Here is a 461,373-nt window from a genome sequence, read left to right as displayed (position 1 = left end):
GAGGACGAGATCACGCTGATCGCCGACCCTTCAGACATCTTGGGCACCAAAGCTTCCGCGAGGTGGCGTGCACCGACGAAGTTCACCAGGATGGTGTCCCACTCGCTGAACGGCGGCCCGGGCAGTCCCGCGCAGCTGAACAGGCCGTCGATCGGGCCGTCGATGGTCGCGGCCACCTCTTCGATATTTGCTTTGTCGCGCAGGTCGATCTGCAATGCTCGGGCGACCGGGATGGTCGCCGGCTTGATGTCCAGTGCCGTGACCGATGCGCCGAGTTCCGTCAGGATCTGCGCGGTGGCCTGCCCCATTCCGGAGGCCGCCCCCGTCACGACAACCGACTTGCCCTGGTATCCGAGCACATCTTCCATGCCGACCATTCCTCCACGACTTGTCGAGAATTACATTTTTCGATTTACGATAACGAACATTATCACCAAGGAAACCTGTGAAGGGGCGACAGGGCAACTGGGACATCCGTCACTGGGCCGTCACACGTCGAACGCCATCTCATCAGTGATGGACGCTGGAACAAGGAGGCCGGCCGGGTCTGTGATTTCGGGCAAATGCGCGGCGACGTCCTCGGCGGTCAGAGTACCCGTCGGGCTGGTCCAGCCACGCGTTACACCGACCTGCAGCGCAGCCACCCGCCCCCCGAAGGCGCTGAACACGGTATGCGTCTCGTGGCACGCCTCGCTGGCGAGGTAGGCGACCACGGGCGCCACCTGATCGACGCGCAACGTGTCCAGGAAGGCGCGACCGTCGGCTGTCTGCGCGGCTTCACCCATGATCGCGTCGGCCATTCTGGTGCCGGCCATCGGCATGATCCCGTTCGCGGTGATACCGAACGGTGCGCCTTCGATCGCAGCGACGTTCATCAGCCCGACCATGCCGGTCTTGGCGGCGGCGTAGCCCGTCAGACCAGGTTGACCGAAAACGCCGGCGGCAGAGGACACCAGGATCAGGCGGCCGTACTTCATCGCCTTCATTACCGCAAATGCCGGCCGGATCACGTGGAACGCTGCGAGAAGGTGATGGCGCAGCACCGCCTCGAATCGATCGGTGGGCCAGTCGGTGAGCTGATCGTCGTGGATGATCCCGGCGTTGGCGACCACAACATCCAGCCGCCCGAAATCACGGACGGCCACGGCGACCGCCTCACTACCGCCGGCCTCGGTACTGGCGTCCGACGTGCACGCGGTCGCACGCCCGCCCGCCGCGACGATGGATGCCGCGACGTTCCGCGCCGGTTCAGGATCGTGACCGTGGCCGTCAGTGGCGGTGCCGCTGTCGTGCACCACGATTGCGGCACCTCGACGTGCCAGCTCGTGGCAGTAGGCCTCCCCCAGCCCGCGGCCGCCACCCGTGACCAGTGCCACGCGGCCGTGCAACGAGATTTCGGTCATGCGCGCCCAGACACGACGCTGCGATTTGTCCAGTGTGGGGTGAACGGACCGATGGTCGACAGGTCGTATACGCCCGGCCCGGAGGCGACCACTGTGGGAATGGCGTTGATGGCATGCATCGCCGTCGCCAAGCACCCTTGTTCGGCATGGTCTTCGTCGTGCGAGCCGATCACCAAGTGGCACGTCATGTCCGGACTACCCTCGAAGGTCACGTCGTAACCGATCTCCGATGGCCAGTGCGGTGCCAGGTCGTCGGCCATCCGGGTCAGATGTTCGACGGCCAGCATCGTTGCCCCGCAATCGACGACAACACCGAAACGCATGGCGCCGACAGTTCCTGCCGGAATGTGACCCGCTGCCACCGTCAGCGGACGCGGAGTCGTCGCGACCTCACGGAAGCCCTCGAATCCGCGGATCTCCAGCCCGAGGGCCTGCGCCAGCACCGTGGCACTGCCGATCCATGCGCTCGCCGCGTAATCCGGGTTGGTCAACAACGGCGTCGTGTCCTCCGGCGTATGCCCGAAACCCATGGCGTTGAAGATCAGGTCATGACTGGCGTACGTCGAGTAGTTGAGCACCTCACGCACGCTGATGCGGCTGGTGCTCTCGGTGAGTCGGGCCAGCACGGGCGCCACCGACTCCCCGACGAAGCCCGGGTACAAGCCGAGGCCAAGAAACGAGGAATTCCCTGCACGACAGGCAGATTCGAGGGAGTCGGCCAGACCGGCGTCCAGCGACCGGGGATGGATGAACCGACTACCGGTGGCGACAACGTTCTTTCCCGACGCCAGTAAATCCTGCACATCCCGAAAGCAGCCCGCGGTGTCGGTCTCGACCTTGCCCATGTACAGCACGACATCGGCTTCGGTGTCGATCAGCGCCTGCCGGTCATCGGTGGTCACCACGCCGGCACTCCGAACACCGGCCAGCTCACCGGCGTCGACGCCGGACTTCGCGGGGTCGTAGACGCGGACGCCGACCAGTTCCAGGTCGGGCCTGCCGACGATATGGCGCAGGGCCATCATGCCGGTTACTCCGGTGGCCCACTGAATCACCTTGGTCATGGGGCTTCCCTCTCAATCCCAGATCACGTCGAGCCGCGGCGGCGACCGGAACATCGTCCCGCTGATATAGGGCGGCGCCGCGTCGGGGTCCAGACGCAGATTCGGCAGCTCGTCGAGCAGCGCGTTGAAGATCTTGGTGCTCTCCAGTCGAGCCAGGTGCATCCCTAGGCACACGTGCGCACCGTGCGCGAAGCCGATGTGTGGTTTGCGATCCCGGAAGATGTCGAACTTCTCCGGTTGGTCCCAGCGGGTCTCGTCGTGGTTGGCGCTGCCCAGGCTGAGCATCATGGTCGACCCCTTGGGTATCTGCACCCCGCCGAGCTCGGTGTCGCGGGTCACCTCGCGCATGAAATTCAGCAGCGGGGTCTCCCAGCGGATGCCTTCCTCGATGGCCTGGGGCAACAGGCTGCGGTCGGCGCGTACGGCGGCGAGTTGGTCTGGGTGGGTCAGCAGGGCCAGCGCAAGGCTCGCCGTCGAGCGGGACGTCGTCTCGGCGCCGGCGGGTAGCAGATTGCGCATGAATCCGTAGATCTGCTCATCAGACATCTTGACGCCGTTGACCTCTGCGGCGGCCAGGATCGACACCATGTCGTCCTGCGGCTCCCGGCGCCGCTCGGCCAGGATCCCGACGAAGTACTCCTTCATCTCCGCCGACGCCGCCAGGGCGCGGTCCATATCGGCGCGAAAGCCCAGCAGGTCGATCGCGAGGCGGTGGAACTGAAGGATGTCCGAATCCGGCAGACCCAGCAGCGCCGCAATGACCCGCACCGGGATCGGCATGAAGACCGCATCCACCAGGTCGGCGCGTTTATCGGCCTTGAACTTGGCGATGGTCTCGTCGACCAGCGGGCCGACGAGTTCGGCGTCCCACCGTTTCATGGACGACCGCGCGAACGCGAACTCGTGGAGCTTGCGGTAAACGGCGTGCTCGGGTTCCTGCATCTCCAGGATCGTCGGCCCCTGCAGCGGGCGCACGATGTCCTCGTAACAGCGCGTGCTGAAGGTGACGTTATCGGTGAAGACCGCCTTCACCGCGTCGAACGAGTAGGCGGTGAACGTCTTCGGTCCGTCGCCGGTGTTGCCGATCATGCCCATTTCGGGCCAGCCGGGATGTACGGCCGACTGCGCGCGGAGTTCGCTCAGCAGCGGGTACGGGCTGGCATCACCATCGGAGCCCATGCCCTCGTTGAATCGGTCCTGCGCGTCCCTGATGCTCTGTTCGAGTTCTTCGACGGTGGCCGGCTCCATCATCGATGGCTCCTCACTGGGTACTCGACGCGATCAACATACAGCCTGTCGGTTGCGAACCTACATGATGTATGTTGAACCACACCAGACAATGGTGAAACACCAAACCGATACCAGGAGTATTCGATTGGCGATTCGAGTCGCATTCCCGTGACCACTCGTGTCGCCCAGTGGGCAACCGGCGCCGTGGGCCGTGCGGCACTGCGGGAGCTCATCGAGAATCATGATTTCCAGCTGACCGGGGTCCTGGTCTACGACCCCGCCAAGGCGGGCCAGGATGCGGGAGCCCTGTGCGGGCTGGAACCGACGACGGGCGTGCCGGCCACCAACGACAAGTCGGCGCTGCTGGCATCCGGGCCCGACATCGTCGTACACGCCGCCAGCAAGGCTCACGCCGTGGAGACCAACGCCGAGGATATCTGCACTCTGCTCGCCGCCGGGGTGAGCGTCATCTCGACGACGTCCTACAACCATCTGCCCACCTATGGCGCCGACATGGCGGCCGCTTTCGCCGAGGCCTGCCGTACCGGCGGTTCCCGGTTCCATGCCGCCGGCGAGAATCCCGGGTTCATGTTCGAGCGCCTGGTCGCCACGTTGACCGGGTTGAGCAAGTCCATCGATCGGATCGACCTGTACGAGGCCACCGACGTGTCCGGGGTGGACAGCAGGCCGATGCTGGTGGATCTGATGGGTATGGGCAGACCGCCGGAGGACGTCACGGTCGACTCACCCATCATCGCCAAACTCGACATGGCCTACCGTCAGGCCCTCAACGCCACCGCCGACGTCCTCGGGATCACGTTGTCGAACATCACGATATCGGTCGACGCCACCACGCTTGCCCACGACATCGAGGTCAAGGCCGGTGTCATCGAAGCCGGCACCGTGGTGGGTCAGCGGTTTTCCTGGGCCGGCCACTGGGCCGGCCGCGAACTGCTGGCCATCCACGAGGAATGGATTCTGACCCGCGACCTCCCGCAGTGGGGGCTGAACCCGTTGCAGCCGGGTCAGAAGGCGCCGCTGATCCGCGCGGTGATCACCGGGAATCCGAGCTTCGAGCTACAACTCGACGTCGGAGGCGAGGACGCGACCCCGGGCGGCATCCCCACCATGCCGGGACATCTGATGATCGCGATGAGCGCGGTCCGGGCCATTCCCTATGTCCTGGCCCAGCCGCCCGGCATAGTGACGGCCCCGGTGTTCGGAGCCATCCGGCTAGCCTGACGCGTGGGCGACCGCCCTGGCGATGTTGTCGCTGGGCGCGGCGTGGAAGATATGCCCGGCGCCGCCTGGGAGGACTCGGCGGGCGACCAGATAGTCCGAACCCAGCCAGCCCTGCCGAATGTACCGGCCGAATCGCAGGAAGGTGCCGGGTGCACCACTGGCCGCCGGGATGAGCTTCACCTGCTCGATTCCGCATTTGACGCCCTCCCCGGTCAGCGGACGGGCGGCCGCCAACCCGCGGACGATCACCGTGGCCGCATCGTGGGCCAGACCGGGCATCGAATGTCCCGGCCGGCGGCCGTATCTGGCCTCGAACCGATCCAGGAAGCCCTGCCCCACGGTGTTGCGCTCGTCGTAGCTGTCCAGCCCGGTCCATCCGGACAGGTGCCGCATCCATTCGGCGTTGATGTGCGCCATCTCGAAGGCCGTAGTGGTGTAGCGCGGCGGATCCCAGCCCGCCGCCAGCAGGGCGTCGGAGAATCCCCACAGACCGTGCCCGAATCCGACATGGACGAGCGCATCCGGCTCGGCGACCTGAAGGGTCTTTACCGCCTCGGCCTTGTCGGCCTCGACCTGCGGGATGGCCACTGTCGCGATCACGTGCAAACCGGCTGCGGTATAAGCCTTCTCGGCCGAGGCCAGGTACTCCTTGCCGATAAGCGAGGACTCGTAGGCGATCGCGATACGCGACCGGCCGTCGCCGATCATGACTGCCGCCAGCATGACCGGCTCCTCTGCCATCGAACCGTTGTTCAGGGCGAAGCACCACTCGCCGAGGGCTCCCTCCGATCCCGACAATGTGATGATCGGGGTCTGCGCCGTCGCATCGACATGGGGGCGCAACGGCACCACGTTGTCGGAGACCCACGGCCCGAAGATGGCCAGGCAGCCCTCCTCGACGAGTTCGTCGAACGCCCGCTCAACGGCCCGGTACGTACCGTTGGGCAAGCCGATCACGTTGCGCTGGACAAGCTCGATCGGCCGGTCGATCAAACCCGAGGCCTGCGCTTCGTCGAAGACCAGCGTCAGCGCAGCCACGGTGTCGTTGTCGGTATCACCCTTCGTCGGATAGTCGTTGAGCAAGCCCACTTTCAGTGGCGCCACTGAGCCGTACGCGCGAACCTCGTCGTCAACCATAACCGCAACATACAACATGAATGTTGATACGATGCGACCATGGCGAAACGGGGCGGGACCGACGACGACCGACGCGCGCGGGGCGACCAGACCCGCCGCGATCTCATCGACGCTGGTCGCAGATTGTTCGTCGAACAGGGGTTCTTCGCGACCAGCATCGGTGAGTTGGTCGCCGAGTCGGGCGTGGGCACTCGCGGGGCGTTTTACCATCACTTCAGGGACAAAGCCGAACTGTTCCGGGCGGTCTTCGAAGAGGTGGAACGCGACCTCACGCTGCGGGCACTGGCCTCCCCGCCCGGTGGCGCCGACCCCTGGGAGCGGCTCACCAGTGGCCTGCAGGGGTTTCTCCAGGCAGCGTCGGAGCCCGAGGTCCAGCGCGTGATGCTCGTCGACGGTCCGGTGGTACTGGGCTGGCAGACGCTGCGCTCGATCCAGGAGAGCAACAGCATCGCGATGATCGACGAGGTGGTGCGCGAAGCCATCGCCGAGGGGATCATCGACGACCAACCGGTCCGCGAACTCACCCACATGTTGGTCGCCGCGGTGGAGGAAGCATCGCTGCTGGTGGCCCACGCGTCGCGGCCGACAGCAGCCCGCAAACGTGCGGCCCAGATCCTGGATCGGATGTTGCTCAGCTTCGCTGTAAATCCCGGCAATATGTTGCGTCGCTGATTGTTTCGCCATCAAATCGACCCTTCATCACAGTGTGAAAACTCTGATTTCCGTTTTTGACATATAGTTACTCTTCAAGGCTGATAGTTTTCCTTCCACCCGTGCACTCGAAGGAGTCCCATGCAACCGGCAGACATGATCCTGGTCAGCGTCGACGATCACCTCGTGGAACCACCAAACTTGTTCGAGGGACGGATGCCGAGCAAGTTCGCCGATGAGGCACCGCGGGTGATCCGGCAGCCCGACGGGTCGGAGGTGTGGACGTTCAACGGAGCGATCGTGCCCAATATCGGACTCAACGCAGTGGCGGGGCGGCCGCGCGAGGAGTACGGCGTCGAACCGACCGCCTTCGACGAGATGCGTCCTGGCTGCTACGACATCCACGAGCGCATCAAGGACATGAACGCCGGCGGCATCCTCGGATCCATGTGCTTCCCGTCGTTCCCCGGCTTCGCGGGCCGATTGTTCGCGACGCACAAGGACAAGGACCTCGCGCTGGCGGTGACCCAGGCCTACAACGATTGGCACATCGACGAATGGTGCGGCAGCTACCCGGGTCGCTTCCTACCGATGGGTCTGCCCGTCCTATGGGATCCGGAGCTGTGCGCCAAGGAGATCCGCCGCAACGCCGAAAAGGGCTGCCACTCTGTAACATTCACCGAGAACCCCGCCACGCTGGGTTTCCCCAGCTTCCACGATGAATACTGGAACCCGATGTGGCAGGCGCTGTCGGACACCGACACCGTCCTCTCGGTGCACCTCGGGTCGTCCGGCAAGATCACCATGACGGCCGACAACGCCCCCATCGACGTGATGATCACGCTGCAGCCGATGAACGTCTGCTCGGCAGCCGCGGACCTGCTCTGGTCGCGCGTGATCAAAGAGTTCCCGGACGTGCGGTTCGCGCTGTCCGAGGGCGGCACCGGCTGGATCCCCTACTTCACCGATCGCCTGGACCGCACCTACGAGATGCACCACTTGTGGACGGGTCAGGACTTCGGCGACAAGCTGCCCAGCGAGGTGTTCCGGGAGCGCTTCCTGACCTGCTTCATCGCCGACCCGATCGGTATCAAGCTGCGCCACGACATCGGTATCGACAACATTTCATGGGAATGCGACTACCCGCACTCGGACTCGTCATGGCCCGCCGCGGCCGAAGAGCTTGCCGTGGTGATGGATGGGCTGCCCGACGACGAGATCAACAAGATCACCTACGAGAACGCCTGCCGCTGGTACTCCTTCGACCCGTTCGCGCACCGGACCCGCGAACAGTGCACCGTCGGAGCGCTGCGCGCCGAGGCCGGGGACCACGACGTCGAGGTCCGGAGCTTCGACCAGGGCAGGTTCGAGCGCAAGATCGGCGCATCACTGGGCTCGATCGGGGCGAAGCTCAATGTCTGAGCGCGCTCTCCGGGTAGCGGTGGTCGGTGCCTCAGCAGGACTCGGGCGATGCATCGGTATCGGACTCGCCGCCAAAGGCGCCAGTGTGGCCTTCCTCGCTCGGCGCCTCGACCGGTTGACCAACGCCGCCAAAGAGGCGGGCAACGGAGCCGCGGCGGTGGCCTGCGACGTCACCGACGCGGCGTCCTGCCAGAATGCGGTCGCCGAGGTCGTCGACACGTTCGGCGGCCTGGACGCCGTCGTCTACACCACCGGGATGGGCATCCTGGCGCCGCTGTCCGATGTCACCGGCGAGCAGTGGGCGAATCTGTTCGCCACCAACGTCACCGGCGCATCGCTGATAACCGCTGCCGCCGCGCCGCACCTGGCCGCGGCCGGCGGCACCGCCGTCTACCTGTCGTCCCTCAGTGCCTCCTACTCAACCCCGTGGCCCCTACTCGGCGCGTACGCGGTGACCAAAGCGGCGCTGGACAAGCTCGTCGAAGCCTGGCGAATCGAACATCCCAACATCGGTTTCACCCGGCTCGCCGTGGGCGACAGTTTCGGTGGTACCGGCGACTCACAGACCGAGTTCAACAAGAACTGGGATCCCAAAGCGTTGGACACTGCCATCCGGTTCTGGATGGAAAACGGCTTCATGCAGGGTGGCCTGGTGGACGCGGATCACCTTGTCGATGTCGTCCGCTCTGTACTCCTCTGCGGCAACAGCAGTTTCATTCCGTACCTGACCTTGGCACCGCGGCCCGCGGACGCCGTCAAAGAACTTCGACAGTGGTAGAGGACCCCGAACTGTGAACCACGAATCGCGCATGCTCATCGACGGGAAGCTCGTCGACTCCGAGACCGGCGCACGCTTCGACAACATCAATCCAGCCACCGAAGCGGTACTCGGTAGCACCGCAGACGGCACACGCGCGGACATGGAGCGCGCGATCGCCGCTGCGCGTCATGCCTTCGACCACACCGACTGGTCGCGAAACGGTGCTTTGCGCGCTGACGGATTGCGTCAGCTGCAAGCTGCTCTGGAGGCCGAGCAGGAGGACATCCGCAGCGAGTTGGTCGCCGAGGTCGGCTGCCCCGTGCTGAGTACCTTCGGTCCTCAGCTGGACGTACCGTTGAAGGAGGCGCTCAGTTGGCCGGCCGACATGATCGGCGAATTCGCCTGGAAACGTGCGCTGCCCGACAAGGATGCGTTCGGGATGGGTGTGCTCGCGGCACGTGAGGTGTGGAAAGAACCGGTCGGCGTCGTGGGTGTGGTCACACCGTGGAACTTTCCATTCGAGATCATCCTCAACAAGATTGGTCCCATCCTCGCGATGGGCAACACGATGGTGCTCAAGCCCGCCCCTGACACCCCCTGGAACGCGACGCGCATCGGACGGATCATCGCCGAGCAGACCGATATACCGCCGGGGGTGATCAACATCGTGGCGTCCTCGGACCACCTCGTCGGCGAGGTGCTCTCGACCTCACCCCTGGTCGACATGGTGGCTTTCACCGGTTCGACAGCGACAGGCCGGCGGATCATGAAGGCGGCCGCGGACACCGTGAAGCCGACCTTTCTTGAACTCGGCGGGAAGTCGGTTTACCTCGTGCTCGACGAGGACGGTGATATCGCAGCTTCCGTGGGTGGCAGCGCCTTCATCTCGATGCATGCCGGGCAGGGTTGTGCGATGCCCACGCGACTGTTGGTCCCCAACTCCCGGTACGACGAGGCCGTCGAGATCGTCAAGGTCGCCATGGAGAAGAACAAGTACGGCGATCCCACCGACCCTTCGGTTCTCCAAGGCCCCCAGGTCTCCAAACGGCAGCAGGAACGTGTCCTCGGCTACATAGCGAAGGGCAAAGCTGAAGGCGCCCGCCTGGTGACCGGTGGCGGTATCCCCAGAGATCAGCCGCGCGGCTTCTTCGTCGAACCGACGATTTTCGCCGATGTCGACAACCGCATGACCATCGCCCAAGAGGAGATTTTCGGACCGGTGTTGTCTGTCATCGGATTCGACGGTGACGATGACGCAGTTCGGATAGCCAACGACTCCATCTATGGGTTGTCCGGCGTCGTCTTCGCCCATGACCTTGAACGCGCTAAATCCGTTGCCAGCCGGATTCGTACGGGAACGCTGGGTATCAACGGCGGGCTGTGGTACGGCGCCGACGCCCCCTTCGGCGGCTACAAACAATCCGGCATCGGACGCCAATGCGGCATTGAGGGCTTGGAGATCTTCACCCAGACCAAGACCGTCGGCTGGCCGGCTCAGTAGACGCCCCGGCGCGAAAAGGAGACCTCATGAAATGCAAAGCAGCAATCCTGCGCGGTGTTGGAGTCGACTGGGAAGTCGCCGAGATCGACCTCGATCCGCCACGCGCAGGTGAAGTCCTGGTGAGGATGGCCTACGCGGGTGTGTGTCACTCCGATGAGCACTTCTACTCCGGTGACAGCGTCCCCAGCGAGGACATGGAGGCCATGATGCGGGCTGCCGGCGTGCCAGTGCCCGAATGGTTTCCCATGCTCGGCGGTCACGAGGGCTCGGGCATCGTCGAGGAGGTCGGTCCCGGAGTCACTACCCTCAAACCTGGTGACCACGTCGCGATCTCGTTCTTCCCTGCGTGCGGCAACTGCCGCTGGTGCGTCACGGGGCATACCTACCTGTGCGACGTCGGGGCTGATATCTACAGCAAGAACATGACCACCGATGGCACTCCTCGCCGCCACCTCGGCGACGAGGACCTGATGGCGATGATGCAGGTGGGTACCTTCGCCGAGTACGTCGTCGCCTCGGAGCGATCGTTGGTGAAGATCAACGACTGGATTCCACTCGAGGCCGCGTCCCTGGTGTCATGCGGTGTGACAACCGGTTTCGGGTCGGGATCGGTCGCGGCCGGTACCGAGGTCGGCGACACCGTGGTGGTTGTGGGCGTCGGGGGCATCGGGATGAACGCCGTTCAAGGCGCCAAGGCAGCGGGGGCCAAGACCATCGTCGCCGTCGATCCCAACGAGTTCAAACGCCAGTCGGCTCCGACCTTCGGTGCCACGCACACCTCCACAGATGCCGGATCAGCCATCGAGTTGGTCAAGGAACTCACCTGGGGAGTCATGGCAGATCGCGTAATTCTGACCCCAGGGGTCCTACCGGCAGACTTGATCATGGTGGCGATGATGTTGTTACGCAAAGGCGGTACGTGTGTGGTGACCGGCATGGCGAAGCTCACCGACATGATGGTTCCGTTGATCCTGCCGGACATGGTGTCCTCGTGTAAGACCCTCAAAGGTGTTCTGTACGGCGAGATGAACCCACGAGAAGCCATGCCCCGCCTGCTGTCGATGTACGAGGCGGGAACTCTCAAGCTCGACGAGCTGGTCACCCAGACCTACAAACTCGACGACATCAACGAGGCGATGCGAGACCTGCGCGACGGCAAGAACATCCGCGGCGTCATCACCTTCGGTTGATCGGCCCTGCGGTCAACAAGAGTACGGAAAGCTCATACCAGGAAGAGAGCCCGAATGACATCCGACGTTGTGTGTGACGTGAGCAGCTTCGCTCCGTCGCTCAGCCACTACCGCCGGGAATGGACACCAAAAGGCGACGTGGGCTTGAGCGGTCTCTGGGTCGGAGCTGTCGTCAGCGACGCGAGCGGCAGGCAGTACTGGGGTCTCAGAGGTGCCGACGACTTCGTCCGGGGCATGACTCACGTCGTGTCACCGATCTGCGGGTTCCGCTTATTGGCACGTGATTTCAACACCCCAGCCGACCATCTGTTCAGCGAATACTCGACCATTGATTGGTTCGAGCCGCTGACCTACCTAGCAAGCGCTGAGCAAGTTCAGACGTTCTATCCCAGCGGCAGAATCGAACGTGACGACGAGGGCTTCCATTGGTTCGACGCCAGCGGACGGTGGGAGATTCACGGAAATACCGTCAGCGCAGTCGTACTCACTCATGTTCCCACTCAGGATGAGCTGGCGGACAACGACGTGTACTACCGCCACGAACTGATGCACGTGACGGGGTCCATCGACGGCGTCGACGTCTCCGGGTACGCGCATCAAGACTTCGCCTACGGGCCCGACGGTCTGATTTACACCGAGCTTCCCATTGCCCGAAATCTGCAGGGAATGTGGATGTCGTGGCTTCACGAGTACGACGACGGTACGGTCGGTGGCGGCAGTTTCTGGCAAGGCCGAAGTGGACTCGACTTTGGCCCGGGGTATCAGCTCAGAGACGGACGCACGACCGTGCACAACGACGTCCGCGCACAGCCGAGCTTCGACGCGAACGGGCGGCTCATCAGCCTGGATGCCACACTCGGCGATGAGTCCTACAGGTTTGCCTTCAACAATATGGGTAGCCCACTTCACTACTTTGGCGAACTCACATCCGACACCTCAGGCCGATCAGTTGCGCGCAGTTGGTGCTGGGTTGAACACGCGGGCGACCTGCTCACACCGGATCTCCTTGATCTCGCCTCGGCACAGTTCAGGTTGGCCCGAGGTCGCTAGCCTTCACCCACGTCGAATAATGCAGTCGCTGAGGTGACCACTTTGCCGTCGTTGCCTTCGTCGACCAACAGCATTCGCACACCGACGCTGGACGTGCCGCCGGCATGAGCCACACCGTCGACACGGAACGGGCCCACCTTGCCGCGAGCCATGAACATCACGTGCCAACTGCGGATCTGAAGGTTCGCGGTGCCTGCGACCTCGGCCGCCAACTCCGTCGCGGCAGTTTCCAGCACAACATGCTGAGGACCGATGTGCAGAGCCGCGTCCGGTGACGCGAGATCCGCGCTCAGGGTGGGGAGCGTCCAGTGCCCGTCGTCGCGGCGGTTCGCCCCGAACGCACGCCACAGCGGGGGAAGATCCGGCGAGTCCTCGATATGCAGCGCATGCTCGTCGACATCCATCCTGTCCAGCCCGTCGGGCGGGATACCGATGATGGCACCTTGGCCTTCGTTGAAGGCGAGGACGCGACTGGGATTATCGGCATCGACGATCAGGCACCGGCCAAAGCCCATGGTGCGCCCCTGATGGATCACCCCCGACCCGACGATCTCGATACGTTGCACATCCACACCTGGGTCGATGATCTGCACCGAGGCGATGACCGGGTTCGGCACGGCGACCATGTCCGTTTGGCATCCTTCCGGTGAGGCGATGGCCAACGGAGCCGCCATGAGTCCACCGACTCGATTACGCATATCGCGGCGGATGGTGACCGTATCGTCCACGGCACCGTTGTTCATCAACGAATGGTGACGTCCGATATAGCGATAGCTGAGCAATCCGGTCCACCTGCGAAACAGTTCCGACCGATAGGCTTCGGTGTCCCCGGCCAACTCACGGATGTCTCTGAGCTCGCTCATGGCGTTCCTCCTTGACGTAGTGCCTGCTTCAGGTCCGGATGACGGTGGGTCGTGCTCCTTGCGCACGAGCGTGTGGTAGACGGGAGCGCGATCGCGTAGGCGCCAGAAAGTACCGAACGGATCGTTGAAAATTCGTCCGAGAACGAACCGAAGTTCACTGAATCGATCGCCACACCGGATTGATCGTTCCTCGCCCCTCATTGCCTGCTACCAGTTTCACGCTACGGGCACCCGCTCCGGAACGAGCGTTGGTCGAACGCGCGATAACCGGAATACCCAAGAATGAGAATATACCCTCTCCGAACGACGTTGGGTCGCGGCGAGTCACAACAACGAGGCGTCGATCGACGGTATCCCCGGTGGGGTGAGTCAGGTTGGTTCGAGGCTGGAATCAGGTTGTGGCTTGATGAACGTCGGTGATCAGGTGAGTCAGCCGCGATGAGGCAAGCTTCCATTCGTCGGCCTGGCGGATCCAGCGTTGGGTGTAGTGCCCGTAACCGGTGACCGATATTCCGTTGTCGTACACGGCTCGGTCTTGCACGGCCCAGATCACCCGCGCTTCGTCGGCGTCAAGGTCGATTTCTGGGGTGTGGACCTGATGTGCGGTCTTCGCTCCGGCCACCAAAGACTGCAGCAGCGCCAGCGTCTTATCGCGGCCCACGGTAATGACTGGTTCGGAAGCGCCGTCACTCATGCCGAATTCGATGTCTGGAGTCATCAACACCGCCAGGGCGTTCCAGTCCCGCGTATCGAGTGTGCGGCAGTATGCCGCCTTGGCCTGGGTCAGTTCGTAGTAGGCGATCAACTCCTCGTGCCCGGTCATGCGACAGCCAGTTCAAGATGATCAAGCCGACGCACGAGGAGGCTAGGCAACCAGCGCCCCGTGTGGGCTGCATCAATGTGCTTCGTGCGTTGCAGCAGTTGACCGATCACGACGGTCGCTTCCAGCCGGGCCAGGGCTGCACCCACGCAGAAGTGCGCCCCCTTGCCGAAGGTGAGGTGAGTCTTGCCGACTGTCCGATCGAGCCGGAATTGGTTGGGGTCTGTGAAGTGGGCGGGGTCACGGTTGGCTGCTCCCCACATCAGCAGCAGTCGTGAACCGGCTTGCAGGTCAACGCCACCCAGTTCGGTGTCGGTGACGACGTGGCGATAGTGACCCCGAAACGGTGGTTCGAAGCGCAGCACCTCTTCCAGGAACACGCCGAGCAAGTCTGGTTGCTCGCGAATTTGGTGCTGGATCGTGGGGTGCGTCGCCAAGATCCAGGCCGCCGAGCCGATGAGCGAGGCCGTGGACTCGCCTCCGGCGCTGAACAGGGTGATCATCATTGCCAGCGCGGTGAATTGGTCCAGATCGCCCGTAGCGGATGCCGTGGCGAGGTCGCCGAGCAGGTTGTCTTGTGGGTTGGTGGCGGCCTCTTGGAATAGTTCGGCGATGTATCCGCTGAGTTCCATAACTGAGATGCCGGCAGCGGTCAGCTGTTCTTGGGTGACCAGCCCTTCCACGAATTGGGTGGCAGCATATCCCCACCGAATGAGCTTGTCGGTGTCCTCGTCAGGGACACCGATGATGCGTCCGACGATCATCATCGGCAGACGGTTGGCCATCGCGCCCATCCATTCGATGCGACCGCCCTGTACTCGGGTGCCCCATATCTGCGTCGAGGTGTCGGCGACAAAGGACTCGATGGCACGTATGCGCTTGGCCGCCAGATGCGGTAGCAACGCTTTGCGATGCAGGGCATGAGCGGGATCATCGGCGGTGGCCAGCGCCTGGGTGGCGCTACCGAGTTCACCCATCGGGAAGGTCCCCACCGTGCCATCGGCGTTGCGCATCATGGTGGCGGTGAGATTCGAGGAGAAGTCAGTGCACCGCGCTACGGCCTCATTGACGGCCTCCCACCCGCTCACCGCGTAGAAGCCCGAGTCACCAATGCGGTGGACGGGCCCCTCTGTGTGCATGCGTTCATAGAGCGGATACGGATCCTGGATGAACTGATCATCGAACAGCGCCAGCCCCAATGTCCCCGCCAGTGGTGTCATCGGTTCAGGCTGAGGGGCTCAGCCCAAGTGGTCAACAGATCACGATGAAGTCGATACGGGCAGTCACCATGGTCGGTGGTCGGCGTCTCAGCTGTGCACGCTGAACTGGCCAGATAGCCGATAATCGGTAGCTTTCCGTCTCAGACCTGAGATTATGGCTCCGAGGCGATACAAGGAGAGCGGCTGGGTGGCGAGACGGGATTGGGTCGTCGGTGGAGATCGCCGGGCCGCGGCGGCCGAACGCATCTACACCGCCGCTGCCGAACTCATACTCCGAGACGGACTGGACGCGTTGGACGTCGATTCGTTGGCCGAGCAGGTGCACTGTTCGAGGGCAACCATCTACCGCTACGCCGGCGGTAAGGCACACATTCGAGACGTCGTGCTGCTGCGAATCGCTTCCGGCATCACCGACACCGTCCGCGCCGAGGTCAAAGGCCTGACAGGGTCGCAACGGGTCGTCACCGCGATCAGCTCGGCGCTGAAGCAGATCAGGTCCGACGCGATACGACGATTGATGATGACGTCGAGCAAGGCGCCCGCGCTGAGCGACCTGCATTCCTCGCCGATGCTCGGTGCCTTGGCCGCCGAACTCACCGGGATCACCGATGATGACCCAGCAGCAGCGTTGTGGATCGTTCACGTAGTGCTATCGATGGCCTACCTGCCGATCGGGGACGAACAAATGGAGGCCGAAATTCTGCACCGGTTCATTGCCCCGGCGTTCGAGGCCCCGGCGTTCTAGCACCAACCGGCCCGCGCATCATCAGCCGATGGTGCACCCGGCGCGGGGTCGGTGGGTCGCGCTCCACTCATAGGGCGAACTCGATCGCGCTGAGTATCGACATGGTGCAACCACCAGCAGTGGTGTCGACGCACCTACTGAAGTGAGGCTGTTGACGTGGGGCGGGCGGGGCTCGAACCCGCGACCAAGGGATTTGGTTTTGACGTTTCCCGGACGTTGTCCTGAAGACCGGTTAATTCCTAGCAGCACAAGGTTTTTGAAGCGCGTTGAGATCCCGACGGATTTCGTCGACTCCGGTCGAATCCCGATCATTATCGCTGAATATTCGATGGCGAAACGCATCTAGGCACCACCCCCGACTTCGACTCCGGAACCGGCTTTGCCTACGCACCAGTTCTGGCCCCAGCTACGTCCATCACGAGCGCCCCAACTGCCGACCTGAGGCATTCGACGACCCAGGAACCTCGGACCCGACCCAGGACGCATCGGTGGCGCGTTGTCATCTTCGAACCGAAGGCTGAGCGGTCATGGCCACCCAAGCCCTCAAACACCCTCCAAATTTCAGGGTGTTGCTTCGACCGGTTGAACCTAGTCAGTTCACCTCATGGGTTTTCGGGGAGAAGATCCGGTCGGCAGGACTGCTTCCGTCGTTCGGATCAATCGGCGACGGCCTGGACAACGCCATGATGGAAAGCTTCTGGTCTTCCATGCAGATCGAGCTACTCGACCGCCAGAAGTGGAAGACCCGCGTCGAGCTGGCCAACGCGATCTTCGACTACATCGAGATCTTCCACAACCGCCAACGCCGCCACTCGGCGCTGAACTACCGCACCCTGATCGAGTACGAACTATCCTTCACCAACGACACCCTCACCGCCGTCAGTTAGCCACCACGACTGGAACCCAACACGTAGGGCAGGTCAAACTGTCACCTATTCGTGCAGCAGACCCAAACATGGACTACCCACCTAGTCCCGCAGATCCAGTGCAGGGTGGAACTACCGCGGGCTTCGAAGACCGCCGGCCGACGACGTGCGGATGGACGGGGAGGCTATTCAGCTGGGGCGACAACGCGCCCGAACTGGCGTCGACATCCTTCGACGTGTCCGGCCAAGTCGATAGGCTCCCAGCATGTCTCAGTTACCCATATGGGCCACGATCTTGACTTCCGGCGCAGCTGGTGCGCTCGTGACCGTGCTCGTAAACCGCTTCCTTGTGGGGCCGCGCCCCGACCTGCGGCTGGCAGCCTCCACGGCGTTGGTGGAGGACATGGAGCGAGTGACGCGTGAGAATGAGGGCAACTTCACCGGAATGACGTGGTTGCCGGCAGGGTGGGTGCGGCTGACGAACCACGGCGACGGCACGGCCCACGACGTAAAACTGACCGGCCAGCGGTGCAGGCCGCGAGTATGGATCGGGGACTCGGGTGAGAAGCCGTCGGCCGGACAACCAGTGCAGGCCAGGTATCCGCTGTGGAGCGACACTATCGCGGCGGTCGAACCAGGCGAGTCGGTGAATGTGTGCCTCGCTGCGCGCGACGATCCGTCCGAAGCGAAGCCCATCGTCACCGCGAGCTGGCCGCGACTCGCGGGGCGGAGGTGGGCTGGAACCCGCGCGGTCACCCTCGACTGTGCGACATCGCGGCGGGTCGAGCACGGCATGCCAGGACAGACTGAACTCGGCGAGGCGTGAGGTGGCCTCCCTTATCGAGATCACGCAGAGTGCCCTGAGCGGCACACGGAAGATTTCGCGACACCGGACTCGTAACCTCGCCATGCACGGCGACGATCCGACCGGGCGGCGACCCGCGGTCTTGCTCTTGCGATCCAGAAACCCAAGGAGCCGGTCAGCTTCGGCATGGGACCGAGCGAACATCCGGCTGGACGTACTGACGATGGTCGGTCCCGCTGCACCGTGAGAACCAAACGCGGCGGCGCCAGCGGTTCGTCGGAGGAGTCCGGGTCCCACAAGTATCCAACGTGGATCCCGGGCCCGACATGAGCATGGCGATTCCGCCAAAGCTGTCGCCGGCGGCGTCCTTTCCACCAGCTCGTCGAAGTGAAATCGGATGGAATCGACGGTGGCCAGCCTGCACACTAACCATATGAGCGATGCATCGCTGGGCGAACTCGACGGAGTGACCCGATTCCTAGATTCTAAAGTCGACGAGAATCCAAGGGCTGTGATCTCCTTACTAACCCAGAAGGTTTCAGAGACCTTGGGTGACCCTCCGCTATTCTCCAGTAGGACCGAAGCAGCGATATTAATGAACGCGGCGGGCGTGGTGATCAACGCAGCCAGCCGTGACGCAGACGAGGAAGCGCTGCGGAGTGCCGAAGATTGGATGTCGCGTGTAGTTAGCAGCGGCATCCTGACAGGCACCCAGTACGAGTCGGCTGCGCTATACAACCTGGCAAACAGCCAAATGGAGATTGCTGATCTTAGAATCCTGCGTGAGGCAGCAGTTCCGTCTGACAACCCTGACGCGAGCCCGACACATGCTCGCCTAGAAACACGTTTCGCCAATCACCAGCGGCTTCGCTCAGCGCGATCGAACTTCCGAGCATCCGCCCTGACCACCACCGACGACCTTGAACGCAGCACTCGGTGGTGCAACCTAGCCAACACCTTGGACCAATCCGGTCGCTGGATTGAAGCGTACGACGCTTACGTTCGTGCCCTGCGTGCCGCACCACACAATGGCAATGCTGCAGGCAATGCTGCTGTGATGGTCAGCAGAGTGATTCGCGCTGGCTGGGATTACGAGGGCCACTTGTGCAGCCTCTACGACAAATATCTGCGCCAGGCAAAAGAAAACCGTTCCGTCACCGTTGACGTCGCAGGTGAGGCCGCTGCGCAGAAGTACGACGCAATGTCGCTGACAGGAAGTGATGTTCCCATCACCTCTTCGCCTGAAGAAGCCGATCCGTACCGGCAATGGATCATGAAAAATCGACTAGCACTCGCTGCAACCCTGGAGGGACTCGGATACAGCGAGTTCAAGGATCGTTGGGACACAATCGGACTGAATTGTGCAACTACTGGTCCCGAAGCTATGAGCCCACCGCCAGTCTTCGCGATGCTCAACGTGCTTAAGTCGGATTTCTTAGTAGCCAGAAAGCTTGCATTCGAAGCAATCCAGATACAGTCCGCTGACGACGGACACCTCCAGCACCGATCAGATCCTGGCCTGTACACCGATACGCTTGATGGTGGTTTGTACGGACAAGCTTCTTCCCAGCTTACCCTTGCCCATCGGGCTGCAATGGACGTGCTTGACAAGACCGCCGTTGCCGTCAACGAACACCTCCAGGTCGGCGATAATCCCAAGCGAATCTTCTTCTCGCGGTTCTGGTTCGAGGATAAGAAGCGCACCCAACTTCGGTCTTCGCTCGCCAATCAAGCACGATTGGCGAGCTCTGTCCTCGCGATGGCCGAACTCGCACTCGACATGGAACCGGGCGGCCTATACGAGCATGCTCAGGAAATGCGAAACGCAGGGACGCACCGTTTCGTCAAGATCTACCGAGGGCCGGCAGATCAAGCAAATACCCCCTCGATTCAGGTCATCACGCTGCAGGCGATGCAGGCCACATGCTTGGAGGCGCTCACGGTCGCCCGCGCAGCGTACATCTATCTCACAGAGATGCTGCGGATCTTTGAGGATACGAAAGCGAAGAGCCGAAATCGAATGGAGTTAGTGCTCCCGAATGTTCGGTAACGTTTCGCTACGAACGCATGTGCCTCAACGTAATTGCCATCGAGTGGCCAGCAGATAACGTCCAATTATCTTGGCGGCCGCACCTTAACGCGGCGCCGTCACGCCTTATTAAACGACGCGCTCAGTCCACCGGTAACCAGTAGGCGCTGGTGTCTGACGGTTGCTCCGACGGGTCGTGATCACTGGCGCGCAAGTCAACTGGCAATCCCGCGGACTCCCCCATCTTCACAACTTGGACTCCCCGAAGTTGTTGCGGCCGGCATACTTCCACCACGTACAGCGCCCAGAGGGCACTCAGTGCGAGCTCACATCCCAACAGTTCACCGGCTGCAGCGGATCCGTCGGACTGGATACCAGTCATCACACCAGTCGATGAGAACCGGGCATGAGCACGGACCAGTGACCACGAGGGGTGCACCGCACCAGACAGATCACTATAGATGTCGTACAGCAAGTTGGTTGCGCCACCTTCTGCGAAGCGCCCGCACATGGCATCAAGTTTGGGTAAGCCCAGCTCCTTTGGTGCTTCGCCCACCAGACTGTTCAGCCGCTGATCGCTCAGACCATGAGCAACCTGCGCGAACGAGTCATCGCTTTCGCCCATCCGGCGAATATTGTTGATGAAGCGTCCATGTTGTTTGTGCGCCTTGTAATCCATGTGGGCCTTCAGGCGGTACTCACCATTGACAGTCAGAAGAACCCACTGCGCGGTGAGTGCATGCTCGAATGCAATACGCGCACTAGCTTTTGCGACCCACGGGTACCTGGACCGCATAGCGAGAGCAGCCTCTACATGGTTGATTGCGTTCGCGCACAAGGGAAAGCACAGACGAAACTTCCGATCGAGCCTCTGCTCGATCTTTATACCTCCCGGTACCTCGCACCACTCAGTCCAACAGGCCACCGCGGCTTCGGCGAGCGCAACGAAGGCGATCTCTGACCGCGTGACGCCATCGGCTTGCCGCGCTTCGCGGTTCTTCAGCGCCTCGCGAATATCCTTATTCGAGTAGTCATCCACAACAGCCACCTCCGCCGCATCGGGCTCATCTACGACTGCGTATGCCAGCATCAGGTGGTCATCTTCACACCGTAGCGATGCATCACGAGCAACCTGATTGGTCTGCGCATTCGAACCGCAGGACCGTACGCCTGTGCGGGAACAATCATGGTGTTGTTCGTATCAGGCTCACGAACGGGTGTGCGGCTTCCACGATGCTGGTAGCCATCTCGACAGCTGCCAAAGCTTCCCTGTCGCTGTATTCGCGGCCAGCATGAGTTGCGCGGTTTCGGGGCCAAATCAGGTCACGTTTCAGCTGGTCTGACAGGAGACCGGGCTGCAGCGTCCTCAGTAGGGATTCGCGCCCTTCAAGAGCGCGGTACTTCTCTGCCAGCGCCTTTTTCACGGGTTCGTCAGTGCCGACTCCATCCAGATACTTGTCGATCAGAGCCGTCATTGCGATCTCTGCCGCCGTGCCCGCGTCGATGATCGCACGCCGGTTCTGACCTGCTCTCATAAGCGAGCGAGAGTCACGGATTAAGAGCCACTCAGCTGGAGGTGACTGCCTCCCGGCAGTCGTGGCACACATTTGCAGCTCGTCCACCCGCAGCTGACGCTGCGGCATCCCTCTCCGAGGAGAGGGGAAGTACCGCCAGTGCACGTCTGCCCGCTCGCCCTTCTGGTCGCTCGTCCAGGTGAACAGCGGGCGCAGCCGAGTGAGGCCGCCTGGATCTCCCCCGAGACCCACGAAGTCCTGTCCCGTCAGAATCCCTACCCACGACGTGAACCGTGTCCAGTAGTCGTCAAGTTCGCCAAGAAATTTCTGGGCAGCCGCCTCAAACTCCTCATCGTCAGTCGCTTCTAATACCGTGGCAAAGCGGCAACGGAGGACCACAGCGCTGTCTCTCGCGGACTCGGGATAAACAATCTTGGCGCGTCCGTCGTCCAGGACGGCGCCCCAGACGGGATCGGTCATGTGCTCTTCTTCCTGGCGCTCGGCTGAGTTTCGCGGACCAGCCGTCCAGATCGGTGGCACGAGGTCCCACTTGGGCACGTCGGGCATATCTAGCCGTTGCCGGATCTCCGGTGGAAAGGGGTCAGGTGTCGTGTCCACTTGCGGCAAACCGATAGTGAGGTCATAGCTTGCGGTGTTCGACTCGACCCTCTGGCCCAAGCAGCCCGTCGTTACGTACAAGCCTGACCCGCCGACCACAAAATGGCCCTCAAACAGCCGCGCATTGTCTGCCATCCCAGCATCGTCGCAAGGTGTGCGAGTTCGCGATGGCCGAGACACGCGGGGCGGTGGTCTCTGTCCCGGCAGCCGACCGGAGGTATTCAGAGGCCGTGCTTTGGCGTTGTCTATCTTTGTTCGGTGTGGGGGACGCTTCAGAGATTCAGGTGGATGCCGCTGGGTTGACGGTGTTGGCTGGCCGGTGTGCCGAGCATGCCACCGCCCTGGCCGCGGTGACGTCGCCGGCGTTGAGCGGCGTGGGTGCTCAGCCATCGGCTGCGGCCGTTCATGCCGCGCATGCTGTCGTGCAGGCGACCACCGCACGGCTCGCGGCGCGACTGTCAGACACCGCGACCACCGCCACCAGTGCCGCCCAGGCCTACACCAGCACCGACGAAGCGTCTGCTGCTGCTGTCGGTGCCGTTCCCGACGGCCTGATCGAGATCTAACCGCTTGTGGCTGCCGTGACCGCGGTGCCCACGCTGTCTGCGATCCAGGCCTGGGACACCACCCACCTCGATGACGCCGCCACCCACTGGACGACACGGGCCTGGCAGTGGGAAGAAACGTTCAACGCCGTCTACGACGAATCCCTCCACCCGGGCGGAACAACCTGGCGCGGGGCCGGTGGTGAAGCCGCCGCTGCCCGCGCGGCCGCCGACAAACTCATCGTGTCCAGGCTGGCGGATCGGTTACACAGCGCCGCACGGATCGCCCGCAACGGCGCCGAGGACATCGCCGCCGCCGGCCACGACGCTCTCGACGCCATCACTGCCGCCCGCAGCGCCGGCTTCACCGTCACTGAAGACCTCTCGGTCATCCCTCCGGCGTCGAGCGGGCTGCTGCACCAAGCCCAACTCCACGCCCAAGCCCAAACCTTGGCCGCGCAGATCCGCACTCGTGCCGCCGAGCTACTGGCCGCAGATACCCACGTCGCCCAACGGATCAGCACGGCCACAGCCAATCTCGACACGGCAGCCTTCGGCGAGCATCCCATGGCCCCGCCCGCGGCGCCGCCACGCAAACCCACCGTGGAAGCCGTTGACTATCACGCCTTCAAAGACGCCCCACCCGGAAGCCCGGAGACCCCTGATCCGGGGCCTTTGCAGCCGGTTCATGATGGCCATGATGTCGAGGACCTGCTGAAACAATTCGAAAAGGGCAGCCGCAGAGTGCGTCAGGTGGAATGGCCCGAAGATATCGAACGGCTTTATGACACCTTGGTGAAGAACTCCGTCGGCGAAGCACCGCCGACGAAAACGCCCTACGGCGACGGCGGCGCCACCTTCGGGCGGGTGCTTCCCGACGGTACGGTCATCCGGATGCGACCCTCCAGCGGTTCTGGTGGGCCCACCATCGACGTGCAATACCCTTGGGGTGGTGGACAAAAGGTGCATATCCCGGCGGGCTCGTCCACCCCGATCATCAGCGCACTGCCCGATCTGCCGCCGGCAGCCCATCCCCCACTGACGTTGCCGCCCCCGCAGGTGGGGCATCCGCCGGTGGCGGTGCCACCGGCATCAGTATTTGATCCCCATGGGCTACCGCCGTGGTTGCAGACCTCGTCCCCTCCGGGTTTCGCGCTGCTGCCCGCCCAGCCCCCCACGATCATGCCCGGCGTCGCGTTGCCGACAGGCACCACCGGGGCGCTAGGCGGTGCTCCAGGGCCGTCGGTGCTCGACAGCATCGGTCACGGGTTGTCCTCTGCCGGGCACAGCATCGCCGACGCGGGCCAAGCGGCCGGCCACGGGCTGGTCGAGGCCGGTGAAACCGCGGGCGGAGTGCTTGCTATCGGAGCTGCCGGAGTGGTGGCGATAGTCGGTGGCCTGGCTAAACTGGCCACCCCATGATTTCTGCTGACCATCAGCCGGTGCCGTCCTGGCAACGCCTCCAAACAGCATCGAGCCTTCTCGACGTTCTGCTGCACGACGAGGAGGTCACCGATGTCGGCGAGTTGCCCGCCGGCCACACCGCGACCCAATGGGTCGGTACCCTCACCGTGCCCGCAGGCTGGGAGGCCGTCAGCCTCGACGACCCAGCCACTCTGGGCTTGGCGGCGCCCCCGCCACGATTGGCCGCCTACCGGCTTCCCGGATCCGACACCCCGATCGCGGTCGAGACCCTGCATCTCTTCTCGTTCACCGGTGCGCCCGGCTTCCGCGCCATGCTGAGCAACGCCGCCGTCACGTTCACCGACCTAGGCGCCACCGACATCCACACCGAGGTGCTGCCGATCCCCGTGCGCCGCTGGTCTGCGGCCATCCGCAGCACCGCCACCGTGGCGGCAGCCGGCCAGTCGGTATGGAGTGTGCAATGCAACTATCTCGCCGGCAGCGGAGCCCGCTACGCCGGGCGCTTGATCGTGCACAACGTCTCGGTGATTACCGACCACCGCGACGCGCTGGCCCCTGACACCGCGGTGCTGTGCGAGCAGGTCTACCGCGAGTTCATCGCCGCCGTGGCCGCTGACCCGAACCCGCCCGACTTGGACTTTTAGTCGTCGGTCGCCACGATCAACCGCAATATACGGGTTTGGCGGTTGATCACCACGAATTCATGGAAACCGGTCAAACCCACTACATCGCCCCAGTCATGCTCGGCGCTGGCCCGCAAATCCGCCAACTGATAGATGCTGCTGGCTTCCCGCATCGGGCCAAACACCTGGGCGTTCAACACGGGGTAATCGCTGTCGGGCACGACCGCGTCATAGTTAGCCCACGTGCTGATCAACGCTTCAGCCGCCACCGCCGACACCGCCGAGAAGCTCTCCCAGCTGATCGCCGCCAACCAGTACGGGCCATGAATGAGCTTCGCGTCGCGATACTCCGGGCTTGCGTAGCCGTGGCGGTAGCGAACATGACCGATCAACAACTCGATCACGGCGCGGTCGTCGACAGCGTCGGGAAACACGAAGGTCTGCACATCGATGAACTGATAACCGCCGTTATGGATATGGATCAACTGGTGTTCGTCAAACACCAACTGCTCTTCCACCGCCAGCGATGTGCCCGTCACTGCCATAGTCCTTCATTCTCTCGTACCCGCACCGACCGCGCCGCAGACACCGTGCACCCCAACTGTGCCACGACAGGTCGACAACAACCATCGTCTCCGTCCCCACGACCGCTTGTGGTGCCCCATGGGGTCGATCGCGTCCTCCCCACGGGATTAGAACCAATACCCGACCGCCCCTCAGACCGCTGCCGCTGCCACATTTGGGCTAGATGAGCGTGCCCTTGGAGCGACCCGACGCAAGTATTGTTGCCCTGCAGCCACGCTCACGATCAATGCGGCTGCTGTCCCGCACGATGATTGTCCCCACCCGTATTCGCTGTACCGCCTTGCATGTTTGTCACGCCCACAGCGGAGCCTTTCTCGATATAGGCCGCTTGGTGCGTGCCGGCAGGCGCGGTCAAGGCTCGGCGCCAGCCGACCTCGCAGCGGCCCGTTGGCCTTGACCGCACCTGCCGCCACGTTCACACACTGGCGGCAACCGAAAAGAGCCGCAGGGAACAGCCACGCCGAGACGGCCACGACGCTCGAAGAGGCGAAAACGCCCGCCTCCACGACGAGCACTCGATCGAACCACGAGCACGCCGAGCGCTGGTGTGTAAATGGTTTCTTGAGCTATTTCTGCTGTCTCGCCTGATGCGTCGTGGTCGCATTCGTACTGGTCAGAGCGTCGCAGCCGTTTCACGGCATCGACGGTCTATCGCCTGTTTTCTCGCGTCTTGGCACACTGGCGGCACAACGGGGGGTCCTGTTTGCTCGTCTTTTTCACGGCACTCGACAGTTGGAACCACGCGTCAGATCCGTCGCCGATACCCCGACAGGCGTTCAAACTGCTGATCTCTCTATCGAATGCCCACTACGCACATATGGACGAGGTATTCAACCGAATTCTCCGGCGGTCCGCGCTGGCTTCACCTATCGCGGCGGAGTTCACTGCTTGTAGTGCTGCTGCCTGATCACCGTAAGTGCACCCGCGGCGTCCCGGCCGAGGATGGTGACCTCCACGGTCGGAATCTCTCCCGACTGCGCTTGGTTAATAAACTCCAGAGCGTGTGCCGTGCAGTTCGATTGCCCGGAAGAGTCGTAACAGTTGTCGATGGCGACGCGGGGGGTGAAACGGCCTCCCAATTGGTCGGCGCCATCGATCCACGCCAGGCGGCCCTCCCACCATCGTGCCAATGCTCCCTCGTACGCCGTGGGGGCATCGACGTCGACGCCGAACACCTCGACCTCGACATAACCGGCATCTGCTAAATCCCGGAAAATCCGCGGTCCTTGCCCATCCCACGCCAGGGTGCCTTCAACAACGATGTTCTCCTTGCGGTCCACACTAATTCGTCGGATCAGATTCGCTATCTCGACTGACTCGTTGTGTACGAGCGATGCGAGCTCGCGAGGCGCGAGTCCATACCCATCTGGCAACACCTGGCTCAACAAATCGCCGTAAATGCCGTCCGCAACGGCCTTTACAACCAATGCGTCCTTGATCTCGTCCGCATCGATCACTCGATACTCGCCAATGTTGACCACCCTCGCGCGTACCGCTGTTGACTTGCCAGAACCAGGAGGCCCCGCCGTGATGATTGCTGACCGTCCGTCACGGCGCGGATCCGCCCGCTCCAAGTACTCGTCGATGACCTCCCTCCAGAAGGCGCGTCGAACGATATCGCCCAGGGGATAGAGGGCCTCGGTGCGGTTAGGCGAGTAGCGATCGAGCCTGTCTCCAGACTTCGACCAGTTCGAGAGACGATCGCCAACTTCGTCGCGGCGACTACTGCCGGTCGTCACTGGGCAGTTTTTTCGATCTGCCGCCTCGCCAGAGTTTGGAACTCGTCATCAGTGAGCTGATCCCGATAATAGGCAAGCTCGATGTCGTCCCAATCGCCAGAGCTGTAAGCGTCGGTGGCGACATCGTCGATTCTAACGACAGAGCCGAAGGAGTACTTCCAGTTCAGGAGGTACTCCATCATCTTTTCAGTGGTGATGAGACCCGCCGTGCGCCGGTCGATGATTTCCATCGGCGTGGCATCAAGAAGTTCGGGCTCAGCATTGATCCGCCGCAGAATCCGCTGCACGGTTGCCTGAGACCGTTGCACGATGTCACTGATACGCCGTTGCGAAAGTCCTTCGTTGTTGGCGGCACGGTAGATTCCGCGCTCGAGCTCGCGCTCGTCAACGCGCGCCCTCGCGGCCAGCTCGACCAACGATTCTCCACCTGCAAGACCTAAATTCCAGCCGAACTCGTACGACGTTCCCTGGTCCTGGGCAACACCATGCCCGGGTGTGTCCTTGATACTTTTGTTCCTCGTCCCGACCGCATCTGTCGCCATGACCAATTACCTTCCCGCGCGATTCAAGATGAATCATTCCCAGTGTACGACCTATTGCCATTTGGGCGCCACAGCTTCAGATTGGGAGTCGCCCGCCACTTTGACCTGCACATATGCTCCGCTATGAATCCGGCAGGCCCCGTCCGCGCGACGGCGGGCCGGATTCGCCTGGGGGCTCGGAGCGCGGTCATGTCAACGGCGGACTGCGGCGACCACAGCCGGGCACGTCGGCGCGGTACTCCCGGGGAAGGCCGACCGACCGCCGACCGGTCGGCCTAAAGCCGCCCCGTCCACTTCGGAATATTTCCCACCTAGGTGTTGCGGGTCTCTCGGTTACTGGCTTACGTGTGTCGCGACACTAGCCGGGCCGGACCGTTCAACCTTGCCTTTAATCGCGGCGCTGAGACCCGTCGGCGGTCGCGCCCGTAGCCCAGGACGTTCGGGCGCGTCGGTGGTTCCATTCCGCGCCGCCGTCATATAGACACGGACGATGACCTACACACGCGAAGAATGGGTCGAACGCTTGAACACAGCTGCCGGGGCGGGCGGATTCCTCGATCTGGGCGACGAATCGGCGCCTTTCCCCGCAGACGCGCTGCGTGAATTCATCTTTCGCGGCGGTCCCGATCTGGACTATCCGGCAGGGATTACGATTTTCAGCGTTCGGATTGAAGGACTTCTTGATCTCTCATATCTCACATTTCTCCGACCGCTCCGCATCCTTGGGAGCTTCATCGAAGGTCCGGTCGATCTAACGGCTTCAACCATGGGCACGCTCGATTTCACTGGGACTTCAGTGCAGTCGTTGTCGATGGATGGAGCGAAGGTCACGGGCGATGTGCTTCTTCGTGATGGCTTCAAGTCCGCGGGCGAGGTCAGCTGCCTAGGAACACAAATTGGCGGGACCCTCGCGCTCGCTCACGCGACCCTTCAGAACAGGGGCGGTATTGCATTAGGTCTTGACGGTGCCGCAGTAACTGGCGGGATCGTCGCTGACAACCTACGGACGACCGGAGTAGTGCGCGGTGTCGGCGTTCGCGTGGCCGGTCAGATGATCCTCAACGGAGCGAAATTGATCAACGAGGGCGGAACCGCGCTGAGTCTCGATGGCGCCGAGATCCATGCCGGACTTTTCGCATCCGATGGATTCACCGCGGTAGGTGAAGTGCGCGCGTTATCTGCCTCGATCGGCAACTGGCTGTCATTCAGGGATGCCCACGTCGTCCACGACGGCGCTAATGGCGTAGCACTTGATCGTTCAACAATAACAGGCATTCTCGATCTCCGCGGCGCGACCTTCACTAATCCGGGTGGCGACGCACTCAGCATCGAGAATTTGCGCATTGTCGGTAACGTGCTGATGAGCGACGCTTTTCGGACGGAGGGACGGGTTCGTGCAGGCGGTATAAAGATCGAGGGCAGTCTGTCAGTCGAGCAAGCATCGCTGAATAACGCCGGAGGTGACGCACTGAGTCTACCGGGAGCGGAAATTTCCAACGGTTTCTTCGCAAGACAACTTACCGTTCACGGCAGAGTATTTGCCCCGGTGCTGCTGGTTGGAGGCCAGCTCGACATGGAGGGTGCGTCCCTCATAAATCACGACGATGCAACACTTTTGCTTGACGGCTCGACTATTACAGGTGACTTTCTCCTTCGCCAGTGCAGCGTCATCGGAGGAATCAGCGCGAGCGGACTGAAGGTCAGCGGTCGGTTCATCTTGGCCGGCACGGAACTACTCAGCGAGAAGACGGGTGCGCTGTGGCTGGCGGGTGCTTCGATCCGCGAGATGATCCTTGGTAATTTGCGCGTTGAGGGAAGGTTTGACCTAACTCGGGCTTCGATTACCGAACTGGATGTTGTAGGCGACCCGCCGGCCCCCCTCGCCGCTGCGGGTTGGGACATCGGAAACCTCCACGGCCCGATGCACAACAATTGGGCAGCGGTGGATCGGTGGCTGGCGACTGCCCCGGCCGAAGTTTCCTCGGTCCAGCCTTGGCAAGAAATGGCTGACGTTTTCAAGAACAACGGAAATCCCTCCGGTGCAAGACATCTGCGATACTCAGCTGCGAAGCGACTCGCTAGGCAATCATCAACATTCGAGAAAGCCGTCGGCTACGCCAACCAAGCAGTGATTGGGTACGGCTACTATCCGTTCCGGGTCGTGTTGTCGTTCGCAGCGGTGCTCTTTGTTACATGGGCTCTCGTGCACCTTGGCCGTTCGAACATCGTTCCGGCGAAGCCAGAGGAAGCACTCAAGGCCGTACAAGCGCATGCCGCCCAAACGCATACGCAGGCACCGCAAAGCCCAATTACCGGCGCAACTCCGTGTGAGATCCTTCATCCTAGTTATCCTTGTTTGCAACCGATTACGTTCACATTCACAAATCTTCTCCCAACTTCAGGGAGCACCTCAATCACACCGGACTGGGGATCGCGCTCAGACTCCTGGCTCACCGTTGCGCTAATTTTGTCGAAGATCATCGCGTGGGCGCTCGTAGCATTGTTCCTCGCGGGAATCTCCGGGCTGCTCAGAAAGGAGTGAACGTGTTTGGCCGGACCCCGTGAATTGCTCCATGGCAACAAGAGTCGTCTGAGGTATGCGGTAGTGAGTTTAGCTGGCTGGCCGCTTGGGATCTGGCTGCCGTCGGCCAACAGTGCCGGTTCTCTCTTCATCGATCCCGGCTCGCGGTGGCAGAACGCTTGGATCGAATCGTTCAACGGCCGCCTCCCCGATGAACTGCTCAACTCGTGGCGCTTCGACTCACTGCTGGAGCCCGAGTGATCATCGAAGACTGGCGAGCCGATTACAACGCCAACCGGCCCCACTCCGCCCACGGTGAACTCACCCCGTCAGGGATCGCCCTACAGTGAGCCACGACCCACCAACTGAAAGCCCATAGCGACTCGACCACCAATCGGGTCCCCTCACTGACAATAGAGCGGACTGCGCCGGACCTAGGACCCCACAGAGGGGCGGCGGTCACCGGAGCCTTGAACTCCGGTGACCGCCAGATGGAGGATTAGCACTGATGGAAAAGACGCCAAATATCGATCGCTGTTCGAGCAACCGACGCGAGAGCACCGATCACAGTCCATATGCGAGGGTTGAGCGAAGGCTGGGACTTGATCTTCATCTTTGAGACACCTCCTTTCTGATTGTCTGGCGGTGCCGGCACGGGAGTAGCCGGTATTCCCAGCCTTCGACCTGGGGGGTTCAGACATAGAGGGCGCGGGGGGTCATCTAGGGGTCATAATCTCGGAGTGAGTACCGAACCGATGGTCATCACCGCTCAGCTGGAAGCCCTCCGGCGGACGGGAATTTGGAAGGTCGCCGACTGGGACCAATTCGAGGTTTTGTTGACCGCGCTCGGATATCCAACGGGCCACACACATCCGACGGGCGATTCGGTCGCCGAAAGACTAACAGCGGCGATCGAGGGGCTACCGGAAGATAGAGATTCCACGGCAACGAGGTTGAAGTATTTGTTCGGCGTAGAAACCGGATACCGCAAGGCCGACCCAGAAATACTGACGCGGATCGTCCGCCGAAACATAGATGGACTTGGCGAGGACGAAAACGATGACCAAGCATTCAAGAGACGAAATAGACGCGCTAGAGAGAAGCTAGCTGCGCAAATAATCAAACTTTCAAACGACCGGTCAATGTTGATTCCTCAGTTTACCGACGGCGTGCCCCTCGTTCCGCGGGAGCAGGAACAGTCGGTGGCTGCGTGGGCCGACTCTGGCCAGAGGATCCTCTTAGTTGCCGGAGACACGGGCAACGGTAAGTCGACCGTAGCATTACAGGCCCTAAAGACCTATCTCACCCCCCATGATTTCGCCATCGTTGACGGTTCGTCATTAACGTCATTGCTGGTCGACATGAACGACATTACGCAAAAGATGGATTTCGAGTTCGATCGCGCACTGACTAACTTCATGCACCACCTAAATGTGACGATGCGTGTCGGTCGTAAACTATCGGACTTCATCCTACTCGTCGACAACGTCGAGCAGTGGAGCACCGTGAGCCCCCTGGTGATGAGGAACGGTCCTAGATTGTTGATCACCTCGGAATTCCGGGACCTTGTTCCACGAGACATCCCCCACCAATACCTCCCGATCGAACCCCCTTCTTTAGATATTGCGCGGAAAATAGCCCGATTTCTTCGCGAAAATGAATCCGACAAGGATATCGAAGACTTTGTCGAGGCAGTCGGGCGCAAGCCCCGTCTTATTGTTGATTGCCTGGGAATGCACAACGAGCGAGAAATGCCACTTCGAACTATGACTTTGTTAATCGAAAATGAGAAAAGCCGAGTTGTGCAGAACCGCTCAAAGCATGAGCGCGCCGTCCATATCTTGTATGAGAAATACTTCAATCGACTCGAAGCAAGGGATCATCAGGCCGCGCGCTGTCTTTTATCCGTAGCCTTCATCGGCGAAGGCCGCACGGATGCCACAGTTGGATCGCTCATTATAGCCACTTACCTCGCCACCGAATACGGCATCGAGAACCCAGTGCACGGCTCGACGTGGCCGAACACGGGCGACGTCGACCCGGCTATCGCGGTATCGCTCAACGTCTTGATGGATCGTCACCTGATCTCGCGCGACAATCGCTCAATCTACATGCACGGCATTACCGCAAACTTGTTTCGTGACATTGGGGAGACCCTTGCCTTTACAGCCTACTACGCTGTAATTCTGGCCTACATGACAGCCTGGGCGGCCGAGATGGAGAGCATTGTTGCCCGCGATCCCCAGGTCGATGACGATTGGGAGCTGACACTGTGGCAAGAAAGAAACCGTGATCAGCTGATGTCATTTACTCAACCATGGGCAGTGTGCCTTCGTCGGGCATTAATCGGTATGCCTCTAGAGCACTATTATCACCTGCCCCAATATCGGGATACGATTGTTCAACACTTGAGTACATATTCGTATCAGGCGGGCACTTTCGCAGACTTTGAACCGCTGTTACGAAGGGCGTTGCTGGGCACTTCGCAAGTCCCAATGGAAGCCGACATCTTGAATTCCCTGCTGGAGAGTGGGTACAAAGCGGGGATTGCAAGCCGAGAGGAATATGCGCAGACGAAACGCCAGCTGTCCCTCTTGCCGCGTCGCGAGAACCATCCATATGTACGTTTAGCGACGGAGATAGATATGGAGCAAGTTCAGTACGATCACAAGTCAATCGCAGCCCGCATTACGAACATCGATGTTCCGATGGAGGAGCTCGGAGCTGTTGGCGTGTGGGACGTCATCGCAGAACACTATATCTGGATACAGAACTTATCGACAGCCCTAAAGATAAAGCTAGAGATACAAAGGCGTGGCAGATTCGCTTCACTGTTTGGACCCGCACTTCTAAGCGGTGCTGCAGAATGCGCATCGCTCACGCGGAATGATGCTGCGTTGAGCGTGGTATCAGGGCTAGCGGAGCGGTATTTTCCAAACCTCACTGGAGAACGGGCACCGTATGGCGATAAGCTGCTATCACAGGAAATTGCAGCCTGGCAATTGCGCATGACGGCGCGACAGCAGCACGCCGAATGTGCTCGCGCGTTTCGGGAGGCGGCTGAAACCGCCATGGGAATCGGTCACAAGCGTACCGCAATGAAACACTACGCTGAAGCACTCCAACTGTCGTGCATCTCCTACGTGTCCACAAAAGGCGGCTCGTCGATACTGCCGACGCCCAAGCATCCTGACTTCCAGGACATGTTTGACGGGGTTGATGAACTGCACCTGATCGACCGTATGAGTGTCGTCGCACTTCTTGCGAATTTTACGGTAGACGGCTTTCAGTCTGATTCCTTGGCTCTGGTCGAAGCTGCTTTAGCTAGATCCGAGAAGCGACAGGATATGCGCACGTGGATCCTGTGCACGATGGCTTGGCAGATTATGCGTCGAGGGACGCAAGCGAGCAAACCCGTAGGCGATATTCGCGCCAGACTTAGCGGCCTGCTCGTCCAATCTGGCCGTTTCGACGATACTAATGGCGCAGACAGATACATAGGCGGAACCATAGATACGGATATGGAAGCCGTCTTTTTACTCTAATTGGATTCTTTTTCTGAGGACTTCCAATCGCCGTTGTTTACAGTGCCATTTTGATTGGAACGTGCAACCGGAGTAATTGAGACGCCGTTCTGGCGGTTTATGCCGCGCACGAGGGCCTGGTATACGTTTTCAACAGCTTGCACACTAATGGGCGACGCGAACGGCCACTTCGTCAGCGTGTACGTTGGGAATATCGTCCTCACCGATATTTCTCGCCGTTCAACCATTCCTTGGATCGAGGAGTCGAAGAACGGTAGGGTCCCGCTAGACGAAAATGATGCCAAAATTAGAAATGCGACATTCGGTAGCGCGATTGTGTAATAGAACGTCAAGCCTGCATTAAAATTCGCGGGATGACATGACAAGTATTCACTGAGCGCAAGTCCGGGTTCTACATTGACGATTCGTACACGAGTGGCTATTTCACTGAGATCCCGGTCTAGGATTAGCTGGACCATACGGCGTACGGTACTGGCGTCAGAATCACCGAATTCAAGCACCGACAATAAAGCGGTTTTTAATGACCATAATGCAACTGGCTTCGCATCTTCTCTTGATAGTGTATGTTCCGTATTTCGGGCAAGCTTCTGGATTAGTCCCACCGCCGATTCATCGATCGTCACTGCCTTGTCCCGACACGTGAAGCAGACGGACTCGATGGCCGTGTTCCACAAGCTAACGAATGGTGCCGAGTGTTCGGCAAATGTCCTCGGCAAGCGACGGGCGGCCGGAGCGCGTAGCGTGTCGGGCCGAGGGATCCTCCTCACGAAATCGGAGAAGCATGGCAGTGCGGCCAGATCATGGTCAGGATTTGCGCAAATATCGCATACTTCGGGGCGGCCCTGTGCTGAGCTGGAAGGCTGTTTCATCAAGACATCGTACGTTCAACTCACGCTTGTTATCGGCTAGGACTTTCGCTGCGGCGAGAGCTGGGATCGCCGCTCGAATGACGCAATTTCTAGGCCGAGGCCCTTGTTTCGGTGCACTATTGCGAGGGTCGCCCCGGAGAGGCCGGCCGCCACCTCGCGAGTCTCTGAGGGGGTGATGTCTTTGGTGAGGACGTGATAATCCGAGGGATCGTCTGCGTGATCGATCAGCAGCCGAATCCATCCCGCCCGGACACTGCATCTTCGCCCCAGTCGCGCCCCAGGGTGAATGTTGATCGTTATTCCGTTAGCACTGCCGCCGACGGCCGTACTCTCAAGATGCTCAACGTGATCGATGAGTTCACCCGTGAAGCACTCGCGATCGAAGTCGATCGCTCCATCGATGCCGACGGCGGTGTCAACGCCTTGGATCGACTGGCCCTCATGCACGTGGCGCCGCACTACGTGCGTTTCGATAACGGGCCATAGTTCGTGGCTCATGTAGTGCGCGATTGGTGCCGATTCAACAGTGCCGGTTCTCTTTTCATCGATCCCGGCTCGCGGTGGCAGAACGCTTGGATCGAATCGTTCAACGGCCGCCTCCCCGATGAACTGCTCAACTCGTGGCGCTTCGACTCACTGCTGGAGCCCGAGTGATCATCGAAGACTGGCGAGCCGATTACAACGCCAACCGGCCCCACTCCGCCCACGGTGAACTCACCCCGTCAGGGATCGCCCTACAGTGAGCCACGACCCACCAACTGAAAGCCCATAGCGACTCGACCACCAATCGGGTCCCCTCGGGAGGTCCCGGGCGTGCGTAGATACCTAGACTGTTCGGCTCAATCCTGGTGTATGACGGAACCGAATTCGTGGACGGCTGCCCTCTATGTCGGTCTGACAGCGTCGGACTGGTTTTGTTCGGGCGGCTTCGCTCAATGATTGACCTGCGCAAGATCAACGTAGCGTTCGGAGCCGCTTCAACGTCATGTAGACCGCTCTCGTCAGTTCGTGGAACCCGTGCATTCACCAAATCGGGACTTCAACCGCCGATCCCACTTATCGGTGCCAACCACCGATAAGTCTGCTACTTGTGAGCGAATGTGTCGTAGCTGTGGGAAATACCGATGTATCTCGACTCTCGAACTGTATTCGGAGTGCCGCAGCGGCGGCGCCGAAGCAACTCCATTCAATAGCTCCCAGGGTCCAATCAAAGTTCGATTCCGTAGTCTGAGCAGCGGTCTCGGCTCTTGCTAGCGCTACGTTCGTGGATTCGATCTGCATCGATCGACCGTGCCTTTTGATCTCTTCGCCACGCGCGGTAACCGGCCGCACGACGGCCCACTGCTTCGGCGTGCTGCGCTCGCATTGAGCGGAGACCGGCAGGTAGCGCCGCCTGCGAGGTCTGGGCTGCGTAGGCGTGGGCGGTGACGCCCGGCTGCTCGTTGGTGAGAATCCTGCGCACGAGATCAGCAGCATCCAGTCCATCACCTCGGGCGGGAAGGTGCACGCTTGCGGACTCTGAGTGATCAAGCTCCTGCCCTTCGGCCACGCGCTGAAAGATGTTTACCGAGTTGGCTTCTCGCCCACGGGTCATCGCCACATAGATCAGTCGGCGGGTGGCGTTCTCACCTATGACGGCGTGGGTGGTGTCGGCAGTGGCGCCTTGGGCGGAGTGCACGGTGAGCGCATAGCCGTAGGTGACGTGTGTGCGGGTGTAGTCGGTGGGAAAGATCGTGTAGGCGTTGTCGTCGAGGCGGCGCGCGAGAACCTGTTGATGACCGGTATGGACTTTTTCCACCTGCCAGCGTTGCCCGTTGCGGACCGGTGCCGGGTCCACCGATTGACTTTCCCTGTAGCGCAGCGGGATCGACGCATCATTCTGTTTGGTGAGGATGAGATCCCCCACCGCGAGCCGATGCCCCCGCGCCCCAGCCACCGTCTCGGCGTCCGCGGCCACGATCTCGTGATGCAGCCGCCGGTTAAGGGCATCGGCCATCTCCTTGGTGTCGCACAGCAGCAGCGCGTCCTTACCGGCAGCGATGTCCTTCTTATAGGCGGCCACGGCGTCGGCGGCCATCGTGACCTCATCCCCGCAGTGCAGGCGGTTATTCTTGCGGTACCACTCAACCGCACGGCTCACTGCCTTCTGGTCGCCATCCCTTAACGCGAGGGAGGCGGTCCGTTCTTCGGGGTCGTGCATCCGCCACACCTCGGACAGTGTCTGGGTCCAGGGCAGGTCCTCGCAGAGTTGGGCAAACATCCCGCCGCGCGCCTTGACCGGCGCCAACTGATGCGGATCACCGACCAGGATCGTTTTCGCGCCGGCCCGGGTGGTCGCGGTCAACAGCCGGCGTAGGTCGCTGGTGCCGACCATGGCGGCTTCATCGACGAACACCAGACTGAACCGATCTAATACCAACTCCTTGCTCTCGAGGAGTTGGAGTCCTTTGGCGACGGTGTAGCCCTGATCCCCCGCCCCTTCCCGTAGCGCCACATCGACCGCCTTGCCGGTCGGGGCGAGCAGAATCGCTGTTCCCCGCGCGGCACCGTGCGCAGCCTCGGCGAGGGTGCGCAGGCAGGTGGTCTTGCCCGCACCCGCAGGCGCAGTCAACGGCTGCACCAACCACGGCGAGCGCGCAATCTCCGTCACCGCAGCGCGCTGATCCGCCGACAGGCCCGCGGTGTCCCGCGCGGGCAGCCACAACTGCGCACGCTCATTGCGCGCATCCACCAACTCCATCACCGCGGCCTCCTCTTGGAGGATCGCGTCCAGGGTGAAGCGCTCATGGCCTTCGCGTTGGTGCACCGCGCGCGGCGCAGACAGGCGCACACTGACCGCGTCCACCGCGGCCTCCAGCATTTCCCGAGGTGAGAGCTCAGAATCGACCGGCACCTGCGCCCCCAACACCTCAATCAGGTCGGCCCGGGTGAAGGCTGCCTTGTCGATCTTCTCCACGGCCGCCAGGACCCGCGCGCGGTCAAACGCGGTCCGCGCATGTGCGCGCCGCGCCGCGCGCGCGGCGAGAAACTGCGCGCGGTCAATCTCCATCCCGCGCGCATCCGCACGCCACTGCTCCACCAACGTCGACCATCCCAGCTCCTCCGGCTTAGTCGGCCGGGTCGCCTTCTGCGCCGCGCCCAACTGCGCCGCCGACCACGTTCCGTCCTCCCCGACCTCCAGGTGCCCGGCCGCCCAATCCCGCAACTGACTGGAGCGCCGAGACCACGCGGTGATGGTCTCGCGCGACATTCCCGCAAGCTCCGCCATCCCCGTGCCCGGGTCGACCTGCTCCCACTCGAACCCCAACGACCGCTGCAACTCCCGCCGCAGCGTGGCCTGATAGATCACCCCCGCCGCCTTCGCCTCATGAAACAGCGAGGTGCCATCCAGCGACACCAGTCGGCCATCGGCGCGGGCCTGGCGGTTCGGCACGATCACATGGGTATGCAAATGCGGATCCCCACACCGACTCGTCTCGTGCTGATAGGCGATCCCCACGATCCCGGGCAACCGCTGCAGGTCCTTCTCCCCCGACACCGGGTTATGAACCCGGGTGTAGCCGGCATGCTGCGCCAGATACTCCATCGCCTCACCAATCGCGGTGGCGTGCGCATCAGCGATCCCCTTCTGCACCACATCATCACCACGCAGCACCCGCAGCAGCGACACACTCTTCGGTGTCGAGAACGTCAAATCAAAACCATGCACACCCCGGGTCCCGAAGGTGCGCCCCATCGCACCGTTCGGTGCGATCCCGTCATCGAGCCAACGCGCCACCACCGCCGAATCGGCCTGCCCGCCAGCGCGCTGGACATCACTGAGCCCGCACAGTTTCGCAGCCGTACGGGTTTCCCCGGAGCACATCCAGACCGGGGTCCGGGTGTCATGCTCGGAGTAATACTCCCCCAACCCACCACCAGCAGCACGCGCGTCCCGGCCGGCGCGCCCAGCGGTGTTCGCGGTGTCGATGTAGTAGCCGATCGACCACCGCTTGAGCTTCGAGATTGTCAACATTCGCCGATCCATCCACAGACTGACGCGTTGACGCTGACTGCGCCACAACCATTCTCGCACCTTGTGCAAATGTGCCAAGCGGTATTTGGAAGTTGGGGAGAATGAAACGGATGGACGTAATCGTAAGTCTTGTAGTGAATTTGGAGAAGTGATGAGTATGAGAGAGGTGGCTTGAGACACGGGGAGGAATGATGGGAAGCGTTGAGAGGCAGAGTTGTAGGAGTGGTTGCGAGCGGACACAACGCCGAAAGATTGCGCAGGAACCACTCGCATCTCGGACTTACAGTTGTGTAATGCCGCTGGTTCGGCGGCCGTCAAGAGAAGAGGTCGCCATGCCCGACAACAACGACAAGTGGCTCACTCGCCAAGAGTTGGCGGATCGTCTCGGTCTGCCGGTGAAGACGCCGGCGGAGTGGGCATCCAAGGGAACCGGGCCGAGGTACGCCAAGTTCGGCCGGCATGTCCAGTATCGGCTGAGCGATGTAATGGACTGGGAAGAGCATCAATTCGACCCGGGGAAACGTCACACCGCCTGAGTATCGTGGGTTCATCAGTCCTCATCCGCTTCGTTCAATGCGGTGGGCAATGGAGGTGATCCCATGGTTGGAAGGCCGCAACTGCGGATCGGCTCACACGGCAAGATCCAGCGCGTGTACCAAGGCAGCGGCGTATGGATGGCGCGCTGCCGCTATCGCGATGCCGACGGGGTAACCCGCCTGGTCCAGAAGCTCGGCCCCGCCGATGACTACGATCAGCACGGCAAGCTCGCCGAGGACGCCTTGATCGCCGTTCTCTCCGAACCCCGACGGTCCGGAAACACCGGTGAGGTCGCGCCGGAAACCAAGGTGAGCGACCTTGTCGAGCAGCACCTTTCCCGGTTGGCCGAGGACGGCCGATCTCCGGTGACCATGTCGACCTATCGCTTCACCACCACCAAACTCAAGAAATTCATCGGAGGCCTGCGCGTCGGGGAGGCCTCTCCCGCTCGGATGGATGCGGCGCTGCGCTCCATGAGGACGGCGCATGGAGCCACAATGGCCCGCCAATCGAAGACGCTGCTCCGCGGGGCGCTGCAGCTCGCGGTGATGGCCAGCGTGCTGAACTCCAACCCGGTGCGCGATGTCCAGCCGCTCAGGTCGAAGACCCAACCCAAGGGCGCCGTGACACTGACCGCCGACCAGCTCCGCGAGCTGCTCACGAAGATCCAGTCGTCGACCTACCGCGAAGAACGCGACCTGATCGACCCGATCACCTTGCTGATCGCCACAGGACTGCGGCGCTCGGAGCTGTTGGGACTGCAATGGACCGATATCGACGAACGAACCGGGATGCTCACGGTCACCGGCAAGGTGATCCGGGTGGCCGGCGAGGGTCTGAGGCGGGTCGAGGAGACGAAGTCGGTGGCCGGGCGCCGAACGATTCCGCTGCCCAAATTCGCCATCGAGATGCTGCAGGGACGCAAGGACCTTCCCTACTTCGGCGAGCAGAAGGTGATCTTCCCGTCCACAGCCGGCACCCTCCGCGATCCGAACAATTTCGCGAAACAGTGGCGGACCGCGCGCGACGAACTCGGCCTCGGTGAGGCAACGACCCACAGCTTCCGCAAGACGGTGGCAACGCTGATCGATGACGAAGGCTTGTCGGCGCGCATCGGCGCCGACCATCTCGGACACAGCCATGTATCGATGACCCAGGACCGGTACATGAGTCGGGGACGCATCCACACCGAGGTCGCCGATCTCCTCGACCGGGCGGTGCGTGAACGCGATAACAACACAGAGGCCGGCTGATGGCGCTCTGCCAAGTGCCGGGGAAGCACCCAGCAACCGAACCACGCCGGGCGACGGTAACTCATCACCGCAGCTCAGCGGCCGATCACCTCGCCGCATATTCGTTGAATAATCGTTGAGCTTGATGATAGAGACTTCAAAAATAGCCTCTGAAGTGGGGCGGGCGGGGCTCGAACCCGCGACCAAGGGATTATGAGTCCCCGGCTCTAACCAACTGAGCTACCGCCCCAACCGCGCATCGCGCGACAGGCATCTTCCCACGGACCGCTTCGCCACCTTAAGTGCGGGGTGCGGAGCCCACGTGAAGATCGTCAGCCGAACACCGGCATCCCGTCGGCGCCGAGCCGGTAATGCTCGACGCCGTCAGCCACCCGCGGCTCGTCGCCGCCCAGGGCCACGGCGATCTTGTTGGTGGCGTTGCGCATGACATCGAGGGTGATCTCGACGGCCTGGTCCACCGACCAGTGCGCCAACACCCCGGCGGCCGCGTCATCAAGTGAGGACGGTGTCCAGATGAGTGCATCGACGTAGCGCAGCGCGGCCTTGTGCGCCGCCGACAGTTCCGAGGACTCCTCATACTGCGCGATCTCGGCGTACAGCGGCTCCGACCCGCCGGCCTCCAGCGCGCCGGTCTCGCGCAGCGACGTGCACAGCCGGCAGTTGTGCTGGGTCGCACCCCGCAGCCGGATGATCTCGGTGGTCAACGGATCCAGCCCGTGCAGCGCGCCGACGGCCGAGGTGAAGCGGTTCAGTAATGCGTCCGCGGGATGCGTCTGGTTGTCCCAGGCCTCCGGTTCGCGCACCGGAACCCCCAGTGCCGTCAACCCCGCCGACACCCGCGGCCCGAAGTCCGCGACGAACATCAACGCGGCGATCCCGAGAACCTCGGCACCGAACGCCGCCATCAGCGTCGACCGCTGCTCCGGCGTCACGGCTGAAACGTCGGCACTGAACTGCTCGGCGAACTCGACGAGCAGCCCTTCGGTCTCCGATTCCGGCTCCGTCGGCGCCTCGTACGGCAACGGCCTGAGGCCCGTGGTCTTCGCGCAGGTCTCGCGGGTGACAGAGTTCACAGCCACCAAGGACGGCGGGGACAGCGCGATCAGTGGCGTCAAAAGATCCTGCACAAACGCGATTATCACGTCCCACCTGCCGGGCAGGGGTGAAAGTCCGGAATCCGTGCCAGCGCATCTCAGCATGCTCTTGGCCGGCTCCCAGAAACCGGCGGTATACAGTTTTTATCGTTCGTATCCAAGGAGTACCGATGGGAACAGAGAATGCGGCCACGCGAGTGGCATCGGCGCTGCGCACGGACATCTTGCAGGGCGATATCTCCCCGGGCGCCAGGCTCTCCCAACAGGACACCGCGGCGCGATTCGGCGTCAGCCGCATCCCGGTGCGGGACGCTCTGCAGATCCTCGCCGGCGAGGGACTTGTCCGGCCGAGCACGAATGCCACCGCCGTGGTGGCCGGACTGTCGGTTGCGGAGCTACAGGAACTCTACGAACTGCGCGAGGCCATCGAGCCGTTGGCCACCCGACTAGCTGTCCCGAATGTCGGCCGCGCCGAACTTCTTTCGATGCGAAAACAGCTCGACATCATGGACTCCCAGGTCGACGCCCGGGTCTGGTTGAGCGCGAATGCGGCCTTTCACGCGGCCGTCTACCGGCAAGCGAATCGTCCCCGCATGATCGAACTCGTCGAACAGCTCCGCTGCCAGACCGACCGCTACATGTACATCCATCTGGAGACCATCGGCCAGACGGAGCATCTCAGTGTCGAACATCGCGGCATCCTCGCCGCGGTGGAACGCGGTGACGCCGCACTGGCCGCCGACCTCACGCGCGAGCATCTGGCGACCTCACACGATTTCATCCTGACCTACCTGTTGAAAGAGCAGGCAGAGGTCAGCGGCTCTGGCGGGCGATCATCATTTCCCTCTTCGACCTAGCAGCCAGCGCAGGTGACGCCATGTCGGCAGACCGGGCGGCGGTCCTCAACGCCCTGAAGTCATTGCAGCCCTCGCATCGCGACCTGATCCGTCGAGCCCACTATCTGGGCTCGACGACCGAACACATCGCCGCCGAACTGGGTATCGACGAGGCCACCGTCAAGCGCGAGCTGCACTGCGCACTACGGACGATGCACGACCTCCTGCCGAATCGTCACTGCGCCTGACTGACCGATGACATATGGAAGTCCGGGATCCGCAGCGACGGCATGGTCGCCCGGGTGGCCCAGTCACCCCACTCGCGCGGCAGGTTCGGCTCAGCGATCCCCGCCTCGGTGGCGCGGCGCAGCAGATCCAGTGGACTCTCGTTGAACCGGAAATTGTTGACCGCAGCACGCACTTCGCCGTCCTCGATCAGATACACGCCGTCCCGGGTCAATCCGGTCAGCAACAGCACCGCCGGATCGACGGTCCGGATGTACCACAACGTGGTCAGCAGCAGACCCCGCTCGGTACCCGCGATCATCTCCGCCAGCGACGCGCTGCCGCCCGTCATCAACAGATTGTCCGCCGGGACCGACACCGGCACACCGAATTCCGCGGCAGCCGACCGTGGATAGGCCAGCGCGTTGATCACCCCGTCACGCAGCCAGTCGACCCGGCCGATGTCGAGGCCGTTGTCGAAGACCGACACCCGCTCCGAGGAACTCGGCACCGCCACGAACGGCTGGCATTCCTGGCCTGGCGCCCGCGGATCGGAGTACAGCGTCAGCCCCAGGTCGGTGAGCTTCTCCCCCACCCGGGTACCGCCGGGCGCCGACAGCGCGGTGCGCCCCTCCTGCGCCCCGCGGCCGTCCATGCTCCAGCCGAGGTAGATCAGCATGTCGGCCACCGTGGACGGCGGCATCAGCGTCTCGTACCGGCCTGCGGGCAGCTCCACCGTGCGCGCCGCCCAGTCCAGACGCGTCGAAAGTTCTTCCAGCAGTGCATCGGTGGGCACGTCGAGGTAGTCGGGGGTGCCTACCCCGGCCCAGGCGCTGGCGCCGTGTCGCTTGGCGTTGATCTCCACCGAGCCCGTCGGCTGGGTGTAGCGCCGGCGCCGGCCCGTCGAGGTCGCGACCAAGGTCGTCTCCAGCACATGCCGCGCGTACCCGTACAGCGTGTCGGCCCCGTGGAAGCCGCGCGCCAAACTTGTTGCCACATCGGCGAACACGTCGGCACCGGTGACAGGCACCGGGGCATCCCAGTCGTCGGGGGCGCCGCCGCCGGGCAGCGTCGGCGCGGCGTCGCTGGCTGCGGGCGCCGACGCGGCCGCGTCCTGCGAGGCGGCGACCAGTCCGGCGATCGCGGACTGGTCGACCTCAGAAGAGGTCACCGAACCGACATGCGCCGCGTCACCGCGGCGCACCACCGAGATCACCGTGGTGGTGCGCCCACGGGATTCCCCGTTGGTCGTCATGGAATTGCCGGCCCACCGCAGGGCGGCGTCGGAACGGTCGGTCACGATGACGGTGGTCTCGTCGGCCTTGCCGCGCTGCGCCGCCTCGGCCAGCACCGCGTCGACGACATGCTGCGTCCCGATCATCCGCGGCCCCCTTCCGCTTGTGTGTTCAGTACATTCACGCCGCGGAACAGGGCCGACGGGCATCCGTGACTCACCGCCGCCACCTGACCGGGTTGCGCCTTACCGCAGTTGAACGCCCCGCCCAGACGCCAGGTCGACGGCCCACCCACGGCCTCCATCGAGCCCCAGAAGTCCGTGGTGGTGGCCTGGTAGGCGACATCGCGCAGCTGGCCGTCCAGCCGGCCGTCGGTGATCTTGAAGAAACGCTGACCGGTGAACTGGAAGTTGTAGCGCTGCATATCGATCGACCACGATTTGTCGCCGACGATGTAGATGCCATTGCGCACCCGGGCGATCAGGTCCGCGGTGCTGAGGTCCTCGGTACCGGGCTGCAGCGACACGTTGGCCATCCGCTGAATCGGCACATGGTGCGGTGAATCCGCGTAGGAGCAGCCGTTGGACCGCGCCACCCCGAGCCGGGGCGCGAACACCCGGTCCAACTGGTAACCCACGAAGATGCCGTCGCGCACCAGATCCCAGCTCTGCGCCCGCACGCCTTCGTCGTCGAAACCGACGGTGGCCAAACCGTGTTCGACGGTCCGGTCCGCGGTCACATTCATCACCGGCGAGCCGTAGGTCATGGTGCCCAGCTTGTCCGGGGTCGCGAACGAGGTGCCCGCATACGCCGCCTCATACCCGATGGCCCGGTCGTACTCGGTCGCGTGCCCGATCGACTCATGGATGGTCAACCACAGGTTGGACGGATCGATCACCAGATCGGTCGGCCCGGCGACGACGCTGGGCGCCTTCACCTTTTCGGCCAGCAGCCCCGGCAGCTCGGCCAGCTCGGTGGTCCAGTCCCACACACTGTCGTCGGTGACGGCTTCCCACCCGCGCGCCGTCGGAGGCGCCAGCGTCCGCATCGTCTCGAAGGTGCCCGCCGCGGAGTCGACGGTGACGGCCTCCAGCTGGGGCTGCACGCGCACCCGCTGCTGGGTGGTCGACGTACCGAACGTATCGGCGTAGAAGCTCTGCTCCTTGACCGCCTGCAGGTGCGCCGAGGCGTGGTCCACGCCGTCGGCGGCCAGCAGTCGCTGCGAATACTCGGCCAGCCGCGCGATCTTGTCCGCGGCCGACACGGTGAACGGGTCGATCGCGTAGGCCGACACCCACTGCAGATCCGTGTACACCGGTTCGGCCGCGAGTTCGATGCGCTCGGCGTTCAGCGGTGCCAGGGTGGTGGCGACACGGACCGCGCGGCGCGCGGTGTCGGCCGCGGTGGCGGGGTCCAATTCAGCGTGGGAGGCGAAACCCCACGTGCCGTCCACGATGACCCGCACCGCCAGCCCGACGTCCCGGGTCACCACCGAGGATTCCAGCTCGCCGTCGCGCAGCGCGATCTCTTCGGTGGTGATCCGGTGTATCCGCAGGTCGGCGTAGCTGGCACCGGCCGCGCGGGCAGCAGTCAGGGCGGCGTCAGCCAGCACCTGGCGGGGCAACGCGAGGAAGTCGGAGTCGACGCTTCGAGCAGTCACGGCTTCCTACCGTAGTGCCAGGTTCCTCAGCGCATGTGTAACCCGTAGGGCACCGCCGAGACGAGTGTCACGACTTGGGTGCGACCGGTGGGCAGCTGATACTCGCGCCGGTCACCCGGACGCGCGCCGCTGATGGCTTCTCCCAAAGGGGATTTCGCGGAGTAGACCTCGATGTCGCCGTAGTAGGCGCCCCGGACCCCGAGCAGGAAGGTGTCGGTCTCGCCGGTGTCTTCGAACCTGACGGTGAGCACCATACCCAGCTCGGCAACCCCGTCATTGGGTGGATCCACCCCCACCACGGCACTGGCCAGCATGTCGTGGATCTGCTGGATGCGACCCTGCTGCGCACGACGGATGGCGACGGCATTGCTGTCGGGCTCAGCACTGTCGTCGTCCTCGGCCCCCACCGCACCCCATCCGCGCAGCACCGCCAGTTCGCGGATCAGGCGGTCGTGGGCCTCCGGGGTCAGCCATACCGGCGTGATGGTCGTCATGCGGACCACTCCTTCTGGGTTCGGTGGTTTGTCGTCAGGGGCGGGCCCTTGCACTCCGCCCCTGACGACGGGAAATAGCCGATGTCAGCACTGCTGATACCGCCATCATGGAGTGCACAGCGAACCCCTGCGCTGCGACATCCGACAAATGCCGACGTTCAGATTGTCGAGATTCGACAATCACTCACGTTCAAGGGCGGCCAGTTCGATCATCATGGCCAACCGCTTACCCGGATCGTCCACCTCGACGGTGGCCACCTCGGCCATCTTGCGCAGCCGGTAGCGCACAGTGTTCTCGTGCACCCCGAGTTCGGCTCCGGCCCGCGCGGGATCGCCCTGCGCCGCCAGCCACACCCGCAACGTCGTCACATACGGGGTGCCGTGCACCGCATCGTGGCGGAGCAGTTCGGCGACCGGACCCCGACTGGGACCACGTCCCGCGTCGGCCGCAGCGCGTAACCGCCGCAGCACCAGGGCATCCCACGCCTCGTCATAGGCGGGTGGCGCGGCGTCCGCGGCGTCCGTCTCGTGCAGCGCCAGGCATTCGTCGGCCTCCCGGCGGGCCGCCGCCAACTCGGCCGCCTCCGCGGGTCCGCTGATCCCGGCGAGCACCGTCGTGCGCTCGGGAAGCGCGGCACGCAGTGCGGCCAGCCACTGCCGGGCCGCATCCACCTGCTCGCCCGGCAGCACGGTGTACAGCGTGTTGTCCGCCAGCGCACTGCGGCCCGGTCGCGACCAGCCGAAGCCGGCCGTCGCCTGCTCGAAGGCCACCAGCAGGGCGGTGTGGCGGTCGGGTTCCAGCCGCGCACGCATCGCGATGACGCGCAACAGTCCCGGTGGCAACCCGACCCGGCTGGCGACCGTCGCGGCTTCGGCGCTGCCGTCCAGTAACCGCAACACCGAGTCCGATTCCACCTGTCGCTCCAGGTCGGCACTCGCCCGCGACCGCAGCAGGTGCAGCGCGACCACCCGTGCACCGTCGGTCAGTGCCGCCCGCGCCGCACCCGGTAACTCCGCCGGACAGCTCACCCACACCGATCCGAGCAGCTCGCGGCCCACCCGTGCCGCGACCACCATGCGACCGGTCATGCCGAGATCCGGATCCGGCGCGAGGAACAGCGGCTCGCCGGACTCGGCGAGGTGGGCGAACACCCCGCGCCCGGCCAGCGCAGCCTGCAACTCGGCGGGCTGCTGCCTGCGCAGGATGGTCTGCACCCGTGCGTCGTCGGCGTCCTGTTGCATGCGTGAGTAGGCCAAGGTCTGCGAGTGCCGGTCCTCGATCACCACTGCCCCGCCGATCGCCGCCGCCAGGCTGTCGGCGAGGGCGAACAGATCCGTTGGGCCACGGCCTGATTCGGTTTCGCGTCCCTCCAGTACCAGCCCGTACACCACCGCGGCCAGCTCGCTCCACGGCAACGCGGGATCCACCAGCAGGACCGCGATCCCGTCGGGCAGCGCGGTGTCGGCATCGGGTGGGTCGCACCGTGCCAGCACCACCGTCGCGTGGGCGTCCGCGGCCCAGCGCAGCGCCTCCGCCAACGACGAGGCGCCGAGGGCCAGCAGCACATCGCCGGTCACCGCTTCGGGCACCACCACGCTGCGCAACTCGGTCGAGCGCGACACCTCGCCCAGCCGGGCCGCCACGCCGTACCCGCCGACCACGTTCACCAGGCGATCCAAGGTGATCACGACCGAAGCTTAGCCAGCGTGCCCCCGCATCGGTCGCACCGACCACCGGCTTTAATGAGGGCATGTCCGGGCGCCGTTCCACCGTGCTGGGGTACGCGCTGCTGGCACCCAGCCTCTTCGGCGTGGTGACCTTTCTGCTGCTGCCCATGCTGGTGGTGGCGTGGCTGAGCGTGTATCGCTGGGATCTGCTGGGTCCGATTCGGTTTGTCGGACTGGATAATTGGCAGTCGGTGTTGACAGATCCGACCTTCGCGATGTCGTTGTTGGTGACGGTGGCGTTCATCGCGATGGTGGTACCGGTGCAGACGCTGCTGGGCCTGGCCGCGGGCGCGATGCTCGCCAGGGGGTTGCCCGGTACCGGGTTTCTGCGGACGCTGTATGTGCTGCCGTGGATCTGCTCGCCGCTGGCGATCGGCGTGCTGTGGCGCTGGATCCTGTCCCCCACCGACGGCGCGCTGAGCGCCGTCACCGGGCGCCATATCGAATGGCTGACCGATCCGGGCCTGGCCCTGCCGGTGGTCTCGGCGGTGACGGTGTGGACCAACGTCGGCTACGTGTCGCTGTTCTTCTTGGCCGGCATCCTGGCCATCCCGCGGGCTGTGCACGACGCGGCCCGCACCGACGGCGCCAGCAGTTGGCAACGCTTCCGGTACATCACGCTGCCGATGCTGCGACCCACGATGTACTTCGTCTCGGTGACCGGTGTGGTGAGCGCCGCCCAGGTGTTCGACACCGTGTACGCCCTCACCGGCGGCGGTCCGCAGGGCCGCACCGACCTTGTGGCGCATCGCATCTACGCCGAGGCATTCGGCGCCGCAAGTGTGGGGCGGGCCGCGGTGATGGCGGCCGTGTTGTTCGTGCTGCTGGTCGGTGTCACCCTGGTGCAGCACGTCTACTTCCGGCGGCGGGTCAGCTATGACCTCACGTAACGCGCTGATCTACGCGGGACTGGGGGCGGGCGCGTTGGTGACGCTGATCCCGTTCCTGCTCGGATTGATGACCTCGTTCACCTCACCGCAGCAGTTCAATACCGGCTCCGCACTGGCCTTTCCAGCCCCGCCCACCCTGGCCAACTACGCAACGCTCGGCGACGCGGGCTTCGGCCGCGCCCTGGTGGTCACCGCACTGGTGACCACCACCGTGCTGCTGGGACAGCTGGTCTTCTCGGTGCTGGCCGCCTACGCGTTCGCCCGGCTGAGCTTCCCCGGACGGGACGCGGTGTTCTGGGTGTACCTGGCCACACTCATGGTGCCCGCCACGGTGACGGTGGTGCCGCTGTACCTGATGATGGCCGAAGCCGGGCTGCGCAACACGTTCTGGGCGCTGGTGCTGCCGTTCCTGTTCGGCTCTCCGTACGCGATCTTCCTTCTGCGCGAGCACTTCCGGGGCATCCCCGCCGACCTGATCCACGCCGCGCGCCTCGACGGCGCCAATACTCTGGATGTGCTGGTGCATGTGGTGCTCCCGGCGAGCCGGCCGATTCTGGCGACGCTGGCCATGATCACCGTGGTGTCGCAGTGGAACAACTTCATGTGGCCGCTGGTGATCACCAGCGGCCCGCGCTGGCAGGTGCTCACCGTCGCCACCGCCGGTCTGCAGTCCCGCTTCGACGCGCAGTGGACGGTGGTGATGGCCGCGACAACCGTGGCGATCGTGCCGCTGCTGGCGCTTTTCGTGGTGTTGGGCCGGCACCTGATCCGCTCCATCGTGGTGACGGGGCTCAAATGAGGCCGCGCTTCTCAAGCCTGTTGGCCACGGGTATCGCCGTCACCGGCGTGCTGCTGCTGCTCGCCGCCCTGCTGTTGGGCCGCACCTCCGAGTCCGGGAAGACGGTCGTCACCGTGCGGTTGTGGGACGAACAGGTCGCCGCGGCGTACCGGCAGTCGTTCGCCGAGTTCACCCGCACCCACCCCGACATCGAGGTGCACGTCAACGTCGTCGCCTACGCGAACTACTTCACCACCCTGCGCACCGATATCGCCGGCGGCGGCGCCGACGACATCTTCTGGATGTCCAATGCCTACGTCGCCGAGTACGCCGACAACGACAGACTGCTCCCGGTGGCCCCCTCCACCGACTGGGATCCGTCGACCGTCGCGCAATTCACCCGCAACGGAACACTCTGGGCGGTACCGCAACTCACCGATGCGGGCATCGCGCTGTATTTCAACGCCGACCTGCTGGCGGCCGCCGGGGTGGACCCGGCGGAGCTGGCCGACCTGCGCTGGGACCCCGGTCAGCGGGACACGTTGCGACCGCTCCTGGCCCGGCTCACCGTCGACGAAAGCGGGAACCGAGCCGACGCACCGGCTTTCGATCCGCAGCGGATCAGGCAGTGGGGTTACAACGCCGCCAACGATATGCAGGGCATCTACCTCAACTACATCGGATCGGCCGGCGGCATCTTCGCCGACGGTGACCGGTTCGCCTTCTCCAACGCGCAGGCCGCCCAAGCCTTCGAGTACCTGGTGCACCTGATCAACACCGACCATGTCGCGCCGTCGGCCGCGGACACCAACAACAACGGCGACTTCTCCCGCAACCAGTTCCTGGCCGGGCGGATGGCCCTGTTTCAGTCCGGCACCTACAACCTGGCGGCCATCGCCAGACAGGCGACCTTCCGGTGGGGTGTGGCGATGCTGCCGACCGGCCCCGCCGGACGAGTCAGTGTCACCAACGGGATTGCCGCGGCGGCGAATTCCGCCACCCGCCATCCCGCGGCGGTACATGCGGTGCTGGCGTGGATGGGCAGCCGCGACGGCAATGCCTTCCTGGGCGCCGACGGCTCGGCGATCCCCGCTGTGCTGGATGCCCAGCCGGGCTACTTCGCGCACTGGCGGCGCCAGGGTATCGACGTCGCCCCGTTCTTCTCGGTACTGCGCGGCCCACGCATACCGGCCCCCGGTGGCCTCGGATTCGCCGCGGGCTATCAGGCGCTGCAGCCCTATTTCGACGAGATGTTCCTCGGGCGGCTGGCCGTGCCGGATGCGCTGGCCCGCGCCGAGCGGGCCGCGAACACCGCCGCCGCACGGTGATTCGCTAGAGGCTGGTGGCCAGGAAGGTGCAGGCCTCCAGATACCCGGCGACGCCGCACACCACCGCGATCGTCACCAGCGCCACATAGTCGGCCGCGTGCGGCCGGGAGGGATACGCCGAGATCTGGCCCACCCCACCGCGCGCGACGATCGCATCACCCATCTCATCGGCGCGGCGCAGGGAGACCGTCACCGCGGCGGACATCAGGTCGACCAGTTCGGCGGACCACTGTTTGCGGCGGGCCCGGCGTGACTCCGGCCGCGTCCGGGGCCGCAGCCTGCGGGCCGCGTAGAGGACGCTGAACTCGTCGATCAGCATGGGGAACGCGCGCAATGCCAGCGCGAGGGCGACCGCCCAGTCGTCGATCGGCATCCGGAGAAACCGCAGCGGCCGGCCCAGCGTCGAGACCGCTGGGGCGACCTCGGCGACGTTGGTGGTCCACGACACCAGTGCACCCAGCCCCAACAGCACCAGCGATACCGCGGTGATCCGCAGGAAGTTCAGCAGCCCGCCCAGGCCGAATTCGATTCCGGCAAGGTGGATATACGGCGAGTCCCCGGCGAAGGACGCGGTCACCCCGCCCAACAGCAGGATCAGCCACAGCCAACTGGGGATCGACGGCAGCGCACCGCGCGGAATACGGGCCAGCACCGCCGTCACCAGGACCACGACCGCGACGCACGCGATCGGCAGCCAGCCGGGATAGAACGTCAGCAGCACACCGAGTGCGGCGACGACGATCAGTTTCGTTCCCGCCCAGAGGCGATGGACTGCCGTGTCGCCGGGCACCGGGCGCAACAGCACCACCGGTCTGCGTGGCCCGCTCATGCGGCACCACCGGAAGCACTCGAGGCGGCCGGCACCAGTTGGCCGTCGCGCAGATGCAGGGTGCGCGGGCAGAGCTCTTCGAGACCGTCGAAATCGTGGGAGATGACCACGACGGTGAGACCGTCGCGGCGCAGCTGCTCGAGCAACCGCAGCAGGCCGCGGGCGCTGGCGGCGTCCAGCCCGGCCAGCGGCTCATCGAGGATGACGGCCCGCGGCGACCGGGCGAGCAAGCCGGCCAGCACGACGCGACGCATCTGCCCGCCGGAGAGCTGATCGATGGGACGCGAGGCCAGGGCGGGTTCCAGCCCGACGGTGGCCAGTGCCGCCAGTACCCGGGTGTGGTCGCGCGCGGAGAACCCGGCCGCTGCGGCGATCTCACGGTCCACCCGGCCGCGGATCAGTTGCAACCGGGCCGCCTGGAAGGACAGTGCCACCGCGCCGACCTGTTCGGCCACCGGACGGCCGTCGAGCAGGCAGCTGCCGACGGTGGGAAGGGTCAAACCGGCCATGATCCAGGCCAGGGTCGACTTGCCGGACCCGTTGAGACCGTGGATCAGGACACCGTCGCCCTCGTTGACCACCAGGTCGATATCCCGCAGAGCGCTCTTCTCCCAAGGGGTTCCGGCAGCGTAGCGATGGCCCACCCCGCGCAGCTCGAGCACCGGTTTGTCGCTGCGTGCCACCGCGGCGCCGGCGGGCACCGACGCGGTCTGCACCATCTCCGATCCGCCGGCCAGGTTGATGGCACGGTCGGCGGCTTCGGCTTCCTCGTTGTAGTGGGTGATGTGCACCAGTGACATCTGGTGGTGGCGGGTCAAGCCGGCCAGCACCGTCATCAGCCCGTCGCGGCCGACCTGGTCCACCATGCTGGTGATCTCGTCGGCGATCATCAGCGCGGGTTCACGGGCCAGGGCGGCGGCCACCGCCAGTCGCTGCAGTTCGCCACCGGACAGTCCGCCGGTCTCCCGTTCGGCCAGACCGTCCAGACCGACCTCGGCGAGCAACCGCGGCACATCGGTCTCGGTGCCGACCGGCAGTCCCCACACCACATCGTCGGCCACCCGGGTGCCCAGGACCTGACTCTCGGGGTGCTGCATGATCACCGCGGTGCCGCCCGGTGCGCCGAGCCCGACCGCGCCCGGCCGTTCGACCGTGCCACCGGTGGGCTCGCGACCCGCCAGCACGAGCATGAGCGTGGTCTTGCCCGACCCGTTGGCGCCGGTGATGGCGACGTGCTCGCCCATCTCCACCGTCAACGACACCGGGCCCAGGGCATCACGATCGGTACCCGGGTACCGGAACACCACATCGCGCAGCCGTAGCGGCACCGGGGCCACCGACCCGGTCTCGGCAGGCACGTCGAGTTTGTGCACATCGGGCACGCCTCCCAGCCTGGTCAGCACCCCGGACAAGGCCCACCATCCGATGAGGCTGACGATGACAATCGCGAGCACGCCGTAGGCGCCGATCAACAACGGCCAGTACCTCAGCGCGGTAGCGAAGAAGTCGGCCATCTGCGGGGCGAGGTCCTCCAGCCCGGGGATGCGGCCGAGGATCTTGGCGGTGCCTTCGACGTTGGCGGTCATCGCGTCGAACACCAGCTGGCGCAGCCGCGACGCGACGGCCAGCGCGCCGACGACGAACGCGCCGAACACCACGCCGGCCACGACCGACACCAGCAAGGCCGTGGTCAGGCCACGTCCGCGCCGCTTCACCGCGCCGGTCAGCCCGCCGATGTAGGCGCAGTTGAGCACCGTCATCAACCCGCCCATCCCGGCGATGAGGAAGGCGATGGTCGCCCCGGCGATGGCCGCGGCGATGAGCACCTTGATCCGGTACCGGTACGCGAGCAGTCCCATCGGTACCGTGCCCAGGACGGACAGGCCGGCGGCGAACGGAACGACCACCGCGATGATCGCGATGGCCGCGCACAGTGCCGCCATCACAGCGGCTTGGGCAAGCTCGTTGGGGTGCAACGATCCCGCCCGCCGACGGGTCTGGGTAGCGGGCATTTCTCGATTCTGCCAGGCGCAACGAGCACGTCGCCGCGGTGCACTGTGACGGTCCACACGAACACCGGCGCTATCTACATAGTGATTCTATGCAACCATGGAGCCATGCCGACCACCACCGCGTTGGGCGCCGACCTGCTGTCCGTGGTCGCGCGCGTGAACCGGCTGGCCAATCAGCGGGCCCGCTTCCCCCTACCCTTCGCCCAAGCGCGACTGCTGTCGACGATCGAGGACCAGGGCGCCGCCCGGATCTCGGACCTGGCCGCGCTGGACCACTGCTCGCAGCCGACGATGACCACCCAGGTGCGCCGGCTGGAAGACGCCGGGCTGGTGTCCCGCATCGCCGACCCCGGTGACGCGCGCGCGGTGCTCATCAGCATCACCGAGGACGGCCGGGCCACGCTGGCGCGGGTACGCGCCGACCGCGCCGCGGCCATCGACCCCTTCCTGGAACGTCTGGACAGCAAACAGCGCACCACCCTCACCGACGCCGTCACCGTGCTGCGCGACCTGCTCGAGGTCGCACAGTCCCGTGCAGGCGAATGAACAGGAGTTCGCACACCATGTGGCGTCAACCGAAAGCTGTGTGGGCCGTCGCCTTCGCGTCCGTGGTGGCGTTCATGGGCATCGGTCTGGTCGATCCCATCCTCAAGCCGATCGCCGACAACCTCGACGCCTCGCCGTCCCAGGTGTCGCTCCTGTTCACCAGCTATATGGCGGTGATGGGCGTGGCCATGCTGATCACCGGCGTGGTGTCGAGCCGGATCGGGCCGAAACGCACGCTGCTGGTGGGGCTGGTCATCATCATCGCCGGCGCGGGACTGGCCGGGATGAGCGACACCGTCATGCAGATCGTCGGCTGGCGCGCCCTGTGGGGCCTGGGCAACGCGCTGTTCATCGCGACGGCCCTGGCCACCATCGTCAGCTCAGCGAAAGGTTCGGTGGCCCAGGCGATCATCCTCTACGAGGCCGCGTTGGGCCTGGGCATCGCGGTCGGCCCACTGGTCGGCGGGGTGCTCGGCTCGATCTCTTGGCGTGGCCCGTTCTTCGGGGTGTCGGCGTTGATGGCGGTCGCCCTGGTGGTCACCCTCTTCCTGTTGCCTGCCACCCCTCGACCCGAACGCGCCACCTCCCTGGCCGACCCGTTCCGTGCGCTTCGGCACCGCGGCCTACTCGGGGTGGCTGTCACCGCACTGCTCTACAACTTCGGCTTCTTCACCCTGCTGGCTTTCACACCGTTCCCGTTGGACATGAGTGCCCACGAGATCGGCCTGATCTTCTTCGGCTGGGGCGTCGCACTGGCATTCACCTCGGTGGTGGTCGCCCCGCGCCTGCAGCACCGGTTCGGCACGGTGCGTGTGCTGATCCTCAACCTGCTGGCGTTCAGCCTGGTGCTGGTGGCAATGGCGGTGTGGACCGATCACAAGGCCGTGCTGGCCGCGGGTGTGGTGGTGGCCGGGTTGTTCATCGGGATCAACAACACGTTGATCACCGAGACGGTGATGAAGGTTCCGGCGGGCAGGAGCGAAGCGACCGGGGGATCGACACAGCCAGTGGAGCGTGGGGTGGCGTCGGCGGCGTACAGCTTCCTGCGGTTCGGCGGTGCCGCGGTGGCGCCGTGGCTGGCGGGTGTCCTCGGCGAAGAGGTCAGCGTGCACCTGCCGTTCTGGGTGGGCGCGGCGGCCGTGGTGGCCGGGGCGGGCGTGCTGACCGCGACGCGCGGGCACCTCACCGGAATCGATGCCGAGGAAAGCGAACTCGACCAGCTGACCGATGTGGCGACCGCGATCACCGTCGGCGACTGATCAGCGCACCAGCCGGGCCGCCTCCCGTTCCGCGCCGGGATTCAGCACCCGGCTGCGCGAACCGGCAAGCTTCGCGCGCAGGTGCTCACCGACAGTCACCGGCTCGTAGCGGGCCGGCCGCCCCGGGCCGACGCAGGTCGACAACGGGGCGATCACGGCGTCGATATTGCCGTCGTGGAAGTACGCGGCAGACCGCCGCGGCACCAGGACTCCACCGATCCGCGGAGCGGCGACCCGGTGCATCGTCGATATCCACTCGTCATTGGTCCATCTGGCCAGTGCGTCACCGAGATTCACCAATAACGCGCCGGGCGCCGGCTGCACCGGATGCCAACGGCCGCCGTCGCCGAGCACTTCCAGGCCGGGCACCGCGTCGGCCCACAGCACGGTGACGATGCCGTAGTCGGTATGCGCCCCCATCCCGACCTGATCGGGCTCGAGCACCGTCTCCGGTGAGGGCAGCCGATAGTTGATCATCCGCAGCACGTCCAGGGAGTGGTCGGTGACGGACACGAGACCGTCGTCCCCGAGCCCGAGCGCGCGTCCGAAGATCCGGACCATGGTGCGAGCGACAGAGCCCGCCGCGGCGAACCAATCACCCACGGCCGCAGCGAATCCCGGCACCTCGGCGGGCCAGATGTTGGGGGCGTAATCGGTGGCGGGCAGCGTGAGTGCGGGATACTCAGCGGCTTCGGTGCCGATGTTGAAGGCCTCGAACAAGTCGGCCGCGCTCACCAGGCCCAGACTTGCGGCAAGCGCTTCGGACTTCGGCGGGGTGTATCCGCGGTTGACCGACGGCGGACACCGGTAGGCCGCTTTGACGACGGAATCGAGGGCGAAGAAGGCATCGGTGGCGGCCGCGAAGGCGTGCAGGGTGGAGGCCGGGATGCCGTGACCCACGATCTGCATGAAGCCGACGGTGCGGGCTGCGCGGTCGACCTGGGCGGCGACCGCATCACGGTGACGTTCGGCAGCCTCGGGATCGTTGAAGGCCCCGATATCGATGGTGGGGATGTCGAATTCGGGTATGTTCATGGGTGATTCACTTCCTGGAGATGGTTGACGGGTATCAGCTGACGGTGGCTGCCGCGGCCCGTTCGTCGAGGTACGCGCCCGCGACGACGTCGGGATGGGTGACCGAGCCGACCGGGGCGGGCAACGTCCGGATGACGGCGTCGGCGTCCGCTTCGAGGAACATGATCAGTGAGATCAACTCCTCCCCCGGCGCGTCGGCGGCCGGTGGCAGCACCCGGTGCCGGGTGGAGCGCCAGCGGTCCCCCGTCCACCGCGCCATCAGATCACCGATGTTCACCGTGAAGGCGCCGGGCACGTAAGGGGCGGGCAGCCAAGTACCGTCGGTGTTCTGCACCTCCAGGCCGCCGTACCCCGCCTGCCGGTCCAGGATGGTCAGCACACCCCAATCCGTGTGCGGGGCAATGCGATATTGCCCCGGCGCGGGCGCCCCCGTCTCAACCAACGGCGGATAACGGTTGATGTTGAACGTGTGTGGCGAGTTGCGGGTCTGGGCGACGAACCAGTCCGGTTCCAGGCCCACCGCCGAGGCGAGTAATCCCAAGGTGTCGCCATAGACGTCGCGGACCGCGGCCGCGTATCGGTCGCACAGGTTGCGCAGCTCCGGAACTTCGGCCGGCCAGACATTTTCGGCGAACCACATCTGGTCGATACTGGGGTCACCGGTGCGGAAATCGCGGCCCATGGTGTAGCTCTCCTTGAGGTCCGGCCGGGTACCGTCGACATCCTCGCCGTAGAACCCGTTGGCCTCCCGGCCCGGCCCCACCCAGCCACGACCCCCTACCGCGGTGGCGTACCGGGCCTTGACGTCCTGAGGAAGGGCGAAGAAGCGGCGCGCTGCCGACCGGATGTTCTCGCGCAGAACGGCACTCACTCCGTGGCCGGCGAGCATCAGGAAGCCCGAGTCCTGCAGCGCCTCGTCCACTTGCCGGGCGAGTGCCGCGCGTTCCGATGCAGATCCGGCGCGCCAGATCTGCAGATCGATGAGGGGAATGGTCATGGGATGCGTTCCTTTCAACGGGTGGCGTCGCGCCGGGCGAGCAAGAGGTAGGTCAGGGCGGCCACGCCGAAGCCGGCCGGCGCGCTCAGGTCCGCACCACCGGCGACGCTCGCCAGCGGCCCGACGAAGACGGTGGTGTTGATCCACAGCAGGGCGGCGATCATGCCCGCGGCCTGCGCCGCGACTCCCGCCGGGGCGAATGCCCGTCCGCCGCCCTCGAGGACGACGGGGTCATAGCGTCCCTTGCGCAGCAGGTGGTCGACGACGAACACGCCGGCCCACGGCGCCAACCACACGATCATGAAGAGCAGGAAATTGCTCACGAAGGCCATGAACGATCCGGACAACACGACCAACAGACCCACGACGGCACAGATGACTCCGTCGAGTGCCACCGCCTGCCACCGGCTGACACGAATCCCGATGGCCTGCAGTGTAACTCCGGAGGAGTAGAGGTCCACCGCGTTGAGCGCGATCATCTGGACGACGAGCAGGACCAGGTACGGGATCACGAACCAGACGGGGTACGCGGTGGGCAGGCCGCCGACCGGATCGGTGGCCGAGGGGACGACACTGGCGACCGCGACCCCGAGCAGCATCAACAGCGATTGCGGCACCCCACCGCCGACCAACACCCACCCGACCAGCCCACGCCGGGACACCGCGGCGGGCAGGTACCGCGAGTAGTCCGCGGCGTTGGGTGACCAGCCCAGACCGGAACCGCTGGCCGCCAGCGCGATACCGCCGAGGAAGACCGCCCAGTCCGCGGGCGGAGTGACCTGCAGGTGAAGCCTGCCGGCGGTGAGCCAGGCCAGCATGAGGAAGAGCGCACCGAACGGGACGATCAGCGTATGTAGCACCCGGGTGATCGCGGCATGCCCGACGATCGGCAGCACACTCTGAATCACCGCCAGTACCAACACGATCGTGACGGTTGCCGAATTCGACAGGGTGATGCCGCCCAGACCGAACAACGCGGTCACCGCGAGGGTCATCAGCACGAGGTCGAGCACTTCGTATCCGAGTTGCATGACCCAGTTGAAGAAGGCCAGCGGACGGTTGCCGAGCCGCCCGAAGGGAACTCGATTGACGGTGAAGGTGGTGGTTCCGGCCGCCGGCCCGGCCAGGCTGCACAGCCCGGCGACGATCCAGGTGAGGTTGCCGATCACGATCGCGGCGACACATTGCCAGATATTGAGGCCGAAGGTGACCAGCAGCGCGCCGTAGACCACCACCTGGACGTTGAGTACGACACCGCTCCACATCAGGCCGACCTGGCGCGGTGTGCCCCGGCGTTCGGTATCCGGGATCCGGTCGATGCCGTGCCGCTCGATCACACGACTGCCTTTACCAATCACACCCACCCCGGCCTGGGTTACAGTCCGTTCCAGGTCGATAGCCATCGATACACTCCTGAGGTCTGGGAGTGCGATCGAGCTTCGACTCTCCGCACGCCATATTGATTGTTGCTAGCGATCAATATGGCGATTTTGAATGTCATAGACGTTCAGCTGAGGTTACGAACATGTGAGGAATCCGCGGATGACACAGCCTGACGAAGGCGCGCTCAATGCCATGATCGGCGCCACCGTGAAAGGCCTGCGCGAGAAGTCAGGCTTATCAATGCGCGAGCTGGCCCGCCGCTCGGGCGTCAGTCAACCCTTCCTGAGCCAGATCGAGCGCGGCGTCAGCGCACCGTCGATGATCACCACCTATCGGCTCGCGGATGCCCTCGATGTCCTGCCGGGAGCGCTACTGCCCGCGCCTCCGGCGTCCCGCGTCTCGGTGATCCGGGCCGGTGAGGGCCGATCCATTCCGGTGGCCAACCGGGCCGACGCGGCCGCGGGCAGGGCGCTGGTGATGCAGCCGGGAAACCCGTTGGAGGTCATCGACTACCGCATCGAACCTGGCCAGTACATCTCCGAATGGTTCGAGCTTCCCGGTGAACTGGCCGTCTATCTCATCAGCGGTGTGCTCGACGTCGAGATCTCCGGGCATCCGACCGTTCGACTCGAACCCGGGGATCTGGTGAGTCACCCCGCCGACCTGCCCCACCGCTGGCTGCTGGTCGACGACGAACCCGCCCACGCTCTGCTCGCCATCGCCCACCCGGGTGAAGGTGCGGCACTTCGCGCGCCGTCGCACAGCTGACGCTCAGAGCGCGAACGCCAGCAGCTGCGTCACCTGATCGGGCGAGAAGTTGTCATCGGTGACCATGACCACCGATTGACGACCGTCGGACAGCTTGGGCCCTAAGGTGATTCCCTCGACGTTGTCCACCGAATGCACCGTCGCAGACAAGTCGGCCACCAGGGTCTTGCGCATGGGTGCCGCCCCCGCCGACGACGGCCGGCCCAGAATGTCGTCCGCCCCGGCGATGCTCGCCCGGTAGATGTGCACCGAGGTCTTGGTGCCGTGCCCACGCTCGATGACCAGGAAGTCCTCGGCGTTGAGCGCCACCAGATCCGACAACCCGTTACCGCCGCCGGCCCCCGAGCTGACCGGATCCAGCGGGTAGGCATACTGCCCCGTCGGCTGCCGCGTCACCGGATCGAGCCGGGTGATCCTGGTCAACGCGCCCTGCTCGGCGGTGGGCACCGGTCCGTCGTTGAAACCGGGGTCCTCCATACCCGCCCACAGTGCGGTCCCGTCGGGCGCCAGCGTGAGTCCCTCCAGCGCCTGATTCTTCCGCGGCCCCATATCGGCGGCGGACATGTGCAATTCCGGGGGCAGGGCGAACTGGCCGCGGAATGCGCCATCGAGCGCCGCCGTCCGCACCCAGGGATCGAGCAGCACCGGCGGAGTGTCCGGTTTCACGATCCGCTCCCCCTCGCTGGACCAGTACAACTGCTGGCGGCGGGAATCGAAGGCGATTCCCTCGGGATCCGGAGGCACGGTGGTGGCCGACTTCGGCGCGAACCGCTGACCGTCGGTGTTGAGCAGTGGCGTGGTACCCCGCAGGTCGACGCGGGCCAGATTGCTGCCCGAGAGGGCGATGCTCATGGTGTAGAACCGGGCCGGGCTCTTCGCGGACCGATCGTCGCTGATCACGTAATACTGGTCGCGGCCGGCGTCGTAGGTGATGCCGGAGAGACCGCCCACCGTCGTATCGGCGAACAGCAGACCGTGCGCCAATTCGACCTTGCCGAGAAACTCCAGCTGGGAGGTGGGCGCCGGCGGGGCCGCACAACCCGCCATCACCAGAAGCGCCGACAGCACCACCGCCAATAGCTTCACGCCAACAGATAACCACAGGCGCCACGAGCCGACATCGCGCCGAATGTTGCTGCACGCGGCGGGCCGCCGCGTGGGTGTGATCGCCGTCGTGCACAGTTCGACCTCGGCGTTGCCAGAGTCACGTTTGCGGACCGCTTCCACGGGCTAAGTTCGGGTATGACCACCACCGCGGAACATCTGCGCAACACCCTCGACGGACGCTGGCGCGACGTGAAGAACGCCGTGCGGACCGAGCTGTCCGGTGAGATCTTCAAGCCGCATTACACCCCGAACACCGTGATCGCCCGCACCAAGGTCGGCGAACAGCTCAAGATCATGGCCGCCGCGGGCGCCGCGGAGGACGGCTTCCGCAAGGAGCACGGCGGCACGGGAGATGTCGGCGCGGCCGTCACCCGGATCGAGATGCTCGCCATGAGCGACCTTTCGCTGATGGTCAAAGCGGGTGTGCAGTGGGGGCTGTTCGGCGGCGCGATCGAGAACCTGGGCACCGAACGCCATCACAAGGCGTATGTCCGCGACATCATCAGCCTGGATCTGCTCGGCTGTTTCGCCATGACCGAGACGGGCCACGGCAGCGATGTGCAGTCGCTGGAGACCACCGCCACCTATGACCCGGCGACCAAAGAGTTCGTCATCGACTCCCCCACCCCGAGCGCCCGCAAGGACTACATCGGCGGTGCGGCCCAAACCGCGCGGGTGGCCGCGGTTTTCGCGCAGTTGATCACCCAGGGTGAAGGCCACGGTGTGCACTGCTTCGTGGTGCCGCTGCGCGACGAGGAGGGCAACGATCTGCCCGGTGTCACCACCTCGGACTGTCACTACAAGGGCGGTCTGCCCGGCGTGGACAACGGTCGCATCCAGTTCGACCATGTCCGCGTCCCTCGGGAGAATCTGCTCAACAAGTACGCCGACGTCGCCGAAGACGGTACCTACTCCTCACCCATCGAGAACCCCGGGCGGCGGTTCTTCACCATGCTGGGCACCCTGATCCGCGGCCGGGTCACCGTCGGCGGCAGCGCCGCCGCGGCAGGCCGGGTGGCGCTGGATATCGCGACCCGGTATGCGTTGCAGCGCAAGCAGTTCAGCGCACCCGATGCCGATGACGAAGTGCTCATCATGGATTACCTGGTGCACCAGCGCCGGCTGTTTCCCCTGATCGCGCGGTCCTACGCCCTGCAGTTCGCGCAGAACGAGCTGGTGGCCAAGCTGCACGAAATCCAGTCCTCGGACTTTCCCGACGCCGAGGACCAGCGCGAGGTCGAAGCGCGGGCGGCGGGGCTGAAGGCCGCGAACACCTGGCACGCCAGCCGGGCGATCCAGGAGGCGCGCGAAGCCTGCGGCGGCGCGGGCTACCTGGCCGAGAACCGGTTGATCGCGCTGCGCGGTGACATCGACGTGTTCACCACGTTCGAGGGTGACAACCACGTGCTCACCCAGCTGGTGGCCAAGGAGCTGCTGACCGCCTACGCCGACGACATCAAGGGTATGAGCCCGGTGGAATGGGTGCGCTTCGCCGCCAACTTCGCCGGCGAGCGGGTGCTCAAGCGCACCGCGGCCGAGACCATCATGCAGACCATCCTCGACACCCGGCAGGACAACGAGGAGGAGGGCAGCCTCTTCAACCGCGGCACCCAGGTCAAGATGTTCGAGGACCGCGAGGAGTACACCCTGTCCACTGTCGCGCGCCGGCTGCAGGGCAAGGCCAAGGAGATGAGCGCGTTCGAGGCGTTCAACTCGGTGCAGGATCACGTGCTGCACGCCGCCACCGCGCATATCGACCGGGTCGTACTGGAGGCCTTCGTCGCCGGCGTCGACGCCTGCGAGGATGACGACGCACGCGAGATCCTCAACCTGGTCTGCGACCTCTACGCCCTGAGCATCATCGAGGACGACAAGGCGTGGTTCGTCGAGCACCGCTTCCTGTCCACCGAACGCGCCAAGGCCGTCACCCGCGCCATCAACGACCGCTGCCGCAAACTGCGCCCACATGCCGAATTGCTGGTGGACGGTTTCGGGATTCCCGAGCAGCTGCGGTACGCCGAGATGCTGCATCCGGAGAACATCCCGGACGCCGACGAGCATCAGGCGAAGGACGCCGTCAGCTCCGGCACCATCGAGCCCGCGTAGTGCTGACCAGCCCGGGCGTCACCCCCGCCGGGGTTTGCTCGGCCACCAGATACGGTCGCCGATCAAGGACATCGCGGCCGGCACCATGATCGTGCGCACCAGGGTGATATCGATGAGCAGACCGACGCCCACGGTGAACCCGATCTGCAGCAGGTTGATCACCCGGCCGCTCATCAACGCGAACATGGTGAGCGCGAAGACGATTCCGGCGGTGGTGATGACGCTGCCGGTGCTGCCGAAGCTGCGCATGATGCCGCGGACCATGCCGTCACCGGACTCCTCGCGGATGCGCGCGGCGAAGAGCATGCTGTAGTCGGCGCCGACGGCGATCAACGCCATGAACGACACCGGGAACACCGACCAGTCGACGTCCACCCCGATCAGGTGCTGCCACACCAGCACGCTGATGCCCGAGGCCGCACCGAACGACAGCACCACGACGGCGACCATGAACACCGGTGCGGCGATACTGCGCAACAACACCATCAGAACCAGCAGCACCCCCAGGATGGCGACCACGCCGTAGACGGCGAAGTCCCGCCACACCTGGTCACGCATATCCGCCGACAACGAGGCCAACCCGGTGGTGGCGAAATGCGCGCCCTGCAGTGACGTCCCGGCTGCGGCTTCGGTCGCCGCCGGGCTCAGTTCACGGGTGGCGTTCAGCGCCGCGTCACTGTAGGGGTTGATCCGCCACACCACGAGCATCCGCGCGGTCCGGCCGTCGGGCGCGAACAACAGGCGCTGGCCCTCCTGGAATGCCTTGTCGGCGAAGCCTTGTGCGGGTAGATAGAACCCGGTCCCGGCCCCGGCTGAGGTGTGCGCGGCCAGCGCGGCCAGATAGTCCGAGGCCTGGGTGAGTCCGTCGGTGAGCTGACCGGTCAGCCCCACCACCTGGTCGACACCCCCCTTCACCTGATTCAGACCGGCGGCCAACCGGCTCATGCCCTCGTCGAGACGATCCGCACCGCGGACCAGTTCGGCGAGCTGGGCATTGGCCCGCTCGGGGGAACCGCCGGGCACCATGGCCACCATGGCCTGCAGCCGGGCCAGGGCGTTCTTGATGCCCGGTTGGGCGGCGCGCACCTTGTCGACGGTCACCTGCGGTACCGCGGCCAACAGCTGCGCCTGACGCAGCGTGCGGGTGACGGCACCGTCGGACACGGCATCCAGATCGGCGAGACTGGACCGGGCCCGCATGCACACCGGGTTGAGCAGACAGTCCGGTCCGGGCTGCGGGGTCAGCGCCGCGCCCAGTGCCGAACTGACCACCCGGCCACTGTCGGCGATCTGGGCTGTGTCCGGGATCGCCTGCAGGGCCACGTCGAGCAGGCCCACCGAGGCGTTCAGATCGGCCAGCGCCGCGGGCACGTCGACCCGGCCGTCGGTGACGGTGCGCAGCGCGGAGTCGGCCTCCTGATATCCGCCGAGCACCTGGTGCGCCAGCGCGGTGACGGACTTGATCCCCGAAACCAGTTGCGGGAGCTGCGCATCGGCACTGGCGGCGCCGTCGCGAAGGGTCGCGGTGCCCGCGGCCAGCCGCTGCAGGTCGGGGGTCGCCGTGCCGATCCGGTCCCTGGCGTCGCCGAGCCGGTGGGCGACGATACCGGCCTGATAACCCACCGTCGTCTGCTCCAGCTGGCGGCCTGTCGGTCGCGTCATGGCACGGACATACGCCACCTGCGGCATCCCGGCGATGCGCGCGGCGACCCGGTCCAGCGCTGCCAGATCGTTGGTGTTGCGCATGTCGTGGTCGGCCGAGACGATCAGGTATTCGGGCGCCACCTCGTTGACTCCCCAATGGGCATAAGCCTTCTCGTAGCCCGTGGCGCTCTCGGTGCGGTCGAGTTGCATGGCGTTCTCGTCGAAGTTCACCCGGAAGGTGAGCAGCACCGAGGCGGCGGCAAGCAGCAACACCAGCGAGGCCGCGGACAGCGCGCCCGAACGCCGGATCATCGTCGTGCCGATCCGTCGCCACCGGCGCTCGTTGATCGGCCGCGGTTCGGCGAAACCCTGGCGGCCCAGGAGGGACAGCAGCGCATACGGCAGCGTCATCGAGATGGCCAGCGCGATCACGATCGCGATGGCGATCGGCGGCCCCGCGGCCCGGAACATGCCGAGCTGGGTGAAGGCCATCGCGGTCGCGGCCGCGGCGATGGTGAGCATGGAGGCGATCAGGATGCCGGAGACCTTCTGCCCGGCTTGCCCCAACGCGTCCGGCACGGCCAGCCCGTTGCGTCTGCCTTCGTGGTAGCCCGCCAGGATGAAGATCGCGTAATCGGTGGCCGCGCCGAGCAACATCGCGGTCATCAGCGCGATGGTGAAGTTGGAGACGGTCAGCACGCCGGCGCCGCCCAGCAGCGACACCACCGGCCGTGCCACACCGAGGCCGATGCCGATGGTGAGCAGCGGGATGAGCGCGGTGACCATCGAGCGGTACACCGCCAGCAGGACCAGGGTGATCAGCAGCACCGAGACCGCGGTGATGATCAGCAGCGAGAAGTCCATGGCACTGAACAGATCGGCCAAGGTGGGCGACGGCCCGGTGTAGTACATCTGCAGACCCGCCGGCTTGGCCAGGGCGTCGATGGTGTTGCGGATATTCACGGTGTTCTGATGCGCCTTGGTCGATCCGACGTCTCCGGTGCCGGCGACCACCAGGTTGATCGCCTTACCGTCCGGGCTCAGCGCGATGCTGCGCAAGGTGTCGCTGCTGTAGCCGTCCAAGACGTAGGCCACGTCGTCGGTATCGGCCCGCAGCGCGGCCACCAGGTCGCGGTAGACCTGCTCGTCCGCGGCGCCGATACCGCTCTCGTTGACCAGCAGCACGCTGCCGATGGCCGACGAGGCCGGCACGCCGAATTCCTTGGACATGTGCCGAAGTGTTTGCGCCGCTTCGATATTGCCGGGGATGAACGGAGCCGAATGTTCGGCGACGGTGCGTTCCAGCTGCGGGATGGCGAGGTTCAGCGCGCCGACCAGAACCACCCAGAACCCGATGACCCACCACGCGTAACGCGCACAGAACCGGCTGAACCGGCCGAACACCCTGCTCTCCCCATGAGCCACTTCGTCCCCCTCGCGCACCCCATGTAGACCAAACGGTCTACGCGTGGCGACAGACGTTAGTAGACTGATCGGTACACCGCAATCACCCTCAGGTAGGAAAAACGCGCATGCAGGCACGGGATCGGCTCATCTCCAGTGCCGTCGACCTCATCCGGCGCAACGGCGTCGCAGGTACCGGGCTTGCGCTGCTGCTGGAACTGAGCGGGACGGCCCGGCGCTCGCTGTACCTGAATTTCCCCGGCGGCAAGGCCGAACTCATCGCCGACGCCACCGCGGTGGCGGGCAAGGTGACCGGTGCCGCGATCGACCGGTTGGCCCGCGACGGCGATCCGGTGGTGGTGATCCAGCGCTTCATCGCCGGCTGGACCGACGCGCTGCGGGCGACCGATTTCACCGCGGGCTGCCCGATCGTGGCCGCCGCCCTCGGCCGCTCGGAGGCTTCCGTGGCCGCCGATACCGCCGGCGAGGTGTTCACCGACTGGGAGCGACGCCTCACCGGCCATCTGCAAGAGGCCGACCTGTCACCCGCGGATGCCGCGCAGCTGGCGACGATGACCGTCGCCGCCGTCGAGGGCGCGATCATCATGTGCCAGGCCACCAAGTCCGACGAGCCGCTGCGTCGCGTCGAGGCGGGGCTGATCGAGCTGTACCAGCAGAAGAGCCACCGCGGCTGACGCGAGATTGCGGTTATTGCGCAGAAGTTCGAGTGCGGCGCCCGATAACGGCAATCTCGGCGCGCTAGGGGTTCGGGATGGGATCCAGCGCCTTGAGCTTGCCGTCGTCGCCGATCTGGAAGCGGACCTGGGCGATCCCGGTCGGGCAGCACGGTTTGTCGGCGCCCTGGAGCCACTGATACTGCACCGTCGCGATCTTGTCCCCCAGCGGTACGACCGTCGTGTACGGGCGCGGGCGCGGGGTGGGCGGGCCCAGCGGCGAGTTGCGGTCGAAGAACAGCACCTGCACGGCCGCGTCCAGGGCCTTGTCACCCGTGCCGACGACCACCCAGTGCAGCCGGCAGTCGCCGGTGTGCCCGTGCGAGGTCTCATGCCAGCGATCTCCGAGTTTCTGCACCGCGGCGGCCACCGTCTCCGCGGTCGGGGTGTCCTCGGGCTTGCAGTCGCTCGACGTGGTGGAGCCGGAGTTCGGCGGGCTCCAGCCGCAGGACGCGGCGACGAGCGTGACCGTGGTGACGAGCGGGATCATCCGCGAGAGCCGCATGAGTACGAGCTTACGGAGCGCTGAGATGCTCCCCCGGTCGCCGCGGGGCACCTGTCGCGCCGGTCTGCGCAGCGAACGCTGCGAGTAGCATCGGCCACATGGGTTTTCGTCATTTACGCCGGTTGGTCGGCCCGTTGGTCGTTGTCGGCACGGTGGGCGCTGCGACGCTGGCAACCGGTGCCGCCCCGATCGCCTCCGCGGACCCGTGCCCCGATGCCGAGGTGGTGTTCGCCCGCGGCAGCGATGAGCCGCCTGGTGTCGGCACCGTGGGCCAGGCGTTCATCGATACGTTGCGCGGTCAACTCCCGGGCAAATCCATCGGCGTCTACCCGGTGAACTATGCGGCCACCGGCGATTTCGGCAATAAAGCGGTCTTCCCGTCCACGATGTTCGACGGTGTCCACGACACCACCTCACATCTTCAGGCGATGGCCGCGAACTGCCCGAACACCAAGCTCCTGCTCGGCGGATACTCGCAGGGCGCCGCCGTGGCCGCCTATGCCACCACCGCGGACATCCCCGCCGAGGTGCACAACCACGTCGCCGGGATCGTGCTGTTCGGTAAGCCGACGGCCGAGCTGCTGGGCGGGTTCGGGGCCCCGCCCGCGAACATCTCACCGCTGTACAACGGTAAGTCACTGGATCTGTGCGCACCCGGGGACAGCATCTGCGACGGCTCGCCGGGATCGTTCCTCTCGTCGCTGGCCCATGCCCTCTACCCGCTCAACGGCTTGGTCGCCACGGCAGCGTCCAAGGCTGCGGGCCGGCTGGTGTAGGCCGGTCGACCACCCCTACAAAGCACGAAGGCCAGCGCATTCGCGCTGGCCTTGCTGGCTCCCCCGGATGGACTCGAACCATCAACCGTCCGATTAACAGTCGGAAGCTCTGCCAATTGAGCTACAGGGGAATGAACCGAAGACAGACTCTAGCGCATATGGGCCGTGCGACCCGAATCGCCATGTCAGAGCCGTTTCCGCACGCCCGTCGACCAACTCTCAGCTGCGTGAGGCAGGATGGTGAGCGTTCTGCTGTGACCCGGGGAGGGAGTGCGCGTGTTCCGGATCGTGTTCGTGTTGGGGGTCGGCTACGTACTGGGTGCCAAGGCTGGTCGACGCCGCTACGAACAGATCGCCGGCACCTACCGGGCCGTCACCGAGAATCCGGCCACCAAGGCCGTGCTGGACGCCGGGCGGCGAAAACTGGCCGACCGGGTATCCCCCGATCCGGCGTTGGTGAAGCTGACGGCGATCGATGCGGAGACCACCGTGCTGGAACCTCTCGAAGACGAGACCGCCGAGAGGCGTTAGCCCATCGGGACGTTCCAGGTCTGACCCGGGAGCAGCGGGCCGGAATTGATGCCGTTGCTGCCCACGGAGATGCCCGGGCTGCCGAAACCGAGGCCCCCGCCGCTGCCACCGGAGTTCGAGTAGGACAGGCACTTGCCGTCCTCTTTGTTCCCGAACCACGCCAGGCATGCAGGCTGGGCCTGCACCGAGCTCTGGGATCCGGCGGCCGAGAATGCCACCAGCGGTGCCGCGGCGGCGGCCACCGCAAACGCGCCCACCAGGACCACACGCCTAGCTGAAGTGTTCACCGGGGTGCCTTTCTCGTGGCTTCATCGGTCGACTCACCATAGCGTGCGACGTCTGTTCACGCAGTCATGTCGTCACCGCTGGCCTGCTCCAACAGGCTGCGGCGATACGTCTCCATGGCCACCAGGTCACCGAACAACGCGTGGTATTCGTCGCTGTGCTCCACCGGCGACATCCGCTGCAGCTTGGACTTGACCTCGGCGATCTGCCGTCCCACCGACACCTCCTGCAGGCGGGCGAGCACCCCGGAGACGTAGCGGACCAACTTCTCGTCGTCCTCGAACCGGATGGCCTCCACACCGAGCTCATTCACCAGGTTCGCGCCCTCGGGGGAATCCTGCAGATCGCGCACCGTCTCGATCCACTGGGCGCCGGACAAGCCGGCCGACATGCCGCCCGCGTCCGCGATGGCCTTGCGCACGGCGGCATAGCCGGGATGGGTGAAGCTCTCCGCGGTGAGGGTGTCGAAGACGGGACCGGCCAGCCCCGGATACTGCAGCGCCGCCTTGAGCGCCTCCCGCTGCGGGCGCAGGGTCGGATCCCGTGGATCGGGACGGGTGACCGTGACCATGGGCCGCTGTCGGACCGGTTCGGCGGACCCCCGCGACCGGCCGGCGTCGCGCCCCTTGGCGGATCCCTTGCGCCCGGCCTCCTCGCGCACCCGGGAGAGCACCTGGGCGACGTTGTCCCAGCCCACCCAGCCGGCCAGCTGGCGGGCGTACTCGTCGCGCAGGGTGGGGTCCTTGATCCCGGCCACCATCGGCACGCAGCGCCGCAGCGCCGCCACCCGGCCCTCGGCGCTGTCGAGATTGTGGTCGCCGAGCGCGGTGCGGATGGCGAATTCGAACAGTGGGGCCCGGCGGGCCACCAGGTCGCGCAACGCCCCGTCACCGGAGCGCAGCCGCAGATCGCACGGATCCATCCCGTCGGCGGCCACCGCCACGAACGACTGGCCGGCCAGGTTCTGTTCCCCCTCGAACGCCTTCACCGCGGCGGCCCGGCCGGCCGCGTCGCCGTCGAAGACGTAGATGAGCTCACCGCGAAAGAAGTTGTCGTCCATCATGAGTCGGCGCAACATGGACAGGTGGTCGTCGCCGAAGGCGGTGCCACATGCGGCCACCGCGGTGGTTACCCCGGCCAAATGCATCGCCATCACGTCGGTGTAGCCCTCGACCACGACGGCCTGGTGCCCCTTGGCGATATCCCGCTTGGCCAGATCCAGCCCGAACAAGACATTCGACTTCTTGTACAGCACCGTCTCGGAGGTGTTGACGTACTTGGCTTCGATGTGGTCGTCATCGAACAGCCGGCGCGCACCGAAGCCGATGGTCTCCCCCGACGACACCCGGATAGGCCACAACAACCGCCGGTGAAAACGGTCCATCGGACCGCGCCGGCCCTCGCGAGACAGCCCGGCCGCTTCCAGCTCCTTGAATTCGAATCCCTTGCGCAGCAAGTGCTTTGTCAAGGTGTCCCAGCCCGACGGCGCGAAACCGCAGCCGAACCGCTTGGCCGCGTCGGCATCGAAGTTGCGCTCGATCAGATACCGGCGGGCAGGTTCGGCTTCCGCGGACTGCAGCGCCTCGGCGTAGAACTCCTGCGCGGCGGCGTTGGCGGCGATCAGCCTGCTGCGGCTGCCCCGGTCGCGCTGCACATTGGTGGTCGACGAACCGGTGTAGGTGACGGTGTAGCCGACCTTGTCGGCGAGGAGTTCGACCGCCTCGACGAAGCTGACATGCTCGATCTTCTGCAGGAAGGCGTAGACGTCGCCGCCCTCACCGCAGCCGAAGCAGTGGAAGTGGCCGTGGTTGGGGCGCACATGAAACGACGGTGACTTCTCGTCGTGAAAGGGGCACAACCCCTTGAGCGAATCCACCCCGGCGCGGCGCAACTGGACATAGTCGCCGACGATCTCCTCGATGCGCACGCGTTCGCGGATGGCGGCGATATCGCGATCGGGGATGCGCGCACCTTTACCCCGGGTCGCTTCGCTCCTGCCCACCGGACCAGCCATCGCGTCAGTCTAGAGGGCGGGGCGAACGTGCCTCGTGCACTCGCTCCAGCCGACTCTCGGTGTAGGACGCGATCTGGTCGATCACCACCCGCAGCCGTGCCCCGTCGTCGGCGGCGGCGGCGAACTCGGGCGCGAACTGCGGGTCCAGGCTGCTGGGTGCCTGCGCCCACAACACCAGCGCGACCTCTTCGACCAGGGTGCGCTGGTCGGCCTGGACCTGCAGATGCCGGTGATCGGACATGATGAACTGCAGGGCCAGCATCTTGAGCACCGCGACCTCGGCGCGCACCAGCGCCGGCACCGCGAGATCGGTGTCATAGCGGCGCAGCGGGCCGTCACCGGCTATTGACCGGGTTTCGCTGATCGCCGCGTTGGCGAACCTTCCCACCAGCTCACTGGTCATGTTCTTGAGCCCGACCGACGCCGCCAAGGTGCCGTCGAACTTGCCCACCGCGGCCACCACCGGCATCTCCGAGAGCCGCTGCGCGGCGGCCAGCAGGTCGTCGTGGGTCACCGTCGGGAAGGCGTCGGCCCCCAGGCGGGCCAGCGCGTCGGCCGCGTCGTCGTCGGCGAGCACACGAAGGTCGATGCGGCCCGAGATGACCCCGTCTTCGACGTCGTGCACGGAGTAGGCGACATCGTCGGCCCAGTCCATCACCTGGGCCTCCAGGCAGGTCCGTTCGGCGGGCGCGCCGGCACGCATCCAGGTCGCGGCCTCGGCATCGTCATCGTAGAAACCGAACTTCTTCCGCCCGCCGGCGCGGTACCACGGGTATTTCATCACCGCGTCCAGTGCGGCGCGGGTCAGGTTCAAACCCGCGGAATGGCCGCCCGCGTCAAGAATTTTGGGCTCCAGCCGAGTGAGGATGCGGAAGTTCTGGGCATTGCCCTCGAACCCTCCGAACGCCTTGGCGATCTCGTTGAGTGCCCGCTCGCCGTTGTGCCCGTAAGGCGGGTGGCCGATGTCATGAGCCAGCCCGGCCAGGTCCACCAGGTCGGGGTCGCAGCCCAGTCCGACGGCCATCCCGCGGCCGATCTGCGCGACCTCCAGCGAATGGGTCAGCCGGGTGCGCGGGGTGTCGCCCTGCCGCGGTCCGACCACCTGGGTCTTGTCGGCCAGGCGGCGCAGCGCGGCGCAGTGCAGCACCCGGGCCCGGTCCCGGGCGAAGTCGGTGCGGTGTTCGGAGCCGGTTCCGGGCAGCGCGGCAGCCTTGGGTGCCTCGATCACCAGGCGCTGCCTGTCGAGGTCGGTATAGGTATCGGTCGCGGTGCCCACTAACGGACAGTCTGCCAGCTAGATTTGCGGACATGCGCCTCCCCCGCCTGTTCAGCGTGATCTTCGCGGTGTTGTCCGTCAGCCTGCTGGTGGCTCCACATGCGGGAGCCGAGCCGCCGTTCCGGCTGTCCACCCAAATCGTGGACAAGGCGAACGCGCTCAGCGGCCAGGACCTCGATCGGGTGACCCAGGCCGTCGACAAGCTCTACGCCGACCGGCATGTCCGGCTGTGGGTGGTGTACGTGGACACCTTCTCCGGCCAGGACGCCGAGCCGTGGGCCCGGGCCACCCTGGCCGCCAGCGACCTGGGCACCTACGACGCACTGCTGGCGGTCGCCACCACCGACCGGGCGTATGCGTTCCTGGCCGGCGGTGTGGCCGCCAGCAACGCCGAGGCGAACAGTTTGCGGCGCAACAAGATCGAGCCCGCGCTGCGTGGCGGCGACTGGGCCCAGGCGGCCGTCAGCGCGGCCGAGGGGCTCGACACGAACGCCTCCGCAGCTCCGTCTTCCTCCTCGAACACGGAGATGAACTGGGTGGGCCTGCTGGCCATCCTCGCGGTGATCGCATTGGCGGTGGTGATCCTGGTGCTGTGGCAACGACACCGTCGGCGCAAGCGCCGCGCGGCGGATCTGGCGGCCGCCCAGCGCGCCGACCCGACCGATCCGAATGCCCTGGCCGCCATGCCGCTGGACACTCTGGACGACCTGTCCCGCTCGATCGTTGTGGAAGTCGACAACGCAGTACGCACCAGCGACAACGAACTGACGCTGGCAATCGAGGAGTTCGGCGAGAAGGACACCACCCCGTTCGTCACCGCGGTCGAAGCGGCGAAAACGACGCTGGCGCAGGCCTTCAACGTCCGCCAGATCCTCGACGACACGGTGCCCGAGACGCCCGCGCAGCGCCGCGATCTGCTGACCCGGGTGGTGGTGGCCGCCGCGAAGGCCGACCGCGAACTGGAAACCCAGCGCGAAGCCTTCGCTGCGCTGCGTGATCTGGTGATCAACGCACCCGAACGGCTGGACGCCCTGACCCAGCAGGTGGTCGACCTCACCGCGCGCCTCGCGCCGTCGGAGCAGACCCTGGCCGGCCTGCACCAGCAGTTCGCCGATGCCGCCCTGACCTCGGTCGCCGGCAATGTCGAAACCGCCAAGCAGCGGGTGGCTTTCGCCGACCAGAACATCACCAACGCACGCAGTCTGGTGGCGCGGCCGGTGGGTAGCCAGGCCGGGCTGGTGGATTCGATACGGGCCGCCGAGTCCGCACTGGGCCAGGCACGCACGCTGCTCGACGCCGTCGACAGCGCCGCCACCGATATCAACCGGGCCACCGCGGCACTGCCCGCCGCGATCGCCGATATCCAGAACGGCATCAACGCCGCCGGTACCCAGCTGGCCCAAGGCAATCTGAGCCAGGCCGCCGCCCTGAGCGCTGCACGCGACGCCGCCGTAAAGGCGGTGGCGGCCGCACAGGGCACGGGCAGCACCGACCCGCTGGGTGCCTTCACCGATCTCAGTGCCGCCGACGCCGACCTGGACCGGCTGCTGGACGCGGTGACCGAGGAACGCGAAACGGCCGAACGGTTGCGCCGCGCCTACGACCAAGCCCTGTTCAGTGCGCAGTCGCGGGTCCGCGGTGTCTCGGATTTCATCGACACCCGCCGCGGCAGCATCGGCCCCGAGGCGCGCACCAAACTCGCCGAGGCGGTGCGCCAGCTGCAGGCCGCCCAGGACAAGCAGGCCGAGAACATCGCCGGGAGTCTTTCGGTGGCCATCCAATACGCCAACGGCGCGGCGTCGCTGGCCGGGCAGGCCCAGTCGCTGGCCAACCAGGATGTCGCCGCCGCGCAGCGGCACTACAGCGGATACGGCGGCGGCAGCTCGAATTCCGGTGCCGTACTGGGCGGCATCATCATCGGCAACATCCTGTCCGGGGCCCTGCGCGGCGGGATCGGCGGCAGCGTCGGCGGGGGCTGGAGCTCGACGTCGTTCGGCGGGTCCGGCAGCTCGGGCGGTTCGTTCGGCGGGGGCGGCGGCCGCTTCTAAGCGCCGGGCGCCACCAGCGACACCGCGCCGGTGGGCACCTTGCTCCCGTCGCGGCGGCGGAAGCCGATGGCCACGGATTCGCCGGTCTCGGCTTCGACGAACCGGTACGCGCTGCTGTGCTCGCGGGCCAGATGACGGTGACCCCACTGGCCGATGGCGGCCAGGACGGGGATCAGATCATGCCCGGCCTCGGTGAGCAGATATCGGCTGCGGGTGCGGTCGCCCGGTTCCTGATAGTCGACCACCTGGAGGATTCCGGCGTCGACCAGCTCGGACAACCGGGTGCTGAGGACATCCGAGGCGATCCCGAGCCGCTCCTTGAACTCGGAGAATCGTGACCGGCCCAGCAGCGCCTCACGGATGATCAGCACCGCCCACCGCTGTCCCAGGACGGCCATGGTGCGGGCGATCGGGCAGGGATTGTCGATCCACGAATCGGTGCGCATCGTCACATTCTACCTAGGTTGGAAATTCCAACTCAGCACTGCTACGTTGACGAGGGCACAAGCGAAGGAGAAGACCATGACAGGAACTCAGGTAGCCGGCGCAACCGCTCTGGTGACCGGCGGGCAACAAGGCTTGGGCAAGGCGATCGTCGCCGCCCTGTTGGAGGCCGGGGCAGCCAAGGTGTACTCGACCAGCCGGCGCCCGGGCACGTCCGACGATCCGCGCGTGGTGGTGATCCAGGCCGATGTCACCGACGCCGAGTCGGTCGCCCAGCTGGCGCACACCGCCGCCGACGCCACCATCGTGGTCAACAACGCCGGCGTACTCGGGGGCACGTCGCTGCTGCAGGACGATCTCGACGACGTCCGTTCCGTGCTGGACACCAATCTCTATGGCGCACTGCGGGTCACCCAAGCTTTCGCCCCCCTGCTCGCCGGCCGTCAGGCCACCATCGTCAACATCGCCTCCGTGCTGTCCTGGCTGCCCGGTTACGGCTCCTACGGCGTCTCCAAGGCGGCGCTGTGGTCGGCAACGAACTCGCTGCGACTGGAGCTGCAGCAGCAAGGCACCACCGTCATCGGCGCCTACCTGGCTTATACCGACACCGATATGACGGCAGATCTCGATGTGCCGAAGAACGACCCGGCCGATGTGGCCCGGCAGATCGTCGACGGTATCGTCGCCGGCGCGCCGGAAGTGCTCGCCGACGACCTGACCCGCCAGGTGCACGCTCCCCTCTTCCCCGCCGCCTAGGAAGAATCCGAAACATGGCTACCTACAAAGCCTTCCAAGTCACCGGGCAACGCGAGTTCGCACTCGTCGAGCGCGAGGTGGTCGAACCCGCCGCCGGCGAGGTCCGGGTTCGGGTGCTCAGCTGCGGGGTCTGCCACAGCGACGTGCTGGCCGTCGAGGGACAACGACCCGACCCGCAGCAGCCGGTGGTGCCCGGCCACGAGATCGTCGGTGTGGTGGACGCCGTCGGCGACGGGGTACATGCCTGGGCCCCCGGCGACCGGGTCGGCATCGGCTTCCTCGGCGGGCAATGCAACGAATGCGAGTTCTGCCGCCGTGGCGATTTCGTCAACTGTCTCGATCAGCCGACACCCGGGACCAGCGCCGACGGCGGCTATGCCGAGGTGGTCCATGCCCGCGCCACCGGACTGGTACGCATCCCCGACGGGATCGACGCCCACCTCGCCGCTCCCCTGCTGTGCGCCGGCCTGACGACCTTCAACGCCTTGCGGTCCACGTCCGCCGCACCCGGCGCCCTGGTTGGAGTTCAAGGCATCGGCGGCCTGGGTCATCTGGGCGTGCAATATGCCCACAAACTCGGCTACCGGGTGGCCGCGATCGCCCGTGGCCCCGAAAAAGCGGACCTGGCAAAGACACTGGGCGCCGACTTCTACATCGACAGCGCCGCCGAGGATCCCGGTGCGGCACTGACCGCCCTCGGCGGGGCCGCCGCCATCATCGCCACCGCGGCCAGCGGCGCATCGATGGGGCCGCTGGTCAGTGGTTTGCGGCCACGTGGGCAACTCGTCGTGGTGGGCGCCGCACCCGACCCGATCGCGGTGAACACCGCCGACCTGATCTTCGGTGGACGCCATGTGGTCGGCAGCCTCACCGGCTCCGCCATCGAGAACGAGGACAACCTGGCATTCAGCGTCGCCAACGATATCGCCCCGATGATCGAGGTCATGCCGTTCGAACAAGCCCCACAGGCCTACGAGCGAATGATGTCCGGCCAGGCCCGCTTCCGCGTGGTACTGGACATCGCGGGGGCCGACCGGTGAGCACCTCCGTCGAGTACCTGAACCGGCGCCTGCTGATCAGCCTGCCGGGCAGCTACGCGGACGCCCGCACGCACTACGAGACCCTGGTCCCGGTGATCGACCACGAGCGCTTCGCACGGGCGGGCACCTGGGACGAGGTGGTCGCCGAAGCGAAATCCCAGGCGCCGCACGGCTTCCTGCGATATGCACAGATCGACGTGACGCCCACCATGACCGCGTCCGGATCGACAGGGCGTGCCACCGAATACCTGATGGGCAATCACACCATCGCCGAACGGATGTATCGCCACGATCCCGGCGTCATGCTGCACGCGCCCCTGCGCACGCTGCTCTACGCCGGGCCCGAGAGCACCGTGCTGGCCGTCGACCAGCCCAGCCTGCTGTTCGGCAGTTACGGGAACGCGGCGATCACCGCGGTGGGTGTCGAACTCGACGGCCTGCTGGCGACACTCGTCGATCTGCTCGGCGGGGATGTGCCTGCGGCGCTGCGCGATCAGGTGGTGTAAAGCGAGAGGTGCACGTACACCTCGTCGGGCGCCCGCTGGTCGACGATGACCTCCCGGGTGACCGTGCCGTGATCGGTGGTGATGATCTGATCTTGGGCGTAGAGCGGATCAGGTGCCGAACTCAGCGCCGGCCCGGCGATCACCGGCGTGGATTTCGGGATCTCGGACTTCTCGGGTGTCTCGGGGAACTGCGGGAGGAATTCACGCAGCTGCGTGTCGGTCATCTGTAACGCCAACCGGTAGCGGGTGTCTCGGCCTGAATCGGTGTCGGTGCCCAGCACCTGTACGCCTTGCGGCAACGTCACCTCACCGAATTTCGCGGCCGTCTCTGCCGGAACAGGCATCTTCTGATCTCCTCCGTCGCGAATCGCGTCATGCGTCGCGCATGCCGACAACGCACCCAGCATCATCAACAAGGCCGCCAGAATCACTGGCAATCGTGACCGGTCAGCCACCTTCACCCGCCCTCGCGACCGGTGAGCGCCTGATAGCCGTTGCCGATATCGCGGATCCGCGTGGCGATACCGCTCATATCGCTGTTCGACCGCTGCACGATATCGGCGACGTCGGCGACGCCTTTGGACACCACCGGCATCAGGGCGCGCTCACCCGCGGCGTTCGGCGGCACGCTGGCAGCGGCACTGAGCACCCACTGCTTGACCGCATCCAGGTCCCGGCGACCGGCGGCCACCACCTGGGCGGACCGATCGACCTCGGCGCCGAGACGCCGATCGAGTTCGGCGAGCCGGGCCAAGGTGGCGGCCAGTTGGTGGTTGCGGTCGGTGTACGCCTCTGCCGACGAACCCGTCCACGCGGACCCGGGCGTCGCCGCCGCGACCGTGCGGTGCAACTCGTCGAGCCGGCCACCCATGTCGAACCGGGATCCGTCCACCGGTGTTCCGGCGCCGAGTGTCGCGCGGGCGTCATCCCACGTCGTAAGAAATGCCCCCAGAACGCTGATCATCGCCCCCTTCACTCCAGTGCCTCACCATGCTAGGCGAGCCGGGAGTGCCTCTGGAGCAGCAATTCCGAACCGAGGCGCTAGGCGCCCTTGAGCCGGACCGCCAGGTAGTTCGACACCTCCGAGATGGCCACCCGCTCCTGCGTCATGGCGTCGCGCTCGCGGATGGTGACGGCCTGATCCTCCAGTGAGTCGAAGTCCAGCGTGATGCAGAACGGCGTGCCGATCTCGTCCTGACGGCGGTAGCGCCGGCCGATCGCACCCGCGTCGTCGAACTCGATGTTCCAGGACTGCCGCAGTTCGGCTGCCAGGTCGCGGGCCTTCGGCGACAGATCGGCGTTGCGCGACAACGGAAGTACGGCCGCCTTGACCGGGGCCAGCCGCGGATCGAGCTTGAGCACGGTGCGCTTGTCCACCCCGCCCTTGGCATTGGGGGCCTCATCCTCGTGATACGCGTCGACCAGGAACGCCATCAGCGAACGGGTCAGGCCGGCTGCCGGTTCGATCACGTAGGGCACGTAGCGGGTGTCGGTGCCCTGGTCGTAGTACGACAGATCGACACCGGATGCCTTTGCGTGGCTGGACAAGTCGTGGTTGGTGCGGTTGGCGATACCTTCCAGCTCACCCCACGGGCTGCCGGCGAAGCCGAACTTGTACTCGATATCGGTGGTGCCGGCGCTGTAGTGCGACAGCTTCTCCAGCGGGTGCTCGTAGAGCCGCAGATTCTCCGGAGCGATACCCAGGTCGGTGTACCACTTCAGCCGGGTCTCGATCCAGTACTTGTGCCACTCCGGCGCGGTGGACGGCTCGACGAAGAACTCCATCTCCATCTGCTCGAACTCACGGGTCCGGAAGATGAAATTGCCCGGGGTGATCTCGTTGCGGAAGCTCTTGCCGATCTGGCCGATGCCGAACGGCGGCTTCTTGCGTGCGGTGGTCACCACGTTGGCGAAGTTGACGAAGATGCCCTGCGCGGTTTCGGGCCGCAGGTAGTGCAGCCCCTCCTCGGACTCGATGGGGCCGAGGTAGGTCTTGAGCATCATGTTGAAGTCACGCGGCTCGGTCCACTGCCCCTTGGTGCCGCAGTCCGGGCAGACGATCTCCGTCATCGGGACCGCATCGGGGTCATCGAGATTCTTCTTGGCCGCGTACGCCTCCTGCAGGTGGTCCTGCCGGTGCCGCTTATGGCAGTTCAGGCATTCCACCAGCGGGTCGTTGAACACCGCGACGTGGCCGGAGGCCACCCACACCTGGCGCGGCAGGATGATCGCGCTGTCCAGGCCGACGACATCGTCGCGACCGGTGACCACGGACCGCCACCACTGCTTCTTGATGTTCTCCTTGAGCTCCACCCCGAGTGGCCCGTAGTCCCACGCCGACTTCGTGCCGCCGTAGATCTCGCCGGATTGGAAGACCAGGCCACGGCGTTTCGCCAGGTTCGCGACGGTGTCGATGATGGATGCCACGGGTTGACAGGGTACCGATGAGCGTTGGCGCGCCACGCCGCGGGAGTCCCCGGAAAGCGTTGACATGCGCAGACATGCATGTAATCTGACTCCATAATGAAAACCGTTTCCACTACCGGTCACGAGCACGAACACCCCGCGACGCCGTCTCCCGAGCTGCCACCCCGGGAGATCCTGGACACCGCGGGCGACCTGCTGCGGGCGCTGGCCGCCCCGGTGCGCATCGCCCTGGTGCTTCAGCTCCGCGAATCCGCGCGCTGCGTACACGAACTGGTCGACGCCCTGGAGGTGCCGCAGCCCCTGGTCAGCCAGCACCTGCGCATCCTCAAAGCCGCCGGCGTGGTCGCCGGCGAGCGCAGCGGCCGAGAGGTGATGTACCGCCTGGTCGACCAGCACCTCGCGGAGATCGTGCTGGCCGCAGTCACCCACGCCGGAGAGGACGTGGCATGAATACACCCGTGCGGGCCACCCGGCAACGGGCCGCCATCTCTGCGCTGCTGGAGAACATCGACGACTTCCGCTCGGCCCAGGAACTGCACGACGAACTCCGGCAACGCGGCGAGAACATCGGGCTGACCACCGTGTACCGGACCCTGCAGTCGATGGCCACGTCGGGGGTGGTCGACACGCTGCGCACCGACACCGGTGAATCGGTGTACCGACGCTGCTCCGATCACCATCACCACCACCTGGTGTGCCGGGTCTGCGGGTCCACCGTGGAGGTCGAAGGTGGAGCGGCCGAAGTGTGGGCCGAGCAGGTCGCGGCCCAACACGGCTTCACCGACGTCAGCCACACCATCGAGATCTTCGGGGTGTGCGGTTCCTGCGCCGTCAGCTGACCCGGGCGTACTCCAGGACCGCACCAAGCGTCAGCGGGGCCAGCTCGAGGTCGCCCGGCGCGTGCGGGTCCACCCATGCCATCTCGACGATCTCAGCGCCCGGCTGCGGTGGCCCGTCGAGGCCGACGACGAACAGGTCGGCGGCCACCCGGTGACCCGGTTCGTTGGCCGCGGCCGCATCGTGATGCCCCAGCGAGGTGAGGGATGCCTCGACGATGCCGGCATTGAGTTCCTCCCGGACCTCGCGGCGCAGCGCCTCGACCGGGGTCTCCCCGGGTTCGATCTTGCCGCCGGGCTGCATGAACGCCGTCGTGCCGCGTTTGCGGACCACCAGCACATGATTGCGGTCATCGAGCACGACGGCCGCCACGATCCGGATGACGGCGCTCACCCTAGGAGCGCCCGCCGGACGTCGGCCCCGGTGGACAGCACCATGAGGATCAGGGTGCCGAGCGCCTCATCGGTCAAGCCCGCCGCCGGAAAGTTGTAGCGCAGCAACACATCCGCCTGCTTGCGGGAATTACCGCCCGTCGCCGCGCCCTTCTCGGTCAGCGATATCGTGCCCAGCAGCGTCTGGTGCGCGTGCTCGCCGACCGTCGCCCGAAGTTTCGCGTCCAAGGGCAGATCCCAGGCCAACATCTGGGTGAGCGCCACCATGTCCAGCCCCTCGGCGATGGTCACCACCCGCAGCGACGAGAACGTGCCGTCGTGCTGCACGGTGAGCGAACCGTCATCCTCATGGGTGGTGGGCAGGATCGCCTCGGCGACGGCGGCCAACCGCTGCTGCAACGACATCCCCGAGTCGCCGCGCTCCAGCCCGCCGGAAAGCCCCACCGTCAGGCCCTACCGAAACGCCGGTTGCGGTTGACGTACTCCTCGCACGCCGCCCACAGGTCACGACGGTCGTAGTCGGGCCACAGCTTGTCCTGGAAGACGTACTCGGCGTAGGCCGCCTGCCAGATCATGAAGTTGCTGGCCCGCTGCTCTCCCGAGGTCCGGATGAACAGGTCGACATCCGGGATGTCGGGGCGGTGCAGATGCTTGGCCAGGGTCGCCTCGGAGATGCGTGAGGGATTCAGCTTGCCCGCGACGGCCTCCTCGGCGATGGCCTTCGCGGCCTCGACGATCTCGGTGCGCCCGCCGTAGTTCACGCAGTAGTTGACGGTGATGACGTCGTTACCGACCGTCATCTGCTCGGCGATGTCGAACTCCTTGATCACGCTGCTCCACATCCGCGGGCGCGAACCCACCCAGCGCATGTTCACCCCCATGGCGTCCAGATTCTCCCGGCGCCGCCGCACCACCTCCCGGTTGAAGCCCATCAGGAAGCGCACCTCTTCGGTGCTGCGTTTCCAGTTCTCCGTGGAGAAGGCATAGACGGACAGATGTTTGATACCGAGTTCGATCGCACCGCAGGTGATGTCGATGAGCACCGCCTCGCCCATCTTGTGGCCCTCGGTGCGGCCCAGCCCACGCTGGGTGGCCCACCGGCCGTTACCGTCCATCACCACCGCGACGTGGTTGGGCACCTGGTCGGCCGGGATCTTCGGGGCGGCGGCCTTCGACGGATGCTGCGGCGGACGGGAGAACTTGCCGTTGGTGTGGGGCGGCAACTCCGGGAACACCACGGGCCAGGTCGACGTGTCCGGGAAGACCGGATAGTCGTCAGGCGCCGGGGCGAGCTGTGGGTACGGAGATTTGCCCCGCTTGCCTTCCCTGTTCAATGCCATGCGCCATATCCTGCCCGAACACCTCTGCCCGACGTTCGAGGCCCGCGCTATCGATTCGATAATGTGCCTTCTGCTCTTCGCGCCAGCGCTCATCACCCCGTTCGACCAGCGGCAATGTCCGCAGTTGACGCTCCAAGTGCCACTGCAGATGCGCGGCGACCAGCCCGCTGGCCTGGCTGCGGTGCGACGAGGTGGAGGCCTCCGCGAACTCCCAGTCACCGTCGTGCAGCGCAACCATCAGATCCAGCACCGCCTGCGCCGGGGTCGCCGAACCCGACGGCCGGCAGTGCACGCACACACTGCCGCCCGCGCCGATGTGGAAGGCCCGGTGCGGCCCGGGAGTCGCGCACCGTGCACATTCGGCCAGCGCCGGGGCCCAGCCCGCGATACCCATGGCCCGCAGCAGATAGGAGTCCAGCACCAGCTCCCGCGGCCGCCTGCCCGCCGCGACCGCCCGCAGCGCCGCCACCGTCAGGCTGTGCAACTCCGGCACCGGAGCGTGCTCCTCGCCGGCCAGCCGTTCGGCGGTCTCCAGCACCGCGCAGGCACACGTGTAGCGGCCGTAATCGTTGACGATGTCGACGGCGAACGCGTCGATGGACTGCACCTGGGTGACGATGTCGAGGTTGCGGCCGGGATGCAGTTGAACGTCGATGTGCGCGAACGGTTCCAGCCGGGCCCCGAACTTGCTGCGGGTCCGGCGCACCCCTTTGGCGACGGCACGGACCACACCGTTCTCGCGGGTGAGCAGGGTGACGATGCGGTCGGCCTCGCCGAGCTTGTGCTGACGCAGCACGACAGCTCGATCCCGGTACAACCGCATCGGGACAGTCTTCCATCGCGTGCCGACACCGGCCGGGACGCAACGCCGGATATTCTCGAAATTGCCATGGCAGCCACCCCAAAACTACCCAGCAGTGCTTCTCCGACCCCGAATCCCACCCCGAAACTACCCACCCTCACCCAACAGCTCTACCGCCTCGCGAGCGGCGCCACCACCTCGGAACAACTGGTACGCCAGTCCCTGGACGCGATCGAGGCCAGCCAGCCCGCGCTCAATGCGTTCCGCGTGGTGCTGACCGATACCGCGCTCTCCGAGGCCATCGCCGCGGATCGTAAACGCGCTGCGGGACAACATCTTCCACTCCTCGGAGTGCCCATCGCCGTGAAGGACGATGTGGACGTCGCCGGCGTCCCGACCCGCTTCGGCACCCGCGGCGAGGTACCGGTGGCCACCGCGGACGCCGAGGTGGTACGCCGCCTGCGGGCGGCCGGTGCGATCATCGTCGGCAAGACCAACACCTGCGAGCTCGGCCAGTGGCCGTTCACCAGTGGCCCCGGCTTCGGGCACACCAGAAACCCATGGTCACGCGAACACAGCCCCGGCGGCTCCTCGGGCGGCAGTGCGGCGGCCGTGGCCGCGGGCCTGGTCACCGCGGCCATCGGCTCCGACGGTGCGGGCAGTGTGCGGATCCCGGCCGCGTGGACCCATCTGGTGGGCATCAAACCGCAGCGTGGCCGCATCTCCACCTGGCCCCTGCCCGAAGCGTTCAACGGCATCACCGTCAACGGCGTCCTGGCCCGCACCGTCACCGACGCCGCGATCGTGCTCGACGCCGCATCCGGCAATGCCGACGGCGACCTGCACAAACCCGAACCGATCCGGGCCTCGGAGCACATCGGCCAGGCCCCCGGTTCCCTGCGGATCGCGCTGTCCACCAAGTTCCCGTTCACCTTCTTCCGCGCCCAGCTCCATCCGGAGATCGATGCCGCGCTGCGTGAGGTGGCGACCCACCTGGAGCAACTCGGGCACCGTGTCGATGAAGCCGACCCGAACTACGGACTGAAGATGTCGTGGAACTTCCTGTCCCGGTCCACCTCCGGGCTCCTGGACTGGGGTTACCGCCTCGGGCCCGGTGTCCAGTGGGATAGACGCACCGTGAGCAATATGCGCACGGGCCGACTGCTGTCCGAGCATGTGTTGCGTAAGGCGCGGGCCGCGGAGGCCGAGGCCCAGCAGCGGGTGGGCTGGATCTTCAACATCGCCGACGTCGTGCTCGCCCCCACCACCGCGCTGCCGCCACCGCGCATCCACGACTACGACGAACGCGGCAGCCTGGCCACCGACCGGGCGATGATCGCCGCCTGCCCGGTGACCTGGCCATGGAACCTGCTGGGCTGGCCGTCGATCAACGTGCCGGCGGGGTTCACCGCCGACGGACTGCCGATCGGGGTGCAGCTGATGGGCCCCGAGGGCAGCGAACCCTTGCTCATTTCGCTGGCCGCGGAGCTGGAGGCGATCAGTGGCTGGATGACCAAGCAGCCCGAACCGTGGTGGGCGACTCCCACGCTGCAGTAATCTCTGTGACCATGTCCGCAATCAGTGTCGGTGCCCGCACCCTGCCCGTACTGGCCCTCGTTGCCGGCGCGGTGCTCACGGCGCCGACCGCCAACGCCGACAACATCCGGCTCAACAACAGCGTGATCGCCAACGTCTACACCATTCAGCATCAGGCCGGCTGCACCAACAACGTCACCAAGAACCCGCAATTGCAGCTGGCGGCGGAATGGCACGCCAACGATGTGCTCAACAACCGGGCGCTGGACGGCGATCTGGGCTCGGACGGCTCCACCCCGCAGTCCCGTGCCGCCGCGGCCGGCTACAAGGGCACCGTCTCGCAGACCGTCGCGATCAACCCGGCGCTCGCCATCAACGGCATCGAGATCATGAACCAGTGGTACTACCGTCCCGATTACATGGCGATCATGAGCAACTGCGCCAACACCCAGATGGGCGTCTGGTCGCTCAACAGCCTGGACCGAAGCGTCGTCGTCGCGGTCTACGGCATCCCGGGATAGCTAAAAACCCAAGCGCCCCAGCTGTTTCGGGTCGCGCTGCCAGTTCTTGGCGATCTTGACCCGCAGATCCAGATACACCTTTGTGCCGAGCAGCTTCTCGATCTGCGTGCGCGCCGCCGTGCCGACCTCGCGCAGCCGGGCACCGCCCTTACCGATCACGATGCCCTTCTGGCTGTCGCGCTCCACGTAGAGGATGGCGCGTACGTCGATGAGGGCGTTGCCGTCTTCCCGCCCCGGCCTTTCCTCGATGTCCTCGATGACGACGGCCAGCGAGTGCGGCAGCTCGTCGCGCACCCCTTCCAGCGCGGCCTCCCGGATGAGCTCGGCCATCAAGGTCTCTTCGGGCTCGTCGGTGAGTTCGCCGTCGGGATAGTAGGCGGGGCCGGGCGGCAGGAGGCCGACGAACACATTGGTCAGCACGTCGAGCTGCTCGCCGGCGGTGGCCGACACCGGCACGATCTCGGCGTCCGGACCGACCAGCTCGCTGACGGCCATCAGCTGTGCGGCCACCCGCTCTTTGGCGACCTTGTCGATCTTGGTGACGATGGCGACGAGCTTGGTTCTGGGTGCCACGGCGCGGATCTGTTCGTAGATCCACCGGTCGCCGGGGCCGATGTTCTCATCGGCGGGGATGCACAGCCCGATCACGTCGACCTCGGAGTAGGTGTCCTTGACCAGGTCGTTGAGCCGCTGGCCGAGCAGGGTCCGGGGCCGATGCAGACCCGGGGTGTCGACCAGGATGATCTGGAAGTTCTCCCGGTGCACGATGCCGCGGATGGTGTGCCGGGTGGTCTGCGGGCGGTTCGAGGTGATGGCCACCTTCTGGCCGACCAGGGCGTTGGTCAGCGTCGACTTGCCGGTGTTCGGACGACCGACGAAACAGACGAAGCCGGACCGGAATTCGTCACTCATAGCGGGTTCCCGGCACGGTCGGTGACGATGACGGCCGCGTCCGGCGACAGCTCGCGTACCGCGGCGACACCGGCATCCTGCGCCGAACCACCCACCAGCACCGCAGCCTCCAGGCCGGCCGCACCACTGGACACCGCCGCGGCCACGGCGGCCTGCAGGGCGGTCAGCGGCAGCGCGGCCAGACCGACAGGGGCGCCGGCGTAGGTCCGACCGTCCAGGTCGCGCACCGCCGCACCTTCGGAGGCTTCGGAGCGGCCCATCGCCCCGCGGGCCAGCACCACCAACTTGTTGTCCTCAACGTCAAGACTCATGTGCGGAATGCTCCTCTGTCTTCACGGGGCTGATCAGCACGGTGCCGATCCGAACCCGGCCACGATGATCGGCCCCGCCCTCGGCCCGCAGGCGCAGGCCGTCCCAGGTGACCTCGGAGCCGGGCAACGGGACGCGGCCCAGTTCGTGCGCCAACAGACCACCGACGGTGTCGACCTCAAGGTCCTCATCGATTTCCAGGTCCTCGTACAACTCGGCGAGATCCTCGATGGGCAGCCGGGTCGACACCCGGAACTGCTTGTCGCCCACCTGTTCCCACGGTGCGACCTCATCTGCGTCGTACTCGTCGTTGATCTCGCCGACGATCTCCTCGAGCACATCCTCGATGGTGACCAGACCGGCGATCGCACCGTACTCGTCGACCAGGAGCGCCATGTGATTGCGGTCGCGTTGCATCTCGCGCAGCAGGGTGTCCAGCGGTTTGGAATCGGGCACGAACACCGCGGGGCGCATCAGATCGCCGACCCGGGTGTCCAGCTCGTCGCCCGCCGAATACGAGTGCTGTACCAGGTCTTTGAGATACACGACGCCCACCACGTCATCGACGTTCTCGCCGATCACGGGCAGCCGGGAGTGCCCGCTGCGCACGGCCAGGGAGGTGGCCTGCGACGTGGTCTTGTCTCCCTCGATCCACACCATCTCGGTGCGCGGGACCATCACCTCGCGGGCCGGGGTGTCGCCCAGCTCGAAGACGGACTGGATCATCTTGCGCTCGTCGTCGGCCACCACACCGCGCTGCTGGGCCAGGTCGACCACCTCGCGCAGCTCGATCTCGGAGGCGAACGGCCCGTTGCGGAAGCCACGGCCCGGCGTCAGAGCGTTGCCGATCAACACCAGCACCCGGCTGATCGGGGTGAGCAACACCGAAATCGCTTGCAGGGGAAGCGCCGCAGCCAGCGCGATGCTGTAGGCGTTCTGCCGCCCGACGGTGCGGGGTCCGACACCGATGACGACGAAGCTGACCACCACCATGATGCCGGCGGCTGCCACCAGCCCCCAGCCGACACCGAGGTAGCCATCCAGATAGGAGACCAACAGGACGGTCGCACTCACCTCGCAGGCGATCCGCAACAACACCACGAGATTGATGTACCGGGGCCTGTCGTCGATCACCTGAGCCAGACGGGTGGCCCCCGGGCGCTCCTCGCGCACCATCTCGTCGACCCGCGCGATGGACACCGTGCTGACCGCGGCATCGACCGCGGCGAAAAGCCCGCCCACGCCGACCAGGACGATCGCCCCGAACAGCGCCGCAAGACCGGTCACGGCGTGTCGAAGTATCGCGACTTGTCGAGCAGCCGGCGATCCTTCTCGGTCTGGACGTCCTGACGGTAGGTCTGCACCTGGTCGGCCACCCACTCCTCGAGCAGGCGTCGCTGCAGGGCGAACATCTCTTTCTCCTCATCGGGCTCGGCGTGGTCGTAGCCGAGCAGATGAAGCACACCGTGCACCGTCAGCAGCGCGAGCTCCTGCCCCAGCGAATGCCCCGCCTGCTCGGCCTGTTTGGCCGCGAACTCCGGGCACAGCACGATATCGCCCAACATGGACGGACCGGGTTCGGCGGCGTCGGGCCGCCCACCCGGTTCGAGCTCATCCATCGGGAAGCTCATCACGTCGGTGGGACCGGGCAGATCCATCCAGCGCATGTGCAGATCGGCCATGGCCGCGGTGTCGAGCAGCACCATCGACAGTTCGGCCGCCGGGTTGACGTCCATCTGACCGATGACGAAGCGGGCAACGCTGATGAGTTCTTCCTCGGAGACGTCGTACCCGGATTCGTTGGAGACCTCGATACTCATGCTGTTCCCTCGCAGGCTCGGGTCCCGCATGCCGCCCGTTGATTCGCTCCGCGAGCGTCGCTCATCGCCGCGGCCGCCCGTTCGACGAGCGGCGTTGCGCACGGTTCAGCATGCCCGGATCGTCATGGCGCGCATAGGCATCCACGATCTCCGAGACCAGCCGGTGCCGAACGACATCGGCACTGGTGAGCTCCGCGAAGTGGATATCGTCGATGTCATCGAGGATGTGCATCGCCGCGCGCAGGCCCGAGGCCTGGCCACCGCCCAGGTCGACCTGCGTGATATCGCCGGTGACAACCATTTTCGAGTTGAAGCCGAGCCGGGTGAGGAACATCTTCATCTGCTCGGCCGTGGTGTTCTGTGCCTCATCGAGGATGATGTAGGCGTCATTGAGGCTGCGGCCGCGCATGAACGCCAGCGGCGCCACCTCGATGACACCCGAGGCAAGCAGGTTGGTGATGACCTCCGGGTCCATCATGTCGTGCAGCGCGTCCAGCAGCGGGCGCAGGTACGGGTCGATCTTCTCGCTCAGCGTGCCCGGCAGGAAGCCCAGGCGCTCACCGGCCTCGACCGCGGGACGGGTCAGGATGATCCGGTTGACCTGTTTGGCATGCAGCGCCGCGACCGCTTTGGCCATCGCCAGATAGGTCTTGCCGGTGCCCGCGGGACCGATACCGAACACGATGGTGTGGGCGTCGATCGCGTCCACATACCGCTTCTGGTTGAGGGTCTTGGGCCTGATGGTCTTGCCGCGCCGGGACAAGATGTCCAGTGTCAGCACCTCGGCGGGCGAGGCGTCCGATTCACCGGTCATCATCAAGACGCTGCGGCGCACCGCATCGGGATTGAGCGGCTGACCGGCGGCCAGCACAGCGACGAGTTCGCCGACCACCCGCTCGGCCAGCGCGATATCGGCGGGGTCCCCCGAGAGCGTGACGGCGTTGCCACGCACGTGGATATCAGCGGTGAGCAGCGATTCGAGGGCGCGCAGGTTCTCGTCGGCGGAACCGAGCAGGCCCACGACAGCGTCGGGCGGAACTGTGATGCTGCTGCGCACCTGCCGGGAGGGCGTGTCAGCGGTCGTCTCGCGGGGCGTCACGTGGTGTTTCGTGCCTGCTTCCTGTGCTCTGGAGTCGGTGCTCACAGTTTAGCGCCGGCCATGACCTCACCCAACGGTTGAGGGCCACCCCGGCACCGGGGTGGCCCTCAACGACAGTTGTGGTGTCAGTGGCTCTGATGCACCGTGGTGTCCACCTGCGGAGCGGTGGCGTTCTGGCCGTTCTGATGTACCCAGTCGTTGTGCGCGACATCGGCCTGCGCCGGGCCCGCAAGACCCAGGACGGCGGTGGCCATACCGGCGGCGATCACACTGGCAAAACCGAACTTCTTCATCTCTGTACTTCTTCCTCTTCGTCCACCGGCATCCCCGTGCCGGTACGCAAGGAAGAACGGGAAAGATGGGATGTTTCATTCCGGTTAATTCAAAAGATTGACCAGGAGTGACTCGTTTCACGCAGCGCCGGAACGGGGCTCCTTCTCACACCCGATGTCTCACACCCGATCGGCAGGGCCCACCGGCACGGCCACCGGTTCGAGGGCGTCCTCCAACGGTTCGACGTCCTCACCCGCCAACACCCTGCGCATGCGGTCCTTGTCGAGCTGGCCCTCCCAGTTGGCGACGACGAACGTCGCCACACAGTTGCCCAGCAGGTTCACCGATACGCGCATCGAGTCCATGATGCGGTCGGCCCCCAGCAACAGCGCGACCGCGGCCACCGGGATCGCACCGTGCCCGATGGCCGCAACCGTCGCCGACAGGGCCAGGAACGACGAACCGGGCACTCCCGCCATTCCTTTCGAGGTGAGCATGAGCACCAGCACCGCGGTGATCTGCTCGCCCAGGCTCAGATCGACGCCGAGCGCTTGCGCCAGGAACAGCACACAGATCGACAGGTACAGCGTGGCGCCGTCGAGGTTGAACGAATACCCGGTCGGCACCACCAGACCCGTGGTGGTGCGCGAACACCCGGCGTTGGCCAGTTTGGTCATGATGCGCGGCAGCACCACCTCGGTGGACGCCGTGCCCAGCGCCAGGAACAGCTCGTCCTTGATATAGACGACGAACTTCCACAGGTTCACCCCGGCGAAGATCTTCGCGATCGCGCCGAGGATGAGGATGAACAGCAGCGCGGCCAGGTAGCAGGCGGCGATCAGCTTCCCGTAACTGGCCAGTGAGCCGATGCCGTACTGCCCGATGATGTAGGCCATCGCGCCGAACGCACCGAGGGGGGCCAGCCGCATCACCCAGCCGATGATGGTGAAGAAGATATGGCTCATGTGGTCGACGAACTCCAGGATCACCGGCGGCCCGGTCTCCCCGAACTTCGCCAACGCCAGGCCGAACAGCACCGCGAAGAACAACACCTGCAGCAGGGCGTTCTCCGCGAAGGCCGACACCACCGACGTCGGGATGATGTTGAGCAGGAATTGGACGGTGTGCGGCAGTTCGCCGTTGCTGGTCTTCTTGGCCACCGCCTCGGCGCCGGTGGCCAGGGTCTGCGCATCGATGGCGAACCCGGCACCGGGCTTCATCAGATTGCCGACCACCAGACCGAAGAGGAGCGCGAAGGTCGTCACCGCCTCGAAGTAGATGAGCGCCTTCACCCCGATCCGGCCCACCGACTTCAGGTCGCCGACGTGAGCGATACCGAGCACCACCGTGCAGAAGATGATCGGGGCGATGAGCATCTTGATGAGCTTGATGAACCCGTCGGCCAGCGGTTTGAGTGCGCCACCGACCTCGGGCCACAGCCAGCCGATCAGGATGCCCGCGACGATCGCCACCAGCAGCTGGACGAACAGGGAGGTGTACCACGGCGGCTTGTTGGCCAGCCGGACCATTTCGCTCTGTGGGGGGTCGATGGTGGTTGCCATGCCGCGACGCTACGAAGGCGACATCACGGCCGCGTGTGCCGGATGTTTCCCCGCGGAAACGTCCGGAATTTATCCGCTACACGTCCCACCGGTGGGTCAGCACACCGAGCGCGCCGAGGGCCACCGCGGCCGCGCTCGACGTCCGCAGCACGGTCGGCCCCAGCCGGACCGCGACGGCACCCGCCTCGGTCAGCGTCGCGACCTCCTCATCGGTGATCCCGCCTTCCGGACCCACGACGAGTGTCACCGAGTCCGCTTGTGCGACACCCAGATCGGCGAGCGGCACGGTCGCGGACTCGTGCAGGACCAGGGTCAGGCCGCCGATCCGGCCGGCCAGCTGTGCCGTGCTCAGCACACCGTCCACGGTCGGGATGAAGGCCCGCCGGGACTGCCGCGCTGCCGAGCGGGCGACCGCGGCCCACCGGCGCAGGCCCTTGTCGACCTTGGCGGAGCCGTCCCATCGAGCCACGCACCGCTGCGACTGCCACGCCACGAACGCGTCCGCGCCCGCCTCGGTGGCCAGTTCGATCGCCAGTTCGGAGCGCTCGGATTTCGGCAGTGCCTGCACGACGGTGACCGGCGGCACCGGTGCCGGCACCCGCGTGGTGGTCAGCACCCGGGCCGCCAACATGCCCTTGCCGGCCTCCTCGACGACACAGTGGGCCGTCGTTCCGGCGCCGTCGCCGAGATCGAGTTCCTCGCCCGGACGGAACCGGCGCACCGTGGCCGCGTGGTGGCCCTCGTCACCGTCGACCACGGCGATCGCCCCCGGCTCAGGCAGCACGTCGACGTAGAAGAGCGCTCTACTCACGCGCGGCTCCACTCATGCGCGATCTGCTCAGCGCCCCGAGAAGGTTTCCCGCAGCCGGCTGAACAGGCCGCCGTTCGAGTTGGCATTGCCGTGAGCGGACCGCACCTCGGCCACATCCCGGGCCCGGTGCGCCTTGAGTTTGCCCAGCAGGTCGGTGTCGGTGCTGTCCAGACGCGTCGGGATGAGCACCTCGATGTGAGCGTGCAGATTTCCGCGCACCCCGGACCGCAGGTGCGGCATGCCGTGGCCGCGCAGCGTGGTCACCGAGCCGGGCTGCGTGCCCGGGGCGATGGTGATCTCCGTCGCCCCACCCAGGATGTCCTCGACGGTGACCGAGGTGCCCAGCGCCGCGTCGAACATCGGGACCGACACCGTGCAGTGCAGATCGTCACCGTCGCGGACGAAGGTGTCGTGCTGCTGCTCGTGCACCTCGACATAGAGGTCACCGGCCGGGCCGCCACCGGGGCCGACCTCCCCCTGAGCCGCCAGCCGCACACGCATACCGTCGCCGACCCCCGCGGGGATCTTCACACTGACCTCGCGTCGGGCCTGAATGCGGCCGTCACCGGCGCAGCGGTGACACGGGTCGGGGATCACCTCGCCGACGCCGCCGCACACCGGGCACGGCCGCGACGTCATCACCTGACCGAGCAGTGAGCGCTGCACCGTCTGCACCTCGCCGTGGCCGTGGCAGGTGTCGCAGGTGACCGGGGTGGAGTTGCCATTGGTGCCCTTGCCCTGGCACAGGTCGCACAGCACGGCGGTGTCGACGGTGACCTGCTTGGTCACTCCCGTGGCGCACTCGGCGAGGTCCAGGCGCATCCTCAGCAAGGAATCCGAGCCGGGGCGCACCCGGCCGATCGGGCCGCGCGAACCGCCACCGCCCCCGAAGAACGCCTCGAACACATCGCCGAGGCCCCCGAAACCGCCGAAGCCACCCGCACCCGCACCGGCGGCGCCGTTCTCCATCGGGTCCCCGCCCAGATCGACGATGCGGCGCTTCTCCGGATCCGACAACACCTCGTAGGCGATGCTGATCTCTTTGAACCGCGCCTGCGCCGACTCATCGGGGTTGACGTCAGGATGTAGCTCGCGCGCCAGCTTGCGGTAGGCGCGCTTCAGCTCCGAATCGCTGGCGCCTTTGCTCACGCCGAGCAGACCGTAATAATCGCGTGCCACGTACAACCTCTTTCATGCCGCCCGTTTGCGGCCGTCCTCTACCGGGTGCCCAAAACCTCGCCGATGTAGAGAGCAACTGCGGCGACATTCGCGATAGTTCCCGGATAGTCCATCCGAGTGGGACCGACCACACCCATGCCGCCGAATACCTTGCCCGAACTGCCGTACGCCGTGCTCACCACCGACGTCCCGGCCATCTGTTCGGCCTCGGTCTCGTGCCCGATACGCACCGTGACCTTACCGGCTTCCTGTTGCGCGGCGAGCAGCCGCAGCACCACCACCTGCTCTTCCAGCGCCTCCAGCACCGAACGCAGTGATCCACCGAAGTCCGCGGTATTGCGGGTGAGGTTGGCGGTGCCGCCGAGCACCAGCCGTTCCTCGGTGTGCTCGACCAGCGTCTCGACCAGCACCGTGGCAGCTCGCCCGATGGCGTCACCCAGCCCGCCGTGACCGTCCAAGGTGCCGGCCAGGTCAGCCACCGCGATCGACGCCGTGGCCAGCGGTTTGCCCTCCAGAGCGCCGCCGAGGCGCTCCCGCAGCTGCGACAGTTCGTGTTCGTCGATGGCGTCACCCAGTTCGACGACCCGCTGATCGACCCGGCCGCTGTCGGTGATCACCACCAGCAGCAACTTCGCCGGGGTCAGGGCGACAACCTCGAGGTGGCGCACCGTGGATGCGGACAGCATCGGGTACTGCACGATGGCGACCTGCCGAGTCAGCTGCGCCAGCAACCGCACCGCGCGGCGCAGCACGTCGTCGAGGTCCACCCCGGATTCCAGGAACTGCAGGATGGCGCGCCGCTCACTGCCCGACAGTGGCTTCACATCATCGAGACGGTCCACGAACTCGCGGTAGCCCTTCTCGGTGGGGACCCGGCCCGAACTCGTGTGCGGCTGGGCGATGTACCCCTCGGACTCCAGCACCGCCATGTCGTTGCGGACGGTCGCGCTGGACACCCCGAGATTGTGGCGCTCGACGAGCGACTTGGAACCGATGGGTTCCTTGGTGGTCACGAAGTCGGCGACGATGGCACGCAGCACCTCGAAGCGGCGGTCGTCGGCACTACCCACTGTTCACCTGCCCTTCGGTAACGGTCTTCGTCCCATTTTACGGCGACCAACAGCGGGTATTCACGTTGGCAAGGACATCGCGCGCCGGGTGGCACTAACCTCAGTCGAATGGGAGCCCGCCGGTGATCTTCAAAGGAGTTCGCGACGGCAAGCCGTATCCCGAACATGGCCTGTCGTATCGGCAGTGGTCCCAGATCCCGCCCCGCCAGATCCGGCTGGACGAATTGGTCACCACCACCACCGTGCTGGCGCTGGACCGTCTGCTCTCCGAGGACTCGACGTTCTACGGCGACCTGTTCCCGCATGCGGTCCGCTGGCAGGGCGTCATCTACCTGGAGGACGGGTTACACCGCGCGGTGCGGGCCGCGCTGCGCAACCGCACGGTGCTGCATGCCCGGGTGTACGACATGGACGCCGAACCCGTACCCCAGTCCTGAGCCTTCGCGGTCAGTCCACGGTGCCTGTCCTCATTCTCTCCAGGTCAGGCGCGAAGGTGCGGACCTGCTCGGTGATGGCACGGATCGTCGACCACAGCCCCGGCGCGGCCTGCGTCAGCGGCCACAGCATCGCGGCGATGGTCGTCGAACACAGCGTCTGCGCCAAGGAGGCGGGCACGTGGTCGGGATCCATGAGGTCGTTCTCGGCGAACGGTCCGGCATCCGCGGCCACCATGAACTCGGTGAACTTGCGCAAGGAGCGCCCGGTTCCGCGGAGCGCCTCGACCGCCTGCACGGTCGACTGCCGCTGTGCCGCCTCGGAACGTACGGCGTCCACCGACACACCGAGGTGTTCGGCCAGCAGATCGTCGCGCATGTGCTCGATGTGGCGGCGAATGTCGTCGCGGTCGTCGGCCCACGCTTCCAGCGCGAGGTCGCATTCGCTGTCGAATCCCAGCGACCTGTTGTTCAGGTTGGACGAGCCGATGCGCAGGAAGCGATCGTCGACGATCATCACCTTGGAGTGCACGTACACCGAGACGCCGCCCTTGGTCACCGGCCAGTAGATGCCCAGCCGACCATGCTCATCGGCATCCCACAGCAAGCGCACCAGACGTTCTCGGGCGCTGTCCATCGACCCCTGCTCCAGCCGGCTCTCGGAGCTGCGGGGCAGCACGATGATCACCTCAGGCCCATCCGGCTCGCGTAGACGCGTCGCCAGGGCTTCCGCCAGGCCCCGTGCGGCGAGGTATTGGTTCTCCAGGTAGATGACGTGCCGGGCCGTCGCGATTGCGGCGAGGTTCAAGGCCTCGACCTCACGGACCTCGTCGCTGCCGGGCATAGCCGGCAGCGTGCGTGCCACCCCGACCTCGACGGCGCGCAATGCGGGTGCGCACCCCCGCGGCCACGCCGACGTTCGGGCCGACAGCACGGGCAGTTCTTGCCCGGTGGCCGCCTGCCAGCGGTCCCGGGCTTGCCGGGCCAGGACGCGCGCTGCGGGTCCGTCGACCACCGCGGCAACCTCGTGGCGCGGTCCGTAGGGTTCGCCGGATGCCCGCCGACCCGGGGCGTCCGGTTCGTGACTGCGGGTGTCCCATCGCCCGAGGGTGAGATCGATACCGCCACAGAAGGCCACCGTGTCGTCGACGACGACGATCTTCTGGTGGTGGACCGCTCCGAGCGGATGGGCGCCGTCGACGGCGAAATGCAGCCTCGACGAGGTGAGGCGATTGAGCCACGCGGTGGGGATGGGCCCGAACCAGTAGGGGTCGAACGCGCGGAGCAGACGCAGATTCGATTTCAGCAAGTACACCTGCAGTTCCGGCCGCTGCCACAGCAGGGCATGCAGAAACGTCATCAGGTGGTTCGGGCCGGGCAGCGTGAGATCCTCCGCCTCGAAAGGCATTCGGGAATCCACGTCCCACCCGACCAAGATGATCCGGTGGCGGGCCCGCAGCATCGCCGCCTTCACGTGCCGTAGATAGTCGGCACCGTCGACTATCGGCGCGTACCGATCGGCGCGCGCGATGCGCCAGCAGGTATCTCCGGGACGGAGTATCCGATCCGCAGACACCTGCGTCTCACGGCTCTCGGGCAGAGCGAACCCCCGCATCTGTGAACTCCTCTTCATGCTCGCTCTCACAGCGCGGATCGCTTCGCCCTTGAGCGGCACCGCGAGGACAGCTTCCTCAGCGTCGAGTTACCCCGCCGACGCCGGTTCCAAACGACAACTCCCGCAGTGTGATGCGGAACTCACCCGCCCCATCGGGTGCGAGCCGCGGTGGTGTTCCGGGTTCTCGTCCCAGAACAACACCGCGACAACGGTTTCCGGCCGCCCGTCGCTGGACGTCAGGCGGGCGGCATCAGCACGGTGTCGATCAGGTACACCGTGGCGTTGGCGGTGTGCACGCCTCCACACACCACGGACGCACCGTCGACCTTCACGTCGTTCGGCGTGCCGGTCACGGTCAGCGGCGCCCCCTGGACCGTGTGATGGGTGCCGACAAGGTCGCGCGGACTGATCTGGCCGGGCACCACGTGATAGGTCAGCACGCTGGTCAGAAGGGGTGCGTCGACCTTGAGCCGGTCGATGGTCGCCGGGTCGACCTTGGCGAACGCCGTATCGACGGGCGCGAACACGGTGAATTGGCCACCGTTGAGGGTGTCCACGAGATTGACATCCGGGTTCAACTTGCCGGATACCGCAGCGGTCAACGTGGTCAGCAGGGGGTTGTTCGAAGCGGCGACTGCGACAGGATCCTGCGCCATTCCCGCCACCGAACCCGGTCCGGACGGAACCTGTTTAGCGTAATCCGCGCACCCCGGTCCGACCAGATCGGCACCGGGCTCCGCTGCGGCGACCGCCCCGGTGACACCCGAAACCGCCAGTAAGACGGCAGCGCTCGCCGCCGCCCGCGCCAGCATGTTCATACCCGTACTACCTCCTTCGCCAACGACGGCAACCCTGCCGCCAGATCAACACCGACAACTGCTATTCGGAGCTGACGGCGACCCGGATGGCGGTCACTCTGGAAGGCGTTGACTGATCAGGGTTTCACGTCGGCGCGGTCGCGGCGCTGGACGAACCACCACAGCACCACGCCGCCGGCCAGGATCGAGACGGCGATCCCCAGCTCGAGGATGCCGCCGTAGCCGGTGATGGAGAAGCCGGTCGCGCCCACCACCAGCATGATGGCCAGCAGCACCGCCAGGCCGATCGACAGCGGCACGAACGCACGCGGCAACCGGATGGGCCGCAAGGCATTCGGGCGGTCCTTGCGCAGTACGGCGAATCCGGCGACCGCCAGCACGTGAGCCAGGATGTAGCCCAGATTTCCGGTGACGATGATGGCCAGCGGCTGTTGAAGGACCACCAGCAGAACGATGTTCAGCACCAGCATGACGTTGAGGGCGCGAATCGGCACGCCGCGTCGGTTCAGCTTTCCGACGGCCCGCACGGTGACCCCTTCCTTACCCATGTTGAACAGCACGCGGGAGGCGTCGGCGACCGAGGTCAGCATGACCAGCACCAGAGAGGCGATGAGACAGAGCACCATGACGCTCGCCCCGGCGCCCGTCAGCTTGGAGAAGCTGCCGACGAAGAAGGTGGCGGGATCGGCCTCGACGGCCGACTCGCCGGCGAACCCGCCCAGGGTCAGCGGCACGAGGAAGAACACGCCCAGGCAGAACAACGCGGAGGCCCGGATCGCCCGCGAGGTGTCCTTGACCGGGTCCCGGTATTCGGAGGCGAACGTCGCGCAGACCTCCACACCCAGTGTCGTCCAGGCCATCACGTACAGCCACACGATGGCCGTGTGCAGACCTTCCAGCCCGTGCAGTTTCCAGGTGAGATCCATCGGGGCCCAGTCGGAGTTGAACAGCGGGAAGATGATGAAGACTGCCAGCGGGATCATCAGGATCGCGGCGGTCACGTAGACGAACGCCATGGTGACGCGCACCCCGATCACGTTGATGCCGTACAGGATGAAGATGACGGCCAGCCCGACCAGGATCGGGAAGTTCAGGTGCAGCGGGCCGGCGTCGAAACTCCACTGCTGGTCGGGGAACCACTGTGACTGCACCAGCAGGCCGGTGAAGGCGCCGTAGGTGGCCAGGTTCGATCCCCACGGCAGCCAGTAGCCGACGCCGGCCAGCGGTGCGAGCCAGGGCGCGCGACTCTTCCAGGCCTCGGCGGCGTAGCCGGCGATACCCCCCGACGCCTCGGGGAACATGGCGGCCAGCTCCGTGTAGATCCAGTTGACGCCGAGCGAGATGATCATCGAGAGGGCCCACAGCACCGCCGCGCCCCACCCGCCGAGCCCGGCGATCGACGCGCCGAGGGTGGCCACCAGCGCGGCGGGCATGGTCATGGCCATGGCGAATCCGTCGAACCAGCGCATCTTGCGCGGCAGCACCTCGTCGGGCGCCGGCGCGGCGACCGCGTTGTCGTTTGTCGTCATCTAACTGGACCTCCGGTGGGTGACGTGAATGTTGTTGACTATCTGGCGATTACGTCCAGGTCAGGCGGGGCGGAACGAGTCGTTCGCCGAGCGCGGTGCGTGCTTGACCATGACGTGGCGAGCGACGGTGTATTCGGCCACCGCCGCGTGGCTCATGTCCTTGCCGAAGCCGCTGGCCTTGACCCCACCGTGCGGGGCCTCGGAGGCGATGGGCAGATGATCGTTGACCCAGGTCACCCCCGCCTCCATCGCATGCGCCACCCGGAGTCCGCGGGCCCCGTCGACCGTCCAGACGGAGGAAGCCAGTCCGTAGGCCGAGTCGTTGGCCAGGGCGATCGCCTCCTGTTCGGTGCGGAACGGCAAGGCGACCAACACCGGCCCGAAGACCTCGTCCTGGACGATCTCCGAGGATTGCGCCGCGCCGGTGAGGAGCGTTGGCGGATAGTAGGCCCCGGGGCCGTCGGGAATCTCGCCACCGGCGTGCACCGTCGCACCGGCGGCCACTGCGCGCTCGACGAATCCGTGCACCCGGTCCCGATGCTCGACGCTGATCAGCGGACCGATATCGGTGTCCGTGCTGCGCGGGTCGCCGACCCGAATGCTGTTGAACTGTGCGGCTATCCGTTCCACCAACTCGTCGAAGACGGACTCGTGCGCGTACACCCGGGTGGCCGCCGTACAGTCCTGGCCGGAGTTGTAGGTCGCTCCCATGGCGATACCGTGCGCCGCTGCAGCAAGGTCGGCATCCTCGAACACCAGACAGGGCGCCTTCCCGCCGAGTTCCAGATGCACCCGCGCCCCACGGGTGGCCGCGGTCGCCATCACGTGCCGCCCCGCCCGGGTCGAACCGGTGATCGAGATCAGCTGCACGCGCTCATCGGCGACCAGCGCCGCACCCACCTGGTCATCGCCGGTCACCACCTCCAGCACACCGGCCGGGATGCCGGCCTCTACGGCCAGTTCGGCGATGCGCAGCGTGCTGCTCGGCGTCGTCGGCGCGGGCTTGACCACGATCGTGTTACCCGCGGCGATCGCCGGTCCGATCTTCCACAGCCCCATGATCATCGGGAAGTTCCACGGCGCGATACCCACCACCGGCCCGACGGGACGGCGGATGACCATCGACGTGTAGCCCTCGCTCAACAGACCGGCTCCGGTCTCCTCCAGCGATCGGGCCGACCCGGCGAAGAACCGCAGATTGTCGGTGCCGAACGGAAGTTCGCCATCCCGGAAGACCGCGGCGGGTTTACCGGTCTCGGCGACCTCGAGGCCGGTGAGTTCCTCGACGTGGGTGTCGATCAGGTCCGCCCATCGCAGAATCAACCGTGCCCGCTCCCCTGCGGTCCGTCGCGACCACGCCGGAAATGCCTCGGCGGCAGCCGAAACCGCCAGCGCCGCCTCGTCGGCAGTCGCCTCGGAGACGATCGCCGTCGACTCCCCGGTCGCCGGGTTGTACAGGGTCCGGCCTCCGCCTGATCCCTCGACCCGCAGGCCTCGATGGAATCGTCCCGCGCTCATTCGCATACCCCTCTGCTTGCGGAAGGCAGATACCGAGCCGCGACATGTGCGTGCTGATCGGTGATCGTCGGCGCCCTCACGGTGCTGTTCCAGATCTGGAGAATCGGCCTCGACCGGGACCGCAGAAAGATAGTTGCATCGCAGTTCAGGTTTCGCAACAGGTAAAAATCCAGTTCATAGCCTGCACGTCATCAAAACTTGATGCACAATTCAGAAAACACGACCAGATCCGGCGCGGTCTGGCAGAGTGACCCGAAACGTATGCCGAGGAGGTGTGCAGCCATGGTGAGCCGCACGGAGCGACGCGTGAAGCTGCTCCACGCCGCCCAGCGTGCGGTGATGAAGCACGGGGCCGATGTCCAGTTGAAGCAGGTCGCGGCGGAGGCCGGACTGACCTCGGGTGCGGTGCTCTATCACTTCCCCGACGTCCAGACGTTGTTGGTGGAGGCCAATCGTGCCGGCATGGAACGCTTTTACGACGAGCGCCTGCGAGCGATCGAGGGTATCGCCGAGCCGGACCGGCGGCTGGTCCTGACGATCGAATCCGGTCTGCCGGTCGATTCCGACGATCCCGCCGTCAAACTCCTGTGCGAACTCGGTGGCGCCGCGGCCCGGTATCCGTCCTACGCGGTGCTGCTCACCGCGCTGTACGACCGGCAGGTGGCGATGTATCAGGTGATCCTGGAATCCGGTGCCGCACAAGGGGCGTTCACGCTGGCGTCACCGTCGCAGACGGTTGCCCGCAATATCGTCGCGCTCGAGGACGCCTACGGCTACCGCATGGTGGCCCGTCATCCCAGCATCGACGCCGAGGCTGCGACCGAATTGATCCTCGACTACGCACGGGTGGCCACCGGCCATCCTCTTCCGCGCGCGCAGGCGTGAGCACTCCCGAAAGGAATGACCGATGACCGCTCCGTTGACCGTCATGTTCTGGCCCGAATCGGCATACGGGCCCACCAACCAGTGCATCGGCGTCGCGGCCAAACTCCGCGATCGCGGACACACCATCGTGTTCGCGGCGGAATCGTCATGGGCCGGAAAGATCGAACGCTACGGGTTCATCGAGGAACTCGTGGACCTGGCCGAGCCCGCCGCGGACGGCGGTGGGGACGACGCCGGTCAGTTCTGGACCGACTTCATCGCCGAGACCTCCCCCGAGTTCGCGAAGCCGACCATCGAGCAGCTCGAGACCTTCATCCTGCCCACCTACCAGGCCCTCATCGACGGGGCGAAATACTGCGAACCGCGGTTGCGCGAGATCATCGCCAAGCATCGGCCGGATGTGATCGTGGAAGACAACGTGGTGATCTTCCCGGCTCTGGTGACCGCCGGTAAACCGTTCGTGCGGATCGTGTCGTGTAGCCCTCTCGAAGTGCCGGGAGCCGATGTGCCGCCGCCCTTCTCGGGCCTGCCCAGTGATGACCGCTCGCAGTGGGGTGCCTACCGCGCGGAGTTCGACCGAGTGCTGCGCCCACTCTGGGCGGATTTCGACGCCTGGGTGCAGGCCCAGGGCGCCGGCGCGCTGCCCGACTTGGAGTTCATGCCGCGCGACAACGCCGGAAATCTGTACGTCTACCCCGCCGAGGCCGACTACACCGACCGCCGGCCCCTCGACGGGTCCTGGACCCGACTGGATTCCAGCGTCCGCGAGACCGACGAGGACTACGAGTTGCCCGCCGCCGTGGCGGACCGGCCGGACGGCAGTTCCCTGATCTTCCTGTCCCTCGGATCCCTTGGCTCAGCTGATGTCTCGTTGATGCAGCGGCTCATCGACGTGCTGGCCCGGACTCCGCACCGGTTCATCGTCAGCAAGGGGCCGCAGGCGGACAAGATCGTGCTCGCCGACAATATGGTCGGGGCGCAGATGCTGCCGCAGACCAGGATCATCCCCCTGGTGGATGCCGTGATCTCGCACGGCGGCAACAACACCACCACCGAGGCGCTCCATTTCGGCAAGCCGCTCGTCGTGCTGCCGCTGTTCTGGGATCAGTACGAGAACGCCCAGCGCATCGACGAACTCGCGCTGGGCATCCGCCTGGACACCTACCACTTCCGCGACGACGAACTGATCGCCGCACTCGATCGGGTCCTGGCCGATACCGAGATGCGCGAGCGGGTGGCCGCCATCGGCGACGCCGTGCGCGACCGGGACGGACTGAGTGTGGCAGCCGATGTCATCGAGCGCATCGGACGGGCGCAGACCGCGACAGCGCCCTGACCGTGGACCTGACTCCGACGGATCTGCTCGACCTCGGCGCGGGTCGCGCCCTGGCCGTGATCTCCCACGACGCCGGGGGGTCCGCCGTGCCCGTGGTCACCGATCACGACGGATGGCGGCGTGCGACCGCCGGCGACGGCGTGGCCGAAGCGCTGATCACGCTGCTCACCGCAACGGAGGGCCGGTCCGAGCGAGGACGCTTCACCGTCATCTCGTGGATTGCAGGGCAGCAGCCGCACGGCGAACGCCCCATCACCGTCGACCAGACCAACGAATCGGTCATCGTGGGTGATGCGGCCGTCGTGAAGTGGTCGACGCACCTGGAACCCGGCCCCCACCCCGCCGTACCGCGGTTGTCCGCGCTGACCGCCGCCGGCTTCCCCGCGATGCCGCCACCCTGGGGCCTGGTCACCTGGCGGCCCGACGCCGGCGCCGAGACCCTGGTCGCCACCGTGACCGGCTATCTGCCCGGTGCTGTCGACGGCTGGACCTGGGCCGTGGACCTGTTCGTCGCCGGAGCACGCACCGACGATGCCACCGACGTCGCGGCCGCGTGCGCCACCGTCGGTGCGGCGGTGGGCGACCTACACCTGGCGCTGGCTGCGACGGCGACCACCTCCACCGCCGACGATGCTCGCCGATGGCGCGAAGGCGCCTTCGAAACTCTCCGCACCGCAACGCTATTGGCCGACAACACCGGTGCTGCGGTGTTGGCCGAGTACGGCACCGAGGTCACCGCCCTGCTGGAGCGTATCGGCGATCTCGTCGGGGTCCCGATTTTCGACGCGCACGGCGACCTTCATGTCGGTCAGGTCCTGCGCAGTGCCGGCCAGCGCTTCGTCATCACCGATTTCGACGGGAACCCGGTACTGCCGCCGTGGCAACGGGTACTTCCGGTGCCTGCGGCCGTGGACGTCGCCGGTATGCTGCAGTCCTTCGCTCACGTCGCGATCGTGGCCGCCCGACACCATGACCTCGATCCGGCACGTCTGCACCGTATCGACGCGGCGGCGCGGGCCGCCTTCCTCGACGCGTACACCACCCGACTCGCCGCTGCCGGTCAGCAACAGCTGTTCTCCGCCGGAGCGGTCCCGGCGTTTCGCCTGCAACAAGTCCTACGTGAAATCATCTATGCCGCAAAACATCTTCCGCGCTGGATGTATGTCCCCGATGCCGCGCTGCCGGCACTGTTGAAAGGTGACCCGCTGTGAAACCCCACGAGTTCGCCGGCGACCTGGCCCGCAAGCCGGAGGTGCTCGACGCGCTCGCGGACACCCTGGCCGCGGGCAACCCGTGGGCTGAGGTGGTGCCGGCCGGTGCGGAGCGTGTCGTGTTCCTCGGCATGGGCTCCTCGGCCTACGCCGGTGGGGTCGCCGCCGCCCGCCTGCGCGCCCGCGGGGTGGTCGCCGTCTCCGATATCGCCTCGACTGCGCTGCTGCCCGCCTGGGGATCCGGCGCCGTGGTGGTGGCGACCTCCGCCTCGGGCGCGTCGGTGGAAACCCTTGATGCGCTGACCCGCATCGATCCCACGGCCACAGTGGTGGCGGTGACCAACACCGCCGGATCCCCCATCACCGAGGCCTGCGGCGCGACGGTGGACCTGCTGGCGGAACGGGAGGCCGGTGGGGTCGCGTGCCGCAGTTTCCAGCACACGCTGGCGATGTTCCTGGCCTTGGAGTGTCACCTGACCGGGACCTCGACCACAGCCCTGGCGGACACCGTGCGCGCGGCGGCGCGTGCCAGCGACTGGTTGTTGTCCACCGAGGCGGACTGGCGGCCCGAGGTCGCCGACCTGCTGCTGGGACCGGACGAGACCCATCTGTGTGCGCCCGCGCACCGGCTCTCGTCAGCCCAGCAGGGCGCCTTGATGTTCCGCGAGGGTCCCCGGCGCGCCGCCACCGGCTGTGAGACGGGCGACTGGAGCCACGTCGACGTGTACCGGACGAAGAACACCGATCTGCGGATGCTCGTCTTCGCGGGCTCGCCGTGGGAGGACCAGATGGCGGAGTGGGCCGGGCCGCGCGACACCACGCTGGTCGGCGTCGGTGGCGTGGTCCCCGCCGCCACCACGACGGTGCGCTATCCCGGCGACCACGACGATGATGTCCGTCTCCTCACCGAGACGCTCGTCCCCGAACTCGTCGCCGCCCGCGCGTGGCAGGACGCCGAAGGCACCCGATGAACCAACGAATCGAGCGAGTGAGCGGAGTGATGTCGTGACCGTCAATGGTGGAGTTTCCTTCTGGTGGCAGCAGATCGGGCTGCCCGCGCCGCGCCGGACGCTGCCCGGGTCGATCGATGTCGACGTCGCCATCGTCGGGGCCGGATACACCGGGTTGTGGACGGCGTACTACCTCAAGAAAGCCGAACCGAGTCTGCGCATCGCGGTCCTGGAGGCCCGGTTCGCCGGTTTCGGGGCATCCGGCCGCAACGGCGGCTGGCTCACCAACGAGATCACCGGCGGCCGCGAGCGGATGGCGAAGACCTACGGCCGGCAGCCGACGATCGACCACCAGCACGCGCTGAACGCGACGATCGACGAAGTGCTCACCATCGCGGTCGACGAGGGCATCGACGCCGATATCCGCAAGGGCGGCGAATTGACGGTCGCCTACACCCCGGCCCAGCTCGGGCGTCTGCAATCGATGGCGGAGGCCTTGGCGGCGTGGCCCGGTACCGACAGCACGCTGCTGTCGGCATCCGACACAGCGAGCAGAGTGAATGTGGCCGGCACCCTGGGCGGTATCTGGCACCCACACTGCGCCAAGGTCCATCCCGCCAAACTGGCCCGCGGGCTGACCGAAGCCGTCGAACGCCTCGGTGTCGACATCTACGAGAACACGCCCGTCCACGAGATCGAACCGGGCCGTGCCAGAACAGATTTCGGCACCGTGCGGGCAACACACATCCTGCGCGCCACCGAGGGGTTCACCGCGAACCTGGCGGGCGAGCACCGCACCTGGCTACCGATGAACTCCTCGATGATCGTCACCGAACCGCTGCCCGAGACCACCTGGGAGTCGATCAACTGGCAGGGCTACGACACCCTGGGCGATATGGCGCATGTGTACATGTACGCCCAGCGGACCGCCGACGGGCGCATCGCACTCGGTGGTCGCGGCGTGCCGTACCGCTACGGCTCGGCCGTGGACACCGACGGCAGTACCCAGCCGGCGACCATCGACAGTCTCACCGCGCTGCTGCGGCGGTTCTTCCCGGCCCTGCACTCGGCCGCGATCGACCACGCCTGGTCCGGTGTGCTGGGGGTGCCCCGGGATTGGTCCGCGTCGGTGACCCACGACCCCCGGACCGGCCTCGGCTTCGCCGGCGGGTACGTCGGAACCGGAGTGACCGCCACCAACCTCGCCGGCCGCACCTTGCGCGATCTGGTCCTGGGGCACACCACCGATCTCACCCGGGCGCCGTGGGTGGGCCACCGCGCGCGCCGCTGGGAGTTCGAGCCGCTGCGTTATCTCGCCGTGCACGGGATCTATGCCGCCTATCGGGCGGCGGACACCTCCGAAGCGCGTGGCCGGCAGACGAGTTCACCGATCGCGCGCCTCGCCGATCTGGTGGCCGGGCGCTGACGGCTCAGGACATCGCGTCGCGCAGGCTCTTCGGTCGCAGGTCGGTCCAGGTCTGCTCGACGTAGGCCACGCAGTCGGCCCGGGTGCTCTCCCCGAACACCACGTGCCAGCCGGCGGGCACGTCCGCGAACACCGGCCAGAGGCTGTACTGCTCCTCGTCGTTGCGCAGGACGTAGAACGTGCCGTTCTCGTCATCGAACGGATTGCTGCTCATGACTTCTCCTTGCGGGGGTGGCGAAAGCGGGTGAACCCAGGACGCGGTCGGACAACCGGCCCAGGCAACTGAGATTGGGGAAGCCCGGCCCCTGGGTGAGGCCGGCGAGCCCCGGCAGGAACAGCTTCGGCGCGACATCGTCGACGGCCAGATCGTGGCCGATGGCCTCCTGGAGGCGGTCACTGGTCAGCGGTCCGCCGAGACCGAGTTCGAGCGTGTCGAGCGCCTCCTGGCGCAGCAGCGGCTGGAACCACATCGCGTTGGCACCGGACCCGTCGATCACCAGGTCGAAACCGTGCACCGTCTCCAACCGCTCGCCGCCGCGCTCGGTCTGCAGGGTCAGCCGGATGCGCTCATCGCGGGCCACCGCGTGGGCCACCCGGCCGCGCAGATGCCGGATCCGGTCGTCGGCCAGCAGCGCCTCCTGCACCCGCACCGAGAACACCCCGCGGTCGGTGCGGTTCATCGCATCCCGCTTCTCCGCCGGCGTCAGACCGTCCCAGTGGGTGGGGTCGGAGTACAGCGTGTTCTCGAAGAAGCCCTCGCCGCGGGTGAACAGCGTCACCTGCGGTGAGATCACGGTGATGGTCGACACGCGGTGGCGGAAGAGTTCGTCGAGCATGGTGCCGGCGGTCTCGCCACCGCCGATGACGGCGACCCGGTCGGCGGCGATCAGCTCCTGTGCCGCGGCGCGGTGCCAGAACTGCGCAATGGAGAGCACTCTCGGGTTGCCTGGCAGGATCGAGCGTTCCGCCTGGCCGGGCCCGGTGATCATCAGCGCGTCGGCCGTCACGGTGCTCTCGTGGGTCTTCAGTTCCCAGCCGGTCCCGGCATCGCCTTGTTGCAAGCCGATCTCGGTGACCTCGCCCAGGGTCACCGACATGCCGACCCGTTCCGCCACCCACTGCAGGTACTGGCTCCACCGCCGATGTGGCGGAGCGGGCCTGCCGCGGTCCACCCATTCGGCGAACTGGCCGGTCCCCACCAGGTAGGACTGCCAGCTGTGCCGCATCATCCGCTCGTCGAGTTCGGCGTTGCGGCGCGGCACCAGCACGGACTGGTACGGAAAACCGATGTCCTTCTCCGGGCCGGTGCCCAGCCGGTGTGCACCGTCGGTCCAGCCGCCGGCGGCCTGCCAGTTGGCGCCGATCGCGGTGCGCTCCACCGCGATCACCTCCGGTGCGTCGACACCCATGGCGCGCAGCTCGGCGGCCTTGGCCGCGACGGCCACCGCTTTGGCTCCCGCGCCGATGATGGCCAGTTTCTGTGTCATGAGACGACCTCTCGTAATGCGTCCTGCCACATCGCCTGCAGGGTGGCGACGTCGGCGGCGGACAGAATGTCGGGCAGGGTGCGCCACTGGCTGCCCAGCACCGGCACCCCGTTCCGCTCGATGAGTGCCACATTGAGCGTGAGCTCGTGGCGGACAGCCAGATTCGGTTCGGGCGTCGGGGACAGTGCGGCCAGTAAGGCGCGGTCGGGTACGAGGGCCTGTGCGCCACCGGCGTGGTGGATCCGGCCCAGGTAGTTCAGCAGTATCTGCGGATCACGATGGGCACCGAGTCGCTCGGCGGTATCTGCGCGCAGGTGGCGCAGCAGCGCGTAGTCGATACCGTCGCCGGGGATCGTCGGCAGGACGTCGTCGACGAGCCGGACCGGGTAGATCGCGCTGAGCAGTCCGACGGTGTCACCGGTGTCGATCAGGTGTGCATCGTCGGCCAGCCCCGCCGAGACGACGGCGTCGGCACGGCCGTGGCTTTCCAGCGCCAGCAACGGCGCCGGGGTCCGCTGCCCGCGGGCCCGGCGCCAGGCGGTGACGGTCCGTGCGGTGGCCGCCGCCAGCAACTCGGGCACCGGTCCCGCCATGACGCGGGCCGAGACATCGGGGTCGGTGAACGACATGGTGACCACCACGTCCGCGACCCGGTCGGTCTCCGGGCAGACCCGGCGGGTGCCCAACTCCGGGTCCTCGCCGGCGAGCTGGGCCTCCCAGAACTCGCAGGTATCGAGCTTGAGGGCCCGTTCGGCCAGGATTGCGGACCACTGCCGCAGCGAGGTGTGCTCCCGCACCGGCGCCGGCGCACGACCGGAATTCACCGCATGCCAACCGGTTTCCAGCTCACCGAGGACGATCCGCCACGAAGCCGGATCCATCGCGAGCACGTGCGCGGTCAGCACCAGCACATCTGTGCCACTGTCGTGGTGGAGCAGCGCCGCGCGGAACATCACCCCCTGTTCGGGGTCCAGCCGCCGAAGGGATTCGTCGGTGCGGGCGCCGACGGCGGCGGCGAGGTCACCGGTGACGTCCGCCTCGTCGAGGATATCGGTGACCTGATGTGCGACCAGTGTCCTGGTGTCGCGGTCCAGCCTGCTGCGCAGGGCGTCGTGACCGTCGATCACCGTGCGCAGCAACGTCTCCAGTTGTGCGCGGGTGACACCGCGGGGCAGGCGGATCGCCTCGGTCTGCGCCAGCCGCCGCGAATCGCCATGTGCCAGCAGCCAATGGCCGGCGGGCAGCAGCGGGATCGGGCCGGTGTCCTCGCGGTCGACCGCCTCTGCGTGCGTGTCCTCGTCCAGCGCCGCGGCCAGTTCGCGAATGCTGGCGCATTCCAGCATCAGCCGGGCCCGCAACGGGATTCCGTGCCGCCGTACCGCCTGCACCGCCGAAAGGGCCACGATGCTGTCCAACCCCAGGTCCAGGAAGTCAGCGGTGACGTCGACGTGTTCGATGTCCAGCAGCTCACGGAAGACGCCGGCCAGCGCCGTCTCGGTGGCGGTCGCGGGGCCGGTGACCGCCGCGGTGTCGTGCCGGCCGTCGAACGCCGCGAGTGCGGCGTCGTCGACCTTGCCGTGCCGGGTCAGGGGTATCTCGTCGACGACGATGATCTGCTGCGGGACCAGGTATCTCGGCAACGTCGCCGCGAGGTCCCGGCGTAGCGCCGTGGTCGGTAGGCGCGTCACCACATAGGCCGTCAACCGCGGGCCGGTGCGACGCCTGCGCACCGCGACATGCGCGTGTGACACCTCGGGGTGACGGTGCAGGACGGCGGCCACCTCGCCGGGCTCGACCCGGAAGCCGCGGATCTTCACCTGGTCGTCGCTGCGGCCGAGGAACTGCAGTTCCCCGGACAACCCTCGGCGCACCACATCACCGGTGCGATACATCCGGCCCGACGGGGTGAACGGGTCGGCGACGAACCGGCCCGCCGTCTCCCCCATCCGGTCCAGGTAGCCGCGGGCGAGCTGCCCGCCGGTCAGGTACAGCTCCCCGGCGACGCCGTCGGGCACCGGGCGCAGCCACCGGTCCAGGACGCGCGCGGTGGTCGGGTCGGTGGGATAGCCGATACAAGGGTCCGGGTGGTCGGCGATCCGCGCCACCACGGCCTCCACCGTCGTCTCGGTGGGCCCGTAACAGTTGTGGGCGCGCACACCGGTGCGCGCACAATCGGCGTGGATGCCCTGCCATGCCGCCGGGTCGATCGCCTCGCCGCCGAGGGCCAGCACGGTCAACGGGACCGTCGAGAGCAGGCCCGCCGCCCGCAGCTGGCCGAACATCGACGGGGTGGTGTCGATCATGTCCAGACCGAACCGGCCGATCTCGGCCACCAGCGCCTCGGCATCGCGCTGGACGGCATCCCCGACGATGTGGTTGCTGTGGCCGTACAGCAGGGCCACCAGCGGCTGCCAGGCCGCGTCGAACGTGAACGACCAGGCATGCGCGATACGCAGCCGGCGCCCGGCCGGCCGCAGCACGTTTCGGGCATGGTCGGCCGCGTAGGCGAGCAGGGCGTCATGAGTCCCGATGACACCCTTGGGTTTTCCGGTGGTCCCCGACGTGAAGACGATGTAGGCGCCCTGCCCTGGCCGGACCGGTGCGGGCGCGAACTCGGGTATCGGCAGCTCGGCCACCGCATCGATGACCGTCTCATCGACGATCACCGTGGCACCGGTCTGGCCGATGATCTCGCGGATTCGCTCGGCGGGCATGCCGGGATCGAGCGGCACGATCAGACCGCCGGCCTTGAGCACGGCCAGCATGGCCACCACGTAATCGGGTCCGCGGCGCAGCAGGATCGGTACCGGCGTCTCGGCGGACACCCCGCGGGCCACCAGTTCGGCGGCCAGCCGGTCGGCGGATTCGTCGAGTTCGCGGAAGGTGAGCTCGCCGCCCGCCCAGCTCAGGGCGACCGATCCCAGCCGGTCTGCGGCGGCTTCGGTGAACGCGGTGTGAAAACCTCCGCGATAGACCCCGGTGTCCGTGGCCGGCGACGCGTCGACCTCGTCGTCGAACGTGACAGCCACCTCGCGCAGCGGGCGCTCCCAATGCTGCAGCAGACCACGCACCACGGCCAGCACCCGGCGCCCCAGGGTCTCGGGATCGATCAGTCCCAGTGCCCCGTCCAGGGTTTCGACCAGAACGGTGAGCCGGCCATGGGTGGGATGGGCGGCGATGGTGATCGGGAAGTGCGACAGGCTTTCCAGCACCGACGGGCGGATCACCGCGCCGCCGAGATCGATATCCCCGCTGCCGACGAGCCCGCCGGGCGGGAAGTTCTCGTAGACCAGCAGGGTGTCGTACAGTTCGCCGATGCCGCCGGCCGCCCGCAGCTCGGCGTGGCTGAGGTAGCCGTGGTCACGCAGGTCGGCGGCCTCGCGTTGCAGGGCAAGGCATTGCCGGCCGACGCGCTGTGCCGGGTCCAGCCGGATCCGCAGCGGCACGGTGTTGATGAACAGCCCGACCATGGACTCGACGCCGGCGAGGTCGTCGGGCCGGCCGGACACCGTCACCCCGAACACCACGTCGGTGCGGTCGGTGAAGGCGGACAGGATTGCTGCCCAAGCCATCTGGAACACGGTGCTGACGGTGACGCCGTGGGCGCGCGCCGAGTCCAGCAGTTCGGCGGTGCTCGCCTCATCGAGGGTCACCTCGGTGCGCCGGGGCAGCCCGGCCGCAGCTTCCCGGCCGGACAGTGCGGGCGCCAGCATGGTCGGTCCGTCCAGCCCGGCCAGGTGCGTGGCCCAGCGTTCGCGACTGACCTGGGTGTCCCGACCGGCCAGCCAGCCGATGTAGTCGCGGTAAGGCCGTGGCTGCGGTGGCAGCGCGGCGAGGTTCCCACCGGCCCGGTACAGGCCGATCAACTCGCCGACGAACACCGGTAGCGACCACCCGTCGATGACGATGTGATGGGCGACCACCACCAGCCGCCACCGGGAATGCGGAAGCTCGGCGAGCAGGAACCGGATCGCCGGGCCACGAATCAGGTCGAACGGTCGGTGCCGGAACTCGTCCTCCAGCGCGGCCACCTCGTCGTCGGTATCGACGATCACGTGCTGCCAGGGCAATTCGAAGGTGGCGGGTACCACCGCGACCGGTTTGCTCAGCGTGCCCTGGAAGAAGCTCACCCGGATATTGGGGTGGCGGTCCAGCATTGCTTCGGCGCAGGCCCGCAGCCGCGCCGCGTCGAGGCTGCCCTCCACATCCGCGGCCATCGCGATGAAGTACGGATCGGCTCCGCCGTCGGTCAGACCGGCCAGCGAGTACAGCCCCTGCTGCAGCGGGCTGAGGGCCATCACATCAAGGATGGCCGGTGCGTCGGTCACGGTCCTCGCCACCCCGCTGTGAGCTCGGCCAGTTCATCGGCGGACAGACCGGACGCGGCCATCGGCGCGTGATGGGTGTCCCGCGCGCGAACCTGCCCGGCCTTGGCATCGAGGGCCGCGGCCAGTTCGGCGAGCACCGGATGCTCGAACACCATCCGCGCCGTCAGCGCCATCCCGTTGTCGCGGGCGCGGGCGGCCAGCTGTACGGCGAGGATGCTGTCACCGCCGAGGGTGAAGAAGTCGTCGTGCCTGCCGAACTCCTCGACCCCCAGCAGCGCGGTGAGCATCACGGCCAGCGTGCGTTCGGTATCGGTGGCGGCCGGCTCGAACGGGCCCGACGCGGTCAGCACGGGACGCGGCAGGGTCGCGCCGTCGAGCGTGTCGAGCACCGTGATCCGCAGTCCCGCCAGCTCTTCGGGCAGTGCGGCGCGGACGGCGTCGGCGAACGCCACGGTGTCGGCCTGCGGGTCGGCGGGCACCACATAGCCGGCCAGCACCGATCCCGCGCGGGTGGTCCAGTGTCGGGTCAGCGCCGCGGCCACCCCGTCGATCGCTTCCAGCGCCGCCTGTACCCGGTGGTCACCTCGCTCGACGTACTCCAGCGTGCCGTCCTCGGTCCAACGCGCCCGGTCTCCGGTGCGGTAGAGCCGGGTGCCCGGTGCGAACGGGTTCGCCGGATACCGGAATTGCGCTGCAGGCATGGCATTTCGCTGCGCCTCGTCGATGGCGCCGCCGGCGTGGTACACCTCGCCGATCACCCCGACGCCGACCGGGGCGAGCCAGTCGTCGAGCACGAACACCTGGTCCGCTCCCGCGGTCTGGGGCAGCCCGGCCTCCGGCGTCGCGGTGGCACTCCACTGGGCGACGGCCTCGGCGTCCCCGATCGCGATATCGCGCAGGGTGTGGTCGGGATGGTGGGCGAACGCGTCGACGACCCGCAGCAGCCAGTCGACCAGCCGCTGCGCGGTGGCGGCCTGGTACAGCTCGGTGCGGTAGATGACGGTGCCCTGGTAGCCGTCGCGCGCGGTGGCGAAGAAGTTCAGCGACAGGTCGGCGTGGGCGACATCGAAGGTGGGTTCCAGTGCGGTGAAACGGGTCTCCCAGTGCTGATCCCCCGACTCGTTTGAGTCGATGACCCGGTCGGCCGGCAGCTCCTCGCGCACGTGCACGACGACACCGAACAGCGGGTTGCGCGACAGCGACCGCACCGGGCTCACCGCGTCGACCACCCGGTCGAACGGTAGGTCCTGGTGGGCGTAGGCGCCCAGGGCCATCTCGCGGGCGCGCCGCAGCATCTCGCGCACCGTCGGGTTGCCCGACAGATCGTTACGCAGCACGACGATGTTGATGAAGAACCCGATGAGCTGATCCAGCTCGGGTTCGGTGCGGCCGGCCACCGGGGTGCCCAGCGGGATGTCGGTGCCCTCCCCGGCCTTGTGCAGGGCGACGGCGACGGCGGCCTGCAGCAGCATGAACTCGGTGATGCCGAGTTCGCGGGTCAGCTCGGCCAGCCGAACGCGGGTGTCCTCGTCGATGGTGAAGTTCAACGCCTCACCCTCGCCGGTCGGCACCGGCGGGCGCGGGAAGTCGGGGCGCAGCCCGTTCTCCTCGGGCAGCCCGGCGAGCTGGTCCAACCAGTAATCACGTTGCGCGGCAAGCTCATCGCCGGCCAGCAGCTCGGCCTGCCACGCCGCGTAGTCGGCGTACTGCACCGGCAGTGGCACGAATTGCGGTGCGGCCCCACCACGGCGGGCGCGGTAGGCGGTCAGCACATCGGTGAACAGCACCCCGGCCGACCAGTGATCGGCGGCGATATGGTGCACCACCAGGGACAGCACGTGATAGTCGGGCGTGCTCAGCACGGCCGCCCGGATCGGCCGGTCGTGTTCCAGGTCGAAGCAGTGGCGGCGCTCGGAATCGAGTTCGCGCTGCAGCCACTGCTCGTCCTCGCCGCGGGCGCGGCGCACCAGCACCGGCGCACTCGGGTTCACGACCTGGTATGGCGTGCCGTCGATCTCACGGTAGGTGGTGCGCAGGATCTCGTGCCGGTCGACCACGTCACCGATCGCGGCGACGAACGCCTCGACGTCGCTGGGCCCGGTCAGGCGCGCGGCGAACGGGATGTTGTTGACCGGGTTGGGGCCGTCGATCCGGAACTGGAACCACTGGCGCAGCTGCGCGGCGGACATCTGCAGCGGTCCGTCGCGCTCGATCGGCACCATGGCCGGGCGGTCACTGCCCCCTCCGGTGGCGCGCACGGTGTCGATGTGGGCGGCCAGGCCGGCGACGGTGGCCAGTTCGAAGACCTGCTGCACACCGATGTCGACACGACACCGCGACCGCACGGCGGCCACCAATTTGGTGGCCAACAGCGAATGCCCACCGAGGTCGAAGAACGAGTCGTCGGCGCCGACGGACTCGCGGCCCAGCAGTTCGGCGAACAGGCCGGCGATGACGCGTTCGGTATCCGTGCCCGGCTCGCGGTACTGCACACCCGCCGAGATCTCGGGTTCGGGCAACGCCTTCCGGTCGATCTTGCCGTGCGCGGTGATCGGGATCTCACCGATCTCGACATAGGCGGCCGGGATCATGTACTCCGGCAGCGCCGCGGCCACCCGCGCGCGGATCCGGTCGATCTGCACCGCCTCGGCCTCGTGCGCCGGTGTCACATAGGCGACCAGGCTGCGGCCCAGGGTCGGCAGGTCGCTCATCACCACGACGGCCTGACCGACCGACGGATCCACCGAGACGGCCGCGGCCACCTCGCCGAGTTCGATGCGGAAGCCGCGGATCTTGACCTGTTCGTCGGCGCGGCCGACGAATTCGATATCGCCGTCGGCGTTGCGGCGGGCCAGGTCGCCGGATCGGTACATCCGGCCGCCGGGGTTGAACGGGTCGGCGACGAAGCGTTCCGCGGTCAGGCCGTGCCTGCGGTGGTAACCATGTGCGACGTGCGTGCCGCCGATGTAGATCTCGCCGATCACGCCGACCGGGACCGGTTGTAGCGCGTCGTCGAGCAGATGGATGGTGGTGTTGATCTTGGGTGTGCCGATCGGCACGATCCGGGCGCCCTGTTTGCCCTCCACCTTGAACCGGGTGCAGTTGAGCACCGTCTCGGTGGGGCCGTAGAAGTTGTGCAGCAGGGCATCGAAGGTGGCGTGGAACTTGTCGGCGACCTCGCCGGGTAGCGCCTCGCCGCCGATGGGCACCCGCTGCAGGCTGCGCCATTCGCTGACACCGGGCAGCGACAGGAACAGCCCCAGCAAGGACGGGACGAAGTGCATCGAGGTGATGCCCTCGTCGCGCAGCAGCGCGGTGAGATACCCGATATCGCCGAGGCCACCGGGTTTCGGGATGACCAGGCGGGCCCCGGCGGCGAGCATGCCGAACAGTTCACCGATCGATACGTCGAAACCCTGGGAGGCCACCTGCAGCAGCCGGTCCCCCTCGGAGACCTGATATTCGGCACCGAACCAGACGAAGTACTCGGCGATGGGCCGGTGCGGCACCGGCACGCCCTTGGGCAGACCGGTCGAGCCCGACGTGTAGATCAGGTAGGCGGTGTTGTCGGACAGCAGCGGGCGGACCCGGTCGTCGTCGGTCGGGTCGTCGGTGCGATAGGCCTGCAGGTCCGTAAGTGGTTCGCGGATCACGACTTTCGGATCAGAATCGGACAGGATGTAGGTCAGCCGGTCGTCGGGGTAACCGGGGTCGATCGGCAGGTACACCGCACCCGCCTTGACGATGCCCAGCGCGGTCATCACCAGCTCGGGTGATTTCTCCAGCAGCACGGCCACCCGATCCTCGGTACCGACACCTTGGGCGATCAGCCAGTGCGCGATCCGGTTGGCCTCCGCGTTCAGCTCGCGGTAGCTGTAGTGGCGGCCCTCGTAGACGACGGCGGTGGCATCGGGAGTGCGGACGACCTGATCGCCGACGAGTGCGGTCAATGTGGTTGCCGGAGTGTCGAACTGCTCGCCGTGGGAGACGGCGTGCAGCCAGGCTGCGTCGTCGGCGGAGAACAACACGAGGCGCTGCAGTGCCACGTCGGGCTGGTCCAGCGCGTTGTCCAGCAGGACAGCGAAGTGGGCGAGCATCTTCGCGGCGAGGTCGGCATCGATGATCTCGGTGAGGTACTCGGCCTCGACGGTGACGCCGTCGGCGTTCCACTCGACCATGAAGCCCAACGGCAGCTGGCCGACGTGGCTGCGCAGCTCGGCACGGGCGCAGGTGAGGCCGTCGGCCCGGAAGCCGCCGCCGTCGGGTTCACGGAAGCCGAAGCTGACCCGTGTCATCCGCTCGGCGCCGTGACGCCGGTCCGGGTTGAGTTCGGCGACCACCCGGTCGAGGTTGATCCGCTGGTGGGCGAACGCCGCGACTGCGGTGTCCCGGGTGGCGGTGACGAGGTCGCGGAAGCCCTGGGTGCCCGTCGGGCGCAGCCGCATCGCGACGGTGTTGCCGTAGTAGCCGATCGCGTCGTCGGTGCCGCGGTTGACCACCGGGCTGGCGACCAGGAAGTCATCGGTGTGCGTGTAGCGGTGCAGGAGTGCGCCGAAGGCGGCCAGCAGCACCATGTAGGGGGTGGCGCCGGTCTCACGGGCCAGTGCCGTCACCTTCGCCACGGTGGCGGCGGGCAGGGCCGACGTAGTGATCTGCGAGCGGAATCCGGTCGGCACCGCCGATCCGGACGGGCCCGGCAGTTCCAGTGGCTCGGGTGGGTCGGCCAGTACCGCACGCCAATGCGCCAGATCTTCGGCGGCGGTGTCGGCGGCCGGCACGGGCGTACGCGGGGTGGGGCCGAGGTCGGCGCCCGCGTAGGCGCGGGTCAGGTCGTCGAAGAACACCCGCCACGAACCGTCGTCCCAGGCGATGTGATGGGCCACCAGCAGCATGACGAACTCGTCGGCGCCGAGGCGCACCAACGTGATCCGCAGCGGCGAGTCGGCGGCGAGATCGAACGGGGCGCCGAACTCCCGCTGTGCCAGCACCTCCAGCCGCAGCGCGCGGGCCCGTTCGGATTTGTCGGACACGTCGTGGAAGGCCCAGCCGGGCCGCAGGTCGTCGTGCAGCACCGGCTGCGGCGTCCCGGTCTCGTCGGCGGTATAGGTGGTGCGCAGGATCGGGTGCCGGCGGCCCACGGCATCGACGGCGCCGTGCAGGCGCTCGGGATCCAGCGCACCGGTGAGCCGGTAGGAGACGCAGACGTTGAGCAGCACACCGGTGGGGTCCACGTTGTGCACGAACCACATGCGCAGTTGCCCGTCGGACAACCCGGCCGGCGGTGCGGCGTCGACGGCTTCTGCCGAGGCCAGCCCGCGTTCGGCGAGCTTGCGCCGCATCAGCTCCAGGCGGGCGTCCCGGCCGGCGGCGGTGGTGGTGGCATCTGCGATATCAGTCACGCGTGGGTGCTTTCTTTGTCAGTCGTCTCGAGGTGCTCGATCAGCTCGGCTCCGGTGATACCGCCGAGGATCTTGGCCAGCGGCACCTTGTGCCCGGTGGCCGCGGTGAGCTTTTTGCGGAGGTCCAGGGCCAGCAGCGAATCCACGCCCAGGTCCAGCAGCGACTCGGCCAGATCCAGGGATGCGGTGTCGGCCACCTTCAGCACCGCACCGAGCGCGCTGCGCACGGCATCGGCCGGGCCTGCCGGCGGGGCGGCCGCGGGGACCGCCGGGGTGGCGGCGGTGGCGGCGGGTTCGTCCGCTTCGCCGAGGAAGGTGCGCAACCGGTCTCGGTCGACGGTGAACACCAGTGGGTCACCTGACCAGTCCCGGAGGCAGACCTCGGCGGCCCGGTCCGGGCGCATCGGTTGCAGGCCCGAGCGCTGCACCCGGGCGCTCTCGGACTCGTCGATGATCCCGTTGCCGGGCCACAGTCCCCAGCGCACGGCCGTGCACCGGCGGCCCTGCGCCCGGTGCTGGGCGGCCGCCACGTCGAGCAGCCGGTTGGCGGCGGCGTACGCAATGTGCCCGATGCCGCCCCACATCCCGGATACCGAGGAGCACAACAGGATTCGAGCATCCGACCGGAGTGGCCAGGTCGCGGCGAGACGGTCGAATCCGCCGACCTTCGCCGACATGGTATTCGCGAATGCCGCCCCGCTGAGCCGGCCGTGTTCGGCGATGGTGGCCGAGCCCGCGGCGTGGATCACCAAGGATGCTGCGACCGAGCCCGTTTCGGCGATCGCAGCGGCCAGGGCGGCCGGGTCGGTGATGTCACAGCGGGGCGCGATCACCTCTGCGTTCAGTTCGGCAAGGTGTGCGGGATCGACCCCGCTGCGGCTCAGCAGCACGATCCGGCGGGCGCCCTGCGCGGCGAGACAGCGGGCCAGGTGCAGCCCGACGACCCCGCTGCCACCGGTGATGACCACTTCGTCCAGCACCCCGGAATCCGCGGTCCACGCCGGTGTGTCGATCTGCTCGTCGCGGGTGGTGCGCCGGTAGACCGCGCCGTCCCGGGTGGCGAATTCGCCTGTCGATCCGGCGAGTACGGCCACCGCGGCCGTATCCAACGTGCGCGCTTGCAGATCGAGATGCCCGAACCGGTGCTCGGGGAATTCCAGTCCCAGGCTGCGGTGCATGGCGCCGAGCGCGGCCTGTGCGGGCCGAGGGGCCGGGTCGGTGGGCCGCACCTGCTCCCCGCCCACGGTGACCAGCCAGACGTCGCGATCGGTATCGCCGGGCGTATCGGCGTAGCCCAGCAGACCGGACTCGATCTGTGCGGCCAGCGCCTCGGCGGCGGTGACGACGTCCGGGCCGTCCAGGGCGGGGGCCACCACGATGAGCAGGTCGGCGTCGGCCGGGGCCACCACATCGAAGCGGTCGGCCACGGCCGCGCCGAGACCGCTGCCGAGGTCGATCACCGCGGCTCGCCGGGTGCCGGCGGAGACAGCAGGGAGATGCGGCTGCCAGTGTTCGACGGCCACGCTGATTCCCGCGACCGGCGGCAGGGGTGCCGGTGCGGCCCAGAGGTGTTCGGACCGCATCGGGGCGAACGGGAAGTTCCGCAGCGGTTCGGGTGCCGCGTCGATGAGGTCGGCCCAGCGGTAGCCCGGGTCGGTGACGGCCACCGCGGCGATGTTGGCGGCCAGCCGATCGGCGATCGGTTCGTCGCGGCGCCCGGACCCGACGGCGAGCACCTCGGCCGGCTCGATGGCTCCCTCCTCGTCATCGAGGGTATCCCCGAGCGCGTACAGCAGTGCCGGATGGGCGGAGAGTTCGACGAAGACGCGGGCGCCGTACTCGACCGCGGTCGCGACGGCGCGGTCGAAGCGGACGGTGCTGCGCAGGTTGGTGTACCAGTAGTCGGCGAAGTCGGTGCCGGCCGCGACCGCCGAGGCGGTGGCCGACCCGATGAACCGCACGGGTGACTCGGTGAACTCGCCTGCGGGTAACAGTGATTCGAGCTCGGCGCGCAGCGGGTCGAGTTTGGTGGTGTGCGCGGGGAACCACATCTCGATCTCGCGGGCGAAGGCGCCGCGGTCTGCGGTGGCACGCACCAGCGCGGCGATCGTCTCGGTGTCCCCGGACACCGCCACCGAGGATTTCGAGTTGACGACCGACACCTCGGCCCAACCGTCAGCCCCGGCGATGACCTCGTGCGCCGCGTCCGGGCCGAGCCCGAGGACCGCGACCCGGTACGGCCCGGTCAGTCCGTCCAGCAGGGTGGCGCGGGCCGCGACAATACCGACGGCTTCGGTGAGGGTGATGGTGCCGGCGATATAGGCCGCGCCGATCTCGCCGAGACTGTGCCCGACGGTGATATCGGGCAGCACTCCGCACGACCGCCACACCCGGGCCAAGGCCACCCCGTGCACGAACTGCGCGCCCTGGATCTGCACCTGGGTGAAATCGTTGGTCGGCACATCGGGTTCGGCCCTCAGGTAGTCCAGTGGTGACGCGTGCCCCGCGGCGGTGAACACCGCGGCGCAGCGGTCGACCTCGGCGCGGTACTCGGGCAGACGGTCGTAGGCCTCGATCCCCATCGACGGCCACTGGCTGCCCTGACCGGGGAAGACGAAGGCGATACGGCTCGCCGAGCGTGCCGAGCCCACCGCCAGCGGGTGCTCCTCCCCCGCGGCGACGGCACGCAGTGCGTCCTTCAGCTCGCCGAGCGCGGCGGCCCGGATCACCACGCGGTGCTTGCGTATCCGGCGGGTGCGCAGCGTCGCCGCGGCCACCGCGGCGACGTCGATGCCGGTGGGCCGGCGTTCCAGGTAGTGCAGGATCGCGGCGGCGTCCTGCGCGATCAGGTCCTCGGCGTGCGCGGTCAGCAGCACGGGCACCCGTCCGTCAGGCAGGTACATCACGGGCCTCCCCGCCGTCCGGGACGGCCACGACGACGTGGGTGTTGGTTCCGCTCATACCGAACGCCGACACCGCACCGACCCGTTCGCCGCCCTTGGCGGGCCAGGGCGTCTGCTTGGTGGCCAACCGCAGACCGTGGGACTCCCAGTCGATCTCCCGGCTGGGCTCGTCGGTGTGCAGGCTGGCCGGCACCGAGCCGTGCTCCGCCGAGATGATCACCTTGGCCAGTCCGAGCGCCCCGGCGGCCGCCTGGGTGTGACCGAGGTTGGATTTGACCGACCCGAGCAGCGCACCGGCGCCAGGTGCGGTGGCGCCATAGGTCTGCGCCAACGCCTGGAGTTCGGTGCGGTCACCGAGCCGGGTGGCGGTGCCGTGGCCTTCGATCATGCCGACGTCTTCGGGGGTCACCCCGGCTGCGGCGAGGGCGCGACGGAACAACCTCTGCTGGGCGGTGCCGCTGGGTGCGGTGAGTCCGACGGTGCGGCCGTCGGAGTTGACGGCGGTGGCGCGCACCTCCGCCAGTACCTGCCTGCCGGCGCGGATCGCGGCGGACTTGTTCTGCAACAGGAAGATCGCCGCGCCTTCGGCCCATACCGTGCCGCTCGCGTGGGCGCTGTAGGGCCGGCAGTGCCCGTCGTCGGACAGTGCGTGTTGTGTGGAGAATTCGACGAAGTAGCCCGGGGTGCCCATCACGCAGACCCCGCCGGCCAGGGCCATATCGCAATCGCCGGCCCGCAGGGCCGCCACGGCGGTGTGGAAAGCGGCCAGCGCCGACGAGCAGGAGGTGTCGACGGTCAGCGCCGGACCAGCCAGGTCGAGGGTGTAGGCGATCCGACCGGAGATCACCCCCAGTGACGTTCCGGTGATGAGATGGCCACTGTGCGAGGAGAATTCGGACAGTGCAGGTCCGTACTCGAGCGCCGAAGCGCCGAGGTAGCAACCCACGTCGTGGCCGGCGAGATCATCGGGGTTGATCCCGGCGTCTTCGATCGCACGCCAGGCCAGTCGCAGCGCGACGCGTTGCTGCGGGTCCATCGCCACGGCTTCGCGTGGCGAGATGCCGAAGAAGGCCGGGTCGAAACTGCCTGCGCCGGTGAGAAACCCGCCGAGATCGTGGATGGTCTTGAACCCGTCACGCCGGGACCCGTCCAGAAGTTCGGAGATCGCCCAGCCGCGGTCGGTGGGAAAGTGTCCCAGCGCTTCCCGCTGCTCGGCCAGCAGATCCCAGAAGCCTTCGGCGGTGTCCACACCGCCGGGCGCCTCGACCGCCATCCCGACGATCACCACCGGGTCGGCGGGATCGGGAGGTGAATCAGAGCTCATTGATCAGCTCCGCCACATCCGCGGTGTGCTCGTTGAGGTAGAAATGCCCGCCGTCGAAGATCGAGCAGGTGAAGGCGCCGGTGGTGTGAGACTTCCAGCGGCGCAACATGTTCTCGCTGATCCGGTGATCCCGGCTGCCACCGAGGGTGTGGATGTCGGCGCCGATGCGCACCTCGTCGGCGCAGCTGTACCGGTTGAACGCCGCATAGTCGGCGCGCACCGCCATGAGCAGCAGCTCCACGAAGTCCTCGTCCTCGAGCAGCTGCGGGTCGGTGCCGCCGAGGTCGACCATCTCGGCGATGATCTCCGCTTGCGTCATCGGTAATGCCGGGGAGGCCGCGACTGCCGACGGTGCCTCGCTGGCCGAGACCCACACGGCGCTCACCTCCGCCCCGCGCTGCTGGGCCACCCTGGCGAATTCGAACGCCACCACCGCACCCATGCAATGCCCGAACAGCCGCAGCGGCGCGAGCCGGTCCCAGCTGCCGCCGTCGAAAAGGTCCGCGGCGAGCTCGGCCACGGTGGCCGGTGCCGGATGGGTGAGCCGGTCACCGCGCTGCGGGTACTGCATGACGTAGGCGTCGGCACCGGACTCGGCCAATGCGGTGCCCATCGCCCGGTAGGCCAGCGCGGCACCCCCGGCGTGCGGGAACACCAGAACGGGTGCCCCTGGCGCCGAGTATCGCTTGACCCACGGCGCGAACGTGAGATCCGCGGCGGTCACGAGGTTGCGGCAGCGTCGAGGGCGTTCACCACATCCGCGTCGTCCATGTCCGCCACCTCCAGGTAGAGCTCGGCGACCTGGTCGAGCCGGTCACTGCCGGCCTCCCGGCCGGCCAGCCGTGCTGCCAGCGCTCCGACGGTGCGGGTGGCGAAGACGTCGGGCACCATCACCGTCGGGGTGTCCAGCCAGTCCCTGATCCGCGCGACGGCGGTGGTGGCCAGCACCGAATCCCCACCGAGGGCGAAGAAGTCGTCGTCGACACCGAGGTCGGGGGCGCCGAGCAGGTCCCCGATGATGGCCGCCAATGCCCGCTGCACGGGCGTGGACGGCATTCGGCGGTCCGCGTCGGGCCCGTCGCCGAACACTTCGGTCAGCGTGCGGGCCGCGGCCCGCCGGTCGGTCTTGCCGGCGAGGGTGAACGGAATACGGTCGACCAGCTCGATGTGACGCGGGATCATGTGCGGCGGAACGAGTTCGGCGACAGCCTCGGTGATCTGCCGCACATCGACTCCGGAATCCTCGGTGCTGACCAGCGCGGCCAGCACGTCGTGGTGCCGGGCACCGACCGCGGGCACGATACCGGCGACCGCGGCGCGCACCCCGGGGACCCGCTGCAGCGCCGCCTCCACATCACCGAGTTCGATGCGGTAGCCGCTGATCTTCACCCGGTGATCGGCGCGGCCGACGAACTCCAGGGTGCCGTCGGGCCAGTAGCGCGCCAGGTCCCCGGTGCGGTACCAGCGCCGGCCGTCATGCTCGACGAAACGTTCCGCGGTCAGCTCCGGCATGCCGCGGTACCCGGTCGCGATACCGCGCCCGCCGATCCACAGCTCGCCGGGCACCCAGTCCGGGCAGTCGGCACCGAACGAATTCACCACGCGGGCAGCATTGTTGGTGAACGGCACACCATAGGGCAACGCCGCCCAGTGCGCGGGCAGGTCCGCCGCGGCCTCGTGGATGGTGGCGTGGATCGCGGTCTCGGTAGCTCCGCCCAGTCCCGCCACCCGGACACCGGGGGCCTGGGCCTGCAGCCGGCGCACCATGGCGGTGCGTACCCAGTCCCCGCCGGTCAGGACGACCCTGACCGAGGAAAGCCGGTGCTCGCCCACCTCGACGAGCATCTCCAGACTGCCGGGCAGGAAGTTCAGCACGGTCACCCGGTGCTCGTGGATCAACCGCGCCCAGGTGTCGGGGTTACGCCGATCATCCTCATCGATCGCGACGATCGCACCGCCGGTGGCCAGGGTGGCGAACACGTCGAGCACCGACAGATCGCACTCCAGTGTCATCAGCGCCAGACAGCGGTCGTCCGGGCCGATCTCGAAGTGCCCGTAGAGGAATTCGGCGGTGTTCATCGCCGCGTCGTGGGTGACCTCGACGCCCTTGGGTTCGCCGGTCGAGCCGGAGGTGAACAGCACGTAGGCCGCCTCGTGCGGGTCGGTGAGCACCGGGGTGAAGTCCGGGACCCGCCTGCCGACCCGCAGTGCCTCGGCGATGGTCAGGGCGGGCAGCCAGCTGGGCTGCTGATCACCGCACACCAAGGCCATCCGCACACCCCCGGCGCGCAGGATGCGTGCGGCCCGTTCGTTCGGCTGGTCCGCGCCGATGGGCAGATAGATCGCGCCGGCGGCCAGGATACCGAGCAGCGCGGTGATCTGGTCGGCGCCTTTGGGGCCGAGCACGGCGACGGTGTCGCCCGGTGTGATCCCCGCCGTGTGCAGGGCGGCGGCGACGGCGAGCACCTGCTCGCGCAGTTCGGCGTAGGTCAGCTCACCGGCCGAGCCGATGACTGCGGTCGCGTCCGGGCGGGCGGCCGCGGATGCGAAGAAACCGGCGTGCAGTGGCTGCCCACCGGGATCGGCAGTGGTGGCGCCCCGCCGGTCACGCACCGCGCGCTGCCCGTCGTTGATCAGCGGGGGGCGGACGGTCTCCCAGGCGGTGTCCTCGGCGGCCAGCCGCAGCAGTTCGGCGATGTGCCGGTCGAACATCGCGTCGACCACCCCGGCCGGGAAGGCGTCCTCGCGGACGTCCCAGTTCACCAGGACACCACCGTCGAATTCGGTGACCTGAGCGTCGAGCAGCACCTGCGGTCCCTGCGAGTTGATCCACACCGGTGTGCCGAACGTGTCGGTGACCTCGGCGGCGAACAGTTCCCCCAGGCCGAGCGCGCTGGTGTACACCACCGGGGCCAGCACCTGGGTGCCGCGGTGCCGGCTGAGGTCGCGCAGGACGGACAGGCCCGGGTAGGCGGCGTGCGCGGCCGCGTGGCGGAACACGTCCTGGACCGCGCGGGCGCGCGCGGTGGCGGTGTCGGCACCGGTCAGGTCGATGTCCAGCAGCAGCGACGAGGTGAAATCGCCGACCAGTGAATCCACATCCGCGTGGTGCTGTTCGCGGCCGAACATCGGGACGTTGAGCAGGAAGCGCGGTTCGGCCGACCAGCCGGCCAGCGCATCGGAGAACGAGGCGGCCAGGGCCATCGCCGGCGTGACGCCGCGGCGGCGGGCGGCCCCGAAGAGGGCATCGCGGGTCTGCGGGTCCAGCCAACGATGGCGGCGCGTGGTGTGGCGCGGGTCGGCCTGCTCGGCCGCCGGGACCAGCGGCAGGCGCGGCGGATCGGGCAGCTCCGGGATCCGCTCGGCCCACCACTGCCGGTCGGCTTCGGCGACCGGCAGCTCCGCCGCGGCGAGCCGGTACTGCCGGTAGGTGTAACCGAGCGGGGCGAGGTCGGCGCCGTGGTAGAGCCGGGTCAGATCGGCCATCAGGGTGCGGTAGCTCATCGCGTCGGCGGCCTGCATGTCCAGATCCACGTGCAGGCGGCAACGGCCGCCGGGTAGCAGGGTCAGCGCGAGTTCGAAAACCCCGTGCTCGAGCTGCTGGTGCGATTTGGCGCGCCGGATGTCGGCCAGCCGAGCGTGCACCTCTGCCTCGTCGGCGGCGCGCAGGTCGACCAGGTCCACCGGAAAGGGCTGCGGCGCTTCACCGATGCGCTGAGTGCCGTCGGGCAGGAACTGAACGCGCAGCATCGGATGACGCTCGGCGAGCTTGGTGGCCGCACGGCGCAGCTGATCGTTATCGACTGCTGCACCGTCGAATTCGACGTAGAGGTGACCGGCGACGCCGCCGAGTTGCTGATCGTCCTCTCGGCCGATCCACATGGCGTGCTGCATGGAGGCCAGCGGGAACGGTTCGCCGGCGTGCGAATCGTCCTGGATCTCAGGCTGTTCGGCTTCCGCCGCGATATCCCCGCCGCCCAGCAGTTCCGCCCAGGCCCGCACCGAAGGCTGTGCCACCAGGGACGCGAAATCGATGTCCAGGCCTTTTTTCCGCCATTTTCCGGCCAGTGACATCATCCGGATCGAGTCCAGGCCCTGGCTGACGAGATCGAGATCGGGGTCGATATCGCCTGCGGTGATACCGAGCAGATCGGCGACCTCTTGCCGGATGGTTTCTGACCTAGCCGAGGCATTCACAGCAACACTCACCACGCCTCCCAACGCCGTCGAATTACTAAGCACAGGCTGCCCTAATTTTGAGAAGGCTACCCTATATTCGGACTACCGAACACGCCTACCCCGAAGGGCAGACCCGTGACCCTGACCACGCCGCAACCGGCGGAATCCGCAGCACAGACCACCCTCCAGGCCGGCTTCGTCCCGTTCCCGGCCGACCGCGCGGCGCACTACCGGCAGACCGGCCTGTGGACCGGCCGGCCCCTCGGCGAGATCCTGCGCACCGCGGCACAGACCTGGCCCGGCAATATCGCCGTCGCCGACGCGCACCCCTCGCACACCTTCGCCGATCTGGACGCGCGGGCCGACCGGGCGGCCGCCGGCTTCGCCGCGCTGGGCATCGCACCCGGTGACCGGGTACTTCTGCAGCTGCCGAACTCGGCGCATTTCGCCGTCGCCCTGTTCGGATTGCTGCGAGCAGGCGCCGTCCCGGTGATGTGCCTGCCCGGACACCGGCTGGCCGAACTGACCCACTTCGCGTCCGTCAGCGGCGCCGTCGCGCTCGTCATCGCCGACAGCGCAGCCGGATTCGACTACCGCGCGATGGCCGAAGAACTCGTCGCCGCGCATCCGGCGGTGCGGCACGTCGTCGTACACGGCGACCCGGGTCCGTTCCTGCCCTGGTCGGTCCTCGATTCGGATGCGCCCCCGCCGGCCGTGCGGCCGGCGACCGACTCCCCCGCGCTGCTGCTGGTATCGGGCGGCACCACCGGCGCGCCCAAGCTGATCCCGCGCACCCACGAGGACTACGTCTACAACGTCACCGCGAGCGCGCAGCTGTGCGCGCTGACCCCATCGGACGTCTATCTGGTGGTATTGCCTGCCGCGCACAACTTTCCGCTGGCCTGTCCCGGTCTGCTGGGTGCCCTGAGCTCGGGTGCGGCCACGGTGTTCACCGCCGACCCGTCCCCGGAGGCCGCGTTCGCCGTGATCGACCGGCACCGGGTCACCGTCACCGCGCTGGTCCCCGCCCTGGCCAAGCTGTGGGCGCAGGCCTGTGAGTGGGAGCCGCTGGCCCCCAAGGGGCTACGGCTGCTGCAGGTCGGTGGCGCGAAACTGGCCTCCAATGACGCCGCCGCCGTGCGCTCGGCGTTGACGCCGGGTCTGCAGCAGGTCTTCGGCATGGCGGAGGGACTACTCAATTACACCCGGCTCGGTGACGCTGCGGATCTGCTCGACCACACCCAGGGCCGTCCGCTGTCCGAGTACGACGAACTGCGGATCGTCGACGAAGCCGGACATGAGGTGCAGCACGGTGCAGAAGGTGAGCTGCTGGTCCGCGGGCCCTACACCATCAACGGGTATTTCAATGCTCCGCAGGACAATGCGCGGTCGTTCAGCCCGGACGGCTTCTACCGCACCGGAGATCGGGTCAGGCGGTCCGCGAACGGCTACCTGGAGGTCACCGGTCGCGTCAAAGACGTCATCATCAGGGGCGGCGAAACGGTGGCGGCCCTGGACCTGGAGGAGCATCTGATCACCCACCCCGCGATCTGGGCGGCCGCCGCGGTGCCCCTGCCCGACGAGTTCCTCGGGGAGAAGATCTGCGCCGTGGTGGTGTTCAGCGGCCCCCCGGTCAGCCTGGCCGAACTCAACGCCCACCTGGACGGCCGCGGGGTGGCCGCACACTCCCGGCCGGACACCCTGGTCGCGTGGGAGTCGCTGCCGACCACGGCGGTCGGCAAGACCGACAAGAAGGCGATCGTCGCGCGGTTGACCCGTTAGGCGCGGGGCACCAGATACGGCGCCAGCGTGCTGAGCTTCTCGCAGGTCTCCTCGAACTCCCGGTCCGGGTTGGACGCCGCGATGATGCCGGCGCCGGCCCTCAGCCAGGTCGCGCCGTCCTGTTCGTAGACCGCGCGCAGGGTCAGCGCCGCATCCATCTCGCCACCGGCGGTGAACATCACCACCGCCCCCGAATACAGTCCGCGCGGGGTCTGGTCCAACCGCAGGATGGCATCGACGCTCTCCGCCTTGGGAATACCCGAGGCCGTCACCGCCGGGAACAGCGCCGCCAGCGCGTCCATCCGGTCCAGTGACGAGTTCAGCCGGCCACCGACCGTCGAGCCCAGATGCTGCACACTGCCGCGTTCCCGGATCGTCATGAAGTCGTAGACCATCGCGGTGCCCGGTTCGGCCACCTCGGCGATCTCCTGCATCGAGGTGCGCACCGAGATGGCGTGCTCGACGATCTCCTTGGCATCGGATTCCAGCTCGTCGCGGGCGGCGCGGTCCTCGTCGGCGCCTCGGCCCAGCGCGCGGGTACCGGCCAGCGGCTCGGTCAGCACGGTGCCGTCCTCGTGCACCGCGGCGACAAGTTCGGGACTGTAGCCCAGCGCGCGAATTCCACCGAACCGCAACAAGAATGACCTGACCGGGGTGTTGTGACGCCGACCCACCCGGTAGGTGGCCGGGAAGTCCAGGGCGAACGGCACATCGAATCGCCGGGACAGGATCACCTTCTGGTAGCGGCCGGCGACGATCTCGTCGATCGCCGCGGCGACGCGCCGACGGTAGTGCGCGGTGTCGGCATCGACGTCGAGCGGTCGTGCGGCCGGCGTCGGCGCCAGGCCACGGGCGAGCAGACGGTCGACAGCGGCCGCATAGCCGGTGTCGCCGTCGACCACGGTGACCTCGGTATCGGAGACGATGACCTGACTGCCGGGCAGGAACAACCGGGCCAGCGGCGTGCCCGCGGGGAGCCGGTCGGCCAGATCGAAGCGGTACGCCCCGAATTCGAAGGCGAACCAACCGAACAGCCGCTGCCCCTCCAGCAGCAGCCGGTCCACCGCCTCGCCGAGGACCACTTCGGGGCGCCCCGTCCAGCACTGCCGCGTCACCACACCGTCGGTGATGAGCCGGAGTTCATCGGAGTCCAGTTCGATGGCCGTCCGTACGTCACTCGCCAGAATCCACTGGCCACGCTGTTCGTAGACGAGGTACTCGTGGCCGGAGGCTTCGGACATCCGGGCCAACTCGGCCACCACGTCGGCAGGAGTGATGCCCGACGGCAACGTCAGCGGAAGCACCACAACGTTTTCCGCTCTGGTCTCCACGGTCACCTTTGCTTCACCTCGGTCCTCAACGTAAGCACCAGGTAAATTTAGCCTAACCTAGCTTAGTGGTGGCGGGGTACGTGAATGTGAGTTAGCCGACCCCCATCGCCCACCCGGACGCGGCGACCCGCTGCGCCCAGAAGTCCGCGTATTGGCCGCCGCGCGCCATCAACTCGGCGTGCGATCCGGTATCTGCCACCTCGCCGGTGCCGGAGAGCACGACGATGGTGTCCGCGGCGGTGACGGTGGACAGTTTGTGCGCGATGACGATCACCGTGCTGCGCTGCGCCAGGGTCCGGATCGATTCGGCCACATACCGCTCGTTCTCCGGGTCCAGCGCGCTGGTCGCCTCGTCGAACAACACGATCGGGGCATCTTTGAGCAGCGCACGGGAAATCGAAACCCGTTGCCGCTCACCTCCGGACAGCGCCGAACCGCCTTCGCCGACCCGGGTCTGCCAGCCGTCGGGCAGCCGTTGCAGCACGGAGGTCAGCCCGGCGGTCTCCGCTGCGGCGGCGATCTCGGCGTCGGTGGCCCCCGGCCTGCCGATCCGGACGTTCTCCCAGAGCGTGTCGTCGAACAGGTAGACGTCCTGGAACACCAGCGACAACTGCGCCATCAGATCGGTGGTCCGCTGATCGCGGACGTCGACACCACCCACCCGCACCGTGCCGGTGTCGGTGTCGTAGAACCGGGCGATCAGCCGGGTCAGCGTCGTCTTACCCGAACCGGATGGGCCGACCAGCGCCGTCATGGTGCCCGGTTCGGCGACGAAGCTGATATCGGTGGCCACCACCCGGCCACCTCCCCCGGTCGCTTCGCTCTGGCCCGCAGGGCCCGGATAGCTGAACCCGACGTGGTCCAGCTCGACCCGACCCGGGATCGAAACCGACTGAGGGGAATCGGGTTCCGGTAAGGCGGGAGTGTCGAGGATATCGGTGATCCGGTCCAGCTCGGTGCGTGCCATCCGCATCGCCGAGCCGTACTCGGCCAGTGCGGCCAGCGGGGAGGCGAACCGGGCGGCCAGGCCCAGGATCGCCACCGCGGTGAGCGGATTCAGCTCGGCACCATTCCCCGTCGCTTCGCTCGCCCCACCACCGACCGCCAGCCACGCGCCCGCCCCGATGAGCGCCGAGAACACCGCCTGCACGGCCACCCCGTTGAGCATCAGACCCGCCACCGACCGCCACAGCGCCCGTCGTCCGACCCGGTGCTGGGCGTCCAGCGCCGTACTGAGCGGCGCGAAATCCGCCCCGGTACGACCGAACGCCCGCAGCACCGGCTGGCAGCGGGCGAACTCCACCACCCGGGTGTTCACCTCGACCTCGGCATCGTGGTTGAGCATCTCGGCCCCGGCGATCAGCCGGGCCGCCAGCGCACCGCAGGCCATCAGGATCAGCCCGCCGACCAGGGCCACCGCGGCGATCCGCCAGTCGAACAACGCCAGACCGATCACCACGGTCGCCGCGCTCACCGTGTTGAGCACGATCGGGGTGATCAGATGTGCGCCGCTGGTTCCCACGAATGTCGTTCCCTTGACCGCGATCTGGGAGACCGAACCGACGGTGTCACGGCGGAACCAGCCCAGCGGCAGGGTCACCATGTGGTCGCCGAGCCTGCGGTGCAGCAGCCTCATGGTGGCCAGCGCCATCCGCATCGCCCGGGACGACTGCACGTACTGGGCCACTGCCGCGGCCACCACCACGGCGGCCAGCACCGCGAGCCACCGCGCGGCGTCGGCGTAGCGCCCGTCGAACAACGCCTGCGAGATGGGCACCAGCAGCACCATCGCGACACCGTGCAGCACGCCGTAGGCGCCCACCCACGCGAGATAGCCGAACATCAGGCCGCGCTGCGGCCCGAGTATGCGCAGGAAGCCGCGAATCATCGTGCACCCTCCACGTTCTGCTCGGGCGAGCGCAGCGACGGCACAGGTTCAGGGTTGCCATCGGTGTACACGTGCCACATCGCGGCGTACCGACCGCCGCGGGCGAGCAGCTCGTCATGCCGGCCCTGTTCGACGACGCGGCCGGCATCGAGGACGACGATGTTGTCCGCGCCGACGATCGAGCCCAGCCGGTGGGCGATCACCAGGACCGTGCGGCCGGCGATCAGCCGTGACAGCGCGGCCTGGATCTGCGCCTCGGAGTCCGGATCCGCCGAGGCCGTCGCCTCGTCGAGCACCAGCACCGGGGTGTCGGCCAGCAGGGCACGGGCGATGCTGACCCGCTGTGCCTCCCCGCCGGAGAAGTGTGCGTCCTCGCCCACCACCGAGTCGTAGCCCCGGGGCAGCGCCAGGATCCGGTCGTGCACATGGGCGGCCTCGGCCGCCTGATAGACCTCCTCGCTGGTGGCGCCGGGACGCCCCAGCCGGATGTTGTCGGCCACGCTGACACCGAGCAGTTGCACGTCCTGCAGCACGAAGCCGACGTGCCGGTACAGCACGGCGGGATCGATCTCACGCACATCGACACCGCCGACGCGGACGGTGCCCGCGGTCGCATCGTGGAACCGCGGCACCAGGGTGGCCAGGGTGGACTTGCCGCTGCCCGAGGCGCCGACCAGCGCGGTCACGGTGGCGGGCTCCAGGGTCAGATCCACCTCGTGCAGCACCGTGCTCGTTCCGTCATAGCTGAAGCTGACGCCGTCGAACTCAACCGAGTTGCCCTGCGGCAGTTTCGGATTGGTGGAAACCTTCAACTTCGGCTGATCGAGCAGCCGGACCAGCCGGCCGGCGGCGGCCTGGGCCTGTGTGCGGATACCGGCGGAGTAGCCGACGGCCAACACCGCGGCGGGAATGGTCATCGCCACCAGTGTCGAGCCGAGCACGTCGATCGGCGCCACCCAGCCGCTGCGCACCAACCAGTACCCGCCGGCCAGGTTCACCAGCAGCACCGTGGGCGCCTCGATGAAGATCGACGACGCCGCCTTGACCCGGACCATGGGACCCATCCACTCGGCGAATCCGTCGTTGAATTCCTCGGCCGCGTCGGCGAACCGCTGGTGCGCCCGACCCGTCTCACCGAACGTCTTGACCACGGCGACACCGGCGATGAACTCGACGATGGTGGCGCTGATCCGCGCGAGGCCCGCGTTCATCCGCTCCATCTGCACCCGGACATCGCGACCCAGCCACAGGTAGACCAACAGATAGACCGGTGCGGTGCCGATGGCCAGCAGCCCCAGCCGCCAGTCCAGCGAGAAGCAGTAGGCCAGCCCGAATATCGGGGTGGCCAGCGCGCCGGTGTTCTCCACCGCCGCATGCGCGACCAGGAAGTGCAGTTCCGCGACGTCCTGCTGGACGGCCTTGCGGACCTCGCCCGAGGAGGTGCCGTTGAACCAGCCCAGCGGCAGCCGGCCCAAGGTGTCCACGATGCGCCGGCGCAGGGAGCGTTGCAGGTCACCGTCGGCGAGATGGGTGAGTGTCAGGGCGGTGCCGCTGGCCCAGGTCCGGACGAGCAGGGCGCCGATCACGACGGCGACGATGGTCCAGATCCGCGAGGTGTCCGCCGTGCTGCCGGCCACCAGGGTGCGGCCGATCTCGACGATGCCGATGAACGGCACCACGGTGGCGGCCGACGCGATCAGGGTCAGCAGTTGGGCGATGCGGGTGCGCCCGGTCGCCGGCGCGAGCAGCGCCTTGAGCGCCAGCGCGTCGGCCCGAGCCGCCTGCCGCGCGGCGAGTCGGGTGTACGTCGCGGTCACCCGGGGCGGCTGTGGTGGCGTCGTTCCGGCGCCGTCGAGCACCGGCTGCAGTGTGGTCATCCACGCTCCATAGGCAAGGGTTACCTAACACCCTAACCTGACCGCGATCGGTACCAGACCGCTCAGTCCAGCAGCGTGCGCACCACGGCATCGGCCAACAGCCGGCCCGGGTCGGTGAGTACCAACCGGTCGGCGGCCCGGACCACCAATCCGTCATCGATGGCCACCTCGGCCCGGTGGCGCTCGTCCGGGGACAGCACCGCGACCGGCAGACCGCTGCGCAACCGCAGCCGCAGCATCACGTCCTCGGTGTGCCGCGCCGCGTCATCGAGATCCTCCGAATCGGCGACGGGCAGCCGGCGTTCGGTCAGCGCCTGCGCATAAGCGTTGGGGTGCTTGATATTCCACCACCGCGTCGAGCCGACGAAACCGTGCGCACCCGGGCCTGCACCCCACCACTCGCCGCCATCCCAGTAGCCCAGATTGTGCCGACACTCCCCGCCCGGCGCACTCCAGTTGGACACCTCGTACCACTGCAGCCCGGCGGCCGACAGCTGCGTGTCGAGCAGCTCGTAGCGCTCGGCCAGGACGTCGTTGTCCGGGGCGGGCAACTCGCCGCGACGCACCCGCCGGGCCAGCGCGGTGCCCTCCTCCACGACCAGCGCATAGGCCGAGACATGGTCGACCCCGGCGGACAGCGCCACCTCCACCGAGCGGCGCAGGTCGTCGTCGGTCTCCCCCGGCGTGCCGTAGATCAGATCGAGATTCACATGCTCGAACCCCTCGGCCCGCGCCTCCACGGCCGCGGCGGGCGCGCGGCCGGCCGAGTGCACCCGGTCCAGCACCGCCAGCACGTGCGGGGCGGCCGACTGCATGCCCAGCGAGATCCGGGTGTAGCCGGCGGCCCGCAGCCGGGCGAACAGCGCCGGCGAACTGGATTCCGGGTTGGCCTCGGTGGTCACCTCGGCGCCGGGCGCCAGGGTGAAACGCTCCCGGACGGCGTCGAGCACCGCGGCCAGACCGTCGGCGCCGAGCATGGTGGGGGTGCCGCCGCCCACGAAGACGGTGTCCACCGGGCGCGGTCCGACCTGCTGCGCCGCCAGTTCGAGCTCGATGCGCACCGCCGCCAGCCAGCCCTGCGGGTTGGACCCGCCCAGCTCGGCGGGTGTGTAGGTGTTGAAATCGCAGTATCCGCAGCGGCTCGCGCAGAACGGCACATGGATGTAGATCCCGAAAGATCCCGACGGCGCGCTCATGTCACCAGTGTCCCAGAACAGGTTTTACGCACCTAGATCGCAAATCTGGCCCGGTTAGGGCTGATGGCGCGGGTCGTGGCAGAATGTCGGGCGTGACCGCCGCCCGCAACAGCACCACCGGAATCGCTCTGGTGGCTCGGCGGCATGTCGACTTCAAGCGCACCTGTAGCTGTTGCTGTCTGCCTTGAGGCTGTAGACCTGTCCACCTGTACCCCAGCTGGCCGACGGATCTGCGCCGCCGGACAGCCACCGGTGGTCACGCGCTATCCCTCCGCCGGCTCCTCCACTAAGGAGCCCGTTCATGACGACTGCACCCGGTACATCTGTCGGCTCGCCGACGAAGGTGAAGCGACCGCGCGGCGAGGGCCAGTGGGCGCTCGGTTACCGCGAACCGCTGAACGCCAACGAACAAGCCAAGAAGGACGACAACCCGCTCAACGTGCGGGCACGGATCGAGAACATCTACGCCCCCGGCGGCTTCGAGAGCATCGACAAGGGTGACCTGCGCGGCCGTTTCCGCTGGTGGGGCCTCTACACCCAGCGCAAGCCCGGGTACGACGGAACCTGGACCGGCGACGAGAACACCGACATGCTCGAGGACTCGTACTTCATGCTGCGGGTCCGCAGCGACGGCGGCGCGCTGACCGCGGCCGCACTGCGCGCCCTCGGTGGCATCTCCACCGAATTCGCCAGGGACACCGCCGACATCTCCGACCGCGAGAACATCCAGTACCACTGGATCGAGGTCGAGAACATGCCGGAGATCTGGCGGCGTCTGGATGCGGTCGGCCTGCAGACCACCGAGGCGTGCGGCGACTGCCCGCGCGTGGTGCTCGGTTCGCCGTTGGCCGGCGAGTCCCTCGACGAGGTCATCGACGGCACCCCGGCCATCCACGAGATCGTCAAGCGCTATATCGGCAAGCCGGAGTACTCCAACCTGCCGCGCAAGTTCAAGACCGCGATCTCCGGTCTGCAGGACGTGGTGCACGAGGTCAACGACGTCGCCTTCATCGGCGTCAACCACCCAGAACACGGCCCCGGATTCGACCTGTGGGTCGGCGGTGGGCTGTCGACCAATCCGATGTTGGCCCAGCGTCTCGGGGCGTGGGTGCCGCTGGACGAAGTGCCCGATGTCTGGGAGGGCGTGGTCAGCGTCTTCCGCGACTACGGCTACCGCCGCCTGCGGGCCAAGGCCCGGCTGAAGTTCCTGGTCAAGGACTGGGGGGTCGAGAAATTCAGGGAAGTTCTCGAGCAGGAATACCTCAAGCGACCGCTGCTCGACGGGCCGGCCCCCGAGCCGGTGACCCGCCCCATCGACCACGTCGGGGTCCAGCGCCTCAAGAACGGCCTGAACGCCGTCGGCGTCGCCCCCGTCGCGGGCCGGGTCTCGGGCACCATCCTGACCAAGGTCGCCGACCTGGCCGAGTCGGTCGGTTCGGACCGGATCCGCTTCACGCCGTATCAGAAGCTGATCATCCTCGACGTCCCCGATAACAAGCTCGACGAACTGCGGGCCGGCCTGGACGCCCTCGGGCTGCCCTCGACCCCGTCGCACTGGCGGCGAAACCTGATGGCCTGCACCGGCATCGAGTTCTGCAAGCTGTCCTTCGCCGAGACCCGGGTCCGGGCCCAGAGCCTGGTGCCGGATCTGGAGCAGCGCCTCGAGGACATCAACGCCGAGCTGGACGTCCCGATCACGGTCAACATCAACGGCTGCCCCAACTCGTGCGCCCGCATCCAGATCGCCGATATCGGGTTCAAGGGCCAGATGGTCGACGATGGGAACGGACCCGAGGAGGGCTTCCAGGTGCATCTGGGCGGCAGCCTGGGCCTGGACAGCGGTTTCGGGCGCAAACTGCGCCAGCACAAGGTGCTCTCCTCCGAACTCGGCGAGTACATCGAACGTGTTGCGCGCAACTTCGTGAAACAACGCGAGCCCGGTGAGCGTTTCGCTCAGTGGGCGGTGCGAGCCGACGAAGCTGACTTGAGGTGATGCTGTGAGTGTGCGAACCGAACACGACCTGATCGAGCTGGCCGAACGCGGCGCGGCGGAATTGGACGGTGCCAGCGCCGAGGACCTGCTGCGCTGGACCGACGAGCATTTCGCGGGCCAGTACGTGGTGGCCTCCAATATGCAGGATGCCGTGCTGGTCGAGATGGCGGCCAAGGTGCGCCCCGGTGTGGACGTGCTGTTCCTGGACACCGGCTACCACTTCGCCGAGACCATCGGCACCCGCGACGCGGTGGAGGCGGTCTACGACGTCCATGTGGTGAACGTCGGACCCGAACAGAGCGTCGCCGAACAGGACCGGTTGCTCGGCAAGGATCTGTTCGCCCGCGACGCCGCGGAGTGCTGCCGGCTGCGCAAGGTGCAGCCGCTGAGCAAAGCTCTGCAGGGTTACGCCGCCTGGGTCACGGGTATCCGCCGGGTGGAGGCCCCCACCCGGGCCAACGCACCGCTGATCAGCTTCGACAAGGCGTTCGGCCTGGTGAAGATCAATCCCCTCGCCGCGTGGAGCGACGACGAGATGCAGGCCTATATCGAAGCCCACGACATCTTGGTCAATCCCCTTGTCTACGAAGGGTATCCGTCGATCGGGTGCGCGCCGTGCACCAGCAAGCCCGTCGAGGGCGCCGACCCGCGCAGCGGTCGCTGGGCCGGGCAGGCCAAGACCGAATGCGGTCTGCACGCATCCTGAAGAGGCCCCAGTGAGCATCCTCGTCCTGACCGCCCACGGTAGCGCCGACCCGCGCTCCGCGGCGACGACGCACGCGGTGGCCGACACCATCCGTCGGATCCGGCCCGGTATCGATGTCAGACCTGCATTCTGCGAGCAGAATTCACCCAGTCTGACCGACGTGCTGCGCACGGCCGGCGACGGCGCGGTGGTCACCCCGCTGCTCCTCGCGGACGCCTACCATGCGCGCCAGGACATCCCCGCGATGATCGCCGAGTCCGGTGTCGCCGCCCGCCAGGCCGATGTCCTCGGCGAGGACGACCAGCTGGTCGCGGTGCTCCGGCGGCGGATCGCCGAAGCCGGCGTGTCCCGGCTCGACGGCGTCGGGGTCATGGTCACGGCAGTGGGTTCCTCACGCGCCGAAGCGAATTCGCGCACCGAGACCGTTGCCGAACAGCTGGTGGCCCACACCCGGTGGACGGCGGCCACCGCGTTCGCGGCCGGACCGCACCCGAACCTGGCCGAGATCGCCGACCGGCTGCGGGCTCGCGGTGCCACCCGGCTCGTCATCGCACCGTGGTTCTTGGCCCACGGCCGGATCACCGATCGGGTGGCGGCATTCGCCGCCGCACGGGGCATCCCGATGGCGTCGCCGCTCGGGCCGCACCGACTGGTCGCCGACACGGTGCTGGACCGCTTCGACGCCGTCTGCAGCACCCGCGCCGCGGCCTGACTACACGCTGGACAGCGCTTGCGCCGGTGGAGTGTCGCCCGCCAGATTCGGCACGCGGGTGGCCCGCACGTACACGGTGTCACCGTGCTTGAGGCCGAGCGCCTCCGCGTCACCACGGGTGATCTGCGCGGTGAACGGCGTGTTGTCGGTCGCGCTGGTCAGCTCGACACGCACCTCGAAGCCCAGCACCACGATCCGGTCGATGACCGCCCGGATCACCCCGGTGGCGGCGACATTCGGGTCATCACTGGCGATGGCCAGCTCCGGGTTGCGGCCCACCCGGATGTCATGCGGGCGCACCAGTGAACCGTTGACCGAGGACACCGCGCCGAGGAAGGACATCACGAACCCGTTGGCCGGTTCGTCATAGACCTCGGTGGGCGAACCGACCTGCTCGATGCGGCCCTTGTTGAGCACGGCGATCCGGTCGGCCACATCCAGCGCCTCGGCCTGGTCGTGGGTCACGAGCACCGTGGTGACGTGGACCTCGTCGTGCAGCCGGCGCAACCAGGCCCGCAGGTCCTCACGCACCTTCGCGTCCAGCGCTCCGAAGGGCTCGTCGAGCAACAGCACCTGCGGATCCACCGCGAGCGCGCGGGCCAGGGCCATCCGCTGGCGCTGACCGCCGGAGAGCTGATTCGGGTAGCGGGTCTGGAAGCCGGCCAGACCGACCACCTCCAGCAGGTTGTCGACCTTGTCCTTGATCTCGGCCTTCGGCCGCTTGCGGATCTTGAGGCCGAACGCCACGTTGTCCCGCACCGTGAGGTGTTTGAACGCGGCGTAGTGCTGGAAGACGAAGCCGATACCGCGCCGCTGCGGCGGGACTCCGGTGACATCCTCGCCCTTGATGGTGATGACGCCGCTGTCCGGAACGTCCAGACCGGCGATCGCCCGCAGCAGGGTGGACTTGCCCGATCCGCTGGGCCCCAGCAGAGCGGTCAGTGACCCCTCCGGCACGACGAAATCGATGTTGTCGAGGGCCACGAAGTCGCCATAGCGCTTGTTGGCGCCCTTGACGGTGATGGCGTTGGTTGTCTCTTTGGGGGTCACTGTGTCTCCTAGGGGCCCTATTTTGCCGCCCGGGCACGCCGGGCGTCGAGAATCACCTGAACGACGAGCACGATGACGGCGACCGTCATCAACAGTGTCGAGACCGCGTAGGCGCCGTACTCCTGGCCGCGGCTGTACCGATCGGCCACCAGCAGGGTCAGGGTCTGCGAGGTCCCCGGCAGATTGGACGACACCATGATGACGGCGCCGAACTCGCCGAGGGTGCGCGCAATGGTGAGCACGATGCCGTAGGTCAGACCCCACCGGATGGACGGCAGCGTGATCCGCCAGAACGTCTGCCACCACCGCGAGCCCAGGGTGGAGGCCGCCTCTTCCTGGTCGGTACCCAGTTCGTGCAGCACCGGTTCGACCTCACGGATGACGAACGGAACGGTGACGAAGATGCTGGCGAGCACGATCCCGGGCAGACCGAAGATGATCTTGAAGCCGAGGTTGTTCTCGACGAAACCGAGCAGACCGGCACTGCCCCACAGCAGGATCAGGGCCACGCCGACCACGACCGGTGACACCGCGAAAGGCAGATCGATCACCGCCTGCAGCGCGCTCTTGCCCCGGAATCTGTTGCGGGCCAACACGAGAGCGGTGGGAACCCCGAACAGCACGTTGAGCGGTACCACGATCGCCACCACCAACAGCGACAGTTGCAGGGCGGAGATCGCGGCCGGGGTCGTGATCGAGGCGATGAACGTGCCGATCCCCGGCTCGAAGGTGCGCCACAGGATCAGCCCGACCGGGACGATCACCAGGACGGTGACGTAGGCCAGCGCCAAGAATCGGACGAGGTACCGCACCACCGGCGAGAGCGTCATTTCGCCAGTTCCTCACGCTTGGCGGCACGGGACCCGACCGCCCGCAGGATGAACAGCACGACGAACGAAACCAGCAGCAGCACAATCGAGATCGCTGCCGCACCGGTGCGGTCGTCATTCTCGATCAGGGTGCGAATCCACTGCGAGGACACCTCGGTCTTCCCGGGCACCGCACCACCGATCAGCACCACCGAGCCGAATTCACCGATGGCGCGGGAGAACGCCAGGCCCGCCCCGGACAACAACGACGGCAGCAGCGCGGGCAGGATGATCCTGGTCAGGATGGTGAAGCTGTTGGCGCCCAGCGAGGCCGCCGCCTCCTCGACCTCGCGGTCCAGTTCGAGCAGCACGGGTTGCACCGAGCGCACCACGAACGGCAGCGTGACGAACAGCAGCGCCACCCCGACACCCCATTTGGTGTGCTGCAGGTGCAGATCCACCGGGCTGTTGGGCCCGTAGAGCGCCAACATCACCAGGCTGGCGACGATGGTCGGCAAGGCGAACGGCAGGTCGATGACGGCATCGACCAGACGCTTGCCGGGGAAGCTGTCGCGGGTCAGTGTCCAGGCCACCAGCAGGCCGAACACCAGGTTCACCAGCGTGACGCCGACCGAGATCGTCACCGTCACCTTGAACGATTCCAGCGCCGCATTGGACGTCACGGCCTGCCAGAACGCCGTCCATCCGCCTCCGGCGGATTGCCAGAGGATGGCGGCCAACGGGAGCAGCACGATCACCGACAACCAGATCGAGGCGGCCCCCACCCGTAACGAGGTGGCGCCGAACCGCCGGGGCCTCTGCTCCCGGGACGCCCCGGGGACCGAAGCTCCCGGGGCGCCGTCAGTGACAGCAGAGGTCATCCGGTGGCCTGCTTGTAGATCGTGGTGATGCTGCCGTTGTCCTTGTCGAACAGCGCCGGGTCGACGTCCTTCCAGCCGCCCAGGTCCGCGATCGTCCACAGCTTCTCCGGGGTCGGGAAGTCCTTGGCGAAGTCGGCGACCACGGCGGGGTCGACCGGGCGGAAGCCGGCCTCGGCCCACAGCTTCTGGCCGTCGGCGGTGTAGAGGAAGTTCTTCAGTGCGGTGGCCTGCTGAAGGTGGGCGCTGCTGCTCACCACGGCGACCGGGTTCTCGATCTTGAAGGTCTGCGGCGGGTTGACGTGCTCGACATCCTTACCCTGCCGCTCGACGTTGATCGCTTCGTTCTCGTAGCTGATCAGCACGTCACCGGTGCCCTGCAGGAACACATCGGTGGCTTCGCGACCGGAGCCCGGGCGGGTCTTGACATGCTCGGTGACCAGCTTGTCGATGAAGTCCAGGCCCGCGGCCGAGTCCTTGCCGCCGTTGCTCTTGGCGGCGTACGGGGCCAGCAGGTTCCATTTGGCCGAACCCGAGCTCAGCGGGCTGGGGGTGACGACCTCGATACCGGGCTTGAGCAGATCGTCCCAATCCTTGATTCCCTTGGGATTGCCCTTGCGGACGACCAACGACACCACCGATCCGAACGGGATGCCCTTGGTGGCGTCGGCGTTCCAGTCCTTGGCCACCTTGTCGGCCTTCACCAGTCGGGTGACGTCGGGCTCCACGGAGAAGTTCACGATATCGGCCGGCTTGCCGTCGACCACGCCGCGCGACTGGTCACCGGAGGCACCGTAGGACGTCGTCACGGCGACGCCCTTGCCCTCGGGGGTGGCAGCGAAGGCCGGGATGATCTTGCTCCAGCCGGGCTCCGGTACCGCGTAAGCCACCAGGGTCAGCGTGGTGTCGGCCTTCGCGCCCCCGGTGTCACCGACCACGTCGCTGGATCCCCCGCCGCACGCGGCGAGCAGGGTCGCCGACACGGCCAGCGCTGCAGCCGCACTCCAGCGCGACTTGAATCTCTCGGACATTAACGGCCTTTCCTTCGTTTCTGACGGGATGGGGCGGAGATGAGCCCGTCACGACGGAGGAGATGGCCGGGGAACGAGGGCTGGAGGACAGCCACAACCGACGCCAAACCGCGGGACGGGTTGGGGTCAGCGACAACAGTGCACAGTGCTGCCAGCGCAACGATCAACGGCAGACAGAGCCAGGACATGGCTCGTCATGCTGCCGGACACTGCGTGCATGGCGCGAAGCCTAACAGAATCGACTCAGTCCGCTATACGGGTGTGTCCCACACCGCATCAACGGGTGAAATACCAGGTCACGAGGACCAGCGCGATCAGAATGAGCAGGATCAGCGTGACGCGTGAGCGCGGCATCTGGTTCATCTGGGATCCTCGTCCTCGTGGTGAGCCCGGCTCAGCAGTTTGATGCCGTTGCCCAGGGCACCGTCGAGCACCACCGCAATGCCATAGGCCAGCGCCAGCACCACGGGCATCACCACCGCGGTCTGCGCGACGAAGCCGAGGCCGGACAGCCACAGTTCGACGCCGTCCCACCAGCTGAGGATCCCACCCATGCGGTTCACAGTAGTGCCACGATGAGGCCATGCCGACAACCCCCGATGCCACCGGATGCCTGATCGCCGGAGGCGGCCCGGCCGGAATGATGCTGGGCCTGGTCCTGGCCCGCGCCGGCGTGGACGTCACCGTCATGGAGAAGCACGCCGACTTCCTCCGCGACTTCCGCGGCGACACGGTGCACGCGAGCACCTTGCGTAACCTCGACGAACTGGGTCTGGGACCCGCGTTCGCCGACGTACCGCACCGGCTGATCGACACGATCAGCATGTCCGTGCAGGACACCCCGGTGGACATCGACCTGCGGCATCTGCCGGGCCGGCACCAGCACATCGCGCTGGTGCCGCAGTGGGATTTCCTCGAGTTGCTGGCCGCGGCCGCCGAGCGGGAGCCGTCGTTCAGGCTGTTGCGCAGCACCGAAGTGTTGGGTCCGTTGCGGTCCGGTGGTGCGGTGGTCGGGGTGCGCTACCGCGACGCCGACGGCGAACACGAGATGCGCGCCGATCTGACGGTCGCCTGCGACGGCCGCGGGTCGACGCTGAGGGACGGAATGGGCTTGGTGCCCAAGAGCTTTGGGGCGCCAATGGATGTCTGGTGGTTCCGGCTGCCGCGTACCGAAGGCGATCCGCACGGTCTGGCCGGGGTGCTCGGTGCCGGCCACGCGATGATCGTCATCGACCGCGGTGACTACTACCAGTGCGCCTACATCATCCCGAAGGGCAGCGATGCTCGGCTGCGCGCCGAGGGCATCGAGGCCCTGCACCGCGGCGTGGTGGACCTGGTGCCCTGGCTCGGCGACCGGATCGGCACCCTCACCGATTTCGATGACGTCAAATTGCTCGACGTCCAGCTCAACCGGCTGCGGCGCTGGTACACCGACGGGCTGCTGCTGATCGGCGATGCGGCCCATGCGATGTCCCCGGTCGGCGGTGTCGGCATCAACCTGGCGGTGGCCGACGCGGTCGCGGCCGGGCGGATGCTCGCCGGTCCGCTACGGGCCGGCCGGGTGCGCACGCGGGATCTCGCCCGGGTGCAGGCCAGACGCTGGGTGCCGACCGCGTTGATCCAGGGTGTGCAGCGAGTTATCCATGCCAAGGTGATCGCGGTCGCCGTGCAGGGTGCCGACACGACGGCACCGGCCCCGGTCCGGACATTCACCCGGATCCCGTTGCTGCGCAAGATCGCCGGGTACGGCGTGGCCATCGGGCCACTTCCGGAACACATCCCGGCGTTCGCCAGGCGATGAGCCGGCAAAACGCCCGGTAGCTGCTACCGGTGGACGGCGGACCGCTCGGCAGTCGATGATGTCGGGCATGGTCCTGGAACACACCGATCACGAGGCGCCGCTCTCCGTCACCGCCCCCGTCCCGTACGCGAGTGCGAGCGGGACGTTACGGAACCCGTTCCCGCCGATCGCGGACTACGCGTTCCTGTCCGATTGCGAGAACACCTGCCTGATCTCCGCCGCCGGCTCGGTGGAATGGCTGTGCGTCCCGCGCCCGGACTCCCCCAGCGTGTTCGGGGCGATCCTGGATCGCAGCGCCGGGCATTTCCGGCTGGCCCCCTACGGCGTCACCGTCCCCTCGGCGCGGCGCTACCTGCCCGGCTCCCTGATCATGGAAACCACCTGGCAGACCCATACCGGTTGGATGATCGTGCGGGATGCCCTGGTGATGGGCCCCTGGCACGATATCGACACCCGGTCCCGGACCCACCGGCGCACCCCGATGGACTGGGATGCCGAACACATCCTGCTGCGCACCGTGCGCTGCGTGTCCGGCGTCGTCGAATTGGTGATGAACTGCGAACCGTCCTTCGACTACGGCCGTCAGTCCGCCACCTGGGAGTACTCCGCGGCCGCCTACGGCGAAGCGATCGCCCGCTCGCACAAGGACCCCGAGGCGCATCCCACCCTGCGGCTGACCACCAACCTGCGGATCGGTCTGGAGGGCCACGAGGCGCGCGCCCGCACCCGGCTGACCGAAGGGGACAACGTCTTCGTCGCGTTGTCGTGGTCCAAGCATCCGGCACCGCAGACCTTCGAAGAGGCCTCGGAGAAGATGTGGAAGACCAGCGAGTCCTGGCGGCAGTGGATCAACATCGGCGACTTCCCCGACCACCCCTGGCGGTCATACCTGCAGCGCTCGGCGTTGACGCTGAAGGGGTTGACCTACTCGCCCACCGGCGCCCTGCTGGCCGCCCCCACCACCTCGTTGCCCGAAACCCCGCAGGGCGAACGCAACTGGGATTACCGCTACTCCTGGATCCGGGACTCCACCTTCGCCCTGTGGGGCCTGTACACCTTGGGTCTGGATCGGGAGGCCGACGATTTCTTCTCCTTCATCGCCGACGTCTCCGGCGCCAACAACGGCGAACACCACCCGCTTCAGGTGATGTACGGCGTCGGCGGCGAACGCAGCCTCGTCGAGGACGAACTGCACCACCTGTCCGGGTACGACAACGCCCGCCCGGTGCGCATCGGCAACGGCGCCTACAACCAGATGCAGCACGACATCTGGGGCACCATGCTCGATTCGGTGTACCTGCACGCAAAGTCCCGCGAGCAGATCCCCGAGGCGCTGTGGCCCGTCCTCAAGCAACAGGTCGAGGAAGCCATCAAGCACTGGAAGGAACCGGACCGCGGAATCTGGGAGGTCCGCGGCGAACCGCAGCACTTCACCTCCAGCAAGATCATGTGCTGGGTGGCCTTGGACCGCGGCTCCAAACTCGCCGAATTGCAGGGCGAGAAGTCCTATGCGCAGCAGTGGCGCGTCGTCGCCGAGGAGATCAAGGCCGACATCCTGGCCCACGGCGTGGACTCGCGCGGGGTGCTCACGCAACGCTACGGCGACGATGCGCTGGACGCCTCGCTGCTGCTGGCCGTGCTGACCCGGTTCCTGCCGTCCGACGATCCGCGGATCCGGGCCACCGTGCTGGCCATCGCCGACGAACTCACCGACGAAGGCCTGGTGCTGCGCTACCGCGTCGAGGAGACCGACGACGGCCTGTCCGGTGAGGAGGGCACCTTCACCATCTGTTCGTTCTGGCTGGTGTCGGCCCTGGTGGAGATCGGTGAGGTGAGCCGCGCCAAGCATCTGTGCGAGCGGCTGCTGTCCTTCGCCAGCCCCCTGCACCTCTACGCCGAAGAGATCGAGCCCCGCACCGGGCGCCACCTGGGCAACTTCCCGCAGGCGTTCACCCACCTCGCGCTGATCAACGCGGTCGTCCACGTGATCCGTGCCGAGGAGGAAGCCGACAGCACCGGGGTGTTCCAGCCGGCCAACGCACCGGGGTGAGCGGCTGGAAGGTGATCTCCACCGGTTCGCCGACGGCTCCCCTCGACCTTGCGAGCAGACGCACGCCGCCGTGCTCACCGAGCGCGGGCAAGCAACCAGGCTTGCCCGCCGCCCTCTCCCACCCCGACGGTCTCCAACTCGGCGAAGGCCTCGCTCAGCTCACCGGCGGCGGCCCGGAACGGCCCCGGTGACCCACCGACCTCGCTGAGCACACAGATGGCCAGCAGGCCGCCCGGCCTGAGCCGCTCGGTCATCGCCGGGTACCTCCGCGGATCCCGAAAGCGGTGACACAGCAGGACATCCACGGGTGGCCCGGGAGGCAGGCCGTCGTCGAGGTCGGCGACCTCGAATCGGCAGTTCGGCACGCCCGCGGTATTCGCGAGGGCACGGGCCCGTTCGACCGCGACACTCGATATGTCGACACCAAGCACGTCGAATCCGCGGCGCGCGAGCCAGACCGCGGCCGCACCCTGCCCGCACGCGAGGTCCAGGGCTCTCCCCGCGGCGGGGAACACCGATTCATATCCGGCGAACACCGCAGGCAGCCCGGGTTCGGATGCGGGCTCCCGGTCGGCGTATGCCGCATCCCAGCGGCTGCGATCCTGCGTGCTCACAGCCGCCACCCTAGGGACCGGACGGGAATAGCGGGCCGGATGTGGTTGTTGCGCGAAAGCATGCGCGCCATCGTCTACGACCCGCAAGCGCCCGCCAATGTCCGTTTCGGCGAGACCGGCGAACCCGCCCCGGGCGACAGCCAGGCAGTGATCCAGGTGCACGCCATCGCGCTGAACTTCGGGGAGCTGCACTTCATCGACCACATGCGTAAGCCCGGCGAGGTACCGGGGTGGGACAGTGCCGGCGAGGTGGTGCGAGCCGCCGCCGACGGCTCCGGGCCCCAGATCGGCGCCCGCGTGGTCGGTTTCGGCGGCGAAGCCGGCTGGGCCGAACGCCGCGCGGTGGACACTGCGAATCTGGCCGAGCTGCCCGAGTTCGTGGAATTCGATGAGGCCGCGGCCCTTCCGGTCGCCGGAGTGACGGCCTTGCAGGCGGTACGGGCGCTCGGCCCGGTGGTCGGACGCCGGGTCCTCATCACCGGGGCATCCGGCGGCGTGGGGCGGTTCGCCGTCCAGTTGGCGGCCAGAGCCGGCGCCCACGTGGTCGCCGCCGTCGGCAGCCCGGCCCGGGGCGAGGGCCTGACCGAACTGGGCGCCGCGGAGGTGGTCGTCGGACTGGACGGGGTGACCGAACCGGTGTTCGGCGTGCTCGACAACGTGGGCGGCAGGCTGCTGGCGCAGGCCTTCACACTGGTCTCCGACGGCGGTTCGGTGCAGTCGATCGGGATGGCGTCCAATGAGCCCACCACCATCGACTTCGAAGCGCACCGCCGGCTCGGGAACCGGAAACGGCTGGAGCCCTTCACCGTTCGCGCACCATTCGATGCAGACCTGCGGTATCTGCTGGAGCTGCTCGCCGACGGCGAACTCGATCCGCAGATCGGGCTACGCGACTCCTGGGACAATATCGCCGACGCGGCACAGGCCTTGCTGAACCGGCAGGTCCCCGGCAAGGCCGTGCTGCGGGTCGGCTAGTCCGACTCTTCCGCGAACGTCGAGAAGCGGTCGACAAACAACCGAAACATCAACGGGTATCCCACGTTCGGCGAAAGCGAGATCGCGTCTACTTCTTCTTGCTGGCGTTGTACACCATCTTGGCCACGATGGTCGCCGCCTCGTCGTTGATGCCGTACGAGCACGCCCACGCTTCGAGGGTGACATTGGAGACGTAGGACATGGCGTGCTCGCACTCCCAGCCGCCGGCATCTTCCTGGGTGGTGCGCTGGGTGATCACCTGGTCCTTGGCGTCCAGATCCTCCAGTTGCCAGGTGTAGGACGACTGGCCGTCGTCGACCGACACCGCCGACCCTCCGCATTTCTTCCATGTCGACTTGGATTTCTCCCAGAAGCGCTGGGCTTTGTCCGCGTTGGGATACAGCACCACCGTCTGCTCGACCCAGTGCTGATTGTCCTCTTCGGGTTCTCGCGCCACCTGGTCGCGCACCGACGTCCAGCCACTGCCGTCGTAGACCGGTTGCTCGGCGCCGTAGATGGCACCCAGGCAGTCCGGGTCGGAGATCGTGCGGGAATGGTCGGTCATCTGGTCCAGCTCGCTGGTGATCTCCATATCGGTCGACCCCATGACGGCATTGATGTCGCGGACCGTCAACAGCACCTTGGCCAGCTGGGCGTCCTTGAGCGGCGGCACATCAACAGGAGCCGCGCTGCGGTCGCGTACCGCCACGCCCGAGACTGTGCTGACGCAACCGGTCATCACCATGCACCCGGCTACCACGGAGGCCAGGGTCAGCAGGCTCCGACGAGCGTTTGCGGCACTGTTCACCGCGCCATTGTGACCGATGGCGCGGCCCGAGTCACTTCTTCGGCTTGTCCGCCGCGGCGTCGGAGGACAGCGCCGCCACGAAGGCTTCCTGCGGGACCTCGACCCGGCCGATGGTCTTCATCCGCTTCTTGCCTTCCTTCTGCTTCTCCAGCAGTTTGCGCTTACGCGTGATGTCACCGCCGTAGCACTTGCTCAGCACGTCCTTGCGGATGGCACGGATGTTCTCGCGCGCGATGATTCGCGACCCGATCGCCGCCTGCACCGGCACCTCGAACTGCTGGCGCGGGATCAGCTCCTTGAGCTTGGTGGTCATCTTGTTGCCGTACGCCGCCGCGCCGTCCTTGTGCACGATGGCGCTGAACGCGTCGACGGCCTCCCCCTGCAGCAGGATGTCGACCTTCACCAGGTCGGCCTCCTGCTCGCCGGCCTCCTCGTAATCGAGGCTGGCGTACCCGCGGGTGCGCGATTTCAGCGAGTCGAAGAAATCGAAGATGATCTCGCCGAGCGGCATCGTGTAGCGCAGTTCGACGCGCTCCGGGGACAGGTAGTCCATCCCACCCAGCTCACCGCGCCGCTGTTGGCACAACTCCATGATGGTGCCGATGAACTCGCTGGGCGCGATCACCGTGGTCTTGACCACTGGTTCGTACACGGCGCGCACCTTGCCCTCGGGCCAGATGGACGGGTTGGTCACGATGAGCTCGCTGTTGTCCTCTTTCACCACGCGGTACACCACGTTGGGCGCGGTCGAGATGAGGTCGAGATTGAACTCCCGCTCCAGGCGCTCACGGGTGATCTCCATGTGCAGCAGACCCAGGAATCCGCATCGGAAGCCGAAGCCCAGCGCCACCGATGTCTCCGGCTCATAGGTCAGCGCGGCATCGTTGAGCTGCAGCTTGTCCAAGGCCTCGCGCAGCACCGGATAGTCCGAGCCGTCCACCGGGTAGAGGCCGGAATACACCATCGGCCGGGGTTCGCGGTATCCGGTCAGCGCCTCGGTGGCGCCGTGCCGGGCGGAGGTGACCGTGTCACCCACCTTCGACTGGCGGACGTCCTTGACCCCGGTGATCAGATACCCGACCTCACCGACGCCCAGTCCGTCGGAGGCCTTCGGTTCCGGCGAGACGATGCCGACCTCGAGCAACTCGTGCGTCGCCCCGGTCGACATCATCTTGATCTTCTCGCGCGGGGAGAGCTTGCCGTCGACCACCCGCACGTAGGTGACCACGCCGCGGTAGATGTCGTAGACCGAGTCGAAGATCATGGCCCGCGCGGGTGCGTCGGCGTCACCGACGGGCGCCGGGACCAAGCGCACCACCTCGTCGAGAAGTTCGCGGACCCCCTCGCCCGTCTTGCCGGAGACGCGCAGCACATCGCTCGGTTCGCAGCCGATGATGTGGGCGATCTCACCGGCGTAGCGGTCCGGGTCGGCGGCGGGCAGGTCGATCTTGTTGAGTACCGGGATGATCGTCAGATCCCGGTCCAGCGCCAGGTACAGGTTCGCCAACGTCTGCGCCTCGATGCCCTGAGCGGCGTCGACCAGCAGCACCGCGCCCTCGCAGGCCTCCAGCGCCCGGGACACCTCATAGGTGAAGTCGACGTGCCCGGGGGTGTCGATGAGGTGCAGCACGAAGTCTTCGCCGTTCACCGACCAGGGCAGCCGGACGTTCTGCGCCTTGATGGTGATACCGCGTTCCCGCTCGATATCCATCCGGTCCAGATACTGGGCGCGCATATCGCGGTCGGCGACGACGCCGGTGATCCCCAGCATCCGGTCGGCCAGCGTCGACTTGCCGTGGTCAATGTGGGCGATGATGCAGAAGTTCCGGATCTGCGCCGGCGCAGTGAACGTCTTGTCGGCGAAACTGCTGATGGGAATCTCCTGGTCCAAGCTCGATAGGTTGCTCCAGCGTATCGAGCATGGACCGTCGCGACACAATCGGAGGACCTATCCTCGTCGGTATGGCGTCGCAGTGGAAACCGTTCCAACGTTTTCTGGCGGACGCCGGGCATCTCGTCTTCAACGAAGCGCCCAAGCTGATCCGGCAGTTGCCGACTCCCGAGCGGGTCCTGCAACAGGGCATCAAGATCGGCTTGGACGTACTCGCCGGCACCCCGGCGCAGCAGCAGCCTCCGGCCATCACCGCCGGGCGGCCGGTGACCAGCGAGAGCGTGCCCACCGCCCACCGGGCCCGCCGGGTCAGCTACGCCCCGAACCTGGACGGGCAGGCGGATCCCGGTGAGATCGTGTGGACCTGGGTGGTCTACGAGGACGACCCGACCCGGGGCAAGGACCGGCCCGTGCTGGTGGTGGGACGTGACCGCAGTGTGCTGCTCGGGTTGATGCTGTCCAGCCAGGAGCGCCACGCCGGCGACCGCGAGTGGGTCTCGATCGGCGCCGGCAGCTGGGACTACGAGGGACGCCCCAGCTGGGTGCGGCTGGACCGGGTGCTCGACGTCCCCGAAGACGGCATCCGCCGCGAGGGCGCCGTGCTCGATCGCGAGAAGTTCGAGATCGTCGCCACCCGGCTGCGCGCCGAGTACTCATGGTCGTGAGTTCTGCGGCGTCCTGAATACCGCGGCGTCCTGAATCCGCCCAACTGATCAAACGGGCGGGATTGTGCGAGTGGATTCCGCCATTTCGTCGATCTCGGCGCGCGTCCGGTGTGCTCAGACCGGAACCCGCACGCCCAACCGAGGGGCCGCCACGTACCGCGGTGCGTTCGCGGACAACTCGCTGGCCGATCAGGTGGAGGAGGTCGCCACCGCCTGACCGGGTTTGCAGGGTGCGGTGTAGCGGACGCTGGGCCTACCGTCGGCGACGGTGATGTGGCAGTCGACCCGGTAGACATCGGCCACCAGGCGTTCGGTCAGCACCTCCGCCGGCGTGCCCGCGGCCACCACTCGTCCCGAGGACAGCACCACCAGGTGATCACAGAACATCGCCGCCAGGTTGAGGTCGTGCAGTGCGACCACCGCGGTGATGTCCAGATCGCGGATCAAGGTCAGTATGTCGAGTTGGTGCGCGATGTCGAGATGGTTGGTCGGCTCGTCGAGCAGCAGTTCGCCGGGCTGCTGCGCCAGGGCGCGGGCAATCTGCACCCGTTGCCGCTCACCTCCGGACAGCGTGTGCCAATGACGGGCTGCCATATCCGTCAGTCCGGTCGCCACCAGCGCATCGGCCACCGCGCGATCGGTGTCGCGGTCCCCACCGATCGGTCCGGCGTGGGGAATGCGGCCCAGCCGCACCACCTCTCGCACCGTGATGTGCAGATCGGTATCGGCGTGCTGGCTGACCATCGCCACGCGACGCGCCACGGCCCGGCGCGACAACCGGGCCAGCGCCGTGCCGTCGAGTTCGACCGCCCCGGAATCCGGGCGATCCACCCCGGCCAACAGGCGCAACAGCGACGACTTTCCCGATCCGTTCGGCCCCAGCAGACCGAGGGTGCTGCCAGGTTCCGGATCCACGGTGACACCATCGAGTATCAGCCGGCCCGACCTGGACCAGGCCACGTCCGACGCGCGCAGGCTCATCGGCTGACACCCCTGCGGCGCAGCAGGATCACCGCGAATGCCGGCACCCCCAACAACGCCGTGACCACCCCGGTGGGCAGTTCCTGCGGCGCGAATGCGGTGCGGGCCAGGGTGTCCACCCACACCATGAAGATCGCGCCGAGCAGTGTCACCGTCGGTAGCAGCCGCAGATGACTCGGTCCGACGAAGAAGCGCGCGGCATGCGGTAACACCAGGCCGACGAAACCGATGGCACCGGTGGCACTGACCAGCGCCGCGGTGATCAAGGCCGTCACCACCAGCAGGATCATCCGCGCTCGGCGGACCGGGACGCCGAGGGTGGCGGCGGCGTCGTCACCGAAGGCGAAGGCGTCGAGCGTGCGACCGAATCCCAGGCAGCACGCCAGCCCGACGGCCACCACCAGGCCACAGGTCAACACGTCAGACCAGTTCACCCCGGCCAACGAACCGAGCAGCCAGAACAACACGCCGCGCGTCTGCTCGGCGTCGGCGGAGGACAGCACGATGAACGAGGTGAGCGCCGAGAACAGTTGGGTCGCCGCGACCCCGGCCAGCACCACCCGGTCCGTTCCCCCACCGGCCGCATACGCCAGCATCAGCACCACCGCGAAGGCCAGCAGGGCGCCGGCGAATGCGCCCCCGGACAAGGACACCGTGCCGGCCCCGGCGCCCACCACCACGATCAGCACCGCCCCCGTCGAGGCGCCCGAGGAGACGCCGAGCACGAACGGATCAGCCAGCGGGTTGCGCAGCAGCGACTGCAGGATCGCACCGCACAAGGCCAGACCGGCACCGCAGATCGCCGCCAACGCCACCCGGGGCAGTCGCAACTGCCAGACGATGCCGTCCTGCAGACGCGTCGCCCCCGACGGACCTGCGCCCAGATGTTCGGCGACGATCCGGTACACGTCGGTGACCGACAGCGCAGCGGGACCGATCGTGATGGCCACCGCGGCCGAGGCCAGCAACAGTACGAGGCCGCACATCCACAGCGTGACCAATGCCGGCGTGCGCACGGTCAATTGCCTGCCACGAGACCCAGCTCACGCAGCCGGTGCGCCACCTTCTCGGTGCCGTCGACGGTACGGATGGACGGGTTGAGATCGGCACCGTTGACCACGATGTAGCGCTTCTCCCGGACCGCGGTCAACTGCGCGGTCACCGGATTCGATTCCAGGAACCGGATTTTGGTATCGAGTGCGTCACCGTCGATGGTGCGCCGGCTCAGATCGGCCAGCACCAGCGCGTCGGGGTCGAGGTCGGCGATCGCCTCCCAGCTGACCTGCGGCCACTCGTCGGCGGTGTCGGCCGGAACATTGCGGGCACCGACCGTGCTCGCGATGATTCCGGGTGCGCCGCAGCAGCCGGCCAGGTACGGCGCCCGGATATCGGAGAACCAGAAGGCCAGATCGACATCGGCGGTGACGGCGGCATCCGTCATGCGTCGCTGCAGTTCGCCGATCAGCTTCTCGCCACGGTCGGTGACATCGAAGATCTTGGCCAGGTCCCGGATTTCGTCATAGATCAGGGTCATCGTCAGCGGTGCGGTGCGGGCGCCGTCCTCGCTGCCCGCCACCTTGCCCACGCAGTCGCTGGGCGCGAGATAGGTCGGCACACCGAGCTTGTCGAACTCAGCGCGATCGGCAACACCACCGGGGCCGAGGGTTCCCGCGAAAGATGCGGACACGAAATCGGGTTCGGCATCCAGCACCGCTTCCATCGAGGGTTTGTTCATCGACAGTTGCGGGACGCGCGCGTTGGCGGATGCGAGGTCGGGGCGGATCGGGTCGGTCCACGTGGCGGTGCCCACCATCCGGTCGGCAAGGCCGAGCGACAGCAGAATCTCCGTCGAGCTCTGGTTCAGCGAGACCGCCCGCGCCGGCGGCGCATCGATCACCACATCGTGACCGCAGTTGCGCACCGTCAGCGGAAATCCACCGACTGCCACGGGTTTGCTCGTCTGCGCCACTTCGCCACACCCGACCAGGACGAACGCCGCACAGACGACGACCAGCCTGCCGATCATTTCGCCGGCCCGATCGAGGCGAACCCGGCGGCGAGCCGTTCGACCGCCTGGACCTGCCGGATGCCGGGATCCAGTTCGGATCCGGTCAGCACCACAAAGCGCTTGTGACGCACCGCCGTCAGGTTCCTGGTGACCGGATTGGATTCCAGGAACGCGATTTTGGTGTCCAGTGCGTCACCGTCCACCCTCCGGCGACTGAGATCGGCCAGCACCAGGACATCCGGATCGCGGTCGGCCAGCGCCTCCCAGCTGACCTCGGGCCAGTCCTCCCGTGCGTCGGCGAACACGTTGGCAGCCCCCAGTTCGCGCGCATAGAGCCCGGGCGCCGAGCAGCATCCCGCGAAATACGGCGCCCGCAGACCGGAGAACCAGAACGCGACCGTCGGGTGGGGCATGGACGGCGCGGGGGCGACGGACAGTCGCCGCTTGAGCTGGGCGACCAGTTCCCGGCCACGGTCCTGCACATCGAAAATTGCCGCCAATTCTGCTATCTCGCGAAACAGAGTGTCCATCTGCAGAGGAGCTGAGCGGGTGACGTCGGCACCGTGGACGTCGGCACCTGTGCACACCGACGGCGATTGATAAGTGGGAATGCCCAATTGAGCGAACCGGGTCCGGTCGGCCACCACCGCCGGGGTGAAGGTATGTGCGCTGGCCGAGGTCACCAGATCCGGCTCGACACTGAGCACCGTCTCCAGGGAAGGGTCATTGTCGGCGAGCCGGGGCACCTTGGCGCTGTCGGAGGCCACCTCGGGAAGCACCGGATCGAACCATGTCGACGTTCCCACCATCCGGTCGGCCAATCCGAGCGACAGCAGGATCTCCGTCGAGGCCTGGTACAGCGAGACCGCGCGTTGCGGCGGCCTGTCGAACGTGACTCGGACACCACAGTTGTCCAACGTCAACGGATAGCTGGTGTGGCCGGCGGTGAGAGCCGCCGTCGGGGCGCGCTCGGCGGATGTCGCCGGGCTGCATGCGGTGACGACGGTGAGGACGGATACGAGCATGGCGAAAGCGCGCACGGCGGGGGCTTCCTTCGATACGGGGCCCGGTCGCGGGGCCGTCGACGTTCGGTACCGGCGGCAGGCAGTCGGACTCGAGGCGTTCGCCTCACACCGTTGCGCGTCAGCTCCGGATTCTCACCGGATTCCCCTGCTGGTCGGCATCCGCACTCTACCGTGGCTGCCGCCACATCGGCCACAGCGACGGGCCGTCCGGAAGCACGATCTCCCCGGTCACCTCGAAGCCGAACCGTTGGTAATAGCCGATATTGGCGGGATTGCTGGACTCCAGGTACGCCGGGGCGTGCTCGGCGTCGCAGCGGTCCAGCCGGGACCGCATCAACGCCTGGCCCTGACCGCTGCCCCGCACGGACGGATCGCTGCCGATCACCGCGAGGTACCAATGCGGCTCCTCCGGATGATGGCGCTGCATCAGTTCCTCGGCCTGCTGCCCGCGGCGCAGGGCTGCGCCGAATGCCAGCAGCAACCCCGGAGCGGCGCGCACCTGCTCGCCGACGGTGTGCCGCCACTGACCGGGCGGATCCCACAGCGCGGCTGCGCCGAGCACCGAACCCGCGGCCGCCACCTCGACCCCACCGCGTGAGAGGTGGTGATGCCGGGTCAGGGCCGCGAACACCCGATGCAGTTTGCGTCGCCGAGCCACCGGATCGGGCAACATCCAGGCCATCACCGGGTCGTCGTAGAAGGCGCGGCCGAGCACCTGCGACAGTGCGGCGATATCGGCGCGGACAGCGGGACGGACGTCGACGGTGGTCACAACCCCAGCGTATTCAGCCCTGGGTGATGTAGGCCTGCAATTGTTCCTGCTGGGATTCCAGTTCCTGCATCCGGGTCTTCACGACATCACCGATGCTGACGATCCCAGCCAGCTTTCCGTCGTCGAGCACCGGAATATGCCGCACCCGGTTGTGGGTCATCGCCGCGCTCAGGCTGTCCACCGAATCACCGGATGAGCAGTAGACGAGATGCTTGGTCATGATGTCCGCGACGGGGCGCTCCAGCAGATCCGCACCCAGCTCGTGGAGTTTGCGGACCACGTCCCGCTCGGACACGATGCCCACCGGACCATCCGGTCCGACCACCACCATCGCGCCGATGTTGCGCCTGACGAGGCCCGCCAGCAGCACGGCGACCGTGGTCTCCGGGGCGATCGTGGCGACCGCCGATCCCTTGTTCTTCAGCACGTCGGAGATGCGCACCGGACCTCCCTGGTGATGTGGGTCACACCAGAGTAGGTCGGTTCGGCGCCGGACGAAAGCCCCGGCGGCCGGGCCTCGCTCAGTCGAAAGCGTGCAGGCTGACCCGAAGTGCGATGGCGGCGTCGTCGAACTGCGCGGCCTGTGCGGTGATGCGGCCGATCTCGCTGGGGCGTTTGAGCAGTCCGCGCACGGCGATGGTGGCGACCTGCTCGCCGACCCGGATCGCCTCCTCGGCACGGTCCCCGTGGTCGGGATGCAGCCGGGTTCGCTTCTGGGCGCCCTCGTCGAAGTTCAGCAGCAGGCCCGCGGTCTCGTCGCGGTCGCAATCGATGAACTTGCCCTCCCCGACCGCGGCGCCGATCAGGTCGACCACCCACTGGCGCAGCCGTTCGTAATCGGCCCAGAACTGGTGGAACTCGGCGCGCTGTTCGTGGGCGATCCGCTGGATCTCGTTGAAATCGATCGGCGACATCGCCAGTTGCATGGTGTCGAAGCGCAGCAGGCGGTACAGCTTGACCGCAGGCGAGCCCGATCCCGCGCCGACCTCGGCGATGAATTTCAGCGGTGCGCGGTTGACGAGCAGCGTCTCCTGCAGGAGTTGCTCCTTGTTGCGGAACCAGTAGTACAGCGAGGACTGCTGCAGACCGGCGGCACGCGCGATATCGCTCATCGTGGTCTGGGCGTAGCCCCGTTCCGAGAACAGCTTGGTGGCGGCATTGACGATCCCGGTGCGTGGCGACTCGGGCGGCCCGCCGCCGGTTTCCGGTCCCGCCTCAAGGCGCGGGCGTCCGATCGCACGGACCTGCGCCTTGCGCTCGGGTGGTGGCACGAGGCGCATTCTAGAACGGATCGCTACGCCAGCGGCGGTTGCTCGTCCCGGGCGGCCGCGACGACACCGCGGGCCGCGGTGACGATATCGCGCCACAGCGCGAGCCCGAGTTCCTTGGAGGCGCGTGACGGATATCCGGTCACCCCGTTGAGCGATACCTGCGCCACCGAGTACCGGAAGACCAGCCCGGCCGTCCGGTCGGGGTCGTCGGCCTCCGCGAAACGGTCGGTGTGCACGAGTTCGGGTCGCAAGGCCAGCATGATCGACGTCTCCGCGGCATTGGCGTGCCAGTCGACCGCGTCAGCGGTGGCCCGGGCGGCGATCTCGGGGGTCAGATCCCACCACTGCACGACACCGATCCGCCCCGCGGGATGCTCACGGCGGAAGCGGTCGCAGGCCAGCCACAGTGGAGCCGCGTTGCCGACATGCCCGTTGACGAACAAGATGCGCCGCACCCCGGAGTCCAGGCAGGCCCGTGCCACCTGGTAGGCCCGGGCGGCGGTGTCCTCGCCGGAGAACGCCACCGTGCCCGGCAGCTCCGTACCGTGAAACTGACTGGCACCGTAGGCGATCGCAGGCAGCACCACCGCCGGCGCGCCGTCACCACCGGCGGCCGCCTCGGCGACCGCGGTGGCGATGACGGTGTCGGTACCGACCGGCAGGTGCGGCCCGTGCTGTTCGGTGGCGCCGACCGGGACGAGCGCCACCAGGGCCGGGTCGGCCGCCACAGCCGCCGCCAGTTGCGTCGAGGACAGTTCCTCCCAGCGCATGGTCACCAGAACCGCAGGTAGCGCTCGGTCTCCCAGGACGAGACATGGGCGGTGAAGGAATCCCATTCCGCACGCTTCTCGGCCACGAACGACTCGAACATCGCCTCGCCGAAGACCTTGCGCACCAGCGGATCCGCTTCGAGCGCATCGATGGCTTCACCGAGGGACCTCGGCAGCCAGCCGATTCCGCGGGCGGCCAGGTCCAGTTCGGAGACGTTGTAGAGGTTGTCGCGGTTGGGCTCGCCGGGATCCAGGCCCTCGCGGATACCCTCCAGTCCCGCCGCCAGCATCAGAGCCGCACCGAGATACGGGTTGTTGGCGCTGTCGGCCGCCCGGCACTCCACCCGTCCCCCACCCTTCGGGATACGCATCATGTTGGTCCGGTTGTTGTCGCCGTAGCAGGCGAAGATCGGCGCCCACGTGAGCCCGGACATGCTGCCCTGCTTGACCAGTCGCTTGTAGCTGTTGACGGTCGGGGCGATCACCGCGCAGATCGCCGACGCGTGACGCAGCACCCCGGCGGTGAACTGGTAACCGAGCGTCGACAGTCCACAGCCGCGCGGGTCGTCGGCCTCTTCGAACAGGTTCACCCCGTCGACATCGGCCAGCGACATGTTGTAGTGCGCACCACTGCCGGTGCGATCGGCGAACGGTTTGGGCATCCAGGACGCGAACAGGCCGTGCTTGCGGGCGATCTCACCGACCATCATCCGGAAGAACACCAGCCGGTCGGACATGGTCACCGCATCGGTGTAGGTGAAGTCGGTCTCGAACTGGCCGTTGCCGTCCTCGTGGTCGAACGAGTAGACGTCCCAGCCGAGATCGTTCATCGCCGTGACGATCTCGTCGACGACCGGATAGTTGTGCAACAGACCCCGAAGGTCGTAGCAGGGCTTGTCGAGCGTGTCGTCGAGGCTGGCCGGCGCCGGCGTCCCGACCCGGTCGTCGGTGAGCAGGAAGAACTCGGTCTCGATGCCGAGGTTGAACGTGTAGCCCAGTGTCGCCGCGTCCGCGGTGACGCGCTTGAGGATCTGTCTGCTGCAGGCCTCGAAGGGGACGTCACCGATCCAGAGGTCGCCGGGGAACCACGCCACCTCCGTGTTGAAGGGTGCGATGATCGCCCCGCCCAGGTCCGGATGTGGCGCCACCTCGTCATCGTTGACGTCCTGTGGGACGCCGTCCAGCGCCGCCCCGGTGAACATCTCCGACCCGCGCGCGGCCTGCCCGAGGTGGTTGAGCGGCACCATCTTGGCTTTCGGTTTGCCGTGCATGTCGACGAAGCTGATGGCGGCGTACTTGACCCCGGCGGCACCGAGTCGCTCGGCGACCTCCGTTGCGGCAGTGCGTTGTACGTGTCCGTTCAGGGTGCTGGTCATATCTTGTCCTTTCAGCCGGCGGAGGCGAGGTCGGCAGTGTGGGAGACGATTCCGAGTTCACGTCCGAGGTAGCGGTAGAACTCCCACAGCGGTTGTTCCAGGTGTGACAGCCGCCCGGTGGAGGTCACGCCGGCCCGGACCGACTTCTGCACCGCGGCGCAGACGTCGAGGTCTTCGCGGTGGATATCGCAGATGGACTTCACGAGCTGGCTGCGCCGGGCGTCGAGGTCGGGCGCCGCCAGCGCGGCGGGCGACATCGCGATGTCGAGGTGGATCTCGACCTTTCCTGCGCCGACGGGCAAGGTCTTGAGCCAGTACATGAAACCCGGGCCCAGCGAGATCTGCAGCAGCGGATAGGCGATGAAGATCAGCAGCTTGTGACTGTGCTCGGGGGTCAGGGTGTCGGCGCCGGGCGCCAGGAAGGGCTCTTCGGCCGGGTAACCGTCCGCTTGGCGGGACCACATGGTGGTGAAGTAGGGGCCGCCCTCACCTGCTCCGCTGAGTTTGGCGGGGAACTCGTCCTCCAGGGTGCCGCGATGCGGGCCCATATGGTGGTAGCACTCCATGAAGTTGTCCACCATGATCTTCCAGTCCCAGTCGCAGACCCCCCAGTCGGTGTGTTCGACGATCTGGTAGTTCTCGAAGTCGTACGGATCGACCATCGGGGCGAGTCCGGCGAGCTGTTCGGCGACGGGTGCCGCCTGTCCGTCGAAGTTGACGAAGACGAAACCTTTCCAGACCTCGTGCCGGAACTGTTTGAGGCCCCAGTCTTTTCGGTCGAATCCTGCGGACTGCTTCATCTCGGGGGCGCCCGCCAGGTGACCATCCAGGCCGAAGGACCACAGGTGGTAGGGGCATTGGAGCACGCCGGCCTCACCGGCACCGCTGCACACCTCCATCCAACGATGGGTGCAGTTGCGCGACATCACCCGGATGTCGTCCTTGCGGTCGCGGGTCACCACCAGCGGGGTGCCGAGGATGTCGATGCTGTAGTAGCTGCCCGGTGACGGTAGTTGTTCGATGCGGCACAACGGTATCCAGCCACGTTTGAAGATCCGATCCACCTCGGCGGCATACAGTTCGTCGCTGCCGTAGGCCTCCGGGGGCAGGGTGATGGCGTTCTCCGGTGAGTCCACCGCACAGGTGGCGGTGAGCCGGGAGTAGTCGAATGCCATGGGTGACTCCTTTGCGAGATCAGGCGGTCACCGCGGCGGCCGCGGTGATCGGGGCGACGGGGAGGTCGGCGTCTTGCGCAGCCGCGGACCTGTTCAGGGCGTAGTGCAGACCACCGGCGACGACCAGCCCGACGATCCACGCGATGTCGACGCCGCCGAGTGCGCTGGCGGCGGGCCCGACGAACAGGGCACAGCTCATGAAGGGGATCTGGGCGATGACGGCCACGGCATAGGTGACAATGGCTTTCCAGTTCACCAGGCCGTAGCGACCACGCATGGAGACGATCTCCGCCACGTCGTACCGGCCTCGGTGGATGAGGTAGAAGTCGACCAGGTTGATGGCCGTCCACGGCACCAGCATGTAGAGCAGCAACATGATGAGGTTCTGCAGATTGGTGAGGAAGTCGCCGGACAGGAAGATGCCGACGGCGGTGCCCAGCAAAGCGAATCCACCTGTGACGGCGGCACGCACCAGTCGGGACACGTGCGGCGGGCCACCGGCTTGGGTGACCGTGGACAGCCCGGCCATATACGGGCCGTACAGGTTGTCGCAGTTCGCCCCGATCATGCCCAATACCAGGATGATCGCGATGACAGGTGCCGCCACCGGTGACAGGCTCGACAGGTAGACGATGGCGTCACCGCTGAGGCTGTCCAGCGCGTACACACCGACGATGGCGCCCAGCGCCATGAAGGTGATGGCCCCGGCGCAGCTGCCGATCAGGGTGTACCAGAACGTTTTTGCCCCGCCCTGACTGGTGGGCAGATACCGCGAATAGTCCGAGACATAGGGCGCGAAGGTGATCTGCCAGCTCGCGGCGATCGACAGGATGAGGAAGAAGTTGGCGAAACTCGGGTGACTCTCGGCCGGCGGCGCCGAGCCGAAGTGCGCGATGGCGGCGACGAAGAGCAACACCAGAACGATGACCGACACGGCGGCCATGGCGCGGTCGAAGGCGTGGATGACGCGGTACCCCGCAAAGGCGATGAACCAGGTGATCGCGTTGCAGATGATGATGCCGGTGGCGGTCGGAATGCCGAAGATGCTCGCGATCGCCTGGCCGCCGATCACGCCGGCTCCGGAGAAGTAGCCGACATACATGATGATGGCCAGCAGGTTGGGCAGTATCGCTCCGAAGAATCCGAATTGCGCTCGGCTCTGGATCATTTGGGGCAGACCGAGCTGCGGGCCTTGCGCCGAGTGGTAGGCCATGAAGACCGAACCGATGAGATTGCCGACGACGATCGCGATCAGGGTCGGCACCAGACCGGCGCCGACGGAGATGCCGATGGCGCCGGTGGTGGCAGCCATGACAGTCGCGTTCAGGGAGAACCACAGCGGGAGCAGATGCCAGGCACGCCCGTGCCGCTCGTCCTCCGGTATTGCGCCGATCGTCCGTTGTTCGATGAAAGTTGCCATGTGAATTCCTGTGACTCGGAAGGCAGTTGGGCCGCCACAGACGTCGTGACCACTTCAAGGTAGGCAGGCTCTGTTGCCGCACTGTTTCCGAGCAGTAAATGACTCATGGAAATATTCCCCGCCCAGGCAGTCATGAACAGCCACTTCAGCGCCATCTGTGTCCTGAATTATTCGATACCTTATTGAAACTGTGGGCCCGGCGTCCTATCTCGCCATTCGGGTTCCCCTACCGGCCGATATGGGGTTAGGTGTTCTCCATGATCGAGGTCACCCTGCTCGGAACCGGCAGCCCGATTCCCGACGCCGACCGCGCCGGGCCGTCGACACTGGTACGGGCCGGCTCCCAGACGTTCCTGGTGGACTGCGGGCGCGGCGTCCTGCAACGCTTGGCCGCAGCGGGGTCGGGCGCCGGTGCACTCAGCGCCCTGCTGCTCACCCACCTACACAGCGATCACATCGCCGATCTGGGCGACGTCATCATCACGCGGTGGATCAGCACCTTCGCTCCGGATCCCGCACCGCTGCAGATCATCGGACCACCCGGCACCGCCGCGGTGGTGCAGGCCACGCTGGCCGCGTTCGGGGATGACATCGGGTACCGGATCGCCCACCATGCCGATATCACCGGCCCACCCGGTGTGCAGGTGCACGAGCACACCGACGGCGTGGCCTGGGAGCAGGACGGGGTGCGAATGCTGGTGGGGCCGACCGACCACCGACCGGTGACCCCGACCATCGGGTTCAGGATCGAGCACGACGGCGCGTCGGTGGTACTGGCCGGGGACACCGTGCCGTGCGCCGGACTGGATGCGCTGGCGCACGGGGCCGGGGCGCTGGTGCACACCGTGATCCGCAAGGACCTGGTGGAGCAGATGCCGATGCAGCGCATCCGCGATATCTGCGACTACCACTCCTCGGTCGAACAGGCCGCCGACACCGCGGCCCGCGCGGACGTCGGCATCCTGATCCTCACCCACTACGTGCCTGCCCTCGTCCGCGGACAGGAAGACGACTGGAGGGCAAGGGCTGCAGCCCACTTCAGCCGCCAGATCGAGCTGGGCGACGACCTGCACCGGGTGCAGGTACATCCGGGCGTGTGCGCAGAAAGCTAACCTAGAGCTAACCCCGCCCCGGCGACTCGGCTACGCCAGCCGGGTGATCTCCACGACGACGTCGAGGTCGGTCGAGCCCTCACCGGAATAGATGCCCTTCAGTGGCGTCACGTCCGCATAGTCCCGGCCCACACCGACCGTGACGTACTGCTCGTTGATCTCGTTGTCATTGGTCGGGTCGTAGTTCCACCAGCCGCCGGTCCACGCCTGGATCCACGCGTGGCTCTGCCCGTCGATGGTGTCCCCGATGGCGGCCTTGCGCTTGGGATGTAGGTAGCCCGAGACGTAGCGCGAGGGAATTCCCATGCTGCGCAACAAGATCAAGGTCAAGTGGGCGAAGTCCTGGCACACCCCTTTGCCTTCGCGCAGTGCATCCAGCCCGGAGGAGTGCACCCCGGTGGTGCCCGGAACGTATTCCAGTTCGCTGTGCGCCCAGTTCGCCGCCGCGATCACCGCGTCCTGCGGTTCGTACTCCTTGGCGATGCGCTGTCCCACTCGTTGGACCCGCTTGCTGGCCGGCGTGTACCTGGTGGGGCTGAGCACCTCGTCGAACCGGTCGATCACCGCCTCGGACCGCAGTTCCTCCCAGGTGACCTTCTCCTCGGGCAGCTGGTCGGGCTCGGTCTCGACCACCGAGGACGAGACGACCTCGAGCTCGGTGTGCGGGGCGTGCAGGTCGAATGACGTGACCGCGGTGCCCCAGTAGTCCACATACCGGTAGGACCGCGTGGCCGGGGTGGTCTCGACCCGGTTGAGGATGACGTTCTGACGGGAATCCGATCGTGGCGTCAACCGGGCCTCGTTGAACGAGGCGGTGACCGGCGACTTGTAGGCGTAGCCCGTCGCATGGACCACCCGCATACGCCACATCAGATTTCTCCCTCTTCGATCGCCATCGCACCGTTACGCCCCGCATCGGTCCACGCCACCCATGGTGCCGAGTGGAAGAACTGCAAGGCCAACGCCTCCCCCACCTCGACGCAGGTCTTCTGCAGGCCGGCGAGGTGTTCCTCCAGCGATTCCAGGACCACCCCGGGTCGCAGGAATTCCAGCTCGCTGCGGGCCCGGCCGAGCAGCCGTTGCGCCTCGATGGTCGAACCCACCCGATTGTGCGGACGGTTGAGCAGCTCGTCGAGGCTGTGCTCGGCCAGCCGCAGCGAATAGAACACCGACCGCGGGAAAAGCCGGTCCAGCAGCATGAATTCGACCACCCGCCCGGCGTCGAGCACGCCGCGGTAGGTGCGCAGGTACGTGTCGTGGGCACCCGCCGACCGCAGCACCGTGACCCAGGCCGGTGACGACGCGCTGTCGCCGACTCGGGACAGCAGCAGCCGCACCGTCATATCGACGCGTTCGATCGCCCGGCCCAGCAGCAGGAACCGGTAGCCGTCATCGCGGGACAGGGTGGAGTCGGCCAGCCCGGCGAACATTGCGGCGCGCGCCTCGACGTAGGCGAGAAACTCGTGCGGGCCGAGGCGTTTGGCGGCGCGTTCGCGTTCGGCCAGTGCGTTGTAGGTGGTGTTCAGGCATTCCCACATCTCGGTCGAGGTGACCTCGCGGGCCCCGCGGGCGTTCTCCCGGGCCCCCGAGATGGAGTCGACGATCGAGCAGCCGCCCTGGGTGTCGCGACTGAACGCCACCAGATCGGTCAACGACCAGACATCCAGGGCGTGCTTGGGGGACTCGATTCCCAACACCCGCAACAGGGTTCGCGATTCCTGGTCGGGGTCCACGCTGGAATCCTCCAGCAGCTGGTGCACCGTGACGTCGAGAATCCGCGCGGTGTCGTCGGCGCGTTCGACGTAGCGGCCGATCCAGTACAGGGACTCGGCGTTGCGGGCCAACATTATTCGCTCACCCCCTGTTGCTGTTGCTGAGCCTGTTGCTGCTGCTGCGTGGTCGGCGACTCCTCGGTCCGCTCGGGTTTGGCGGTTTTGCCGGCCCGCGCCGTCTTCGCCGGCGGCGCCTTCACCAGCACCTCGGCGGCCAGCTCGCGGTCGGCGGCCGAGGTGCGCGAGGCCAGCACCCAGGTGTCCTTGGAACCACCGCCCTGGCTGGAGTTCACCACCAGCGAACCCTCCGGCAGCGCCACCCGCGTCAGTCCGCCGGGCAGCACCCACACGTCGTCACCGTCGTTGACCGCGAAGGGTCGCAGGTCGACGTGCCGGGGCACCAGTTTGTCGCCGATGCGAGTCGGGACGGTCGACAGCTGTACGACCGGCTGAGCGATCCAGCCACGCGGATCGGCGCGGATCTTCTTGGAGATCGTGGCGAGTTCCTTGGCCGAGGCGTCCGGGCCGAACACGATGCCGTACCCACCGGAGCCCTCGACGGGTTTGATCACCAACTCGTCCACCCGGTCGAGCACCTCTTCGCGCTCGTCGTCGAGCCAGCACCGGAAGGTGTCCACGTTGGCGACCAACGGCTTCTCGCCGAGGTAGTACTCGATGATGGTCGGCACGTAGGTGTAGACAAGTTTGTCGTCACCGACGCCGTTGCCGACCGCGCTGGAGATGACGACGTTGCCGGCCCGCGCGGCATTCAGGACGCCCGCGACACCGAGCATGGAGTCCGGCTTGAACACCATGGGGTCCAGAAAGTCGTCATCGATGCGGCGGTAGATGACATCGACCTGCCGCTCACCCTCGGTGGTGCGCATGTAGACGGTGTTGTCACGGCAGAACAGGTCGCGGCCCTCGACCAGCTCGACACCCATCTGGCGGGCCAGCAGCGAATGCTCGAAGTACGCGGAGTTGTACACACCGGGGGTGAGCACCACGACGGTCGGGTCGGCCTCGTTGGAGGCCGCCGCCTTGCGCAGCGCCCGCAGCAGGTGCGAGGCGTAGTCGCCGACCGCCCGCACCCGGTGGGTGGCGAACAGGTTCGGGAACACCCGTGCCATGGTCCGACGGTTCTCCATGACGTAGGACACCCCGGACGGGGAGCGGAGGTTGTCCTCCAGCACTCGGAAGGTGCCCTGGGCGTCGCGGACCAGGTCGATGCCGGCGACGTGGATGCGCACGCCGTTGGGCGGGTTGATACCCACCGCCTCGCGGTGGAAGTGCTCGCACGAGGTGATGAGCCGGCGCGGGATCACCCCGTCGCGCAGGATCTCCTGGTCGCCGTAGATGTCATCGAGGTACATCTCCAGGGCCTTCACCCGCTGGGTGATCCCCTTCTCCAACCGCGACCACTCGGCAGCCGAGATCACCCGCGGTACCAGATCCAGCGGGAACGGCCGCTCCTGGCCCGACAGCGAGAACGTGATGCCCTGATCGATGAACGCTCGGCCGAGGGCTTCGGTGCGCGCCTCCAGCTCGGAGGCGTCCGAAGGTGACAGCTCGGCAAAGATGCCTTTGTACGGCCCGCGCACGTTGCCCTGCGCGTCGAACATCTCGTCGAACGCCTCGGAGTAGCTACCCCGGCCGTTATAGCCACCGAAGATCCCCACCTGGCGTTTCGCGGCGCCGGAGGAGGTGCGCGACGTCCGCGCCGATTCGTTGGGCAGTGTTCGTAGGGTCACGGTTGTCAATGCTGCACCAGATGTGCAGTTTCGGCAGGCCAGTCGGTCTCGCTTTGGGAGATCGGGGCATGCGCTGGTAACCTGAACAACCGCTGCCCAGCTTGGTTCGCTCGGCCCGGGCAATCAGACTTCGTATTCCAACCGACGTTCAAGAAGGAACTACACGCGTGGCCAACATCAAGTCGCAGGAAAAGCGCATCAAGACCAACGAGCGCCGCCGTCTGCGCAACCAGTCCGTCAAGTCGTCGCTGCGTACGGCTGTCCGCGGACTGCGTGAGGCCATCGACACCGGCGACAAGGACAAGGCCGGCACCCTGCTCGTCGAGACCAGCCGCAAGCTCGACCAGGCCGCCAGCAAGGGCGTGATCCACAAGAACCAGGCCGCGAACAAGAAGTCCGCCCTGGCGCTCGCCGTCAACAAGATCTGACGGCTCTTCTCCCACTCGACTGACGCGCGCGTGCGGCCCACCGGCCGGCGCGCGTTTCGTCGTCTCCGGAGTCAGCGATCGGTGGCGAGTTCGGCGACCCTGCGCACCGCTCGCTCCAGCGCGTAGTCCGCGTCCGCGGCGACGCCCTTCACATCGGCGTTGAGCGCCGCCACCACCTGCATGGCCTGCGCAACCCGATCCCTCGACCAGCGCCGCGACTGCTTCTGCGCCTTCTGCACCCGCCACGGCGGCATCCCCAGCTCGCCCGCGAGCCGGTACGGATCACCCGACAACGGGCCGACCCGGGCGATGGTGTGCACCGCCTCGGCAAGCGCGTCGGCCAGGACCACGTGTGGTTCCCCGCTGAGCATGGCCCAGCGCAGCGCCTCGGCCGCACCTGCCACATCGCCGAGTACCGCCTTGTCGGCGATATCGAAGCCCTTCACCTCGGCCTTGCCGCTGTGATAGCGGCGCACCGCCGCGACGTTGATCTGGCCGTCGGTGTCGGCGACCAGCTGCGAGCAGGCGGCAGCCAGCTCGCGCAGATCGGATCCGACGGCATCGATCATCGCGGTGACCGTGTCGTCGTCGACCTTCACCTTCAGCGTGCGGAACTCGTGCCGCACGAAATCGGCACGCTCGCCCGCCTTGGTGATCTTGGCGCACAGATGCACGTCGGCGCCGATCTTCTTCAGCTGATCGGCCATCGCCTTGGCCCGCCCGCCGCCCGAATGCACGACGACGAGCATGGTGCCCGGCGGCAGATCCCCGGCCGCCGACACGATCAGCGCGACCGCGTCCTTACCGGCCTCGGCGGCCGCCTCCAGCACCACCACCCGCTCGTCGGCGAACAGCGACGGGCTGAGCAGCTCGGCCAGCTCACTGGTGCTGACCTCGCCGGCACGCAGCCGGTCCACCGGGACGTCGGCGGTGCCCGCGCGGGCCCGCGCACCGCGCAACACGTCCGCGATGGCGCGCTCCACGAGCAGTTCCTCCTCGCCGAGCACCAGGTGCAGTCCCGCGGTCTCATTGCTCACGCGACGATGGTGTCACGACGACCCGACAACGCCGGACACGGTCCATGCCAACAGCGCGACACCGCACGCCGCCACCGCCAGCCGGACCCACCGCCAGCGCCAACCGAGCACCAGGGCCACACCGGCCACCGCCACCACCGCCACGCCGGCGACCCCGGAAGGCACCGGGACCGAGGCGCCCGGCACCGCCGCGACCCGGTGCGCCACCTGCAGCAGCCACCACAATTCGGGTCCGGTGAACCGGATGAGCAGCCCGGCACCGGCCGGCCACCAGGACGCCAGCACGGCCGCCGCGGTGCCGATCACCGTGATCGGCGGGATCACCGCGGCCACCATCAGGTTCGCCGCGACCGACAGCACGCTGAAGCGCCCGGAGATCCCGGCGATCAGCGGTGCGGTCACCAACTGGGCGGCCACCGCCACACTGACGGCGGCCGCCAGTGGCCTGGGCCAGCCCCGCTCGGTCAGCCTGGCTGACCACACCGGGGCGACGAGCACCAGCGCGGTAGTCGCCACCACCGACAACGCAAATCCGACATCGACCGCGAGTTGCGGCGCACCGACCATCAGCGCGATGACGGTGCAGGACAGCACCGGGATGGCCTGCCTGCGCCGGTGCGACAGCACCGCGAGAAGTCCGATCCCACCCATCACCGCGGCGCGCAGCACACTGGCCGACGGTTCGACCACGAGGACGAAGGCGATCAGGACGAGGAAGGCGAACACCGCGGCGATCCTGGGGCCGACGAGCAACGCCGACAACAGCGCCACCCCGCACACGATCGTCACATTGGCGCCGGAAACCGCGGTGAGATGGGTCAGCCCGGCCGTCCGGAAATCCGAGGCGGCCGGGGCCGTCACCGCCGAGGTGTCGCCCAGCACCAACGCAGGCAGCATCGCCGCTTGATCAGGAGGCAGGGTCAGGCGGGCCGCGGCGGCGAAAGCCGACCGGATGTGGCCGGCCAACCGCTGCGCGGCCGGCGCCCTGCCGACCGTCGGGTCGCCGACCGCGGTGAGCACCGCGACGGTCAGATCTGATCGGGTGGGCCGCCCGATCCGGGCCCGGAACGTCGTGGGGCGGCCCGCGGTCACCTCGCCGGAGCGCCAGCCGGGCGCGAACACCGTCACCGCACCATCGGCCGGGGCTCCGGCCACCTGCCGGAGCGCGGCACGGAACAGCAACCGGCCGCCGCCCAGCACACGTGGGCTCTCCGTAGGTGTCACCGTGGCCGTGACGGTCGTGCCCACCCGTGCGGTGATCGGGTGGTGGCGCACATCGTGTGCCCGCAGTCCGATCGACAGGGCGAAGCACCCACCGACCAACGCCACCGCGAGCACAGCGGCCGCACCGAACTCGGGGCCGTCCCGGTCTGCGGCCGGTGCCCGCACGCTGTACCACCGCAGCAGTGCCGACGCCGCGATCGCCGCCGCGACCACGACGGCGAGCGCACCCGCGGGCCAGAGGATCCCGGCCGCGGTGACCGCCCAACTGGTCACGGCGGCAGGCACCAATCGGACGTCGAGCGCAGGGCGGTCGATGTTCACACATGGACCAGGTCGCGAAGCTTCTCAAGGCGAGCCGGCCCGATCCCGTCGACCTCGCCCAACTGGTCGACACTGCTGAAGCGGCCATGTGCCGCACGCCACGCGAGGATGGCGGCGGCCGTCACCGGTCCCACGCCGGGCAGTGCGTCGAGGTCCTCGGCGGTGGCGGTATTGAGATCCACGGCGGCACCGGCCGGTGCGGCACCCGACGGGCCCGGGGCGGCACTGGAACTGGAGCTGGAACTCACCGAGCTGCCCATCGGCGACGGTGCGCCCGGCGGTGCGGTGATGCCGACGATGATCTGCTCACCGTCGGTGACGCGCCGTGCCATGTTCAGCCCGACCAGATCGGCTCCGTCCAGCGGCCCGCCGGCGGCCGCCAAGGCGTCGGCGGTTCTGGCGCCCATGGTCAGCGTGACCAGTCCGGGCTTGTGCACCAGACCCACGACGCTGACCACCACCGGGCCTTCGACCGGCCCCGGTGGCGGTGCCGCCGACGAAATCATCTGCACCTCGGGCAGATTCGCCGAGGCCACGGGTGGGGTGCGATCACGCACCAGAGTGAAGACCGTGACCAGCACCGCCAGCAGGCCCACCACGATCAGTGCGATGACGCCGGCACGGCCCGGGTCCGCCCGGAGCGCGCCGATCCAGTCACCCGAGCGTCGCGTGGAATCGGGCAACCACCGTGACAGCGAGGTGTCGGTCTCCTCATCGGGATCGGCATCCGGGGTGGTACCGATACGGCGGGTCAGCCGTTGCGCCGGTGATTCGGTGTCCATGCTCCGACGGTAGGCAACCGCACCAACAACATTGGGCCGCCAGGAACCGCAGGAGGATGAGCTGTGGATGAATCCGGCACTGTGGATAACCGGTTCAGCCGCCGTGGGATGCGAGCACCGCGATCTGCAGTCCGTCGGTGCCGTCTGCTATCAGGTAGGTGACCGCCAGGCGGTTGATTTCGCCGCCGTGGCGGTCGTGCCGCACGAACGCGCCCCGGTACAGCGCCGAACTGGCGTTGAGCACCGTCACGTCGGCACTGAGCAGCGAGGTGTGGCCATAGGACTGGGCGCGCAATCCGTCGACCTGCCCTTGGATCACCGAGGCCACCTGATCCGCGGTGGTGAGCGGCACCACCCCGTCGTCGGTGGTGATGAGAAGGGGCACCGCGTACCGGCTCAGCAGCGCTGAGAGCTCATGTTCACCGCGGACCGTCGAGGCGAAAACGTCAAGGTACTCTCCGAACCAGCGGCGCACCGCAGCGGAATCGATTGCCATACCGCGATATTAGGGCGAGCCCCATCCCCCGCTGCGCCATGCCACCCAGTCGATCTCGACGCGTGCGCCCACCGCCAGTCCGGTCACGCCCACGCAGGTACGCGACGGCAGACGGTCGGGAAACCATGCGGCGTATGCGGTGTTGAAGGCCGGGTACTCGGACCAGTCCGTGAGGTACGCCCGCACGGACACCACGTCAGCCAGTCCCCCGCCGCACAATTCGGTGACCTTCAGCAGATTGGCCAGCACCTGGTCGGTCTGGGCTGCGATGTCCTCGCTCACCACCACGCCGCTGGTATCGGTGGGCATCTGACCGGTGACATGCAAGGTCTGGCCGGCCGCGGTCGCGTGCGCGAACGGGGCCACCGACGGCGGAACCCCGTCGGCCGGGGTGAAGGTGAATGCGCGGATCGCGCCCCCCACCTCCCCCGTCGCTTCGCTCGCCCCGGTCATGCCAGGGCTCCCCACTCGCCGGCGAAGCATCTCTTGTCGATCCTGGCGTGCACGCCCTGGCGCTGATCGACGACCTGGGTCACGGTGAAGTCGACCGCCACCGACATGAACGAATAGGCGTCCGCAGCGGACAGCCCGAACAGGCGCTGCAACAGGCCCAGGGCCCGCACCGCCGCGGCGCGCATCGCGGCGTCCAGATCGTCGCCGAAGCCGTGGACGAGCAGTTCGGTCGCCGTCTCCAGCACGGGAACGGTGAACGGCAGATCCCGGCGCACCGTCAGGCGCAACAGGCCGTTCAACGACGCCTCCAGTGCGGTACCACTGATCTCACCATCGCCTTGCGACACGTGCGGGTCACCGATCGACAGTAGAGCACCCGCGGTGTGCACCGGGTAGTACATCCGTCCGCCCGCACCGATCCGCCAGTTGTCGATATTGCCGCCGTGGTCCCCAGGTGGCACCGACGACAGCCGCCCGTCGGCGACCGGGGCCACGCCCATGGTGCCGAAGTGCGGTCGCAGCGGGACGGTGACGCCGGGTAACGCGGGCTCTCGCCGGACGCTTCCGGGGTCGACGACGGCGCCGGGCTGATCAGCCAGTGGCGTGGTGTTCCAGTCGTAGCCGAACACGGCACGACCGCGCAGTGCGGAGGAGTCCAGTTCGTAGATCGTGACACGTTCGACGGCGGTGAGGTCGTACAGGTATCCCCAATGCGCGGCTAGGTTCGAGCCATAAGGCAATCGCGGTGTCGCCTCCAGGATGTCGACCTGCAGCACGTCTCCGGGCTGGGCACCGTGCACCGCGATCGGCCCGGTCAACAGGTGCGGGCCCGGGCCACGATCGGTCACCTGCTCGAATACCGCGCGGATCCCGCTGTCCATCAACAGATCCGGCGCATCGCCGGCGTGGTGCGTGAGGGCCTCGACCGCCACCAGATCGCCCGACGCCACGGTGAGCACCGGGGCCAGCGCACGATCGAAGTAGCCCCAGTGAACGGTCGACGGGGTGGCCGGCAGGGCGTGGTACATCCGGCGATCATGCCAGCGCGCCCGGGAATCGGCGCGCCGAGTTTTCCTGCCGCCCGTCACCAGGTGGTGCCGATCACGCTGTCATTCGGCGACTTTCGCCATGACCGCGGATAACCGTCGGGCCAGCGGCGGGGCGATGCGCGACAGCACGTACATGACGTGGGCCTCGGGCGCGATCGGTGCCACCGCCCGGTTGCGGTCGACCGCCTTCAGGATGTTGGCGGCCGCGCGTGCGGGGGTGTAGCCGCGCCTGGCGTAGGTCTTGGCCGTCTTCGCCTTGCGCGCGGCCGCATCTCCCCCGCGATAGGCGCTGTTGCGGGTGATCGCGGTGTCGATGATGCCGGGACAGACTGCCGTGACCCCGACACGGTGTGGCGCGAGCTCGATGCGCAACGCTTCGGACAGTCCGACGACGGCGTGCTTGCTGGCGCTGTAGCCGCCCAGCTGTGGGTTGGCCAGCAGTCCCGCCGCCGAGGCGACGTTGACCACGTGTCCGCCACCGCGTTCGGCCATGGCCGGCACGAACGCGTTGATCCCGTGCACCACGCCCATCACGTTGACCCCCAGTAGGCGTCCCCAGTCGGCGAGGGTGGTGTCCAGGATTCCGCCGATCACGGCGATCCCGGCGTTGTTGATCAGCAGGTCCGGTACCCCGAACTGCTCGACGGTGGTCTTGCCGAACACCGCCATCTGTTCGGCGTCGGAGACGTCGACGACCTGGCCCTCGGCCTTGGCGCCGGAGGCGCGGACGAGGTCGAGGGTCTGTTCCAGTCCGGCTTCGTCGCGGTCGCACAACGACAAGGTCGCGCCCCGACGGCCGGCATGGACGGCCAGTTCGCGACCGATTCCGCTACCGGCGCCGGTGACGACGACGACCCGGCCGGTCAGATCCTTGGTCTTGAGGGTCATCGCGCTCAGGCCCCGCTGCGAGACGTCACGCCGGCGGCGCCGCCGCCGATGTAGGTGATCGGGCCCAGATGTTGGGCCTCGCCCAGCACCTCGACGAGGTGCGTACCGCTGACCGCGTCGAGGATCGAGTGGAAGCTGCCGTCCTCGTTGAAGTTGATATTGGCGCCCTCGACCCACGTGAGCAGAACCGTGTCCTCGGTGTTGGATTCCGGGCAGACGAACGTGTGCACTGAGCCGCCCGGCTCGAACAGGTACGAGCCCGCCGTCTGGAGCTGGTCCGGGTACTCCAGGTAGTGCCAGGAACCGGACAGCGTGTATCCCTCGGCGATACCGGTGTGATAGTGCAGGGGCACCCGGGAACCCGGCTCGAAGATCGCCAGGACGACCCAGCGGCCGGCCTCGAGGTCGAACCGGAGCGGTTTGAAATGGATGCCGGGACCCAGCGCGTTCTTGATCAGCGGGATGTCGTTGCTGTTGACGGTGAGCAGTTCGGCCTGCGGCAGCGCGACCAGCGGGAGTGGCGCGCCGGTGCCGGTCGTGGCCGGGCCGGGCGCAATGGTGAGGGTCATGATGGTGTCCTTTCCAGACGGTGTGGTGTGTCGAGGTGTTGCCGTAGGAACGGGAGGAGGATCTCGGTGACCCGCTCGGGGCGCTCCAGCCAGACCCAATGGCCGGCACCGTCGACGAGGTGGATATCGGCCGAGGGAAACGGTTCGAGTTGACGGAGGGCCTGCGCGGTCGGGATGTACACGTCACCGGTACCCCAAATAACCTGGCTGGGAATATCTTTCGCGGCCAGGGGTGCGACCAGACGGTCCATCATCTGCCGCGTGGTCGAGCGGTACAGGTCAAGGATCGCGCGCTTGGTTGCCCACGGGCGGATCAGGCCGGCGAGATGCTCGACCCATCGCCGGTCCAGCCCCGGGTTGTCGTGCGCCAGTAGCTTTCGCACTGCCGCAGGTACCGCGGCGGCCTGGAACACCTCGCCGATCACCGGCGTACGCCACACGCGGGCCAGTCGGTGCCAGTCATAGTCGAGGAGAACTCCGGTGTTGAGCAGGCTGACGCTGGCGACGCGCTCGACGTTGGCGGCGGCCCACGTCAGCGACCAAGGGCCGCCGAAGTCGTGGGCGACCAAATGAACTCGCTGCACACCCAGCGCATCGACGATTCCGCCCAGGTGGCGGGCATAGCCCGCGACCGTGTAGTCCATATCGCGGCGCTTCTCCGCACCGCCGAAACCGGGCATGTCCGGGGCGACGACGGCCACATACGGGCGAACGGCCTCCAGCAGTGGCAGCCAGTCCGCTCCGGAGCCCGGGTTGCCGTGGACGAACACCACCGCTTCCCCGGTACCCGTGCCAGCGGGACCGCCGACCAGAACCGGTGCGCGCACGTCACCGACCACGATTTGCTGTCGAATCATCCTGGCTACCAAGTCAGTTCGTGTTCATCCACTGCTCGGTCGCAATCAGACCCGAGGTGTGCAGAGCCGCGGAGCGGTAGGTGGCGATCGTCTGATATTCCGGATCGAGCACCATGTCCAGGAACTTCGCCCGGGACGGGTACTGCACCAGCAGGATGGTGTCCCACCAGGGCGCGTCCTCGCCGCCGATGACGGTGTGGGTGGCATCGCCGACGTAGACGATCGACGCGCCAACCCGGTCCAAATGCGGTTGCACGGCCGCGGTGTAGCGCAGATATGAGTCACGCCCGCCCTCGTCGTTGAACGCCAGCAGGTTCACCATGACAATCGGAGCGTCATTGTGCTGAGCCGCCGTGACGAGGGTGCGCACCTGGGACTCGGTGGGGTCGATGTGGCGATCTGCGCTCGACATTCAAATCTCCTTCTGACGAGGTGTCATACCTGTTGGAGGCATACTTGGACACTAGGTACCGGCCATCGATCCGCTCTTGGACAACCGCGACAGCATCTGCACCGGCTTTGTACTGGCAGTACAAAGCCGGTCGCCGAAAAGGCCCCTCGACCCGCGAGGTTGGCGCTAGTGTCCGGATTCATGGGACAGGAGTGGGACCAGCTGGGCGACACCGGCAATCGGCGGTCCTGGCAGCAAGTCGTACGCCCGGTGGCGCGTGAGTTGCGCGCCGAAGCCCCGCAGTTGACCCGATCGATGGTCACCCGGATGCAAGCCGCCCTGCCTGCGGTGATGCCCGACGCCGCGACCGTCGCCGAGAACGCCGTCAGCACCGAGCAGACGATCGAGGCGCTGGCCGACGGACTCACCGAAGGCGTGGACCCTCGTCGGCTCGAACTTCCCGCAGCCACAGTGGCTTTCGCGGAGGCCGGCGTCCATCGACAAGTGCCGCCGTCACAGTTGGTCCGGGCCTACCGAATAGGCCACGAGTACATCTGGCAGTGGTGCTTCGAGCGGATCGCGTTGCGGTGCGACGACACCGCCGCCCTGCGCACCGCCACCGAACTGTTCACCAGCTGGACCTTCACCTATGCCGACGCGGCGATCACCAGAGTCGAGGAGGCGGTCGAGGCCGAACGCGAACGGTGGTTACGCAGTGCGTTGGCCGCCCGAGGCGCGGCGATCACGGCGATCATCTCCGGCGAGGAACGAAACCAGGACCGGGCGAGCAGCCGCCTGCGCTACGCGCTGGGGCATTGCCACCTCGGCCTGGCGGCGGCCGTACTGAATCCCGTCGGCGATGACGACCCCCAGGAAGCGTTGTCGCAGGCCGTCTCCCGGCTTGCCGTCCTCGTCGACGCCGCGACGCACCTGGCCCACCCGACCGGTGTGACGACGTGCGCCGCGTGGATCAGCCGAGCACGAGCGTTCACCGAAGAGGACACCGCCGCGCTCGCCGACTGCCGGCTGCCCGGGCTGCGGATCGGGGTGGGTGACCCCGGCCGGGGCCTCGAGGGCTTCCGTCGCTCCGCTGTGGAGGCCGGCCATGCCCGCCGCGTCGCGGCCGACGCGAAGCTCACCGGAGTGATGCTCTACCGGAACCTCGCGGTCCCCGCTCTGGCCAGCGTCGACTCCGAACTTGCCGCCACCTTCGTGCACCGCGTCCTGGGCGCACTCGCGGGTACCGACGACGTGGCCCGGCGCGCGGCCGAGGCGTTGACCGTCTATCTCGACGAAAACCGAAGCCGCACCAAGGCGGCGGCGCGCTTGCACGTCCATCCGAACACCATCACCTACCGCGTCCAGCAAGCCGAACAGATCCTCGGCCGACGGATCGACGCCGCCTCACTGGACCTGCGGGTCGCACTCGCGCTCCTGCCGTCATTCCGCGCGTCGTGAGCCGAGTGACACACCCAAGGCGCCGGCCTGCGGGTCGCCGATGTCCGCTAGCGTCGAACCGGTGAGAAGGTGCGTCGCCCGGATCTGCGCCACCCTGTTGCTCGTCGTCGCCGCAGCGCCTGCGTGCGCCCGGGTGACACCACCACCGCAGCGCACCGATATGGCGCCCAGCGTGGTTCCCGACGGTCCATTCGCACCCGTCATCCGCGTGGTGAACGACGCCATCGCGGCGCACCGGATGCCGGGCGCGGTGGTCCAGATCGGGCACGCGGGCACCGTCGTCTTCCAGCAGGCCTTCGGCTGGCGGAAACTCCCCGGTGAGCCGGGACTGGAAGGATCGCCTTCACCCGGCGAGCCGATGACCACGGACACGATCTTCGACCTGGCATCCCTGACCAAGCCGCTGTCGACGACCGTGGCCTTTCTCCAGCTCTACGACCGGGGTCTGGTGAAGGTCGACGAACCGGTCGAGGAATACCTACCGGAGTTCAACCCGACCCACGATCCGCGACGTGCCCAGGTGACACTGCGCATGCTGCTCACCCACACCTCGGGAACGGGTGGCGACCTGAGCCGGCAGGGCCCCTGGGGCCTGACCGCCGCGGACAAAGCCGACGGCCTACATCGCGCGTTGACCGCGCCGCTGGAGTTCGGCCCCGGTGACGGTTTTCACTACTCCGATATCAACTTCCTGATCCTCGGCGCGCTCATCGAGAAGATCACCCGCGCACCGCTGGACACCTATGTGCAAGACCATGTCTTTGCCCCCCTTGGGCTGGCGGACACCCGCTATCTGCCCGCCGCCAAGGCTTGCGGTCGACACGAAATCCGCGGTACTGCAGTTGCTTTCGACCCGAAGGCGGCCGTACCCAGCGCCTGTCCGCCGGGCACGTGGAGCACCGACCTCCTGGCCCGCATCGCCCCGACCGCCCACGACGACGACACGCCGGGTGTCAACCCTGACTTCGGCCACCTGCTCCGCGGCACGGTGCACGACCCGACGGCGCGACGGATGGGCGGGGTGGCCGGCAGCGCAGGCGTGTTCACGACAGCGCACGACGTCGGCCGGTACGCCCAAGCGCTGCTCGATCGTCTCGCCGGACGACCCAGCGATTTCCCGCTGAGCCGGCCGGCGGCGGAACTGATGACCACTCCCCAGCAACCCGGTCACACCGACACCCAACTCGACGCGGCGCGCGACGCCAGCCGGAGGGCCATCGAGGAGTCGCCCAACACCACCGATCCCCTACTCGCACCGCGCTACCCGGCGATCGCCGGCCAGGATCTGCGCGGGTTCGGCTGGGATATCGACACGGAGCTGTCCAAGCCGCGCGGCATGGTGTTCCCTATCGGCAGCTTCGGTCACAGTGGCTTCACCGGCGTGACACTGTGGATCGATCCAGGCTCGGACACCTACGTGGCGATCCTGGCGAATGTGATCCATCAGCCGGGCGGGCCGCCGATCGTGCGGCTCAGCGGTGACGTGGCCACACTGGCGGCGCGGGTTCTGCGCCTCTACGGCAGTTAAGTCTCGACCACGCGCGTGACGTACGGCGTCATCCCCGGCATGCGCACGGCCGACACCTTCACCGGCACTCCGGTCTGCTGTGCCTCGATCATCTGCCCGTTACCCAGATAGAGCGCGGTGTGCTGACTGCCGCCCGGTCCCCAGAACAGCAGGTCGCCGCGGCGCGCCTCGGACTTGGCCACGTGCCGCCCGGCGTTGTACTGATCACCCGACCATCTCGGCAGCAGCACACCGACACCCGCGTAGGCAAACCGGGTAAGGCCTGAACAGTCGAAACCCACAGTGCCGGAACCGGAGTCGATTCCCTTACTCGGACCCGTGAGGCTTCCCCCACCCCACGAGTACGGCACACCGATCTGCGAACCCGCGCGCCTGATCGTGTACTCGATCGCCTGCGGCCCCCGCACACGACCACCGACCGGCCCGTCGCTGGCCAGGCCGAGTGCGGCGAGAAACTTGTGCCCCAGATCGGCCGTGGTCTGCGCCGCGATACGGGTGGCCCCCAGCGAGGCATTGGCCAACGCCAGCGGATCACCCGGGGCACCGGCACTGATCCGTTGCGGCAGTGACGGATCGAAGAGACCGTCATCGGCGCGGGCCACCGGCGGCGTCACCGCAGCCAGAAACGCGGAAGCCAGAAGCAAACCGGTGACCTCAATTGCTTCTCGGCGGCGCACAAACCACCTCCACCACTCACATATTCACGTAGTACCCACGCATGTACTGACAAAGACCAACGTAAGGGCACGACCCTGGGGATGCCAGTGTCTAGGGGTCTCGCTTCGATAACCGAAGGCTATCGATATCGACACGTCGCGTGATTCACCGAAAAAGACTCGCACTCGCGACTTCTGGTGATCATCGAGGTCCGCCGCGGTGATAGCGTGCCTCCCGCGGTATCTGGATCAGGTGCATGCGCGTTACGACACGATGGAACGCTATGTGGCAGAAGGCCCGGTGTTGGATGCCATCACCATCGCAGCGCGCAAGAAGAAGTTGACCGAGTGACGAGTTCACCTCCATAGCCGGCGGTGTACGCTCTCGAACTCCGTGTTGTCTCACGGAGCGCTGAACTGCGACAGTCCGAGGCGTCGCACGAGTGTGGGTCACTCATCGAGCGCACCCCAATCCACCTCTTCGACCGGACAGTTTTACGGACACGTCTGGTTAGGCAGAGTGCGCTGAACCCGAACTTCGACAGTTGCTCTTAGATCCGAGGTCTACCGGGATGCTCCGCTCCACCCCTGCATTCCTCCAGCCCCACACTGCGGCCGAACTGGTGGAGCTCTCTGACGGCTGGATGCCCGAAGAATCGGTGGCTCTGTCCTTCACCTGGCTGTCGCACAGCCCGGTGAAGGACAGTCGAAGCGCAGACAGGGTCGTTCGAAAGCCGTCGCTACTTCTGCAGGGGCGCAAAACGAACGACGCAGAACGAACACTGTCCGGCGGGATGAACACCACTCGGCAACTGGAGTTCGCGCTGCCCGACACCTCACCGGGTTGGCACTTGGATAGTCGGGGCTGCGAAAAAGCCCTGCGCGATCGCCTCATCTGGTAGAACAGATAGATCACTTTGTTCTACTAGATTGGCAAGGGGGGGTGCATGCCGGCCCAGTGGGACGTAGTCATCGTGGGAGCCGGGCCCGTCGGCGCGACAATGGCACTCCTACTCGCCGACCACGGAATTCCCACGCTCGTGGTCGACCGCCGTACGCGACCGCAGACCCATCCGGCAGCGCATGTCCTGTCGACGCGATCGCTCGAGATCTGGCGTCAACTCGGACTGGAGCGGGAGATCCGGCGCCTCAGCGCTCCGATTCACGAACTTCGAACGATCAGCTACTGCACGACATTGGCGGGGCCCGCGCTCGGCGAAGTGCCCGTACTGGACCTTTCCGCAGAGGATGTCGCTGCCGTCGAGTCGATCAGTCCTACCCGCGCCGTGCACCTTCCCCAGAATTTCCTGGAGGATCTGATGTGGGATCGACTGCGCGACCATGCCCTGGTCGATTTCAGGCCGGGATGGACGCATGTCGGCCAATGCGACAGCGCCACCGATATCTTCGTGTCGCTGACGCATGCCGACGGTGCACATACAGTCGCGACGCGATATCTCATCGGGGCCGACGGCGCGGGCAGCTCGGTACGGCGGGAACTAGGCATCGGTATGGCCGGACCGGTGCTCCAGCACATGGTCAGCGTGCATTTTGCGGCGAACCTCGAGCGATTCTACCGCAACAGGAGGGGGCCGGTGCTGTGGACACACACGCCAAAGGGACTGGGCACCTTCATCATTCATCGACCTCCGGATGAGCTGGTATTCCAGATTCCCTACTTCCCACCAATCGAATCGCCTGACGAGTTCACTCCAGAGGTGTGCGCACGACATATCGGCAACGCCATCGGTGACCGGTCCGTCGACATAGCCGTCAAGTCGATCCAGTCGTGGGCCATGACGGCACAGATCGCCGACAGCTACCAATCCGGGGCCACCTTCCTCGTCGGCGACGCAGCTCATCGCTTCCCACCCACCGGGGGGCGCGGTCTCAACACAGGTGTCGCCGATGCACACAACCTCGCCTGGAAACTCGCGTGGGTCCTATCCGGGCGCGCCGACGACGACTTGGTCGACACCTACGCCATCGAACGTCGGCCCCTTGGACGTGCCGCCACCGACGACTCGGTACGGAACTTCGACGGTCTGCTCGACGTACTGAGCGCCTTGGGCTTACCCCGCCGACCTGTTCGGGCGCTACCGGCAGCGCTGGGCAGAGTCCCGCGCTGGTTGCCTCCGCTGCTGGTACGACGGATCGTCGGTCTCGCAATGGCTCTGGGATACCAGCGGTTACGGCTTGCCGCGGCACCAGGTCCGCTGGGACGGCGGGTCCGCCGCCGAACCGCCGCGGCGATAGCGCTCCAGGGTCCGCACTACCGAAGCTGGGGGGCCGATCTCGGCGGCGCATACCGCTCGGGAGCCCTCGTGCCCACCGACTCACCCATTCCGCAGGTCGAACCCGAGTTCTACACTCCGCACTTACACGTCGGCGGCAGGCTGCCGCACGCCTGGATCGACGATGGTCACCGACGGCGTTCGACTTTGGATCTCATCCGACCCGATTGCCCCACGGTGTTCACCACCGCCGATGCCGCGGGAGCCTGGCAAGCGGTGGCACCGCCCGCGGTCGCCGTCGTCGGCATCGCCGACAGCGCGATCTGGAATGGGTTGTGGCAGCTCGATGCTTCCGACGCATTGCTCTTGAGACCCGATCACCACGTCGCCGCCCGCCTACATCTCGACGACCTCGCGGGTCTGCACGGCGCACTCATGTCGATGCGCGTGCGTTCATCCGCCTCCGCCGATCCGACCAGGAAGTGACCGCATGACAGCACTTGTGACGCCGACCCTGCACCTGCTGACCTATCGACCAGAGCCCATGGTCACATGGTGGGCCGCGCTGCTGGGCGTCGAGCAACCCGATCCCCCACGGGCCCGCGTCACCACCTTGAGTGCGCTCACTCTCACCGTCCTCATCGAGCGATCCGACATCGCACTCGACTACCACCGTGAAGCGTGCGGTGTCACCTGGATCGCCGTCGGCCTGCACGACGCGACCGCGTCGTTGACCGTCACACACCGGCTGGCCGTCATCGGTTCCCATCCTCACCGGGCGACGCTGCATCCGGGCTATACCCGTCTGTGGTATCTCGATCCGAACGGCGCCGACGTCGCCCTCGATATCGCCATCGACATGGCCGGCGCTACCCCGGCGGCCGCCACAGGCGACGATCCCTTGTTCCCGGACGAGGTGGATCCCGCCGATGTCCTCGCCCAACTGCGCGAGCGGGCAAGTCGATGACCAGCTCGACTTTCGACCCACTCGACCCCGAGATCCGCCGCCACCCTCATCCCTACTATCGCCGTTTGAACGACGCCCCCGTACAACCGGTGGCCGATCACCCCAATTTCTGGACAGTGGCCGGTTACGAAACCGTCGGCACCGTGCTCCGGGACCCGCTGCTGTACGACGGACAGCCGTTTCCCGACCACGACGTGCCGGTGATGTCGGCGATGCGACCGGAACCGCACAAGCGTGTCCGCAGCGCCGTTCAAGGCATGTTCACCCGGCGCGCACTGGAGCATCTCAGCGAGTTCGTCACCGCGCAGGCGACCCAGCGCACCACCGCACTCGTCGCCCGCGGGGGCGGCGAGTTGATGTCGGAGTGGGCCAATCCGATCCCGCTGAGCGTGATCGCCACCATCTTCGGATTCCCTACGGCTGCAGATGATCTGGCCCGCCTACACCGTTTCGGCGATGCCGCGGTGCGACTGGCCATCCCCTACGGCGGCCCGGGACGCCCCCTACCGCGCGGCCTTAGGGACCGCTGGCGTCTGCTGACCGGCCTGGCCGCCGCGGCACCGGTTGCCGCGCGGCTGGCCTGGCGGCTGCCCAAACACGAGCGAACCCGCCTCGCGCGCATACCCAACCCACTGATCGAGCGCGTCGGCTATCCCCGCACCGGTCTGGCGACTCACCCTCACCTGGCTCGATCGATCATGGATTTCAACCTCGAAGTGCTCGACATCTTCACCGAGCACCTGACCAACGGTGGCGACGCCATCGTCGATGCGCTCGTCGGCCCCTATCGGCGAGGAGAACTCGGCATGGTCGAAATCCTCGCCAGCGCCCTTCAGATCCTGGTCGCCGGCTACGAGACGACTGCGAGCACCCTGGCCAGTGCCGTGCACCGGCTGACCACCGAACCAACACTGATCCCGCGCATCCGCGATGACCAGGAATTTCTCGAAGCCTTCATCGAGGAAGTCCTGCGCCTCGACGCGCCGCTGCAGCGGACACTTCGGCGCACCACGGCACCGACAGAGCTGGGTGGGGTCGAACTTCCCGCCAACGCGCAGCTGATCGTCATGCTCGGCGCGGCCAACGTCGACACCGCCCGCTATCCCGATGCCGAACGCTTCGATCCGCAGCGCCCTGACGTCCATCGTCACCTGGCTTTCGGATCGGGCATCCACACCTGTATCGGTGCACCGCTGGCACGGCTGGAGGCACGGATCGCCCTGCGGGCCTTCGTCGATCGCGTGGACAGTGTCGAGTTGGAGCCGAGTTGCCCTCCGATCCGCTTGGACGACAAGGACGTGGGCATGTGGGGGTTCACAGCTTTGCCGGTGCGGGTGCGGCCGCGAGTGCCGGCCGGAGCATCCTGATGCGCGTCGAATCGCCCAGGACGTTCACCGCCCTCGAACTGCGCGCCTACGCCCGCCGGGTAGCCAAGGACCGCGTGCCGCTGCGGGCCGCGGCTGGGTTGTCGCCACGGCTGCGTGAACAGATCCGGTACGGCGTGTCATTGACGAATCGGTGCCGACACTGTCAGTTGGCCCACGAGACGTGCGCCTTGCACACGGGTGCCAGACCAGCCGAGTTGGCTGCCGTCGTCGGAGGCGCCGCCACAGCCTTCGAACCGGCAGTGTGGACGGCCATCCTGTACGCCCAGGCGCTGGCAGCCAACGACTTCGAGCCCCAACCGGTACTGGAGGCTGCGACCCGCCGCTACTTCGGCGCCACCGAGACGCATCTCGTCGAAGCGACCGCGCTGGAGATGACGGTGGCCAATCGGTGCGGTAACACGTTCGATGCGTTGTTGCGCAGGGTACACGGCTCACCCGATCCGGGGTCGTCGCTGCTCGACGAGCTGGTTGTCTCCGGGGTGTTCCTGGTCGGCGCATTCACATCAGCCGTACGGATCGCGGTGCTGCGTCGTGAGTCACCACACCACGTCTTCGCCGCGCTGTTCTCCCGACCGGGGGCCGTGTCGTGAATCGCTACGACGTGGTGGTCGTGGGAACCGGTTTCGGTGGCGCAGTGACGGGATGCCGACTCGCCCAAGGGGGAATGCGGGTATTGCTGATCGAGCGTGGACCGTGGTGGGGACCAGCGGCACGGGACGTGGCGGCTTCGGTCGGACGGGCACTCCCACGCGGCCCGTGGGGCAGCCGAAAGTTGTTGCGCAATATCCGCTATGCCACCCCGCGTCGCTCACACGATCTACGCCTGAATACCGACGGGCTCTACGAGATACACCGCTTCCCGCGGATGACCGTCCTCGGCGCCAGCGGGGTCGGTGGCGGCTCACACACGTATGCTGCCATCCAGCGCGAACCCAACGCCGATTTCTGGGACTCGCTTCCCTCCGAGATCACCCACGAGGAGATGGCCCCCTACTTCGCCCGGGTCCGCGACATGCAGCGGCCCGAGCCGGTCCCCGCCGCAATCGGCCGCCGCCGGCTGACCGTCGCCATGGGGCAGACCGGGATGACGATGGAACGTCCCGACCTCGCCATCGACCACGCGTCATGCAAGCGGTGCAGCCAGTGCGTGCTGGGGTGTCCGCACGGCGCCAAGACCACGCTGGACCTGACGTACCTGCCTGCCGCGCAGAAGGCCGGTGCCGAGATCTGGCCGTTGTGCGAGGTGGTGGGTCTCACGCCGGACTCCGCCGGGTTCGACGTGTCGTATCATGATCACCGAACCGGCACCACGTCGACTGTGCGAGCGCGCCGGGTGATCGTGGCCGCGGGCACGCTGAACACCGTGCGCCTGCTCTTCGAGGCGCGTAGTCGATCGTTGAACCGGATCGCGCCGCGCCTCGGAAAAGGCTTCTCCGGCAACGCCGACCACCCCCTGGTCCTACGTCGACCCCGGGCCGACAGGGCATCCTCCGGCGTGCTCGTCAACGCTGCCGCCTCCACCGGCGGCGCGTACTACCTGGACGCCGATCTTCCCATCCTCTCCACGGCGTTCCAGCTGCTCGTCGGAATGTGCGACGACAGTTCTCCTGCGGTGTTGCGGCCGGTCAAAGGCGGACTGAGCAGCAACGCCCGTCGTGACCTGGCACCGTCCACCTACCGCCGGATGGACTCGGCGATGGTCGCCGTGCGGACGGCCGGACACCTGCGCGCCGTCGGCGCATCCCGGCGGCTGCTGTCAGCGCATCCCCTTGGCGGTGCGGCGATCTCAGAGACGCCCGGTGGGGGCGTCGTACGACATACCGGCGAAGTCTTCGGGCACCCAGGGTTGTACGTGGCGGACGGGGCGATTCTCCCACGCGCACCCGGCGTACCACCCTCGTTGACCATCGCCGCCTTCGCCGAGCGCATCGCCGACCTCATTCTGCATGAGGAACGCTCATGACACTGACCATGGCGACGGCCGCCTACCGCTTTGCGGCACTGCCCGCTCCTGGAATCGGGGAACCGCAGGGCAGTCAGGTTGCCCGCGCAGTGGCGATACCCGGCATCGGAACGCTACCCGACCCGCTACGTCGGCTGATCCTCGCCGCAGTGAATATCGCCGTGTCGATTATCTACCGCGGTAAAGACTTTCACCATCATCATGGTGTCAACGTCTGGGCGCTGGGCATCCGGTGGGCGCAGTTCGACATCACCCACGACGGCCGACAGACGTTCCTCGTCTACGACGTTCCGACGAACCCTCGCCCGATGCGCCGCATCGTCAGCGAGATCCGCACGCAGACGGCGGAACGCCAGCTGTGCCGCCTGACACTACAACGACGCAGCGGGCGCTGCCGACACATCCTGTACTTCACCCTGGAGCCTCGCATCCACCCAGGAAGGACACTATGAGATCAGCCAGCAAGCCCGGAGTCCTCGTCGGTCCCAACGACCTGCACGAACAACTGCCCCGCCCACACGCGCCGAACCGGCTGGCGCACATCGTGTTCAAAACCCCTCGCCCGCAGGACATGATCGACTGGTACACGCGCACCCTCGACGCCGTGGTGGTGTTCCGCAACAAACGGGTCGCCTTCCTCACGTACGACGAGGAACACCACCGCATCGCCTTCGTGTCCGTGCCCCGAGCCATCCGACTACCCTCACGCGGGTGGAAGCTGCACCGCAAGGTATTCGGGGTCGACCACATCGCCTTCACCTACTCCGGTCTGCAATCCCTTGTCGTGAACTACCGGCGGCTGGCGGATATGGGGATCAACCCGGTCTGGTGCATCAACCACGGCCCCACGACATCGATGTACTACGAAGATCCCGACGGGAATCGGCTGGAACTGCAGGCGGACAACTTCGGCACCAACGAGGAGCTGATGGCGTGGATCGCCGGCGGCGAATTCGAGTCCAATCCGATAGGAGTCGAGTTCGACCCCGACGTGCTGGAACGACTGTTGATGGCCGGACGGCCGCACACCGAGCTGATCCGCCGCGGATCGGCGCCGCCGGATGGGCGCAGACCACGTAGCGGCCTGCGCACAATCCGATGGAAGACGTTGTGAGAAAGTCGATGCGCATCGTCACCTATCTCGATGACCGGCACCGGCCGGGGCCGGGAGCAATCATCGGCGACGACGTGGTCGATCTCCACAGCGGCAACGGCCCGGCGTCCGTGCTCGACCTGATCACCATGCCCGACTGGGAGCAGCGTGTCGCGAAGCTGTGCATCGACGGCCCGCGCTGCCCGCTCGACTCGGTCACGCTGACCGCCCCGATTCCGCACCCACCCACGTTCTTCGCCATCGGCCTCAACGCAAAGGATCATCGTCGCGAGGTCAACCTGCGCTGGCTGCTGCGCGAACCGCGGCTGATCCGCCTAGGCGCAGGCTATCTGCTGGCGCACCCGCGGCCCAAGATTCCCTACTTCTTCACCAAGGCCACTTCGGCGATCGTCGGCCCCGTCGACCCGATCGTCCTGCCGCCCAACGCAACCAAAGTGGACTGGGAAGGCGAACTCGTGGCGGTTGTCGGCACGACGTTGTTCGAGGCATCCGCGGAAGAGGCCGGCGCGGGCATCGCCGGTTACACCATCACCAACGATGTCTCGATCCGGGACATGCAGTTCGACAATCCGACCGCGACGAACCTGGCCAAGAGCTATCCGAGTCACGGACCTCTCGGACCCGCGATCGTGCCGGCCACCGAGCTCGACCTGGAAAGCTGTGAACTGCGCACTTATCTGAACGGAGAGCTGCGCCAACGCGGCCGGATCGGCGATCTCATCCTCAGCCCTGCCGAGATCGTCAGCAAACTCAGTACATTCGTCAGACTCCAACCGGGGGATCACATCGCGTGTGGGACGTTTGCCGGCATCGGCTGGGCAGCGGGGCGCATGTTGCGAGCCGGGGATCGCATCCGGGTCGAGGTCGACGGCATCGGCCACATCGACAACCCCGTGATCAGCTACCCCGGCACGCGCCGATGAAGATTCGTTTCCCCGCTGCCCTTTTCACCACGGTCTTGGCGACAGCGACGCTTCACGGACTCGCGTGGGATCCACTCTCCTCGGCCGAGCCTCCGTCGATCGGCTGCGGCTGGAGTCCTGTGGGCAACACACTTTTCCCCGACTTAGAAGCACGCTACTGGAAAGCCGTCGTCCCGCTTCGCGCCGGCCAACAGATTCGAGTTTCAGGAAAGTTCCCGCATGCCCGCTACATCGCCTACGCACTGCAGGGCCCGGGCGGCTCGGGCGACGCCGTGCACGATGTCGCCATCGCACCCGATGCAGGCTCAACGAATCCGTTCCTCGTCGGTGCTGACCGCAATGCGCCGGCGCGCTCCTACACATTGACCGTGGTGCCCGGCAGTCCGCCCCACTCGGGCCGACCTCCCAACACGCTCTACAGCGGCGAAGGTGCCCTCGCCGAGCATCTCGTCACGGTGATCTACCGAATCTACGACGTCGATGCCGCCGTCGACCCGGTATCCGGCGGTGTCGGCCTGCCGGCCGTGGTCGCCGTCGACGACACCGGCAAGATGACGAACACGTGCGACAACAATCGCGGTGGGGTGACCGCCGGTGCATCTTTCGCTGCGCTGCCTGCCGGCGCGGACCATGGCGCGGGTGCCTTCGGCACCAACCCTCCGTCGTGGCAGAAGTTCGTCAACACCGCCACTGTCTATGCGCAGATCCTGCACAACGACCTGCTCGGTGACGCCCTCTACGACCGGGTCAGCGCGGCGACATCGGGTGGAGCCCCGGGTGGTCTGGGCGCCAACGTCGACAACCAGTACGTCTCGGCACTCGTCAACTCCAACTACGGCAAGGTGCTGGCCTTCACCGGGGCAATGCCGACCCACGCCGATACCTTCCAGGGACAGAGCCCGATGACCGGAGGGCAAGTGCGTTACTGGTCGATGTGCAGCGAGAAGCTCGCCACCACCCAAGCGGTGCAGTGCATTCCCGATCACGCTGTACCGGTGCGCAACGACGGCAGCTTCACGTTGGTGGTCTCGGCGCCCCAGGATCGGCCCCGCAATGCCGAGGAGGCGTGCGGCGTGGCCTGGCTACCGATGGGCACCGCACCCGGAACGGTCCTGATCATGCGCAATATGCTTGCCGACCCAACCTTTGCGCAGAGCATCGGTCGATCCGAGCTCAACCACGAGGCCGGCACAATGGGTGCGTACTATCCACGCGGCCAGTACTTTACCGACGCGGCCGCCTACGAGGCGACCGGATGCAAAGGCCGGTAGCGCACCATTCGCGCTCCCGCCGACAAGTTTGGCCGACGAGAGCCGCCCTGCCGCTGGGCGTCACGGAGGTCGTATCAGAACTCACCGTTGGCCAGCGCAGGCCGGCTCGCCGGGAAAGGGTTCGAATCCCAGCCGGCAGGCAACCGCCGCGACGGCGGTGATGCGTGCCACCGCGTCCGGGTACTCCAGCGCCGGGATCAGCCCCCTATCGATGACCGTCGGCCTGAGCGCCACCGCCTGAAGGTTGAGAACGCCACGCGCTCTGGCGAACTCGACCAACTCGTCGTAGACCTGTGGCAGGGCCGCTTCGGTCGTACGGTCGGCGGCGTCGAGCTGCGCGAAGGGCACGCCCGTCTCGTAGATATGCCGAAGAGCGTGCAGACCCTGGTCGCATTCCGGATTGTCGAGATCCTCGCGGAATCGCTCATCTCCATGGGCGGGAATGACGATCTGCGCGGCGTCGGTGCAACGGTGATGCGAGATGCGATCGGCGAGGACGTGCAGGTAGATGCCGACCCGAGCATCTGCGGCACGCTGACCGCCGCCCACCCACGAGTCGAACTGGTCGGATCGCACCTTGCCGGAGATGATCTGCAGTCCGGTCGATGTCGCGAACGGGATCGCCGCCGGCGCCTCTACTGCGATCACGCCGCGGATTGGCACCGGGTTGGGACCGCCGAAGCAGGTGTCACCGGTCGCGATGTCTCCGCTGGCCGACGGCGTAGTGAATCCACCCGTACACAGGGGGGCGTTACTACCTGGTCCGGCCATCGCCCACCGACGCAGGTGGGTCAGCAGGATCTCGTGTTGCGCATCCCGAGGATTCGGATGCAGGCCGTCCGGCGTCTGGTTGGGCTGGTCCTTGAAGGTCGCCACGAAATGGAACAACAGCCCGCCGGTGTTGAAGTTGGTCCTGACCAACCCGCCGATGTCACTGGTGGTCAAGGCCGCACTGTTGGGTACCGGCTTGCCGTCGGTCCCCTTGGGGCTGAAGCTGCCCAGGTCGGTGGCCTCATCGTAGGCGGCGATCCAGTATGCATCGTCACTGGAGAAGCCCACTGCGCGTGCCATCACATAGGTCGAATCGGAGTGCACGAGACTGCGCCCGCCGCCGGGCCGGGCTGCCGCGACGGTCAGCAAGGCGAGTGCGGCGGTGCGACAGGCTGGCGACGTGGGTTCGGTGAGCGGGCAGATTTTCGGAAGGGACGCGCACGAATCCGCCTTCGACCCCCGGGCCGAATAGCAGACATCCTCGGCGAACGCCCCAGCCTCGCCTGGTGTAACAACGAGCACTGCACTGACGGCCAGAATCACCGCGGACACCATCAGCGCGACCGGACGCGCCGCGGTCACGACACGACGAAACGCGACGAAGTTGAGTATGGACAAGCCAGGGCTCCATTCGCTTGTTGACGCTCAGCCACCCGAGGATACTAGAACAATTATATCAATACGTTCTATCTATAGCGAGGAAAGCTGACGAGTCCGTGCCGAAGAGGACGCGCTGCTACCGTCGACAACTGTGGAGAGCCCCTACAGCGCACCGTCCTCGGGGGGCGTTGCACCCTGGTGGTGGCTAAATGGCTGACGTTGAGCGCTCGCCGAAATACCACGACATCGTGGTTGCGGCCCAAGAGTTGTTCGGCGAGGTCGGCTACGAGAAGACCAGCGTGCGCGAGATCGCCGAGCGCGCCCACATCGCGTTGGGCACGCTCTACAGCCATTTCCCCGACGGGAAGATCGGCGTGCTGAGTGCGGCGATGACTGAACGCGTCGAGCGGCTTACCGCCTTCCTCGCCGACGGTCAGATCGAGGACCCGCTAGCGGCGTTCCTCGACAGAGTCCGCCGGCTCAACAGCGAGATCGTGCGTGACCCGTTCCTGCGTCGAGTGCTCCTTGAACAAGGTCACGTCTACGAGCCGCGGCTACGCGAGCGTGGACAACAACTCGTCGACGCCTTCGGTGCACTCGCCGTTGCGGAGCTGACCCGGCTCACCGAATCCGGTGCCGCCCAGTGCGACGACCCCCAGGCCGTTGCCGTGCTGATTCGCAGCGCCACTGTCGGATGGATCACCGCGAACGCTTCAGGGACCGCAACCGTGTCTCACGACCGGCTGCTTGAGGTCCTCATCGACGCCGTCCAGGCGTTAATCGAACCCCGAAGGTCTCCCACCGGCGTCCGCAGGAAGGGCGGCGCCACCCTGCGTAGCGGGCGGATTTGACGCCAACGGCGACGCGCGAGGGTTCGTCAGAGTATCTGTGCTACCCCGGCGGCGCCTCCGCGCTTTCGATGCAAGTCGGCGTGGTGAGGCTGACATTGGCGGCGCGCGGTCGGACTGATACCCGCGGATTCGCCACCGCAGGACGAGTTTCGGCTGGATCGCCAAGGCCGACACCAGTCGAGTCAGCTCCAGCCGACTCGTGAGCAGCCTGCACCGGGGCGGGTTCCAGTCAACATCGCGACCGCCAAACCGTCGAAGGCACCCGCGGTCGCGACCAGTGGCACACCGACGGTCTGGCCAAGCACGACTTCTTGCCTCCCATTTGAGAATCGACACACGAAACCACCGTCACATCGTGTGACCCGGGTTACACCCGTGAACACCTCGGCAATAGTGTGCACTCATGAGCCCGTTACGAGTCATCCAGTGGACCACCGGCAACATCGGTAAACGCTCCCTGCACGCGATCATCGGCCGCTCCGATATGGAACTGGTCGGGGTCTACGCCCACGGCGCCGACAAGGTCGGCGTCGACGCCGCCGAATTGGCCGGCTGGCCGGAGCCGACCGGGGTCACAGCCACCAACGACATCGACGCGCTGATCGCGCTGCAGCCCGACGCGTGTTGTTACAACCCGCTGTGGCCCACTATCGACGAACTCGTCCGGCTGCTGGAAGCCGGGATCAACGTATGCTCCAGCGCCGCCTGGATCACCGGCGGCAAGCAATCCCCGCGCGACCTCGATCGCATCCGGGCGGCTTGCGCGACAGGACAATCCACCATCTTCGGCAGCGGCGCGCACCCGGGCATGACCAACATGGTCGGCATGGTGCTCTCGGGTTCCTGCGAGCGGGTCGACGAGATCCGGATCACCGAATCGGTGGACTGCTCCACCTACGAATCGGCGGGCACCCAATCGGCGATGGGCTTCGGCCAAGATCCGCAGACCCCGGGCCTGGCCGAAAGCGTGCGCGTGGAGAGCGAAGTGTTCGCCGAATCGGCCGCGATGATGGCCGACGCGATCGGCGCCCAGCTGGACCGGATGACCTTCGATGTCACCTTCACCGCGGCCACCGACGACACCGACCTCGGCTTCATGCAGATCCCGAAAGGCACCGTCGGCAGCGTGTACGGCTACCACCGCGGCTGGGTGGGTGACCGCAATGTCGTCAGCGTCGGCTTCAACTGGACCATGGGCCACCATGTGACCCCACCGAAGCCCCTCGAGCACGGCCACGTCATCCAGGTGTTCGGGCTGCCCAACATGCGCACGGTGTTGCACTGCCTGCCGCCACGGGACTGGACCGAGCCCGGGTTCATGGGGCTGGGCATGATCTACACCGCGATGCCGGTGACCAATGCGGTGCCCGCGGTGGTCGCCGCCCCGCCGGGCATCGTCACGCTCAAGGACCTGCCGCCGATCACCGGCCGGTTCGCACAGTAGGGCGCCCGGCATGACGTCAGCGCACTGGGACGACACCGTCGACGTGGTCGTCGTCGGCTCCGGCGGCGGGATCGCGGGCGCCTACACGGCAGCGCGTGAGGGCCTCTCTGTCGCGCTGCTGGAGGCGACCGAGAAGTTCGGCGGCACAACGGCATACTTGGGCGGCGGCGGCATGTGGTTCCCGGCCAACCCGGTCCTGCGCCGGGCCGGAGCCGACGACACGATCGAGGACGCCCTCACCTACTTTCACACCGTCGTCGGCGACCGCACCCCACGGGCACTGCAGGACACCTTCGTGCGCGGCGGTGCACCACTGATCGCCTACCTCGAACAGGACGAGGCCTTCACGTTCAAGGTGCTGCCCTGGCCCGACTACTTCGGCAGCGCCCCGGGTGCCCGGCTGGACGGTATGCGACACATCGTCGCCAGAGCACTGCCCGACGACGCGCTGGGACCGTTCGCCGGCACGGTGCGCGGTCCGCTCGACCACGAACGCCTCGGCACACCCGCACCCGAATTGCTCACCGGCGGAAGAGCATTGATCGGCAGATTCCTCGCCGCACTGCGCCGGTTCCCGCAGGCCACGGCCCACCTCGAGTCCCCACTGACCGAGATCGTCACCGAGGACGGCGCCGTGACCGGAGTGGTCGTGCAGCGTCACGGGCCACCGGTACGCATCGGTGCCCGTCGCGGTGTGCTGCTGGCCGCAGGCGGATTCGAGCAGAACGCCGCAATGCGCGCCGCCTACGGTGTGCCCGGACGCCCCGCCGACACGATGGGCGCACCGGGTAACACCGGGTCCGCCCATGAGGCGGCCATCCGCATCGGCGCGGCCACCGACCTGATGGACCAGGCCTGGTGGTCGCCCGGGCTGACCCATCCCGACGGCCGGTCGACGTTCTCCCTGGGTATCACCGGCGGCATCCTCGTCGACTCCGCCGGCCGCCGGTTCGTCAACGAGAGCGCCCCCTACGACCGGCAGGGCCGGGTCATCATCGACCGGATGCGCAATGGGGCAATGACCTTGCCGTTCTGGTTGGTGTACGACGATCGTGACCGGGACGCGCCGCCGGTGCTGTCCACCAGCGTGTCGCTGGTCGATGCCGCACGCTACCGCGACGCCGGGCTGTGGCACACCGCCGACACCCTGGACCAGCTCGCCAACGCCATAGGCGTGCCGGCCGCCGACCTGAGCGCCACGGTGGGGCGCTTCAACGAGCTCGCCGCCGCCGGCGCGGATCCCGACTTCGGCCGTGGCGACGAGACCTATGACCGCACCTTCACCGGCGGTGCACTGCCGATGGCCCCGCTCGACCGGCCGCCCTACCACGCGGCCGCCTTCGGCCTCTCCGACCTGGGCACCAAGGGCGGGCTCGTCACCGACACCCATGCCAGGGTGCTCGATACCGGCGGGCGCCCGATCCCCGGGCTCTACGCGGCGGGCAACACCATGGCAGCCGTCAGCGGCACCACCTATCCCGGCGGGGGCAACCCGATCGGCGCGTCGATGTTGTTCAGCCATCTCGCCGCGCTGCATATGGCCGCCGGATGATCCGGCGAACGCCGGACACCGGCACCCGGTAGCGGGCATCATCCGTCCATGGGTACCCCTCGCTATACCGGCCGTCGCGTCCTGATCACCGGAGGTGGGTCCGGCATCGGTCAGGCCACCGTGCTGCGCATCCTCGACGAGGGCGGTCGCGTGGTCGCCGCCGACATCAGTGACTCGGGCCTGGCGGACACCGTGGCCAAGGCAGCCGGGCACCTCGACCGGCTGGACACCGTGCGGATCGATGTCGCCGATGAGGAGTCCGTCCGAAGCGCAGTGGCCGCCGCCGTCGAGCGACTCGGTGGACTGGACACCCTGATCAACGCGGCGGGCATCCTGCGGTCAGCGCACTTCGCCGAGACGTCGCTGGCCGATTTCGAACAGGTGCTGCGGGTCAACCTGATCGGCACGTTCCTGGTCACGCGTGAGACGATTCCGGCTCTGCGAGAAGGTAATGCGGCGGCCGTGGTGAATTTCAGTTCCACCTCGGCGAGCTTCGCCCACCCGTACATGGCCGCCTACGCCGCCTCCAAGGGCGGCGTCCAGGCGATGACCCACGCGCTGGCGCTGGAGTTCAGCAAGGCCCGTATCCGGTTCAACTGCGTGCAGCCGGGGTCGGTCTCGTCCGGGATGACCGATGGTGTCGGCGAGTCCCGGCAGAGCGTCGGACCAGGACTGCCGGCCGACATGGACTTCGGCCTCCTCGGCAAGATCCGCTCCGTGCTGCCCACCGACGACGGCGCCATGTTCGCCAGGCCGGACGCGGTCGCCGCCGTGGTCGCGATGCTCGGTTCCCCCGAAGCCTGCTGGGTCACCGGCACCGAGGTGCGCGTCGACGGCGGCACCCACATGTAGCCGGGACAGCCTCACTCGGTGAGGCTGACGCACGCCCCCACCGCACCGCCACCGACATGCACGCCCAGCACGGGACCCATATCGGTCACGGTCAGCGACTCGATCTGCGGCAGCCGCGCGGTCAGCGCCGCACCGAGCTTGGCCGCGTCATCGTGATTGTCCACGTGGTGGACGGCGATCGACGCGCCGCGCTCCCCCACGATCTCGGCGATCGAATCCACCATTGCCGCATGCGCTTTCGACACGGTGCGGATCCGCTGGGCCAGCACCAACCGGCCGTCGACGTCCAGGCGCAGCAGCGGCTTCAACGAGAGCGCGGTGCCCAGCCACGACACCGCGGTACCGATCCGGCCCGAACGACGCAGGTTGTCCAGCCGGTGCACGACGATGAACACGTGGCCGCGTGGAACCGCGGCCCGAGCCGCCGCTTCCACCTCGTCCAGCTCCGCTCCGGCGGCCGCGGCCCGCGCGGCGGCCAACGCGACGAACCCGATGCCCATCGCCGCCGATCGCGAGTTCACCACGCGCACTGCGGATCCGAACTCACGTGCCACGCCGGCCGCGGTGCTGAAGGTGCCCGACAGCGCGGCCGAGATGTGTACGGCGACGACACCATCGCCGTCGCTGTCCACCAGCGCCTTACGGTAGGCATCGGAGAGATCCGCCGGCGACGCACCGGAGGTGCTCACCTGGCTGCGATCGTGGATGTCATTGGGCATCGGGTCGACACCGTCGAGCAGATCGGTTCCGCCGACCAGCACATGCAACGGCACCTGACGGATCGACCAGCGCTGCCGGTCCTCAGCGCTCAGCCGTGCCGACGAATCGGTCACCACCTGGACGGTCATGAGTCGGTGCGTGGATCCGACGATTTCCCCGTCGCTTCGCTCGCCCCGGGTCGGTAGGCACCGGCTTCGGCGAGACCCTTGAGCATCAGGTCGGCGACGGCAGCGTGAGCCTCGAAATTCCAATGGATCCCGTCGGGGTTGCCCTGACCGCTGAGCACGTACTCGCCGACGGCAGCCTTGAGGTCGATGATCGGGACCCCTTTTGTTTCGCCCCATCCGGTGATCGCGGCCGCGGTGGCGTCGCGCCAGCGGTGCGACCGGCCATAGGTGTCGGCGATGTGCACCGACGGCACGCTCGCCACGACCGGAATGCCGGGCCGATTGAAATCGATGGCGGCCCTGGTCTGTTCGAGGTACTCCACGCTCAAGTGCGGCGGCAGCGCCGGACGGGCCACCGGCGACAGTCGTGGCTGCAACCAGCCGTAGCCGTCACGGGCCCAGCGCCGCAGCCAGGCCGGGCGCACATAGCGGATGAGCTCACGCAACGCGGTCGGCAGCGGTGACGGCAGTGAGTCCATCCCGGAGGTCGCGAAGATCACGGCGCCCGCGTGCGGCAACGCCGCCCATGAGCGCGGATCCTGGGTCGCCGCCCACCACACGTCACGGCAGGTCCAGCCGATCCGGCCGATCAGCTCCACATCCCAATCGAGTTGTTCAGCAACGATATTGGGCCAGATGCGCGGATCGTCGGCGGGCAAGCCACCGGTCGGTCCGTAGTAGGACAGGGAGTCGCAGAAGACCAGAAGCGTCCTTCTGCGGGCTGGGGGCACCTCCCGCTCGCGGGGGAGGGCGGAGCGACCCGGGGAATTGTCCCGGGGACCCTCAGAGGACATCGTTGGCCACCTGCGCCGAGGCGTTCCACACGTCCAGACGCCACTTGATCGCGTCCTCGACGATATGCCCGGACAACTGCACCCAACTGGCGTTGCCCATTCCGCCCAGCACCGGCCAATTGTCGACGGGCAGCCCGAGCAGGGCTGCGGCCAGCGCGGCGATCAACCCGCCGTGGGCGACCAGCACGACCGGGCGGTCGGAACCATCGGCACCCCACTCCGGTTGGGAGTCAAGCAGTTCGGCGACCACCGGCACGCTGCGCTCGGCGACGTCCACCCGGCTCTCCCCGCCGTGCGGTGCCCACCGGGCGTCGTCGCGCCACGCCACGCGGGCTCCGGGCGCGACGTCGTCGACCTCAAGGTGCGTGAGCCCCTGCCAGTCACCGAGATGGGTCTCGCGCAGCCGCTCGTCGATGTGCACCGGCAGCCCGGAACGGTCGCCCAGTGCGGTCGCGGTGTCCAGCGCGCGGCGCAAGTCCGAGGACACGATGAGAAACGGTTGTCGTTTGGCCAGCACCTCGGCTGCGGCGACCGCCTGCTGCCGACCGAGCTCGGTCAGATCGGTGTCGAGCTGCCCCTGCATGCGGCTGCCCGCATTCCACTCCGTCTGCCCGTGCCGCAGCAGGACCAGCCGGCGAATGGTCATTCGCTGCGCTCCACACCCTCGAGGTCGACCGGAACCAACGGGCAGTCCCGCCACAACCGGTCCAGCGCATAGAACTCGCGCTCCTCGACGTGCTGGATGTGCACCACGATGTCGATGTAGTCCAGCAGGGTCCAGCGTCCCTCACGGGTGCCCTCCCGACGGGCCGGCTTGTACCCGGCCTGGCGCATCTTCTCCTCGACCTCGTCCACGATCGCGTTGACCTGGCGCTCGTTGGAGGCAGAGGCGATCACGAAGAGGTCGGTGATGACCAGCTGACCGGATACGTCGATGACGACGACATTCTCGGCGAGCTTGGATGAGGCGGCCTGAGCCGCGACGGTGGCCGCGGTCACGGCTTCTTGGGTGGCGCTCACGGGCGGCCCTCCTGTTTCGGGGCACTGTAGAGCCCTCGTTTGGACACGTACTGCACTACACCGTCGGGCACCAGGTACCAGATCGGCCGGGATTGTTGGGCGCGCAACCGGCAATCACTCGACGAGATCGCCAGCGCCGGCACCTCCACCAGGGTCAGGGCGTCTTCGGGCAGTTCCTTCATGGCCTCGGCGATGTGCTCACCGTCGAGTTCGTAGCCGGGCCGACTGACCCCGACGAACCGGGCCAGGGAGAACAGCTCCTCCCAGTTCTGCCAGGACAGGATGGAGGCCAGCGCGTCGGCGCCGGTGATGAAGTACAGATCGCTGTCGGGGTTCAGCCCGGCCAGATCACGCAGGGTATCGGTGGTGTACGTGGCCCCGCCGCGGTCGATGTCCACCCGGCTCACCGAGAACCGCGGGTTCGCGGCGGTGGCGATGACCGTCATGAGGTAGCGGTCCTCCGCCGCGGTGACGCGCCGATCGCGTTTCTGCCAGGGCTGCCCGGTGGGGACGAACACCACCTCGTCGAGCTCGAACTGGTCGGCGACCTCGCTCGCCGCGACCAGGTGCCCGTGGTGGATGGGATCGAACGTCCCGCCCATCACCCCGAGCCTGCGTCTGGTCACGAAGAGCCAGCTTACTGGGCGTGCCGCGGGGCGCTGTCCCGCCGCCGAGATCGACGTTTCGGCCAGGCTCTGCTGGCACAAATCCGCCCGATTGATCAGATGGGCGGAAATCAGACGGGGAGGAGCCCGTCGATCACGGTCGCGAGCTGCTTGGCCGAGCGGCACTCGTGCATCGCGATGACGTCCTTGTACCGCGGCACCGCGGAGTCGCCGCTGCCCCACAGGTGCTTGGGCTCCGGGTTGAGCCAGTACGCATGCCGACTCGCGTTCACCATGCGGCTCAGCAGGTCGGCCTGCGGGTTGCGGTAGTTGTTGCGCCCGTCGCCGAGGATCAACAGCGAAGACCGCGGGGACAGCACGTTGGGGAAGTTGTCCATGAACGACACGAACGCGTGCCCGTAGTCGGAGTGCCCGTCGCGGGTGTAGACCCCGGCCTCGCGGGTGATGCGCTGCACCGCCACCGCCAGGTCCGCTTCCGGCCCGAACATCTCGGTGACCTCGTCGGTGGTGTCGATGAAAGCGAACACCCGGACCCGGGAGAACTGCTGGCGCAGCGCGGCCACCAGCATCAGGGTGAAATGACTGAAGCCGGCCACCGAACCCGACACATCGCAGAGCACCACCAGTTCGGGGCGCGCCGGATGCGGCTTCTTGAGCACCACATCGATGGGCACCCCGCCGGTGGACATGGATTTGCGCAGTGTCTTGCGCATATCGATCTCGCCGGCGCGGGCGCGGCGCCGCCGCGCGGCCAGCCTGGTGGCCAGCGTGCGGGCCAGCGGTTGCACCGTCTTGCGCATCTGGCGAAGCTGTTCGCCCGAGGCGCGCAGGAATTCGACGTTCTCGGCCAGCTGCGGCACACCGTACATCTGGACGTGTTCGCGGCCCAACTGTTCGGCGGTGCGCCGCTTGGTCTCGGATTCGACCATCTTGCGCAGCTGAGAGATGCGCTGCGCGGCAACGGCTTTGGCGATCTCCTCCTGCGTCGGTGTGGGTTCTTCGCCGTACGGGGCCAACAGGCCCGCCAGGAGGCGACCCTCCAGCTCATCCAGGGCCATCGCCTTGAGCGCTTGATACGACGAGTAGGACGGGCCGCGGCTGGAGTTGTACCGGCCGTAGGCCTCGACGATGCGGGCAATCATCGCCGCCAGCCGGTCATCGAGGCTCTCCAGATCCGCGTCCGGACCCAGCATGTCCAGCAACGCCGTGCGCATCGCCTCGATGTCCTCCGGCGGCAACCCGTCAGGCTGACCGTCGCTCGCCTCGTCCGCCTCATCGTCGACGACGGTGCGGTCGCCCAGCGCCGCGGGCCACCAGAGGTCGAACATCGCGTCATAGGTCTCGCGGTGATCGGCGCGCCGCAGCACCGCACACGCCAGGCCTTCGCGCAGCGCGCCCCGGTCGCCCAGACCCAACTCGGCCAGCACCCGGCCGGCATCCACGGTCTCCGACGGACCCACCGAGATCCCGGCGCTGCGCAGTGCTTCCACGAACTCCACCAGGTGCCCGGGAATACCGTAGGGCGCCAACGGTTGTGGCGGGCGGGTGCGTCGGGATGTCATGGGTGCGAACCTCTCAGTTCAGTTTCAGCTCTCCGGACGCCTTGATCTGGTCGGACTGGTGCTTGAGCACCACACCGAGCGTGGCGGCGATGAGCTCGTCGTCGATCGTGTCCATGCCCAGCGCGAGCACGGTGCGGCCCCAGTCGATGGTCTCGGCGACCGAGGGCACCTTCTTGAGCTGCATGGCGCGCAGCACCCCGATGATGCGCACCAGCTCTGCGGCGATCTTCTCCGGCAGTTCCGGAACCCGCGACAGCAGGATGCGGCGTTCCAGATCGGGGTCCGGGAAGTCGATGTGCAGGAACAGGCACCGTCGTTTGAGCGCCTCGGACAGCTCGCGGGTGGCGTTGGAGGTCAGCAGCACGAACGGTGCGCGCTCGGCCTTGATGGTGCCGAGCTCGGGCACCGTCACCGCGAAATCGGACAGCACCTCCAGCAGCAGACCCTCGATCTCGATATCGGCCTTGTCGGTCTCATCGATGAGCAGGACCGTCGGGTCGGTACGTCGGATCGCGGTCAGCAATGGGCGGCTCAGCAGGAACTCCTCGCTGAACACATCGGTCTTGGTCTGGTCCCAGTCACCGGTGCCCGCGGTCCCGGCCTGGATCCGCAGGATCTGCTTGGCATGGTTCCACTCGTAGAGGGCACGGGCCTCGTCGACACCCTCGTAGCACTGCAGGCGCACCAGTTCGCTGCCGGTGGTCTGTGCCACGGCGCGGGCCAGCTCGGTCTTACCGACACCGGCGGGGCCTTCCACCAGCAGCGGCTTGCCGAGCCGGTCGGCGAGGAAAACCGCAGTGGCCGTGGCCTTGTCGGGCAGGTAGCCGGTTTCGGCGAGCCGCTTGGCGACATCGTCGATGTCGGTGAACAGCGGGGCCGGGCGGGCGGGCAGGCTCATGGGTGGGTGTTCTCCTAATCAGGCGGGGCGGACGTGGCCTTCAAGAGGCGAGCCCCACACAATCCATTTGGTGGAGGTCAGTTCGGGTAGCCCCATCGGACCGCGGGCGTGCAGCTTCTGGGTGGAGATCCCGATCTCGGCGCCGAACCCGAACTGCTCACCGTCGGTGAATGCCGTCGACGCGTTCACCATCACCGCCGCGGCATCCACCCCCTCGGTGAATCGTTGGGCCGCAGCCAGATCGGTGGTGACGATGGCCTCGGTATGCCCGGTGCCGTACTCGTTGATATGCGCGACGGCCCCGTCCACACCGTCGACGACGGCGACCGCCATGTCCAGCGACAGGAACTCGGCTCGCAGCTGCTCCTCGGTGGGATCCAGGTGCACGGTCACGCCGGCGTCCTGGAGCGCATTCACCAGGCGGGGCAGCGCGGTGTCGGCCACCGTGCGATCCACCAGCAGCGATTCGGCCGAGTTGCACACGCTGGGCCGGCGGGTCTTGGAGTTCAGCAGGATCCGCTCGGCCACGTCGAGATCGGCGGCCCCGTCCACATAGACATGACAGTTGCCGACGCCGGTTTCGATGGTCGGCACGGTGGCGTCGCGGACCACCGCGTCGATCAGCCCGGCACCGCCGCGCGGGATGACGACGTCGACCAGACCGCGCGCCTGGATGAGGTGGGTGACGCTGGCGCGATCAGCACTCGGTAACAGCTGCACCGCATCCATGGGCAGCCCGGCCTCGTACAGCGCCTCGCGTAGCGCGGTGACCAGGGCGGCGTTCGACCTGGCCGCCGAGGAGCTACCCCGCAGCAGCACGGCGTTGCCCGACTTGAGAGTCAGCCCGAACGCGTCCACGGTGACGTTGGGCCGGCCCTCGTAGACGATGCCGACCACACCGAGCGGCACCCGCTGCTGGCGCAGCTGCAGACCGTTGGGCAGTGTCGAGCCGCGCAGCACCTCGCCGATCGGGTCGGGCAGGCCGGCGACCTGGCGCAAGCCGGCGGCGATACCGTCGAGGCGCTGGGGGTTGAGGGCGAGCCGGTCGAGCATGGCTTCGGGCGTGCCGGCGGTGCGAGCGGCCTGCAGGTCCTCGGCGTTGGCGGCGAGGATGTCGTGGGTGTGCTCCAACACCGTGTCGGCGGCCAGATGCAGGGCGCGGTTCTTGGTCTCGGTGCTCAGTGCCGCCAGGCTGCGCGACGCGGTACGCGCGGCGGCGGCCGCGTCGTGAACCTGTTGACGCAGATCCGTGGTGGCTGGTGCTTGCACGCTCATCAAGCCAGGGTATCGGGCATCCCCAGGTCAGGCCCGGTGGGGCCGCCGAAACGCGGCGCACGCTCCCGAGCGTCACCTCACCGGTCGAACCACGACCCTGACGTCGATCTCGCTGGAGCAGACACGTGATGACCTGCCCGTGACGACTACGGTGAAGCCGTGACGCGGGTATGTGTGGTGGGCAGCGTGAACATGGACCTCGTCTTCGCCGTGGACACGCTGCCGGTGCCCGGCGCGACGGTGCTGGCATCCTCGGTCACCCAGTCCCCCGGCGGTAAGGGCGGCAACCAGGCGATCGCCGCGGCCCGGGCCGGCGCCGACGTCACGCTGGTGGCGGCGGTCGGTGACGACGCGGCAGGGCTCGCGCTCAAAGCCCATCTGAGCGATAACGGCGTGGATGTGGCGGGCGTGGTGACGCTGCCGGTACCGAGCGGGATGGCGAGCATCGTGGTCGACACCCATGCCGAGAACGTCATCGTGGTCGCCCCCGGCGCCAATGCCCATCTCACCCTGACACCCGCCAAGCTGCGCGATATCGTCGCCGACTGCGAGGTGCTGTTGATGCAGCTGGAGATCCCGGTGGACACGGCGGTGACAGCAGCCAGAATTGCGCGCGCGGCCGGCGCGACGGTGATCCTCAACGCATCGCCCACCGGTGCGGATTCGGCCGCGCTTGCCCAGCTGGCCGACGTCACCGATGTGGTGATCGTCAACGAATCCGAGGCAGCACAATGGGATCGGCCGGTACCGCATCTGGTCACCACCTTGGGCGCGCGCGGTGCCGACCATCGCACCACCCACGGACATACCCGGGTTCCGGCGTACCCGGTCGAGGCATTGGACACCACCGGCGCCGGCGACGTGTTCGCCGGCGTGCTCGCCGCGGGCTGGGCCACCGACCGCGGCTACGCACTGCGCCGGGCGTGCGCGGCCGGTGCGCTGGCCACCCTGGTGCCGGGCGCGGGCGATTGCGCCCCCTACGACGAGGCCATCGAGGACGCACTCAACTGAATCACCAACAGTTGTGGTTATAGTCGGCAGCCATGACAGCGCGACCGCCCGACGGTGACTGGCTCGGTACCCCGTTCCTGACATTCGAGCGGCACGGCCCCTTCGGCGTGGTGCGTCTGGACCGGCCCGCGGCCCGCAACGCCATGACCCCGGCGATGTACTTCGGCATCCGCTACGCCGTCAGCCGCGTGGAGGCCGATCCGGAGTTGGCCGGCCTGCTCATCACCGGCACCGGAGACGTCTTCGCCCCGGGCGGGGACCTCGGCGGTGGCGACGGCAGTGACGACTGGATGACGTGGGCCTCGGCGCTGTCGATGGATGTCACCCCGTTCGAGACACTGCGCCAGTCGGTGAAGCCGGTGGTGTCGGCAGTGAACGGACTGGCCCAGGGCGGCGGCCTGCAGATCGCACTGTGCAGCGATATGGCGGTGGTCAGCGAACGCGCCACGTTCCGGGTCCCGGAATTGTTCCGCGGTATCGCCGACACCTATTACAGCCAGATGCTGGCCCGCCTCATCGGCGCGGTCCGCACCCGCGACCTGATGTTCACCGGCCGCGTGCTCACCGCGCAGGAGGCGCTGGACTGGGGCATGGTGTCTCGGGTGGTGCCGCACGACACCCTGCTCGACGAGGCGCGTGAGGTGTTGGCGCAGGTCTGCCGGACCGCACCCCACGCCCGCTCGGTGGTGAAATCGAGCCTGGACAACTACCTCGGACTGTTCGACCGGATCGGGATGAAGGCCAGCTACAGCGGAGACGAGGCCAGAGCGGGTTTCGTCGCGTTCAAGGAACGCCGGTCCCCGGACTGGGTGCACCCCGATCTGCGCACCGAAGGCCGCCTCTGACTGACGGTCGAGCAAAATCCCGTGCGCCGGGCACATCGCCACTTAGAATCTGACATCCAAATGGACAACGACAAACAGGTGACGCTCTCACGGGGCCTCTTCATCTTCACTGCGGTGGTGGGCGCCCTCTATCTGCCGCTCGCGCTGAACTACACCTGGCCGCTGTTCGGCACCGGAGTCCCACGCTGGCAGGACGACGTGAACACCGCGATCAACGGCCGCGGCTACGCGCTGGGCGACGGATCGGTCGACGCGGTCCGGCACCAGGCCTACGCCGAGCACCGGGTGGTGCTGTTGGTACACACCACGTTGGGTGCACTGGCGTTGACACTGGCCATGTTCCAGTTCTCGGCGCGAATCCGCGAGCGGTGGCCCGCGGTGCACCGGTGGAACGGTCGCAGCTACCTCGCCCTGATGACGATCAGCATGCTGACCGCCCTGATCTTTCTCTACGTCACCCCACCGGCCCGACACTTCATCGGACCCGCGTTCGAGACCCAACTACGCGGTCTGGCGGTGGGCACGCTCGCCAGCGCCTGGTACGCGCTCTACGCGATCCGCAAGCGCGACATGGTCACCCATCGCGCCTGGATGACCTACAGCATCGCCTTCATGTTGACCGCACCGCTGCTGCGGTTCATCTGGATCGGGATCCAGCCGGTGATCCCGCAACACGACGTGCTCACCAATATCGGTGTGGGCTCGTTGATTCTGGGGGTCGTCGCACCCGGCGGCGCCGCGGTGGCCTTCATTGCCAGCCGGCAAGCCCCGTCCGATGAGGCCGACACCGCGGCGCCGGTCTGGAGATACGGCGCGGCGGTGGCCCTGGCGGTGCTCGGCTCGCTCACCTACACGGGTCTGACGTCGCGGTTGCCCGAGCCGATCCCGCACTCCCTGGTCGCGTTCCACCTGGTGCCGGTCTGGATCAGCATCGCGATGGCTCTCCTCGGTGTCGCCCGCGCCCGCGCGCGGGACAACGTCGCAAGGGAACGGCAATGGCGTTGGCTGCTGTGGGGTTTCGCGGCGGCCCCACTGTCGGCCAGCTTGTACTCGCTGATCGTGCCACCCGACTTCACCGCCGCCGATGCGATCATCGCCGGCGGAATGGACGGCGCGGCCATCCCGATCACCATCTGCTTCGCCGTCATCGTCCGTGCCGCGGCCCGGGCGCGCGCCGAGGGCCCAGGCCCGCTCGCCGCAGCCGAAACCGCCTCGGCCGCCTGATCTTCGGGGAGCGCGGACGCTACTCCGCGGGGATCCCGCATTCGATCTCATCGAGCCAGATCCGCGCGGACATGTCCGACGGGGCGCGCCAGTCGCCGCGCGGTGACAGCGCACCGCCCGCGGACACCTTGGGGCCGTTGGGCAGCGCGGACCGCTTGAACTGGCTGAAAGAGTAGAACCGCTGCGCGAACACCGTCAGCCAGTGCCGGATCTCCGCCAGTGAATACTCCGGCCGCTTGTCCAGTGGAATCCCCGTCGGCCAGTCACCTCGGTCCGCAGCACTCCACGCATGCCAGGCCAGGAAGGCGATCTTGGCCGGCCCGAATCCGTGACGAAGCGCCTGGAACAGTGAGAAGTCCTGCAGCGCATAGGGACCCACCTTGGCTTCGCTGCTCTGCACCTTGCCGTCCTCACCCACGGGCACCAGCTCCGGGGTGATCTCGGTGTCCAGCACCGACGCCAGCACCTCGTTGACATCCTCGCCGAACTGACCCGACGAGATCACCCAACGGATCAGGTGCTGAATGAGCGTCTTCGGGACACCGCCGTTGACGTTGTAGTGCGACATCTGGTCACCGACGCCGTAGGTGGACCAGCCCAACCCGAGTTCGGACAGATCCCCGGTGCCCAAGACGATGCCGCCACGCTGATTGGCCAGCCGGAACAGGTAGTCGGTGCGCAACCCGGCCTGGACGTTCTCGAACGTGATGTCGTAGACCTTCTCGCCCTGGACCACCGGATGTCCCATCTCGGTGAGCATCAGGGTGGCCGTATCCCGGATGTCGATCTCCTCGAAGGTCACCCCCAACGCCTTGGACAACGCGATGGCATTGCCCTTGGTGCGATCGCCGGTGGCAAAGCCGGGCAGGGTGAACGCCAAGATGTCGCTGCGCGGGCGGCTTTCGCGGTCCATGGCCTTGGCCGCGACGATGAGGGCGTGGGTGGAGTCCAGGCCGCCGGAGACCCCGATGACCACCTTCGGATAGTTCAGCGCGCGCAGCCGCTGCTCCAGCCCCGACACCTGGATGTTGTAGGCCTCGTAGCAATCCTGCTGCAGCCGTTGCGGATCCGACGGCACGAAGGGGAACCGCTCCACCGCTCGGCGCAGACCGATGTCGCCGTCCGGTGGGTCGAGGGTGAACTCGATCCGGCGCACGTTCGCTGCGGCGCCGTGATGGCGCGCATTGTCGTCGAAGGTGCCCTGGCGCAGTCGCTCCGCGCGCAGCAGTGCGGTGTCGACGTCGGCGACGCTGCGCCGCTCCCCTTTCGGGAAGCGATCGGATTCGGCCAGCAGCACCCCGTTCTCGTAGATCATGGTCTGCCCGTCCCAGGCCAGGTCGGTGGTCGACTCCCCCTCACCGGCGGCGGCGTACACGTAGGCGGCCAGGCAGCGTGACGACGCCGAGCGGGCCAGCAGCTTGCGGTCCTCGGCACGACCGATGGTGATGGGGCTGCCCGACAGGTTCGCCAGCACCGTGGCTCCTGCCAGCGCGGCCTGGGCGCTCGGCGGAATGGGTACCCACATGTCCTCGCAAATCTCCACGTGCAGGACGAAATCGGGCAGGTCGGCGGCCGTGAACAGCAGATCCGGCCCGAACGGCACGTCTGCGCCGTTGATCCGGATGGTGCCGCGGGCGTCGTCACCCGCAGCGATCTGACGGCGCTCGTAGAACTCCCGGTAGGTGGGCAGATACGACTTGGGCACCACCCCGAGGAGGGTGCCGCGGTGAATCACCAACGCGGTGTTGTACACCCGGTTGCCGTGCCGCAGCGGGGCGCCGACCACCAGCACCGGCAGCAGGTCGGCCGACCCTGCCAGCAGGGTGGCCACCGCGTCTTGCACGGCATTGAGCAGCGTGTCCTGCAACACGATGTCCTCGAGCGAGTACCCGGACAGGGTGAGCTCCGGGAACACCGCCAGCCCGACGGCGTCGTCATGACATTCGCGGGCCGTGCGCAGCACCGAATCCGCGTTGGCCGCGGGGTCGGCCAGCGTGGTGTGGTGCGTGCACGCGGCGACCCGCACGTATCCGTGCCGGTAGGCGGAATAGAAGTCCACGTCGCCATTATCCCTATCCTGGGTGGGGTGGAAGCCCCCGAACTCGTATCTGCCCTGTCCGGACTGCGGCTGGCGGTCCTGACGGGGGCGGGTATGTCGACCGATTCGGGGATTCCGGACTACCGCGGTCCGGACTCTCCGCCGAGCAATCCGATGACGATCGCCCAGTTCACCTCCGATCCGGTGTTCCGTCAGCGTTACTGGGCCCGCAATCATGTCGGCTGGCGGCATATGGACGACACCCGACCCAACGCCGGCCATCGCGCGCTGGCCGCACTGGAGCAGGCCGGAGTGGTGACGGGCCTGATCACCCAGAACGTCGATCTGCTGCACACCAAGGCCGGTAGCCGCCAGGTGGTGAATCTGCACGGCACGTACGCCCAGGTGGTCTGCCTGGGGTGTGGGTACACCATGAGCCGCGCCGCACTGGCCGACGAATTGGAGGCGCTCAACCCCGGTTTCATCGAGCGCGCCGAGCAGGTCGGCGGTATCGCCGTGGCCCCCGACGCCGACGCGGTCGTCACCGACACCTCGACGTTCCACTATCTGGACTGTCCGCGCTGCGGCGGGATGCTGAAACCGGATATCGTCTACTTCGGCGAAAGCGTGCCGAAAGAGCGCGTAGCACAGGCATTTTCCTTGGTCGAAGCGGCCGAGGCCCTGCTGGTCGCGGGGTCGTCACTGACCGTGTTCTCCGGCTACCGGTTCGTCCGGCACGCCGCCGCGGTGGGCATGCCGATCGCGATCATCAATCGCGGCCAGACCCGCGGTGATGCGCAGGCCACGGTCAAGGTCGAGGGCGGCTGTTCGGAGCTGCTGACCCTGCTGGCCGGCGAGCTACCGGTGGCCGCCCCCTTGCCCTAGAACGTGCAGGGCATCGCCCGGACGGCGTGCACGAAGTTGCCTTCCAGATAGGCCGGTTCGCCCGCCGCGATATCGGGCAACTGGGTGAGCAGTTCGAAGAACAGCGCCCGCAGCTGCGTACGGGCCACGTGCGCACCGAGGCAGAAATGCCGGCCGCCACCGCCGAAGCCCAGATGCGGGTTGGGTTTACGGCTCAGATCGAAACGCTCCGGCCGGTCGAACACCTCGGTGTCCCAGTTGCCGGACGCGTAGAACATCACCACCTTGTCCCCCGCCGCGATCTGCTGACCGCCGAGTTCGACGTCGACGGCGGCGGTGCGCCGGAATGTCATCACCGGGCTTGCCCAGCGCACGAATTCCTCCACGGCGGAACCGATCCGGTCGTCGAAATCGTCGAGCAGCCACGCCCGCTGGTCCGGGAAATCGGTGAGCGCCTTGACCGCATGGCTGGCCGTCTGGCGGGTGGTGTCATTACCGGCCACCGCGAGCAGGACGAAGAACGCGGACACTTCGAAGTCGGTGAGCCGATCCCCGTCGATCTCGGCGTGCACCAGGGCACTGATCAGGTCGTTGCCCGGGTTCTCCCGGCGCTCGGCGGCCAACGCACCGGCCACCTGATGCAGGTACATCTGGTTCTCCAGCAGCACCTCGAGAGGATTACGGCCGGCCAGGAAGACCGGGTCCGCCCACGACACCAACGCATCCGCGGCGTGCGCCACCCGGCTGCGCTCGGACTCCGGGATGCCGACCATATCCGAGAGCGTGCGCACCGGCAGTTCCTTGGCGCAGTGCTCGACGAAGTCCGCACCGCTGCCCGCCGCAGCCAGTTCTTCGACGATGCCTTTGGCGTTGTTCTTGATCGAGGATTCGATGCGCGCGACCTGACGCGGCGTGAAGGCCGAATGAACGAGCTTGCGGATCAACGTGTGTCGCGGCGCGTCCATCGCCAGGAAGGACTGCGACGCCTCCAGCAGTTCCTCGGGCACGGTCTCGAACAGCACCCCCTTACCGGACAGGAAGGTCTCGCTGTCGCGGCTGACGGTGACGATATCGGCGTGCCGGGTGACCGCCCAGAAGCCTTTGTCGTTCGGATCCTCCATCAAGGCGTCCTCGACGGGCTTGTGCCAGCTGACCGGGCGCTGGGCGCGCAACTGCGCGAACGCGACCTCACGATCGGCCGCGGTGGTGGCCCAGAACGCGCGCGAGGAGAGGTCGATCGAATCGTACGGACGTTCCGACGCTGTCGATGTGATGGCTGACACAGTCATGTTCGTGACGATAGGTCTAGACACTACGTCTAGTCAAGGCGTGCACTCGGCCGATATCCTGACGGGCATGCCATCGGTGACCCGTAGACCGCAGGCCAAACGCCAGGAACGCCGCCAGCAGATCGAACGCGACCTGCTGGACGCCACCGACCGGCTGATGGCCGACGGCGCCAGCTTCACCGAGCTCAGCGTCGACCGGCTGGCCACCGAGGCAGGTATCTCGCGAGCCAGCTTCTACATCTATTTCGAGGACAAGGGCCATCTGCTGCGCCGGCTGGCCACCCAGGTGTTCAGCGACCTGGCGGTGGCCGCCGATCAATGGTGGAGTGTTTCCGGGCGCCGGGATCCGGCCGACGTACACGCCGCGATGTCGGGCATCATCGCCGGTTACCGCCGTCACCAACCCGTACTCGTCGCACTCAACGAGATGGCCGGCTACGACGCGGGCGTCCGCGACACCTACCGCGACCTGTTGACCGGAATCACCGACCAGGTCGCCGGCGTCATCGAGCGCGGCCAGGCCGCCGGTTCGATCCGGCGCTCACTGCCCGTCGCGGCCACCGCGAGCTCGCTCACGTGGATGGTGGAACGGACCTGCCACCAGAATCTGCCGTTCCAGCCAATGTCCTTCGATACCGAGCTGGCCGCTTCACTCACCGAAATCGTCTGGGGCGCACTATATCTGGAGCCCGTCGACTAGGTCAGGAAAACCACTCCGGGTGCCAGTACACATCCTCGGCCGCACCCGTCAACGCGTGGTCGACGGCTTGCCTGCCCTGCATGTAGCCATAGTCCTGATTCGACGACTCGTACCGCCAGCCCCCGAACCTCCCCCTGCTGTAGATGCCGTACCCCGTCAGCGTCTTGTCGGCGGCGCGCAGCACGTCATCACGCCCCAGCGTGGGCACCGGATACCCGAACGGAATGGTCTGGGCGAACCGGCTCTGCACCCGGGCCGGGTCGGCACCCAGAACCGCCAGCGAAGCCTGCACCGCGCCGATCGAATCCGCGGCCGAGGATGTCTGGCCGGGGAAGGACGGCACCTCGCACAGGATGTTCCAGCGGCCCGGCCCCGCATTGCCGGGGTCGTAGTTGCTCAGCATCGTGGCGCGGTACCACGGCACGCCCTCGTCGGGGCAGTACAGCCAGGTCTTGTCGGCCAGCGCCGGCGGCGGCTCGCCGCGGTACCCCAGTCCGACGGCGTGCACCCGGCTCGCCCGCAGACCGGTCGTCTGGTGCCCCTGCCCGATCCAGCCCAGTGCCGTGGTGATCGGTGCCGTGCTGACGCAGTAGTCGTACGACACCGAGGACCCGTCATCGAGGGTGGCCACCCGCTTGTCCGGGTCCAGGCCGAGCACCCGGGTACCCAGCCGGGTCGAACCGGGTGTCATCAGCGTGTCCTGCACGGCCTGCCACAGGGCGCCCGTACCACCGATCGGGTACGGAAACGCCTCGGCCGGGGCAGGTGGGTTGCTGCCCGCCAACCCCAACTGGGGAACATTGCGGGTGTGGCTGCCGCTGCGCAGCGACGTCCAGCCGTGGTCGACCTCATGCAGCGGCGCCGTCCACATCTTGCGGTTGTAGGGCTCGAAGAACTGCTCGTAGAGCCGGCGGCCGAAGTGGTTGAGGTAGTAATCGGCGAGGTGGTGCGCGGGTGCATCGGGACGCAGATCGGTGGGCAGCTCGGTGAGCTGCTGCTGGATCGGAGTCGGGACCAGACTCTGCGGGCCGTCACCGGTGAGCCACACCCAGCCGTTTCGGGTGACCTGGTTGATCCCGACCCCGCTGGCGCGTACCGCGTGGTCGAACTCGGGAAAGTGACTGTGCAGCACATGCCCGCCGAGGTCCCAGGTGAATCCCTGCTCATCGGTGACCGAGGCGGACATCCCGCCGATCCGGTCGCCCGCATCGACCACGAGATGGTCGATTCCGAGCTCGGTGAGTCGCGTCGCCGCGCCGATACCGGTAGTGCCTGCGCCTACCACCAGGAAAGTCGGTTGCATATCCCGTCGCTGTGCTCGCCCCACCACTCCTCTAGAAGTCGAGGACCTGGCGAACGGGCTCGAACCCTTCGGCGAACGGACGGCGGCACAGGAATCCGTAGTGCTCGGCGGTGCTGCGCACCCACGAGGCGCTCACCTTTTCACTGGCTTCGGCCTGCGACACGTGGCACATCAACGCCTGAACCTTCTTGTCCAGCGCGTCCGAGATGTCGATGAACACCGTGGGATTGAACCCCACGGCCGAGGGCCCGCCGTAAGCCATGATGGTCGACACCCAGCGCGCCGCACCCATGGTGCAGCGCGACACGACGCGGTGGTCCTGATGACTGTCGTTGGCCGCGTGGGTGTAAACCACTGTCGCCGAGACTTTTTCGATGGCGTCCTCGATGAGGTGGACGAGCTCGAATTCCTGTAGCGAGACCCGGCAGTCGGCGAATCCCTCACCCCACATCAGCGTGTCCACACCCAGAACCTGGACGGCACGATGCTGTTCGTGCACGCGCTGAGCCGTGTCACCGGGGCCGACCTCACCCCGGGTGACGACCAGCATGGCAACCTGGTCGCCGGCTGCCACATGCTTTGCCAGCGCACCGCCACACCCGAGCTCGATGTCATCGGGATGAGCCCCCACCGCAAGTACAGATCGCCCCGTCATGCCCCCTGGCCTTCGCTTTGCTGTCCCCTAGTTTTGAGCAGCATAACCTTATTTCTGGCATAGCGAGTGCTTACGTCGACCGATCTCGTGCAACGCGTCGTCCCGCCCGGCGCGGCCGCTTCGATCGCACCGGTAGCAGCAGAAACGTCAATTTTGCGACAATCGCCCACCGACGACGCCTGTCAGGTGGCCACCAGATCGTCGGCGTGCACCGCCGGCCGGCGCAGATCAGCAGGCAGGTCCGGGGTCGACCGGCCGATCATCGTGGCCAGTTCACCCGCGTCGTAGGCCACCACCCCGCGCGCGACCACCTGCCCGTCGGGTCCGTGCAATTCGACGACATCACCGCCGTGAAATTTGCCCGTCACCGCCGTGATCCCGGCGGGCAGCAGAGACCGGCGCTGGGTGACCACCGCACGCACCGCGCCGTCGTCCAGAGTCAGCGCACCCGCGGCCTCGGCGGCATAGCGGACCCAGAACCTGCGCGCCGACATCCGTTCGGGACGAGGGGCGAACACCGTACCCACCGAGGCGTCGCCGAGTGCGGCCGCCGCGTCGGCTGCCGCAGCCAGCAGCACCGGCACGCCGGCATCGGCGGCCAGCAGCGCCGAGGACAACTTGGAGGCCATCCCTCCGGTCCCCAGACTGCTCCCGCCACCCGCGACCACCCCGTCGAGGTCTCCCGCGGCGGCGACCTCGGGGATGAACCGCGCGGGATTGTCATCGGACGCCTTGCGCGGATCACCGTCGTACAGGCCGTCGATATCGGAGAGCAGGATCAGTGCGTCCGCACCGACCAGATGCGCCACCAGAGCCGAGAGCCTGTCGTTGTCCCCGAACCGGATCTCATTGGTGGCGACCGTGTCGTTCTCGTTGACGATGGCCACCGCGTGCAACGCCCGCAGCCGGTCCAGCGTGCGCTGGGCATTGGTGTGCTGGACGCGCATCGAGATGTCATGCGCGGTCAGCAGGACCTGGCCCACCGTGCGCTGATAGCGGCCGAATGCCGAACTCCAGGAATTGACCAGGGCGACCTGACCGACGCTCGCCGCGGCCTGCTTGGTGGCCAGGTCCTTCGGGCGTTTGGTCAGACCGAGCGGTTCGATACCGGCGGCGATGGCCCCGGACGACACGATCACCACATCGGAGCCGGCCTTCATCCGGCCTTCGATGGCATCGGCGAGGGTGGCCAGCCGGCCGGCGTCGAAGACACCGGCCGGGGTGGTGAGCGCTGTGGTGCCGATCTTGACGACGACGCTGCGTGCGGTACGGACGGCTTCGCGATGCACCGAGGCACTCATGCGTCGTTCTCCCGGCGTGCCTTCCGTGCTGCCTTGCGCTCATCGGCGCCCACCCGCTCGGTCTGCTCGAGGCGGATGTCGGTGCCTCGCCCCGACAGGTGGGTGTCGATACCCGCCGGGGTCTGCGGCTCCCAGTCGAAGGTCATATCGCCGATCGTCACCGCACAGCCCGGCGTGGCGCCCTGCTTGAGCAGTTCGTCCTCGACGCCCAGACGGGCCAGGCGGTCGCCCAGATAGCCCACGGCTTCGTCGTTCTCGAAGTTGGTCTGCGCAATCCAGCGTTCCGGCCGGGTACCCCGCACGAGGAAACCACCCTGTCCGTCCGGCGATACCGTGAAACCGGTCTCGTCGACGGCGATCGGGCGAATGACCGCGCGGCGCGGCGCCACCTCGGGCTGCGCCGCCCGGTACGCCGACACCAATTCCCACAGCGCGAAAATCAAGGGCCGCAGCCCTTCTCGGCTCACGGTGGAGATCTCGTAGACGGGCCAACCATACTTCTCGGCGATCTCGTCACGCACGAAGTCGGCCAGTTCGCGCGCCTCGGGCACATCGATCTTGTTGAGCACCACGGCGCGGGGACGGTCGGCGAGATCGCCGAGAGTCGTATCACCTTGCAAGGTCGGCTGATACGCGGCCAGTTCGGCTTCAAGGGCATCGATATCGGAGATCGGGTCGCGGCCCGGCTCCAGGGTGGCGCAGTCCACGACATGCACCAGTACCGCACAACGCTCGATATGACGCAGGAAGTCCAAGCCCAGGCCCCGGCCTTCCGAGGCACCGGGGATCAGGCCGGGCACGTCGGCGACCGTGTAGGAGTGGTCCCCTGCGGACACCACGCCCAGATTCGGCACCAGCGTCGTGAACGGATAGTCGGCGATCTTGGGTTTGGCCGCCGAAATCGTGGAAACCAGCGAAGATTTGCCGGCCGAGGGAAATCCGACGAGACCGACATCGGCCACCGTCTTGAGCTCCAGGGTCAGATCTCGGGTCTGCCCCTTCTCCCCCAGCAGCGCGAAGCCGGGCGCCTTGCGGGCCCGGGATGCCAGTGCCGCGTTGCCGAGTCCACCCCGACCGCCGGCGGCAGCTTCGAAACGCGTGCCGGCGCCGACCAGATCGGCGAGCAGACGGCCCTGATCATCGAGCACCACGGTGCCGTCGGGCACCCGGACCTCGAGATCGGCTCCCGCCGCACCATCGCGGTTACTGCCCGCGCCCTGCTTGCCCGAGGGCGCGTTGACGTGTGGATGAAAGTGGAAATCCAGCAGGGTGTGCACCTGCGGATCGACGACCAGGACGATGCTGCCGCCCTTACCGCCGTTCCCGCCGTCGGGACCACCCAACGGTTTGAACTTCTCCCGGTGCACCGAGGCGCAACCATGGCCGCCGTTACCGGCCTGCGCGTGGATGACCACGCGGTCGACGAACCGGGGCATATCAGGTCCTTCCACGGAGCAATGAAAAAGGTGAAGCCGCTACAAGTTCTGACTGGAGAACTCGCAGCAGCTTCACCTTCGCGGAAAGTCCTCGGAAAACTAGGCCTCCTGGACCGACGGTCGCACGATGTTGACCGTCCGGCGGCCCCGCTTGGCACCGAACTCGACAACGCCCGGGGCGGTGGCGAACAGCGTGTCGTCGCCGCCACGGCCGACGTTCACGCCGGGATGGAAATGAGTACCCCGCTGCCGCACCAAAATCTCGCCGGCCTTGACCAACTGGCCGCCGAATCGCTTGACACCGAGCCGCTGGGCGGCGGAGTCGCGACCGTTGCGTGAGCTGGATGCGCCCTTCTTATGTGCCATGTCTGGTATGCCCCTTACTTGATTCCGGTGACCTTGAGCACGGTCAGCTGCTGACGGTGACCCTGCCGCTTGTGGTAGCCGGTCTTGTTCTTGAACTTGTGAATGCGGATCTTGGGGCCCTTGGTGTGCTCGAGCACCTCACCGGTGACCGCGACCTTGGCCAGCTCATCGGCCGCGGTGGTGACCTTCGCGCCATCGACGACGAGGGCGACGGGCAGCGAGACGGAGGAACCCGGTTCGGATTCGATCTTCTCGACCTTGACCACGTCACCGACGGCGACCTTGTACTGCTTGCCGCCGGTCTTGACGATTGCGTACGTGGCGTTATCGGCTGCCATCGTTAGTCTTCCTCTACTTCGTTCTTCTGGGCGCGCGCAAAGGGTGAGGATGCACGTGCAGGTCTTGTTTGCGAACTGAGCCAGCTTTCGCGGCCACTAGCCTCGCGACAACTGGTCAAGGGTACGTGAGCAGCGGGGACAGGGTCAAACCGCGTCCCTCGGGGGGCCGGCCGGCCGTGCCGCGGCACGGCGCCGCGGACGTCGTCCACCTGCACCGTTCGCCTCGACCGCCGGTTCGGGTGTCACGATCGCCTGGTCAGAGCCGGTGTCGTCGTCCTCGTCACCGTCGTCGGAGTCCTCGTCGTCGTCAGAATCGTCCGCGTCATCGTCGTCGGAGTCGTCCGAGTCATCGTCGTCGGAATCCTCGAACTCGTCGTCCTCGTCATCGTCATCGTCATCGTCGGAGTCCTCGTCGAACTCGTCGTCTTCGGAGTCATCGTCGTCGTCATCGTCGTCATCGTCGCCATCGATGACATCGACGTCGTCCTCGATCTCGTCCTCGACGTCAGCATCGACGCCGTTGGTCTCCTCGGCGGCGTCGTCGTCGATATCGCCGACGGCGATCAGCTCCTCGTCGCCTTCAGCGAGCGTCTCGTCTTCGTCGTCGAGGGGCCGGCCGTCCTCATCCTCATGCTTGCCGTTGGCCGCGGCCATCGCCTTGAACATCGGATGCTCGCCCGCCGCGTGTGCAGGCACCTTCGCGACCTGTACCTCTTCGGGCTCGGTCTTGGCGCCCTTCTTACCGCGTTTGCCCCGGCGTCCGCCGCCGCCACCGGCCGCGCCGGCGGCAGCACCGGCCGACTCGGCCTTGCGCGCGACCGCCTGCGCGGTGTCCACCGGATCGACGTGCAGGACGATTCCCCTGCCGGCGCAGTGCGTACAGGTGGTGGAGAACGCCTCGACCAGCCCGGTGCCCAGGCGCTTGCGGGTCAGCTGCACCAGCCCGAGCGAGGTCACCTCCGACACCTGATGCCGGGTGCGGTCGCGGGCCAGTGCCTCGGTGAGGCGCCGCAGCACCAGATCGCGGTTGGACTCCAGCACCATGTCGATGAAGTCGATCACCACGATGCCGCCGATATCGCGCAGCCTCAGTTGCCGCACCGTCTCCTCGGCGGCTTCCAGGTTGTTGCGGGTCACGGTCTGTTCGAGGTTGCCGCCCGAACCGGTGAACTTCCCGGTGTTGACGTCGATGACCGTCATCGCCTCGGTGCGGTCGATGACCAGGGTGCCGCCCGAGGGCAGCCACACCTTGCGGTCCAGCGCCTTGGCGAGCTGCTCGTCGATCCGGTGCACAGCGAACACGTCGGGGGCATCGGGATTGGCCGGCTCGTACTTGGTCATGCGCGGAACAAGCTCGGGTGCAACCGAGTTCACGTAGTCGTTGATGGTCTTCCAGGCCTCGTCGCCGGAGACGATCAGACCGGAGAAGTCCTCGTTGAACAGGTCGCGGATCACCTTGACCAGCACATCAGGTTCTTCGTAGAGCGCGATCGCGGCACCGGCCTTCTTGCCGGTGGTCTCCGCGGCGGCGGCCTCGATCTGGGCCCAGCGCTCCTGCAGCCGGTTCACGTCGGTGCGGATGTCGTCTTCCTTGACGCCCTCGGACGCGGTGCGAATGATCACACCGGCACCTGCGGGCACCACCTCTTTCAGGATCTCCTTGAGCCGCTGCCGCTCGGTGTCGGGCAGCTTCCGGCTGATCCCGGTCGACGAGGCCCCGGGCACGTACACCAGGTAGCGGCCGGCCAGCGAGATCTGCGTGGTGAGCCGGGCGCCCTTGTGCCCGACAGGATCCTTGCTGACCTGCACGACGACGTAGTCGCCGGGTTTGAGTGCCTGCTCGATCTTGCGGTTGTTACCGCCCAGGCCGGCGGCCTCCCAGTTGACCTCACCGGCGTAGAGCACGCCGTTGCGGCCACGGCCGATATCGACGAACGCGGCCTCCATCGAGGGCAGCACGTTCTGCACGATGCCCAGGTAGATATTGCCGACCAGGCTCGCCGACGCTGCTGACGTCACGAAGTGTTCGACCACGACGCCGTCTTCGAGCACCGCGATCTGGGTGTACCGGGCGCCCTCGTGCGGCGGCTCGGTGCGGACCTTGTCCCGCACGATCATCGTGCGTTCGACAGCCTCCCGCCGGGCCAGGAACTCGGCCTCGCTCAGGATGGGCGGGCGGCGCCGGCCGGCGTCGCGACCGTCCCGGCGGCGCTGGCGCTTGGCCTCCAGCCGCGTCGATCCGCTGATGCCCTGGATCTCGTTATCGGGTTTGGCGCTCTTCTCCCGCGGCGTGCGCTCGTGCACGACGGTGTTCGGCGGATCGTCCGGCGATACCGAGTCCTCGTCTCCACCGTTGCCCGACTTACGCCGGCGCCGGCGGCGACGGCGACGCGTGCCGCCCTCGGCGCCACCTGCCTCGTCACCGGCATCCTCGTCGGTGTCGTCGGCGTCCTCGGCGTCCTCGTCGGACTGCTCGCCCTCGGCCGCGCCGTCTTCGGCACCCTCGCCGACGTCGTCACCGGCTTCATCGGCACTCTGCTCGCCGCGACCGCGGCCTCGGCCCCGACGGCCCCGGCGACGACGGCGCGCGGCGGGACGATCCGACTGACCGTCCTCGGCGTCGGAATCAGTGTCGTCGGCGTCGTCGGCGTCCTCAGCGGAGTCGTCGGTGGCGTCGCCGTCCTCGACCTCGTCACCCTGATCGGCCGCAGCCACCCGCGGCGCGAACTCGACCGGTTGCGGCGCGACGAACAGCGGCAGATACGGAGCAGGTTCGACCTCGCCGCGCGGGCTGAGCTCGCTCGCCACCTCCAGTTCGAAGGCGTGCGGGGTTTCCAGCAGCAACCGCGATTCGGGTTCGGCGTTCACCACCTCGACGGCTGCGGCCACCTCCGCCGGTTCGACGGACCCGGTCGCGTGGGGCGGCTCGGCTTCGGCCGCGTTGAGCAGGTCGCGGACGCGCTCTGCCTCGGCCTTGTCGACCGTGGAGTGCGGGCTGCGAGCCCTGCCGTCGAGCTCGGCGAGCACATCGACGATGCGCTTACTGGTGGTGCCCAGCAGACGCGCCAGCGAGTGAACTCTCAGCTTCGCCGGCAGTTCCTCACTCTGCGCTGCTTGGGAAAGGTCTTGGGTATGGGCATCTTCGGCCACGTATTCTCCTCAAGCCCCCGGGCGCGTCAGATCGACGCGGCCACGCGAGGGCTTCCGCTATGGGTCCGGGACACTTACCCCGGACTTGTTATGGTCTCGCCCCGAGCAGTTCGGATGAACCCACTCGGTGCCTGGCTGAATGATGGCTGGACGGTCGGCGCCTCACCGCAAGATCGCGGTGGTCGCGCTCGTCGAAGTCTTCATCCGGGAGTTCGGACCCCTTGTGGCGCCGATCTCCCAGGGCCAGTATCCCACACCGCGAGCCGGAATCTGACGAAGCGGGCCCAACCGCGAGCTAAGCGCCCGTCAGGCCGGGGAACCAGAGAGCGATTTCACGGGCCGCCGACTCGGGTGAATCGGAGCCGTGGACCAGGTTGTCCTGGGTGACCAGAGCCAGGTCGCCACGGATGGTGCCCGGCGTGGCCTTCTCCACCGGGTCGGTGCCGCCCGCGATCTGACGGAACGCGGCGATCGCGCGCGGTCCCTCGACCACGGCCGCCACCACCGGACCGGAGGTGATGAACTCCAGCAACGACCCGAAGAACGGCTTGCCGTCGTGCTCGGCGTAATGCTGGCGGGCCAGGTCGTCGCTGACGACCTTGAGCTCAAGTGCCGCGAAGGTCAGGCCCTTGCGCTCGATCCGGCTGACGATCTCGCCGATCAGGTGGCGTGCAACGCCGTCGGGCTTGATCAAAACAAGGGTGCGCTCAGTCACGGCGGACAGCGTACCGGTCGGTAACCGGAGCCTGCGACACCAGGCTCAGATCGGTCCCGACGAACCCCGTCCGGCCAGCGATTCGGCCCGCTGCGTGATACCGCGCAGCATCCGCCGCTGCATGGCGAAATCACCGAACTCCATCAGCAGCACACCGAAGACGGCGAGCCAGGGGCGCCGCCAGTCGTAGCGGACGTGCACACGGGTGACCAGCCGGGTGCCCGCCGGGGTCGCCGTCAGCCGCCAGACCCACGCGCTGTCCGGTTTCGTCCACACCATCAGTTCCGGTGCGCGCATCGACTCGACCCGGAAGGCCGTCTTCTCCGACGGAGTGCCGAACGGCGACATCGGCACCCAGTCCCCCGGCGCGAGGTCCTGCAGTGGCGCGATGATCTCGGTGGCGCTGGGCTTGCCGAGGTTGTCCAGCAGATCGTGGCTGTACCACCCGGCCCGGCCGGCGCCCACTTGCACCAGCCACGGCCAGACGTCGGCGGGCGGGGCGGCGATGTCGATGGCGCGGGTGGCCACGAACTGGGCGCCGGGCACATGGTCATCCCCCGGCAGGCGCGCGGCCACTTCTGCGTCGGTGGCTCCCCACCGCAGATGGCGACCACGGATCGCGGGCGCGAGCACGAACAGCGGCAGATCCCGTAGCAGCCCCGAAAGCTGATGCGGCAGTTGCCGAAGAACCGGACGCAGACTCAATCCGGCGCATCCTGCTGGCCGGGCAGCAGTCCACGCTCCTGCCGGCGCTTGACCTCACCCCGCAGGACGATCAACAACGCCCAGACCAATGCGAAGACCACCCCGATGAAGCCGATGCCCCAATGGATGAAGGCACCTGCGACGAGCACCAACTGCACCCCGAAGTTGATCCAGATGGCGCCCGGGCGGCCCTGCACTCCGGACAGCAGCACCAGCAGCACGGTCATCCCGATCAGGAAGCCGCCGGACACCCAGGTCAGACCGCCCTTGCCGAAGGACACCACCGGCAGGGCCAGCAGCACGACGATGGCCTCCAGAATCAGGGTTCCGGCCATCACACCGCGGAAGCTCTTCCACGGATCGGTCGGTGTCGCCGGCGTCGTCATGCCGGGTCCCGTCCGAACAAGGTGCGGGCGGCGCCCGCCGTCACCACCGAGCCGGTGATGACGATGCCACTGCCCGACACCCCTTCCGCACCGGCGGACTCCTCCACCTGCGCGATGGCGGTCTCTATCGCGTCGGGCAGCGTGGCCGCGGTGAGCACCCGCTCCGCACCGAACCGCTGCTCGGCCAGCGTCGCCAGTTCTTCGACGTCCAGGGCACGCGGCGACCCGTTGTGGGTGACGACGATCTGATCGAACGCAGGCTCCAGCGCCGCGAGGATGCCGTCGACGTCCTTGTCGGCCATCACCGACACGACCCCGACCAGGAAGCGGAAATCGAACTCCTCGGCCAGCGCTTCGGCCAGCGCGGTGGCACCGGCCGGGTTGTGCGCGGCATCCACGAACACCGTCGGCGCGCTGCGCACCCGCTCCAGCCGCCCGGGACTGGCCGCGGCAGCGAAACCGGCCCGCACCGCGTCGATATCGAGCTGACGGTCTGCGCCGGCGCCGAAGAAGGCCTCGACCGCGGCCAGGGCGAGCACCGCGTTGTGCGCCTGATGGGCACCGTGCAGCGGCAGGAAGATGTCCTCGTACACCCCGCCGAGCCCCTGCAGCGACAACACCTGACCGCCGACGGCCACTTGGCGGCTGCGCACCGCGAACTCCGAATCCTCGCGCGCCACCGCGGCATCGGCTGTCACCGCCTGCGCCAGCAGCACCTCCATGGCCTCCGGCGACTGGCGACCGATCACCGCGACGGTATCGGTGGGCACCAGGTCATCGTCCTGTTTGGTGATGATCCCGGCCTTCTCCCCCGCGATCTGCGCGATGGTGTCACCGAGATAGTCGGTGTGGTCCAGCCCGATCGGCGTGATGACGGTGACGGGCGCGTTGACCACGTTGGTGGCATCCCAGCGGCCCCCGAGGCCCGTCTCCACCACGGCGATATCGACCGGGGCATCGGCGAAGGCGGCGAAGGCCATCGCGGTGAGCACCTCGAACTTGCTCATCTTCGGTCCACCGGCCGCTTCGGATTGCGCATCGACGAGTTCGATGAACGGTTCGATCTCACGGTAGACGGCGACGTATTGCGCTGGGGTCAGCGGCTTTCCGTCGATCGAGATGCGCTCGACAGCCGACTGGAGGTGCGGGCTGGTGGTCCGCCCGGTGCGGCGGTGCAGCGCGATCAGCAGGGCGTCGATGATGCGCGCCACCGACGTCTTGCCGTTGGTTCCGGCAATGTGGATCGACGGATAGCTGCGCTGCGGTGAGCCCAGCAGTTCCAGCAGCGCCTCGATACGCGCCGTGCTCGGTTCGATCTTCGTCTCCGGCCACCGCTGGTCGAGCAGATGCTCGACCTGCAGCAGTGCCGCGATCTCGTCCGGGGTGGGCTCCGGGTCGGTCATGCGAGTGCGGCCAGGCGAGCCGTGATCCGCTCGACCTCTTCCTGGGCCAGCTGCTGGCGGCCCTTGATCTTGTCGACGACGGCTTCGGGGGCCTTGGCCAGGAATTCGGCGTTGCCGAGTTTGCCTGCGGTCTGGACCAATTCCTTCTGCGCGGCGGCCAGATCCTTCTCCAGGCGGCGCCGTTCGGCGGCGACGTCGACGGTGCCGGAGGTGTCCAGCTCCACCACGACGGTGCCCTCGGACAGCCGCACCTCGACCGACGCCGAGGCGGTGAAACCGTCGGCCGGTTCGGTGAGCCAGGCCAGGGCGGTCACCGCCGGCAGCTGGGACTGCACGTCCGCGACGTCGAGACCGCTGAGCCGGGCCGGGACCCGCTGCCGGTCGGCCAGGCCCTGATCGCTGCGGAACCTGCGCACCTCGGTCACCAGCTTCTGCATATCCGCGACGCGCCGGGCGGCAACGGAATCCAGCGCAAAGCCCGACGGTGCCGGCCAGTCCGCGATCACCAGCGACTCACCGCCGGTGAGCGTCGTCCACAGCGTCTCGGTGACAAACGGCATCACCGGGTGCAGCAGCTTCAGCAGCGCGTCGAGCACCGCGGCCAGCACCGCAGTGGTGTGCGTAATACCTTGCGAGAGCTGCACTTTGGCCAGCTCGACGTACCAGTCGCAGAACTCGTCCCAGGCGAAGTGGTACAGCGCCTCACAGGCTCGGCTGAACTCGTAAGCCTCCAGCGCGGCGTCGGCCTCGGCGCGCACCTCCTCGAGCCGGCCCAGGATCCACCGGTCGGCGTCGGTGAGTTCACCCGCGGCGGGCAGCGGCGCGGGGGCCGCACCGTTCATCAGCGCGAACTTGGTGGCGTTGAACAACTTGGTGGCGAAGTTGCGCGAAGCACGCGCAGCGTCCTCACCGATCGACAGGTCGCCACCGGGGCTCGCACCGCGGGCCAGGGTGAACCGCAGGGCGTCGGCACCGAACTTCTCCACCCAATCGAGCGGGTCGATACCGTTGCCCTTGGACTTGCTCATCTTTCGGCCGAACTCGTCGCGGATCAGGCCGTGCAGGAAGACGTTCCGGAACGGCACCGTGCCGGCAGCCACCACATCGTCACCGGCGACGAAGGTGCCGAACATCATCATCCGGGCCACCCAGAAGAACAGGATGTCGTAGCCGGTGACCAGCACGCTGGTCGGATAGAACTTCTCCAGCTCGGGGGTCTTCTCCGGCCAGCCCATCGTGGAGAACGGCCACAGCGCCGATGAGAACCAGGTGTCGAGCACATCCGGGTCCTGCACCCAGCCCTCGGGCGCGGTCTCGTCGGGACCCAGACACACCTGCTGACCGTCGGGACCGTGCCAGATCGGGATGCGGTGGCCCCACCAGAGCTGGCGCGAGATGCACCAGTCGTGCATGTTGTCCACCCACGCGAACCAGCGCGGTTCCAGGCTGGCGGGGTGAATCACGGTGTCGCCGCCCCGCACTGCGTCCCCGGCCGCCTTGGCCAGTGACTCGACCTTGACCCACCACTGCAGGCTCAGCCGCGGCTCGATGGGCTCGCCGCTGCGCTCGGAGTGGCCGACACTGTGCAGATACGGACGCTTCTCGGCGACGATGCGGCCGTCGGCGGCCAGCGCCTCACGCACCGCGACGCGCGCCTCGAACCGGTCCATGCCGTCGAATGGCGTTCCGGTGCCGGTGATCGCGCCGGCCTTGTCCAGGATGGACGGCATGGCGAGGTTGTGCCGGACACCGATCTCGAAGTCGTTCGGGTCGTGTGCGGGGGTGACTTTGACTGCGCCGGTACCGAATTCGGGATCGACGTGGGCGTCGGCGACGATGATGACGTCGCGGTCCAGGAACGGGTGCGGCAGCGTCGTGCCGACCAGCGCGCGGTAGCGCTCGTCATCGGGATGCACCGCGATGGCGGTGTCGCCGAGCATGGTCTCCAGCCGGGTGGTGGCCACCACGATATGCGGTTGCGCGTCGTCGAGAGATCCGTACCGGAACGACACCAGCTCGCCCTCGACGTCCTCGTACTTCACCTCGAGGTCGCTGATCGCGGTCTGCAGCACCGGCGACCAGTTCACCAGGCGCTCGGCCTGGTAGATCAGCCCGGCGTCATAGAGCCGCTTGAAGATGGTGCGCACCGCACGGGACAGACCCTCGTCCATGGTGAACCGGTCGCGACTCCAGTCCACCCCGTCGCCGAGCCGGCGCATCTGCCCGCCGATGGTGCCACCGGATTCGCGCTTCCAGTCCCACACCTTGTCGACGAACAGTTCGCGGCCGAAGTCCTCTTTGGTCTTGCCGTCGACGGCAAGCTGCTTCTCCACCACCGACTGGGTGGCGATGCCGGCGTGATCCATGCCGGGCAGCCACAGCACCTCGAAACCCTGCATGCGCTTGCGCCGGGTCAGGGCGTCCATCAGCGTGTGGTCCAGCGCGTGGCCCATGTGCAGGCTGCCGGTCACGTTCGGCGGCGGCAGGACGATCGAGTACGGCGGCTTGGTGCTCGACGGGTCGGCCGTGAAGTAGCCCGCGTCGACCCAACCCTGATAGAGCTCGCTTTCTACCGCACCCGGCTCCCATGACTTGGGAAGGGCATCGGCGCGCGAGGAAGGGCTGGCAGTCACCTGGTCATTCTAGAAAGGCCGCGCGGACCGACCGGCCGTCGCCCCGCCCTGATCGCCGAACGTCGACGTGATGGTGGCCGATCGCCCCTTCGCCGACGAGAAGTCGACGCTCGGCGGCGCAGGCTACTTCTTGGGCTACTTCTTGCCGCCGAGGAGTCCACCGAGCACGCCGCCGAGGATGTTGCCCAGCGGGTTGTTACCCGCGCCGCCTCCACCGCCGGCGCCGGCGAGGACACTGCCCAGGATGTCGCCCAATCCGCCACCTCCGCCCGAAGCGGCCGAAGCGGCCGGCGTGGCGTTGTTCTGCGCGAACTGCTTGCCGATATAGGCCAGCACGATGGGGGCCAGGATCGGCAGCAGCTGCTTGATCAGGCTGCTTCCCCCGGCTCCGCTGTCCGCGAGCGCCGAGGCCACCTGGTTGGTGTCGTTACCGCCGAAGATGTGGGCGACGATGTTGTCGCCCTCGGCCTGATCCACCTGGTCGACGCTCACGCCGCCGTCCAGCAGTCCGCTGGCCCCCTGTGCGGTGACCGCCGACTCCAGCGTGCTGGAGTCGATATCGCCGGACGTGACGTTGTGCTGCAGTCCGCCCACCAGGGCCGGGACCAGGGTCCGGATGGCGTTGTTCACCTCGCCTTCATCGGCCCCCAGCTTCGTCGCAATATCGCGTACCGGAATCTGTGCGAAGAGATCATCCAGACCGGCCATTTCATCCCCACCTTCATCGCTGGTTGACGTCCTACCCGCACTCGACCCTAGCCGGATCGGGCCCTCGCCCACAGGGGTTCGACGCTGCCCGGTGTCAATCCAGCCGGGTGGTCTCCAATGTCACCCCGGCGGCCGGAAGCCGGGTGAGCAGTGCGTCGCCCATCGCCGCGGCGGGCGTCAGTACGCCACGCAGATCGGAGAGCCGGTCCCGGTCCAGCGCCAGCGCCAGCCCGCTCTCGCCGAGCAGCACCGCAGTCGCCTTGTAGCCGGGATCGCCCTGCTGGGCGATGACGGCCCGGTAGCGCGCACCCGTGCTGGTCGTGGTGTACGTCTCGATGCGGTAGTGCCCGTTTTCCCTGGTTTGTTCGCTCGGCCCGGTGCCGGGTTTCGGCACGATCCGCTCCAGCAGGGCCGACGGCACCTTGTTGAGGTACTTCATTCCGAGGCCGAGGGCCGCGGCGTTCACGGCGGTGTCCACCGCGGCGACGACCGGTGCCAGCACCGAGGAACCCGTGCTCATGTGCTCGGCATAGCGGAACGTTCGGCCATATGCCCAGTCCAGAAGGGCGTTACTGCGCCGCACGATTCGCGAGTTCGGCGCTGCCATCGCAAACGCACCGGTCCACACGCCGGCCAGTTCGGGCGCGATCTGGACGCCGCGAATCCAGGGCGTATCCGACTGGTGTCCCAGATCGGGCTCGGCGGCACGGTCTGTGCTCAGCGTGTACGGGTCGAGCATTTCGCGCCGGATATCCGGATCACCGGCGGCCGTGCGGAAGAACTCCATCATCGAGGCGACGGTGCCACCGGATACCCCGCCGGCGAAGGTGCGCAACACCAGGTCGGTGTCGGTGAGGTCACCGGTCCCGTCGGCGCGCACCTTGTCGTAGAGGGCATAGACGGTGAGATCGGAAGGGACCGAGTCGAATCCGCAGGAATGCACGATGCGGACGCCGGTATCGGCGGCCTGCTTGTGGAATTGGTCGACACTGTCGCGGATGAACGGTGTCTCACCGGTGAGATCGGCGTAGTCGGTGCCGGCTTCCACGCAGGCGGCCACCAGCGGCAGGCCGTAGCGGGTGTAGGGCCCGACGGTGGTGACGACCACCTGGGTGCGCTCGGCCATCGCCGCCAGCGTGGCCGGCACCCCCGCATCGGCTTCGATGATGGTCCATGAGGCGGCCGACTCCCCCAAGGCGTCGCGCACCGCACGCACTTTGTCGGCGGACCGCCCGGCCAGCGCGATCCGGGCCGGGCCGGCCGCCTTGGCCAGGTACTCGGCGGTGAGTTTGCCGGCGAAGCCGGTGGCGCCGTACAGGACGAGGTCGAATTCCCGCTGCGAGGTCATGGACTGTGAAGCTACCCGAGCGTCTCGGGCACGGCGCCGTCCTCACCCAGAACGTGGCGGGCCAGGAACGCGAGGGTGACCTGGTACCAGATCTTGGTGTGCTGCGGCTGCGCGATCCAGTGCCCCTCGGAGGGAAAGTACAGGAACTGATGGGCACTGGTGCCGTCATCCGGGTCGGCCGGCAGTGCCGACTCGGTGAGTAGCTCGTACCAGAGCCGCAGCGCCTCACCGACAGGGACGCGATAGTCCTTGTCGCCGTGGATCACCAGCATCGGGGTGTTGATGGAGCCGACCTGCCGGTGTGGTGAATTGTGTTGTGTCATCTGCTCGGTCATCTCGCGCGCCCACCAGTACGCGCCGTCGGTGGTGTGGCCGAACTGGTCCAGCGCCCACAGGCTGGCGTGGGTGACGATGGCATCGAAGCGGTCGGTGTGCCCGGCGATCCAGTTGGCCATATAGCCGCCGAACGATCCGCCCATGGCGGCGGTCCGGCCGGCATCGATCCTCGGATGGGCACAGGCCGCGTCGGTGGCCGCCATCAGATCCGTATAGGGCGCCGCACCCCAGGCACCCCAACCGCGCTGGATGAAGTGCTGTCCGTAACCGGTGGACAACGCGGGGTCGGGCATCAGCACGGCGTAGCCGGCGGCGGCCATCAGCCAGGGGTTCCAGCGCCAATGCCAGGCGTTCCAACTGCCCAGCGGTCCGCCGTGCACCCACAACAGCAGCGGTGCGGGTTCGTTCCCCTCTGGTAGCACCAGCCAGGACCGCACGGCCGCGCCGTCCTCGGCCGTGGCCGTCAGCTCTTCCAATGTGCCTGGCAGCGAAGGAATCTCGACGCACGGCAGCGTGACGACCCGCCCGTCCGCGTCAATCCGCACCGGATGGGGCGGCGCAGCGTAAGAATGGCGCAGCGCGTAGATGACGCCGCCGGGCGCGGTGCGCACCTCCGCGTAACTATGGTCATCGTGGGTCAGCCGCGTCACGGCACCGGTTTCCGGGTGCACCGAGAAGATCGGGCACCCGCCCCCGTCGTCGGCGGTGATCACCAGGGCGGTGCCGTCGGTCGTCCAGCTCACCGACGACGGCCAGCGATCCCACTGCGCGCTCACCTCCACCCACGGTTCACCGAACCTCATGACGCACAACGTGATCCGCGGCGCCAGCTCGGGGGTGGACACCGTCTCGCGCAGGAAAGCGAGCCGTCCACCATCCGGCGAGATCGCCGGATGGCCGAGATCTGCATCGGGGTCGTCGACGATCACCTGACGAACGCCGGTGGCGGTGTCGATGCGCATCAACACGACACGGATCACGGCACCGGGTCCGGCGGCCTGCCACGATGTCACCACGAACGTGCCGTCGGCGCTGACCGCGACACCGGCTTCGCGCAGCGCGGCTCCGGGCGCCGGGGTGAGGTCACGGGAGTCGGCCGCGTCGAGCAGGTGGGGCTGGTCGGGCCCGAGGTCGTGATCCCAGTGCCGCACCGGGTAGCGGGTGTGCAGGATTGCCGAGACCTTGTTGTCCTTGCGCAGCGCACGCAACCGGGCGTCGTCTTCGACGGTGGCCGCCGACGGCAGCAGCGGCGCCGTGACGAGGACGCGGTCGGCTGCGGTCGCGGTGTGCACGGCGCTGACCCCGCCGGGGAGTGCGCGCAGTTCGACGGCCTCGCCGCCGGCTGCGGGCAGCTGCCACAGCGCGGCGGGTGGTGTGTCGTCACCGGGCGCGGGGCGGGCCGCGAGGAACAGCAGATCTCCGGCGGCGGTGAAGGACGGCGCCGATTCACCTTTGATCCCCCGGGTCAGACGCCGCGCGGGAAGCTGCCCCGCCGGATCCAATTCCCATATCGCCGTGACGAATTCGGTGCGATCGTGGTTGATCTCGCTGACGGTGGTGACCAGCCGGGCGCCGTCCGGGGAGACCGCGAGTCCGGCGACCCTGGGTAGTTCGAGATAGCGGTCGAGGTCACCGAATGCGTGGCGAGACGTCATACCCGCCACGCTAGCCGGGTCAGACGACGTCGGTGATGTGTCCCCCGGCGTCGGCGCGGACCTGCTTGTTGCTCCGGTCACCCTGGACGTTGATGAGAATGCGCAGGTTGTCATCGAAGGGCAGGTTGCGGTCGATGACGACGGACTGCACCTTGCCGTCGGCGATACCGCTGGCGGCGACGGCTCCGTCGACCGCGGCGATGATGGCGCTCGTGGGCACGTCGGTGAGCACGAACAGGTTCTGTCGCAGGGCTTCTGCGTCGTCGTCGTAGTCGACCGGCCTGGAGGCGCCGACGTGTCCGGCGGTGTAGGTCCACTGGTTCAGTTCGGTCGGCGCGTTCGGGTCGATGGCCTGCACCGTCGCGGTGGTCGGGATCAGGGTCACTTTGACCACCTGCATCGGGGTGGCGCCGACCTTCTCCGCGATCGCGGCGAACGCCTTGTCCAGGCCGTCGGCGGTCAGCACGTCTCCGGTGGCACCGGTGCCGTCCTGGATCTGCTGGACCGCGGAGGTCGCGGCATCGGTGATCTTCCGGACGTCGGCGATGGTCGAGCATCCGCTGAGTGCGGAGATGGTGAGGGCCGCGGCGGCGAGGCCGAGGCCCAGTCGGGTGACAGTCATCGTGTGTTTCCCTGTTCTCGGTCGGTGGTGACATCAGCGTCGACGGGCGGGTCGGCTACCGATCCCAAACTCCGCGCCGGCGCTGTGGTCCGAACACGCAGAGACGCCCGCTTCCGGGGGCGGAAAGCGGGCGTCTCTGGCTACCGGTGGTGCCGACTAGCGCGGTTGGCCGAAGGAGGTCAGCACGGTGCACATCTTGCGGACGTCGAAGATCCCGAGGATGGCGCCGGGACGAATGGCCTGGCAACCGGTGGCGGCAGGGGCCGAGGTGGCCGGCGCGGAGGTGGTCCACACCGCCGGGGTGGCGCCCTTGGCGCCGCAGGTCGGCCAGGCGCCCAGGCCCTGAGTGCGCAGGACGTTTTCGGCGACGCGGATCTGCTCGGCGCGGCTGGCCTGGTGCGGGGCGCCCACGCCGCCGTTGGCGGTCCAGGTGGCCTGCTTGAACTGAAGTCCGCCGGAGGCACCGTTACCGGTATTGGTCGACCAGTTGCCACCGGACTCGCACTGGGCGACCGCGTCCCAGTTCACCCCGCTGTCGGCGCTGGCGGTGGCCGACAGGGCCAGCGGCGCGACGGCGAGGGCGCCGACTGCGGCGGCTACCCAGAGGATCCGGGTGATTGTCTTCTTGATCGCGACGCTGAGGTTCTTCATTGTGCGGTCCTTCCCCGACCGGTGACACGAGTTCCGCATGCGTTGGATGGTGCGTTCTCACACTGCGGTTACCGGTGTTTCGGGTGGGGGAAATCTTCCGTTACGGAGGAGGCACAAGTTTTAGGGGTTTCTTATGGGACGAATGGATATTCACGGTATTTGTGAGAAAACAATGGCGCCGAGCCGAAAGCCCGGCGCCATTGTCACGTCCTTTGGTATGGACGGCGCATATATGCAGCGCGTCAGCCGCGACGCCCGCACACCGGCCAGGCACCGATGCCCTGCGAGTGCAGCACGTTGTTGGCGACCCGGATCTGCTCGTCCTTGCTGGCGGTGTGCGGCGAACCGCTGCCGCCGTTGGCACGCCAGGTGCCCATGGTGAACTGCAGGCCACCGTAGTAGCCGTTTCCGGTGTTGATGGCCCAGTTGCCGCCCGACTCGCAGGCAGCGACGGCATCCCAGTTCACACCGTGTCCGCATTGGCGGTACCCGCCCCCAGGGCCACGGGCGCCACTGCGAGCGCTCCGGCGATGGCGGCCATACCGAACGTCGTGCGGATGTTCTTCAACTTCTATCCTCTCGCCAAGCGCGCACCAAACAACACCCGCGCATAGGCGGGCACGACTTGCCTGAACGGAACAGGCGATTTATTTGGGCGGTGCCTTCTCTGTCGGGCACAGCAGCGAGAGGCACGAGATCGCCTGACCGGGAAATCAGCCCCGGCCGCTTCCGCGGACCTTGCCGCTGAAGCCCCGCATACACGCAGGTATTGAATGTGAAATTATTTGCTCCGTTGGGGAGTTGAGGAAAACGTACAAAACTGTTCACACGAAGTCACATCGCATCTACAACGTGTCGCGAGAAGATCACGAGATGATCACGACGGCTCCTATGCATCAACTATGCAGGTCAGCCATGCGTTTTGCTCGATTATCCAAATTGCGCGCCAGGAATCATTTCGTGACTCATATCACGGTCTTTTTGTGGGCTGGGTCACGCGGTTGCGCACGTGTCACGCCCGCCTCGCTGCAGAATTCACGGTCTGCGATCCAAAACCCGTTGACCTGCAGGTTTATTCGCAACAATGTTCGCTGGGCACAAGCGATTTCCGCGCCCTGCTGACAGATAACCAAATACTCTGCGCAACAACCCATTTGACCAAGCGCGGCGCGTCATCAATCCGGTACGGGCAATCTCGGACGATCCGGGGTGGGCATGGCAATGTGTTGTCCTGCAACACATCAACCAGGTTCTCGGCCGATCTGTGCCGCACTCATCCGGGGCCGCCCTCTGCCGAGACCCGGTCGACCTCGCCTCCGCAGGCAACGCCCACACGCGGCGGCTAATTAGAGCGGCTTACAGCCCTGCGTCCCTGCATATTTCGTCGAGTCACTCCTGCCACACGACTCCTCGTTGCTTTGAAAGATACTGCCGCAGAGCGGGTTTCAGAAACACGTCAAGGAGTTCGAGCGGAGGGCATATTTACGCCGGGCCGAGACAGAACAATTTCCCGTCCGTTACCCGCCGGAGATAAAGACCAATAACGTCACTCCTGAGTAAATTCGACCCCGGGGGCGTTTTAATTCACAATTTGCTACCCGCGTCGGCGCAAATTCCGCCGGTCAGGTCAGGTCGGCGGCGGTGTTGACGTTGGTCAGCGCGCGTTGCTCGTCCAGCACGACACGGTGGGTGTCGACGCCGGCGGTGCCGTCGACCAGGGCCCGCATGCTCCGCTCTCCCGCCGCCACCAGTCGGGCCGCCGTATCGGCCAGCCCGGTGCGGTACACCCCAGCCAGGTAGTGGTCCCGACCGTCCCACGGCAGCACGACATCGGCGACCGTGGGCTGCGCGACCAGCGCATCGATCAGGTCGGTGGACAGGTAGGGCATGTCCACCGCGCAGACGAAGGCCCGCTGTGCACCGGCGTCTGCGGCCGCCCGCAGCCCGCGCGCCGTCGCGAGCAGCGGGCCGACCCCGCGCACCTCGTCCCGAAGAACGTCGGCGGACAGCGCCGGCAGCGCCTGACCTGGCGCGGCGATCACGAACACCGGAGAGCACCGCTGCGACACCACGGCGACGACACGTTCGACCAGCATCTGGCCGCCGAACTCGAGCGTTGCCTTATCGCGGCCCATACGGCGGGACGCCCCGCCTGCCAACACGACTGCTGCCAGTGGCGAAGGTGACGTCACCCAGACGACGTTAGAGGAGAGCGTGCCCGCGACGGAGCAGAACAGCCCCTAGTCGACGGTCCAGGTGTCCTTGCCACGAAGCAGTGCCTGCAACGCGGCAGTGTCACCCGGCTTGGCCGCTCTGGCGTCGGCCACCTGCTGGCGGGCCGCGTCATCGTAGGTCGGCCTGCTGACCTGGCGGAAGATGCCTGTCACCATGTGCTCAAGGTTCTGTTCGGACAACCGCGACAGCGCGAAGGCGTAGGCCGGATCGTCGATCGTGGCATCGTGCACCACGATCTGATCGGCGGCCACGTCGGCGGTCTTGGCGACCTCCAGGCCGTAGCCGGACTTGACCACGCAGTACTGCGCGTCGGCGCCGAACGTGATCTGCTCGCCGTGGCTGAGGTTGATCAGCCGGTCCTCGGAGCCTTCCTTGCGCAGAGCGTCGAAGGAGCCGTCATTGAAGATCGGGCAGTCCTGCATGATCTCGACCAGCGCCGCGCCGCGGTGGCTGGCCGCGGCCCGCAGTACCTCGGTCAAACCCGCGCGATCGGAGTCCAGCGCCCGGCCGACGAACGTGGCCTCGGCGCCCAGCGCCAGCGACACCGGGTTGAACGGGTAGTCGACCGAGCCCATCGGGGTGGACTTGGTGACCTTGCCGACCTCCGAGGTCGGCGAGTACTGCCCCTTGGTCAGGCCGTAGATCCGGTTGTTGAACAGCAGGATGGTGATGTTGATGTTGCGGCGCAGCGCATGGATGAGGTGGTTGCCGCCGATGGACAGCGAGTCGCCGTCACCGGTCACCACCCACACCGACAGATCCGGACGGGCCAGCGCCAGGCCGGTGGCAATCGTCGGCGCGCGACCGTGGATGGAGTGGAACCCGTAGGTCTCCAGGTAGTACGGGAACCGGCTGGAGCAGCCGATACCGCTGATGAAGGCGATGTTCTCGCGACGCAGTCCCAGCTCCGGCAGGAAGTTGCGGATGGTGTTGAGGATGACGTAGTCACCGCACCCGGGGCACCAGCGGACCTCCTGGTCGCTGGTGAAGTCCTTGCCCTTCTGCGGCTGGTCCGCCGTCGGCACCAGCGCCGTCTTGCTGAGGGCTTCGGTCAGGCCCAGGTCCGCGCCAATGAACTGGGTAGACGCGCGATCCGCTTCGCTTCTCGCTGTTGTCATGCTCCTGCTCCCACACCCGAATCCACGGTGGCAGCTGCCAGCCGCGCAAACTTTGCCTTGTCAGTTTCCTTCTCGCGCAACGACCCGTCCAGCGCCGCGCCGATGATGCCCTCGACCTCGTCGGCCAGAAACGCCATCCCCTCGACCTTGGTCACCGACTGCACATCGACCAGGTACTTGCCACGCAGCAGCAGAGCGAGCTGCCCCAGGTTCATCTCCGGCACGACCACGTTCGGATAGCGCCGCAGCACCTCTTCGAGATTGGCCGGGAACGGGTTCAGGTACCGCAGCTGAGCGTGCGCCACCTTGATGCCGTTGCGCCGGGCACGCCGGCAGGCCTCGCCGATGGGGCCGTAACTGCTACCCCAGCCGAGCAGCAGCAGCTCGGCGTCGCCGGTCGGGTCGTCGACCTCGAGGTCGGGCACCGTGATGCCGTCGATCTTGGCCTGCCGCAACCGGACCATGAGGTCGTGGTTCTTCGGCTCGTAGGAGATGTTGCCGGACCCGTTGGCCGATTCGAGGCCGCCGATCCGGTGCTCCAGACCGGGCGTCCCGGGAATCGCGAACTGGCGGGCCAGTGTCTCGGGGTCACGCGCATACGGCTGGAACGGCTTGCCCGCCTCGGCGAAGGTGTGCTCGATGGCCGGGTAGGTGCTGATGTCGGGGATCCGCCACGGCTCCGAGCCGTTGGCGATCGCGCCGTCGGACAAGATGATCACCGGCGTGTGATAGCCGATCGCGATGCGCACGGCCTCGACGGCGACATCGAAGCAGTCCGACGGCGAGCACGGAGCCAGCACCGCGACCGGCGATTCGCCGTTGCGGCCGTAGAGCGCCTGCAGCAGGTCGGCCTGTTCGGTCTTGGTCGGCAGGCCGGTGGACGGACCGCCGCGCTGCACATCGATGACGAGCAGCGGCAACTCGGTCATCACGGCCAAGCCGATGGCCTCCGACTTGAGCGAAACGCCGGGTCCGGACGTGCTGGTGACGCCGAGGGCGCCACCGTAGGACGCCCCGATGGCCGCACCGATGCCGGCGATCTCGTCCTCGGCCTGGAAGGTGAGCACGTTGAAGTGCTTGTACTTCGACAGCTCGTGCAGGATGTCGCTGGCCGGGGTGATCGGGTAGGTGCCCAGCACCACCTGGATATCGCCCAGCTGGCCGGCCGCCACGACACCGTAGGCCAGGGCGGTGTTACCGGAGATCTGCCGGTACTCACCGGTCTTGAGCTTGGCCGGGGCCACCTCGTAGGTGACGGCGAACGCCTCGGTGGTCTCGCCGTAGTTCCAGCCCGCCTTCAGCGCCAGCACATTGGCTTCGGCGATCTCGGGCTTGCGGGCGAACTTCTCGCGGATGAAGGCCTCGCTGGCTTCCAGCTCGCGGCCGTACATCCACGACAGCAGCCCGAGGGCGAACATGTTCTTGGCGCGCTGGCCGTCCTTCTTGGTGGCACCGATCGCCTCGACCGCACCCAAGGTGAGGGTCGTCATGGCGACGGACTGCACCACATAGTCGGACAGCTCCTCAGACTCCAGCGGGTTGCTGTCGTAGCCGACCTTCGCCAGGTTGCGCTTGGTGAACTCGTCGGAGTTGGCGATGATCAGCCCGCCGCGCGGCAGGTCGGCAACGTTGGCCTTCAGCGCCGCGGGATTCATCGCGACGAGCACGTCGGGACGGTCGCCTGCGGTCAGGATGTCGTAATCGGCGATCTGGATCTGGAACGACGACACACCGGGCAGGGTGCCCTGTGGTGCCCGGATCTCGGCGGGGTAGTTCGGCTGTGTCGCAAGGTCATTGCCGAACAGCGCCGCTTCCGACGTGAAACGGTCACCGGTCAGCTGCATGCCGTCGCCGGAGTCGCCCGCAAAGCGGATGACGACTTTCTCCAGCTTCTGCCGCGGGGCGGCTCCATTGCCGTTCTGGCCCACGACTCCCTGCCTTTCACGCCCCCTCAACTCTGGCTGTTTCGAGGAGAGGCGTTGCATCGAAGATTTTTGGTGTCACTACCGGTAACCATTATTGCACTTCTCTTAGGGTGGCTTTTGCCACACAATCCGGCGACACGCGGGTTACTTGTAGAAAAACTCGCTGTTCAGCGACGTGAACAGCAGCACCAATCTGCACATTTGTGGCGTTGATCACGTTTTGGAGAATGACATTCTCTAAGGAAGCCCTACTCATCGGTAGCTGACCGATAACGCTGTTCTCGGAGAACTTGACACCCGTCAACTTTAGCAGGCGCGGTGCGGGGTCACACCCGGTCCGGCGAACCCACCTCGACGCGCTTCTGCAACTCCCTGGCCACCAGCTCGCTGGCCAGCTCAGCGGCCCGACGCGGGTCGGCACCGTCGGCCCGGTTGGCGACGTAGCAGGACGTGAACATGTCCCCGGCACCGGTGGTCTGGACGCCGAGCACCCGCCACGCGGCGGGCACCCGGACCACGGTGCCGTCCTTGTAGATATCGCAGCCCTCCGAGCCGTAGGTCACCACGATCTCGGGAACCCCGAGCCGCTCGGCAGCCGCGGCGTCGAAATCACCGTCGGCGACGATGACGGCCTCATCTTCGGCCAGCTTGAGTACATCGAGGTGGCTCAGCAGATCGGACGAGAAATTGCGGTCCAGCGTCAGTGGGCCGAGCCGGTCGGCGCGCACCAGCCCCTGCCCGTCGTAGGCGATCCGATGCCCGCGCGCGGCCAGATGGGCCAGCGTGCTCGCCGGGAAGTCCGTCCGCATCAGCGGTGCCAGGTGGATCCACGTCGTACGCGGGTCGTCGGTGTCGATATCCGCGGCCGTCCATACCGGTCCGATGGCATCCACCGACATCCGGCGGTGGTCGGTGTCGTCGTAATCGAGGCGGAAAGCGCTCGTCCGGTCCGACGGCAGGAACCGCACCATCGACCCGAAACGCTCAAGCACCGCGTCGAACAGCTCATGGTCGGCCGGGGCACCCATTCCCACGATGTGCGCCAGCACACTGACATCTTCGAGTGCGACCCCGGCGAACGAGGCGCAGCCACCCGGGCTCGGCGGGGCTCCGTCGATGATGTCGATCGCGAGGTTTCCCAGCACGGTCACGCCCGGGACCAACGTCGGCGTCATCGAACGGCTCTCCTTATGTCTTAACTTTCTCGCGAAAGCGTAGTCGGGTCGGCCGCGGAAACAGATTCCAGCCGCTAGGCAGGCAGGTTGTAGGGCGTGATGACCTGAATCGGCGTCGGGCGCACGGGTTCGGCCGGCAACGCGCCGTGCTGCGCCAGGATCACCCGCATCGCCAGCCGCGCATCGGCCCGCAGGTCATTGTGCAGCACCACCGACATACGGCCGTCCCGCAGCAGCCGCCGGTTGTCCGCATCCAGGTCATGGCCGACAAAGACGCGGCAGACCCTTCCCAACCGGTCGAAGGCCGCGACCGTCGCGGTGTTACCGCCACCGGGCGAATACACCGCCTCCACGTGCGGGTGACTCGCCAGCGCGTCGAGCACCAGCCGTTCGTTGGTCGCGTCGATACCGTCGCTGTCACTGACCTCGACGATCTCCCGGCCGGTGCCTCGTAAACCGGACCGGAAGCCCACTTCGCGCTCCCCCTCACCGCGAAACACCGTGCGACTCAGGGTGATCAACACACCCGACGGCGCCGGTCCGAGCCACTGGTCCATCAGGTAGGCCGCAGTCATCCCGGCGCCGTGATTGTCGATCCCGACATAGGCGCAGCGCGCACTGTTGGGCACATCGGTCGTGTACGTCACCACCGGCACCCCGGCGCCGACCAGACGGTCGATCGCCTCGGCCACCGTGGGCTCATCCTGCGCCTTGAGCACCACCCCGTGGCTGCCCTTGATGCGACCGAGCTCCTCGGCCATCTGGTCGGTCGAACCCGATTCCCAGAGGTGGAACCGGGCGCGCAGCATTGCCGGGGCGAAGGCCGGCAACTCGGCCTCGATCGCGGCACGGAACGCGTCGGAGAACCGCTGCGGTGTCTGCATCACCACATCGATGAGGTAACGACGACCGTTGAGCCGCAACTGGGCTCGCTGCTTGTCCAGATCGGCGATGGCCTGCATGACCTCGGCGCGGGTGTTCTCGCGCACGCCGGGTCGGTCATTGAGCACGCGGTCGACCGTGGCCTCGCTGAGGCCGCACTGCTGGGCAATCTCACGAACCTTGTAGCGATGCACTCGACGTCCTCATGCTGAGGGTTTTTTGATGGCTTTTTGCCGTTGATTATGGCACAGAACACAACAAGACTGGCGGTCATGGCTGCACCACTGACCCGCTCCGAGCCGGAGTGGATCGTCGAATCCGACTGCTCGCTGCGGGATTTTCAGGCCCAGGTGACACGCGCGACCGATCTGGCCGACTACCCGCACGCCGTCGATGTCCGCAGCAACGTGCTCGTCTACGCCGCGGACGCCGGCGCCGACCGCCGCGCACTGCAATCCGAGCTGATCCGCGCTCTGACCCACGGCCCCGGCGTCGTCGTCTTCGAAGGGGCCTTCGACCATGGCGTGCTGGATCGGGCGAGCGCCGCATTCGACGACATCATCGCCGCGCAACACGCCGCAGGTGGCGCGGTCGGTGACCACTTCGGCAAGACCGGCGCCAACGACCGAATCTGGAACGCCGCTCAGAAGCTGGCACTGCACGCTCCCGAGGTGTTCGCGCAGTACTACAGCGCCGACACCCTCGCCCTGGTGTCACAAGCCTGGCTGGGACCGCGCTATCAAGTGACATCACAGGTCAACGTGGTCAATCCCGGTGGTGCAGCACAGGTTCCGCACCGCGACTATCACCTCGGCTTCGTCGACGCCGATCAGCTGGCCGACTATCCGGCCCATCTGCACCGACTGTCGCCCGCCCTGACCCTGCAAGGCGCCGTCGCACACTGCGATATGCCGCTGGAAAGCGGGCCGACCATGCTGCTGCCCTACTCGCAGGGGTTCGAGGCCGGCTATATCGCCTTCCACCGCCCGGAGTTCATCGACTTCTTCGCCGCCCATCAGGTGCAGCTGCCGCTGCACAAGGGGGACGCGGTGTTCTTCAATCCAGCGCTCTATCACGGTGCGGGCCAAAATGTCTCGGCCGATATCCGCCGGATGGCGAACCTGCTGCAGATCTCGTCCCCGTTCGGGCGAGCGATGGAAGCGCTGGATCGGACCGCGATGGTGAAGGCCGTCTACCCGGCACTGCTGGCGATGAAGCGAGCCGGCCACACCGACCGCGTGCTGGCCAATGCCGTGAACGCCACCGCCGAGGGCTACGCCTTCCCCACCAATCTCGACAGTGATCAGCCGATCGGCAGCCTCGCCCCGCCCAGCCAGGTCGACACCGTGCTGGCCGCGTTGGCCGCGGAACTGAACCCCGACGAACTCGACACCATCCTCGATCAGCAGCAAGAACGGAGAATCCCATGACCACCCTCGGAGTGATCGGACTGGGCCGCATCGGCGCATTCCACACCGAAACCCTTTCCGCCCTAGAAGGTGTGGACGGCCTGGTGATCACCGACGAGCGGCCCGACGTGGCCGCCGCGGTCGCCGCCAAGCACGGCGCCAAGGCCGTCGACACCGTGGCAGAACTGCTGTCCTCCGGCGTGGACGGCGTAGTGGTGGCCGCCGCCACCCCGGCACATGCCGAGCTGACCCTGGCCGCCGTCGAACGTGGCATCCCCACCTTCTGCGAGAAGCCGATCGCCTCCACCGCAGCCGAGAGTGCGCGGGTCGCCGAGGCGATCGCCGCATCCGGCGTGCCGGTCCAGGTGGGCTACCAGCGCCGCTTCGATGCCGCCTTCGCCGCCGCCAAGCGGGCCGTCGACGACGGATCGCTCGGCCACATCCACACGGTGCGCAGCACCACGATGGATCCGGCTCCCCCGCCGCTGGACTACATCAAGGGCTCGGGCGGCATCTTCCGCGACTGCGCCGTCCACGATTTCGACGTCATCCGGTGGATCACCGGCCAGAACCCGGTCGAGGTCTACGCCACCGGATCGGTCCAGGGTGACCCGTTGTTCGCCGAGTACGGCGATGTGGACACCGCCGCGGTGATCGTACGGTTCGACGGCGGCGCGCTCGGGGTGGTCTCCAACGCCCGCTACAACGCTCGCGGGTACGACTGCCGCCTGGAGGTGCACGGGTTCGACGACAGCGTGGCCGCCGGCTGGGATCAGGGTGCGCCCTTGCGAAATGTGGATCCGGCCAACACCTTCCCGACCGGTCCCGCCCACAACTTCTTCATGGACCGGTTCACCGAGGCCTTCCGCACCGAGCTGGCGGGCTTCGTGGAGGTCGCCAAGGGCGGGCCGGTCGCCGGCGCCACCGTGGCCGACGCCGTGGAGGTGGCCTGGCTGGCGGAGGCCGCCACCGAGTCCCTGCGCCGGGGCGTCCCGGTTGCCATCGAGGAGGTCCGTAACTCATGAAGATCGCAGGTGCACCCATTTCCTGGGGCGTGTGCGAGGTCCCCGGCTGGGGCTTCCAGCTCGAACCCGACCGTGTCCTGACCGAGATGCGCGGTGTTGGGCTGACCGCCACCGAACTCGGACCGGAGGGCTTCCTGCCCGCCGATACCGACGAGCTGAAGACAGTTCTGGCGCAACACGATCTGGCCTGCGTCGGCGGGTTCGTCCCCGCCGTATTGCACAACGCCGACCACGATCCGGCCGATGACCTTGCCGGCCCGCTGGAGTCACTGGTGGCCGCCGGTGCCGGCGTCGTGGTGCTGGCCGCCGCCACCGGATCCGACGGCTACGACTCCCGCCCGGTGCTCGACGAGAACCAGTGGGCGACGCTGCTGTCCAACCTGGATCGGCTGGCCGGCATCGTCAGCGCACGTGGCCTGCTTGCGGTGCTGCATCCGCATGTGGGAACGATGGTCGAGACCCGGGACGACGTGGACCGCGTGCTGGCCGGATCGGCGATCCCGCTGTGCCTGGATACCGGGCATCTGCTCATCGGTGGCACCGATCCGCTGGAACTGGCCAAGGCGGTGCCGAATCGCATCGCGCACACCCACCTCAAGGATGTCGATGCGGCGCTGGCCGCCAAGGTGCAGTCCGGCGAGCTGAGCTACACCGATGCCGTCAAGGCCGGGATGTACACGCCGCTGGGGACGGGCGACGTCGATATCGCAGGCATCGTCTCGGTGTTGCAGGACAACGGTTTCGACGGCTGGTTCGTGATGGAGCAAGACACCATCCTCGACGGCGCTCCGGCCGGCGACGGCCCGGTCGCCGACGTGCGAGCCAGTGTCGCGTACCTGAACAGCCTGTGAGCCGGCAGCGCGTATGACCCTGCGCATCGGAGTGCTCGGCGCGTCCCGGATCGCCGAGGTGGCGATCGTCGGCCCCGCGGCCGAACTCGGTCACCGTCTGGTGGCCGTGGCGGCCCGGGACCGCCGCCGCGCCGAGAACTTCGCGGACGAGTACGGGGTGGAGCGGGTGGTCGAGTCCTATCAGGACGTCATCGACGACCCCGAGGTCGACGTGATCTACAACCCGTTGGCCAACGCCCTGCACGCCCCATGGAACCTGGCGGCGATCGCCGCCGGCAAGCCGGTGCTCAGCGAGAAGCCGTTCGCCCGCGATCGAACTGAGGCGCAGCGCGTCGCCGATGCCGCACAGGCCGCCGGCGTCACCGTGCTGGAGGGCTTCCATTACGCCTTCCACCCGGTGACCCGACGTGCCTTCGGGTTGGCCGCCGACGGCACCCTGGGCGAGATCACCACCGTCGAGGTGCGGATGGCGATGCCCGCACCCGGTGCGGACGACCCGCGCTGGTCGCTGGAGCTGGCCGGCGGCGCCGTGATGGACCTGGGGTGCTACGGCCTGCACATCATGCGCACGCTGGGCAGGCTCGCCGTCCCCGGTCTGCAGGGCCACCCCGTGGTGGTGCAGGCCCACGCCGAGGAACGCTCCCCCGGCGTGGACGCCCGGTGTGACATCGACCTCGCATTCCCGGGCGGGGCCGGCGGGCTGTCCGCCAATTCGATGGTGGCCGAGGACTATTCGTTCACCCTCCGGATCGCCGGCACCGACGGTGAGGTGCTGGTGCACGATTTCATCCATCCTGCCGGAGACGACCGGCTGACACTCACCACTGCGGCCGGCACCACCGTCGAACATCTGGGCACCCGGCCCAGCTACAGCTATCAACTGGAAGCGTTCGCCGCGCACGTCGAGCATGGCGCACCGCTGCCGTTCGGCACGGACGACGCGGTGGCCAATATGGCACTGATCGATGCCGCGTACCGCGCCGCGGGCCTGCCCACCCGTTAGTACCGGACGGTGCTGGCCAGCAGTGGCGGATAGACCGCCGAGGCCTGCCCGTCGACCGTGGTGCCGGCGAACTGCAGAGTGGCCCGCATCTGACCGTTGAGGTCGGCCGGGTAGTTCAGCGCGGGGGCCGACACCTGGTCCAGTCGGTGCAGGTGATCGGCGGTCAACGCGATATCGAGCCCGGCGAGGTTGGATTCCAGGTGCGCCAGCCGGCGCGCCCCGATGATCGGTACCACGGTCCCGGTGCGTGCCCGCAGCCACGCCAAGGCCACTGCCGCCGAGCTGGTTTCGAGCTCGCCCGCGATATCGTCGACCGTCTCGATGACGGTGAACTCATCCTCGGTCGGTCCGCCGACGTAGGCGGCGCGGGCGGAGTCCGAGACGTCGCTGCCCCGGCGGTACTTGCCCGACAGGAAGCCGTTCTTGAGCGGGCTCCACGGCACCAGCGCCATCCCCTGATCGGCGGCCAACGGGGCCAACTCCCCTTCCACCGTGCGCGCCAGCAGTGAGTACTCGACCTGCAGGGCGATCAGCGGCGTCCAGCCCCGCAGCAGTGCCATGGTCTGCGCCGAAGCGGTGACCCACGCGGGTGTGTTCGAGAACCCGATGTACCGCACGGTGCCGGCGCGGACCAGATCATCGAGGGTGCGCATGGTCTCCTCGATCGGGGTGTGGCGATCCCAGTTGTGCAGCCAGTACACATCGAGATAGTCGGTCTGCATGCGGCGTAGCGTCTCGTGCAGCTGTGCGAGGATCGCCGAGCGGCCCGCGCCACCGCCGTTGGGGTCACCCGGATGCAGGTTGGCGAAGAATTTCGAGGCGAGCACCACTCGCTGCCTGCGACCGGGACTGCGTGCGAAGAAATCTCCGAGGATCTTCTCCGAGTGCCCGTTGGTGTAGAAGTTGGCGGTGTCGACAAAGTTGCCGCCCCGATCCAGATACGCCGCCAGAATCTGCTCGGACTCGGCAACGCTGGTTCCCGCAGCACCGGGATCCTCCCCGAACGTCATCGCGCCGAGGGCGAACGGGCTGACCCGCAGGCCTGACCGGCCGAGGGTGACATAGCTGTCGAGTGACATGGAATTGCTCCTCAAGGAAGGGAATTGGTCCTCTCCATTCCACCCGCCAGGGCGCCGTACGGGTAGACAGATGCACGCAGGTTCTTGCCCAATCCTGCTCAGTTGGCTCCGATCGTGTGATTCACGTGGTTGGCTTGAGGCATGCGCACCGCAGCCGAGTCCCTCGCCGAGATACGGCGGCTGATCGACACGCACGCCCGCGCCGATCTGCGTACCCCGATCGACGGCTTGTTGTTGTCGAAAGTGGTCGGTGGCGGCAGTCCGGACTACTCGCTCACCGACCCTCTGCTGGTCGTGATGGCGCAGGGCGGCAAGCGATTGCTGATCGGTGACGAGGTGTTCGAGTACCGGGCCGGACAGTGCCTGGTCGTCGCGGCGAGCCTGCCGGTGACCGGTCACTACCTCGACACCACCCCCGAACATCCCTCGCTGGCCATGGGACTGGTGCTGCGCCCGGAGGCGTTGTCGGCGTTGCTGTTGCGGGCCCCCCCGCAGCCCCGGACGCGCGCGGCGGCCGGCGCGGCCGCGATCGCCACCGGTGACGCGAGTCCCGAACTACTCGACGCCGTCGCCAGGTTGCTGCACCTGCTGGCCAGTCCCGCCGACGCCGCCGTCCTCGGTCCGCTCGTCGAACAGGAGATCCTGTGGCGGCTGCTCACCGGTCCGCAGGGCGAGATCGCCCGCCAGATCGGCCTCGCCGACAGCGCACTGGCACACGTCAACAGGGCGATCACCTGGATGCGGGACAACTACGCCGTCCCGGTCCGGATGGAGGATCTGGCGCAGATGTCGGGGATGAGCGTCTCGGCGTTCCACCGCCAGTTCCGGACCGTCACGGCGATGAGCCCGCTGCAATTCCAGAAGCGGATCCGGTTGCAGCAGGCCCGATCCCTGCTCGTTACGCGGTCCGGTGACATCGCGGGCGTCGGACACCGGGTGGGCTACGACAGCCCGTCGCAGTTCAACCGCGAATACCGCCGGCTGTTCGGAGCCCCGCCCGGTCAGGATGCGGCACGGCTGCGCGAGAGGGGTGAGCCGAGCTTCCCGTGAGCGCGCGACGCAGGCAGGACCCCGCCGACCTCACCGGCCGACGGGGTCCTGGGTTCGTGGGTGTGGCTACCGACGGCCCAGTTCGTGGCTGAGCGCCTCGAGCTCGTTGCCGCCTGCCATCTCCTGCGTGAGGTGTTCCAGCGTGATCTCGTCATAGGTGCAGTCGAGCTTCTGCCGGCCGCGGTTGAGGAGCACGAAGTGATCACCGACCATGTGCGCGTGGTGCGGGTTGTGGGTGATGAAGATGACCCCGAAACCCTGTTCCTTGGCTGCGGTGATGTAGCGCAGCACCATGCCGGACTGTTTGACCCCCAGGGCGGCGGTGGGCTCGTCGAGGATCAGCACCCGGGCGCCGAAGAAGATGGCGCGGGCGATGGCCACGCACTGGCGCTGGCCACCCGAGAGCGAACCGATCGGCGCGTCCACATCGGGCAGGTCGATGCCCATCTTGTGCAGTTCGGAGATCGTGGTGGCGCGCATCGCGGGAATGTCCAGCGACTTGAGCAGGCCCTTCCGGCGCAACTCGTTGCCGAGGAAGAAGTTGCGCCACACCGGCATCAGCGCCACGACCGCGAGGTCCTGGTAGACCGTCGCGATGCCCGCGTTCAGCGAGTCCTTCGGTGAGTTGAACACCGTCGAGGTGCCGTCGATGAGCAACTCGCCTTCGGTGGGCTTGTGCAGCCCGGCGATGATCTTGATCAAGGTGGACTTGCCGGCACCGTTGTCGCCCAGCACACCGGTCACCTCGCCGGCACCCACCCGCAGGTTGATGTCCTTGAGCGCGATGATGTTTCCGTAGCTCTTGCCGACGTTCTTCAGTTCCACCAGTGGCGCGGCGCCAGCGGCAGGAGTCTCGGCGAGGGGGGCTTGCGCGGATGTGCTCATCGATCTACCTCTTCGCTGCGTAATTGCGGACGACGTTGTTGGCGATCACCGCGAACAGCAACATGGCGCCCAGGAAGAACTTGAACCAGTCCGGATTCCAGCCCGCGTAGACGATGCCCTGGTTGGTCATGCCGAAGATGAACGCACCGATCAGAGTGCCGATCGCGGTGCCGTAGCCGCCGGTGAGCAGACAGCCACCGACCACCGCCGCGATGATGTAGAAGAACTCGTTTCCGATGCCCTGGCCGGACTGCACGGTGTTGAACGCGAACAGCAGGTGCATGCCGACGAACCAGGCGCACAAGCTGACGACCATGAACAGACCGATCTTGACCTTGGTCACCGGCACACCGACCGCGCGGGCGCTGTCCTGGTTGCCGCCGACGGCGAAAATCCAGTTGCCGATCCGGGTGCGGAACAGCACGTAGGTGGCGATGGCCACGAACAGGATCCACCAGAACACGGTGACGCGCACCGACACCCCGAAGATGTCGAATGACGACGCGAAGACGGCCTTGCCGGAATCGAAGCCCTGCATGTCCGACACGCTGTGAGTCGCGACCTGGCCGGACAGCAGTTTCGTCACGGCCAGGTTGACGCCGGTGAGCATGAAGAACGAACTCAGCGTGATCAGGAAGGACGGGATCTTGGTTTTCATCACCATGTAGCCGTTGAAGAAGCCGACCGCGAGCGCGATCACCAGCGACAGCGCCGCACCCACCCACAGGTTGAGGTGCAGGTTGTAGGACAGCATCGACGCCGCCAGGGACGAGGTGGTGACGGCCACGCCCGAGGAGAGGTCGAACTCACCGCCGATCATCAGCACGCCGACGCCGACGGCCATGATCCCGATGGTCGAGCTGGCGTACAGAACCGTGGCCAGGGCTTCCGGGGTGCGGAAGGGCGGGGCCACGATGAGGAACAGGATGAAGATGCCGACCGCACCGACGAACGCCCCCATCTCGGGACGGATCAGCAAGCGCTGCAACCGGTTCTGCTCTTTGACACGCTCGTCGCGGACGACGGTGTGGGTGTCGAGATTGAGATCGGCCTGGGTGGTCACTAGCGAGTCCCCGCTTTCGCATACTCCGCCACCGCATCGATATTCGACTTGTCGATGAACGACGGGCCCGTCAGCGTCGGCTGGCCGCCACCGAGCACGTTGCCGTTGTTGATGTAAAGCCACAGCGAGTCGACGGCGAGATAACCCTGCAAGAAGGGCTGCTGGTCGACCGCCCACTGCACGTCGCCGGCCTTGATCGCGTCCACGAGTGCGGCATTGGTGTCGAAGGTGCCGACCTTCGCCTTGCTCGCCGCATTCTTCACCGACTGCACGGCGGTCATCGCGAACGGCGCACCCAGCGTGACGACGTAGTCGACGCCGGGGTCCTGCTGAAGCTTGGCGGTGATGGTCGATTCGACGGACGGCATGTCCTTGCCGTTGACGTTCAGCACCTCGGTGGCGGGGAAGGCGTTCTTCACACCCGCGCAACGTGATTCGAGCCCCACGTGGCCCTGCTCCTGGATGACGCAGATGGCCTTCGTGGCACCGTCGGCCGCCAGGCGCTTACCCGCGCCCTGGCCGGCGATGTACTCGTCCTGGCCGAAGAACTCCTTGACCCCCATCGACTGCCAGGCATCGGCACCGGCGTTGAACGCCACCACCGGGATGCCCTTGGCGGTCGCGGCCTCGATGGCGGCCTTCATGGCGTCGGGCTTGGCCAGCGTCACCGCGATGCCCTTCACACCGCTGTCGACGGCGGTCTGCACCAAGTTTGCCTGGTTCGGGGCCTCCGGGTCGTTGGAGTACCGCAGCTCGATGTTGTCCTTCTTGGCGGCGGTCTCGGCGCCCTTGCGCACCAGATCCCAGAACGAGTCGCCGGGAACTTCGTGAGTGATCATGGCAATGGTCGCTCGCGCGGTATCGGCCGTTCCTGCACCCATGCCACCGCCGCTGCTGTCAGGTTTCCCACCGGTGCTGGAACACGCGCTGGCACCCAGGACGAGTACCCCCGCCCCGGCCACTGCCATCAGCCGACTGAACCTCATTGTTTCTCCTTGCTATCGACATCACCGCGGCGCTCGCACGCCCTGGACCACAGTGGCGACCGACACGGCCTCGTAGTTGATGTAATACCGCTCACACCCGAAAGTCAAGACTTTGTTCTGACATTAGGACTGCATATCAAAGGTCGGACAAACAGCAGCAAACCCGCGGCGGCGGCGGAGTGCCTGCGCGCGGGTTTGCGAAATACGTTGGGAAATAACGGCTAACGGTCGACCAGGGTGGTGTCGAAGTAATATCGGGACGCCCGGTAGGCATGGCTGCCGTATTCGACGATTCGACCGGAATCGTCGAAAGCGGTGCGCTCCATGACCAACAGCGGAGCTTTGGGCCTCTCGTCGAGCAGGCGCGCCTCGTCCCGGTCGGCAGCCTTCGCGCCGATGCGCTGCCTGGCCAACCGGATGTGCACACCGCGTGAGCGCAGGGCCTGGTAGAGGCCGAACCGTTCCAGCTCCTCGCGATCCGGGGCAATCGGCGAGGGCAGGTGATTGGTCATCAGCGCCAGCGGTTGCCCACCCGAGGTCCGCAGCCGGCGCATCATCACCACCTCCGCGCCCGGCTCAAGGTTGAGGTGAGCGGCGATGTCCGCGGACGCCGGACCGGTCACGTAGTCAAGCACTTTGGTGGCCGGCTCCTGGCCCGCCCGGGCGAGATCGTCGAACAGACTGGTGAGTTCCACCGGACGATGCACGGGTGTCTGCACCACCTGGGTTCCGACGCCGCGCTTGCGCACCAACAGACCCTTGTCGACGAGTTCCTGGATGGCGCGCCGCGTCGTGGGCCGGGACAGGCTGAGGCGGCTGGCCAGCGCCAGCTCGTTCTCGAAACGGTCCCCCGGCTTGAGCTCGCCGTCGATGATGGCCTTCTCGAAAACCTGCGCCACCTGGAAATACAGGGGTATCGGACTCGAACGATCGAGTTCGACCGTCAACGTCGGGGTTGTCACTCGCGCTCCGATCTCGTCGGTTCCACACCGGTGCGGCAGGAAGCTGGTTTGCTGAATCCTACCTGCAAATGACCTCAAGTAAGAATGTCCGGACAAAGTCTTGACATGACGTAGTCCCGCAGCGCACAGTCGATACCAGCACCGGGGCGCACTCGCGCCACCGGAAGTACATACGCACATCGCATTCGGGAGTCAGCCGTGACCGCTACCGTCAACCAGGCCTTCGACGCCATCGCCATCGGGCGCAGCGGCGTCGACATCTACCCACTGCAGGTCGGACTGGGACTCGAGGATGTCACCTCGTTCGGCAAGTTCCTGGGCGGCAGCGCCGCCAATGTCGCGGTCGCCGCGGCCCGACTGGGTAACCGCACCGCGCTGATCTCGGGCGTCGGCGACGATCCGTTCGGCCGCTATGTCCGCAGGGAACTCGACCGTCTCGGCGTCGACAACCGCTTCGTGGCCACCCACGGCGAATACCCCACCCCCGTCACGTTCTGTGAGATCTACCCGCCCGACGACTTCCCGCTGTACTTCTACCGCAAGCCCTCGGCACCGGATCTGCAGATCGACCCCGCCGAGCTCGACCTAGAGGCCATCCGCTCGGCCCGGCTGTACTGGTCGACCGTCACCGGACTGTCCGAAGAGCCCAGCCGCAGTGCCCACTTCGCGGCCTGGGAGGCGCGTTCAGGGGCAAGCGAAGCGACGGGGAACAAGCACGGCCGTCAACCTCTGACTGTGCTCGATCTCGACTACCGGCCGATGTTCTGGGCCGGCCCCGCGGCCGCCGCCGAGCAGGTTCAGCGGGCCCTGCAGCACGTCACCGTCGCGGTCGGCAACCGGGAGGAGTGCGAGATCGCCGTCGGCGAGACCAACCCGCACAAGGCCGCCGACGCGTTGCTGGACCTCGGGGTGGAACTGGCCATCGTGAAGCAGGGGCCGCGTGGGGTTCTGGGCAAGACCCGGCACAGTTCGGTCACCGTCCCGCCCAACGACGTTGATGTGGTCAACGGTCTCGGCGCTGGAGATGCGTTCGGCGGCAGCCTGATTCATGGCCTGCTGCACGGTTGGCAGCTGGAGAAGACGCTGCGCTACGCCAACGCCGCCGGTGCCATCGTCGCCTCGCGGCTGGAATGCTCCACCGCGATGCCCACCGCCGCCGAGGTGTCCGACCTCGCCGAGAAGACCGCCGTGGAGGCCGTCAATGTCTAGCCTTGGCACTGGACTGTGCCGCGACTACGCGGCCGTCACCGAGCTGCGCGCGGCCGACCCGGGTGCCGTCGCCACAGCGTGGCAACAGCGCACCACCCGCCCCACCGTCCGTGGCGACGGCCGGCTGATGATCGTCGCCGCCGACCACCCGGCCCGTGGTGCCCTGTCCGTCGGAACGCGCCCGACCGCGATGAACAACCGCATCGACCTGCTGGACCGATTGCGCACCGCGCTCGCCGATCCCGGTGTGGACGGCGTGCTGGCCACCTCCGACATCCTCGACGACCTGCTGTTGCTGGGCGCCCTGGAGGACAAGGTGGTGTTCTCCTCGTTCAACCGCGGCGGGCTGGCCGGATCGTCGTTCGAGCTCGATGACCGGATGACCGGCGCCACCGCCGCCTCCACCGCGGCGGCAAACATGAACGGCGGAAAGATGCTGTGCCGCATCGATCTCGACGATCCCGGCACCGTCGCCACCCTGGCGTCGTGCGCCCAGGCCGTCGATGAGCTGGCCGCCCACGGCTTGATCGCCATGCTGGAGCCGTTCATGTCGTCGCGGGTCGACGGCAAGGTCCGCAACGATCTGTCCCCGGACGCCGTGATCAAGTCCGTACACATCAGTCAAGGCCTTGGCTCCACCTCGGCCTACACCTGGATGAAGCTGCCCGTCGTAGACGAGATGGACCGGGTCATGGAATCGACGACCATGCCCACGCTGCTGCTCGGCGGCGACCCCACCGACCCCGACGAAGCGTTCGCCTCCTGGGAGAAGGCACTCACGCTTCCTGCGGTGCGCGGCCTGATCGTCGGACGCACCCTGCTCTATCCCGCCGATGACGATGTCGCCGCGGCGGTCGGCACGGCCGTGAAGTTGGTGCGCTGATGAATTCCGAGTTGTACATTCCGGCCAACAGCGCGCCCGCACCCTTCACCGTCGCGATCACCCCTGAGGATGCCGGCTGGGCCGAGTCGTCCTTGCATGTCGTCGACCTCGGTCACGGTGGCTCGGTGGCGCTGAACACCGGCGACACCGAGGTGATGATCCTGCCGCTGTCCGGCGGCGGGTCCGTGCGATCGAGAGGCGAGACATTCGAGTTGGCACCGCGCGGATCGGTGTTCGACGGGCCGGCCGACATGGTGTACGTCGGTATCGCCCAGGACTACACGATCACCGGTACCGGCCGGATCGCCATCTGCGGAGCGCGCGCCACGCGGTCATTCCCGAACCGGCGCGTCGCCGCAGCCGACGTGTCGGTCGAACTGCGCGGGGCGGGCAACTGCAGCCGCCAGGTGCACAATTTCGGCACCGCCACCGCTTTCGAGGCCGACTCCCTGATCGCGTGCGAGGTCATCACGCCCGGCGGCAACTGGTCGAGCTACCCCGCGCACAAGCATGACGAGAACTCCGCGGTGGAGACCCAGCTGGAAGAGATCTACTACTTCGAGATCGACGACAGCCCGGCAGGCACACCGGGATTCGGCTACCACCGGGTGTACGGCACCCCGCAGCGACCCATCGAGGTACTCGAAGAAGTGCGCAGTGGTGACGTCGTCCTGGTGCCGCACGGCTACCACGGACCGTCCATTGCTGCGCCCGGCCACCACATGTACTACCTGAACGTGATGGCCGGTTCCGGTCCCGACCGGGCCTGGCTCATCTGTGACGACCCGAACCACACCTGGCTGCGCGGCACTTGGGACGATCAGGCCATCGATCCGCGCCTTCCGTTCCGTACCTCTACCGCCTCTCGAGGAGCCTGACCGATGGTTTCCACCGCACCCAAGTCCGCCGCCAAGTACGCCGATACCGAAGGCACGGTACGACTCACGGTGGCGCAGGCCACGGTTCGCTTCCTGGCCAACCAGTACGTCGAACGCGACGGCGAGCGGACGAAGTTCTTCGCGGGCTGTTTCGGTATCTTCGGCCACGGCAACGTCGCCGGCCTGGGTCAGGCCCTCTTGCAGGACGAGCTCGAATCGCGGGAGGCGGGCCTGCAGCCGGGCCTGAAATACGTATTGGGGCGCAACGAGCAGGCCATGGTGCACAGCGCCGTCGCGTATGCGCGGCAGAAGGACCGGCTGCAGGCGTGGGCGGTGACCGCCAGCGTCGGGCCCGGTTCGACGAACATGCTGACCGGAGCCGCCCTGGCCACCATCAACCGGCTGCCGGTGCTGCTGCTGCCCGCCGATACCTTCGCCACCAGGGTCAGCTCCCCCGTACTCCAGGAGTTGGAACTGCCGGGCTCCGGCGATATCACCGTCAACGACGCCTTCAAACCGCTGTCCCGGTACTTCGACCGGGTGTGGCGGCCCGAGCAACTGCCGGCGGCGCTGCTCGGCGCCATGCGGGTACTGACCGACCCGGTCGAGACGGGCGCCGCGACCGTCGCCATCCCGCAGGACGTGCAGGCCGAGGCCCATGACTGGCCGGAATCGTTGTTCGCCGAACGCACCTGGCATGTGGCCCGGCCGCTACCGGAGCGTTCGGTGCTGACCCGGGCGGCCGAGATCATCCGCTCCGCCACCAAGCCGCTGATCATCGCGGGTGGCGGTGTGCACTACTCCGGCGCCGAAGACGCCTTGGCCGCGCTGGCCGCCGGCACCGGTATCCCGGTCGGCGAGAGCCAGGCCGGTAAGGGATCGCTGCTGCACGACCATCCGCAGTCGGTGGGTGCCATCGGCTCGACCGGCACCACCGCCGCCAACGCGCTGGCCGCGGAGGCCGATGTGGTGATCGGTATCGGTACCCGCTACAGCGATTTCACCTCGGCATCGCGCACCGCGTTCAACAACCCGGATGTGCGGTTCGTGAATGTCAACGTGGCGTCCCTGGACTCGGTCAAGCAGGGTGGCCTGAGCGTGGTCGCCGATGCGCGTGAGGCCATCGACGCGTTGGTCCTGGCGCTGGAGGGCCACTCCGTCAGCGACGAATACCGAACCCGCACTGCCGAGCTGGTGGCCGAGTGGAATGACACCGTATCCGCGGCATACGGATGCGAAGACGGCGTCGCGTTGAACCAGAACCAGGTGATCGGCCTGGTGAACACGCTGTCCGAGCCACACGACGTGGTGGTGTGCGCCGCCGGCTCGATGCCGGGTGACCTGCACAAGCTGTGGCGGATGCGGGACCGCAAGGGCTACCACGTCGAGTACGGGTTCTCCTGTATGGGTTACGAGATCGCCGGCGGTATCGGTGTGCGGATGGCCGACGCGGACCGTGACGTGTTCGTCATGGTCGGCGACGGGTCCTACCTGATGATGGCGACCGAGATCGTCACCGCCGTGCAGGAGGGGGTCAAGGTGATCCCGGTTCTGGTCCAGAACCACGGATTCGCCTCCATCGGTGGGCTTTCCGAGTCGGTGGGCTCACAGCGCTTCGGCACCGCCTACCGGTACCGCAGCGAGGACGGCCGCCTGGACGGCGCCGTACTGCCCGTGGACCTGGCGGCCAACGCGGCCAGCCTGGGCGCCGACGTCATCAAGGCCGGTACGGCGGCGGAGTTCGCCGATGCGGTCAAGGTGGCCAAGGCGGCCGACCGGATCACGGTGATCTACGTGGAGACCGATCCGCGGATCTACGCCCCGGACAGCCACTCGTGGTGGGACGTCCCGGTCAGCCAGGAATCACGTTTGGCCTCGACACAGGAGGCCTACCAGCGCTACGCCGAGTGGAAGCGGGTGCAGCGCCCGCTGATCACGCCCTCCGACCGCTGACGTCGGCGTATCCGGGCACTGAGCCGCGCAGCGATACGGTCACCAGCTGACGATGGCCGTGTCGATGAGAACGTAGGCGGCGACCGCGAACACCAGATAGGCGAACCAGTGCTGCAGTCGGCGGGTGTCGAGTCGCGTACCGAAGTGACCGGCGACCAAGGAGCCGATGATCGCGGTGCCGACGAACGCCGCGGTGATCGCCCAGTCGATATGGGTGCCCGTGATGTGGGAGACGATCCCTGCCATCGAGTTCGCCACGATGATCACCAGCGAGGTGCCGATGGCGATGGGCATCTCGACTCCCAGCATCAACACCAGCGCAGGGATGATCAGGAAACCACCACCGACGCCGAACAGACCGGTGAGCAGGCCGACGAGGAAGCCCGCCGGAATGGATCTCGGTGCGCACCGGCGCCAGTTGATACCCGAGTCGCCGACGGTGCAGGCGGTACCGGTGCTGCCGTTGTCTTGCAGCATGCGAATGCCCGCCAGCACCATCACGATGGCAAAGCCGACGAGAAGTGCCGACTGCGGCAGATGTCTGCCGATGGCGCTGCCGACGAAGGTGGCCGGGATGCCGGCCACCGCAAAGACTGCCGCCAGCCGCCATTGGATGTGCCCGGCACGGATCTTCGGCAGCGCTCCCACCGCCGAAGCCGTGCCGACCACCAACAGCGACATCGGAATCGCCTGTTCGATGCCCAGGCCCAGCACGTAGACCAGGGCCGGTACCGCCAGGATCGATCCGCCTCCCCCCAGAAGCCCCAGTAGCACACCGATGACGGCGCCGAGGGCCAGGGCGAGAGCAATGTTCATCGTGTCTCACACCGCCGCGACTGGGCGCGCAGACATCTCGGTCACGGTCTGGCCGCCGCGGCCTTGGCGCGGACATCGGCCATGTCCAGCGCCTTGACTCTGGTGATGAGATCCTCCAGGGCGGCAGCCGGCATCGCGCCGGGCTGACGGTAGACCAGTATCCCGTCGCGAAACGCCATGATCGTCGGGATCGCCTGGATTTCCAGCGCCGCCGCAAGCTGCTGCTGCGCTTCCGTGTCCACTTTGGCGTGCAGCACATCGGGATGCGACTGCGCCGAGCGATCGAAGACCGGGGCGAATGCGCGACACGGACCGCACCATGACGCCCAGAAGTCGACGAGCACGATCGAGTTCTCCGCGATCGTCGCCTGGAAGTCGGCGGCGGTCAGGTTCTTGATGGTCATATCCATGTCCTTTCGTTGTGTCGCAATCGAATTGTCAAGCCAGGCCCTTGAGCATGAGATTCCAGTACATGAACGGAAGTCCATACTTCTTCAGGTACCAATACGCCCGGTGCGGTGTCGTCGGGTTGAGCAGCGGGAACGTCGGTTCCAGCTTCAGGTCGTAGTCGAACTCGGCGAGCAGCATCGCGTGCGAGGACGTGATGATCGGGCACGACGAGTAGCCGTCGTACGACGCACGCAATGGCTGGTCCTTCAAGAACGCGTCGATGTTCTCGACGACCACGGGGGCCTGCTTGCGAATGGCGGCGCCGGTCTTGGAGTTCGGCGACGAACCGGCGTCACCCAGACTGAACACGTTGGGATACCGCACGTGCTGCATGGTGTGCTTGTCGATGTCGACGTAACCCATGGCGTCGCCGGTGGACAGCGGACTCGTCTTGATCCAGTCCGGTGCGGACTGTCTCGGCACGGCATGCAACACGTCGTAGGGCAGCATGGCGTCGGTGCCGCCGGGGGCGACGCTGGTGATGCCGACCTTGCGTGACGCCGCGTCGACGGATGTCACTTCGGAGTTGGTGTGCAACGTGATCCCGTACTCGGCGATCACCTTGTCCAGGCTGTCCGCGATGGCCGGGATCCCGAACGGTCGCGCGCCCGGCATGACCAGGTGGACATCGATGTCTTTGAGCACACCTTGGGACCGCCAGTAGTCCGACGCCAGGTAGGCGATCTTCTGCGGAGCTCCGGCGCACTTGATGGCACCGGACGGAACGGTGAACACCGCAGTGCCCGACCTCAGGTTGCGGATGAAATCCCAGGTCCTCGGCGCCAGGTCGAACCGGTAGTTCGACGAGACCCCGTCCCGGCCCAAAGTGCCCTCAAGACCTTCCGTGCGGTTCCAGTCGAGCTGGATGCCCGGACAGACCACGAGGACGTCGTATTCATAGCTCGTGCCGTCGATACAGGTGACGGTGTTGTTGTCGGGATCAAATGCGCTGGCGGCGTTCTTGATCCACGTCGCCCCCTTGGGCATCACCGAGGATTCCTCGCGTTCGGTCGTCGCGGCCTTCGCCTGCCCACCACCGACCAGTGTCCACAACGGCTGGTAGTAGTGCTTGCTCGACGGCTCGATGACCGCGACATCGGTGTAGCCCTTGCGGAGCATCCGAGCCGCGACGGTGATACCGGCGGTTCCGCCGCCGACGATCAGGATCTGGTGCTTGGCCTTGTTGTTCATGATGATTCTTCTCCTGGTGCGTCGTCAGACGCTCTGGTGGGCTTCGTCCCAGGCGCCGTAACCGCCCAGGATGTCGCTGACGTCGGCGAAGCCGTTCTGCCGCAACAGGCTCGCAGCGACCGAGGACCGGTAGCCGCCGGCGCAGTACACGACCGTCGGTTTGGCGGCATCGAGCTCACCGAGCCGGGCGGGCAGCTGACCGACCGGGATCGGGATCGCGTGCGGGATGGCACCTGCTTCGACCTCGCCCGGGTTGCGGACGTCGACGATCTGCAGGTCTGCCATCCGCGCGGCCCGCTCGTCGAACGCCTTCGCCGTCAACCGCGACGCCATCTGAACGTCGTCCCGGTGGTCGAGCATCGCCTGATAGGGGTCTGCCAGGTAGCCGATCACCCGGTCGAACCCGATACGGGCCAGCCGGTTCTTACCTTCGAGTTCCTGTCCGGGCTCGGTGAACAGCACGATGTCGACGTCGGACTTCAGCACCGAGCCGGCGAACTCCGCGTAGCGGCCTTCGAGACCGATGTTGATCGCGTCGCGCAGGTGGCCCAAGGCGAACTCTTCGGGATTGCGCCCGTCAACCAGGACGGCACCACCTTCGATCGCGGCGCGGACCTGGTCATAGGTCATCGCCGCCGGCATCTTGGTCTCGTCCAGCAAGCCGCGGTCCTTGCGGTTGAGGATTGCGTCGTAGACGAAGTAGCCGGGAGCGGGCGGCTGCCCCTCGGTGACAAGTTTCATGAAGGTGGCCTTGTCGGCGGCCCGCAGCGCGTAGTTCGTCGCTTTCTGGTCGCCGATCGTCGACCACAGATCGGTCGAGAGGTTCTTTCCGCACGCCGAGCCCGCGCCGTGAGCGGGGTAGACCCGCGTCGCGTCGGGCAGCGTCATCAGCTTGTCGTGCAGCGAGTCATAGAGCTTGTCGGCCAACTCCTCGCGGGTGAAGCCGATGGAGGCCAACAGGTCTGGACGGCCGACGTCGCCGATGAACAAGGTGTCGCCGGTCATCACCCCGTACGGAATCTCGTCGGCGGCATGCTCGTAGACGACCACGCTCATCGACTCCGGGGTGTGTCCGGGCGTGTGGCGGAACTCGAGCGTCACGTCGCCGAGGGAGTACCGCTGGCCGTCATCGACGCCCATGGACTCGAATTCGGTCTGCGCGACCGAAGAGTAGACGATCTTCGCGCCGGTGGCCTTCGCCAGTTCCAGGTGACCGGACAAGAAGTCAGCGTGGAAGTGCGTCTCGATGACCAGTTCGATGGTCAGGCCCTGTTCCTTCGCGTCGGCCACATACTCGGCCACATCGCGCTGTGGGTCCACAACGACTGCGCGGCCGGTGGTTTCGTCGCCGATCAGGTATGACGCGTGGGAAAGGCAGTCCAGGTAGTACTGCTGCAGGATCATCGCCGTCTTCTTTCTCTTCGATTGGGGACGCCATTCGGACTAGGCCTCCATGGAGTGGAACATACCCCCTGGGGTATGTATTCCCCTCTCCGGAATATACGAGAGGGGGTATTGCTCATGTACGAACAATACCCCCTCCGGTATAGGCCAACTAGAGGCTTTGGTCACCTGAACCGCGGCGACTCGCCACCGGAGCGCCGCGAAAGCGCCTCACTTGTCCTGCCGAGCCTTGCGCCCGCCGAACCAGCTCCGCCGGGTCGGCGCAGCGGCCTCGCCGGAAGCATGACCCGAGCACCACTGCGCCGCGGGTACGCCACTGCGCACGGAATCGACGTGCATCCCACACCCAGCCCAGGTGGTTTTCCCGCATACGCGGCATTTAACTGCGCGACACATCACAGATCCCTTTCTTCGACGGCCCGACTCAGGCCAGGCTCAAGAAGAGCTTCTCCAGCTCCTCGATGGTGAGTGCATCCGCTTCGCCGCCAGTCTCATTGGCCGAATCGATGCAACTGCGCAGACCGGACGCGATGATCGTGAAGCCGGCCCGGTCCAACGCGCGCGATGCGGCAGCAAGCTGGGTGACGACATCCTTGCAGCTTCGCCCCTGCTCGATCATGGAGATAACCCCGCCGAGTTGCCCTTGCACACGGCGCAAACGGTTCAGTACGGCGGTCATATCCGCCTCATTCGTTGTACTCATGCCCTCAGCATACCATACCCCCTATGGTATTTTATCTGTATCCTGAGGTACGCTCCACTCATTGCATATACCCCATAGGGTATCGTCCAGACGGGGTCTCCCCCCTCGCGGGCACAGCACCTCAACACGTCTGAGATAGGGATACGAGGAATGAAACTGCCGTCGTTATTCGGCTTCTTACAACGATTTTGGGTGGTCGCGCTGGTCGCGGTGACCCTGCTGGCAGCGGCGACGGTGGTCGGCCGATTGCGGACGTTCTTCGACTCAGACCTACCCTTTGTGGCCGGATCGGAGCGCGTGGACGCCATCGTGCCCTTCAACACCAAACGCGTGACCTATGAGGTCGTCGGGCCCGCGACGACAACCGGCCAGGTGAGCTATCTGGACGCCACGGGCACGACCAGGGAGGCGACCTTCAGCGCATTGCCGTGGTCGGTGAGCGTCAGCACCACCGATCCCGGGGTCTTGGCCAATGTGGTGGCCCAGGGCGACAGCGGGTCCCTCGGCTGCCGCATCCTGGTCAACGACAAGGTGGTCGTCGAGCAGCACGCGCAGGGCCGCGACGCCCAGGCATTCTGTCTGGACAAAGCCGCATGAGCGACAACTCCACGCACACATTCGTCCCCCGGATGATCCGGGTGGGCGCCGTGCCCATCATCCTGATCTGGGTTGCCATCACCGCGGCATTGAATCTGCTTCTCCCGCAGGTCGAATCGGTGAGCAAACACAACGCGGTATCCATGTCACCCCAGGACGCGCCCTCGGTCATCGCGGCCAAGAAGATGGGGAAGAAATTCCAAGAGTCCAGCTCTGACAGCATCGCAATGGTCGTGCTCACCGGCGACCAACCGTTGGGCGATAGTGCACACCAGTACTACGACTCGTTGATCGGCAAATTCGAACAGGACACCCGCCACGTCGAGCACGTCCAGAATTTCTGGGGTGATCTGATCACCGCGGCCGGGGTACAGAGCAGCGACGGCAAGGCGGCCTACGTCCAGCTCAACCTCGCCGGCGACCAGGGCAGCACACTGGGCAACCAATCGGTGGAAGCGGTGCGCGACATCGTCGACCACACCCCTGCGCCACCCGGCCTGCACGCCTACGTCACCGGCCCGGCACCACTGACCACCGACTCGCTGGAGACCGGTGACAAGAGCATGGTCAAGATGACCGTGGTCACCATGGCAGTCATCACGGTCATGTTGCTGATGGTCTACCGGTCGATCAGCACGGTCCTGCTCATCCTGGCCATTGTCGGCATCGAGATGGGTTCCGCGCGTGGCGCGGTCGCCCTGCTCGGCCACTTCCGCATCATCGACTTCTCGACATTCTCGGTTCCGTTGTTGACGGCGTTGGCGATCGCCGCGGGAACCGACTATGCGATCTTCCTCATCGGTCGATACCAGGAGGCTCGCCAGAACGGTCAAGAACGGGAATCCGCCTACTACAGCGCCTTTCACGGTGTCGCTCACGTCATCCTGGGCTCCGGGCTGACCATCGCGGGCGCCATGCTCTGCCTGCGGTTGACGCGCCTGGCCTATTTCAAGTCACTGGCCTACCCCTCGGCGATCGCCTTGGTCGTCGTGGTCGCGGCGTCCCTCACCGTCGCGCCGGCGATTCTGGTGGTGGCCGGCCGGTTCGGCTTGTTCGACCCGAAACGCAAGATGAAGACCAAGGGCTGGCGGCGGATCGGGACCGCGACGGTCCGCTGGCCGAAACCGATCCTCGCCGTCGCGACCTCGATCGCCGTTCTGGGTCTGCTCGCGATGATCGGCTACAAGACGAGCTACAACGATCGCTATTACATCCCCGCCGACGTCCCGGCGAATGTCGGGTACACCGCGGCCGAAAAGCACTTCAGTGCAGCGCGACTCAACCCCGACATCATGATGATCGACTCCGATCACGATATGCGCAATCCCACCGACATGATCGTGCTCGACAGAATTGCCAAGGCGTTGTTCCGAGTCCGTGGCATCGCCATGGTGCAGAGCATCACCCGGCCGCTGGGCTCGCCTATCGCGCACAGTTCCATCCCCTACCAGGTCAGCATGCAGTCGGTACCGATCACCCAGAACCTGCAGTTCCTCAAGCAGCGCGTGGATGACATCGACAAGATGTCCGGCGACCTGGGCGCGATGGTCACGTCCATGACACGGATGTACGACGTGGTGCGCCAGTTCTCCGAGGCCACCCACCGTACGGTCGACAGCACACACCACATGGTCGACGACGCGGCCACGCTCAAGACGTCGGTCGACACGATGCGCGATCATCTGGCCGATTTCGATGATTCGGTGCGGCCGGTTCGCAACTACTTCTACTGGGAACCGAACTGTTTCAACATCCCGGCATGCTGGGGTGTTCGGTCGGCCTTCGACGCCATCGACGGCGTCTCCACGCTCAGCGACAACATGGCCAAGCTGCTCACCGATATGCACGATGTGACCGGCGGCATGGACGAGATCGATGCTCTGACACCGCAGATGGTCGCTCAGTTCCCACCGATCATCGCGACGGCGAGCACCATGCAGCAGACCCTGCAGACCATCCACAGCAGCTTCGCCGGACTCATCGACCAGATGCAGCAGATGACCGACACCGCCACTGCCATGGGCCAGGCCTTCGACGCCTCCAAGAGCGACGACTACTTCTACCTGCCTCCGGAAGTCTTCGCCAACCCCGACTTCCAGAAGGGACTGAAGCTGTTCCTGTCCCCCGACGGCAAGGCCGCCCGGCTCATCATCACCCATGACGTCGATCCGGCCACCGAACAGGGCATCTCGACCGTCGACGACGAACTCGTCGCGGCCCACGAGGCCGTCAAGGGCACCGCCCTGGCCACCGCGGACATCACGCTGACCGGCACCGCGGCGACCTACCGAGACATCCAGTCCGGCGCGAAGTACGACACCATGATCGCCGCGTTCGCGGCGCTGACGCTCATCTTCCTGGTCATGATCGTCATCACCAGGGCCATCGTGGCGTCACTGGTGATCGTCGGCACCATCGTCTTGTCGCTCGGCGCGGCATTCGGCTTGTCGGTGCTGATCTGGGAACGAGTGGTGGGCATCGAACTGAACTGGATCGTGCTCGCCTTCGCCGTGATCATCCTGATGGCCGTCGGCAGCGACTACAACCTGCTGCTCGTCTCGCGGTTCAAGGAGGAGATCGGCGCGGGCATCAAGACCGGCATCATCCGGTCCATGGGCAGCACCGGCAGCGTCGTGACCGCGGCCGGCCTGGTGTTCGCGTTCACCATGGGCTCGATGGTGTCCGGCGACCTGCTCAACGTCGGCCAGGGCGGTACCACCATCGGTATCGGCCTGTTGCTCGACACCCTGATCGTGCGGTCACTGATGACACCATCCATCGCAGCCCTGCTCGGCCCGTGGTTCTGGTGGCCGCTGCGCGTCCGCCAGCGGCCGGTATACCGGCCGCCGGGCCAGCTCGCGACGACGGCGCCGGCACCGACTGGAGACGACGCTGTTGCGTCCGAGGCCAACTGACCCGCCAACGGGTCATGCCGCCAACCCGCAGTCGGTCTGTGATTCACCAGTCATCGCGCCCGATTTGATACCCCTAGGGGTATACATTGGGTGTGTATTCACCGAACCTTAGGAGGGCTCACAGTGACCGCACCAGAGGCACCCGCTCCCGTTGCCGGCCTACCGCGCATCGGCGAAGCGGCCCCGGCCTTCACCGCAGTAACGACGCAGGGCACGCTCGACTTTCCCGCCGATTACGCCGGCAAGTGGGTGATCTTCTTCTCCCATCCCGCCGACTTCACTCCTGTGTGCACAAGCGAATTCATGACCTTCGCATCCATGCAACAGGAGTTCGCGGCCTACAACACCGCGCTGGTCGGCCTGTCGGTCGACGGGCTCTACAGCCACATCGCCTGGTTACGCACGATCAAGGAGAAGATCACCTTCCGAGACATGAAGGACGTCGAAGTCACGTTCCCGCTCATCGAGGACGTGTCGATGACGATCGCCCAGAAGTACGGAATGATCATGCCGGGCGAGGACTCGACCAAGGCGGTGCGAGCCGTCTTCGTCATCGACCCCGAAGGTACGATCCGGACCGTCATCTACTACCCGCTCAGTCTCGGCCGCAACTTCGACGAGCTGCTTCGCGTCGTCAAGGCCCTGCAGACCGCAGACCACTTCGAGGTCGCCACACCAGCCGACTGGCGCCCGGGCGAGCCGGTCATCGTGCCTACCGCAGGCTCCTGCGGCACCGCCGCCGAGCGGATGTCCGAACCAGTCGAAGGGTTACATTGCGAAGACTGGTTCTTCTGCACCAAAGAGATCCCCGCCGAAGACATCGAGGCGGCAATCCGAGTGAAAGGTAACTCATGATGAATGTCGTAGACGTTGATCCGATCGGAGCGATGGGTCTCGTCGGCGGGTCCGGCGCCATTCTGCTCGACGTTCGCGAGGACGATGAATGGACGGCCGGACATGCGCCCGGTGCCGTCCATGTCCGACTCGGCGACCTCGACACGCACGTATTCGACACCACCACACCGATCGTCGCGGTGTGCCGCTCGGGCGGCAGATCCCGTTCTGCTTCCATGAAACTCGCGGCGACCGGGGTGACCGTCTACAACCTCGCCGGCGGTATGACGGCCTGGCAGAAGACCGGGCAACCGGTGATTCGCGACGACGGCACGGCCGGTACCGTCATCTGATCGGCAACGCTGTCGTGCCGCCCGCCCGCCGAAAGCCGTTCGGGCTCAGCTGAGGACGCGTTCCAGAAATGCGTCCGTACCCTGCTTCCAGGCGATGACGAAATTTCCGACGTCATCGCGACTGATGGCCAGGCTGGGGCAGAACCAGTCCCCGCCGTCTTCGGCGAAGAAGTGTGGTGAGCCGACCACACCGCGGGCGCGTCCCTCGGCCCAGTCGGCGTGGACCGCGGCGGCGGTGTCCTGCCCGTCGAGCACGTCCAGGCCGAAGCCGTCGGCAATCGGTTCGATGACGTCAAGCCGCCCGATGTCGAGGCCCTCCTCGAACACCGCGTTGCGCAGCGCGAGGCCGACCTCCTCGACCACCGCGGGATCACCGGTGCGATCCGCCGCGGCCGTCAGCGCGAACGCGGCCATCGATGTCGTCGGGAAGGTCTCGACAGAGAAGCCCGCGAACAGGTCCGGGCGCACCGATGCGCGCAGCGCCACGATCTCCGCGGCGATGTGGTGTGGGTCGAGCGGGTTCCCGTTGACCAGTTCGAGCGGCCAGGCCCGAATGCGCAGCCGAGGTTCGGTGCGGCCGCGTCGAGTGCGCTGCTCGACCAGTGTGCGCAGCCCGACGTGGGTGAACGGACAAAGGACGTCGGCGAATACCTCCACGGTGTGCATAGCGGCGACGGTACCCGGCCGACCACCAGGCCGTCGATGGCATCTCGCAGTTCCCCACGTCGTCGATCGCCGCCCGGTTAGACTCGTCCGGCGCAAACCGCACGACGTCACCGGGTTCCCGGGCGTCACCACACGAGAGGCGGCGGTACCTGATGTTGCGGCGCAGGCCACCATTGCGGACGATCGGAACCGACCCGGACTACAGGTTCACCCTCGCCAACGAGCGGACATTTCTGGCGTGGGTACGCACGGGATTGGCGCTGCTCGCGGGCGCGGTCGCGTTGGCCAGCTTCGTGCACGATTTCGGTCCGCGGCCATTGCGGGTCTCGATCACCGGATTTCTGTTGATCATGTCGCTGGCCGTTACGATCGGCGCCTATGTGAGGTGGGACCGCACCGAGCGTGCGTTGCGTGAAAATCGCTCGCTGCCAACGGATCCACTTCCCAAGATCATGGTCGCAGGCGTGGCCATCATCATCGCGGGAGCGGCCGCGATGATCTTCCTGGCCGAAACCGGCACATGACGGACTCCGAACTCGTGGACGTCGGCGCGCAAGCCGAGCGCACCGCGCTCGCCTGGCAGCGCACCGGAATCGGGGCGATCGCCGTCGGCGCGTTGCTGATGCGCGAGCACTTGCACCAGCACCGCCTGCCATCGTGGCCCGCATTGCTGCTCACAGCGGTCGCCGCCATCGGCGTCGTGATCCTCGTCCCGCAACGGTATCGCCGGGTGGTGGGCAACGTCCGGACCGGACGCACGCCGCTGTCCCGCATGATGGTGCCCGGCGTGACATTGGTGCTGGTGCTCGTGACGATCGGTGTCGGCGCCGAGTTACTGCTCGCCTGAAGACGACCCGTTGGCGACTGCGCGCCATCAGTGAAACAGTTGGCCCGCTTGACCATTCCCCGTCACGTCGGCTGACCCTCGCGAGCGTCGGCGAAGTCGCAGAAGGCGGCGTAGGCACGCGCGCCGTAAATGGTGGCCGGCCCGCCGTGCATCATGATGCTGACACCGATGACCTCAGCCGCCTCTTGCTTGGTGGCACCCGCGCGAACCGCACCTCGCGCATGCGAAGCGATACACCCGTCGCAGCCCTCGACGACGCCGATCACCATCGCGATCAGTTCCTTGATCTTCGCATCGATTGCGCCGCTACCCAGCGACGCCCGACTCAGCGCACCGAAGCCGTCGTAGACCTCGGGAATCATCTGCCGCAGTGCGCGATGCTGCGGCTTCAGCTCATCGAGCACAACGGAGGGGTGATCATGATCTGTCATGCGCCCCAACATAGGCGCACGGGGCAGGAAGCAGCAGAGCATTATGACCCTGGTGTGGTCCCCGGACTGGATCCACACTGGGAGGGTGGACAGCGTCGATTCGCAACCCGAGAAGAGGGCGACCACATGACCGCCAGGACAGTGGGCGGGGGAACCTCAGAGGCACCATTACCCACGTCGCCGCTGCTCGAGAGAATCCGGCGCGGGGTGATCGGCGATGACGCCGTCCTCGACGGACCCTACGGTCGCCGGCGGATCACCTACGCTGACTACACAGCCTCGGGGCGGTCGCTGGATTTCGTCGAAGACTTCATCCGCGAGCGCGTCTTGCCGCTTTACGCCAACACCCATACCGAAAGCTCCGGAACCGGTCTGCAGACCTCGCTGTTGCGGGAAGACGCCCGCCGGATCATCCACGATGCGGTCGGCTGCACCGAGGACGACCTGGTGATCTTCTGCGGGTCCGGGGCAACGGCGGCGGTGAACAAGCTGATCGACATCCTCGAACTGCGCGTTCCGTCCACGCTGGCCCAGCACTACCGCTGGGACGAACAAATTCCCACCGAGGAACGACCGGTGGTCTTCATCGGCCCCTACGAACACCACTCCAACGAGCTGCCCTGGCGGGAGTCCATCGCGGACCTGGTGGTGATCGACGAAGACGCCGACGGCCACATCGACCTGAGCCAACTCGAGCAACGGCTCATCCAATACCAGGATCGTCGACTGCGCATCGGCAGCTTCTCCGCCGCCTCCAACGTCACCGGGGTGCTATCAGACACCGACCGGATCGCCGCACTGCTACACGAACACGGCGCGCTGTCCTTCTGGGACTACGCCGCTGCCGGCCCGTACGTCCCGATCAGGATGCGGGACAGCGCATTCAACCGCGGTGATCACAAGGACGCGATCTTCGTGTCTCCGCACAAGTTCGTCGGTGGGCCTCAAACCCCCGGAGTCCTGGTGGTGCGCCGTGAACTGGTACGCAATGCCGTGCCCACTGCGCCAGGGGGCGGAACGGTGGCATTCGTGGACGCAACCGAACATCGCTACCTCGATGACCCCATCGCCCGCGAGGAGGGCGGTACCCCGGCCATTGTCGAGTCAATCAGGGCTGGAATGGTTTTCGCACTCAAGGAGGCGGTGGGTACCGACCTGATCGAGAAGCGCGAACAGGGACTGTGGTGCCGGGCGTTGGATCGCTGGCAGACCGACCCGCGCATCGAAATCCTCGGACACCCCGATGCGCAACGACTGTCCATCGTCTCGTTTCGAATTCGTTCTGGCGCCGGGCGATACCTACACCACAACTTCGTCGTAGCCGTGCTCAACGACCTGTTCGGGATTCAAGCCCGCGGCGGCTGCTCCTGCGCCGGCCCCTACGGGCACCGGCTCCTGACCATCGACACTCAACATTCCCGCGCCTACCGCGACGAAATCGCGCTGGGGTGTGAGGGAATCAAACCCGGCTGGACCCGAATCAACTTCAACTACTTCATTTCCGAGACCGTCCGAGAGTACTTGATCGAGGCCGTCGAACTGATTGCCCGGTACGGCCACCGACTGCTGCCCGATTATGTCTTCCATCCGGACACGGGCCTCTGGCGCCACCGGAACGGTCCGGCTCGGCCCCCGCTTCGACTCACCGACGTCGTCTACGACGATGCGGGCACCTTGCGGTGCCCGTCCGAAAGCGGCACTCTCGGCGTGGAGTACCTCACTGATCACCTCAGGGAGGCCCGGGCCCTGCTCGACACCCGCCCCGACGAAATAGCAGACGGCATCACCAATCTGCCCGCACACTTCGAATCACTGCGCTGGTTCCCGCTCCCCCAGCAGTGCCTTCTGGCCGATCAGTGAACCCCAGAGCCGACCGGCCGAACTTTTCGACCCCGTCAACAAACGCCACGGTGATTGGCTGACCCACCCAACTCGCCTGGCAGGGCGCGTCGAGAACCCGGAATCGAGTCGTAGTGCTCACTGATTGGGGACCAAGGACCCCATCACTGCGGCGCGGCGATTACCTAACGTCAGGGGCAGGCCGGACGACTCGTCGGTCATAACCTGCGTCAGTTGGCGGGGTTGAGCACCTCTAGAAGGAGACGCCGATGGCGCCACATGATCAGCACCTCGGAATAGTTGTTGGCGTCGATGGGTCGGCGTCTTCGACCGCGGCGGTCGAATGGGCCGCTCGAGACGCCGCGATGCGCAACGTCGCGCTGAGGTTGGTGCACGCGGTCCCCCCAGGTTGGTGGCCACTGACGGTAACTCCCGAAATGTCGCAAGACCATGCCCGCCAAACCATTCAGGACGCCCACAAGGTTGCCGTCGAGGCCGCCGCCGGAAGGGGAGACCTGCAGATAGACAGCGAGATAGTCGAAGCCCCCATCGTGCCCGCACTGGTCAACCTCTCGACAGAGGCCGACATGGTCGTGGTCGGTTGCCGGGGCCAGGGCGCGGTGGCCCGTGCCTTGCTGGGATCAGTCAGCTCCAACCTCGTGCACCACGCGCATTGCCCGGTCGCCGTCATCCACGATGAGGATCCGCCCACCACAACGTCATCTCAGGCACCCGTCGTCGTCGGTATCGACGGCTCGCCGGTATCAGAATTGGCCACCGAAATCGCCTTCGACGAAGCCTCCCGCCGCGGCGTGGGACTGGTCGCGCTGCACGCCTGGAGTGACATGGGCCCTCTGGACTTCGGGGCGTTCGGTCGGGCGCCGATCGAATGGGCAAACTTCAAGGTCAGTGAAGAGGAGACCCTGGCCGAACGGCTTGCGGGATGGCGCGAACGGTATCCAGATGTCAGCGTGCACCCGATCGTGGTCAGCGATCGACCAACACCCCGGCTGCTCGAACAAGCGGAGACGGCTCAGCTTGTCGTGGTCGGCAGCCACGGCCGCGGCGGATTCGCGGGCATGCTGCTGGGCTCGGTCAGTGGGGCAATCGTGAACGCCGCGCAGATCCCTGTGATCGTCGCCAGAATGCCTCGATAGCGTCGCGCAACAACGGGATCGACGCGGAGCCAGCAGGGCAAGACATGGCCGCACGACGTCCGAACGTCGAGTTGTCGTCGGTGATCGGCGGCAACTCGACGTTCGGAGAACGAGACGTCAGAGGATGTAGAGCATCTCCTGGTACGTCGGCAGCGGCCAGAGGTCGTCGGCCACCACACCTTCCAGCGTGTCCGCGGCGGCGCGCACCGCGTCCATCAACGGGAGCAGGCTCTGCGCGTGGGCGGCGTGCTCGGCCGCCGACTCGCCACCGTGCTCGCCCATCGCCGTCTTGAGCGCCGCGAGCGCAGCGGTCAGCTCGGAGATCGGGGCCGAAACCGACTGCAGCAGCGTGAGATCGGGCTCGAGGCCGGCGGCCTTGAGCGTCGCGACGTTCGAGGCCAACTCCGTCTGGTAACGGATGGCTGCGGGCAGGACCACCGTCGAGCCGACCTCAAGCGTGAGCTTGGCCTCGACGTTGACGGTCAGCACATATGTCTCGTACCGGACCTCGACGCGGCTGTGCAACTCGCGGTCGTTGAAGACGCCGTACTTCTCGAAGACCTCGATGGCTTCCGGCTTGATCAGTTCGGGGATGGCGTCGATCGTGGTCTTGAGGTTCGGCAGGCCACGCTCGGCCGCCTCGATCTGCCAGTTGTCCGAGTACCCGTCACCGTTGAACACCACCGCGCCGTGCTCGGTGATGATCTCGGTGAGCAGCGTCTGCACCGCGGTGTCGAACTCCTCGCCGGCGGCGACCGCGGTTTCCAGCTTCGTGGCCATGTAGTCCAGCGAGTCGGCCATGATCGTGTTGAGGATGATCATCGGCACGTTGATGGTCTGGCCCGAGCCCGGTGCGCGGAACTCGAACCGGTTGCCGGTGAAGGCGAACGGGCTGGTGCGGTTGCGGTCGCCCGGATCGGTCGGCAGCACCGGCAGCGTGTCGACGCCGATGATCATGCTGCCCTTGCCCTTCGACGACGTGGCCGCGCCCTTGGCGATCTGCTCGAACACGTCGGCGAGCTGGTCGCCGAGGAAGATCGAGATGATCGCCGGCGGGGCCTCGTTGGCACCGAGCCGGTGGTCGTTGGTGGCCGAGGCCACCGAGACCCGCAGCAGGCCGGCGAACTTGTGCACGGCGCGGATGACCGCGGCACAGAAGACCAGGAACTGGGCGTTCTCGTGCGGGGTGTCACCCGGCACCAGCAGGCTGCCGAACTGGGCGTTGCCCAGGGAGAAGTTCACGTGCTTGCCCGACCCGTTGACGCCGGCGAACGGCTTCTCGTGGAACAAGCACTCCATGCCGTGCTTCTTGGCGATGGTTTTGAAGGTCGTCATCAAGAGCTGCTGATGGTCGGCGGCGATGTTGGCCCGCTCGAACATCGGAGCGATCTCGAACTGGCCTGGTGCCACCTCGTTGTGCCGGGTCTTGGCCGGGATGCCGAGCTTGAACAGCTCACGCTCGGTATCCATCATGAAGCCCAGCACCCGGTCCGGGATGGCGCCGAAATAGTGGTCGTCGAACTCCTGGCCCTTGGGCGGCTTGGCGCCGAACAGCGTGCGGCCCGCATTGATCAGGTCCGGACGGGCCAGGAAGAAGTGCCGGTCGACCAGGAAGTACTCCTGCTCGGGGCCGCAGAACGACACGATGTGGTCGAAATCCTTGTGCCCGAACAACTTCAGGATGCGCTCGGCTTGGGCGCCCATGGCCTGCTGGCTGCGCAGCAGCGGCGTCTTGTAGTCCAGGGCCTCGCCGGTCATCGAGACGAAGACCGTCGGGATGCACAGCGTGTTGCCGTTCGGGTTCTCCAGGATGTACGCCGGGCTGGTGACGTCCCAGCCGGTGTAGCCGCGCGCCTCGAAGGTGCTGCGCAGGCCGCCCGAGGGGAAGCTGGATGCGTCGGGCTCGCCCTGGATCAGCGTCTTACCGGCGAACTCGGCCAGGGTCTGGCCGTCGGAAACCGGCTCCAGGAAGCTGTCGTGCTTCTCGGCGGTCAGCCCCGTCATCGGGTAGAAGACGTGCGCGTAGTGGGTGGCGCCCTTGGACAGCGCCCAGTCCTTCATCACCGAGGCGACGGAGTCAGCCACCGCGGGATCCAGCTTGGCGCCCTTCTCGATGGTCGCCACCACGGACTTGTACACCGACTTCGGCAGCCGCAACCGCATCTCGGCCAGCGTGAAGACGTTCGAACCGAAGATCTCGCCGGGTTCTTCGGTGGGGTCGAAGCTGAAGGCCGGGGGCTCGTAGGCCTCGACGCTGGTGATCGCCTTCAGGCGTGCCGCATTACCGCTCAATGGAGTTCCTATCGCCGCTCGTGCATGACCGACCCACGGTAGGAAGATTCGATGGCGGAATTGTTACGTGCGCGTCAAGGACGCGATTTAGATGTAACAGGTGGACGGGCACTCTGCGCTCAACCTGCTCGCGAGTCACTCTGATCTACTGCTTCACTTCGGTTTCTTTGACCACAAACTCGCGGGTTTTGTCGGTGTTCGCACATATGTTCGATATATGCACAAGGGAGCGGTCGAGGCGGTGGCCGCGTTACATGCTGCCTACCAAGCCTTCGCCGCCAGCGACTTCGAGGCGCTCACCCACGCCGAGTTGATGGCGGTCTTGGACGAGTACGAGACACTCACATGCCGGCTTCCCTCCCAGATGCATCGCATGCTGGCGCAATTGCAGGCCGATACCACCCCAGGAGAACTGGGCGCGGCGACGTGGAACTCTGTGTTGCGGATCCGCTGGCGCCTTTCCACCGCCGAGGCCGGCCGCCGGTTGGCAGCGGCCGCCGACCTGGGACCGCGCCGTTCGCTGACGGGTGAAACGCTGCAGCCGGCGTTGGCCGCCGTCGCGGCCGCTCAGGCCGCCGGGCTCATCAACGGCGGCCACGTCGACGTCCTACGGGATGTCATCGATCGCCTGCCGGGATTCGTCGACGCGACCACCCGGGAACAGTTCGAGATGGATATGGTGCGCATAGCCACCGGCGTGGGCCCCAAAGAACTCAAAGACACCGCCGAACTGCGCTTGTTCCTGCTCGATCAGGACGGACCTCTACCAGACGACGCCGAACGCGAACGCAAGCGTGGGGTCGTGTTCGGCAAGCAGGGCCGCGACGCGATGAGGTCGGTGACGGGCGATTTGAATCCCGAGGCGTCAGTCGTATGGGAGGTGCTGTTCGCCAAATTCGCGGCGCAGGGGATGTGCAACCCCGCGGACGGCGAACCGTGCATCTCCGGCACCCCGACGCAAGCCCAGATCGACAACGACCACCGCACCCTGGCCCAGCGTCAGCACGACGCCATGATCGTCATCGGCCGGATGGCGTTGATGAGCGGTGATCTCGGCCAGCTCAACGGATTACCCGTGTCGGTGATCATCCGGACCACCTTGCAGGATCTGGAATCGCGCGCCGGGATCGGCGTCTCTGGTGGCGGCACAAAGATTCCGGTCAAGGACGTCATCCGGATGGCCTCACATGCCAACCATCACCTGGCCGTCTTCGACAAGGCCACCGGATCGGCCCTCGCCCTGTTCCGTGCCCGCCGGACCGCGTCACGGGCCCAACGGATCATGCTCATCGCGCGTGACGGCGGCTGTACCAAACCGGGTTGCACCGTCGGCGCCTACGGCAGCGAAGCGCATCACGCGGTGGCTGATTGGGCACACGGCGGCAACACCAACGTGGACGACATGGCGCTGGCGTGTGGGCCCGACAATCGCATGGTGCACCGCGACGGGGGCTACACCACCACCATCAACGGTCGCGGCGAGGTCGAATGGCAGGCGCCGCCGTGGCTCGACAACGGCCAACAGCGGATCAACTATGCGCATCGGCCCGAACTGCTCCTGAGACCCGTCGAGGAGGAACCGCAATCTCCGCGCGGACGGACGGCGGCGCCCACAACGGGAGGCAGCAAGCCAGGGCTTGCCGAGCACGACACCGACCACGCCGACGGCGGCACGGGAACGCGCGGACCCTGAGTGGGCGGCCCGCCTGGCCCGCGGGCCGCGACTCAGAGCGATCGCGCCGCGGCGTCGATCCGCGCGCCGAGATCGATTCCCTCGGCCACGGCAACGAGGGCAGCCGCCACAATCGATGCCGGGGCGCGGTCGAGCACGACCAACCCGATCGCGGGGCTCGGGCCGTGTTTGACCATCGGCCGCGCGGCGAAGTCCGGCGGCACGCCCAGCTGCGGCAGCCACGCGGTGGAGGCAATCGTGGCCCGCCCCGAATGCGTCAAGTGCGCGTAGAGCGCATCCACGGAGTCCGCTTCGACCGCGGGCCGGTAACGGATGCCCTCGGCGGCCATGTTGGCATCGAGGATGCGGCGATTGCGCATCGTGGTCGTCAGCACGCACAGCTCAAGGTCGGCGGCATCGACCCAGGTCACCTCCGGTTCGGCCATCAGCCGATGGTCGGCGGGGGCCACCAGCACGTACTGCTCCCGGTACATCTGCACCGACCGCGTGCCCGGCGGGGCCTCGTCATCGAGATAAGTGAGCCCGGCGTCGATCTCGAAATCGGCCAACCGCCGCGCGATCTCCCGCGACGACAGCGCCTCGATACGGACCGAAGCGGCCGGGTTGCGGCGCAGGAACTCCGCGGTGATGAACGGGCTGGCCGGCACCGCCGTAGGAATCGCGCCCAACCGCGCGGTGGCCGTCAGCCGCCCGTGCATCCGTTCCAGGTCGGCCAACATCTCATCGCGTTCGGCGATGATGCGCTGGGCCCAGGCCACCACGCGCTTGCCCTCCTCGGTGAAGCCCTCGAAGCGACGGCCGCGTTGCACGATGACGATGCCCAGATCGCGTTCCAAGCGGCGGATGGCCACCGACAGCGTCGGCTGGCTGACGTGGCAGCGCGCGGCAGCCCTCCCGAAGTGGCGCTCGGCGGCGAGGGCCAGCAGGTAATCCAGGTGTTGCAGCAACACATCACTCGCCATCAAAAACACGATAGACGTTCGCTATCACCGCATGTCAAATACCGAATACCAACCCACCTTCATTCGGCGCAGCGGCCGTTCTCGGGGATTAGATTGGAGATATGACCCTCGCCAAGGACGGCCGTGACGTCGATGCCACGTACGACGAACGCGATGTCCGGGTGACCGGCGCCGAACACGAAGCCGCCGGGGTCAAGGCCGTGCTGGTCAGCATGCAGCGCGGGCTGACGCAGATGGGTCCACTGCGTACCGCCGCGGCGCTGACCCGGCTGAATCAGCGGCACGGTTTCGACTGCCCGGGCTGTGCGTGGCCCGAGGAGCACGGCGGACGCAAGCTGGCCGAGTTCTGCGAGAACGGCGCCAAGGCCGTCGCCGAAGAGGCCACCAAACGTCGCGTCACCGCGGAGTTCTTCGCCCGGCACTCGGTGGCCGACCTGTCCGAGAGGCCCGAGTACTGGCTGTCCCAGCAGGGCAGGCTCACCGAGCCGATGGTGCTGCGCCCCGGGGCCACCCATTACGAGCCGATCGACTGGGACAGCGCCTACCGGCTGATCGCCGCGGAGCTCAACGCGCTGGACTCCCCCGACGAGGCGCTGTTCTACACCTCGGGCCGCACCAGTAACGAGGCCGCGTTTCTCTACCAGCTGCTGGTCCGCAGCTTCGGCACCAACAACCTGCCGGACTGTTCGAACATGTGTCACGAATCCTCGGGCACCGCGCTGGTCGACTCGATCGGCATCGGCAAGGGCTCGGTGACCGTCGATGACCTCGAACACGCCGACCTGATCGTCATCGCCGGGCAGAACCCCGGCACCAATCATCCACGCATGCTTTCGGTGCTGGAGAAGGCAAAAGCCAACGGCGCCAATATCATCGCCATCAATCCCTTGCCCGAGGCCGGGTTGATGCGCTTCAAGGACCCGCAGAAGGTACGCGGGGTCGTCGGGCACGGCATCCCCATCGCCGACGAGTTCGTCCAGATCCGTATCGGCGGGGATATGGCGCTGTTCGCCGGTCTGGGCCGGTTACTGCTCGAAGCCGAGGACCGGGCGCCGGGCACCGTCGTCGACCGCGCGTTCGTCTCCGGTCACTGCGCTGGGTTCGAAGAGTACGAGCGCCAGACCCGCGAGGTCGACCTGCAGACGGTGCTGTCCGCCACCGGAATCGACGCCGACCAGTTGCACCGCATCGCCGACAGTTTCGTGCGCTCCCAGCGCACGGTCATCTGCTGGGCGATGGGCCTGACCCAGCAGCACCACGCGGTGGCCACCATCGGGGAAGCCACCAATCTACTGCTGATGCGCGGCATGATCGGCAAGCCAGGTGCCGGAGTGTGCCCGGTGCGCGGGCACTCCAATGTCCAGGGCGACCGCACCATGGGCATCTGGGAGCAGATGCCCGAGACGTTCCTGGCCGCACTCGATGCCCGGTTCGGTATCAGCAGTCCGCGTAAACACGGTCTCGACACCGTCGACGGTATCCGGGCCATGCGCGACGGGCACGCCAAAACCTTCATCGGGATGGGCGGCAACTTCGTCTCGGCCACCCCCGATACCGCGGTGACCGAGGCCGCGTTACGCAATTGTGCACTGACGGTGCAGATCTCGACCAAACTCAACCGCAGCCACCTGGTGCGCGGCCGCACCGCGCTGATCCTGCCGACGCTGGGCCGCACCGACAAGGATTTCCAGCAGGGCGGCAAGCAGCTGGTCTCGGTGGAAGACTCGATGTCGATGGTGCACCTGTCGCGCGGCAACCTGCACCCACCCAGCGATCAGCTGCGCAGCGAGGTCGCCATCGTCTGCCAACTGGCGCGCGCCCTGCTGGGCCACGCGCACCCCGTCGAGTGGGAGGCCTTCAACGCCGACTATGACCTGATCCGGGACGCCATCGCCGCGGTGGTGCCCGGGTGCGCCGACTACAACACCCGGGTGCGGCAACCGGACGGGTTCCAGCTGCCTCACCCACCCCGCGATTCACGCGAATTCCCCACCCACACAGGCAAGGCCAACTTCTCGGTGTATCCGCTGGAATGGGTGCCGGTGCCGCCGGGCCGGCTGGTGCTGCAGACGCTGCGCAGCCACGACCAGTACAACACCACCATCTACGGTCTCGATGACCGCTACCGCGGAGTCAAGGGCGGCCGCCGGGTGGTGTTCGTCAACCCCGCCGACATCGCCGCACTGGGCCTGCACGACGGCGCCCGGGTGAACCTCATCTCCGAGTTCACCGACGGCGAAGGACGCCTTCAGGAGAGAAGGGCCGAGGACTTCCGCGTGGTCGGCTACTCCACCCCGGTGGGCAACGCCGCCGCCTATTATCCCGAGACCAATCCCCTGGTGCCCCTGGACCACACTGCCGCCAGATCCAATACCCCGGTGTCCAAGGCCGTGGTGGTCAGGCTGGAACTCAGGTCAGAACCGGAGTCGAGTCCATGGGCCGGGTAACCACGCGGCGCCGGATCAGTCACCGCAACGCCGACGGGGTGGTGGCCAGGCCGGAGACCCTCGTCGTCGAGGAGCCGTTGGAGATCCGCGTCAACGGTGCGCCCCTGACCGTCACCATGCGTACTCCTGGCTCTGATATCGAACTCGCGCAAGGGTTTCTGCTCACCGAGGGCATCATCTCCGGCCGCGACGACATCGCCACCGTGCGGTACTGCCAGGGCGCTCGCACCACCCCCGAGTCGCGTCGCTCCAGCCCAACGGAAGAGGACGGCGTGAACACCTACAACGTCCTCGACGTGACCCTGGCCGCCGGCGTACCCGCGCCGGACGTGGACCTGACCCGCAACTTCTACGCCACCTCCTCGTGCGGGGTGTGCGGGAAGGCCTCGCTGGAGGCGGTGCGGCTGGTCAGCCGGCACTCCCCCGGTGACGATCCGACCACGGTCACACCGGCGGTGCTCAGCGCGCTACCGGCCCGGCTGCGGAAGGCGCAGAAGGTGTTCGCCAGCACCGGCGGCCTGCACGGTGCCGCACTGTTCGGTACCGACGGCAGCGAACTGGCGGTCCGCGAGGACATCGGCCGGCACAACGCGGTCGACAAGGTCATCGGCTGGGCGCTGGAGAACCGGCGGATCCCGTTGTCGGGCAATGTCCTTCTGGTCAGCGGACGGGCCTCTTTCGAACTCACCCAGAAGGCGGTGATGGCCGGTATCCCCATCCTGGCCGCCGTCTCGGCTCCGTCGTCGTTGGCGGTGGATCTGGCTGCGCAGGCGGGGCTGACCCTGGTGGCGTTCCTGCGCGGCGAATCGATGAACGTGTACACCCGGCCGGACCGGGTGGGCTGAACCCTCACCGACCCGATGGTCGTCTGCTGAACGGCGAAATGGCTGCGTTCCGGTGTGGAACGCAGCCATTTCGTCGGATTCGAAGGGGTGAAACCTAAAGCGGGTCAGGCGCTCTTGTCGCGACGCTCGGCCCGCGGCGGCTTCCGCGGCACGATGGTCGGAAGGACGTTGTCCTGCACGGTCTCCCGGGTGACGACCACCTTGGCGACATCGTCGCGGCTGGGGATGTCGTACATGGCAGGCTGCAGCACCTCTTCCATGATGGCGCGCAACCCACGGGCGCCGGTGCCGCGGTGGATGGCCTGATCGGCGATGGCGTCCAGCGCTTCCGGCGTCATCTCCAGCTCGACACCGTCCATCTCGAACAGCCGGGTGTATTGCTTCACCAGGGCGTTCTTCGGCGTGGACAGGATCTGCACCAGCGATTCCTTGTCCAGGTTGGTCACCGAGGCGACCACCGGCAGACGGCCGATGAATTCCGGGATCAGACCGAACTTGATCAGATCCTCCGGCATGACCTCGGCGAAGTGGTCCTGGGTGTCGATCTCGGCCTTGGAGTGCACCTCGGCGCCGAAGCCCAGGCCGCGCTTGCCGACCCGGTCGGAGACGATCTTCTCCAGACCGGCGAACGCTCCTGCGACGATGAACAGCACGTTGGTGGTGTCGATCTGGATGAACTCCTGATGCGGGTGCTTACGGCCGCCCTGCGGGGGCACCGAGGCCTGCGTACCTTCCAGGATCTTCAGCAGCGCCTGCTGCACGCCCTCGCCGGACACGTCGCGGGTGATCGACGGGTTCTCGCTCTTGCGGGCGATCTTGTCGACCTCGTCGATGTAGATGATGCCCGTCTCGGCGCGCTTCACGTCGTAGTCGGCCGCCTGGATCAGCTTGAGCAGGATGTTCTCGACATCCTCACCGACGTAGCCGGCCTCGGTCAGCGCGGTGGCGTCGGCGATGGCGAACGGGACGTTGAGCATCTTGGCCAGCGTCTGGGCCAGGTAGGTCTTGCCGCAGCCGGTGGGCCCGAGCATCAAGATGTTGGACTTGGCGAGCTCAACCGGTTCGGCCCGGGAGTCCCGCGACTTCTCCTGCGCCTGGATGCGCTTGTAGTGGTTGTAGACCGCGACGGCGAGCGTCTTCTTGGCGGTGTCCTGGCCGATGACGTAGCCCTCGAGGAACTCGCGGATCTCCGCGGGCTTGGGCAGCTCGTCGAGTTTGACGTCGTCGGCGTCGGCCAGCTCCTCCTCGATGATCTCGTTGCACAGGTCGATGCACTCATCGCAGATGTACACCCCGGGACCCGCGATGAGCTTCTTCACCTGCTTTTGGCTCTTTCCACAGAACGAGCACTTCAGCAGGTCACCGCCGTCTCCAATGCGCGCCATCTGGGTGCGTCCTACTTCCTGTTGCCGTCGGTTGTCACACCGCTTGTCACACCGTTCGTTGGGTTACTCCGGGTGTTCACCCGACGCTACCCGTTCGCTGCGTCCCGTTGCGACCGATAGGACCGAATCGCGTGGGTGGTATTTGTTCGCGTGGAGGAGAACATATCCCTCCGGGCGGCTCCGCACCTGTCGGCGCGCGGACCGTGTCCCTGGCGTGTCGCCGGTGTAATGGAAACGCAGTCGTCGCAGGTGTCATTGCCGCTGTCCACGATACCGTGCGCATCCACCGGCACATGCGGATATTCGCCCCGCCGACGACGGCCCGAGCCTCATGTGCAGCACCTTTCCCTTGCTCCACCGTGGCCCCACGGCCACCGGGCACACCCACGGACGCGGACGCAGACGCGCACGGAGCGCACCGCGGTCGTCGGCTGACTGCATAATCGGCGCATGGCTGCGCCGGCCGAGACACCGAGCCGTGCCGAGCTGCTCGCTGCCCTGTCGGTTGCGGTCGACCTGGGGCTGGGGCAGCCGGGCGAGCACATGCTGCGCTCCGCCCTGATCGCCACCAGGCTCTCCGACCGGTTGGGTCTGAGCCGCACCGAGCGGGACTGCATCTACTACACGACGCTGATCATGTGGATCGGTTGTCACGCCGACTCGCACGAGTACGCGCGCTGGTTCGGCGATGACATCGCCGTGCGCCGGGACACCTACCAGGTGGACAACGCCGGGCTCCCGTTCATGCGCTTCTTGATGGCCAACATCGCCCGTGGCGAGCCCTTGGTCCACCGCCTGAACGTGATGGCGACGCTGCTCATCAATGCGCGCGGACATCTGTCCGCGATGATCCACTCGCACTGCACCTCGGCGGTCCTGCTCGCCGACCGGCTGGGCCTGGGACCCGATGTGCAGGCCGCGCTGACGTTCGCCTTCGAACGCTACGACGGCGGCGGGATGCCCGCGGGTGTGCGCGGCGACGGTATCCCGATCCAGATGCGGATCGCCCAGCTGGCCGACGTGATCGAGGTGCATCACCGCACCGGCGGGGTGGCGGGCGCCGTCGCCGTGGCGACCACACGTCGCGGCGGCCAGTTCGACCCCGGGCTCGTCGATGCGTTCACCCGCGACCCCGACGCGATCCTGGCCCCGCCGGTGGCCGGGGACGCGTGGCAGGCAGCGCTGCACGAAGCGCCCGACCGGCATGAGCGCCTCGACGAGCGCGGCGTGGACACGCTGCTGACGGCTCTGGGCGACTTCGTCGACCTCAAGTGCCCGTTCACGCTCGGCCATTCCCGGGCGGTGGCGGCACTGGCCGGCGATGCGGCTGCGGCGGCCGGTCTCGACGCCGCCGCAGTGGCCCTCACTCGGCGCGCGGGGCACGTCCACGACCTCGGACGTATCGGGGTGTCCAATCAGATCTGGTCCAAAGCCGGCCCGCTGACCGCCGGCGAGTTCGAACGCGTACGTCTGCACCCCTATCTGACGGTGCGGATCCTCAGCCAGGTGCGCGGGCTGGCGCAGGTCGCGCAACTGGCCGGCAATCACCACGAATGCCTGGACGGATCGGGATATCCGCGTGGGCTACCCGATTCCGCCCTGGGCCTGCCCGACCGGGTGCTGGCCGCGGCGGTCGCCTACCAGTCCGGCTGCGAACCCCGGCCGTACCGCGAAGCGTTCACCCCGGCGTCGGCGGCCCGCCGGCTGCGCGCACGGGTGCGCGCCGGCCAACTCGACCCGGTGGCCGTCGAGGCGGTGCTGCATGCGGCCGGCCATCACGCCGAACGACCCCGCGGCCGCCCCGACGGTCTCACCCCGCGCGAGGTCGATGTCCTGCGTCTGGTCGCCCGCGGTGCGTCGAACAAGGAGATCTCGGAGACGCTCGTGATCAGCGAGAAGACCGCGCGCAACCACGTCGAGCGCACCTACGCCAAGATCGGGGTGTCCAACCGCATCGGGGCCAGCATGTACGCGCTGCGCCATGGGCTGGCCAACCCCGGATAGGGGGCACGAATGGGGCAAAAGCCCCATGTGCCCGGGCGTCGGGTCGCGACACGATCGGCTGATGAATCACACGATGAACAAGGCCGCCATCAGCCTGACCACCGGTCTGGAGGATGCCGAACGCGTGACGGTGGCCTTCCTGGTCGCCGTCGGCGCCGCCGAATCGGGTCGGCCGACCATGATGTTCCTGACCAAGGAAGCGGTGCGGTTGGTGGTGCCCGGGGTGGCGGTGGGCACCGCCTGTGACGGGTGCCCGGCGTTATCGGAGCTCATGGCGCGCTACGAGAAAGCGGGCGGACGCTACCTGGTGTGCCCGATCTGCATTCAGGCCAAGCATCTGGACCCACACACGTTCGTCGACGGCGCCGATGCCGGCGGCACCGTGCAGTTGTGGGAGTGGATCGGCGAGGGTGCCACCACGTTCAGCTACTGACGCGGCGCGCCGAAACGCGAGATTGCCGCTATGGCGCGTTCTATTCGAACTTCCGCGCCATAACGGCAATCTCGTGATGTCGTGCGTCAGGCGTTCTGCGCGGAGAGCTTCCGGTAGGCCAGAACGGTGTCGATGATGCCGTAATCCTTGGCCTCGGCGGCCGTCAGGATCTTGTCGCGGTCGGTGTCCTTGCGGATGACGGCCGGATCCTTCCCGGTGTGCCGCGCCAACGTGGCGTCCATCAGGGTGCGCATCCGCTCGATCTCGGCGGCCTGGATCTCCAGATCCGAGACCTGACCCTGGATGGCACCGCCGACGGCGGGCTGATGGATCAGCACGCGTGCGTTGGGCAGGGCCAGCCGCTTACCGGGGGTACCGGCGGCCAACAACACCGCGGCGGCCGAGGCGGCCTGGCCCAGGCAGACGGTCTGGATATCGGCCCGGACGTACTGCATGGTGTCGTAGATCGCCATCAGCGAGGTGAACGAACCACCCGGCGAGTTGATGTACATGGTGATGTCGCGGTCGGGATCCAGCGACTCGAGCACCAGCAGCTGGGCCATGATGTCGTTGGCCGAGGCGTCGTCCACCTGCACCCCGAGGAAGATGATGCGTTCCTCGAACAGCTTGTTGTACGGGTTGGACTCTTTGACGCCGAAGCTCGAATGCTCGATGAACGACGGCAGGATGTACCGGGCGTGAGCCGGATTCACCACGCCACCGTGGGCAGGCTGCATATCGGGGATCATCATTTGATACCTGCTCCTGGTCCGTCGCCGTTAACGCTGACGCTGGTGATGATGTGGTCTACGAAGCCGTATTCCAGGGCTTCGGACGCCGTGAACCAGCGATCGCGATCCGCGTCCGTCTCGACCCGCTCCAGAGTCTGGCCGGTGAACTCGGCGTTGAGCCGGTTCATCTCCTTCTTCGTCAACGCGAACTGCTCGGCCTGGATCGCGATGTCGGCCGCGCTACCACCGATACCGGCGGACGGCTGGTGCATCATGATCCGCGCGTGCGGCAGGGCGTACCGCTTGCCCTTGGTGCCCGCGGCGAGCAGGAACTCACCCATCGAGGCGGCCAGACCCATGGCGTAGGTCGCCACATCACACGGCGCCAGCACCATGGTGTCGTAGATGGCCATACCCGCGGTCACCGAACCACCGGGCGAGTTGATGTACAGGTGGATGTCCTTGACGGGGTCTTCCGCGGCCAGCAGCAGAATCTGCGCGCACAGCCGGTTCGCGATGTCGTCATCGACCTGGGTGCCCAGGAAGATGATGCGCTCGGCGAGCAACCGCTCATACACCGAGTCGATGAGGTTGAGCCCCGACGCGCCAGAACGCATGTCAGTCACGGCTGGATACCTGCTTTCTCGAGTTTGTCGTACTCGTTCACCGACACTAACCAACGCGCAGCGAACCGCACGCCCAAGAAGGCGCGCGTTCGCTCACAGCGTCACTCAGCGGTGTCTTGATCCTTCTTGTCCTGCTTCTTATCGGCCTTCTTGGCAGCCTTCTTGGCCGCCTTCTTCTCGGCCTTCTCCGCCTTTTCGGCGTCGTCGCCCTCATCGGCCGTCTCGGCTTCCGGGGCGTCTGCGGTCTCGTCCTCGGCCTCGGCCGCCTCGGCGCCACCGGCCGGGCCGAAGAACTCGGCGGTGTCGACCACCGCGCCGTCGGTGTCGGTGACGGTCGCCCCGTGCACCACCGCGGCGATGGTCAGGCCGCGCCGCACATCGGCGAACATGGCCGGCAGCTGGTTGTTCTGCTGTAGGAAGCCCAGCAGCTGCTGCGGCTCGAGCCCGTACTGGCGCGACATCAGGACCAGCCGCTCGGTGAGGTCGGCCTGGCCGACCTGGATGTCCAGCTTGTCGGCGATGGCATCCATCAGCAGCTGGGTCTTGACGGCCTTCTCGGCGTTGCTGCGATTGTCCGCGTCGAACTCTTCGCGGCTGCTGCCCTGTTCGGTCAGCGACTCCTCGAACTTCGCCTCATCGTGCTCAAGGCCGTGAATGGCGTTGTGCAGCGCGTCGTCGACCTGAGCCTGCACGATCGCCTCGGGCAGCGGCACCTCGATATCGGCGAGCAGGGTCTCCAGCGCCTTGTCACGGATCTGCTCGGCCTGCTGGATGCGCTTGGTCCGGCGCACCTGCTCGATCAGGCTCTCCTTGAGCTCGTCGATGGTGTCGAACTCGCTTGCCAGCTGGGCGAACTCGTCATCGGCCTCGGGCAGCTCGCGCTCCTTGACGGAGTTCACCTTGACCGTGACCTCGGCTTCCCGGCCGGCATGCGGACCGGCGACCAGGGTGGTGGTGAACGTCGTGCTCTCGCCGGTCTTGAGCCCGGTGATCGCCTCGTCGAGGCCCTCGATGAGCTGGCCGGAGCCGACCTCGTGGGACAGCCCCTCGGTCTTGGCCTCGGGCACGTCCTCGCCGTCGACGGTGGCCGACAGGTCGATGGAGACGAAGTCACCCTCGACCGCGGCACGCTCCACGCCCGTCAGGGTGCCGAACCGGGCGCGCAGGTTCTGCAGCTCGGTGTCGACCTCTTCGTCGCTGACCTCGATCGGGTCGACGCTGAACGTCAGCGCGGACAGGTCGGGCAGATCAATCTCCGGGCGGATGTCCACCTCGGCGGTGAACACCAGCTCCTCGTTGTCCTCGAGCTTGGTGACCTCGATATCGGGCTGTCCGAGGGGCTGCACGTCGGCGGTGGTGACCGCCTCGCTGTAGCGGCTGGGCAGCGCGTCGTTGACGACCTGCTCCAGCACCGCGCCGCGACCGATACGGGCCTCCAGAAGCTTGCGCGGCGCCTTGCCGGGTCGGAACCCGGGCAGCCGGACCTGCTGAGCCAGCTGCTTGAAGGCCCGGTCGAAATCGGGCTCCAGCTCGGCGAAGGGAACCTCCACGTTGATCCGAACCCGAGTGGGGCTCAGCTTCTCGACCGTGCTTTTCACTGCGTTACTCCTGTATGCGTCTTCTGGTGGCATCGCGGCGTGCGAGGGGCTAAAGGTGTCGTCATGTGTCGCCTTCAGCAGCGCCGCGCGCTTCGCGAACAGGGTAGTTGACGAGCTTGGCCACCTGACACTTGGCGTCCCCGAGCAGCGCTCCCGAGGGTCGGCGATCCCGATTCCGACCAATCTGAACCGCTGGGCGCACCGAATACGTGAACGGGATGGTCAAACACCCTTACGGGTATGCAGCCATATGCCAAAGTCACCCCAAGAGGAGGTCCGTCGTGACTCAGCCGCGGCTCGGGTACCCGAGCCCTGTGGACGAATTCGCACCCGAGGAAGTGGCCCTGCGCCCGCGCGATGCGAAGTTCGGGTGGGACGAGACCCCGCTGCACTGGATGCCCGGCGACCCCTATGGCTCGCACGCCACCACCGCGTTGAACCTGTTCCTGCCGGTCGCGGAGCGTTGGTTCGCCAAGCTGCTCACCGAGGCGCTCGACTACGTCCGCGACGAGCGGCTGCGCGAGCAGATCATCGGATTCATCGGCCAGGAGGCCATCCACGCCAGGACCCACGATGACGTGCTCGTCGAGTTCGTGCGCCGGCACGGCATCGACCCCACCCCGTTTCTGGACCAGTTGGAATGGGTCGCCGGTCAGTACGACCTTCGGATGGCGCAGATTTCCAGTCCCACCCGGCGCCGCAAGGCGCTGACCTCGGGGACTCATGCGCTCAGCGCGGCCGAGCATTTCACCGGGGTGCTGGGGCACTGGGCCTTGAACAACGAATGGGACAGCCTGGATGTGGATCCGATGATGGCGGATCTGATGCGCTGGCACGGTGCCGAGGAAGTGGAACACCGGCACGTGTCCTACAACGTGGCCAAGTACTTCGGCATGGACTACTTCGCGCAGGCAGCAGCCGGCCTCATGGTCAGCGTCGTGTTCTTCGCCCTCGTGCTGCGCGGCCTGAAGTTCCTGGTGCACGCCGATCCCCAACTACCCAACCTGGGATACGTCCGGCTGCTGTGGAAAATGCGCGCGTCAGGTAAGCGAGGCTCCCTGCCCACCATCGCCTACCTGTTCCGGACCGGGTCGCGGCTGCTGCGCCGCGACTACAACCCGGTCGACGAAGGCAGCACCGCCCAGGCCGTCGCGTACCTGGCCTCCTCCCCCGCCGCACGCGTCATGCACGGATGATGCGCCGCTCGTTACGCGCGCTCGTCAAGCCGTACGTCGGTGAACCGCCGCGCGGCCTGTACCGCGCCAAGGCGCCCGATCTGCTGATTCGGATCGCGGGTGCCGCGGTGCCGCACTTCCTCTCGGTGGTGACGCGCCTGGGCGGTGACACCGAACCGCCGGAGCTTCCGGCCGCGGTGAACCGCACGACGATGCGCATCGCGGACCGGCGCAGGGTCACCGCCGACGGCCAGGTGCTGGCACTCACCCTGACCCCGCTCGACGACACGCCCCTGCCGCGATGGAACCCGGGCGCGCACCTCGATGTGCACCTGCCGTCCGGCCTGATCCGGCAGTACTCGCTGTGTGGCGATCCGGGGCGACGCGGAGAGTATCGAATTGCGGTGCGGCACAGCCCAGAAGGCGCGGGCGGGTCGGTCGAGGTGCATGGTCTGAGCACCGGCCGCCTGGTCGAGGTGAGCGATCCGCGCAACGCGTTCATGATGCCGCTGCCGGGATCGGCATCGCGTGCGTCGAAGTTGCATTTCATCGCCGGCGGCATCGGCATCACGCCGATCCTGTCGATGGTCCGGCTCGCCGAACAACAGGGCACGCCGTGGACGCTGCACTACACCGGCCGCCACCGGGACGCCCTGGCGTTCGTGGACGAGCTGGCGCCCTACGGCGAGAAGGTGCACGTGCGGACCGACGATGAGCACGGGGTGCCGAGCGCCGCGGCCCTGCTCGACGGGGTGGATCCGACAACGGCGGTGTATGTGTGCGGGCCGCCGCCGATGGTCGACGCGGTGCTGCGGGCCATTCCGCGGGATTCCGGTATCGAAGTGCACAGCGAGCGTTTCAGCGCCGCGCCGGTGGTCGATGGCCGACCGTTCGAACTGGAGTTGGCCCACTGCGGCACCGTGGTGGGGGTCGGCGCGGATCGCAGTGCGCTCGCCGCGCTGCGCAATGCCGTTCCCTCCGTGGCGTATTCGTGCCAGCAGGGCTATTGCGGTACCTGTGTGCAGCGGGTGGTCTCCGGCGAGGTGGACCACCGTGACGACCTGCTCACCGAGGAGCAGCGCCGATGCGGACAGATGCTGGTGTGCGTGTCCCGGGCCAAATCGACGGGCGAGCGACTGGTGCTGGACCTGTAGAACCGGTGGGTCGGGGTGACAGGATTTGAACCTGCGGCCTTCCGCTCCCAAAGCGGATGCGCTACCAAGCTGCGCTACACCCCGTGTTTCACTGCGGTCGGAATACTACGGGTTCGACACGCAGGACCGTCAATTGGCTTTGTCCGCGTCCTCGCCGGTACAGTCTTGCGTTGCACGAACAAGCGGGCGTAGCTCAATGGTAGAGCCCTAGTCTTCCAAACTAGCTACGCGGGTTCGATTCCCGTCGCCCGCTCCACAGAACCGCCTGACGAGGGCGGTTTTTGTGTTTGCTGACCGGTCACGATACGGGGCTCTCCACCGGCTGCCGACCAGCGTCACGCCCGTCCGGGACAGTCATTGACAACGGGCCGGTTGGCGAACCTGTCGAGCAGCCAACTGAGCGCAGGTGTCGCGTCCAGGTTGTCGTGGCCTCGCCCGTCCTCTGCTTCGAAGGCGATCGTGCCTCCGAGCGCGCAGGCCCGGGCGATGGCACCCGAGATCCACCCCGAATCGATGAGGAGATCCCCTGTTCCGTACACGATGAATATCGGGGCCGACATCCGGTGTTGTGGCAGCTTCCGACGTGCCAGCAAGTCCCGCAGTGTGTCCGCGGCCTCGGGAGTGGCCGGCACCAGGTCTGCCGGCGTGAGCGCCTTGAGCGCAGCCGACCGGGCCTCCGCCTCGGGGACATCGCACGAGCTGAGGACCTCCCAGTTCTGCGCGGCGGATCCCCGGCGGAATTCGTCGACATCCAGGCCCACGTCTTCACGCGCAAGCGAGGCGAGAATCAGCTGTAGTACGCCGAGTTGACTCGGGGTGATGTCACCGCTGATGACCTTGTCCACGATGCCGGTCAAGTCCGCGGGCGGCGCCAAGGCCACGGCACCGATGAGTTGGAGTTCCGGTGCGTAGCTGTCGGATTGCTCGTCAGCAGACCAGGTGGCACCAGCGCCCTGGGACGTGCCGATGGCGGCCCAGCGCGTCGAAACGCCCGGAAAGGCCGCCCGGAGTGCGCGCACGGAGTCGATCATGTTCAGACCAGCCGTGCGAAAGTCGATGTAACGGTGGACACCTGGAGCGCCCAGCCCTTCGTAGTCCGGGAAGCTGACGGCGAAGCCCAGTTCGAGCAGCTTGGCGATAGGCGGTCCCACTGCGGCTGCCAGCCAGGTATTCGCCCCTTGAAGCAGGACAGACGGACCACACTCCTGCTGGATGCCGGTCGTGCCATGCCCGAATGCGAACGCCGCCCAGCCGCCGGCCGGCGGATCACCGGCGGGCGCGAAAACGGTGCCGGAAACGACTGTCGACGATCCGGTGTCGCCCTGCGTCGATTGGTACGTCACGCGCGCTGCCTTCGCACCGGCTGGTAGTCCGAGCGCGGCCGCAACGCCGGGAATGTCCTCGGTGGACAGCAACGTGCCGGCGCCGGGGCTGCTCACCGAAACCGAACCGCACCCGTTGGCGAGCGGCAACCCGGCGAATCTATTGGCAAGCCAACCGATTTGGCTTGTGGTCGACGCTGCGAGCGCATTGCCGGTCGTCTTCTGCGCCGCCGGGGCGGAGTTGGTGCGCCAGGAGATGCTGTCGCCTCGCCTGCACGCCTTGGTGATTTCCTCGTTGTTCCACTGAGGATCGACAACGGTGTCATCGGAGTCGTTGACGACGGACAGGGGCGCGCTCAACGGTAGGTCGGGCAGGGCGCGAGCATGCACCAGGTTGTCCAGTACCGCGGCAGCAGTAGGCGTCGACGGCGCCACGTCTTCGGTAGCCATCGCCGCGATCGCGAGTTCACCACGACGAACATCGGCCCCGAAGCACTTTGTCATCGCTTCCCAGTCCTGGGCGACCGACCCGCGTCGGTAGTCATCCAAGTTCAAACCGGGATGTTGGCGGGACAACGAGGTCATCGACCAGAGCAGGACCTTGCGCTGGTCGACGGTGAGTGATCCGGTCCGGGCTCGTTCGAGGAGCGGAGCGAGATCACCCAACGGCGAACGGGCGGCCGCGCCGACCAGGTCCATCTCGGCGGCGTAGCCGGCTGCCTGTTGATCGGCCGCCCAGACGGCCGCACCACCGAGTCGCGTGCCGAACGCAGCCCATCGATTCGAGATATCCGGAAAGGCTGCGCGTAGGGCCCGGACAGAGTCGATCACGTTACGACCGGCGCTGGTCACGTCGAGGTAGTCATTGGCCTGTCCGGGTTCTCCGAGGCCGGCGTAGTCGCTGACAGTGACGGCATAGCCGCCCTTCAACAACGCGACGACAAGGGGTGCATTACCCAACAGGCTGCCGCTGCGCGACGGTGCGCACGGTTCGTCGGTTCCCTCGCCTTGATGAGCGACAGCCACGACCGGCCAGCCGCCGGCGGGCGCAGTCCCGGTGGGAACGAAGAACGCCCCCGACACGTCGACGAGTTCGCCCGAAGGGGCACGCGTCGAGCGGTAGACGATCCGGACGGACGCGGCACTGAGGGCACTGATCTCCGGGGTGACGGCGGTCAGCGGAGTGGTGCTGACGATACTGCCGGGATCAGCCGAGCCGAGCTGGAGGCGCTGCGGCCATAAATTTGCTGAAACCGCGGGTACTGTGCACCAGTAGGCGAACGTGAGAGTCGCGACGCTCGCCAGCGCCACCATCGTCACGAAGATCTGTCGATCTTTCACATGGAGCCCGACGCTGCGAAAGACCGCAGAAATCCGACGAATGAGCAGTTCGCGGGTCACGATCGCCTCCGTGCATGCGTCTGGGGTTACGAGCCGACGGACTCGCCCCCATCAACCACGACGCACGACCCCCGAGCACTTTCGGTCAAGTATGGAAGCCCATGACGAAACCGTCAATTTTTGCCAGAACTTGAGTTGCCCGTCACTTTTCGTGCAATGAAGCGACAACCGTCACAGTTCACGGGCGGGAGTCGGCCCTATCCGCATGACGTTCCCGTCGACCGCCCCGCCAAATAAGCCCTATCGCCGGCAACGCCGGCAGGGCCCAGAATTTCCGCGCCCACGGTACCCACCCCGCCTCGCACCGAACCGACTAGGCACATCCGCCGATCAGCAACTCCGATCGGCTCCACGCCCCCGCAGATTCGTCGCCTCGCTCCCGTTTCGCTGGCGTGGCGACCACTCCGCGGACCCACCCTGGACCGGAAATACGGTTCGCCGGTGGCCTGTGCATCCGAGGTGAGTTTGCTGTTGATTCCCTCTGGCTACCTCTTCGTAAGGTGGGGTACGCATAGATTCCCCGAGATCAAAACTTGATGGCCGTCAAGGTCCAGCAAGTGCATACCATCGCTCCCACTCGATTCTCGGATACCGACAGCACCTAGCCATGACGCCTCAAGCGCCAGAACTGTACCAACAAATCCGCTGCTTACAAGGGATTTTAACCATCTAGAGCACGGGCGACGGCACTGATGGACAATCACGGCGAACCCCCTCACACCGACATACCACTCCGGTCCGACCCGCCACCGGCAAACAATTAACCACGGGGTCAATACAATTGACGATCGCGAGATGGTCACGGCTATGGCCGTCCCGACAATCGTTGTGGTAACTTCCAAGGGCCAACAAAGGCGTTTGCTATAGGGAGGAAAGTCATGGCTCGAATTCAGGGGACGCGGCGCAAGGCAATGACGGCCGTGGCAGTGGCAGGTAGCGGCTTCGCGGTAGCTTTGGGCATCGCCACCGCGGGAGCGGGCGTGGCCGCGGCCGATTCGCAGCAAAACATCATCACCCAGCTGGGCAACGGAGCCACCAACCTGCAGAACCAGCTCGGCACCGCAGGCACCAACCTGCAGAACCAGCTCGGCACCGGGGGCACCAACCTGCAGAACCAGGTGGGCACCGCAGGCACCAATGTGCAGAATCGGCTCGGCACCGCGGGTACCAACCTGCAGAACCAGGTAGGTACCGCGGGCACCAACGTGCAGAAGCGCACGGGTGCGGCCGTCAGCGGCGTGGCGAAGGCCATCGGCAAGGCTTTCGGGGGCTGAGTCCAGCCACCTGCGGACCGTCGCGGCACGGCGGCCCACACCGAACTCTCGATCAACGACCTGACGGCCAGGCCCGACACCCGACCGGGGACTGAGTAATCGACACGCTCAGTCCCCGGTTCGGTGCGGATTCCCTCCGCCTACGCCACAGAACCGGCCCACCGAGGCCGGCTTTCTGGTTTGACGGCTCCGAAAACGACATTCCAGCGACTTTGAAAAATTTGCCAATACACCCAAAATGGTCACTTGAATCGATTTACCAGGGGCTATTCGACATTCTGTGAATATGCTGCAAATTGACTGTCGCGATAATCTTGAGCGCGGCCGCGGACGGCTTTTCGCCGAACCTCGACGTCCATCATATTGCCAGTTAGAAGCCAGGAATGAGACTTATATCCACTGGGCAGTGGTGCCGATTGCATACGCAATTAGGTCACGGTATAAGTATCGGATGACCGTGTATCCGCCCCCTTCGACGGAGCGCGAGCAACCGAAGACGGACCCCCATCGCAAGATAGCTACGGCGAACTGGCGAGATCCGAAGCGGTATCTCTGGCTCATGGTCCCGACAATCCCCGGGATGGTCGGGCTGTCCTGGTTGCTGGTGTGGACCACCGACTGGCCGGCGTTCTGGTGGACCGGCGCGGCCCTCACGTTCGTGGTGATCCCGGCCATCGATCATCTGATCGGCCAGGAGGCGCGGAACCGCGCGCCGGACCATGCACTGTCCGCGCTGGAAGGTGACCGGTACTACCGCGCAGCCACTCACCTGTATCTGCCCGCGCAGTACCTTTCGTTGATCTTCGCGTGCTGGCTGTGGAGCGGTGGCGGTTGGCTCACCATCTCCCCGATCGGGAAGCTCGGGTTGATGGTGACCACCGGCGTGGTGGGCGGCATCGCCAACAACGCCGCCCACGAATTGGGGCACAAGCGCGCCCGCGCCGAACGATGGCTGAGCAAGTTGGCACTGGCGCAGACTTTCTACGGGCAGTTCTACGTCGAGCACAATCGCGGACACCACGTGCGGGTGGCCACCGCCGAGGACCCGGCGAGCGCCCGATTCGGGGAGAACGTCTACGCCTTCGCCATCCGCTCGGTGACCGGAGGTACCAGCTCGGCCCTGGGTCTGGAAGCCAAACGGCTCGCCCGCAAAGGACATTCACGCTGGTCGCTGCGAAACGATGTGCTCAACGCGTGGCTGATCAGCGCGGCCCTGTTCACCGGGCTGGCGTTGTGGTTCGGCGCCGTCGACCTGCCTTGGCTGGCGGGCCAGGCAATGATCGGGATGTTCCTCCTCGAAGCGATGAACTACGTGTCCCACTACGGACTGCGCAGACGCCGACTGCCCTCCGGTCGGTACGAACGACTTCGCCCCGCACACTGCTGGAACGGAAATGCCGTCCTGACCAACGTCTTCCTGCTGCATCTGCAGCGACATTCCGACCATCACCTGAACCCGGTGCGTCGCTACCAGGCGGTCCGCCTGGACGACCAAGCACCACAACTACCAGGCGGATACGTGTCGATGCTGACCCTTGCACTGTGTCCGCCGTTGTGGCGGCGGGTGATGGATCCGCGTGTGCTGGACATCTACGGCGGCGACGTCAGTCTGACCGCATTGCCCCCGGGCGACGCCAAACGCCTGGCACGGCAACAGATATAGCAGGCAAACGACCGACGGCGGCCGTACCGGTGTGGCGCACCTGAGTTCCGCTCTCAGCGGACAACCGCGCGAGGCAGGGACCAGCCGCTACCTGTCGGTACGCTGAAAATCATGAACGGCCTGCTGCTCATGCTCATCGTCCTGGTCATCGCGGCCATCGGCTTCGCGGTCTACACCTCGCAGAAGGCGACCGGGCAGCGCACCGCTGCCTCGCTGGCCGACGCGAAGGCCGACGCCCGGCGGGTCATCGAACGGCTCGGCGGCCAGGTGTTCAACCTGACCGGCACCGATGACGCCGCCAAGCAGGCGCTCGCGGACGCGTCCGAGCGTTACACCGCCGCGTCATCGCAGATCGACCAGGCCACCACCGCCAAGCAGGCACTGCTGGCCAAGGAGAGCGCCATCGAAGGCCTGTATTACGTGCGGGCCGCGCGTACCGCGATGGGCATGGACCCCGGCCCGGAACTTGAGACCTTGGATGGTCAGCGTTCGGCCGGTGCGGTGACCGAGGATCGCCGAATCCAGTTCGAGGGCAAGGAGATCGAGGCCTCCCCCACCCCGTCGCAGCGCACGCCCAACTACTACCCCGGCGGCCGGGTGGCCGGCCGTCCGGTCCCGGCCGGCTGGTACTCCGAACCGTGGTGGAAGCCCGCCCTGGTGGCCGGCGCCTGGGGTATCGGCTCGGTGCTGCTTTTCGACGCACTGTTCTCCGGAATGCACGGAGTGGACTACGGCGCACAGGGTTTCGAGAACGGCTACGGTGACGGTTTCCAGCAGGGCTTCGAACAAGGTGAGCTGTCCGCCGACGGCGGCCAGGACATGGGCGCCGACGGTGGCTGGGGTGGCGACAGCTGGGGCGGCTCCGACGGCGTCGGTGACTTCGGCGGATTCGACGGCGGCGGTGACTTCGGCGGATTCGAGTTCTGACCTGCCCGATAGAAAGGTGGGATCGGTAGCAGGTGCACAGCCTGCGCCATGGATACGCTGAGCGCCATGAACGGCATTCTGCTGATCCTCATCCTGTTCGTCGTGGCAGGCATCGGGCTGCTGGTGTACACCTCGTCGAAGGCAACCGGAACCCGCAACGCCGCGGCGCTCGGCGACGCCAAAGCGGACGCTCGCCGGGTCATCGAGCGGCTCGGCGGCCAGGTGGTCAACCTGACCGGCACCGACGACGCCTCCAAGCAGGCGCTCGCCGATGCCTCTGAGCGGTACAACGCTGCCGCATCCCAGATCGACCAGGCGACGACGGCGCGTCAAGCCGCGTTGGCCAAGGAAAGCGCGATCGAAGGGCTGTATTACGTCCGCGCCGCCCGGGCGGCGATGGGTCTGGATCCCGGGCCGGCACTGGAAACCCTGAGCGGCCAGCGTTCGGCCGGAGCGGTCACCGAGGATCGCAAGGTGACGGTGCAGGGCCGACAGGTCGAAGCCTCCCCCACCCCGTCACAGCGCACGCCCAACTACTACCCCGGCGGCCGGGTGGCCGGCCGTCCCGTCCCGGCCGGCTGGTACTCCGAACCGTGGTGGAAACCGGCCCTGATGGCCGGCGCCTGGGGTATCGGCTCGGTGCTGCTTTTCGACACCTTGTTCTCCGGAATGCACGGAGTCGATTACGGCGCACAGGGTTTCGAGAACGGCTACGGCACCGGCTTCGATCAGGGCTTCCAGCAGGGGTTCGACCAGAGTTCCGGCTCTGATGGCGTGTGGGACACCGGCAGCGGGAGCTGGGACAGCGGCTCCGGATCGAGTTGCAGCGGTTCGAGTTGCGGTGGCGGAGGCTGTGGGGGCGGCGGAGGCTGCGGCGGTAGCTGACTTACAGGCGGCTCTCCAGCCGGGACGACACACCGGCCTCCTGCAGGTCCAGCCGCTCCAGCATGGCCCGCACCGCTTCGTCTTCGATACGCCCCTCGTCGCGTTCGGCGATCAGCGCGGCACGCTGGGCAGCCAGTACATCGCGGTAGAGCGCGGAGAACACTTTCGCCCGTTTGGTGGGCGCCTCGGGGTCGGGCATCTCGTCGACGTCTTCTGAATGCCTGGCGACGGCGGTGCGAATCTCGGCGAGCATCCGGGGGTCCATATCCACGGGCGGGTTGGCCCGGAACTCGGTCAGTACCTCGTCGGCCGCCGCGTGCACCACGCGTTCGGCTTTCAGCTCCTCTTCGCGGTCGGCGGCGTGGTCGTCGTTGAACCGGGACAGCCGCAGGCGGCGGATCAACCACGGCAGCGACCAGCCCTGGATGAGCAAGGTGCCGACACTGACCACGAAGGCGATGGCCTGGATAGTCGCGCGCTCCGGGAACGGTTCGCCATCCATCGTCGTGACGGGAATCGCGGCAGCCGCGGCGAGCGTGACCACCCCACGCATCCCGGTCCACGACACCACCACGTTCTCCTGCCAACTCAAGGTGCGCCGGTCGATCCGCGAACGCCACTTGCCCGGAGGTTTCCGTCGCGTGCCGAGCGCACCGCGGCCGTGCTCGGGCGCGGGCACGCTCAGCCGGGTCTCGACATGGCGGAACAGTTTGTTGCGACCGAACATCGCGAACACCGACAGCGGCCGGATGACCAGCACGATCACCAGGACGATGGCCGACGCGACCGCCACTTCCACCAGGGATTCGTGGGCCTCACGCAGGTCCTCCAGCACGAACCGCAGATGCAGGCCGATATAGGCGAAGACGAACGCCTCCAACAGCACGTCGACCGAATTCCATACGTAGCGCTCCTGCAACCTGGTCTGGTAGCCCGCGCCCAAAGTGCCGTTGCCGACGACGAATCCGGCGACCACGACCGCCAGCACACCTGAGGCGTGTATCTCCTCGGCGACGATGAACGCCGCGAACGGCACCAGCAAGCCCTGCACCGTCTCCAGCCCGGGATTGGCCAGCCGACGGCGGATCCATAGCGTCGCGTACCCCAGCGCCACGCCCACCAGTGGCCCGACCACGGCGCTGTAACCGAAGAGCAGGAACGGGTTCTCGATGAAGGTATGGCTGCCGGCCACCTGCGCGACCGCCACCGAGAACAGCGCCAGGGCCGCGGCGTCGTTGATCAGGCTCTCGCCGGTGAGGATGGCCATCACACGTTTGGGCAGGCCCAGTTTGCGTCCCACCGCCACGGCCGTCACGGCATCCGGTGGCGCCACGATGGCACCGAGCACCAGAGCGGTGCCGAAGGTCAGCGGTACCAGCGCCAGCGAGGACGACACCGCGGCGACCGCGAACGCGCTGACCACGATCAGGCCGACGCCGAGACCCAGAATCGGCCGGATATTGCGCAGAAACGTGGGGAACGAGAAGTCCAGCGCTGCCGAGTACAGCAGAGGTGGCAGCACCACCGTCAGCAGGATGTGCGAATCGAGCTCTGGCGCCTCGAATCCGGGGAGGAACGAGACCACGATGCCGACGACCACGATCATCAGCGCGGGTTCGAACCCGCGGCGGTGGGCGATGGCAGTGACCAGGATGGCGCCGACGACGACGAGGATCAATTCCACGGAGTCGATTGTCCCGTCAAAGTCGCCGGCGCGCCCGGCCTACCCCTTCAGGACTGGCAGCTCGGACACCAGAAGACGTTGCGTGCCTCCAGTTCGGCGGTGCGTATGGTCGTGCCACACACGCGGCAGGGGTCACCGGCGCGGCGGTACACGTACGTGCGCGGCCGGCCCTCCCGATAGGACGGTGCGCCGTGGTCATGCTCCGGACGGACGACGACGATCTTGCCCCGGCGGACCCCGACCTTCATCAGAGCCACCAGATCGGTCCACATCTCCCCGAATTCGCCCGCGTCGAGATGCGTGCCGGGACGGTACGGATCGATCCGGTGCCGGAAGAGCAACTCACTGCGGTACACATTGCCCACTCCGGCCATCACCGTCTGATCCATCAGCAGTCCGCCGATGGTCCTGCGGGACTTGGTGATTCGTTTCCATGCCAACTCAGGGTCGGCATCGGCGCGCAGCGGGTCGGGGCCCAGCCGGGCCACCACGTCCTCGACGGCGGGTTCGTCGATCAGTTCGCACACCGTGGGCCCGCGCAGATCGGTGCCGTATTCGGCGCCGACCATCCGCATCCGCACCTGGCCGACCGGCAACGGCTGTGTCCTTTCCGGGGGCACCGGCCACTCGGTGAAGGTGCCGTACAGACCCAGGTGCACGTGCACCACCGCGCCGTCGTCGTAGTGGTGGAACAGGTGCTTGCCCCAGGCATCGGCCTTACGCAGGACCAGACCGTTCACCGCGGCCGCGTCCCCGAACCGGCCCTGGGGGCTGGATACCACCACCGGCGCGCGGCCGAACCGCTTCTGATGCAGCCGGGCCAGCCGGTGCAGCGTGTGCCCTTCTGGCATGGATCAGGCCAAGGGTCAGGCGGGGGCGCCGGGCACCGGCGGCGCGATGTGGTCCTTCTCGTACTGCGCCAGGATGTCGATGCGGCGCTGGTGGCGCTCGGCCTCCGACCACGGGGTGGACAGGAACGCGTCGACGATGGCCAACGCCTCCTCGGTGGTGTGCATGCGACCGCCGATACCGATCAACTGGGCGTTGTTGTGCTGGCGGGCCAGTTGCGCGGTCTCCACGCTCCAGGCCAGGGCGCAGCGCGCGCCGGGCACCTTGTTGGCGGCGATCTGCTCACCGTTGCCCGAACCGCCCAGCACGATGCCCAGGCTCTCCGGGTCGGCGACGGTCTTGAGCGCCGCGGAGATGCAGAACGCCGGGTAGTCGTCGTCGGCGTCGTAGGTGTAGGCACCGCAGTCGATCGGCTCGTGGCCGCTTTTGAGCAAATGTTCGATGATGGTCTGTTTGAATTCGAGTCCGGCGTGATCGGCACCGAGGTAGACGCGCATGGGGGTAACCCTAACGTGTCAGCGTTGTGCGACCAGACCGTCGACCAGCAGGTCCAGCAGCCGGCCGGCCTGCTCGGTGGATCTGCTGGCCAGGAAGATGCCCAACAGGCTGCTGACGACGTCGTCGGGGTCGACATCGGATCGCAGGCTGCCATCCTGCGCACCCGCGGTGAGCAGCGTCGTCACCGCCCCCAGCACGGCGTCCCTGGTCTGGCTGGGCTGGACGGCACCGGAACTGAACATGGCGTGCAGCGATTCGGCCATCCCCCGCTTGGCGGCGACGAACGATGCGTAGCGGTCCATCCAGCGCCGTAGCGCACACACCGGTGGGTGCTCGCGCAGCAGTTCCCCCGCCGACGCCGCCACCTCCGCGAGTTCGGTGCAGAACACCGCCTCGACGAGGGCCTCCCGCGTCGGGAAGTGCCGATACAGCGTGCCGATGCCCACGCCGGCGTCACGGGCGATTGCCTCCAGCGACACGGGCCCGGTGGCCGCGGTGAACGCCGCGGTCGCCGCGGCGAGCAACCGTTCCCGGTTGCGGCGTGCATCGGCCCGCTCAGCCATAGCGGAGGCACCTCCGTTTTGCTACCGTAGAAAGCGGAGGTTCCTCCGCATCGCTTTCGAGTATGACATTCCAGGAGCACACCATGCCCACATCGCATCCCGGCGGCACCGGCACCCTCGGCACCCATCGCGTGGCCCGGATCGGGTACGGCGCCATGGGACTCGCCCGCGCAGTACCCGATGACGACGCCACCGCGGTACTGCGCCGCGCCGTCGAACTCGGCGTCAACCACATCGATACCGCCTCCTTCTACGACGACGGCGTGGTGAACCGCCGCATCCGCGACGCGCTGTCGCCCTACCCCGACGAACTGGTACTCGTCAGCAAGGTGGGAGCCCGGCCCGCCAGTGGGCCCCTCCCGCTGGCGCTGGCACAGAAACCCGCCGACCTGCGCGCCGCCGTCGAACTGGACCTGGCCGGACTCGGCGTCGAGCAGATCCCGGTGGTCAACCTGCGGCGCGCGGATATCGGGATCGGCCTGATCGCCGAGGGTGACCAGATCGTCGACCTGGACGACCAGTTGGCCGAGTTGATCACGCTGCGCGACGAAGGCAAGATCGGCGCACTCGGGATCAGCAATGTCGATGTGGACACCCTGCGCCGGGCGCTGCCCGCCGGCATCGTCTGTGTACAGAACGCCTACAACCTGCTCAACCGGGTGCACGAGGACGAACTCGCGCTGTGCGCCGAGTACGGAATCGCCTGGGTGCCGTTCTTCCCGCTCGGCTCATCGTTTCCCCGCTTCCCGAAGGTCGCCGAAAACGCTGTGGTACAACGGATCGCCGCCGAGATCGGGGCCACCGGCGCGCAGGTGGGGCTGGCCTGGCTGCTGGCGCATGCACCCAATGTCCTGCTGATCGCCGGGACGACCTCGGTACACCACCTGCAGCAGAACCTGGCCGCCGGCGAGATCCGTTTCAGTGCAGCACAACTGGCCGCATTGGAGGCGGTGACGACCGAGCTACCCGATGGTGATGGCGTCGAGGCGTTCCTTGATGAAGTCCGATGACGTCACCGGCTCCAGACCGGACACCTTGCCGACCGGTGGCGGCAGCGGTGTGACCAGCGCGTCGTGGTTGGCTTCGTAGAAGTAGATCAACGACACCAGGTCCTCTTCGGGCGCATGCGGCTGCGGTGGCAGCACCCGGTGCCGGCCGGACGGCCAGCGCCGCCCACTCCAATACTCCAGCAGGTCACCGATGTTCACCGTGAGTGCGCCGGGTTCCCACGGCGCGTCCTCCCAGCCCTCCGCTTCGGAGTACACCTGCAGCCCGCCAGCCCCAGGTTCGCGATCGAGCACCGTGACGGTGCCGAAATCCGTGTGCGGGCCGATGCGGAACTGGCCCGGCTCGGGCTCGCCCACCACACTGACCGGCGGGTAGTGATTGATGTTCATCGTCCAGGTGGGCTTATCAGCCAGGGCGACAAAGGGATTCACCGAAAGCCCGAGCGCGTGGGCGAACAGGGCCAGCAGGTCGTCGGACACCTTGCGCATCTGCTCGGTGTACTCGGTCACCAGGGTCTGCAGGGCGGGCACCTCGGCCGGCCACACATTGGGCGCGAACCAGATCCGGTCCACCTCCGGATCCCCGGTCGCGGTCTCGGCACCCAGGCTGTAGCTCTCCTTGAGGTCCGGCGGCGTTTCGGTGCCCTCGGAGTACCCGTTGGCCTCCGCCCCCGGACCGATCCAGCCGTGCCCGCCGACCGGCACCGAATAACGCGCCTTGACCTCGGTGGGCAGTGCGAAGAACTCCCGGCTGGCCGCACGTACCCGCGCCGCCAGGTCGGTGTCCACGCCGTGGCCGGTGACCACGATGAAACCGGCGCGCTGCAGGCCCTCGTCCACCTCGGCCGCCAGCGCATCAGCCTGCGCACCTCCGGCGTACCAACGCGAAATATCCACCGTCGCAATGGCACTCATTCGCCGATATCCTCCGCCCACAATTCCGGCTTCGCGGCGATGAACTCTTCCATCATCGTCACGCAGCGCTCGTCGTCCAGCAGCGTCACCGCCACCCCGTGCTCGGCCAGCCAGTCATGGCCGCCGTGGAAGGTGCGGGACTCACCGATCACCACCGCACCTATGTTGAACTGCCGCACCAGCCCGCTGCAATACCAGCACGGGGACAGCGTGGTGACCATCACCGTGGATCGGTAGCCGCGCTGACGGCCCGCCGCGCGGAAGGCGTCGGTCTCGGCGTGCACCGACGGATCGTCATTCTGCACGCGGCGGTTGTGACCGGCCCCGAGCAGCTGCCCGTCGGCACCGAACAGGGCGGCGCCGATCGGGATTCCGCCCTCGGCCAGTCCTTTCCGGGCCTCCTCGACGGCGATGTCGAGCATCTGCTCCGGTGTCATACCAGGGCACGCTCCGCGGCGATCTTGCTGCGACACAGCACCAGATAACTCCCCGCGGCAATCAGGAAGCCGACGAAGAAGGTGATGTCACCGAGTTGCGGCATCGCTTCGGCGATGACGCCGACGAACTTCGCCTGATTGGAGAACAACACCACCGACACCACCAGACCGACCAGGAAGGACAACAGCCCCGGCCAGTTCGCATAGGACCGGTCGTACAGGAATCCGGCGACCGACTGACCGCGGCGCAGGTACTGATCAGCGAACACCACCCCCAGCCACGGCCCGATCCAGTACGCGATGATCAGCAGGAACGCCTCGTAGCTGGCCGCGGCGTCGGCCAAGGCCCACCAGGCGATGAGGAAGCCGGCCACCCCGAAGAACACCGTGACCAGGGCACGCGCCACATGGTGCGGCAGCTTGATCCCGATGGTGACGAAAGCCATGGCGCCCGAGTACACGTTGATCGCGTTGGCGGCCACCGCGCCGATGGCGATCGCCAGCAGGGTCAGCTTGGCCAACCAGGAGCTCAGCTCCGAGGTGAAGGCCTCGGTCGGGTTCTCCGACAGCGCGGGTCCGATGGTGACCGAGGCCGCGCCGACGACCTCCAGCACCACGCAGGACACGAAAAGACCCGCGGCGGCGAACCATCCCGTGCGTGCGGTGTTCACGCTCGACGGCAGGTAGCGGGTGTAGTCGGCGGCGTACGGCGTCCAGCCGGCGGCATAGCCGAAGGCCGTGCCGACGGTGAGCAGGAAACCGCCCAACCCGCCCACGCCACCCTCCACTGCCGCTGCCCCCGGGTGCGACTTGGCCAGGATCGCCACCGACGTGACCACGAAGATCACCGCGAGCACCGGGAATGCCCACCGCTCGAAGGCCTGCACCAGGTTGTGCCCGAAGAACGCCAGCGCGGTCTGCAGCACCACGATGATCACCAGGGCGAGCACCGGCCCGATATGGAACAGCGTCGACAGGGCGAACGCCCCGCTGACGCTGTTGGTGGCGAACCAGCCGACCCCGGCGGTGACCGACATCAACACCGCGGGCACCACATTGCCCTTGAACCCGAACGGCAACCGGCCCAGCACCATCTGCGGCACACCGTGCAGCGGGCCCCGCGCGGACAGGAAGTAGTGCGCGACAGCGCCGAGCCCGGTGCCGAGCACGATCCCGGCGACGGCCTGCCAGAACGTCATGCCGTAGTAGGCGACCGCGAGGACGCCGACGAAGATGGTGGCGAACTCCAGGTTGGGCGAGGTCCACGTCCAGAACAGTTGGCTGGGTTTACCGTGCCGGTCCGCTTCTGCGATGAACTCGTTCCCGCCGGGTTCGACGGCTGCGATCTTGTCTCGGTAGGACCCGTCGGTGGTGGGTTCGGCCGCTGTCATGACAGGTACTTTCTCATCTCGCACCGCGGCGCGCAGTGCGGATCGGCTGGTTACCTGCCAGGGGCGCCGGTGGAATCCTCGATGAACATCGAGGATCGCGACCGAATCCGCACGTCAGCTCCTAGTCGAACTCGGGTGACTCCGTCCGGGTCCGCTTGACCTCCCAGAAGTGCGGGTAGGCGGCGAAGATCACCGAGGCGTCCCACAGCTTGCCGGCCTCTTCGCCGCGCGGGATACGGGAGAGCACCGGGCCGAAGAACGCGGTGTTGTTGACGTGGATGGTCGGCGTGCCGACATCGGGACCGACCGGGTCCATACCCTCGTGGTGGCTCTTGCGCAGCGCCTCGTCGAACTTGTCGCTGGTGGCGGCCTCGGCCAGCTCGGCCGGCAGGCCCAGCTCTTCCAGCGAGTCGCGGATCACGACCGCGAAGTCCTTGTTGCCCTCATTGTGGATCCGGGTGCCCATGGCGGTGTAGAGCGGGGCGAGGATCTCCGGGCCCTTGGCCTGCTCGGCTGCCACCGCGACGCGTACCGGCGCCCACGCCTTCTTCATCATCTCGACGTACTCCTCGGGCAGGTCGCGACCCTCGTTGAGCACCGCCAGGCTCATGACGTGGAATTTGACCTCGATATCCCGGACCTTCTCGACTTCGAGGATCCAACGGGAGGTGATCCACGCCCACGGGCACAGCGGGTCGAACCAGAAGTCTGCAACGTCTTTTTTCGCCATTGGGGTCGGTCCTCTCGACGTGGGCACAGCTGTCCACCCAACACAACTTCGGGTGTCTGGTCGATGTTCCCGTCCCCACCGATTCCAATCCCCGGGTGCCGACGGATCCGACTAGGTTGGACGCGTGGCACTCCCCAATCTGACACGCGACCAGGCCGCCGAGCGCGCCGCCCTGGTGACCGTTGACAACTACCGCATCGATCTCGACCTGACCTCCGGAGGGCAGGAGCGCAGCGACCCGGGAAGTAACGGAAGCGAGAAGACCTTCCACTCCGTCACCACCGTGACGTTCGACGCACTGCCCGGAGCCGAGACCTCCATCGACATCGCCGCCGCCGCGGTGCGCAGCGCGACCCTCAACGGTGCCTCGCTCGACGTGTCCGGCTATGACGAGTCCACCGGCATCGCGCTCACCGGTCTGCAGGCCCACAACGTCCTGGTCGTGGACGCGGACTGCCGGTACTCCAACACCGGGGAGGGATTGCACCGCTTCGTCGACCCGGTCGACAACGAGGTGTACCTGTACTCGCAGTTCGAAACCGCCGATGCCAAGCGCATGTTCGCCTGCTTCGACCAGCCCGATCTCAAGGCCACCTTCGACGTCACCGTCAAGGCGCCGGCGCACTGGCAGGTGATCTCCAACGGCGCGACGGTGTCGGTACAAGACGGTGTGCACACCTTCGCGACTACGCCGAAGATGAGCACCTACCTGGCCGCGCTGATCGCCGGCCCGTACGCGCGCTGGGACGACGTCTACACCGACGAGCACGGCGAGATCCCGCTGGGGATCTTCTGCCGCGCCTCGCTCGGCGAGTTCATGGATGCCGAACGGTTGTTCACCGAGACCAAGCAGGGCTTCGGCTTCTACCACCGCAACTTCGGCATCCCCTACGCGTTCGGCAAGTACGACCAGTTGTTCGTACCGGAGTTCAACGCGGGCGCCATGGAGAACGCGGGTGCGGTGACCTTCCTGGAGGACTACGTCTTCCGGTCCAAGGTGACCCGCTACAGCTACGAGCGCCGCGCCGAGACCGTGCTGCACGAGATGGCGCACATGTGGTTCGGCGACCTGGTCACCATGGCTTGGTGGGATGACCTGTGGCTCAACGAGTCCTTCGCGACGTTCGCCTCGGTGCTGTGCCAGGCCGAGGCCACCGAATACGACCAAGCCTGGACGACCTTCGCCAACGTGGAGAAGTCGTGGGCCTACCGCCAGGACCAGCTGCCGTCGACCCATCCCGTGGCCGCCGACATCCCGGACCTGCACGCGGTCGAGGTGAACTTCGACGGCATCACCTACGCCAAGGGCGCCAGCGTGCTCAAGCAGCTCGTCGCCTACGTCGGCCTGGAAGCGTTCCTCGCCGGGTTGCGCGACTACTTCCGCGACCACGCCTTCGGCAATGCCACCTTCGGGGATCTGCTTGGCGCACTGGAGAAGTCCTCGGGCCGCGATCTGTCACAGTGGGGCCGGCAGTGGCTCAAGACCACCGGCCTGAACACGCTGCGCCCCGATTTCGACGTCGACGGTGACGGCAACTTCACCCGATTCGCGATCAGCCAGTCCGGCGCCGCGCCGGGCGCCGGCGAGACCCGCGTGCACCGGCTGGCCGTCGGCATCTACGACGACGATGCCAGCGGCAAGCTGGTGCGGGTCAACCGGATCGAACTGGATGTCGAAGGCCCCACCACCGAGGTACCCGAACTGGTCGGCGCCGCGCGCGGCAAGTTCATCCTCGTCAACGACGAGGACCTGACCTACTGCGCGGTGCGGTTGGACCCGGAGTCGCTGCAGACGGCGCTGTCCCGGATCGCCGATTTCGCCGATCCGCTCCCCCGCACGCTGGCCTGGTCGGCGGCGTGGGAGATGACCCGTGAGGCCGAGCTGAAGGCCCGCGACTTCGTCGCCCTGGTGATCAGCGGCATCCACGCGGAGACCGAAGTGGGTGTGGCACAACGGCTTCTGCTGCAGGCGCAGACGGCGCTGAACGCCTACGCCGACCCGGTGTGGGCCAACGAGAACGGCTGGCCGGCCTTCGGCGACGCGCTGCTGGACCGGGCCCGCGAGTCCGCGCCGGGTTCGGATCACCAACTGGCCTTCGTCAACGCCCTGTGCACCTCGGTGCTGTCGCCCAACCACATCGCCGTGCTGTCCACGCTGCTGGACAACGAACCGGCGGCGGTGAACCTGGCCGGGCTGGTGATCGACACCGACCTGCGCTGGCGCATCGTCACCGCGCTGGCCGGCGCCGGGGCCATCGATGCCGACGGCCCGGAGACCCCGTTCATCGACGCCGAAGCGGCCAACGACCCGACCGCGGCAGGTAAGCGCAACGCGGCCGCGGCGGCCGCGGCCCGGCCCCAGAAGGCGGTCAAAGAGGCCGCCTGGCAGCAGGTCATCGAAGACGACACGCTGGCCAACATCACCACCCGGGCCATCGTCGGCGGGATCGTCCAGCCGGGTCAGACCGCACTGCTGACCCCGTTCCGCGATCTCTACTTCACCGCCATCGCCGGTGTGTGGGAGCGGCGCTCCAGCGAGGTGGCCCAGACCGTGGTGATCGGCCTGTACCCGTCCTGGGATGTCAGCCAGGGCGGCTTGGACGCGGCCGACGCGTTCCTGGCCGACCCCGACCTGCCGCCGGCCCTGCGCCGCCTGGTGCTGGAGGGCCGGGCCGGCGTCGAACGGGCGCTGCGGGCCCGGACGTTTGATGTGAGCTGACCTTCCGCAGGCGAGCGTGCGTGTCTGCCCACCGACACGCCGTGCCGGCTGTGCGGCTGCGCACGCTCGCGCTGGGAAGATCTGGCCATGGCGGCCCCCAACAGTCGGAGAGCCCGCGCGGCGCGCAGGCGCACCCGCCGGGTGAAAGCGGTCGTCAACGACCTCACCGAGGAGCAGTGGGCCGCGCTGAAGGCGGCCTGGAACGGCTGCGCCTACTGCGGCGTGTCGGGTAAACCCCTGCAGCGGGACTGCGTCATGGCGATCTCGCGCGGCGGCAGATACACCGTCGAGAACGTGGTGCCCGCCTGTGCGGCCTGCAACGCCAGCAAGTGCAATGACGAGGTCACCAGCTGGATGCGGCGCAAGCGGCTCGACGAACGCACCTTCCTGGAGCGCTACGTGGCGATCAAGAACAGCACCACCCCGAACGCACACCGTCCCGACACCGAACCTGGGTAGGCCGGTACCGGGACGGTATGGACGTGGTCAGGCCGGCGACACCGCGGCCGACATCACGCGCACGGCGCTCACCAGTGCGTCGATCAGATTGCCCTGCCTGAGTGAGCCGATGGCGGCCGACACCCCGAGCGGTGCGGCGGTCTCGGCCCCACGGCCCTTCAGGTCGGCGCCGTAGACCACCTCGATGGCGTGCTGATCCGGCGACACCGCGATCAGCATGGCGTTGTCCGGTGTGGGCACCTTGCCGAGGATCTCCCGCGCGGTGGCGGCGGTGTCCTCACCCAGCGGGCCGATGTACACCGCGAAGCGGGCCTTGGCCGCGCGCGAGCCGTACTTCAGCGCGTCATCGAGGACGACGAGGTCCTTGGTGGGGAACGGGTAGTGCACCGACAGCTCGCCCGGCTCGGTGACACCCGAGATCCGGCCGCTGTAGGTCAGCGCGTAGCCGTAGGGAAGGTCGACGTCGGTCTTGGCCGGCACGTCCGTCGTCGCCAGCTCACCACTTGCCACTTGCGGAACCTCCCACGCTCACATGCGAACCGTGGCCACCATGGCCGTGGTCGGCGGGCTCGTCCGACGCCCACAGGATGGGGTCGGCCGTCCACTTGTCGGACAGTTTGTAGGTCGCCGGGTGCGGGCCCTTACGGGACAGAGTCACAACGGCCAGCAGCAGGAACACCACCAGCGGGACCCCACCGAGCAGGGAATGGGTCAGTGCAATGCTCACGACGCAAACCGTAGCGCAGCGTGTTTCACGCCGCGCCCTCACCCAGATATCTGACCCATGCCGGGTCCAGTTCCTTCACCGTGGACAGCAGCCGCCAGTGCTGTCCCTTGGGCGGCATCGGGGCCGACCGCAGCGTCCAGCCCAGCTCACTGAGCAGGTGGTCGGCCTTGCGGTGGTTGCACGACGAGCAGGCCGCGACGCAGTTCTCCCAGGAATGCTCACCGCCGCGACTGCGTGGGATGACGTGGTCGACGGTGTCGGCCTTCTGCCCGCAGTAGGCACACCGGAACCGGTCGCGGTGCATCAGCGCCGCCCGGGTCATCGGGATACGCGCCCGGTAGGGCACCCGCACGAAGGAACGCAGCCGGATCACCGAGGGCACCACGATGGTGCGGGTCGCGGAGTGGATGACCGGCCCGGACGGGTCGTCGTGGACGACGTCGGCCTTACCGCACATCAGCATGATGACGGCGCGCCGCATCGGCAGCGCGGTCAGTGGCTCGTAGGTGGAATTCAGCAGCAACACCCTGCGCCGACCCCAGACGGAGGCCGAATGGGCGGCCGGTGCGGCCTCGGCGAACTGCGGTGGGGCGAACTGCGGTGAATGGGCAGCGACAGGAGCGACCGCGGCCGTAGGGTACCGGTAGCCCGCTCGTCGAGCAGGGCTTTTCTTGCGCTGCGACATTCGTCCTCCGCTGCACAGTCCACCATGGATCTGCGGCGATCGCACGGCAATTCAGCGGGTGTTCGCTGGTCAGTCCGATGAACTTCAAGTGACAAAACTATTAGGTGAACTAAGCGCACCGGCTGATGCCCTGCCCCGGCGCGCGGCGGCCGATCCTGGACAATGGACGACGTGACCCCACCGGAGCGCTCGTTCTACGACGAAGTCGGCGGCCACGCCACGTTCGCCGCGATCGTGTCGAAGTTCTACGAGCTGGTACGCGAGGACGAGATCCTGCTGCCGCTGTACCCCGAGGACGATATCGACGGGGCCGAGGAACGGCTGCGGATGTTCCTGGAGCAGTACTGGGGCGGGCCGCGTACCTACTCCGATCAGCGGGGCCATCCGCGGCTGCGAATGCGCCATGCGCCGTTCCGGATCGGGTTCCTGGAGCGCGACGCCTGGCTGCGCTGCATGCATACCGCGGTCGCCACGATCGACTCGACGACGCTGGACGATGCGCACCGCCAGATGCTGCTGAACTACCTGAACATGGCCGCCGAGTCGATGGTCAACTCGGCGTTCTGATGAGCTGGTGGTCGCATGCGGTGTTCTATCAGCTCTACCCGCGCTCGTTCCGGGACAGCAACGGTGACGGTGTCGGAGATCTGGACGGCATCACCGAACGGCTCGACTACCTGTCCGCCCTCGGGGTCAACGCCCTGTGGCTCAATCCGGTCATGGTGTCCCCGATGGCCGACCACGGCTACGACGTCGCCGACCCGCGCGATATCGACCCGCTGTTCGGCGACCTGACCGCGCTGGACCGGCTGCTGGCCGCGGCGCATGCCCGCGACATCCGGGTGACCATGGACCTGGTGCCCAATCACGTCAGTTCGGCGCACCCGTGGTTCCTCGAGGCGCTGGCCGATCCGTCCCGGCGGGATCGGTTCATCTTCCGGGACGGCGTCGGGGACGCGCCGCCGAACAACTGGGTGTCGGTGTTCGGCGGGCCGGCCTGGACTCGGGTACCCGACGGCCAGTGGTACCTGCACCTGTTCGACAGTGCCCAGCCCGACCTGAACTGGGAACACCCCGAGGTGTTCTCCGATGTCGAGAAGACGCTGCGGTTCTGGCTGGACCGCGGGGTCGACGGGTTCCGCATCGATGTCGCGCACGGGATGGCGAAACCGCCCGGGCTGCCGGACATGTCGCTGGCCGACAACGAGCTGCTGCGCAATGCCGAAGACGACCCGCGCTTCGACAACGAGAGCGTGCACGAGATCCACCGCTTCATCCGGCAGGTGCTCGACGACTATCCCGAATCGGTGGCGGTCGGCGAGGTGTGGGTGCACGGCAACGAGCGGTTCGCCAAGTACCTGCGACCCGACGAACTGCACCTGGGCTTCAATTTCCGGTTGGTGCAGGCCGATTTCGACATCGCCGACGTGCGGGCGGCCATCGACAACTCGTTGGCCGCGGCCGAGCTGGCCGCGGCGGTACCGACGTGGACGCTGTCCAATCACGACGTGGAACGCGAGGTCACCCGCTACGGCGGCGGTGCGCAGGGGTTGGCCCGGGCCCGGGCCATGGCGCTGGTGATGCTGGCGCTGCCCGGCGTCGCGTTCGTCTACAACGGTGAGGAACTGGGTCTGCCGCAGGTCGAGCTGCCCGACGAGGTGCTCCAAGATCCGGTGTGGGAGCGCTCGGGGCGCACCGAACGCGGACGCGACGGCTGCCGGGTACCGCTGCCCTGGTCCGGGCACACGCCCCCGTTCGGCTTCTCCACTAACCCGCACACCTGGCTGCCGTTGCCCGCCGACTGGGCGGACTCGACGGTGCAGCACCAGCTCGCCGACCCCGGGTCGACCCTGACCCTGTTCCGGCAGGCCATCCAATTACGTTCCGCGCGTCCCGAATTCGCCGGCGGTGTGGCGTGGCTCGGTGACGGGGTGTTCCGGCGCGAGGGTGGGCTGGTCTGTGTGCTCAACACCGGCGATACGGCGATGGCACTGCCGCCCGGTGCGGTGTTGCTGACCAGCGGTCCGTTGACCGACGGACTGTTACCGCCCGATTCCGCGGCCTGGCTGGTTTAGCGCAAGACCATGGCGGGGTCGCCGATACGCCGGTACACGGTGCCGAATCGGGCGTCGACCCGCAGCCACGCCGGGTGCACCCGCACCCGCACGATCTCCTCGGCACCGACCTCGCTACCGCTCGGCGGCAGGAAACCCATGGCGGTCAGGGCGAACACGCAGCGCATCGGGATGCCCACCTCGGTGCTGCCGGAGCTCACCGCCAGCACCTCCTGATCCAGCAGGGAAGCCGGCGGGCCGTGCGCGCTGCTGTGTTCCTTGGCCAGGGCCGCGCCTCGTTCGGCCAGGTCGAGTACCGCCCGTGCGGGCACGTCGTCGAGGTGAACGAACCCACTTTCCGGGGGCAGCACACCGCGCCAGGCCGAATCCATCGCGAAGCCGGGCTCGACGAACCCGGACGCCGCCATCGCGGACAGCGCGCCGACCAGACCGTCGGCGCCCACGCAGAGATCTGTGGGGCGCACCGTTCCGCCGACCACCCGGCTGGCCAGCACATCGAAACCGGTACCGACCCAGGCGACGATGTTGCCGTCGGGCCGTTGCCGCAGTCGGACCACGGCAGCGTCGTCGAGGCGCAGCGTGCGTTCGGCGAACGTGCTCAGGTCATCGCGACTGGCCACATCGTCGAGCCAGATGCCCCGCTCGGCAGCGGTCACGCCGATGGCCGGAGGTAGCGCTCGAGGTACTCGCGATGGTGCGGCGCCAGGCGCACCAACTTCTGCTCTTCGATGTTGAAGGCCGCCAACTGCGTTTCCCCGATGACGGCCGGCTTGGAATCGGGATCGGCGTGCACCGAGCGCACCTCGTAGCCGAGGGTGAAGTCCACCGCGCGCAGGCGGTTCACCCAGATGGTCACCTGCAGCGGCGAATCTGTCAGGCGCACTTGACCTTTGTAGGACACCTTGACCTCGGCTATCAGCAAGCCGGTGGTATCGATGTCGCCGGCGAACGGCTCGTGCAGGAACGGAACCCGGGCCTCCTCCAGGATCGTCACCATGGTCGCGTGGTTGACGTGCTGGTACATGTCGATATCCGACCAGCGCACCGGCACCGGCGTGACGAACCCGTTAGGCACTTGTTCCCGTTCCACTCGTTCGTGTCATGCTGCGAATCTGACGGGCCGCCACCGACAGCGTGGCCAGGTCCCGTTCGCCTTCTGCGTAGATCTCGTCGAGGGTGCGGCGGGCCCGGGCCATCCGGGAGGTGTTGGTGATCTCCCATTCCTCGATCTTCTGCTCACCGTTCTCGTCCGGTTCGCCGACGGCCATCACGTCGAAACAGAGGGAGCGCAACGATCCGTAGATATCGTCGCGAATAGCCAAGCGCGCCAACGAATGCCAGCGATCATCGCGGGCCAGCCGGGAGATCGCGGTCAGCAGCCCGTCCGCGCCCAGGTGATCCATCAGCGCGAAATAGGTGTCGGCCACCTCGGCGGCATCACGTTCCAGGATGTCGCTGATGTCGATGATGTCGAGCAGGCTGTACTGGTACAGACCGGTGGCCACCATATAGGCCAGCTCCTCCGACACCCCCTGCGCCATGAATTCGCCGGCGTCCTTCTCCACGATCGCCTTGTCGTCACCGCGCAGCCATTCCGACATCCGCGGGGTGAGGGCGGCCACCTTCTCGGCGAACCGGTTGATCTCGGCGCCCACGGCCAGCGGCTGCGGCCGGTTGTTGAGCAGCCAGCGGCCGGCCCGATCGATGAGCCGGCGCAGGTCCAGCGTCATCCGGTCGGTCGCCGCGACCGGCACCCCGGCCTGCCCGGCCTCGCGGATCGCGTGCCACACCTCGCCGACCTTGAAGATCGCATCGGTGGCGACGTAGCTGCGCACCGCGTCGACCGCGCCGACCCCGACGTCCTCGCTGATCCGGTAGGGGTAGGTGATGCCGCTGGTGTCGACGAGGTCGTTGACCAGCATGGTGGTGACGATCTCGCGGCGCAGCTGATGATTGCGGATGTCACTGCCGAACCGGTCCCGCAGTTCGGACGGGAAGTACGACGGCAGCCGGGCGGCGAACACTTCCTGGTCGGGGACGTCGCTGGCCAGCAGCTGGTCTTTGAGCGCCAGCTTCACGTGCGCCATCAAGGTGGCCAATTCCGGTGAGGTCAAACCCAATCCGAGGTCCGCGCGACGGTGGATCTCCTTCTCCGACGGCAGCGCCTCCAGCTCCCGGTTGAGGTCGTGCTCGTCGACCAGCTCCTTGATCTGGCGGGCATGCACCGACAGCAGGCTGGGCGCATTGGCCCGGCTGGTGCCCATCAGGTCGTTCTGATCCTTGTTGTCGGCCAGCACCAGCTCGCCGACCTCGTCGGTCATCGACATCAACAACTCGGTGCGCTCGCCGGCGCTCACCTTGCCCGTGGTGACCAACGAGTCGACCAGGATCTTGATGTTCACCTCGTGGTCGGAGCAGTCGACCCCGGCCGAGTTGTCCATGGCGTCGGTGTTGACATGCCCACCCGCGAGGGCGAACTCGATCCGGCCGCGCTGGGTCACGCCCAGGTTGCCACCCTCACCGATCACCTTGACCCGCAACTGATTTCCGTTCACGCGGACGGGGTCGTTGGCACGATCGCCGACCGCTGCGTCGGATTCGGTCTCGGCCTTGATGTAGGTACCGATACCGCCGTTCCAGAACAGGTCGACGGGTGCCAGCAGGACCGCCTTCATCAGGGCCGGCGGGGTCATCTCGGTGACATCGTCGGCCAGGCCGAGCGCGGTACGCACCTGGGGGCTGATCGGGATGGACTTCTGTTCCCGGCTGTAGATACCGCCGCCCTCGCTGATCAGCGATCGGTCGTAGTCGTCCCAGCTGGACCGTGGCAGTGCGAACATCCGCTCCCGTTCCACCCACGAGGTGGCCGCGTCCGGGTCGGGGTCCAGGAAGATGTGCCGGTGGTCGAACGCCGCCACCAGCCGAATGTGCTTGGACAGCAACATCCCGTTGCCGAACACGTCACCGCTCATATCGCCGACACCGACCACCGTGAAATCCTGGGTCTGGGTGTCGACGCCCATTTCGCGGAAGTGCCGCTTCACCGATTCCCAGGCGCCCTTGGCGGTGATGCCCATCGCCTTGTGGTCATAACCCACCGAGCCACCGGAGGCGAACGCGTCGCCGAGCCAGAAGCCGTACGACTGCGCGACATCGTTGGCGATATCGGAGAACGTGGCGGTGCCTTTGTCGGCCGCGACCACCAGGTAGGCGTCATCACCGTCGCGGCGCACCACCCCCGGCGGGGTGATCACGTCTCCGCTGCCCTTCTCGACATTGTCGGTGAGATCGAGCAGCCCCGAGATGAACAGCCGGTAGCAGGCCACCCCCTCGGCGCGCTGGGCGTCGCGGTCGGTCGCGGCGTCGCCGGTGGGCAGCGGAGGTTGCTTGACGACGAACCCACCCTTGGCGCCGACGGGCACGATGACGGCGTTCTTCACCGCCTGCGCCTTGACCAGGCCCAGGATCTCGGTGCGGAAGTCCTCGCGGCGATCCGACCATCGCAGGCCACCGCGGGCCACGAAACCGAAGCGCAGGTGCACGCCTTCCACTCGTGGCGAGTAGACGAAGATCTCGAATCGCGGCCGGGGCAACGGCAGCTCGCTGATCAGACCGGGGTTGAGCTTGAACGACACCACGTTCTGGGCGCGCGCGGAATCCGGGCTGGTGACGAAGTAGTTGGTGCGCAGGGTGGCCTGCACCAGGCCGGCGAAGGCCCGCAGCACCCGGTCGGTATCCAGGCTCACCAGGGCATCGATATCGGCGGCGACCGCTGCGGCGGCGGCTTGGGCGTCGCGCGGCGGTTCGGTCGCGGTCGGGTCGAAGAGCGCCTCGAACAGATCCACCAGGGACCGCGCCGTGCCCGCGTTGTCGTTGAGCACCGTCTCGATATGGGACTGGCTGTACGGGAATCCGGCCTGGCGCAGGTATTTCGCGTAACCACGCAGGATGGTGACCTGCTGCCAGGTCAGCCCCGCACGCAGCACCAGTTCGTTGAACCGGTCGATCTCGGCCCGGCCCTGCCAGATCGCGGTGACCGCCTCGGCGAACAGGGTGGCCGTGGTATCGGGATCCCCGTCTGCCGGAATGGACTGGTGCGGAGACACTTTGAACTGGTAGATCCACACCGGCAGGCCGTCGGCGCGGATCACCGTGAACGGCCGCTCCTCCAGCACCACCACACCCATGCATTGCAGCATGGGCAGCAGCTCCGACAGCGAGGCCGAGCGGCCGCCCAGATACCAGGTGAGCTTGGCCACCCGGTCGTCGCCGGTGCCCTCGGCGAACACCAACTTGACCGTGTTGTCCTGCAGCTCTTCGATGATCGCGATATCACCGATGGCTTCGGCCGGGGTGAACGCCTGCTTGTAGACCTCGGGGAACGCCGCTGCGTAATGCTCGGCCAGGGTTTGGCCGATGGCGCCGGACTTGACCGACCCGATCAGCCGGTCGGCCCAGGTGCGGGAGGCCTCGGTGAGCAGCTGCTGGATCCGGTTCCCGTTCTCCGGCGAGGTGTCGATATCCGCGCGGCGCACTCCTTCGGGCATCTTGATGGTGAAATGCACGACAGCCCAGGGTGATTCACTGACCCGGGCGGCGTACTCGATGCTGACGCCGCCGAGTTCGCGAACCAGGATGTCCTGGATGGCCAGCCGCACCGCGGTGGTGTAGCGGTCGCGGGGCAGGTACACCAGCGCCGAGACGAAGTGGCCGAGCTGATCGGCACGCAGGAACAGCAGGGCCCGTCGCAGCGAGCCGAGGTCGACCACCGCGCGTGCGGTGTCCAACAGCTGCCCACTGCTCAGCGCGAACAACTCGGAGCGCGGGATGGTCTGGATGATGTCGAGCATCAGTTGGCTGGGGTGGCTGGGATCGCCGTGGGTCCGCGCCAGCACCTCGTCGACGCGACGGGCGATCAGCGGGATCTCCAGCACGTTGGCGTTCATCGCCGCCACCGTGAACACCCCGACGAAGCGGTGCTCGACGCCCTGAGTGGATGCCGGTCCACCCGGGTTCTCCCGGATCACCACCATGTACGGGTAGGCGCCGTATCGCAGGAAGCTGGGCATGGTCGCCTGGGCCAGTACCAGCAGATCGCCGGGGGTGGTCAGTTCCGGGAAGACATCGGTGCGCGACCGCAGCACACCCAGCCGGCTGGCCGGGTCCAGCGTGGCCGTGCCGCCGGCCACCGCGCAGCGCTGATAGCCCAGCAGCACGAAATGCCCGTCGGCCAGCCAGCGCAGCAGCGACGCGACGTCGCGGCGGTCGGGCCCGGCGAAATGGCCGGCGTGGTCGGCGTCCAGCGCATTCGCCAGCCCGACCAGCGTGGCGTTGAGCGCCGACGAGTCGGTGGCGACCTGCCGGGCGTCGGCGAGCACATGGGGCAGCAGGGTGGCGGCCTCGTCGACCGCGGCCGGGTCGGCCGTCGGGGCGAGCCGCACGTGGATCCACGTCTCGTCGATCCCGCGGGCCGGGGCGTCGGGTCCCTCCGCCGGGGCGATATCGAGCAGTTCCCCGCCCGGCCCGCGCTGCACCCGCAGGATCGGGTTCATGATCGACACGTAGTTCACGCCCAGCCGGTGCAGCATGACGGTGACCGAATCCATCAGCATCGGGCTGTGATCGGTGACCACCTGCAGCGCCGGCCCGAAGCCGCCCGTGCTTTCCCCCGTCGCTTCGCTCGCTCCGGAGGCATCCGCCGGGTACACCGCGACCAGGGTCTGTCCGGGCGCCCGGACCTCACCCAGCCGGGTATGGGCGGCCAGGAGTTCCGGGGACATGACCTGGGCGGTGACGGCCCGGTCCACCGGCACGGTGACGGCGACGTCGGTGGAGGGGGCGTCGCCGTGCGGTCCGTGGTGGGTTGCCAGGTACGCCGTCGCGAGCCGCCCCACGGCGTCCTCGCTCAGGCGCAACTTCTGGGGGGCTGCTGGATTCACCGTCATGGTGAAGGCTCCTCACTTACACCTGCGCGCCGCCGTCGTCGGCTGCACGCACGAGCGAGACTAGTCGCCCCGCCTGGCGCCGTGTCCCTGCCCCGCCGGATCAGTCGCGGGTGAGCCTGCGGTGGGTGACCCGGTGCGGCCGGGCCGCGTCGGCGCCGAGACGCGCGATCTTGTTCTCCTCGTAGGCACCGAAGTTGCCCTCGAACCAGAACCACTTCGCCTCGTTGTCGTCGTCGCCCTCCCACGCCAGGATGTGCGTGCAGGTGCGGTCCAGGAACCAGCGATCGTGGGAGATCACCACCGCGCATCCCGGGAACTGCTCCAGGGCGTTCTCCAGCGAGCTCAGCGTCTCCACGTCGAGGTCGTTGGTCGGCTCGTCGAGCAGGATCAGGTTGCCGCCCTCTTTGAGGGTCAGCGCCAGGTTCAGACGGTTGCGCTCACCACCGGAGAGCACCCCCGCGGGCTTCTGCTGATCGGGGCCCTTGAACCCGAATGCGGACACATAGGCCCGCGACGGGATCTCGTTCTGGCCGACCTCGATGTAGTCCAGGCCGTCGGAGACCACTTCCCACACGTTCTTCTTCGGGTCGATGCCCCCGCGGTTCTGGTCGACGTAACTGAGCTTGACCGTCTCGCCGACCTTGACCTCACCGCTGTCGGGCTGCTCGAGGCCGACGATGGTCTTGAACAGGGTCGTCTTGCCGACGCCGTTGGGGCCGATCACGCCGACGATGCCGTTACGCGGCAAGGTGAAGGACAGGTCCTTGATGAGGACGCGGCCGTCGAAACCCTTGTCCAGATGGCTGACCTCGACCACGAGGTTGCCCAGCCGCGGCGGTGCCGGGATCTGGATCTCCTCGAAGTCGAGCTTGCGGGTCTTCTCCGCCTCGGCTGCCATCTCTTCGTAGCGTCCCAGCCGGGCCTTGCTCTTGGCTTGACGCGCCTTGGCACCCGAGCGCACCCAGGCGAGCTCTTCCTTCAGGCGCCGCTGCAGCTTCTGGTCCTTCTTGCCCTGGACCTCCAGGCGCTCGGCCTTCTTCTCCAGGTAGGTGGAGTAGTTGCCCTCGTACGGGTAGGCGCGGCCGCGGTCGAGCTCGAGGATCCACTCGGCGACGTTGTCCAGGAAGTACCGGTCGTGGGTGACGGCCAGGATCGCGCCCTTGTAGTCGGCGAGGTGCTGTTCCAGCCACAGCACGCTCTCGGCGTCGAGGTGGTTGGTGGGCTCGTCGAGCAGCAGCAGGTCCGGCTTGGACAGCAGCAGCTTGCACAGGGCGACGCGGCGCTTCTCGCCACCGGACAGGTGGGTGACCGGCTCGTCCGGCGGGGGGCAACGCAGCGCGTCCATGGCCTGCTCGAGCTGGGAGTCGATATCCCAGGCGTCGGCGGCGTCCAGCTCCTCCTGCAGCTGGCCCATCTCGTCCATGAGCTCATCGGTGTAGTCGGTGGCCATCAGTTCGGCGACCTCGTTGTACCGGTTGAGCTTGGCCTTGACGGCGACGCCCGCCTCGACGTTCTCCCGAACGGTCTTGGTCTCGTCGAGCTGCGGCTCCTGCATGAGGATGCCGACAGACGCGCCGGGAGCCAGGAAGGCGTCGCCGTTGTTGGGCTGGTCGATACCGGCCATGATCTTCAGGACACTCGACTTACCAGCCCCGTTGGGGCCGACGACGCCGATCTTCGCACCGGGAAGGAAGTTCAGGGTGACGTCGTCAAGGATGACCTTGTCGCCGTGCGCCTTGCGGACCTTCCGCATTGTGTAGATGAATTCGGCCATTGCCGTCGTCTTGCCTTTCGTTCGCCAAAGTCTCGCGACACCATCCTAGGCAAGGACGAATACCGCGCTACGCGGAGATCGGCAGCTCCCCCGAGTTGCGGGTGTGCTCATCGGCCTCCTCCGGCCCCTCAGCGGCGCCGGACTCGGAGGCCGCCGCCGGTTCCGGGGCCCGCCTGGTCGGGTCGATCTTGATCCGGCACCGGGACAGGTCCGGTCCGACCGAGGTGGCGCGCACCTCGATGGAGGATCGGCGATTTCCCTCCTTGTCGTCGTATTCGTTGGTGTAGATGTGCCCGACGACCACCACCGGGTCCCCTTTGAACAGCGCGCCGGTCACCCCCTCGGCAACCCGGCCCCAGCAGTTCACGGTGAGGTAGAGCGAGTTACCCGGTTCCCAGGAGCCCTCCGCGGTACGTCGGCGCGAGTTGCTGGCCACCCGGAACCGGGTGAAGTCCTGGTCTCCGACGCGACGCGGCACGGGATCGGTGATGACGGTGCCGACCACGGAAAACGGTGTCTCGAACATGGCATTGCCTTTCTGTCATTTCATTCCGCACCGGCAGTGATGTCCTCGCCGCCGGCCTGTGCACCCATTGACCCGCCGGGTACCGACAGACCGTCACCCGACGCCGCGATCGGGACCGTCACCTGTGGATCAATCCGGCACTGTGGATAACCGGGCCCTAGGGTTTGGCGCATGACTGTGTGGATCAGCCGACGCCCGGATGCCGATATCGACGCCGACCTGGCCGCCAGCCGCGCGGCCGGCGGTGCGCTCGCCGGGGTGCGGCTGGCCGTGAAGGACAACGTCGACGCCGCGGGACTGCCCACCACCGCGGCCTGCCCGCAGTTCGCGTATCGGCCCGAGTCCGACGCACCGGCGGTGGCCGCCCTGCGCGCGGCCGGTGCGGTGGTCGTCGGCAAGACCAACCTCGATCAGTTCGCCACCGGCCTGGTCGGCACGCGCTCCCCGTACGGCGCGGTATCCGACACTCGTCGGCCCGCCTACATCAGCGGCGGCTCCAGTTCGGGTTCGGCGGCGGCGGTCGCCTCCGGGCAGGCCGATATCGCGATCGGCACCGACACCGCCGGGTCGGGCCGGGTCCCGGCCGGGTTGCAGGGCATCGTCGGCATCAAGCCGACGCTGGGCGTGATCAGCACCGAGGGCGTCGTGCCCGCGTGCGAGTCCTATGACTGCGTGACGATCTTCGCCCGCGATCTGAACCAGGCCAACACGGCGATGGCGGCGATGGCCGCCGCCGGAGACCGCGCCTGGCCGGCCGACATTCGCGTGGCGGCGCCACCGAATCCCGTCGTCGCCGTGCCCTCGACGCTGCCCGCTCTCGACGAGACCTGGCAAGCCGCCTTCGCCGCCGCGGTGCAGACCTTGGAGAAGGCAGGCGCGCAGATCGTCACCGTCGACATCGAACCGTTCCTGGCCGCCGCCCGGCTGCTCTACGACGGCGCACTGGTCTCCGAAAGATACGCCGCGGTAGGCGAATTCATCGACGGCCACCCCGACGCCGAGCTGGATCCGACGGTGGCGCGCATCGTCACCGGAGCGCGTGACATCCCGGCGCACCGGCTGATCGCCGACCGCCGCGAGGTGGCCCGGTTACGCGCCGTGGCGATGACCTCCCTGCAGGGAGCAGACGCGTTGCTGGTGCCCACCGCGCCGCTGCACCCGACCCTGGACGAGGTGGCCGCCGATCCGGTCGGGGTGAATTCGACCATGGGCACCTACACCAACTTCTGCAATCTGTTCGATCTGTGCGGTGTCGCCGTGCCCACGGGCACCGCCGGCGACGCACAGTTCGGTGTGACCGTGCTGGCGCGCGCCTTCGACGATGCCGTCGCCCTGGATATCGCTGCCCTCGCGGCGGATGTGGAAGCGCCGCAACAGGTGTGGCCACTGGCGGTGGCCGACCACACCGAGCTGGTGGTGTTCGGCGCGCATCTGCGCGGCGGGCCGCTGGTGTGGCAGCTGACCGATCTGGGCGCCCGCTGGGCCGGCGAGCTGACGACCGCGCCGCGGTACCGGATGACGGTGCTGCCGACCACCCCGCCCAAACCGGCCATCACCCGGGTTCCCGAGGGCAGCGATGGTGCGGCCCTGCTGGGCCATCGGTGGCTGCTCTCCCCCGCCGCACTCGGCCGTTTCCTGGCCGCGCTGCCGGCACCCATGCAGTTGGGCAAGGTCGAATTCGACGACGGCAGCTGGCGTACCGCCTTCGCCGCGGACGCCTCGGCCGCGACCGGGCCGGATATCAGCGAGTACGGCAGTTGGCCAGCGGCCATCGCGGCCGGAGCGGTCTGACAGCGCGGCTCAGAACCAGTCGGGCCGAGCGTCGACGGTGACGCGGTCCAGCGCAGCCAGCAGATCGAATTGCGGACCCACCTTGGGTAGTTCGTAGGTGAAGAAATACTGCGCCGCAGCACGTTTCCCGTCATAGAAGCTGCCCTGGTTGTCGCTGGCGGCGAGGAGTAGTTCCAACCACAGCCAGGCCATCACGACATGGCCGGTGGCCTCCAGGTACACCGTCGAGTTCGCCAGGGTGGTGGCAAGGTCGTCCGCCGACCAGAGGATCGCGGTGACCTCCTGGAGACGCTGCACGGCACGCCGTAGGTCAGCTGCCTGCGCGGCGGCGTCATCGGTGCCCTCGGCCTTGGCGATGGTCTCGTTGATCCGTTCGACCAACAGCGCCAGACCGGCCCCGTCCTGCATGACGACCTTGCGGCCGAGCAGGTCCAGCCCGTGGATGCCGTGGGTACCTTCGTGAATGGCGTTCAGGCGGTTGTCCCGGTAGTACTGCTCGACATCGAATTCGGTGGTGTAGCCGTATCCGCCATGTATCTGGATCGCCAGGCTGTTGGCCTCCAGGCACCACTGGGAAGGCCAGCTCTTGGCGATGGGTGTCAGGACTTCGAGCAGCAGGTTCGCCCGCTCGCGGTCTCCGTCGGCTCCGGTGCGCGCCTCGTCCACCAGGTTCGAGCAGTACAGGCCCAGCGCCAATCCGCCCTCGACATAGGACTTCTGCGCCAGCAACATTCGCTTGACGTCTGCGTGTTCGATGAGCGCCACGGGTCGCACCGTCGCATCCTTGTTGCCGACCGGCCGACCCTGGGTGCGCTGCTTGGCGTACTCCAGCGACGCCAGATAGCCGGCGTAGCCGGTGGCGGTCGCCTGCAGGCCCACCGCCATCCGGGCCTCGTTCATCATGTGGAACATGTACGCCAGACCCCGGTGCTCTTCGCCGACCAGATAGCCGACGGCACCCTCGCCGTCACCGACCGGGTGGGAACCGTCGCCGAAGTTGAGCAGCGCGTTCGTGGTGGCGTGGTTGCCCATCTTGTGGTTCAGGCTCACCAGCGCCACATCGTTGCGCGTACCGTCCGTCAGGAATTTCGGGACGATGAACAAGGAGATGCCTTTCACGCCCGGACCTCCCCCGGGCGCTTTGGCCAGCACCAGATGGACGATGTTCTCGGTCAGCTCGTGGTCGCCGCCGGTGATCCACATCTTGGTGCCCGTCACCCGGTAGGTGCCGTCGGCCATGGGGAGCGCTTTGGTGGTGATGTCCGCCAACGAGGACCCGGCCTCGGGTTCGGATAGACACATCGTGCCGAAGAAGCGGCCTTCCAGCATCGGACGTACCCAGGTGTCGATCTGCTCCGGGGAGCCGTACTCGGCCAGCAGATTGGCATTACCCATGGTCAAGAAGGCGTAGGCCGTCGTACTGGGATTGGCCGCCCGCTGGAATGCCAGCGCCGCCTGGGAGACGACCGTCGGCAATTGCATCCCGCCGATCGCCTCCTCGAACGGGCCCGCCATCAATCCCGCGGCGCTGAAGGCGTCCAGGGCGGTCTTGATCTCGTCGATCAGCACGACCGTGCCGTCGGCCCCCACGACGGGCTGCGTCTGGTCGCCCTTCTTGTTATGCGGGGCAAAGCATTTCGACGCGATATCGGCCGACAGATCCAGCACGGCGTCGAAGGTGTCCCTGGAGTGTTCGGCGAAATGGTCACGCTTGGTCAGCGCGGTGACATCCAGCCATTCGTGCAGCAGGAAGTCGACGTCGCGGCGCGAGAGGAAGTCGGCCATGGGCAGCCTTTCGGATCGACCATAAATTAGCGATCGCTCATTAAATGAGCGCTCGCTAATATTGCGTCGTCATCGCCTGCGGTGTCAATTGTGTGTAAGATCACCCACCGTCATGGCCATCGACCGACCTGCGGATTCAGCTGCGGCAGAACGCATGCGACGGGCCGCGATCGAGGCGTTCGCAGAGTCGGGATACGGCGGTAGCTCCACCCGGCAGATCGCCAAACGCCTCAACATGAGCGCGACGGCCATGTACCCCCACTACCGGTCGAAAGAAGAGCTGCTCTTCGCCATCGCCCTGGAGGGCCACAGCAGCCTGCTGGCCGCCCTCAAGCACGCAGATCCGTCGACGCCGAACTTCACCGAGCGGCTCCGGGCGGTCGTCGCCGCGTTCGCGCGCTGGCACGCGGAGAACCACAAGCAGGCCCGCGTGGTGCAGTACGAATTGCACGGACTCACCGCGGCCCACTACCGCAAGATCGCACCCCTGCGGCACGCGGCGACCGCAGTCTTGACCGACATCATCGCCGGCGGCATCCGCGCCGGCGAATTCGATGTCGACAGCGTCGAGGAGATCGTCATGGCGATCTCCTCGCTGTGCGTCGACGTCTGCCGATGGTTCCCCTCCAGGAAGCACTCCGACGCGAACAAGCTCGGCGAGCTGTACGCGGGCATCGCCGAGCGACTCGTGCGCTGAACCGCGGCGGCGGATTGCATCATGCACCGCATTGAATTGTCTCCACAACGCTTCGACATCCAGGAAACTCACAGGTAGGGGCGAAGTTTTGGCTATCAGTTAGATAAGCTTCGTGATATAGATACGTGGTGAAGCAACAGCCGCCCGGCGATCTTGCGCGCGAAAGCGTGGGCGAGCTGGTCGATCTGGCCACCGACCTGACGGCCCGATTCCTCTCCGACCGCGTCGACCTCAGCGTGTCGGCCGCGTTCGCGATCAACCGGCTTTCCCGGGAGGGACCGCTACGGCTGACCAGCCTCGCGGCCAAAGAGGGCGTCAGCCAGCCGTCGATGACACAGCTGATGCAACGACTGGAACGCGCCGAACTCGTCACCCGGGTTCCCGACCCCGAGGACGGCAGAGCCTGCCTGATCGGGATCACCGATCAGGGCCGGGCAATGCTCGACGATCGCAGGCGGCTGCGCCGGGAGCGTCTGGCCGGGTTTCTGGAGACGCTGTCGGCCGAGGAGTGCAGCGCACTGTTGCTGGCTGCCAACGTCGCCGTTCCGATCCTGGCCAGACTGGTGGCAGCCGCCGATGCGCCATCGGAAGCGAACGACGCTGCGCGCCACTGACACGGGACTTCGCGGCAGCGGCGCGGCAATCAATTGACGGGGTGAAAGGTGTTGGGGTGAAATCAGTTCCAGTCGGCAACTGGCTGAAGAAGATCTGGATTCCGGTGGTCCTCATCGTGGTGTTGGCCATCTCTGGACTGGTGGTCTCGCGACTGCACAAGATGTTCGGATCAGAGGACCTGAACGCCAACGCCGGAGCCGGTATCGAGATCGTCCAGTTCAACCCGAAGGTCGTGCTGTACGAGGTCTACGGGCCCCCAGGTACCTCCGCCGAGATCAGCTATTTCGACCCGGACGCCAACGTGCACTCGGTCAGCGCTCCGCTGCCCTGGTCGGTCACCCTGTCCACCACGTTGCCGACCGTCAGCGCGAACCTGATGGCCCGCAGCGACAGTGAGCGCAGCAGCGACCACATCGGTTGCCGCGTCACCGTCAACGGCACCGTCCGTGAGGAGCAATCAGCCGATGGCGTCAACGCCCAGACCTACTGCCTGGTGAAATCCGCATGACCACTGCCACCGCCGCCGCACCCACCGGCACGCCGAAGCGGCCCGTCGTCCCGCACCTGATCCGCATCCTCGCGTGGCCGATCATCCTGTTCTGGATCGCGATCGCCGTCCTGGTGAACGTCATCGCACCCCAGCTCGAGGTGGTCGGCGAGCTGCACGCCGCACCGATGGCGCCCGAGGACGCCCCCTCGATGCAGGCGATGAAGTTGATGGGGTCCAATTTCAAGGAATTCAACTCCAACAGCACGGTCATGGTCGTCGTCGAGGGCCAGCAGCCACTCGGGCCGGACGCGCACAAGTACTACGACGAGATCATCCACAAGCTGCAGCAGGACCCCGAGCACATCCAGCACATCCAGGACTTCTGGGGTGACACGCTGACCGCCGCCGGAGCGCAGAGCGCCGACGGCAAGGCCTCCTACGTGATGATCAACCTGGCCGGCGAGCAGGGCATGACGCTGGCCAACGAGGGCGTCGATGCGGTCCGCAAGGCCATCGAGGACACCCAGGCCCCGCCCGGGGTGCAGGCCTATGTCGCGGGTCCCGCCGCGCTGACCGATGACATGCACGTCATCGGCAACGCGAGCCTGGCCGAGATCACGTTGATCACCCTGGTCGCGATCGCGGGCATGCTGTTGGTGGTCTACCGCTCGATCAGGACCACGCTGATCCAGTTGTTCCTGACCTTCCTCGGTCTGCTCACCGCGCGCGGCGTGGTGTCGGTACTGGCCACCCACAATGTGTTCGGGCTGACCACCTTCGCCGGCAACATCCTGACCATGCTGGCGATCGCCGCGGCCACCGACTACGGCATCTTCGTCTTCGGCCGCTATCGGGAGGATCGCGGTCTGGGCCTGGACAAGGACGACTCCTACTACGCCACCTTCAAGTCCGTCGCACCGGTGATCGTCGGTTCCGGACTGACGATCGCGGGCGCGACCTACTGCCTGAGCTTCTGCCGGCTGCCCTACTTCGCCACGATGGGCGCACCGGTCGCGATCGGCATGATCGTGGTGGTCCTGATCGCGGTGACGCTCGGGCCCGCGGTGCTCTACCTCGGCAGCCGCGTCGGGCTCTACGAGTCCAAGCGGCCCCCGCAGAGCAAGTTCTGGCGGAAGGTCGGCACCGCGGTCGTGCGCTGGCCCGCACCGATTTTCGTGGCCAGCTTGTTCGTCGTGCTGATCGGCATCGTGGCCATCCCCGGCTACAAGCCGGCCTACAACGACCGGTATTACCTACCCAAGGACGCCCCGGTCAATGTCGGCTTCGCCGCCGCCGACCGGCATTTCAGCCAGGCCCGGATGAACCCCGACATCCTCATGGTCGAATCCGACCATGACATGCGCAATCCCGCCGATATGCTTGTGCTGAACAAGGTTTCGAGCAATGTGATGCACGCCGAGGGTATCGCGATGGTGCAGAACATCACCCGGCCGCTGGGAATCCCCATCCAGCACAGCTCGATTCCGTTCCAGACCAGCATCTCGGGTCAGACCAGCAACATGAATCTGCCGTTCCAGCGCAAACAGCTGGACGACCAGCTCAAGATGATCGATGCGACCAACACCTCGATCGCCATCCTGAAGGAGCAGTACCAGCTCTCCCTGCAACAGACCAAGCTCACCCTCGATTCGGATGCGAAGTCGCGGGAGTTGCTCGCGATCACCGAGAAGCTGCGGGACAACATCGCGAACTTCGATGATCAGTTCCGGCCCCTGCGCAACTATTTCTACTGGGAGCCGCACTGCTTCGACATCCCGATGTGTGCCGCCACCCGCTCGGTCTTCGATGCCCTCGATTCGGTCGATGAGGTGACCGACAAGACCGGCGACGTGCAGGTCAACACCGACCAACTGGCGGAGTTGGCGCCGAAGCTGACCGCGCTGCTGCCGCAGACGATCGCGTCGATGGAGACCAGCAGAGATCTGTCACTGGCGTCGTACAACTCGCAGAAGGCGCTGATCGATCAGATGCAGGCGATGAACGACACCGCCTTGTCGATGGGCGCCGCGTTCGACACCGCCAAGAACGACGACCTGTTCTACCTGCCGCCGGAGGCCTTCCAGAACCCCGACTTCGAGCGCGGGTTGAAGATGTTCCTGTCGCCGGACGGTAAGTCCGCCCGCATGTTCATCACCCATCAGACCGACCCGGCGACCGTGGACGGCATCGCCCGGGTCGATTCGGAGCGCAAGGCGGCGCAGGAAGCGCTGAAGATGTCCTCGCTGTCGGACGCCAAGATCTACCTCGGTGGTGTCGCGGCGACCTACAAGGACATGTCCGACGGCGCCCGCTACGACCTGATGATCGCGGTGGTGTCGGCGCTGACGCTGATCTTCATGATCATGCTCATCCTGACGCGCAGCGCGGTGGCCGCACTGACCATCGTCCTGACCGCGGGCAGTTCGATCGCCGCGTCCTTCGGCATCTCGGTGCTGCTGTGGCAGGACCTGTTCGGGATGCCGGTGCACTGGCTGGTGATGCTGATGTCGGTCATCATCCTGTTGGCGGTCGGCTCGGACTACAACCTGCTGCTGGTCTCCCGGTTCAAGGACGAGATCCACGCGGGCCTCAAGACCGGCATCATCCGGTCCATGGCGGGCACCGGCGGGGTGGTCACCTCGGCCGGGCTGGTGTTCGCCGCCACCATGGCCGGCATGATGGCGAGCAAGCTGATCGTGTTGGCCCAGATGGGGTCGACGATCGCCATCGGCCTGCTGATCGACACCTTCATCGTGCGGTCGCTGCTGATGCCGTCCATCGCCACGATGCTGGGCCGGTGGTTCTGGTGGCCCCAGGTGGTCTACCCGCGCGGGGACTACCAGTTCCTGCCGTACGTGCCCAAGCGGCGGTCCAGCGACGCCGATACCGAGGCGCTGCCCGCCCAGGGCTGACAAGTTCGCGCGGCGGGTCCGGTCCGTCCCCTCGGCTAAGAAGGCTCGGCTAAGAAGGGGTGTCGGACCCGCCGTTTGCGTGTTGAGAGAAGATCAATGATGTGGGATCTAAGGGCACTGCCGTGAGCGGGATGACGCGATGACCGTGCCGCAGCAGTTCACCGACCGCTACGAGCTGGGCGAGATCCTGGGCTTCGGTGGCATGTCGGAGGTGCACCGGGCCCGGGACATCCGCCTGCACCGCGACGTCGCGATCAAGATCCTGCGCGCCGACCTGGTCCGCGACCCGAGCTTCTACCAGCGGTTCCGCCGGGAGGCCAAGCACACCGCGGCGCTCAACCACCCCTCGATCGTGGCGATTCTGGACACCGGTGAGGCGCAGACGCCGAACGGGAAGCTGCCGTTCCTGGTGATGGAATTCGTCGAGGGGCTCACCGTCGGCAAACTGATCGCGCGCCACGGCGCGATGGCACCGCAACGCGCGATCTCGATCATCGGCGAGGTGTGCACGGCACTGGAGTTCAGCCACCGCCGTGGCATCGTGCACCGCGACATCAAGCCGGCCAACATCATGATCACCCCGACCGGCGCGGTGAAGGTGATGGACTTCGGCATCGCGCATGCCATGAACGCCACCACCGGGGACCGGCTGACCGCGACCTCGGCTGTCGTGGGCACCGCGCAGTACTTCTCCCCCGAGCAGGCCCGCGGCCACGAGGTCGACGCCCGCACCGATGTGTACTCCTTGGGCTGCGTGCTCTACGAAATGCTGACCGGCCAGGCGCTCTTCAGCGGTGACACCCCGCTGGCAGTGGCCTATCAGCACGTCCGGGAGCGGCCGATCCCGCCGTCCCAGCGGCACCCGGGAATCTCGGCCGAACTCGACGCCGTGGTGCTCAAGGCGCTGGCCAAAAAGCCGGAGAACCGGTATCAGAGCGCGGCCGCCTTCCACGGCGACCTGATGCGGGTCAGCCGCGGCAACGCTCCGGAGGCGCCGGCGACGTTGCCGGCGGACGACACCGACCGGTCCCCGGTGGATATCGACCCGCAGCCGCACACCCTGCAAATGCCCGTCCAGGAACGCCGCAGTGGGTCGCGGCGCTGGCTGATCGCCGGTGCAGTCGCGGCCGTGACCCTGCTGGTGATCGCCGGCGTCTTCGTCGTGGGCACCATGAACCGCGTCTCGGTGCCCGATGTGCACGGTTTGACCCGCCAGGATGCCCTCACCCAGTTACAGGACCGCGGCCTGACCCCGCACGTGGACACCAAGCCGGACGGGTCGGTCGAGGCGGGCCGGGTGATCGGCACCGACCCGGCGGCCGGCGGCTCCGTCTCGTCGGGCAGCGATATCACCGTCAACGTCTCGACCGGACCGGAGCAGCGCCGCATCCCCGACGTCGCCACCCTGACCTATGACGAGGCGGTGCAGAAACTGCACGATGCCGGATTCGACAGCGTGCGGCGGATGACGCAGGCGTCCAAAGCCTCCGAGGTGGACAAGGTGGTCGGGACCATACCGGCCGCTCAGCAGGATTCGGCGACCAGCAACGAGATCGTCATCCTCGTCGGTTCCGGGCCGGCGACTCGGACCGTGCCCGACGTGACCGGGCAGACGGTCGATCAGGCCACCCAGAACCTCAACACCGCGGGTTTCACCACCATCCTCAAAGCGGATACCGACGGCACGCTGCCGGTGGGTCAGGTGGCGAGCACCGACCCGGCTGCGGGCGCATCGGTGGACGCGGACGCGCCGATCACCCTGAAAGTGTCACGAGGCAATCAGTTCGAGATGCCCGACGTGCGCGGGCTTTTCTACGTCGACCTAGTCCAGTACCTTGCGAGCTTCGGCTTCACCGGACGGCTGGACAAGGGACCCGATATCGACGCCGGCAGCGACAAGCGCGGCAAGGTGGTGCAACAGGACCCGGCCCCGAAGACCGGGGTGAACCGGGACGGCATCATCACGGTGAACTACGGGTCCTGAGCGCGGCACCGCCGCGCGGCCCGGCGATCTAACCCTGGTGCTGCTCGCGTTCTGCCAGCTTGGACAGCATCGCGTTATAGGCGGCCAGATCGGCGTCGTCGTCGCGGTCGGCGGCGCGGTCCAGCCGGGTGGCGGTGCGGTTGTCGCTGCGCCGCCACTGGATCAGCAGCGCGAGCATCACCAACACCAGCGGCACCTCACCCGCCGACCAGGCAATACCGCCGCCGAGACGTTGATCGCCCAGGAGATCGGTATGCCAGTAGAGCTGCAGTGACTTGTAGAACCCCTCGGCCATCACCGTCTGCGTGCCCATCAACACCACACCGAAGAACGCATGCAGTGGCAGCGACCCGAACACCACGCCGAGCTTGGCCAGCGACGGGATGGGTCGTGGTGTCGGGTCGACCCCGATGACCACCCAGTAGAACAGATAGCCCGACAGCAGGAAGTGCAGGTTCATCGCGACGTGCGCGGCGTGGATACCGGCGACGGCGTCGAAGATCCCGCCGAAGTACAGCCCGTAGAAACCCCCGACGAACAGCGCCGTGGCGACGAACGGGTTGGTCAGCAGCAGCGACACCCGGCTGTGCAGCGCGGCCAACAGCCACTCGCGCATGCCCGGCGGGGCATCGCGTCCGGCGGCCGGCAGCGCGCGCAGCGCCAAGGTCACCGGCGCCCCCAACACCAGCAACACCGGCGAGAGCATCGACAGGAGCATGTGGGCGCCCATGTGCATGCTGAACATGGCCGGCATGTAGCGGCCCAGCCCCGACGACGTCGCGAACAGCAGCACCGCACACCCACACAACCAGGCGGCGGTCCGTCCCACCGGCCAGGCATCGCCCCGCCGCCGCAGCCGGATGACACCCGCCACGTACACCGCGGCGAACAGGATCGCGGCGGTCCCGAAGATCAGGTCGAAGCGCCAGTCGAACAGGATCCGGGCCACCGTCGGCGGCCCGGCCAGGTCGTAACCGATCTGCACAGCGGTGACCGACGGGTTGAACACCGGCGGCGGCGGTGGCGGGGTACGGCCCAGCGCGACGGCGATACCGAAGGTGAGACCGAACACCAGCGACTCGACCAGCGCCAGCTGGATCAGCGGGCGCCGGTTCTCCGGATCGGCGGCCAGCTCACCGACCGCGCGGCGGCGTTGCAGGAATCCGAGCACCCCGAGCACGAGCAGGGCCACCACTTTGCCGACGATCAGCCAGCCGTAGCTGCTGTGCAGCAGGTCAGCCGGCCGCACCCGGACAAACGCATTGATGACGCCCGAGAATCCCATGGCCACGAAGCACCACAGGGCGATCGCCGAGAACCTCCGTGCGGCCAGATCGGTGTGCGCCCCGCCGCGGAACGCCAGCGCCCACAGCGCCAGCAACCCGCCGGCCCACACCACCCCGGCCACCAGGTGGATGAACAGGCTGTTGGTGGCCAGGTCGTGCGAACCACCGGCCGACGAGTGCCCCGACAGCGCCAGCGGCACCAGGGTGAAGACCGACCCGGCACAGAGCAACGGGGTCCACGACCAGCGCAGCACCGGGATACTCACGACGGTGACGATCGCGGCGAACAGGGCCGTCCATCGCCAGGTCCCCGCGGTCTCCACCAGGCTGGCCACCGACCAGATATCGGCCACGCTGAGTCTGCTGGCCAGCGGCTGACCGGTGATATCGGACACCGTCAGCGGCACCAGCAGCACGGCGGACACCGTCCAGATCCCGGAGGCCACGGTGCCGGTGCGCAGCGCGCGATATCCCGCCACGTCCAGCACGCCACTGGACTGCGGCGGCACCAGGAACGCGGCCAGCAGGAACGAGCCGACGGCGACGGCGGCAGCGATCTCCCCGGCCGCGCGGACGAAGGGCAGCCCGTAGGTGGTGACCGGTCCCGGATCCGGGAGGCCGGTCGCGGTCAGCGCGTCGGCCAGCGACAGCCCGCCCAGCCCGGCCGCCACAGCGCCAGCCAGCACCGCGACGCCGAACAGAACGGGCCATACGGTGCCCGTGTGCACCCGCGGCGCCGTGGTCGTCATCGATCAAGCGTATGGGGTCGCCTTCAGGCGTTCGCTGCCTGTCGGGCTGCTCGCTCACGCTCGACGAACTGGGCAACGGATCCGGCCTCGACGGTGTCCATATCGGTGAGGATGTCCCGCAGCTCGGCGAGGAAGGCGCTACGCCGTTGGGACAGGTCCGGGGCGCGACCGAGCAGCTTCTGGTCGGCCACCACCTGCCGCGCGGTCGCGAACAGTAGTGCCGATACCGACTCGTTGCTGCGGACCTTGCCCTGGGCCACCTGCTGCGCGCCGACGCCGAGGGCCAGTTTGGTCAATTCCTTCTCGGAGATCTCGGCGGGCGCGTCGCGCAGCACGTCCGCGACGATCTCGTAGGCCTCGACGAACGGGCGCAACATCGCCGAGCCGAGCAGCGGTCGCTTGGCCCGCAGCAGCGCCTCGATACCTTCGCGGCCCGAGACGATCTGCTCCTCCCAGTCCTGCGTCCACGACATCTCCTTGGTCAGGTTGTCCCGGAAGGTCGCCGAGTCGGCGAAGTAGAAGTCGAACTTCAGCAGATCGCGCAGGCGCGCCGTCTGCGCCCAGAACACGTCCAAGTGGTCGGACCCGGCACGGGCCGCGTGCGCCAGCGCCAGTTCGATGATCGAGGTTTCCAGAAACGACGCGATCAGGGTGTTGCGGTAGAACGCCGCCTCGTGCTCGTTCCCCGGCGCGATCCGCCATACCGGCTCCCGCCCCCCGTCGATCCGGGTCACCGGATGCCCCCCGGACAACGCGTCGACAGCGGCCCGCACCCCGTCCACGGTGCGTAACCGCAGGGTGCTGTTGGTCATCGGAATTCCCTTGCGCTCCAGGTAATCAAGTGAATCCTGGAACGTCCGGTGCAGCTGGCCCAGCGTCAGTGCCACCCCGCGCGAGGTCAGCAGCAGTGCCGACACCAATCCGGTGGCGTTGACCGGGGTGACCTGCTGGATACGCCAGGCCACCTCGAAGGCCATCTTCTGCATGGCCAACCGTTTGGCATTCGGGTCCGAACCGATCGGCCCGCCCGGCTCGCCGAGGTACTGACGCATCGACACCGCCTCGGGGAAGCGGACATAGATCTTGCCGTAATTGCGTTCGCCCTGAGCCTTGACGAAGTTGTAGAGCCAGCTCACCCCTTCGGGGGTCTTCTCGCCGCCGCGCGCGTAGGCCGCGTACTCCTGTGTCTCGTGCAACTGGTCGAAGCTGATCGACACCGGCTGCAGCAGGATGTCCTCGCTACGACCATCGAGATAGGCGTCGGCGACGTAGGACAACAGACCGAGCTTGGGCGGCAACATCTTTCCGGTGCGCGACCGAGTGCCCTCGATGGACCAGTTGAGATTGAAGCGTTTCTCGACGATGTACCCGACGAACTGGCGCAGCACGTACTTGTACAGCGGATCGTCGAGCTTGCGGCGCAGGAAGATGACACCGGAATGCCGGAAGATCGGGCCCATGAATCCGAACGACAGGTTGATACCCGCGAAGGTGTGCACCGGCGGTAACCGGTTCTCCTGCATGGCAACCGGCACGATCACCCCGTCCAGATAGGAGCGGTGCGAGAACAGCAGCACGGCCGGATGGATCTCCAGCGATCCCCGCATCGCCTCGATCTCTTCGCGGTCGTAGTCGATGTTGGGGTCGAACCCGCGGCTGAAGATGGCCCGGCCCAGGGTCGGGATGAGATCGACGGAGAACCGACTCCACCCCGTGGACAGCTCGTCCAACATCGCACCGGCGTCTTCGATCGTGGCGCCGGGAATCTTGTCCAGTCCCTCGCGAAAGCGGGCCGAGGCCAGCATCTCCGGCTTCACCAGCCGCGGCGACTTGTACTCCGGGCCCAAGAGCCGCAGCTCGACCCGCTCGATGGCCAGGATGGCCCGGCGGATGACGAAACGGGCGAATTCGCGGGGGTTCTCGGCGGTGGTGTGGTCGTTCCAATGTTGGTGCAGCTCGGACACCTTCGCCGGTTCACCGGCCACCACCCGCGCGCGGGACGGGTCCTTGCGCAGGATGCGCCGCTGCAGCAGTTCGGGCGGACGGTAGGTGTCGCGGCCCGAGATCAGCGAGACCACCTTGGACCGGGTGGGCAGTCCGCCCGGGATCCAGAACACCCGCACCGGCACCACCGACCGGTCCGGGTCGGCCGACAGCTTCTCGACCAGCTGGGCCAGCACCGTCGGTGGCGGATCGTCGGAGTCGGGCAGGTGCAGCACCTCGACGCGGGCGTCCGGGCGGTCCCGGCGCTGCTGCAGCAACCAGTCCTTGAGCAGCTCCTGCTCGGCCGGCGAGCCGACGGAGGCGAGCACCAGGGTGTCGTCGGTCGGCTTGAAACTGTCGATATCGCCCGAGAGCCTGGTCATGAACGATCCTCCGGGGCGAGCGAACCGACGGGAGGATCGTCCGGGGCGAGCGAAGCGACGGGAGAGCCTTGAGGGGCGGGCTTCGGCGCATCGGCACCCCGTTTGTACAGCGGAACCTCCGGGAGCTGGTCACGTGGCCAGGCCGCCAGCGTGTCGAGGTAGAGCTGGCGGACCTCGGCGATCCGCTCGGTCAGATTGTCGTGGGTCCAGTCGTCGGTCGAGATCGGCGGGAACACCGCGATATCGACGGTGCCGGCGTTGAAGGTGCTCGAATCGCGCGCGGCGATCACCTCGGCGTTGCGGATCACGATCGGCACGATCGGGATGCCGGCGGCCATCGCGATGCGGAACGGCCCCTTCTTGAAGGGCCCCACCTCGGTGGTGTCCAGCCGGGTGCCCTCCGGCGCGATCAGGATCGAAAGACCCTTCTTGGCAAGCTCTTCCACCTTGTGCAGCCCCTCCACCGCCGCCTGGGTGTCATCGCGGTCGATGAATGCCGCGTCCATCACCTTGCCCAGCGGACCCATCAGCGGGTTGCGCTCGAGCTCCTTCTTCCCGACACCGGTGAAGTCGACCCCGACCAGCCGGCCCGCGATCATCGGGTCGGCCTGGTTGCGGTGATTGAAGATGAACACCGCGGGCCGCTGCGCGGTCAGGTTCTCCTCGCCCAACACGTTGAGCTCGATGCCGGTGGTGGCCATGAGCAGCTTGCTCCAGTTGGACGTGAAGAAGTTGACGCCCACCCGCTTGTTGCGGGTGAGCAGCCCCAGCCCGATGGCACCCGCCGCCACCGTCGGGATGGTGGCCAGGCTGGCCAGGGTGCGCAGTTGCGCGACCGGGTTGCTGCCGCTGCGGCTGCTGAACTTCAGGACGGGCCAGCCGCGCTTGCGGGCGACCGCGGCCAGCTTGCCCGCGGGGTTGGTCGGGCGCGGATTACCGACCACGTACATCAGCGCGACATCCTCGTCGCCGTCGGCGTAGAAGTAGCTCTGTGCGAGGTCGACCCCGTTCGCCGCGGAGAACCGCTGCACCGCATGGGCTTTCCCGGAGCCCCAGATGATGGGCTGCTGCACCTCACCGGTGATCAGCCCCTCGTCGTCCACCTCGAACTTGTTGCACAGCACGTTGTCGATGCCCAGAAACCGGGCCACCGGCTCGACCTGCACGGTCAGCGCCGAGGAACTCAGCACCACGGTGTGTCCGCGGGCCATGTGGGCCCGCACCATCGCGCGCATCTCCGGGTACATCCGGTCGCGGACGTGCTGGACGAACAGCCGCTCCCCCAACTCGTCCAGATCCGACAACGAGTTCCCGTGCAGCATCCGGGCACCCTTGCCGATCAGGTCCTCGAACTCCGAGCGCCCCAGTTGATGGTTGAGCCCCGCCTGCACCATGCCGATGAACTCGCCGACACTCATCTGGCCGCGGCGCAGCCGGTCCTGCGTCATCAGGACACCGGTGAACCCGGCCACCAGCGTGCCGTCCAGATCGAAGAACGCGCCGACCTCGGGCCCGGGCGGGCTGGCCTCGATCTCGGCGACCGTACCCGGCAGGCGCGCGTCGTTCGCCGAACTCATTGCGCGGCACCTCCATGTGATGAGGCGGTTTCAGGTGCGGTGAACGATGCCGCCACGGCGCGGCCCTCCCCGCCGAGGGCCAGAATCTCGTCGAAGCCCCGGAGCAGGCAGTCGGCCCACAAGGCGTCGTCGACGACGGCAGCCCGGTCGTAACGGGTGGTCACGGTGACGAAGCCGCCCCGCGACACCAGCACTGTCATCATCGCGACTCCCGGCAGCGGGCCGAGTCCGTAGTGCCGCAGCACCTTTGCCCCGGCGATGAAGGTATCGCCGGGGTACACCGGCACATTGCTGGCCTGCACATCGGAGTTCACCACCGAGCCGGCCGCCGATTCGAGGACGGCGTCGGGCAGAAAGCTGACGAACGGCGCCAGGGTACCCACCATGTCCATGGCACGTTCCTCGCGCTTGGTGGTCATCTGTGAGCGGATCGCCGCGATCCGCCGTCCCGGATCGACGATACCGACCGGTGCCGCGAGATTGATTCCGGCAAAACGATTTCCGCCGGCAGGATCGTCGTCGACGCGCAGGTTCACCGGGACCGCCATCGGCAGACTGTCGATCGGAATGCCCTTGGCCTCGTGATAATGCCGAAGCGCCCCGCACAACCCGGCCAGGTACGCGTCATTGATGGAACCGCCGGCGGCCTTGGCGGCCCGATGGAAGTCGGCGAAGACCATGTCGATCGCCTCGCTGCGCGAGGCCAGGCTGCGGCGGCGTAACAGCGGCGAATGATCGGCCACCGGCCGGGATACCCGGGCGGTCGACAACGCATAGTCCACGACGCCACTGACCGTGGCGGCCGGATCGCGTACGACGTTGGTCACCGCGTGCACCGCACCGCCGAGGAGGCCCAGCACACTGTTGGTGATCTTGAGGGGCAGCCGGTTGATGCCCATCTTCATCAGTTCGTTGGCGGAAAGATCCTGCGGAATCGGCAGGGGCGCAAGCTCGCCGATCGGGGTGTCGCGTTCCAGGTTGTAGATGTTGGCGAACATCTCAACGGTGCCGACCCCGTCGGCGACGGCGTGGCTCAGGTGCAGGATGGTGGCGGCCCGGCCGTCGGCCAAGCCCTCCACAAGGGTCGCGGTCCACAACGGCCGGGTGATGTCCATCGGTGTCTGAAGCGCGACCTCGGCCAGGTCGAGAACCTGACGCAGGGTGCCCGGTTCGGGGGCGCGCACCCGGCGCACATGGAAGTCCAAGTTGAAGTCGGGATCGACCACCCAACGTGGAGACGCCGTCGGCAGCGTCGGCATGACCACTTTTTGACGCAGCCGCAGAACCTTGCGCGACGCCTGCTCGAACACGGCGCGGAATTGCTCCCAATCAGGGGTGACGTCAAGCAGTTCGACGCCCATGATGCCCGACCGGGTACGTGGATTCGCCTCCCCGCGGTGCAGCAGTGTGTCGACGCCGTTCAATTTCTGGGGCAGCCCCGCCGCATCCAACGGCACGTTGCTCATCGCGCAAACTCCTCCTGCAGGGCGCTCTCCTGGGCGGGCGCCGTGCAGCGTCCACGCTAGTCCGCGGCGCGGTGGCGCGACGGGGCTTTCGTAGCTGTAGCCGACCCGGCGTCGAAGCTCACACAGACGTCACGCCGAGGCGCGATTCTCATCGAGCAGCGGGATCCGTCTGTCGGGCAGCTCGCGAAATGCCGAGGCCTCGACGATTCGCTTCTTCTGACCGTTCTTGGCCGGGGTGATCCGGAGCGCGACGGACGCGTTGTGGTCGGAGGGCGGGTGCCTGGTTGTGAGCGAAGGCGCCGATGACGTGTAAATTACGACTGTCCGTGTATGCCCCCGTGGCGCAATGGATAGCGCATCCGGTTTCTACCCGGTCGGTTGCAGGTTCGAGTCCTGTCGGGGGTACCAATCTCGTTCACTATCCGTGCCCTCACGCGTGACTGCACGGTAGCTCGGGAGTCCGACAAACCCGTTTCGACGCTCGACGCACGCCGATATGCCACGCTGACCAGGTGACCGTCCGCGCATCGCTCGCTCGCCTGGCCGCCGTCGCCGCCCTTCCTGTCGCCATGCTCGCGGGAAGCCCGACCGCCGCGGCGGACGACTGCCCCAATGTCGAACTCGTCTTCGCGCGCGGCACCGCCGAACCACCCGGGATGGGACGGGTGGGCGATGCGCTGTTCGGTGCCCTGCAGCCCCTGCTGGGCGGCCGCAGCCTGGGTGCGTACGCGGTGAATTACCCTGCCAGCTACAACTTCCTGACCACCGGCGCCGGTGCCGACGACGCCCGCGGGCACATCGCGTGGATGGCCGACCAGTGCCCGAACACCCGGATCGTGCTCGGCGGCTTCTCCCAGGGCGCGTCCGCGGTGTCGATGCTCGCCGGCGTCCAGCCCGTCGGTGACCGGATCGGCAGCCTCGGGTCGGCCCCTCCGCTCGATCCCGCCCTGGCCGGCAACGTCGCGGCGGTCGCCGTGTTCGGCAATCCGGGTGCCCGCTTCGGCACCCCGCTGTCCAGCAACGGGCAATTCGCCGGCCGCGCGATCGACCTGTGCAGCGGCGGCGACCCGATCTGCTCGACCGGATCGTTCGACCGGGCCGCGCACAACAATTACGAGGCGCCGCCGTACCCGGGCCAAGCTGCCAGTTTCATCGCCGGCCGGGTGTAGCACCGCTGATTTGCCGGGGCTTCGCGCCACCTGGCACCCTTTCACGGTGACCGCGATCGATCCGGAGAAGCTCAGCACCTGTCTCCAGGTGCTGTCCGAGGTCGAATCGTTGCCGCCCGAGCACCCCGACGCGGTGGCCGTGCGGCGTGCCACCGCCGGCATCTGGAAGTCGGTGCGCAAAGCCCGCCGGCACGCCAAACGTGACGCGGTGGCAGAAGCCGACAAGGCCGTCATCGCCGCGACGGCCACCGGGGCGCCCGGCCGCATCGACGACGAGACCGCCGGCCTGCCGTTGGTGTCGACGGCCTCCGGCGCCACCGCAGGCACCCTGCTGCGGTCCCGGGCCTGCTACATCTGCAAGAAGCACCACACCGTGGTCGACGCCTTCTACCACCAGCTTTGTCCGGAGTGTGCGGCGTTCAGCCATGCCAAGCGCGATGCCCGCACCGATCTCACCGGCCGCACCGCCCTACTGACCGGCGGGCGCGCCAAGATCGGCATGTACATCGCGTTGCGCCTGCTGCGCGACGGTGCGCACACCACCATCACCACCCGCTTCCCGAACGACGCCGTGCGGCGCTTCGCGGCTATGGAAGACAGCGCCGACTGGCTGCACCGGCTGCGGATCATCGGTATCGACCTGCGTGACCCCGCACAGGTGGTGGCGCTGGCCGACACGGTGGCCGCGCAGGGCCCACTGGACATCCTGATCAACAACGCCGCCCAGACGGTGCGCCGGGCCCCGGGCTCGTACGCCGCCCTCGTCGAAGCCGAGCGCACCCCGCCGCCCGAGCTGGCGCAGGTCGATGTGGTCAGCTTCGACCGGGTCAGTGACGCGCACCCGGCCGCACTGGCGGGCAGCCTCGCCGAGCACCAGACCCCGCATGCGCTCGCAGAGCTCGCCTTGACGGCCCGCAGCGCCTCACCGGAGCGAATCGCGGCCGGCACCGCCATCGACGCCGGCGGGCTGCTGCCCGATACGGCCTCGATCAACAGCTGGACCCAGCGGGTGCACGAGGTCGATGCCATGGAGCTGCTTGAGGTGCAGCTGTGCAACCAGACCGCACCGTTCATCCTGGTGAGCCGGTTGCGCCCGGCGATGGCCGCCTCCCCCGCGCGCCGCAAGTACGTCGTCAACGTGTCGGCCATGGAGGGCCAGTTCGGCCGCCGCTACAAGGGGCCGGGCCATCCGCACACCAATATGGCCAAGGCCGCGCTGAACATGCTGACCCGGACCAGCTCCGCGGAGATGCTGGAACAGGACGGCATCCTGATGACCGCCGTGGACACCGGCTGGATCACCGACGAGCGTCCGCACCCGACCAAGCTGCGGCTGGCCGAGGAGGGCTTCCACGCCCCGCTGGATCTGGTCGACGGCGCTGCCCGCGTCTACGACCCGATCGTGCGCGGGGAGGCCGGCGAGGATGTGCACGGCTGCTTCTTGAAGGACTACCGACCCAGCGACTGGTGATTTCGCCGAATTCGCTTACCCGCCAACGAAACAGCGTCGAGAACTCAACTCTTGGCCGGCGCCAGTTCCTGGAGGGCGATATCGAGCGTCGGGCGGATCGTCAGGACGTCCGCCAGTCCCACCAGCTCCAGAGGGCGACGCGTCGCGGGTCCGTCGGCGACCACCACCAGTGGCACGCCGGGCGGCAGTTGGGCCTGCGTGTCCACCAGCGTCGACATACCGCAGGAGGCGAAGAAGGTGGTCTCCGTCAGATCGATGATCACCGCACTGGGCTGTTTGTCCAGCGCCGTGGCGATGAGTTGGTTGAGATCGGGCACGGTGAGCATGTCCACGACACCGGAGCAGGTGATCACCACAGTCGTGTCGCGCCACGTGTGAGCGCACATCAGTGTGGATGGGCTGGACTCGAAATGGTCGGGCATCGAAAACCTCGCGAAAGCGTCGATTCGGGGCGCCATGTCTCGCGGGCTGCGGTCTGAACCAGAGAAGCTAGAACGCCGACTCCTACCGAGCCTAACCCACTGAGCCATGTCGGTGTGCTCGCAGACGTACCCGCCTGGCACTCTCGAGGGGGAGCTCGACACCACGACCTGGGGGTTTTCTCATTTCGCGTCCCAACGGCGATGACCACGCAGCGCAGCTGCTACCCGTCGGCACACCGATCGACCTGGACAACTGCGCGCGCGAGCCGATCCACATCCCGGGCAGCGTCCAGCCGCGCGGGGTGCTCGCCGTCGTGCGCGAACCGGGTTTCCAGATCCGCCAGATCAGCGCGAATGTCACCGACCTGCTGGGCCGCGCGGTCGACGACGTTCTGGGCCGCCACCTGGCCGCCCTGATCGGCGCCGAACAGGCCGCCCAGATCGAGCAGGCGGCGGCCGTGTTCGGTGATCTGCGCCAGCGCAACCCGCTCGAGTTGGAGATCCCGGTCGCCGGCCGGTCGCGGGCGTTCGACGCCCTCCTGCACCGCGAGCCGGGCGGGGTGCTGCTGGTGGAACTCGAAATCGCTTACGGGGAACGGCCGTTCTCGTTTCCGAACACGTATCAGGCGGTGCGCAATTCGGTCGAGCAACTCAACCGCGCCGAATCGACGACCGAGCTGTATGACACCACCGCACGCGCGATTCGCGATCTCCTCGGATTCGACCGCGTCATGGTGTACCGCTACGACCAGGACTACAACGGCGAGGTGGTCGCCGAATGCAAGCGCGATGACCTCAACTCCTTCCTCGGGCTGCACTACCCGGCCAGCGACATCCCGGCACAAGCCCGCGCCATGTACGAGAAGAACTGGCTGCGGCTGATCTCCGACGTCGACTACACACCCGCCCCGCTGGTACCTGCCATCGACCCGGACAGCGGCACACCGCTCGACCTGACCCATGCCACGCTGCGCAGCGTCTCGCCCATCCACATCGAATACCTGCAGAACATGGGTGTGCGCGCGTCCATGTCGATCTCGCTGCTGCGCCATGGCCGGTTGTGGGGACTGATCGCCTGCCATCACTACGCCGGCCCGCACCTGCCGCCCTACGGCGCACGGGCGGCGGCCGAGTTCCTCGGCTCCACCCTCTCGCTTCGGCTCGTCGACCGCTTCGATGACGATCAACTGCGGGAGCGGCTGGCCGCACAATCGACACTGGCCGCGCTGACCAACGCCACCCGCAACGACAGCGAGCCGGTGGCGGCCGCCCTGCTGCAGGCACCCAGCCTGCTCGATCTGCTGCCCGCCACCGGTGTCGCCGTGCGCGTCGGCGGCAAGTACCGCGTGCTGGGCAGGGTCCCGCCGGCCGAGGCCGTGACCGCCGTGGCGGACTGGGCGCGCGACGCCGACGGCGAGGTCGTCGCGACGGACTGCCTGTCCGGTGAACTGCCCGCGCTGGATCTGGATCCGACAGTCGCCGCGGGTGCGCTGGCGCTGAACCTGCCCGACGGGCAGTACGTGATCTGGTTCCGGGAGGAGGCGCTGCGCTCGGTGGATTGGGGCGGCGATCCGCACAACAAGGCCATCGCCGTGCAGGAAGGAGACGGGGTTCGGCTCAGCCCGCGCAAATCCTTCGAGCGCTGGCGCGAGGTGGTCGACGGCTGCAGCCAACCGTGGACCCCCATCCACGTCGAGTCCGCGGAATCGTTGCGACGGCACCTCGTCGAAGAGCTGTACCGGCGCACCCGAAGTGCGTTGCAGGTGGCCGAGATGCTGCAACGTAGCCTGCTGCCGCCGTCCATTCCGACCATCCCGGGCTGGGAGCTGTCCGCCCACTACCAGCCCGCCGCGGGTGGCCGGGTGGGAGGCGATTGGTACGACGCGTTCGTGCTGCCGGACGGCCGGCTCATCATGCTCGTCGGTGACGTCGCGGGCCATGGCCTGGCCGCCGCCGGCGCCATGGCGCAGTTGCGTAATGCGTTGCGCTCCCAGCTGTTTACCGGCGTCGCCCCTGGAGAAGCACTGAGCAGACTCAATGAGTTCAGCGTGCACCTGATGCCGCGTGCCTTCGCCACCGTGGTCGCCGCCCGGATCGCACTCGATACCGGAGAGGTCGAGGCGGCATCGGCGGGGCATCTGATGCCGTTCCGCATCGGCGCGGACGTCGATGCGGCGCCGATCCGGCTGGCCCCGCCGATCGGCGTCCGGGGCGCGCGCTACCCGGCCAGCAGCTTCACCGTCGCTCGCGGTGACGGGCTGGTGATGTTCTCCGATGGCTTGGTGGAACGCCGTGGCTCGACCCTAGACGAGGGCCTGGGGCTGCTGGCCGCGACATTGCGTCGCGGCGGGGAGGTGGCGGCGTCCCGGATCTCGGCCGCGCTGGCGCCCAGCGACGCCGAGGACGATGTCACCGTCCTCACCCTGCGCCGCCTCTGAGCCATCGACAACGGGCGCCGACGGTATGTTGTGGTTCATGTCGGTCACCGTGATCCTCGAATTGAAGTTCAAGCCCGAGTCTGTGGCGACGGCGCGGGAGGTCTTCGGCCGCGCGCTGAAAGACACCAGGGCATTCCCCGGCAACATCCGTACCGACGTGCTGGTCGACGAGACCGACGAAGGCCATTGGCTGATCTACGAACTGTGGGAGTCCGTCGAGGCCGACGAGGCGTACCGGGCGTTCCGGGCCGGCGAGGGCAAGCTGACCGAGGTGCCGTCACTGGTGGCCGCTCCCCCGGTCAAGAGCCGGTACACCACCAGCGACGTCTGACGAGCCGGTCACCCAGGCACCCTGACCGGAGTAGATATCCCGTCGCTTCGCTCGCCGCGACATCGAATCCCCGTCGCTTCGCTCGCCCGGGCGTTGAACCCGCGGCGCCCGCGCACCGTGTCCCCTACATCACCGTGCGACACACAGGGGGCCACACCATGCAGCGAACCATCAGCCTGCGCACCGATATCACCGCCACCGGATTGGCGGCCCTCACCGCAGCGGCGGTGGTGATCGCACCGATCGCCCCGGCCACGGCGCAGGCGTCCCTGCCTGCGGTCGTCCATGACATCCGACTGACTGCCGCATCGGTGCCGCCGGGCGCTCTGATCACCAGCTTCCTGCACAACCAGACCGTGTACTGCTCGATCATCTGTCCCCTGCTCGCCCAGACCGGGGTGACGGCCGTCTCCACCGCATTGCGGGCACCGGGAACTTTTCTGGCCGCATTGTCCGCGGGTGACGTGTTGAAGGCCATCGGTGCCGCGGCCGCGTCGGTGACCGGGCCGACCGAGGCCGCCGCGCAGCAGGCCATCGACGCGGACGCCGCGATTCCCGCCCAGCGGGCGCTCAACGCCTTCGAGGTCGGCGTCGTCGGCCTGCTCAACGTGCTGCCGGCCGTCCAGGATGGGCTGCCCGGGATCGCGACAGCGCTGCAGAAAGCCCGGCAGGACACCTTCGACGCGCTCAACCTGCCGTTCGTGCCGAACCCGACCCCGACGGTGCAACCGCACGGCGTCTTCCAGGTCGCGGTGGTGGGCGGCATCAATGTGGTTGCCGCCGTGATCTTCCCGGCCTTCAACGACGTCCTCGCCGGCATCTTCGAGGTGCCCGACGCGATGGCTCAGGAACTCGCGAAAACCGGCAATCCGGTGCGCGCACTCGCGGCCGGCATCAGGACCGCCGCCGGCGTGGTGGCCGCGGCGGGCAAGGTCATCACCCAGGCGGTCGTCACGGCGGTCCATGACGTGCGGGACGCTGCCGGCGCGCAGTCGGCCGGCACTAGCCGGGTGACGCCGACCACCGCGACCGCGATCACCACCCACGCGACGACACCGACGACCAAGACCCCCACGGCCACGGCGGCCCCCACGACCACGGCGGCGCCCAAGACCACCGCCGCACTGCACGAAGACAGCGGGCCGTCGGTCACCTCCGTCCCCAAGACGACCACGCATGCGCAGCCGAATCCGGTGCGCGACGCCGCGTCGAATCTGCGCCGCGCCGTGCACCATCTGGTCGAGAAGGTCACCCCCAAGCCGTCCGGCAAACCCGACAAGACCACCGACGAGGGCACGACCCACAAGGCCGGCGCACACGGCAAGTGAGGCGGCTCAGGAGGCGGCGGCCTCTTCGGCAGTCTCGGATTCGATGACCGTCTGGGCCGGGGCATTGCGCTCCCACAGCACCGCGCCCACGCACGCGGTCACCACCCATCCGGTGCCGATCACCCCGCACCAGGTCAGCAGCGCCATGGCGATACCGATCGGGCCGAACTCATCCCAGCCTTCGAGCAAGCGGGGGAAGAACATCCGCGCCGCGAGCGGCACCACGGTGCCGTCGATGACCACCCCGGCCAGTCCCGCCAGGACGAGGTACCGGCGCCCGCGGAATCCGTCTCGCACCAGCAACGCGGGCGTGGCAGTCCAGAAGATCCACACCGGTACCAGTGAGGCGACGAACCGCAGCGTGCGCAGACCCATGTGATGGTGGCCGCCGAACGCGATCCGTTCGCGGACGATCATCATCACCAGATACAGCGCGAACCACAGAACTCCGCGTCCCAGCTTGGCCACCCAGTCCAACTGTTCACGGCGCCAAGCCTTTGCAAAGATCCCGGCGATGGTCATCGACATCGGGATACCCCAGACCAGGAAACCCGCGACGCCGAGGAACGTCCAGCTCGAACGCAGTCCCGACGCACGGCCGAACACGGCGCGGACATGCTCGGTCATCGGCGACACCAGCCCCAGCTGCCGGCTGACCGCGGTGCCCGGGCTCGCATTGTCGGCGAACCCGGTCAGGTAGCTGAACCCCAGGATCATCAGCGGGATGACGGTGGTGAACAACTGCACCGACACCACCGCGCCCAAGGTGCCACCGTCGATCTCGGTGAACCGGGCGATGACCGCGGCGACGAGGCGCAGCTGGCGCATCTCGGCCAGCCTGCGGTAGCGGTCCTCGAGCCGACGGCGCACGGCCAACGGATCGCTGTGCGCATTCATCCCCAGCAGGCTAGCCGTCCGCCCCGCGGCAGTACCCGGTCCACAGCATCCTCACATCCAGTCCGCAGCTGTCCGGCCTGGCCGAATCGGCCTCAGGTGTAGGTGCCCGCCGACGCGGGTACAGGCCCTTTAATCCTGTGCCGACGTCCTCGCCGGAGCCGGCCCGTCAGAAAGTGATGGATATGCGACTGCTTGCGGCCTTGCTCGCCGCCGTAGTCGTGTTCGCCTCCACGGCGTGTGCACCGGGCCGGCGCGTCGACCTGGGCCAGGACTCCGGCAACCTCGTCGCCGCGATCTCCGGTGAACCCGACCAACTGGACCCCCAGAAGACCAGCGCGTACTTCTCGTTCGAAGTGTTGGAGAACGTCTTCGACACCCTCGTCGAACCCGGTGCCGACCTCGTCATGCGTCCGGCGCTGGCGCAGTCCTGGGAGACGTCGGCGGACCAGCTGGTGTGGACGTTCCATCTGCGCCCCGGGGTCACCTTTCACGACGGCAGCCCGCTGCGGGCGGCGGACGTCGTCTACTCCTATCGCCGCATCATCGACGGCAAGCTCGCCAATGCCGACAAGTTCAGTGCCGTCACCGACGTCAGTGCGCCAGATGACCACACGGTGCGCCTCACGGTGGCACATCCGACGCCGAACCTGCTGACCAATCTCGGCGGGTTCAAAGGGATGGCGATCGTGCAGCGGCGCAATGTCGAGGACGGCCAGATCGCCACCCATCCGATCGGCACCGGGCCGTTCTCCTTCGTCAGCCAGAAGAGCGGCGACTCCCTCGTCCTGCGCGCCAACCCGCGGTACTGGGGTGGGGCCCCGCGGATTCCCGGGGTGACATTCCGATTCATCAGCGAGACATCGACCGCCTTGTCCGCACTGCAGGCCGGTGAAATCGACTGGACCGACGCGGTTCCCGCGCAGCGCGTCAGCCAATTACGCAACGACGACTCGGTTCACCTTGCCGTGGAACCCAGCAACGACTACTGGTATCTGGCACTGAATACGGCCCGCCCACCGTGGAACGACGTGCGGGTACGCCAGGCCGTCGCGTATGCGCTGGACCGGTCCTCGATCGTGCAGGCCACCAGTTACGGCACGGCACAGGCGAATCAGCTGGCGATACCGCAGGGCAACCCCTGGTTCACGCCCTACAACCGGTACGGCCACAACCTGGACAAGGCCAGGCAGTTGTTGCAGCAGGCCGGTGCGGCACCGAAGACGATGGACCTGCTGGTCACCAGCGAGTACCCGCAGACCGTCACCGCCGCCCAGGTGATCGCCGCCAACCTCGAGCCCCTGGGTATCGGCGTGACCATCCGCACCGTCGACTTCGCCACCTGGCTCGACGAGCAGAACAGCGGGCACTTCGACATGCTGATGATGGGCTGGCTGGGCAATATCGACCCCGACGACTTCTACTACGCCCAGCACCACACTGGCGGCACCAGCAACGCACAGAAGTTCTCCGACCCGCGCGTCGACGCGCTGCTCGATGCGGGCCGGACCGAGACCGACCAGCAGGCGCGCAAGGACGATTACGCCCGAGCCGCCACCCTGATCGCCGATGAGGTGAGCTATATCTACCTGTACAACCCCGCCGTCCTGCAGGCGTGGACGCCGAACCTCACCGGGTATGAGGCCCGTCGCGACAAGGCCATCCGATTCCGCAGCGCCGTCCTGCACGCCGGTGGTGACCGCCCGTGACGATCCTGAAGTTCCTGGCCCGCCGGCTGGCCTATTCGCTGGTGGTGCTGGTCGGCGTGGTCATCGTGGTGTTCGCGCTGGTGCATCTGGTGCCCGGCGATCCGGTGCGCATCGCACTCGGAACCCGTTACACCCCAGCGGCTTACGACGCACTGCGGCAGGCCAGCGGACTGGACCAGCCGTTGGTCAGCCAATTCTTCGGCTATCTCGGGCATGCCGCCACCGGCGATCTGGGCGTGAGCTTCCGCAACGGCGACCCGGTGACCCTGGTGCTGCTGGAACGGTTGCCGGCCACGGTGTCACTCGCTGCCGTCGGCATCGTCGCGGCCCTGGCGATCGCGCTGCCCGCCGGCATCTACGCGGCCTTGCGGGAAGGCAGGCTCAGTGATGCGATCGTCCGCGTCACAAGTCAATTCGGGGTGTCGGTGCCCGATTTCTGGCTGGGCATCCTGCTGATCTCGCTGTTCTCCACGGCGCTGGGCTGGCTGCCCACCTCGGGTTACCGGCCGCTGTTCGACGACCCCGGCGGCTGGCTGCGGCACGTGATCCTGCCCGGGTTGACCGTCGGCCTGGTGGCCGCGGCGATCATGACCCGCTACGTCCGCTCGGCCGTACTGGAGGTGGCAGCCATGGGCTATGTCCGTACCGCCCGCTCGAAAGGCCTTGCGCCCCGGGTGGTGACGATGCGTCATACCGTGCGCAACGCGCTGGTCCCGATCCTCACGATCACCGGCATCCAGTTGGCGACCATCCTCGGCGGGGTCATCGTCGTGGAGGTGGTGTTCGCCTGGCCGGGCCTGGGCCGGTTGGTGTACAACTCGGTGGCCGCGCGGGACTATCCGGTGATCCAGGGCGCGGTGCTGCTGATCGCGGTGCTGTTCCTGGCGATCAACCTGCTCGTCGACCTGTTGTACGCCGTCGCCGATCCGAGGATCCGGCTGTCATGACCGACCCGGTGTTCGACGAGCGCGTCACGACGTGGCGGCTGCTGGCCGGCAATCCCGTCACCGTCATCAGCGCGGGAATCATGCTCGCCGTCCTCGTGATCGCGCTGACCGCATCCTGGATCACGCCGTACGGAGTCAACGATGTGGACGTCCCGGTGGCGCTGCGCCCACCGAGTGGCGCGCACTGGTTCGGCACCGACGAATTGGGGCGCGACGTGCTGTCCCGGGTGTTGGTCGCGGTGCAGGCATCCATGAAGGTGGCCGTGATCAGCGTGGCATTCGCGGCGGTCGTCGGTGTCACTGTCGGGGTGCTCGCCGGGTATCGCGGTGGCTGGCTGGACACCGTGGTCATGCGTGTCGTCGATGTGATGTTCGCGTTCCCGGTGCTGTTGCTCGCCCTGGCGATCGTCGCCGTCCTCGGGCCCGGGCTCACCACGACGATATTGGCGATCGGGGTCGTCTACACACCGATCTTCGCCCGGGTGGCGCGGGCCAGCACCCTCGCCGTGCGGGTCGAGCCGTATGTCGCGGTCTCGCGCACCATGGGCACCGGTTCGGGGTTCATCCTGGCGCGGCACATCCTGCCCAACATCACCGGTCCGCTGATCGTCCAGACATCGCTGTCCCTGGCGTTCGCCATCCTGTCCGAGGCGGCGCTGTCGTTCCTGGGCCTGGGTCTGCAGCCGCCGCAGCCTTCCCTGGGCCGGATGATCTTCGACTCCCAGGGTTTCGTCACACTGGCGTGGTGGATGGCGGTGTTCCCCGGTGCCGCCATCTTCGTCATCGTCCTGGCCTTCAACCTGCTCGGCGATGGCTTCCGCGATGTGCTGGATCCCAAGCAGCGCACCATGATCGAGGCCCGGAGACGCTCATGACCGAACCGGTGTTGTCCGTGCGCGATCTGGCCGTGCGCATCGGCCGCAAGGAGATCGTCCGCCGGGTGTCGATGACCGTCGAGCGGGAACAGACCCTCGGGATCGTCGGTGAATCCGGATCAGGCAAGTCGATGACGGCGCTGGCCGCCACGGGCCTGCTCGACGCACCCGGCGCGACCGTCTCCGGGTCCAGTGTCCTTGCCGGAGAACATGAACTCGTCGGCGCCTCGGCACGGGCCCTGCGCCAGGTGCACGGCGCGCGGATCGGCTTCGTCTTCCAGGATCCCGGGACATCCCTGAACCCCCTGCTGACGGTCGAACGGCAGATCACCGAATCGCTGCAGGCACACCGGCATCAGACGCGCAGACAGGCCCGTGTCCGGGCGCTGGAACTGCTGGAGGCGGTGAGCCTGACCGAACCGCAAGACCGGTTGTACAGCTACCCGCACCAGCTCTCCGGCGGGCAGCGGCAACGGGTGATGATCGCCATCGCGCTGGCCTGCGATCCGGAACTGCTGATCGCCGACGAACCGACCACCGCACTGGACGTCACGACGCAAGCGCAGATCATCACACTGGTCCGGGACCTGCAGCGCGACTTCGGTACCGCCGTGGTGTGGATCAGTCACGATCTCGGCGTCATCGGCGAGGTGGCCGACACGGTCACCGTGCTGCACGGCGGCACGGCGGTCGAGCAAGCGCCCGTCGATGAGGTCTTCGCCGAACCCCGCGCGGCCTATACCCGCGAATTGCTCAGGGCCCGTCCGGTACTGGGTGGCGACGGCCCACCAGCCGCGGCGACCGATTCGGGCACTCTCTTGGACGTCGACGGTCTCGACGTGCGGTTCCCGGTGACCACCCCGACCGGCCGGTCGGTGGTCCACGCGGTCAAGGATCTGTCGTTCCGGATCCGCCGCGGCCACACCCTGGGTCTGGTGGGTGAATCCGGGTCCGGAAAGTCCACCGTCGCCGCCGCGCTCACCGGCCTGGTGAGCCCCGACGCCGGTCGTGCGCTGCTCGACGGTACCGATGTGTTCCGGGTGCGGGGTTCCCAGCGGACGTCGGTCCGGCGCCGTATCAGTGTCGTGATGCAGGATCCGTTCGCCTCGCTGAACCCGCGCATGCCGGTGGGGACTTCGATCGCCGAACCGCTCGTCGTGCACCGGCTGGCCGCCAACCGGAAGGCGCGCGAGGCCAGGGTCGGTGAGTTGCTCGGTGCCGTCGGCCTGGCGGCGTCGTTCGCCTCCCGCTATCCGCACGAACTCTCCGGCGGACAACGTCAGCGGGTGAACATCGCCCGGGCGCTGGCCGTGCAGCCCGAATTGCTGATCCTCGACGAGGCCACCGCATCGCTGGACGTGTCGGTGCAGGCCAAGGTGCTCGACCTGCTGCTCGAACTCCAGCGGGACCTGGGCCTGACCTACCTGTTCATCGGGCACGACCTGGCGGTCATCGAGCGGCTGAGCCACGATGTGCTCGTGCTACGAAGCGGCGAGGCGGTCGAATACCGGCCCGCCGCAGATCTTTTCGCCGCACCCGAACACGAATACACCCGCGCGCTGCTGGCCGCGGTTCCACCGGATCGGTTGGCTCGTGCCTGATCACACCTACTGGAATCACAACTCCGCGTACCACAAGTGGCTGGTCCGGATCGCCGCCGAACACGCCGGGGGTGTGCTCGACGTCGGCTGCGGCGAGGGCCTGCTGGCCCAGCGGCTGGCACCGGTGGCTCGGAGCGTGACGGCCATCGACCCCGACCCCGCCGCGATCGCGCGCGCCCGGGCTCGCCTTGACTCGCTGCCGAACGTGACCGTGACCGAAACCTCGTTCGAGGCCTTCGATCCCGGCCCGCAACGGTTCGGTGTCATCACCTTCGTGGCCACCTTGCACCACATGGACCTGCGCGCGTCGCTGACCAAGGCCCGCGATCTGCTGGCACCACACGGCACCCTCGCCGTCGTCGGACTGGCCCCCAACCACACCCTCGGTGACTGGGTCGCTGCCGGGCTGCGGTTGCCCTTGGTCCGGGCGGCCGGCGTGCTGCACCGCGAGACCCGTGACATCGGCGTGGCGGTCGCCGAACCCCGCGAGACACTGAGCGAGATCCGGCGTACCGCCGCGCAGATTCTGCCGGGCGTATCCCTCCGCCGCGGCCTGTACTACCGCTATCTGCTGCGCTGGTCCAACGTCTGAGCCGAGCTCACCAGCGATCGTGCCGGATGATCCCGGCCGCGTCGGGCATAAGGCTCATCCCGGTGTTGCCGGTTGTGCCCGGCATCGATGCCGACCAGCCGACACCCTCACAGACCAGATCGGTCGGCATGGAGACCTGGGTGGGCACGGGCACCCCGAGACCGCTGAGGTGCGGCATCGTGAGCTGCGGCGTCGGCAGCATCCCGGTCAGGCCGCCGGTCCCGGTCGGGGCTGCCAGCGACGGCTGCGGGACCAGATCGGCCATGAGGCCCGCGGCACCGGCCATCGGCGCCATCAGCAGACCGGGGATCGCCCCCGCGATCGCACCAGGCACCGCGCCGGCCACCGCACCGGGCACTGCGCCCGCGATGGCGCCGGGCACCGCGCCCGCGATCATGGCGCCCGGCAAGGCCGCCAAGGCACCGGCTGCGGGAGCCCCGCCCACCGCGGCACCGCCGCCGCCGGCGTTGACGGCGGGAGCCGTCACCGTCTGCGCGATACCCAACGCACCCGTGCTGGCCATCAGCGGTCCCACCGCACCGGTGGTCAGACCACCCGATGCCGTCGCACCACCACCGCCTGCACCAGCGGCTCCTGCGGCGCCACCGCCACCAGCGCCCGCGCCACCTCCGCCGCCACCGGCCGCAGCTCCGCCACCACCAGCGCCACCCGCACCACCGGCTCCGGCACCACCAGCGCCCGCGCCACCCGCGCCGCCACCACCGGCACCACCGGCCGCACCGCCGCCACCGCCACCTGCGCCGGCACCACCGCCGCCACCGGCACCGCCCGCAGCTCCGCCGCCTCCGGCACCACCACCTGCAGCTCCGCCACCCCCGCCGGCTCCTTCGCCACCGATCACGGCCGCGGCAGGCACCGCCGCGTCACCACCACCGACGGCAGCCGCAGGGGCGCCCCCGACGCCCGCAGCCGGCACCACCGCAGCGGCATCCGGCACCGGAGCCGCTGCTGCGCCCGGCGGCACGACCGCAGCCGCCGGTTCGACGACACCCGCCGGGGGGCCACCGATCGCGGGCGCTCCGGCTCCGGCACCGGGCGCACCGACCGCGGCCTCGGGCACCGCCGCAGAGTTGAGTCCTGTCGTCGCCATCAGCGGGCCGAAGGAACCGGAGTCCAGCAGCACCGGGGCACCTGCATCCGCCGGAGCGGCAGCCCCGGCCGGCATCTCACCCGTGATGGGTGCACCGGCACCGGTCGGCACACCTGCCGCGGTCGCCACCGGAGCGCCACCTGCGGCTCCGCCGCCCGCTCCTTCACCACCGCCACCGCCGGCCCCGGCTCCACCACCGCCGCCGGCTCCGGCTCCACCACCGCCGCCTGCACCTCCTGCGCCACCGGCGCCACCGGCGCCGGCACCTCCACCAGCTCCGGCACCTTCGCCACCAGCTCCAGCGCCACCAGCACCACCACCGGCTCCGCCTGCGCCGCCGGCGGCAGCACCTTCCCCACCAGCTCCAGCGCCGGCACCACCCGCTCCGCCACCGGCCGCGCCACCGCCACCAGTGCCACCGCCACCGCCGACCGCGGCACCCTCACCGCCGACGACACCGGCCGCCGGCACCATGGCCGCAGCCTCCACCGGAGCCCCGACCGCAGCCGACTCGCCGCCCACTGCAACCGCCGGAACCCCGGCACCCGCAGCACCAGCCGCCGCGGCCGCCAGGGGCGCCGCCGCGATCGCCGCACCCGTACCCGCGCCCGCAGCGCCACCGGCCGCCGCGCCGCCGGCAGCACCGACCGCGCCACCCGTCACGCCTCCCGCAATGGCTCCGGGCACCGCCGCAGCGACCGCTGCCGGGACGGCCGCAGCCGCAGCACCGGGTCCGCCGCCGCCGACCGCAACACCCGGCGCAGACACCTCGACCGGGGGCGCCGACACCTCGACCGGAGGCACAGCGACCTCGACGGGCGGGGCTGCCACCGCGACCTCTGCCGGAACCGAGACGGCACCGCCGGTGCCACCACCTGCTGCGCCGCCACCCGCGACACCGCCGCCACCGCCACCGCCACCTTCGACGACAGCGGCCGCGGGCACTGCGGCGCCCTCCACAGCGCCGCCACCGGCCGCGCCACCTCCGGCGCCACCACCTGCAGCTCCACCAGCTTCACCGCCCGCAGCACCACCGCCGCCCGCAGCAGCGCCACCGCCACCTGCGCCACCGGCGGCACCGCCACCGCCGGCACCTTCGCCGCCACCGACCGCCGCCACGGGCGCAGCCGCACCGCCGCCGCCTGCTCCGGCTCCGGCTCCGGCTCCTTCACCGCCGATGACTGCCGCTGCCGGGGCCACCGCTTCGCCGCCCACCGCCGCCGGAACCATCGCTTCGGCGACGGGCGCGCCGGCCGCACCTGCGGCAGGCGCCACCGCCGCGGCATCGGCGATCGGCGCACCGGCAGGTCCGGCCGCGCCGGCCGCGTCCGCGATAGGTGCACCGGCGGTGGCGGCAGCTTGAAGTACCTCACCGTTGAGTGCACCGGCAGCACCGCCACCCGCACCTTCGGCGCCGCCAAAGGGGGCCGCGCCCGCCGCCGGCGCGACCGCGCCTGCCGGCACGCCGCCTGCATCGGCGATCGGCGCTGCCAGCGGAGCGCCACCAGCGGGCACACCCGCAGCCGGAACGATCGGGGCACCGGCGGGGAGGGGAAGGCCTTCGGCCAACGGGGCTCCGGCGGCGACGGGAGCGCCACCGGCAGCGGGAACACCGCCGGCGAGACCGACCGGCGCGCCCGCACCACCGGCGCCACCGACCGGGGCACCGCCACCAGCCGCACCAGCCACCGGCGCACCGCCACCAGCCGCGCCGGCCACCGGGGCACCGCCGCCCACTGCACCAGCGGCAGGAGCGCCACCACCGCCGGCAGCTGCGACCGGCGCGGTTCCGGCCACGCCGTTGGCAGCTCCAGCAGGCGGGATCACCACAGGCGGGGTACCGGCCCCGGTGAACGGGGCCGCCAAACCAGTCATCGCCTGACCAGCGTCAGGAGGGGTGGCCGCGGCTTGCTGCACCATGCCGACGCATGGCACACCCGGACTTGTCTTCACCATCGGCTGCGCGTCCGCGGTCGCGCTGAGCGCGAGCGAGGGCGAGCACAACGCGACCGTCGCAACAATGCTGACGGTCAACCGATTCGACTTACTACGCATGTTCTCCCCAAGTCCGTATTTGACGCCGGAGTCAAGGTTGAAGGTAAGTCCCACCTGTGTAATTTCCATGTTCGACAGATTCGACGGTTACCGATCCGATACGAAGGCGAGCTGACGCTGTGACAGTGCTGCGAACGCCCTCCTACGCCGGCGCGAAAGGCCGCTGACGGCGGCCGGTCGACACGGTCGTAGCCTGAGCCCATGTCCGATCTCGTGCTTGTCGACATTGCCGATCGTGTCGCCACCATCACCGTCAACGACCCCGACCGGCGCAACGCGGTGACCGCCGACATCTCACGCGCCCTGCGCGCCGCCGTGTCGGCGGCCGAAGCCGATGCGAGTGTGCATGCCGTGATCGTGACCGGCGCCGGCAAGGCGTTCTGCGCAGGCGCGGACCTGACCGCCCTCGGAGCAGCCGCCGAAGACGGCCTGCGGGTGATTTACGACGGGTTCCTCGCCGTCGCCAACTGCACACTGCCCACCATCGCCGCGGTCAACGGCGCGGCGGTCGGCGCCGGCCTCAACCTCGCGCTGGCCGCGGATGTGCGGATCGCCGGTCCCGCGGCACTGTTCGACCCACGCTTCCAGAAGCTGGGCATCCACCCGGGCGGCGGCGCCACCTGGATGCTGCAGCGCGGTGTCGGCCCCCAGGTGGCCCGTGCCGCACTGCTTTTCGGCAAGCGCTTCGATGCCCAGGACGCCGTGCGCTACGGTCTGGCGCTCGAGCTGGCCGACGATCCGGTGGCCGCCGCCCGCGAGCTCGCCGCCGGCCCGGCCGACGCACCGCGCGAGGTGGTACTCGCCACCAAGAAGTCCATGCGGGCCACCGCCAACCCGGGCTTCCTCGACACCGACCAGCACGCGCTGGCGGTGGATATCGAGATCACGCCGCAGGCACGCTCGATCGAATCACCGGAATTTCAGAGCCGACTGGCCGCCGCCAAGAACAGGTGACTACAGATCGGCCAGCGCCAGTTCCGGCGTCTCGACCAACTGCATGAGCTCGCGGAGGAATTCCGCCACCTGCGCCCCGTCGGCGATTCGGTGGTCGAACGCCACGGTCAGGGACATGGTCGGACGCGCCACCACAGCGCCGTCGACCACCACCGCGCGCGGCTTCAGCGAACCCATCCCCAGGATGGCCGCCTCCGGATAGTTGATCACCGGCACGCCTTCGTCCAAACCCAGCGCACCGAAGTTCGACACCGTGAACGTCGATCCCGTCAGCTCGGCCGGGCGCAGGCTCCGGCCGCGGGCTCCCTCGATCAGCCGCGTCACCTCGGCGGCCAGTGACCGAGTGGTTCGGGTCTGCGCGTCGGTGACGACGGGCACCAACAGGCCGCGCGTCGTCGCCACCCCGACACCGAGATGGACCGACTGATGCCGATGCAGGCGAGGACCGTCCGCGGTGTCCACCCAGGTCGAGTTCATCAGCGGGTGATTCCGCAACGCCACCGTCAGCAGACGCAGCGTCAGTACGAACGGGGTGACCTGCAATCGCTCGGCCACCCGCAGCAGCGCCGTCCCGTCGACCACGACGGTGGCATGCGCATCCGGAATTTTGGTGCGCGACAAGGTCATCCGCTTGGCCATCTCGACCTGCACACCGTTGGGCGCCACGATCTCGGGGTGCGTCGTCACCGCCAGCACGTCTTGCCGGGTGATGACACCGTTGCGGCCCGTCGGCGCGACAGAGCTCAGGTCAACGCCCGACTCGCGGGCCAGTTTCCGGGTGGACGGTTTGGCCCGGGCTCGCCGGGACCTGTCCAGTTGGTCGTCTGCGCCCGAACCCACCAGCACCGCGCCCGACGACTCCCCGTCGGTTCGTTCGCCCGCCGGTGGCGGTGGCGGGTCGCTGCGCTCGCCCGCCGGTGGCGGTGGCGGCGGTCCCCCGTCGCTTCGCTCGCCTGAAGAGACCGGCCCGTCGAATCGCACCAGCAACGCACCGACGTCGAGCGTGTCACCGACGTCGCCGCCCAGTTCGGTCACCCGTCCCGCGTAGGGACTGGGGATCTCCACCTCGGCCTTGGCGGTCTCCAGCGTGCACAGCACCTGGTTCAACTCGACCACCTCGTCGACCGACACGGACCACCCGGTGATCGTGGCGTCCTCCAGGCCCTCGCCGAGATCGGGTACCCGGAACTCGAGAACCTGCGCATTCGTCACTGTGTCATCGCCCTCTCGATGCAGTCGAGCAACCGGTCCACACCCGGCAGCCACAACTTCTCCAGCCGGGCCGGTGGGTACGGGGTGTCGAAGCCGGTGGCCCGCAACACCGGTGCCTCCAGGTCGTAGAACAGTTCCTCGGACAGCCGGGCGGCCAGTTCGGCCCCGAAGCCCAAGGTGCGAGGCCCCTCGTGCATCACCACGCAGCGCCCGGTCCGGCGCACCGATTCGGCGATCGTGTCGAAATCAAGGGGATTCAGCGTGCGCAGATCGACCACCTCCACACTGCAGCCCTGGTCGGCGGCGATCTCGGCGGCGTTGCACGCGACGTCCACCAACCCGCCGTAGGTGACCACCGTGATGTCCTCGCCAGGTCGGCGGACGGCTGCCCGTCCGAACGGCAGGGGCGGCACCACCGTGTCTACCGAGCCGCGCGTCCAGTACCGGCGCTTGGGCTCCAGATAGATCACCGGGTCTCGGGAGCTGATTGATTGGCGCAGCAGCCAATACGCATCCGACGGTGTGGACGGCACCGCCACCTTCAGGCCGGCGGTGTGCAGCCACCAACTCTCGGTGGATTCCGAATGATGTTCCACCGCACCGATTCCCCCGAACGACGGGATGCGCAGGGTGACGGCCATCTGCACGTCACCGTGAGTTCGCATTCGGTACTTGGCCAACTGGCTGACGATCTGGTCGAAGGCGGGCGCCGAGAATCCGTCGAACTGGAGTTCCGGCACCGGCACGAACCCGCGTAGTGCCATCCCGATCGAGATACCGATGATCGCGGATTCGGCCAGCGGAGTGTCGAAACACCGTTGTTGACCGAAGGTTTCGGCCAGTCCTTCGGTGACCCGGAACACCCCGCCCAAGCGCGCGACATCTTCGCCGAAGACGAGCACCCGGTCATCGGCGGCCATCGCGTCATGCAGCCCGAGATTGATCGCCTGCGCCATGGACAGGGTCAACAGGGACGGCCGAGATTCGGGGGTGTCATCACCGTGCGTCGGCGGTCGCTCGATGATCTGTGTCATTTCGCTCCTTCCGTCCGCGGCGTCATCTAGGACTCCTTTCCGAGCTCGACGAGTAACTCGTCGCGCTGCCGGGCCAGTTCCGGCGTGATGTCGTGGTAGACGGTGTCGAACACCTCCGCGATATCAGGGTCTGGGGTGCCGATCACCGCGTCCCGCAAATCCGTACGCATCCGCGCCGCCCGACCCGCAACCCGTTCGGAGAGCCGGTCGGTCAGCACACCGGCCGACCGCAGGTAGGTGGCATACCGGGCGATCGGGTCCCGCCCCGCCCACTCCTCGACGTCGGAGTCGGGGCGGTACCGGGTGGGATCGTCGGAGGTGGTGTGCGGCCCCATCCGGTAGGTGATCGCTTCGATGAACGTCGGACCACCACCCTCGCGGGCCCGCTGCGCGGCCTCGGACATCACCGCAAAGCACGCCAGGACATCGTTGCCGTCCACCCGCACCGCGGGCACACCGTAGCCCGCGGCCCGGTGCGCGAGCGAGGTCGCACCATGCTGGTGGCTGACCGGGGTGGAGATGGCGATCTGGTTGTTCTGGATGAAGAACACGACGGGCACCCGGTATACCGACGCGAAATTCAGCGCCTCGTGCGCGTCGCCTTCGGAGGTGGCACCGTCCCCCATGAACAACGCGGTCACCGAGTCCTCACCGAGGCGCTGAGCGGCCATCGCCGCGCCGACCGCGTGCGGGGCATGGGCACCCATCTGGATGGAGATCGGCGCACAGTTCTTGTCGGTGAAGGACGTGCCGCCGTGCCACGATCCACGCCACACCGAGCCCACTTGAGCGGGCGTGATCCCTCTCGCGAGAAAAACACCGAGCTCCCGGTATTGCGGAAACAACCAATCCGTCTTGCGCAGGCAAGCTGCCGCACCGACCTGGGCGGCCTCCTGGCCGCGGCAGGACGCGTACAGCGCCAACTCACCCTGACGTTGCAGATTGATGAGCTCGATATCGATCTCGCGGGTCAGCACCATCAGCTCGTAGAGCCAGCTCAGTGTTTCCGCCGGCAGGTCACGCCGGTACCGTTCCTCGGACGTGGCGGAGCCGTCGGCAGCAACCAACCGCACGGTCTCGAAATCATCCGCCATACCGCCTCCTTCAGGTGACTGCATGTTAGGCCGTCAGCCCACGAGGTGCTCAGTACTGTGACGGTCGGCCAGACCCACGGGATGACAGGGTACCGGCGAACTTCAGCCGGGAGGTGCAGTTGGCCCGACGTTCCGTTCTGTCCATCGCAGCACTGGGGTAGCTACCAGTATGCGCCGGGATCAGCTTCGGCCGCCGACACCGCCCGGTCACGCATTCGAGGCGTGTCGGAATGTCACGCAGCGGGGTACCCGGGCGAAGTCAGTGTGGCGGCGCCAGCGCGACGATCCGCTCGGCGCGCCGCAGTACCGGCGCGTCGACCATCGTTCCGTCGAAGGCGAAGGCACCCCGCTGGTCGGCCGCGGCGGCCAATACCTGCCGCGCCCAGTCGACCTGCTCGGCCGACGGGGCGTAACCGTCCCGGATCACCGGCACCTGGTTCGGGTGCAGCGCCACCTTGATATCGAAGCCGACGGCCACCGCGTCATCGGTCTCCCGGCGCAAGCCGTCGAGATCCTTGATGTCGATGTACACCGAATCGAGCGCCAGCTTGCCGAAAGCCTTGGCCGCCAGCAGTGACTGCGACCGGACATGGTTCGCCACCCCGCGGTAGGTGCCGTCCGGGAAACGGTTGGCCGTCCCGCCCAGCGACCCGAACAGGTCCTCCGCACCCCACATCACGCCGACGGTGTTGGACACCGCCGCGGTCTCGGCGACCTTCAGCGCGCCGAGCGGGGTCTCGATGATCAGCACCACGTCCAGCGGTGCCAGCGCGCTCACCTGCTCGGCGGCCTCACATTTGGGCAGCATGACGGTGGTGTAGCCGGTGCGCTTGAGCGCTTCCAGGTCCAGCCGCTGGTCGTCGCTGCCGTGCGGGTTGATCCGCACGACGGTGCGCGCGGGGTCCAGCGGAGTGTTCACCACCGCCTCGCGGGCCCCCGGCTTGTCGCCGGCGCCGTCTTCCAGATCGAGGATGACGATATCGGCGGACGCCGCGGCCTTCGCGAAACGTTCCGGGCGATCAGCCGGGCAGAAGATCCACGCCGGTCCGACGTTGTCGAGCATCAGGCCTCCTGAGGCTTCTTGCGGACCATGGTCTTGCGCGATGCGGTGGCGACGATAGCGCCGTGCTGGTTGCGCCCGGTATGAGCGAACGTGACGATCCCTTCGCCCGGGCGGCTCTTGGACTCGCGCTTTTCGACGACCTCGGATTCCGCGTAGAGCGTGTCGCCGTGGAACAGCGGCTTCGGGAAGGCGATCTCGGAGAATCCGAGGTTGCCGACGATGGTGCCCTGGGTGAGCTGGGTGACCGACAGCCCGACCAGGGTGGACAGGGTGAACATCGAGTTCACCAACCGCTGATGGAACGGGGGTTGCGCCTCCGAGAACGCGGCATCCAGGTGCAGGGCCTGGGTGTTCATGGTCAACGTGGTGAACAGGACGTTGTCGGCTTCGGTGATGGTGCGACCGGGCCGGTGCAGGTAGAGCACGCCGGTCTCGAACTCCTCGTACCAGAGGCCGCGCTGCTCGACGACTTTCCTGGGTCCGGTTTCTCCCGTCACAGGCCGAGCTCCCGCCCGATCAGCATGAGCTGCACTTCGGTTGTCCCTTCGCCGATCTCGAGGATCTTGGAGTCCCGGTAGTGCCGAGCGACGGAGTATTCGTTCATGAAGCCGTAGCCGCCGAAGATCTGGGTGGCATCGCGGGAGTTGTCCATCGCGGCCTCGCTGGCGACCATCTTGGCCACCGACGCGGCCTTCTTGAACGGCTTGCCGGACAGCATCAGTGCGGCCGCGTCGTAGTACGCGGTGCGGGCGACGTGTGCACGGGCCTCCATCCGGGCGATCTTGAAGGCGATGGCCTGGTAGGTGCCGATCTTGGCGCCGAACGCCTCCCGCTCGTGGGCGTACTTCACGCATTCGTCCACGCAGCCCTGCGCCGCGCCGACCGACAGCGCGGCGATGGCGATCCGGCCTTCGTCGAGGATGCGCAGGAAATTGGCGTAGCCGCGGCCCCGCTCACCGAGCAGGTTCTCGGCGGGTACCCGGACGTCGTCGAAACTGAGCGGGTGGGTGTCCGAGGCGTTCCAGCCCACCTTGTTGTAGGCAGGCTCCGCGGTGAACCCCTTGGTGGGCACCGGCACCAGGATGGACGAGATCTCCTTCCTACCGCCGGGAGCCTCCCCCGTGACCGCCGTGACCGTCACCAGCTTGGTGATATCGGTGCCGGAGTTGGTGATGAACTGCTTGGAGCCGTTGATCACCCAGGTGTCGCCGTCGAACTTCGCGGTGGTCTTGGTGGCCCCGGCGTCACTGCCGCCACCGGCCTCGGTCAACCCGAACGCGCCCAGCGCCTTGCCACTGGCCAGCAGCGGCAGCCATTCCTGCTTCTGGGCTTCGTTACCGAAGCGGTAGACCGGCATCGCACCGAGGGACACGCCGGCCTCCAGGGTGATCGCCACGCTCTGGTCGACCTTGCCGAGTTCCTCCAGGGCCAGACACAGCGCGAAGTAGTCGCCGCCCATGCCGCCGTACTCCTCGGGGAACGGCAGCCCGAAAAGGCCCATCTCCGCCATCCCGGCCACCGCCTCGTACGGGAACGAGTGCTCCTCGTCGTGTTTGGCGGCCACGGGGGCGACGACACTCTGGGCGAAGTCGCGGACGGTCTTGGCCAGTTGCGAATACTCGTCCGGCAGGCCCCCGGTGGACAGAAAATCGGTCATTGCTCGGTCTCCTTGATTGCAGCGATGATTCGGGCCAGTGGCTGGCCCACCTTGACCTGGTCGCCGACGGCGACGAGAAGTTCCACGACACCGTCCACCGGTGCGGACAACGCGTGTTCCATCTTCATGGCCTCGACGGTCACCACGACGGCGCCGGCGGCCACCGCCGCCCCGTCCTGGACTCCCAATGCGACCACCGCGCCCGGCATGGGGCTGAGCAGTTCGGCGTCGCCGGAGTGTTCGTCCTCGGGCCGCACCGGCGCCTCGCGCACCTCGTCCACCACCACGGTGCCGGCCGGCCCGGCCAGCCAGAGCTGGGTGCCGTCGGCGGCCACGACGTATTCGGTGCGTAGCCCGTCCACGGTGACGGTCAGGACGCGACCGGCCAAACCGGCTGTCACCGAATAGGTTCCACCGTCCTCGACGACTGCGGTACAGCTTCGTTCCTGGGGCGAGCGAAGCGACGGGGAAGACGGCAGGTCGCCGGTGATCCGCACGTGATCGATCCGCTCGCCCGCGCGCAACCGGAACACGCTCGGCGCCCGCTCCCCCGTGCGCCAGCCCGACGGCACCGACCAGAGGTTGTCGTCGGCGGCCGCCCAATGCCGCAACCACTGGTAGGCAGCCGCGGCAATCAGCTCACCGTCGCCGGCGGGGGTAGGCGCATAGTCCGGCAGCCGGCGGTCCAACAGGCCGGTATCCAACTGTCCGGCAACCACATCCGCATCGGCCAGCAGGAAGCGCAGGAAGTCGATGTTCGTGGTGACACCCAGCACCGCGGTCTGGGCCAGCGCCTGATCCAGGCCGCGCAGCGCACCGGCCCGATCCTCGGCGTGGGCGATGATCTTGGCGAGCATCGGGTCGTAGTCGCTACCGACGACGGTGCCCGCGTAGATCCCCGAGTCGACCCGGGTGCCTGTCGGTTCCACCACATCGAGCACCGTGCCGCCGGTGGGCAGGAAGCCGTTGGCCGGGTCCTCGGAGTACACCCGGGCCTCGATCGCGTGCCCGGTCAGCGTGACCTCGTCCTGGCTCAACGGCAGCTTCTCACCCGCGGCGATCCGCACCTGCAGCTCGACCAGATCCACACCGGTGACCAGCTCGGTGACCGGGTGTTCCACCTGGAGCCGGGTGTTCATCTCCATGAAGAAGAACTCGTCGGGCCGGTCGGCCGACACGATGAACTCGACCGTGCCTGCGCCGGTGTAGTCCACGCTGCGGGCGGTGTTGCACGCCGCCTCGCCGATCCTGGCCCGGGTGGCCGCGTCCAGCAGCGGAGAAGGCGCCTCCTCGATGACCTTCTGGTGCCGCCGTTGCAGACTGCACTCCCGTTCACCGAGATGGATGACGTTGCCGTGCCCGTCGGCGAGCACCTGGACCTCGATATGGCGGGGCCGCAACACGAATCGCTCCAGGAACAGGGTGTCGTCACCGAAGGCCGAGGCGGCTTCGCGGCGGGCACTGACCAACGCGGCAGGAAGTTCATCTGCGGAGTGCACCACCCGCATGCCCTTGCCGCCGCCACCGGCAGACGGCTTGACCAGAACGGGGAATCCCACATCGGGGGCGCCGGAGATCAGGTCGTCATCGGTGAGCCCGGGCCGCGAGATGCCCGGAACCACCGGCACCCCGAACGCCGAGACGGCCGCCTTGGCCGCGATCTTGTCACCCATGGTGCCGATCGCCCCGACGGGCGGGCCGATGAACACGATGCCCGCCGCGTGCAGTGCGGCTGCGAAATCGGCGTTCTCGGCGAGGAATCCGTACCCGGGGTGCACCGCCTGGGCGCCGGTGCGGACGGCGGCGCCGACGATGGCGTCGATGTCGAGGTAGCTCTGCCGGGCGGCGGCCGGGCCGATGCGCACGGCGACATCGGCCTCGGCGACATGGCGGGCGCCGGCGTCGGGATCGCTGTAGACCGCCACGGAGCGGATGCCCATGGCGCGCAGCGTGCGGATGACGCGGACCGCGATCTCACCGCGGTTGGCGACCAGAACGACGTCGAACATCCCGTCGCTGCGCTCGCCCTGAACGTCGAAAGTGGACATGCCCCTCACATCCTGAACACGCCGTAGGACACCGGCTCCAACGGAGCCTGTGCGACAACCGACAGGGCGAGTCCGACAACGGTTCTGGTGTCGGCCGGGTCGATGACCCCGTCATCCCAGAGCCGGGCGGTCGAATAGTACGGGTTGCCCTGGTGCTCGTACTGTTCACGGATCGGCGCCTTGAACGCCTCCTCCTGCTCGGGGGTCATGTCCCCACGCACCGTGGCCAGCACCGACGCGGCCTGCTCGCCGCCCATCACCGAGATCCGGGCATTGGGCCACATCCACAGGAAGCGCGGCGAATACGCTCGCCCGCACATGGAGTAGTTGCCCGCACCGTAGGAGCCGCCGATCACCACCGTCAGCTTCGGCACCCGCGCACAGGCCACGGCGGTCACCATCTTGGCGCCGTGTTTGGCGATACCGCCGGCCTCGTAGTCGCGGCCCACCATGAACCCGGAGATGTTCTGCAGGAACAGCAGCGGGGTGTTGCGTTTATCGCAGAGCTCGATGAAATGTGCACCCTTGACCGCGGATTCGCCGAAGAGCACCCCATTGTTGGCGATGATCCCGACGGGGTGGCCGTGGATACGGGCGAAGCCGGTAACCAGGGTGGTGCCGTATTCGGCCTTGAACTCGGCGAATTCGCCGCCGTCGACGATGCGGGTGACGACCTCGTGCACGTCGTAGGGCACCCTGGAATCCACCGGGACGACGTCGTAGAGCTCGGTCTGATCGGCCACCGCGTCGACCACCGGGCGCAGGTCCCACGGCGGATCCAGTCGCGGCCCGAGCGTGGACACGATCCGGCGCACGATGCGCAGCGCGTCGCGGTCGTCGTGGGCCAGATGGTCGGTGACACCGGAGGTCTTGGAATGCAGGTCGCCGCCGCCGAGTTCCTCTGCGGTGACGATCTCGCCGGTGGCCGCCTTCACCAGCGGTGGGCCGCCCAGGAAGATCGTGCCCTGGTTGCGCACGATGACGGCTTCGTCGCTCATCGCCGGCACATAGGCGCCACCGGCGGTACACGAGCCGAGCACCGCGGCGATCTGCGGGATACCCGCCGCGCTCATCGTGGCCTGGTTGAAGAAGATCCGGCCGAAGTGTTCGCGATCGGGGAACACCTCGTCCTGACGCGGCAGGAAAGCACCACCGGAATCCACCAGATAGAGGCACGGCAGCCGGTTCTGGGCGGCGATCTCTTGTGCGCGAAGGTGTTTCTTGACCGTGATCGGGTAGTAGGTGCCGCCCTTCACGGTGGCGTCATTGGCCACGATCATGCATTCGCGCCCTGACACCCGCCCGATGCCCGCGATCATCCCCGCCCCCGGGCAGTCGCCGTCATACATGCCGTCGGCGGCCAGCGGTGCGATGTCGAGGAAGGGGCTCCCGGTGTCGAGCAGACCGTCGACCCGGTCCCGGGGAAGCAGTTTGCCGCGGCTGACATGCCGCTCACGAGCCTTCTCGGAGCCGCCCAACGCGGCCGCGGCCAGCTTGGTGCGCAACTCACCCACCAGGGCGAGGTGCGCGTCGCGATGTGCCATCGCTGAACCCATTTCAGTTGAGTTAATGACGACTAACTCGTAGGATGTTAATCACGATTAACCCAAATGTCTACCGTCGGATTGAGGTGCGCATGACCAGCGAGACCCCGCGCAGCAGAGCCAAGTCCGACCGCCGGGATCAACTGATCGCCGCCGCGGAACGCCTGATCGCCGAGCACGGATATCTCGCGGTGCGCCTGGAGGACATCGGCGCGGCGGCCGGGGTCAGCGGTCCCGCCATCTACCGGCACTTCCCGAACAAGGAGGCGTTGCTGGTGGAACTCCTGGTCGGGATCAGCACGCGGCTACTGAACGGCGCCACCGACGTCGTCGCCGCCAACCCGCAGCCGCAGGACGCACTGAACGGGTTGATCGACTTCCACCTCGACTTCGCCCTCGGCGAGTCCGACCTCATCCGCATCCAGGACCGCGACCTGTCGCACCTTCCGGCCCCGGCCAAACGTCAGGTCCGCAAGGCCCAGCGACAGTACGTGGAGATCTGGGTCGACGTGCTGCGCCGGCTCGACGATTCCCTCGACGAAGCCGACGCCAGGCTGATGGCCCAGGCGGTGTTCGGGCTGCTCAACTCGACCCCGCACAGCGTCAAGACACCGACCCTCACCCACAGCTCCCGAACGGTGTTGCGGGCGATGACGGTGGCCGCGCTCGGGTCGTCGCGATCGTTGCTGTGACCAACGCGGTGGGACCGCGAGGCGGCACACCGCCAGACCGCGCGGGTACCCTGCAGCCATGAGGTGGCCATGACCAATTCTCCACGCGGCGATGAGCCGACCCAGAGTTTCTCTGGCCAGCTCGACGGCCGGCCTGGCGACGCTTACTCCGGCTACCCCGGATATTCCGGCCACCCCGATCCCGCTTACGCCGGGCCGACCCCTTACGGCCCGCGTCCCACTGAACCGATCCCCGCGTACCCGGCGTATGACCCGGCCTACGCGACCAACCAGTACTACGGCGCACCGCCCCCACCGCCCGGCGGTCCGACGCCGCCCGAGGGCCCGCAGACCCCGCGATGGTTGTGGGTCGTCGCGGCGATCGCCATCATCGTCGTCCTCGGGCTGGTCATCGCGCTGGTGATCGTCAACAGCTCCCAGCAGGACACGGTCGTGGCGCCGGTGCCCTCGCTGTCCGAGCCGGCCGTCACGCCCACCCCGTCGACCACCCGCCGGCCCACCACCACCAGCACCACCGCGCCATCGCTGGCGCCCTCGCCGTCGACCAGTGCGCCCACCACCTCGGGGACCGAGCCCGGTGTCACCGAGACCGTCGTCTACAACGTCAGTGGCACCGGCCGGGCGATCAACATCACCTACGTCGACACCGGCGGCGTGCTGCAGACCGAGTTCAACGTGATGCTGCCGTGGAGCAAGCAGGTGGATCTGGCCAAACCCGCCAAGGGTTCGGCGAGCGTCAGCATCATCAACGTCGGCCGCGAGGTGAGCTGCTCGATCAGCATCGACGGCGCCCAGGTGCAGCAGCGCAGCGGGTCAGGGCTGACGATCTGCAGCCCGATCGGGTAGACCCGCCGGGCGGTGCGCGGGGGTACGCACCCCCAGCATCAGCACCAGACCGAGTACCAGCACCACACACAGCCCGCCCATGCCCGCGCGGTCGCTGTCGAACACATCGATAAACAGGGCGAACAACGCCGGCGCCAGGAAGGTCGCCGCGCGGCCGGTCATGGTGTACAGGCCGAACGCCACACCCTCCTTGCCCTCATTCGAGATCCGCAGCATCTGGGTGCGCGCCGCCGAGAGCGTCGGCCCGACGAACAGGCACAGCAGGAGCCCGCACACCCAGAACGCCAGCGGGCCCGAGAGCGTCAACAGCGTCAACGCGACGACGATCATGAGGCTCAGCGCCCCGACGATCACCGGTTTGGCGCCGATGCGGTCATCGAGCCAACCGCCGGCCACCGCGCCCGCGGCGGCGACCAGGCAGGCGCACACGCCGAACAGGAGCACCGTCGCCGACGAGATGCCGTACACGTTGACTCCGAGCACCGCGCCGAAGGTGAACACCCCCGTCAGCCCGTCCCGGAACACCGCACTGGCGATCAGGTAGTAGACGACGTTGCGATCGCGGTGCCACTCCCCTTTCACCTCCGCCCACAGCGTGCGGTAGGCGGTGACGACGCCGACCGGCCGGTGCGCATCGTCCGGGGGCGGCGCGGGTGCCCTGGTCAGCAGCGGCACCGCGAACGCCGCGAACCACAGGGCCGTCAACACCATCGCCGCCCTGACGTTCTGGCCGTCGTCATGGGGCAGGCCCAGCAGGCCGCCGTCCCCGGCGATGAAACCGACGTAGACGATCAGCAGCAGTGCGACACTGCCGCCGTAGCCGACCGCCAGGCCCGCACCGGAGACGCGGCCGGCGTTCTTCGGGGTGGTCAGCTGGCTGAGCATCGCGTTGTACGGCACCGTCGCCAGGTCGTTGCACGCCGCCGTCATGGCCAGCAGTGCCAGACCTGCCCACAGATAGTGATAGTCGGCCCGGATCATGCTCATCGACGCCACCAGCGCCACCACGACGGCAGTGAGCAGTACGAGCGCGCGGCGGCGGCGATGCGCCGCGTCGACCCAGATACCCGTCACCGGCGCCAGCAGCGCCACGATGATGCCGGCGATGGTCAGTGCCCGGCCCAGCCAGCTTGCCGGGGTGGTGTCGCCGGGCAGGTCCTTGCCGACCGCGCTGGTCAGGTAGACCGAGAAGACGAATGTCACGACGATTGCGTTGACGCCGGTGGCGCCGCAGTCGTACAAGACCCAGGACAACACGTGGGATCGCCGCGCCCCGCGAGGCTCCGAGACGGGGCTGCTCATGGTCGTCACCCTATAAGTCCTTACGATTTCGGCATGCCCGTACCCGCACCACATCCTGACGCCCGCGCGGTCGTCACCGGCGCCTCGCAGGGCATCGGTGAAGCACTGGCCGCCGAATTGGCCGCCCGCGGCCACCACCTGATCATCACCGCCCGCCGCGGCGAGGTGTTGGCCGAGGTCGCCGAACGCCTGACCCAGCGCTACGGCGTGACCGTCGAGGTGCGCGCCGTCGACCTCGCCGACCCGGCCGCGCGCGACGTGCTGTGCCAGGAGCTGGCCGGCCGCAACATCTCGGTGCTGTGCGCCAATGCCGGTACCGCCACCTTCGGCCCGGTGGCCAAGCTGGATCCGGCCGGTGAGAAGGCCCAGGTTCAGCTCAATGCCCTTGCCGTGCACGACCTTTGCCTTGCCGTGCTGCCGGGCATGCTGGAGCGCAAGGCCGGCGGCATCCTGATCTCCGGATCGGCTGCCGGCAATTCGCCGATCCCCAACAACGCCACCTATGCGGCCACCAAGGCGTTCGCGAACACCTTCAGCGAATCGTTGCGCGGCGAGCTCAAGGGCACCGGGGTGAATGTCACGCTGCTCGCCCCGGGGCCGGTGCGCACCGACCTGCCCGACGAGACCGAGCGGTCCCTGGTCGAACGGCTGATCCCCGACTTCCTGTGGATCAACACCGAGTACACCGCCAAGCTGTCCCTTGATGGCTTGGAGCACAACAAGATGCGCATCGTGCCCGGCCTGACCTCCAAGGCCATGTCGGTGGCCAGCGGTTACGCCCCGCGCGCGATCGTCACGCCGATCGTCGGCGCGGTGTACAAGAAACTCGGCGGCGACTAGCGATTTCGGCGCGCTCACCCGCGGTGAGCGCGGTGTGGTGTCTCGGGACATCGTTGACACTTTTGTCGCGGGACATCGCTGACACTCATGATGGTGGTTTGGGTTCGCGGGTGCGGTAGGTACGGGTGGTTTTGTCGCCGCGCTGGTAGCGGCGTGTGGGGTCGGCGGTGAAGGTCCGGACCAGCGTGGTGCCGCTGAGGATGGTGATGTGCTCGCCGTCGCGGATGATGTCGCAGACGTGTCCGGCCCAGCGCAGTCCGACGTTGACCTTGTAGGGCGCGACGAACACGTACCCCGATGTCTGACCGACGGTGTGACGGGAGACAACGACCGGTGCCGGCACGGGCCGGTCAGCGGGCCGGGCCTTCTCCCCGATGCTGAACGCCTCGGCGGGGGTGGCCCCACCGTGTGCTCGGTGCGGTCTGTGGTGGTTGTAGACGACGCGGAACTGCTCGAGCAAGGTGTTGAGTTCGGCGATGGTGGCCGCGGGATCGCGAGCGGTGAGCCACTTCTTCAACGTCTGCCAAAATCGTTCGATCTTGCCGCAGGTCTGCGGGTGATACGGCGTGGAGTTGATGGTGCGCACGCCCAGACTGCGCAGCGCGGCTTCGAAAGACGCTTCGAAACCACGCAGTCGGCCGGTATAGACGAACCCGTTGTCGGTCAACGACATCGATGGGATCCCGCACTCGGTGATCCCGGCCAGCATCACCGTCCAGACCAGTTCAGCGGTGCCGGCGCCGACGGCTGCGGCCAGCCCGGCCAGATAGCGGGAGTGATCATCGAGGCTGCCCGCGATCGCCACTGGTGTGCCGTCGGCCAACATCCACTGCGTCCAGTCTGACTGCCAGCATTCATTGGGCCGGTCGAAGCAGAAACGCTTGGTCGCCGACTTCGGGCGTTTCTGCGGTTGCGCAGTGATCTGCCCACGCCGGGTCAGGATCTGCCACACCGTCGAGCGCGACGGCACCCCGGTGACGCCGTCGCGCTGCAATGACCACACGATCGACTGAGGCCCGCAATCGCAGCCCGCTTCCAGCAGCTGCTTGCGCCGCAACACGATCAGGTCCTCCATCTCGGCCGAGGTCTGACCCGGACTGGTCAACGGTCGCCGGGACTGCTCCTGCAGACCATCGATCCCCAACTGCGCGAAGCGTCGTTGGTACTTGTAGAACGTCTCCCGACTGATGTCATGGTCACGGCAGAACTGAGCCACGTTCGGGATCTGACCGGCCAGGGCCGCCGCCATCCGGATGTCCATCGCCGTCACCTTCTGGGCCATGAACCATGCTGGTCCACGCCCTACTCAGGTGTCAGCGATGTCCCGAGACATACAACTGTCAGCGATGTCCCCGAACAGAACACCGCGGTGAGCGCGGGTAGGCGCGCCGAAGTCACCGCCTGCGGCGGCCCGTCCCGAAGATGCTGCGGGTGATCTCGCGGCCGATGACGGTGCCGGCCGAGCGCATCGCGCTCTTGAAGGCCGGGCTGGTGACCATCTTGTCGAAGAAGCCCGGCTCGGCGGCGTTGCGTGCGGTCGAGGTGCCCTCGGTTTCCGCCCCGCCCGTGTAGACCGGCGGCGGCAGCTGATCGGCGGGTGCCGGCGCGGCCGCCGGTGGCGGTGCCAGCCGCGCGTTGAGCCGCTCATACGCCGACTCCCGATCGATGGTCTGCCCGTAGGTCGCCTGCAGCGGGCTGGCCAGTGCCGCGGCCTTGATCGCGTCGGGGCCGATGGTGTCCATCAGCGACCGCGGCGCCCGCATCCGGGTCCAGGCCACCGGGGTCGGCGCGCCGCGCTCGGAGAGCACGGTGACGATCGCCTCGCCGATACCCAGTGAGGTCAGCGCCTCCTCCAGGTCGTACACCGTGGTCTTCGGGTAGGTGCGGACCGTCTTGGTGAGCGCCTTCTGGTCATCGGGGGTGAAGGCACGCAGCGCGTGCTGCACCCGGGCGCCCAGCTGGGAGAGCACGTTGTTGGGCACATCGGTGGGCAGCTGCGTGCAGAAGAACACCCCGACGCCCTTGGAGCGGATCAGTTTGACGGTCTGTTCGACCTGTTCCAGGAACGCCTTGGACGCGTCGGTGAACAGTAGGTGCGCCTCGTCGAAGAAGAACACCAGTTTCGGTTTGTCGACGTCACCGACCTCGGGCAGCGTGGTGAACAGATCGGCGAGCACCCACATCAGGAAGGTGGAGAACATCACCGGGCGGGCGGCCTGCGCGCCAAGTTCCAGCAGCGAGATGATGCCGCGGCCCTGGGCGTCCAGCCGGATCAGATCCTTGGGCTCCAGCTCGGGCTCACCGAAGAACGTGTCCGCGCCCTCGGCCTCCAGGTTGACCAACGCCCGCAGGATCACGCCGGCCGTGGTCGGCGAGACCGCGCCCAGCGCCTTCAGCTCGGGTTTGCCCTCGTCACTGGTCAGGAACTGGATGACGGCGCGCAGGTCCTTCAGGTCCAGCAGCGACAGCCCCTTCTGGTCGGCCCAGTGGAAGATCAGACCGAGGGTGGATTCCTGGGTTGCGTTGAGCCCCAACACTTTCGACAGCAAGATCGGCCCGAAGCTGGTGATCGTGGCGCGCACCGGCACCCCGATACCCTCGGTGCCCAGGGACAGGAACTCGACCGGGAACGCCGTCGGCGTCCAGTCGTCGCCGGTGTCCTTGGCGCGCTGGGCGGTCTTGTCATTGACCTCCCCCGGTCGCGAGAGCCCCGACAGGTCGCCCTTCACGTCGGCCATCAGCACCGGCACCCCGGCCGCGGACAGCTGCTCGGCCATCACCTGCAACGACTTCGTCTTGCCGGTTCCGGTCGCACCGGCGATCAGGCCGTGCCGGTTGACCGTGGCCAGCGGGATGCGCACCAGCGCGGTCGGATCGACGACACCGTCGACGACCACGGTCCCGAGCTCGAGTGCTTGTCCCTCGACGGCGTAACCTGCGGCGATCTGCTGTGCGGGGGTTGCGGTCGAATCTGAGGTCATGGGCAGACACTACTGAACCAGGCCCCAAACGGGTGGGTGCGGGCAGCTGATGGGCGCCGGTACGCATACTGTGGATCGCTGTGCGTGAAGAACTGGTCTGGATTGACTGTGAGATGACGGGGCTGGACCTCAAGTCCGACCGCCTCATCGAGATAGCGGCACTGGTCACCGACGCCGACCTGAACATCCTTGGCGAGGGCATCGACGTGGTCATCCACGCCGACGAGGACGCCCTGTCGGGCATGGTCGACGTGGTAGCCAAGATGCACTCTTCCTCGGGACTCGACAAAGAGGTGCTGGCCTCGACGATCGACATCCCGACCGCGGAGAAGCTGGTGCTGGACTACATCCGCGACCACGTCAAGCAGGCCAAGACCGCCCCGCTGTGCGGCAACTCGATCGCCACCGACCGCGGCTTCATCGCCCGGGACATGCCCGCGCTCGACGAGTACCTGCACTACCGGATGATCGACGTGAGCTCGATCAAGGAACTGTGCCGCCGCTGGTATCCGCGGATCTACTTCGGCCAGCCCGAGAAGGGTCTGGCGCATCGCGCGCTGGCCGATATCCACGAGTCGATCCGCGAGTTGAAGTACTACCGCGGCACCGCATTCGTCCCCGCTCCCGGGCCCTCCACCAGCGAAATCGCGGCGGTCGCGGCCGAGCTGGGCCCACCGAAGCCCGACACTCGGGAAACCGATTCGGCTGTCGAGCACCCGAGCGGCTAGTATCTACAGCGCCGCTTACGCGGCAATGGTGGCTGTAGTTCAGTTGGTAGAGCACCAGGTTGTGATCCTGGCTGTCGCGGGTTCGAGTCCCGTCAGCCACCCGAGTACCGGGAACGCCGTCTACGCAAGTAGGCGGCGTTCTTGGTGTGCGGCGCACCGCTGCACCAGGTGAGGACAACCCAGCACGATGGCATCACTTATGCCGCTAAGTGATGCTTAAACGAACCGCGACTCTCAGTTCGCCGCAGGCACCTTCTTGATCCGCGGCGAGAGCTGCACGAATTCCGGTACCACGCTGGGATTCTCGTGCGCCGTGAGCACCAAGGACAACAGCGTGTTCGCGACATCGTCGAGCGCGGCCATCCGGGCGGGCAACTGCCCGTGTTCCACCCAGGACTCGAACAGCTGGGCCAGCAGATCACGATCGGCGCCACGCAGGATCTCGGTGCCCTCGGTCGGGCAGATGCCGACGCGCACCAACGACAGGTCGGGATGCTCGTTGCGCCACGAATGCAGAATCTCGTCCAGCGCCGCCTTACTGGCATTGTAGGCGGCCACGCCGGCCCGCGGGCGTCCGACGTCGTGGCTGGAGGCGATCAGCACCACCCCGTCCTCGGACAGGTGCGGCCGCACGGCCCGCAACACGTTGTTGGCCCCGAGGGCGTTGACGCTGAAGGCGTGCACCCAGGTGGCGACGTCGGTGTCCTCGATATGCGCCAGGGGCGCCACGGTGCTGGTGAACACCACCGCGTCCAGTCCCCCGAGTGCCTGCACTGCGGCGCCGACGACCGAGGTGATGGCTGCCGTGTCCTCGATGTCGAGTTCAAAGGCCGAGCCACCGACTTCCTCGGCCAGGCTGCTCAACAGCTCCAGACGCCGCGCCGCCACGGCAACCGTGGCGCCGCGGCCGGCGGCGCTGGTCGCCACGGCGTGGCCGATACCTGAGGACGCCCCCACCACCAAGAGTCGCAACCCGGCCGCATCGGCACGTTGACCGCTCATTCTCACCCTCGTTCGTCATCGGTTAGGCAACCCTAAGACAGCCCCTGCTGCACCGGACAGTACCTGTGCGATGAGTTCCGGTTGTCGCGTGGGTCAACACCGCATGACGCTTTCAGCCAAACCACCGGTGGCCGACCCCCAGACCTGGCGCGCCGCCCTGGACGAGTTGCGGATCCGGGAGAAGGCCGCCACCCGCGAACTCGACGCCATTGCCGCCGCCCGCCGGCGACTGCCCATGGTCGAGCTACCCAAGTACGTCCTCATCGGTGAGGACGGCCCGGTGTGCCTGGCCGAGGTGTTCGACGGCCACTCGCAGCTGATCACCTATCACCACATGTGGTCCGACGGCGCGCAGTGGCAGTGCGGCGGCTGCACCGGGTTCACCTCACAGTTCACCCGGCTGGAGTTCCTGGACAGCTACGACGCCCGGTTCGTCATCGTCACCAACGGCCCCATCGAGGAAGCCCTCGCCTACAAGAAGCGGGTGGGCAACAAGATGACCTGGTACTCCTCCTCGGAGTCCACCTTCGGCGCGGATGTCGACGCGGGGCCCGGGGAAGGGTTCGGGGTGAACGTCTTCCTGCGCGACGGCGACACCGTCTACCGCACCTGGCACACCAATGGCCGCGGCACCGAGCAGCTCAGCCACAGCTTCGCGCTGATCGACCTGCTGCCGTTCGGCCGCCAGGAGGAGTGGCTCGACTCGCCGGACGGCTGGCCGTCTCGGCCCACGTACTCGGGCTGGCTGGACAGCCCGGATATCGCCCGCATCTACGGAGAGGACCCGCAATGACCGACGAACGCTACGTTGTCACCCGCACCATCCACGCCACACCTCACACCGTCTTCGCCCTGCTCAGCGATCCGGCGCGACATCGCGACACCGAACCCGGTGACTGGGTGCGCGACGCGATCGACCCGCGGATCATCACCGGCACCGGCCAGATCTTCGCGATGAACATGTTCTTCGAGCAGGCCGGTGGACCCTACGTCGTGCACAACCTGGTCGATGCGTTCGAACCGGACCGCACCATCGGCTGGCGCCCGGGTCAGCTCGACGATGCGGGAAATCTGGCCGAGGGTGGCTGGTGGTGGCGCTACGACCTGGCGCCCAACGGAGACGGCACCGACGTCACGCTCACCTACGACTGGACGGGGACACCACAGGAGTTCCGGGACCAGGTCGGCGGCATGCCCGTCTTCGGGGTCGAATTCATCGACGAATCGCTTGCCGCCCTGGAACGTTCGGTTACGTAGCGGGCGCGACGGGCACCTTGTCGAGGAAGCCGAGGACGGCGGCGATCCGGCCGTCGTCGTCGGTCGACAGCACATCGAACCCGACCACCACCGGCTCGGCGCCAGTGGGGCCCAGGCCCCACTGGAAACGGGCGTGCCGGTGATGGGTGTCGGGCCCGCTCACCAAAGTGAAGACGAATCCCGGGAATTGGGCGTGCACGGCGTCGATCGCCGCCGAGATCCCGTCGTGGCCACGCACCTCGGCCAGCGGATCGCTGTAGGTGGCACCCGGCGCCCAGTGCTGGTCCAGCAGCGCCCGGCGCGCGGCCGCATCGGTGGCGTTCCAGGTGTCCAGATAGGCAGTGACGGTGTCGGTCATGGCGGCGTCTCCTTCGCGGAATCGAACTGGTAGATCACCAGATTCGCGGCCGATCCGCGTGTTGTCGACTACCCGGGAGGTAATCGCTCAGTCGTTGACGTTGCCCGACTTCCACTGATCCCACGGAATGTTCCAGTCACCGAGGCCGTCGGTGCCGGGCAGCGGTGACCCGACGGTGCCGACCACCTCGACGATGTCACCGCGCCTGGTGTTCTCGTAGAACCACTGGGCATTGCTGGTGCTGACATTGAGGCAGCCGTGGCTGACGTTGCTGCGCCCCTGGCTGCCGACCGACCATGGGGCGGCGTGCACGTAGATGCCGCTGTAGGACATCTGGGTGGCGTAGTCCACCTCGGTGCGATACCCGTTGGGCGAGTTGACCGGAACGCCGTAGGTCGAGGAATCCATGATCAGATGCGAGAACCGGTCGCCGATGATGTAGGTGCCGTTGTTGGTGGGCGTGCTGTTCTTACCCATCGAAATCGGCATGGTCTTGACCACTTCACCGTTGCGCCGGACGGTCAGCGTCTTGGTGGCGTCGTCGGCGGTGGCGATGACCTGGTCACCGATGGTGAAGTGCGTGCTGACGTTCTGCTGCCCGAACAGCCCGTCGCCCAGGTCCACCCCGTAGGTGTTGACCTCGACCTTGACATCGGTTCCCGGCTTCCAGTAAGCCGCTGGGCGCCAACGCACTTCGCGGTTGTTCAGCCAGTAGAAGGCGCCCTCGACATGAGGCTTCGTGGTGATCTTGATGGCCTTCTGCGCTGCCGGCCGGTTGGTGATGGTCTCGTCGAACCGGATGGCCACCGGCTGCCCGATCCCGACGACGTCACCGTCGTTGGGCATCAGGTAGGGCATGGTCAGGTTCTGCGGCGAATGAGTTTCGAAGGTCATCTGGCGGCTCGCCTCGCCACCGAGACCCAGCGAGCGCGCGGTCAGCGTGTAGCGGGTGTTGTAGTCCAGCGGATCCGTCGTCGACCAGGTCAGGCCGTCCGGGCTGAGTTTCCCGGCCACTGCCGCGCCGGCGGAGTCGACCATGCTCACCGCGCCCAGCACGCCGTCCTCGGCGCTGACGGTGACGGGGGCGTCGACAGTGACGCCGACCGCGCCATCGGTGACCGAGGCGTTGAGCTTGGGCACCAGCAGGTCGCTGAACGGCGTGCCCTTGTCCGCGATGGTCTGCGGCTCGGGCGGGGGCTGGTTGGCGGAACAGGCCGCCAGCACGAAGACGGACGCCAGCGCCACCACGACGGACCATGTCTTCGCCCGGCGCGCACCAGCGCACGGTGTGATCTGCACCATTACTCTTGCCCCACCTCATCAGCGCCGCGTGCTCGCAGCAACCTGACAGCATTCTATGGGAATCGGCGCCCAGCAGCCCACCGGCTGAGACTGCGCTCAGACAGTCGCCGGATGCCCTCCCGGAACCGTCCGCACCCCGTCCTTCATGCGGATTTCACCTCGCGCCATAGGGCCTGTTATTCTTCCAACCGCGCGCCGTTAGCTCAGTTGGTAGAGCAGCTGACTCTTAATCAGCGGGTCCGGGGTTCGAAACCCTGACGGCGCACCACACAAATTCCCTGCTCAGGCAGGGTTTTTGCCGTTTTGGTGTACACGCAGTGTGTCCCCACCAGCCACTTTCGGCCCAAGACGTCTCCACAAGGTCTCCACGCGCCGGGAAGTGACCCCTTCACAGCAAAGGCGTGTCGGCGGGATCTATCGGCGGCGTTACTTACGATCCCGGCATGGGGTTCACGCGCTTCGTGGCGCATTGGTGGGGAGCTGGCGTTGTCGTCGCCCTGGGCGTCGTGGGGGCGGTGGACATCACCGGCCGGTTGACGCTCATGTACCGGTGGCTGCACGAGCATGTGTCGCCCGAGGGTTGGTCGGCCCTCGGGACCTGGGCGACCGCCGCCATCGCGCTCGGAGCTGCCGCTTTCGCCTGGTCTCAGGTCCGCGAAGCGCGTCGCACTAGAGAAGAGCAAGCACAACCGAACGTCGTTCTATATGCCGAACCAAATCCGTCCACTAAGCAGTTTCTCGAAATCGTGGTTAAGAACTTCGGGACAACACCGGCCTACAACGTCAAAACTATCGTTAACCCGCCGATTAAGGCAACGCCAAACAACTTCTCGAAGGGCAAATTAGTCCAAGTTATAATTCCAGAGTTTCCGATACTCGCACCCGGCCAAGAATGGCGCACTGGTTGGGACTTCACGCGTGCTCGAAACCGCCACAATAAGAAGTGGGCGCCGCTCATCGGAAAATCCGAATCCGAATTAACCGATGAAGAAAAATTCACGATTCAAGCTCAAATGAATTACAGTGGCGAGACCTACTCGTATGAGCAGGTCATCGCAGACATGACATTGCCTTCGACTCACGATATCGACGTTTTCTACCAAGATAGCCAAAAGCGCGAATACACCACGACAGCGGTTCTGGACTCCGAGTTGTATAAAGACACCACTTGGGTGGACATCAAGACCGTCCACAACCTTGTCAAAGTAATCGAAAAGCAGTTAGAAGAACAAAATAAGGGCCTATCCGCAATTCATCAGCGTTTAGTCGAATTTGGGACTGAACACGACGGTATCTGGGTCTACGGTAGCGCCGATGACGAAGAGCGAGAATTTCGGGAGGCGTTGAAGATAGCGGATCGACTTGAGTCGCGTGAGGCGCAAGATAGCTTCGACTATGATCTGTTTGGCGGGCGGTCAGGCCGAACTAGACGGGTTCTCCGAATGGACGAAATAGTCGCATTGCCAGCGAAAGATGCAAAACCCTTAGATATATTTGTTCCTACAGTCGAGGATGTGCCTGATCTCGGGGCAAGTTGGCGGATTTCCTACGTGAGAACCCATCAGCACTCGCAATTCGGAATGGTTTCAGACTTGTACACGGTCAGTGGCGAATTCATGCGAGTGCCGGCAACTGCAACAATACGGGTGATTCGCACAGAAAGCCCTTCAACCCCCACAAAGCCTTCCGAGGAATTATGAAAGATGCGATTTGGTTTCTCCTAATAACCGCTCTCGGCATTCCGATTGGTGGTTGGATTTCAGCGTATGTCAATGCTCAAATTAGCCGCGCCACGTCGAGAGAGACCGCACTTCTATCAGCCGCCCAAAAACGACGAGATACAGAGATAGCGCAGCTACGCGACGCGCAGAGCAGTCTGCTAGAGGCAGCAACTGCCGTACAATCGTACGTTTGGTATGTCGATAAGGAAGTTCGCCTTCGGGCCACGATAGATGACGAAGATTGGCACGCGTCGCGTGAATTTATAGAACGCGCGGTAATAGGCGCTCAGCAATTACGGGCACTCGCTCGCACGCTGCCGACTACCGAACTGAGTGACGCCTACATCGCCGTCGAACGACTGATTATGGACGTTGTTCGGGGTAGCGACGAAGACGATGCGCCTGACGCTTGGCACAATGATGTATCCGGTCCTCAACCCGACACAATCAGTCGGGCCGTGAACGCGACCGCCGACGCAATCAAACAGCTCTACGACACGTACCCCGCTGAAATTGGTGAAAAGCCCTCTACCCCACAGATCACGCCGCGTGCACGAACTGAGAACTAACCCGGTCGGCGCATCGGAACGATGTTGGTTCCCAACCCGCCAGCGATCGGGCGTCGCAGCGGCGCGGCCTTGCCTCCGTCGCCTTCGGTGATGTAGTCGGCATAGACAGTGATCGTCGTCACGAAACTGGCGTGCCCGAGCATTTTCGACACGGCCATGTAGTGCTCCCCGGCCGACAAACTCATGACCGCGAACGCGTGCCGCAGATCGTGCCACCGGACATGCTCGAGACCGAGCGCGCCAGGGCCGGGGCGAGATAGTGCTTGGCGATCCCGGCCGGATTCACCGGCACCGACCATTTGTAGCCCGATGACGGTGCAACGCGCGTCGCGGGCGCGTGCGGATCGGGACGGGTGTAGCGCCGATCCGGCTCGCCCGTTTTCGCACTGATCGGTGCATCGGCGTCGAGAACCATATTCCGCACTGGTTCGATATCGTCGCGCCAAAACCCTTCCGGCAGAGCTTCACTGCGCCCAAAGCGTCCGGGAAGCAGAACGGCGTTCGCGTCATAGTCAGGACTCGCCGGGTCGCCGTGAGGATGGTCGTTGGCCAGGTAGGCGCGCAGATCGTCGGCCAGCCAGCCATCAATCGGCACCACGCGGCGCGACTTGGTTGATTTCGGCGTCGAGGTCTCCCAACCGCCACGAACCGCGCGGCGCGTTCTGGTGACTGATACCGATCCGGCCGAACCGGAGATGGTGGGCAGCATGAGATCACCGACGTTCAGCCCGGCCAACTCCCCCGCCCGCAAACCGGTGAAAGCGGTGAACAGCACCACCAGACCGTAGATCGGATGGCCTTGGACGGTGCCGATGTGGTCGGACACTGCGGCGATCTCGGCAGCGCCGAGAGGCCGGGCCGAGAACGGCTCTGCATCGGGATCGGTCGCACGGGTGCGCGGCACCGACGCACACGGGTTGGCGGTGATGGCGCCGTCGACTACGGCCACGTCGAGAATCCGGCGCAGGGTCTCGAAAGCGTGCTTGATTGTCGACCGCGAAAGAGTCACCGATTCGGCTTCGGCGTCGGTCATCGCCTTCGGCCGGGCGTGCGCCGGTCGCGGACGCGGTTCCATCAGTTCTGCGCGCCAGCGCCGCACGTCGGCAGCGGTAATCGACGCCACCGCCCGATCCCCCAACGGCTGCGCCACGTAGCGCCGGTAATTGGCTCGGTAATCGGTCAGCACGCGCGGTTTCACCTGACCGGTCAGGCCATCGAGCCACGCTTGCGCGTACAGACTCAGCGGCCGGTTTCCGGCGTCGCGTTGCGCGGCCGGGGATTGCCCACGGGCCACCTTCGGATTGATCTCGTTCACCCGGTCCTGTGCGGATTCGGCAGTGCGGAACGTCTCGCGCCGTCGCAGACGCTTTGGCGGGCTATCGTCGCGATTCGGATAGCGCGGAATCGGTTGCCCGTCAACATCTCTAGCGATTTCGTACCGCTCGACGCGGTACGCCTTGATCGGTCGGCCACGGTCATCGCGGCGGTTGATTTCGAATGCGGCTATCCACGCCATAGCTACGAATTCCCTTCTACGGCAACACTATCGGAATCAATGACGCGCCGACTCAGGATGCGACTCACGGTGGCGCTCGACCACGCTCCGCCGCGTTTGGTCGGATGTCGTTCGGCGGTCAGCGTTGCGGCGATCTCGCGTGTACTGGACCCTCCGTCGCGTACTTCGGCCATGCGCCGCAACGCGGCTTGCTCTGCCGGAATCGGAACCAACGCGCCGTTGGGGTTGTCGTTGCCGCGCTTTCCCGAACGCCAACCGTAGGGCGTCGATCCTGTCGCGTGGCCCCCGGCAGCGGCCTTGGCGCGTCGGCCATCGCGCAGGCGTTTGGCGACCAGCATCCGTTCCAGCTCGCCGAAAACGCCGGCCGGAAGATCGCCCGCTAGGTATCGAGCGCCGTCGCCGCAGCGTCCTTGACACTGCCTAAGTTCTCACCGAGCACCCGTTCGATCTCATCCTTGGCTTGCTGGCAAGCCGAATCGGCGTCTTCCGCATCATCGATCTGGAGAGTGATCCGGCGTTCGGCTCCACCGACTGATTCCCAATCAGTAAACAGAGGAGATGCCTCGATCAGCGGCTTACTGACGACAAGGTTGGGTACATCCGCGTAGACGTTGACAAGCCAGCTCATCTGCGCACCATATCCTCTTGCTCCGATTCAATTGTCAGTTTTGAGTGCACTGACCGGGATCGTCGGTAGGGACGGTTACCGTCTAACAACGAAGTCGAGAAGACATAGGGGGTCCAGGTGAAGGTTTCGTTACTGGTAGCCGCAATCATCACAGTCGTCTACGGAATAGCAGCTTGGTGGCTCCGCACTACCAACCACACCTCCGGCGCAGTTCTCATTGCTCTCGGCGCTCTCGCGGTTTCGTGTTTCGCTCAGTTCCAAGCATCAAGGTCGCAACATAATTCCGCAAAGACCTCTGCGTTGGCTCTGCTCAATGAGAAACGGGCCAAGTATGGCTGGTCAATTACCGTTCATCCCGACGGCGACCGATACGTCCTACGCAACCTCGGGACTCTCACGGCGCAGGATGTGCGTTTCATCAATGTCGATCCACACACACACGTCTACTTTGAGCAACACGAGGACGACATAGGTCCAACTGTGGAACGCGGTCATGCAATCGCGTTCCACGCCGTATTCACATACGGAAGTCCCGGTAACGGGGTCGAGATCGACTGGCTACCCGAAGGCGAGACCGTCCGCCAGACGTTCAAGGACGTTCTAGATGACGTCCCGAACAAGACGTTTGAAGAGACCGTCAAACGCCGCGAGGTTGAGAGGGATGCCGAAGCGGCGATGGACCGCGCTTGGTGCGCGGAGATCCGGAAGCTGCTCACTGAGCTCGCCGCAGCGTGGAGCGAATTCAAGAGCAACGAATCGCCGCAAGCAAAAATTCGCGTGCAGGGCCTTGTTTCAGCTCTGCCCAGCAATATGGTTCGTGCAATGGGCTTCGCTGTCGATGTACCTCGCGATTTCTGGGGCGTGAATCAGTGGCCTTTCGAAGAATGGGTGCAGGATCCCGCTGATAGAGATTTAGTTCGCGAGAACGCACCCATGATCGAACTCATCTGGAACCTAACCTGGGTTCAGATTCCCCGAGTGCGCGGCGGAGATCTGTCGCAACCGCCAGATACATGGCATCGCTTGGAACACGCAATCTACGGTTACGTGGAAATAGTCCGTAACCGTGAACAAGGCAAGATCGAATATCGAGATGGCGAGCGCGACCGAAAGAGCACCCGAGAGGCCATGCAGATGCTTGAGCGCTTTAAGAATCGCTAAATACGACACCGTGGAGGCAGCGAAGAAGATTCAGCCGACGAACTCGCCCCCGATCCGCGTCTGACTAGGACAGAGGTCCGTGCCGGTTGTAGGCCTGGTTGAACTCGCGCCGTAATGCATTCCCGATCTCATCATGGATTGCGGTTCGCGTCCGGCCAGCTAGTTCGGCGTTGACTTCGATACCCAACGCGTCGCCGACTGCCTGACGGGATTCGGCCAGATCAAAATGCAAACTCACCTTCGAAAGACCGTTGGCCACACTTTCAACCAGTGGTTCGAACTGTTGCGCAACCATGCCTCGAAACGCGTCGGTATCGAGCGCTCCGCGCACTGCGGCCCGCACTTCTTCTAAGTCGCCCGCTTCATCACTACCGAGCGATCGTTTGTCGGTCATGCTGCGACGTTACCTCCGGGGTCCGACAGAGCCAGCAAACGCCCATAGGGTCTCCACGCGACGGGAGATTCATCGGTAACTGAGCCAGTTTCAGACGGACTCAGACGGACTCAGGCAGCCTTAGAAAGGCTTATCTAACTGCACGAATGTGGGCTAGCCCAAATCATCGCCGCAGGTCAGAAGTTAGCCGGGAACGTTCTCTTAATCAGCGGGTCCGGGGTTCGAAACCCTGACGGCGCACCATCGACAGACGCCCTGCTTCGGCAGGGCTTCTGTCGTTTCGGGGCCGCGACGGGAACGTCGAGAACAATCCGTTGGCGTGGCGGTGCTGCACACCCGCGTGATGATGCGTCGCCGCTGGCGGGCGCTCGCACGGCATCGCCACGGCGGGGGCGAAGACCGCAACCGGTCGCGGCCGCATCCCTTCCCTTGAATACGTCTGCGATACAACGCCTATCAGTGCGCGCAACACGCATCCCCGCGCCAGGCGTCCCGGCCTTCCTTGAGCGCGACGCCCGCGATCACCAGGCCGGCGATCGGATCGGCCCAGAACCAGCCGAACAGGCTGTTGAGCACCAACCCAACGAGCAGCACCCCCGACAGGTAGGTGCACAGCAGCGTCTGTTTGGAATCGGCCACCGCCGAACGGGATCCCAGTTCGCGACCCGCCCGGCGCTGGGCATAGGACAGCGCCGGCATGAGCATCAGACTCACTGCGGCCAGCACGATTCCGACGGTCGAATGCTCGGCTCTGCCGTCGCCGGATAACGCTGTGATGGCGTCCACCGACACGTAGGCGGCCAACCCGAAGAAGGACAGCGCGATGATGCGCAGTGCGGCCTTCTCCCGGGACTCGGGATCCGGTGACGAGAACTGCCACGCCACCGCGACAGCCGAGGAGACCTCGATGACCGAGTCCAAGCCGAACCCGATCAGAGCCGTCGACGAGACGCGGGAGCCTTCGGTGATCGCCACGACGGCTTCGACGACGTTGTAGGAGATGGTCGCCACCACCAGGAATCGGATACGACGGGCCAGCAACGCACGTCGGCGCTCGGTCGGCACTGCGGTCATCGGCAACCGCACCCCCGGCCGCCCGCGCCCGCGCAGGTGCAGTTCGGGTCGACCGCCAGCACCAGACCCATCAGGTCGTCCAGCGCGCGGCCGATGCGCGGATCGGCCAACTCATAACGCATCCGGCGCCCCTCGGGCACCGCGACCACCAGACCGCACCCACGCAGGCACGTCAGATGGTTGGACAGGATCTGCCGGGTGACGCCGATCTGCTCGGCAAGCTCGGAGGGGTAGCCCGGTGCCCGATTGAGGCTCAACAAGATTCGGGTGCGGGTGGCATCGGCCAAGGCATGCCCGAACCGCGCCAGCGCGTCGGTGTGAATCAGGGTTTCCACGCCGCCAATAGTACAGAAGTTTCTGTATTAATTGGGCGCAAGATCGCTTCGCACCGAAATGAGCGAGCACGGTCCGGTATCGCTGCACCGGAAATCACGCAAAAGCCGCGTAGCGCAGCACTGTCTGCCATGATCTTCTTGCGGCAGCGAACAAATTGACGTTAGCTCCAATTATTCGCGCCGGCAACGGGATTCGGGGTACCACAACGCAGGTCACCGGGAGGGACGCACTGTGACATACCCTGGCGTGCGCTGGTCTCGCGGCGTCGTTCCCCTCCTCCTGGTGGGTGCCGCCATGGCGGTGGCCAATCACGAACAACCCGTGGACACTTCGACACCGCAGGCTGCGCCGGTGCCGAAGATCGCCGCTCCCCCACCAGCGCCGGCCGGCGTGCAGGCCCCCGTTCCGCCGCCGGCAGCGGCCCGTGCCTCCGTGCCACCACGGCGCGCAGCGCCCCCGCCTGCCCCCGTCCCCGCGCCTCCCCCACCTCGTCCGCCGGCTCCGCCCGTGATCCGTGTCGCAGCACCGCCGGCCCCGGCACCACCGCCTCGTCCACCGGCCCCACCCCCGGTCGCCGTCGCCGCACCACCACCGCCACCGGCCCCAGTTCTGCCGCCGGTTGCGCTGCCCGTGTCGGCGCCGCCGGCCGCTGCCGATCCGTGCATCCTGAGCTTCGAACAGATGCGCGCGATGGTGGCCTCCGCGTACAGCGGGACGATTCTGAGCAAGGCCACCTACGGTCCGGGGTGCACTTTCCCGCTGGACGCCGGAGTAGACCTCGATATCGCCTTCCCGGTTCCGGTCGGCCGCCCCAATCCCGCGCCACCACCGGCACCACCGGCGCCGCCACCCCCGGGACCGCCCCTGACCACGAACCTCCTGACCGACGAGGTGATGGTGGCCGTACTCACCGGCGTCGGCGACTACGGCTATCACGCCGGAACGGGCCTCACCTAGCGAGCCCCTGCCCTCACCCGCCGGACAATTGCTGACGTCGTTCTCAACGGCGGCGCCGTCACCATGCGGGACACATTGCTGAGAGGGAGAGTTTTGGCGAAACGGACGCACCGACAATCTCGGCGATGCTAGGGTTGCAGTCGACGCCGACGTCAATATCAGGGGCGCGACAGCCCAGCATTCACCGAAAATGCGCTGAATCTGCGGGCAAGCAAGCTATATGCCCGGCCGCGGGGCGCAAATCACCAGGTAAGAAGCCTTCAAGCGGAGCACCACAACGCCCAGCGCCGTGCTACGCTCAAGTTAGCTACATGCCAGCTGCGGCTGGCTGTGGCAAACCACGGGGGACGAAACGAGGTATTAGCTGATGCGAAGCGGAAGCGCACCGCAGACGCCTGATGCCACCGGCAACGACGGCACAACGCCCAGTATCAGCACGGTCGCGGTCATCAGCTGCAGCCGCATCGGCATGACCGCCAATCCCCCCAGCTTCTCGATCGTCGGCTGGTTTCGGCCCCGCCGGCGTCGCTGACTCGCCGCTCAGCGGCCGGTGCTGGACTCGCCGCTCAGCGGCGGCGGACCCGCCGGATCACCAGCACCACCACGACGGTTCCCACCACGGACCCCACGACGGCCGGCTTCTTCACGAACGCGAGCACACGCGCCTTGGCATCATCAGCGAGTCGCTGCGGATTCGCCCGCACCGCCAACTGGTCGACCGTCGACGCGAGCTGATCGCGCGCCTGATCGATATCGCGCTTGATGGTCTCGGGATCCCGGTCGGCCACTGTGCCCCTCCATGTGCGCCTTACAACTCACAACCTTGCCGCACTACCCTAGAGCAGCCGCAGTCCACTCCGCTGCACCGGTCGACGAGAAAGACGTGTAATCAGGTATGCCTCAGACCCCGCGCCTCGCTCCCGGCGACAAAGCGCCCGCCTTCAGCCTGTCCGACGCCGACGGCAACACCGTCAGTTTGTCCGACTTCACAGGCCGCAAGGTCATCGTCTACTTCTACCCCGCCGCGTCCACCCCGGGCTGCACCAAGCAGGCCTGCGACTTCCGCGACAGCCTCGCAGAACTCAACGAGGCGGGCCTGGACGTCGTCGGTATCTCACCCGACAAACCGGAGAAGCTGGCCAAGTTCCGCGACCACGAAGGGCTGACCTTCCCCCTGCTCTCCGACCCGGACAAGAAGGTGCTCACCGCGTGGGGTGCCTTCGGCGAGAAGACGATGTACGGCAAGACCGTGCAGGGCGTCATCCGGTCGACGTTCGTCGTCGACGAGAAGGGCAACATCGAGGTGGCCCAGTACAACGTCAAGGCCACCGGTCACGTCGCCAAGCTGCGCCGGGATATCTCGGTCTAGGAGCCCATTTCCGACGTTCTGGTGACGACTCCGGCGATTCGACGACCGAAACGTCGGAAACGACGCGTCAGCGCTGACCCAGCGCACCCAGCAGCAGCGCCTCCGCCGTCGCCGCACGTTCCAGCACCCCGAGGTGCAGGCTCTCGTTGACGCTGTGCGCCTGGGTACCCGGGTCCTCCACGCCGGTCACCAGAATCTTGGCGGCGGGGAACGCGGTGGCGAACTCCGCGATGAACGGGATGGATCCGCCCATGCCCATGTCCACGGGCTCACGGCCCCACGCCGTATGGAAAGCCGTCCGGGCGGCGTCGTACACCGGGCCGGTGGCCTCGATCGCGTAGGGCTGGCCGACATCGCCCGGTGTCACGGTGACCTGGGCACCCCACGGCGCGTGGGCCAGCAGATGGCGGGTCAGCGCCTCGAGATGGGCCGCGGCGTCGCCGCCGGGGGCCACCCGCAGGCTCACCTTGGCTCGCGCCCGCGCGATCAGGGTGTTGGACGCCTTCTCGATCGGGGTGGTGTCGATACCGATGACGGTGATGGCGGGCTTGGCCCAAAGTCGTTGCACCACAGACCCGGAGCCGATCTGCCCCACCCCGTCGAGCAGCCCGGAATCCGCCCGCACCCGCTCGTCGGGAAACGCGACATCGGCGGCGTCGGCCTCATGCAGGCCGGCGACGGCCACATTGCCCTCGTCATCGTGCAGGCTGGCCAGCAGCCGCACCAGCACCGAGAGCGCGTCGGGCACCACACCGCCCCACAGCCCGGAGTGCAGGCCGTGGTCCAGGGTGGCCACTTCCACCACGCAGTCGGCCAGGCCGCGCAGCGACACGGTGAGCGCCGGGATCTCGGTGCTCCAGTTGTCCGAGTCGGCGATCACGATGACATCGGCGGCCAGCAGATCGCGGTGTGCGGCCAACAGGGCTCCCAGGGACGGTGAGCCGGACTCCTCTTCACCCTCGACGAACACCGTCACCCCGACCGGGGGTTTGCCGTCATGCGCCCGGAACGCGGCCAAATGCGTGGCGATCCCGGCCTTGTCATCGGCAGTGCCCCGGCCATAGAGCCGGCCGCCGCGCTCGGTGGGTTCGAACGGTGCCGAAGCCCACTGGTCCGGATTCCCCTCCGGCTGCACATCGTGATGCGCGTACAGCAGCACGGTCGGCGCACCTTCGGGCGCGGGATGACGGGCGATGACCGCGGGGGCCCCACCCTCGGCGACGATCCGGACGTCCCCGAAACCGGCTTCCGACAACAGTTTTGCCGTCAGCTCCGCGCTGCGCGCCACCTCGCCGCGCCGCGCCGGGTCGGCCCACACCGATTCGATGCGCACCAACTCTTCGAGATCGCGCCGCACCGACGGCAGAAGCTCGCGGACACGTTCGACTAGATCGGTCATGCAGACGAGGTTAGCCGCACCTCGTCACCGGCGAACGTGCGCAAACCGCCGACCGCGAGCGGCGTGTCGCGTACCGACACGCACGCTCGCGGCGATCAGGCTTCGAGGACCGCGACCGCGGCGGCGGTATCGGCCTCGTGGGTCAGTGACAGGTGGATCGTCACATCCTTGAGGTGCTCGGCGATCGCCCCGGTCAACCGGACCTTCGGGCGCCCCCACATATCGGTGATCACCTCGATATCGCGGTGGATGCCCTCCGGCAGCATCGGCCGCTTGGAAAACCGTGACCCCGACCAGGCCTTGATCACGGCTTCCTTGGCAGCCCACCGCGCCGCGAGGTGACGCGCCGCCGACGAACTCTTGTCCGCGGCGTCGCGCCGTTCACCCGGTGTGAAGGTCTCGGCGAACACAGTGCCCGGTTGATCCACCTGTGCGGCGAAATCCGGAATCGATACCAGGTCGATGCCTACCCCTACGATGCCCATACCCGGCACGCTATCCGACTCACGTTCGCTCATTTTCAGTAGTGGTCATCCGTGCCGAGGCGAGCCGCCGGATCCAGCAGCATCGCGGCCTCCTGAGGCTTCTCCGGGGTGTCATGCCCGAACCTGCGGTCGGCCGGCTTCTCGTACAGCGACGGCCCACCGGCGATCGCCGACGCCAGCGTGCGCTGGCCGGTCAACACCCGGGCGTTGGCCCGTGCCTGGTAGTCCGCCCGCTGATCGGCCGGCAGTGCCGCGATCAGCGCCTGCGGATGCACCAGCGCCACCAGACCCGACACGTGCCCGAACCCGAGGCTGGTCACCAGACCCGCCTTGAGCGGGAACTTCTCGCCCAGGTGCAGTGCCTCACGAACCCAGACGAAGTGTTGTGCGTGCGACAGTTCGTCGTCGACACAGTCCAGGCTGCGGTTCGGCGGGATGACCCCGTCGCGCAGGATCTGGCACAGACCCATCATCTGGAAGGCCGCCGCGCCGCCCTTGGCGTGACCGGTCAGGCTCTTCTGGCTGACCACGAACAGCGGAGCGCCCTTCGAGCGACCCATCGAAACCGCCAGTCGCTCATGCAGTTCGGTCTCGTTGGGATCGTTCGCCAGCGTGGAGGTGTCGTGCTTGGACACCACCGCGATGTCGTCGGGGCCCACCCCGAGCTTGGCCAGCGAGCGGGCCAACCGGGATTCGCGGCCACCACGGCCGGCACCGAGAGCGCCGAGCCCGGGAGCCGGGATCGAGGTGTGCACACCGTCGCCGAACGACGACGCGTAGGCGACGACGGCCAGCACCGGCAGCCCCATCTGCACCGCGAGATCACCACGGGTCAGCAGAATCGTTCCGCCACCCTGTGATTCGACGAAGCCGAGACGACGACGGTCATTGGCGCGGGAGAACTTCGAGTCGCTGATGCCCTTGGCGCGCATCATCTCGGTGTCCGCGGTGGCCGCCATGTCACCGAAGCCGATGATGGCCTCCAGCGTCAGGTCGTCGTAACCGCCGGCGACCACGAATTCGGCCTTGCCGAGCGTGATCTTGTCGACGCCCTCCTCGACCGACACCGCGGCCGTCGCGCAGGCGGCGACCGGGTGGATCATCGAGCCGTAGCTGCCGATGTAGCTCTGCACCACATGGCCGGCGAAGACGTTCGGCAGCACCTCCTGCAGGATGTCGTTCGGCTTGTTCTTGCCCAGCAGGTTGCCGTGGTACATGGTCTGCATCGACGTCATGCCACCCATACCGGTGCCCTGCGTGCTGGCCACCAGGCTGGGGTGCACCCACCGCATCAGCTCGGCCGGGCTGAAGCCCGCCGACAGGAACGCGTCGACGGTGGTCACCAGGTTCCACAGCGCCACCCGGTCGATCGAGCTGGCCATATCCGGCGTGACGCCGTAGACCTGCGGATCGAATCCGGTCGGGATCTGCGCGCCGACCGTGCGGGACAGCTTCACCTTGCGCGGCACCCGGATCTCGGTGCCGGCCTTGCGGGTGACCTGCCAGTCGGCACTGTCGGGCACCGGCGAGATGACGGTGTGCTCGGGGTCGAACTGCACGAACGCCCGGGCATCGGCCTCCGACGACACCACGAAGGTGAAGTCCTTGTCCAGGAACACCGAAACCAGCAGCGGCGCAGCGTGATCGGGGTCGATCGCACCGTCGTCCACCCACTCGCGGATGCCGACCCGCTCCACCACGGCGTCGTGGTAGCGCTCGACGAGTTCGCCCTCGTCTACCAGGTCACCGCTGGCGGTGTCGTACCAACCCGGCTTGGGGTCGTCCTCCCACTTGACCAGCCCGGTGGTCCAGGCCAGCTCCAGCACACCGGCGGCGGACAGCTGCCCGGACACCTCCATCTCGAAGCGGGTCCGCGACGAGCCGTACGGCCCGAGCTCGGCACCGCCGACGATGACCACCAGATCGGCGGGGTCGACGTCGAGGTCGTCCCACGCCGGCGGCGGGGCGGCCTGGTAGCCACGGGGCGGTGACGGCAGCGCCGCGATGGTGCCGGCACCGTCTGCGTCGGCACCGTCCTCGTCGGAAGCGGACTCCGCCAGCATCTCCTCGCGTGCCTTGGCGGCCAGCTCGGCCATGTCGAGTTCGACCTCGCCCAGGCCGCCGGTCAGATCGACCTTGATCGGCTCGCGGGCGGCGGCCACCTTCGACTCGATGGTGCACAGCGCCAACAACATCGACGCCATCTCTTCGGTCGTGTAGGTGGTCACCCCGGCTTCCTCGACGGCGCCGACGATCGCGTCGTTATGCCCCATCAGACCGGTGCCCTTGGTCCAGCCGATCAGCGCGTGCGCCAGCGAGACACGCTGGGCCCACGATGATTCCGCCTTCCAGCGGGCCACGACGGCATCGAGGGCGGACTTGGATTCGCCGTACGCTCCGTCGCCACCGAACATGCCGCGGTTGGGCGAGCCCGGCAGCACCACATGCAACCTCGACGCGATATCGCGCTCGGAACCCAGATGCGACAGCCCGGCGATGAGCCGCTGCACGGCCCACAGCAGCACCTTCATCTCCATTTCCGAGCGCGCACCGGCCTCGGACAGGTCCCCGGCCACCCGCGGAGCGGCGAACGGGAACAGCAGCGTCGGGTTCTGGGCGTCCTTGAGGTGGATCGCCTTGGGCCCGAGGTTCTCGGTCTGCTCGCTACCGACCCACTCGACGAGCGCGTCGATATCGCTGTAGGACGCCATGTTGGCCGGGACGACCCACAGGGTCGCGCCGAAGCGGGCATGGTCGCGGTAGAGCGTGCGGTAGAACGCCAGCCGGTCGTCGTCGAGCTTGGACGTGGTGGCGATCACCGTCGCCCCGCCCTCGAGCAGTTGCCCGGCCACCGAGGCGGCGATCGAGCCCTTCGAGGCACCCGTCACCACCGCGACCTCGTTTGCGTAGCCACCCTTGTCGGGGTTCTCCGCACCCGCGGCGGCGCGGCCGTACAGCGCTGCGTGCGTAAGGCGGCCAGCCGCAAGCGCACGACCCTGCCACCAATTGGCCTGCGTCCCCACGACGTTGCCGGCGCCTTCGAAGCGCTGCGACAGCCGCTCCCAGTCCGCGTCGATCTCGCTCTCGTCGAGCAGCCACAGCTTGGCCAGATCCTCACGGGCACTGGCCCACCGGTCGTCGAAGACCACGGCCTTGCGCGCATCGAACACCGGCGCCACCAGACGCGGCCAGTCCGAACCCAGCTCGGCGGTGACCAGGTCGATCAGCTCGGAATCGCTGACGGTGTCGTTGGCGACGGGCGCGTTGAGGCCCAGCTCGCTGAGCACCAGCCGGGCGGCCGACGCCAGCACACCATTGGGTCCGGTGACCTGCTCGGCGAATTCGGTCAGCGCCGCCGAGTCCACAACACCGCCACCGGCGGCACCGGAGGACGGCAGGCTCACGGAGATGCCCTTGCGCGCAGCGACGGCCGCGACCGCACCGTCAATGGCCTTGTCCACCGACGCGGCATCGGCCAGCGCACCCTCGTGCAGACCGCCCATGCTGCCACCGCGGACACTGGATCCCTCACGGGTGCCCAGCGCCACCTCGGCGGTGACGTGCTTGGCCCAACCGGGGCCGAGTTCCCATGTCTTGGTGACACGTTCGGCGATGTAGGCCGGGCGCTTGCCCGACGGCCCGAACACCGTGCGCAGCTGATCGTTGATCGCATCCGAGAGCACCGGCCCGAACGGCTTGTACGTGCGGGCCAGCTTGGTCACCTGAGCCTTCAGCCCCGACAGGTCGGCCTCTGCCGCACCGTCGATGGCACCCAGGTTCAGCTCGGATCCGAGGTCCACCAGCAGCTGGTTGCGCCGCGACGACGCACCGTCGGTGATCGACTCGATGGAATCCAGCGGCTCGATCTGCTCGACCCGCATCTTAGCCGACAGCGCGATCAGCGACAGCGTCGCGTCGGCGGCGTCGTAAGCGATGTCGTCCGGCCGCGGGCCACCGCTGGGGGCGGCGGCCGGAGCCGGTGCCGCCGCGGGGGCGGCCGCCGCCGGAGCGGCTTCCGTTGCCGCCGAGGGGGTTTCGTCGGCCTCGGGCTCGGGCTCCGGATCGGTGTCCGTGGCGAACAGCACCGCGGCGTCGCGCTCGGCGTTGAGCACCTCGGTGGTGTTGTGCGAGTACTCCGGCAGCTTCAGCGTGTTGGTGGCCAGGCCGGCGACGGTCGGCGCCGTCTTCACGCCGATCTCGACGAACCGCTCCACACCGAGACCGCCCGCGGCCTCCTCGATGAAGAGCAGGTCCTGGGTCTCGATCCACCGCACCGGACTGGCGAACTGCCAGGCCAGCAGTTCGATGACGACCTTGCGGCACAACGCTTCCGGCTTCTCGTTACGCCAGGTGTCGTAGTCGGCGAGCACCTCGTCGAGCGGCTCGGCCGGCACCAGATCGCGGATCTCCTGGATGAAGTCGCGGTCCAGCGTGAACGGGCGCGGCACCAGGTTCGGGATGTAGCGGCCGACGATCAGCGCCGGGTCCTGTCCCTCGGGCATGACGCGCTCCAGCGCGCGGCGGAAGTCGGCGACGCCGACCCGCAGCACCTCCGAGTGGAACGGCACGTCGATACCGGGCACCAGGATGAACGACCGCTTGCCACCGCTGATCTCGCGGCGCCGCTCGATCTCCTCCTCCAGCGCCTCAAGACCGCGCACCGTACCGGCGATCGCATACTGCGAGCCGCGCAGGTTGAAGTTCACGATCTGTAAGAACTCACCGGTATTCGCCGCGATTTGAGCGACGAAGTCGGTGACGTCGTCATCGTCGAGGTCGATCTGCGACGGGCGGATGGCCGCCAGCCGGTAGTTCGACCGGCCCTTCTCGTCACGCGGCACGATGTCGTGCATCTTGCTGCCGCGGTGGAACACCACCTCCAGCAGCGCCTCCAGCTGGTAGACGCCGGACACGCAGGCCAGCGCGGTGTATTCGCCGACGGAGTGACCACAAGCGATGGCGTCCTCGACGAACGCACCCTGCTCGCGCATCTCGGCGACCTGGGCCGCGGCCACCGTCGCCATGGCGACCTGGGTGAATTGGGTCAGGTACAGCACGCCCTCGGGGTGGTGGTAGTGCACGCCGGAGGCGATCAGGCTGGTCGGGTTGTCCCGCACCACGTGCAGAACCGAGAAGCCCAGGGTGTCGCGGGTGAACTTGTCCGCGGTATCCCAGATCTTGCGGGCGGCCTTCGACCGGGCCCGCACCTCCATGCCCATGCCCTTGTGCTGGATGCCCTGGCCGGGGAACGCGTACACCGTCTTCGGCGCGGCCAACTGGGCGGTCGCCGACATCACCAGGTCGCCGCCGACCTTCGCGGTGACCTCGATGATCTCGGCACCGCGGTCGATGCCGACCCGGTCGACCCGGAAGTCGATCTCGTCGCCGGGTAGCACCATGCCCAGGAAGCGCGAGGTCCAGCCCACCAGACGCGCCGGCGGGGTGGCCCGACCGTCGGTGGCGGTGACCACGTGCTGAGCGGCGGCCGACAGCCACATGCCGTGCACGATCGGGCCTTTCAGCCCGGCCAGCAGCGCGGCGGCCCGGTCGGTGTGGATCGGGTTGTGGTCACCGGAGACCACGGCGAACGCGCTCATATCGGTGGGCGCGGTGACGGTCGCATCGCGGCGACGGCGACGCGGGGTCTCGGTGGCGTTGTCGGTGATGGCACCGCCGGCCCGCAGCGGGTCGGGCAGCTCGGCGGCGCCGTTGCGTCCGCGGATCGCGAAGCGCTCCTGCAGGGTCGCCAGCACCGTGCCCTCGGCATCGGCGATCGTCACCGACACCGGTACGACGCGGCCGTATTCGGTATCGCTGGCGGCGGCAGCCGTTGCGGTGACGGTCAATTCGGCCTTGCCCTTGGGCATCGGCGCCAGCAGATGCGCGGCGTGGTCCAGGTGCACCAGGCTGAGCAGACCTTCGACCACCGGGAAGTCGTCGGCGGTCACGGCAGACCCGATGACCGAGAACACCGCCGGCCAGCAGCGGCCCACCAGCGCGTCGGGCACCAGGGTCAGGCCGGGCGCCAGCGGGGCACCGAAGGTCGCGGTGACACCGGTGTGGTCGGCGATCTCCTCGGGGTCCCAGCCGACGGTCACGGTGGCCGTGTTGTCCACCACGGTCGGCAACGCATCCACCCCGTCGACACCGGCGGCGATGGCCAGCACGGCGCGCATCGCGGCCGACGCGTCCTCGGTGGTGACCACCGGCATGCCACCGTTGACGGTGGCGGCCGGCAGGGTCAGCTTGATCTCGATCCAGATGTTGCTCAGCGGGACGCTCAGCGTCACGCCGGCCTCGGTGAGCTCCAGGCGTGAACCGGTGGACGGGTGGACCGCGGAACGGTTTTCGTTGACCTGCCATTCGCTCGACGCGCCGATACGGTGCACCGGGTTGATGGCGGTGCGCCCGGCCCACAGCACGTCGGGCGAGTCCAGCACGACGGCGATGGGGCCGACGACGTCGGCGCGGGCCTGGCGGCGGGACACAACCGGAACCGGCGACGCTCCACTTGCGATGACCTCGTCGATGGCGGCCTGCTCGAAGCGGTCGAGCAGGTCACCGACCGGCTCGTCGACCCGGGTGATACCGGCGACGGCCTGCGTGCCCGGGATGATGCACACCTGATCGGCGGTGTAGCGCGCATCGTGGGCTTGCCACAGCGAGTCGCTGCGCCACCAGCGCCGCACGTCCTTGTCGATGACCGGGACGAAGTTGACGGGCTTGCCCGGCACCTTGCACAGGGTGATGAAGAACGGCACGTCGGCCGGGTGCAGCTTGATGGTCTCGGCGTCCGGGTAGCGCGACAGCAGCGCGGCACGGGCCGCGGCCGGGTCCTCCAGCAGCGCGGTGTCGGCGAACAGCGTGTCGATCGGACCCGAGTCCTGCGGGTGCAGGCGGGCCTCGGCGCGCTTGAGCATGTCGGCGAAGCGATCCCGCCAGGTGATGTCGAGCCACGGCGAATCGGCGCGCTTGGTGTCCGCGGTGGAATCCCCGCTGCCGATGGCCAGCTCGACGTAGCGGTCCAGCCACTGCAGGTAGGTCAGGTCGGCCAGGTCGCCGAAGTAGGGCTTGGCGGTGTCGGCCATCGCGGCGATGATCTCGTCGCGGCGCTCGGCGACGGCGTCGGCGTCCCCGGCGACCTCGTCGAGCAGGCGCCCGCAGCGCGATGCGGTGTTGTCGATCTCGTGGATGTCGGCACCCAGCTGGCTGCGCCCGGAGGCCATGCCGCCCTGGGCTTTTCCGGCGCCCACCCAGATGTCGGTGCCGTTCGTGTCGACCAGCAGCTGCTTGACCGCAGGTGAGGTGGTGGCCTCCAGGGTCGCCATCGCCGCGGTACCGACCAGGATGCCGTCGACCGGCATCAGCGGGAAGCCATAGGTCTGCGACCACCGGCCGGACAGGTAGTCGGCGGCCCGCTCCGGGGTGCCGATACCGCCACCGACGCAGATGGTGATGTTGGACAGCTTGCGCAGGTCCGAGTAGGTGGCCAGCAGCAGGTCGTCGAGGTCCTCCCACGAGTGGTGGCCACCGGCGCGGCCGCCCTCGATGTGGGCGATGACGTCCTTGCCGGGCACCTCGGCCGCGATCTTGATGACGGACTTGATCTGGTCGATGGTGCCGGGCTTGAACACCACATGGGTGATGCCGATGCCGTTGAGCTCCTCGATCAAGTCGACGGCCTCGGGCAGTTCGGGGATACCCGCGGTGACGATGACGCCGTCGATGGGTGCGCCGGCCTGACGGGCGCGCTGCACCAGGCGGCGGCCGCCCAGCTGCAGCTTCCACAGGTAGGGATCCAGGAACAGTGAGTTGAACTGGATGGCACGGCCCGGCTCCAGCAGCTGGGTCAGTTCGGCGACACGGCCTTCGAAGATCTCCTCGGTGACCTGGCCACCACCGGCCAGTTCGGCCCAGTGGCCGGCGTTGGCGGCGGCGGCGACGATCTTGGCATCCACCGTCGTCGGGGTCATACCGGCCAACAGGATCGGCGAACGTCCGGTCAGGCGGGTGAACTTCGTCGACAGCTTGACCGAGCCGTCGGGCAGCGTGACGGTCGACGGCGCGTAGCTGCTCCACGGGGCGGGCACCTCGGGTGCGGCGCCGACGGTGAACAGGCTGCGCTGGCCGGCGCGGGTGGCGGCAGGAACGATGCCGATGCCCAGCCCACGGATGACGGGGGCGGTCACGCGGGTGGCGGTGTCACCGGGGCCCAGGTCGATGATCCACTTGGCGCCCGCGTCGTGCAGGCGCTCGACCTCGGCGACCCAGTCGACCGGGTCGACGAAGACGGCCTTCGCGAAGTGATGGGTGAGCTCGGGGTCGATGCCCGGAATGCGGGCGGCCCACGAGTCGATGAGGTCGACGGCGTCGGCCAGGCGGGGGGTGTGGAAGCCGACCTCGACCTGGATGCCGTTGAAGACCGGGGCGAACACGGCGCCGCCGCGGGTCTTGTTCTTGCGCTCGGCTTCTTCCTTCTCGGTGATCTTGCTGCAGTACAGCTCGAACCGGGACAGCTGCTCGGGCGTGCCGGTGATGACCACCGAGCGCCGGCCGTTGCGGATGGACAGCACGGGCGGCAGCACGGTGCGCACGTCGGTGGAGAAATCTTCGAGGAGCTCGGCGATGCGCTCGGGATCGGCGTTGGTGACCGACACCATCGGCGACTTGTCGCCACGACCGACCATCCCGCGCCGGCGCGACATCAGGGAGCCCGCGGCACCCATCAGCTGCAGGATCGCGAGCATCTCGGCGTCGCGGGTGCCCTTGGCCTTCAGCGCCTCGGCCGCCACGATGCCTTGGGAGTGCCCGGCGACGGCCACCGGCGGGGTGCCGTACAGGTCGAGTCCCTGGCGCAGCAGCGCACGGGTGGCGGCGATCTGCGCCAGCAGGATGCCCGGGCCCGAGATGGCGGTGCTGATCAGCTGCTTGGGGGCGGGCAGCGGCTCATCGGCGGCCAGCGCGCGCACCCACTGCAGCGGCTCGAAGCCGATCGGCCGGACGACGACGAGTTCGCGCGCCACCGGCTCCAGCAGCATGTCCGCTTCGGTGACCAGTTCGCTCAGTTCGGATTCGATGCCCGCGGAGCTGACGAGTTCCTCGAGGCTTTCCAGCCAGCCGCCGCCCTGCCCGCCGAACGCGACCGCGTAGGGCTCGCCGGCGTTCAGCAGATCCACGAGCGCGTGCGCGCCTGACAGCGACGCTCGGCCGAGGTCGGTCTTGCCGTTGGCGGTCACTCTGTCGTGTTCATTGATCGTCACGTCTTGCCATCTCCCTCGGTACTGATCTCGTCACGCGTCTGGCTGATGGTGCCGGTGTCGCCGCGCCATCGCGGCCGATCCCGGACGGGCCTGCCCATGCAGGCCCCGGCGATTCGGCACTGAATCTCCATGAGCTCTCGGCCGGTGCAGTCTGCTGGCATGGTCGGGGGTCACGCCTCGGTGTTCCCACCGTGGTGCGACCCCCCGGGGCCAGGTCCAGCAGAGCAGTCCAGCCGTACTAAGAGTGTCATAAGAGCTGGTGTGATCATCCGCCCCTAAATGGTTACTAGCGAGTTCTACGCTCGAGTAACCACGGCTCGTATAACGCCGGTTCACACGACGACCAAAGTCCTACGGGACAAACGTCCTGTTGGCAGGTGGTTACGGTCGAGTAGCTATAACTTCCCAGATCAAAGCAGCATTGTTATCAAATCGTTATGTCGAATTTCGGCGCCTGTCGCGCAGCACGACTCGATCGACAGTTTCGCCAGAAGTGTCTATAAAAGCCCGAGAATTTCCGGAAGTTGTTTGCTGGACTTTATTACTGATCAGTAAGTTTTTAGTCCCACTGCCCGAACGACGGCTTCAGGATCTCGTTGAGGTCCACCCCGACGCCACCCACCGCGCGCTTGTCGATCTCCACCTGGTGCAGATGCGCTGCAGGGTGCGCAACGCCGCCCGGCGAACCCCAATTGTGCTGCCAGAAGTACGAGCCGAGACCATCCTGGATGGCCCATTCAATGGTCTTGGAGTTGGCGTAGACGCCGGTCCGCTGATGACCGATGACCGCCTCCCACCCCTTCAGATAGGGGGCCACCTGTGTCTTGTACTGGTCGTAGCTGGGATCGTCGTCGATCGAGGCGTAGACGGGGGCACCGACCGGTCCACCCGCCGCGGTGTGCAACTGCCAGCCGCGTTTCGCGTGCGCGACGCCGGCGCTCTGCCCGCCCAGCCAGTCGGCGGTGTCCGCTTTGCCGTACTGGTAGCACGACACGATCTTCAAGCCGGACTTGTAGAGGTCTCGAGCTTCGGGCAATTGGATCGGCTTGCCCAGCATCCAGGCTCCGCCGGGCCGTCGGTCGGACACGTACCGGATGGCGCCGATCGCGCCGGAGGCCCGGATGTCGTGGGCGGGAATGACCCCGGCCGCGTAGTCGAGCAGCACGCCCAGGGGTGCGGCGGCGGCCTGTGACGCCAGGGCCGCGGAGACGGCGGCACCCATCCCGAGGATTGCGGGTGCCGCGGCCGCGTATTTCAGCAGATCACGGCGGGAAAGTGACACGAGAATCAGAATATGACAACTGCCTCATGATCCTCATCAACGCCACTGGTCGCATATGCATCAAGTTTCACGGCTTCCGGCGGATACCGTGCCGCTACCCCCGCGACGAGACGAAATCCGTACTTGTGCTGCGGTTTGACCGGTGAATCCATACGATCTCGACCATGCCCGCATCGACATCGGGACTTGCTGGAAGCGCGGACGTCAGCCCCGGACTCGACAGGGAGGGCGATCCGCGCATCGAACTCATCGGGGTCCGAAAGGTCTTTCCGGGCCGCCAGGCCGAGGTCATCGCGGTCGAGGGTGCCGATCTCAGCGTCGCCGACGGCGAACTCTTCGCCATCCTCGGCCCGTCCGGCTCGGGTAAGACCACCGTGCTGCGGATGATCGCCGGATTCGAACAACCGACCGCGGGCACCATCCGACTGGGCGGCACCGACGTGACGACGGCGCCGCCGCAGCGGCGCGAAGTCAACACCGTGTTTCAGGACTACGCCCTGTTCCCCCACCTGACGGTGGGCCAGAACGTCGAGTACGGCATGAAGGTGCGCGGGGTCGCCAAGGCGGAGCGGCGCCGTCGGGCCGCCGATGCCCTGGACATGGTGCGGCTGACCGAGCACGGCGACCGTCGCCCCGAGCAGCTCTCCGGCGGCCAGCGTCAACGCGTCGCCCTGGCTCGCGCCCTCGTCGGGAGGCCCCGGGTGTTGTTGCTCGACGAGCCACTCGGGGCACTCGATCTCAAACTCCGCGAGCAGATGCAGGTCGAGTTGAAGGCCATCCAACGCGACGTCGGGATCACGTTCGTCATCGTCACCCACGATCAGGACGAAGCACTCACCCTGTGCGACCGCCTCGCGGTGTTCAACGCGGGGCGCATCGAACAGGTCGGCGGGGCCCGCGAGGTGTACGAGAATCCGGCCAACCGGTTCGTCGCCGATTTCGTCGGCACCTCCAACGTCGTCGACGGCACCGCCGCCCAGACGCTGGTGGGCCGAACCGGGACGTTTGCCGTGCGCCCCGAACAGATCGCGGTGCTGCCCCCGGGGAGCGCCGCCGGTCCGGGCACCCGCACCGTCGAGGCCACCGTGGCCGAGGTCATCTATGCCGGCCCGCTGACCAGGGTGACCTCCACCGCGGCCGGGACCGCCGTGACCGCGACGGTGCTCACGTCGCGCACCTCGCTGCCGGCCGGCCTGGCTCACGGCTCCCCCGTCGTCCTGTCGTTCCCGGACTCCGCCGTCCATCCGCTGAACTCCTGAGGAGGCCGCACATGTTACGAACCACGATCCGCACCGGGCTCGCCCTGGCCGCGACTGTGGCCCTACTGGCCGCGTGTTCGAGCGCGTCCGACGGCGGCGGGTCCGGGCAGGCCCCACCCAAGCTCGAGGCACCGACCTCGCTCGGCGACGGCGAGGGCCAGCTCAACCTCATCGCCTGGGCCGGCTATGCCGAGAACGGCTCCAACGACAAGGCCGTGGACTGGGTCACCCCGTTCGAGAAGGAGACCGGCTGTAAGACGAACGTCAAGGTGGGCAACACCTCCGACGAGATGCTGCAGTTGATGCGCACCGGTCAGTACGACGGCGTCTCCGCCTCCGGGGACGCCTCACTGCGCCTCATCTACGGCGGCGACGTGGCGCCGGTCAACACCGACCTGGTCCCCAATTACGCGACCATCTCCCCGTTCCTCAAGGACAAGCCGTGGAACTCGGTGGACGGCAAGATGTACGGCATCCCGCACGGCTGGGGCGCAAACCTGTTGATGTACAACATCGGCGTCGTCAAGGACGCGCCCGACTCCTGGGCGGCCGTGTTCACCGATTCCGGCAAGTACAAGGGCAAGGTCACCGCCTACGACTCACCGATCTACATCGCCGATGCGGCGCTGTACCTGTCGAAGACGAAACCCGAACTGGGCATCAAGAATCCGTACGCGCTGACCGCCGCACAGCTCGATGCCGCAGCGGATCTGCTGAAGGCGCAGCGGGAGAACATCAGCGAGTACTGGTCGGATTACACCAAAGAGGTGCAGGCCTTCGAGTCGGGCACATCCGTCATCGGCACCACCTGGCAGGTCATCGCGAACACCATCGGCAGCGACAACAAGGTGCAGGTGAACACGATCCTGCCCAAGGAGGGCGCCACCGGCTGGTCGGACACCTGGATGGTGGCCGCCAAGGCGGCGCACCCGAACTGCATGTACAAGTGGATGAACTGGATCACCTCCCCCGAGGTCAACGCCCAGGTCGCCGAGTACTTCGGCGAGGCGCCGGCGCAGACCAAGGCCTGCGAGCACACCAGCCAGAAGGACTTCTGCGACGTCTTCCACGCCACCGACTCGAAATACGCTGAGCAGATCCACTATTGGACGACGCCGCAGCGCAAGTGCGTCGACGGCAGCGGAGACAACTGCACGACCTACGATCAGTGGGTCGACAAATGGCAGCAGATCAAGGGGTGATCGCACGCCGCGCTCGGCTGGCACTGCTGCTGGTGCCACCGCTGGCCTGGCTGACCATCGCGTATCTGGGATCACTTGCCGTTCTCCTTGTTTCGGCGTTCTGGAGCACTGACAGCTTCACCGGAGCCGTCACCCGGACGGTCACCACCGACAACCTGGTGCGGGTGCTCACCGATGCGGTGTTCCGCGCGGTCACTCTGCGCACCCTGGGCATCGCCGTGGCGGTGACGGTGATCTGCATCGTGCTGTCGGTGCCGCTGGCGCTGTTCATGGCGAAGTTCGCCTCGCCCCGGGTACGCCTCCTGCTGGTCGTGGCGGTGACTACACCGCTGTGGGCGAGCTATCTGGTCAAGGCCTACGCCTGGCGCGTGCTGCTCTCACCGGAAGGTCCGTTGGCGTGGGCGGCAGGCGGCACACCGGGTTACGGGCTGACCGCCACCGTCATCACGCTGAGCTATCTGTGGTTGCCGTACATGGTGATTCCGGTGTTCGCGGCCTTCGAGCGAGTACCGGACACGCTGCTGGACGCCAGCGCCGACCTGGGCGCCTCCGATGCGACGACGCTGCGGACGGTGATGGCACCGTTGGTCTTTCCCGGTATCGCCGCGGGTTCGATCTTCACCTTCTCGTTGTCGTTGGGTGACTACATCGCGGTGACGATCGTCGGCGGCAAGACCCAGATGCTGGGCAACCTCATCTACGGCCAGCTGGTGACCGCCAACAACCAGCCCCTGGCCGCCGCCCTGTCCCTCATCCCGCTCGTGGCGATCGTGGCGTACCTGCTGGCGATGCGGCGCACCGGCGCCTTGGAGAACGTCTGATGCGATCGGTGCGGACCCGGTGGGCGCTACGGTGCTGGACCGCCCTGGTGCTGCTGTTCCTGTACGCACCCCTGCTTCTGGTCGTCGTCAACGCGTTCAATGCGTCGCGCAGCTTCGCCTTCCCGCCGACCGGGTTCACGCTGCGCTGGTGGGTCGACGCCGCGAGTAGCGTCGGGATGTGGCAAGCCCTGGCCAACTCCGCGGTGGTCGGCCTCGCCGCCACCGCGATCGCCCTGGTGCTGGGCACCATGGCGGCGTTCGCCGTGCAGCGGTACCGGTTCTTCGGCAGGCAGGCGGTGAGTTTCCTTGTCGTGCTACCGATCACACTGCCCGGTATCGTCACCGGCATCGCGCTCAACGCGACCTTCACCTCGGTACTCGGCGTCACACTCGGCATCGCGACGGTGATCATCGGGCACGCCACGTTCTGCATCGTGATCGTCTTCAACAACGCCCAGGCCCGGTTACGGCGCCTCGGTACGCATTTCGAGGACGCCTCAGCCGACCTGGGGGCCTCACCGTGGCAGACGTTCCGCTACGTCACGTTGCCGATGATGCGCGGTGCGCTGGTGGCCGGCGCGATCCTCGCGTTCGCGCTGAGTTTCGACGAGATCGTGGTCACGACGTTCACCGCAGGGCCGGCGGTGCAGACCCTGCCGATCTGGATCTTCGCCAATCTGTTCCGGCCCAACCAGGCGCCGGTGATCAATGTGGTGGCCGCGGCGCTGACCGCGCTGGCGATCCTGCCGGTGTGGCTGGCACAACGCTTCGGGGGCGATCCGGCGAACACCCGCCTGTAAGGGTCACAGCCGCTCGCCCAGCGCCCGGTCCAACCGGTCAGTCGCCACCAGCCGGCCCAGTTCGTGGTGATCGGCGACCGGGCCCGTCACCCCGCCCACCGTCGCCGACACCCGATCGGCCAGCCGGCGCACGTCGCCGTCGACCGCCTCGATCAGTTGCAGGATGAACCGGACGTAGCCGCGCTGGTCGTCGGTCCGCGCGACGATGACCCCGATCGCCGGGTTCGTCCATGCCAGCCCGTCGGCGGTGCGTTGCACCAGCCCTGCCTGCAGCAGAGCGTCGGCCTCCGGACCGTCGAGCGCGAGGACGAATGCCTGCGGCCACAGGCCCAGGAGCTCGATCAGATCGCTGCCCCGCCGCACGGCGTCGAAGAACTCGGCGATATGCGCGGAGGTGAACCCACGGCGCAGCAGTTGGTCGATGGCCCGCAACTGGGCCAGATGGTGATCGTCGTAGATCGCGGCCCTGCCGGCCCGGCGTGGCGGGTCCAGCAACCCGCGTTCGCGGTAGGCACGGATGTTGCGGGCGGTCACCCCGGAAACTCGGGCCAGCTCACCCACGCGGTAGTCAGGCAAGATCGAGGGCCGATCCGTGTCTGCAACCATCCATATTTCCATGCTAACTCGCAGTTCGGCAGGTTGAGCGAATTACCTGACGGCCACCGATCACAGGGTTCGAATACCGCGTCTACAGTCTCCATCTGCGCGAATTCTGGTTTTACCTACCCTCGAACGCGCCGACGCCGGTGGCTCCAGCCAACTCCGGACACGCCCCACCCGTTGCTGGTGAGCAAATTCACCGGAAATCGATTGGCGATTCGTCCCATCATTTTGGGAGAATATGACAGGACAAAGCTCGTCTTTCCCGATTCCGGCTGTCACTGCCGAAGAGAGGCTGTCGCCGTGCGTCCCTGGATCGTCTGGGCCACCGGGCTACTGGCCTATATCGTCGCCGTCCTCAATCGGACCACCTTGGGTGTCTCCGGGTTGGAGGCCGCCGACCGCTTCCACGCCAGCCCCAGCGTGTTGTCGACCTTCGTCGTGCTGCAGGTGATCGTCTACGCGGGCGCCCAGGTACCTGCCGGTGTCCTGCTCGATCGTTTCGGCTCGAAGGTCCTGATCGTGTCGGGCGCGGCACTGATGGCCGCCGGGCAGCTCGCCATCGCACTCACGGAGTCGCTACCGCTGGCGTTGGCCGCCCGCGCGGTCGTCGGCCTCGGCGACGCCATCACGTTCATCTCGGTGCTGCGCCTGGTACCGCACTGGTTCCCGGCCCGACAGATCCCGCTACTCACCCAGTTGACCGGCATCTCCGGGCAGGTCGGCCAGGTGCTCTCGGCCATTCCGTTCCTGTCGCTGCTCGGCGTCTCCGGTTGGACGTCGGCGTACCTGTCGGTGACCGCGCTCGGGGTACTGGTCCTGGTGCTCGCCGTGGTGGTCGTGCAGAACACCCCGCACGGCCGGCTGGCCACCACCGAGACCATGGGCGTGCGCGACACCCTGGCCAGCGTGCGCACGGTGTGGATGCGGCCCGGCACCCGGCTGGGGTTCTTCACTCATATGGGCACACAGTTCTCGGTGACGATCTTCGCCCTCATGTGGGGCGTGCCCTACGTGATGGTGGCTCAGCACCAGTCCCGGGCGGCGGCGGGCATGCTGCTGACCATCTCCGTGGTCACCGCCATCGTCGCCGGCATCGTGCTGGGCATCTTCACCGGCCGTTACCCGCACCGTCGTTCGTGGATGGTGCTCGGCATCATCGGCAGCAACGCGGCGATCTGGACCGTGGTGCTGGCGCTGCCGGGACCCGCGCCCCTGTGGCTGCTGGTCGTGCTCATCGTCATCATCTCGGTCGGCGGGCCCGGCTCCATGGTGGGCTTCGACTTCGCCCGCACCTTCAACCCGAGCGCCACCCTGGGTACCGCCCAGGGCATGGTGAACATGGGTGGCTTCCTGGCCTCGCTGATCCTCATGCAGGCGATGGGCTGGATCCTCGACGCCGCGGGCGGCTACTCGTTCGACTCGTTCCACCTGGCGTGGACACTGCAGTACGCGGTCTGGGTATTGGCGGTCATCGGCATCCTGGTGACCCGCAAGAAGGCGCGAAAGCTGCTCGCCGAAGAGGAAGAGCGGGAACTGCTGGAGACCGTCGAGATCGGGGCCGTCCACCCCGCCGACCGCCGGGCGCGCTAGCCGACCAGTCGCCGGGCCAACGCGTCGGCCATGTGCCGGTGCCCGACGAGTTCGTACCCGACCACCGTCACCATCGGCGCCGAGGTGGCGACCAGCAAGCACAGCGCCATCGACACCCCGGCCAGCGCCAACAGGACCGCAGCCACCAGCACCGCGGCGGTGAGCACGAGCAACAGAAGATGGAACCAGTCGGTCCCCCGCACCATCAGCGAATAGATCAGGAACACCAGGCAGACGAACAGACCGACCGGGATCACCACCGAGAACACCGTGCCCACCGATCCCAACTCGGAATGCCCTTCCAGGTAGTAGGCGGCTACGTGCAAACCGGCGCCCGTGGCGACAATCGATCCGAACAAGAAGATGGGCAGATAACCGAACCAGAACGACTGCTCACGATGGGCGTGCAGCAGGTCGGCGGTCGGCACGATGAAGTACACCCACCACATGCCGAAGGTCAGACCGATGCCGGCGATCGCGACCAGGACGGCGTCGGTCGTCCAGCCCTGCTCCTGCACCACCGCCGAAAGGGTGGCGACCGTCCCGACCACACCTTCACCGAGGGCGATGATGGCCATCAGCCCGTAGCGCTCACTGATGTGGTGCGCATGCCAGGGCGTGCCGCCGACCTGGCGCTCCGCCAGCACCGGCACCGAGATCTCCAACAGGATCAGCACACCGCACCAGACCAGCGTCACCACCAGCGAGGTGTGCGCGAAAATCAGGGCGATCCAGCCGATCTGCACCACGCTCACCGAGATCGCGTAGGTCAGGCAGGCCCGCCGCCGCGCCGGATCGCCGGCCGCCGCGCGCAACCACTGCGCCACGAGTCCGACACGCATCACCACGTAGCCGGCGACCAGCACCGTGTTGTCGACATATCCCCCGTGCTCGATGGAGGCGAACACGGGCGGAATCCCGAGCGTCAGGATCACCACACCGACCATCTGCACCATGGTGGTCACCCGGTACACCCAGTCGTCGGTGTCATAGGCCGACGCGAACCAGGTGAAGTTGATCCAGGCCCAGCAGATCGCGAAAATCGCGAACGTGAACGCGATCAACCCCGCTCGGATGTGGCCGCCCGTCAACGCATGGGCGAACTCCGAAGCGGCGGTGCCGAACCCGACGACGAAGGTGAGGTCGAAGAGGAGTTCCAGCGGGGTGGCGACCCGGTGCTGCTCATGCGGGTCTCGCCCCGACATCACCCGGACCCGATGTGTGTACGCACTCATGACACCGCCCCTTCCCCACCCGACGCGCTAGCGTGGGCGGATGCCCACCCCCGACACCCTAGGGTCCGCCGTCGGAGTCGTGCTCGCCGCAGGTATCGGATCGCGGGTCGGCGCCGACGGCAACAAGGCGTATCTCCGGCTGGCGGGCCGTTCGATGGTGGCGTGGTCGGTGCACGCCGTCGCGGCCACCCCCGAGATCGGCCGCACCATCCTGGTGTATCGCAAAGGTGAACGGGATATCGCCGAAAGCACCGTGCGCGAAGACCTTCCGGACACCGCGGTGGAGTATGTGGCGGGCGGGGACACCCGCCACGACTCGGAGTCCAATGTGCTGGCCCACCTCGCCGGCGATATCGATGCCGGCACCGTCGACGTGGTGCTGATCCACGATGCCGCCCGCCCCCTCGCCACGCCGGATCTGATGCGGGCGGCACTGACCACCGCGCGCACCTTCGGCGGCGCGGTGCCCGCGGTGGACGCCCACGGCACGTTGCGGGCGGATACCCTCGCCGGGTTCACCGAACGTCTGGTGCGGGTGCAGACACCCCAGGCGTTCCGGGCCGCGCCACTGCTGGCCGCCTACCGGCGGGCCGGTGCGGAGGGATTCGACGGCACCGACACCTCGTCGTGTGTGCAGCACTTCACCGATGTCGACGTGCGGGTGTTCCCCGGGGCGTCGGACAATCTGAAGGTGACCTTCCGCCACGACATCGCACTGGCCGACCACCTGCTCAGCGACAGGCGATGAGCGCCTCGATCAAGGCGGTGTCGGCCGGCAGGTCCGCCAGGATCGCGTCGGGATCGCCTTCGACGGTGACGATGTCCACGTTCGCCAGTGCGTCGACGGCGGCACCGTAGGGGTACTGAGCGGTCCGCAGCGCCGACCGGTCCACGGTCGCCAGGATGCGCCCTTGCGCGTCAACGGTTTTGACGGTGTCGGTGACCGGCACGATCGGCACCACCTTGGCGGCGCCGCCGGCCAGCGCCGCCCTGACCCGCCCGATCACCTGCGGTGAGATCAGCACCTGGCGCGGGTCGGCCACCAGGACATGGGAAACCGCCTCCGCCCGAAGGTGTTCCACGGCGGCGGGCAAGCCGTCACCGTCCGGTGCGGCCAGTACCGTCGCCGCGGTGCCTGCCAGCGCACGGTCGATATCGGCCACCAGTGCCGGCGCGGCCGTCACCACCACGCTGTGCAGGTCGGCCGCCGCCAACGAATCCACCACGCGCCACAACGCCGAGCGGCCCGCTATCGGTGTCAACACCGCGGCACGGTGGTCTGCGGAAACCGGCACTATCGCTGAAATCTTCACCGCGGGTCAGACTATCGGGCTGGTCGGACGGAATCGGAGCAGGTAGGTGTCCCAGTCCCAGCCGGCCAGGAAGGCCTGCGCGGCGTGATAGCCCTTGGCGTACAGGGCCTGCACTTGGGCATCGGTGATGCCGAAGTCGAGAAACCCGACCTCGGTCGAGTCGACCCGGATGGTGCGGGCGCTCACCCACGGCTGGTTGAGGTAGGCCTGATCCCGCCCGACCAACACCGTGGTGATGACATCGTCGAGCAGCCGCGGTGGCCCCAGCCGGTGCAGCAGACCCCAGTCGGGCAGCACCTGATCGATGCCGTCCGGCAGATCGGGCAGCAGCGTGATGCCGAAGCTGGGCCAGCGCGGCGCCACCCCGTCGGTGCGGTCCAGGGAATCGACCGGGAAGTTCGACAGCAGACCACCGTCCAGCAGGGTCGAGGTGAGACCCGCGGCGCTGGTCAAGGTCACCGGACGGAAATAGAACGGAATGGACATCGACGCGCGCACGGCGTCCGCCACGCTCTGTTCATCCGGGTCCAGGCCGTAAACCCGCCGATAGTCCCACGGCAGCCGGACCAGCTGGCCCGTGGTGACATCCGCGACGGTGACGACGAGTTTGTAGCGCTGTTCGGGCGGCAGCTCGTCGTCGTCGATGGCGAGATCACCGAACGTGCGGACGCCGAGATTGCGCAGCTGACTCTGCACCCAGTCGTGGGCGTAATCACCCCGGTACATTCCGTCGCCCAGCAACACCGCCAGCGAACTGCCGATGACCGGCAGCCGCTGCGCCGGGACGGGATCGCGAAACTTGTGGTAATCCAGCTGCAGCGCAAGGTCTTTGACCTCGGCACTGGTGAGTTCCGAGCCCGCCGCCACGATGGCGCCGACGATCGATCCGGCCGACGTACCGGATACCCGCTGCACGGCGTACCCGGCCTCCAGCAGCGCGACGACGGCACCGACGAGTCCGACACCCTTGACTCCCCCACCGGAGAGCACCAGATCGGCGGACAACGACGACACGATCCGACGATACCGCGGCGGTCAGACGAGTTGGTTCTTCATCACCTTGCCGGTGGCGTTGGTGGGCAGCGCATCCACGAAGCGGACGTACCGCGGCACCTTGTATCCGGCCATCAGTTCCCGGCTCCAGCCGATCAGCTCGTCGGCGCCCAGCGGGTGATGGCACACCACGAAAGCCTTACCCACCTGGCCCATCCGCTCGTCGGGCACGCCGATGACGGCGACCTGAGCCACGGCGGGATGCTGCATCAGGACACCCTCGATCTCGGCCGGATAGGCGTTGAACCCGCCGACGATGAACATGTCCTTCTTGCGGCCGACGATCTTGAGCCGGCCGGATGCGGTGAACTCACCGAGGTCACCGGTGTGCAGCCAGCCGTCGGGGTCGATCGCCTCCGCCGTGGCGGCCGGGTCGTCCAGGTAACCGCGCATGACGCTGTAGCCCCGCACGAGCACCTCGCCGTCCTCGGCGATGCGGACGTCGACGTCCTGGCACGGCACCCCTGCCGTAGTGGCGACGTCGTCGGGCGTATCGCCGGGCCGCGACAACGTGACATTGCCCGCCTCGGTCAGGCCGTAGCCGGTCATCAGGCTCTGGAACGGCAGCTCGTCACGAATACGGCGGATGAGTTCGACGGGGATGTCGGCCGCGCCGGTCACTCCCGCGCGCAGCGTCGCCAACTTGGACTTGTCGGCGACGGTCAACAGCGAGTGATACAGCGTGGGCGGCCCCGGTAACATCGTGATGCGTTCGCGTTCAACGAGATCCACCACCGCGTCGATGTCGAACACGGCGACGGGCAACATGGTCGCCCCGCGCAGAAAGGAGGCGATCAGACCGGCTTTGAGCCCGAAGGTGTGGAAGTAGGGGTTGATCATCAGGTAGCGGTCACCGCGGCGCAGATCCGCCAGGGTGGCCCATTCCTCGTACATCCGCAGCGTCTGCCGATGGCACATCATCGCGCCCTTGGGCCGGCCGGTGGTACCCGAGGTGTAGATGACATCGGAGACGTCGTCCCCGTCGACCGCAGCCACGAAGGGCGCACCGCTGCTCAGGAAATCCGAGCGCAGGTCGATGCTCGGCACACCGGGAATCGCGAATTCCTGGCCGAAGAAACCCTGTTGCACCAGAACGGCTTTGGCGCCGCTGCGGGCCACCACGTCGGCGGCCTCGTCGGTCTTGAACCGGGTGTTGACCGGCACCAGGACACCGCCGGCGGTCATGATGCCGAACGCGGCGACGATCCACTCGACGGAGTTGGGCGCCCACAGGGCCACCCGATCCCCTTTGCCGATACCGAATCCGTTGAACGCACCCGACGCCTGCCGGATGCGTTCGACGAGTTCGACGAAAGACAGGCGCTGCGGACCGTCGACGACGGCCTCGGCGTCGCCGAACCGGTCCGCAGCACGCAGGACCATCTCGGGGATGGTCCGCCAGTCGCTCACGCGGTGATGAGGCGTCCGAGGTTGCCGCCCATGATCTTCGCCTGGTCTTCCAGGGCGAGATGCTCGAGCGCGGTGATGTAGTGCGTCGGCTCGGCCAGGCCCTCGGGGTGCGGCCAGTCCGATCCGTAGAGCACCTGGTCCACACCGATCAGGTTGATCAGGTCGTCGATACCCTCTTCGTAGAACGGGCTGACGTAGATGCGGTTCTTGATCTCTTCCATCGGGTTGCCCAGGAAGGCCTCGGGGGCCTTCTTGTACACCTCGGCCATCGAATCCAGCAGCGGGAACATCCACTTCGAGCCGGCCTCGACGATGCCAACCTTCAGCTTCGGGAAGCGGAACAGCGCACCGTGGATCACCCAGGAGGCCACCGCATCCTGGATGGGGCGCCACTCGTTGAGGATCGACATCGCGTTGGTCTGGAACGGCAGCATCTCCTGCGCGGCGCCGTCCCATTCGGAGGTGTAGCGCGAGTAGCCGCTGTCCGACGAGTGCATGCCGACGAAGATGTCGTGGTGCACGACCCGCTCCCAGAAGGGATCGAATTCCGGCAGCGCGAAGGAGCGCGGCCCGCGGAAGCCCGGCACCGGGGCGGGACGGATCAGGATGGCGCGCGCGCCGCGCTTGACGGCCCACTCCAGTTCCTCGATCGCCTTCTCGACGATGGGCAGGGTGATCACCGGGGTGGTGAAGATGCGGCCCTTGTGGTTGAAGCCCCAGACCTCGTGCAGCCACTCGTTGAGCGCGTGGATGATCACGTGGATGGCGAGCGGATCGTCGGACAGCCGCTCCTCGATCAGGCTGGCCAAGGTCGGGAACATCAGGCTGCGGTCGACGCCGAGTTCATCCATCACCTTGATGCGGGGCTCGGGCTCGAAGAAGGCCGGGATGGCCTTCATCGGCTCACCGAACAGTTCCCGCTTGCTCTTGCCGTCGGGGTTTCCGTACTTGAAGTACTCCTCCCAGGCGCCGGGCTTGGCGACCACCGAGAAGGTGGGGTTCGGGATGTAGTTACTGATCTGGCCCTTGAGCGCGATCTTGGTACGACCGTTGACCTCGACGTACTGAACGATGTCCTTGTACTCCTTCGGGAGGTACTTCGTCATCGCCTCCGGCGGTTCGTACAGGTGGTTGTCCGCATCGAAAAGCGGAAACGGCACGTCGACACGATGCGACAGTTGTCCCATGAGATGCTCCTTTTCGGTTCGTGAGAATCATATTCTCACGAACCGAATGCCGCAATGCCCCTAGTGGGCCTTGGCTGCCGCCTCGCGGACGAGCTGGCGGATACGGAACTTCTGCACCTTGCCGCTGGCGGTACGCGGGTAGTCCTCGCCGTCCGGGACCTGGTGCAACTCCTCGGGCCACTTCTGCCGCGCCGCCCCGGATTCGTCGAAATGCCCTCTGACCTGCTCAAGCGTCGGCATAACCTGACCGCTGCGGACCCGGAGAACCGCCGCCACCCGCTCGCCCAGTCGGGCGTCGGGAGCGGCCACCACCGCAGCCTCGGCAATCTGCGGCATGCTCAGCAGTACTTCCTCGACTTCGAGGGCGCTGATGTTCTCGCCACCCCGGATGATCAGGTCGGTGGCGCGATCGGTGATGGTCAGGTAGCCGTCCTCGTCGAGCACGCCGATGTCACCGGTGCGATACCAACCCTCCTCGTCGAAGCATGTCGCGGTCAGCGCGTCATCGGTGTAGCCCAGGCACAGGTCAGGGCCCCTGCTGAAGATCTCACCGTCGGGCCCGAGCCGGATCTCCACCCCCGGCCGAACATTGCCGTCGGTGAACAGGCGCTTGTCCTCGGGCGCCCCGACACCGGACCCGGTGATGGACGGATGTTCGGTACTGCCGTAGGAGCGGTAGACGAACAGGCCCTGGTCGGCCAACCGCCGGGTGACGGTCGCCGGCACGGTCGAGCCACCGAGGCCCACCGTGGTGAACTTCGCGAGGTGGCCCTCGTCGAACCGCGGGTGATCCATCAGGCTGGTGACGAAGTAGGGCGGCCCGCCACCGATGGACAGGCCCTCGCGCTCGATGAGGTCCAGCACCTTGCCCGGATCCCATACATCGCAGAGGTCGATCGGCGCGCCTTCCAGCACCGGGATCAGGAACGCCCCGATCATGCCGATGAAGTGGCCGATCGGTGTCGCGGTGAGCTGTCGGCCCCGGTTGGGTGGGTAGTTGTCCAGCAGCTGGCGGGTCTCGAAACCCAATGTCTGATGGCTGTGCACGACACCCTTGGGTTCCTTGGTGGTACCGGAGGTGAAGGCGATGAGCGCCCTGCCGGCCGGGTCGGCGGCGACCGTGCCCACCAGCGGTTCGTCGGCCAGCAGAGCATCGAAGGTGCGGTGCCCGACCAGGCCGACGATCGGTATGCCGGCGCACAGATCAGGCTGGAAGGACATCCGGCCGAACCGTTCGGTGGACAGGAAGACCTTGGGTTGGGCGGTGGCGATGATGTGCCCGAGTTCCTTGCGCCCGTAGAAGTGCACGATCGGCACGGTCACCGCACCCAGGAATGCCGACGCCCAGAACGCGACGGCGGCCTCCATCCAGTTGGGCAGCTGCAGCGCCACCACATCACCAGGGCCGACGCCACGTTCTTGCAGACCGGCGGCCAACCTCCTGGCCTGCAGTTCGACCTCGGCGAAGGTGCCCGCGTAGGGCCGGGTCTCGGAGTGCACATAGAAGCCGGCGTCCGGGCTGGCCGCCAGGCCGTCGGCCACCATCTGACCGAGGGTCTCCGGCCGCCACCACCCTTGCTCCACGTACCGTTTGGTCAGGTCAACGGGGATGGGACGCATCCTGGTGATGCTATTCTCACCCTGCGAGAATGCCAATATCGAATCTGGAGAATGCTTGATGGTCGACCTCGAGATCGAGGACGGATTAGCGGTTGTCACCGTGAATCGCCCGCACGCGCGCAACGCCATTTCGTTGGACACCATGAACGAACTCGGTGCGGCGTTGGACAGTGCGGCGGACGCCTCCGCGTTGGTCATCACCGGCGGTGGTGACAAGGCGTTCGTCTCGGGCGGTGATCTCAAGGAGCTGGCCGCGCTGCGCACCGAACTGGAGGCCGCCGAGATGGCCTGGCGCATGCGCACCATCTGCGACCGCATCGCCGGCTTCCCCGGCCCGGTGCTTGCGGCCCTCAACGGTCACGCACTCGGCGGCGGCGCGGAGTTCGCCGTGGCCGCCGATATCCGCATCGCCGCCGACGACATCAAGATCGGCTTCAACCAGGTGTCGCTGGCGATCATGCCGGCCTGGGGCGGAGCCGAGCGCCTCGGTGCGTTGGTCGGCCGCGGCCGCGCACTGCTGCTGGCCGGCACGGGCCGGGTGCTCGGCGCCGCGGAGGCGCAGCGCCTCGGCCTGATCGACGAGGTGGTCCCGCGCGCCGATTTCGCCGAGCACTGGCGCACGACGGCTCAGTTGCTCGCCCGCCGGCCCGGCGCGTCCATCAAGCGCGTCATCAATGGGACCACCACGACCGATGCGGTCGCCGCCTTCGCGAAACTATGGGTGTCCGAAGAGCATTGGGAAGCCGCCGACAAGGTACTGAACAAGGGCAAGTAGCCGGGCTCGGCAACGGGGCGAACCTACGGGGCCGCGGGCACCACTTCGGGCACGCCGTCCTCGATGCGCAGCAGCTGACCGTCGGGCAGTGGGATCTCCAGCGGTTGCGCGGGTCCCTCCAACTCGTGCAGCCAGCGCTCTACGAACGCCAGCGTCTCGGCGTGCCCGGCGGACATGCCGAGTTCCCGCTCCATGACGAGCACCCGGGACAGGCTGGTGGCGAACACCGTCCACACCACCGGCGGCACTTCCGAGGTATCCAGCCCGTAGCGGTCCAGCGCGGCGGCCACCGCGACACGCTGGTCATCGCGGAACCGCTCGGCGAAGTGACCGATCTCGGCGCGCAGGGCCTTGCGATGGTTCGCCAGCCCCATGAACTCCATCGTCAGCCGCGTCGCCGCCGGATCGGTGCCGAACCGCCACAGCGCCCACAGCGGCTGCGCGGTCTGCAATGCCGCCGCCTGCACCGCCAGCCCTTGTTCGGCCCTGCGACGGAAGACCGCAAGGAACAGGTCGTCCATGGTGCGGAAGTAGTAGTGGACCAACTGCGGCTTGAGGCCGGCCTTGTCGGCGACCCGGCGCGACGTCACCGCGGCGTAGCCCTCCTCGAGCATCAGCGCCTCGGCGGCATCGAGCAGGACACCACGATTCTTGGCATCCGGTGCCCCGATCCTGCGCGACGTCGTCATGCTCTCCCCACTTATGTGTCGGCGTGCACAGATGGTAGCGATCTGCCGCACGTGTGACCTTGACCACGACTCTATCGCCATGCTAAGCAGGTGCACAGCACTTTGAGTGGCGATGACCTTGGATGAGTCGCCGATTCCTGATTCCCGCACAGCCCTGGGAGAACCGCTATATGACGACCGACTACGCGACGCTGGATTTCCTCACCGACCAGTCGCTGGTGCCCAACCCGTACCCGTACTTCGACTACCTCCGCGACCAGAACCCGGTGCTGGAGGTTCCACCATGGGGCTGCATCGCGGTCACCGGCTACGAAGAGGCGGTCGCGGTCTACAAGGACACCGAGACCTACTCCAATGCGATCGCGGTCGGCGGACCGTTCCCGCCGCTGCCGTTCACCCCGGAGGGTGACGACATCTCCGAGCAGCTCGCGGCGCACCGGCACCTGCTGCCGATGTTCGAGCACATGGTCACCATGGACCCGCCCGACCATACGAAGGCGCGCTCACTGCTGAACCGGCTGCTCACGCCGAGCCGGCTCAAGGAGAACGAGGACTTCATGTGGCGGCTGGCGGACAACCAGCTCGATGAGTTCCTGTCCAACGGACACTGCGAATTCCTCGCCGAGTACGCCAAGCCGTTCTCCCTCTTGGTGATCGCCGACCTGCTCGGCGTGCCGGAGGAGGACCACAAGGTGTTCCGCACCGTCCTCGGAGCCGACCGACCGGGAGCTCGCGTCGGCTCACTGGAAGGCGAGGTCGTCTCGGAGAACCCACTGCAGTTCCTCGACGACCAGTTCGTCGCGTACCTGCAGGACCGCCGCGCCAACCCGCGCGAGGACGTCCTCACCTCACTGGCGACCGCGCTGTACCCGGACGGGTCGGTGCCAGAGGTCATCGACGTAGTGCGCTCGGCGACCTTCCTCTTCGCGGCGGGCCAGGAGACCACCACCAAACTGCTCAGCGCCGCCATGCGCGTGCTGGCCGAGAACCCCGAAGTGCAGGACAGACTCCGCAAGGACCGGACCCTGATCCCCACCTTCGTCGAGGAGTCACTGCGGCTGGAGAGCCCGGTCAAATGCGACTTCCGGCTCGTCCGGCGCAAGACCACCCTGGCCGGAGTCGACATCCCGGCCGGCGGCATGGTGATGGTGCTGCCAGGCGCGGTCAACCGCGACCCCCGGCGTTTCGACAATCCGCACGAACTGCGCCTGGACCGCAAGAACGTCCGCGAGCACATGGCCTTCGGCCGGGGCGTGCACTCCTGCCCGGGCGGTCCGCTGGCCCGCGTCGAGGGCCGGGTGTCACTGGAACGGATCCTGGACCGGATGGTCGACATCCACGTCGACGCCGACAAGCACGGCCCGGTCGGAGACCAGAACTTCAACTACGAACCGACGTTCGTCCTGCGCGGCCTGACCGACCTGAACATCAGGTTCACGCCGGTCGCCTGACCCGCCGACGGATCGGCGAACCGGCAGTTCCGAACACCTTCGGCGCGGCCGGTTCGTCATCTTCGGCTCAGGGATAATGGCCCGGTGACATCCGGGAGTCCCCCCACCACCGAATCCGGTGATACGCGCCGTCGGATCCTGGACGCCGCGCTGGATCTGGCCTCGACGACCGGACTGCGCAAGTACTCCATGGAGCAGATCGCCCGGACCGCCAAGATCGGCCGGGCCACGCTCTACCTCTATTTCAACGGCCGCGAAGCACTGATCGCCGCGCTGGTGGAGGCCGAACTGGCCCGCTACTTCGCCGATATCCAGTCCGTCATCGACCGCTACCAGGACACCGACGACCGATTGGTCCACGGCTTCGCCGCGGCCTACCGGGGCCTGCACCACCATCCCGCGTTCACCACCGTCTTACGGGTCAACCCCGAGCTACTCACGCCGTACCTGATCGCGGACAACTCGACGGCCATGGAACTGGCCCGCGCGTTCGTCTACTCGGCCGTCCGGGAGGGCGAGCTGCCCGACGATGTCCGTGCCCAGTTCGCCGAACATGTGGCGCGGGCGATTCACTCGTTCGTCCTCATCCCCGGTGGCGTCCTCGAACTCGACTCCGCCGACGGTCCCGAGGACTACGCCCGGCGGTTTCTGTTGCCGGTACGCCGGGCCCTCTCCGGCGGCCTGTAGCGTTGGGCCGTCCGCCGAAACGGTGATCTCTCATTGCGAGAATGATGTTCTTCGAATTGGCGAAGAAGGAATGGCGTTTCCGTCGAATGAGGACGGCCGCCGATCTATAGTCAGCCGAAGACGACGAGCCGTGGAGGGCGCCCGTGAATCCGGTGGTGAGGAATACCGCGACCCGCGTCTCGACCGTGGCCGCCGTCGTGGGCGCGGCGATGACGGCAGCCCTGCTCGGGCCGGTGCCCGCGCACGCCGACGATCCGGTGCTGCACCACGTCAAGTACACCGTCGGTGCCAGCCAGCCGATCAACGCCGAGATCTACTATCGGGATACCCAGCCGCCGAACTTCGGTGAGTACAGCCACAATCCCTACCAGTACAGCCCCAAGGCAGTAGCCGAACTCGGCCCCGGCAAACCCTGGGTCCTGGAAGCCACCTTGGCCGATCCGCAAGACTGGGCGATGGTGGTGGCCACCAAGAACGGTCACGATCCAGAACTCGCCGCCCCGGGCTTCGTCTGCGAGCTTCGCGTTGATGACATAGTGGTCGCGACGGATTCGGGGACCAAAGGGGTGCTTTGCTCGCTGCGCACGTGGTAGCACCACTGACGGTGGGTTGCTGACACTGCCAGCGGAAACGACGTTTCCGCTGGCAAATACCTGTAAATAGCACCCGGCCGGGCAACTTCCGGCCCTCGGGTACCGTAGGAAAGACAATGCCATTCTCTAGACGAACGCCAGGCCCCGGGGTTCAGAACGGACAGGAGGCCGGATGCCGTCCCGCAAACCTGCCACGCCCGACATTCCCGATGACGATGCCGGCATGAGCACACCGACCAATACCGACGCCGAGGACTCCCTCGCCCTCGCCGAGGCAGAGGCCCACGAGGCGGAGGCCGCCGCGGCCGCAGCTCGGGCCAAGGCGGAGCTGCTCCGGCTGCGCCGTGACGCCGAAAAGGCGAAGGCGGAAGCCGTCGCTACCGATACCGGGGACGACTCCGATGACGAGCTCGTCGAGGACAGCGCCGAATCGGTCGCCGATGAGCAGACGGTCCCCGTCAGGTCGGGCCGTCTGGGCAGCGCGCTGCGCTGGACCGCCGCGGTGGTGACGGTACTGATCATCGGTGCCCTGATCACGGCAGGCACCTGGATCGTCATCCAGCACCGCGGAGTCCAAGCCCATCAACAACGGATCGCCGAGTTCGAGGCAGCGGCGCGCCAGGGCGTGGTGACATTGATGTCGCTGGACTACAACAAGGTCGACGACAACGTGAAGGCCATCGTGGACAACTCCACCGGCGACTTCAAGAAGGATTTCGAAAGCGCCGCCGACGATTTCAAGAAGACGGCCCGCGATTCCAAGGCGGTCACCGAGGCCAGCGTCAGCTCCGCGGCGGTGGAGACGTCCACCGACACCGATGCCGTCGTGCTGGTGGCCGCCACCACCAAGGTCACCAACGCCGCCGGCGCCCGGCAGGAACCGCGCAACTGGCGTCTGTCGGTCAATCTCGTCCGTGAGGGCGACCAGATCAAACTGTCGAAAGTCGAGTTCGTGCCGTGACCGCAGACGATAAAGACAGCACCGAGTCCGAAGCGGTCGAGCTCTCCGTGAGCAGTGTCGACCAAGAAAGCGGGGATACCGCGGAGCCCGAAACGCACGGCGGCGCAACGGAGACGGTCGGCGCCGCGGCGCCGCGGCGCCGACGTACCCCCAAATGGCTGGCGGCCGCAGTGCTGGCGGTGCTGCTCGTCACCTCGGCTGGGGCGACGACGTGGCTCTACTTCAACCAGTATCGCCCGGATCAGCTGGTGGACAACGACGCCCAGCAGGCGGTCCTCAAGGCCGCCAACGACGGCACGGTGGCGCTGCTGTCGTATTCACCGGACACGCTGGACAAGGACTTCACCAACGCAAAGTCCCGCCTGACCGGCGACTTCCTCTCGTACTACACCAATTTCACCCAGCAGATCGTCACGCCTGCGGCAAAGCAGAAGTCCGTGAAGACGTCCGCCGCCGTCATCCGCAAGGGAATCGCCGAGATCCATTCCGATCGGGCCGTGGTGCTCGTCTTCCTGAACCAGGTGACAACCAGCAAGGAAAACCCCGACGGCTCGTACACCACCAGTGCGGTCAAGGTCGGCTTGGAACGCCATGACGGCACCTGGCTGATATCGGCCTTCGATCCGGTCTAGCGCACGCGTTCACATCCGCGTGAGTGCGAAAGTCCAGGTGTTCATCCCGGGCGGACCATTGAAACAGCCGACGTCGAAACGTGATTCGACGACACCAGCCAGGGTGTTCGCGTCCCAGGTGTAGGTGTCGCGGGTGGGCAGCACCTGACCGAAGCAGCGCAGGCCGTCCGGCACGTCCGTCGTGTAGGAGTACTGGCCATTGGCCAGGTTCGCGACGCCGCCGTAGTAAGCGCCGCGCTGCGGACTGGGCATTGCGGAGATCCGCACGCAGTTGATCGGGGTGCCCGCCACGCCGGGATTACCTGGGTCGCACGGGTAGGCGGCCCAGATCCAGGCGGCATCCGTCCATCGGTTGCTCAGCACGTTGTAGTTGCCGTACAGCATCGTCGCGTGCGCTGCGGGCGCCATGACGGTGGCGGCCACCGCCGCCGGGGCAAGCGCGGTGGCGAGTATGGATCTGTTCAACTGTTTCCCCATCACAAGTCACCACGCAGCCATAGGGCGGCACCGTCTTTGGGCACGCAGGTCAGGAACAGACCGTCGGGCGCCTGTGCCACCTCGCCGTCGTAGCCGGCACAGTCGGCGTTCTCCACCTTGACGCCGTGCATCTCGGGTGACCGGAACCACCGCGGCTCGTACCGACGCGGGGATCCACAGAACACCAAGCGGCCCCAGTCCGTCACACCGAATACGTAGTAGGTGGTGTTGGAGCAGTTCGCACCCAGCACGACGTGCGGTGCGATACCCGGTGTGCAGGCCGGGTAGTTGCAGGACTCCGGGGTGGGATCCGCCATCGAGGGCGGAGCGGCAGTCAGCGACATACTCGCCAGGGCGGCAACGAATCCCGGGATCGCCATCTTCACGCCACGCAGCTTCACGGCACTCTCCTACAGCTTCCGAAGGGTCAACGGAATGCTGATCACCAAGGGTGTGTTGATTCCGCACGCACCACTGATGCCGATGGTTCGGTCGTACCCCATCAACGTCCTGACGTCCAACCTCTCGATCTGCCCGTTGGCATCGGCAGGCTGGAACTGGTAGCGCTGGCGCCCCGGCGAGAAGGTGCCGTCCGGGCAGGGTTCCCATTGTTCGTGATAGCGATCGAGGATCCACCGCGTGGTCCGGAATTCCACCGGTGCGCTCCAGCCCGCGTTGCTGTTCACCGTTCCGCTGCAGGTGTGCGCGTCCACACAGGATGTCGAGAATGTCCAGATCTCCCGAACCGGGACCTCATCCCGGTACTTCTCGTTGGTCTTGGCCCAGTCACCGTTCGAAGTCACTTCGTATGGGCCGTTGAGCTCGAATCCGAAGTCCGCGTGGGCATCCGGAGCCGACATGAGACACAGGGCCAAACCCGTGGCCGCAACAGTCAGTCGGATGGTCCGCATCGAATCTCCTCCCACTCGCCCTGATGCCCGTTCACGTGGGCATCAGGTCTTTCCACGAGGTCGGCGCATGCGCACTGGTGACCAGGTTCGTCTGCTGCTCCAGTTGACCGCTGCCCGACATGTACTTGCCGGTGCGGGGGTCGTACGGCACCATCGCGACGGACGGGCCGCCGGCGCCGCGATCGGCATAGCCACTGGGTGCCGCAGGCACCGCGCCGTCGGCGGGCGTCCCGTCCACCGGCGGGATGGGCACGCCGTTGAGCGAGTTACCCGGTGGCGGCGGTGGCGGGGGCACATAGGCGGGTGCCGGGGGCGCCGGCACGCCCAGTGCCGGGGGCACTGCACCGGGGGCGTCCGGCGGCGTCCCGGCGGGCACCGCTCCCGGGGGCAGCGGGGTGCCTTCGACCGGCGCGAAGATCCGGTCACCGAAATCAACCCTGTCGTCGGGCGGCACGCCCTGGGAGATCAGGTTCGGGTCGAACGGCATCGGACCCAGGACATGCTGCCGCTGCGCGATCGGGATGAATCCCTTTGGATCGTCACACAATTGGACGGTCGGCGCGCGCTTGCCCGGATGCTCTATGCATGGGAAGTTGCGGGCACCGCGCACCGACACCGGGGAGTCCTGCGGCAGCTTGCAGTACAAGTTGTCCGGGGTGTCGATGGTGGTGGTGTCCGCAGGCGAACGCCACGACGACGGCGGCAGGAAGCCGACGGTGCACGGCTGCGGGTCACCCAGCGTGAGGGTGAAGTCGCCCTGCGGCCACCCGGTGGCATTGTTCTTGGGCAGGCCGAAGCTCTGCTGAGCTCCGATATAACCCGGCAGCAACACCATCAACTGCTCGATCGACGGGTTGTACGCGAGCAGGACCTGACCGACCGTGTTCATGTTGGCCAGCAACAGCGGCAGCGTCGGCTTCAGGTCGTTGAGCAAGCCTGACACTTCCGCGGCGAAGCCAGGCCCCCGCTGCAGCACGGTGCGCAACTGCGGATCGTTGGCCACGACCTGACCGGTGATACCGGCCAGGCTGTGCGCCCAGGTGCGGATGGCATCGGTGCTCTGCGCCTGCGAATCCAGCAGCGGCCCACTGTCGTCGATCAGGGTGCGCATCTGATCGGATACGCCGTTGGCTGCCGTGCTGATCTTGGTGGCCGAATCCATTAGGGACTGAAAGTCCTCGCCTGCCCCGTTGAACGCCTTGTAGGTCTCGTCGAGGAGGTCGCTGATCCTGTCCTTGGGGATCGACTCCACCAGAGCACTGACCTTGTCGAGCGTCGGCCCCACCGCTTGCGGCATGACCGCACGATCGCGCGGGATGACCGCGCCGTCCTGCAGGTAGGGACCGTTCGCGGAGTGCGGCCTCAGGTCGACGTACTGCTCACCGACCGCGGACACGCTGCGCACCTCGGCCTGCAGATCCGCCGGGACCTTGGGTGAACGGTCCAGCGACAGGGTGGCCTCGGCACCGTTGCTCGTCAACGCCACATCGGTAACCTTGCCGATCTGCACACCGTTGTAGGTCACGTTCGAGAAGCGGTATACACCACCGGTTTCCGGTAATTCCAGCTTCACTGTCAGGCGTCCCACCCCGAGCAGCGTGGGCACCTGCATGTACGTGAAGAGCATGACGGCAACGCCGACGACCGAGGCGATGGTGAAGATGATCAACTGGGTTCGGACGAATCTGGTCAGCATCTAGCCACCACTCCCCGGTGTCGGTGCGGCTTCCGGCGCGGGCGCAGAACTGCCGGCGTACGGCCCTGCGAAGACGGGGCCACCCGGGACGGGCGGGGCGACCATCGGCATCAGCGGTGGCGGCGCCACCGGCAGTATCGGCTCGTTGACCACCGGCATGGCGCCGGGTGGCGGCGGAGCCGCATCGGGCGGCGGCGGTGACAGTGGCATACCCAACGGGTCGTAGCTGTAGTTCAGGTACCACGGTTCACCAGGGGCGGGAACGAGTTTCGCGTTCGCATCACCCCAGCGCGTGCCCAGGAACAGCGACCTCTTCAACCGCGGATAGGAGAGGTCGAAAATCGCGTACAGGTTCAGGTAGTCGCCCTTGACCGCGCGTTCGATGGCGTTGGGCCCGTACGGGAAGGCCGTCGCGTAGTACAGCGCGGAGGTGATGTCCGGCCCGATATCGGCCAGTGCCCGGATCGCCGGTTCCAGGTGTTTGAGATCGGCCACGAGCTGATCGCCGGCGTCGTTGACCAGCCCGGTCGCGGTATCACTGAAGTTGCCCAATCTCTGCAGCGCCGCGGTGAAGTTCGGTCGTTCCTTGACCAGTACGTCGATGGCCGGCGGGATGTCGCGCAGGGCACGTTCCAGCACCGGCGTCTGGTCGGCGAAGGTGTGTGCCACCCGATTGAGCTGTTGGACGGACGAGACGATGTTGTCGCGCTGGTTGTCCAGCACTCCGATGAACCTGTCCAGCCGGGTGATCAGCTCACGGATCTCGGGCTCGCGGCCCGACATGGAGGTGCTGAAGTTGTGGATGATGTCACCGACCTGACCCAATCCCCCGCCGTTGACCAGAACCGACAACGAGGACAGTGTCTGCTCGGTGGACGGATAGGTCGACGAGGCCTTCAGCGGGATCGTCGTCCCGCTGGCCAACCGGCCCGTGGGCTGCTCGCCCACCGGCGGATTGAGCGCCAGGTGCATGGAGCCGAGAAGGCTGGTCTGTCCGACCGAGGCGACCGCGTTCCCGGGAATGACCACCCCCGGATTGACCCTGACCTCCACGTCGGCGTGCCAGTTGTCGGCAGTCATCGTGCCGACGCTGCCCACCACCACATCGTCGACCATGACCGGCGAATTCGATTCGAGGGTGCCGACATTGGCGACCTGGACATGGAAGATCTGCGCATCGCTCTCGGTGCCCTGGGCCCCGGGCAGAGGGAGCGAGTTCACCCCCTGAAAGGCGCAACCACTGACGGTGAGCGCCACTGCGCACCCGACCACCAGGGCACGGTGCGTCATTGCGAAGCGTTTCACGGCGTCGGTGTCCCTTCAGCGGGCAACAGCGGTCCGGCGGCGGGATCCGGCCCCGGCGCTTGGCCCGGCGGCGGACCGGCGGGAAGCATCAATCCGTTGAACGTCGTCGGACTCGGCGGCGGAGCACCCGGATACACCGGAGGCGACGGATTGGCCGGCATGGCACCGTTCGGCAGGAACGCACTCGGCGGGCCGGGTGACGCGTTCCATCCGGGCGGCGGCGCCACGTCACCGTTCAGTCCGGTGAAGGCGGACACCGTCGGCGGTGGTTCCGGCGGGCTCACCGGCTGGGTCGTACTGCCCGGCAACATGTTCGGATCGGTGTACACCAATTCGTTCGGGCTGGGCGCCTTCGTCAGGTACGGGTTGATCGGGAACGGAACCCCGTTGAAGTTGAGCAAACGCAGCGCAGGCCCGAGGTACTGAGAGCACAGTTTGGCGGTCTCGGGGGCGGTCGTGTTCTCCACCGCACCGACCATGGAGCAGATCATCTGAACCGGGTTGCTGAAGTTCGCGAACGCGAAGGATCCCACCGGCGTGCCACTGCTCGGGTTGTACATGTTGAACGTGTTGGCGATCGCATTGGGGGTGACGTGCAGGATGTTGCGGATCGCATCCTTCTGCTCCGCCAGTACCTGGGTCACGTTGGCCAACCGCTGCACCTGCTCAGTGGTCTCCTTACGACTGCCTGCCACGAAGCGCTGCACATCGCCGACCGCCACGGACAGTTCGTTGAGCATGTCGTCCAGACTGGACCGGCTGTCGTCCACCACGCTGGTCAAAGTGGCCAGCCGGTCCTCGAACACCACGATCTGCGCACTGCTCCCGCGTAGTGCGGTGACGAACGTCTGCAGCCCCTTGACGATATCGACGATGTCGCCGCTGCCATTGGCGAAAATCCTTGCCACCCCAGACAATTGAGCCAGCATCTCGCGCAGCTTGGCGCCGTTGCCGTCCATGGCGTTGGCCGCGCTGTCGATGAACCGGGAAGCCGAAGTCCCCGATACCCCACTCTGAGGCCCGAGTTCGGTTGCCAGCCGGTTCAATTGAGTCTTGACCTCGTCCCATTCCACCGGAATGGCGGTCCGGTCCCTGGGGATCACGGCACCGTCGGGCATCGTCGGCCCACCACCGCCGCGATAAGCGGGGGCCAACTGCACGAAACGGGCAGCGACGAGATTGGGGGCCACGATGATGGCCTTGGCATCGACCGGAACCTGGATACCGTGATCCACGCGCAGTGTCATTTTGGCCTGGTCACCCTGCGGCTCGATGGTCGTGATCGTACCGACCTTCACCCCGGCAACCCGCACTTCGTCACCGGGGTAGATCGCCGTTGCGCTCGGGAACACCGCGGTGATGGTGGTGGGCTTGAACACCGTTTGGCGGGCCAGGAATACGGCGCCGGCAACCAGTGCCACCGCCACCCCGGCGGTGCCGAGTATCTTCAGTGGTTTGCGTGTCTTCATCGTGGCGGTATTCCGTTGAACGGGATCGGGAACTCAGCTCGGGGCCCGGCGTTGTCCGGTGGCTGTCCGGCGTTGACGCCGCGACGGAACCCAAATGCATAGTCCAGGAACGGTTGGAAGAACTGGCCGAACTGGAGGTTCGGGACGTAGGCGCTGTAGTAGAAGCCGTTGGAGACGGCCTCACCCTGCGTGAGTTCGTACTTGGCCAACCCGGGCAGGGCTTTGGCGATGTTGTCCCGGTTCTTCTCGAGCACCGCGGACACCGAGTTGAGCCGATCCAGCGTCGGTTTGAGTTGCGCCTCGTTGTCCGCAACCACTCCGATGAGGGTCCTCGATACCTGCGCGGTCTGTGCCAGCAGGGCGACGATCGCCTGACGGCGCGCATCGAGCACCCCGACCAGGTCGTTGGCATTGAGGATCAGGGTGTTCACCTGCTCGCTGCGCTGCGCCAGGATGCCGGTCACATCACCGGCACTCTTCAGCAGCTCGCCCAGACTGTCATTGCGGCCGTTCAGCGATTTCGACAGTCGGCTGAGCCCGTCGAAGGTTGGACCGAGCTGCGGGGCGATCTGGTCGATGGTCGCCGAGAGGGTGTCCAGCGACTGATTCAGCGATGTCGTATCGGTGCCGGCCGTATTGCTGGTCAACTCGCCCACTGCGTCGGTCAGGGAGTACGGCGACGATGTCCGTGACGTCGGGATGACGTCCATGGCGTGCATGCGGCCGTTGCCCGCCGGCTCCAGAGCCAGGACACGCTCACCGAGCAACGAGCCGGTGCGGATGTGCGCCAGGGTGTCCGACCCGAGGCCGTACTTGCCGCCAAGGGTGAACGTCACCAAGGCGTCACCCTTGTCCAGTGTGATGTCCGACACCGAGCCGACCTTGATACCGGCCAAGGTGACGTCGTTTCCGCTCGACAAGCCGCCCGCCTCCTCGAAGCGCGCCTGGTAGCGCACCGAAGTGGCCCAGTCGGAGAGCTTTTCGGGCTGCAGGCCGACGGCGATGAGGAGGACGATGAGAACGACGCCGATCACCCCGGACCGAATGAGGTGCGCGCCACGATATTTCAGCACCGGGGCTCACCTGCCCCCGACGCGATCAGTCCGTGTCTTTGCATCGTCCCTCTTCCTGCTTGATCCACGGGTACATCACGGAACGACCCTGCAGATCGCTGAACCGGAGGGCGACACCGCAGATGTAGTACTGGATGAACCCGCCGTACGCGCCCAGCCGGATTGCCTTGCGGAAGTTGTCCGGGGCCTTTTGCAAGGACTTGTCCAGACCCGCCTTGTCGCTATCGATGTTGGTGGCCAGTCGGTTCACCTGAGCGATGGTGTCCTTCAACGGCTGGCGCGCATTGCCCAGGAAATCCGCCAGCGACGCGGTGCCGTTGTCCAGCGCCGTGACAGCGGTGCCGATCGGGTCTCGATCCTCCGACAACCCACCGACGAGCTTGTCCAACTTGTCGATCGCGCCGGAGAACTTGTCGCCGTCCTTGGACAACGTGTTCAGCACAGTGCGCAGATCATCGATGAGCTGCTCGACCACCTGGTTGTTGTCGGCCAGCGAATTCGAGAATGAGGACGTCTTCGACAGCAACGACTCGATGGTGCCGCCCTGCCCCTGCATCACCTGGATCAGCGACGCGGTCAGAGCGTTGACATCTTTGGGATTGAGTCCTTGTATCACCGGCTTGAGGCCGCCCAGCAGCAGATCGAGATCGAGCGCGGGCAGGGTGCGGTCCACGGGGATCTGAGATCCCGCCGCCTGCACCCGGGTGGATCCCGGGCTGTCGACGAGTTCCAGGAACCGGTCTCCGACGAGATTCAGATATCGCACAGCCGCTTTCGTCCCGGTGGTCAGCGCAACGGTGCGGTCGGCATCGAAATCCACCAGTACGGTGCCGTCGGACTGCAATGACACGTCGTTGACAGTGCCGACCCGCACCCCGGCCACCCGGACGCTGTCCCCCGACTTCAGTCGGGAGGCATCCTTGAACACCGCCGTATACGGATTGGTCGAACCCACCCGGACCTCGCCGAAGACTGCCAGCAGCGCCGCGGTCAAGAGCACCATGATGACCGCGAAGGTGCCGAATTTGGCAATGGTCTTGCCCATACCCGTCATCCCGGCTGTCCGATCTGCGCCGAGTTACGCGGCGGGCCGCCCAACGGCCCGAACAGCCACTGCTTCAGCGCGTCGGAGTTCAGCAGGATGCCCTGATTGCCGTACTGGTCGCGGCGGGCACCGACATCGGCGATCATGCCCGGCTCCTTGACCTCCGCGGGCACGTTGGGCATCTGGTACTCCTTGCAGAACGGATGATCGGCCTTGGCCGCCACCTTCGGTAGATCGTTCGGATAGCGGTAGCGCTCCTCGCCCAGCACGAAGCTGGCGGCGATGATGATGCCCGGCACCGGGAACGGCGGCGACTTCGCGAACGGCACCAGACCGCCGATCGAGCAGTACAGCGCATCGTGATACTTGTCCAACAATTCGGCGGTGGGCACCAGGATTTGCGCCAGATTGGTCAACGCCGGCTTGTTGCTGCCGAGCACATCGTTGCCGACATCGGCCAGACCGATCGCGCTGAGCAGGAACGCATCCAGATTGTTCTGTTCCTCCACGATGCTCTTCGACAGCTTGCTGGTGTTGTCGACCGCGGTAGTGAGGTCCGGTGCCGCATCGGCGTACGCGGTGAACACCTGCGGCATGGTCCCGATCATCCGGTCCAGGTTCGGCAGGCTGGGGTCGATCTTGCCGAGGAAGGTGTTGACGTCCGACAGCGCCTGCCCGATTTTCTCACCACGGCCGTTGAAGGCCTTGGCGACCGCACCGAGCGTCTGGTTCAGCTTGGCCGGGTCGATCTTGTCGAGCACCTGGGTGAGCTGCTGGAACACGGTGTTGATCTCGACGGTGACATGGTCACCCTGCAGCACCGCGCCCTGCTGGATTGGCTTGGGAGACGGATTCGCCGGAGCCTGGAGCTGGACGAACTTGGCGCCGAACACCGTCGAGGACGCGATGTCGACCTGCACGTTGGACGGGATGAGTCTGAGCTGCGCCGGATCCATGGCCAGGTGCAGGACGGCCGAGCCGTCGGGGCGGGCTTCGATGGAGGACACGCTGCCGACCTGCACACCGCGCATCTTGACCTTGGCGTCGGGGTTCATCACCAGGCCGGCGCGTGGTGAGACCACGGTCAGTGGAACGGTTTTGGTGAAACTGCCGCGGAACAGGCCGATGGCCAGCGCGAAGATCAGCGCGAGAGCCACCACGGTGCCCAGGCCCGCGAGGGCGCGCGCATTGACATTCTTCATGGTCGCCTCTCCCTAGCCCGACAGGTTGAAGTTGCCGTTGGAGCCGTAGATGGCCAGTGACACCAGCAGGGTCACCGACACGACCACCACGAGAGAAGTGCGCACCGCGTTGCCGACCGCCACCCCCACCCCGGAAGGTCCGCCGGTGGCGAAATAGCCGAAGTAGGTGTGGATGAACAGCACCGCCAACGCCATCAGGATCGCCTGCAGGAAGGACCAGAACAGGTCGATGGGGTTGAGAAACGTATCGAAGTAATGCGAATACAGGCCACCGGACTGACCGAACAGCACCGTGGTGGTGAACTGCGAGGCCAGGAACGACAGGATCACCGCGATCGCGTAGAGCGGCGTGATGGCGATCATGCCCGCGACGATCCGGGTCGACACCAGATACTCGACCGGCCTGATGGCCATCGACTCCAGGGCGTCGATCTCCTCGTTGATCCGCATCGCGCCCAGCTGCGCGGTCACCCCGGCACCGAACGTGGCGGCCAGCCCGATACCCGCCACCACGGGGGCGGCGATGCGGACATTGATGAACGCCGACAAGAAGCCGGTGAGTGCCTCGATACCGATATTGCCCAGGCTGGAGTAGCCCTGCACCGCAAGCGTTCCACCGGTGGCCAAGGTCAGGAATCCGACGATCACCAGAGTCCCGCCGATCATGGCCAATGTTCCGGCGCCCATGGAGATCTCGGCGATGAGCCGGATGATCTCCTTGCGGTAGTGCACGCTGGCGTGCGGTATCCCACCCAGCGCCCGGGCGTAGAACAAGGTGTGATCACCGAGCCGCGACAGCGCCGAGACGGGTCGCTTCAACGTGCGCGCCACCCGTGGATAGGTGGACGCGAGCACGGCCCTGTTGCCCATCAACTCACCTCGCCGTCATCTGGATACCGATGGCGGTGACCACCACGTTGACCACGAACAGCGCCATGAAGGCATAGACCACGGTCTCGTTGACGGCGTTGCCGACAGCCTTGGCACCGCCACCGCTGATGGTCAGCCCGCGGTAGCAGGCGATCAGGCCGGCGATCAGGCCGAACAGGCCGGCCTTGACGCAGGAGATGATGACCTCGGGCACCCCGGTGAGCAGCGTGATACCGGCCGCGAACGCACCCGGATTGACGTCCTGGACGAAAACCGAGAAGAAATAGCCACCGAGAATACCGATGATCACCACCAGACTGTTGAGCAGCAGCGCCACCAAACCCGAGGCCAGCATCCGTGGCGTCACCAGACGCTGCACCGGGTTGATGCCCAGCACCTCCATCGCGTCGATCTCCTCCCGGATGGTGCGCGACCCCAGGTCCGCACACATCGCGGTAGCCCCCGCACCGGCCACGATCAACACCGTGACCATCGGCCCCACCTGGGTCACCGCCCCGAAAGCCGCACCGGCACCGGACAGATCCGCCGCACCGAGCTCGCGCAACAAGATGTTGAGCGTGAAACTCACCAGCACGGTGAACGGAATGGCCACCAACAACGTCGGCCCCAGCGCCACCCGCGCGACAAACCACGCCTGCTCCAGGAACTCCCGCCAGAAGAACGGACGCTGGAACAGGTATTTCACCGCGTCGGCCGACATCAGGAACAGCCCACCCACAGCCTGCATCGGCCCCGAGGCGCTCTTGCCGATTGCCACCCCCGCGGTCCAACGATCCGGGCCCTTACTCGCCATTGAAACCCGGTCCTTCCAGAAGAGTCACCGCGGCCACCGCTGTGGGGCCACCGACATTGTGTGCCAACGCAACTCGGGCTCCGTCCACTTGATTGACGGCCTCCCCCCGCAATTGCGCGAACAGTTCGACGCACTGTGCCACACCGGTGGCGCCCGGCGGATGCCCTTTGGCTTTTAATCCCCCGCTGGTATTCACCGGCAGCGCACCACCGACGCTCGTGACCTCCGTCTCGACGAGCTTGTACGCCTCGAAGCGGTCAGCGAAGCCGAGATCCTCGTAGCTGATCAGCTCGATACCCGTGAAGAAATCGTGCACCTCGGCGACGTCGATATCGGCCGGTGTCAGCCCGGCCATCCGGAACGCCTGCTTGGCCGCCCGCACCGTGGCCGGGAAGGTCGTCATATCGCCCTTGTGCTGATGCATCACCGAATCGAGCCCGAGACCGACCCCGCGAATCCACACCGGCCGATTGGTGAAGCGGTCCACGACGTCCTCGGCGGCGATCACCAGCGCGGCCGCACCGTCACTCTGCGGCGCACAGTCGTAGACGTGGAACGGGGTCACCACGGTCGGTGCGTCCAGGGCCTGCTGCAGCGTGATCTCGAAACGCAGCCGGGCCTTCGGGTTCGTCACCCCGTGCCGGTGATTCTTCACCGCAATCATGGCGAGATGCTCACGGGTGGCCGGGGATTCGTGCAGATAACGACGGACGTGCAGGGCGAAGCCGGCCGGCGCCACCAGGCCCAGGGGGTAGTCCCAGGCCTTGTCCCGGGCCATCCCCTCCCACTCCCACAACATGTCCCTGCTGGTGGTGTCGCGCAGCTTGTCCGCGCCCATCACCAGCGCGATGTCGAAAGCCCCGGAGGCCACCGCGTACAGCGCATTGCGTACGGCGTCGTTCCCGGTGGCGCAGGAGTTCTCGATGCGGGTCACCGGCAGGTCGGGCAGTCCGAGGGTGTCCGCCAGGATTCCGGCCGGGAACCCGTCGGCGGTTCCCATGGAGCCGTACCAAGCGGCTTGGAGGTCATGCTTATCCAGGCCCTTGTCGATGCTGCGGACACAGTCGGCGAAGGCCAAAGGCAGCAGATCCTTGAGTCCGAGCGCGAAATGCTCCCCGAAGGGGGTCATTCCGGCACCGACGATGGCGACGTTTCTCATGACCTCCCTCCGGCGCTCCGGTGGAGCATACCGAATGCTTTACGGTAACTGTCGCGATCTTTGCGGAAACGGCGCCGGCAGGCGCTCACGCGGCAGCCCCGTCGGGCACGAACGCATACCCGTAGTCGGGCACGCCCGAGCGCACCGCCACCCGGCGCAGCGCCATCCGACCCCGATCACCGATGTCGACCGTGCCCGGCTCGACCCCGGTGACCTTCGCCAGCGCCCGCACCCCCACGCCGTCCAGCTCGACGATGACCAGTGAATAGGGCGTGCGCAGACCGGGTACCGGAACGTGCACCGTCACCTCGGTGTAGACGCTTCCGGTGCGCGGCAACGGCACCAGTTGGTAGTCCATCGCCAGCGAACCGTCGCGGGCGACGCGGAACCGCGGCGGGAAATCCAACTCGTCACTGCCCGCGAAAGTCCCCGCCTCCCAGCGCACCTTGGCCTCGAAGGCCCGCTCGTAGGCGGCCAACGAGATCGGGATCTCGGTGCCCGGTGTGGTCCTGCTCTCGGGTACCGCGCGGGACGCCGGCTCGCGGCGGTGCGTCTCGGCGATGCCGTTGCTGACGGTGATACCGGACAGGATGGCCTGCTCGACGGCCACCAGCGGACCCGTCTTGCCGGTCTCCGCCAACCCGGCCACCGCGAAGATGCTCGCGCTCGCGCCGGTGGTGGGCAACCGCGGCGGATCCGGCAGGCAAAGCTCCAGTGCCCGCTCGTGATCCACGCCCGCGACCGCCGCGGGTGTGTCCAGCCACGCCGCCTCCAGCGAGGCGATCAGACCACGCTCGTGCAGCAGCCGCGGATCGCCGTAGTCCTGGATGCCGGCCTGGGTGCGGATGCGTACCGGCAGGCTGCGCGCCACCCGGGCCGCGGTGCGCACCTGCAGTCCGCGCTCGGCGGTCAGCAGCGCCGCGGCACCCGCGGGTTCCAGGTCGACGCCGATGATCAGGGTCCGCGGCCGGGCCGAGCTGAGCGCGTCGGTCGCGGCGGGGGCTCCGCCGAGTCGCTCGTCGACCTCCAACTCGGAATCGAGGCCGAGGCCCGCCAGCAGCACCGCGGCATTACTGCTCTCCAGCAGAGGAAGATCGCGACTCACCAACACGACGCGCTCGACCGCCCCGCCGGATTCCAGCGCGGCACGGCCGGCTTCGACGGCGAGGGTGATGGCATCCTCGTCGTCGCCGGGCACCCGGTGCCGGGCGGTACCCCAGCACGGAAGGTAGGTGCCGATAGAAGCGACATAGGGCATGAGCTGTGCGACGGACCTCTCTGGTGATCGGTTAAGTAACTGCGCCTGCGGTTTTCAGCTCGATGATGCGATCCCAATCGAGCCCGAGTTCCAGCAGGATCTCCTCGGTCTGTTCGGCGAATCCCGGCGCACCACCGGTGTGCGGCGCGACGACATCGAACTGCACCGGATTGGCCACCAGTTCCAGCTCGCCTGCGGTGACGATGTAGTCGTTCGCACGGATCTGAGCGTCCTCGGCGGCCTGCAGGGTGTCCTGCACCGGCGCCCAGGGGCCGGCCAGCGTGGCAAACTTCTTGCTCCACTTGGACAGCGGCCTGGTGGCCATCACCTTGCGGAGGATCTCGACCGCCTCGGGGGTGTGTTCCGCGATCGACTCGGCGGTGGCGAACCTCGGGTCGTCGGCCAATTCGGGGAGGTCGACGTGGTGGCACACGTCGGCCCAGAACTTCGTCGGCTGCATCATGACGAACGAAATGTAGCGGTCATCGGCAGTGCCGTAGACCCCAACGAGCGGATTGATCGGAGATCCATGTACGCCGGGCGGCTGGGCGACCAGCCGTTGCTTCAGGTGCGAGGTGAGCGCGACGGTGTGCCCCATCGCCCACAAGCCACTGCCGAGCAGCGACACGTCCACCACCGAAGGCGTACCGGTGCGTTCCCGCTTCAGCAAAGCCGCGGCGATACCCCCGGCCAGGTTGGTGCCGGAAATGGTGTCACCGTAGGCGGGACCGGGCGGACCGACCATGCCCTCCACCCCCGGCGGCGTGATGGTGGCCGCGGTACCGGCCCGGCACCAGAAGGCGGTCATGTCGTAGCCGCCCTTCTCGGATTCCGCACCGCGGGGCCCGAGCGCACTGCCGCGCGCGTAGATGATGGACGGGTTCACCGCGCGGATATCGTCGACGTCCATACCGAACTTCCTGCGGTGCCCCGGCAGGAAGCTGGTCAGGAACACATCGGCGCGCCGTGCCAGTTCCAGGAGCACCTCTTTACCTTCGGGCACCGACATATCCAGGCCCAGACTGCGCTTCCCGCGATTGGCATGTTCGATATTCGGGTTGGGATCGCCCTCGACGCGCAGCGGCCCGGTCTGACGCAGACCGCGCTGCGGATCGCCCGTCACCGCATGCTCGACCTTGATCACATCGGCGCCCCACTCGGCCAGCACCGCGCCGGCCGACGGGACGAACCCGTACATGGCGACTTCGAGAACGCGAATTCCGTCCAGCGGCTTGCTCATTACTGGGCCGCCGGTCCGATCACAGTGGCGAACGTCTTGGACTCCAGGAACTCGTCGAGCCCGGCGGCCCCCATCTCACGGCCGATACCCGACTGCTTGAACCCGCCGAACGGGCTGTCGGGGCTGAAGTAGTTGCCGCCGTTGATGGAGAAGGTGCCGGTGCGGATCCTGCGGGCCACCGCCAGCGCCCGCTCCTGACTTCCGAACACCGCACCGGACAGGCCGTAGATCGAATTGTTGGCGATCGCCACCGCCTCGTCGTCATCGTCATAGGCGATGACGACGAGCACCGGCCCGAACACCTCTTCCTGGGCGATCTCACTGTCGGGATCGACATTCGTGAGCAGTGTCGGGGTGTAGAAGAATCCCGGATCCTTCTTCTCCCCACCGGTGACCAGCGTGGCCCCGGCCGCGACGGCGCGCTGCACCATGGCGTCGACCTTGTCGCGCTGCTTCGCACTGATCAGCGGTCCCATATAGACGGAGGGGTCGGTGGGATCCCCGAAGCGGACGTGCCCGAAATTGGTCTTGACCAACTCCACGATCTCGTCGTGGTGGCTGCGCGGCACCAGCAGCCGGGAGGTCAGCGCGCAGCCCTGGCCGGCATGGGTCACCATGCTGAAAGCCGAGAACACGGCGGCCATCCCGAAATCGGCGTCGTCGAGCACGATGGCCGCCGACTTGCCGCCGAGTTCGAGGAACACCCTCTTCAACGTGGCGCTGGCGGCCGACATGATGGCGCGGCCGGTCGGGGTCGACCCGGTGAAGGTGACCATGTCGACATCCGGGCTGGTGGTCAGTACCGCACCGACCTGCGGGTCCGCGCCACTGATGACGTTGACGACGCCGGCCGGGATGTCGGTGTGACGGGCGATCAACTCACCGAGGGCCAGCGTGATCAGCGGGGTGTCCGGCGCGGCCTTGAGTACCACCGTGCACCCTGCGGCCAGCGCCGGCGCGAGCTTGGCCAGCGCAAGCTGATTGGGGTAGTTGTACGCGATGATCGCGGCGACGACGCCCGCGGCTTCCTTCTCCACCCAACGGTGGTGCAGCGCGCCCCGGCTCTCGATATTGCCCAGATCCTCGGTGAGCGGGTAGTCCCGCAGCAGGTCTGTGTAGTACTTCACGATGGCGATCGGCTGATCCAGCTGAGCGCCCAGGTTCAGCGCGGGTGTCGCGCCCACCTCCGCCGTCGTCAGTGCGGCCAGCTCGTCGCGGTGCTCGACGAGAGCCTGGTGGAACTGTTCCAGGCAGCGGATCCGCAAGGCGACATCGGTGGCCCACCCGGAACCGTCGAAGGCCCGGCGGGCGGCCGCGACGGCCGCTTCGGCATCGGCGACGGACGCATCGGGCGCGTGGCCCAGCACCTCTGCGGTGGCGGGGTTGAGTGTCGCGAAGGTCTGCGCCGCGTCCACCAGTTGCCCGTCGATCAGCATCCGTCGGTCGGCCGCGCCGCTCCGGTTCTCAGACGTGATCGTCGAGGTCTCGCTCACAAAGGGCTCCTCACTGTGATGGAAATTTCATTCTCATCAACGGCGAATCTTACATTCACACGATGAGAACGCAAGAAAACACAGATGCGCTAGTCCGGATACCCAAGCTGTACGTGAGACCGAATTGTCGTTCCACGCAGCGACCCCGCCTACCTTGCGTGATCAACCTGGCCGAGAGTACGGTTCTCATAATCGGAAGGCTGATTCTTGAGATCGCGGCCACATATCAGGAGGCTCTGTAGGTGAAGAATGCTGTCGTGACCGGCGGCGGGTCCGGGATCGGGCTGGCCATCTCGAACCGACTCCGCGCCGACGGGTACCACGTCGCCGTCCTCGATCTCAACCCGTCTGACGCGCCGAACTCGTTCGTGGCCGACGTCACCGACCGGGCCGCCGTCGACAAGGCGATGAACGCCATCCGCGCCCAGCTGGGTCCTGTCTCCATCCTGGTCAACGCGGCGGGCCTGGACAGCTTCGGCAAGTTCCTCGACACCTCGTTCGAGCGTTGGCAGCGCGTCATCGACGTCAACCTCAACGGCGTCTTCCACTGCGTCCAGGCCGTGCTGCCGGACATGATCGAGGCCGGCTGGGGACGCATCGTCAACATCTCGTCGTCCAGCACACATTCGGGCCAGCCCTTCATGGCGCCGTACGTGGCGGCCAAGTCGGCGGTCAACGGACTGACGAAGTCACTCGCGCTGGAGTACGGGCCGGTGGGGATCACGGTCAATGCCGTCCCACCGGGCTTCATCGACACCCCGATGCTCCGCAAGGCCGAAGATCGCGGGTTTCTCGGCGACACCGACAAGCAGATCGCCCAGACCCCGGTGCGGCGCATGGGCAAGCCCGAGGACATCGCAGCGGCGTGTGCGTTCTTCATCTCCGAGGAAGCCAGCTACATCACCGGACAGATCCTGGGCGTCAACGGCGGCCGGAACACTTAGAACCGAAGGGACTCCTGATGGGAAGCAGTGCGAGCACTGAAGGCCGGGTTGCCGGAAAAGTCGCATTCATCACCGGTGCCGCGCGCGGGCAGGGTCGCAGCCACGCGATCCGGCTCGCCGAAGAGGGCGCCGACATCATCGCCGTCGACCTGTGCAAGAACCTCGACACCATCGGCTATCCGCTGGCCACACCTGAGGATCTCGAAGAGACCGCGCGCTTCGTCGAGAAGGCGGGCCGCCGCATCGTCACCGCGCAGGCCGATGTCCGCGAGGCCGGCCAGCTCAAGGAGGCGCTCGACGCCGGCCTGGCCGAGTTCGGCAAGGTCGACATCGTCGTGGCCCAGGCCGGTGTCGCCGCCATGAAAGGCCAGCCACCGATGCAGGCCTGGACCGACGGCATCAACACCAACCTGGTCGGCACCATCAACGCCATCCAGGTCGCGCTGCCGCATCTGACCGAAGGCGCGTCGATCATCGCGACCGCATCCGCGGCCGCCCTCATGGATGCGCACAACAAGCCCAATCCAGGTTCGGATCCCGGCGGTATGGGCTACATGGTGTCCAAGCGGATGATCTCCGAATACGTGCACTACCTGGCCACCGAGCTCTCCCCCCGCGGGATCCGGGCCAATGTCATCCACCCGACCAACTGCAACACGAACATGCTGCAGAGCGAACCGATGTACCGCTCGTTCCGGCCCGATCTGGAGCATCCGGAACTCAAGGACGCCGAGCCGGTCTTCTACGTGCAGCAGGCCATGAAGGTGCCGTGGGTCGAGCCGGTCGACATCAGCAACGCGGTGCTGTGGCTGGCCTCCGACGAGGCCCGGTTCGTCACCGGTATGCAGCTGCGGGTCGACGCCGGCGGCTACCTCAAGTGGTACGACTACCACATCTGATCGGAAAGGTGCTGACGCAGTGAAGGTTTCAGTCGACGGCTCACGTTGCCAGGGACACACGTTGTGCGCGATGATCGCGCCCGATTCGTTCGAACTCGACGATGTCGACGGCCATGCGTCACCGGTTTCCGACATCGTCCCCGACGACCAGCAGGAGGCGGTGCGCGAAGCGGCGCACTCCTGCCCCGAACAGGCAATCGTCATCGAATGACCGGCAAGGCCGCCGTCTTGAGTCACGAAAATCATAGGGAGACAACGCCGTGAGTATCGACGACGTGGTTGACGACGACCGCAAGAAGAACAAGTACCACTTCGACCGGCACACACCGGAGTACCGGCTGCAGTTCGAGAAGATCACCGAGGAAATGCAGACCCGGTGCCCGATGGCGTGGACCGATGTCTACAACGGGCACTGGGTGGCCGCCGACAGCAAGCACGTCTTCGAGCTGGCTCGCTGCCCCGTGGTCTCCAATGACCACGACATCACCGGGGAGGGAACGGGTTACGAAGGCATCAGCATCCCGCTGGCCAGCCGGGCGTCCGCCGTCCGCGGCGGGATCCTGGAGATGGACGAGCCCGACCACAGCACCTACCGCGGTGCGCTGAACCCCTACCTGTCGCCGGCCGCGATCAAGCGGTGGGTGCCGTTCGTCGACGAGATCACCCGCGCCGCACTCGACGAGCACATCGAGTCCGGTCGTATCGATTTCGTCGATCATCTGGCCAATGTGGTTCCCGCGGTACTGACCCTGGCGATGATGGGTCTGGACCTGAAGAAGTGGAAGGTCTACAGCGAGCCCACCCACGCGTCGGTGTACACCCCCGAGCACTCACCAGACCGCGCGAAGATCAACGAACAGCATCGCGAGATGGGTATCGACCTGCTCACCAACATGTTCGCGATGAAGGAGAACCCCAAGCCGGGCCTGATCAACGCCCTGCTCCAACTTCGCATCGACGGTGAGCCCGCCCCCGATATGGAGATCCTGGGCAACCTGGGCCTGATCATCGGTGGCGGATTCGACACCACGACGGCTCTGACGGCACACGCTCTGGAATGGCTGGGCGAGCACCCGGAACAGCGTGAGCTGCTCAGCCGGGAACGTGCGGACCTGCTCAATCCGGCCACCGAGGAGTTCCTGCGCTTCTTCACACCCGCCCCCGGCGACGGCCGCACGTTCTCGGCTGACGTCGAGGTGGAGGGCACCCGGTTCAAAGAGGGCGAGCGCCTGTGGATCTCGTGGGCGATGGCCAACCGGGATCCGGCGGTGTTCGAGAATCCGAACACCATCGTCATGGACCGTAAAGGCAACCGGCACTTCAGTTTCGGCATCGGCGTGCACCGTTGCGTGGGCTCCAACGTGGCGCGCACCGTCTTCAAGTCCATGCTGACGGCCGTGCTGGACCGGATGCCCGACTATGTCTGCGATCCGGAGGGCACCGTGCACTACGACAGCATCGGTGTCATCCAGGGCATGCGGAACCTGCCCGCCACCTTCACCCCCGGTCGGCGGCGGGGCCCCGGTCTCGACGAGACGCTGGAGAACCTGCAACGCATCTGCGACGAGCAGGAGCTGGCCCGGCCCATCACCGAACGCAAGGAAGTCGCCGTCATCGACTGGTAGTCGCCGGGCGATACTGTGTCGCTGTGGTGGAAGTGTCGGCGCGCGAGGCCAAGCGGTTGCAGACCCGGGAACGGCTGATGGGCGCAGCGATCGCCGAGTTCAAGCGCTCCGGCCTGGCGGCCGCCGACGTGGCCGCCATCGTGGCCGCGGCAGGGGTCGCGCACGGGACCTTCTTCTTCCACTTCCCCACCAAGGAACATGTCCTGCTGGAGTTGGAACGGCGCGAAGAGGAACGGATCGCCAAGCAGTTCAGGCAGTTCCTCAAGACACAGGACGATCTTGCCTCGGTGTTGCGCGAAGTGGCCCGGCTGATCCTGGGTCTGGAACGCAGGCTGGGCGATGTTCTCTTCAAAGACTTTCTGGCGCTGCATTTCTCCCAGACCCGGCCACCCGCCGAGGACGTTCAGGATCACCCGTTGATCGTCCTGGTCGCCGAGCAGATCGAACTGGCTCGGGGGCGCGGCGACATCGACAGCGCGGTCACGCCGATGAACAGCGCCGTGTACTTCCTGCTGGGGCTCTACGCGCTGCTGATCACCACCGGCGACTGGCCTACGCGCGACGATCTGCTCGACGACTACCTGACCCGGACCCTGCGCAGCATGCAACCGCCGGCCTGACGATGGCTCAACAGCGAATTTCGCCAGTGCCGAATTCTGTGAGTTTGGTAATACCTGCGCCCGCCTGGGAATAAACTGCAAAGCTGCAGCTCAGGGCGCCTCCTATGGAGAAATATTCTGCACCCTCGGCTGTCCTGTTAGCCTGTAAAAATCAGCGTGTAACGCAACCGGCGCGAACAACGAAAAGTGTGTGACGCCGGAAACTGGTCCGGGCGGGGAAAGGTATCTAGGCAATGGTGAAGGTGTCGGGAAAGAAGATCGTGCTCACCCTGGTCGGGATGGCAGCCACGCTGCCGCTGACCGCAGGCATCGCGTCGGCGACCCCCGACCTGAGCCCCGTGGTCAACACGACGTGTAGCTACGACCAGGTCGTCGGGGCGATGAACGCGGAACGGCCTGATCTGGCTCAGCAGTTCAGTGCTCAGCCGGTCGGGCAGGCCATGCTGCGCAACTTCCTGGCCTCGGGCCCGGCAGAGCGCCAGCGCACCGCGACGCAGATCGCGAACACTCCGGGTGCGTCGAGGTACTTCGACGGGATCGCGCAGATCATCACGACCTGCAACAACTACTGATCGACAAACGGATTCGGCGCGTGTCGTCTTGGACGACACGCGCCGAATCCGTCTGTTCTGACCTCGCTACTCAGCCCCGAGGCAGGCCGAGCACCTGCTGCGCGATGATGTTGCGCTGGATCTCCGAGGTGCCGCCGGCAATGGTGCCCGAGAAGCTACGCGCGTAACGCTCGAACCAGCTCGCGTAATAGTGGTCCAGGTTCATGTGGGCGTACGGCCCGCTGAACGCCGGGTGGATCAATCCCTCCGAACCGGCCGCGATGAGCGCATTGTTCGACGCCCGCAGCTCGGCCTCGGCGCCCAGCAGCTTGGGCACCGACACCGACGCGACGTCGACCTCCCCTCGGGCGGCTTTGGCCAGCCCGACCGAACCCAGCAGTCGCAACGCCTGGTAGTCCATGATGGTCGATGCCAGCTGGTCACGCTCCAGCGGCGTGGCCGGCTTGAAATCGCCGATCGAGTTGGCGATCCGGTCCGCGAAGCCCAGCCACATCATGGTGCGCTCGTGGCCCAGAGACCCGTTGGCCACCTTCCAGCCGCCGTTGAGCGGGCCGACGAGGTTCTGCGCGGGCACCCGCACATCGGCGAAGAAGACCTCGTTGAAGTCTTTGTTCTCCTCACCGCAGATATCGGCGAACGGCCTGCACACCACACCCGGGGTGTCGGTCGGGATGATGAGCACACTGATGCCCTTGTGTTTGGGCGCATCGGGGTCGGTGCGCACGAACGTCAGCAGCCAGTCGGCGTCGTGCGCACCGGAGGTCCAGACCTTCTGGCCGTTGACGACGAACGCTCCCCCTTCTGCGCCGCTCTCGTACGTAGCCTTGGTGCGCAACGACGCAAGGTCGGACCCCGCGCTCGGCTCGCTCATGCCCAGTGACGCGGTGCGCTCCCCCTTGAGCACCGGCACCGCCCACTGCTGCTTCTGTTCCTCGGTGCCGAAGGTCAACAACGATGCGGCGATGATGTTGACGCCCTGCGGGTTGAAGCTGTGGTAGATCCGACGCCGGCACAGCTCCTCCAGATGGACATAGGTCTGCAACACCGAGGCGTTGCGGCCACCGAACTGCGGGGGCTGAGCCGGCAGCAGCCAGCCGTTGTCGAACAGCAGGCGCTGCCAGTCGCGTGCCCACTGCGGCATGTGCGATACCGACCGCGGACGCTCCAAGGTGTCCGCCGCAGAGGGCAAATGCTGGTCGAGGAAGGCCGAGAACTCGGCACGGAATTCTTCGACGTCGGGATCAAATTCGAGTTGCATCAAACTCCTCGGCGATGAGAGCGCGGTGTTCTGCGGCGCCGCCGAGCAGAAGCTCGCCGGCCTTGGCCCGCTTCAAGGCGAACTGAAGGTCGTTTTCCCAGGTGAAGCCCATGGCCCCGAAGGTCTGCAGGCCGTGCTGGAACACCAGTGACTGGCACTCCCCCGCACTGGCCTTGGCCATCGCCGCGGCGATACGACGACGCGGGTCGTCGGCGGCGATGGTGAGCGCGGAGAAATAGGACAGCGCCCGCGCCCGCTCGATGGCCACGTACATATCGGTGGCCTTGTGCTGGATGGCCTGGAACGAGCCGATGGGCACCCCGAACTGCTGTCGGCTCTTGGCGTGCTCAAGGGCCAGGTCCAGGACGCGCTGACAGGCGCCGACCATCGTGATGGCCAGGCCCATCAACGCGATGTGCCGGGACCGTTCGACCAGGGCCGACGCTGCCGACGGCTCGAGGTCCAGCCGGTCGGGCTCCTCGACGCGCAGCCGGTCGAAGGTCACTTCGGCGACGTGCAGAACCGGGTCGAACACATCGCGTCGCCGCGAGGTGATGCCTGGCGCCTCTGTCGAATTGACGACTCCGCCGTCGATCACGAACACCCCGGCGGGTGTCACCACGGCGATCTGCTCGGCGCGATCGCCGTCCAGCACGAACTTCGACGTGCCCTCCAGCACCCAGCCCTGTCGGCTCCAATTGGCGCTGACCCCGTCGTAGACCGCCGCCCCGGCCTTCGAAGGGTCGAAGCGCTTTCCGGCCAGCGGCGCGAACTGCGACAGCGTCGCCAGGAACGGGGTCGGGTCGGTCGCCCTGCCGAGTTCCTCGAGCACGATGGCCAGTTCGACCGCGTTCTCCGGGTCGGCCAGCTCGGTCCAACCCGCGTCCAGATAGGACTGCCACAGTGCGTGTGCGGCCTCAGGTGCCCCCTTGTTCTCTGCGATGCCCCGCACCAATGATGCCGGGCATTGTTTGCCCACCGCATCGCGCACCGTCTCCTGCCATAGCCGCTGGTCAGCATCGAACTCAAGCAGCACGCGGCACCTCCCACCTCACTCGTCCGGACCCGGCGAGAATACCATTCTCTTATGCGGTGTCGGGATTCTCCAGCAGCCAGCGCGGGGTTTCACCCCACCGCCGCCATGCAACTGACCAGCACACACGCCCACCAGCGCGGATGTAAGCGATCCGCTGGAGAACATTATTCTTGATTCGGAAGAACAAGGATCTACACTGGGACCAACTCCGGCCGGTTCCCGGCCCGGCTTGTGAGGGGAAGGTGGAACCCGGTGAAGCGGTTCGAAGACGGTTCCGGTGTGGTGGATGTGCCCGTCATCGACGCCAGCGTGCACATCTTCTTCGGCTCCAACAAGGACCTGCGGCAGAACTTCCTGCGCGAACCGTTCAGCAGCCGGGGATTCCCGGACTACGAGATGGACTGGTACGGCGCGCCCGGCGGCGAATACCTGAAAGAGGCCAAGGGCCCCCACGGCGAATACCCGGGATCCGATGTCGACCTGGTCGCCGAGCACCTGTTCGCCGACCGCGGCGTCGACGTGGCGGTCCTGCACCCGATGACGCGCGGGATCATGCCCGACCGTCATCTGGGCTCCGCGCTCGCCGCGGCTCACAACGACATGATGGTGACCCGCTGGCTCGAACACGACGAGTTCGGTGAACGCTTTCGCGGCACCCTCCGCGTCAACCCCGATGATGTCGCCGGCGCGCTGCGGGAGATCGAGAAGTACAAGGACCACCCGCGGGTCGTGCAGATCGGCGTACCCCTGCAATCCCGCGAGCTCTACGGCAAGCCCCAGTTCTGGCCGCTGTGGGCCGCCGCCGAAGCGGCAGGTCTGCCGGTCGCCGTGCACATCGAGGTCGGTGCGGGAATCCAGTTCTCCCCCACACCTTCTGGCAAAGCCCGGACGTACGAACAGTACCTGTCCTTCATGTCGCTGAACTACCTGTACCACCTGATGAACATGATCGCCGAGGGCGTGTTCGAGCGAATGCCGAACCTCAAGATGGTCTGGGCCGACGGTGCGGCCGACATGCTGACACCGTTCATCTGGCGGATGGACTGCTTCGGCAGGCCGCATCTGGAGCAGACCCCATGGGCCCCGAAGATGCCCAGTGACTACCTGCCCGACCACGTGTACTTCGTCCAGGGCGCGTACGACGGGCCCGGCGACGTCGACTTCGCGGGTGAGTGGTTCGGGTTCACCGGCAAGGAGGATATGACCATGTTCGGGTCGAGCTACCCGCACTACAACGCTGCCGAGCTGACGGTGCCGGCGGCATACAGCGCCGACCAACGGGACAAGCTGTGCTGGCGCAATGCCGCGCAGCTGTACGGAATTCAAAGTCCGGCTTTTTCGTCCGCTTCGGGCGCACAGTAGAGCAGGAGGCCACCACCATGTCCGTCACCACCACACCCCGTGTCGCCCCTGCCGAGCGCATCGCCGTTCGGTGCGTCGACTCCGACGTCCACCCCATGCCGCGACGCGGTGAGCTGGTCGAATACATCCCGGAACCGTGGCGCAGCAAGTACTTTCTGAACCACAAAGTGGGCGAACAGATTTACTACGATGCCCCCGATTACGCACACGCGTACGCGATGCGCCTCGACGCGTTTCCCCCGGACGGCGAGTTCGCCTGTAGTGACCCCGATATGGCGCTGCGCCAGCTGGTGATGGAGGCCGGATCCGATATCGCGATCCTGGAGCCCACCCACGGTGAGATGCGGCTGCCCGAGGCGACCTCGGCCTACTGCACGGCCACCAACACCTGGCTGGCCAATCACTGGCTGGACAGCCACAACAACTGGCACGAGCGCTGGCGCGGGTCCATCTGTGTGGCCATCGAGGACCAGCCCGGCGCCGTCACCGAGATCGAGAAGTGGGCGGAACACCCGTTCATGGCCCAGATCCTCATCAAGGCCGAACCTCGACCGTCCTGGGGCGATCCGTGCTACGACCAGATCTGGGCGACCGCCACCAAATACAACATGCCCGTGAGCTGCCATCTGTCGCGTGGTGTGTACGAGACGCTGCCCATCCCGCCGGTCGGGCTGCCAAGTTACAACCACGATTTCATGGTCACGTACTCGCTGTTGGCCGCAAACCAGATCATGAGCCTCATCTTCGACGGTGTCTTCGACCGGCATCCCACCCTGAAAATCGTGTTTATCGAGCATGCGTTCACCTGGATCCTGCCGCTGATGTGGCGGATGGACGCCATCTACGAGGCCCGCAAGAACTGGCTGGACATCAAGCGCAAACCCAGCGAATACGTCAAGCAGCACATCAAGTTCAGTACGCAGCCGTTGGACTACCCCGAGGACAAGACCGAACTCTCCCGGGCCTTCGAATGGATGGAGTGCGACAAGATCCTGCTCTTCTCCAGCGACTACCCGCACTGGACCTTCGACGACCCCCGCTGGCTGGTCAAACACCTCCCCGAGTACGCCCGCGAGAACATCATGTTCCGCAATTCGATCGAGATCTATAACCTTCCCGACACCGTACCGGTGCTCGAGGGTCAGGTTCGGGTGTTCTGAGTTGGCCCACAACGAGACTCCCCGCCTTGCCCAAGGACGCGAACACGTTGTTGCCACCGTCGACGAAATACCTTCCGGTACGCACAAACTCGTTCCGATCGGCCGTCACGGCGTGGGCGTGTACAACGTCAACGGCACGTTCTATGCGATCGCGAACTACTGCCCTCACGAGGGCGGCCCGCTGTGCTCGGGACGCGCTCGCGGTCTGAATGTCGTCGACGAGAACGTTCCCGGGGATGCCGTGATGGTGCGCGACAAGGAGTACATCTTCTGCCCGTGGCACCAGTGGGGATTCGAATTGGCCACCGGCACCACGGCTGTGAAGCCGGAGTGGAGCATCCGCACCTACCCGGTGCGAGTGGTCGGTAACGATGTGCTGGTGCAGGCATGACCAGTCACGAAGGGCCCGCGCTCAAGCGGGGCGAGAAGGTCATCGAGATCAACGGCGGTAACGTCGTATACGAAATACTCGGCAAGACAGGCGATCTCATCGCCCTGACGCCGGGCGGACGGTTCAGCAAGGATATTCCCGGGCTGCGTCCACTGGCCAACGCCCTGGTCAAGGGCGGCTACCGGGTGCTGCTGTGGGACCGGCCGAATTGCGGCAGATCCGACGTGCAGTTCTACGGTCAGAGCGAGTCGCACATGCGCGCGGAGACGCTCTACACCCTGATCTCCAAGCTCGGTGTCGGGCCGTGCATCATCGCCGGAGGTTCCGGTGGCGCCCGGGACTCGATTCTGACGACGATCCTCTACCCGGAGATCGTCACCAAGCTGATCGTGTGGAACATCGTCGGCGGCGTGTACGGATCGTTCGTGCTCGGTGGGCACTACATCACCCCGAGCATCCTGGCCGTGCGCGGTCTCGGTATCAAGGGACTCCTGCACGTGCCGGAGTGGCGGGAACGAATCGAGCAGAATCCCGCCAACCGCCAGCGCTTCCTCGAGCTGGACCACGACGAGTTCCTCAAGGTGATGTTGCGCTGGCTCAACGCCTTCGTGTCCAAGCCGGGCCAGACCATCCCCGGCGTGCCGGACGAGACGTTCGAGAACATCACCGTACCGACGCTGATCATCCGGGGCGGCGAGAACGACTGGGATCACCCCAAGCGCACCTCACTCGAGGTGAGCTGCCTGATCAAGGGTTCCACCCTGATCGATCCGCCGTGGCCCGAGGACGCCTGGGAGCGGGCCGGCGAGAAGTTCGCCCAGAGCGGCGGGAAGAAGTTCTGCTTGTTCGACACCTGGGTGCAGGCCGCGCCGGCGATTCTCGACTTCCTGGACAGCTGACGTGAACTACTCCAGCAGGATGCGCACCTCGCTGTTCAGCGACGCCTCCAGCGCCGTGTGGATCCGGCTCTCGGGCACCCGGGCCAGGTCGGCGCGGCGCAGTGTCACCTCCACGATGTCCCAGCCCTCGCCGCTCGGGAACCGCTGCACCCGGCCGGCCAATCCGAAGCCGGCCAGCACACCGTGCGCATCGTCATCGGTGCCGCGACTGACGAAGGTCAGCACCCCCGGCACCGGGTTGGTACCGAAGGCCTTGCTGCACAGCACGATAGCTTCTGCGGTCAGCACATCCGGATCATCGCCGGCCACCAGCACCTCAACCTGGCGCCGGCCGGCCGGCAGTGTACTCAGATCGGCCTCGACCACCTCGACGCCGAGCTCACGCAGCGCCGCCATGCCTTCGGTAAGCCGGGCCGGCGTCAGCTGCCCGAACGGATCCACGTCCACGCGCACCACTGCGGTTCTCACGGCACACAGCCTAACCGTCGCCCGTGCGGCAGACGAGCAGGAAAGGACCACCGCATGACCACCACCGCAACGGATCTCGCCACTTCGGTGTGGCCGGGCCTGACCCCGCGCCTGTTGCGGACCGGACACGGCCCCGAAGATCTCACCGACTACACGCGTTCCGGCGGCTACCAGGACGTCGACGATCCAGAGCGACTGCTCGGCGAGATCGCCGCAGCGGGACTGCTCGGCCGCGGTGGCGCCGCGTTTCCGCTCGCGATCAAGCTGCAGACGGTACGCGCCGCCCATCTCGCGGGGCGGCAGACCATCGTCGTCGCCAACGGCGAAGAGGGTGAGCCGGCATCGGTGAAAGATCGCTGGCTGCTGCGTAACCGGCCTCATCTGGTGCTCGACGGGCTACGTCTGGCGGCGTGGATCGTCGGCGCGCAGCAGGCCTACGTCTACGTCTCCGACCCCCACGCCGCCGCCGCGGTCGAGGCGGCGCTGGCCGTAGCCGACACCACACCCGCGATCAGCGTGGTGACTGTCGCGCCCGCCTATATCGCCGGTGAGGAATCCGCGGCCGTGCGGGCGATCAACGGCGGACCGGCCAAACCCACGGACAAACCGCCCCGGGTGTTCGACGAAGGTGTCGCGGGGTGCCCGACGCTGGTGAGCAACGTCGAGACGCTGGCCCATCTGCCGTATATCCGGCGACATGGCGCGGATGCCTTCCGCTCGCAGGGCACCGAGGCTTCGCCGGGCACCTTCCTGGCCACGCTGACCGGTGCAGGCAAGCCGCCGGTGCTCTACGAGCTGCCCTACGGCGCCCCCATCGCCGATCTGCTGACCCTGCACCGCGTTTCCCCCGCGGCCGTGTCAGGACTGCTGATGGGTGGGTACTTCGCCGGACTGCTCGGGCCCGACGCGGTCGGCGCCGGCCTGGACCACGAGACGCTGCGCGCGCTGGGCAGCGGCCTGGGCTGCGGAGCGGTGGCGGTGCTCACCTCCGACTGTCCCGTCGCCGTGGCCGCCTCGGTGCTCGACTACTTCGACCGGGAGAACGCGGGACAGTGCGGCTCCTGCTTCAACGGGACGGCGGCGATGGCCGCCGTCACCGGGGCGTTGCGCAACGGTGCCGCCACCGCCGAAGACCTCGAGCGGCTACAGCGGTGGTCGGTGGTGCTGCGCGGCCGCGGCGCATGCGCGACGCTGGACGGCGCGGCGAATATCGCGGCCAGTCTACTGACCCATTTCCCCGATCTGGTCCGTGCGCATGTCGACGGATCCTGTCAGAGCTGCCGCACTTTCGAGGCGCAGCGACCCTTCGAGGTTGAGCCGATCGAAGCAGTGGAGGCGTGTCGATGAGGATCAAATTGGACCGTACCCTGTGCGACGGGTTCGGGATCTGCGCCAAACACGCACCCGAGTACTTCTCCCTCGACGACTGGGGATACGCCAAGCTCGAGGGCTCCGGCGACGTGCCGGCACAGGATCGCGATGCGGTGATGCGAGCCCTGCTGGACTGCCCGGTACACGCCATCCTGGAACTCGGCGAGCGGCGCCCGGATGACGATCACCGGCCACTCGTCGACACGGCCGACCCCGCCGGCAGCCTCAAGACCGAAGACAACGAAGCGCAGTGGGGGTTCACCCGATGACCGCGGCCCCGGGACGTCCATTGCCCCAACTGACTTCGCAGAACGAGTTCTTCTGGACCTCGGGTGCGGACGGGAAACTCCGCATCCAGGAGTGCCAGAGCTGCAATGCGCTCATCCATCCGCCCGCACCGATCTGTCGCTACTGCCGAAGCCAGGATCTCGGGATCCGCGCCGTCTCGGGCCGGGGCACGCTGGCCGGTGTGAGCATCAATCACCGCTTCGGCTTCCCCGATCTGCCGCCGCCCTATGTGATCGCCGAAGTGGCGATCGCCGAGGATCCGCGGGTCCGGCTCACCACCAACATCATCGACTGTGATCCGGAGAAGCTGGAACTGGGCCAACCCGTCGAGGTGCGCTTCCAGCAGTTCGCCGATGTCTGGCTGCCGGTGTTCACCCCCGCGGCCGACCAGACGGCGCCGGCCGCGATGCCCGAAGACGAGATCGCACCATCGGATTTCGGCAAGTACGTCCGCCCGATGCTCACTACCGAGAAGTTCGAGGACCACTCGGCCATCACCGGGATCGGCGCTTCCACGATGGGCCGGCGGCTGATGGTGCCACCGCTGTCGCTCACCATCGAGGCGTGTAAGGCCGCGGTCGCCGACGCCGGACTGACCTTCGACGATATCGACGGCCTGTCCACCTATCCGGGTCTGGACATCGCCGGGATGGGCGAGGGTGGCGTGTCCGCCCTGGAGGGTGCGCTGGGACTGCGCCCCACCTGGATCAACGGCGGTATGGACACCTTCGGGCCGGGCGGCTCGGTGATCGCGGCGATGATGGCCGTGGCCACGGGAATGGCCAGACATGTGCTGTGCTTTCGCACCCTGTGGGAGGCCACCTTCCAACAGTTGATGAAGGAAGGCCGGATGTCGCCCCCTGGTGGTGCGCGCACCACCAGCTGGCAGCAGCCGTTCGGCGGTATCTCGGCGGCACATACTCTGGCGCAGAACGCCTCCCGGCACTTTCACCGGTACGGCACCACACGTGAGACGCTGGGGTGGATCGCGCTGAACCAGCGGGCGAACGCGGCCCTGAATCCCACCGCCATCTACCGCGATCCGATGACGATGGACGACTACCTGTCTGCCCGGATGATCACCACGCCGTTCGGTCTGTACGACTGCGACGTCCCGTGCGACGGCGCCGTCGCCGTGATCGTGTCGGCCGTCGACGCCGCCGAGGACCTGCCTCACAAGCCGGTGCGGGTGGAGGCCGTCGGCACCCAGATCATCGAGCGGCTGGACTGGGACCAGACCACCCTCACCCACGAACCCCAGGTGCTGGGCCAGTCCGCGCATCTGTGGAGCCGGACCTCGTTGCGGCCCAGCGATGTCGATGTTGCGCAGCTGTACGACGGTTTCACCTTCAACTGCCTGTCCTGGCTGGAAGGCCTGGGCTTCTGCGGGATCGGCGAGGCCAAGGATTTCCTGGACGGCGGAAAGGCCATCGCACGGGACGGGGTGATTCCGCTCAACACCCATGGCGGGCAGCTCTCGCATGGTCGCACCCACGGGATGGGACTGATCCACGAGGCGGTGACCCAGCTTCGGGGGGATGCCGGCGAGCGCCAGGTCGCCGGCGCCAAGGTGGCGGTGGCCAGCAGCGGCGGCCTGACACCCAGCGGTGTGCTCTTGCTCCGGACCGATGACTGACCTCGTCCGGCGTCGCATGGTGATGGTCGGCGCGGTGCCGATGACTGCCCTGGTCGCATCGGCCCCCGAGCCGCGGGCAGTGATCGTCGCGATCCACGGCGGGGCCACCTCTTCGGTGTATTTCGACTGCCCGGGCCACCCGGATCTGTCGCTGCTCCGCCAGGCCGCGTCGCTGGGATTCACCGCCATCGCACTGGACCGGCCCGGCTACGGCGCATCCGCGCTGTATCAGGACACCATGGACAGCCCGGCGGAGCGGGTGGCACTGGCCTGGGGTGCGGTCGACAAGATCGCCCAGGGCGGACCGGTGTTCCTGTTGGGCCATTCGTTGGGCTGCGAGCTCGTAATGCGGATGGCCTGCCACGAACGTGTCATCGGCATCTCACTGGCCGGCACCGGCCTGCGCTACCACCCGAAGGCGAAGGACCTCCTCAGCACGGTGGCGCAGACCGGCACCCCGACGGGGTTGCGTCAGCTGCTCTGGGAGCCGGCGACGTTGTATCCCGACGGGATCCCCAGCTCGGCACTGTCGGCCCCGGGAGTGCGCTACGAGGGTGCGGTGACGGCCGACTGGGCACGTCACACTTTCGGCGAACTCGCTGCGGCCGTGCGGGTTCCGGTGCAATTCAGCGCCGCCGACCACGAAGGTGTGTGGGAATCCTCTCCCGAGGCGCTGGCGACGATCGCGGCCCTGTTCACCGGGGCGCCCGGTGTGGACGTCAGCGAAATGGCCGACAGCGGACACAATCTCAGTGTCGGGTTGTCGGCTGCCGAGTATCACCGGCGGGTGTTGGCATTCGCCGGTCAATGTGTGTCGAGTGCTGTCGAAGCGGAGGCGGGTTGATGCGGGTCGGATTCATCGGTGTGGGTAGCCAGGGCGGGCCGATGGCTCGCCGCATCGTCGACGGCGGCTACGAGACCACACTCTGGGCACGCCGAGCGGCCTCGCTGGAGCCCTACGCCGGCACCGCGGCGAAGACGGCCGGGTCACCGGCCGAGCTCGGTGCGGCAAGTGATCTGGTGTGCCTGTGCGTCGTCGGCGACGATGACGTGCGCCAGGTGCTGTTCGGGGACGACGGCGTACTCGAAGGCCTGGCCCCCGGCGGTATCGTGGTCATCCACTCCACCATTCACCCCGACACCTGCCGCGAGATCGCCGAAAGAGCTGCCGGTCAGGGCGTTTCGGTGATCGATGCCCCGGTCAGCGGGGGCGCTCCCGCCGTCGAGGCCGGCCAGCTGCTGGTCATGGTCGGCGGCGCCGAGGCCGATGTGGAGAAGGCCCGTCCGGTGTTCGCCACCTATGCCGACCCGATCGTGCACTTGGGCCCCCTGGGGAGCGGGCAGGTCGCCAAGATCCTGAACAACCTGTTGTTCAGCGCCAATCTCGGTGCGGCCATGAGCACCCTGGAACTCGGCGAAGCGCTCGGTGTGCCACGAGACCGGCTGTGCGAGGTGATCTCCCGCGGCTCCGCCAACAGCAAGGCGCTCGGCAGCATCGCGGCGTTCGGCGGCACGCTGGACCGGTTGGCCCCGATCGCGGGTGCGCTGCTGCAGAAGGACTGCCGGCATGCGACCGCCCTGGCCGAGGAAGCTTCGGCCACGCAGGGTTCGGTGTTCACCGCGGCGGACACGGCGCTGGCCATCATGAACCACCCGCGCTGATGAGCGCCTGCGCGAAGAAGAAAGTGCCCTGATGAGCGCCTGCGCGAAGAAGAGACTGCCCTGATGAGCGCCTGCGCGAAGAAGAGATTGCCCTGATGAGGGTCGGTTTCATCGGAGCGGGCCGGATGGGCGCCCCGATGGTCGGCCGCCTGGTCGGGGCCGGTCATCAGGTCGCCGTGCTGGCGCGCACCCCGCAGCGGCATGAGGCGGTTCGCGAGCTCGGCGCCACCCCTGTCGGCGATATCACCGAGGTGGCCACCGAGGCCGTGGTGCTGTGCGTGTTCACCGACGAACAGGTGCGCGATGTGTGTGCAGGTCCGCTCCTGGCAGCGATGCCGACCGACGCCACCCTGATCATCCACACCACCGGCAGCCCTCGGACCGCCCAGGCCATCGCCGCCCAGGCGCCGCAGATCGGGGTGGTGGACGCGCCGGTGAGCGGCGGACCGCACGATATCGCCGCGGGCCGTGTCACGGTGTTCGCTGGCGGCGCCGAGGACGTCGTTGCCCGAGTCCGGCCGGTCCTGGACAGCTACGCCGCACCCGTCCTGCACATGGGTCCGTTGGGTGCCGGACAGGGCATGAAGCTGGTCAACAACACGATGTTCGCCGCTCAGATCGGCCTGGTCTCCGAAGCGGTGCGGATGGGCGCGCGCCTCTCGATCGACGAGACCGCGCTGCTGGGCGCGCTCGCACACGGCAGTGGCGCAAGTCGGGCGCTGGGCATGATCGAGCGGGCCGGTTCGACGGAGCGGTTCATCGGCGCGGTGGGCGAGTTTCTCAGCAAGGACATCGCCGTGGTGCACCGGACGCTCGCCGATCTCGGTTTCCCGCTCGGCGCGGTGGAGGCAGTCGTCAACGCCGGTGTGCCAGATTGAGTCACGGTGAAATCGGGCATTTCGGCGCGGCTGGGCCGCTCCGCTGCTAGCGTTACAATTTTGCAGACTTCCGTAATGTTTGGGGTGGCAGCTCCACCCCGAAGGAGGACCCGGGATGACGACGGCCGAACTCGTTTTCGATCCTTTCTCCGAGGAGTACTTCACCAATCCTTTCGAGATCTACCGGCGGATGCGCACCGAAGCGCCGCTGTACTACAGCGCCGACCAGGACTTCTATGCCCTCACCCGGCACGCGGACGTATCCGCGGCGCTCAAGGATCACGAGGCGTTCTCGTCCTCCCGCGGATGCGACCTGGCGATGGTGCAAAGCGACGAACCGCCGCAGAAATCCATCATCTTCATGGATCCACCGGATCACCGGCACATGCGCAGTCTGCTCAACAAGGCGTTCACCCCGCGGGCCGTACAGGCCCAGAAGAACACCATCATCGAACAGATCGACCGCTTCCTGGGCAGGATCACCGGTGACGAGTTCGACGTCGTCCAGGACTTCTCCGCGCCGTTCCCGGTCGAGGTGATCACCAGGATGGCCGGTGTCGAAGACGAGTACCGCCAGCAGGTGCGGCACTGGATCGACACCAGTCTGTCCCGCGAACCCGGACAGATCGGGTATTCCGAAGCCGGCATGCAGGCCAATATCGACACCGCCATCTACTACTACTCGCTGGTGCAGAAGCGCCGGGAGAACCCGCAGGACGACATGATCAGCCGGCTCATCGCTGCGGAGATCCCGCGCGAGGACGGCGAACTGCACAAGCTCGACGATATCGAGATCACCGGTTTCGCCACCTTGCTCGGCGGTGCGGGCGCCGAGACCGTCACCAAACTCATCGGCACGGCGGTGGTGTTGTTCGCGAGGCACCCGGACCAGTGGCAGAAGCTGATCGACAACCGTGAGCTGGTGCCGGATGCGGTGGAGGAGCTGTTGCGGTTCGAAGGGCCGGTGCAGTACAACGTGCGCTACACCCTCAAGGAAGCCCACGTGCCCAGCGGCGTGATCCCCGCCGGCAAGGCGGTGTTCCTCATCAGCGCAGCCGCCAACCGCGACCCCGACGCGTTCACCGACGCCGACAGATTCGATATCGAGCGAGATCGCACCGAGGCCCAGAATCTGGGCCTGGGTTACGGCATCCACAGTTGCCTGGGCGCCGCGTTGGCCCGCATGGAGAGTGTCATCGCGTTGGAGAAGCTGCTCGACTTCATGCCCCGCTACGAGGTCGATTTCGCCGGTCTTGAGCGGGTGCGGATGCAGAATGTGGCGGGCTACGCCCGGGTTCCGGTGAAGGTGGTGCGGTGACGGCATGAGTCGCATCGAGGTCGATTTCGGATTGTGTGAGAGCAATGGCGTCTGCATGGGGGTGATCCCCGAGGTGTTCGATCTCGACGACCAGGACTATCTGCACATCCTCACCGATGAACTCACCCCGGCCAACGAGGGCCAGGTGCGCGAGGCCGTCCGGCAGTGCCCGCGTCAGGCCATCTCCATCGTGGACTGAGCGTGCGATTCGTCTTCGTGCACGGCGGTTTTCATGCCGCCTGGTGCTGGGACCGGGTGCTCGCCGAGCTGGCCGACCTCGGCCACGACGGTGTCGCGGTGGACCTACCCGGCCACGGCGCGCTCGTGAGACAGGACTCCACCCTGGCCAATCGGCGCGATGCCATCGTCGCGGCGATGCAGCCGGGCGACGTGCTGGTCGGGCATTCGGGTGGCGGTTTCGATCAGACGCTGGCCGCCGACGCCCGGCCCGATCTGGTGAAACACATCATCTACCTCGCCGCCGCGCTGCCCCGCGAAGGGCGTACGTATCCGGAGGCGATGGCGATGCGCGACACCGAGGACGGTGAGTTCGACGGGGACGTCGGGGAAATGTTGAGCTACTTGAGCTTCGACGCCGACGGCGCCATGACCTTCGCAGACTTCGACGGGGCGTGGAAGTACTTCTACCACGACTGCGACGAGGAGACCGCCCGCTGGGCGTTCAGCCGGCTGGGACCGGAACGCTTCGGCGACACCACGGTCACACCGGTATCGGTCCCCGCCTTCTGGGCCGCCGATCTGCCCCGCAGTTTCATTGTCTGCGAACAGGACCGCTCCATGCCTCGGTGGCTGGCCGATACCGTGGCGCGTCGTCTCGGTGTCGAACAGCTGTCCATCAACGCATCGCACTCGCCGTTCCTGAGCCGGCCGCGCGAATTGGCCGAGCTGTTGGTGCACGCGACCACCACCAAGCCCATCGGCCTCCTCATCCCGGTGTGACCGGTCACCACATGAGGCCGCGGACCGTTGCACTGAGCGGGATGTCCTCCACCGCGATCAACCCGCTGGGCGCCCGGCAGATCCAGTCGATGGCGTTGACCACCCGCGCCGCGGTCGAGATGCATCCGGCGTCGGTCGAGTCCAGCGCGGGGTGCCACACGTGGGTGTTGAGCTCCACCCGCGGTTCACCCTCGACGACGACCCGGTGCACGCCGGTGTGTCCGTCCGGCGGGTAATCCCATTCGGGTGCCGCGGCGGTGGTCAACCGGTTGATGTGCTCCATCGTGATGATCGGCCTACCGTCGCGCAGTCCCTCCACCGCGAACCGGGCCGCGGCCATCTGCCCCGGCTCGACGGTGCACATCGTGCACTCGATCCGCGAGTCGGCGTACCACGGTTCGACGCGTTGGCGGATCTCGTCGAGTTCGACCCCGAGCTGGGCGGCGAGATTGCGTACCGGCCCACTCCACATGCTGGTGATCACCCCGGGCAGGAACAGCATGGGCTCACCCTCCTCGGGCGACATGCCGAAACCCATTGACCGGCCGGTGAACTCGTAGTCATCGTAGTTGCCGTAGTCGAAGATCTCCTGAACGGTGACAGACCTGGCCCGGGTCACCAGACTGAGCGCGGCGATCACCTCGGTGTCGCCCGAGTAACCCGGGTCCATCCCGTTCACGTACAACGATGACGTACCCGCCTTACACGCCGCTTCCAGCGGGACGCGCAGCCAGTCGTCGGCGTGATGTGGGGCCACCAGCCACACCATCGACGTCGAGGCCACGTTGATCCCGGCGGACAGGAATCGGGACATCTGCCCGATCGCCTCCATGGGACGGGTTTCGCCCTGCGCGGTGTACACGACACAGTCGGGCTGTAGCGCGATCAGCGCGTCGATGTCATCGGTCGAGATGACCCCGGTCGCTTCGCTCAGGCCGCACAGTTCGGCGGCATCGCGGCCGATCTTGTCCTCGCTTGCCGCATGGACGCCGACGAGCTCGAGATCGGGCCGGCCGATGATCGCCCGCAGCGAGTGCCTGCCGACATTCCCTGTGGAGAACTGGACCACTCTGCGCATCGAGGCACCCTTTCGTGGCCCACCAATATCCTGACTTAAGTCAACCATAGGCGCCAGCATGAGAGGCCGTAAATCGGCCACAAGAGTGACTCTTGCCCATCGATATCAGCCCTTGACTCCGTTGTTTGACTGACTATAGTCAGCATTTGTGAACCTGCCGACGCGCAATCGTGGTCGCAGACCTGCACCGCACGGCGCCGGCAGCGGGCTCGACGAACACCTGGAGACCTCCCGGTTGGCACAACGCCAGGCCGACAGGTGGCTGATCTCCGGCAGCCTGCTGATCGGCACGGCGGCCCTGGGCGTCTTCGGCCTCCCCCTGTTCCTGCGGGGTGTATGGCTGCTCCGCAAGGCGGCGCGCAACGGACTGACCGTACGCCCGATGCTGGTCACCCTGATCGGCTATCTCGTCATCATCGACGCCGCGATCAACACCGTCGGCTGGGCGCTGGACACCGTCGCCAACCACACCCTGCTGGCCCGAGTCCTGTTGAACGGCTGGGGAAACATGTTCGACGCCGGCTACTTCTGGCACTACAACGAACTCCTGATCGGCGGCGCCGCCGGCCCCGGGGAGAAGGCCATGGAAGTCGGCATGATCCTGACCGTCTTCACCATGCGGATCGCCGCCGGAATCGGCTTCCTCCAGATGAAACGCTGGGGGCACCAGTGGATGATCATCACCTGCTGGATGGGCATCCTCATCTGGTGCGTCTACGTGTTCAACATGACGATGTATGCCGACGTGCGCTTCGCCGGGGTGGTGCTACCGGTCGTGGGGTGGTGGCTCTACGACATCTTCTACATCACGCCTTTCCTCGCGATCCCGTATCTGCACTCCGTGAACCGCGAGATCTTCTCCGACTGAGGAAGGCCAGGCGATGACACCTCCGGCCAGGCAGTCGACGCGCGAGCAACGTCGACGGCAGACCCGAGAACGGATACTCGGTGCCGCCATCGCCGAGTTCACCTCGTCGGGGATGGCGCATGCCGACATCGACACCATCGCGGCCGCGGCCGGCGTGGCGCACGGGACGTTCTTCTTCCACTTCCCCAGCAAGGAACACGTGCTGCTGGAGCTGGAGGCTCGCGAAGAAGCACGCATGGCCACCGAATTCGGCCGCTACCTCGACGGCGCGCCCGATCTTGCCAGCACCCTGGACCACGTCGTGGCACTGATTACCGGGCTCGAACGCCGGCTGGGCCCGTCGCTGTTCAAAGAGTTTCTTGCCCTGCACTTTTCGCCGACCCGTCCCGCTGCCGACGAATGGACCGATCACCCGTTGATCGTGTTGCTGGTCCGGGAGATCGAGCGCGCCCGCGGTGACGGGAAGGTACCGCCCGAAGTCGACGCGTTCTACAGCGCGACGTTCTTCCTGTTGGGCGTCTACGGGGTCCTCACCACCACCTCGAACACCGACTCACGCGGTGCCATGCTGACCGGTTTGGTGACCACCGCACTACGCGGACTCGAAGCCCGATAAGAAAGGAATCCGACGTGGACTGGATCTGGGAGATACTCCGTTACGTCGCCGCCTGGGGCGGAACAGGTTTGATCATCTGGTTCTGGTACTGGATGTTCTCCAACATCGGGACGTTCTGACCCGATGACATCCGACCTGGCCGAGACGGACACCGACCACACCGCGATGGCCACCGAACGCAGTTGCGCGGTGACCGCGATGGCACTCAGCGACGGGCGCCGGACGGGCGCCCGCCTGCTGACCGGACACCATCGCGGATTCGGTTTGAACACTCAGCTCGACACCCTTTACGTGCCCTACCCGCCGCACCGGGCCTGGACCCGACGGACACTCACCTGCGGTGTGGCACTGCAGTGTTCGCCATCCAAGGAGCGATTGCTCGACTACCGGATCAGTGAACTCTCGACTCGCGAGCTCACCGCGCTCACGCTCGTCGAAGCCGGTGTCGCGCTGGGCTGGATCGCCGAATTCTGGCCCGGCCTGGTCCCCGACCTGCGCCGGGCGCTGCCCACCCTCGAACCCACCCCGGCCGCGACGGCCGCCGAGGAAATGCTCAACCGCGCGATCGCACTGGCGCGTTCGGCACAACCCCTGGTCATCGATCCCCTGCTGGGCAGCCTGCCGCGGGCGTACACCCTGCCGCAAGGGCTCTCGGACACGCTGCGCCGGACCTTCGGGCGGATGCCCTGGACCAGCGACCAGAAACGGATACCCCGCCCGTACTCGGTCCCTGTCGGCGGTGACGGCGGTGTCCGCAACTCCAATCTGCCTCCGGCCAGCCGGCCACAGGACAACGATCTCGACATCACGCCCGAGCATCGCCCGGGTATCCCCTACCCGGAGTGGAACTCCTGGACCGGATCCTTCATGACCGACCACGTGACCGTGATCGAACGAGTGCATCCGGGCACCCACCGGCGTGCCCGGCCCGTCGGCGTGGACGTACGGAAGTGGTTCGAGGAGAACACCCACCGAAGAATGCACAACCGGCTGGAGGACGGATCCGACCTCGACGTCGAGCAGTACGTCGAGCACTACATCGACGTCGCGGCCGGCGAGGCGGACGCACCGCGTCTCTTCCGGGAGCTGCTGCCCAGCAGCCGTGATGTGACCACCGCCCTGCTGCTGGATGGCAGTTCCTCGCTGGGCGCGCACGGCGGCCAGATCTTCACCCTCGAGTTGGCCTGCGCCGATGCCCTGTCCCGGGCCATGGCCTCGGCGCGGGAACGGCACGGCATCTTCGTGTTCACCGGTAACACCCGGCACCGCGTCGAAGTCAGCTGCCTCAAGGACTTCGGCGACCGGCGCATCATCGCGCCCGGCGGGCTCGGCCTGTCCACCGGCGGCTACACCAGACTCGGTGCGCCGCTGCGCCATCTGACCAGCCGCCTGCTCGCTCAGCCAGCCGAGCGCAGACAGCTCATCGTCATCGGTGACGGCCTGATCTCCGACGAGGGATACGAGGGGCGCTACGCCTGGGCTGATTCGGCGCATGCGGTCGAGGAGGCCCGCGATGCCGGAGTGGCGATGTACTACATCGGCATCGGACCGGTACGCGTCGACCCGTTGCCGGAAGTCTTCGGACCCAAACGGTCCCAGCGCATCCGCCGGATCGAAGAACTGCCCCGTGTCCTCGCCCACGTCCACAAGGAGCTGGTTACCGCGTGAATACAGATACCTACTTCGCCAACGCCAACGAGGTTCAGCTGTTCGAGCGGGCCTACCACCGGCGGCTGCCCGTCATGCTCACCGGCCCGACGGGCTGCGGTAAGACGCGCCTGGTCGAACACATGGGAACGCTGCTGGGGCGGCAGGTCGTCACCATCAGCTGTCATGACGACCTCACCAGTTCCGACCTGGTGGGCCGGTTCATGGTGACCGGCGGTGACGTGGTGTGGACCGACGGCCCGCTGACCAGAGCGGTGAAGACCGGCGCCATCTGCTATCTCGACGAAGTGGTGGAGGCCAGACACGATTCCCTGGCCATCCTGCATTCGCTCACCGATCACCGTCGCGCGCTGTACCTGGACCGAGCCGGTGAAGTGGTGGAAGCCCCCGCCACCTTCATGCTGGTGTGCTCCTACAATCCCGCCTATCGCAGCTCGCTGAAGGAACTCAAACCGTCCTTCCGGCAACGGTTCGTCACCCTCCCCATGCGGTATCTGCCCCCGGGACGCGAAGCCGAGGTGATCGTGGCCGAGACGCAGGTCGGTCATGCGACGGCCGAGCGTTTGGTGCGCTGCGCCACCGCGATCCGCACCGCCGACGAGGCCTTCCACTTCGAACCGCCCTCCACCCGCGTGCTCGTCACGGCGGCGCAGCTGATCGCCGCCGGCGCAACAGAACTGGACGCTGCGCAGGCCTGCATCCTGGCGCCGCTGTCCAGCGACGGCGCCATCGCCGAAGGGTTGTTGGAGGTCGCCTCGGCGTGCCTGCCCGGTGCCGATACCGAAAGCCCCCGCGAGAAAGGAATCACCGCCCGTGGTTGACCAGAAAGAGAAGAATCGCAAGAAGGCGCTCATCGTCCTGCAGATCGTCATCTACGGCTACCTGCTGGCGATGTTCGGGATCCAGCTGTACATGTCCTTCGCCCGCGGGTGGTGGGACCTGTGACGCTGTCGCAGGCATCCGTGGGGCTGGAGGAACATCACGACGAATCCCGTTCGGCGCAGCGGCGCGCCGACAAATGGATGATCGTCGGCGCCGCCCTGATGGGCATGTGGGCTCCCGGTTTGATCGGCTTCCCCATCTTCATGCGCGGAGTGTGGCTGCAGCGTCAGGCCCTGCGCTCCGGTCTTTCCGTGCGGCCGATGATCGTCACGCTGATCGGGTACCTGACCCTGATCGACGGCATGCTCAACAGCCTGGGCTGGGCACTGGACTTGGTCGCCAACCACACGCTGATCAACCGAGTCCTGATGATCGGCTGGGGCAACATGTTCGACGCCGGCTACTTCTGGCATTACAACGAACTGTGGGTGGGCGGTGCCGCCGGGCCCGGCGAGAAGTCGATGGTCTTCGGCATGATCATCACCGTCTTCGCGATGCGCTGCGCGGCCGCCATCGGCTTCCTCCAGATGACACGCTGGGGCCACCAGTACATGGTCATCACCTGCTGGATGGGCGTCGTGATCTGGTGCGTCTACGTGTTCAACATGACGATGTTCGCCGATGTCCGCTTCGCCGGCGTGGTGTTCCCCGTCATCGGCTGGTGGCTCTACGACATCTTCTACATCACCCCCTTCCTCGCGATTCCGTACCTGCACACGGTGAACCGCGAGATCTTCACGGACTAAAGGAGAAACTGTGACCGCACCAGCGAGCACCGACGACAAGGCCGACGATCTTCCGCCCGGCACCACGCCCTATTACGCCCGCATGCACACCTGGATCAAGCGCGCGGTGCTCGTGTGCTTGGTGGCGCTCGTGCTCGAAGGCGCCTTCACCTTGCCGTTCATGGCCATCTACTACGGCTACCCCACCTTGAGCCTCACCCAGATCTGCAGCGAACTGCTCAAGGTGCGCTATTCCGATGACACCCTCGAATGCAAGGTGCCCTACCCGGCGTTCGGGCCGCCCGAGGGCGCCGAAGGCAAGGACACCGCCCAGGATCAATGGGGTATCCAGCCGGTGCCGAAGTATCACCGGATCGGCTTCCGCGAACTGGTGCGCATCCACGATCAGCGGGTGGCCCGGGAGCAGGGACATTAGATGACGACCTCACCGGAAAGCCATGCGCAGAACTGGGATCTGCGGCACCCGGACTTCAACGACAACGACCTGCTGTACGACGTCTACACCGTGATGCGCCAGGGATGTCCCTTCCCGCACACCGACACCCCGTTTCTCGCCGACACCCCCGGCGGGGCCTGGATCGCGGTGAATTACGACGACTGCTACCGGATCGCCCAGGACTGGGAACACTTCTCCAACAACCCGGTTCCGGGATCGGCCGACTTCGTCATCGGCGATCTGGTGGTGATGATGGATCCACCGCGGCAGCAGAAGCTGCGCAAAGTGCTCAACCCGTACTTCTCGCCGGCCCAGATGAAAGCGCTGCGGCCCCAGGTCACCACCGAAACCGATCTGCTCATCGACGATTTCATCGGCGCCGGAGCCGGGGACCTGGCCCGGGTCGCCTGGCGGCAGCCCGGGATCGTGCTGTTCAAATACCTGCTGGGCATTCCCGCCCACGATGTCGGGATCTGTTTTCAACTCACCGACGACGCCCTCAACGGGGCGACCGAGGACATCCGGATGACGGCTTGGGGTGGGCTGTATCAGTACATCCACGACACCGTCACGGCCCGCATCGGCCAACCGTCGCGCGGCGACATGATCGACATCCTGCTGGCCGCCGAGATCGACGGGGAGAGGCTGCCCATCGAGGATGCCGTTGCCAACGCGATGCTGCTCGTCCAGGCCGGTCTGGAGACCACCGCCAGCGCCATGTCTTTCGCCTTCCACCACCTGGCCACCCATCCGGGTGAACGTGACCGTCTCGCCGCGGACCCCGACCTACTCCCCCGCGCGGTCGAGGAACTCATCCGCTACGCGGGGTCGATCCACGGGCTGCACCGGACCGTCACCAAGGATGTCGAACTGAGCGGGCACACCTTCCATGCCGGTGACACGGTGGTGGTCAACTTCGCCGCTGCGAACCGCGACGACAACGTGTTCCCCGATGCGAACCGTTGCGTGCTCGATCGCCGGGAGAACCGTCATCTGGGCTTCGGTGCGGGTGTGCACCGTTGTCTGGGCTCCAACTTGGCGCGCCTGGAGTTTCAGATCGGGGTGGAGCGGGTGCTGTCACGCCTGCCCGACTTCCGGCTGGCGACGGGTGCCCGTCCGGACTTTCACGGCAATTCGATCACCCGTGGATTCCGTACAGTCCCCGTAGAGTTCAGCCCTGGGATATGTCGGCATCCACAAGTTCCTGCTGGCCGGCCTGATCGACTCCTCTGATCACGGAACCGGTCGACGACGGTTGTCGGTCAGAGCTTTTGATCCCCGGGCGGTGATTGGGTGCTTACACAGCTCACTGGGTGTCAACGTCTCGCTTCGAGCCAGCACCGTAGGGCAAATGCAATTTGCTCGAAATGCCATGCGGTACCTAACCGGTGGTGGTCGATGCAGTGGCCCACTCCACGATAGATGCCGCCGGTGACTGTGGCTGCTTGAGTGAACGCCGATCCGAATTCGTGGCAGGTGGACGACCGAACCGTCCACAGTGCATCGAATTCAGGCTGTGCGAACAGGATGGGCACGCGGATGCGGCCGGCGATCGCTGAGAACTCGGTCGGCCAGCTCGTGTAGACCTCTGCGATCTCCGTGATGAGCGCGGGTTCCATTGCGGCATCGAAAAAGTCATCGGGAACTGCCGGCATCGACCAGTCCGGGCCGTAGAGTAACTGTCGACGCGCCTCACGCGGAATATCGATGCGGCCATTCTCTGGCACCGCGCCGGCCCACGCCCCGCCTGCATTACCTGGTGGGATATGGCCGATGCCTGCCACGGATACTCCCAACAATAGCCACTCATGATCTGCCGCCGCGAGGTGGAGCGCAATCGCACCTCCGATCGAGTGACCCACGACGACGAACCCAGGGCAACCGGCCGGACTTTCCTTCCACAAAGCAGTCAATGCGCCGTCGATCATCTCGGCTGACCGCGCTATCCCGTCGTGGTCGCCTTCGCAGGACGAGCTGCGCCCATAGCCCGGTCGGTCGATACTGACAGCCGTGAGGCCGTGCTCGGACGCGACGTCGAGCAGTGAATGCCCGGGTATATCGAAATACCGTCCGTTGCAACCGCCACCGTGCAGGCAGATCAGTATCGGCGCCGGATCTGAGCTTCCCACCGAATGTTCGAACGGCCGGAGCGAGGCCGCAATGATTGCCTCCAAGGCTACTCCGTTCGGCCCGATCAGCGTCTTGCGGCTGCGGACCCGGTCAGATCCGCGGAGCTCTGAACCCTTCTCCCCGTAGGCGATCGCTGCTGGGGATGTTGCGCCGAACGTCTGTGATCGTGTCGCGCTGGTGTCACTACGTGTTGCGCCACGCTGCATATCGTTTCCTTCCGGCGGGGCGGGTGTCTGAGCTGGGTTCCCAACGGCGACAGCCGTCGACTGGGCGGACACAGGGACGTGGGCAATAGCCATTATTCGACCGGCCGAATGAAGCGCGGGAACAGCGACACCGCTGTGCTTACGTTGATGGCGGCAAGACCGGCCGCATCGATGTGGCTATAGGCGTCCAGGTTTGTCGAGAACCAGTTCGCCGCGGCCAGGGGTGCGAACGGCCAATCCGACCCGAAGGTGATGTGGCCTGGGTGGGCGAAAGCGAGCAGGGTCGGCAACGCCGCCGGGCTGGAGGACAGTGCGGTATCGAAGTAGAAGGTCGCGAATTCGCCGAGGATGTCGGCGACGCTACGCCCGGTGTCGGCCGAGATCGGCAGTGACATCCGGTGTGACGCATAGGGCACGAATCCCCCGCCGTGACTGAGGATGAATCGGATATTCGGATAGGTTTGGCGAATTCCGTTGCGCACAAGTAGGTACGCCGCACGTGTGGTGTCGAGCAGGAAGTCGGCGGCGAACGGCGGCAGGTGCCGGATTGTCGGTCCGGGCAGGTCGGCGGGATGTATGAGCACCTTGGCCGAGCGCTCGTCGAGTGCGGCGAACAGATCGTCGTAGCCCTCTTCACCCAGATAGATGCCACCGCTATTTGCCAGCAATACCACGCCATCGGCGTGCAACTCGTCGAGTGCCCGTACCGATTCGGCAACCGCGGCAGCTCTGTGTGGCAAGGGAACTGTGGCAAGGAACCCAAACCTGCTTGGCCACTTCGCCACCAGATCGGCCGTGTAGTCGTTGAGGTCACGTGCTAGTGCAGCGGCATCGCCGCCGTCGGTCAGAAAGGTGGTACCAGGAGTCGACACCGAGAGGATCGCAGCGCTGACGCCCAGCAGGTCCATCGCCTCAAGCGACGCATCCGCGCTCCACTCAGGCAACGCTCGTCCACCCGCCTCGACCACGCCTGCCTTGTGGAGTACGGCCCGATAGAACGGAGGGATCACATGGTGGTGGGTGTCGATGCGCGACATGAGTGCACGTCCTGTCAGTTGTCGATGGCGAGGTTGGTGTGAGCGCGCACGGATCTCCGGTGCAGCTGAGAGGTTTGTGCGGTGCGTCCTATGAGGCGGGCCGATGCGGTAGCGGACCAAATGCAGAGGTGACAGCGGCAAGGCGGCATTCTTCGGCGAAGGCAAGCTCGTGAAGGTAGAAAGCGCGGGCGGCATAGTTTGCGCTCAGCTGATGGCCTGCGAAACGTTGCCGGCGAACCTCGACCAGCGCTGCCGTGGTGAAGAGTTCCTGCAATGCCCGCAGGTCTGGCGGCGTCGACGACCACCGGTCGTCGTATTCCGCGATCGCGACTCGCACGGGAACCGAGATCGATCCGGCGACCCGGTCGAGTCGTTGCGGCCATTGAAGCGCGTCATGTAGTTCCCCGACAGGGGCTGGCGCCGAAGTCTCGAGCAACGATTGTGCAGTCTGCGGCGGCCACGTCCATTCGGGGCCGAAGACGACGGTGCTCCGACCACGGGGATCGATATGGGTCGACGCTTCGCGATCCATGCGGCCTTGGAGTTCCGTAGCGAAGCCGGGAATCCAGTTGTAGCCCGCGCTATGGACGCTGACTCCGAGCAGCGGGAAGTTGCCGTTCTCCGCTGCAAGGCACAGTGCCAGCATTCCGCCGATCGAGTTTCCGGTGAGGACAACCCCAGCGCTCTCGCCGCCGATCCGAGCCCAGAGGTCTGCGATGGCAGTCCGCAGGATGGCGATCTGTTCGTCGAAGCAGGTTTTTTCTGGGCTGATTCCGGAACTTGCTCCATATCCTGGCCGATCGACCGCGACTGCGGCGAAGCCCAGTTGTGCAGCCAGATCCAAGTATGAAGAATCACCTGGGATGCGTTGATCGTAGATTCGAGACGTTACTGAGCCACCGTGCAGCGCAACAATCAGTGCACGCGGCCGATTTTCCGGTTTGACGTAGATTCCTGATAACACGATGTCATCGACGTCGACCGAGATCGGGGCGATGTTCATCATCCTTCTTTCCATCGAGTTCGGCGAGCGAGTTGGGCGAGCCGCAGGATCGGCAGCGCCGACAGCGTCCGCCTCACCACTTCCCAGAACTTTCCTTCTTGCTGCTGGACAGTCTGTGCTGCAACGTGTTTGCTGTCGAACAACCGACATTCGGTGTACGGTTCAGGCGCCGTGCGATCCTCGCTTCAGGCGCCTCCTGCTCGATCGGCGCACGGTGTCGATCGCGGTCTTCAGGCCACGGCGGCGCCCGGTCGCGGGATCGATGACCCCGTAGCCTTCGAGCTCGGCGAACATCCGCTCGCTGCGGGTCTCGGGTGCATTGTCGGCTGTGTCCTTCAGGAACTTCTCCGGCAGCGACAGCTTGGCGATGGTGCGCCACGTCTTGCCGTACTGCAGCAGAAATGATCCCGTGGTGTAGGGCAGGTCGTACTTCTCGCACACCGCCCGCACCCGGATCGAGATCTCGTAGAGCCGGTTGCTCGGCAGGTCCGGATACAGGTGGTGCTCGATCTGGTGACACAGGTTTCCGCTCATGAAGCGCAGCACCGGTCCGTTCTCGAAGTTGGCACTGCCCAGCATCTGCCGCAGGTACCACTGGCCGCGGCTCTCACCGACCAGGTCGGTCTTCGTGAACTTCTCTGCCCCATCGGGGAAATGACCGCAGAAGATCACCGCGTTGGCCCACACGTTGCGGATGACATTGGCCACCGCAGTGGCCGTCAAGGTTGACTTGAAGGTCGCACCGGGTGACAGCGACGTCAGCGCGGGCCACACCAGATAGTCCTTGGCCAGCTGATGCCCAGCCTTGATACCGAACTCACGGACGCGGACGAGCGTGGCGTTGCGGTTGGCGCGGCCCTTGAAGATCTTGCCGAGCTCCAGGTGCTGCAGCCCCACACCCCATTCGAACAACGTGGCCAGCATGGTGTTGTAGATCAGGTTCAGAATGTTGAACGGCTTCCACGACTGATCCCTCGTGACGCGCAGCAACCCGAACCCAACGTCGTCATCCATGCCGAGGATGTTGGTGTACTTGTGGTGCATGAAGTTGTGGGTGAACCGCCAGTGCTTGGACGCGCCACCCATGTCCCACTCCCACGACGAGGAGTGGATCTCGGGATCGTTCATCCAATCCCACTGGCCGTGCATGACGTTGTGGCCGATCTCCATGTTCTCGATGATCTTGGCCACGCCCAGGGTGACGGTGCCCGCCCACCATGCGGCGCGCTTGGAACTTGCCGCGAGCATAACGCGACCGGCGACGTCGAGCGCACGCTGCGCCGCGATGGTACGGCGGATATAGCGCGCATCGCACCCGCCACGGGAGTCTTCGATGTCCTGACGGATCGCATCGAGTTCGATGCCCAGATTCTCGACATCGGTGTCGGTGAGATGCGCGAACACGGGAACGTCGGTAACTGCCATTCTCACGGTCCTTTCTCCAGGTGGTCGGCGGCCGAGGAGGCACACGACTGACCAAGCGCCCGCCGCCAGTGCCCAACCGTCGCGGCCATCGTGGCTTACCACCCTGCGTTCGGTCAGTAGTCAGGGATTCCCTCGGACAGGGCCGGGATAGTGTCTTCTCGTTGTACCAACGACTGCGCACCGATCTTGAACTGTGCGAGCTTGTCGCAGATCGTCTGGCCGTGGGCGGTGTGTCCCCAGATGCTGATGCCTTGGTGCGTTGTTGGCTCCCAGGCATCTTCGTCGTCGATCACGATGGGGTTCCATCCCACTTCCCATTCGAATCCCGACGGTGTGACCGCATAGAACGACAGTTCCTTGTCGTTGGTGTGTTGACCGATCGACAGGGCCACCCCGAATCCGTTCTCCGCCATCCGTTGATAGGCCGCCACCATGTCGTCGAGGGCGGTCACCTGGATGTTGACGTGCTGGATTCGGGTGCGAATGGGCTTGATGGGCAACCGATTCACCGACGCGATGGCCACGCTGTGGTGACGTTCGTTGACTCGCAGGAATCGGATCTTGAACTTGAGTCCGCTGATGGTCTCGTCGATATAGTCCGACAGACGTGCGTCGAACACCGTCCGGTAGTAGCCGTGCATCTGGTGTGGGTGCTTGCTTACTATCGCCACGTGCCCAAGTCCACTTTCGCCGGTGACGAAACCCTCTTTCGCCAGCAGCACCGGCGCGGTGTGGCTGACGTGCGGGCGCGTGTAGATCTCCTGCATCAGTCCATTGGGACCTGGGAACCTGGCCAGCCTCTCGACGCCGCGCAGCACGGCATCCTCAGCGCCACCTTCGGTCAACGCAACGCCGTGTGCGGTGATGCGTGCCGCCACGGCATCGAAGACATCATGGTCGTCAAGTTCCCAGCCGAGGGCGGTGACATCTTCGGCAGGCCCGCGTTGCAGAAGGAATCGGCAACCGTGGTCGTCCAGCCGAAAGCGCATGGTGTCGGACAGTGTTTCGTCTACCTGTAAGCCGACAGCATCGCGTCCGAATCTGCGCCAGTCGGCGAATCGCTGCGTTTCGATGACGACGTAACCGAGATGGACATCACCGAATATCGACTGCGACGGGGTGAGGTTGCGGGTCACCGGTGTCACCCCCGAGCCAGCGTCGAGTCGGGCTGCAGGAAGTCGGTGACCAGTCGATTGAAGAGCGCTGCGCGTTCCCACTGCATCCAGTGGCCGGTGTGGGAGGTCATCACCAGTTCTGCGTTGGGCAGGGTGTTGAGCAGCGTGGGCCCACCGTGGGGTCGGTTGACCTTGTCGTCGCGGCCCCACAACACCAGCGTCGGGTTTGGCAGAGTCTTCAGCCGCTGGTCACGGGTGAGGTCCATCCGCCAAAGGGTGCGCAACGCCGTTGGCCCCGACGGGCGCCGAAGTGGAGGCGCTGCCACCACAGCGGGGTCGATGGAGGCCAGGTAGCGCTGTTCGATGAGTTCATCGGGAACTGCGGCCCCGTCGTACACGAGGTAGGTGCGGACGAACGACGCAAGCTTCTCGCGGCTGGGCCCTTCGCCCCCGTAGTACGCGAACAGGCTTTTGAGGCCGGCCGTCGGGAGGGCGCGAGTCGTGCCTATCCCGCCGGGGCCCATCAGAACCAGCTTTCCGACACGGTTGGGTGTGTCGAGCGCAAGACGCAAGGCTGCCGCGCCGCCATAGGAGTTGCCGACCAGATGTGCTGTGTCGACGTCGAGTTGGTGCAGCAGGCCCCGGATCATTGTTGCGAGGTAACCGAACGGGTCGGAATGGTCGAAGTTCTTGGTCGAGCGGCCATATCCGGGCAGGTCGGGAACGATGACCCGGAAGTGCTGTGCGAGTGCGTCAATGTTGCGTGAATAGTTCGACACTCCCGACGCCCCTGGTCCACCGCCATGAAGCAGGACCACCGGCGTTCCGGTGCCGGACTCCACGTAGAAGATCGGGTTGCCCGCCACGGAGACGGTGTTCTCGAGGAGTGCGTGGCTTGTCATGCGGTGGCTCCGGTTCTGGTCGAGGGGGCGGCAGCGGCCTTGCCGCAGCCGGCTAGGCCGTGCGGTGGCGGCGGCAGCGGCTCATCGGATTGGGCTGCGCCGTAGACGAATCCGTCGGGGCGCAGCACCACGGCAGCCGCCCCGTGGGCGGCCAGCCAGGTGTTCAATGCGCCAGTTCTGTCGACAACTGTGCCCGGCGCCGGGGGCACGGTGGCGCGATGCACTGCCAGACTGGGTATTCCCAGTTGCTCCCAGCGCTGAGCACCGGGCGGTTTCTGCCCCGTGTACAGCAGCGTCCAACGACCGCCGATGATGTCGTCGAGCCGCGCCGTGGCGCACTCGCCGTCGACCACGAGTGGTTGCGGTATCAGTCGACCGGTTGCGAGATGCGGGTTTGTGGCAAAGAAGCCACGCGCGTAGTGCGGTTCGGGCACCCAGTAGAACCGCTGTCCCGCTCGTATCAAGCCCGGCACGCGACTGAGCGTGCGCAGCACGTGATTGCGGACGGCAGCGACCCACTGCCGACGCTCGGTAATGACCCGGCCGACGAAGACGGCGCGGCGGGTCACCTCGGTCACGTGTGGCTGTCGTTCGACCTGATAGGAGTCCAGAAGTTCTTCGGATGCCTGGCCCCGCACCACTGCGGCCAGTTTCCAGCACAGATTGGCCACGTCTCGCACGCCGGCGCACATGCCCTGGCCGATCCACGGCGGCATCGCGTGCGCAGCGTCACCGGCCAGGAACACTCGTCCGGCCCGCCACCGGTCGGCCACACGTACGTGGTGGCTGTAGATGACGGATCGCAGGATCTTCACGTGCTGCTCGGTGATGCCCTGATCGTTGAGGACTTTCCAGATCGCTTCGGGTTGAAGAAGGGTGCGATCGTCCTCACCGGCCAGGGCGGGGAACTCCCAACGATGATGCCCCAGGGGCGTCGGGCAATCGACGGTGGGGCGGGCGGGGTTGCAGTGAAACCGCAACGCGTCGTGGTTCTCCCACGGTTGCAGCATCTCGGTATCGATGACCACCCACCGTTCGGCGTAGGTGCGCCCCGCATAGCCGATGCCGAGTTGACCTCGGATGGCCGACCCGCCACCGTCTGCGGCGATCACATACGACGCGGTCAGCCGTTTGAAGGTGTCGGTCTTCAGGTCGGCCAACATCAACTCGACCTTGTCGCCCTTAGTCAACACCCGCAGACACTCGTGCTCCAGTAGCACTTCGACATTGGGAAAACGCCCCACACCCTCGCGCAGGACCTGATCCACCGCCGGCTGGTAGATGAACTGTTGAGGCGGGTGCCCCGATCCGCGTGGGGTCAACGCCAGTCGGACGAACGGTCTCCCCGTGGAGTCCACAAATGTCAGCGGGCGGTTGGGCAGCATGTCGCGCTGCAGCTGTTCGGCCAACCCCACCGACTGCCATATCCGCAGCACTTCCTCATCAATCGAGATGGCCCGGGCGCGGCCGAAGATGTCCGGATCACGCTCCAAGACAACGACTTTGAGACCGAGCTGACCGAGGAGGTTGGCGGCCGTCGCGCCCGACGGACCGTAACCGACAATCGCGACGTCGTAGTTCTTTT

At 66.8% G+C, this 461,373-nt stretch carries 413 protein-coding genes, 7 tRNA genes, 4 pseudogenes and 1 riboswitch (2 of these 425 cut by a window edge); of the genes and pseudogenes, 183 read left to right on the top strand and 241 right to left on the bottom strand.

The features are described 5' to 3' along the window. The 4 genes from FHU31_RS21015 to FHU31_RS21000 form a co-directional block, all read right to left on the bottom strand. A protein-coding gene (locus FHU31_RS21015) for an SDR family oxidoreductase (RefSeq protein WP_167162118.1) crosses the window boundary here: on the bottom strand, window positions 1-368 show its 5' portion. The gene continues 475 nt to the left of window position 1, outside the view; the window shows 368 of its 843 coding nt (coding positions 1-368); it begins with the start codon at window positions 366-368; its stop codon lies off the left edge, out of view. 120 nt (window positions 369-488) lie between these two features. Continuing rightward, the gene (locus tag FHU31_RS21010) at window positions 489-1,403 is read right to left on the bottom strand and encodes an SDR family NAD(P)-dependent oxidoreductase (RefSeq protein ID WP_167162116.1); all 915 of its coding nucleotides are present in this window, start codon (window positions 1,401-1,403) and stop codon (window positions 489-491) included. Beyond that, window positions 1,400-2,467: an NAD(P)H-dependent amine dehydrogenase family protein gene (locus FHU31_RS21005; protein ID WP_167162114.1), complete on the bottom strand. Its 1,068-nt coding sequence runs from the start codon at window positions 2,465-2,467 to the stop codon at window positions 1,400-1,402. The genes FHU31_RS21010 and FHU31_RS21005 overlap by 4 nt, the downstream gene beginning before the upstream one ends. A gap of 12 nt (window positions 2,468-2,479) precedes the next feature. After that, entirely contained in the window at window positions 2,480-3,718 is a 1,239-nt protein-coding gene (locus FHU31_RS21000; protein WP_167162112.1) for a cytochrome P450, read from the bottom strand. 147 nt (window positions 3,719-3,865) lie between these two features. Between FHU31_RS21000 and FHU31_RS20995 the strand changes: the two genes are divergently transcribed. After that, window positions 3,866-4,939 carry an NAD(P)H-dependent amine dehydrogenase family protein gene (locus FHU31_RS20995; RefSeq protein ID WP_167162110.1) on the top strand — a complete coding sequence of 358 codons (1,074 nt, stop codon included), beginning with the start codon at window positions 3,866-3,868 and terminating at the stop codon, window positions 4,937-4,939. On the opposite strand, the gene FHU31_RS20990 is transcribed toward FHU31_RS20995, so the two are convergent. Continuing rightward, window positions 4,931-6,076, bottom strand: a complete 1,146-nt coding sequence (locus tag FHU31_RS20990) for an ABC transporter substrate-binding protein (protein WP_167162108.1) — start codon at window positions 6,074-6,076, stop codon at window positions 4,931-4,933. The two genes, FHU31_RS20995 and FHU31_RS20990, sit on opposite strands and share 9 nt — an antisense overlap. Window positions 6,077-6,115: 39 nt before the next feature. On the opposite strand from FHU31_RS20990, the gene FHU31_RS20985 reads away from it, so the two are divergent. The 6 genes from FHU31_RS20985 to FHU31_RS20960 all read left to right on the top strand — a co-directional run bounded on the left by FHU31_RS20985 (window position 6,116) and on the right by FHU31_RS20960 (window position 12,650). Next, window positions 6,116-6,748 (top strand): TetR/AcrR family transcriptional regulator, encoded by a 633-nt coding sequence (locus FHU31_RS20985; protein WP_167162106.1) that lies wholly within the window; start codon window positions 6,116-6,118, stop codon window positions 6,746-6,748. A 120-nt stretch (window positions 6,749-6,868) separates the two neighbouring features. Next, window positions 6,869-8,149, top strand: a complete 1,281-nt coding sequence (locus tag FHU31_RS20980) for an amidohydrolase family protein (protein ID WP_167162104.1) — start codon at window positions 6,869-6,871, stop codon at window positions 8,147-8,149. After that, window positions 8,142-8,927, top strand: coding sequence for an SDR family oxidoreductase (locus FHU31_RS20975; RefSeq protein WP_167162102.1), 786 nt, complete (start codon window positions 8,142-8,144; stop codon window positions 8,925-8,927). Before FHU31_RS20980 ends, FHU31_RS20975 begins: the two co-directional genes overlap by 8 nt. 31 nt (window positions 8,928-8,958) lie before the next feature. Beyond that, window positions 8,959-10,410 (top strand): aldehyde dehydrogenase family protein, encoded by a 1,452-nt coding sequence (locus FHU31_RS20970; protein ID WP_167162922.1) that lies wholly within the window; start codon window positions 8,959-8,961, stop codon window positions 10,408-10,410. A gap of 26 nt (window positions 10,411-10,436) precedes the next feature. Next, window positions 10,437-11,600, top strand: a complete 1,164-nt coding sequence (locus tag FHU31_RS20965) for an NDMA-dependent alcohol dehydrogenase (protein WP_167162100.1) — start codon at window positions 10,437-10,439, stop codon at window positions 11,598-11,600. 54 nt (window positions 11,601-11,654) lie between these two features. Continuing rightward, window positions 11,655-12,650, top strand: coding sequence for a hypothetical protein (locus FHU31_RS20960; RefSeq protein ID WP_167162098.1), 996 nt, complete (start codon window positions 11,655-11,657; stop codon window positions 12,648-12,650). On the opposite strand, the gene FHU31_RS20955 is transcribed toward FHU31_RS20960, so the two are convergent. The 3 genes from FHU31_RS20955 to FHU31_RS20945 all read right to left on the bottom strand — a co-directional run bounded on the left by FHU31_RS20955 (window position 12,647) and on the right by FHU31_RS20945 (window position 15,553). Continuing rightward, window positions 12,647-13,513, bottom strand: a complete 867-nt coding sequence (locus FHU31_RS20955; RefSeq protein WP_167162096.1) for a hypothetical protein — start codon at window positions 13,511-13,513, stop codon at window positions 12,647-12,649. The two genes, FHU31_RS20960 and FHU31_RS20955, sit on opposite strands and share 4 nt — an antisense overlap. Window positions 13,514-13,904: 391 nt before the next feature. Then, on the bottom strand, window positions 13,905-14,336 hold the full coding sequence (locus tag FHU31_RS20950) for a nuclear transport factor 2 family protein (RefSeq protein ID WP_167162094.1): 432 nt from the start codon (window positions 14,334-14,336) through the stop codon (window positions 13,905-13,907). Next, on the bottom strand, window positions 14,333-15,553 hold the full coding sequence (locus FHU31_RS20945; protein ID WP_167162092.1) for a cytochrome P450: 1,221 nt from the start codon (window positions 15,551-15,553) through the stop codon (window positions 14,333-14,335). The genes FHU31_RS20950 and FHU31_RS20945 overlap by 4 nt, the downstream gene beginning before the upstream one ends. A gap of 187 nt (window positions 15,554-15,740) precedes the next feature. Here FHU31_RS20945 and FHU31_RS20940 point away from each other — a divergent pair, with 187 nt between their 5' ends. The 4 genes and pseudogenes from FHU31_RS20940 to FHU31_RS20925 all read left to right on the top strand — a co-directional run bounded on the left by FHU31_RS20940 (window position 15,741) and on the right by FHU31_RS20925 (window position 20,019). Then, window positions 15,741-16,298: a TetR/AcrR family transcriptional regulator gene (locus FHU31_RS20940; RefSeq protein ID WP_167162090.1), complete on the top strand. Its 558-nt coding sequence runs from the start codon at window positions 15,741-15,743 to the stop codon at window positions 16,296-16,298. A gap of 593 nt (window positions 16,299-16,891) precedes the next feature. Next, window positions 16,892-17,185, top strand: a pseudogene (locus FHU31_RS20935) (integrase core domain-containing protein); the annotation flags it as partial. A 301-nt stretch (window positions 17,186-17,486) separates the two neighbouring features. Then, window positions 17,487-17,990, top strand: coding sequence for a hypothetical protein (locus FHU31_RS20930; RefSeq protein WP_167162088.1), 504 nt, complete (start codon window positions 17,487-17,489; stop codon window positions 17,988-17,990). 412 nt (window positions 17,991-18,402) lie between these two features. Beyond that, window positions 18,403-20,019, top strand: a complete 1,617-nt coding sequence (locus FHU31_RS20925; RefSeq protein ID WP_167162086.1) for an LA2681 family HEPN domain-containing protein — start codon at window positions 18,403-18,405, stop codon at window positions 20,017-20,019. Window positions 20,020-20,140: 121 nt separating this feature from the next. Here FHU31_RS20925 and FHU31_RS20920 read toward each other — a convergent pair whose 3' ends face one another. Next, complete coding sequence (locus tag FHU31_RS20920; RefSeq protein ID WP_167162084.1) at window positions 20,141-21,088, bottom strand: hypothetical protein; 948 nt, start codon at window positions 21,086-21,088, stop codon at window positions 20,141-20,143. Window positions 21,089-21,182: 94 nt separating this feature from the next. Next, complete coding sequence (locus FHU31_RS20915) at window positions 21,183-22,265, bottom strand: hypothetical protein (protein WP_167162082.1); 1,083 nt, start codon at window positions 22,263-22,265, stop codon at window positions 21,183-21,185. Between the two features lie 125 nt (window positions 22,266-22,390). Here FHU31_RS20915 and FHU31_RS20910 point away from each other — a divergent pair, with 125 nt between their 5' ends. Genes FHU31_RS20910 through FHU31_RS20900 form a run of 3 tightly spaced genes read left to right on the top strand, consistent with a single transcriptional unit; the run spans window position 22,391 to window position 24,744 of the window. Then, window positions 22,391-22,696 (top strand): hypothetical protein, encoded by a 306-nt coding sequence (locus FHU31_RS20910; RefSeq protein ID WP_167162080.1) that lies wholly within the window; start codon window positions 22,391-22,393, stop codon window positions 22,694-22,696. 24 nt (window positions 22,697-22,720) lie between these two features. Continuing rightward, window positions 22,721-24,097: a hypothetical protein gene (locus tag FHU31_RS20905; RefSeq protein ID WP_167162077.1), complete on the top strand. Its 1,377-nt coding sequence runs from the start codon at window positions 22,721-22,723 to the stop codon at window positions 24,095-24,097. Next, entirely contained in the window at window positions 24,094-24,744 is a 651-nt protein-coding gene (locus tag FHU31_RS20900) for a hypothetical protein (protein ID WP_167162076.1), read from the top strand. The genes FHU31_RS20905 and FHU31_RS20900 overlap by 4 nt, the downstream gene beginning before the upstream one ends. On the opposite strand, the gene FHU31_RS20895 is transcribed toward FHU31_RS20900, so the two are convergent. The 3 genes from FHU31_RS20895 to FHU31_RS20885 all read right to left on the bottom strand — a co-directional run bounded on the left by FHU31_RS20895 (window position 24,741) and on the right by FHU31_RS20885 (window position 27,589). Next, entirely contained in the window at window positions 24,741-25,268 is a 528-nt protein-coding gene (locus FHU31_RS20895) for a hypothetical protein (protein ID WP_167162074.1), read from the bottom strand. The two genes, FHU31_RS20900 and FHU31_RS20895, sit on opposite strands and share 4 nt — an antisense overlap. A 921-nt stretch (window positions 25,269-26,189) precedes the next feature. After that, window positions 26,190-27,047 carry a zeta toxin family protein gene (locus tag FHU31_RS20890; RefSeq protein ID WP_167162072.1) on the bottom strand — a complete coding sequence of 286 codons (858 nt, stop codon included), beginning with the start codon at window positions 27,045-27,047 and terminating at the stop codon, window positions 26,190-26,192. Beyond that, complete coding sequence (locus FHU31_RS20885; RefSeq protein ID WP_234901540.1) at window positions 27,044-27,589, bottom strand: helix-turn-helix domain-containing protein; 546 nt, start codon at window positions 27,587-27,589, stop codon at window positions 27,044-27,046. Before FHU31_RS20885 ends, FHU31_RS20890 begins: the two co-directional genes overlap by 4 nt. A gap of 490 nt (window positions 27,590-28,079) precedes the next feature. Here FHU31_RS20885 and FHU31_RS20880 point away from each other — a divergent pair, with 490 nt between their 5' ends. From FHU31_RS20880 to FHU31_RS20870, 3 genes and pseudogenes are all read left to right on the top strand, one after another. Beyond that, on the top strand, window positions 28,080-30,131 hold the full coding sequence (locus tag FHU31_RS20880) for a hypothetical protein (protein ID WP_167162070.1): 2,052 nt from the start codon (window positions 28,080-28,082) through the stop codon (window positions 30,129-30,131). A 114-nt stretch (window positions 30,132-30,245) separates the two neighbouring features. Further along, window positions 30,246-30,460 (top strand): annotated as a pseudogene (locus tag FHU31_RS20875) (integrase core domain-containing protein); the annotation flags it as partial. A gap of 390 nt (window positions 30,461-30,850) precedes the next feature. Then, entirely contained in the window at window positions 30,851-33,655 is a 2,805-nt protein-coding gene (locus FHU31_RS20870) for a hypothetical protein (protein WP_167162068.1), read from the top strand. Here FHU31_RS20870 and FHU31_RS20865 read toward each other — a convergent pair. Then, on the bottom strand, window positions 33,652-34,278 hold the full coding sequence (locus FHU31_RS20865; RefSeq protein ID WP_167162066.1) for a hypothetical protein: 627 nt from the start codon (window positions 34,276-34,278) through the stop codon (window positions 33,652-33,654). The two genes, FHU31_RS20870 and FHU31_RS20865, sit on opposite strands and share 4 nt — an antisense overlap. A 555-nt stretch (window positions 34,279-34,833) precedes the next feature. Between FHU31_RS20865 and FHU31_RS20860 the strand changes: the two are divergent. Beyond that, window positions 34,834-35,267 (top strand): annotated as a pseudogene (locus FHU31_RS20860) (integrase core domain-containing protein); the annotation flags it as partial. A 464-nt stretch (window positions 35,268-35,731) separates the two neighbouring features. On the opposite strand, the gene mobF reads toward FHU31_RS20860, so the two are convergent. Continuing rightward, the gene (mobF, locus tag FHU31_RS20855; protein ID WP_167162064.1) at window positions 35,732-38,539 is read right to left on the bottom strand and encodes a MobF family relaxase; all 2,808 of its coding nucleotides are present in this window, start codon (window positions 38,537-38,539) and stop codon (window positions 35,732-35,734) included. A 293-nt stretch (window positions 38,540-38,832) separates the two neighbouring features. Here mobF and FHU31_RS20850 point away from each other — a divergent pair, with 293 nt between their 5' ends. Further along, window positions 38,833-39,075: a helix-turn-helix transcriptional regulator gene (locus FHU31_RS20850; RefSeq protein ID WP_234901539.1), complete on the top strand. Its 243-nt coding sequence runs from the start codon at window positions 38,833-38,835 to the stop codon at window positions 39,073-39,075. Between the two features lie 63 nt (window positions 39,076-39,138). Beyond that, entirely contained in the window at window positions 39,139-40,329 is a 1,191-nt protein-coding gene (locus tag FHU31_RS20845; protein WP_167162062.1) for a site-specific integrase, read from the top strand. A gap of 155 nt (window positions 40,330-40,484) precedes the next feature. Here the strand turns inward: FHU31_RS20845 and FHU31_RS20840 are convergent. Both FHU31_RS20840 and FHU31_RS20835 read right to left on the bottom strand, forming a co-directional pair. Next, window positions 40,485-40,558 (bottom strand) — tRNA-Ile (locus tag FHU31_RS20840). Between the two features lie 82 nt (window positions 40,559-40,640). Next, on the bottom strand, window positions 40,641-41,456 hold the full coding sequence (locus FHU31_RS20835; protein ID WP_167162060.1) for a carboxymuconolactone decarboxylase family protein: 816 nt from the start codon (window positions 41,454-41,456) through the stop codon (window positions 40,641-40,643). Window positions 41,457-41,593: 137 nt separating this feature from the next. Between FHU31_RS20835 and FHU31_RS20830 the strand changes: the two genes are divergently transcribed. Together FHU31_RS20830 and FHU31_RS20825 are read left to right on the top strand one after the other, a co-directional pair. Next, complete coding sequence (locus FHU31_RS20830; protein WP_167162058.1) at window positions 41,594-42,280, top strand: GntR family transcriptional regulator; 687 nt, start codon at window positions 41,594-41,596, stop codon at window positions 42,278-42,280. A 20-nt stretch (window positions 42,281-42,300) separates the two neighbouring features. Continuing rightward, the gene (locus FHU31_RS20825) at window positions 42,301-42,507 is read left to right on the top strand and encodes a sigma factor-like helix-turn-helix DNA-binding protein (protein WP_167162056.1); all 207 of its coding nucleotides are present in this window, start codon (window positions 42,301-42,303) and stop codon (window positions 42,505-42,507) included. Here FHU31_RS20825 and FHU31_RS20820 read toward each other — a convergent pair. From FHU31_RS20820 to FHU31_RS20805, 4 genes are all read right to left on the bottom strand, one after another. Beyond that, window positions 42,495-43,865 carry a metallopeptidase TldD-related protein gene (locus tag FHU31_RS20820; protein WP_167162053.1) on the bottom strand — a complete coding sequence of 457 codons (1,371 nt, stop codon included), beginning with the start codon at window positions 43,863-43,865 and terminating at the stop codon, window positions 42,495-42,497. The two genes, FHU31_RS20825 and FHU31_RS20820, sit on opposite strands and share 13 nt — an antisense overlap. After that, window positions 43,862-45,379 (bottom strand): TldD/PmbA family protein, encoded by a 1,518-nt coding sequence (locus FHU31_RS20815; protein WP_167162051.1) that lies wholly within the window; start codon window positions 45,377-45,379, stop codon window positions 43,862-43,864. The genes FHU31_RS20820 and FHU31_RS20815 overlap by 4 nt, the downstream gene beginning before the upstream one ends. Before the next feature lie 26 nt (window positions 45,380-45,405). Next, a complete protein-coding gene (locus tag FHU31_RS20810; protein ID WP_167162049.1) occupies window positions 45,406-45,873 on the bottom strand; it encodes a GreA/GreB family elongation factor in 468 nt (155 codons plus the stop codon). 180 nt (window positions 45,874-46,053) lie between these two features. Next, window positions 46,054-47,562 (bottom strand): PucR family transcriptional regulator, encoded by a 1,509-nt coding sequence (locus FHU31_RS20805; protein WP_167162047.1) that lies wholly within the window; start codon window positions 47,560-47,562, stop codon window positions 46,054-46,056. Window positions 47,563-47,624: 62 nt separating this feature from the next. Here FHU31_RS20805 and FHU31_RS20800 point away from each other — a divergent pair, with 62 nt between their 5' ends. Genes FHU31_RS20800 through FHU31_RS20790 form a run of 3 tightly spaced genes read left to right on the top strand, consistent with a single transcriptional unit; the run spans window position 47,625 to window position 50,597 of the window. Next, a complete protein-coding gene (locus FHU31_RS20800; RefSeq protein ID WP_167162045.1) occupies window positions 47,625-48,491 on the top strand; it encodes a carbohydrate ABC transporter permease in 867 nt (288 codons plus the stop codon). Beyond that, window positions 48,478-49,290, top strand: a complete 813-nt coding sequence (locus FHU31_RS20795) for a carbohydrate ABC transporter permease (protein WP_167162043.1) — start codon at window positions 48,478-48,480, stop codon at window positions 49,288-49,290. The genes FHU31_RS20800 and FHU31_RS20795 overlap by 14 nt, the downstream gene beginning before the upstream one ends. After that, a complete protein-coding gene (locus tag FHU31_RS20790) occupies window positions 49,287-50,597 on the top strand; it encodes an ABC transporter substrate-binding protein (protein WP_167162041.1) in 1,311 nt (436 codons plus the stop codon). Before FHU31_RS20795 ends, FHU31_RS20790 begins: the two co-directional genes overlap by 4 nt. 4 nt (window positions 50,598-50,601) lie before the next feature. Here FHU31_RS20790 and FHU31_RS20785 read toward each other — a convergent pair whose 3' ends face one another. Together FHU31_RS20785 and FHU31_RS20780 are read right to left on the bottom strand one after the other, a co-directional pair. Next, window positions 50,602-51,426 (bottom strand): CbiQ family ECF transporter T component, encoded by an 825-nt coding sequence (locus FHU31_RS20785; protein ID WP_167162039.1) that lies wholly within the window; start codon window positions 51,424-51,426, stop codon window positions 50,602-50,604. Continuing rightward, window positions 51,423-53,438 carry a DUF2232 domain-containing protein gene (locus tag FHU31_RS20780; RefSeq protein WP_167162037.1) on the bottom strand — a complete coding sequence of 672 codons (2,016 nt, stop codon included), beginning with the start codon at window positions 53,436-53,438 and terminating at the stop codon, window positions 51,423-51,425. The genes FHU31_RS20785 and FHU31_RS20780 overlap by 4 nt, the downstream gene beginning before the upstream one ends. A gap of 105 nt (window positions 53,439-53,543) precedes the next feature. Between FHU31_RS20780 and FHU31_RS20775 the strand changes: the two genes are divergently transcribed. Next, the gene (locus FHU31_RS20775) at window positions 53,544-53,984 is read left to right on the top strand and encodes a MarR family winged helix-turn-helix transcriptional regulator (RefSeq protein ID WP_167162035.1); all 441 of its coding nucleotides are present in this window, start codon (window positions 53,544-53,546) and stop codon (window positions 53,982-53,984) included. Window positions 53,985-54,001: 17 nt separating this feature from the next. Beyond that, window positions 54,002-55,243, top strand: coding sequence for an MFS transporter (locus tag FHU31_RS20770; protein WP_167162033.1), 1,242 nt, complete (start codon window positions 54,002-54,004; stop codon window positions 55,241-55,243). On the opposite strand, the gene FHU31_RS20765 is transcribed toward FHU31_RS20770, so the two are convergent. The 3 genes from FHU31_RS20765 to FHU31_RS20755 are packed head-to-tail and all read right to left on the bottom strand — an operon-like array spanning window position 55,244 to window position 58,678. Further along, complete coding sequence (locus tag FHU31_RS20765) at window positions 55,244-56,278, bottom strand: isopenicillin N synthase family dioxygenase (protein ID WP_167162031.1); 1,035 nt, start codon at window positions 56,276-56,278, stop codon at window positions 55,244-55,246. It lies immediately after the preceding gene. 34 nt (window positions 56,279-56,312) lie between these two features. After that, window positions 56,313-57,275: an isopenicillin N synthase family dioxygenase gene (locus FHU31_RS20760; protein WP_167162029.1), complete on the bottom strand. Its 963-nt coding sequence runs from the start codon at window positions 57,273-57,275 to the stop codon at window positions 56,313-56,315. A 14-nt stretch (window positions 57,276-57,289) separates the two neighbouring features. After that, window positions 57,290-58,678, bottom strand: coding sequence for a purine-cytosine permease family protein (locus FHU31_RS20755; RefSeq protein ID WP_167162027.1), 1,389 nt, complete (start codon window positions 58,676-58,678; stop codon window positions 57,290-57,292). A 139-nt stretch (window positions 58,679-58,817) separates the two neighbouring features. On the opposite strand from FHU31_RS20755, the gene FHU31_RS20750 reads away from it, so the two are divergent. Continuing rightward, on the top strand, window positions 58,818-59,426 hold the full coding sequence (locus tag FHU31_RS20750; protein WP_167162025.1) for a type II toxin-antitoxin system RelB family anti-toxin: 609 nt from the start codon (window positions 58,818-58,820) through the stop codon (window positions 59,424-59,426). Window positions 59,427-59,429: 3 nt separating this feature from the next. Here the strand turns inward: FHU31_RS20750 and FHU31_RS20745 are convergent, their stop codons facing one another. Continuing rightward, window positions 59,430-60,512 carry an esterase-like activity of phytase family protein gene (locus FHU31_RS20745; RefSeq protein WP_263987769.1) on the bottom strand — a complete coding sequence of 361 codons (1,083 nt, stop codon included), beginning with the start codon at window positions 60,510-60,512 and terminating at the stop codon, window positions 59,430-59,432. Window positions 60,513-60,668: 156 nt separating this feature from the next. Here FHU31_RS20745 and FHU31_RS20740 point away from each other — a divergent pair, with 156 nt between their 5' ends. Further along, window positions 60,669-62,639, top strand: coding sequence for an acyl-CoA dehydrogenase family protein (locus tag FHU31_RS20740; protein WP_167162023.1), 1,971 nt, complete (start codon window positions 60,669-60,671; stop codon window positions 62,637-62,639). Between the two features lie 18 nt (window positions 62,640-62,657). On the opposite strand, the gene FHU31_RS20735 is transcribed toward FHU31_RS20740, so the two are convergent. Next, entirely contained in the window at window positions 62,658-65,708 is a 3,051-nt protein-coding gene (locus tag FHU31_RS20735; protein ID WP_167162914.1) for an MMPL family transporter, read from the bottom strand. A gap of 107 nt (window positions 65,709-65,815) precedes the next feature. Between FHU31_RS20735 and FHU31_RS20730 the strand changes: the two genes are divergently transcribed. Continuing rightward, a complete protein-coding gene (locus tag FHU31_RS20730; RefSeq protein WP_167162021.1) occupies window positions 65,816-66,382 on the top strand; it encodes a TetR/AcrR family transcriptional regulator in 567 nt (188 codons plus the stop codon). Window positions 66,383-66,446: 64 nt separating this feature from the next. Here the strand turns inward: FHU31_RS20730 and FHU31_RS20725 are convergent, their stop codons facing one another. Beyond that, window positions 66,447-66,926, bottom strand: coding sequence for an LppP/LprE family lipoprotein (locus FHU31_RS20725; protein WP_167162019.1), 480 nt, complete (start codon window positions 66,924-66,926; stop codon window positions 66,447-66,449). A 98-nt stretch (window positions 66,927-67,024) separates the two neighbouring features. Between FHU31_RS20725 and FHU31_RS20720 the strand changes: the two genes are divergently transcribed. Then, complete coding sequence (locus tag FHU31_RS20720; protein WP_167162017.1) at window positions 67,025-67,702, top strand: cutinase family protein; 678 nt, start codon at window positions 67,025-67,027, stop codon at window positions 67,700-67,702. Window positions 67,703-67,757: 55 nt separating this feature from the next. Here FHU31_RS20720 and FHU31_RS20715 read toward each other — a convergent pair. Beyond that, window positions 67,758-67,833, bottom strand: a tRNA-Asn gene (locus FHU31_RS20715). 145 nt (window positions 67,834-67,978) lie between these two features. Between FHU31_RS20715 and FHU31_RS20710 the strand changes: the two genes are divergently transcribed. After that, window positions 67,979-68,233: a hypothetical protein gene (locus FHU31_RS20710; protein WP_090353981.1), complete on the top strand. Its 255-nt coding sequence runs from the start codon at window positions 67,979-67,981 to the stop codon at window positions 68,231-68,233. On the opposite strand, the gene FHU31_RS20705 is transcribed toward FHU31_RS20710, so the two are convergent. The 3 genes from FHU31_RS20705 to FHU31_RS20695 are packed head-to-tail and all read right to left on the bottom strand — an operon-like array spanning window position 68,230 to window position 71,808. Then, window positions 68,230-68,520, bottom strand: coding sequence for a DUF7155 family protein (locus FHU31_RS20705; RefSeq protein ID WP_167162015.1), 291 nt, complete (start codon window positions 68,518-68,520; stop codon window positions 68,230-68,232). The genes FHU31_RS20710 and FHU31_RS20705 overlap by 4 nt on opposite strands. A gap of 56 nt (window positions 68,521-68,576) precedes the next feature. Further along, the gene (gene dnaG / locus FHU31_RS20700; protein ID WP_167162013.1) at window positions 68,577-70,532 is read right to left on the bottom strand and encodes a DNA primase; all 1,956 of its coding nucleotides are present in this window, start codon (window positions 70,530-70,532) and stop codon (window positions 68,577-68,579) included. Window positions 70,533-70,536: 4 nt separating this feature from the next. Next, window positions 70,537-71,808, bottom strand: coding sequence for a deoxyguanosinetriphosphate triphosphohydrolase (locus tag FHU31_RS20695; protein ID WP_167162011.1), 1,272 nt, complete (start codon window positions 71,806-71,808; stop codon window positions 70,537-70,539). A gap of 32 nt (window positions 71,809-71,840) precedes the next feature. On the opposite strand from FHU31_RS20695, the gene FHU31_RS20690 reads away from it, so the two are divergent. Then, entirely contained in the window at window positions 71,841-73,856 is a 2,016-nt protein-coding gene (locus tag FHU31_RS20690; protein ID WP_167162009.1) for a TPM domain-containing protein, read from the top strand. Here FHU31_RS20690 and FHU31_RS20685 read toward each other — a convergent pair. Then, entirely contained in the window at window positions 73,853-74,302 is a 450-nt protein-coding gene (locus FHU31_RS20685; protein WP_167162007.1) for a winged helix-turn-helix transcriptional regulator, read from the bottom strand. The two genes, FHU31_RS20690 and FHU31_RS20685, sit on opposite strands and share 4 nt — an antisense overlap. A 76-nt stretch (window positions 74,303-74,378) precedes the next feature. On the opposite strand from FHU31_RS20685, the gene FHU31_RS20680 reads away from it, so the two are divergent. Genes FHU31_RS20680 through FHU31_RS20670 form a run of 3 tightly spaced genes read left to right on the top strand, consistent with a single transcriptional unit; the run spans window position 74,379 to window position 76,602 of the window. Continuing rightward, window positions 74,379-75,056, top strand: coding sequence for an SDR family oxidoreductase (locus tag FHU31_RS20680; protein WP_167162005.1), 678 nt, complete (start codon window positions 74,379-74,381; stop codon window positions 75,054-75,056). A gap of 14 nt (window positions 75,057-75,070) precedes the next feature. Then, window positions 75,071-76,096, top strand: coding sequence for an alcohol dehydrogenase catalytic domain-containing protein (locus FHU31_RS20675; protein WP_167162003.1), 1,026 nt, complete (start codon window positions 75,071-75,073; stop codon window positions 76,094-76,096). Beyond that, window positions 76,093-76,602: a DUF302 domain-containing protein gene (locus FHU31_RS20670; RefSeq protein WP_263987770.1), complete on the top strand. Its 510-nt coding sequence runs from the start codon at window positions 76,093-76,095 to the stop codon at window positions 76,600-76,602. Before FHU31_RS20675 ends, FHU31_RS20670 begins: the two co-directional genes overlap by 4 nt. Here FHU31_RS20670 and FHU31_RS20665 read toward each other — a convergent pair. The 3 genes from FHU31_RS20665 to FHU31_RS20655 all read right to left on the bottom strand — a co-directional run bounded on the left by FHU31_RS20665 (window position 76,590) and on the right by FHU31_RS20655 (window position 79,029). Next, window positions 76,590-76,946, bottom strand: a complete 357-nt coding sequence (locus FHU31_RS20665) for a hypothetical protein (protein WP_234901538.1) — start codon at window positions 76,944-76,946, stop codon at window positions 76,590-76,592. The two genes, FHU31_RS20670 and FHU31_RS20665, sit on opposite strands and share 13 nt — an antisense overlap. 113 nt (window positions 76,947-77,059) lie before the next feature. Further along, window positions 77,060-77,566, bottom strand: coding sequence for an EspA/EspE family type VII secretion system effector (locus tag FHU31_RS20660; protein WP_208411122.1), 507 nt, complete (start codon window positions 77,564-77,566; stop codon window positions 77,060-77,062). Between the two features lie 77 nt (window positions 77,567-77,643). Beyond that, window positions 77,644-79,029, bottom strand: coding sequence for a glycine--tRNA ligase (locus FHU31_RS20655; protein ID WP_167162001.1), 1,386 nt, complete (start codon window positions 79,027-79,029; stop codon window positions 77,644-77,646). Between the two features lie 96 nt (window positions 79,030-79,125). Between FHU31_RS20655 and FHU31_RS20650 the strand changes: the two genes are divergently transcribed. Further along, window positions 79,126-79,479 (top strand): ArsR/SmtB family transcription factor, encoded by a 354-nt coding sequence (locus FHU31_RS20650; RefSeq protein ID WP_090353559.1) that lies wholly within the window; start codon window positions 79,126-79,128, stop codon window positions 79,477-79,479. Next, a complete protein-coding gene (locus FHU31_RS20645; RefSeq protein ID WP_167161999.1) occupies window positions 79,476-79,868 on the top strand; it encodes a Fur family transcriptional regulator in 393 nt (130 codons plus the stop codon). Before FHU31_RS20650 ends, FHU31_RS20645 begins: the two co-directional genes overlap by 4 nt. Here the strand turns inward: FHU31_RS20645 and FHU31_RS20640 are convergent. Genes FHU31_RS20640 through recO form a run of 4 tightly spaced genes read right to left on the bottom strand, consistent with a single transcriptional unit; the run spans window position 79,861 to window position 82,421 of the window. Continuing rightward, window positions 79,861-80,259: an NUDIX hydrolase gene (locus FHU31_RS20640; protein ID WP_167161997.1), complete on the bottom strand. Its 399-nt coding sequence runs from the start codon at window positions 80,257-80,259 to the stop codon at window positions 79,861-79,863. The genes FHU31_RS20645 and FHU31_RS20640 overlap by 8 nt on opposite strands. Further along, the gene (locus tag FHU31_RS20635; protein WP_167162909.1) at window positions 80,256-80,663 is read right to left on the bottom strand and encodes a hypothetical protein; all 408 of its coding nucleotides are present in this window, start codon (window positions 80,661-80,663) and stop codon (window positions 80,256-80,258) included. The genes FHU31_RS20640 and FHU31_RS20635 overlap by 4 nt, the downstream gene beginning before the upstream one ends. Window positions 80,664-80,704: 41 nt before the next feature. After that, window positions 80,705-81,598, bottom strand: a complete 894-nt coding sequence (locus tag FHU31_RS20630) for a decaprenyl diphosphate synthase (protein ID WP_090353554.1) — start codon at window positions 81,596-81,598, stop codon at window positions 80,705-80,707. After that, window positions 81,534-82,421 carry a DNA repair protein RecO gene (recO, locus tag FHU31_RS20625; RefSeq protein ID WP_090353553.1) on the bottom strand — a complete coding sequence of 296 codons (888 nt, stop codon included), beginning with the start codon at window positions 82,419-82,421 and terminating at the stop codon, window positions 81,534-81,536. The genes FHU31_RS20630 and recO overlap by 65 nt, the downstream gene beginning before the upstream one ends. 66 nt (window positions 82,422-82,487) lie before the next feature. Between recO and FHU31_RS20620 the strand changes: the two genes are divergently transcribed. Both FHU31_RS20620 and FHU31_RS20615 read left to right on the top strand, forming a co-directional pair. Then, a complete protein-coding gene (locus FHU31_RS20620; RefSeq protein ID WP_167161995.1) occupies window positions 82,488-83,957 on the top strand; it encodes an amidase in 1,470 nt (489 codons plus the stop codon). 11 nt (window positions 83,958-83,968) lie between these two features. Continuing rightward, window positions 83,969-84,457: a CAP domain-containing protein gene (locus FHU31_RS20615; RefSeq protein WP_167161993.1), complete on the top strand. Its 489-nt coding sequence runs from the start codon at window positions 83,969-83,971 to the stop codon at window positions 84,455-84,457. On the opposite strand, the gene era is transcribed toward FHU31_RS20615, so the two are convergent. The 10 genes from era to hrcA all read right to left on the bottom strand — a co-directional run bounded on the left by era (window position 84,458) and on the right by hrcA (window position 93,492). Next, entirely contained in the window at window positions 84,458-85,369 is a 912-nt protein-coding gene (gene era / locus FHU31_RS20610) for a GTPase Era (RefSeq protein WP_167161991.1), read from the bottom strand. Beyond that, window positions 85,366-85,680, bottom strand: a complete 315-nt coding sequence (locus tag FHU31_RS20605) for a cytidine deaminase-like protein (protein WP_167161989.1) — start codon at window positions 85,678-85,680, stop codon at window positions 85,366-85,368. The genes era and FHU31_RS20605 overlap by 4 nt, the downstream gene beginning before the upstream one ends. Next, complete coding sequence (locus tag FHU31_RS20600) at window positions 85,670-86,965, bottom strand: hemolysin family protein (protein ID WP_167161987.1); 1,296 nt, start codon at window positions 86,963-86,965, stop codon at window positions 85,670-85,672. The genes FHU31_RS20605 and FHU31_RS20600 overlap by 11 nt, the downstream gene beginning before the upstream one ends. Beyond that, entirely contained in the window at window positions 86,962-87,498 is a 537-nt protein-coding gene (gene ybeY / locus FHU31_RS20595; protein ID WP_090353976.1) for an rRNA maturation RNase YbeY, read from the bottom strand. The genes FHU31_RS20600 and ybeY overlap by 4 nt, the downstream gene beginning before the upstream one ends. A gap of 61 nt (window positions 87,499-87,559) precedes the next feature. Continuing rightward, complete coding sequence (locus FHU31_RS20590) at window positions 87,560-88,597, bottom strand: PhoH family protein (protein ID WP_167161985.1); 1,038 nt, start codon at window positions 88,595-88,597, stop codon at window positions 87,560-87,562. A gap of 125 nt (window positions 88,598-88,722) precedes the next feature. Then, window positions 88,723-88,890, bottom strand: coding sequence for a hypothetical protein (locus FHU31_RS20585; RefSeq protein WP_090353543.1), 168 nt, complete (start codon window positions 88,888-88,890; stop codon window positions 88,723-88,725). A 159-nt stretch (window positions 88,891-89,049) separates the two neighbouring features. Then, the gene (dctA, locus tag FHU31_RS20580) at window positions 89,050-90,432 is read right to left on the bottom strand and encodes a C4-dicarboxylate transporter DctA (RefSeq protein ID WP_167161983.1); all 1,383 of its coding nucleotides are present in this window, start codon (window positions 90,430-90,432) and stop codon (window positions 89,050-89,052) included. A 76-nt stretch (window positions 90,433-90,508) separates the two neighbouring features. Beyond that, on the bottom strand, window positions 90,509-91,243 hold the full coding sequence (locus FHU31_RS20575) for a 16S rRNA (uracil(1498)-N(3))-methyltransferase (protein ID WP_167161981.1): 735 nt from the start codon (window positions 91,241-91,243) through the stop codon (window positions 90,509-90,511). A gap of 27 nt (window positions 91,244-91,270) precedes the next feature. Then, window positions 91,271-92,422 (bottom strand): molecular chaperone DnaJ, encoded by a 1,152-nt coding sequence (dnaJ, locus tag FHU31_RS20570; protein ID WP_167161979.1) that lies wholly within the window; start codon window positions 92,420-92,422, stop codon window positions 91,271-91,273. 38 nt (window positions 92,423-92,460) lie between these two features. After that, complete coding sequence (gene hrcA / locus FHU31_RS20565) at window positions 92,461-93,492, bottom strand: heat-inducible transcriptional repressor HrcA (protein ID WP_167161977.1); 1,032 nt, start codon at window positions 93,490-93,492, stop codon at window positions 92,461-92,463. 122 nt (window positions 93,493-93,614) lie between these two features. On the opposite strand from hrcA, the gene FHU31_RS20560 reads away from it, so the two are divergent. Continuing rightward, window positions 93,615-93,929: a type II toxin-antitoxin system VapB family antitoxin gene (locus FHU31_RS20560; RefSeq protein WP_167161975.1), complete on the top strand. Its 315-nt coding sequence runs from the start codon at window positions 93,615-93,617 to the stop codon at window positions 93,927-93,929. A gap of 10 nt (window positions 93,930-93,939) precedes the next feature. Here the strand turns inward: FHU31_RS20560 and FHU31_RS20555 are convergent, their stop codons facing one another. The 4 genes from FHU31_RS20555 to FHU31_RS20540 form a co-directional block, all read right to left on the bottom strand. Further along, window positions 93,940-95,541, bottom strand: a complete 1,602-nt coding sequence (locus FHU31_RS20555; protein ID WP_167161973.1) for a phospholipase D-like domain-containing protein — start codon at window positions 95,539-95,541, stop codon at window positions 93,940-93,942. Window positions 95,542-95,777: 236 nt separating this feature from the next. Further along, on the bottom strand, window positions 95,778-96,359 hold the full coding sequence (locus FHU31_RS20550) for a fasciclin domain-containing protein (RefSeq protein ID WP_167161971.1): 582 nt from the start codon (window positions 96,357-96,359) through the stop codon (window positions 95,778-95,780). Window positions 96,360-96,475: 116 nt separating this feature from the next. After that, window positions 96,476-97,888 (bottom strand): APC family permease, encoded by a 1,413-nt coding sequence (locus FHU31_RS20545; RefSeq protein ID WP_167161969.1) that lies wholly within the window; start codon window positions 97,886-97,888, stop codon window positions 96,476-96,478. Between the two features lie 60 nt (window positions 97,889-97,948). Next, window positions 97,949-99,406 carry an aldehyde dehydrogenase family protein gene (locus tag FHU31_RS20540; protein WP_167161967.1) on the bottom strand — a complete coding sequence of 486 codons (1,458 nt, stop codon included), beginning with the start codon at window positions 99,404-99,406 and terminating at the stop codon, window positions 97,949-97,951. Window positions 99,407-99,712: 306 nt separating this feature from the next. Here FHU31_RS20540 and FHU31_RS20535 point away from each other — a divergent pair, with 306 nt between their 5' ends. The 5 genes from FHU31_RS20535 to FHU31_RS20515 are packed head-to-tail and all read left to right on the top strand — an operon-like array spanning window position 99,713 to window position 105,214. Beyond that, a complete protein-coding gene (locus FHU31_RS20535) occupies window positions 99,713-100,291 on the top strand; it encodes a TetR/AcrR family transcriptional regulator (RefSeq protein ID WP_263987771.1) in 579 nt (192 codons plus the stop codon). Between the two features lie 22 nt (window positions 100,292-100,313). Continuing rightward, entirely contained in the window at window positions 100,314-101,627 is a 1,314-nt protein-coding gene (locus FHU31_RS20530) for a glycosyltransferase (protein WP_167161964.1), read from the top strand. A 2-nt stretch (window positions 101,628-101,629) separates the two neighbouring features. Next, on the top strand, window positions 101,630-102,838 hold the full coding sequence (locus tag FHU31_RS20525; protein ID WP_263987772.1) for a glucosamine kinase: 1,209 nt from the start codon (window positions 101,630-101,632) through the stop codon (window positions 102,836-102,838). Continuing rightward, window positions 102,835-103,809: an SIS domain-containing protein gene (locus FHU31_RS20520; RefSeq protein ID WP_167161962.1), complete on the top strand. Its 975-nt coding sequence runs from the start codon at window positions 102,835-102,837 to the stop codon at window positions 103,807-103,809. Before FHU31_RS20525 ends, FHU31_RS20520 begins: the two co-directional genes overlap by 4 nt. A 34-nt stretch (window positions 103,810-103,843) precedes the next feature. Further along, entirely contained in the window at window positions 103,844-105,214 is a 1,371-nt protein-coding gene (locus FHU31_RS20515; RefSeq protein ID WP_308206694.1) for an NAD(P)/FAD-dependent oxidoreductase, read from the top strand. A 4-nt stretch (window positions 105,215-105,218) separates the two neighbouring features. Here the strand turns inward: FHU31_RS20515 and FHU31_RS20510 are convergent, their stop codons facing one another. From FHU31_RS20510 to FHU31_RS20475, 8 genes are read right to left on the bottom strand one after another with little or no spacing between them, the layout of a single operon-like run. Beyond that, on the bottom strand, window positions 105,219-105,428 hold the full coding sequence (locus tag FHU31_RS20510) for an MbtH family protein (protein ID WP_167161960.1): 210 nt from the start codon (window positions 105,426-105,428) through the stop codon (window positions 105,219-105,221). Continuing rightward, window positions 105,406-106,701, bottom strand: coding sequence for an NADPH-dependent L-lysine N(6)-monooxygenase MbtG (gene mbtG, locus FHU31_RS20505; protein ID WP_167161958.1), 1,296 nt, complete (start codon window positions 106,699-106,701; stop codon window positions 105,406-105,408). Before mbtG ends, FHU31_RS20510 begins: the two co-directional genes overlap by 23 nt. Beyond that, complete coding sequence (locus FHU31_RS20500) at window positions 106,698-110,999, bottom strand: non-ribosomal peptide synthetase (protein WP_167162903.1); 4,302 nt, start codon at window positions 110,997-110,999, stop codon at window positions 106,698-106,700. The genes mbtG and FHU31_RS20500 overlap by 4 nt, the downstream gene beginning before the upstream one ends. 26 nt (window positions 111,000-111,025) lie before the next feature. Continuing rightward, window positions 111,026-116,428 (bottom strand): non-ribosomal peptide synthetase, encoded by a 5,403-nt coding sequence (locus FHU31_RS20495; protein WP_409371162.1) that lies wholly within the window; start codon window positions 116,426-116,428, stop codon window positions 111,026-111,028. Further along, window positions 116,425-119,331 carry a mycobactin polyketide synthase MbtD gene (gene mbtD, locus FHU31_RS20490; protein WP_167161956.1) on the bottom strand — a complete coding sequence of 969 codons (2,907 nt, stop codon included), beginning with the start codon at window positions 119,329-119,331 and terminating at the stop codon, window positions 116,425-116,427. The genes FHU31_RS20495 and mbtD overlap by 4 nt, the downstream gene beginning before the upstream one ends. After that, entirely contained in the window at window positions 119,318-120,655 is a 1,338-nt protein-coding gene (locus FHU31_RS20485; protein WP_167161954.1) for a beta-ketoacyl [acyl carrier protein] synthase domain-containing protein, read from the bottom strand. Before FHU31_RS20485 ends, mbtD begins: the two co-directional genes overlap by 14 nt. Beyond that, window positions 120,645-121,379 carry a thioesterase II family protein gene (locus FHU31_RS20480; protein WP_167161937.1) on the bottom strand — a complete coding sequence of 245 codons (735 nt, stop codon included), beginning with the start codon at window positions 121,377-121,379 and terminating at the stop codon, window positions 120,645-120,647. Before FHU31_RS20480 ends, FHU31_RS20485 begins: the two co-directional genes overlap by 11 nt. Next, window positions 121,376-124,852 carry a non-ribosomal peptide synthetase gene (locus tag FHU31_RS20475; RefSeq protein ID WP_167162899.1) on the bottom strand — a complete coding sequence of 1,159 codons (3,477 nt, stop codon included), beginning with the start codon at window positions 124,850-124,852 and terminating at the stop codon, window positions 121,376-121,378. The genes FHU31_RS20480 and FHU31_RS20475 overlap by 4 nt, the downstream gene beginning before the upstream one ends. A gap of 117 nt (window positions 124,853-124,969) precedes the next feature. Here FHU31_RS20475 and FHU31_RS20470 point away from each other — a divergent pair, with 117 nt between their 5' ends. Beyond that, the gene (locus FHU31_RS20470) at window positions 124,970-126,616 is read left to right on the top strand and encodes a (2,3-dihydroxybenzoyl)adenylate synthase (RefSeq protein WP_167161935.1); all 1,647 of its coding nucleotides are present in this window, start codon (window positions 124,970-124,972) and stop codon (window positions 126,614-126,616) included. Here FHU31_RS20470 and FHU31_RS20465 read toward each other — a convergent pair. The 4 genes from FHU31_RS20465 to hemW all read right to left on the bottom strand — a co-directional run bounded on the left by FHU31_RS20465 (window position 126,613) and on the right by hemW (window position 132,908). Beyond that, window positions 126,613-127,947 (bottom strand): salicylate synthase, encoded by a 1,335-nt coding sequence (locus FHU31_RS20465; protein ID WP_308206695.1) that lies wholly within the window; start codon window positions 127,945-127,947, stop codon window positions 126,613-126,615. The two genes, FHU31_RS20470 and FHU31_RS20465, sit on opposite strands and share 4 nt — an antisense overlap. 91 nt (window positions 127,948-128,038) lie before the next feature. Continuing rightward, complete coding sequence (locus FHU31_RS20460) at window positions 128,039-129,835, bottom strand: ABC transporter ATP-binding protein (protein ID WP_167161931.1); 1,797 nt, start codon at window positions 129,833-129,835, stop codon at window positions 128,039-128,041. Next, window positions 129,832-131,712 carry an ABC transporter ATP-binding protein gene (locus tag FHU31_RS20455; RefSeq protein ID WP_167161929.1) on the bottom strand — a complete coding sequence of 627 codons (1,881 nt, stop codon included), beginning with the start codon at window positions 131,710-131,712 and terminating at the stop codon, window positions 129,832-129,834. Before FHU31_RS20455 ends, FHU31_RS20460 begins: the two co-directional genes overlap by 4 nt. Before the next feature lie 62 nt (window positions 131,713-131,774). After that, window positions 131,775-132,908 carry a radical SAM family heme chaperone HemW gene (hemW, locus tag FHU31_RS20450; protein WP_167161927.1) on the bottom strand — a complete coding sequence of 378 codons (1,134 nt, stop codon included), beginning with the start codon at window positions 132,906-132,908 and terminating at the stop codon, window positions 131,775-131,777. 83 nt (window positions 132,909-132,991) lie between these two features. Here hemW and FHU31_RS32205 point away from each other — a divergent pair, with 83 nt between their 5' ends. The 4 genes from FHU31_RS32205 (at window position 132,992) to FHU31_RS20435 (ending at window position 136,319) form a co-directional block, all read left to right on the top strand. Further along, entirely contained in the window at window positions 132,992-133,096 is a 105-nt protein-coding gene (locus FHU31_RS32205) for an Ms4527A family Cys-rich leader peptide (RefSeq protein WP_372517317.1), read from the top strand. Window positions 133,097-133,209: 113 nt separating this feature from the next. Continuing rightward, window positions 133,210-134,901, top strand: coding sequence for a nitrite/sulfite reductase (locus tag FHU31_RS20445; protein WP_167161925.1), 1,692 nt, complete (start codon window positions 133,210-133,212; stop codon window positions 134,899-134,901). Between the two features lie 10 nt (window positions 134,902-134,911). Beyond that, the gene (locus FHU31_RS20440) at window positions 134,912-135,607 is read left to right on the top strand and encodes a phosphoadenylyl-sulfate reductase (protein WP_409371166.1); all 696 of its coding nucleotides are present in this window, start codon (window positions 134,912-134,914) and stop codon (window positions 135,605-135,607) included. Window positions 135,608-135,617: 10 nt separating this feature from the next. Further along, window positions 135,618-136,319, top strand: a complete 702-nt coding sequence (locus FHU31_RS20435) for a sirohydrochlorin chelatase (RefSeq protein ID WP_167161921.1) — start codon at window positions 135,618-135,620, stop codon at window positions 136,317-136,319. Here FHU31_RS20435 and FHU31_RS20430 read toward each other — a convergent pair whose 3' ends face one another. From FHU31_RS20430 to FHU31_RS20410, 5 genes are all read right to left on the bottom strand, one after another. Then, window positions 136,320-137,369, bottom strand: coding sequence for a sulfate/molybdate ABC transporter ATP-binding protein (locus tag FHU31_RS20430; RefSeq protein WP_263987774.1), 1,050 nt, complete (start codon window positions 137,367-137,369; stop codon window positions 136,320-136,322). 17 nt (window positions 137,370-137,386) lie between these two features. After that, window positions 137,387-138,199: a sulfate ABC transporter permease subunit CysW gene (cysW, locus tag FHU31_RS20425; RefSeq protein WP_167161919.1), complete on the bottom strand. Its 813-nt coding sequence runs from the start codon at window positions 138,197-138,199 to the stop codon at window positions 137,387-137,389. Next, window positions 138,196-139,059 (bottom strand): sulfate ABC transporter permease subunit CysT, encoded by an 864-nt coding sequence (gene cysT / locus FHU31_RS20420; RefSeq protein ID WP_167161917.1) that lies wholly within the window; start codon window positions 139,057-139,059, stop codon window positions 138,196-138,198. Before cysT ends, cysW begins: the two co-directional genes overlap by 4 nt. Next, a complete protein-coding gene (locus FHU31_RS20415) occupies window positions 139,056-140,087 on the bottom strand; it encodes a sulfate ABC transporter substrate-binding protein (protein ID WP_167161915.1) in 1,032 nt (343 codons plus the stop codon). The genes cysT and FHU31_RS20415 overlap by 4 nt, the downstream gene beginning before the upstream one ends. A gap of 359 nt (window positions 140,088-140,446) precedes the next feature. Beyond that, the gene (locus FHU31_RS20410; RefSeq protein WP_167161913.1) at window positions 140,447-140,641 is read right to left on the bottom strand and encodes a hypothetical protein; all 195 of its coding nucleotides are present in this window, start codon (window positions 140,639-140,641) and stop codon (window positions 140,447-140,449) included. A 29-nt stretch (window positions 140,642-140,670) separates the two neighbouring features. Between FHU31_RS20410 and FHU31_RS20405 the strand changes: the two genes are divergently transcribed. Then, window positions 140,671-141,888 (top strand): FAD-dependent oxidoreductase, encoded by a 1,218-nt coding sequence (locus tag FHU31_RS20405; RefSeq protein WP_167161912.1) that lies wholly within the window; start codon window positions 140,671-140,673, stop codon window positions 141,886-141,888. Between the two features lie 67 nt (window positions 141,889-141,955). Then, window positions 141,956-143,938: a glycoside hydrolase family 15 protein gene (locus tag FHU31_RS20400; protein WP_235632650.1), complete on the top strand. Its 1,983-nt coding sequence runs from the start codon at window positions 141,956-141,958 to the stop codon at window positions 143,936-143,938. 74 nt (window positions 143,939-144,012) lie between these two features. Here FHU31_RS20400 and FHU31_RS20395 read toward each other — a convergent pair whose 3' ends face one another. Next, window positions 144,013-144,552 (bottom strand): class I SAM-dependent methyltransferase, encoded by a 540-nt coding sequence (locus tag FHU31_RS20395; protein WP_167161910.1) that lies wholly within the window; start codon window positions 144,550-144,552, stop codon window positions 144,013-144,015. A gap of 60 nt (window positions 144,553-144,612) precedes the next feature. Between FHU31_RS20395 and FHU31_RS20390 the strand changes: the two genes are divergently transcribed. Further along, window positions 144,613-145,527, top strand: a complete 915-nt coding sequence (locus FHU31_RS20390; RefSeq protein WP_167161907.1) for a zinc-binding dehydrogenase — start codon at window positions 144,613-144,615, stop codon at window positions 145,525-145,527. A gap of 88 nt (window positions 145,528-145,615) precedes the next feature. Here FHU31_RS20390 and FHU31_RS20385 read toward each other — a convergent pair whose 3' ends face one another. Then, the gene (locus tag FHU31_RS20385) at window positions 145,616-146,335 is read right to left on the bottom strand and encodes a sensor domain-containing protein (RefSeq protein ID WP_308206696.1); all 720 of its coding nucleotides are present in this window, start codon (window positions 146,333-146,335) and stop codon (window positions 145,616-145,618) included. Window positions 146,336-146,366: 31 nt separating this feature from the next. Then, on the bottom strand, window positions 146,367-148,274 hold the full coding sequence (gene lepA, locus FHU31_RS20380) for a translation elongation factor 4 (protein WP_167161905.1): 1,908 nt from the start codon (window positions 148,272-148,274) through the stop codon (window positions 146,367-146,369). A 23-nt stretch (window positions 148,275-148,297) separates the two neighbouring features. Here lepA and FHU31_RS20375 point away from each other — a divergent pair, with 23 nt between their 5' ends. Then, window positions 148,298-148,891: a type II toxin-antitoxin system PemK/MazF family toxin gene (locus FHU31_RS20375; protein WP_208411120.1), complete on the top strand. Its 594-nt coding sequence runs from the start codon at window positions 148,298-148,300 to the stop codon at window positions 148,889-148,891. A gap of 189 nt (window positions 148,892-149,080) precedes the next feature. Here the strand turns inward: FHU31_RS20375 and FHU31_RS20370 are convergent, their stop codons facing one another. From FHU31_RS20370 to FHU31_RS20320, 11 genes are all read right to left on the bottom strand, one after another. Then, window positions 149,081-149,872: an ABC transporter ATP-binding protein gene (locus FHU31_RS20370; protein ID WP_167161903.1), complete on the bottom strand. Its 792-nt coding sequence runs from the start codon at window positions 149,870-149,872 to the stop codon at window positions 149,081-149,083. Continuing rightward, entirely contained in the window at window positions 149,869-150,858 is a 990-nt protein-coding gene (locus FHU31_RS20365; RefSeq protein WP_167162889.1) for a FecCD family ABC transporter permease, read from the bottom strand. The genes FHU31_RS20370 and FHU31_RS20365 overlap by 4 nt, the downstream gene beginning before the upstream one ends. A gap of 32 nt (window positions 150,859-150,890) precedes the next feature. Beyond that, entirely contained in the window at window positions 150,891-151,898 is a 1,008-nt protein-coding gene (locus tag FHU31_RS20360) for an ABC transporter substrate-binding protein (protein ID WP_167161901.1), read from the bottom strand. After that, on the bottom strand, window positions 151,895-152,905 hold the full coding sequence (locus tag FHU31_RS20355; RefSeq protein ID WP_167162891.1) for an ABC transporter substrate-binding protein: 1,011 nt from the start codon (window positions 152,903-152,905) through the stop codon (window positions 151,895-151,897). The genes FHU31_RS20360 and FHU31_RS20355 overlap by 4 nt, the downstream gene beginning before the upstream one ends. A 57-nt stretch (window positions 152,906-152,962) precedes the next feature. Continuing rightward, window positions 152,963-153,103, bottom strand: a riboswitch (cobalamin riboswitch). Then, entirely contained in the window at window positions 153,072-153,677 is a 606-nt protein-coding gene (locus FHU31_RS20350) for a GNAT family N-acetyltransferase (RefSeq protein ID WP_263987776.1), read from the bottom strand. Its footprint overlaps the riboswitch before it by 32 nt. A gap of 13 nt (window positions 153,678-153,690) precedes the next feature. Beyond that, on the bottom strand, window positions 153,691-154,119 hold the full coding sequence (locus FHU31_RS20345; protein ID WP_167161899.1) for a CBS domain-containing protein: 429 nt from the start codon (window positions 154,117-154,119) through the stop codon (window positions 153,691-153,693). Between the two features lie 79 nt (window positions 154,120-154,198). After that, window positions 154,199-154,957, bottom strand: coding sequence for a TetR/AcrR family transcriptional regulator (locus FHU31_RS20340; protein ID WP_090353443.1), 759 nt, complete (start codon window positions 154,955-154,957; stop codon window positions 154,199-154,201). A 14-nt stretch (window positions 154,958-154,971) separates the two neighbouring features. Then, window positions 154,972-155,718 (bottom strand): creatininase family protein, encoded by a 747-nt coding sequence (locus tag FHU31_RS20335; RefSeq protein WP_234901585.1) that lies wholly within the window; start codon window positions 155,716-155,718, stop codon window positions 154,972-154,974. Window positions 155,719-155,720: 2 nt separating this feature from the next. Next, window positions 155,721-157,094: a type III glutamate--ammonia ligase gene (gene glnT, locus FHU31_RS20330; protein WP_090353440.1), complete on the bottom strand. Its 1,374-nt coding sequence runs from the start codon at window positions 157,092-157,094 to the stop codon at window positions 155,721-155,723. Window positions 157,095-157,105: 11 nt separating this feature from the next. Continuing rightward, the gene (locus FHU31_RS20325; protein ID WP_090353439.1) at window positions 157,106-158,269 is read right to left on the bottom strand and encodes an aromatic ring-hydroxylating oxygenase subunit alpha; all 1,164 of its coding nucleotides are present in this window, start codon (window positions 158,267-158,269) and stop codon (window positions 157,106-157,108) included. A gap of 19 nt (window positions 158,270-158,288) precedes the next feature. Continuing rightward, window positions 158,289-159,689 (bottom strand): purine-cytosine permease family protein, encoded by a 1,401-nt coding sequence (locus FHU31_RS20320; RefSeq protein WP_167161895.1) that lies wholly within the window; start codon window positions 159,687-159,689, stop codon window positions 158,289-158,291. A gap of 257 nt (window positions 159,690-159,946) precedes the next feature. Here FHU31_RS20320 and FHU31_RS20315 point away from each other — a divergent pair, with 257 nt between their 5' ends. Then, the gene (locus FHU31_RS20315) at window positions 159,947-160,801 is read left to right on the top strand and encodes a ribonuclease Z (RefSeq protein WP_167161893.1); all 855 of its coding nucleotides are present in this window, start codon (window positions 159,947-159,949) and stop codon (window positions 160,799-160,801) included. 30 nt (window positions 160,802-160,831) lie between these two features. Here FHU31_RS20315 and FHU31_RS20310 read toward each other — a convergent pair whose 3' ends face one another. The 3 genes from FHU31_RS20310 to FHU31_RS20300 are packed head-to-tail and all read right to left on the bottom strand — an operon-like array spanning window position 160,832 to window position 164,324. Continuing rightward, the gene (locus FHU31_RS20310; RefSeq protein WP_090353435.1) at window positions 160,832-161,671 is read right to left on the bottom strand and encodes a transglutaminase family protein; all 840 of its coding nucleotides are present in this window, start codon (window positions 161,669-161,671) and stop codon (window positions 160,832-160,834) included. Continuing rightward, window positions 161,671-162,648 carry an alpha-E domain-containing protein gene (locus FHU31_RS20305; protein WP_090353434.1) on the bottom strand — a complete coding sequence of 326 codons (978 nt, stop codon included), beginning with the start codon at window positions 162,646-162,648 and terminating at the stop codon, window positions 161,671-161,673. The genes FHU31_RS20310 and FHU31_RS20305 overlap by 1 nt, the downstream gene beginning before the upstream one ends. Continuing rightward, on the bottom strand, window positions 162,648-164,324 hold the full coding sequence (locus tag FHU31_RS20300; protein ID WP_409371163.1) for a circularly permuted type 2 ATP-grasp protein: 1,677 nt from the start codon (window positions 164,322-164,324) through the stop codon (window positions 162,648-162,650). The genes FHU31_RS20305 and FHU31_RS20300 overlap by 1 nt, the downstream gene beginning before the upstream one ends. Before the next feature lie 167 nt (window positions 164,325-164,491). Between FHU31_RS20300 and rpsT the strand changes: the two genes are divergently transcribed. Beyond that, window positions 164,492-164,752: a 30S ribosomal protein S20 gene (gene rpsT / locus FHU31_RS31595; protein ID WP_167161889.1), complete on the top strand. Its 261-nt coding sequence runs from the start codon at window positions 164,492-164,494 to the stop codon at window positions 164,750-164,752. Window positions 164,753-164,823: 71 nt separating this feature from the next. On the opposite strand, the gene holA is transcribed toward rpsT, so the two are convergent. The 10 genes from holA to FHU31_RS20245 all read right to left on the bottom strand — a co-directional run bounded on the left by holA (window position 164,824) and on the right by FHU31_RS20245 (window position 172,840). Continuing rightward, window positions 164,824-165,789, bottom strand: coding sequence for a DNA polymerase III subunit delta (gene holA / locus FHU31_RS20290; protein ID WP_167161887.1), 966 nt, complete (start codon window positions 165,787-165,789; stop codon window positions 164,824-164,826). A gap of 12 nt (window positions 165,790-165,801) precedes the next feature. Next, window positions 165,802-167,334: a ComEC/Rec2 family competence protein gene (locus tag FHU31_RS20285; RefSeq protein ID WP_167161885.1), complete on the bottom strand. Its 1,533-nt coding sequence runs from the start codon at window positions 167,332-167,334 to the stop codon at window positions 165,802-165,804. Further along, window positions 167,331-168,116: a ComEA family DNA-binding protein gene (locus FHU31_RS20280; protein ID WP_167161883.1), complete on the bottom strand. Its 786-nt coding sequence runs from the start codon at window positions 168,114-168,116 to the stop codon at window positions 167,331-167,333. The genes FHU31_RS20285 and FHU31_RS20280 overlap by 4 nt, the downstream gene beginning before the upstream one ends. Window positions 168,117-168,210: 94 nt before the next feature. After that, window positions 168,211-168,612, bottom strand: coding sequence for a DUF6841 family protein (locus FHU31_RS20275; protein WP_167161882.1), 402 nt, complete (start codon window positions 168,610-168,612; stop codon window positions 168,211-168,213). 9 nt (window positions 168,613-168,621) lie between these two features. Then, the gene (locus tag FHU31_RS20270) at window positions 168,622-169,065 is read right to left on the bottom strand and encodes a RidA family protein (RefSeq protein ID WP_167161881.1); all 444 of its coding nucleotides are present in this window, start codon (window positions 169,063-169,065) and stop codon (window positions 168,622-168,624) included. Next, window positions 169,062-170,093, bottom strand: coding sequence for an acetamidase/formamidase family protein (locus FHU31_RS20265; protein WP_167161880.1), 1,032 nt, complete (start codon window positions 170,091-170,093; stop codon window positions 169,062-169,064). Before FHU31_RS20265 ends, FHU31_RS20270 begins: the two co-directional genes overlap by 4 nt. Window positions 170,094-170,174: 81 nt before the next feature. After that, on the bottom strand, window positions 170,175-171,002 hold the full coding sequence (locus FHU31_RS20260) for an SDR family NAD(P)-dependent oxidoreductase (protein WP_167161878.1): 828 nt from the start codon (window positions 171,000-171,002) through the stop codon (window positions 170,175-170,177). Window positions 171,003-171,007: 5 nt separating this feature from the next. Beyond that, the gene (locus FHU31_RS20255) at window positions 171,008-171,571 is read right to left on the bottom strand and encodes a 2,4'-dihydroxyacetophenone dioxygenase family protein (RefSeq protein ID WP_167161876.1); all 564 of its coding nucleotides are present in this window, start codon (window positions 171,569-171,571) and stop codon (window positions 171,008-171,010) included. Further along, entirely contained in the window at window positions 171,568-172,428 is an 861-nt protein-coding gene (locus FHU31_RS20250; protein ID WP_167161874.1) for an alpha/beta fold hydrolase, read from the bottom strand. The genes FHU31_RS20255 and FHU31_RS20250 overlap by 4 nt, the downstream gene beginning before the upstream one ends. Before the next feature lie 13 nt (window positions 172,429-172,441). Beyond that, entirely contained in the window at window positions 172,442-172,840 is a 399-nt protein-coding gene (locus FHU31_RS20245; RefSeq protein WP_167161872.1) for a DUF1330 domain-containing protein, read from the bottom strand. Between the two features lie 180 nt (window positions 172,841-173,020). Here FHU31_RS20245 and FHU31_RS20240 point away from each other — a divergent pair, with 180 nt between their 5' ends. Both FHU31_RS20240 and FHU31_RS20235 read left to right on the top strand, forming a co-directional pair. Further along, window positions 173,021-174,277, top strand: a complete 1,257-nt coding sequence (locus FHU31_RS20240; protein ID WP_167161870.1) for a PucR family transcriptional regulator — start codon at window positions 173,021-173,023, stop codon at window positions 174,275-174,277. 40 nt (window positions 174,278-174,317) lie between these two features. After that, the gene (locus FHU31_RS20235) at window positions 174,318-175,805 is read left to right on the top strand and encodes a serine hydrolase domain-containing protein (RefSeq protein ID WP_167161868.1); all 1,488 of its coding nucleotides are present in this window, start codon (window positions 174,318-174,320) and stop codon (window positions 175,803-175,805) included. On the opposite strand, the gene ripB is transcribed toward FHU31_RS20235, so the two are convergent. Next, complete coding sequence (gene ripB / locus FHU31_RS20230) at window positions 175,802-176,506, bottom strand: NlpC/P60 family peptidoglycan endopeptidase RipB (protein ID WP_167162885.1); 705 nt, start codon at window positions 176,504-176,506, stop codon at window positions 175,802-175,804. The two genes, FHU31_RS20235 and ripB, sit on opposite strands and share 4 nt — an antisense overlap. A 175-nt stretch (window positions 176,507-176,681) precedes the next feature. Here ripB and FHU31_RS31890 point away from each other — a divergent pair, with 175 nt between their 5' ends. The 11 genes from FHU31_RS31890 (at window position 176,682) to FHU31_RS20180 (ending at window position 186,321) form a co-directional block, all read left to right on the top strand. Then, on the top strand, window positions 176,682-176,813 hold the full coding sequence (locus FHU31_RS31890; RefSeq protein WP_263987777.1) for a hypothetical protein: 132 nt from the start codon (window positions 176,682-176,684) through the stop codon (window positions 176,811-176,813). A gap of 220 nt (window positions 176,814-177,033) precedes the next feature. Continuing rightward, window positions 177,034-177,363, top strand: a complete 330-nt coding sequence (locus FHU31_RS20225) for a hypothetical protein (protein WP_167161866.1) — start codon at window positions 177,034-177,036, stop codon at window positions 177,361-177,363. A gap of 45 nt (window positions 177,364-177,408) precedes the next feature. After that, complete coding sequence (locus FHU31_RS20220; RefSeq protein ID WP_167161864.1) at window positions 177,409-179,181, top strand: FAD-dependent monooxygenase; 1,773 nt, start codon at window positions 177,409-177,411, stop codon at window positions 179,179-179,181. Window positions 179,182-179,185: 4 nt separating this feature from the next. Continuing rightward, window positions 179,186-179,662 (top strand): hypothetical protein, encoded by a 477-nt coding sequence (locus FHU31_RS20215; RefSeq protein ID WP_167161862.1) that lies wholly within the window; start codon window positions 179,186-179,188, stop codon window positions 179,660-179,662. A 65-nt stretch (window positions 179,663-179,727) separates the two neighbouring features. Further along, window positions 179,728-181,029: a cytochrome P450 gene (locus FHU31_RS20210; protein ID WP_167161860.1), complete on the top strand. Its 1,302-nt coding sequence runs from the start codon at window positions 179,728-179,730 to the stop codon at window positions 181,027-181,029. Beyond that, complete coding sequence (locus FHU31_RS20205; RefSeq protein ID WP_167161858.1) at window positions 181,029-181,640, top strand: carboxymuconolactone decarboxylase family protein; 612 nt, start codon at window positions 181,029-181,031, stop codon at window positions 181,638-181,640. Before FHU31_RS20210 ends, FHU31_RS20205 begins: the two co-directional genes overlap by 1 nt. Continuing rightward, the gene (locus tag FHU31_RS32075; protein WP_167161856.1) at window positions 181,637-183,013 is read left to right on the top strand and encodes a GMC oxidoreductase; all 1,377 of its coding nucleotides are present in this window, start codon (window positions 181,637-181,639) and stop codon (window positions 183,011-183,013) included. The genes FHU31_RS20205 and FHU31_RS32075 overlap by 4 nt, the downstream gene beginning before the upstream one ends. Next, entirely contained in the window at window positions 183,010-183,465 is a 456-nt protein-coding gene (locus FHU31_RS20195) for a hypothetical protein (protein ID WP_167161854.1), read from the top strand. Before FHU31_RS32075 ends, FHU31_RS20195 begins: the two co-directional genes overlap by 4 nt. Continuing rightward, complete coding sequence (locus tag FHU31_RS20190; RefSeq protein ID WP_167161852.1) at window positions 183,462-184,127, top strand: VOC family protein; 666 nt, start codon at window positions 183,462-183,464, stop codon at window positions 184,125-184,127. Before FHU31_RS20195 ends, FHU31_RS20190 begins: the two co-directional genes overlap by 4 nt. After that, complete coding sequence (locus tag FHU31_RS20185) at window positions 184,112-185,050, top strand: fumarylacetoacetate hydrolase family protein (RefSeq protein WP_167161850.1); 939 nt, start codon at window positions 184,112-184,114, stop codon at window positions 185,048-185,050. Before FHU31_RS20190 ends, FHU31_RS20185 begins: the two co-directional genes overlap by 16 nt. A gap of 119 nt (window positions 185,051-185,169) precedes the next feature. Continuing rightward, the gene (locus tag FHU31_RS20180) at window positions 185,170-186,321 is read left to right on the top strand and encodes a hypothetical protein (RefSeq protein ID WP_167161848.1); all 1,152 of its coding nucleotides are present in this window, start codon (window positions 185,170-185,172) and stop codon (window positions 186,319-186,321) included. Window positions 186,322-186,402: 81 nt separating this feature from the next. Here the strand turns inward: FHU31_RS20180 and FHU31_RS20175 are convergent, their stop codons facing one another. Next, window positions 186,403-187,647: a hypothetical protein gene (locus FHU31_RS20175; RefSeq protein WP_167162883.1), complete on the bottom strand. Its 1,245-nt coding sequence runs from the start codon at window positions 187,645-187,647 to the stop codon at window positions 186,403-186,405. Window positions 187,648-187,901: 254 nt separating this feature from the next. Here FHU31_RS20175 and FHU31_RS20170 point away from each other — a divergent pair, with 254 nt between their 5' ends. From FHU31_RS20170 to FHU31_RS20155, 4 genes are all read left to right on the top strand, one after another. Beyond that, window positions 187,902-188,543, top strand: coding sequence for a TetR/AcrR family transcriptional regulator (locus FHU31_RS20170; protein WP_167161846.1), 642 nt, complete (start codon window positions 187,902-187,904; stop codon window positions 188,541-188,543). A 403-nt stretch (window positions 188,544-188,946) separates the two neighbouring features. Next, entirely contained in the window at window positions 188,947-189,987 is a 1,041-nt protein-coding gene (locus FHU31_RS20165) for an NAD(P)H-dependent amine dehydrogenase family protein (protein ID WP_167161844.1), read from the top strand. A 10-nt stretch (window positions 189,988-189,997) separates the two neighbouring features. Beyond that, window positions 189,998-191,539, top strand: coding sequence for an FAD-binding protein (locus tag FHU31_RS20160; protein WP_167161842.1), 1,542 nt, complete (start codon window positions 189,998-190,000; stop codon window positions 191,537-191,539). Between the two features lie 48 nt (window positions 191,540-191,587). Beyond that, entirely contained in the window at window positions 191,588-192,391 is an 804-nt protein-coding gene (locus tag FHU31_RS20155) for an SDR family NAD(P)-dependent oxidoreductase (protein WP_167161840.1), read from the top strand. 11 nt (window positions 192,392-192,402) lie between these two features. On the opposite strand, the gene FHU31_RS20150 is transcribed toward FHU31_RS20155, so the two are convergent. The 8 genes from FHU31_RS20150 to FHU31_RS20115 all read right to left on the bottom strand — a co-directional run bounded on the left by FHU31_RS20150 (window position 192,403) and on the right by FHU31_RS20115 (window position 199,453). Further along, the gene (locus FHU31_RS20150) at window positions 192,403-193,239 is read right to left on the bottom strand and encodes a DegV family protein (RefSeq protein WP_167161838.1); all 837 of its coding nucleotides are present in this window, start codon (window positions 193,237-193,239) and stop codon (window positions 192,403-192,405) included. Beyond that, complete coding sequence (gene octT, locus FHU31_RS20145; protein ID WP_234901535.1) at window positions 193,236-194,072, bottom strand: diglucosylglycerate octanoyltransferase; 837 nt, start codon at window positions 194,070-194,072, stop codon at window positions 193,236-193,238. The genes FHU31_RS20150 and octT overlap by 4 nt, the downstream gene beginning before the upstream one ends. Beyond that, window positions 194,062-194,718: a glucosyl-3-phosphoglycerate phosphatase gene (gene gpgP / locus FHU31_RS20140; RefSeq protein WP_167161836.1), complete on the bottom strand. Its 657-nt coding sequence runs from the start codon at window positions 194,716-194,718 to the stop codon at window positions 194,062-194,064. Before gpgP ends, octT begins: the two co-directional genes overlap by 11 nt. After that, window positions 194,715-195,092, bottom strand: a complete 378-nt coding sequence (gene rsfS / locus FHU31_RS20135; protein ID WP_090353398.1) for a ribosome silencing factor — start codon at window positions 195,090-195,092, stop codon at window positions 194,715-194,717. The genes gpgP and rsfS overlap by 4 nt, the downstream gene beginning before the upstream one ends. Next, window positions 195,089-195,718: a nicotinate-nucleotide adenylyltransferase gene (gene nadD / locus FHU31_RS20130; protein WP_167161834.1), complete on the bottom strand. Its 630-nt coding sequence runs from the start codon at window positions 195,716-195,718 to the stop codon at window positions 195,089-195,091. The genes rsfS and nadD overlap by 4 nt, the downstream gene beginning before the upstream one ends. A gap of 110 nt (window positions 195,719-195,828) precedes the next feature. Then, a complete protein-coding gene (locus tag FHU31_RS20125) occupies window positions 195,829-197,280 on the bottom strand; it encodes a vWA domain-containing protein (protein ID WP_167161832.1) in 1,452 nt (483 codons plus the stop codon). Between the two features lie 13 nt (window positions 197,281-197,293). Then, the gene (locus tag FHU31_RS20120; RefSeq protein WP_090353394.1) at window positions 197,294-198,178 is read right to left on the bottom strand and encodes an AAA family ATPase; all 885 of its coding nucleotides are present in this window, start codon (window positions 198,176-198,178) and stop codon (window positions 197,294-197,296) included. An 18-nt stretch (window positions 198,179-198,196) separates the two neighbouring features. Further along, window positions 198,197-199,453 (bottom strand): glutamate-5-semialdehyde dehydrogenase, encoded by a 1,257-nt coding sequence (locus FHU31_RS20115; RefSeq protein ID WP_167161830.1) that lies wholly within the window; start codon window positions 199,451-199,453, stop codon window positions 198,197-198,199. Between the two features lie 159 nt (window positions 199,454-199,612). Here FHU31_RS20115 and FHU31_RS20110 point away from each other — a divergent pair, with 159 nt between their 5' ends. The 3 genes from FHU31_RS20110 to FHU31_RS20100 are packed head-to-tail and all read left to right on the top strand — an operon-like array spanning window position 199,613 to window position 202,533. Next, the gene (locus FHU31_RS20110) at window positions 199,613-200,464 is read left to right on the top strand and encodes a ribokinase (protein WP_167161828.1); all 852 of its coding nucleotides are present in this window, start codon (window positions 199,613-199,615) and stop codon (window positions 200,462-200,464) included. 32 nt (window positions 200,465-200,496) lie between these two features. Further along, complete coding sequence (locus tag FHU31_RS20105) at window positions 200,497-201,309, top strand: enoyl-CoA hydratase/isomerase family protein (protein ID WP_167161826.1); 813 nt, start codon at window positions 200,497-200,499, stop codon at window positions 201,307-201,309. Between the two features lie 60 nt (window positions 201,310-201,369). Continuing rightward, complete coding sequence (locus tag FHU31_RS20100) at window positions 201,370-202,533, top strand: DUF2306 domain-containing protein (RefSeq protein ID WP_167161824.1); 1,164 nt, start codon at window positions 201,370-201,372, stop codon at window positions 202,531-202,533. A gap of 19 nt (window positions 202,534-202,552) precedes the next feature. Here FHU31_RS20100 and FHU31_RS20095 read toward each other — a convergent pair whose 3' ends face one another. Next, complete coding sequence (locus FHU31_RS20095) at window positions 202,553-204,592, bottom strand: NAD(+) synthase (RefSeq protein ID WP_167161822.1); 2,040 nt, start codon at window positions 204,590-204,592, stop codon at window positions 202,553-202,555. 27 nt (window positions 204,593-204,619) lie between these two features. On the opposite strand from FHU31_RS20095, the gene FHU31_RS20090 reads away from it, so the two are divergent. Continuing rightward, a complete protein-coding gene (locus tag FHU31_RS20090) occupies window positions 204,620-205,456 on the top strand; it encodes an NAD-dependent protein deacetylase (RefSeq protein ID WP_263987779.1) in 837 nt (278 codons plus the stop codon). Here the strand turns inward: FHU31_RS20090 and FHU31_RS20085 are convergent. After that, window positions 205,453-206,724 carry a cytochrome P450 gene (locus tag FHU31_RS20085; protein ID WP_167161820.1) on the bottom strand — a complete coding sequence of 424 codons (1,272 nt, stop codon included), beginning with the start codon at window positions 206,722-206,724 and terminating at the stop codon, window positions 205,453-205,455. The two genes, FHU31_RS20090 and FHU31_RS20085, sit on opposite strands and share 4 nt — an antisense overlap. A gap of 67 nt (window positions 206,725-206,791) precedes the next feature. On the opposite strand from FHU31_RS20085, the gene FHU31_RS20080 reads away from it, so the two are divergent. Continuing rightward, entirely contained in the window at window positions 206,792-207,424 is a 633-nt protein-coding gene (locus FHU31_RS20080; RefSeq protein WP_167161818.1) for a TetR/AcrR family transcriptional regulator, read from the top strand. Between the two features lies 1 nt (window position 207,425). Here the strand turns inward: FHU31_RS20080 and FHU31_RS20075 are convergent, their stop codons facing one another. From FHU31_RS20075 to FHU31_RS19965, 23 genes and pseudogenes are all read right to left on the bottom strand, one after another. Then, complete coding sequence (locus FHU31_RS20075) at window positions 207,426-208,727, bottom strand: protoporphyrinogen/coproporphyrinogen oxidase (RefSeq protein ID WP_167161816.1); 1,302 nt, start codon at window positions 208,725-208,727, stop codon at window positions 207,426-207,428. A gap of 31 nt (window positions 208,728-208,758) precedes the next feature. Next, on the bottom strand, window positions 208,759-209,382 hold the full coding sequence (locus tag FHU31_RS20070) for a PIG-L deacetylase family protein (RefSeq protein WP_167161814.1): 624 nt from the start codon (window positions 209,380-209,382) through the stop codon (window positions 208,759-208,761). Window positions 209,383-209,564: 182 nt separating this feature from the next. After that, on the bottom strand, window positions 209,565-210,683 hold the full coding sequence (gene proB / locus FHU31_RS20065) for a glutamate 5-kinase (protein ID WP_167161812.1): 1,119 nt from the start codon (window positions 210,681-210,683) through the stop codon (window positions 209,565-209,567). Beyond that, window positions 210,680-212,119 carry a GTPase ObgE gene (gene obgE / locus FHU31_RS20060; protein ID WP_090353379.1) on the bottom strand — a complete coding sequence of 480 codons (1,440 nt, stop codon included), beginning with the start codon at window positions 212,117-212,119 and terminating at the stop codon, window positions 210,680-210,682. Before obgE ends, proB begins: the two co-directional genes overlap by 4 nt. 99 nt (window positions 212,120-212,218) lie before the next feature. Beyond that, a complete protein-coding gene (gene rpmA, locus FHU31_RS20055; protein WP_090353378.1) occupies window positions 212,219-212,485 on the bottom strand; it encodes a 50S ribosomal protein L27 in 267 nt (88 codons plus the stop codon). Between the two features lie 14 nt (window positions 212,486-212,499). Then, complete coding sequence (gene rplU, locus FHU31_RS20050) at window positions 212,500-212,823, bottom strand: 50S ribosomal protein L21 (RefSeq protein ID WP_090353376.1); 324 nt, start codon at window positions 212,821-212,823, stop codon at window positions 212,500-212,502. A gap of 144 nt (window positions 212,824-212,967) precedes the next feature. Further along, window positions 212,968-215,973 (bottom strand): ribonuclease E, encoded by a 3,006-nt coding sequence (gene rne, locus FHU31_RS20045; protein WP_167161811.1) that lies wholly within the window; start codon window positions 215,971-215,973, stop codon window positions 212,968-212,970. A 295-nt stretch (window positions 215,974-216,268) separates the two neighbouring features. Then, window positions 216,269-216,688, bottom strand: a complete 420-nt coding sequence (ndk, locus tag FHU31_RS20040) for a nucleoside-diphosphate kinase (protein WP_090353372.1) — start codon at window positions 216,686-216,688, stop codon at window positions 216,269-216,271. A 45-nt stretch (window positions 216,689-216,733) separates the two neighbouring features. Beyond that, complete coding sequence (locus FHU31_RS20035) at window positions 216,734-217,393, bottom strand: SRPBCC family protein (RefSeq protein WP_167161809.1); 660 nt, start codon at window positions 217,391-217,393, stop codon at window positions 216,734-216,736. Continuing rightward, window positions 217,390-217,779, bottom strand: coding sequence for a DUF4233 domain-containing protein (locus FHU31_RS20030; protein WP_167161807.1), 390 nt, complete (start codon window positions 217,777-217,779; stop codon window positions 217,390-217,392). The genes FHU31_RS20035 and FHU31_RS20030 overlap by 4 nt, the downstream gene beginning before the upstream one ends. After that, window positions 217,776-219,182: a bifunctional tetrahydrofolate synthase/dihydrofolate synthase gene (folC, locus tag FHU31_RS20025; protein WP_167161805.1), complete on the bottom strand. Its 1,407-nt coding sequence runs from the start codon at window positions 219,180-219,182 to the stop codon at window positions 217,776-217,778. Before folC ends, FHU31_RS20030 begins: the two co-directional genes overlap by 4 nt. Continuing rightward, on the bottom strand, window positions 219,179-221,815 hold the full coding sequence (locus tag FHU31_RS20020) for a valine--tRNA ligase (RefSeq protein ID WP_167161804.1): 2,637 nt from the start codon (window positions 221,813-221,815) through the stop codon (window positions 219,179-219,181). Before FHU31_RS20020 ends, folC begins: the two co-directional genes overlap by 4 nt. Before the next feature lie 135 nt (window positions 221,816-221,950). Continuing rightward, window positions 221,951-222,523, bottom strand: a complete 573-nt coding sequence (locus tag FHU31_RS20015) for a DUF937 domain-containing protein (RefSeq protein ID WP_167161801.1) — start codon at window positions 222,521-222,523, stop codon at window positions 221,951-221,953. 94 nt (window positions 222,524-222,617) lie between these two features. Then, entirely contained in the window at window positions 222,618-223,871 is a 1,254-nt protein-coding gene (locus FHU31_RS20010; RefSeq protein WP_167161799.1) for a saccharopine dehydrogenase family protein, read from the bottom strand. Window positions 223,872-223,882: 11 nt separating this feature from the next. Then, window positions 223,883-225,862 carry a S9 family peptidase gene (locus FHU31_RS20005; protein WP_167161797.1) on the bottom strand — a complete coding sequence of 660 codons (1,980 nt, stop codon included), beginning with the start codon at window positions 225,860-225,862 and terminating at the stop codon, window positions 223,883-223,885. Between the two features lie 19 nt (window positions 225,863-225,881). After that, complete coding sequence (locus FHU31_RS20000; protein ID WP_167161795.1) at window positions 225,882-226,484, bottom strand: hypothetical protein; 603 nt, start codon at window positions 226,482-226,484, stop codon at window positions 225,882-225,884. Window positions 226,485-226,640: 156 nt separating this feature from the next. Further along, window positions 226,641-227,135: a transglycosylase family protein gene (locus FHU31_RS19995; protein WP_208411116.1), complete on the bottom strand. Its 495-nt coding sequence runs from the start codon at window positions 227,133-227,135 to the stop codon at window positions 226,641-226,643. Window positions 227,136-227,377: 242 nt separating this feature from the next. Continuing rightward, a pseudogene (locus FHU31_RS19990) lies at window positions 227,378-227,703 on the bottom strand (transglycosylase family protein). 1,054 nt (window positions 227,704-228,757) lie between these two features. Beyond that, the gene (gene mobA, locus FHU31_RS19985) at window positions 228,758-229,327 is read right to left on the bottom strand and encodes a molybdenum cofactor guanylyltransferase (protein WP_167161793.1); all 570 of its coding nucleotides are present in this window, start codon (window positions 229,325-229,327) and stop codon (window positions 228,758-228,760) included. Window positions 229,328-229,375: 48 nt separating this feature from the next. Continuing rightward, on the bottom strand, window positions 229,376-230,488 hold the full coding sequence (locus FHU31_RS19980; protein ID WP_167161791.1) for a 2-oxoacid:ferredoxin oxidoreductase subunit beta: 1,113 nt from the start codon (window positions 230,486-230,488) through the stop codon (window positions 229,376-229,378). After that, window positions 230,485-232,416: a 2-oxoacid:acceptor oxidoreductase subunit alpha gene (locus FHU31_RS19975; protein ID WP_167161789.1), complete on the bottom strand. Its 1,932-nt coding sequence runs from the start codon at window positions 232,414-232,416 to the stop codon at window positions 230,485-230,487. Before FHU31_RS19975 ends, FHU31_RS19980 begins: the two co-directional genes overlap by 4 nt. A 323-nt stretch (window positions 232,417-232,739) precedes the next feature. Continuing rightward, window positions 232,740-233,588, bottom strand: coding sequence for a PfkB family carbohydrate kinase (locus FHU31_RS19970; RefSeq protein WP_208411114.1), 849 nt, complete (start codon window positions 233,586-233,588; stop codon window positions 232,740-232,742). Between the two features lie 74 nt (window positions 233,589-233,662). Further along, a complete protein-coding gene (locus tag FHU31_RS19965) occupies window positions 233,663-234,664 on the bottom strand; it encodes a LacI family DNA-binding transcriptional regulator (protein WP_167161788.1) in 1,002 nt (333 codons plus the stop codon). A 78-nt stretch (window positions 234,665-234,742) separates the two neighbouring features. Here FHU31_RS19965 and FHU31_RS19960 point away from each other — a divergent pair, with 78 nt between their 5' ends. From FHU31_RS19960 to FHU31_RS19945, 4 genes are read left to right on the top strand one after another with little or no spacing between them, the layout of a single operon-like run. Further along, window positions 234,743-235,900 carry a phytanoyl-CoA dioxygenase family protein gene (locus FHU31_RS19960; protein WP_167161786.1) on the top strand — a complete coding sequence of 386 codons (1,158 nt, stop codon included), beginning with the start codon at window positions 234,743-234,745 and terminating at the stop codon, window positions 235,898-235,900. Next, the gene (locus tag FHU31_RS19955; RefSeq protein ID WP_167161784.1) at window positions 235,897-236,904 is read left to right on the top strand and encodes a Gfo/Idh/MocA family protein; all 1,008 of its coding nucleotides are present in this window, start codon (window positions 235,897-235,899) and stop codon (window positions 236,902-236,904) included. The genes FHU31_RS19960 and FHU31_RS19955 overlap by 4 nt, the downstream gene beginning before the upstream one ends. Then, window positions 236,901-237,755: a sugar phosphate isomerase/epimerase family protein gene (locus tag FHU31_RS19950; protein WP_167161782.1), complete on the top strand. Its 855-nt coding sequence runs from the start codon at window positions 236,901-236,903 to the stop codon at window positions 237,753-237,755. The genes FHU31_RS19955 and FHU31_RS19950 overlap by 4 nt, the downstream gene beginning before the upstream one ends. A 13-nt stretch (window positions 237,756-237,768) precedes the next feature. Beyond that, window positions 237,769-238,758 (top strand): Gfo/Idh/MocA family protein, encoded by a 990-nt coding sequence (locus tag FHU31_RS19945; RefSeq protein WP_167161780.1) that lies wholly within the window; start codon window positions 237,769-237,771, stop codon window positions 238,756-238,758. Here the strand turns inward: FHU31_RS19945 and FHU31_RS19940 are convergent. After that, on the bottom strand, window positions 238,755-239,837 hold the full coding sequence (locus FHU31_RS19940; protein ID WP_167161778.1) for an aldo/keto reductase: 1,083 nt from the start codon (window positions 239,835-239,837) through the stop codon (window positions 238,755-238,757). The two genes, FHU31_RS19945 and FHU31_RS19940, sit on opposite strands and share 4 nt — an antisense overlap. A gap of 141 nt (window positions 239,838-239,978) precedes the next feature. Between FHU31_RS19940 and FHU31_RS19935 the strand changes: the two genes are divergently transcribed. Beyond that, entirely contained in the window at window positions 239,979-240,887 is a 909-nt protein-coding gene (locus tag FHU31_RS19935; protein ID WP_167161776.1) for an AraC family transcriptional regulator, read from the top strand. 66 nt (window positions 240,888-240,953) lie between these two features. Here FHU31_RS19935 and FHU31_RS19930 read toward each other — a convergent pair whose 3' ends face one another. The 4 genes from FHU31_RS19930 to FHU31_RS19915 form a co-directional block, all read right to left on the bottom strand. Further along, window positions 240,954-241,772 carry an ATP-binding cassette domain-containing protein gene (locus tag FHU31_RS19930; RefSeq protein ID WP_167161774.1) on the bottom strand — a complete coding sequence of 273 codons (819 nt, stop codon included), beginning with the start codon at window positions 241,770-241,772 and terminating at the stop codon, window positions 240,954-240,956. Between the two features lie 4 nt (window positions 241,773-241,776). Beyond that, window positions 241,777-242,835, bottom strand: a complete 1,059-nt coding sequence (locus FHU31_RS19925) for an ABC transporter permease (protein ID WP_167161772.1) — start codon at window positions 242,833-242,835, stop codon at window positions 241,777-241,779. Next, window positions 242,835-243,821 (bottom strand): substrate-binding domain-containing protein, encoded by a 987-nt coding sequence (locus tag FHU31_RS19920; protein ID WP_167161770.1) that lies wholly within the window; start codon window positions 243,819-243,821, stop codon window positions 242,835-242,837. The genes FHU31_RS19925 and FHU31_RS19920 overlap by 1 nt, the downstream gene beginning before the upstream one ends. A gap of 221 nt (window positions 243,822-244,042) precedes the next feature. After that, window positions 244,043-244,783 (bottom strand): GntR family transcriptional regulator, encoded by a 741-nt coding sequence (locus FHU31_RS19915; protein WP_167161768.1) that lies wholly within the window; start codon window positions 244,781-244,783, stop codon window positions 244,043-244,045. A gap of 198 nt (window positions 244,784-244,981) precedes the next feature. Between FHU31_RS19915 and iolC the strand changes: the two genes are divergently transcribed. The 4 genes from iolC to iolD are packed head-to-tail and all read left to right on the top strand — an operon-like array spanning window position 244,982 to window position 249,706. Beyond that, window positions 244,982-245,992, top strand: coding sequence for a 5-dehydro-2-deoxygluconokinase (iolC, locus tag FHU31_RS19910; RefSeq protein WP_167161766.1), 1,011 nt, complete (start codon window positions 244,982-244,984; stop codon window positions 245,990-245,992). Beyond that, complete coding sequence (locus tag FHU31_RS19905) at window positions 245,985-246,875, top strand: Cgl0159 family (beta/alpha)8-fold protein (RefSeq protein WP_167161764.1); 891 nt, start codon at window positions 245,985-245,987, stop codon at window positions 246,873-246,875. The genes iolC and FHU31_RS19905 overlap by 8 nt, the downstream gene beginning before the upstream one ends. Next, window positions 246,875-247,753, top strand: coding sequence for a 5-deoxy-glucuronate isomerase (iolB, locus tag FHU31_RS19900; protein ID WP_167161762.1), 879 nt, complete (start codon window positions 246,875-246,877; stop codon window positions 247,751-247,753). The genes FHU31_RS19905 and iolB overlap by 1 nt, the downstream gene beginning before the upstream one ends. Before the next feature lie 3 nt (window positions 247,754-247,756). Further along, entirely contained in the window at window positions 247,757-249,706 is a 1,950-nt protein-coding gene (gene iolD / locus FHU31_RS19895; RefSeq protein ID WP_167161760.1) for a 3D-(3,5/4)-trihydroxycyclohexane-1,2-dione acylhydrolase (decyclizing), read from the top strand. 39 nt (window positions 249,707-249,745) lie between these two features. Here the strand turns inward: iolD and FHU31_RS19890 are convergent, their stop codons facing one another. From FHU31_RS19890 to FHU31_RS19870, 5 genes are all read right to left on the bottom strand, one after another. Further along, entirely contained in the window at window positions 249,746-250,522 is a 777-nt protein-coding gene (locus FHU31_RS19890) for a sulfite exporter TauE/SafE family protein (RefSeq protein WP_167161758.1), read from the bottom strand. A gap of 41 nt (window positions 250,523-250,563) precedes the next feature. Beyond that, the gene (trxA, locus tag FHU31_RS19885; RefSeq protein WP_167161756.1) at window positions 250,564-250,926 is read right to left on the bottom strand and encodes a thioredoxin; all 363 of its coding nucleotides are present in this window, start codon (window positions 250,924-250,926) and stop codon (window positions 250,564-250,566) included. A gap of 34 nt (window positions 250,927-250,960) precedes the next feature. Then, the gene (locus FHU31_RS19880) at window positions 250,961-252,163 is read right to left on the bottom strand and encodes an NAD(P)/FAD-dependent oxidoreductase (protein ID WP_167161754.1); all 1,203 of its coding nucleotides are present in this window, start codon (window positions 252,161-252,163) and stop codon (window positions 250,961-250,963) included. Window positions 252,164-252,187: 24 nt separating this feature from the next. Next, on the bottom strand, window positions 252,188-253,567 hold the full coding sequence (locus tag FHU31_RS19875) for an MBL fold metallo-hydrolase (protein ID WP_167161752.1): 1,380 nt from the start codon (window positions 253,565-253,567) through the stop codon (window positions 252,188-252,190). A 424-nt stretch (window positions 253,568-253,991) separates the two neighbouring features. Next, window positions 253,992-254,246 (bottom strand): metal-sensitive transcriptional regulator, encoded by a 255-nt coding sequence (locus FHU31_RS19870; RefSeq protein ID WP_167161750.1) that lies wholly within the window; start codon window positions 254,244-254,246, stop codon window positions 253,992-253,994. 216 nt (window positions 254,247-254,462) lie between these two features. Here FHU31_RS19870 and FHU31_RS19865 point away from each other — a divergent pair, with 216 nt between their 5' ends. From FHU31_RS19865 to FHU31_RS19850, 4 genes are all read left to right on the top strand, one after another. After that, window positions 254,463-254,867, top strand: a complete 405-nt coding sequence (locus FHU31_RS19865; protein ID WP_263987780.1) for an MmpS family transport accessory protein — start codon at window positions 254,463-254,465, stop codon at window positions 254,865-254,867. Then, entirely contained in the window at window positions 254,864-257,782 is a 2,919-nt protein-coding gene (locus tag FHU31_RS19860; protein WP_167161746.1) for an MMPL/RND family transporter, read from the top strand. The genes FHU31_RS19865 and FHU31_RS19860 overlap by 4 nt, the downstream gene beginning before the upstream one ends. Window positions 257,783-257,905: 123 nt before the next feature. Beyond that, complete coding sequence (locus FHU31_RS19855) at window positions 257,906-258,637, top strand: peroxiredoxin (protein ID WP_167161744.1); 732 nt, start codon at window positions 257,906-257,908, stop codon at window positions 258,635-258,637. Further along, window positions 258,634-258,969 carry a rhodanese-like domain-containing protein gene (locus FHU31_RS19850; RefSeq protein WP_337789559.1) on the top strand — a complete coding sequence of 112 codons (336 nt, stop codon included), beginning with the start codon at window positions 258,634-258,636 and terminating at the stop codon, window positions 258,967-258,969. The genes FHU31_RS19855 and FHU31_RS19850 overlap by 4 nt, the downstream gene beginning before the upstream one ends. 45 nt (window positions 258,970-259,014) lie before the next feature. Here the strand turns inward: FHU31_RS19850 and FHU31_RS19845 are convergent, their stop codons facing one another. After that, window positions 259,015-259,635 (bottom strand): DsbA family oxidoreductase, encoded by a 621-nt coding sequence (locus tag FHU31_RS19845; protein WP_167161742.1) that lies wholly within the window; start codon window positions 259,633-259,635, stop codon window positions 259,015-259,017. Window positions 259,636-259,889: 254 nt separating this feature from the next. Here FHU31_RS19845 and FHU31_RS19840 point away from each other — a divergent pair, with 254 nt between their 5' ends. Together FHU31_RS19840 and FHU31_RS19835 are read left to right on the top strand one after the other, a co-directional pair. After that, window positions 259,890-260,159 (top strand): DUF202 domain-containing protein, encoded by a 270-nt coding sequence (locus FHU31_RS19840; RefSeq protein WP_234901533.1) that lies wholly within the window; start codon window positions 259,890-259,892, stop codon window positions 260,157-260,159. Continuing rightward, window positions 260,156-260,482, top strand: a complete 327-nt coding sequence (locus FHU31_RS19835) for a DUF202 domain-containing protein (RefSeq protein ID WP_167161738.1) — start codon at window positions 260,156-260,158, stop codon at window positions 260,480-260,482. Before FHU31_RS19840 ends, FHU31_RS19835 begins: the two co-directional genes overlap by 4 nt. Window positions 260,483-260,544: 62 nt before the next feature. Here the strand turns inward: FHU31_RS19835 and FHU31_RS19830 are convergent, their stop codons facing one another. Continuing rightward, the gene (locus tag FHU31_RS19830; protein ID WP_167161736.1) at window positions 260,545-260,913 is read right to left on the bottom strand and encodes a carboxymuconolactone decarboxylase family protein; all 369 of its coding nucleotides are present in this window, start codon (window positions 260,911-260,913) and stop codon (window positions 260,545-260,547) included. Window positions 260,914-261,039: 126 nt separating this feature from the next. Between FHU31_RS19830 and FHU31_RS19825 the strand changes: the two genes are divergently transcribed. Further along, window positions 261,040-262,773 (top strand): aminotransferase class V-fold PLP-dependent enzyme, encoded by a 1,734-nt coding sequence (locus tag FHU31_RS19825; RefSeq protein ID WP_167161734.1) that lies wholly within the window; start codon window positions 261,040-261,042, stop codon window positions 262,771-262,773. Between the two features lie 248 nt (window positions 262,774-263,021). Then, the gene (locus FHU31_RS19820; protein ID WP_167161732.1) at window positions 263,022-263,909 is read left to right on the top strand and encodes a universal stress protein; all 888 of its coding nucleotides are present in this window, start codon (window positions 263,022-263,024) and stop codon (window positions 263,907-263,909) included. Window positions 263,910-264,026: 117 nt separating this feature from the next. Here FHU31_RS19820 and FHU31_RS19815 read toward each other — a convergent pair whose 3' ends face one another. Beyond that, window positions 264,027-266,201, bottom strand: a complete 2,175-nt coding sequence (locus tag FHU31_RS19815) for a glutamine synthetase III family protein (RefSeq protein WP_167161730.1) — start codon at window positions 266,199-266,201, stop codon at window positions 264,027-264,029. A 217-nt stretch (window positions 266,202-266,418) separates the two neighbouring features. Between FHU31_RS19815 and FHU31_RS19810 the strand changes: the two genes are divergently transcribed. Then, on the top strand, window positions 266,419-267,894 hold the full coding sequence (locus tag FHU31_RS19810; RefSeq protein WP_167161728.1) for an HNH endonuclease signature motif containing protein: 1,476 nt from the start codon (window positions 266,419-266,421) through the stop codon (window positions 267,892-267,894). A 32-nt stretch (window positions 267,895-267,926) separates the two neighbouring features. Here FHU31_RS19810 and FHU31_RS19805 read toward each other — a convergent pair whose 3' ends face one another. Further along, on the bottom strand, window positions 267,927-268,856 hold the full coding sequence (locus FHU31_RS19805) for a LysR family transcriptional regulator (protein ID WP_167161726.1): 930 nt from the start codon (window positions 268,854-268,856) through the stop codon (window positions 267,927-267,929). A gap of 101 nt (window positions 268,857-268,957) precedes the next feature. Between FHU31_RS19805 and FHU31_RS19800 the strand changes: the two genes are divergently transcribed. After that, window positions 268,958-271,303: an FdhF/YdeP family oxidoreductase gene (locus tag FHU31_RS19800; RefSeq protein ID WP_167161724.1), complete on the top strand. Its 2,346-nt coding sequence runs from the start codon at window positions 268,958-268,960 to the stop codon at window positions 271,301-271,303. Then, on the top strand, window positions 271,291-272,148 hold the full coding sequence (gene fdhD / locus FHU31_RS19795; protein WP_167161722.1) for a formate dehydrogenase accessory sulfurtransferase FdhD: 858 nt from the start codon (window positions 271,291-271,293) through the stop codon (window positions 272,146-272,148). Before FHU31_RS19800 ends, fdhD begins: the two co-directional genes overlap by 13 nt. Before the next feature lie 104 nt (window positions 272,149-272,252). Here fdhD and clpX read toward each other — a convergent pair whose 3' ends face one another. Then, window positions 272,253-273,533, bottom strand: coding sequence for an ATP-dependent Clp protease ATP-binding subunit ClpX (gene clpX, locus FHU31_RS19790; protein ID WP_090353296.1), 1,281 nt, complete (start codon window positions 273,531-273,533; stop codon window positions 272,253-272,255). 450 nt (window positions 273,534-273,983) lie between these two features. On the opposite strand from clpX, the gene FHU31_RS19785 reads away from it, so the two are divergent. Together FHU31_RS19785 and FHU31_RS19780 are read left to right on the top strand one after the other, a co-directional pair. Then, window positions 273,984-275,537 carry an HD domain-containing phosphohydrolase gene (locus FHU31_RS19785; RefSeq protein WP_167161720.1) on the top strand — a complete coding sequence of 518 codons (1,554 nt, stop codon included), beginning with the start codon at window positions 273,984-273,986 and terminating at the stop codon, window positions 275,535-275,537. 61 nt (window positions 275,538-275,598) lie between these two features. Then, window positions 275,599-275,970: a DsrE family protein gene (locus FHU31_RS19780; protein ID WP_167161718.1), complete on the top strand. Its 372-nt coding sequence runs from the start codon at window positions 275,599-275,601 to the stop codon at window positions 275,968-275,970. Between the two features lie 86 nt (window positions 275,971-276,056). On the opposite strand, the gene FHU31_RS19775 is transcribed toward FHU31_RS19780, so the two are convergent. The 3 genes from FHU31_RS19775 to tig form a co-directional block, all read right to left on the bottom strand. Then, complete coding sequence (locus tag FHU31_RS19775; protein ID WP_090353948.1) at window positions 276,057-276,707, bottom strand: ATP-dependent Clp protease proteolytic subunit; 651 nt, start codon at window positions 276,705-276,707, stop codon at window positions 276,057-276,059. An 11-nt stretch (window positions 276,708-276,718) separates the two neighbouring features. Continuing rightward, window positions 276,719-277,318 (bottom strand): ATP-dependent Clp protease proteolytic subunit, encoded by a 600-nt coding sequence (locus tag FHU31_RS19770; RefSeq protein ID WP_170847085.1) that lies wholly within the window; start codon window positions 277,316-277,318, stop codon window positions 276,719-276,721. Window positions 277,319-277,428: 110 nt separating this feature from the next. Next, on the bottom strand, window positions 277,429-278,925 hold the full coding sequence (tig, locus tag FHU31_RS19765; protein ID WP_167161716.1) for a trigger factor: 1,497 nt from the start codon (window positions 278,923-278,925) through the stop codon (window positions 277,429-277,431). Between the two features lie 281 nt (window positions 278,926-279,206). Between tig and FHU31_RS19760 the strand changes: the two genes are divergently transcribed. After that, window positions 279,207-280,121 (top strand): metal-dependent hydrolase, encoded by a 915-nt coding sequence (locus tag FHU31_RS19760; protein WP_263987781.1) that lies wholly within the window; start codon window positions 279,207-279,209, stop codon window positions 280,119-280,121. Next, window positions 280,118-281,254 (top strand): PDR/VanB family oxidoreductase, encoded by a 1,137-nt coding sequence (locus tag FHU31_RS19755; protein WP_234901532.1) that lies wholly within the window; start codon window positions 280,118-280,120, stop codon window positions 281,252-281,254. The genes FHU31_RS19760 and FHU31_RS19755 overlap by 4 nt, the downstream gene beginning before the upstream one ends. 10 nt (window positions 281,255-281,264) lie before the next feature. Here the strand turns inward: FHU31_RS19755 and FHU31_RS19750 are convergent. Continuing rightward, window positions 281,265-281,338: transfer RNA gene (locus FHU31_RS19750), tRNA-Pro, on the bottom strand. Between the two features lie 98 nt (window positions 281,339-281,436). On the opposite strand from FHU31_RS19750, the gene FHU31_RS19745 reads away from it, so the two are divergent. Next, window positions 281,437-281,510 (top strand) — tRNA-Gly (locus tag FHU31_RS19745). Window positions 281,511-281,589: 79 nt separating this feature from the next. Here the strand turns inward: FHU31_RS19745 and FHU31_RS19740 are convergent. Then, entirely contained in the window at window positions 281,590-283,917 is a 2,328-nt protein-coding gene (locus tag FHU31_RS19740) for a lipase family protein (protein ID WP_167161712.1), read from the bottom strand. Between the two features lie 938 nt (window positions 283,918-284,855). Between FHU31_RS19740 and FHU31_RS19735 the strand changes: the two genes are divergently transcribed. The 4 genes from FHU31_RS19735 to FHU31_RS19720 all read left to right on the top strand — a co-directional run bounded on the left by FHU31_RS19735 (window position 284,856) and on the right by FHU31_RS19720 (window position 288,726). After that, a complete protein-coding gene (locus tag FHU31_RS19735) occupies window positions 284,856-285,251 on the top strand; it encodes a hypothetical protein (protein WP_167161710.1) in 396 nt (131 codons plus the stop codon). Between the two features lie 559 nt (window positions 285,252-285,810). Next, window positions 285,811-286,914: an alkane 1-monooxygenase gene (locus tag FHU31_RS19730; RefSeq protein WP_234901531.1), complete on the top strand. Its 1,104-nt coding sequence runs from the start codon at window positions 285,811-285,813 to the stop codon at window positions 286,912-286,914. Between the two features lie 111 nt (window positions 286,915-287,025). Continuing rightward, the gene (locus tag FHU31_RS19725) at window positions 287,026-287,841 is read left to right on the top strand and encodes a DUF1542 domain-containing protein (protein ID WP_167161707.1); all 816 of its coding nucleotides are present in this window, start codon (window positions 287,026-287,028) and stop codon (window positions 287,839-287,841) included. A gap of 66 nt (window positions 287,842-287,907) precedes the next feature. Continuing rightward, window positions 287,908-288,726, top strand: coding sequence for an intermediate filament family protein (locus tag FHU31_RS19720; protein ID WP_167161705.1), 819 nt, complete (start codon window positions 287,908-287,910; stop codon window positions 288,724-288,726). A 1-nt stretch (window position 288,727) separates the two neighbouring features. Here the strand turns inward: FHU31_RS19720 and FHU31_RS19715 are convergent, their stop codons facing one another. Genes FHU31_RS19715 through FHU31_RS19700 form a run of 4 tightly spaced genes read right to left on the bottom strand, consistent with a single transcriptional unit; the run spans window position 288,728 to window position 292,320 of the window. Beyond that, complete coding sequence (locus tag FHU31_RS19715; RefSeq protein WP_167161703.1) at window positions 288,728-290,410, bottom strand: cation:proton antiporter; 1,683 nt, start codon at window positions 290,408-290,410, stop codon at window positions 288,728-288,730. A gap of 47 nt (window positions 290,411-290,457) precedes the next feature. After that, complete coding sequence (locus FHU31_RS19710; RefSeq protein ID WP_167161701.1) at window positions 290,458-291,261, bottom strand: Fpg/Nei family DNA glycosylase; 804 nt, start codon at window positions 291,259-291,261, stop codon at window positions 290,458-290,460. Between the two features lie 15 nt (window positions 291,262-291,276). Continuing rightward, the gene (locus FHU31_RS19705) at window positions 291,277-291,756 is read right to left on the bottom strand and encodes a ribose-5-phosphate isomerase (protein ID WP_167161699.1); all 480 of its coding nucleotides are present in this window, start codon (window positions 291,754-291,756) and stop codon (window positions 291,277-291,279) included. A gap of 18 nt (window positions 291,757-291,774) precedes the next feature. After that, window positions 291,775-292,320 carry a TetR/AcrR family transcriptional regulator gene (locus FHU31_RS19700; protein ID WP_167161697.1) on the bottom strand — a complete coding sequence of 182 codons (546 nt, stop codon included), beginning with the start codon at window positions 292,318-292,320 and terminating at the stop codon, window positions 291,775-291,777. Window positions 292,321-292,403: 83 nt separating this feature from the next. Here FHU31_RS19700 and FHU31_RS19695 point away from each other — a divergent pair, with 83 nt between their 5' ends. Beyond that, the gene (locus FHU31_RS19695; protein ID WP_167161696.1) at window positions 292,404-293,330 is read left to right on the top strand and encodes an aldo/keto reductase; all 927 of its coding nucleotides are present in this window, start codon (window positions 292,404-292,406) and stop codon (window positions 293,328-293,330) included. On the opposite strand, the gene FHU31_RS19690 is transcribed toward FHU31_RS19695, so the two are convergent. From FHU31_RS19690 to FHU31_RS19675, 4 genes are all read right to left on the bottom strand, one after another. Continuing rightward, entirely contained in the window at window positions 293,283-294,242 is a 960-nt protein-coding gene (locus tag FHU31_RS19690; RefSeq protein WP_167161694.1) for an isopenicillin N synthase family dioxygenase, read from the bottom strand. The genes FHU31_RS19695 and FHU31_RS19690 overlap by 48 nt on opposite strands. Next, window positions 294,239-294,679: a nucleoside deaminase gene (locus tag FHU31_RS19685; protein ID WP_090353269.1), complete on the bottom strand. Its 441-nt coding sequence runs from the start codon at window positions 294,677-294,679 to the stop codon at window positions 294,239-294,241. Before FHU31_RS19685 ends, FHU31_RS19690 begins: the two co-directional genes overlap by 4 nt. Beyond that, window positions 294,676-296,070 carry a purine-cytosine permease family protein gene (locus FHU31_RS19680; protein WP_167161692.1) on the bottom strand — a complete coding sequence of 465 codons (1,395 nt, stop codon included), beginning with the start codon at window positions 296,068-296,070 and terminating at the stop codon, window positions 294,676-294,678. The genes FHU31_RS19685 and FHU31_RS19680 overlap by 4 nt, the downstream gene beginning before the upstream one ends. A 121-nt stretch (window positions 296,071-296,191) precedes the next feature. Then, complete coding sequence (locus FHU31_RS19675) at window positions 296,192-296,800, bottom strand: mycothiol-dependent nitroreductase Rv2466c family protein (protein WP_167161690.1); 609 nt, start codon at window positions 296,798-296,800, stop codon at window positions 296,192-296,194. A gap of 124 nt (window positions 296,801-296,924) precedes the next feature. On the opposite strand from FHU31_RS19675, the gene pepN reads away from it, so the two are divergent. Both pepN and FHU31_RS19665 read left to right on the top strand, forming a co-directional pair. Continuing rightward, a complete protein-coding gene (gene pepN / locus FHU31_RS19670; RefSeq protein WP_167161688.1) occupies window positions 296,925-299,519 on the top strand; it encodes an aminopeptidase N in 2,595 nt (864 codons plus the stop codon). An 87-nt stretch (window positions 299,520-299,606) separates the two neighbouring features. After that, window positions 299,607-299,978, top strand: a complete 372-nt coding sequence (locus FHU31_RS19665) for an HNH endonuclease (protein WP_167161686.1) — start codon at window positions 299,607-299,609, stop codon at window positions 299,976-299,978. A gap of 27 nt (window positions 299,979-300,005) precedes the next feature. On the opposite strand, the gene FHU31_RS19660 is transcribed toward FHU31_RS19665, so the two are convergent. From FHU31_RS19660 to FHU31_RS19650, 3 genes are read right to left on the bottom strand one after another with little or no spacing between them, the layout of a single operon-like run. Continuing rightward, window positions 300,006-300,488, bottom strand: coding sequence for a DUF5130 domain-containing protein (locus FHU31_RS19660; protein WP_167161684.1), 483 nt, complete (start codon window positions 300,486-300,488; stop codon window positions 300,006-300,008). Then, window positions 300,475-300,705 carry an aa3-type cytochrome oxidase subunit CtaJ gene (ctaJ, locus tag FHU31_RS19655; RefSeq protein ID WP_167161683.1) on the bottom strand — a complete coding sequence of 77 codons (231 nt, stop codon included), beginning with the start codon at window positions 300,703-300,705 and terminating at the stop codon, window positions 300,475-300,477. Before ctaJ ends, FHU31_RS19660 begins: the two co-directional genes overlap by 14 nt. A 25-nt stretch (window positions 300,706-300,730) precedes the next feature. Next, window positions 300,731-301,390, bottom strand: coding sequence for an HNH endonuclease (locus FHU31_RS19650; RefSeq protein WP_167161681.1), 660 nt, complete (start codon window positions 301,388-301,390; stop codon window positions 300,731-300,733). A 162-nt stretch (window positions 301,391-301,552) separates the two neighbouring features. On the opposite strand from FHU31_RS19650, the gene FHU31_RS19645 reads away from it, so the two are divergent. Further along, complete coding sequence (locus tag FHU31_RS19645) at window positions 301,553-301,957, top strand: globin (RefSeq protein ID WP_167161679.1); 405 nt, start codon at window positions 301,553-301,555, stop codon at window positions 301,955-301,957. After that, complete coding sequence (locus FHU31_RS19640; protein WP_167161677.1) at window positions 301,957-303,465, top strand: glycoside hydrolase family 13 protein; 1,509 nt, start codon at window positions 301,957-301,959, stop codon at window positions 303,463-303,465. The genes FHU31_RS19645 and FHU31_RS19640 overlap by 1 nt, the downstream gene beginning before the upstream one ends. On the opposite strand, the gene FHU31_RS19635 is transcribed toward FHU31_RS19640, so the two are convergent. From FHU31_RS19635 to FHU31_RS19615, 5 genes are all read right to left on the bottom strand, one after another. Further along, window positions 303,462-304,121: a DUF8185 domain-containing protein gene (locus FHU31_RS19635; RefSeq protein ID WP_167161675.1), complete on the bottom strand. Its 660-nt coding sequence runs from the start codon at window positions 304,119-304,121 to the stop codon at window positions 303,462-303,464. The two genes, FHU31_RS19640 and FHU31_RS19635, sit on opposite strands and share 4 nt — an antisense overlap. Then, entirely contained in the window at window positions 304,118-304,540 is a 423-nt protein-coding gene (locus FHU31_RS19630) for an acyl-CoA thioesterase (protein ID WP_090353249.1), read from the bottom strand. The genes FHU31_RS19635 and FHU31_RS19630 overlap by 4 nt, the downstream gene beginning before the upstream one ends. After that, window positions 304,533-309,410: an NAD-glutamate dehydrogenase gene (locus FHU31_RS19625; RefSeq protein ID WP_167161673.1), complete on the bottom strand. Its 4,878-nt coding sequence runs from the start codon at window positions 309,408-309,410 to the stop codon at window positions 304,533-304,535. Before FHU31_RS19625 ends, FHU31_RS19630 begins: the two co-directional genes overlap by 8 nt. A gap of 100 nt (window positions 309,411-309,510) precedes the next feature. Beyond that, window positions 309,511-311,184, bottom strand: a complete 1,674-nt coding sequence (gene ettA / locus FHU31_RS19620; RefSeq protein ID WP_167161671.1) for an energy-dependent translational throttle protein EttA — start codon at window positions 311,182-311,184, stop codon at window positions 309,511-309,513. Window positions 311,185-311,251: 67 nt separating this feature from the next. After that, window positions 311,252-311,710, bottom strand: a complete 459-nt coding sequence (locus FHU31_RS19615; RefSeq protein ID WP_167161669.1) for a single-stranded DNA-binding protein — start codon at window positions 311,708-311,710, stop codon at window positions 311,252-311,254. Between the two features lie 171 nt (window positions 311,711-311,881). Between FHU31_RS19615 and atzF the strand changes: the two genes are divergently transcribed. After that, window positions 311,882-313,501, top strand: a complete 1,620-nt coding sequence (atzF, locus tag FHU31_RS19610; protein ID WP_167161667.1) for an allophanate hydrolase — start codon at window positions 311,882-311,884, stop codon at window positions 313,499-313,501. A gap of 9 nt (window positions 313,502-313,510) precedes the next feature. Here atzF and FHU31_RS19605 read toward each other — a convergent pair whose 3' ends face one another. Further along, on the bottom strand, window positions 313,511-315,286 hold the full coding sequence (locus FHU31_RS19605) for an acyl-CoA dehydrogenase (RefSeq protein WP_167161665.1): 1,776 nt from the start codon (window positions 315,284-315,286) through the stop codon (window positions 313,511-313,513). 112 nt (window positions 315,287-315,398) lie between these two features. Here FHU31_RS19605 and FHU31_RS19600 point away from each other — a divergent pair, with 112 nt between their 5' ends. The 5 genes from FHU31_RS19600 to pknB all read left to right on the top strand — a co-directional run bounded on the left by FHU31_RS19600 (window position 315,399) and on the right by pknB (window position 321,984). Continuing rightward, complete coding sequence (locus tag FHU31_RS19600; protein ID WP_167161663.1) at window positions 315,399-315,983, top strand: TetR/AcrR family transcriptional regulator; 585 nt, start codon at window positions 315,399-315,401, stop codon at window positions 315,981-315,983. A gap of 128 nt (window positions 315,984-316,111) precedes the next feature. Continuing rightward, window positions 316,112-316,597, top strand: a complete 486-nt coding sequence (locus FHU31_RS19595; RefSeq protein WP_263987782.1) for a MarR family winged helix-turn-helix transcriptional regulator — start codon at window positions 316,112-316,114, stop codon at window positions 316,595-316,597. Between the two features lie 56 nt (window positions 316,598-316,653). Next, a complete protein-coding gene (locus FHU31_RS19590; protein WP_167161661.1) occupies window positions 316,654-317,106 on the top strand; it encodes an MmpS family transport accessory protein in 453 nt (150 codons plus the stop codon). Further along, complete coding sequence (locus FHU31_RS19585) at window positions 317,103-320,000, top strand: MMPL/RND family transporter (RefSeq protein ID WP_167161659.1); 2,898 nt, start codon at window positions 317,103-317,105, stop codon at window positions 319,998-320,000. The genes FHU31_RS19590 and FHU31_RS19585 overlap by 4 nt, the downstream gene beginning before the upstream one ends. A gap of 139 nt (window positions 320,001-320,139) precedes the next feature. After that, the gene (gene pknB, locus FHU31_RS19580; protein WP_167161658.1) at window positions 320,140-321,984 is read left to right on the top strand and encodes a Stk1 family PASTA domain-containing Ser/Thr kinase; all 1,845 of its coding nucleotides are present in this window, start codon (window positions 320,140-320,142) and stop codon (window positions 321,982-321,984) included. 28 nt (window positions 321,985-322,012) lie between these two features. Here the strand turns inward: pknB and FHU31_RS19575 are convergent, their stop codons facing one another. Genes FHU31_RS19575 through FHU31_RS19560 form a run of 4 tightly spaced genes read right to left on the bottom strand, consistent with a single transcriptional unit; the run spans window position 322,013 to window position 329,428 of the window. Then, a complete protein-coding gene (locus tag FHU31_RS19575) occupies window positions 322,013-324,019 on the bottom strand; it encodes a bifunctional copper resistance protein CopD/cytochrome c oxidase assembly protein (RefSeq protein WP_167161656.1) in 2,007 nt (668 codons plus the stop codon). A 23-nt stretch (window positions 324,020-324,042) separates the two neighbouring features. Then, window positions 324,043-326,385 carry a glycerol-3-phosphate 1-O-acyltransferase gene (locus FHU31_RS19570; RefSeq protein WP_167161654.1) on the bottom strand — a complete coding sequence of 781 codons (2,343 nt, stop codon included), beginning with the start codon at window positions 326,383-326,385 and terminating at the stop codon, window positions 324,043-324,045. Further along, a complete protein-coding gene (locus FHU31_RS19565) occupies window positions 326,382-327,962 on the bottom strand; it encodes an HAD-IB family hydrolase (RefSeq protein WP_167161652.1) in 1,581 nt (526 codons plus the stop codon). The genes FHU31_RS19570 and FHU31_RS19565 overlap by 4 nt, the downstream gene beginning before the upstream one ends. Then, complete coding sequence (locus FHU31_RS19560; RefSeq protein ID WP_167161650.1) at window positions 327,959-329,428, bottom strand: wax ester/triacylglycerol synthase family O-acyltransferase; 1,470 nt, start codon at window positions 329,426-329,428, stop codon at window positions 327,959-327,961. The genes FHU31_RS19565 and FHU31_RS19560 overlap by 4 nt, the downstream gene beginning before the upstream one ends. Window positions 329,429-329,760: 332 nt before the next feature. Here FHU31_RS19560 and FHU31_RS19555 point away from each other — a divergent pair. The 3 genes from FHU31_RS19555 (at window position 329,761) to FHU31_RS19545 (ending at window position 332,068) form a co-directional block, all read left to right on the top strand. Beyond that, window positions 329,761-329,836: transfer RNA gene (locus FHU31_RS19555), tRNA-Arg, on the top strand. A gap of 161 nt (window positions 329,837-329,997) precedes the next feature. Continuing rightward, window positions 329,998-330,597 (top strand): cutinase family protein, encoded by a 600-nt coding sequence (locus FHU31_RS19550; protein ID WP_167162867.1) that lies wholly within the window; start codon window positions 329,998-330,000, stop codon window positions 330,595-330,597. A 46-nt stretch (window positions 330,598-330,643) separates the two neighbouring features. Next, complete coding sequence (locus FHU31_RS19545; RefSeq protein ID WP_167161648.1) at window positions 330,644-332,068, top strand: SDR family NAD(P)-dependent oxidoreductase; 1,425 nt, start codon at window positions 330,644-330,646, stop codon at window positions 332,066-332,068. 44 nt (window positions 332,069-332,112) lie between these two features. Here FHU31_RS19545 and FHU31_RS19540 read toward each other — a convergent pair whose 3' ends face one another. Next, entirely contained in the window at window positions 332,113-332,490 is a 378-nt protein-coding gene (locus FHU31_RS19540; protein WP_167161646.1) for an STAS domain-containing protein, read from the bottom strand. A gap of 182 nt (window positions 332,491-332,672) precedes the next feature. On the opposite strand from FHU31_RS19540, the gene FHU31_RS19535 reads away from it, so the two are divergent. From FHU31_RS19535 to FHU31_RS19525, 3 genes are all read left to right on the top strand, one after another. Beyond that, complete coding sequence (locus tag FHU31_RS19535; RefSeq protein ID WP_167162865.1) at window positions 332,673-334,928, top strand: SpoIIE family protein phosphatase; 2,256 nt, start codon at window positions 332,673-332,675, stop codon at window positions 334,926-334,928. A 37-nt stretch (window positions 334,929-334,965) separates the two neighbouring features. Then, window positions 334,966-335,259 carry a putative quinol monooxygenase gene (locus FHU31_RS19530; protein WP_167161644.1) on the top strand — a complete coding sequence of 98 codons (294 nt, stop codon included), beginning with the start codon at window positions 334,966-334,968 and terminating at the stop codon, window positions 335,257-335,259. A 158-nt stretch (window positions 335,260-335,417) separates the two neighbouring features. After that, window positions 335,418-336,587, top strand: coding sequence for a hypothetical protein (locus tag FHU31_RS19525; RefSeq protein WP_167161642.1), 1,170 nt, complete (start codon window positions 335,418-335,420; stop codon window positions 336,585-336,587). A 6-nt stretch (window positions 336,588-336,593) separates the two neighbouring features. On the opposite strand, the gene FHU31_RS19520 is transcribed toward FHU31_RS19525, so the two are convergent. Beyond that, entirely contained in the window at window positions 336,594-337,484 is an 891-nt protein-coding gene (locus tag FHU31_RS19520) for a hypothetical protein (RefSeq protein WP_167161640.1), read from the bottom strand. A 182-nt stretch (window positions 337,485-337,666) separates the two neighbouring features. Here FHU31_RS19520 and FHU31_RS19515 point away from each other — a divergent pair, with 182 nt between their 5' ends. From FHU31_RS19515 to FHU31_RS19495, 5 genes are read left to right on the top strand one after another with little or no spacing between them, the layout of a single operon-like run. Continuing rightward, a complete protein-coding gene (locus FHU31_RS19515; protein WP_167161638.1) occupies window positions 337,667-339,190 on the top strand; it encodes an ABC transporter substrate-binding protein in 1,524 nt (507 codons plus the stop codon). Next, entirely contained in the window at window positions 339,187-340,137 is a 951-nt protein-coding gene (locus FHU31_RS19510) for an ABC transporter permease (protein WP_167161636.1), read from the top strand. The genes FHU31_RS19515 and FHU31_RS19510 overlap by 4 nt, the downstream gene beginning before the upstream one ends. Then, window positions 340,134-341,012 carry an ABC transporter permease gene (locus FHU31_RS19505; protein WP_167161634.1) on the top strand — a complete coding sequence of 293 codons (879 nt, stop codon included), beginning with the start codon at window positions 340,134-340,136 and terminating at the stop codon, window positions 341,010-341,012. Before FHU31_RS19510 ends, FHU31_RS19505 begins: the two co-directional genes overlap by 4 nt. After that, window positions 341,009-342,613 carry a dipeptide ABC transporter ATP-binding protein gene (locus FHU31_RS19500; protein WP_167161632.1) on the top strand — a complete coding sequence of 535 codons (1,605 nt, stop codon included), beginning with the start codon at window positions 341,009-341,011 and terminating at the stop codon, window positions 342,611-342,613. Before FHU31_RS19505 ends, FHU31_RS19500 begins: the two co-directional genes overlap by 4 nt. Further along, on the top strand, window positions 342,606-343,205 hold the full coding sequence (locus tag FHU31_RS19495; protein ID WP_167161630.1) for a class I SAM-dependent methyltransferase: 600 nt from the start codon (window positions 342,606-342,608) through the stop codon (window positions 343,203-343,205). Before FHU31_RS19500 ends, FHU31_RS19495 begins: the two co-directional genes overlap by 8 nt. A gap of 7 nt (window positions 343,206-343,212) precedes the next feature. Here the strand turns inward: FHU31_RS19495 and FHU31_RS19490 are convergent, their stop codons facing one another. The 4 genes from FHU31_RS19490 to FHU31_RS19475 all read right to left on the bottom strand — a co-directional run bounded on the left by FHU31_RS19490 (window position 343,213) and on the right by FHU31_RS19475 (window position 346,079). After that, complete coding sequence (locus FHU31_RS19490; protein WP_167161628.1) at window positions 343,213-343,728, bottom strand: hypothetical protein; 516 nt, start codon at window positions 343,726-343,728, stop codon at window positions 343,213-343,215. Between the two features lie 23 nt (window positions 343,729-343,751). After that, window positions 343,752-344,039 carry a hypothetical protein gene (locus FHU31_RS19485; protein WP_167161626.1) on the bottom strand — a complete coding sequence of 96 codons (288 nt, stop codon included), beginning with the start codon at window positions 344,037-344,039 and terminating at the stop codon, window positions 343,752-343,754. Between the two features lie 276 nt (window positions 344,040-344,315). Beyond that, a complete protein-coding gene (locus FHU31_RS19480) occupies window positions 344,316-344,972 on the bottom strand; it encodes a hypothetical protein (RefSeq protein WP_167161624.1) in 657 nt (218 codons plus the stop codon). 3 nt (window positions 344,973-344,975) lie between these two features. After that, window positions 344,976-346,079, bottom strand: a complete 1,104-nt coding sequence (locus tag FHU31_RS19475) for a hypothetical protein (RefSeq protein ID WP_167161622.1) — start codon at window positions 346,077-346,079, stop codon at window positions 344,976-344,978. Between the two features lie 493 nt (window positions 346,080-346,572). Between FHU31_RS19475 and FHU31_RS19470 the strand changes: the two genes are divergently transcribed. Further along, entirely contained in the window at window positions 346,573-347,325 is a 753-nt protein-coding gene (locus FHU31_RS19470; protein ID WP_167161620.1) for an enoyl-CoA hydratase, read from the top strand. Here FHU31_RS19470 and FHU31_RS19465 read toward each other — a convergent pair whose 3' ends face one another. From FHU31_RS19465 to FHU31_RS19430, 8 genes are all read right to left on the bottom strand, one after another. Further along, complete coding sequence (locus FHU31_RS19465) at window positions 347,326-348,537, bottom strand: dihydrolipoamide acetyltransferase family protein (protein ID WP_167161618.1); 1,212 nt, start codon at window positions 348,535-348,537, stop codon at window positions 347,326-347,328. Next, on the bottom strand, window positions 348,534-349,571 hold the full coding sequence (locus FHU31_RS19460; protein WP_167161615.1) for an alpha-ketoacid dehydrogenase subunit beta: 1,038 nt from the start codon (window positions 349,569-349,571) through the stop codon (window positions 348,534-348,536). The genes FHU31_RS19465 and FHU31_RS19460 overlap by 4 nt, the downstream gene beginning before the upstream one ends. A 26-nt stretch (window positions 349,572-349,597) precedes the next feature. After that, window positions 349,598-350,665 carry a pyruvate dehydrogenase (acetyl-transferring) E1 component subunit alpha gene (gene pdhA / locus FHU31_RS19455; RefSeq protein WP_167161613.1) on the bottom strand — a complete coding sequence of 356 codons (1,068 nt, stop codon included), beginning with the start codon at window positions 350,663-350,665 and terminating at the stop codon, window positions 349,598-349,600. A 259-nt stretch (window positions 350,666-350,924) separates the two neighbouring features. Next, entirely contained in the window at window positions 350,925-351,728 is an 804-nt protein-coding gene (locus tag FHU31_RS19450; protein WP_167161611.1) for an HpcH/HpaI aldolase/citrate lyase family protein, read from the bottom strand. Next, a complete protein-coding gene (locus FHU31_RS19445) occupies window positions 351,728-352,225 on the bottom strand; it encodes a MaoC family dehydratase (protein ID WP_167161609.1) in 498 nt (165 codons plus the stop codon). Before FHU31_RS19445 ends, FHU31_RS19450 begins: the two co-directional genes overlap by 1 nt. Then, window positions 352,222-353,385, bottom strand: coding sequence for an acyl-CoA dehydrogenase family protein (locus FHU31_RS19440; RefSeq protein ID WP_167161607.1), 1,164 nt, complete (start codon window positions 353,383-353,385; stop codon window positions 352,222-352,224). Before FHU31_RS19440 ends, FHU31_RS19445 begins: the two co-directional genes overlap by 4 nt. Continuing rightward, the gene (locus FHU31_RS19435) at window positions 353,382-355,433 is read right to left on the bottom strand and encodes an ATP-binding protein (protein ID WP_234901529.1); all 2,052 of its coding nucleotides are present in this window, start codon (window positions 355,431-355,433) and stop codon (window positions 353,382-353,384) included. Before FHU31_RS19435 ends, FHU31_RS19440 begins: the two co-directional genes overlap by 4 nt. A gap of 5 nt (window positions 355,434-355,438) precedes the next feature. Beyond that, window positions 355,439-356,977 carry a carboxyl transferase domain-containing protein gene (locus tag FHU31_RS19430; RefSeq protein ID WP_409371158.1) on the bottom strand — a complete coding sequence of 513 codons (1,539 nt, stop codon included), beginning with the start codon at window positions 356,975-356,977 and terminating at the stop codon, window positions 355,439-355,441. A gap of 92 nt (window positions 356,978-357,069) precedes the next feature. Between FHU31_RS19430 and FHU31_RS19425 the strand changes: the two genes are divergently transcribed. Both FHU31_RS19425 and FHU31_RS19420 read left to right on the top strand, forming a co-directional pair. Further along, entirely contained in the window at window positions 357,070-357,669 is a 600-nt protein-coding gene (locus FHU31_RS19425) for an SACE_7040 family transcriptional regulator (protein ID WP_167161602.1), read from the top strand. Window positions 357,670-357,738: 69 nt separating this feature from the next. Beyond that, entirely contained in the window at window positions 357,739-358,515 is a 777-nt protein-coding gene (locus tag FHU31_RS19420) for an MmpS family transport accessory protein (protein ID WP_208411110.1), read from the top strand. Here FHU31_RS19420 and FHU31_RS19415 read toward each other — a convergent pair. Further along, window positions 358,483-359,817, bottom strand: coding sequence for an MFS transporter (locus FHU31_RS19415; RefSeq protein ID WP_167161599.1), 1,335 nt, complete (start codon window positions 359,815-359,817; stop codon window positions 358,483-358,485). The genes FHU31_RS19420 and FHU31_RS19415 overlap by 33 nt on opposite strands. A 33-nt stretch (window positions 359,818-359,850) precedes the next feature. Between FHU31_RS19415 and cmrA the strand changes: the two genes are divergently transcribed. Next, window positions 359,851-360,657, top strand: a complete 807-nt coding sequence (cmrA, locus tag FHU31_RS19410) for a mycolate reductase (RefSeq protein ID WP_167161597.1) — start codon at window positions 359,851-359,853, stop codon at window positions 360,655-360,657. An 85-nt stretch (window positions 360,658-360,742) separates the two neighbouring features. On the opposite strand, the gene FHU31_RS19405 is transcribed toward cmrA, so the two are convergent. Beyond that, the gene (locus FHU31_RS19405; RefSeq protein ID WP_167161595.1) at window positions 360,743-361,939 is read right to left on the bottom strand and encodes an integrase core domain-containing protein; all 1,197 of its coding nucleotides are present in this window, start codon (window positions 361,937-361,939) and stop codon (window positions 360,743-360,745) included. 112 nt (window positions 361,940-362,051) lie between these two features. Beyond that, a complete protein-coding gene (locus FHU31_RS19400) occupies window positions 362,052-363,638 on the bottom strand; it encodes a helicase HerA-like domain-containing protein (protein ID WP_167161593.1) in 1,587 nt (528 codons plus the stop codon). Window positions 363,639-363,718: 80 nt separating this feature from the next. Here FHU31_RS19400 and orn point away from each other — a divergent pair, with 80 nt between their 5' ends. Continuing rightward, window positions 363,719-364,366 (top strand): oligoribonuclease, encoded by a 648-nt coding sequence (orn, locus tag FHU31_RS19395; RefSeq protein WP_167161591.1) that lies wholly within the window; start codon window positions 363,719-363,721, stop codon window positions 364,364-364,366. Between the two features lie 28 nt (window positions 364,367-364,394). Continuing rightward, a tRNA-His gene (locus FHU31_RS19390) sits at window positions 364,395-364,467 on the top strand. A gap of 133 nt (window positions 364,468-364,600) precedes the next feature. On the opposite strand, the gene FHU31_RS19385 is transcribed toward FHU31_RS19390, so the two are convergent. Then, entirely contained in the window at window positions 364,601-365,368 is a 768-nt protein-coding gene (locus FHU31_RS19385) for an SDR family oxidoreductase (protein WP_167161589.1), read from the bottom strand. A gap of 103 nt (window positions 365,369-365,471) precedes the next feature. On the opposite strand from FHU31_RS19385, the gene FHU31_RS19380 reads away from it, so the two are divergent. Both FHU31_RS19380 and FHU31_RS19375 read left to right on the top strand, forming a co-directional pair. Then, window positions 365,472-366,161 carry a DUF899 domain-containing protein gene (locus FHU31_RS19380; RefSeq protein WP_167161587.1) on the top strand — a complete coding sequence of 230 codons (690 nt, stop codon included), beginning with the start codon at window positions 365,472-365,474 and terminating at the stop codon, window positions 366,159-366,161. Continuing rightward, complete coding sequence (locus tag FHU31_RS19375) at window positions 366,158-366,625, top strand: SRPBCC family protein (RefSeq protein WP_167161585.1); 468 nt, start codon at window positions 366,158-366,160, stop codon at window positions 366,623-366,625. The genes FHU31_RS19380 and FHU31_RS19375 overlap by 4 nt, the downstream gene beginning before the upstream one ends. On the opposite strand, the gene FHU31_RS19370 is transcribed toward FHU31_RS19375, so the two are convergent. Both FHU31_RS19370 and FHU31_RS19365 read right to left on the bottom strand, forming a co-directional pair. Continuing rightward, entirely contained in the window at window positions 366,618-366,983 is a 366-nt protein-coding gene (locus FHU31_RS19370; protein WP_167161584.1) for a nuclear transport factor 2 family protein, read from the bottom strand. The two genes, FHU31_RS19375 and FHU31_RS19370, sit on opposite strands and share 8 nt — an antisense overlap. Window positions 366,984-367,070: 87 nt before the next feature. Continuing rightward, complete coding sequence (locus FHU31_RS19365; RefSeq protein WP_167161582.1) at window positions 367,071-368,285, bottom strand: L,D-transpeptidase; 1,215 nt, start codon at window positions 368,283-368,285, stop codon at window positions 367,071-367,073. Between the two features lie 192 nt (window positions 368,286-368,477). Here FHU31_RS19365 and FHU31_RS19360 point away from each other — a divergent pair. The 3 genes from FHU31_RS19360 (at window position 368,478) to FHU31_RS19350 (ending at window position 370,575) form a co-directional block, all read left to right on the top strand. Further along, window positions 368,478-368,553 (top strand) — tRNA-Lys (locus tag FHU31_RS19360). 175 nt (window positions 368,554-368,728) lie between these two features. Beyond that, entirely contained in the window at window positions 368,729-369,985 is a 1,257-nt protein-coding gene (locus tag FHU31_RS19355; protein ID WP_167161580.1) for a DUF8453 domain-containing protein, read from the top strand. Further along, window positions 369,982-370,575: a hypothetical protein gene (locus tag FHU31_RS19350; protein WP_167161578.1), complete on the top strand. Its 594-nt coding sequence runs from the start codon at window positions 369,982-369,984 to the stop codon at window positions 370,573-370,575. Before FHU31_RS19355 ends, FHU31_RS19350 begins: the two co-directional genes overlap by 4 nt. Here the strand turns inward: FHU31_RS19350 and FHU31_RS19345 are convergent. Genes FHU31_RS19345 through FHU31_RS19330 form a run of 4 tightly spaced genes read right to left on the bottom strand, consistent with a single transcriptional unit; the run spans window position 370,572 to window position 372,719 of the window. After that, the gene (locus FHU31_RS19345; protein WP_234901528.1) at window positions 370,572-370,733 is read right to left on the bottom strand and encodes a hypothetical protein; all 162 of its coding nucleotides are present in this window, start codon (window positions 370,731-370,733) and stop codon (window positions 370,572-370,574) included. The genes FHU31_RS19350 and FHU31_RS19345 overlap by 4 nt on opposite strands. Window positions 370,734-370,756: 23 nt before the next feature. After that, complete coding sequence (locus FHU31_RS19340; protein ID WP_167161574.1) at window positions 370,757-372,091, bottom strand: tyrosine-type recombinase/integrase; 1,335 nt, start codon at window positions 372,089-372,091, stop codon at window positions 370,757-370,759. A gap of 2 nt (window positions 372,092-372,093) precedes the next feature. After that, entirely contained in the window at window positions 372,094-372,429 is a 336-nt protein-coding gene (locus FHU31_RS19335; protein ID WP_234901527.1) for a recombinase family protein, read from the bottom strand. A 41-nt stretch (window positions 372,430-372,470) separates the two neighbouring features. Continuing rightward, window positions 372,471-372,719 carry a hypothetical protein gene (locus FHU31_RS19330; RefSeq protein WP_167161572.1) on the bottom strand — a complete coding sequence of 83 codons (249 nt, stop codon included), beginning with the start codon at window positions 372,717-372,719 and terminating at the stop codon, window positions 372,471-372,473. Window positions 372,720-372,836: 117 nt separating this feature from the next. Here FHU31_RS19330 and FHU31_RS19325 point away from each other — a divergent pair, with 117 nt between their 5' ends. Continuing rightward, window positions 372,837-373,880, top strand: a complete 1,044-nt coding sequence (locus FHU31_RS19325) for a hypothetical protein (protein WP_167161570.1) — start codon at window positions 372,837-372,839, stop codon at window positions 373,878-373,880. 64 nt (window positions 373,881-373,944) lie between these two features. Here the strand turns inward: FHU31_RS19325 and FHU31_RS19320 are convergent, their stop codons facing one another. From FHU31_RS19320 to FHU31_RS19310, 3 genes are all read right to left on the bottom strand, one after another. Next, window positions 373,945-374,274 (bottom strand): hypothetical protein, encoded by a 330-nt coding sequence (locus FHU31_RS19320; protein WP_167161568.1) that lies wholly within the window; start codon window positions 374,272-374,274, stop codon window positions 373,945-373,947. A gap of 456 nt (window positions 374,275-374,730) precedes the next feature. Further along, window positions 374,731-375,348: a cation efflux transmembrane domain-containing protein gene (locus FHU31_RS19315; RefSeq protein ID WP_167161566.1), complete on the bottom strand. Its 618-nt coding sequence runs from the start codon at window positions 375,346-375,348 to the stop codon at window positions 374,731-374,733. Beyond that, on the bottom strand, window positions 375,345-375,683 hold the full coding sequence (locus FHU31_RS19310) for an ArsR/SmtB family transcription factor (protein WP_167161564.1): 339 nt from the start codon (window positions 375,681-375,683) through the stop codon (window positions 375,345-375,347). Before FHU31_RS19310 ends, FHU31_RS19315 begins: the two co-directional genes overlap by 4 nt. A gap of 508 nt (window positions 375,684-376,191) precedes the next feature. On the opposite strand from FHU31_RS19310, the gene FHU31_RS19300 reads away from it, so the two are divergent. Continuing rightward, window positions 376,192-376,641, top strand: coding sequence for a hypothetical protein (locus tag FHU31_RS19300; protein WP_167161182.1), 450 nt, complete (start codon window positions 376,192-376,194; stop codon window positions 376,639-376,641). 566 nt (window positions 376,642-377,207) lie between these two features. Here the strand turns inward: FHU31_RS19300 and FHU31_RS19295 are convergent. Next, the gene (locus FHU31_RS19295; RefSeq protein ID WP_090353170.1) at window positions 377,208-377,429 is read right to left on the bottom strand and encodes a DUF3618 domain-containing protein; all 222 of its coding nucleotides are present in this window, start codon (window positions 377,427-377,429) and stop codon (window positions 377,208-377,210) included. Between the two features lie 107 nt (window positions 377,430-377,536). Here FHU31_RS19295 and bcp point away from each other — a divergent pair, with 107 nt between their 5' ends. Next, window positions 377,537-378,010 carry a thioredoxin-dependent thiol peroxidase gene (gene bcp, locus FHU31_RS19290; protein ID WP_167161563.1) on the top strand — a complete coding sequence of 158 codons (474 nt, stop codon included), beginning with the start codon at window positions 377,537-377,539 and terminating at the stop codon, window positions 378,008-378,010. A gap of 67 nt (window positions 378,011-378,077) precedes the next feature. On the opposite strand, the gene FHU31_RS19285 is transcribed toward bcp, so the two are convergent. The 4 genes from FHU31_RS19285 to FHU31_RS19270 form a co-directional block, all read right to left on the bottom strand. Next, the gene (locus FHU31_RS19285; protein ID WP_167161561.1) at window positions 378,078-379,409 is read right to left on the bottom strand and encodes a dipeptidase; all 1,332 of its coding nucleotides are present in this window, start codon (window positions 379,407-379,409) and stop codon (window positions 378,078-378,080) included. Between the two features lie 95 nt (window positions 379,410-379,504). Continuing rightward, window positions 379,505-379,894 carry a holo-ACP synthase AcpS gene (gene acpS, locus FHU31_RS19280; RefSeq protein ID WP_090353927.1) on the bottom strand — a complete coding sequence of 130 codons (390 nt, stop codon included), beginning with the start codon at window positions 379,892-379,894 and terminating at the stop codon, window positions 379,505-379,507. Window positions 379,895-379,929: 35 nt separating this feature from the next. Beyond that, window positions 379,930-389,154 (bottom strand): type I polyketide synthase, encoded by a 9,225-nt coding sequence (locus FHU31_RS19275; RefSeq protein ID WP_167161559.1) that lies wholly within the window; start codon window positions 389,152-389,154, stop codon window positions 379,930-379,932. A gap of 559 nt (window positions 389,155-389,713) precedes the next feature. Next, on the bottom strand, window positions 389,714-390,436 hold the full coding sequence (locus tag FHU31_RS19270) for a DUF1906 domain-containing protein (protein ID WP_167161557.1): 723 nt from the start codon (window positions 390,434-390,436) through the stop codon (window positions 389,714-389,716). 164 nt (window positions 390,437-390,600) lie between these two features. Between FHU31_RS19270 and FHU31_RS19265 the strand changes: the two genes are divergently transcribed. The 4 genes from FHU31_RS19265 to FHU31_RS19250 are packed head-to-tail and all read left to right on the top strand — an operon-like array spanning window position 390,601 to window position 394,518. Continuing rightward, window positions 390,601-391,695, top strand: coding sequence for an ABC transporter ATP-binding protein (locus FHU31_RS19265; protein ID WP_167161554.1), 1,095 nt, complete (start codon window positions 390,601-390,603; stop codon window positions 391,693-391,695). Window positions 391,696-391,706: 11 nt separating this feature from the next. Further along, window positions 391,707-392,897: an ABC transporter substrate-binding protein gene (locus tag FHU31_RS19260; RefSeq protein WP_167161552.1), complete on the top strand. Its 1,191-nt coding sequence runs from the start codon at window positions 391,707-391,709 to the stop codon at window positions 392,895-392,897. Further along, window positions 392,876-393,718, top strand: a complete 843-nt coding sequence (locus tag FHU31_RS19255) for an ABC transporter permease (protein WP_167161551.1) — start codon at window positions 392,876-392,878, stop codon at window positions 393,716-393,718. The genes FHU31_RS19260 and FHU31_RS19255 overlap by 22 nt, the downstream gene beginning before the upstream one ends. Continuing rightward, window positions 393,718-394,518 carry an ABC transporter permease gene (locus FHU31_RS19250; protein ID WP_167161549.1) on the top strand — a complete coding sequence of 267 codons (801 nt, stop codon included), beginning with the start codon at window positions 393,718-393,720 and terminating at the stop codon, window positions 394,516-394,518. The genes FHU31_RS19255 and FHU31_RS19250 overlap by 1 nt, the downstream gene beginning before the upstream one ends. A 3-nt stretch (window positions 394,519-394,521) precedes the next feature. Here the strand turns inward: FHU31_RS19250 and FHU31_RS31250 are convergent, their stop codons facing one another. After that, complete coding sequence (locus tag FHU31_RS31250) at window positions 394,522-395,124, bottom strand: MerR family transcriptional regulator (RefSeq protein WP_234901526.1); 603 nt, start codon at window positions 395,122-395,124, stop codon at window positions 394,522-394,524. Window positions 395,125-395,421: 297 nt separating this feature from the next. Here FHU31_RS31250 and FHU31_RS19240 point away from each other — a divergent pair, with 297 nt between their 5' ends. Continuing rightward, window positions 395,422-396,711, top strand: a complete 1,290-nt coding sequence (locus tag FHU31_RS19240) for an MFS transporter (protein ID WP_167161547.1) — start codon at window positions 395,422-395,424, stop codon at window positions 396,709-396,711. On the opposite strand, the gene FHU31_RS19235 is transcribed toward FHU31_RS19240, so the two are convergent. Then, window positions 396,708-397,946, bottom strand: coding sequence for a low temperature requirement protein A (locus tag FHU31_RS19235; protein ID WP_234901525.1), 1,239 nt, complete (start codon window positions 397,944-397,946; stop codon window positions 396,708-396,710). The two genes, FHU31_RS19240 and FHU31_RS19235, sit on opposite strands and share 4 nt — an antisense overlap. A gap of 40 nt (window positions 397,947-397,986) precedes the next feature. Here FHU31_RS19235 and FHU31_RS19230 point away from each other — a divergent pair, with 40 nt between their 5' ends. Then, complete coding sequence (locus FHU31_RS19230; RefSeq protein ID WP_167161545.1) at window positions 397,987-398,694, top strand: IspD/TarI family cytidylyltransferase; 708 nt, start codon at window positions 397,987-397,989, stop codon at window positions 398,692-398,694. Here FHU31_RS19230 and FHU31_RS19225 read toward each other — a convergent pair. Genes FHU31_RS19225 through FHU31_RS19205 form a run of 5 tightly spaced genes read right to left on the bottom strand, consistent with a single transcriptional unit; the run spans window position 398,678 to window position 404,529 of the window. Further along, window positions 398,678-399,211: a 2-C-methyl-D-erythritol 4-phosphate cytidylyltransferase gene (locus FHU31_RS19225; RefSeq protein WP_167161543.1), complete on the bottom strand. Its 534-nt coding sequence runs from the start codon at window positions 399,209-399,211 to the stop codon at window positions 398,678-398,680. The genes FHU31_RS19230 and FHU31_RS19225 overlap by 17 nt on opposite strands. Before the next feature lie 54 nt (window positions 399,212-399,265). Continuing rightward, the gene (locus FHU31_RS19220; RefSeq protein WP_167161542.1) at window positions 399,266-400,273 is read right to left on the bottom strand and encodes a patatin-like phospholipase family protein; all 1,008 of its coding nucleotides are present in this window, start codon (window positions 400,271-400,273) and stop codon (window positions 399,266-399,268) included. 21 nt (window positions 400,274-400,294) lie between these two features. Beyond that, window positions 400,295-401,722: a FadD3 family acyl-CoA ligase gene (locus tag FHU31_RS19215; protein WP_167161540.1), complete on the bottom strand. Its 1,428-nt coding sequence runs from the start codon at window positions 401,720-401,722 to the stop codon at window positions 400,295-400,297. Beyond that, window positions 401,719-402,909 carry an amidohydrolase family protein gene (locus tag FHU31_RS19210; RefSeq protein ID WP_167161537.1) on the bottom strand — a complete coding sequence of 397 codons (1,191 nt, stop codon included), beginning with the start codon at window positions 402,907-402,909 and terminating at the stop codon, window positions 401,719-401,721. The genes FHU31_RS19215 and FHU31_RS19210 overlap by 4 nt, the downstream gene beginning before the upstream one ends. A 60-nt stretch (window positions 402,910-402,969) precedes the next feature. Next, on the bottom strand, window positions 402,970-404,529 hold the full coding sequence (locus tag FHU31_RS19205; protein ID WP_167161535.1) for an AMP-binding protein: 1,560 nt from the start codon (window positions 404,527-404,529) through the stop codon (window positions 402,970-402,972). A 58-nt stretch (window positions 404,530-404,587) separates the two neighbouring features. Here FHU31_RS19205 and FHU31_RS19200 point away from each other — a divergent pair, with 58 nt between their 5' ends. Further along, window positions 404,588-405,304, top strand: coding sequence for an enoyl-CoA hydratase/isomerase family protein (locus FHU31_RS19200; RefSeq protein WP_167161533.1), 717 nt, complete (start codon window positions 404,588-404,590; stop codon window positions 405,302-405,304). A gap of 23 nt (window positions 405,305-405,327) precedes the next feature. Here FHU31_RS19200 and FHU31_RS19195 read toward each other — a convergent pair whose 3' ends face one another. Further along, on the bottom strand, window positions 405,328-405,993 hold the full coding sequence (locus FHU31_RS19195) for a TetR/AcrR family transcriptional regulator (protein WP_167161531.1): 666 nt from the start codon (window positions 405,991-405,993) through the stop codon (window positions 405,328-405,330). 122 nt (window positions 405,994-406,115) lie between these two features. Between FHU31_RS19195 and FHU31_RS19190 the strand changes: the two genes are divergently transcribed. The 5 genes from FHU31_RS19190 to FHU31_RS19170 all read left to right on the top strand — a co-directional run bounded on the left by FHU31_RS19190 (window position 406,116) and on the right by FHU31_RS19170 (window position 410,317). Further along, window positions 406,116-407,444 (top strand): cytochrome P450, encoded by a 1,329-nt coding sequence (locus FHU31_RS19190; RefSeq protein ID WP_409371263.1) that lies wholly within the window; start codon window positions 406,116-406,118, stop codon window positions 407,442-407,444. Window positions 407,445-407,528: 84 nt separating this feature from the next. After that, window positions 407,529-408,131: a TetR/AcrR family transcriptional regulator gene (locus tag FHU31_RS19185; protein ID WP_167161529.1), complete on the top strand. Its 603-nt coding sequence runs from the start codon at window positions 407,529-407,531 to the stop codon at window positions 408,129-408,131. A 155-nt stretch (window positions 408,132-408,286) separates the two neighbouring features. Further along, on the top strand, window positions 408,287-408,724 hold the full coding sequence (locus FHU31_RS19180) for an Rv2576c family protein (protein WP_409371264.1): 438 nt from the start codon (window positions 408,287-408,289) through the stop codon (window positions 408,722-408,724). Between the two features lie 172 nt (window positions 408,725-408,896). Further along, window positions 408,897-409,685, top strand: coding sequence for an Rv1363c family protein (locus FHU31_RS19175; RefSeq protein WP_234901524.1), 789 nt, complete (start codon window positions 408,897-408,899; stop codon window positions 409,683-409,685). Continuing rightward, window positions 409,682-410,317: a hypothetical protein gene (locus FHU31_RS19170; protein ID WP_167161527.1), complete on the top strand. Its 636-nt coding sequence runs from the start codon at window positions 409,682-409,684 to the stop codon at window positions 410,315-410,317. Before FHU31_RS19175 ends, FHU31_RS19170 begins: the two co-directional genes overlap by 4 nt. A 9-nt stretch (window positions 410,318-410,326) precedes the next feature. Here FHU31_RS19170 and FHU31_RS19165 read toward each other — a convergent pair whose 3' ends face one another. The 15 genes from FHU31_RS19165 to FHU31_RS19095 all read right to left on the bottom strand — a co-directional run bounded on the left by FHU31_RS19165 (window position 410,327) and on the right by FHU31_RS19095 (window position 426,272). Continuing rightward, complete coding sequence (locus tag FHU31_RS19165) at window positions 410,327-410,794, bottom strand: hypothetical protein (protein ID WP_167161525.1); 468 nt, start codon at window positions 410,792-410,794, stop codon at window positions 410,327-410,329. Beyond that, entirely contained in the window at window positions 410,794-411,174 is a 381-nt protein-coding gene (locus tag FHU31_RS19160; RefSeq protein WP_167162854.1) for a hypothetical protein, read from the bottom strand. The genes FHU31_RS19165 and FHU31_RS19160 overlap by 1 nt, the downstream gene beginning before the upstream one ends. Window positions 411,175-411,204: 30 nt before the next feature. After that, entirely contained in the window at window positions 411,205-411,705 is a 501-nt protein-coding gene (locus FHU31_RS19155; RefSeq protein ID WP_167161523.1) for an Rv2253/PknI dimerization domain-containing protein, read from the bottom strand. Window positions 411,706-411,736: 31 nt separating this feature from the next. Beyond that, complete coding sequence (locus FHU31_RS19150) at window positions 411,737-413,401, bottom strand: MCE family protein (protein ID WP_167161521.1); 1,665 nt, start codon at window positions 413,399-413,401, stop codon at window positions 411,737-411,739. Then, entirely contained in the window at window positions 413,402-414,691 is a 1,290-nt protein-coding gene (locus FHU31_RS19145; protein ID WP_167162852.1) for an MCE family protein, read from the bottom strand. 11 nt (window positions 414,692-414,702) lie between these two features. Further along, window positions 414,703-416,175 (bottom strand): MCE family protein, encoded by a 1,473-nt coding sequence (locus FHU31_RS19140; protein WP_167161520.1) that lies wholly within the window; start codon window positions 416,173-416,175, stop codon window positions 414,703-414,705. Continuing rightward, window positions 416,172-417,248, bottom strand: a complete 1,077-nt coding sequence (locus FHU31_RS19135; protein WP_167161518.1) for an MCE family protein — start codon at window positions 417,246-417,248, stop codon at window positions 416,172-416,174. Before FHU31_RS19135 ends, FHU31_RS19140 begins: the two co-directional genes overlap by 4 nt. Window positions 417,249-417,273: 25 nt before the next feature. Continuing rightward, window positions 417,274-418,302: an MCE family protein gene (locus FHU31_RS19130; RefSeq protein WP_167161516.1), complete on the bottom strand. Its 1,029-nt coding sequence runs from the start codon at window positions 418,300-418,302 to the stop codon at window positions 417,274-417,276. Next, a complete protein-coding gene (locus FHU31_RS19125) occupies window positions 418,299-419,495 on the bottom strand; it encodes an MCE family protein (RefSeq protein WP_167161514.1) in 1,197 nt (398 codons plus the stop codon). The genes FHU31_RS19130 and FHU31_RS19125 overlap by 4 nt, the downstream gene beginning before the upstream one ends. 12 nt (window positions 419,496-419,507) lie before the next feature. Further along, the gene (locus tag FHU31_RS19120) at window positions 419,508-420,365 is read right to left on the bottom strand and encodes an MlaE family ABC transporter permease (protein ID WP_167161512.1); all 858 of its coding nucleotides are present in this window, start codon (window positions 420,363-420,365) and stop codon (window positions 419,508-419,510) included. A gap of 4 nt (window positions 420,366-420,369) precedes the next feature. Beyond that, window positions 420,370-421,179, bottom strand: coding sequence for an MlaE family ABC transporter permease (locus tag FHU31_RS19115; protein WP_167161510.1), 810 nt, complete (start codon window positions 421,177-421,179; stop codon window positions 420,370-420,372). After that, window positions 421,169-422,338 (bottom strand): thiolase C-terminal domain-containing protein, encoded by a 1,170-nt coding sequence (locus tag FHU31_RS19110; protein WP_167161508.1) that lies wholly within the window; start codon window positions 422,336-422,338, stop codon window positions 421,169-421,171. Before FHU31_RS19110 ends, FHU31_RS19115 begins: the two co-directional genes overlap by 11 nt. An 85-nt stretch (window positions 422,339-422,423) precedes the next feature. Then, complete coding sequence (locus FHU31_RS19105; RefSeq protein ID WP_167161506.1) at window positions 422,424-423,596, bottom strand: OB-fold domain-containing protein; 1,173 nt, start codon at window positions 423,594-423,596, stop codon at window positions 422,424-422,426. A gap of 31 nt (window positions 423,597-423,627) precedes the next feature. After that, on the bottom strand, window positions 423,628-424,836 hold the full coding sequence (locus tag FHU31_RS19100) for a CaiB/BaiF CoA transferase family protein (RefSeq protein WP_167161504.1): 1,209 nt from the start codon (window positions 424,834-424,836) through the stop codon (window positions 423,628-423,630). Further along, window positions 424,836-426,272, bottom strand: coding sequence for an aldehyde dehydrogenase family protein (locus tag FHU31_RS19095; RefSeq protein ID WP_208411195.1), 1,437 nt, complete (start codon window positions 426,270-426,272; stop codon window positions 424,836-424,838). The genes FHU31_RS19100 and FHU31_RS19095 overlap by 1 nt, the downstream gene beginning before the upstream one ends. Window positions 426,273-426,571: 299 nt before the next feature. On the opposite strand from FHU31_RS19095, the gene FHU31_RS19090 reads away from it, so the two are divergent. From FHU31_RS19090 to FHU31_RS19065, 6 genes are all read left to right on the top strand, one after another. Then, entirely contained in the window at window positions 426,572-427,273 is a 702-nt protein-coding gene (locus tag FHU31_RS19090; protein ID WP_167161501.1) for an SDR family NAD(P)-dependent oxidoreductase, read from the top strand. Window positions 427,274-427,290: 17 nt separating this feature from the next. Then, entirely contained in the window at window positions 427,291-428,172 is an 882-nt protein-coding gene (locus FHU31_RS19085) for a mycofactocin-coupled SDR family oxidoreductase (RefSeq protein WP_167161499.1), read from the top strand. Window positions 428,173-428,191: 19 nt separating this feature from the next. Further along, window positions 428,192-428,383 carry a ferredoxin gene (locus tag FHU31_RS19080; RefSeq protein ID WP_167161497.1) on the top strand — a complete coding sequence of 64 codons (192 nt, stop codon included), beginning with the start codon at window positions 428,192-428,194 and terminating at the stop codon, window positions 428,381-428,383. Between the two features lie 49 nt (window positions 428,384-428,432). Then, window positions 428,433-429,797 (top strand): cytochrome P450, encoded by a 1,365-nt coding sequence (locus tag FHU31_RS19075; protein WP_167161495.1) that lies wholly within the window; start codon window positions 428,433-428,435, stop codon window positions 429,795-429,797. 77 nt (window positions 429,798-429,874) lie between these two features. Further along, window positions 429,875-430,417, top strand: a complete 543-nt coding sequence (locus tag FHU31_RS19070; protein ID WP_167162850.1) for a TetR family transcriptional regulator — start codon at window positions 429,875-429,877, stop codon at window positions 430,415-430,417. Between the two features lie 233 nt (window positions 430,418-430,650). Next, entirely contained in the window at window positions 430,651-430,989 is a 339-nt protein-coding gene (locus FHU31_RS19065) for a hemophore-related protein (RefSeq protein WP_167161493.1), read from the top strand. A gap of 70 nt (window positions 430,990-431,059) precedes the next feature. On the opposite strand, the gene FHU31_RS19060 is transcribed toward FHU31_RS19065, so the two are convergent. Together FHU31_RS19060 and FHU31_RS19055 are read right to left on the bottom strand one after the other, a co-directional pair. Then, window positions 431,060-432,247: an acyl-CoA dehydrogenase family protein gene (locus FHU31_RS19060; RefSeq protein WP_167161491.1), complete on the bottom strand. Its 1,188-nt coding sequence runs from the start codon at window positions 432,245-432,247 to the stop codon at window positions 431,060-431,062. After that, the gene (locus FHU31_RS19055; protein WP_167161489.1) at window positions 432,231-433,283 is read right to left on the bottom strand and encodes an acyl-CoA dehydrogenase family protein; all 1,053 of its coding nucleotides are present in this window, start codon (window positions 433,281-433,283) and stop codon (window positions 432,231-432,233) included. The genes FHU31_RS19060 and FHU31_RS19055 overlap by 17 nt, the downstream gene beginning before the upstream one ends. Before the next feature lie 252 nt (window positions 433,284-433,535). On the opposite strand from FHU31_RS19055, the gene FHU31_RS19050 reads away from it, so the two are divergent. The 4 genes from FHU31_RS19050 to FHU31_RS19035 are packed head-to-tail and all read left to right on the top strand — an operon-like array spanning window position 433,536 to window position 437,095. Then, window positions 433,536-434,645, top strand: a complete 1,110-nt coding sequence (locus tag FHU31_RS19050) for an amidohydrolase family protein (RefSeq protein WP_167161487.1) — start codon at window positions 433,536-433,538, stop codon at window positions 434,643-434,645. Window positions 434,646-434,662: 17 nt separating this feature from the next. Continuing rightward, complete coding sequence (locus FHU31_RS19045; protein ID WP_167161485.1) at window positions 434,663-435,805, top strand: amidohydrolase family protein; 1,143 nt, start codon at window positions 434,663-434,665, stop codon at window positions 435,803-435,805. Between the two features lies 1 nt (window position 435,806). Further along, window positions 435,807-436,196 (top strand): Rieske (2Fe-2S) protein, encoded by a 390-nt coding sequence (locus FHU31_RS19040; RefSeq protein WP_167161483.1) that lies wholly within the window; start codon window positions 435,807-435,809, stop codon window positions 436,194-436,196. Continuing rightward, window positions 436,193-437,095 carry an alpha/beta fold hydrolase gene (locus FHU31_RS19035; protein WP_167161481.1) on the top strand — a complete coding sequence of 301 codons (903 nt, stop codon included), beginning with the start codon at window positions 436,193-436,195 and terminating at the stop codon, window positions 437,093-437,095. Before FHU31_RS19040 ends, FHU31_RS19035 begins: the two co-directional genes overlap by 4 nt. A gap of 6 nt (window positions 437,096-437,101) precedes the next feature. On the opposite strand, the gene FHU31_RS19030 is transcribed toward FHU31_RS19035, so the two are convergent. Then, complete coding sequence (locus tag FHU31_RS19030; RefSeq protein WP_167161479.1) at window positions 437,102-437,563, bottom strand: hypothetical protein; 462 nt, start codon at window positions 437,561-437,563, stop codon at window positions 437,102-437,104. A 54-nt stretch (window positions 437,564-437,617) separates the two neighbouring features. Between FHU31_RS19030 and FHU31_RS19025 the strand changes: the two genes are divergently transcribed. The 9 genes from FHU31_RS19025 to FHU31_RS18985 all read left to right on the top strand — a co-directional run bounded on the left by FHU31_RS19025 (window position 437,618) and on the right by FHU31_RS18985 (window position 445,676). Continuing rightward, the gene (locus FHU31_RS19025; protein WP_167161477.1) at window positions 437,618-438,910 is read left to right on the top strand and encodes an NADH-ubiquinone oxidoreductase-F iron-sulfur binding region domain-containing protein; all 1,293 of its coding nucleotides are present in this window, start codon (window positions 437,618-437,620) and stop codon (window positions 438,908-438,910) included. Next, window positions 438,907-439,203, top strand: coding sequence for a ferredoxin (locus FHU31_RS19020; protein WP_167161475.1), 297 nt, complete (start codon window positions 438,907-438,909; stop codon window positions 439,201-439,203). Before FHU31_RS19025 ends, FHU31_RS19020 begins: the two co-directional genes overlap by 4 nt. Beyond that, the gene (locus FHU31_RS19015; RefSeq protein ID WP_167161473.1) at window positions 439,200-440,858 is read left to right on the top strand and encodes a thiolase C-terminal domain-containing protein; all 1,659 of its coding nucleotides are present in this window, start codon (window positions 439,200-439,202) and stop codon (window positions 440,856-440,858) included. The genes FHU31_RS19020 and FHU31_RS19015 overlap by 4 nt, the downstream gene beginning before the upstream one ends. After that, the gene (locus FHU31_RS19010; protein ID WP_167161470.1) at window positions 440,851-441,702 is read left to right on the top strand and encodes an alpha/beta hydrolase; all 852 of its coding nucleotides are present in this window, start codon (window positions 440,851-440,853) and stop codon (window positions 441,700-441,702) included. The genes FHU31_RS19015 and FHU31_RS19010 overlap by 8 nt, the downstream gene beginning before the upstream one ends. Next, the gene (locus FHU31_RS19005) at window positions 441,702-442,520 is read left to right on the top strand and encodes an NAD(P)-dependent oxidoreductase (RefSeq protein ID WP_167161468.1); all 819 of its coding nucleotides are present in this window, start codon (window positions 441,702-441,704) and stop codon (window positions 442,518-442,520) included. The genes FHU31_RS19010 and FHU31_RS19005 overlap by 1 nt, the downstream gene beginning before the upstream one ends. A 71-nt stretch (window positions 442,521-442,591) precedes the next feature. Beyond that, the gene (locus FHU31_RS19000) at window positions 442,592-443,398 is read left to right on the top strand and encodes an NAD(P)-dependent oxidoreductase (protein ID WP_167162848.1); all 807 of its coding nucleotides are present in this window, start codon (window positions 442,592-442,594) and stop codon (window positions 443,396-443,398) included. A gap of 115 nt (window positions 443,399-443,513) precedes the next feature. Beyond that, window positions 443,514-444,716 carry a cytochrome P450 gene (locus FHU31_RS18995; RefSeq protein WP_167161466.1) on the top strand — a complete coding sequence of 401 codons (1,203 nt, stop codon included), beginning with the start codon at window positions 443,514-443,516 and terminating at the stop codon, window positions 444,714-444,716. A gap of 4 nt (window positions 444,717-444,720) precedes the next feature. Continuing rightward, complete coding sequence (locus FHU31_RS18990) at window positions 444,721-444,915, top strand: ferredoxin (RefSeq protein ID WP_167161464.1); 195 nt, start codon at window positions 444,721-444,723, stop codon at window positions 444,913-444,915. A gap of 2 nt (window positions 444,916-444,917) precedes the next feature. Then, window positions 444,918-445,676, top strand: coding sequence for an alpha/beta fold hydrolase (locus FHU31_RS18985; RefSeq protein WP_167161462.1), 759 nt, complete (start codon window positions 444,918-444,920; stop codon window positions 445,674-445,676). 4 nt (window positions 445,677-445,680) lie between these two features. Here the strand turns inward: FHU31_RS18985 and FHU31_RS18980 are convergent, their stop codons facing one another. After that, the gene (locus tag FHU31_RS18980; RefSeq protein WP_167161460.1) at window positions 445,681-446,754 is read right to left on the bottom strand and encodes an NAD(P)H-dependent amine dehydrogenase family protein; all 1,074 of its coding nucleotides are present in this window, start codon (window positions 446,752-446,754) and stop codon (window positions 445,681-445,683) included. A gap of 148 nt (window positions 446,755-446,902) precedes the next feature. Between FHU31_RS18980 and FHU31_RS18975 the strand changes: the two genes are divergently transcribed. The 8 genes from FHU31_RS18975 to FHU31_RS18945 all read left to right on the top strand — a co-directional run bounded on the left by FHU31_RS18975 (window position 446,903) and on the right by FHU31_RS18945 (window position 453,203). Then, window positions 446,903-447,622, top strand: coding sequence for a hypothetical protein (locus FHU31_RS18975; RefSeq protein ID WP_263988210.1), 720 nt, complete (start codon window positions 446,903-446,905; stop codon window positions 447,620-447,622). A gap of 13 nt (window positions 447,623-447,635) precedes the next feature. After that, window positions 447,636-448,238 (top strand): TetR/AcrR family transcriptional regulator, encoded by a 603-nt coding sequence (locus FHU31_RS18970; RefSeq protein ID WP_167161459.1) that lies wholly within the window; start codon window positions 447,636-447,638, stop codon window positions 448,236-448,238. A gap of 123 nt (window positions 448,239-448,361) precedes the next feature. Next, window positions 448,362-449,906 (top strand): nitric oxide reductase activation protein NorD, encoded by a 1,545-nt coding sequence (locus FHU31_RS18965; RefSeq protein WP_167161458.1) that lies wholly within the window; start codon window positions 448,362-448,364, stop codon window positions 449,904-449,906. Further along, the gene (locus FHU31_RS18960) at window positions 449,903-450,727 is read left to right on the top strand and encodes a CbbQ/NirQ/NorQ/GpvN family protein (protein WP_167161457.1); all 825 of its coding nucleotides are present in this window, start codon (window positions 449,903-449,905) and stop codon (window positions 450,725-450,727) included. The genes FHU31_RS18965 and FHU31_RS18960 overlap by 4 nt, the downstream gene beginning before the upstream one ends. Next, window positions 450,720-450,851, top strand: coding sequence for a hypothetical protein (locus FHU31_RS31885; RefSeq protein WP_263988211.1), 132 nt, complete (start codon window positions 450,720-450,722; stop codon window positions 450,849-450,851). Before FHU31_RS18960 ends, FHU31_RS31885 begins: the two co-directional genes overlap by 8 nt. Further along, the gene (locus FHU31_RS18955; RefSeq protein WP_167161456.1) at window positions 450,848-451,534 is read left to right on the top strand and encodes a hypothetical protein; all 687 of its coding nucleotides are present in this window, start codon (window positions 450,848-450,850) and stop codon (window positions 451,532-451,534) included. Before FHU31_RS31885 ends, FHU31_RS18955 begins: the two co-directional genes overlap by 4 nt. A 10-nt stretch (window positions 451,535-451,544) precedes the next feature. Then, a complete protein-coding gene (locus tag FHU31_RS18950) occupies window positions 451,545-451,949 on the top strand; it encodes a hypothetical protein (RefSeq protein WP_090353067.1) in 405 nt (134 codons plus the stop codon). Then, window positions 451,950-453,203: a cytochrome P450 gene (locus FHU31_RS18945; RefSeq protein ID WP_167161455.1), complete on the top strand. Its 1,254-nt coding sequence runs from the start codon at window positions 451,950-451,952 to the stop codon at window positions 453,201-453,203. It abuts the gene before it with no gap. Window positions 453,204-453,286: 83 nt separating this feature from the next. Here FHU31_RS18945 and FHU31_RS18940 read toward each other — a convergent pair whose 3' ends face one another. The 7 genes from FHU31_RS18940 to mhpA all read right to left on the bottom strand — a co-directional run. After that, window positions 453,287-454,306: an alpha/beta fold hydrolase gene (locus FHU31_RS18940; RefSeq protein ID WP_167161454.1), complete on the bottom strand. Its 1,020-nt coding sequence runs from the start codon at window positions 454,304-454,306 to the stop codon at window positions 453,287-453,289. A 92-nt stretch (window positions 454,307-454,398) separates the two neighbouring features. After that, the gene (locus FHU31_RS18935; protein ID WP_167161453.1) at window positions 454,399-455,343 is read right to left on the bottom strand and encodes an amidohydrolase family protein; all 945 of its coding nucleotides are present in this window, start codon (window positions 455,341-455,343) and stop codon (window positions 454,399-454,401) included. An 88-nt stretch (window positions 455,344-455,431) separates the two neighbouring features. Then, complete coding sequence (locus FHU31_RS18930; protein ID WP_167161451.1) at window positions 455,432-456,349, bottom strand: alpha/beta hydrolase; 918 nt, start codon at window positions 456,347-456,349, stop codon at window positions 455,432-455,434. 159 nt (window positions 456,350-456,508) lie between these two features. Beyond that, window positions 456,509-457,771, bottom strand: coding sequence for a fatty acid desaturase family protein (locus tag FHU31_RS18925; protein ID WP_167161449.1), 1,263 nt, complete (start codon window positions 457,769-457,771; stop codon window positions 456,509-456,511). A gap of 113 nt (window positions 457,772-457,884) precedes the next feature. After that, window positions 457,885-458,907: a VOC family protein gene (locus FHU31_RS18920; RefSeq protein ID WP_167161447.1), complete on the bottom strand. Its 1,023-nt coding sequence runs from the start codon at window positions 458,905-458,907 to the stop codon at window positions 457,885-457,887. A 5-nt stretch (window positions 458,908-458,912) separates the two neighbouring features. After that, on the bottom strand, window positions 458,913-459,788 hold the full coding sequence (locus FHU31_RS18915) for an alpha/beta fold hydrolase (protein WP_167161445.1): 876 nt from the start codon (window positions 459,786-459,788) through the stop codon (window positions 458,913-458,915). Beyond that, on the bottom strand, window positions 459,785-461,373 hold the 3' portion of the coding sequence (gene mhpA, locus FHU31_RS18910) for a bifunctional 3-(3-hydroxy-phenyl)propionate/3-hydroxycinnamic acid hydroxylase MhpA (RefSeq protein ID WP_167161443.1). It continues 16 nt past the right edge of the window; only the last 1,589 of its 1,605 coding nucleotides appear in the window; its start codon lies beyond the right edge, outside the window; the stop codon is at window positions 459,785-459,787. Before mhpA ends, FHU31_RS18915 begins: the two co-directional genes overlap by 4 nt.

It is taken from the genome of Mycolicibacterium fluoranthenivorans, from assembly GCF_011758805.1.
Classification (GTDB): Bacteria; Actinomycetota; Actinomycetes; order Mycobacteriales; family Mycobacteriaceae; genus Mycobacterium; species Mycobacterium fluoranthenivorans.
This window is presented reverse-complemented; position numbering and strand designations above follow the sequence as displayed.

Coding starts and splice junctions, on each gene's coding strand:
- FHU31_RS20310 (WP_090353435.1), bottom strand. CDS start 161,671: ATGTGGCGTATGCGGGTGGTCCATGCGACGGGCTACGCCTACAAGTCG.
- FHU31_RS19880 (WP_167161754.1), bottom strand. CDS start 252,163: ATGAACAACAAGGCCAAGCACCAGATCCTGATCGTCGGCGGCGGAACC.
- FHU31_RS19260 (WP_167161552.1), top strand. CDS start 391,707: ATGTTACGAACCACGATCCGCACCGGGCTCGCCCTGGCCGCGACTGTG.
- FHU31_RS19540 (WP_167161646.1), bottom strand. CDS start 332,490: ATGCCCGACCATTTCGAGTCCAGCCCATCCACACTGATGTGCGCTCAC.
- obgE (WP_090353379.1), bottom strand. CDS start 212,119: ATGCCCCGGTTCGTCGACCGCGTGGTCATCCACGCGCAGGCCGGTAAC.
- FHU31_RS20225 (WP_167161866.1), top strand. CDS start 177,034: ATGCTCCGCTCCACCCCTGCATTCCTCCAGCCCCACACTGCGGCCGAA.
- FHU31_RS20015 (WP_167161801.1), bottom strand. CDS start 222,523: ATGGCCGGTCTGGATGATCTCTTCGCACAGATTCCGGTACGCGATATT.
- FHU31_RS20765 (WP_167162031.1), bottom strand. CDS start 56,278: ATGAACATACCCGAATTCGACATCCCCACCATCGATATCGGGGCCTTC.
- FHU31_RS20530 (WP_167161964.1), top strand. CDS start 100,314: ATGACCGCTCCGTTGACCGTCATGTTCTGGCCCGAATCGGCATACGGG.
- trxA (WP_167161756.1), bottom strand. CDS start 250,926: ATGACCATCAAGAACCTGACCGCCGCCGACTTCCAGGCGACGATCGCG.
- FHU31_RS20005 (WP_167161797.1), bottom strand. CDS start 225,862: ATGACGTCTCGCCACGCATTCGGTGACCTCGACCGCTATCTCGAACTA.
- FHU31_RS20320 (WP_167161895.1), bottom strand. CDS start 159,689: ATGGCAACTTTCATCGAACAACGGACGATCGGCGCAATACCGGAGGAC.
- FHU31_RS20675 (WP_167162003.1), top strand. CDS start 75,071: ATGGCTACCTACAAAGCCTTCCAAGTCACCGGGCAACGCGAGTTCGCA.
- FHU31_RS19955 (WP_167161784.1), top strand. CDS start 235,897: ATGACCACCCTCGGAGTGATCGGACTGGGCCGCATCGGCGCATTCCAC.
- FHU31_RS20030 (WP_167161807.1), bottom strand. CDS start 217,779: ATGACGACGCCGGCGACACCGACCGATCCGTGGAAGAGCTTCCGCGGT.
- FHU31_RS19385 (WP_167161589.1), bottom strand. CDS start 365,368: ATGAGCGGTCAACGTGCCGATGCGGCCGGGTTGCGACTCTTGGTGGTG.
- FHU31_RS19415 (WP_167161599.1), bottom strand. CDS start 359,817: ATGAGCAGCCCCGTCTCGGAGCCTCGCGGGGCGCGGCGATCCCACGTG.
- FHU31_RS19230 (WP_167161545.1), top strand. CDS start 397,987: ATGCCCACCCCCGACACCCTAGGGTCCGCCGTCGGAGTCGTGCTCGCC.
- FHU31_RS20725 (WP_167162019.1), bottom strand. CDS start 66,926: ATGCGGCTCTCGCGGATGATCCCGCTCGTCACCACGGTCACGCTCGTC.
- FHU31_RS19195 (WP_167161531.1), bottom strand. CDS start 405,993: ATGACGACGTCGCGCAGGATCGGGGCACCGGATGCCAAGAATCGTGGT.
- FHU31_RS20405 (WP_167161912.1), top strand. CDS start 140,671: ATGCCGACAACCCCCGATGCCACCGGATGCCTGATCGCCGGAGGCGGC.
- pdhA (WP_167161613.1), bottom strand. CDS start 350,665: ATGGCGGATGATTTCGAGACCGTGCGGTTGGTTGCTGCCGACGGCTCC.
- FHU31_RS19930 (WP_167161774.1), bottom strand. CDS start 241,772: ATGAGCACATCCGCGCAAGCCCCCCTCGCCGAGACTCCTGCCGCTGGC.
- FHU31_RS20830 (WP_167162058.1), top strand. CDS start 41,594: ATGGGAACAGAGAATGCGGCCACGCGAGTGGCATCGGCGCTGCGCACG.
- FHU31_RS20485 (WP_167161954.1), bottom strand. CDS start 120,655: ATGAGCTCTGATTCACCTCCCGATCCCGCCGACCCGGTGGTGATCGTC.
- FHU31_RS20780 (WP_167162037.1), bottom strand. CDS start 53,438: ATGCCCGCTACCCAGACCCGTCGGCGGGCGGGATCGTTGCACCCCAAC.
- FHU31_RS19665 (WP_167161686.1), top strand. CDS start 299,607: ATGGCGGCCCCCAACAGTCGGAGAGCCCGCGCGGCGCGCAGGCGCACC.
- FHU31_RS19425 (WP_167161602.1), top strand. CDS start 357,070: ATGACCAGCGAGACCCCGCGCAGCAGAGCCAAGTCCGACCGCCGGGAT.
- FHU31_RS20750 (WP_167162025.1), top strand. CDS start 58,818: ATGACACAGCCTGACGAAGGCGCGCTCAATGCCATGATCGGCGCCACC.
- FHU31_RS19585 (WP_167161659.1), top strand. CDS start 317,103: ATGACCACTGCCACCGCCGCCGCACCCACCGGCACGCCGAAGCGGCCC.
- FHU31_RS19255 (WP_167161551.1), top strand. CDS start 392,876: ATGGCAGCAGATCAAGGGGTGATCGCACGCCGCGCTCGGCTGGCACTG.
- FHU31_RS20165 (WP_167161844.1), top strand. CDS start 188,947: ATGAGCCCGTTACGAGTCATCCAGTGGACCACCGGCAACATCGGTAAA.
- FHU31_RS19680 (WP_167161692.1), bottom strand. CDS start 296,070: ATGACAGCGGCCGAACCCACCACCGACGGGTCCTACCGAGACAAGATC.
- FHU31_RS19935 (WP_167161776.1), top strand. CDS start 239,979: ATGCGCACCGCAGCCGAGTCCCTCGCCGAGATACGGCGGCTGATCGAC.
- FHU31_RS19950 (WP_167161782.1), top strand. CDS start 236,901: ATGAAGATCGCAGGTGCACCCATTTCCTGGGGCGTGTGCGAGGTCCCC.
- FHU31_RS18980 (WP_167161460.1), bottom strand. CDS start 446,754: ATGCGCAGAGTGGTCCAGTTCTCCACAGGGAATGTCGGCAGGCACTCG.
- FHU31_RS20390 (WP_167161907.1), top strand. CDS start 144,613: ATGCGCGCCATCGTCTACGACCCGCAAGCGCCCGCCAATGTCCGTTTC.
- FHU31_RS20620 (WP_167161995.1), top strand. CDS start 82,488: ATGGCAGCCACCCCAAAACTACCCAGCAGTGCTTCTCCGACCCCGAAT.
- cysT (WP_167161917.1), bottom strand. CDS start 139,059: ATGACCTCTGCTGTCACTGACGGCGCCCCGGGAGCTTCGGTCCCCGGG.
- FHU31_RS19830 (WP_167161736.1), bottom strand. CDS start 260,913: ATGACAGATCATGATCACCCCTCCGTTGTGCTCGATGAGCTGAAGCCG.
- ybeY (WP_090353976.1), bottom strand. CDS start 87,498: ATGAGTATCGAGGTCTCCAACGAATCCGGGTACGACGTCTCCGAGGAA.
- FHU31_RS18995 (WP_167161466.1), top strand. CDS start 443,514: ATGACGACGGCCGAACTCGTTTTCGATCCTTTCTCCGAGGAGTACTTC.
- FHU31_RS19130 (WP_167161516.1), bottom strand. CDS start 418,302: ATGACGGGTATGGGCAAGACCATTGCCAAATTCGGCACCTTCGCGGTC.
- FHU31_RS20585 (WP_090353543.1), bottom strand. CDS start 88,890: ATGAAGAAGTTCGGTTTTGCCAGTGTGATCGCCGCCGGTATGGCCACC.
- FHU31_RS19645 (WP_167161679.1), top strand. CDS start 301,553: ATGGACGACGTGACCCCACCGGAGCGCTCGTTCTACGACGAAGTCGGC.
- FHU31_RS19380 (WP_167161587.1), top strand. CDS start 365,472: ATGACGCTTTCAGCCAAACCACCGGTGGCCGACCCCCAGACCTGGCGC.
- FHU31_RS19720 (WP_167161705.1), top strand. CDS start 287,908: ATGAACGGCATTCTGCTGATCCTCATCCTGTTCGTCGTGGCAGGCATC.
- FHU31_RS20085 (WP_167161820.1), bottom strand. CDS start 206,724: ATGACTGTGTCAGCCATCACATCGACAGCGTCGGAACGTCCGTACGAT.
- FHU31_RS19020 (WP_167161475.1), top strand. CDS start 438,907: ATGAGGATCAAATTGGACCGTACCCTGTGCGACGGGTTCGGGATCTGC.
- FHU31_RS20415 (WP_167161915.1), bottom strand. CDS start 140,087: ATGTCCGAGAGATTCAAGTCGCGCTGGAGTGCGGCTGCAGCGCTGGCC.
- FHU31_RS20205 (WP_167161858.1), top strand. CDS start 181,029: ATGCGCGTCGAATCGCCCAGGACGTTCACCGCCCTCGAACTGCGCGCC.
- FHU31_RS20775 (WP_167162035.1), top strand. CDS start 53,544: ATGCCGACCACCACCGCGTTGGGCGCCGACCTGCTGTCCGTGGTCGCG.
- FHU31_RS20925 (WP_167162086.1), top strand. CDS start 18,403: ATGAGCGATGCATCGCTGGGCGAACTCGACGGAGTGACCCGATTCCTA.
- FHU31_RS20690 (WP_167162009.1), top strand. CDS start 71,841: ATGCGCCTCCCCCGCCTGTTCAGCGTGATCTTCGCGGTGTTGTCCGTC.
- octT (WP_234901535.1), bottom strand. CDS start 194,072: ATGTCCTCTGAGGGTCCCCGGGACAATTCCCCGGGTCGCTCCGCCCTC.
- FHU31_RS20635 (WP_167162909.1), bottom strand. CDS start 80,663: ATGTCGTTGCAGCAGCGGTTGGCCGCCGTCGCCGAGGCGATCCTGCCC.
- clpX (WP_090353296.1), bottom strand. CDS start 273,533: ATGGCGCGCATTGGAGACGGCGGTGACCTGCTGAAGTGCTCGTTCTGT.
- FHU31_RS19345 (WP_234901528.1), bottom strand. CDS start 370,733: ATGGCCGTGTCGAAAATGCTCGGGCACGCCAGTTTCGTGACGACGATC.
- FHU31_RS19570 (WP_167161654.1), bottom strand. CDS start 326,385: ATGACCAGGCTCTCGGGCGATATCGACAGTTTCAAGCCGACCGACGAC.
- FHU31_RS19905 (WP_167161764.1), top strand. CDS start 245,985: ATGTCTAGCCTTGGCACTGGACTGTGCCGCGACTACGCGGCCGTCACC.
- atzF (WP_167161667.1), top strand. CDS start 311,882: ATGACTGTGTGGATCAGCCGACGCCCGGATGCCGATATCGACGCCGAC.
- FHU31_RS19870 (WP_167161750.1), bottom strand. CDS start 254,246: ATGACCGCCGTACTGAACCGTTTGCGCCGTGTGCAAGGGCAACTCGGC.
- FHU31_RS20400 (WP_235632650.1), top strand. CDS start 141,956: ATGGTCCTGGAACACACCGATCACGAGGCGCCGCTCTCCGTCACCGCC.
- FHU31_RS32205 (WP_372517317.1), top strand. CDS start 132,992: ATGTCGGGCGTGACCGCCGCCCGCAACAGCACCACCGGAATCGCTCTG.
- FHU31_RS20265 (WP_167161880.1), bottom strand. CDS start 170,093: ATGTACCACGCCCTGCCGGCCACCCCGTCGACCGTTCACTGGGGCTAC.
- FHU31_RS20260 (WP_167161878.1), bottom strand. CDS start 171,002: ATGACCCTCAAGACCAAGGATCTGACCGGCCGGGTCGTCGTCGTCACC.
- FHU31_RS20185 (WP_167161850.1), top strand. CDS start 184,112: ATGGAAGACGTTGTGAGAAAGTCGATGCGCATCGTCACCTATCTCGAT.
- FHU31_RS19980 (WP_167161791.1), bottom strand. CDS start 230,488: ATGACAACAGCGAGAAGCGAAGCGGATCGCGCGTCTACCCAGTTCATT.
- FHU31_RS19730 (WP_234901531.1), top strand. CDS start 285,811: ATGGTCCCGACAATCCCCGGGATGGTCGGGCTGTCCTGGTTGCTGGTG.
- FHU31_RS20825 (WP_167162056.1), top strand. CDS start 42,301: ATGTCGGCAGACCGGGCGGCGGTCCTCAACGCCCTGAAGTCATTGCAG.
- FHU31_RS19770 (WP_170847085.1), bottom strand. CDS start 277,318: ATGCGTTCTGGCGCGTCGGGGCTCAACCTCATCGACTCGGTGTATGAG.
- FHU31_RS20275 (WP_167161882.1), bottom strand. CDS start 168,612: ATGGCAATCGATTCCGCTGCGGTGCGCCGCTGGTTCGGAGAGTACCTT.
- FHU31_RS20365 (WP_167162889.1), bottom strand. CDS start 150,858: ATGTGCGGCCTCGTACTGTTGCTGGCCTCGGCCGCGGTGGCCATCACG.
- FHU31_RS19995 (WP_208411116.1), bottom strand. CDS start 227,135: ATGAAGAACCTCAGCGTCGCGATCAAGAAGACAATCACCCGGATCCTC.
- FHU31_RS18915 (WP_167161445.1), bottom strand. CDS start 459,788: ATGACAAGCCACGCACTCCTCGAGAACACCGTCTCCGTGGCGGGCAAC.
- FHU31_RS19490 (WP_167161628.1), bottom strand. CDS start 343,728: ATGGCCAGCACGGGTGCGTTGGGTATCGCGCAGACGGTGACGGCTCCC.
- FHU31_RS20100 (WP_167161824.1), top strand. CDS start 201,370: ATGGACAACGACAAACAGGTGACGCTCTCACGGGGCCTCTTCATCTTC.
- FHU31_RS19105 (WP_167161506.1), bottom strand. CDS start 423,596: ATGCCCTATGTCGCTTCTATCGGCACCTACCTTCCGTGCTGGGGTACC.
- FHU31_RS19285 (WP_167161561.1), bottom strand. CDS start 379,409: ATGACCGATCTAGTCGAACGTGTCCGCGAGCTTCTGCCGTCGGTGCGG.
- dctA (WP_167161983.1), bottom strand. CDS start 90,432: ATGGCAACCACCATCGACCCCCCACAGAGCGAAATGGTCCGGCTGGCC.
- FHU31_RS19470 (WP_167161620.1), top strand. CDS start 346,573: ATGTCCGATCTCGTGCTTGTCGACATTGCCGATCGTGTCGCCACCATC.
- cmrA (WP_167161597.1), top strand. CDS start 359,851: ATGCCCGTACCCGCACCACATCCTGACGCCCGCGCGGTCGTCACCGGC.
- FHU31_RS18925 (WP_167161449.1), bottom strand. CDS start 457,771: ATGGCAGTTACCGACGTTCCCGTGTTCGCGCATCTCACCGACACCGAT.
- FHU31_RS20955 (WP_167162096.1), bottom strand. CDS start 13,513: ATGAGCGAGCTCAGAGACATCCGTGAGTTGGCCGGGGACACCGAAGCC.
- FHU31_RS20680 (WP_167162005.1), top strand. CDS start 74,379: ATGACAGGAACTCAGGTAGCCGGCGCAACCGCTCTGGTGACCGGCGGG.
- FHU31_RS18930 (WP_167161451.1), bottom strand. CDS start 456,349: ATGATGAACATCGCCCCGATCTCGGTCGACGTCGATGACATCGTGTTA.
- FHU31_RS20545 (WP_167161969.1), bottom strand. CDS start 97,888: ATGACGACAAACGACAACGCGGTCGCCGCGCCGGCGCCCGACGAGGTG.
- FHU31_RS20375 (WP_208411120.1), top strand. CDS start 148,298: ATGGCGTCGCAGTGGAAACCGTTCCAACGTTTTCTGGCGGACGCCGGG.
- FHU31_RS19420 (WP_208411110.1), top strand. CDS start 357,739: ATGACCAATTCTCCACGCGGCGATGAGCCGACCCAGAGTTTCTCTGGC.
- FHU31_RS20760 (WP_167162029.1), bottom strand. CDS start 57,275: ATGACCATTCCCCTCATCGATCTGCAGATCTGGCGCGCCGGATCTGCA.
- FHU31_RS20920 (WP_167162084.1), bottom strand. CDS start 21,088: ATGCTGGCATACGCAGTCGTAGATGAGCCCGATGCGGCGGAGGTGGCT.
- mbtD (WP_167161956.1), bottom strand. CDS start 119,331: ATGTACCTGCCTGACGGACGGGTGCCCGTGCTGCTGACCGCGCACGCC.
- FHU31_RS20175 (WP_167162883.1), bottom strand. CDS start 187,647: ATGGTGTCCGCGGTGATTCTGGCCGTCAGTGCAGTGCTCGTTGTTACA.
- FHU31_RS20215 (WP_167161862.1), top strand. CDS start 179,186: ATGACAGCACTTGTGACGCCGACCCTGCACCTGCTGACCTATCGACCA.
- FHU31_RS20950 (WP_167162094.1), bottom strand. CDS start 14,336: ATGACCGGGCACGAGGAGTTGATCGCCTACTACGAACTGACCCAGGCC.
- FHU31_RS20970 (WP_167162922.1), top strand. CDS start 8,959: ATGCTCATCGACGGGAAGCTCGTCGACTCCGAGACCGGCGCACGCTTC.
- FHU31_RS20455 (WP_167161929.1), bottom strand. CDS start 131,712: ATGACCACACTGCAGCCGGTGCTCGACGGCGCCGGAACGACGCCACCA.
- FHU31_RS20915 (WP_167162082.1), bottom strand. CDS start 22,265: ATGGCAGACAATGCGCGGCTGTTTGAGGGCCATTTTGTGGTCGGCGGG.
- FHU31_RS20615 (WP_167161993.1), top strand. CDS start 83,969: ATGTCCGCAATCAGTGTCGGTGCCCGCACCCTGCCCGTACTGGCCCTC.
- FHU31_RS19605 (WP_167161665.1), bottom strand. CDS start 315,286: ATGGCCGACTTCCTCTCGCGCCGCGACGTCGACTTCCTGCTGCACGAA.
- FHU31_RS18945 (WP_167161455.1), top strand. CDS start 451,950: ATGACGACCTCACCGGAAAGCCATGCGCAGAACTGGGATCTGCGGCAC.
- FHU31_RS20795 (WP_167162043.1), top strand. CDS start 48,478: ATGACCTCACGTAACGCGCTGATCTACGCGGGACTGGGGGCGGGCGCG.
- FHU31_RS20075 (WP_167161816.1), bottom strand. CDS start 208,727: ATGCAACCGACTTTCCTGGTGGTAGGCGCAGGCACTACCGGTATCGGC.
- FHU31_RS19550 (WP_167162867.1), top strand. CDS start 329,998: ATGCTCGCGGGAAGCCCGACCGCCGCGGCGGACGACTGCCCCAATGTC.
- gpgP (WP_167161836.1), bottom strand. CDS start 194,718: ATGACCATTCGCCGGCTGGTCCTGCTGCGGCACGGGCAGACGGAGTGG.
- FHU31_RS19685 (WP_090353269.1), bottom strand. CDS start 294,679: ATGACACCGGAGCAGATGCTCGACATCGCCGTCGAGGAGGCCCGGAAA.
- FHU31_RS19945 (WP_167161780.1), top strand. CDS start 237,769: ATGACCCTGCGCATCGGAGTGCTCGGCGCGTCCCGGATCGCCGAGGTG.
- FHU31_RS20360 (WP_167161901.1), bottom strand. CDS start 151,898: ATGATCGGCAGGCTGGTCGTCGTCTGTGCGGCGTTCGTCCTGGTCGGG.
- FHU31_RS18970 (WP_167161459.1), top strand. CDS start 447,636: ATGACACCTCCGGCCAGGCAGTCGACGCGCGAGCAACGTCGACGGCAG.
- FHU31_RS19825 (WP_167161734.1), top strand. CDS start 261,040: ATGACCGCCAGGACAGTGGGCGGGGGAACCTCAGAGGCACCATTACCC.
- FHU31_RS20785 (WP_167162039.1), bottom strand. CDS start 51,426: ATGAGCGGGCCACGCAGACCGGTGGTGCTGTTGCGCCCGGTGCCCGGC.
- FHU31_RS20335 (WP_234901585.1), bottom strand. CDS start 155,718: ATGCGCTGGGAGGAACTGTCCTCGACGCAACTGGCGGCGGCTGTGGCG.
- FHU31_RS19735 (WP_167161710.1), top strand. CDS start 284,856: ATGGCTCGAATTCAGGGGACGCGGCGCAAGGCAATGACGGCCGTGGCA.
- FHU31_RS19530 (WP_167161644.1), top strand. CDS start 334,966: ATGTCGGTCACCGTGATCCTCGAATTGAAGTTCAAGCCCGAGTCTGTG.
- FHU31_RS19120 (WP_167161512.1), bottom strand. CDS start 420,365: ATGGGCAACAGGGCCGTGCTCGCGTCCACCTATCCACGGGTGGCGCGC.
- FHU31_RS19315 (WP_167161566.1), bottom strand. CDS start 375,348: ATGACCGCAGTGCCGACCGAGCGCCGACGTGCGTTGCTGGCCCGTCGT.
- FHU31_RS20650 (WP_090353559.1), top strand. CDS start 79,126: ATGAAAACCGTTTCCACTACCGGTCACGAGCACGAACACCCCGCGACG.
- FHU31_RS20150 (WP_167161838.1), bottom strand. CDS start 193,239: ATGACCGTCCAGGTGGTGACCGATTCGTCGGCACGGCTGAGCGCTGAG.
- FHU31_RS19145 (WP_167162852.1), bottom strand. CDS start 414,691: ATGACGCACCGTGCCCTGGTGGTCGGGTGCGCAGTGGCGCTCACCGTC.
- FHU31_RS19800 (WP_167161724.1), top strand. CDS start 268,958: ATGACCCTCGCCAAGGACGGCCGTGACGTCGATGCCACGTACGACGAA.
- FHU31_RS20555 (WP_167161973.1), bottom strand. CDS start 95,541: ATGCGGGGGTTCGCTCTGCCCGAGAGCCGTGAGACGCAGGTGTCTGCG.
- FHU31_RS19920 (WP_167161770.1), bottom strand. CDS start 243,821: ATGAGGTTCAGTCGGCTGATGGCAGTGGCCGGGGCGGGGGTACTCGTC.
- FHU31_RS19860 (WP_167161746.1), top strand. CDS start 254,864: ATGAGCGACAACTCCACGCACACATTCGTCCCCCGGATGATCCGGGTG.
- FHU31_RS20845 (WP_167162062.1), top strand. CDS start 39,139: ATGGTTGGAAGGCCGCAACTGCGGATCGGCTCACACGGCAAGATCCAG.
- FHU31_RS19065 (WP_167161493.1), top strand. CDS start 430,651: ATGGTGAAGGTGTCGGGAAAGAAGATCGTGCTCACCCTGGTCGGGATG.
- FHU31_RS20790 (WP_167162041.1), top strand. CDS start 49,287: ATGAGGCCGCGCTTCTCAAGCCTGTTGGCCACGGGTATCGCCGTCACC.
- FHU31_RS20540 (WP_167161967.1), bottom strand. CDS start 99,406: ATGAGCGCGGGACGATTCCATCGAGGCCTGCGGGTCGAGGGATCAGGC.
- FHU31_RS19210 (WP_167161537.1), bottom strand. CDS start 402,909: ATGGGACAACTGTCGCATCGTGTCGACGTGCCGTTTCCGCTTTTCGAT.
- FHU31_RS19160 (WP_167162854.1), bottom strand. CDS start 411,174: ATGGCGATCCCGGGATTCGTTGCCGCCCTGGCGAGTATGTCGCTGACT.
- FHU31_RS19350 (WP_167161578.1), top strand. CDS start 369,982: ATGAAAGATGCGATTTGGTTTCTCCTAATAACCGCTCTCGGCATTCCG.
- glnT (WP_090353440.1), bottom strand. CDS start 157,094: ATGACCAGCACCCTGAACGGACACGTACAACGCACTGCCGCAACGGAG.
- FHU31_RS19600 (WP_167161663.1), top strand. CDS start 315,399: ATGGCCATCGACCGACCTGCGGATTCAGCTGCGGCAGAACGCATGCGA.
- FHU31_RS20885 (WP_234901540.1), bottom strand. CDS start 27,589: ATGGCGACAGATGCGGTCGGGACGAGGAACAAAAGTATCAAGGACACA.
- FHU31_RS20370 (WP_167161903.1), bottom strand. CDS start 149,872: ATGAGCCTGCGCGCGTCGGACGTGGCCTGGTCCAGGTCGGGCCGGCTG.
- FHU31_RS19015 (WP_167161473.1), top strand. CDS start 439,200: ATGACCGCGGCCCCGGGACGTCCATTGCCCCAACTGACTTCGCAGAAC.
- FHU31_RS20460 (WP_167161931.1), bottom strand. CDS start 129,835: ATGATTCGCGGCTTCCTGCGCATACTCGGGCCGCAGCGCGGCCTGATG.
- FHU31_RS20975 (WP_167162102.1), top strand. CDS start 8,142: ATGTCTGAGCGCGCTCTCCGGGTAGCGGTGGTCGGTGCCTCAGCAGGA.
- FHU31_RS19045 (WP_167161485.1), top strand. CDS start 434,663: ATGTCCGTCACCACCACACCCCGTGTCGCCCCTGCCGAGCGCATCGCC.
- FHU31_RS21000 (WP_167162112.1), bottom strand. CDS start 3,718: ATGATGGAGCCGGCCACCGTCGAAGAACTCGAACAGAGCATCAGGGAC.
- FHU31_RS19520 (WP_167161640.1), bottom strand. CDS start 337,484: ATGAATGCGCACAGCGATCCGTTGGCCGTGCGCCGTCGGCTCGAGGAC.
- FHU31_RS19960 (WP_167161786.1), top strand. CDS start 234,743: ATGGCTGCACCACTGACCCGCTCCGAGCCGGAGTGGATCGTCGAATCC.
- FHU31_RS19370 (WP_167161584.1), bottom strand. CDS start 366,983: ATGACCGACACCGTCACTGCCTATCTGGACACCTGGAACGCCACCGAT.
- FHU31_RS18935 (WP_167161453.1), bottom strand. CDS start 455,343: ATGTCGCGCATCGACACCCACCACCATGTGATCCCTCCGTTCTATCGG.
- FHU31_RS20990 (WP_167162108.1), bottom strand. CDS start 6,076: ATGGTTGACGACGAGGTTCGCGCGTACGGCTCAGTGGCGCCACTGAAA.
- FHU31_RS19265 (WP_167161554.1), top strand. CDS start 390,601: ATGCCCGCATCGACATCGGGACTTGCTGGAAGCGCGGACGTCAGCCCC.
- FHU31_RS19405 (WP_167161595.1), bottom strand. CDS start 361,939: ATGGCCCAGAAGGTGACGGCGATGGACATCCGGATGGCGGCGGCCCTG.
- FHU31_RS20280 (WP_167161883.1), bottom strand. CDS start 168,116: ATGGACACCGAATCACCGGCGCAACGGCTGACCCGCCGTATCGGTACC.
- folC (WP_167161805.1), bottom strand. CDS start 219,182: ATGACCGACCCGGAGCCCACCCCGGACGAGATCGCGGCACTGCTGCAG.
- FHU31_RS20255 (WP_167161876.1), bottom strand. CDS start 171,571: ATGACCCTCACCATTGCGCCCGGCCCGGCCACGACCGGCACCGGCGCG.
- FHU31_RS20965 (WP_167162100.1), top strand. CDS start 10,437: ATGAAATGCAAAGCAGCAATCCTGCGCGGTGTTGGAGTCGACTGGGAA.
- FHU31_RS19450 (WP_167161611.1), bottom strand. CDS start 351,728: ATGCTCGACAACGTCGGACCGGCGTGGATCTTCTGCCCGGCTGATCGC.
- FHU31_RS20195 (WP_167161854.1), top strand. CDS start 183,010: ATGACACTGACCATGGCGACGGCCGCCTACCGCTTTGCGGCACTGCCC.
- rpmA (WP_090353378.1), bottom strand. CDS start 212,485: ATGGCACATAAGAAGGGCGCATCCAGCTCACGCAACGGTCGCGACTCC.
- FHU31_RS20550 (WP_167161971.1), bottom strand. CDS start 96,359: ATGAACATGCTGGCGCGGGCGGCGGCGAGCGCTGCCGTCTTACTGGCG.
- FHU31_RS20985 (WP_167162106.1), top strand. CDS start 6,116: ATGGCGAAACGGGGCGGGACCGACGACGACCGACGCGCGCGGGGCGAC.
- FHU31_RS20850 (WP_234901539.1), top strand. CDS start 38,833: ATGCCGCTGGTTCGGCGGCCGTCAAGAGAAGAGGTCGCCATGCCCGAC.
- FHU31_RS20770 (WP_167162033.1), top strand. CDS start 54,002: ATGTGGCGTCAACCGAAAGCTGTGTGGGCCGTCGCCTTCGCGTCCGTG.
- FHU31_RS19500 (WP_167161632.1), top strand. CDS start 341,009: ATGACCGAACCGGTGTTGTCCGTGCGCGATCTGGCCGTGCGCATCGGC.
- FHU31_RS20340 (WP_090353443.1), bottom strand. CDS start 154,957: ATGCGCCTCGTGCCACCACCCGAGCGCAAGGCGCAGGTCCGTGCGATC.
- FHU31_RS19110 (WP_167161508.1), bottom strand. CDS start 422,338: ATGAGAAACGTCGCCATCGTCGGTGCCGGAATGACCCCCTTCGGGGAG.
- FHU31_RS19565 (WP_167161652.1), bottom strand. CDS start 327,962: ATGAGTTCGGCGAACGACGCGCGCCTGCCGGGTACGGTCGCCGAGATC.
- FHU31_RS20220 (WP_167161864.1), top strand. CDS start 177,409: ATGCCGGCCCAGTGGGACGTAGTCATCGTGGGAGCCGGGCCCGTCGGC.
- pknB (WP_167161658.1), top strand. CDS start 320,140: ATGACCGTGCCGCAGCAGTTCACCGACCGCTACGAGCTGGGCGAGATC.
- FHU31_RS19165 (WP_167161525.1), bottom strand. CDS start 410,794: ATGGGGAAACAGTTGAACAGATCCATACTCGCCACCGCGCTTGCCCCG.
- FHU31_RS20410 (WP_167161913.1), bottom strand. CDS start 140,641: ATGGGTGGGATCCTCAGCTGGTGGGACGGCGTCGAACTGTGGCTGTCC.
- FHU31_RS19175 (WP_234901524.1), top strand. CDS start 408,897: ATGCCGTCCCGCAAACCTGCCACGCCCGACATTCCCGATGACGATGCC.
- FHU31_RS20945 (WP_167162092.1), bottom strand. CDS start 15,553: ATGACACCACTGGCGGGGACATTGGGGCTGGCGCTGTTCGATGATCAG.
- FHU31_RS19095 (WP_208411195.1), bottom strand. CDS start 426,272: ATGCTGATCGACGGGCAACTGGTGGACGCGGCGCAGACCTTCGCGACA.
- FHU31_RS19850 (WP_337789559.1), top strand. CDS start 258,634: ATGATGAATGTCGTAGACGTTGATCCGATCGGAGCGATGGGTCTCGTC.
- FHU31_RS18940 (WP_167161454.1), bottom strand. CDS start 454,306: ATGCAGCGTGGCGCAACACGTAGTGACACCAGCGCGACACGATCACAG.
- FHU31_RS19330 (WP_167161572.1), bottom strand. CDS start 372,719: ATGAGCTGGCTTGTCAACGTCTACGCGGATGTACCCAACCTTGTCGTC.
- FHU31_RS20740 (WP_167162023.1), top strand. CDS start 60,669: ATGACCACCACCGCGGAACATCTGCGCAACACCCTCGACGGACGCTGG.
- FHU31_RS19775 (WP_090353948.1), bottom strand. CDS start 276,707: ATGCAGCCTGCCCACGGTGGCGTGGTGAATCCGGCTCACGCCCGGTAC.
- FHU31_RS19695 (WP_167161696.1), top strand. CDS start 292,404: ATGCCCACATCGCATCCCGGCGGCACCGGCACCCTCGGCACCCATCGC.
- FHU31_RS19525 (WP_167161642.1), top strand. CDS start 335,418: ATGCAGCGAACCATCAGCCTGCGCACCGATATCACCGCCACCGGATTG.
- bcp (WP_167161563.1), top strand. CDS start 377,537: ATGCCTCAGACCCCGCGCCTCGCTCCCGGCGACAAAGCGCCCGCCTTC.
- FHU31_RS20305 (WP_090353434.1), bottom strand. CDS start 162,648: ATGTTGGCCCGCAACGCCGAGTCCCTGTACTGGATCGGCCGCTACGTC.
- FHU31_RS20755 (WP_167162027.1), bottom strand. CDS start 58,678: ATGGCTATCGACCTGGAACGGACTGTAACCCAGGCCGGGGTGGGTGTG.
- FHU31_RS20355 (WP_167162891.1), bottom strand. CDS start 152,905: ATGCTCGTATCCGTCCTCACCGTCGTCACCGCATGCAGCCCGGCGACA.
- FHU31_RS20170 (WP_167161846.1), top strand. CDS start 187,902: ATGGCTGACGTTGAGCGCTCGCCGAAATACCACGACATCGTGGTTGCG.
- FHU31_RS19340 (WP_167161574.1), bottom strand. CDS start 372,091: ATGGCGTGGATAGCCGCATTCGAAATCAACCGCCGCGATGACCGTGGC.
- FHU31_RS20880 (WP_167162070.1), top strand. CDS start 28,080: ATGACCTACACACGCGAAGAATGGGTCGAACGCTTGAACACAGCTGCC.
- FHU31_RS19755 (WP_234901532.1), top strand. CDS start 280,118: ATGATGCGCCGCTCGTTACGCGCGCTCGTCAAGCCGTACGTCGGTGAA.
- FHU31_RS19575 (WP_167161656.1), bottom strand. CDS start 324,019: ATGACGACCACGGCGCCGCGGGTGCACACGGGCACCGTATGGCCCGTT.
- FHU31_RS20660 (WP_208411122.1), bottom strand. CDS start 77,566: ATGATCAGCGTTCTGGGGGCATTTCTTACGACGTGGGATGACGCCCGC.
- FHU31_RS19155 (WP_167161523.1), bottom strand. CDS start 411,705: ATGCGGACCATCCGACTGACTGTTGCGGCCACGGGTTTGGCCCTGTGT.
- FHU31_RS20240 (WP_167161870.1), top strand. CDS start 173,021: ATGGGACAGGAGTGGGACCAGCTGGGCGACACCGGCAATCGGCGGTCC.
- recO (WP_090353553.1), bottom strand. CDS start 82,421: ATGCGGTTGTACCGGGATCGAGCTGTCGTGCTGCGTCAGCACAAGCTC.
- FHU31_RS19890 (WP_167161758.1), bottom strand. CDS start 250,522: ATGAACATTGCTCTCGCCCTGGCCCTCGGCGCCGTCATCGGTGTGCTA.
- FHU31_RS19335 (WP_234901527.1), bottom strand. CDS start 372,429: ATGCTGGTCGCCAAACGCCTGCGCGATGGCCGACGCGCCAAGGCCGCT.
- FHU31_RS19430 (WP_409371158.1), bottom strand. CDS start 356,977: ATGGCACATCGCGACGCGCACCTCGCCCTGGTGGGTGAGTTGCGCACC.
- FHU31_RS20720 (WP_167162017.1), top strand. CDS start 67,025: ATGGGTTTTCGTCATTTACGCCGGTTGGTCGGCCCGTTGGTCGTTGTC.
- FHU31_RS19615 (WP_167161669.1), bottom strand. CDS start 311,710: ATGTTCGAGACACCGTTTTCCGTGGTCGGCACCGTCATCACCGATCCC.
- FHU31_RS19355 (WP_167161580.1), top strand. CDS start 368,729: ATGGGGTTCACGCGCTTCGTGGCGCATTGGTGGGGAGCTGGCGTTGTC.
- FHU31_RS19705 (WP_167161699.1), bottom strand. CDS start 291,756: ATGCGCGTCTACCTCGGTGCCGATCACGCCGGACTCGAATTCAAACAG.
- FHU31_RS19250 (WP_167161549.1), top strand. CDS start 393,718: ATGCGATCGGTGCGGACCCGGTGGGCGCTACGGTGCTGGACCGCCCTG.
- iolB (WP_167161762.1), top strand. CDS start 246,875: ATGAATTCCGAGTTGTACATTCCGGCCAACAGCGCGCCCGCACCCTTC.
- FHU31_RS19150 (WP_167161521.1), bottom strand. CDS start 413,401: ATGCTGACCAGATTCGTCCGAACCCAGTTGATCATCTTCACCATCGCC.
- FHU31_RS20270 (WP_167161881.1), bottom strand. CDS start 169,065: ATGACCGGGGCGAGCGAAGCGACGGGGGAGGTGGGGGGCGCGATCCGC.
- FHU31_RS19025 (WP_167161477.1), top strand. CDS start 437,618: ATGACCACCACCGCAACGGATCTCGCCACTTCGGTGTGGCCGGGCCTG.
- FHU31_RS20980 (WP_167162104.1), top strand. CDS start 6,869: ATGCAACCGGCAGACATGATCCTGGTCAGCGTCGACGATCACCTCGTG.
- FHU31_RS19710 (WP_167161701.1), bottom strand. CDS start 291,261: ATGCCAGAAGGGCACACGCTGCACCGGCTGGCCCGGCTGCATCAGAAG.
- fdhD (WP_167161722.1), top strand. CDS start 271,291: ATGGGCCGGGTAACCACGCGGCGCCGGATCAGTCACCGCAACGCCGAC.
- FHU31_RS19700 (WP_167161697.1), bottom strand. CDS start 292,320: ATGGCTGAGCGGGCCGATGCACGCCGCAACCGGGAACGGTTGCTCGCC.
- FHU31_RS19560 (WP_167161650.1), bottom strand. CDS start 329,428: ATGAGCAACGTGCCGTTGGATGCGGCGGGGCTGCCCCAGAAATTGAAC.
- cysW (WP_167161919.1), bottom strand. CDS start 138,199: ATGACGCTCTCGCCGGTGGTGCGGTACCTCGTCCGATTCTTGGCGCTG.
- FHU31_RS20325 (WP_090353439.1), bottom strand. CDS start 158,269: ATGGCATTCGACTACTCCCGGCTCACCGCCACCTGTGCGGTGGACTCA.
- FHU31_RS19200 (WP_167161533.1), top strand. CDS start 404,588: ATGGTCGACCTCGAGATCGAGGACGGATTAGCGGTTGTCACCGTGAAT.
- FHU31_RS19650 (WP_167161681.1), bottom strand. CDS start 301,390: ATGTCGCAGCGCAAGAAAAGCCCTGCTCGACGAGCGGGCTACCGGTAC.
- FHU31_RS20000 (WP_167161795.1), bottom strand. CDS start 226,484: ATGACTGTCACCCGACTGGGCCTCGGCCTCGCCGCCGCGGCCCTCACC.
- FHU31_RS19235 (WP_234901525.1), bottom strand. CDS start 397,946: ATGAGTGCGTACACACATCGGGTCCGGGTGATGTCGGGGCGAGACCCG.
- FHU31_RS19085 (WP_167161499.1), top strand. CDS start 427,291: ATGGGAAGCAGTGCGAGCACTGAAGGCCGGGTTGCCGGAAAAGTCGCA.
- FHU31_RS19805 (WP_167161726.1), bottom strand. CDS start 268,856: ATGGCGAGTGATGTGTTGCTGCAACACCTGGATTACCTGCTGGCCCTC.
- FHU31_RS21005 (WP_167162114.1), bottom strand. CDS start 2,467: ATGACCAAGGTGATTCAGTGGGCCACCGGAGTAACCGGCATGATGGCC.
- FHU31_RS20250 (WP_167161874.1), bottom strand. CDS start 172,428: ATGATTCGACAGCAAATCGTGGTCGGTGACGTGCGCGCACCGGTTCTG.
- FHU31_RS19320 (WP_167161568.1), bottom strand. CDS start 374,274: ATGACCGACAAACGATCGCTCGGTAGTGATGAAGCGGGCGACTTAGAA.
- FHU31_RS19690 (WP_167161694.1), bottom strand. CDS start 294,242: ATGAGTGCCATTGCGACGGTGGATATTTCGCGTTGGTACGCCGGAGGT.
- FHU31_RS20160 (WP_167161842.1), top strand. CDS start 189,998: ATGACGTCAGCGCACTGGGACGACACCGTCGACGTGGTCGTCGTCGGC.
- FHU31_RS19060 (WP_167161491.1), bottom strand. CDS start 432,247: ATGCAACTCGAATTTGATCCCGACGTCGAAGAATTCCGTGCCGAGTTC.
- FHU31_RS19505 (WP_167161634.1), top strand. CDS start 340,134: ATGACCGACCCGGTGTTCGACGAGCGCGTCACGACGTGGCGGCTGCTG.
- FHU31_RS20155 (WP_167161840.1), top strand. CDS start 191,588: ATGGGTACCCCTCGCTATACCGGCCGTCGCGTCCTGATCACCGGAGGT.
- FHU31_RS19785 (WP_167161720.1), top strand. CDS start 273,984: ATGGCTGCGCCGGCCGAGACACCGAGCCGTGCCGAGCTGCTCGCTGCC.
- FHU31_RS20070 (WP_167161814.1), bottom strand. CDS start 209,382: ATGACGGGGCGATCTGTACTTGCGGTGGGGGCTCATCCCGATGACATC.
- FHU31_RS20800 (WP_167162045.1), top strand. CDS start 47,625: ATGTCCGGGCGCCGTTCCACCGTGCTGGGGTACGCGCTGCTGGCACCC.
- FHU31_RS19780 (WP_167161718.1), top strand. CDS start 275,599: ATGAATCACACGATGAACAAGGCCGCCATCAGCCTGACCACCGGTCTG.
- FHU31_RS19675 (WP_167161690.1), bottom strand. CDS start 296,800: ATGGCGAAAAAAGACGTTGCAGACTTCTGGTTCGACCCGCTGTGCCCG.
- FHU31_RS19365 (WP_167161582.1), bottom strand. CDS start 368,285: ATGGTGCAGATCACACCGTGCGCTGGTGCGCGCCGGGCGAAGACATGG.
- FHU31_RS19005 (WP_167161468.1), top strand. CDS start 441,702: ATGCGGGTCGGATTCATCGGTGTGGGTAGCCAGGGCGGGCCGATGGCT.
- FHU31_RS19010 (WP_167161470.1), top strand. CDS start 440,851: ATGACTGACCTCGTCCGGCGTCGCATGGTGATGGTCGGCGCGGTGCCG.
- FHU31_RS19515 (WP_167161638.1), top strand. CDS start 337,667: ATGCGACTGCTTGCGGCCTTGCTCGCCGCCGTAGTCGTGTTCGCCTCC.
- FHU31_RS20500 (WP_167162903.1), bottom strand. CDS start 110,999: ATGGCCCTCAGCCCGCTGCAGCAGGGGCTGTACTCGCTGGCCGGTCTG.
- FHU31_RS19400 (WP_167161593.1), bottom strand. CDS start 363,638: ATGACCTCAGATTCGACCGCAACCCCCGCACAGCAGATCGCCGCAGGT.
- FHU31_RS20730 (WP_167162021.1), top strand. CDS start 65,816: ATGCAGGCACGGGATCGGCTCATCTCCAGTGCCGTCGACCTCATCCGG.
- FHU31_RS20245 (WP_167161872.1), bottom strand. CDS start 172,840: ATGTCGAGCGCAGATCGCCACATCGACCCCACCGAGTCCCAGGTGCGC.
- FHU31_RS20120 (WP_090353394.1), bottom strand. CDS start 198,178: ATGAGCCTGCCCGCCCGCCCGGCCCCGCTGTTCACCGACATCGACGAT.
- FHU31_RS20665 (WP_234901538.1), bottom strand. CDS start 76,946: ATGCCTGTTCCGGCAGAGACGGCCGCGAAATTCGGTGAGGTGACGTTG.
- FHU31_RS20820 (WP_167162053.1), bottom strand. CDS start 43,865: ATGATCGGGACGCAGCATGTCGTCGACGCGGTGCTGGCCGAGGCGGCG.
- FHU31_RS19140 (WP_167161520.1), bottom strand. CDS start 416,175: ATGAAGACACGCAAACCACTGAAGATACTCGGCACCGCCGGGGTGGCG.
- FHU31_RS20445 (WP_167161925.1), top strand. CDS start 133,210: ATGACGACTGCACCCGGTACATCTGTCGGCTCGCCGACGAAGGTGAAG.
- FHU31_RS19460 (WP_167161615.1), bottom strand. CDS start 349,571: ATGACACAGATCATCGAGCGACCGCCGACGCACGGTGATGACACCCCC.
- iolD (WP_167161760.1), top strand. CDS start 247,757: ATGGTTTCCACCGCACCCAAGTCCGCCGCCAAGTACGCCGATACCGAA.
- FHU31_RS20115 (WP_167161830.1), bottom strand. CDS start 199,453: ATGAGCGTGCAAGCACCAGCCACCACGGATCTGCGTCAACAGGTTCAC.
- proB (WP_167161812.1), bottom strand. CDS start 210,683: ATGAGTGCCTCGGTGCATCGCGAAGCCGTCCGTACCGCACGCAGCGTC.
- FHU31_RS18965 (WP_167161458.1), top strand. CDS start 448,362: ATGACATCCGACCTGGCCGAGACGGACACCGACCACACCGCGATGGCC.
- hemW (WP_167161927.1), bottom strand. CDS start 132,908: ATGAGCGCGCCGTCGGGATCTTTCGGGATCTACATCCATGTGCCGTTC.
- FHU31_RS19375 (WP_167161585.1), top strand. CDS start 366,158: ATGACCGACGAACGCTACGTTGTCACCCGCACCATCCACGCCACACCT.
- FHU31_RS19970 (WP_208411114.1), bottom strand. CDS start 233,588: ATGACGCCGACGTTGGTCCCGGGCGTGACCGTGCTGGGAAACCTCGCG.
- FHU31_RS20080 (WP_167161818.1), top strand. CDS start 206,792: ATGCCATCGGTGACCCGTAGACCGCAGGCCAAACGCCAGGAACGCCGC.
- acpS (WP_090353927.1), bottom strand. CDS start 379,894: ATGGGCATCGTAGGGGTAGGCATCGACCTGGTATCGATTCCGGATTTC.
- FHU31_RS20645 (WP_167161999.1), top strand. CDS start 79,476: ATGAATACACCCGTGCGGGCCACCCGGCAACGGGCCGCCATCTCTGCG.
- FHU31_RS20010 (WP_167161799.1), bottom strand. CDS start 223,871: ATGACCTCGCAGCGGGAATTCGACCTCGTCCTGTACGGCGCCACCGGC.
- FHU31_RS19875 (WP_167161752.1), bottom strand. CDS start 253,567: ATGATCCTGCAGCAGTACTACCTGGACTGCCTTTCCCACGCGTCATAC.
- dnaG (WP_167162013.1), bottom strand. CDS start 70,532: ATGGCTGGTCCGGTGGGCAGGAGCGAAGCGACCCGGGGTAAAGGTGCG.
- FHU31_RS20895 (WP_167162074.1), bottom strand. CDS start 25,268: ATGGCAGTGACGGGCACATCGCTGGCGGTGGAAGAGCAGTTGGTGTTT.
- FHU31_RS19810 (WP_167161728.1), top strand. CDS start 266,419: ATGCACAAGGGAGCGGTCGAGGCGGTGGCCGCGTTACATGCTGCCTAC.
- FHU31_RS20900 (WP_167162076.1), top strand. CDS start 24,094: ATGATTTCTGCTGACCATCAGCCGGTGCCGTCCTGGCAACGCCTCCAA.
- FHU31_RS19070 (WP_167162850.1), top strand. CDS start 429,875: ATGGGCGCAGCGATCGCCGAGTTCAAGCGCTCCGGCCTGGCGGCCGCC.
- FHU31_RS19190 (WP_409371263.1), top strand. CDS start 406,116: ATGAGTCGCCGATTCCTGATTCCCGCACAGCCCTGGGAGAACCGCTAT.
- FHU31_RS20510 (WP_167161960.1), bottom strand. CDS start 105,428: ATGAGCAGCAATCCGTTCGATGACGAGAACGGCACGTTCTACGTCCTG.
- FHU31_RS19125 (WP_167161514.1), bottom strand. CDS start 419,495: ATGAAGAATGTCAATGCGCGCGCCCTCGCGGGCCTGGGCACCGTGGTG.
- FHU31_RS20125 (WP_167161832.1), bottom strand. CDS start 197,280: ATGACATCCCGACGCACCCGCCCGCCACAACCGTTGGCGCCCTACGGT.
- FHU31_RS20190 (WP_167161852.1), top strand. CDS start 183,462: ATGAGATCAGCCAGCAAGCCCGGAGTCCTCGTCGGTCCCAACGACCTG.
- FHU31_RS19845 (WP_167161742.1), bottom strand. CDS start 259,635: ATGCACACCGTGGAGGTATTCGCCGACGTCCTTTGTCCGTTCACCCAC.
- era (WP_167161991.1), bottom strand. CDS start 85,369: ATGAGTGACGAATTCCGGTCCGGCTTCGTCTGTTTCGTCGGTCGTCCG.
- FHU31_RS18990 (WP_167161464.1), top strand. CDS start 444,721: ATGAGTCGCATCGAGGTCGATTTCGGATTGTGTGAGAGCAATGGCGTC.
- FHU31_RS19100 (WP_167161504.1), bottom strand. CDS start 424,836: ATGAGCAAGCCGCTGGACGGAATTCGCGTTCTCGAAGTCGCCATGTAC.
- FHU31_RS19440 (WP_167161607.1), bottom strand. CDS start 353,385: ATGACCGATTTTCTGTCCACCGGGGGCCTGCCGGACGAGTATTCGCAA.
- ettA (WP_167161671.1), bottom strand. CDS start 311,184: ATGGCCGAATTCATCTACACAATGCGGAAGGTCCGCAAGGCGCACGGC.
- FHU31_RS19115 (WP_167161510.1), bottom strand. CDS start 421,179: ATGGCGAGTAAGGGCCCGGATCGTTGGACCGCGGGGGTGGCAATCGGC.
- FHU31_RS19940 (WP_167161778.1), bottom strand. CDS start 239,837: ATGTCACTCGACAGCTATGTCACCCTCGGCCGGTCAGGCCTGCGGGTC.
- FHU31_RS19625 (WP_167161673.1), bottom strand. CDS start 309,410: ATGACGGTGAATCCAGCAGCCCCCCAGAAGTTGCGCCTGAGCGAGGAC.
- mobF (WP_167162064.1), bottom strand. CDS start 38,539: ATGTTGACAATCTCGAAGCTCAAGCGGTGGTCGATCGGCTACTACATC.
- FHU31_RS19835 (WP_167161738.1), top strand. CDS start 260,156: ATGACGGACTCCGAACTCGTGGACGTCGGCGCGCAAGCCGAGCGCACC.
- FHU31_RS21010 (WP_167162116.1), bottom strand. CDS start 1,403: ATGACCGAAATCTCGTTGCACGGCCGCGTGGCACTGGTCACGGGTGGC.
- FHU31_RS19640 (WP_167161677.1), top strand. CDS start 301,957: ATGAGCTGGTGGTCGCATGCGGTGTTCTATCAGCTCTACCCGCGCTCG.
- FHU31_RS20960 (WP_167162098.1), top strand. CDS start 11,655: ATGACATCCGACGTTGTGTGTGACGTGAGCAGCTTCGCTCCGTCGCTC.
- FHU31_RS20630 (WP_090353554.1), bottom strand. CDS start 81,598: ATGGCATTGAACAGGGAAGGCAAGCGGGGCAAATCTCCGTACCCACAG.
- FHU31_RS20810 (WP_167162049.1), bottom strand. CDS start 45,873: ATGACGACCATCACGCCGGTATGGCTGACCCCGGAGGCCCACGACCGC.
- FHU31_RS20605 (WP_167161989.1), bottom strand. CDS start 85,680: ATGAGTCTTGACGTTGAGGACAACAAGTTGGTGGTGCTGGCCCGCGGG.
- FHU31_RS20105 (WP_167161826.1), top strand. CDS start 200,497: ATGACAGCGCGACCGCCCGACGGTGACTGGCTCGGTACCCCGTTCCTG.
- FHU31_RS20315 (WP_167161893.1), top strand. CDS start 159,947: ATGATCGAGGTCACCCTGCTCGGAACCGGCAGCCCGATTCCCGACGCC.
- FHU31_RS19725 (WP_167161707.1), top strand. CDS start 287,026: ATGAACGGCCTGCTGCTCATGCTCATCGTCCTGGTCATCGCGGCCATC.
- FHU31_RS20235 (WP_167161868.1), top strand. CDS start 174,318: ATGTCCGCTAGCGTCGAACCGGTGAGAAGGTGCGTCGCCCGGATCTGC.
- FHU31_RS19205 (WP_167161535.1), bottom strand. CDS start 404,529: ATGCGTCCCATCCCCGTTGACCTGACCAAACGGTACGTGGAGCAAGGG.
- FHU31_RS19820 (WP_167161732.1), top strand. CDS start 263,022: ATGGCGCCACATGATCAGCACCTCGGAATAGTTGTTGGCGTCGATGGG.
- FHU31_RS19435 (WP_234901529.1), bottom strand. CDS start 355,433: ATGTCCACTTTCGACGTTCAGGGCGAGCGCAGCGACGGGATGTTCGAC.
- mbtG (WP_167161958.1), bottom strand. CDS start 106,701: ATGACACAGAAACTGGCCATCATCGGCGCGGGAGCCAAAGCGGTGGCC.
- FHU31_RS19035 (WP_167161481.1), top strand. CDS start 436,193: ATGACCAGTCACGAAGGGCCCGCGCTCAAGCGGGGCGAGAAGGTCATC.
- rplU (WP_090353376.1), bottom strand. CDS start 212,823: ATGGCAGCCGATAACGCCACGTACGCAATCGTCAAGACCGGCGGCAAG.
- FHU31_RS31250 (WP_234901526.1), bottom strand. CDS start 395,124: ATGGTTGCAGACACGGATCGGCCCTCGATCTTGCCTGACTACCGCGTG.
- FHU31_RS20685 (WP_167162007.1), bottom strand. CDS start 74,302: ATGCGCACCGATTCGTGGATCGACAATCCCTGCCCGATCGCCCGCACC.